The organism is Oceanobacillus sp. FSL W7-1293, from assembly GCF_037969815.1.
In the GTDB taxonomy this organism is placed as follows: Bacteria; Bacillota; Bacilli; order Bacillales; family Amphibacillaceae; genus Oceanobacillus; species Oceanobacillus oncorhynchi.
The window spans coordinates 335,001-796,373 of sequence record NZ_CP150212.1 but is presented as its reverse complement, the minus strand read 5'-3'; the positions used below and the strand labels follow the sequence as shown (position 1 = coordinate 796,373).

Here is a 461,373-nt window from a genome sequence, read left to right as displayed (position 1 = left end):
AACGCGTAAAAGAATTAGGAGATCAAGTAGATTATCAAATTCAAACCAGCAGTAACGCGGAACAAATGACTTCCCAATTAGATGATTTAATGACATGGGGAGCTGACGCCATTGTTGCTTTTCCTCAATGGGAGGGCATGGAAGTCCCGATTCAAAATGCTATTGACAGTGGAATAACCGTGGTTAACTTTGACATCGCGATTGATGTAGAAGGCGTTTACCGTGTTGCAGGCGATAATGAAGATATGGGCGTCCAGGGAGCGAATTACATTGTAGATAAAATTGGCGAGGAAGGGAATGTCGTTGTACTGGAAGTACCTTCGTCCGGTTCTGTATCCGAATTACGGACCAAAGGATTCGAGGAAACCATGGCAGAAATTGCTCCAGATATGAACCTGATGACGTATGCAACAGAATTCACCAGAGAAGATGGTTTAGCTGATTTCGCTGATATTCTGACTTCTGTTGAGGATATTGATGCCGTTTATTCGATTGATGATGAAACCTCTGTCGGTGTCTTACAGGCTATTCAAGAAGCTGGAAGAACAGACATTCAAGTCGTCACAGGCGGCGGTGGCATGCAGGAATATTTTGAAATGATGCCGGAAAACGAAGACATCTGGATTCAATCCGCATTATACAGCCCTGTTATGGTAAAAGATGCTGTTGATATTGCGATAGACGTGCTCAACGGAGAAGATGTGGAAGCAGAAACCATCATTCCAACCACTGTCGTTGACCGTGACAACTACGAAGAGTTCTTAGATGAAAATTCACCATATTAAGCAGAGGGGAGCAGGAAAGTCTGCTCCCTTTCCATCCATTTCTCAGAGGTGATGACATGCTTGTGGAGTTAAGAAATATCCAAAAGTCATTTGGAAAAAATCATGTTCTAAAAGACGTTTCCCTTTCTATTAAAGCAGGAGAGATTTGTGCATTGCTTGGAGAAAATGGGGCAGGGAAATCAACCCTGATGAACATCTTAGGCGGTATTCATCAGCCTGATGCAGGCAAGCTTTATATAAACGGATCCGGGGTAAATCTGACCGGTCCGGAGCAATCGATTAATATGGGAATTTCTTTTATCCATCAGGAGTTGAACTTAATTAACGATCTGCCCATCTATGAAAATATGTTTTTAGAAAGAGATTATAAAAAGGGATTCAGGCGCGTACAGCATCAAAAAATGATTCAGGAAACAAAGGAAATATTTGAACGCATGCATGTAGATCTTGATCCCCGCATGCTGGTCAAAGAGTTAGATTCTTCCTATAAACAAATTATTGAAATCTGTCGCGCGATTTCGATGAATGCTTCTGTCATTATCATGGATGAACCAACGACATCGCTTACCGATTCTGAAATCGAACGTGTATTTACGATGATGAGACGTTTACGCAATCAACAGGTCGGCATTATTTTTATCTCTCATAAGTTAAAAGAAGTTATCGAGGTTTGTGACACGTATGCTGTGCTTCGGGATGGCAGGCTTGTTTCTGAAGGACAGGTCTGTGATGTAACTACAAAGGAGCTTGCCCGCTTTATGGTCGGTTATGATGTTCGGACAGATCAACTGGTCCAGCAGCGTAACCGCGGCGAAGAAATCCTGCGTGCAGAAAAATTAACGTATACTGCGGCTTTTTCCAATATTTCTTTTTCCATTTACCAAGGAGAGGTTGTCGGATTTACCGGTCTATTAGGAGACGGCCGCAGTGAGCTGTTTCAATCTATTTTTGGCGCTAATGATATTTCATCGGGCAAACTGTTCCTTTACGGCAAGGAAATAAATATCCATACCACAATGGACGCTGTTAAAAACGGGATTGCCTACCTTCCAAGAAACAGAAAGGAAAACGCCATTATTAAAGATATGGACATTCTCGAAAATAGCGCTATTGCTTCTTGGAAATTATATGCCAAATGGGGAATCATCCAGCATTCCATCCATCAAGAGAAGCTGGATGCACTTCAGAAACAGCTTAAAATCCGGATGACTGATTCTTCAAACAGTATTCTGAATCTTTCTGGAGGGAATCAGCAGAAGGTCGTTTTAGCTAAGTGGCTTTCCACAGATCCCCGTATTCTTATTTTAGATAACCCGACACAAGGGGTAGATGTTGGAGCGAAGGAAGATATCTATGATATTATCCTGCGTTTAGCCGATGAAGGGATTGGGGTCATTATTCTTTCCAGTGAAGCAAATGAAATATTAAGACTTTGCAATCGGACGTATGTCATGTACCACGGGCAGCTGCAAGGAAAATTAGAAGGAGAAGCAATGAACGAACAATCAATAATGGAGCTGGCTACAGGCGGAGATGCTTTTATTTCAACGTCTTAATTGGCTGCCCTCCATCACTTAGGCGACAAGTAACAGATATCCCGCAGATTGCAGCTTCTTTTTATCCGGGATTGAAAAGGGGTGTACCTTTTGACAGAGAAAAATATCAATTACTTTCACCAGTTTATCCTTTGGTTCAAGAATCGTTGGTCTACTAGCCCATTGTTTAGTATTTTTATTGCGTTCATCGTAATGGTTATCTTACAAACGATTGTATTAGGCTTTGACTATCCTTCATTTGGAGAATGGTTTACATCTTGGACAAATAACTGGATTAATATTTTACGAAACAATGCCAGTGTAGCAATTGTCGCACTGGGAATGACGTTTGTTATTATGACAGGCGGAATTGATTTAGCTGTTGGTGCAACGCTTGTAGCAACTGGTGCATTGACAATGACATTGCTTGATATTGGAACAAACGGTTTTTTAAATGCGATGGGAATCACAGGGTGGACAGCTATTTTCATTACGATTATCGTTGTGATTCTTTTTGGATATTTACTTGGTTCCTTAATCGGCGTAACTGTTACACGGGGAATGGTCCCTCCTTTTATAGCCACCTTAGGAGCGATGATGGTTTTCCGCAGTGTAACACAGCATTTCATGCAAGGAGCTGCACCGCGTGTGCCGCCTGAATTTTTACAAATTGCCAATTTCAAAATCGGGAACTATATGATTATGCCCATCATCTACTGGATTTTGATTGCTGCTGTTATGTATTATATTTCCAAGCGCACCATCTTTGGCAGGCAGATTATCGCGGTTGGATCCAATGAAAGAGCTGCCAGGCTGTCCGGAATTAACGTAAAACAGGTTAAGTATCGGGTTTATGCGCTTTCCGGAATACTTGTAGCCATTGCTGCAATCATTCAAGTTTCTCGGATCGGATCGATGGATTTTGCCGGTTCAGGACGGGGAATGGAAATGGACGCTATCGCTGCAGCTGTTGTCGGAGGTACAAGTATGATGGGCGGAAGAGGATTTATCCTCGGAACCGTTTATGGAATGTTGATTATTGCTGTGCTGAACAACCTGCTCAATCTCTTCGGGGTTCCTCCATTACTGCGGGATGCATTTAAAGGGGTAATTGTCATTGCAGCTGTTCTGTTGCAGCGGAAGGAAAAAACCGCATGAGCCTTCATGCGGTTTCTTTATCATGAAAATATTGAAATCCTCTTAAAACAAATTCAATAACCTATCCCAAAACCCTTCGTTCTCTTCCTCTTCTTCTACCTCTTCGCTATCCTCTTCCGGCTGAATACTGTCTGTTTGAATCACAAACTGAACTGAATTTGTTATCTCATCATTTTCTTCCGATACGAAGGATACGGGATCAAAATCAGATTTATCATATTGCGAAATCATCTCGTCAATTTCTTCCTGCATCTCATCAGGGATACTTTCAGTGGCATCATATAATTCACTAGTTCCATCCTGTAGTTCATCTGCTCCGTTCGCAAGTTCATTTGAACCGGATGCCGATTCGCTAATTCCATTGTGAATTTCAGCATAAGAAGTGCTGAGCTCATTTACGCCATTTGTATAAGATATCAGGCCTTCATGGAACTGATTATAATTTTCAGCCATGGTATCTACACTTGTAATAAATTCATCCAGCCCTTCATCGATATCAATTTGACCGACAGACTGCTCTAATTCATCGGAAAACGTACGGATATTGCCAGCAATGTCACTGGCAGAAGTTTGAAATTCAGATAATGCCGGCTCCACCGCATCAAATGACTCTACGGATTCATAGTAAACAGCTAATGCACCTTGGGCAGCTTCATAGGTGCCAACCAATTCATCCACAACCTCCGGATCCACTTCACTATCATATAATGCTTGAAAATCCTCTTCTGTTAAGGTAGCTTCTGGTATACCCTCCATAGCTGTCTGCAATGCTTCTTTCGCTTCTCCATAGCCTGTTGACAGCGAATCTAATTCGTCAGCCAATGTTTCCATTCCTGCAGCCATATCTGATGCAGCTTCTGTCATCCCGCTTAACTGCTCTATTCCATCTATCCCTGTAATTTGGCCAACTTCTTCTTGCACGGTTTGAAAGGCATTATTGATTTCTTCCGAGGCACCAGTCAGCTCGCCGCTGGAATTACTTAACTCATTTAGACCGTTCTGAAACTCAGAAGAGCCATTTTCTAGTTCACTCAATCCGCCAGAAAGCCCTCTGATTCCATCTCCAAGCTCCCCTACTCCTTGATTAATTTCACCAATGGCATCGGTTAAGCTTTGAAACTCCTCCGTGAGTGCATCTGTATCCGGACCGTCTACAGAAACAGAAGATGGCAGGCCGGAGATTTCCATTCCCTCTAATTCAAATTGATCGGTATCTGCATGAATTGTCAGCGTCTCTTCTTCCCCCGGCATCACCGTAAATGCCACCTGCCTATTTTTCCCGGCATTGGCTATCGTAGCATCCTCCGCTTCAATATTATAAAAGTAATCAGTATTCAGCGCCTGTGATATTTGCAGCATATAGTTATCAAAGAAAGCTGCTCCTGCTTCTTCATTCTCTTCTACTTTTATTTCAATTTCTATCTGTCCGGATTCTCCCATAACCGTTTGCGGATCTACTTCTTCCCCGTCTAAATAATAGGAAATGGTGAATTTCCAAGGCAGCTCTTTGGAAAGGTCCCCTTGATAATAAAACGTATCTGAAGTCGCGTCCATACGGATTGTATCTCCGTCCTGTTCTATTTCACTCGTATCTGTTAAATTCTTGATAGATTCATAGTTTCCGAAATCTTCAATAACGCCTGTTTTATTCAATTCAAATGCATTTACGACATAGATATTGTCTAATCCGCCGCCTGCTTCTAAATTCGCATAAATAACCTCGTTCTTTTCCTCGATGTCCGCATCTCCATCTGACGCAGACTTCTCGGAAGACTCTTCTGCAAGAGCTGTATTCATAAATGGAATAAAGAATAGAGCTAAAGCGAGCCAGGTCCATTTAATTGTTGTCCTCATGTTTTTCCTCCTTGCGAAACTTCATTCCTAATGATGTCTTTTGAAGCAATGTATCCCCATATACAAGCAATGCAGGCAGTAAGGTGATAACCAGAATAAATGCCAAGAGCGCACCTCTCCCCAGCAGTAAGCCGATAGAACCGACAACTGGATTAGAAGACGTCATCCATAAAACAAATCCGACGATGGATAGAATGGACGCAGAAACGGCAATAGAGAAGAGTTTATCATCTAACGTCTGTTTCATTGCCTTCCATTTCGGCATATATCTTCTATAATTTTTATATGTCTCCGTCAATAATATCGCATAATCCACCGTTGCTGCCAACTGAACCGTACTGACAATCAGATAGCCGATAAAGACAAGCGGTGTTCCTGTAAAATAAGGAATAGCTAAGTTTATCCAGACAGCTGCTTGGATAACTAATAATAAGACGATTGGGAAAGAAATCGACCGGAAATTAATCAAAATCACAATCCCTACCCCAAGAATCGTTAAGATATTTACAAGCTGATTATCCTGAGACACAATATTCTTCATATCATACAGAGACGCACTTTCACCTAAGGTCAGTGCCTCATCTCCATAATAAGCGGACGCAATTTCCCGTATATCTTCTACCACTGCAAAAGGAAGATCTCCTTCTGTTCCCGCTTCCGTATTAATAATAATCCGGCTGTAATGATTGGAAAGAAATTGCTCTGTCGCCTCTTCCTCCAAAAAGTCCTGCGGAATAACACTGCCAACCATTGTTGCGTAGCTGATAACCGATGAAACATGATTTACATTATCCAGGACCTGAACCATTTCCTCCTCTTTCCCTATATCATTATTGGGAATAAGCAGCACAACGGAAGTAGATTCTCCAAAAACTTCTTCAATCTGTCTCACATCAGTTCCTAACCGGGTATCCTCCGGCGGCTCTCCCATCCCGTAGGTAAAGGTCGTGCTGCTCTGCGCCATAAAGCTGGGAACAAGAAGCAGCAGCACCAGAATAAGGACAGGAAGTCTTAATTTCAACAACTTTTTACCGACTCCTTCAAAACGAGTCGGAACAAACACCCGATGCTGCGTCCGGTCAATCCATCGATAAAACACAAGTGTAAAGGCTGGCAGGAAGACAATGACACTGATAAAGCTTAGAATAATTCCTTTAACTAAGTTTAATCCCAAATCGGAACCAATCTCAAAACGCATAAACATCAATGCCATAAAGCCAAAAATAGTTGTAAAAGCGCTTGTACTGATAACCGGCCATGATTCTTTAATAGCTGATTTCATTGCTTCTTCCGGTTTGTAATTTTTATTCCTGTAATCCTGAAAGCTATGCAGAAGAAAAATAGCATAATCCAAGGAGACTGCAAGCTGCAATATTGGTGCAACCGCTTGGGTAACAAACGATATCTCGCCAATAAATATGTTCGTTCCCAGATTAATTAATACAGACACTCCAATGGCCGTCAGGAAAAAGACCGGTTCCACCCATGAGCTGGTAGATAGGATAAGTATGATGATAATAATAGGAACAAGCAACGCTGCAGCGTACATACTCTCTGTCCCTGTCATTTCCTGTTCTGTTGCCGTATTAACAGCCTCACCAGAAATAGCATTTTCCTCACCAATCAAGTCATAAATAGCATTGGTTGCCTCTACTTCTTTTTCATTGGCAATCGTGACAGAAAAAAGAGCATTTTCATCTTTATAATATGTCTCGACTGTATCTGTGTCAGAGACTTCGACCGGGGTTCGAATATCAACAACATCATCCAGCCAGAGAACCTCTGTAACCCCATTTATTTTTTCCAGGGCATGTTTATATTCCATCGCTTCCTGAATCGAAACATCCCCTACCATTACTCTGGCGTTTGGAATACCGCTGGAAAACTCTTCCTCCATCAACTCTAAAGCCTGTGTGGACTCCGCTTCATCCGGTAAATAATCCTGCATATTGTAATTTACATCAACAAACAGAATCCCCGCTAAAGAGAGAATCATAAGTATTATAAAAAGTGTTACCACTGTCTTTTTAAAACGAATAATTAAATTTGCCACTGTCATACCCCATTACCTTGCTGATTTCATTCATATAATCTATTATTATAACTACACACTGTCAGTTAGACAACAAACAGTTGTTTAAAATATGTACGTTTCACAACAAATAATCATTATCTGTTGGATAACAGATAGAATTTCATATTTTGTTCATAAAAGGAGTTTATTTATCATGGCACAAAAACTAGACCGCAGAAAACGTTATACAAGGATGGTTCTTAAAAATGGGCTGATGGAGCTTTTAAAAGAAAAACCGATTTCTTCCATTACCATTAAAGAAATTTGTGAGCAGGCTGATATCAACCGTTCCACTTTTTACAGCCACTATGCCGACCAATATGATTTACTGACCAATATTGAGGACGAAATTATCGATGAACTAAATCAGGCACTGCTTCAGTATGACTATACACAGGAAAAAGAAGCGCTGGCGATGTTAAATTATTTACTCAAATATGTCTGCAGCCGTCATGAGCATTTTCGGATTCTGTTCAGCGAACACGGCAATAAAAGATTCACACATAAAGTCATGTTCGCCGCCCAAACTCATATTATGAATGACTTTAACGGGCCAGAACATAAAATGAGCGAAACCGCTGCAAAGTACATGACAATCTATTCTATCAGCGGGAGTATTACAGTGATTGAATACTGGCTGGAAAATGGAATGAAGGAATCACCGGATGAAATGGCAAGGATTATTACGGAAATAAGTAAGCATTGTTGAATTCAGTGAAAGTCAATCACTTTCACTAAGCTTCTTACATCGTACGATAACACCAAAACCTGCCCATTTCTACGCCAAAAACAAACGATTAAATGATCGTTTTTCGTTCTGTATAAAAAAACATAAAAAATGCAATATGAACATCCTATTGTCATTGAAAAATGCACAAACCTAAGTTAAAACGTCATTTATACGGCTGTTTTTCACGCAGGAAATCCAATTTCACCGTTTTGCTTTCCCCGCCCAAAGCCGCTATGATGAAAATCAAATGTAATATTACCTGGGGATGTGATAAACTAATGATAACCACCGTAAAAGAAAATACAAACAATTACGATGCAAAGGATACGGATTATGACGGACTTTGGAAAAATTTGATTGAAGAACTGTTTCAAGAATTTATGGAATTTTTCGCACCCGATTTGTACCCGGAAATTGATTTTGAAAAAGGAACAGATTTCCCGAATATAGAACTTTTTCAGTTTGTGATTAACTCAAGAAAAGGAAGAAAATATTCAGATAGGTTAGCCAAAGTGACAATGAAGAACGGAACAGAAAAATACATCTTCGTTCATATCGAAGTGCAGGCTGTTGGGAAGCAAGACTTTGCTGAACGCATGTTTAAGTACTTTTATCGAATCTATGACAAACATAAGCATCCGATTTATTCCATCGCCCTGCTGACAGATGCAAGTCATCAGAATTATGAAGATACATTTCGTTATTCTTTCTATGGAACAGAATTAACTTACTTATACAATGTCTATCGATTTTACGGAAAGGATAAGGAGAAGCTGAAAAAATCTGATAATCCATTCGCTTTAGCGGTGCTTGCAGGAATCTATGTCAGTGAAAACACCGGCAGGACAAAGGAAGACCATGAAAAAAGGTTCCAGTTTAAACAGCAGCTTATCAGCCTGGCACTCGAAAAATATTCGCACCGTGACACCTATCTTTCAGCCCTATTGTATTTTATCGATTATATCCTGCAGGTCCCAGCGGAATTACAGGAAAAACTGTACGAATTATTACCAATCGCACAAAATGAAAAGGAGGAAGGAAAAATCATGGGAATGGAAAAATTGAGAGATACGCCGACATTTGGAAGACTGTTTAGAGAAATCGAGGAAGAGGCAACAAAAAAGGGATTAGAAAAAGGCATGGAACAAGGTATGGAAAAAGGGATGGAGGAAGCGGAACGGAATTTTGCCAAAAAGCTTTTAGACAGGAATTATTCAGATGAAGAAATATCCGAATTGACCAGTCTCGAGCTTAAGGACGTAAGCGAGCTCCGAAAATCGCTTAAAAATTAATGCAAGGGTAAAACGAGCAGCTTTTTTATTTCTATTTTTATATAGGGGGTAAGTTTAACTTACCCCCTATATAAATGTAACTGAGGTTGTTATTTAAATGCTGGGTAATAACCCATCTTCTAAATAACAGCTTTGGTTACATAAAACGAAACTTCACTCAGTGGGAGTTTTTCGACGCACAAATGTTTCCGATGGGGCGAGTAACCGCAGTCCCAGTCCCAGGATGTGCTAGTGCAGACGTTGCGACAAATGTTTTCGGTGGGGTGAGTAATCGCAACCCCAGGACGTCGCGAACTTAGTCTGTTTCCTTAGTTCCCCACTGAGTTAGCCTAAGTGATTCAGGGAGTTAGCGTCCGTTATCTCCCGCCTAAATAAATTTATTTTTACGCTTTATTTTGAGGCGGGAGTTTTACGGACGGTTCTCCGTGATAAACTTACTTAAATCCGGATACCCTGTCACTGCCCATCCGCCATCTACAAGTAAGCTGGCTCCATTCACATAGGAGGCTTCTTCGCTGACAAGGAATAACGCTGGGCCAGCTATTTCTTTCGGATCTCCGGCTCTCTCCATTGGGATACGCTCCAAATAAGCTTCATTGATTGCATCAACGTCTGTTAAGCCAGAGGTTAACGGCGTTGATACAAGTCCAGGCAGGATGGCGTTGACACGAATATTGTGCTTGGACATTTCAAGTGCAGCATTTTTTGTAAGCATCTCCACTCCTGCTTTTGCAGAAGAATAAGCTGCCCCGTAATGCATTGGAACATGCGCGTTTAAAGAAGCAACATTGACAATTGCTCCACCGCCATGCTCTTTCATATATTTTGCTTCATGTTTTAGAGATAGGAAGACACCTTTTAAACACAAGTCAACAGTGAAATCCCAATCCTCCTCCGGCTGATCAATAATTGCTCCTGATTTCGATGCACCAGCTACATTAAAAGCTATATCCAATCCGCCAAATGCTTCTACCGTCTTATTAACAAGGTTTTTAATATCCTCTTCTTTGGTTACATTGGTGACGACACCAAGCAGCTCCCCTTTATGCTCCTGTTCCAACTCTTTCAGCTTTTCTTCATTTAAATCTGCTACACCTACTTTTGCCCCAGCTTCCAATAAGTTTTGTACCATCGCATAGCCAATTCCTGAAGCTCCTCCAGTTACAATTGCAACTTTACCTGCTAATGTTGTCATTTTTACTTCCTCCTTTTCTTTCTATTTTAAGCATACGCTTTTGTTTTTATTATTTCAAAATTTGTAACTCTCATAACCAAATACATAGTTACATTTTATGTGTATAAATAATCACTGAAAAACTACCTTTTAAAAGGAAAAATTTTGCTAAGGACTTCCTAAAAAAACTTTTTCTAATTATGTATGTTTTAAACTCCTTAAAAGAGGAATAGTATAACTAGATGCAAAAAACTATATCTAATTATTTAAAGCAACTTTATTTGGAGGTCTTTTCTATGTCAAAAGTGGCAATTATTACAGGTTCTGCAGGCGGTTTAGGAAAAGGTATCGCAAAACGTCTTGGTGAAGACGGTTTCAAAATCGTTCTGCATGATATTAATAAAGAGATGCTGGACAGTACATTAAAAGAATTCAAGGATGCTGGTGTGGATTCCATTGCCGTTGTCGGCGATGTATCCAAACGCGAGGATCAAATTAATCTTGTCAAAGAAGCAGTGGACGCTTTTGGACAGCTCGATGTTTTTGTGAACAATGCTGGAATTGATGTTGTTTCTCCATTCCTTGAAATTGACGAAAATCAACTGAATAAAACATTTGCGGTAAACGTAAATGGTACTGTATTTGGTACACAGGCTGCTGCGGATCAATTTATTAAACAGGATACCAAAGGGAAAATCATTAACGCATGCAGTATCGCCGGCCATGAATCCTTTGAAATGCTGGGGACTTATTCAGCTACCAAGCATGCAGTCCGTTCTTTCACCCATTCTGCTTCCAAAGAATTGGCACCATATCAGATTCGTGTCAATGCGTATTGCCCAGGTGTTGCAGGTACAGCAATGTGGGATCGTATCGATGAAGAAATGGTGAAATACTATGATAACATGGAACGCGGAGATGCTTATAAGCAATTTGTTGACGGTATCTCATTAGGTCGTTCTCAAGAGCCGGAGGATGTCGCAAATCTTGTATCCTTCTTGGCTTCAGATGATTCAGACTATATTACGGGCCAAGCTATTATCACAGATGGCGGAATTGTGTACAGATAATAGAAGTCAGCATTGAAAGCATTAAATGTATATAAAAAGCAGCCGTATCTAATCCAGATGCGGCTGCTTTTAACTACTCAAGGATAGGAATAAAATACATAACAGGATAATCACTCGGGTGGATATCATGGATGATTTTCTTTACCTTCTCAATCTGGTGAATCATACAACGAAACTCCGCCTTATAGAGAGTTTGAAAAAATTCGCTTTCTATCGGCAAAGCCATTTCCAAAGAAGCTAACTCCAAAGGGCGGGAATAATGATTGTATTTTGTATAAGAAAGTACGTTATCCTGATTGCCGTAGTGCAGAAATCCATGTTCATGAAGCTGCTCCCGCAAACTGCTGATATATTCCTCAGCAATCAGCACCTCTACCTTCACAAAATTCATTTTCATCCATATCCCCCCTTTTTTGAACATCTCTCTATTTTAAAATGATACGTTTTTTATCGCAATGATTACTCGTTTACAGGCGTAAGATGGTCTGTATTATTATAATCAACCACACGCCATTCCCCTTTTTCACAAGTAAATTTTGTAATCGATGTATTTTGAAGAAAGGTAATCCCTGTACCCAGCTCTCCTTTTGAAATCACAGACAACAGGCTATTGATTAATGCGCCATGGGAAACGATAAGAACACGTTCGTCCGGATATCTCACGCACACTTCCTCTAACCCTTTTATCCCTCTCTGCTTTAAATCCTCAAACGTCTCCACATTCGGGATGGCTTCACGATCAGGGAAATAACGATTTCTATCCTCTATCGTCATCCCCTCCGCATCTCCATAAGACCGCTCTACAAAAGCCCTCATTTCATAAAGCGGCAGCTGCAGATCCTGATTAATAATTTCCGCCGTTACCTTTGCACGAGCTAAGGGGCTGGTAATTAATACAGTCGGTTCAAACTGCTTTGCAGCGGCGCAGCAAACCCCTGCTTGCGATTTTCCCGTTTCATTTAAAGGGATATCTGTCTTGCCTTGAATTCTTTTTTCTTTATTCCAATTTGTTTCTCCATGGCGTATCATACAAATCTCTGTCAAAGTCATTTCCCCACTTTCGAACTATTTTTCCAGTTACCCCTATTCTAGCACTATTTCTATCTTTATATCTATTAAGTTGTGCTTGGTTGGCATGAAAAAACAGGCTCAAGGGTTCCAATCTCCCTCAGCCTGTTTTGGTTGTTTATTTATTTTCGATACAATGTGATAACGCATTTTCCTTTATGAACGTGTTTTTTACTCTCCCCATATTTCTCTAGCCGTATCCACGATATATTTCAGCTTGTTCCATTGCTCTTCCTCTGTTAACAGATTCCCATGATGGGTCGATGCAAAGCCGCATTGCGGGCTGATGCATAGCTGATCTTTTGGAACATACTGCGACGCTTCTTCAATTCTTGCTTTAATATTTGCTTTATCTTCTAATTCCCCATGCTTTGAGGTAAATACACCCAATACTACACGTGGTCCGCCATTTGGAATGTAATCCAGCGGTTCAAAACCGCCAGAGCGGTCATCATCATATTCCAAGAAGAAACCATCTACTTTTTCTTTGGCAAATAAAGTGGGGGCTATTTTTGCATAGCTTCCTTCAAATGCCCATTTCGAACGATAATTTCCGCGGCAAAGATGCGTGGTAATCGTTAAGTCTTCTGGTTTGCCTTCCAACACGCTGTTTAGTACATACAGTGCCAAGTCAATAAAATACTGACGATCCTTTCCATCTTCCGTGGTCGGGAAATTCTCTACATTTAGCCCTGCAATGTAGACATCATCCAGCTGGAGGTAGCGGCATCCCGCATCATAAAAAGCTTTGATTGCATCACGGTAGGTTTGGATGACGTCCTCTGCATATTCTGCAATACTTGGATAAACCTCGGGATTCACAATTCCTTTCCCAAATAATTGATTCGGACTTGGAATCGTTTGTTTGGCAATCGCACGGTCTCCGACGATTTCTTTGAATTCCACAAACTCCTTAACATGCGGGTGATCCGGATTAAAGGAAACCTTCCCTGTGACACGCACATTATAGCGTTCTGTTTCTTCTGCTACAAATTGAAATCCTGTATCCGGCACATATCCTTCCACACCGTTTAGATGCTCTTGGAAATCCGTATGCCAGAAGCGGCGTCTGAATTCACCGTCTGTAACAGCACTTAAGCCGACTTCAATCTGCTTATCAACAATACGCTTGATTTCTTCTGTTTCAATCTGATGAAGGTCCGCTTTGGAAATAGCTCCTTCTTGAAAGTTCTTTCTAGCTTGATGAATCCGTTCCGGCCGCAATAAACTTCCGACATGATCTGCACGAAATGGTGCTTTCACTGCTGTTTTTGTCATTTTATTCTTTCCCCCTTTTTTATATAGATAGTATTTATTATGGTAAAATCGCAAACGAGCGGACTGGAAAACCGCTTGCTTTTTCAGGCTTGGGACTAATATTGAAAATCACAGCTCCTTTTGCCGGCAATTGATCCAGATTCGTCAGCAGCTCTACTTGAAAAGTATCCTGTTCTAATACATAATACTCGCCGATTAAAGAACCATTTTTTCTCGCATCCACAGCAGCATCTGTATCAAACGTTTCATGACCCACTGCTTTAATCTGTCTTTCTTCAAATAAGAACTTCAGAGCATCGAGTCCCCATCCGGGTAAATGACTGTCTCCATTCTCATCCTTATTCTCAAACGCTTCTTTATCCGGCCAGCGCTTGCTCCAATCTGTCCGTAAAGCGACAAATGTGTCCGCTTCAATTTTCCCATGCACCTCTTCAAAAGCTAAAATGTCCTCCACCGTTAAAATATAATCATGGTTTTCTCTGACTGCTTCTGATTTATCAATCACAACGATTGGGAGGACAACTTCTTTTAAACCCAGCTCCTCTAAATAGCGCTGATCACGAACAAAATGAATAGGTGCATCAATATGCGTGCCATATTGTCCGGAAACACTGAACTGCTGTGCAAAAAAACCGTCATCATGCGTATATAATGCTTCAAACTCCGCATCTTTAAATGCGGCAAAATGCGGCGAACTTGGTCCGAATGTATGTGTTAAATCTACCCATGTTTTTGATTTTAGTGTTTCTAACGCATCTAAGATTTCATTTTCTTTGGTAACTGTCACGATAAGCCGCCTCCCAATATATTGTTTTACGCTTTTGTTTTGTAATCTGTAATATGATCCTGCAATGTTTCGTCTTCGCCAAATAAAAAGTGTTTATGCATATCTGGAGAATAAATTGAATTAATTGTTTCGATGCCGACAGCCTCCGCAACCGCACGCAGCATTGCCGGTGAAGCTCCACAGCATAAACCGATATAATTCACGCCGATGCTATGCGCTTGTTTCGCCCATTCTGCCAGCTCATAACGATTATGATATAGCGGGTCCAGAGAAGTCGGGAAGGTTGTTTCCGTTGGTAAATGACAGCTGCATCCTCCATCCGGCAAGTTAAAGAAGGTCGGATTCTCTTCTGTTGTCCGGTATGGAATCGGCAATGCTCCAACGTGCCCGTCTACTTTGTCCCGAATCTTTTCTAAATATGGCTGCATCGTGTCCGGCCCGCGGAAACAATTCATCCCAACAACCAAGGCGCCGTTATCTTCTAAAATCTTACATGACTCTTCCACTGTGTAACCATCACGTAAAATGTTTTCACCCATTAATCCCAAGGTAATAACTGCCGGTAAATCATATTTTTTAATTTCCTCTAAAGCAATCAATGCTTCTTCATGGTAATAAAAAGTTTCTCCGTTAATATAGTCAACATCCTCATCCTTACACCATGACACCATTTCATTGAACATGGCTCTGACTTTATCCTTGGATTCCTGATCTTCCGGATTAAAAATATTGGTGTTCGATATATTTCCTGCAACCAGAGCTTCCTCTGTCGGATGTTCCTTTGCTACTTCCTTCGCTAACTTAATAGCGTTTCTATTTAGAGGCTCCAATAAGTCCTCTTTACCGATAATGCGCATTTTTTCACGATGTGCATTGTATGTAAAGGCAAGCACCACATCGGAACCTGCTTTCATGTAATCACGATAAACAGCCTTTAGCGTTTCCGGATTATCCAACGCTACCTCGGGTACAAAAGATCCCGCCTGCAAATAACCTCTGCGCTCCAGTTCAAATAAATATCCTTCCCCTGCAATAACTGTTCCTTGCTTTAATCGCTCTTCCAAACTTCTTTTCGCCATCGTTCCATTCCTCCTGTAAACTTTTATTTTTGGTTCGCCGCTGATAAGTCGATGTAGACACGAAAAAAACCTCTTCTTTCAGAAAGAAGAGGTTTTGAGTACGATATCAATGTCTCTTCTTATCTGCTAGCTAACGCTACTGGAATTGGCACAGTTCTTTTATAAGTCTGTTGCCGAGGCTTCGAAGGGCCAGTCCCTCCACCTCTCTGGATAAGAAAATGTATTGCTATTTATTTGTTGTAGATAACTATATATCTATTTGAATTCCATGTCAATAAGAAATTTTAAAAATATTTAAGCGTTTTTTGAACTGGTTTGAATTATCCTGATAAGCTTTTCATATATTAGAGAAATATATGTTCCACGCAGCGATAACTTCATATCTCCGATTTCATGTTTAATTTTAGTAAAAATAAGGTATATTCTTTTTATAAAGAAAAATTCATAAAATGTTCAAAAAGTGTAGACACACCTGAAAAATAAGCATATAATACAAATTAAATCTAAAAACGATTTGATAATATATTGAATTCATTTACCAATACTGGTATAATTAAGTTTTTCCCTAAGGAAATTAAACTGATTACTATATATATTAAAATACGGAAGGGGGCGTAGATGTTGAATAGATATTTGATGATTGCTTTAATGATTATCATTTTACCAATGACACAACTATTCTCAGGTGTACATCACAGCTACGTTCTCACCGATCAGAATGTGCTAATTGATAATCACGCGTCACAGGATTTGGGCATTGGCGGAAATGATCAGTCAGATAAATCCTTTATAGCTAATCCAATATTAATTATTACACTGTTCTTATTAGGCAGTCCGTGCTTATTTACAACGGTTGTACGAATCATACGTACCAAACAGCTGCTGACGCCCGTTTTCTATCAATCGAATTTCGTGATTTAAGCCTCTTTTGATCTAAATTAAAAATCAAAAGAGGAGGCAAAAATTATGATGATTTTCAGATTAATTGTTATTGGATTCTTTTCACTGACTGCATTGTCCGTATTCACTTACCAAGGTATTGAAGTGTTTCATGCAGTTACTGATATATTTAGAGCAAAATCCTAAACTATAATAGCACCCTTCGTACAAGAATATTTTCTGCCCTATGATATAAAAAAGGCAGTCAATGAAATTTGCTCATTGACTGCCTTTTTTTCGTTTATCGTTTATTAAAAATTGCCGCCACGTACTTCTGTCACATCATAGACGGTTACAAATGAAGTCGAATCAACATCTTGAATCGTTTCTTTCATTTTACTTTCTTCCAGCCGGGTTATCACACATTTTATCTGTTTAAATTCCTTTTTCGAATAGCCGCCCTCCACATGTTGTAAAGTACAGCCTCTCCCCAGCCGTTCGCCAATTTCTTTCATCATTTCATCAGCACGCTCGGTAATAATATAAACTGCTTTTGTGCTGCTTAATCCTTCTTCAATGATATGAATGACTTTTGAAGCAATGTAATAAGCAATACCGGACATCAGCGCTCCTCTTAATCCAAATACGGTGGACACTACGATAAATACGAATAAATTAAGGAACAAGATTAAATCACTCGTTCCAAAAGGAAGCCTGCGTGATAATAATACAGCCAGCATGTCAATACCATCTAATGCGCCGCCATTACGAAGTGCCAGCCCCATACCAAATCCAATAATAATCCCGCCGACTACAGTAACCAGCAGGGTATCTCCTTCAATTTCAATAATCGTCGGGATATGATGCATCAGGCTTGTACTTATAGCCAGAGAAGCAATCCCAAGAATAGAGAGGATTGCAAAATTCTTACCGACTTGCTTATAACCTAAATAAATAAACGGAATATTTAAGATAGCGATCAAAAGCCCCAACGGAGCCCCTGTCCATTGTGATCCAACAATACTAAGACCTGTAACACCGCCATCGGAAACGCTATTCGGAATCAATACTGCCTCTAGTCCATATGCTGTAATAAATCCGCCAATGATAATAATTAATCCTCTTGCAAAAATCATTGCTTTTCGTGATGTTTTTGATTGTGCTTTGCTCATCGAACCCTTCCTTCTTTCTGTTGCATTCTTGCTGCAGTGTAAAACCAGCTATCCTGTTAATCTCCTGATGATATTTCTTCTCACGCTTAGATTTCCTTATTTCACATAAAATAACCTCATACAGATAGCTTTTTCCAATAATAATAATTATACGCTTCTCTATTTCAAACTCAACTGTTTCGTTGTTAATAAATGGATAAACTCGCAAAGCACAACGATTTGAAATTACATTTCTTTTTTAAAAACAAAGCTCACTTTTGAATAATCCATTTTTTCTTCATAGAATCGATGCGCACTGTGACGCTGCAAACCTGATGACAAGGCAACAGATTCAAATCGATGCTTTTTTGCCCATTGATGAATAAAATCTAAGAGCTGTTCACCATATCCTTTGGAACGGCTGTTTTCATCTGTTACCAAATCACAGATCCATACAAACCTGCCATAATATAATGTTGTCATCGGCTTAAAACCTGCCACAGCGACCATTCTTCCCCCTTCATACAAAGCAGCTAAATGATATCGTTCTACCTTTACCGCCTCTTTTACTAATTCTAAATAACTTGATTCGTCCAGATGTGTGCGCAGTTGACACATCACGTGATAAGCTTCCAGCCATTCTTTTTCTGTTGTTAATTCCTTTATTTCCATGGATACGCCCCTCCCCAATGAAGTAAGTTCTGTTTATTCAATTGATAATTGCTGTTTCTCTATGTGAACACCTTTTTCATCGGTAAAAAGAATAATATCCGCCTTATCTTTAGATGAATGCATAAAATGGCTGTATTGTCTTCTTCTTTCCTGATGTGATTTTTGTATATTTTCCAGATTTCTATTCCGTTCCACGGTATCCCGGGTGGAGCGGCGAGCTAATTCAGTTTGTTCATCCGTATAAAGATAAATTTGCAAATCTAAATAATCAGTGTTCACAAACGCAATGCTCATCCCTTCAAAAATGGTAAGTTTTTTAGCTGGGTCGATTAGTTTACTCGGCAAATAATCTCTGTCAATCGTGCTCCATTTCATACCGGCAAGCGTCATTTGTATATCACGTTCCAACGCTTCTGTATAATGAGCCAAAGGATGGCAGGCCGTCATCTTTGCCGTATGGACTTCACTTTGAAAAGTATACGTAATTTTTGTGTCCCTTCTAAGCGCTGAATGGACGATATACGGATCCGTACATATCAAATTTGAATCCTGACAGAAAGCCTGCTTCAATTGGTCTGCAAATGTCGTCTTCCCGGCCCCTCCATGTCCTGTAATACCGATAATGATATGTTTTTCCTGCCTATTTATCCATTCCGTCAAATCTCGTATGATATTATCCATCGCTTCACCACTCCATCCTTCGCCTTTATTTTTAGTCATTTCATGCATCTCACAGCCAGACACAGCATCTAATTCATTTCCACAATACTGCTGATATCCTTCCATTCATATACAAGCAAATCAAGCACGTCACCAGTCATTTGAATATTCTTCTTTTCAATCATTTCTGCACCGAACTGTTCATAAAACAAACGGCTGTCATTTTCCGCCAGAACTTCAACTCGGACAGTATAGATAGACTGCTCTATAAAACATGTAAAGGCAGTTAATAATAGCATTTTCCCTATACCTTGCCCTTGCCAGCTTTCCAGTAAGTAAACGGCTGTAATTTCACCGATACGGGCTGAATCAGCTGATTCCTTTACCGCCATATTCAAGAATCCGCCAATCTGTTCATCCGTATCTACAGCTACAAATGTAGTGCTTTCATCAGCTTGAATTGTATTTTTCCAATTTTCTACTCTATCTTCCACTGATAATCGTTGTAAAACCGTATCTGCCATAATCCTCCGATAAGTTGTCTGCCAGCTCTCTACACTTACTTTACCAATTGCGCTTGCATCGGTAACACCCGCTTTTCTAATCAAAACCATCCTGCCCCTCCTTTAATCACTTTATCCATTACTTTTCACTTACCGTACAAAGTTAGAAACATTCTAAGCCAGACTCTAATTATAGCAAATATTTTTATTTTTCCGGAAATAAAATACATTTAAAGCAGTTGAAACCAAGGAATAGCTTTATACGTATATATTTATTAAAGAGGTGGTAAATTTGAGAACAGGTGAAGGCTGTATGAAATGCGGAAGCCGAAATGCAGATAAAAAGGATGTATCCATGACAGGTTCAGGTTTATCCAAGGTATTTGATGTGCAGCATAATCGGTTTACTGTTGTCTATTGTCAGGATTGCGGTTACTCCGAATTTTACAATACAGAAAGCTCTACGGCGAGCAATGTATTTGATTTATTTTTTGGAGGATAATTTACTCAGAAAACAAGATAAGATAATTAAATTTGATTTCTTTCTAAGTTTTTTTGCAGCAAAAAAGAAGCATGGTTCATTGAGCCATGTTTCTTTTTATGCAGAAACGCTTTATCTGCTGTTCTATAAAATATACTGTACTGACGAAAAACATCTCTTTACATTTACTAATCTCTTTTGATAGAATGATTCTCTGTATGTTTTTAAATACATTGTAAAGGAAGCCTATTTATTATGCATTTATCTAAAAAAGCTTTTGCAAAAAGATACTATATAGTTTTATTACTCTTGGCAATTTTATTGATTGCTGCCACATTACGTTCACCAATCACGTCTGTCGGACCGCTTATTCCGCTTTTCCGTGGAGAACTGGAAGCTTCCAATGCGATGATTGGACTGGTAAACACGCTGCCATTGCTTGCTTTTGGCTTATTCTCTCCCTTTGTCCCAAGAATATCGAGCAAACTTGGAATGGAAATAACACTATTGATCGCGATGGTTTTCCTGTCCATCGGTGTATTTATTCGGGCAAATGGCGGAATGGAGCTGTTGCTTTTTGGCACAATTTTAACTGGAATGGCAATCGCAGTTGGGAATATCCTGATGCCTGGGTTGATTAAGTCTACTTTTCCTTATCGAATGGGGCTGATGACAGGAATTTATTCTGTTTCGATGAATGCATTCGGAGCACTTGCCTCTGGAATTTCCGTACCGATTGCTTCCATATCCGGATTCGACTGGCGACATGCGATGCAAATTTGGAGCCTCCTATCCGCAGCCGCTGTTATCGTCTTATTACTGCGGATGCCTGCCAGACGCTCATCTGGCAAAAAAGTGTTTGTCGACGTCAAAAGTCAGCCATCTAAAGCTATCTTCAAATCAAAGATTGCCTGGGCAGTTACCTTTTTCATGGGACTGCAATCGCTGATACCATACAGTTTATTTACATGGCTCCCGGATATTTTTATTACCAAAGGGTTTGACGAAAGCGAAGCCGGATGGTTAATTGCTATATATCAAATCGGACTGATCCCAACAACATTTATTGCACCAATTATTGCCGGTAGGATGCAGAATCAGCGGCTGCTCGGTTGCAGTGCCGGGTTATTATTTTTCTTTGGTTTGTTAGGAACGCTTTTCACTTCATCCCATTTGATTATTGTCTTTCTTGTATTAACAGGTGTTGGGGCCGGAACGGCGTTCAGCTTAGCCATGATGTTCTTTGTCCTGCGCACTAATTCTGCTATGGAATCTGCGCAGTTATCCGGAATGGCCCAATCTGTTGGATATATTGTCGCTTCTACAGGACCACTTTTCCTTGGAACCATTGCTGACAAAACGGGAGGCTGGACGGTGCCGTTTATCATTTTAATGACTGCGGCCTTGATTATTGCTTTTCTCGGGACCATTGCAGGGAAGGATGAAAAAATTTCCTTTGAATCGAATAAAGACACGGCAACAGAATAATTTATTGAGTTATTTAAAGAGACGCTTCCTCCACCTATTGAGGCAGCGTCTCTTTTTCTTACCACCATGAATTTTTTATCCAGTATTTCCATTAAAGAAATTAGCCAGGAAGAAAGTCAACACCCTGACAACCTTGAGTCCTTACAAAAAACGGGTTATCTGAATAACGACATTCAGATAACCCGTTTTTCTCATTCCTCAATTAATATAACGATAATCCATCAGCTGATTCAGCATCTCAATTTCTTCCTGCAGCTTAGCTCCGATATTCGTTTCTCGAACCTTCTTCCGCTCCAGCTCTTTGTCTACGACCCGGCGGACAGATAAAACATCCGCTCCATTTAAGACAACATCCTCTTTTGAATTAAAATGCTGGTGGGCGACGAGCTGCATTCCAAATGAATTATACAATAAGGTATAGCCGGCAATCCCCGTGGTAGATTGATAGGCTTTGGAAAATCCGCCGTCGATGACAATCATTTTCCCGTCTGCTTTGATTGGGTTCTCCCCATCAATTTCCTTTACCGGTGTATGTCCATTAATAATATGTCCTTGTTCCGGATCCAAATCAAATTCTTCCAGTACTTTCTGGCACATCTCCACATTTTCACGCAAATAATAATAAGGATTTTTTTCCTCTTTATGAGATGCCTTATCGGAAATAAAATAACGTTCAAACGTTGTCATCGCCCGTTTTCCGAAGAGAGAAGAATATTCTCCTGTCCATAAATACCAAACCATATCTGTCGCCAAATCATCCGTTGTCTCTTTATCTGCAAAAGAATGACGCAAATAGGTTTCAAATTTATCCAGCAGCTCTCTTCCTTTATATGCTTTCCCTTCAATCACCATCGGTTCCATATCCCCATTTTCATCGACAGGCATACAGCCATGAATCAACAGATTGCCATTATATTTGAGATATAGATTCCCCCTTTTCATTAAGAAATTCATATGTCTTTTCAGCTTCTCTGATTGTTGTACAGAGAGCAGCAGCTTGTCGATGATTTCTTCCTCTTCCGGCAATAGCTTGGCAGGGTCAGCAGGATCCACAGTAGCAAAACATGTATTTTCCAGCGGATACGTTTTTCCGTAAATCGTGATTTCCTGCTTCTCGTAATCCGTTTTCTCCAATACAAGTCTTTCTTCCATATTGAAAAAAGGCCGGCGTTTAATAATCGGACTTTCCAATTTAAATTGGATCATAGCAATCGCCTGATGAATCTTGGTAATCTGCAGTCTTTCCTGATCCGAGTTGTCCTGATCTGGATTTTTCTTCGGACGAAATGCCGGATTGTCATCATAATATCTTTCCGCTAACGTAAGTAACGGCCGCAGGTTAATGCCATAAGCATCTTCTATGATATCGAGGTTATCGTAGCGGGCACAAATCCGGATAATATTGGCCAGACATACTTTGGAACCAGCATACGCTCCAATCCACAAAACATCATGATTGCCCCATTGTATATCTACCGAATGATGGTCAATCAGTGTATCCATAATTTTATCCGGTTCCGGCCCACGGTCATAAATGTCTCCAACCACATGCAGGTGATCAACAACCAGACGCTGGGTTGTATACGATAAGCCGATAATCAGCTTTTCAGCCTGGCCAAGCGAGATGATTTTTTCAATAATTTTTTCATAATAAGGTCTCTTATTTGTATATTCATCTGTCTTATATAATAGCTCTTCCACAATAAAAACAAACTGTTCCGGCAGCGCCTTACGCAGCTTGGAACGCGTATATTTAGAGGACGCATAGGCAATCAGGTGAATCATATGCTGAATTTTTTCTGCATACCATTCTTCCAATGCCTGCTTCGAATTGAATTGATGCCTAATGAGCTTCAGCTTATCTTCTGGATAGTAGACAAGCGCTGCAAAATCATTGATATCTTCCTCTGATAAGGTATCTTTGAAAATATCATTTATCTTCTCTCTTACCTTTCCGGAACCATTCCGTAAAACATGCTGGAAGGCTTGGTACTCCCCGTGTAAATCACTTACAAAATGCTCGGTTCCCTTCGGCAGATCCATAATCGATTCTAAATTGATAAGCTCGGTAACTACCTTTTCTTCCCTATCAAATTTCTCCGCTAATAAATCAAGATATTTTGTATCCACCCTCAGAATCTCCTTTCAAATTATGCCACATTATTTTTAAATAGTATAACACTTTTATATTAGTATTGCAGTAGTCATACGTTACTGCAATACATTCCCCCTAAAAAAAGATAGCTCTAAATTGCTTTGGAGACATATCCACATTTTTCTTAAATGTCGTTATAAAATGAGAAGCACTATTAAAGCCACATTCCGCTGCAATTTCTTCGATTGATAAATCGGTATGATGCAGCAGCTTTTTTGCATGGTTCACCCGATAGTTAATCAAATATTGAATCGGCGAGCTGTCCATTGATTTTTTGAATACTCTTGAAAAATAATATGGACTTAAGTATACATGGCTCGCAATGTCCTCCAGCTTGATATCCTTTTGAAAAGCGTCCTCCATATAAGCAATCGCCTGTTTTATTTTATGTTCCATCTGCTGATCGGATGGATTAGAATACTGATTCAGCTCATATAAAATCTGTTGAATATAAATCGAGGCGAGATGCTCCTCCACATTATCTTCTTCCGTCATTTTTATAATTCTCTCCATCAAATTCAGCAAAATATGCTGCTCATAAAGCTTATACACACAGCCATTTTTTGCATAGAGCAGTTCAAAGTATGCTTTGCTAGCATTTCCAGCAAAATGGAACCAATCAAATACCGTTTTATTTTCAATGGCTCTGTACATATGCGGTTGGTGACAATCTAAAAACACAAAGGAATTGCTCTGGACAACAAAAGAGCGGCCGTCATACTGGATTGCCAGTTTCCCCTCTTTGACATAAATGAACAGGAAGCTGTCCAGTGTTTCTCTTCTAATTTGATAATTTGTATTGCAATAAAACCTGCCAGAGTTGATGACATAATAAAGTGCTTTTTTTGCAAATTCATTGGTCATTGCAAAATACATTTTCGATGGCTCTACGGTTCCTTTATCTTCAATTTGCATATGCATATCTCCTTAGGTTCAGCCAACTTAATACAGCCCGCAGCTGTTTGGAAAACTATTTTATAAAAATTATACCAAATAGACTGCTAAAATACCAAAGAGCAAGATTCTTAAATTTTAAAGCAATATTAACTAATGACTTGTCTAAAAATCTATAATAGTATTCTAGTTAGAAACAGAGTTAATAAAAACTTAACAAAAAGTTACCTAGGAGGTATTTAATATGGATGTAAGAATTGGATTAGTCGGCGCAGGATGGATGGGTAAAGCTCACAGTAACTCATTTGTAAACGCTTTAATGGCTTTCGGCTCTGAATATGGAAAGCCTGTATTTGAAGTTGTATCGGACGTAAGCGTGGAAGCAGCACAGGCAGCCTGCAATCAGCTTGGGTTCTCAAGATATACAACCGACTGGCAGGATATTGTCACAGATGAAAATGTTGATATAGTTGATATTGCAACACCTAATGCTTTTCACTACGACATTGCTAAAGCTGCTTTAGAGAATGGAAAACATACTTATTGTGAAAAACCATTAACACTGACAGCAGAACAATCGGTTGAACTAGCAGAGCTTGCCAAAGAAAAAGGCGTTGTTAACTATGTCGGCTATAATAACGTGATGAATCCTGCCAACGCTTATGTTAAAGAGCTTGTAGAAGCAGGAAAACTAGGCAAGATTGTTAAATTCACTGGAACATATGACCAGGATGGTTTATTAGATGAATCGCTCCCAATCACCTGGAGACATATCAATAAATTCTCCGGTTCCGGTGCTTTAGGAGATCTTGGCTCTCACTTACTAAGTATATCTCAATATATTTTAGGAGATATGGAAAGTGTCAATGCGATATCCCAAACCGTTATTAAAGAACGCCCGGCTCAAGCCGGTTCGGAGGAATTACAAGAAGTAGAAAATGAAGATGTTATCTCTTTCTTAACCAATTATGAAAACGGTGCAATTGGAACGATTTCTTCCAGCAGAATTGCTTCCGGCCGTAAAAATCATTTAGCTTATGAAATTCAGGGTACAAAAGGGTCTGTTCACTATACGCTGGAAAGAATGAATGAAGTGAATGTTTACTTCACTTCTGATAATGAGGCAGACCGCGGCTTCCGCACCGTCTTATTAAATCCGGAGCACAAAGGGTACAGCGCATTCCATCCAGCTGCTGGAATCTCCATCAATTACAATGACATGAAAATATTAGAAGCGCATGAATTATTATCTGCTGTAACGAAAAACACACCGTACACATGTGATTTTGAATTTGGGGCGAAAATCGATCAAACCGTAAGCGCTATTTTAAAATCAGCAGAACAGAGAAATTGGGTTCAAGTAAAAAATACAGTTCAAGTATAAAATGAAACTACATTCAGTGGGAGTGCTATTCACTCTCGCTGAATAACAGTTGAACCAATCGGATCCGTTACACTGCGATAACAATATATGCCAGGAGGAGTTACGTATGAATATTAAATTAGGTTCCGCACCAGATTCATGGGGAGTTTGGTTTCCGGAAAATGATAAACAAACACCGTGGGAGCGCTGTTTAGACGAAATGACTGATGCTGGATACAGCGGTCTGGAGCTTGGCCCATGGGGCTATCTGCCAAATGAGTACAGCAAATTAAAAGCAGAATTGGACAAGCGTCAATTAGACTTAGTAGCAACCACGCTGGTTGGCGATTTAACATCTGAAACGAGTACGGATGAACTGATCCAGCAACTGGACAAGATGAGCGAGCTGCAATTGAAATTTCCAACAGCAGAATATGTTGTGCTAATCGATGATTGCTATACGGATTTATTTACCGGAGAGCTCGTCCGCTCACCAGAATTAAATGATGAAGAATGGAAGCAGTTCGTCAACAATGTAGATAAAATTAAAGATCATGCAAAAAGAAAATATGACTTAGAGGTTGTTTTCCACCCGCATGCGCAAAGCCATATCGAAACAGAAGAACAAATTGAAAGATTGCTGCAGGACAGTGATGTGAATCTTTGCTTAGATACAGGACATCATGCTTATACAGACGGGGATGCAGTTGCATTTATGCGCAAGCATCATAAGCGTATTCCATATCTGCACATTAAAAGCTGTGATTTGAAAATAAGAGAAAAAATGCAAAAGGAAAACTGGTCCTTTGCCAAAGCAGTCAGTGAGGATATTATGTGTGAGCCCGAAAAAGGGGTAGTTGATTTTGAAGCATTTATCGATATCTTGAAGGATATTGATTTTGATGGATGGGCAGTTGTTGAGCAGGATATGTACCCTGCCCCATTTGATAAACCTTATCCAATTGCGAAAAGAACGTATGATTATGTAGACGGACTGATTAAGAAAAAGGCAGTGACTAAATAGAGAGAAGTCATTCTCAGGAAAAAGAGATATCATGAAGAATTACTTCATGGTATCTCTCATTTAATAGCTAGTATGGTATTAAAAATGGGAGGAAATAAAATGAGTAAACCAAAAAATAATAACCGCTATATTCTTACCGTTGTGCCGATTATCGCATTAGCAGGATTTTTATTTGGATATGATACAGCAGTTATTTCCGGGGCAGAGCAATCCGTACAAAAATACTTGATCGAGCCGCTGGGTTTAGGTTCCTTCACACATGGTTTTACAGTATCCAGTGCTTTGATTGGCTGTGTGATTGGCGGATTCATTTCTGGATTTCTAGCAAATAAGATTGGCAGAAAAAAGACCTTAATCTTAGCAGCAATACTATTTTCTGTATCCGCTTTCACCAGTGCGTATCCGGAAATTCTGTTTTTCACAAAGGATGACCCGACACTCGGCCTATTATTAATGTTTAACGTCTATCGGGTTATCGGGGGAATCGGTGTTGGAATCGGATCCGCCATTGCGCCAGTTTACATCAGTGAATTAACACCAAAACAGAGCCGCGGTAAATATGTAGCATTGTACACCCTATCCATCGGAATTGGTGCTCTGATTGTTTATATTGTTAACTTAAATATTGCTTCTGGTCAATCACTTGCTTGGATTGATGACCTTGGCTGGAGATATATGTTTGCTTCGGAGTTAGTACCTGCCCTGCTCTTTTTCGTATTATTATTATCCGTACCAGAAACACCAAGATATCTGGCACTGAAGCAGGAATACGATAAAGCAGCCATTGTATTAGAGAAAGTAAATGGATCAAAAGAAAAAGCACAGGCTATATTAGCAGATATCAAAGAATCCGTCCGCTTTGAATCCGCTAAAAAAATCAGCATCTTTACGTACGGCAAACTTGTCTTGTTTGTTGGAATTATGGTTGCTATCTTTCAGCAGCTGATTGGAATCAATGTTATTCTCTATTATGCACCGCGTATTTTTGCAGAGCTCGGAGCAGAACAATCCGCCTCGATGCTGCAAACGGTAATTGTAGGTATTGTGAACGTAGTCTTTATGGCAACAGCGATTCTTCTAGTAGACAGTATAGGACGAAAACCGATGCTCATCGGCGGTTCCATACTTTGTGCCTTTAACTTATTTATGGTTGCTATCCTGGCATACTTTGAAGTCTTTGGCATTTCAACATTGATCTTTATGCTGTTGTATGTAGCCAGCTTCCAATTAACCTGGGGCACGGTCACATGGATTGTTGTATCCGAGATATTCCCGAACCGTATTCGCGGACAAGCTGTATCTATCGCAACTGCATTACACTGGATTGCCAACTTAACGATTTCTTCCACGTTCCCGCCAATCCATGATGTATTAGGCGGAATGACATTCTCGATTTACGGTGTATTGAGTGTGCTTGCAGTTATCTTCATTTGGAAGTATGTTCCTGAGACGAAAGGAAAAACATTGGAAGAGTTAGAGCAGATTTGGGAAGATAATAGCACTGATAAAAAGGCAGTATTGTAATTAATCCAAACATGAAAGAAAGCAAACACCTCTAACAAAGGCGTTTGCTTTCTAAATCAATTATCTAGCCAATACAAGTGGAGAAAAGACAACATAAGATGCTACTACAATCAGTAAGATTAAAATACCAACCCATCTAACATGTTTCCAAGGCGTGATATCCACTTTGTTTTGATATTTGTCGAATTGGAATCCTTCTTGAGACGGTTTCTTTACGCTATAGAAATATAGAATAGCTAAATCTAACAAGAAGAGGACGCTCCAAACATATAGATAATGGATATCCGGAATAACTACTTTAGACAATGCGTACACAACAATATGGAAAATCAATGTAACCTTTGCACCTGTAGCTGATGTCTTTTTAGAGTAAAAACCAACTAAAATAATAGCTAATAACGGCATACTATAAAGACCATTAAATTCTTGAATGACTGCATATAACCCTTGTGGAAATAGAGAAATCAACGGTGCAATCAAAACAACGATAACACCAATAACAATAGTCAAAACTCTTCCTGCTTTCGCAATTTGACGGTTTGTAGCCTGCTTATTAATGACCGGTTTATAGAAGTCTAAACTGAATAAAGTAACAGTAGCGCTTAGTGCTCCAACAAAAGAGCTGATAATTGCTCCAAATATTACTGCTCCAAATAGGCCGGCAGCCCAATCAGGCAGCACCTCTGCTAGTAATGCAGGGTAAGCAAGATCCATTTGCATGCCTTCACCAAACATATTGTAGGCGATAACCCCAGGGATTACTAAGAAAAACATACCTGATATTTTAAAGAATCCAACAAACATAGCACCTTTTTGCGCTTCTTTTAAGTTTTTCGCGGCCAGTGCTTTTTGAACAATCATTTGGTTTGTACACCAAAAATATAAGTTATTAAAGAGCATTCCTAAGAATAATGTCGGCCAAGGTACAATGGGCGAGTCCAATGCTCCCCAAGCATTCAGTTTTTCAGGGGAATTGGTTAAAAATCGGTCTAAACCAGTAAAGAAGCTGTTCTCGCCTAACGCGATAAACCCTAAAACCGTAATCGTCATACCGCCAAGCAATAGGCCAATGCCATATAGTGAATCACTATGCGCTATCAGGGAAAGGCCCCCGACGAATAAATAAGTAACACCAACTAAACCAATAACTGTCGAGATAATAATGACAGCTGTTATTCTGCTGATACCCAAGTGTTGCTCAATTCCGAATAGATCATTGAAAATCAACGCTCCAGAATATAAAACAACAGGCATAAAGCTGATAACATAGGTGAATATAAAGAGAACGGATACAATCCTTTTTGTAAATGTATCATAGCGGATTTCAATAAAATCAGAAATGGTATTTACACCATATTTAAAATATTTTGGTAAAAACACCCATGCTAGCATAACAATAGCAACGGAAGCAGTTACTTCCCAAGCCATTACTTCCATACCGGCTACATAGGCTTGACCGTTTTGCCCTACTAATTGCTCTGTTGATAGGTTGGTCATAATAATCGTCATACCAACAGTTGTTCCGACAAGAGAACGCCCGCCTAAAAAGTAACCCTCTGAATCTTTGTTATCGATACTTCTTGTCCGATAAAAAGCATAAAGATAGATCAAAAGCAGTACAACAACAAAACTGATAATACTAAATAAATTCAATTTATTCTCCCCCTAAAATGATGTGCATTGTCCTTTAATATTGAATATCCACTAATTTATTTTCATCAAATGATTCTTGGCATGCTAACGCTACCTCTGTTCCTCTTAAACCATCAATAGCAGTTATTTCAGGCTGTTGATTTTCTCGAATGCAGCGGACAAAGTCCTTCAATTCATTTACATAAGCTTCCGCAAATCGTTCAGGAAAATGCTGAGAGGAAGGGCGGACTGCGCCATGCTCATTAAATACGGCTACTTTGTTTTTTTCAGGAGATGCAGCAATTCGCAGCATGCCTTTGGTTCCAATAATTTCTGTTTCTACATGGTAACCATGGGAAGCTGTACGTCCAGCAACCAGCAAAGCGGTTACATCGTTGTCCAATTTCATGGTAACTGTTCCTAACTCCAATTCATTCAGGTCATTCAATTCCGGCGCAGCTTTATTCGTTCCTGTTGCCCAAACAGTTGAAATTTCGGATTTGGTCAGCCATCTGATCACATCAATATCATGGACGCTCATATCCAGGAACAGCCCGCCGCTTGGACTCTTCTTAGCAAAGTTGACAAAGCTGTCTAACCCTTGAATCGGATCAATACTATAGGAACGAATTAACGAAATATCTCCAATTTGTCCGCTATCTATCATTTCTTTCGCATATAGATAATCTTCATCAAATCTTCTCATAAATCCTAAGTGAAAAATGCGGTCACTTTTCTCAATTTCATCTATCGTTTGCTTGATATCTTCTACTTCTAAACCAATTGGCTTTTCACAAAAAATATGCAAATTCTTCTTCAATGCTAAACGAATATGCTCTGTATGGAATCCAGAAGGTGTAACAATGCAAACAGCATCTAGCTCCGTTTGTTCCAGCATTTCCTCATAATTTGTGTAAACATTTGGGACTTTATATTTTTCCTTTACCTGTTTATTTACTTCCTCATCTAAATTAGAAACCGCTGTCAATTCGACTCCTTTTAGATTATAGATATTTTCTGCATGAATCAGGCCAAGTCTTCCTAATCCTGCAACACCAATTTTAAGCGTTTTCATTTGAAATTCTCCTTTGTTAAACTTATAGATATGTTCACTTACGTTGTTACTATGTTATATACTATTATAAAAATTAATATTTAGTCAAGTTTCTATCAATTTATGATTAATTTATTGTTATCTTTTGTAATCAATTTGACTAGTATCTGCATGTCTAAATTCACTGGACACCTCTTTTTTTATAAAAAAATCCTGTAATGGCATATACCAATTACAGGATAATCTTTTTCTATGATTTATTTTTTAAATGAAGCTCTGCTAATTCCTGCGCCATATCACAAATCATTTGAGCATTTGTCACATGATCCATCGCATGAATGACATAAATATTGATATCTGTCTGCTGCTCACGGCTGTTCAGTTGCAAAAGCTCCGTCTGTTTTTTATGAGCAGCTATCAAATGCTTTTTAGCATCAGCGATGCCTGCTTCATATCCTTTTATATCTTGTTCTTTTGCAAGACCTAATGCCTGATAGGCTAACGTTTTCGCTTGAGAAGCTTCTGTAATCAAAGGCATAAATACTTCTATATCGATTGCCATTGTTACGCCTCTCTTATCTGTTCAAAAATGCTGTAAACATTCATGTTGTTATAGTCTTTCACTGAAATTTTAGCCACTTTTGCATTTGTTGAAGCTTCGTAATTCTCAGCGCTATGATGAATTTGGGGCCCTAATAATACAACATCTATATCATGCTCTTTCACGTAATCCAAGCCTTCTTCCAGACTTTTAGACTGAATATCAATATCTTGTCCTTTTTCTTGCGCAAGGTCATTTAATTTTTTTACTAATAAACTGGTTGTTATCCCTGCTTCACATACTACAATCACTTTTTCCATCCGTTACACCTCTTTTTTAGTTATATTCGTCACACTGATTCGTGCAATTAAAATATGGAAATAGAAATTTCTTGATGATTGTGCACCCTTTCACAGTGTGAAGTTTTATTTTATATTAAAGAGTTTACCCTAAGAATACAATTTTTCTGCATACAATCATTTTTTATAGAGGCTTTTACAAAATCATTTGGGATAAATTACGTCATATTGATTTTGTTCACTATGTGTTAAATATGCTTTCGGAGGTTCCTGGTCCGTTATTAAATAATCAATGTCATCAAAATTACAATAGGTAGTCAATGCATACTTATCAAATTTTGTATGGTCTACAAGAATAAATACTTGCTCACTTTTTTGGATTACTTTTGCCTTTACTTGTGTTTCTAAAGGAGAAGAGTTCGTTATTCCTTTATCCAGTGAAAGTCCTGTCGAAGCCATAAAAGCTTTATTAAAATTATACTTTTGAATAACCTCTGCGCTTTCTGTTCCGACGTAAGATCTTGTAGAACGCTCGAAAACCCCGCCGGTTGAATAAATGTTTAAATTGGGATAAGCACTGGCATCCAATGTGAAATCGAGATTGTTGGTGACAATCGTAATATTTTTATACTTGATAAAATCAAGCAATTCTACGGTAGTGGTTCCTGAATCAAGAAATATAATATCACCATCCTCAATAAATTCCGCTGCTAATTTTGCAAGCTTTTGTTTTTCGTGGAATTGCTTAACTTTCCGGTCTTGATACGGAACGGTCAGCGGCTTTGAAATAGACACTCCGCCGTAAACCTTCACCAATTGTTCTTCATCTACAAGCTCCTGAATGTCCCGTCGGATTGTATTTTTAGAAACACCAAATCGATCTACAAGTTCATCAAGTGATACAGATTCTTTTTCTTTCACATACTCAAGTATTGCAGTTACCCGCTGCGCTTTCATCATATAGCATTCTCCTTCTAAGAATTTATTACTGCCGGCCTTACTCCACCGTCCCCCGAATCACTAATCTCGGAGCTAATACGATTCGCTGCTTCACTTTTTCCGTTCCGTTTATTTCCTCTACTAGAAGCTGAACAATTTTTTCAGCCATCTCCTCCGTCGGCTGTGCAACAGTTGTCAACTGCGGGTAGCACATCTGAGCCAGAATAGAATTATCAAAACCAACAATAGATACATCATCAGGAATCTTAAGACCTGCTTCCCGAACTCCTTGCATGGCACCAATTGCCAAAGGTTCTGTAGAAGCAAAGATTGCCGTTGGCGCCTCTTTCATGTTTACCAGCTTCTCAGCTGACTGCGAAGCATCCATAAAGCTGGAATTATCTATTGAAATAAGTGATTTGCTCACTTCCATTTGCTCATCCTCCAACGCCTGCTTATACCCGTCTACCCTTGCCTTTACAGATGAAAAATACATGTCCTCTGTTATCATCGCAATCCGCTGATGACCTCTTTTTATTAAATAAGAGGTTGCTTCATAAGCTCCTAAATAATCATTTACTAAAACTGTATTCAAAGGCAGCGAAGGAACTTCCCGGGATAAAAGTGCAATAGGAATATTACTGTTTTTCAACTCCTGTAATGCCTTCGCATTTTTCAAGCCGGTCGCAATAATAATACCGTCTACATATTTTTTGCGAAGAATAGCAATATACTCTTTTTCTTTATCAAGATTATTATCTGTACTGCAAACAATTAAACTGAACCCATATTTGCGTCCATTATCTTCAATTTTCCTGGCAATTTCTGCAGAAAAAGGATCAGCGATAGATGGAATTAATAATCCAATTGTTTGCAGCCTTTTCAGCAATGCAGGTGCAGCAATTGGCTGATAACTTAGCTTCTGCATACTTGCCTCCACTTTTTTCTTCGTTTTATCTGCAATACTGCCCGTACCGTTCATTACTTTAGAAACGGTGGAAATAGAAACTCCAGCCTCTTTAGCTACATCATAAATTGTCGGTCGCTTCTTTTTCAAGAACATTTCCCTACTTTCTTATCATGTATCGTTTTCTTATCATAGTAACTTTAATTCTACAGTAAACAACTTGTAGATGCCATAGAAGCAGAACGGTTCTTGTTTCACTATTCTTTAAAATTATTAGAAAACTTGGTGTCACCAAGCCTTTAGGTGACAACCTTAGTTACACTTATGCAGTAAGAAAGTTTATGCTTTCTTACCTGCTAAAAAAGCTTGATATAGTTGTAAACTACACCAAGCTTTTTATCCGTTCTTTTTTTTACCTATACTGCTTTGTTCTGCTGCGATTTCGCCTGTTTATCTTCCCAATACTTTTCAATTTCTTCTAATGTTTTCCCTTTCGTTTCAGGGACAAGCTTTAGAACAAACAATAGTGCGAGTACACACATAACGCCATAGAATGTATAAGCAAATCCTGCCCCAAATTCTAATAAAGAAGGGAAGGTAGAAGATATTAATAAATTCGAACCCCAGTTTGCTACAACGGTGATTGCCATAATCTGGCCTCTTACCTTATTAGGGAACAGCTCTGAGGCTAATACCCACATCAACGGACCAAATGATAGATTATAGAATGCCACAAAAATCAAGATAAAGATAAGTGCACCAATCCCCATTTGATCAAGATAGGCCAGCGCAGCAACACCAAACATTCCTACAGCCATACCAATAGAGCCTACAATCATTAACAATCTTCTTCCGACTCTGTCAACTAACAGCATTGCAATTAATACAAAGATAAAATTAACGATTCCGATGATCACCGTTTGAAACATCGAGCCATCTGAACTCGCACCCATTTCCGCAAAAATTCTTGGAGCATAATATAAAATAACATTGATGCCTACAAATTGTTGAAAGGCAGCTAATAAAATACCAACAATCACAACTAATTTTCCATAAGAAAACACTCGAACATTTTTTACATCAACGGTTTGTTTGATTTCTTGATAAATTGCGTTTGCCTTTTCCTTCGAGTTATTCACTTTTTCAAGTATTGTCAGTGCTTCCTGATCTTTATTTTTAGAGATTAAATACCTTGGTGTTTCCGGAACAAGGAATAACAAACCAAAGAATAACAGGGCTGGAATTGCTTCTGAAGCAAACATATATCTCCAGCCTATATCATGAATCCAGCTTAATTCCTGCCCTGCCGCGATTCTCCAGTTAACAAAATACACAAAAGACATCCCGAATATAATTGCTAAGTTATTTAATGTTACCAATTTCCCTCTAATATTCGCTGGGGAAGTCTCACTAATATATAAAGGCCCCAGACCTGAAGCTAACCCTACTCCTATCCCTCCAATAATACGATAAAAATTAAACATAATGAAAAGTCCCATTGTCTGATTATCTTTTGTGAAAAATAAAAATTCTGGATAAGCCGATAACAGAGCAGAAACAAAGAATAATACAGCAGCCACTAACAGGGAATTTTTTCGTCCAATTCTGTTAGAAAGAAATCCGCTGATCAACCCTCCGATAATACAACCAATCAGTGCACTGGAAACAGTTAATCCATGTGCGAATGTCCCTAAGCCGAGACTCTCCATAAAATACACTTGCAAGGATTGCTCTGCTCCAGAAATAACAGCGGTGTCATAACCAAACAATAATCCTCCTAAAGCAGCAATCAATGTTAATGTAACAATATATCTTGTATTTTTCTTCATGTATTTACCCCTCTTCCCCTTTTTAAATACCTTCCCGGAAAGCGTTGTCATTCATTTGAAGGAAACAGCGCCTCAGAAGCGCTGAAACCTTAGTATTTCTCCCATTCTTTCAACTGCTTTAATGACGCACGATAATATGCTGTAATAACACCTAAGTAGTCCCCTTCTTTCACAGGAGTAAAAGGATTAGGTCCGGCAGCTGTCATTTCCATAATCACAGGACCTGTATAACCGATTTCTCCTAAAACAGCTACCTGTTCTTTTAAATTTGCATGTCCATTACCAATAGCTTGTCTATTGGAGTCAGCAATATGATAAACGCCCAAATTTTCTCCAGCATCCTTCAATGCTTGAACAGGTGAGCTTTCTTCAATATTCATATGATAAGCATCTAATAAAATAGTAAGGTATTTGCTTTGAATCTCATCTATTAATTTTTTTGCTTCTTTGGACGTGACTATTTGATGGTTTTCATAACGATTAAGTACCTCATAAACAATAGGCATTTCGAGTTCTTCTGCTTTTTCCACTATTTGCTTTGTACTTTTCACAAGCAATTCCCAGTCTTTATCCGAGTTACCTGATCCTGTTATTTTCCCAACTTCACCATGAAGGCAAATCCTATCTGCTCCCAGCTCTTTTGCCCAGGTTAATAATTTCAGAAAGTAATTAACAGCATCCACTCTGACCTTTTCATCAATACTTGAAATATCAACATTATCCGGTGTCACAGATAAAGCCTTTAAGTTATATTCTTTCAGTAATTCTTTTATTTCCGCAGGGTCATCCTCTAAGTTTCCTTGCACTTCAACACCATCTACACCAATCTCTTTCGCAAGCTTTACCTTTTTCTGTGTATCTACATCTCCAAATGTCCATAAGCATAGCCCATATTCTCTCATTACATTACTTCCTCCTTTGGCTGTAATGAAATAACATCTTCTACTTTTACAGGAAGACCTGTTTTCACAGACTCCATACTTGCCAGTGCCAAATACAATGCCCATTCTGCATCTTCAATAGATACTTTTGGCGTTACTGCTTCATTTTGTACCGCTTTCACAAAATGCTTTAATTCATCAACATATGCATCAAATAAAAGATCCTGATCATATCTGGTAGTTTGGTAGCTTGCCCCAGCTGTATTAAATTTTTGCATGCTGGATGTTTTGATATCTCCTAACGTAATCATTCCTTCCGAACCAAATACTTCCGCACGCACATCGTATCCATATTTAGCCTGAAAGCTGGCATCTGCAACTGCAATACATCCATTATCAAACGTTATCGTTACCACAGAAGTATCCAATAATCCGTTTTCCTTCAAATCCGGCCGGATAAGCGCATCTGCTTTCGCATATACTTCTACCGGTTTCGCTCCTGGATTTAAGTACATCAACGTATCAAAATCATGAATCAATGTTTCTAAAAATATCGTCCATTCCGGTTTCTTTTCTGGACCAGAAAGCTCTGGATCTCTCGTATTTGAACGAAGCAGCTGTACGTCCCCTAGCTGTCCATCAACAATTTCTTGATGCGCTTGTTCAAAACCCTTTTCAAAACGACGATTAAAACCAACTTGGACCGGTACAGGATTTTTCTTTGCAGCTTTTTTGATCGCTTTCATCTCTTCTATCGAAACTGCCATTGGCTTTTCACAGAAAACGGGCTTTCCATGTTCAATCGCTTGAATAACATTTTCCGAATGTGTTCTTGCTGGAGAAACTATCACAATGGCGTCTACTTCAGAATCTTGAATTAAATCTAAAGGATTTGTATAAATTTTAGCTTCTTCTCCAATATGTTGTAATACGTTTTCAGCAGATTGTGGAAATGGGTCTGCAATCGCATACAATTTCGCCCCAGGAATACGCTGCGCAATTGTTTGGCCATGAAACGCCCCCATTCTTCCAGCACCTATCAATCCTATATTTAATGTTTTCATAAAAATTCATCCCCTCTTTAGGAAAGTGTTTTCCTTATGACGATGATTATAAACAGGCTTTCGATTCATGTCAATATTAATTTATATAAAATAAACCAGAAACACATGCAAACACTATAGGAAAACACTTTCCCAAAACTTGTTTCTTTATTATTATCAAAAGACTCGTATTAGCTCTTCTAATGACCAAAAAGAAGACAAACCAAAGTCTATCTTTCTATTTCAGTATGTCATTTTTGTTCTAATAAATTTCATAAACACAATCTAATGCTCTTCTGCAGAGCAAATATCTCAATAAACATTAACTTACCCATCCTCCCAAAAGAAAACGCATCCAAAAATACCGCCACATCAACAAAACAACAAAATACTCAAATAAATTATAAACTTTTGGTTATTTCTTGTTAACTTTTTGGATTCCTTGTGTTATACTCGATGTAAGAAAAGAGGTGATCAACATCAAATCGAAGCGTATCGCTGCATTACAAGAATATATTACGCTCAAGCAAAGAGCTTCTTATGATGAACTCGTTGATAAATTTGCAGTTTCTAAAAATACTATCCGTAATGATGTGCAAGAGTTATGTAAGACTGGTGACATTGTTAAGGTTCATGGCGGAGCAGCTGTTAATCAGCCTGCTGAAGAAAAACAGCCAAACAAAGATATCACCAAGCCTTTAACCTCCTTCACTTACCGGCAGACAAAGAATCTGCCAAATAAACAAAGGATTGCGGAACAGGCTGCCCACTTTATTCAAGATGGGGACATTATTTTTATAGATACGGGAACAACCGTATTAGAGCTCATTGAATATATTCAGGACAAACAAATCACGATTGTAACGAATAATATTGATTTCATCCTGAGAACGATGCCTTATGAAAACCTTACTGTTTATAGTCTGGGAGGCGCGCTTAACCGCAGAACACAGTCATTTACAACGATTCAGGCACAGGAAATTCTAAAGAATTATAATATTAACAAAGCATTTTTAGCTGCTACTGCGATTTCTATCAAAAATGGCGTAACGAGCTCTATTCCTGTGGAAAGCGAATTGAAATCTTATATAGCGGAACAAATCGAGCAGAAGCTGTTGTTAGTTGATCATCAAAAATTCGATAAAGTTGCTTTAACTACTTATTGCAATCTGAACCAGCTGGATTATCTGATTACAGACCAGCGTCCTGGTCAAGCGTATATCGACTATTGTAAGAATTATAATGTCGAGCTTGTTATTGCAAATCAAAACGAAGGAGTGTAGAGATGCCCCTAATTAAAGTTGATTTAATCAAAGGTCGAGAACCGGAGGAAATCAAACAAATTTTGGATGCAGCGCATCAGGTTGTTTTGGAAGCGTTTCATGTTCCTGAAGGTGATCGTTACCAGGTTGTGACACAGCATGAACCCTACGAAATGATTATGAAGGATACAGGGCTCGGATTTGAGAGAAGTGATAACGTCATCCTTTTTACCGTCGTCAGTACACAGCGGACGGACAAGATGAAGAAAGACTTTTATCAGCTTCTGACAGAAAGATTAGAGCAGCAATGTCAGATCGATCCAAAGGATGTCATGATTACCTTTGTCACGAATGGCGCCGGAGAATGGAGCTTTGGATTTGGAAAGGCACAATTTTTAACCGGTGACCTCTAGCATTTTTTCAAATAAGTTATCTATTTTCTCTAAATTTTTTAGAGAATAAAATATAAATCTACTATATTAAAGGAGGACATATCCTAATGTCTAAAAAACTAAAAAACTTTATCAATGGTGAATGGGTCGAAAGTAAAACAGATAAGTATGAAGATGTTTATAATCCAGCAACAAAAGAAGTATTAGCACAAGTGCCAATCTCTACTCCAGAGGATTTTGAAGATGCTGTGCAGGCTGCTCAGGCTGCTCAAGAAAAATGGAAAAAAGTATCTGTAGCCAAACGTGCCCGCATTCTATTTAAATATCAAAATCTATTAGAAGAGCATAAAGAAGAATTAGCAAAATTAATTACGCAGGAAAACGGAAAAAGCGTTGGCGAAGCATTAGGCGAAGTTGGACGCGGTATTGAAAACGTAGAATTCGCTGCTGGTGCACCGACATTAATGATGGGAGATTCTCTTGCAACGATTGCAACCGATGTGGAAGCTACAAACTATCGTTATCCTGTAGGAGTTGTCGGCGGAATTGCTCCATTTAACTTCCCAATGATGGTTCCATGCTGGATGTTCCCAATGGCAATTGCTTTAGGTAACTCCTTTATCTTAAAACCGTCTGAAAAAACACCGATTCTTGCAGCAAGAATTGCAGAATTACTGGATGAAGCTGGTCTTCCAAAAGGTGTATTCAGTATCGTCAATGGTGCACACGATGTGGTGAACGGCATTTTAGATCACCCTACTGTAAAAGCAGTATCCTTCGTAGGCTCTAAGCCAGTTGGAGAATATGTATACAAACGCGGAAGTGAGAACTTAAAACGTGTTCAAGCATTAACTGGCGCGAAAAACCACTCTACGGTATTGGCAGATGCTGACTTAGACCTAGCTACAAAAGAAGTAATCAGCGCTGCATTCGGTTCCGCTGGGGAACGCTGCATGGCGTGTGCCGTTGTCACGGTAGAGGATTCCGTTGCAGATGAATTTATCGCTAAATTAAAAGAAGCATCTGACAACATCAAAATGGGTAATGGTCTGGATGAGGGCGTCTTCTTAGGACCAGTTATCCGCGATGAAGCAAAACAGCGTACACTGAGCTATATTGAAAAAGGAATTGAAGAAGGTGCTACATTAGTTCGCGACGGACGTAACGAACAAAATGAAGATGGCTACTTTGTCGGTCCAACAATTTTTGATGGCGTATCTCAAGATATGACAATCTGGAAGGATGAGATTTTTGCTCCAGTGTTATCTGTCGTACGTGTGAAAAACTTAAAAGAAGCGGTTGAATTCGCTAACCAATCTGAATTCGCTAACGGGGCTTGCCTATTCACTACAAGCGCATTATCTGTACGTTATTTCCGTGAAAACATCGATGCAGGTATGTTAGGAATCAACTTAGGTGTACCAGCACCGATGGCATTTTTCCCATTCTCCGGATGGAAGTCTTCTTTCTTCGGTACACTGCATGCAAACGGAAAAGACAGTGTCGATTTCTATACACGTAAAAAAGTAGTAACCGCTCGTTACCCTGAACCAGATTTTTCATAATTCAACAAAACAGATTACTAGATTTTAAATAAAACATGAGGCTGGGTATTTTTTCTCCAGCCAATGTTGTCAGGTTAATAAATTTTATAAAAATTATATGTGATACAAATAGTATAGTAATAATACTAACTAGCGGAGGAAAAACACGGAGACTCCTATGGGAAAGCGCAATGGTCTTCGGTGGGGCGAGTAATCGCAGTCCCAGGGTGAAGACCCCGCAGAAAAAAGCGAACTTCTTTTTTTCTACCCTCGGGGCATAAGGGCGACTTTAGCTCTGTCTGCGCCTGTCGGCTTGCCAATCGCTAAGTCTTCTTTAAAGGAGGCTGAGCGCAAGCCCATGGAAAGCGTAGTGTTTTTCCGCAGCGGTCGCACTAACCTGAAAACATTGTATCTCCAGCCCCAGCCTCATTCCATATCGAAAGGAGTTCTTTATGAGTCATTTATTAAGAAAACCTGAAAATAACAAATTAGCAGACGGCGTAACACTTGTTCATGAAGTGACAGAAGAAAATTCCGACCTTCATTATGTCAGTTTTAAAGTAGTGGATTTAGAACCAAATACCAGCTATGACGAAAAGCTGACGAACCTAGAGCTTTGTGTTGTCGCATTAACAGGAAAAATCACCGTCACAGATGGCTATCAAAGCTTCTCTGAAATCGGGACGCGCGAAAGTGTATTTGAACGTAAACCGACAGACAGCGTTTATGTTTCCCATAATAAAACAGTTACGATTACAGCTGACACGAAAGCTCGTGTAGCATTATGCTTTGCTCCATCCGATAAGGAGCTGCCGACCAAACTGATTAAAGCAGAGGATAACGGCGTAGAGCATCGCGGAAAATATAATAATAAACGGCAAGTACACAATATTTTACCGGACTCTGATCCTTCCGCAAACAGCTTGCTTGTTGTAGAAGTGTTTACAGAAACAGCTAACTGGTCCAGCTACCCTCCGCATAAGCATGACCAGGACAATCTTCCAAACGAGTCCTTCTTAGAAGAAAGCTATTATCACGAAATGGACCCGCCGCAAGGGTTTGTTTTCCAGCGTGTATATACAGAGGACCGTTCTTTAGATGAGACCATGGCTGTAGAAAATGCCAATGTTGTTCTTGTTCCTAAAGGCTACCATCCAGTAGGCGTGCCAGACGGTTATGCTGCTTACTATTTAAATGTCATGGCCGGGCCGGAACGCATATGGAAATTCCATAACGAAAAGGATCATGAATGGATCATTGATCGAGTCTAATCATTTTTGAATCGTCCCCCTCTCCTCTATTCTTATAGAAAGAGGCGAGGGCGATTCTCCTATGAAAATAAACCGTAATGAAAAAGGAGCGAAACGCATGGCACTTACATTTAATCAAGATAGAGAATACGATATTATTGCGATTGGCCGCGCTGCGATTGACTTGAATGCAAACGAATACAACCGTCCGATGGAAGAAACAATGACTTTCACAAAATACGTTGGCGGTTCTCCGGCAAATATTGCTATTGGCAGTTCAAAATTAGGACTGAAAGCTGGATTCATCGGCAAAATTTCAAAAGATCAGCACGGAAACTTTATCAAACAATATATGGAGGAAAAAGGAATTGATGTCTCTAATATCGTTTATGATACAGAAGGACATAAATCCGGACTCACGTTCACAGAAATTTTAAGCCCGGAAGAATGCAGCATTTTAATGTATCGTGATCAAGTAGCGGATCTTTATTTAGATTCCACCGAAGTAAGCGAAGATTATATCAAAAAAGCGAAAATCCTTCTTGTTTCCGGTACTGCCCTGGCACAGAGCCCTTCTCGTGAAGCGGTATTGCAAGCAGTTCAATATGCAAAAAAGAATGATGTCAAAATTATCTTTGAATTAGATCACCGTCCATATACATGGAAATCTGCTGAGGAAACAGCAGTATATTATTCTCTTGTTGCAGAGCTTTCCGATGTCGTTATCGGTACGCGTGACGAATACGATGTGATGGAAAATCTGGACGCTGAAGGCGACAATGAAAAAACAGTCCAGCACTTATTCCAGCATAATACCGAGCTTGTGGTCATCAAGCATGGTGTCGACGGTTCCTATGCCTATGAGCCAGATGGTACCGTTCACCGCGGACAGGCATACAAAACAAAAGTGTTAAAAACATTTGGTGCAGGCGATTCCTATGCATCTGCATTTCTTTATGCACTTGTTACAGGAAAAGATTATGAAACTGCATTGAAATTCGGCAGTGCATCTGCATCCATCGTTGTCAGCAAGCACAGCTCTTCCGAAGCGATGCCGACGGTAGAAGAAATTGAACAGCTTATTCGCGAGCGTTCTTAAGAGGATGTTCAAACTTTAAACATGAAAAGAAAGGCAGGTTGAATAAAATGAGTGAAAAAATTCGTTTAACTACTGCACAAGCATTGGTGAAGTTCTTAAATCAGCAATATATCTCTGTAGATGGCGTAGAAACACCATTTGTAGAAGGTGTTTTCCACATTTATGGTCATGGTAATGTTTTAGGCTTAGGAGAAGCACTTGAAAATAATCCTGGACGTCTAAAAAGCTATCAAGGAAAGAATGAACAAGGAATGGCTCATGCAGCAACAGCTTTTGCCAGACAAAATCTCCGACAAAAGATTTTTGCTGTGTCCGCATCTGCAGGACCAGGCTCAGCGAATATGGTAACAGCAGCTGGAACTGCTTTTGCAAATAATATCCCGGTGCTATTCTTACCGGCAGATACATTTGCCACCAGACAGCCCGACCCTGTACTGCAGCAATTAGAGCATGAACACAGTACGGATTTAACAACGAACGAAGCGTTCAAAGCCGTTTCAAGATATTGGGACCGTATTGACCGTCCGGAACAGCTGATGAGCGCGTTAATCCGAGCATTTGAAGTATTAACCAATCCAGCAACAGCCGGACCGGCAACCATCTGTCTTCCTCAGGATGTAGAAGCGATGGCATATGATTATCCAGTCAGCTTTTTCAATAAACGCGTTCACTATGTCGACCGTAAATTACCGACGCAGCGTGAATTAGACGGAGCAGTTGCGGCCATTACACAAAGTAAACGTCCGGTTCTATTAGTCGGCGGCGGTGCTAAATACTCTGAGGCAAGAGAGGAATTAGTAGCACTCTCTGAAAAAACAAATATTCCAATCGTAGAAACACATGCCGGGAAATCAACCGTGGAGTTTACCCATCCGAATAATCTTGGCGGAAATGGCATTTTAGGTACTTCCGCTGCGAATAAAGCAGTGATGAACGCCGACTTGATTATTGGAATCGGTACAAGATATACAGACTTCACGACATCATCCAGAACGTTGTTTGACTTTGACAATACAAAGTTTTTAAATATCAATGTAAACCGCGGACAAGCATATAAATTTGACGGTTTCCAAGTGGTGGCTGACGCCAAAGCAGCATTGCAATCAATCAATAAAAATATTGGCGATTACCAATCAAGCTATGGAGAAGAAACAGCTTCCCTGAAACAAGAGTGGGAGAATGAGCGCAATCGCTTAGCTGCAACAGAATTCAATCGCAATGATTTCAAACCTGAAATCGCAGATCATTTCAATCAAGAAATTTTAAATGATTATGCAGATGCGCTAAAAACAGAATTAACACAAACGGAAGCATTAATTAAAGTCAACGATGTGGTCGACAGCGATGCCATCGTGATTTCTTCCGCAGGATCGCTGCCAGGAGATATGCAGCGTATCTGGAATGCCAATGTGGCAAATACGTTCCATTTAGAGTATGGCTATTCTTGTATGGGGTACGAAATCGCAGGAGCTCTGGGAGCTAAATTAGCGAAGCCTGAACAGGAATCATATGCAGTTGTCGGAGACGGAAGCTTCTTAATGCTCCACTCTGAAATTGTAACAGCTCTTCAATATGATAAAAAAATCAACCTGCTGCTATTCGATAATTCCGGGTTTGGATGCATCAATAACTTACAAATGGATCACGGAAATGGAAGCACAGGAACAGAATTCCGTAATGTGAACAACGAAATCATGAACATTGATTACGCTAAAATCGGAGAAGGATATGGCTTAAAAACCTATTCTGTCAATAACTTGGAAGATTTAACAGCAGCTGTGGAAGATGCTAAAAAACAAACCGTATCCACGTTGATTGAAATAAAAGTGCTGCCAAAAACAATGACAGACGGCTACGATGGCAGCTGGTGGAATGTTGGGGTAGCAGAAGTTTCCGAAAAGGAAAGTGTACAAAAAGCTGCTGCAGAAAGACAACAAATTCTCGATAATGCAAGACAATATTAATGGAAGCTGGATGTGATGAATAATGGGAAAACAGGATATCCATTGGGGAATAGCACCAATCGGCTGGCGAAATGACGATATGCCGGAAATCGGAAAAGACAATACCCTATCGCATCTATTGAGCGATATCGTTGTTGCCGGATTTGAAGGCACCGAAGTCGGCGGCTTCTTCCCTGATGCAAAAACATTAAAAAAAGAAATAAAGCTTCGTAATTTAAAAATTGCCGGACAATGGTTCTCCAGCTTTATTATTCAAGATGGCGTGGAGAAAGCATCAGAAGCATTCCATGAGCACTGCGCTTATTTAAAAGAAGTGGATGCTGCGGTTGCTGTTGTATCTGAACAAACCTACAGTATTCAAGGCTTATCTAAAAATGTTTTTGCTGATAAGCCCACCTTTTCAGATGAAGAATGGAATCAGCTTACGGAAGGCTTGAACGTACTTGGCGAAATCGCTGACAGTTACGGCTTAAAGCTTGTATATCATCACCATCTCGGAACAGGCGTACAGACATTGGCAGAAGTCGACCGCTTAATGGAAAATACCGATCCGGGCCTGGTTCACTTGCTTTATGATACAGGTCACATTTACGCCTCTGATAAAGCATACATGCCATTATTAGAGAAGCATATGCACCGAATCAAGCATGTGCATTTTAAAGATATCCGGGACAATATCATGAAAACGAGCGAAGAAGACAGTCTATCCTTCCGCTCTGCCTTTCTTGCCGGGATGTTTACAGTACCTGGTGATGGCGGTATCGACTTTAAAAAAGTGTATGACAAGCTGCTGGAAAATAACTATCAGGGCTGGATCGTGATTGAAGCAGAGCAGGATCCGGAAATTGCGCACCCGCTTGAATATGCTTTAAAGGCCCGCAAGTATATTAACGAAAACGTATTGAACGAAAAAATCACAAACTAAATGAGGATGTTCACTTTAAAAGCAGTATGTTAGAGTGAACATCTTCATGAAATGTACATCATATTTAATTATAAAAAGAATGGAGGTGAAAGAATGACATTTGTATCATTAAAAGAACTGATGCCTGAAGCAAAGAAAAACCAGTATGCTGTCGGCCAATTTAACATCAATACGTTTCAATGGGCAGAAGCCGCATTACGCGCAGCAGAAAAAGAAAAATCTCCCGTTATTTTAGCTTCTACAGATCGTATTGTTGACTACCTTGGCGGATTTAAATTGATTGCTGCCACTACCAAAAAAATGGTGGAAGAAATGCAAATTACCGTACCTGTCGTTCTGCACCTCGACCATGGTTTATCAGTAGAACGCTGTAAAGAAGCTGTTGATGCAGGCTACAGCTCTGTCATGTATGATGGCTCGAAGCTGCCTTTGGAAGAAAATATCGCCAACACCAAAGCGGTTGTCGACTATGCAAATAAACAGCATGTCTCTGTGGAAGCAGAAATCGGTTCTGTTGGCGGTACAGAGGATGGCATCACTTCCGGCATCAAATACGCGGACCCAAATGAGTGTTATCGGCTTGTAGAAGAAACCGGAGTAGATCTGCTTGCAGCCGCACTTGGATCGGTTCATGGCGTTTATCAGGGCGAACCAAAGCTGGCATTTGATCTAATGCAGGAGATCTCTGACAGCCTGAATGAGGTTCCTCTGGCTCTACATGGCGGTTCTGGTATTCCTGCCCACCAAATTGTAAAAGCCATTGAATACGGCCATGCCAAAATCAATGTAAACACCGAATGCAATCAGGCATGGACAAAAGCAGTACGTAACTACCTGGAGCGGCATCCAGATTCCCATAAGATCCCGGAAATTATGACAACAGGGATGAACGCAATTGAGAAGGTAGTAATAGAAAAAATGCATTTATTTGGTTCTTCCAATAAAGCATAAGTCCATATTATCAGAACAACTGTCGCTTCACATAGACAGTTACAGACTTGGAGGAATGACAATGACAAAAGTAGTTACAGGTATCATTGGCGCTGGACGTATCGGACAGCTGCATGCTAAAAATATTCTGCTATCCGATACGTATCAGCTAAAAGCGATTTCTGATGTATATACCGATCACTTGAAGGATATTGATTATTTAAAAGCTGTTCCTGTTATCACACAGAATGCAGATGATATTCTCAATGACCCAGAAATCGATGCTGTTTTTATCTGCTCAAGCACGGATACCCATATTGATTTTATTACAAAAGCAGCAAAGAATAACAAGCATATTTTCTGTGAAAAGCCAATCAGCTTTGATATTGAAAAAACAAAAGAAACCTTGGAAGTGATTAAAGAAACAGGCGTCAAATTCCAAGTAGGTTTTAACCGCCGTTTCGATACACATTTCAGAAAAGCACATGATGTTGTCCGCAATGGTGATATTGGTACACCGCATGTTATTAAAATCACTTCCCGTGATCCGGAAGCTCCGCCAGAAGAATATGTAAAACGCTCCGGTGGCCTATTTATCGATATGGCAATTCATGATTTCGATATGATTCGTTACTTATCCGGACAAGATGTGAAAAACATTACTGTAAAAGCGTCTTCTCTGGTAGATGATCGTTTTTCACGCAATGATGATGTAGATACAGCCATTATCACCCTCACCTTTGCAGATGATTCTCTGGGAGTAATCGATAACAGCCGCCAAGCAGTATATGGCTATGACCAGCGTATCGAAGTATTCGGTAATAACGGCATGGTCCAGGTAGAAAATCAGAAGCCGACCAATGTAAAAGTAAGCACAAATGCTGCCGTAACAGAGGACAAGCCAATGTATTTCTTCCTTGAGCGTTATAATGAAGGATATATCGCGGAAATACATGATTTTGCCCAATCTATTTTAGAAGATAAACCCGTCGTAGCAAAATTCGAGGATGGGCTACAGGCTGAGCTGTTAGCAAAAGCTGCGAAGCTTTCCTGGAAAGAGAATCGGACGGTTGAATTGAGCGAGCTTCGTTAAATTGAAAAAATACCATTCTCATAGATACGATTCATTCCAACTATGAGAATTAAAAAAGCGTATGAACTGGAGCATCCTTTTCAAAAGTTCATACGCTTTTTTATTCCTTTAAATCTTACGCTTTTAAACAACATTTCTTTCTGTCTGCTTTTCTTTATACTATACGTTTAAAATAACGATAGCTTTCATTCTTTTTTGCAACAGCCATTAACCAGCCATCTTCTGCTTCCTCTCCTCCTCTTTTTCCTTTCTCCGTACTTCTCTAAATTTATTTGTTTCAGATACAATCACACTGGATAATAAACAGAGCGCAATCAAGTTGGGCACTGCCATTAATCCATTGAATATATCCGCAAGATCCCATACTAACTGGACGGATTGAACAGCACCAAACAGGATAACCAGACAGAAAATGATTTTATAATAGATTGTATTTCGATCTCCAAAAATATAACCGAAGCATTTCTCCCCATAATAAGACCAGCCCAGAATAGTGGAATAAGCAAAAAAGATAAGGCCGAATACAACAATATAATTACCTAATCCAGGCAAGAAAAAGTCAAAAGCTTCTCCCGTAATGACAGGTGCTGCATCTGCTCCAAATTGCAAATGAAGCCCGCTCATCACGACAACAAGTCCGGTAATGGTACAAACAATCATCGTATCCAGAAATGTTCCTGTCATCGATACCAACGCTTGGCGTCCTGGATAATCCGTTTTCGCTGCAGCTGCGGCAATTGGCGCTGAACCAAGACCCGCTTCATTGGAGAACACCCCGCGGGCAATCCCATATCGAATCGCTAAACCGATAGCTCCGCCGCCGACAGCTTCCGGATTAAATGCTGCCTCAAATATAACACCGAACGCCGCAGGAACTTCCGTAATATTTAAAATAACAATAATTAGTCCGCCTGCTATATAAAACAAGGCCAGAAATGGGACAAAGATGGCAGTTACTCTTCCAATTCCTCTCACTCCGCCAAGCAAAACTAATGCCGTGAGCGCCATCAAGACGATACCAGTAACCCAAGGGCTGATATTAAAAGTAGCTTGCAAAGAACCGGCAACGGTATTCGATTGTGTCATGTTCCCAATTCCAAAGGATGCTAAAAAGCCAAACAGCGCAAACAAAACAGCTAACCATTTCCAGCCCAATCCCTTTTCAATATAGTACATTGGACCGCCTGATATTTCCCCTTTGTGATTGACAGTACGGTATTTAACAGCTAAGATAGCTTCACCATATTTTGTGGCCATTCCAAAAAATGCCGCCAGCCACATCCAGAATAATGCACCGACACCGCCAAGGAGCACAGCTGAAGCAACTCCAGTCATATTACCAATTCCCAGTGTCGCCGCCATAGCAATCATCAGTGATTGGAAATGAGAAATATCTCCTTTTTCGTTTTTGTCTTTATTTTTACTTTTAGAGAATGTTAATTTCAGCGCATAAGGTAAATCTCTTACTTGTAAAAATCCCAGACGCAACGTTAAAAATATTCCTGTTCCTACGATCAGTACGAGGGTAATCGGACCCCAGACGATACCATTAACCGTATCCACTATTGCCTGTATGCTTTCCACTTTCACATCTCCCCCTTTTTAATTGTCTGTTTTTTCACAAAAATACAATTACAGTAATTGTATTTATTTTACATGAATATCATCTAAAAATCTATGCGAAAATGAAGAAGTGTAAAGTAATCTGATACGGTATGATAAATTACTGTAAAAAGCGTATGAATCTGGGCTGGGGGCCTTATTCATACGCTTTATTATAATTACATTGGAAAGCTTGACCTTATTTATTAAACCCAAGTTCTTCTAAAAATGCGACACTTTTTTCACATCGGCTAAACTGCTGCCTGCATTTCGTGGGTCACGCTCCTGCTCAATCGTGATAAACCCTTCATATTTTAATTTTGCGGTCAGTAACCAGTATATTTCTTTATAATCAATAACACCTTCACCTATAGGACACATCACATTTTCCGCACAGGCATCAAAAAAACGGATTTTTTATTCATGACTTGTCGGTAGACATCTATATCAATGTCTTTAAAATGAATATAGTCTACACGATGATATAGCTTTTCCAGCCATTCTATCGGATCCATTTTTGAATAAAGCAGATGGCCCGTATCTAAACAAAGGCCAGCCACTTCATATGGGATATCTTCCGTTAATTTTAAAATTTCATCCGAAAATTCAATGTATCCTCCCGCATGTGGATGCACCACTGCACGAACACCATATTCTTGCGCAGCTTTATTAGCAATTTGGGTAATATGAGAGATCATATTATCCCATGCCTCATCTGATAACCTCTGCGCCTGCTCAGGGTGACCTGCTGCATAATCTCTTTCATCATGGCCCCAATCAATCACAACCAGATAAGGTGTCTTAAACTTTTGATTATCTTGCGCTTGTTCTTGTGGCATCTGCGTGATTAAAGAACAAATATCATCGACTTGCTGAAGCAAGTTAGGCAGATTAGCCACGGAGACAAGATCATCAAAGATAGTTCCTGCTACAATCGTAAGTTCATTTTTTTCCAGTTCTTCTTTTAAAACACTTGTATCAAGCGGGAGATATCCGTAAGGTCCTGTCTCAATCCCTGTAAAACCTGCTAAATACGTTTTTCTTAAAACGTTTTTCCAATCTGGAAGATAAGGGTTTTTAGGATCATCAACTCCCCAACAGCATGGTGCACCCGAAATGTTTATTGTCATGATTCCTTCTGCCTCCAATCGTATAACACTAGTGATTTTAAATCGCATGACGCTTCTTTGAATCTTTATTTCCAAATGAAAGACGAGTAAATATCTTTTCTCTATACCAAATGGCGACAAGCACCGTCGCTACCAGCCCTAATCCGCCTGCAAAATAGAATCCAGATGCAATACCAAACTGCGAATTAACCATTCCTGCTAAAAACGGACCAACAAATATACCTATTGCATAGATAGATTGATATGCCCCCATGGCTGTGGCTCTTTTAGCGGGTTTAATCGATTGGATAGACATCCCCAGCAGTAGCGGAAAAATCATTCCTAAGGAAAAGCCCTGCAATCCCTGAATGACCAAAAAGATACTCTTCAGCTGTGCGAACGGAATAAGCATAGTAGCTATCGTTACCAGCAAAAAGGCAGCCACCAAGGACTTCCCCTCTCCTAAGCGTGGAATAATCACGTTCCCCATAAAAAGCGTTGCAATCGCATGCGGCACCATAAAAGCAGCTACAATCCATGTAATCTCACTCGCTTCAAAACCTGTCTGTAACGCAAAAGTGGATGTAAACCCAAACATGGTCGAGAAAATAATACTATGAGCCAATATGGATAACAGAGACACTTTTAATAGCGACGGTTCGCGGATAATATGTATTAATCCCTTTAGCTTAATGGGCTCAGAGACTTTCTTATTTTTTGGTTCATAAATAAAGAAAGCCAACCCCCACCCAATCACACTGAACACACTGCCAATCCAAAATGGCGCCTTCCATCCCCATTCCTCAACAATATAGCCGCTAAAGCTCATTCCAAGAAATTGAGCCAGCACGACAATAAAAGAAATACTTCCCATTGCTACATGAACCTTATCCTCTGAAAAATAAATAGGATATAAGACGGTAAAAGCAACCCAGGATGCAGCTGCAAGTCCGGCCAGCGCACGTGCAAACAATAACCATCCAGCTCCGTCCATCGTTAGAAAAATAAAACAGCTGAGCATGCTAATAAACATGCCGAAGAGGATAAATGGCTTTCTGGATTTTATGATGTCCGAGGTTATCCCAATTGGCAGCCTAAACAATAATTGGGTTAATCCGTAGCTTCCCAGGATAATTCCGATAAAGGAATATGGAATTCCTGTATGCTCCATATACGGAGATAGGGTTGGAACATACATAAATTGCGGAAACCATAATAAAAACGATACCAGCATAAATAAATTTTTGTTTGTGTTCATTGCTTTTGTCATGGATAACCTACTTTCCATATATATTTCAATAGTTTGCAGATTGCTAATAAATTGGAAGATTTATTAAAAATATACCTTTTCTTTATAACTCATAAATATTCCCTTTAGTTATTCTAAAGGCTCACCTTTTTACTAATCAGCGTGGATAACTTATATCATATCAAAGGGCTTTTTTCCCAACTTCCATCCTGCTTCATCAGAGGAACGTTTTCCTAACGTGTAAAAAAGCTGTCTTATCCATCCAGTTTTTCAACTCGATTTCTAAGAATCAGCTCTTTTGATTGTAATAAGATACCTATACTATGTTGCAGTTCTTGAATGGCATTTTTATCCGGCTTTAGTAAACATACATAATTTTTATTTTATTAATGTTGCTTCCAAAGAATCAATTGACGTACGCAGACCCGCATCCACACTCATCGTTAAATCTTCCATTTCCAGTGAAACATACCCTTCATAGCCTGCCATACTTAGATTAGAGAAAAATTCCTTCCACCATTGCTGATCATGACCACAGCCCACGGCTACATAATTCCAGGTTCTGTCCTTTGTTGCTGTTACCGGAAGCGATTCTAATAGACCATTTACATCAGCTAATCTGCTCTCAATCCGGGCATCCTTTCCATGAACATGATAAATAGCTCCTTCTAGCGGACGAATAGCTGCAATTGGATCAGCACCCATGATAAATAAGTGGGAAGGATCCAAGTTAATCCCAATGATATCTCCAACCGCTTCCCTTAATTTTAACAAAGTGGAAGCACTATAAACTAATTGGCTGGGGAATGCTTCTAATGCAATCTTCTCTATTCCATGCTTTTGAGCATAGTAGGCAAATTCCTTCCACCAGGGAATAGCAACTTCATTCCATTGATATTCTAATACAGAAGGCATGTATTCAGGCCACGAAACAGTAGAAGTAATCCAATTGGGGAATTTATCTTCCGGACCGCCACCAGGCAACCCGCTCATCATTACAATTTTTTTCACACCAAGCTTTTCAGCTAACTCAACCGTCTGATATGCTGTTTTCGTATGCTTTTCTCCTAATTCTCCAGGGCAAAGAGGATTACCAGAGCAATTCAATGCTGCAATTTCAATATTGCGTTGCTTTAATTCCCGTTTAAATTCCTCTAATTTCTTTTCATCTTCCAATAATTCATTTGTAGGAACATGCGGACAAGGAGACCAGCCGCCTGCAGTCATTTCTACTGCTTCTATTCCATACTCCTTCACCTTGTCCAACATATCCGTAAAAGATAAATCGCCCAACACATCCGTACATAACGCTAATTTCATCATTATCTATTATCCCCTTTCAAATGGAAACGGGAAGCAGGTAATCAGCCACCTGCTTCCCGTTTCATCAGCATCCATTCCTGTATCACTATGCATTATCTAATATTTTTTTAAGTTAAAATAGCCTAAACAGCTTGTCGCATAAGGTAAATGCGATACTTCATCTTTCTAACTCAAATGAAAATCTATTACTCGTATGCGCTTCTTCATTTTTCATGACTATTATTAATTATGCATGTACACTTTCTTCTGTTTCATATTCAACCCAAACAGAGCCATTATCAGCGGAACGCACACAATTTTCAATCCACTGAACACCTGCAATACCAGCATCAATATCAGGGTAAATAAGTTTATCTAATGTTGCTTCATCGCCACGGTTTTTCGCGTCAATAGCTACGGCAATTCTTAGATAAATATTTGCCCAGGCATCGGATAATCCTTCTTGATGCAGGGTGCCTAAACGTTCATATTCGCTCGTTAACTCATCTAGATATTCTGTTCCCCGCACCAAGGTTTGGATCGGTTCCCCTTGCACCTCATAACGCAATTCATTGGGTTTACTATCCCACCACTCTAAACTCGCTTTCGAACCAACAATGCGGATACGCTGGCCATCCATACATCCTGCATCCACAGCAGATGTCCACATTCTTCCAACTGCACCATTCTCATAATGCATTAATACGTAAGCGTTATCTTCTAATGGGTAGCGGCTTCCTACAAAGCTTTGGCGGTCACATAATAGCTTTTTGATTTTCATTTCCGGCATAATCAACTGTGACATGTAGTACGTATGCGTGGAAAGATCCCCGAGAACAAAGCTTGGTCCGGCAATTTTGGGATCCACGCGCCATTTTTGCGCTGCATTCTTCTTATCTCCATCACCGGTTGCAGCATAACCATGTGTATACTGTAAATCTACTAAATGAATATCACCGATTTTCCCCTGTTCAATCATGGCACGCATTTGCAGGAGCATGACATTTCCTGAAAAACCATAGGTGACTCCAACAATTAAATCTTTTTCTTCCGCCAATTGTTTGATTTCCACTGCTTCTTTTGTAGTAAAAACTAACGGCTTTTCACAGATTACATGAAGACCGGCATTCAAAGCTGCCATGGTAATTTCATAATGTGTACCATTCGGTGTTGCGATAGAAACAACTTCTATCCCTTCATCCAGTTTAGACTCTTCAGCAAACATTGTCTGGTAGTCCGGATAACAGCGGTCACTATCCACTCCCAGATTCACTCCAAAATCTCTTCCTCGTTCTGCGTCAATATCAAAAGCCCCAGCAACTAAATCATATGTCTTATCTCTTAATGCGCCTGTACGATGTTTGTACCCTACTTGCCCTGTTCTTCCGCCGCCAACCATTCCCCAGCGTAATGGTCTCGTAATTTTATTTTCTCCATTGATCATTTTTACACTCTCCTATACTTTTTATAAATTTTTAATATTTAATTTATTTGATTTTTTAAGTCATCACTTTTCTTACCAGTCCATATCTCTTCAATTTCTTCTAACGATTTATTCTTCGTCTCAGGAACAAACTTCCACATGAAGAAGAAAGCAAACGTACTTATCAGTCCATAAATCAGAAATGCTCCAGGACCAAACATATCATTTAACGGCGGGAATGTAGTAGAAGCTATCCAGTTAGCAGTCCATAATAACATTACTGCAATCGCAACAGCCTGCCCTCTGATTTTATTAGGAAAAATCTCTGAAACCATTACCCAGGCAACAGGTCCCCAAGTCATTTGGAATATAGCAACAAACCCTAGAATAAATATTAATGTACTGACTCCTTCGATTCCTGCAAAGAAAAGGATAGCTACTGCACTTAAGCAAATGGCACAGCCCGCAGAACCGAACATTAATAAGAATTTCCTGCCTTGTCTTTCAATAAGCCAGATAGCAATAAATGAAACGACAATACCTATAGCTCCAACAAGAATCGTTTGCAGCATCGCAGTTGATTGACCTGCACCCAGACTTTCAAAAATACGTGGTGCATAATATAGGATGATATTTATACCTATAAACTGACATAACATCGCAATCGTCATACCAACAATTAAAACGCGTTTACCGTAATATAATAGCCCAACCTTTTCCGTCTTTGTTTCTAATGATATTTTTATATCTTGAAGTGTTTCACTTGCTATTTGTTTGGAACCATTTAATTTTTCCAAGATATTATAAGCTTTATCATAGTCATGGTTTAAAGCCAGATACCTAGGTGTTTCTGGAATAAATAATAGCAGAATAAAGAAAAGTGCTGCTGGAATTAGTTCGGAAGCAAACATAAGCCTCCAGCCTGTATCATTTATCCATGCCGCGGTTTGACCATTAGCAATTCCCCAGTTGACAATATATACAACGGTTTGGCCAAACACAACAGCCATATTATAGATAATTACCATCTTCCCTCGAATATTCGCAGGGCTCATTTCACTAATGTAAACTGGTGCTATCGCTGAAGCTAAGCCAACCCCGACGCCGCCAATTATTCTATAAAAATTAAAAGTAGCCAATAATGCATGACTTGGCTCACCCATTGTGAAAAAGATTAATTCCGGATAAGCTGAACCCAATGCTGATAGAAAGAATAAAATAGCTGCAATAACCAGTGTATTACGCCGTCCTATTTTATTAGATAACAATCCAGAGAGTAATGCACCTAAAATACACCCTATCAATGCACTGGATACTGTAAATCCATGAACTAACGATCCCAACCCCAGACTATCGATCAGATACAATTGTATAGATTGCTCTGCACCAGCAATAACTGCCGTATCATAACCGAAAAGAAGTCCCCCTAAAGAAGCTACCATTGCAACAAATACAATATATGAACGATTATTATTTAACATAACTATCCGATTCTACCTCCTTTTGTATCGTGTCAGACTAATTCTAGCTGTTTTAATAAACCGTCTTTCATCCTTAACAATTACTTCGAAACTAACCAAGTTCACTCGTTTCTAGCTGTTTTTAGCAGTGAATATTTGCGCTTCCGACAGATTCTGAAATTACTCTTGTAACGGTGCATCTAATTTTCTTCCTGGCAGTTTTTAAATAGTTAAAGGTTTAGGCCTTCTTTAATAGATTTTAACGTTAATTCATTGGACCACTCCGGCCGATCCGGATATGCAAACACAGCATTTGTAACGATACCATCAAACTTCATTTCTCTTAATTTCTTATATAGCGCATCAAAATTGATTTCTCCTTCACCAGGATTTAAATGCTGGTGAATCGTTACATTGGCACCGGGAGGATTGATAATATAACGAAGTCCAAACGCCGCTTTATGATTTAGCGTATCTGCAATGAGTACATGGTCAAGCAAGTCGCCAGCTTCCTCCAAATGTTGCTCCACGTCTCCAATGCCATCATCATAGAAGAAAGCATGCGGGACAGAATAGACCAGCTTAATCCAATCTTTATCTAATGCACGAATCATACGGACTGCTTCCGTATTCAGTTCAATGAAATCATGCGGATGCGATTGAATATTTAACCTGATTCCTTCTTTTTCAAAAAGAGGCGTCAGCTCTTCCATTGATTTCACAAATGCAGCTTCACTTTCTGTCGGGCGGGTTTTATCTCCGGCAAATTCTGTATTCATCAAATCAACATCCAGCTCAGAGGTTATTTCGATACAGCGCTTCCAATTTCTAACCGCTGCTTCCCTTACTTCTTCGATTGGAGAAGACCATTGCTGTACAGGAAGTACCGATGAAATTTTCACTCCAGCATCAGAGCAATATCTCTTTAAATCTTTAATCATCTGCTTATCCACTTTCGGATATTGGTTAAACCAAATAAAATCTTGTCGTGGAGAAAGCTCCACATATTCATAACCTAATCGGGCAACATTCTCAATTGTATCTCTCAGGCTGGTATTATCACGGTAATGTGACGGATCGTATGCTAAACGCATGATATTCATCTCCTTTTTATTTTTTAACCCAATTAAAGCGCTATCATTTTGAATCTGATTCTAATTAAAAATTTTCTTTCCACTCTTTTTTTAAATGGGTGGTTGCTAACTTACCTGCTGATATGCATTATTTACTGATTCGAATCAATTGAATACCATAAAGTAATCAATATGTAACCAGAAGATAATTGATAGTTGTAATTATAAGACAATGATTGATGAATGTCTTTGTCTTATCCAGACGACTTTTTATTATTTTTGGATTTTAAAGACAGGAAACCCCTCTTACTTCTTTCTATACGAAATACAAGATCAAGAGGTAATCTATTAATCATCTGTATATATAATTTTTTCAGAGTCCATATAAAGCGCCCGAAAACGTCCGGGAGGCTGTCGCATTGCATCAGTAAAAACCCTTGTAAAATAATGTACATCGAGGTAACCTGTTTCTCTGGCAATATCTTTAATAGTTAAATCCGTTGTTTTCAGCAGTGTTGCTGCTTGGTTAATTCGCTCTTTTTGAACAAATTTCGAAAAATTAATTCCTAGCTCTGATACAAATAACCGTGATAAATGCCGGCCAGATATGTGTAGATGATTCGCAACATGTGAAAGCTTTAAGTCATTCGCTAAATTATCTTTAATAAATAATTTAGCCTGAGCTAACAAAGATGAAGTATTTTCAGATATATTTGCTTGACTATTGGCTTGCGGATTGGGAATAAACATTTCCAACAAAGAGTGTATAAGGGAGGCTGCTAAATTAGGTAATATATATTCAAAAAAATTATTTTTGGTTTTAATCGATTCGATAAGTAAAGCTTTCCAGAGTAAATTAGCTGTTGTATCTTCTTTCACCTCAATAACAGACTGCTGGCATTGCTTCACCTTCTCCATCATATTTATCCATTCATTACTAGATTCTGATTCGATTAATTCAAATGCAACATATACGAGTGCCAATCCCTTTTCGCTTCGTATTTGATGTAAGATTTCTGGTTTTGAAATAAATAGAATATCCTTTTGCAGTGTATATACACAATCTTTTTCCATATAAGTTCCTTTTCCATCAATTACATAACATATCTCAAAAAAGGAATGTTTATGCAGAGAATTATCATAATGCTTTGGTACAACACCCCAATAATGAACATGAAACGTTGCTCCGTCTTGCACCAAATGATGAGCGCTTTGATTTAACACCTTTCTCCCCGAAACAAATCTGTGTAAATTCAAATAATACTCCCCCTCCAGGTTCATTTCAAATACATTTCTTGATATAAAAGGAAACTTCATTCATTGGGAGTTTGCACGATTCTCTCACAATTCAGGTCCATAACAACATCTTTTTCCATTAACCGGTACATAGCTCACGGATTAGACTATAGCGCTGCGATTACTCGTCTCATTTTATAAGGGTAATATCAAGCATACAAACTGTTATGTATACCTGATATTACGGAGTAAACATCTATATCTCTAACCTTCTATTTTTACATGCTATTTATTAATCCAAATGTAAACCCTCTTTAATAGATTTCAAGGTTAATTCATTAGACCACTCTGGACGATCCGGATATGCAAATACTGCATTTGTCACAATCCCATCAAACTTCATTTCTCTTAATTTCTTATATAGCGCATCAAAATTGATTTCACCCTCGCCAGGATTTAAGTGCTGATGAATCGTTACATTCGCACCGGGAGGATTGATAATATAACGCAGTCCAAACGCGGCTTTATGATTCAGCGTGTCTGCAATGAGTACATGGTCAAGCAAGTCGCCTGCCTCCTCTAGATGCTGTTCTACATCTCCAATCCCATCATCATAGAAGAAAGCATGCGGTACAGAATAAACCAGCTTGATCCAATCTTTATCTAACGCACGAATCATACGGACTGCTTCCGTATTCAGTTCAATAAAATCATGCGGATGCGATTGGATATTTAACCGGATTCCTTCTTTTTCAAAAAGAGGCATCAATTCATCCATTGATTTCACGAATGCTGCTTCACTGTCTGTCGGACGTGTTTTATCTCCGGCAAATTCTGTATTCATCAAATCGACACCTAATTCAGAGGTGATTTCGATACAACGCTTCCAATTTCTAACTGCTGCTTCTCTTACTTCTTCTACAGGAGAAGACCATTGTTGAACAGGAAGTACCGATGAAATTTTCACGCCGGCATCGGAGCAATATCTCTTTAAATCTTTGATTAACTGCTTATCGACTTTCGGATATTGATTGAACCAGATAAAATCCTCCCGCGGGGAAAGCTCCACATACTCATAACCTAACCGGGCAACATTCTCAATCGTATCTCTTAAATTTGTATTATCACGATAATGTGATGGATCATAAGCTAAACGCATCCTATTCATCTCCTTTAAAAAATTTGTCTGATACTATTTTTGTTTCATCACCCTTAAACAGTATGTTCTGCTTTAGAACCTTGATAAAAAGCTGGCTGTTCGGGCATTTCTATTGGAACGATTTTCCCTGTTTGTTTCGCTTCTATACTCGCATCTGTTGTCACTGCTACGACATAACCATCCCATGCTGACGGGCCATGTACCTCACCGTTGACCGTAGAATTAATCCACTCTTGTAATTCAACATCATACGCTTCGATAAAACGTTCTTTCCAATTTACTAGAATGTCAGTGGAAAGCTTGGCTTGACTGCGCATTTGAAGGCTAGGCGGTTCCGGTAAATTAGCTATGCCCGTCTCCCCGACAACCTGACATTGGATATCATATCCATATTGACAGTTAACAAAAATCTCCGTATCGATACGAATCCCTTTTTTCGTTTCTAATAATATAATAATCGGGTCTTGCAGCCCTTCTTCAGCAAGGTTTGTTCTTCTTGGCTGGATAACCTGTGTAGAAACATAATCATCCTGAATCAGCCATCTCAGCACATCAATTTCATGCACAAACGAATCCGTAATTGCCATATCGCCGCTAAAATTTGTAACAGAAGGTGCTCTGTGTGCACAATGCAGCATCAACGGCTCACCAACCTTGTTATTATCGACAGCCTGTTTCAATGTACGATATCCTTTATCATATCGTCTCATAAAACCTACCTGTACCAGTTGTTTTCCATATTCCATTTCAGCTTCCACTATTTTCTTACAGCCCTCCGCTGTTGTCGCGAGCGGTTTCTCACAAAATACAGGCTTTCCAGCTGCAATAGAGGCTAACACAAACTCTTCATGAGTTGGCCCCCAAGATGTGACGATGACGGCATCTACTTCATCCGCTTGAATCAAATCATGACCATTATCGTACACTTTCGCCTGCAGACTTTCGCGTTCCACAACTGCATGTGCCTGTTCACTATTTACATCGGTTACAGCGACAATCTCTCCTCCTGTCAGAGAGTGTGTAATTCTATGAATATGATCCTGTCCAATTGCTCCTGTTCCGATAACACCTATTCTTAAAACCATAAAAGTTACCTGCCCTTCCTTTATTGGATTAACATACGGATTACTTTTTAGAAGCATCACTTATTCAATCTGTTGAATGCGTTTTCTTTTCATAGAAGAATGAAGCTCGCTCTACTTACAAACAAATGGATACCCTTCTGTTTCTAAAGACTTATAGAAACAGAAATAATCATAGCTTTCCAATGATAAGTAATGCATTCCTTTTGTACAGCGTATATTACATTTTTTGAAACCGGTTACCATTTCAAAAATAATTAATAAATAACCAAAATATACCCATGAAGTAATCATGTATATTGGTATATTATAGAGAAAGATATTTAAATTGTATTTGCATAATTCAGCCATTTTTTTGCATTTTCAGGACATGGCTAGGAGGGCAGTTCAAGGTTAGTAAAGAAATATCTGGCATTCGGAGGATATATTTCGCCGGTAAAAGAAAATCATTAATTATTTCTTTCCTATCCAAAGGAATATAGGCCAGTACTTTTTCAAAATCAAAATATATTTGAAGCATTCACTTCATTTCATTAAAAAACTCTTTTCCAGTTTTTATATTAGGAAAGAGTTTTTTAATACATGTATATATTGTTTTAGGGAAGATTTTGTATTTACCTTATTCAGCCTTCCTTAAATTCAGATTCCACCGTCCCCTGATATATTTTTCTATATTTCGCCGGAGGAGTTCGTATAATCTGCGTAAATACTTTTGTAAAATAATGCAGACTGGAAAATCCACATGCCGTCGCGATATCTTTAATCGACATCTTGGTTCCTCGTAAATATTCCGTAGCTAAGCTCAGACGCTCCTCCTGTAAAATCTCTGTAAATGTCTTGCCCGTCTCCTCTCTGATCAACCGGGACAAATGGCGCTTCGAAACATAGAAGTCATCGGCAACCTCTGATATTTTGAGATTTTTTTGCAGATTATCCTTTATATAAAGATTCACTCGATAAACTAAAACCTTTCTTTCATCAAAATCATCATCATTATCTTTTAAACTGGATTCCTGTTTAGGTAACGGGTAAAAGGAGTCGAATATAGCAGGCAGTAAATTAGAAGCAAGCTTTTTAAGCATATCTTCTTTCCATCGATGTTCTACATCTATCGCAGACTGATAGAGCGCGTTCCACAAATAAGCATGTATCGTTTCTTCTTGCGAATGGATGACAGGCTGCGCTTGTTGCTGCAAATCTTGTATATAATTTCTCCATTCCTTAGTTGATTCACTTTCTTTTAATTCAAATGCAAAATATAAAATCTTCATCCCTTGCTCGCTAAAGAGTTGGTGTTCCTGATTAGGCCGCGTCAAAATAAGGGAATGCGGAGACAGCGGGTAACTTACCTCTCTTTCCTGGTATTCTCCAGTCCCGCCAAGTACATAAGATACCTCAAAAAAGCTGTGTACATGCGCTTTTGTGCCAAAATGACGCTGCCACCCGCCCCAGTAATAAACTCGAAATTCTGCTCCATAGATCGAAATGGAAGTAACATATTTATTTAAATCTTTTTTTCCTTCAAATAGATTTTTCATCCTTTTATACAACCTTTCCCATGCAGTTATAAAGCTCTGGAGCATCTTATAAAAAGATAAGAAGCTTTTTAACAGCAGCCGGAATCAAGCGTTGTCAAGCATATTTAGATATCATCCAATTCATATTAATAACAAGCTTTTTATCCCATCGTGTAAGAACAAACAGAGGCTGTCACCTAAATAATAAGTAACAGCCATTCATTTCATGCGGCAGCTTACAAAGCGAAAATATCACTGATCGCTTTATACTCTTCATCTGAAATAGCAACATCTAATGTTTGCAGATTATTTTGCACTTGCGAGCCGTTCTTTGCTCCAGGAATAACAACATCGATGGCATCATTAGCCAAATACCAGGCTAATACTAGATGAGGGATTTCCACCTGTTTAGCTGCAGCAATCTCTCGCAGCTTCTCCACCCTAGCAAGATTCTTCCGGAAGGACTCTCCCTGAAAATGGTCAAAACCATTGCGTAAATCCCCTTCTGGAAACGTCGTATTTTTATCGTATTTTCCAGCGAGCAACCCAGAAGCAAGCGGAAAGAATGGAATAAAGGAGATGTCATTTTCTTTCGTATAATCAAAAAATGTTTGCTCCGCATCTCTTTGAATCAAATTATATAAATCTTGGACGACATCCACATATCCGTCTTTGTTTGCCTCTTTTAACTGATCCAATGAAAAATTGGAAACACCGATAGAACGAATTTTTCCTGCATCCTTCAATTCTTTCAATGCACCAACCGCCTCATCCTTAGGCGTATTTTCATCCGGATTGTGGATATAAAATAAATCAATATAATCTGTTTGCATACGCTTTAATGCATCATCTACAGCTTGCTTTAAAAATGCCGGAGAATTATCAAACTGCACCTGTCCATCTACAAACTTATGAGCAGCCTTTGTGGCGATGACTACTTCTTGACGTTTGCCCATGTCTTTCACGACTTTTCCTACTAACTCTTCCGAATACCCCGGTCCATAGATAAAAGCAGTATCTAAAAAATCTACACCATGATTAATGGCATCCCGAACCATGTCCATTCCTTGTTCATCCTTGAGATTCGGATATAGGTTATGACCTCCAACTGCATTGGTTCCTAATCCTATTGGGTTAACAACTAAATCTGTTTTTGCGATCTGCACTTTTTGTACCATGTGTATTCCTCCTCATCTAATCTATGAATGAATGCTAGCTGCGATAGATTTCAGTGTCGTTTCTTTCGCTGTTCGAATCACTTCATCCGCAGGCATTTGATAATACTCCGGACGGAACAATTCAACAGAGACAATATCTTCTTTATAACCAATCTCTTTTACTGTCTGCAGCAGCTTCTCCAGATCAATGACACCTTCACCCGGCCAAACACGATGCTCGTCTCGAAGCACTCCGACTGGGTAATTCTCTGTATCATCGATATGTAAAATAAAGATTTTCTCTCCATCCGCCTTCTTCAGAAATTCAAAATCTGAATTCATTGCATGAAAGTGAAAACAGTCAAAAACTAACCCGACACTTTTTCTGTCTACCGTATCAATAATATCATAAGCCTGTTCAAAGGTATTAATTGTACATTCCGGATGCCCAACAAATTCCAATGCCACCTTCACATCTTGTACTTCTGCTATATCCGCGAATTGGTTCAACATGTTGACTGCACTCATTTTAATATCTTCCTTAAGAAGTGCCTGATCAGTTACTAATGGCACTACGACCACATAAGCAGCTCCCAGCTTACTTGCATTATCTACCATCGTTTTAAATTCTTCGATGACTTGTTCCTCGTCCTCGCGGTTATTAAAATATACCAGCGCATTCAAAGCAATTGGTTTAATATGATGGTTTTGGAAATAATCTTGTAATTCTCCCATCGAATGCTCCTGCAAATATTCCGGCAATTTATCCATCGTGCGTATTTCGATATAATCGTAGCCATGCTTCTCACAGTATTCGAGATCCTTGGCAAGATTTGAATTCTCTAATGTTGTTGCTTGGTTATAGCAGAGTTTCATTTTTTTCATCCTCCTTGTAGATAATAGGCGTCCTATCACATGTTTGCTTTGTATTGATGTATGCCTTTCATTAAAGCGCTTGCATTATTTTTGGAAATATAATGCAACCTGTGAATGATTGCAATAAGTTACTATTATCTTCTTGTGAATTTATTGTTATATTTTTCAGTCTAAATTAAGGAAGAGGATAAATATTTATAATTTGATGCCTATCTTTTGTATTATGGAGACAATATTGATTAAATAATATCCATTCCATTTAAAAAGCGTATGAACTTAAGTAACGATACACTTAGTTCATACGCTTTTTATTATTAATACATTTGAAACGTTTCTTTCTATTTTGTCGAACCCTTCAATTTCTTAAAATTGAGATGTTGTACTTTTTTATATAAATCTTCTAAAACAATTATTTACAGTTGTTCCTGTAATTCAAGTAAATTATTAAAACTAATTTGATAGCTTTCCATCATCCCACCATCTAAAAAACTGCGATCTTGTTCTACTACATACCATTCCGTACCATTCGCCTCACCCCATTGTAATATTGGAACAAAGTCAATAATTCCTGTTCCAATCTCAGCTAAAGATTCAGGGTAAGTTAATCTCTTATCTGATTTTATATCTTTCAAGTGCAAGATAGGCATTTTTTCTGGAAATCGTTTAATCACAGACAGCGGATCAATTTCAGCATATTGAACCCAGTACGTATCTACTTCAGGATAAATAAAACAGTTTCCCTCAGGCATCATCAAATAATTATAGGCAGTACGATTGTCAACTTTTGATAAAAATTCAAATTCATGGTTGTGATAGCCCACTCGAAATCCTAGACTATTGAGTCGCATAGCCAAATCAAGCAATGAACTCTTTACATATCTATATCCTTCTTCATTTTGTAATTCTTCAGGTAACGAATTGCAAAAAATATCTTTTGTACCAAACAATAATCCTTCATATATTACTTTATCTGTATCATTAAGCATTCTGTCAAGTGAGACATGCATTCCAGCTACTCTCATTCCTGTCTCTTTAAGTACTGCAGCAATATGTTCTGCACTATTACCACGAAGCCCATCTATCTGAACAGCTTGCCATCCCATTTTTCGCAGCTCTCGTATAGTTCCACCGAAGTCCTCTTCAAGCTCACGTCTGAATGAATATAATTCCACAGCAAACTTATTGCGAATATCTTTCAATTTAGTCACCTCATTTTTTCTATAAAGGATTATTTAGTCTTAACTTAAATTAAGCCAACGAACTTCATCATCCGTTAATGAAATCTTCGTTGCATCGTAAGAGGACAATAATTCGTTACTATTTTCTGGTCCAATAACCGCAGCTGTCGGGAATGTCTGACACAATACATAAGCAAGGGAAATTTGAATAGGTGTTACCTTTTTTTTGTCTGCTAACTCTTCCGCACGTCGATATCGTTCCCAGTTGGCTTCACTATAATAAACTTCGACCATCTCTACATCATCTTTAATATCCGGTGTAAATCGACCAGAGAAAAATCCACCCGCTTGAGACGACCAAGCTAATAAAGGTGTATTTGAGTTTTGATGCCAACGTATCATCTCATCATTTGCAGACACACAATTTTCCCAACGAGGGCGATTCACTTTAGCAAGACTTAAGTTTGGACTATTAAAAGTAAAAGGTGTTAGCTTATGCTCTACCGCATATTTATTAGCTTCAATAATTCGTGCTATTTCCCAATTTGATGCACCAATGGCATAGACCAGACCCTTTTCAACCTGCTTATGAAGACTTTCCATAATAGGACCAACTTCCTTAGTTGGGTCATCCCGGTGCAAAGCGAATAGTTCGACATGATCTGTATCTAGTGTTTCCAAGCTGGTATAAAGATCGTCTTCAATTGCCTCTGGAGTCACTCTAGCCATATCTGGATTTTCACGTGTCGGGTGACACGCTTTCGTATGAATAACTAGACTATCTCTATTCCCCCGCAACTTCATCCAACCTGCTAACGTTTTCTCACTATGCCGATATTGCCTTGCAGTATCAAATGAATTTCCACCTATTTCAAGAAATTTATCCAGTACTGGGGCAGCAAAATCCATATTATCCGGTCGCAGGAAATCTCCTGAACCCATCAATAGATTAGAAACACTAATGGTAATATCTTTCCCATCTTTTTTCCCTTGAATATCTATATATTTCATCTGATTACGTCCCTTCTTCTTTCATTATAGTTTGCTGGCAGCTGCATCATCGATGTACAGTACAGCATTTTTTGAATTCTTAACAAGAGTAGACGGGATATCTGCAGTTGGTTCTGTATTGATTGTCAGCTCCACTATGTCTGCTTTCTTTTCACCATTTGCCATTAACATTACTTCAGCAGCTTCCGTAATATGTTGAATACCAAGTGAAATCCCTCGTGTTACATTCACTTCTTCATCAAAATATTTTACTGAAACCTTTTTAGTTACTGGATCAAGATCGATGACATGACAATACGTATCCATTCTTACGCCGGGTTCGTTGAAACCAACATGCCCGTTCATCCCAATTCCTAACAGCATAAAATCAATCCCTTCATGCTTCGCAACAAAGTGGTCTACTCTTTTACATTCTGCGTCCATGTCTATAGCCAAACCATCAAAAAAACAAATTTGTGAATCATCTATATTTGGGATACGATCAAAAAAATGATCAAATAGTGTTTGCTTACAACTTCCATTCGTTTCTTTATCAAGACCAACCCATTCATCAAGACTGACAAACGAGCATGTTCCAAAGTCAACTTTCCCCTGATTTGCTGCTTCTACTAAATAGTTTAAAGTCATAAGCGGAGTATCTCCTCCAGCAAAGCATAGTAAACTATCAGGTTTCTTTTTTACTATTTCAATAATATTTTTCCCTGCTGCTTCCGCCATCAATTTAGTTGTAAGAAACTTCTTAATATTCATATTAGTAATCCCCTTTTTTACTTATACTGCCTTATGAAATAATAATTTGATTCTTTCAATTTTAGAAACACTAGAAATTACAGTTTTCATAAACTTTAAGGTATTTTCTAAATTAAATAAGGTAATGTTATCAATAAAATTTAAGTAGCTAGTTTTAAAAATCCAAATCAAGCTCTTGATGTGCTTTTTCTCTTTCGTTTAGAATCCTTTCCTCTTTCATTGCACTGCGTTCATACATTTTGAAAAACGGATAATACATACAAACAGCTGCCGCTAACACGACAAAACTAAGAATAACAGCTTTCCAGTCCATCGTTGCTAAATATTGAGCAAATGGAATTGGTGTTCCGCCTACATTGACCACTGGCGGCCGAACTATCCCCCAATGAAATATGAACCATTGACAAACTGCTAGAATAGGAGTCCCCATGACAAATGGGATAAACAAATACGGATTAAAACATATTGGCAAACCAAAAACGACCGGCTCTGATATGGTAAAAACAGCTGGAACAGCCGAAGCTTTTCCTACCGCTTTAATTTTTTGAGATTTACTAAATAATGCTAGGATTACTAAAGCTCCAGTAATCCCTGATCCGGAAAAACCCATGAAATAATCCCAAAAGTTTGGTGCAAACACATGTGGAATCGGTTCTCCAGCTGCAAAAGCAGCGGCATTTCGTCCAAGGTATTGAGTCATAAACGGCAATACAAAACCAATCAAAATTGCATAACCATTCAATCCAATAAACCAGAATAGCATTTCTAAAAAACAAATCAGGAAAACTGCATAAGGTGTATCAATACTATTAATTGCGGGCGCCAGCATGGTTGTAAATGCTTCAGGAATGATTTGCCCATTGGTCACACTTTGTACACCTGCACTTAGAAATACTGCAACAAATAAAACAACTACCATAGGAATAATCGATTCAAATGTTGCGGAAATCCCTTCAGGCAATCCTTTTAATCGAATCGTAATATTATTTTTCATAAATACATTTAACACTTCAACCGTAACTAATGAGGCAAAAATTGCGATAAACAAACCTCTTGAATCCAGAAACTGTGTATCTAAACTTCCATCAATTATTTTCGTATTTAAAATTAATGTCACCAATACCCCAGCTATTACACCGTGCAAAACTGGAACTTTCATCTGTTTTGCATGATTATATGAAATTGTGACGGCACAGTATATTGATAATAATCCAAATGTAAACTGGAATGGCAATTGCAGCATATCATTGTAATCTACAAAAAAGTTCTTTATTGCTGTTCCTTCAGGGAACATATTTCCAATTGATGAGATTATTAAGGAAAAAGAACCGATAATCAGTACTGAGATAAGCGCAATCATCCCATTCTTAATTGATGCTACATGGCGTTGTTTTTCTATTCTTGCTGCAATTGGCTCAAAATGCTTCTCCATAACGGATATAAAGCCATCCATTTTTCGATTTTTTCCACTTCTCGACATATAGATATCCCCCTATTTTTCAGCAGACTCTAATTTCATGATAATAGCATCTTTCAAAATATTTCCGCCATTAACAGTTCCGTAATCTTGAGTATCAATAACTTGAATAGGTTTCGCCACTTCATCAGCTAGCTTTTTAAGTTCAGCAAATTTATGCTTAATTTGTGGACCTACCATAATTACATCGAAATCCTCTATATATTCCTGTATCTCTCCAGCTGGATGCGCCTCAATCCGAATATCAACGTTTTTTAATTTTTCACTTTTCACTGCAATTTCTTTCATTTTAGTTACCATTACCCCTGTTGAAGCACCTAGATTACAAACCAATAAAATATACAATCTATCAATATTCATATTCTGCTCCCCCTTTATTTTCAATTTGTTTTTTTAAATCTACATACATAGATATCATTTCTTCCACCAGTGTCATCATTAAAATGGTATTCATTAATGTATCTTGAGCATGAATGAGTAAAACCGAAAAATCAGCAGTCTCTCCTTGTGCCTCTTTAACAATTAAGTTAGTTTGTACATCATGAGCCTCATTTACTTGTTTTTTTGCTGTATTAATTAATACTTCTACTTGTTGAAAGTTACCTTTTTTCGCCATCTGTAAGGCTTCAATCAACGTTGAAAATGCATCTCCTGCTAATGAAATAATTTTGAAAGAAACTTGTTCAGTATTCATTAAACCCCACCTTTTTTATACAATTGTTGCTTTTACAAGCTGATAGATTTCCTGTTTGGACCTTGCTTCTGTAAGCAAGCGAATTTTTTCTGAATTCAGTGCTAGTTGCGCAAGTCTCTCTACTAACAGATATGCCTCTTTTGATTGGAAAGCCATGGTAAAGATAACTTGTACGGGGACATTATATCGGTCATAGAAAGAAACACCTTTATTTAAAACAGTTACGCCTAAACTATCCTGTAATACACCATCTTCCGGCCCTGCATGTGCTAAAACTACACCAGGTGCGACCGTCATATAAGAACCATATTTTCTAATGCTTTTCATAATATTTTCATAATATCTCGGTTCAATACAATCCATTGCTATTAAATTGTCAGTACCAAGTGCAATTGCTTGGCGCCATGTATTTGCCTTTTCACCATAAACAACTGTTTCTGGTGAAAAAATAAAATCGGGAACAACTTCTCTATTGGCTTCGTATTCATCATTAGTGAGTACCTCTAGTAAATCCGATTCCAGTTTGCTTAGATTAGTAATATGGCCATTATCCATCATAAGCTGTATGATTTTGCTAAATTTATTTAACGGTTGAATGGATTGAACCTTCATTTTCAGCTGTAAATGCTTTTGAAGTAATTTGATATCATCCAAATAAAGGTAACTATTAATACGTAGAATTTTTTCGGAACGAATATCTGGAATATTTACCGTACTCAGCACATAATCATATTTTTCTATCGTTTCCTTATCAAGTAATCTAAGTGGCATCGTATCAATTCGTTCGAATTCGAACATTTTCTTTATTTGCGCTCCTATCATACTTGCCACGGCTGTTCCTTCTACACACACAATAAGAATAGCCGGTTTTGTCTTTTGATTTGTTTTGAACTTCTCCATTTCAGAAACAAAATAGATGGCAAGAAAGGAAATTTCCTGATTGCTCACAGTTACTTTAATGAGCGGCTCTAATTCTTTGCAAATTTGGGACGTCACAAGAAATATTTCATGATTAGTTTTCATAAATTGTTCAAATATGGGATTTTCAATTGTTATATTTTCTCGTAATCTTTTTACCATGAATATGACATGATTCTTAATTTGCTCTAAAAACTTACTATTTCCCTTAAATAAATCTACTTTATATATCTCACCTACTTTTTTGCAGAGTTCTCTTGTAAATAATTCAATTTCCTCTTCCTGATTCTTACTGTCTAATTGCATGACACTATTAAGTAGGATTTTTAAGCTGTTTTTGTATTCTGGCTCTATTTTAGATAATGCATTTGATATATTTTCAAAGTCTCCTTGTACTTTAGTAACAATTTTAAATAACAAAGCTAAAAGTGTGATATATGTTTGGTCATCCATGCCTCTATTTAAATTAGTCTCCAGCCGATGACTGATTTCAACTGCTCTCTGTAAATACTCATATTCAAATAAATTATAAAAAAACAATTCACCATGTTTCGAAACAATCCTGTCATCATTAATAAAATTATAAAATTCTCTAATATTAATGCTGCGAATCAGTATCTTAGCAAAAGTAATGCACTTCAATAATGTATCACCAGTGATATAGTGACCTTTTCTTTTTTTATGCTCTAAGTTTAAATCCTCTAGAAAAACCTCCCCTTCAATAGCTCTTATATGATTTAAGATTGTTGTTCGAGAAAGAAAAAGGACTTCTTCAAAATAAGCGGTTGGAATGACCTCTTCTGAAATTAACATTTTCAGCTTCAAAAAATTCTGGATTTCTTCTTGTGAATACTGATATTTTTCTGGCGTCATACGCTGTTTAAATATAGACAATATTGGACGAATACTTTTCTTTTCAACTAAAAATACTCCTTTACGTGGATGCCTAGTCAAAGGTTCAAGCTCATTTTCTTCCATGAATCTATCAATTTTGCTCAAACTATAACGTACGTTTCTCTCATTAGTTTCTACTTGTTCGGCAATCTTTGCTATATTCATGTAACCATCTTGCATAAGCAAAATATCAATAATCTCTATACATCGCTGATCCAATTTCATCTGTATTCACCTCCTCTTTCTTATCTCTTTCCAAGTATAATAATTTAAAAAAACGCTTTCAATAAAGGTTATAACACTTTTTGTCGTAGAATCACCGTCAAAAGATAACTATGTAAAGATTTCTCAACTAACAAAAATGAAGTGTCTTACACCTCGGCACGCAAAAATAGCTCTTCCTATTTTATTATTTCTAATCTAAAAAGCACATAAAAAATGAGCCTTCTAAAGAAGACTTTTTAGAAAATAAATCTATTTGTACCGTTTTCATACTGTATTCGACACATATATTTTTATAATTTGAGCGCAGTTTAGTAAAAAATTCTTTTATTTTCAATTTATAATTTTATATTGATGATGGCTTGATTCTACTAACAACCATACTTCTTTGAATTATAAAATGCTTGAAATCAAAAAAGCATATGAACTTATACATTATAATAGTTCATATGCTATGCTTTTGATAATGTAAATTTCTATATAATAAATTCTTCATTCAAAATTTGTAAATATACAGAATTGATAACCTAACCAAACAATTATTTAAATTTCATCATATACGCCTTCTTAAATACCTCACCAGCTTCTAACCGATTGACTCCAAACTTCTCTTTAAAGTCTCCCGTCGTATCATGCATATCCGCAATACCACACCAAGGCTCGATACAAACAAAGGGCGCAATACTATTATTATCTTCATTATATTTAGACCAGATTCCTACAAACGGAAAGTCCGTAAATGTAACCTCTACGCCACGGTCAGATTTTGCTGAGACAAGCTCAATACGATCGATATGATTGTATATCATAGCATCCTTTGCAAATAGCTCTGGCTGCATAGTTATGTCAGGAAGCTGATTACGGACTCCCTTCTCATGAACCAACGCATTTTCCAAGCCATATTCCATTACCTCTTCATTGGGAGCAGGGGTAAATTTCAATTGGTAATCATCTAATCCTTCATCTTCCAAAAGCGGGATTCGAAAAGCGGGATGTGCACCAATTGAAAAATACATTTCCCCGCTGTTATTGTTTTCTATTTTCCAATCAACAGAAAGTGAATCCTGATTAAGAGAATAGGTAATCGTTGCTTTAAATTCATATGGATACATATCCTTAAAACGTCCATCGGAGGCTACTTCAAATGCAACTTGCTCTGCCGAATGTGAGCTTAGTTTAAATTCAACATCTCTTAAAAATCCATGCTGAGACATGTCATATGTTTTTCCGTCTAATTGATATTGGTCTCCTTTTAAACGCCCAACAATCGGGAACAACACCGGTGAAACACGTCCCCAATAGGCACTGTCTCCCGTCCACATATAGCTTAAGTTATTCTTTTTATGCTCGACAGCCCGTATTTCAGCACCATTACTTTCTATTTCAACTTTTAGCCAATCGTTTTCTATGATTTGTTTCACTGTGGTTCATCCTTCCTGGAGTTAAAGAGTTGGTGGAGAAGTGGTTATATACTTTATCTTAATGTTTGGGGAGTGGGGTGTCTAGTTTGGCTTTCCGTTATATACTTTCTTGTTTTCTTAACCAATAGTAGACTTAAGTTCTTTTTAACCTTTAATTAAATTTTTCAGTATTGATGAATCTATTGTATAACTAAATGAAACGAACAAAAAATACAGATAAATCCAGCCGCTCTCCTTTATATTATAGATAGGGGACTATTTTCTTTACCTTTCTTCTATTGTTCATTGTAATGTGTAACCAAATTGAGTTGACAGTTGATATTTTGTATTTTTATTTCCTTATTATCTACGAGATTTGAAAAGAGACCTTAAATGTCATTACATTCAAAGTCTCCTAACTTTTCACCTTCTACCTCATAAAAAATATAGCCTAATATTTTTATCATTAATATCTTTCCAATGATTACGAGTAACGATATTTATCCTCCTCCATCACTTTCCAGATAAGTAGTTGTTATGGTTTTTTCTGTGAACAATTTAGGTTATACTAACATAAATTTCTACACTTCTTAGAATAAAGAATTTTCATCTTAATCAGTATTCTTAGTACATCAGACAAACGATTATTTATTATCAAGATATTTTAATATAATAATACAAAAGCCCTTCCAAGCAATATCTGTTAAAAATTTCCTTATTCAAGGCTTTTTATCGTTTTATTCAAGTACTATTTCAACATCTCATAAACCAATTTTATATTTAAATCTCTTTGACAACTAACACCTTATCAAAGATCATTATACGTTCTCCTTAATAATTCCTTCTCTCGGCTTTAAGTTGAATGCATAAGCTAATTCCACAATTTGCTCCTCTGTCATACATTGTTTCGTTTTTCCCTCTGTTAGAATGTATACTTGTGCAGCTTTTTCAACAGTTTCAATTAACCCTAATGCTTGGTCAATAGATTGTCCACATGCAAGGATACCATGATGCGGCCAAAGAACAATACGAAACTCTTTCATCTTCATTGCTGATTGCCAGCCGATTTCCCCATTCCCACATACCATCCATGGGAGTAAACCAATTCCTTCTGGAAAGACAAGAACACACTCAGAATTTAGTGACCACATCGTTTTAATAAAGGCATCCTGTTCTAATTCGTGTATAAATGTCATCGCAATAGTATATGTTGGATGACAGTGAAGGACAATTCTGTTATCTGGGTCAACTTGTAGTCTTTCATTATGGCAGAGAAGATGTGTCGGAAGTTCGCTCGTTGGCTGTCTTTCTTCTCGAAATCCCCAAATAATCTCATAGGTACTTCCTTCTTCATTAAGATGAATAATTCCCAAATGCACCTCTGGATCATGCTTTATATTTCTGAAAGGACTCCCCGAAGCAGTAACCAGGAAAAATTGATTCCCAAGTTCGGGACAGGGCTTTTCAAGTTTATACTTCCTAGTTACTCCCCATTCTTTTCCTATATATGCTTCTACTTCTTGAGCGGTCATTCTGTAGCTTAAATTACCAGCATGATTCTCTCCCCAACCTAGTTTATAAACGGCACTGCAAACATTGATAATTTCTTCCATAAACGGCGTTTTTAAAATTTGTTTTTTCAACACGCTACCTCCTACAAGAAAATTTAGTATTCTTAATAACTACTTCTACATACTTAACCTTTATTTAGAAAGATAGTTGTACATTGCTTTAAAAATTAATGACACAGTTGTAGCACCAGCATCTTCTATACCAATAGAACGGTCATAAAGAAATTTTGACCGGCCGTGCTTTGCTGGATATTCTTTTGTTTTTCTAACGCCATCTTCTGCTGCTAAAAATGCTGATTTAAGCGCAATTTTTAAGCTACTATCTTGATTTTTTTCTAATGCGATCACTGCAGGTTCATAAGCATCAACCATTGTTTTATCTCCCAATTTTGCTTTCCCCTGAACCTTCACTTTTTCAAGCCCTCCACGCATAATAGATGTTAGCGATCCTATATTAAGGGTTTCTAAGTCCGTTAGAGCACTTCCTCCAAGGAACATTGACGAGAATATGATACCTGATGCTCCACCCATAGAATGAAGCATGGACATTCCAGTATCTTTAAACACATTATTCACTGTAGAGTACGTATTATCATTAAGCGTTTCCTTGACGGCAGTAAAACCTCTTGCAATACCAAATCCATGATCCCCATCACCAATTTTTCCATCAATTTCACATAGCATTTCCTTCGACTCAATCAAATTATCTGCAACAAAAATCAACATATCCCGCGTTTCTTGTACAGTTAATTGTTCCATCATTCAGCACCTCTTCTATAGAAATAAGGAGTATAAGCAGGTTCATTATATAGGCTCTTCAACTCGTTATCTAACTTCATTACAGATATAGATACTCCTGCCATTTCCAAAGAAGTACAGTAAGAACCAATATTTGTATCATATATATGAATATCTTGTTTTTTCAACAGTTTAGCGACCTGTCGATAAACAATATTTAATTCTAATATTGTTGTCGCTCCTGTTCCATTCACCAGAACTACAACTTCATCGCCACTCTGCAGATTTAAGTCATTAACAAGTCCTTCTACTATTTCAGCAACAATTTCGTTCGCTGTTTTAAGTTTTTTTGTCTTAATCCCTGGTTCACCATGGATACCCATACCAAATTCATACTCGTCTTCTCCAATAGTAAAATTAGGTTTACTTCCTGGAAGGGAACAAGGTGTTAAGGCAATGCCCATTGTACGAGTAAGACGATTTGCTTTTTCAGCTAAATTCTTTAATTCAGCGAGTGAACATCCCTTTTCAGCAGCAGCGCCAGTGACTTTGGTAATTAACAAGAGACCGGCGACTCCTCGACGTTCTTCCTCTTGCCCTTTTGGTGCTGAAGCTACATCATCGGTTACTAATGCAGTTTCTACTTTTAAATCTTCATAACCGGACAATTCAGAAGCCATTCCAAAATTCATCGTATCTCCCGCGTAATTAATAACAAGACAAAGTGTACCTTCATCCGTATATGAAGACTTAATCACTTCTAAGATTGTTTGGGGATCTGGGGAAGCAAACACACTGCCTAAAGCTGCTCCATCTGCCATACCTTCTCCAACTAAACCAAGAAAAACAGGTTCATGACCACTTCCACCACCTAAAACAATACTGACTTTTTTATTATTTTTAACCTTACGAATAACTCCATTAACACCGTTTACTTTTTGATGAGTACGATGATTCGCAGTTACAAAACCTTCCAAACTTTCCAAAACGACATCATCAACTTCATTAATTAATTTTTTCATTTTTAGTATCATTCCTTTCGCTGTGTACAAGACACAAAATTAACTGAAAGTAATTCTCTCTCCCCTAAAACTGTTATCCTATAATCGAGCAGGCATATTAAAGAGCACGTGGAGATGAGGTGTGCAGTTATTAAATGAAAACTGCCCGCATTTTAAAATGTGTCGTTTACATTTTTAAAGTACAAATATGTGTGCCCGAACCCGAAAACTAATCCTCGCATTAACAGTCCCTATTTATTAGGAGATAAGCGATCAATGTCTACTCTATCCACTATAAATTTAAATGAAGATGGTTATGTTAAATCTCGTTCATTCTTCTTGGTGTGGTATGGATTAGGTATTTTCCATCTGGTGTATTCCTCTCTTTTTTGGTTAAGCCATTTCTTTAAGTTCTTTTCTTACTTCCTTTGCGCTATACCTGGAAGGCAAACCTACATCATCCAAGTATCTTGTCAGTCCTAGTGCAATGACGAAAGAACAAGCCCCCAATAACATATTCCAGCTTAGAATACTGACGATTAAAAAAATGATACTTAAACCTAAAAAGAAGAAAAAAACCGCTTTTTTTATCCACATAATAATTCTCCTTTACCGATAGATTGATTAATCTTCAACACCTAATTCTTTCTTTATTTCCAAATCTTCTTTCCTTATTCCTTTGAAATAATAAATCGCAAAACCTACTGTTATGATAAATAAAACAATCCCAACCGGTGTAAATAACGAAAATTCTGCAATAATATATCTCAATTCAGATATATCCATTCCAAACCAAGCAAGCATTTGCCCATGAGGCACTTCCACTCCTCCAGTAGCATTGGCAAGTGCAGTGAAATGTGGAGCAAAATAAGAAGCTACATACAACTGCATTGGAATACCTATAATTGTCCCAATTGCCATTTTAGGAAGGTTCCCCATTGTAAGATAAAAAAGTGGAACAACCATACATATGTTCATCAGCCCTCCAAAAGGAAGTACAAGATTGCCAGGTAGTATTAAAGAGTAAACTAAAATAATCGGTATAGTCAGAATCATAATCAACCAATGTTCAGAACGTCCCGCCATAATAGGCCAGTCCAGACCAATTGTAAAAGCACGATTGCTGAATCGTTTTTTCATGAAAGCAGTTGCTGATTCACTAACAGGAGTCAGTGCTGTTGTAAAGAGTTTTGCAACTAATGGAAATAACATCAAAGCTGCTCCAGCTTGTACTCCAAGCGTAAGAATCGACCTGATATCATAACCTCCAAAAGCGCCAATTAAACATCCAATTAGAAAGCCCATTACATGCGTCTCTCCAAAAATCCCTATCTTATCACGCAGCTTTTGTGCATCAAAGTTGAATGTACTTGGAAATACTTTATCCATAACCTTTACAAATGGATAAAGCCAAATCCCAGACAGGAACATTGGGTGAGGCATAGATACTCCTGGAATTCCAGTAAGCTTCTGCAAACGATATCTCGTATAGTCTGCATTTTTTAATTCAAGTATAGATTGAAGTGTTGCAAATAATAACCCTAGCCAAGCATACCCTGATACATATGCAACTAAAAAAGCAGTACACACTTTATTTCCTACATTCCACATATCCACGTTTACGCAAGATGTCCAGCGAAAAGATAACATTAAGATATTTACCAGAATTTGAATTGGAAACATCAAAAATGCAAATTCCCATGTCCAAGCAAGACCCAAAGCTGGCGGCCACCCCATATCAAGCGCATCCAGCTGTATACCGGTCAATTCAACAAATGATCGAGAAGCTTCTCCAACATTTGCAATCATAAAGTCTACTACGATATTAATTCCTACCAGAGCTACTCCCAATGTCAAACCGGCTGAAAAGGCCCGGCTGAATTTCATTCGAAAGATAAGACCGAGAACGGTCAAAATAATAGTCAAAAATACAGGCGCTCCCATATCAATTAAACCTTGAAAAAAAACTTCAATATACCCCATACTTATCCTCCTTCTATATAATTAAAGTCATTATGAAATATCCCATAAGGCAGGTTATGAATTTATCACTTTAATTATTTTTTCTAATTCTTCTTCTGCACCTATCCCCGTTAAAAATGGGATACCACTGAATACTGGAATCTCATATTTCCCTTCCGGTTCTTGCGTAATTGAAACATAAATATCTGAACTTTTAATATAAGTTGGAATCGAATTAATATTAATTGCTTCGATACTCGCTTTATTACCTAATCCTCTCTCTTTTAATAGATTTTCCAACTTGACCGCAACCGTTTGTGAAGTAGCGATTCCTCCGCCGCAAGCTACAATAATTTTTTTCATTTTTCTTCCTCCTCGTATTTTTCGTTATTATATTATTTCCATCTCATAAATTGCTTGAAAAACAGTATCTAACAATTCCTTTTTACTACTTGCTTTTTGTAAATCCTTCATTACATCTTCCAGTGAAAATAAGCTGATTAACTTTTGAATAACCTTTAAATGATCTTGGCTTCCATTAAGCGCAAGCATGAAGACCAAGTTAACTTCCACTTCATTATTTGCATTACCCATTTCGCGAAATGGTACAGCTTTCTTTAATCTGGTGATACTAATACATGATTGATTAACATGCACTACATCTGTGTGAGGAATTGCTATTGACATCACTTTCGTAGGCAGTCCTGTCGGAAATTTATGTTCACGTTCGATAACAGCTTGTCTATAGGTGTCTTTTACTAAATTTCTTTTTTCCAGATGATCTACCATTTTTTCCAGCAATTCATCACTTGATTCCGCTTCAAAATCAAAATGCACTAACTGTTCATCAAATAACTCTAATAAGTTCACACTTCACCATCTCCCATTCTTATCTCTTAACTTTTCCTAATAAACAACACAATTCTTAATAACTTCGCCTCTGGCATGTTCAAGAATTGCTTGTTCCGTCTGTTCAATTGGATATTCATTCTCCACAAAATCGCTCGCTTCAATAGCTCCCATTTTTAATAGTTGAAAAGCTGCCTTAACATGAATAGGTGTCGTATGAAAAACTCCTTTTACAGTAATCTGTTCATAATGAAGCCTTGTACAATCGAAGGTTACTGTTGTATCCTTTTTTGTGCCGCCAAAGCACAGAACCGTTCCGCCGGGACGTACCATGTCAAAAGCCATATTCCATACAGCAGGCACACCGGCTGCTTCAATAGCTATATCTACACCTCGGTCATCCTCGGTTAATTTACGGACTTCTTCCACTTGATTAATATCTTCACTTACTTTAACTGTTTCCAACGCTCCAAGTTTCCTCGCTTTTTCCAGACGATTGTCCTTCATATCACATGCAATTACATGTGCTCCGCGCAAGTAGCATAAACGAATAAACATGAGTCCTATTGGTCCACAACCATTAACAACTACTGTGTCACCTAATTCAATTGGAACTTGTGAGGTGCCATAAACAGCGCAAGCAAGCGGTTCCATTAATGCAGCTTGTTTATATTCCATATCATCTGGAAGCTGAAACATATTTTCTTCAACAATATTCTCGGGAATAAGTTGATACTCTGCATAGCTCCCTAAGTTAGAAGGCAAATCTTCACACATAGAATGCTGTCCTTTCTTGCAGTAGTAACATTTATGGCATGGAGCTGTATTATGAGCAACTACCCGGTCACCTATTTTAAATTTTGTAACACCTTCACCAATTGCATGTACTACTCCTGCTGCTTCATGGCCAATAAGATGTGGAGGATCGTATCGATACCCTCTCATATACATCTTTGCATCCGTTCCGCAAGTTAATGTAACCAAGTTTTTGATAACTACTTCTCCATATTTTGGTACAGGAATTTCTGTTTCTTCTAACCTTAAATCTTGAATACCATGATAAACAATTCGTTTCATTTTTTAGTCCTCCTTTTAATTTAAATACCATTCTTATAGCTGAAGCTTTTCTTGATTGGAATAATCTTCTAAACAATGATAAATATCTTCTACACGTACAGCTTTAATTATTTCTTCTATTTCCGGCTTTAACTCTGAAAGCTTGGATATTTCCAAAAGGGCACGTAAATGTTTTTTCTTATCTATTGGCGCAATAACAACAATGAGTCTTATTGATTGATTAGATGATATGTTTACTCCCTGCTGAAGCTTCAGCATACTCATCCCCAAATCGTTAACCCCATCCTCTGGTGTAGCATGAGGTATTGCAATATCTGTTCCATAAACAATATAGGGTCGATTAATATCATGCAGTTCAATCATCTTCTTAATATACTGTGGTGTAATAATTCCTTTCTTCAAAAGAGGTTGTGCAGCAATTTCTATCGCTTCTCTCCAAGAACCTACTTCTGACCTGATTATGATATGATCCGGTTGCAGCAATTCAACCAGCCTAGGCTGTTCCTCCTCATATATAGCTGTCTCATGCAATTGTTCACGCCGTAAATACACACTTAATTCCCGTTTTAATTTTGATTCGTTTTGAATATCAGTATTGTTCCCTACAATCTTTATTAATTCTTCTATATCTATGGACTGAGGGGTGAACCCATAGACTGTTTGCATTACCTGACTGCGTAATTGTTTTTTCACTTCATTTGATATAAAAGGCTCAACAATAAACAGTTTTTTATCTGTATCTAGATAAACAGGAGAAAATACAATATCATACTCTATATCAAATTTACGGAACTCTCTTATTGATAACGCCTCTAAAAATACGAACTCTGGAAATAACTGATTTAATGTACTTTTCATCAACTTGGAAACAGATACGCCATTAGTACAAACTACGATTGCTTTTATGCGATGACGAAGCGAATCTCCTTGTCTTTCCATCCAGCCTCCAATCAAAATGGTAAAGTAAATGCTCTCCGATTCCGGAATGGAACAGCCAATTACTTTTTCTAAAGAAGGGATTGATTTCTTTACCAAATGGTGCAGTTCCTTATATTCATCTTGAAATACTTCACCAAAGTATTTTTCATCTACTTTATGATTTTGAGTCAGGCCAAATTTGATTCTATAGTACGCTGGCTTCAAATGAAGCCATAATTTCTTCAAGAGTTCTTCTCTATCCAGAAAAACAGTACAGGAAATATATTCAAAATTCCGAATCATTTGACGTAACCCTTTCATCATCACAGTATCTGTTGACCAATCAGGTTCTGTAGAAAAAGTCAGATTTGCCGTAAGGAGTTGAAGTGTCAAAAATGATAAATCTTCATTTGAGATAAGCTCTTCCATTTCTAATAAATCCAGAATAATGTTATAAACATTTTCTTGAGAAAAATCAATTTCATCATTATTAAGCATATTTCCTCGTCGAATCCTTCTGATTATGCAAACAAATACATAGGGAAGCAAGTTATGCTTTTCATCTGTAAAACGGATATGCATTTTACTTTCACAATGCTCAACAATTCCTTGCATTCTATTTATTTCTTCTTTTGCTAGATGTCCATATATTTCTATCCATAGTGATCCATTAGATATTTTTTGTATTCGGTCAATCACTTCCAGCAAAAGGCGACGTATATTCCATTCATCACCTTTAATATCATATCCTTCAACTCTGGAATAATGGATTTGCAAATTATAAAAACTAACTATCTCCTGCGCTTTCTTTAAATCAGCTAATATTGTATTCTTACTCATCTCAAGCTCAGATGTTAAATGGAGAAGTGAAATATCCCCCGTTTTAGTCAATAATATAAAACAAATAAGAAGCGCCCGTTCTTCAGAAGAGAAAATATAGTCTGGAGTTAACTCTTTTCCTTCTTTCAAGAGCAACATCTGGTGTTTAGGATCACTTACAAAAAAACCTCTTGAGTCTTTTTTTATCAGCGGGAATTCATTATCTTCGAGCCAGTCATTTATTTTTTTTAAACTGTAGTCAATTTGCCCCCTGCTTAACCCATATTTCCTAGATAGATCCTTTACTTTAAGGCCGGAGTTCACAAATATTTCTTGAATTAACGCCTTACTGCGATCGTCTAGGTGCATATGTTCATTACCTCCTTTCTATATTTATATCGTATCACGAACCAACCCATCTAAGAATGCGCTTTCATCCCAACTTTTTTGAACTCCCATCAAAAAAACTGTGATTAAGACAGATAAATCTAATCTTTCATTAGGTATTTTCGTCTTCTTTTTCAAGGAAGGATATGTGTGTCAATCGTTGCCCCAAGTAAAATAGTACAATATCTAAAAGATAGGTCATCAAGGTTATTATAGTATGAATTCCTATAATTAAAGAAAAGGTGCTAGAAATAGCATTTAAAATATTTGTTTTTTGGGAAAAGTCGGATGGATATATATTTTTTCAATTCATAACTGTAACGTAGTATATAATCTGCAATTTTTTGTTCTTGTATCGAAAAGTTCCAATAATTATTTTGTATCGTCATTAATAGATTCGTTTTTTCATCCTTTGTTTTTGTATACCTTTGATTCCTCAAATATATTTAACCTGACTAATAGCTGTATATTTCATGTCCCAAATTAGACATATACACTTATTCTTTATATTTGATTAGCAAGAATCTTCGAGTTTACTTTAACTGCTTAAGTATATTAAAATGAAAGAAGAATCTGCTCCAACACAGATTCTTCTTTCACAGGATAAAGACTTCTTCTATTAAAAACCATGTATAGAAGCAAAGATTTCCTTCCATTCCTTATCAATCTTTCCATTCGTACAGGTGAAATGCGGGAACTCAAACCGAACCTCACTTCCATCCAATTGATAAACGCTTCCCCCTGCTTCTTCAACAATCAATCGGCCGGCAGCAATATCCCAAATATTTACTCCCCATATCCAAACCGCATCCAAACGTCCAGCAGCAACATAAGCACACTGTAAGGCTGCTGAACCCAAAATACGGATGTCCCGAGTAACCGGAGTTATTTTTACATAGTCCTCCAAGCCATGATAACGAGCACTATTATTATTAGCTGGAAGACCTGTGGAGACAAGGCTCTCAGATAGATAACGATGCTCGCTGACACACATTGCTTCTCCGTTCAATGTCGCACCTTTTCCACGTTCAGCGACAAAGAATTCTTTTGCAACAGGGTCATAAATAATGCCATAAGCTGCTTCTCCTTTACAATACAAGGCTACGGAAATCGTATATCCCGGCAGCCCATGGACATAATTAGTTGTGCCATCAATTGGATCTATTACCCATAGATTCGGATGTGATGCAAGCATTTCAAGCATGTTATCATGTCCGATTTCATCTACCGTTTCCTCTCCGAAAACAGCATGATCAGGAAAGTTCTTTTTTATTTCCTCTGTAATATATTTTTCTGTTTTCTTATCCATTTCTGTAACTAAATCAATATCGTTTGCTTTTGTTTCGACGGTGAAATTTGAATTCATTTTATTCACTAGGGTTTTCCCAGCTTCTATGACAACTTCATGGATTCTTTCAAACATTAAATCACCTTTCCTTTTGAATATCCTCTTTAAAGAATATTTTCATTTTAAAGAAACTGTATTTTGTTAATTCCTTGATGATGCTTTACATAGTGTAGTGCTCACGGGAAATAGGCATACTCACCATAAATAAAAAAAGCAGTGAAATAAAAATCAATTTTCTACTTCACTACTTTTCTCTCATATCATCTATCCACTTACTTCCCTAATTCAAACAAAACCTTCATCGCCTTCTCTTTACCGCTAGTTATTTTTTGAAAAATATCCGGTCCTTCTTGTAAAGGCAGGTAATGAGAAATCATCGGCTTTGTACGCAGCTTTCCTTCTCTAAGAAATTGAAGGGTGGTTGTAAATTCTCTGCCTGGAAATGGTGCAGATACCGCATTCCATGATCCCCGTACTGTTAATTCCTGTCTGACAATCCGCTCAAAATAAAATCTTTTCAACGCAATATCACTGTACGGAATGCCAAGGTATAAAACCTCTCCACCTTTTTTGGGAGCTGCCAATACCTCTTCGGAAGTCTGAACGGAGCCGGCAGCTTCAATAGCTAAGTCGACACCAGTGTCATCCATCAATTGCATTAATTTTTCATAAGTGGAAGCACTTTTCTCAGGCTGGATAACCTCATCCGCTCCCAGCTCTTTTGCTAATGCGAGTTTATCTGAATCAATATCAATGGCTACCACTTTATCTGCACCGAATAATTTAGCCCACTGACAGGCAAGTAAACCAATGGTGCCGCAGCCAAACACAGCCACTGTTTTTCCAGGCTGCAGCCGGGTTTGGAAAAGCCCGTGCAGTACAACGGAGGAGGGTTCTATCAAAGCCGCTTCCTCAAAAGAAACATTATCCGGTAATTTTAATACATTCTCTGCAGGCACTTTTGTATAGGAAGCGAAACAGCCGGGCTGTTTCGCTCCTATTACGAGTAAATCGGGACATGCTGCAAAATATCCTGACTTGCATGCTTCACATTCCCCGCATGGTACTTGAGGACATACCGCAACGCGATCTCCTGCTTGTACATTCGTTACCTTGCTTCCTGTTTCCCTAACAACACCGGAACATTCATGCCCAAAAATATTTCCTGGAGTCAGCGGGCCGATCTTTTTATATCGAGATAAATCGGAACCGCAAATTCCCGTATACTTCACTTCTATAATCACTTCATCTGCTGCTTGTATCTCTGGTTTATCTTTATGCTCGTAACGAAGGTCTCCCATACCGTAAAAGGTTAAAGCTTCCATTTAATCATCCCTTACCCTCAAATTGATTTTTCAAGTGATAGAGTGGTAAATAAAATTGTTTGTAAAAGGCTTCAAGCGCCTCTGCTCTGTTCTTATCCGGTGTATATGTTTTTATTTCCTGCTTTAGCAATGTGTCGACCAACTCCTGCTTTGATGCACTCAGCATAGCTCCTCCTTTGGCAACTGCTTCCTCAATTTCATACGCAAGGATATTCGCTTGGAGGATATCTGCCTTCAGCTGCAGCCAAAGCGGGTTTTTCACCGCAGGGCCAATCACCTTTACACGATGAACGTTGGATTCTACATACGTTTCATATACATTTTTTAATTGCTTTAATTCAAAGCAGAGCCCTGCTATCATGGAAAAAAGAATATCATGGTCTGTTGTCTGATCCGTAGCTCCGTATATCATGACTTTAGAAGCACTGTTTCGGGTTGGCGGACCGCTCCCTCTTAGATGCGGAATGAAAACCTGCATTCTATCCTTGATGGAAGTAAAATCATTTAGATATTCCTCATGCATATAATGACACATATGAGAAATATCTTTCATGCTCCGATTCAATGCATTCGCTATCCAATGAAAGCTTTGGCCAGCAGTCGGCATTGACCCATAAAGCGTATATTCCGAATCTAACACGTAACATCCATTTGAAATGGCAACTTCCCGAAACGCATCAGATAAATGAGGCTTCCCTCCCAGCAACAGTAACCCCTCGGTTGTGCCAGTTGAATTCAATATCTCTGTTTTCTTCTGCAGCCCTGTACTAATTGAGCCGGCCATATGATCATGACCAGAGATGGAAATGGTCACATCATTTGGCAGCCCAGTCTCTTGTGAAACAGAATCCTTTACAGCAGCAATCGCAGCACCTGATTCTACCAGTTCAGGAAAGGTTTCTTTATCCAGTTCAAATGTTTCTATAAGCTCTGCTGCCCACTGCTTCTTATTAATATCGAAAAGCAGTGTCCTGGAAGCTAAGCTCCAATCTGTCGCAGAAATACCTGTTAATCGGGATGCAATAAAGCCTGACATACAGGTCCATTTATGCATCCTTTGAAAAGCAGATTCCTTATGACGTCTCAGCCATAATAATTTGGTGAGACTTTGATTGGAATGTGCATTGATTCCCGTCAGATGGTACAGCTTTTCTTCACCAAAGCCGGCCTTTACTTCCTCCGCTTCCTTTTTGGTTCTAGGATCAAACCAGGCAATGGTTGGCGTAATGACCTCCCCTTGACTGTCTTGCAGTACAATCGTTTGGGCAAAGCTTGAAACGGTAATCTGTTTAATTTGCTGAGGGTTTTCCACCTTATTGCTTAAATTCTTTAATGCTTGAAGCACTTCTTTCCAAATTTGTTCAGCATCTATATCTGTTTGGCCGTTTTCAAACGTCTGAGGCGTCGCAAATTTCTCTATTTCTCGCAAACGAAACTCGGGAAGCTCATATAAACAAACTTTTGTGTTGGTTGTTCCAACATCAATGCTAACAATATACATTTCTTTACCCATTCAAAGCCTTAAATTTAGGTACCGCCGCTTCTTTAACCGCTTTTTGAGCATCTAATAAAACGGAGATCAAGTTATACTCATTGTTATTTTTCTCATAACGCTTCCCTACAGCCGTAATAAATGCTTTTCGCAGATCACTTGCTAAATTGACTTTTCTCACGCCATAATCTTTCAATTTTGCCAAAGCTTCAGCCGGGATGCCGGATCCGCCATGGATTACCAATGGTACATTTACTTTTTCATTTATTTCTTGAAGCAAATCAAAATTCAAATCTGGAGCTTGATCAATGCCATGTATGTTTCCAATCGAAACCGCCAGCAAATCAATCCCTGTTCTCTCTACAAAGTCCTTACATAAGGAAGCATCTGTCTGTGCGGCATCTTCTGCCACATGGTCGTCTTCTTTCCCGCTCAGCTCTCCTAATTCAGCTTCTACTAGAACACCACGCTGATGACAATATTCCACCACTTCTTTTGTCAGATTGATATTTTCCTCATAGTCTAAGGTAGAAGCATCAATCATGACAGAAGCAAATCCAGCGTCTACAGCCTGCTTAACATCTTCAAAGCTCATACCGTGATCTAGATGCAGTGTGACTGGAACCGATACATTCTCTGCAGCTTTTTTGACAATTTCTGCAATATAGTCATAACCTGATAGCTTTACATTCGTTGGTGCAATCTGAACCATGACGGGACAGCCTGTTTCTTCCGCTGCTTCCACAATGGCGATGGTCATCTCTAAATTCGTTGTATTCATTGCCGGAGCGACGTAGTTCCCTTCCTCTAATGCTTTTAAAAATGTATCCATTGCTTGATAAGCCATATCCAATCCCCTCCTATTTATTTTCTAATACAATTTTTAGAACGTTTTCTGTTTTTTGCTGTGTTAATTCAATTGCTTTACCTAAGTCAGATAAAGGCATTTCATGTGTGATTAATGCTTCTGTATTGATGACACCGTTTTGTATTGCCAAGATAGCTTCCTCGAACTCGTATGGAGAAACACTATAGGTGCCGACAATCGATTTCTCATCATGGAAGAACATGCCCGCATCAATTTCTACCGTTGGTTTCACTGTAAATGGAGAGAAGCAAACCACTGTTCCGCCTCTTTTTAACACGTTCATTGCCTGAGGCAATAACGCAGAAACACCTGCAGCAATAATAACGATATTAAATCCCGGGTGATTCTGTTCCTGCAAATACGTTTCCAGATCATGTTCTGCCGTATTAATGGTTAAGTCGGCACCGAAATCATACGCATTATTCAGGCGATGATCAGAGACGTCGGTTAACACTACTTCTTTCACTAATTTGTTTTTTAGAAGCTGTGAGTGAATCAAACCGATTGGTCCTGCTCCCATCACCAGTACGCGGTCTCCTGCATGAATATCCACTGCCTTCTGTCCGTGAATACAACATGCAACTGGCTCTGTGAGTGAAGCTTCAGCGTAGCTCATGCCATCCGGAATCTTATAAAGTAAATCTTTCACATGTTCTTCCGGAAGTTTTACATATTCCGCAAACCCGCCTGGATAGATATTCGTCTTTTTGAATTCCGGACATAAGGTATAATGCCCTCTGGAACACTGTTCACATGTGAAACATGGAACATGAATGCCGCCTGTAACACGATCCCCCAGGCTAAAATCAGAAACTTTATCTCCAACCGCAACGACTTCTCCGGCATATTCATGACCCAGTACAGAGCCTGAAGGAACTAATTCTTCCGTTACTTTGTGAATATCGGTTCCGCATAAACCGCATGCTTTCATTTGTATCAAAATTTCATTTTCACTTATTTCTGGTTTCTCTACTTCTTCAAAGCGAATATCATCTTTCCCATAAAAAACAGATGCTTTCATTGTTCCTATCTCCTTTCCCATTTCGATTACTTTCGTTCAATAATTTCCATAATATTCTTACTCTTTTAACTGACCGTTTTCATCGAAATCTCTTCTGCTAAGTTTATAAATATACCAAACAGCTAGGAGAACAACTGGGATAGCTGCAATCGCAATCCAGCTTCCTTGAGCTAACATAACAAGCCAATACCGGACCGGATTACCTCCATCTAAAAAGCTATTAATCATAGAGGTAGCTCCCTCTGGAAAATCATAGTGAATACTTTCGGCTACATTTGTAACAAGTGGAGCTAAATTTGATGCAAAATAGAGAGAGACGATAATCATGGGTATACCAATGATTGCCGACCGTATGATATTTTTGTTGGTAGCAACCAGAACCATTGCTAATGGCACCACAATGAATGGTAAATCTCCTAATGGCATAATGATAACGCCTGGAAGAATGACAGCTAATAATATCGTAATCGGTACCAGTAATAACGCTGTAGAAACAACCGCAGGGTTACCAATAATAACGGCTATATCTAGACCGATATTCAAATCTTTACGATCAGGGAACCGTTTCTGCAGAAAATTACGTATGGCGTCTGATAACGGAATCAATCCTTCCATAAGGATTTTAACCATTCGAGGCATAATAAACATAACTGCTCCTAAAGAAATTCCCAATTCGATAATGTCTCTAATTTCAAATCTGGCAATAATCCCGATAAGAATACCTAAAATAACGCCAATCATCATAGGTTCTCCAAATACGCCGAAACGTTTTTTTATCGATTCTGGATCAGCATTTAATTTGTTAAGGCCAGGAATTAAATTAATGATTTTATCTCCTAATATTCCAACAGGGAAGTAGATAGCTGATGATAATGTCGGCAGGGAAATTCCAGGTAGCCCCATTCTTTTATGAATATATGGAGCGGACCAATCTGCAAGTTTAAACGTGATAATGGTAGCAACTGCCGCACCAAGCAGCCCAAAAATGATATTTCCTGTAGCGATATACACTAATGAACCAGCAAATGCAAAATGCCAATAGTTCCACAAATCGACATCAACGGTTTTTGTCCACTTAAATAAAATCATCACTACGTTTATAACAATTGTTAATATAATGACAATTGGAGCAATTGGTGACGCAAATGCAATAGCTGCAAGTGGCGGCCAACCTGTATCCATGACAGGGAGGTCTACTCCTGAGTTATCTATCATTGCTTCTATGGCAGGACCAAGACTACCCGTCAGCAAATCGAGCACTAAAAATATACCTACAAAACCAAATCCAATTGTTAAAGCAGATTTTAGTGCTTTACTGAAGCTGACCCGAAAACAAATAGCCATGATGAATATAATAATCGGCAGCATTACTTCAGGTCCGAAACTAAGAATGTATTGAAACCCATCTACTATTGTTTGTCCCATAATTCTCATCTCCTTATTCTAAAATATGGTTCTCTGATAATAAGTTTATTTCTTACTTCAAATAATTAAAAAGTAAAATATATCAATAAATAGATTAATTTGGAAGTTGAGCATTAACTGAAATCTATGACTGAAAATACGATGCCCTATTGATTCAGGTGGTAAGCAGACACTACAGAAAACAGTACTTTTTCTGTGCTTATCTTGAATAAAAATCATTATGATTACCCTTCCAGCCCAAACCATTAATTATACCGTTTTTTCATCATATGCTTATATTTATTTCACCCATAGATTTTAGTATTAGCCCAGATTTTTATCCTTTTAAAATAGAAACAATTTGGTCTAAAACTTCTTCTTCTCCGACCCCAGTAAGGATAGGTAGCGCATTCACAACTGGTGTATTATAACCGCCGCCAACATCAGAAGTAACAACAAATAAGTCAACAGAGCCATCTAATCCGGACAGTTCTCCCACTGTACCTTGACGTGCATTCACATCAATTCCATTCTTTTCACAATGCTCTTTCACCTTCTCTGCTACTACCGTTGATGTTGCAATCCCGCTCGAACAAGCAAAAATAATATCTTTTTTCATTTTAAATTCCTCCAATTTTATTCTGATTTTAAATGGTTTTGCAAAAATTGATAGAGTTCTTTTTGAGGCATGGCGGTCATTTTCTTTAACACGCCCTCCTCTTTGATTAAGTCCATAATTTGACGTAGTATATTCAAATGCTTTGTACTCTTGGATAACCCTAATAAAAATATCACTTTAACCTCAATCGTTTCTTTTATATTGACCATGCTATGAAACTGCACAGGGTCTTTTAAAACAGCTACCCCTAACGAATCACTGTTTACAAATTTGGGGTCTGTATGTGGAATAGCAATACCAAAATCATACGCTTCAATTCCTGTTGGAGCATTCTTTTCCCTTTCCAAGATACTCTCGTAGTACCCTTCATTAACATATCCATTTTCTGAAAATGCATTGGACATTAACCTTAGAGCTTCTTCTTTATTAGATGCTCCCAGGTTTGTAAAAACAGCATCCTCTGATATCATTATTTTATTTGTCACCATAAATCACCTCGTCTACAAAATCTCTAATAACTTTTTCCATTTTTTCTACAGAGTCTGCTTTTTTTATTTGATTAACTGTATATTCATGCTCTGCAAGTCTTCTAAGCTGCAATAATGAATTAATATGCTTTTCTTTATCTTCTGCGGCAATAAAGCAAATCAAATTCAAACGCTGTCCATTCGGAAATTCTACAGGCTCCTTCAGATTTAACAGGCTCATCCCGAGCTTCAACACACCATCTTCCGGTTTTGCATGCGGAATTGCTATCCGTTTTGCTAATATAATATAATCTGAATTTTTTCTGCAGTGCTCAATAACAGCATCTACATAAGTTTCTCTTATATGTCCGCTTTCCAGAAGTGGTTGAGAAGCCAATCGAATTGCTTCTTCCCAGCTGTTCATTCTCTCTATTATTTGGACGGTGTCATTGACTAGAAAATCATCTAATTTCTTTTCTGTATCATACTGGTTTGTTTGAGAAGCTGATGCATTCTGTCCCAGCAGATATTTATTTAAGCTATCTACTAGCTTGAAGCGATTTTTGACATCGGCATGTTCTTCGATAATGCTCATAATAGAGTCCATGTCAATATTTGAAAAGGAGAAACCATAAAGCTCTGTATAAACAGCAGACTGTAATTTTCTAATCTTTGTTTCGCTCATAATCGGTTCAACCAAAAATTGTTTTACATCGGTATCCAATTTATCTGTTGTAAAAACAATATCTACTTCTCCTTCATAATTGGAGAATTCACGAATGGACATCGGATTTAAAAATAGAAACTCTTTAAATATAGACGTTAACGTTACATGAATCATAGCGGAAACAGAGTGACCATTTGGGCAAACAACTGCCGCTAAAATCTTTTTATTAAAATCAATACCATGCTGTCTCAGCCAGCCCCCTATAATAATAGTGATATAAACCAGTTCGCTCTCCGGAACATTTTTGTCTAGAGCGCTTTCAATTGGTTCAACAATCAACTTAATTACTCGATGGATGTTTGTAAGATTTTGATCGAATTTTAGAGCTAACGATGAATTATCAATAAGATCATATTTAATTCGGTAGTAGGCAGGTTTCATATGAATATATAATTTTTCTACTAATAATTCCTTTTGAGGAATATCAATCACACTAACCCTCTCAAATTTATCCAGCATTTCCTTCAATGCATTTTTGATGGCATTCATTGATTCGCTGGTATAATAATTATTTGTAGAAAACACATTCATAATCATAAGTTGAAGTGTTACGTAATGTAATTCACTTTCCTTAGTAAAACGAAGCTCATAAAACACTTTTTTCACCGTATAAAATTCTTTTGTATCTGCCAAATCAAACTTACTCATTTCATTTCCTTCTACTGTCTTTCCTTGCTTTACACGGTTCTGCCAAACCGCTAAGCAATAAGCTACCGTAGAAATCATATTGTCAGAAAATGTATAGCCTAATGTTTTTTCGCATTGCTCCAATTTGCGATAAAACATTTTTAAATCTTCCGGATTTATATTCCCATACTTCTCTAATAATTCTCTATCTTTTCTATTCTTTACATACTGTTGGATGATATCAAACAGCAGCTTTCTTTTTTCATACTCACCTCCTAAAAGTTGATACCCTTCTATCCTCGAATAATTTAATTCGATTTGATAGGGTTTAAGATTTTCTTTCGCCTGCTTAATCACTTTGGTTATTGTATTTCTACTAAAATCCAGCAATTCTGTTAAATGGGTAAGTGATAAATCCTGCGAACGATTTAAAATAATAATTAGCAGGATATCAACCCTTTCATTTTCTGATAACACATAGGAATGACCACTTCTTTCTGCTGAAAACATTTCTGTGATTTCCCCTGGAATAATAAATTGCCCTTTAGGAGTACGTTCAATTTGCACATGATGAGCATCCATTAAATGGGTATTAATTTTCTCAAGACTATATTTTATTTGCCGCTGGTTAATGCTCATCTTAGATTCAAGTGACTTCAATGTTGCATGGGGATTATTGATTAATTCTTGTAATAGTTGATTGCTTCTTTCATCGATATGCATTATTGTTCGCCTCCTGATACTTCTCATTTTAGATTGGGCTGACTACAAAGTAAATTCAATTTCAGCCCAACGTTTATTATGCTCATTGATTCACAAGGGTATTTAGTTTTTTATATAAGCATTTTACGTTTAATTATATTGGTTTCTCCACAGCAACTCTATGTTTATTATTCTTTTATGAATTGGAGGTCAGAAATAGCATCTTGTTTTGATCATTTTTTCTAATCTTAAGTTACAAAATCCAATGAATCCAATTTAAGCCTTGACCTGAAATGCTTTTCATACATTATGGTTTACTTTAAGGAGGAGATAAAAAATGAATAAGAAAAAAATCATCTTTTTTGATATTGATGGAACATTGGTGACAGAAGATAAAATCATACCTGAAAGCACAAAAAAAGCCATCCAGTATTTACAAGAGAAAGGGCATTACACGGTGATTGCTACTGGGAGGGCGCCTAATATGTTTCAACATATTCAAAAAGAATTAAATATTTCCTCTTATATAGCTTTTAATGGCCAGCTAGTGGTATGTGACGGAATCGAGGTTCATGCGGAATCATTAGATTCAACATTTATTCATGATATTACAACATTTGCCGCTCAACATAACCATGCAATTGGTTTTGGAAACCATAAGGATCTTACTATTACACATGCTGACCATCCACTTGCGAAGGATAATTTTTTACAATTAAAACTGGACTATCCTGCAGTTGATCCAGATTATTATAAGCAGAACACAGTAAATCAGTTAAATTTATTCTGCACGGAACAAGAAGAAATCATCTATAAAGAAAAATACACAGATTATAAGTTTGTTCGTTGGGGATACTTTGGAGCAGATGTATTGCCTGCGGACTCTTCGAAAGCTATAGGAATTCAAAAATTTATCGAGTATGCAGGTGCAGCTATGGAGAATGTCTATGCCTTTGGAGATGGTGAGAATGATATAGAGATGCTGTCATCAGTAAAAAATGGCGTTGCTATGGGAAATGCAGTCAGTGAATTAAAAGACGTCGCTTCTTATGTCACAACAGATTGTGATCAAGATGGCATTTTATATGGATTACAGCATTTGGGGCTTATTGAGCCATCATTTGAAAATGATTATTTCGATTTGTTTAGAGAAAAAATTTAAATAAAGTTGGGTAACTGGTCGCCAGTCTCTTTTGAGTAACTTCAAAGCATGGAATGATGAACCATATCGTTCTATTAATAAAATACAGTCATGATTCCTTAAATAACTGGTTTTATGACTGTTTTCATTTTTTGAAGAATTATCGTGTAATTTATTCCTTTTGTTTCTGTTAATTTAATAGGATAAGAACTTAAAACAAGGGTATACAACGAAAAACCACCATCCAATGAGAATAGATGATAGTTTTTCGTAAATAGCTTCTTCTCAAATTATATGTGTTATGATTTCTAGAGTAGCGCTATTAGATGGAATATCCACTTCTAAAGCACCAATAACCATAGTATTTCCTACACATATGCTGCAATTTCCTTTTTATTTACCAAAGTATATATCCAAAAACTAATAGGAATGTCGGTCATTCTGCATTATTTCATTTTATAATCCTGTTTTAAAATCAATTCCTGAAAGATCTGCTTCCTCTTCCTCTTCTTCCACTTTATTCTCTTCATGTTCTTTTACTGCCGGTTTCCATACAGATAATGTAATACCTGTTGCAATAATTCCGATACCTAAGCAAAGAAGGAAATACATTGGCTGAATCATCAAAGGGACCACCAGTAATCCGCCGTGAGGTACGGTGCTGCCTACTCCAAGTGTCATGGATAAACCGCCGCCGACTGCCGACCCTAATGAGCAGGAGGTAACGACACGGATGATATCTCTTGCAGCAATAGGAATCACACCTTCTGTAATCATACATATTCCCATCGGAACCGCAGCTTTCAACGCTTCTTTTTCCATTTTTGTGTATTTATAACGCGTTATCAAAAAAGACAAAGCAATGCCAAATGGGGGAACCATAGAACCGATAAACTTAACTGCCTGCGGTCCATAAACACCATCAACCAGTAATCCATCTGCAAAAAGAGACATTGTCTTATTTACGGGACCACCAAAGTCAAAGCTTGCCATCGCGCCAAGAATAGAACCCATAATAAAATTGGATCCACCTTCCATATTCTCAAGCATTGTTAATAATGTACCCTGCAAAGCAGATATAGGCTGTCCAATGATAGTAATCATTAGGAGCCCGCTGATAACGGTTGTAATTACTGGAATAATCATTACCGGCATCAGCCCAAGCATGCTTTTCGGTACTTTAATATATTTTTTGACCAAAAGGACGACATACCCTACTAGGAAACCACCGATAATTCCGCCTATAAAACCACTTTCGATTTCATTCGCAATAAAACCGATGACGAGCCCAGGTGCAAGCCCGGGTCTATCTGAAATAGACATGGCTATAGCTGCTGAAATCAATGGAACCACTAACGTCATACCCCAGCCGCCGATTTGATTTAAATAAAAAGGAATTGTCCCTTCCTTCTCTGCAACATCAATGCCGCCAAATATTTGGCCTAATGCTATACATATCCCCGCTGCTACGATAAGCGGAATCATATAAGATATTCCTGTAAGTAAATGCTTCTTGATTACAACACCAGCCTTTTTCACCATTTCCCCTCCTATTCCGTCGCAGCATTTAGTTCATCTTCTATTTTCTTTACTAGTGCTTTAGGCGATTTCATAGCAATATGCGTAGGAATCTGGATTACTTTTTTGTCTTTAAATCTGTCTCTTCCTGTAATGCTGATGTCCGCCGCTATAATCACAACATCAGCTGCTGCAACTTCTTTTGTTGTTAACTCATCTTCAGTTCCAATTGTTCCCTGCGTTTCAATCTTCACGATGTGTCCAGCTTCTTCCGCAGCTTTCACCAGCTTTTCTTTCGCTAAATAAGTATGAGCTATTCCCGCTGTACAAGCTGCTACTCCAACAATCTTCATACATATGCCTCCTTGTGAATTAATCTTTTTTTAATAACTGAACAAGATTATTTTCTAGTTTTCTTTTTGCAAAGCACGAATAATTTCATTTGCATTATCGGCGTTCTTAACTTGATAACAAACGTTTTCATCTGCCAGTGCCCCTGCAATTTTAGCCAAAAGCTTTAAATGAAAGTTATTCTTATCATTTTCAGTAACCGCAAACAAGATAATTGTCTGAACAGGCTCTTCATCCAACGTTTCCCATTCCAAACCGTTCTTCGATCTTCCAATCGCTATGGAAGTTTTTTGGACACCTGTTGATTTCCCGTGAGGAATAGCAATACTATTACCAATTCCAGTCAATCCTTGCTCTTCACGCTCAAAAACATCCTCCAAAAAAGTTTCCTTTGATTCGATTGCTCCGTTAGAAATCAGCAAATCAGTCAGTTTTTCAATCGCTTCACTCTTTGACTGAACATCCATTTTTAAGTCGATAGCTGTTTCATCAATCAATTCGGACAAATCTATTTCCAATTCTTCCATCACACATAGCTCCTTTATAATTCGTTAGAATAAAATAGAAAAGGAATTTTTGTATTATTTTGCTCCTAAACAATAAAGAGAAGCCTTATTAGAGGAACCAAACAAATCCATTTTATTTCTTAATACTTCCTTCGCTGCCTTATTTGCTTCCGGGAACAGAATATCTGGCTCAAAATCATCTGGTTTTTCGGCTAATGTCGTACGCAGCTGATTGAAAAATGCCCGTTTCATATCACTGGATAAATTAATTTTAGCAATTCCATACTTTGTTGAGTTGCGTATATCCTCATCTGGATTATCAGAACCTCCATGTAGAACAAGCGGGATATCCAATTTATTATTGATTTTTTCCAAACGGTCTAATTGAATCTCTGGCTTTAAATTTTTCGGATAAAAACCATGTGAAGTCCCAATAGCAACTGCTAACGTATCGCAGTTCGTACGTTCTACAAATTCTTGCGCCTGATCAGGGTCTGTATATAAAATTTGGGCTGCTCCTCCTTCTGAACTTCCTTCATTTTCCCCAATAGTTCCTAATTCAGCTTCTACTGAAACTCCTACTGCATGAGCAACTTCTACAGCTTTCTTCGTCAATTCTATATTTTCTTCAAATGGTAAATGCGACCCGTCAATCATTACAGAGGTATAGCCATTTCGAATCGCCCGCAGTGTCCCTTCAATGGTTCCACAATGATCCTGATGAATGACAACGGGAACTTTCGCTTTATGAGCAGCTTCTCTTGCATAAGCAACAAAGTCATCTCCTACCAGATTAAGCTCATTAGGATGGATTTGAATAATTGCCGGTGAATTTTTTTCTTCAGCAGTTTCTATAATCGCTCTTAACAACTCACTGTTGGAAACATTGTAAGAACCCACTGCAAATTTATTTTTATACGCTACGTCTAGAATTTCTTTCATTGTCATTAACATTTTTATTCCTCCAATATATCATTGTAAATTTCCCATAAATTCTTCATATGAATTTGTAGATAATAGATTTTCAACTGTTGATTTATTTTTCATTAATTGATAGATTTCTCGATAAATATATTCATATTTCAATTTATCTTTTTCGCTTAAAATGAGTAAAAAAACTAAACGAACAGAACGTTCTCCCCAGGTAATTCTTTGCTGATTTACTCCAATATAAATGTAAGATTCTTTTTCATTTGTTGAAAAAAGCGGATGCGGTAATGCAATTTCATTACCGATATCTGTGGGAGACAGATTCTCCCGATCCAGTATGCCATTGAAGTAACGCTGCAGGCGAAAACGATCAACCATCTTCTCTAAAAAAGCCTCTTTTGTTGACTCATTGAGATAGATTAATTTTTCCTCACTCACCCGATCTTTTAATATACCGAAAGTGATATTTTGCTTGATGGAGGCCAAATCATCTGCCTGCAGGAATTCATTGACTACGATTACTTTTTTATTGATATTTTTAATCGGTAATTGTGAAATAACCAAGGATACATTTTCAGGCAGCTGATGCACTTCATCGATAGAATAAATGTCAATCACTTCAATCTGTCTAAAGTGTTTTTCAATCTTCTGTTTACTTAGTGTAGCCAGAACATGATTTTCTTTGAAAATAACAGCTGCCTTGATTTTCAGATCATTCATCCTTTCAATAGCTGCTTCAATATGAAGCGCAATATATCCCACCTCGTTTTCAGGAATATGGACAGAAACTCGGCTGCTTATTAGCTTGGAAAAAACAACAGCCATTTGATAGGCTTGGATATATTCTGATTTAATAAAGGATAAAAACGGATTATTTATTAAAGCTTTATATGTTAATGGATAGATTATTCTTTTTATATGAGCCTGCAAACCATTAACCAGCTGGTGATCTTCCCAAAAATCATACCCATATTTATCACCTAAAACAGCTAGTGATTCATTAATTTGTAAGTCGATTTTTCTAAACAGTTGATTATCCTTTATCCCATTGGAGTCAGGAAATACCTTCCACCCTATTAGTTGAACCGCCAGAAATGAAGATTCTCTTAAAAGTAGTTCGCCATCTGGCAGACCTTCTTTTTTCAAAATAGCTTGAGCTGCAGAATTCTCTTTCAATGATTGGTCGTCTTGACTCAGGTCTAATTCAAATTTAGAAATAGCTTTTTGATTTAAACGATATTTTTGTATTAAAACTGCCACAACCAGCATAGACTTAACCTGTATATTTAGGGAAACACCATATTGTTCCAAAACCTCGTCTAAATGCGCCATGGTCTCGTCAATTTGTCTTTCTTCAAACCACCATTTTGTAAAAAGCTCTCTTAATTCATGTCTTAATTCATCTTTTGTCGCAAAATCTCTTTTTACAAAATGAGCTAATAATAAACGTTTATCTATTTCATTCCCAATCATACGTATGCCTGAGAATGTCTCTGTTTCAAGCGTAACCTCAAGTTGCTGACTGCTTATCAACTCAGTGATTCGATTCAAGTCAGAATTAATCGTCTGTGCAGAAACATGTAAACAATCCGCTATTTCCTGATAAGACTTCCAAGAATCCGCTTCCATTAACAATTGAACAATATAAAAAGCACGTTGATTAAACTCAAAATAATCCTGTTTCTTAAAAACCTCCATTTTTCCTTCAAGCTTATAGCCCAGACGGTTATTTGAACTTATTTCCGCATCTGCAAGGTAATTTTCATTTAAGTACCGAATATCACTTCTTATTGTCCTCGTGCTTACTCCCAACTTTTCACTAAGCACGTCTCCACCAACATATTTCCCCTCCTGTTCATACATTTTTAATAACTGGAGTAAACGGGCATGACGCTCTTTCACTTAGTTCGCCTCCTAAATTCATTATAAATACACCTTAATTTCCACCGCTATACTGAATCGTTTCCTGACTATTAAGGAAGCGTTTTCACCATTTGTAAATATACGCTTCGTCAAATAAAAAGTAATTAGACAGTGTAGAGAAAGGTTGTCGTATTCTATTTTGAATGATATAGAAATAAATTGAGAAATAAATTATGCACAGACTGAGAAGGTGAGCATTTCCACATTGCTCGTCGTCTAATAGAGAAGATTATCAGGATTTCTATTATCAGTAACTAAATAAGCAAACCTGGGTTTCCCTCAAACTCGGCACATTAAAGTGCAACTATGTATCGTTTCTTATCTATGAAATAGACTATTTCCTTAAAATCAATTTGCTTTAATGTTTCCTGTACTTCCAAGTAATCATTATTTACTCTGGAAGGTACATGCGAATCGGATAATGAAAAAGAGGCCATTTAACAATTTGCTATGCAAATTCTTAAAATAGCCTCTTTACGTTTTATGATAATACTTTCCCTGTCATTTCCTCATAATCATTACGCATTATTTCCCATGATTTTTCAATATCTTCATTTAGTCCAAATAAACCGCTTCGACCTACAATATAGATATCAGGACCAGCCGCATCAATTCTTTTAAATGATTTACGATTAGATGAACCATCCATTTCAATGACGTATTGATAACCTTTTTCTTTCCGTAATTCTCTTAATGCCACAATTTTATCTAAGGTGCTTTCGATAAAACGTTGCCCTGCAAACCCTGGATCAATTGTCATAATTGTAATCTTATCGACTAACTCAATATAAGGGTTAATGGCATCAATTGGGGTTTCCGGATTCAGCACCACTCCTGCTTTTAGCCCAGCATCATGTATTTGATCAATTAATCGAAATGCTAAACCATCAAGTACTTCTGCATGCATACAAATCCATTCACACTTCATATCAACTAATTGTTGCACCCAGAAGCTTGGATCTTTTACCATAAGGTGAGCAGACATAGGTAAATCACTTATTTTACGCACTTCTTCGATAAACCATGGAGATAGCGTAATATTAGGTACATAATGGCCATCCATAATATCAATATGGTAAGAGTCTACATGATTATTTAAAAAAGTAATTTGTTCTTTAAATTTATCTAAGTCCATCGTCATTAGTGACGGTGAAAATTCTACTTTTCTCATATTCTACTAATCCTCCGTTTATTTACGATTATATTGAAAAGTTCTCCAGTATCCCTTTAGTCTCTATAGCTTTTTTCAGTGTTTAGAAAAAATTTCATTATTATATTAATAGATTTTAATATCATCTAAATCAATATCTTCTTCTTCCGCTTCTGTTTCTACACTCGCTTCGTCTTTAGATACATCTTTCTTGATTAAAGCCAATGTTACTCCCGTTACAAGAATATTGACTAATAGTGCAATAACTCCTGACATCGGATTAGTCATCGTTGGTAACATTAATACTCCGCCGAATGGTACTGTTGCATCAGCTCCTAACATCATCGATACTGCTCCACCTGCAGCTCCGCCAACAGCTGTTGCAATTACACAACGAATGATATCATTCATAACAATTGGAATAACACCTTCCACAATATTAATAAAGCCCATTGGAACTGCCGATTTTAACGTCTCTGTTTCTAATGGTTTATAGATTTTTTTTCCAAACAATTTTGCTATAAAATATGCTAATCCAAAACCGACCGGTGTTGCTGTGTTTACTAATTGTAATGCTGTAATCGGGCCATTGAGACCCTCTGCCTGCATGGTCAATACAAAGGCAAATACAGTTTTATTAATTGGACCGCCGTAGTCAACCCCGCTCAATATACCTACAACGCCACCAAATGCTAATAAAGAAGAAGATCCTAAATTATTTAAAGCACTCGTTAACATTGATGTAAAAGCAGCAATCGGTACACCAATAATGTAAACCATGATTAAACCGCCAATAATAGAAGTAAAAAATGGAACGATTAACGTCGGCATTAATCCTTTAGCCCACTTAGGCACTTTAAAGTATTTTAAAATACTTATAGCAAGATAACCTGATAAGAACCCGCCTAAAATTCCGCCAATGAAGCCAGCTTCAATGGCATTAGCAGTTAAACCGATAATAAAACCTGGAGCGATCCCTGGTTTTCCAGCAATGGAGTATGAAATCCCTGTAGAGATAACTACCGGTAATAAACCGAGACCTGCTCCTCCCATTGTTGCTAAAGCATCCCAAATAGAAAACTCACCTTGTACCAATATATCCTGGCTTGTACCTCCAAATCCCATACCAATTGCTATTAAGAAACCTGCTCCACAAACGATTGGAATCAGATATGAAATTGCCGTTAATAGATGACCTTTAAGGTTTAATTCTCTAAAAAATTTCTTCATTTGCCACCCTCCTATACCATTCTTTGATTACTTTATCCAACAACTTCTTTTGCTTTTTCAATTAGTTTGTTTGGTGACTTTACAGCAATCTCTGTTGATACTTGAATAGTTCGCTTCCCCTCAAAACGTTCTTGCCCAGAAACTTTCACATCCGCTGCTATAATAACAATATCAGCTTCTGCAATCTGTTCCGCTGTTAATTCGTTTTCTATTCCAATAGTTCCTTGTGTCTCTATATGAATTTGATGCCCTGCTTTCTTTCCGGCATTTTCAAGTTTTTCTTGTGCAATATACGTATGAGCAATCCCTACAGTACATGCTGCAACTCCTACAATTTTCATCCTTTTCTCTCCCTTATATTAATTACTAAAAGCTTCTTTCGCTTCTTCCCTCTTTGAAGCATGAAGTAATTTTTTGATTACTTCATCATTACCTAATTTTCTTGCAAATAAAGATAATAATTTCAGATGATTTTGCGCACCTTCATTGTCGTTTCCTACAGCAAAAAGAATGATTCCTTTCACGCCATTTCCATCTAGTGTTTCCCATGGAATTTCTTCTTCACTAATTCCAATAGCCACTCCTAATTTCTGCACAAAATCACTTTTTCCATGAGGAATTGCAATGTAATTTCCGATTCCTGTCTGTCCTTCTGCTTCTCGAGCATAAATATCTTTCATAAATCCTTCTATATCTGTGATATACTCATTTTCTAAAAGTAAATTTGCCAATTCTATTAATGCTTCTTCTTTACTTTTAGCATTCATATTTATTTTGATCGTATTTACATCTATAATGTCTTTTACATCCATACTTTCCCCTCCATTTAATAAATAGTTTATTGATTTTTATTTACTACCTCTTCTGCTTTCTCAATAAGTTTATTTGGTGATTTCACAGCAATTTCTGTTGATACTTGAATGGTTCGTTTCCCTTCAAAACGTTCTTGTCCAGAAATTTTTACATCTGCTGCCAAGATAACAATATCAGCTCCTGCAATCTGTTCTGCTGTTAATTCGTTTTCTGTCCCAATAGTTCCTTGTGTCTCTATATGAATTTGATGCCCTGCTTTCTTCCCGGCATTTTCAAGTTTTTCTTGTGCAATATATGTGTGAGCAATTCCTACAGTACATGCTGCAACTCCTACAATTTTCATCATGTTTCCTCCTCTAAAATGTAATGATTTCTTTATATAAACTTGATGGTTCTTCGGCATTTAATAAACGGTTTAAATAATCTTCATCTGCTAAAGATCTTGTAAATAAAGAGATTTTTTTCTTTATTTCCTCTTGTTCATCTGCCTTTAATAAGATAATAATGATAAGTCGAATATCTTCTATATTGTTATCCCAAAACAATATTGGCTTTGTTAATCTAAGAAATACAATTTGACTTTCCTCGAGCAGATTACTTTCCATATGTGGCAGCAAAACATGTTCTGCTATTAATGGGCTTCCAACCTTTTCCCGCTCGTTCAATTGATGAATAATAGCTTGTCGTTGCTGATAAGAATGATGCGGACAGGCGATGGTAGAAACAAAATCATATACCTGCTCTTTCGTTTCTAAAGCATCATTGAAACAAACTTGATAAAATGAATTATCGTTCATGATAAATCTCCTCTATTTTATTTTGAAGCCTTTTTTGGTCATCCATTGTAAACATGGCACTTACTAATAAAGAGTGAATAAATATTTGATTTCCAATATGGACCGTGCTTAGAATCAGTTCAATATCAGCATATTTTTCTTTAAACATTTGCATATTTCGAGAAGCTACGACATCTACAATTTCTAATTCAGGAAATTTTTTAGCTACTTTTGCTTTTAAGAGTTCTGAAGTTCCAATTCCTGTTGTGCACATGATAAGTGTTTTGATAGGGCGCTGATGCTGGCTTGTCTCAATAATTTTTGCGAAATATAGCGTGATAAAACCATTTTCATCATCATTTATTACCGGTAAATCAAGCTTCTCACTTACTAGTTCAGAAACTTTTGTTACCCCTGCAAATATTTCTTCATAGGTTATTTTAATTTGACTTAACAAATTGTTTTTAATTCTAATTTTATGTTCTAATCTATTCAGCATTGGTTTAATATGGTTAGCCAAATCTATAAAAATCGATTGACTATCTATATTTATACCTAATTTGGTACCCATTTCATCAATATACAATTTAGTTACTTTAATAACTTCTGAGGAAAAAGTTGACGTGGAACCAACAACCCCTTGCATTCTCGATGACACCAAGTATTGATAAAGGAAATAAATTTCAATTTCCGGCAATGTATTATTCAAATATTGTTCAATATGATGGACCGTAGTCTTCGCAACCTGATATAAAATATTATTTTCTCTCATATTTTCTATTTCTTCAGGGGATACCGCATCTGGAAACAATAGATATGGATTTTTCCTTGAACGACTTAGCAAGATATAAAGATGCGAAAAAATATTTACGTTATATGGATAAGGGATTGTTATATTTAAATCTTTTTCAATGCTCCTTATTTGGTCTAAAATAAATAAAACGTCATATTTATTAAAATTAAGTTCCGGGTTATTTTTTAAATCATCAATATCAATAATATTAAATATTTCAATAACGTCCTTAATTGCCTTCCTAATGTTAATTTCTTCTCCCAATATAGCCAGCTTTCTATTTTTTCGTTCTATCACCAAGTTGTACTTTTTAAGCTCTTCACTCATTATTTGTTCATCATTCGATACAACGGAGTCTCCTACATAATAGTTACTATACAAGTGATAGATATTTATAGGTTTCGGAGAAGACAATAACAATTCTTCCATAATTCGTTTACGCCTCTCACGAGGAGAAAAAGCGTCTTCTTTGTATTGTTTATTTCTTTTTTGATAATTAATAAATTTTTCGTAATCCAGTTTGTAGCCTCTCCCTTTCTCAGAGAGAATTAAAGAACCGCTTTCATATTCATCGTTAATTTTTTTTATTAAACGATAAACTGTTTTTTGAGAAGCGTTTAATATTTTAGCTATATCATCTGATGTAACGTAATCTTGATTTTTGGAAAGAAACAGTAACAGTTTTTGTTCACGATTATTTTTTGAACTCACAGCACCCCTCCTTGTCATATTTATATTAACTCAATTTGCAGAAAACGCTTTACTGATAATTGACCGTTGCAACGGTCAGTTATCTGACATCCTTTAGAGTTAAGGTAATTGAAATCAGCATTAAATAGAGGCAAGGAAGGATTTCCTTGTCTCTACTATCGCTATTTTAACCAATATTATAAGAATCCATAAAATAAGTTTTATTGTAAACGGGAATACAATAATTAAAAAATATAGGATAATTTACAATAATTTAGCTTTATTTTAGAGGGAAAGGTTATCATATTCTATTTTGAATGATATAGAAATAAACTGTGCGTAGAATAAAAGGAAGTATTTCCACATTGCTCACATCATATAGGAGATTATCATAATGCCTATTAACCGGCGTATCTCTTTTTATGTACTTTCTGAATACCCGCCAGAAATAAAAAAAGACATTCCTTAGGATATTTCCTTCCTAGGAATGTTCTTTAATTTACTATATGTCCAATTACTATCATATTCTTTCCTTTTGAATAGCACACTTAAAATTTATCATAAAAAACCATGTATAGAAGCAAAGGTCTCCTTCCACTCCTCATCAATCTTTCCATTCGTACAAGTGAAATTCGGAAATTCAAAGCGAACATCACTTCCATCCAATTGGTAAACACTGCCCCCTGCTTCCTCGACAATCAATCTGCCTGCAGCAATATCCCAAATATTCACACCCCATTCCCAAAATGCATCCAAACGTCCAGAAGCAACATAAGCACAATGTAAGGCAGCTGAACCGAAAGTACGGACATTTCGAGTCAACGGAGCAATTTTCACATATCCCTCTAAGACATGATTACGGTCACTTTCGTATTTAGCTGGAACTCCAGTTGAAACGAGGCTCTCCGCTAAAGAACCCTGTCCGCTGACATGAATTGCTTCTCCATTTAATGTCGCTCCTTTTCCACGTTCAGCAATAAATAGTTCATTTGCAACGGGATCATAAATAATGCCAAAAGCAGCTTCCCCTTTACAATATAAAGCTACTGAAATCGTATATCCCGGCAATCCATGTACATAATTCGTCGTTCCATCAATTGGATCAATTACCCATAGATTAGGGTGCGTTTCTAACATTTCTAGCATTTTATCATGACCTATCTCTTCCACTGTTTCTTCTCCAAAAACAGCATGCTCTGGGAAATCCCTCTTTATTTCCTCGGTTATATATTTTTCTGTTTTCTTATCCATTTCCGTAACTAAATCCATATCGCTGCCCTTTGTTTCAACAGTGAATCTAGAATTGACCTTATCTACCAGTCTTCTCCCTGCTACTATGACGATTTCACATACCTCTTCAAACATGACATCACCTTCTCTTCAGAATTTGGGTTGTATCAATAATCTACTTTTATCCCTTTAAAGCAACAGAATGACCTATGTCTCCAATAATGCGTTGAATAGCGTGATGCTCATGATGAACAGTTTCCCGAAAGTTCTGCTGCTTCAATAAGTCAATGGCATTTTCAACCACATAGGCTGTATCAGCGATTTGCAACATGGCCAAATCATTTTCATGATCCCCAACACAAGTGATATGTAAGTTGGTTTGTTCTATATATTTGAGAAGTTCTTTCATAGCGTTTCCCTTGGAAGCATCCTTTGGTAAAATTTCTAAATAGATTTTATCTGAATAGACCATATCACAAGAAACACCGCTGGATTGCACCAACTGTTCACATTTTTTTAAATTAGCGGGGTCATTTGAAATAACAAGAACTTTTGTCACATAGCTTGTATCAAAATCAGCACTTATTTGCTTAACCTTCACTTTATCTTTTTTCTCATTCTCTTTAACCAATTCATTGTAATCTAGTGTATAGGCCCTTTTATTTTGATAATAATTTATTCCAATTGAATGACCTTCACTGAATGTTTGTAATTGGTTAAATAATGGTGTGAATTGAGTAATCTTTTGTTCAAATATACGCTGTTTTTTCTGATAATCATAAATAACAGCCCCATTATACAAAATAACAGGAAGTGCAATTCCTAATTCTTGCATATAAGGATAAACAGATTCTTCAATCCTTCCGGTAGCAATGGTAAACAATCCGCCGTTCTTTATAAATTGCTTGATAGATGTTTTATTCTCCATACTTATTTTCTGCTTTCCATCAAGTAAGGTGCCGTCTAAATCAGAGATTAATAGATGATTTTTCATTCCATCGCGTCCCTTCGCAATTCTTTTTTACTAGACTATTTTATTTTTATCTTCATCAAACAGATTGAATAGGTTATCTTATATTCTTGAACGATAACATCCTAATTTTAGAAAAACCCGCATCCGCTAAAGAATGAGCGTATGCGGGTTTCTTCATACTCCACACAATTAAAGTGACACCGTATATCTTTTCTTGTTAACAAAATACACCATTTCCTGAAAGCCAATTTGTTTTAAAGTTTCCTGTACTTCTAAGTAATCATCCCCTACTCTGGAAGGTACGTGAGAATCTGAACCAAAAGATATATCTACACCGTAATGGCATGCCCTTTCTAATATTTCATGGGAAGGATACCATCCGCCGCAATCCTTATTTTTACCGGATGTATTCACTTCAATAGCAACACCTTCATCTGCAATGACTTTTAATGTTTCTTCTATCACTGATGTTTTGACATCATGAAAATCTAATAAATATCCTTTCATCGCATCAATATGTCCCAAGACTTGAAACATACCGCTTTTGGCAGATTGCTGAATCGAATGGTAGTAGGTTTCTTTTTCCTCGAGACGTTCTCCCTCTGTTAAATAATCCCATCTGCCTTTTTGAAAAATACTTTTATCGTGAACATGATGGACAGAGCCAATGATATAATCAAATGGGTATTTTTGATAAATGCTTCTATACATATCTGCATATTCAGGAAAGTAATCACTCTCCATTCCAAGCAGCACATGAATTTTATTCTTATATTTTTCTTTCAGCGTCAATACTTCATTTACATATTCATCCAGTTCACTCTTCGCCATTGCAATTCCCGGATATAGCTGATCTTCCTTCGAATAAAAATAAGGAGAGTGATCTGAGATTCCGATATAATGTAAATCACGATCTATTGCAGCCTTAATGTAATCCTCTATTTTTCCTTCTGCATGCCCACACCTATCATGGTGCGTATGTAAATCAAAAATTATATTTGTCACTTCGCATCTTCCCCCTTACTCTCTAAATTGGATAACTTCTTTAAAATCAGAAATTAAATTTGATCGGCTTTCCACTGCTTCTTCCTCATCAACAGGTATAATCAATAATTCATCCAACGATACGGACTGTGGCGGATTTACTGCATTCACATTGGTCAGCATATGATAATTTCCTATTCTTTGTCCTATTTCCTGTGCTTCCTTTGTTAATGACCAATCAATAAACTCCTGTGCAGCCTCTTGGTTTTGAACATCTTTCGTCATAGCGATTGCTTCGACTTCATACGTTGTCGGCTCAGTCGGATAAATAATATTCAACTCATTAAATCCTTCATTCTTCAGACGCATGGCGTCGTGTGCAAACATAATCGTTGCAGCACTTTCCTTATAACCAATAAATCTTCCTGTGGAATCCTCTGCCAAAGTGTAATCGGTCACATTTTGATTGATATTTTGCAGCACACTTCTTGTTCGCAAATCTCCATATAATTCGTCAAAGAGAGCAATCGTAAGGTACCCTGCTTCTGTTGATTCTGGATTTGGCAATGTCAGCCAGTTCTTATATTCTACCCGCTGCAGATCACTCCACCGTTGCGGATTACTGACTCCTTGTTCCACATGCCATTGACGATTAGTCACAATGGCCAAGACTCCTACACTAATCCCAGTCCAATATCCTTCTTCATCCTTATATATTTCGTCGATTTCTTCTCTATATTCCGAAATATATGGTTCCAGGAATCCTTGCTGTTTCGCCTCTTCCATTAAAAAAGACGATCCCCCATACCAAATATCAAATTCCTCTTCTCCATTCTCCAATGATTGAAGAATTTCAAGATTACTTTTTCTTTGAAAAGAAATATGGATACCCGTATCCCGTTCAAACTGCTCTGCAATTCGGATCATATAAGCTGTATCCATTCCAGTATAAACCTGTAATACTTCTTTTTGCCCAGCCTTGCTGCAACCAGAAAGAAGGAGAAGGACTACGAACAATAGCATTGTTATTTTTCGCATAGCATCTCTCCCCTCCTTCTATTTAACCTTATGCTGGTACAACATGCAACGAACGTTGTGAAAATGTCAGGTTCACACTATCGCCGTCATAGTAAACTTCTTTCCCGCCTGGGTCAGCAACAACCGCATACAATTGAATACCGTTAAAATCCAGCTCATATTCTTGTATCTGTCCCATAAACACACTTTTTAGAACTTTCGCAGGCTCTGTTCCTTCCTTACCAAGATTGATTGCTTCTGGACGAACAACTACTGAAACAGATTGCCCTTCATGAAATGTATCTGCATTCTGCTGTAAAACTTCGATAGTAGTTTGTTTCGTTTTAACAAAGAGACGATCCGATTCTTTCTTATCTACAATCCCTTCTAAGAAGTTAGCTGTCCCAATAAAATCGGAAACAAATTTTGTTTGTGGCTTTTGATAAATTTCCATTGGCGGTCCAACTTGTTCAATACGCCCTTCATTCATAACAACAATACGGTCGCTCAAACTCATCGCTTCACTTTGATCATGTGTTACATAAATTGCTGTAATGCCAAGTTTTTTCTGGATACGGCGAATTTCATCACGCATCGTGATTCGAAGTTTTGCATCTAAATTGGATAATGGTTCATCGAAAAGTAATACTCCAGGTTCCATTACCAATGCTCTAGCAAGCGCAACACGCTGCTGCTGACCGCCAGACAATTGGTTTGGCATTCTGTTTTTATTTACATGTAAGTTCATAATATCCATGACTGGTGTTACTCGTTTTTCAATTTCACTTCTACTTAATTTTTTCAGTTTTAGTCCATAACAAATGTTGTCATATACGGACATATGCGGAAACAGTGCATAGGATTGAAAAACCATTGTACAGTCTCTTTTATTTGCAGGGATATTTTGAACATTATCCTCTCCAAACATAATTACGCCGTTCGATAGTTCTTCAAATCCGGCAATCATACGCAATGTAGTAGTCTTACCACAGCCGGAAGGACCTAATAGTGTGGCAAATTCTCCTTTTTCTATATGCAAACTGACATCGCTAACTGCTGTCATTGTCTTTCCTTCACCATCGGTAAATTGTTTCGTTACATTTTCTAGCTTTACGGATTTTGCTGACATGTCTTATCCCTCCACGTATTTAAGTCGTCACAGAATCTTTTGAAGCAATCTCTGCTCCTGTTTGTTGATCTTTTCTTAACTTCCACTTGCCAGTAAATAAAGAAGTTAAGCCATTTAAAATTAACATCGCAACAATCATTAAAATAATCAATAATGTACAATATGCACTCGCAACACCTATTCTTCCTGACTCTACTTGCGCTAAGATAGAGGCAGTAATCAGGTTATATTTTGCCGAAACCAGGAAGATTACAGCACTCATCGCTGTCATACTCTTTACGAAAGTGTATACAATCGAACTGAAAAATGCCGGTCGAATCAAAGGCAGCACGATTGAAAAGAAGGTTTTTGAACCGCTCGCTCCCAGATTCGTTGCCGCTTCTTCAATCGAAGGATCTATCTGCTGAAGCGAAGTAATCCCGGACCGGATTCCTACTGGCATCGCACGAACAATAAATGCAGCGATAATAATTAGTGCAGTACCGGTAATTGCTAATGGCGCCTGATTAAACGCCAAGATGTAGGAAATACCGATTACCGTCCCTGGAATAGCCATGGAAAGCATGCTGATTCCTTCCATAAATTTTTTCCCTGCAAATCTTTTACGAACAATTAAGAATGCAAGAATCATTGCGAATAATCCTCCAATTGGCGTCGCAATGATGGAAAGTCGTAACGTATCTGTCACTGCCTTTTGGCCAATAGAAAATACATAATTATAATGGTCTAATGTAAAGCTGTAATTGACGCCCCATAGCTGAATAAATGATCCGATTGGAACTAAGATATAGAATAAAATAACCGTTCCCGATAAACCAAAACAAATGGTTATCATCACTCGACGAAACATACCTTGGGAAATCATTTTTCGAACTCCAGTTGGTTTTCCGGTAACGGTGACATAATTCTTCTTCCCAATCCAAAAATTCTGGAGTACGTATAAAATAACTGTTGCACTAAGTAAAACCATTGCAAGAGCTGCCCCAGCCTGCATATTATAGCTTCCAACGGCCTGCATATAAATCTCTCTTGCCACCGTATTATAATCTCCCCCAATGGTCATTGGGTTCCCGAAATCAGCCATCGACTGAATAAATACAAGTAAAAAAGCATTTCCAATCCCTGGAACAGATAATGGCAACGTTACTTTCTTAAATGTCTGCCATTTCGTAGAACCAAGGTTATCACTTGCTTCCTCCAGAGAAGGGCTAATCGATTGTAACAGCCCTGCGAGAACTAAGAAGGCTACCGGGAAATAGGTCAGGGTTTGAACAAGAATCAAGCCATGTAATCCATAAATATTTGCTCCTTCTATTCCCAGCAATGTCTCAGAAATAAATCCTCCTCTTCCAAAAAGCAGAATTGCTGATAAAGCAATAACAAACGGAGGAGAAATTACTGGTAAAATTGCAATTCCGTTAAATAATTTCTTAAATGGAACCTTGATATAAGCTAATGTATAAGCAAAGAAATAAGCAATCGCTGTTGATAAAATAGAAACAATGACTGCTAAAACCAATGAATTCGTTAAAGCACTGGTTAACTGTCCGCCAGCAAACACCCTTTTATACCCTTGCCAATCTATTTCACCATTTGATATAAAACTGGACAAAAAGATTTGGAAAAGCGGATAGACAATAAAAACAATGAGCGTCAGCATAACCAATACAACAAGTAATAACAGCATTGGCTGTTTGACTAATCTGCGTATGTTCTCCTTCATAAAAAGCTTTCACTCCTTTTATGTTGAAAAGGGAGCTGACAGCCCCCTATTTTCAACGTTTTCTATCTCTAGTTATTTACTTCATTATCCCAACGGTCAAGAATTTCTTGACGACGTTCTCCAGCCTCTTTCGGGTCTGAATCTAACAGGTTAATCTCTTCTAAATCTGGAGCTCCTTCAGGCGGAGTTGCATCGGGATGTGTAAGGCTCTGGAAATTATCTGTTTCTTGACCAACTTCCTGTGCTCCCGGACCTGCAGCCCAATCGATAAATTCTTGCGCAAGCTCTTCATTTGGAGCTCCCTCAATAATACCTACCCCTCCAATTTCAAATCCTGTTCCATTATCCGGGAAGGAGAGAACAATATCGTCAAATCCTTCTTCTTGATATTTAACAATATCATGTGCAAATAGAATTCCCGCTCCTACTTCATTTAGTCCAACCATTCTGCCTGGCGCAGAGCCACTAGTCGTATATTGCTGAACTTGTGGGTGAAGTTCTTTTAAGTATTCAAATCCTTCCTCATCTCCGCCTTTCGCACGCAGAATGGAATATAATGCTGTATAGGCTGTACCTGATGAGCTTGGATGGGCCATTACTATTTGGTTTTGATAAGAAGGGTCTAACAGATCCTCCCAGCTTGTCGGTGCTTCCAGACCATTATCATCCAGGAAGTTCTGATTTGTTGCAAAACCAATTGCACCTACATAAACACCTGTCCAATAATGATCTGAATCTTTATACTCCTCTGGAATATCTGCCGCTACCGGCGAATCATACGCATGTAACAAATCTTCCATTTTAGCAGCCTCAAATGTATCTGCCGGCCCGCCGTACCAAATATCTGCCTGTGGATTATCTTTTTCCGCACGTACTTTTGCCAAAATTTCTCCAGCTGACATACGTACCATATCGACATCAATTCCGGTATCCTGTTGGAACCTGTCAATCGCAGCAATCGCATGATCCTCTTGGAATCCAACATAAACTGTTAATGTTCCGCTTGGACTATCTCCGCCTTCTGCCCCATCTGAATCATTTGATCCGCACGCAGCTAGCAGAAAAACAGCTAATAATATAAATAATAATTTTATAGATTTCTTCAATGTCATTACCTCCTTTTTCTTATGTTTTAAGTTTATGTGTATGCGCTTCCACATTCAACACCAAATGAATTCCTTTTGAAGCGGTATAGAATTGGTAAGGTAATATAAAATATGTTTTGTAAACTGATTTTATATAAATGTTGGCTAACTTCATCCACTAATAGAATAGATGAAAAAACGATTCTATATACTTTTCTCTATAAATAGTTATTATGAGTTTTGGTTATAACGATTTAATAACATCACGAAAAAGCCGAATAATTCAATTTCTAAAGTAAGAATATTGAATTATTCGGCTTTTCTTGTATAAAATTATTAATTGTTTTAGTTATTCACTTCATTATCCCAGCGTTCAACAATCTCCTGACGGCGTCCACCTGCTTCAACAGGATCTGATTCTATTAAATTAATAGAATCTAAATCAGCAGCCTGTTCAGGTTCAGAAGCATCCGGATGCGTTAAATTATGGAAGTTGTTTGCTGTCTGACCAACCTCTTGAGCTTCAGGACTGACTGCCCAGTCCACAAATTGTTCCGCTAGCTCCGCATTAGGTGCATCATTGATAATCCCAACAGAGCCAATCTCATAACCAGTTCCCTCCTCCGGAAAGCTTAAGATAATATCGTCATAACCTTCTTCAATATATTTCACAATATCATAGGCCAGCAAAATACCTGCGCCAGCTTCATTTAGCCCAACCATTCTTCCTGGAGCTCCACCGCTTGTTGTATACTGTTGTATCTGCTCATCAAGATCATTCATATATTCAAATCCTTCTTCCTCTCCGCCTTTGGCTCGAATAATAGAATCAAGTGTCGTATAAGCGACTCCGGAAGAGTTTGGATGTCCCATTACAATGTCACTTTTATATGCAGGATCAAGTAAATCATCCCAGCTGGCTGGTGCATCTAATCCATTTTCTTCTAAGAAGTGCTTGTTTGTGGCAAAACCAATCGCACCTATGTATACCCCTGTCCAGTAACCTTCTGAATCTCGATATTGTTCTGGTATAGCTTCTGCCTCCGGAGATTGATACGCCTGTAATAAATCCTCTTCTTTTGCTGCCACAAAAGTATCTGCAGCTGAACCATACCAAATGTCTGCTTGCGGATTATTTTTTTCGGCGCGAACTTTAGCTAAAATTTCTCCAGCTGACATACGTATCATCTCCACCTCAATACCTGTTGCTTCTGTAAACTGATTCATCGCTTCCATAGCGTGCTCTTCCGGATAAGCAGAATAAACAGTTAAATTCCCTCCCTGTCCGCTGTTATTTCCTTCATTTTCACTACTGGCATCATTTGAACCGCATGCAGCAAGCAGAAATAAAACAAAAAGCATAAATAATAATTTTATAGATTTCCTCAATGTGATTACCTCCCTTTTCTTCTATATTAAGTTTATGTGTATTCGCTTTAATTTCCAACATCAAATGAATTCCTTTTGAAGCGGTATAGAATTGGTAAGGTCTGGTTACAAGTATATAATTCAAGCTTTATACAATAAAATGAAGTTGAACAGCTATGTTTTATTGAATAAAAAATCCGAACTGCTTCAAAAATCTTTCGTTGATTTGAAGTAGTTCGGATCTTATTTTTGTTTATTTTACCTTCTATAAAATATATGGTTTTGAATAGATTATTAATTTACGTCTTCCTTTTTATTGCTTATACTATTTTATATTTTAGTTATTCACCTCATTATCCCAGCGGTCTAGAATCTCTTGACGGCGCTCTCCTGCTTCTTTCGGATTTGAATCTAATAAATTAATCTCATCTAAATTTGGAGATTGTTCAGGTTGATTTGCATCCGGATGTACAGGACTTTGGAAATTATTTGTCTCTTGCCCTACTTCTTGTGCTCCTGGACCTGCAGCCCAATCAATAAACTCCTGTGCCAATTCTTCATTTGGCGCCCCTTCTATTATTGCAACTGCTCCAACTTCAAAACCTGTACCATCCTCTGGGAATGAAATAACAATATCATCAAACCCTTCTTCTTGAAATTTAACAAGTTCATGTGCAAATGTAATCCCTGCTCCTACCTCATTTAGCCCAACCATTCTTCCTGGTGCTGAACCACTTGTTGTATATTGTTGAACCTGTGGATGAAGTTCTTTCAAATACTCAAACCCTTCCTCATCTCCACCTTTCGCAAGAAGAACGGAATACAATGCTGTATAAGCTGTACCTGATGAATTGGGATGTGGCATAACTAATTCGTTTTCGTAAACTGGATCTAACAGATCATCCCAGCTTGAAGGTGCTTCTAGATTATTTTCATCTAAGAAATTTTGATTCGTTGCAAAACCAATTGCTCCCTCGTAGATACCTGTCCAATAATGTTCAGGATCTTTATATCCCTCTGTAATATCTGCTGCTACCAGTGAATCATATGCATGTAATAAATCTTCCATTTTAGCTGCTTCAAATGTATCCGCTGGACCGCCATACCAAATATCTGCCTGTGGATTATCTCGTTCAGCACGTATCTTTGCTAATATTTCCCCTGCTGACATACGAACCATATCGACACCAATTCCTGTATCTTGTTGGAACCTGTCGATTGCAGCAAGTGCATGATCTTCTTGAAATCCGACATAAACCGTTAACGTTCCGCTTGGACTCTCTTCTTTGTCCGCTCCATCTGCTTCATTTGAATCATCAGAATTATTCGCCCCACATGCAACAAGCAGTAAAATAGCCAATAGGAAAAGCAATAATAGTAATGATTTCTTCAAAATAATCTCCCCCTTTTTTATGTTCTCATTTTATTTGCAACCGCTTACATTAACAACACCAAATATATTCCTTTTGAAACGGCATAGAATTGGCTTGATAATATAAATCATATTTTTATAATCTGATTTTGCATAATTGTTGGCTAACTTCAGTCACTTAAAGTCTAGATAAAAAATGAATTTTCATGCTTTCCTTTTGAAATAGTTATGTTGTCTTTTTTATTATGATTGTAACCGATTAATAAAGTCCGCAAAAAAGCCGAATAAATTCAACTTCAAAAATAAGAATGTTGAACCATTCGACTTTACTCACATAGAACTATGATATGTTTTAATTATTCACTTCATCTTCCCAACGGTCAAGAATCTCCTGACGACGTTCTCCTGCCTCGATTGGATCTGAATCAATTAATTCAATTTCTTCCAAGTCAGCTGCTTCCTCCGGCTCTACCGCATCTGGATGAGTTAAATTATTAAATGCATTTGCTTCCTGGCCCACTTCCTGCGCATTCGCACTTACAGCCCAATCAATAAATTCTTGTGCTAATTCTTCATTTGGAGTACCGTTAATAATCCCGACTCCGCCAACCTCATACCCTGTTCCTTCTTCCGGAAAACTTAAGACAATATTATCAAAGCCTTCTTTTTGGAACTTAATGATATTATGTGAGAATAGAATTCCAGCTCCTACTTCATTCATCCCTACCATTCTCCCTGGAGCTGAACCGCTCGTTGTATATTGCTGGACCTGATCATCCAGCTCTTTCAAATAGTCAAAACCAGCATCATCACTGCCCTTGGCACGAAGAATAGAATAAAGCGCCGTGTACGCCGTACCTGAAGAGCCTGGGTGAGCAACGACTACCATATCTTTATATGCTGGGTCTAATAAATCATCCCAGCTTGCAGGTGCCTCCAAGTTATGTTCATCTAAAAAGTCCTGGCTTGTCGCAAAACCAATAAGGCCTAAATAAATTCCTGTCCAATACCCTTCTTCATCTCGATACTCTTCAGGGATTGCTTCTGCCTCTGGGGATTGATAAGGCTGAAGTAAATCCTCTTCTTTTGCAGCAACAAATGTATCTGCTGGGCCGCCGTACCAAATATCAGCCTGTGGATTTTGCTGCTCGGAGCGAATTTTAGCCAATATTTCTCCTGTAGACATACGAACCATATCAACATCAATTCCCGTATCCTCTGTAAATTGATTAATTGACGCAATGGCATGCTCTTCTTCAAGACCGACATAAACAGTCAATGTACCATCGTTTTCTGCTCCACCTGTTTCTTCTGTATCATCAGAACCGCATGCAGCAAGAATCAATCCTAAAAATAAAAATAGCGGTATTATTTTTTTTGTAGTTTTCATACGATGAATTCCTTCCTTTCATTTTCTTTACTTTAATTCACAACTCCAAGCTTCTTCAGTCCGTTAAAAATGCCATTCTCCTCAACGGTTGTTGTTTGAAAATCTGCATATGGAACAAGCATTGAGTCCGCGTTTCCCATCGCAACACCTGCACCGGCAAATTGCAGCATTTCCTTATCGTTCATTCCATCACCAAAAGCAATCACTTCAGAAGGTGATAGATTCAAATGGGCTATCATTTTTTTAACTGCTTCTCCTTTATTCACGGAAGTACGAATAAGATCATAGGACTCTGTAGAATGTTTGATATTAACTTTAGACAGCTGATAGCCTTCTATTAAACTAAAATCTTCTTTGCTGTCAAACACATTGATTGCCGTTGCAGCTACAATCTGATCAGTAACATCTTCTGTAAACAGTTTAAATTCTCTCATTTGCGAAACTTTACTAAAATAAATAACGTGTGTATCCTCTAAAGAAGTAAAATAATTATTTTCTGTGGTATAAAGTGCAAGCTCACTTTCTCCTTGACTGGAGATAGAAATCATTTTCTCGACATCCTCTTTACGCATCGCAGCTTTAAAAATCATTTCATTCTCGTGCATTGCGTAGGAGCCATTATAAGTGATCGATGAGGTGATTCCAAAGTCATTTTTCAAATTAACAATATCCATTAAAGGTCTGCCTGTACATAGAAATACCTCTATACCTGCTGCTTTTGCCTGCCGAATCGCTTCCTTGGTTGAAGCGTCATAAGTGTGGTCCGGTTTTATAATCGTTCCATCAATATCTAAAAAAATTGCACGATAGCTCATTTTTACCTCCTTTTTAGTCCATGCCTCTAAAAATACAGATGAATTTTTATTCTCGCTTCAAATTATTTCTATACCTTAAGACTATAATCGTTTCATCAAATTCTCCATACCAATTTATTTCCGCTTATAATGGTATGAACTTAGGCTTTGTTCCTTAATATCATCATCTAATTGCTATCCTTGAAAATGTTTACTCTTCACACTTTTCTCATACAGTTATTGATCATAAATTTCATTCTCCCATTTTTGAATAATCTCATCACGTGATTCTGCCGCATCGCTTAAATCAAAATCTATTAAATGATAATCTGAAAGTTCTATAGCTTGTTCCGCATCCGCAGCTTCTGGATGGGTTACATTATTATAGTTTCCAAAATCTTGTGCTGCTTCTTGCCCTGCTGGTCCTAATACCCAGTCAATAAATGCCTCAGCCAATTCAGGGTTAGGAGCATCTGCGATCTTAGCTACTGCAAATAATTCATATCCTGCTCCATCAACCACAGTAGGCTCTAAATTATCAAATCCTTCTTCTATACTTTTAACAGAATTATAGTAGAATAAGATCCCTGCTCCCGCTTCTTCCATTCCCACCATTCTCGCCGGAGCAACCCCGCTAGTTGTATATTGTTGTACTTGTCCATCCAATGCTTCCAAATATTCATAAGCCTCTTCTTCATTATCAAAATACTGCAATATATTATAAAGTACTGTATAAGCCGTACCGGATGAAGCTGGATGAGGCATAACGATTTCCCCTTCATACGCTGGATCAAGTAAATCTTCCCAAGTTGTAGGTGCTTCTAATCCATTGGCATCTAAGAAATTTTGATTTACTACAAAACCTAAAGGATTAACTAACATTCCAGTCCAATATCCTTCTTCGTCCTTGTATTCATCTGAGATATATTCCGATGTAGGCGATACATATGGTTCAAGCAATTCCTCTTCTTTAGCTACTTCAAATGTTTCTGCCGGTCCGCCAAACCAGACATCTGCCTGCGTGTTCGCACTTTCCGCACGAACTCTTGATAGAATTTCCCCAGCAGATAACCGAACCATATCAACTTCAATTCCTGTTTCTTCTGTAAAAAGGTTCATTGTTTCGATAGCACGCTCTTCATCCGAACCAGCATAAACCGTTATTTTACCTTCTAACTTATCATCTGGCTCATCACTAGAATCGTCACTTCCACAAGCGGCTAGTATACTTACGATTAATAATAGAGATAACCTCCAAATACTTTTTCTCATTACGTCCCCCCTCCCTATATATTCTTTAAATATTGTTTTAATATGTATTCTTTGTTTAGAATAGCAGTCTATTAAATGGTTTATTGCTACAGGATTATGCTAAAAGCCAAAGCTTCAGTTACCTCATACCTTTACTTCCAATAACCTATCCACTCTTCCGCTCTAGCCATTAAATTAACTCCCTTGTTTTTCATTACTTCCTTATATTATGTATATAACTCTATATGTACACGCTTACACTATCAATAGTAATTAATTTCCTTTTCAAATGGCAGTAAATTGGTATTGAATATTTACTATAGACTATGTAATTTAAAATAGATGCCTTAAGGTATACAAAACAAAAAATCCTCTTTTATTATGCAGGTTAGAAATTTTCATCATTTTTCTCTGCTTAATAGAAGAGGACATATTAAATTCAGTTATTACTGCACCAGCCACCCAATCAAAATCCCAATCAACTGCAAATCCGTATCTCCAAACGTCGTCCGCGTATAACCTAAATCCCGCAAATAACTTAACAATGGAATCGGCAAAATAGTAATAACCATCCCATGCACGATACTCATACAAACCAGCGCCTTGATTCCCCGTAGCTTATAAGCAATTACCCCTGCAGCACCGCCGGAGAAGAAATGTGGGATAACGCCTGGAATAATAATCGTATACTGCACTGCGGCCATGCCAAACATTACACCAAGTCCGCCCAAAAAGCTGAGGATAAATCCAACCATTGCAGCTAATGGAGCGTAATTAAATAATACCGGCGCATCTAACGCTGGAACGGAGCCTTTGATCCATCTGCTTGAGACTCCTTCAAACGCCGGCAGAATTTCTGCAATCATCATCCGTACACCCGTCAGAATACAGTACATTCCAGCTGTAAACCACAAAGATTGCACAATCACAAAAATGATAAAATTTTGATCATTAAACAAGTATTGAATTGCATCTCTTTGCGCAAAAATAGCCGCAATAAAAAAGAGCAGAAATGAAAATATACTAATGATCAGCACATGATCATACATAAAAGGCTCCAGTTTTCGGATGAATTTCGGAAAATCTGCTTTTTCTTCTTTTCTTTTAAAAAGACTGGTGCTTAACATACCTGTCATAAAGTAGCCAACACTATTAAAATGACCAATCGCAATCGAGTCATCCCCTGTCACACGTTTGACAAACGGCTGAACCAGCGCAGGCATGCAGGACATCATCAGCGCTAACACGAAGCCGCCGAAAATATACAGCCACCAGCCATATTGCGAAGCATGTAAAACAGCAACAATCACTGCGGACATAAAAAGGACCTGATGTCCTGACAAAAAGACATACTTCAATCTTGTAAAGCGTGCTATTAATAGGTGCCCGACCATTCCAATCGAGATGGTTATCGCAATTTCTCTTCCGTAATTAATCTGTACTAATGCCGTTATCGCTTCATTATGCGGAATCATGCCAATCATATTAAAGCTGTCTTGAATCATCACTGCTAAATTGGAAAGGGACACATTGGCAGCAGATGCTCCTATCTGTAACAATGTCACCCCTACCATCACTTTCACGGTTCCGCTGAGGACCCGAAAAAAGCCTGCTCTGGCAAGTAATAACCCAATACATGTTATCGCTCCTAATAAAATCGCAGGCTCCCCGATAAACCCTCTTGTAAAACTTTCAAAGATATTCATACACGTTCACGCCACCGCTTCACAGTATCCGCATTTTCCAAGCTTTCTTTTACTAAGGCTCTATCTGCAATAAAGGAAAGTCCAAGAATTTCTGTTTCTTTTACCTGCAAATGCTGTACCACCTGCTTTGCCCCGATAATCAAATCTGCTTTCATGAAGGAGGCGGCACTTACATCCGATTGTTCCACAATGACGTCATCTAATTCCCATTCTTGAAAATGCTGTTTTACTTGAAGCTTTAAAACAAGGCTTGTCCCTAAACCGCCTGAACAAACAACTAGCACTTTTTTCATTTGCTACCCTCCTCGTACTCCAACATCCATTTCCATACCACGTCGATATTTCTTTCATGGCGCAGCTTGTCTAATAACTCCTTCGAATTAACAACCTCCAGCATCATCTCCACTGCAGTGACATGCTGGATTTTATCTTTGGCAGCAAGCAAAATAATCCACCATACTTTTTCCTCTGTTCCGCCGAAAGAAATCGGTTCCTCCAACGTCATAAAAGCAAAACCCGTTTTCTTAATCGCTGTACTGCTTAAATGAGGAAAAGCAACGCCTGGCGCCACGATAAAATGATGCTCCTGTTCATTGATGATTTGAGCCACTTCCGTTTCATATGTATGCTCCACGACATCTTGTTTTACTAAAGATTGATTCAATATAGATAATGCTTCTCTCCAATCAGAGACTTTTTCTCTTAAATGGATACACGAAGGCGCCGTTAATGAAGTAACCTCCGAACTCATTGCCCCTTGATTCCCGCTGAAATACCGGTATAAATCATTGAACAATTCTCCCTCATTCAACACCACCGTGTGCTTTTTAATAGACTGATAGATAGTCATTACTGTCTCGACAATCGGCAATTCGGTGTTTGCCTGATAGGTTCCTCTTCCAATAATCCGCTCCAGATTTTGCTGATCAGCTATCGACAATAACGGATTTACTTTCACATGATTGACTTGCAGCTGCTGGGTAAATGGAACTGTTGTAACAATCAAATCAGCATCTTTATCTGTCAGCCCATACGCCTCCTTTACGGAAAATTGCCCTGTTATAAATACTTGCGGGAACAGTCTTCTTACTGTCCGTTCAAGCAGTCTGGATGTTCCGAGGCCGGAGCTGCAGACAATCGCAATTCGTTTACTCGGCAGAAACGGTTCCTGCTCTAATCCGGCACATAAGTGTACTACAATAAAACCAATCTCATGTCTATGAAGTGTCGTTAAACCCCAATGCGGATTTTTTTCAATAAACGCTTTTACTTGTTCAATATATTTACGATACTCTTTTTCCAGATTATCAAAATAAGGATTATCAATGTGAATATGATACTTCATGCGATACATCGCTGATTGCAAGTGCGTCGACAGACCAATAATAATATTCTCCCGATTGCTTAAACGAAAGCGGTTCGTCTGCTCGAAGGTCTCTACAATCTCCCGCGACAGGGACTGGCACTTCAGCCAATAATCTCCTTCTCCGCTTAAACGTCTCGCCCCCAGCAGATGCATGGATATGTAAGCTAATTCATTGGAGAGCTGAAGCGACGCATCTTCCAAGCCCATTAACCGCCTAAATTGTTCTCTTACTGTGTTAAATTTCTCATCCTCAAAAATTTTTAATTCATCATCTTTATCAAAGTCTGCAATAAATTGCCCCGATTGGATTCTTTTCCATTGAACAGCGCAATTCAGAAACAGCTCGTATTTACTCGCATCAATAAAAGCGATCCCGCTTAGCTCCTCTACCTGCTCAATCCAAGATGCAATCCCATGAACATCCACATCTGCGATCATATCTTCTAAATCCGTTTCATTCATGGGAGCGGAGATTTGCCTTGTTACATACAGCTCCAGTATCTCCTCCTCTGTCCACTGTTCTTTCAAAAAATCTAAAAATAACATGCGTTTATTATTCTCTTCCCCAACCAGCGAAATTTGTTTATTCTCTCTGGACAGCATTAAATGATAATCTTCCATTTCCGTCTTTAACTGATTATAATCATTCTGGAGCGTATTCATACTGATCTGGTAATCCTCACATAATTCTTCCACATGGATAGATGGATTTAGTAATAGAAGCTTTTGCATATCTTGCCGGCGCTGTACTGCACTTAAATAATCCTTCTGCTTGTACATTGCCTCCTGAAGCACCTGCTTCTGCTTCTCTCCTAAAATCAGCCGCGCCCCGTACTTGCGATGTCTCTCCAGGCTAAACCCTGCGCCAATATCCATTAGCCACGTCTCGATTTCAAGTAAATCCTGCCGAATCGTCCGCGGCGAAAGCTGATAGGCTTTATTCAAGTCAGCTAAGGAAACAAACGCTTCTTCTTCAATTAATCGTTCTAAAATTTTCTTTTGTCTGGATGAAAGCATGTTATCCCCTCCACATCACCGAAACCATTCCAGCTCCTATGTACATTTGATTTAAAATTCCGAAAAAAATAAAGAGATAATCTCGAAAATAAAATGAAACCCCTATCATTATTTTTGATAGTATATCATTTTTCGACAAGGAAATCTATATGATAACTTTTAAGTCAGAATGGTTTATACCTGGTGTGAAAGTGCCTGGGAAATAGGATTGCTATCATTAAAATCCCTCCTGAATAAGCTATTAAGTTGAATAGTTTATGCTGCTATCCCATGCTGTCCGCTAGAAACATGGCTTTTGTAAACATTATTTTCTTAAACAAAGAAGCTGTCTTCCCATACAAACCATTCAGTTAGCGACAGCTCCTTAAAAAACATCCATTGATTCAGTAACCGCTCCTTTATCTATCGTTCGTCCTTATGTCCGATTCCAATCAAATCCATTCTCAAGTATAAGTGCTAAAATAATACCTACTAATAACCCGCTGCTTAACAATGGGCGAAGAAAGTCAGGCAAGGTATCGAAATAAGCAGCAGGGAAGGTCATAATGATGATACCGACAAATAAGGGAACAGCCGACCGGTAAATATTGAGCGTATTAAATTCAACCTGACGAAAGAAACTTAAAGATGAATTGAACAGCTGTAAATAAGAAACAAATAATACTGCACTGCCTATACTCAGCGGCAGCATAGAAAAAAAGTGCCCGATTGGCGGAATAATGCCCATTAAGAAGAACATGAAACTGCCGAGAATAAAAGGTAACCGCCTAATGATCCCTGTCTGATTCAAAAAACCAATGGAAGAGACATACGGCGCATACGGGACAAGTCCAAGCACCCCGGACAGCCCGGTAAAAATCCCTGTTATCGTAAATGAGGAACGATATTGGGAATTTGTTGTCTCTGCACGATAGATACTATCCGTCCCTTTTAACGCTCCAAACGTATTCGCTGTATTCAGCAGCCCTGCTAACACTGTTGTTATAATAATTCCCGTATCCCACGTTGGTTTACCAAGCGGGAATAATGCCATACTTGAAGAAGCTGTTTGACTAACCGCTTCCTGTTGCCCAAAAGTGAGATTAAATGCAATCCACCCAATAACTATTCCAATTAGTAAGCCATAGCGTCTAATGCCTGCTGGAGCTTTGATACTAATAATAGCCACAATGATTGCAATGACAATAGACAACAGGGAAATAGCTAAATCGATTTGAGCATTTTCGGCTTCGTTTCCAAAAGGAATGCCCAGCATACCCTTTAAAAATATCCCGATTAATTGGCATCCAAATAAAAACATAAATACTCCCATAACAGCCGGGTTAAATAATTTAGCAATATAAGGTCCTGCTCCGCTCACACCAATAATCACTGTGAGAATCCCAGAAATAATAATGCCTGCTGTCAAACTTCCTCCAAGCACATCTAAAGGCATTCCTTGTGCCGCAGCAGTAGAAGTCAGCGTTAAGATAACGCCCCACCAAAGCCCTGATTGCCCTTCCATTATCGCCCGTTTATGGCCGACCAAAGCCTGTACCATACACGCAATTCCCGTCACAATAAATGATAATTGAAGTAAGCTGGCAATTCTTTCTTGGGAAAGCTCAAAAGCCGCACCAACTGTGATTGGAATCACAACAATATTTGTAAAAATAAAAAAGAGCCATTGAAGACCCGAAAACCAATTGCTTGATTTTAATAACTCCTTCATCCTTAAGTCCTGCCTTTCCTGCATTAAATAAAGCAACTCTTATCCATATCCTTTTTACCGATTGCTTGGTTATACTCTTAACCCTATCAGAAATGGGTTCTTTTTTCATTAGACTATCATCATTTATTACCTATCTTTCACAGTTACTTGGCAGATAAATATAAGTTATTTCGTTTTTTCTCTGAACAAGAGATTTGCCAGTCACTTATCCTCCAGTAAAACAACCCATGTTACAATGTAAAAAAATGAAGGAGGTATTTCCTTGTATAAAGATATCAGCCACAACTCATATGGATTTCGTTTTCAAAGAGCTTATCAAGATAACGTAGCAGATCTGCATGCGATTGGCTTCGAACATCATCAAAACCCCGCTGATTACAGCTGGCATGGGCTGGAAAGAGGTGAAAAGGATATTATTATCTTTCAATATACGCTGCATGGGAACGGTGCACTATCCGTCGGGGATACCACGCATGAATTAACAAAAGGAGATGCTTTCTTTATTGATGTTCCGAGCGATCATCGGTATTATCTTCCTGCTGATGCAGCGGAATGGGAATTTATTTTCTTTACCATCACTGGGGCAGAGGCAACGAAGTTATATCAGCAAATAACGAAAAAGCATGGTCATTTATTCCAAATGTCCATTCATTCAAGCCCCGTTAATTATATTTTTAATACCTTAAAGAGAATAGAAACGGCAGGGATTTCTCATGGCTACGAGGCTTCCTCCTGCGCCTATTCTTTTCTTATGGAATTTCTCGGATACTTAGAATATAACCAGCAGCAATCTAAAGCAATCCCTCCTTCTATCTCGAAGGCAATCGACTTTATAGAAAATCATTATAGTGAAGATGTTACATTAGATGAAATCGTCAGCGTATCCGGCTTATCCAAATATTATTTCACACGCCAATTTGTAAAGTCTATAAATGAGACGCCGATCCGTTACCTGACAAAAATCAGAATGAAAAAGGCGCTTCACTTATTGATTACTGAAAAGAAAAGTATCGAGGATATTGCAAAAGAAGTCGGGTATACATCCAGTAATTATTTTAGTAAAGTTTTTAAGCAAACCATCGGAGAAACCCCAAGTAATTACCGGCAAAATACAGATATCATGCCAGTTAACCAGTTATTCACCGATTAACAAAGAGCAATATATTACTCATTTTCAATTTATTTTACGATTGAAAACGCTTTATGCATCTATTAATATGTACATAAGCAATAGCAATTTAATCGTACTCAAAAAGAGACCTTGTTTCTTTTTTTACTCTTTTTCAGTAAAACTATTTACTAAAAAGAAGCAAATATGGATTCATCAGAAAGACATTCTCATATTACATTTTGATTCTACTTTAGGAGGAAATAGCTTATGTCCAAAATTACATTTTTAGGTGCGGGAAGTACCGTTTTCGCAAAGAACGTATTAGGTGACTGCATGACAGTCGATGCGTTGCAGGATTTTGAATTTGCTTTATTTGATATAAACGAAGAACGGCTTCAAGATTCTGAAATGATGTTAAATAACCTGAAGAAAAGCTTGAATGCTACAGTTACGGTAAAAGCGTATCAGGATCGTAAAGAAGCATTACGTGGCGCAAAATATGTCATTAATGCGATTCAGGTAGGCGGTTATGATCCTGCTACCATCACAGATTTCGAAATCCCGAAAAAATATGGATTGCGTCAGACCATTGCAGACACCTTAGGGATCGGAGGAATCTTCCGTAACTTAAGAACCATCCCTGTCATGCAGGAATTTGCACGTGATATCAAAGAAGTTTGCCCGGATGCCTGGTTCCTTAATTATACGAATCCGATGGCTGTTCTAACGAATATCATGCTGAAGGAAGGCATTAAAACAGTCGGACTTTGTCACAGCGTACAGGTTTGTGCAAGAGATCTGCTGGAGTCTTTAGAAATGCCGACAGAGGATGTGCAATGGAAAATCGCCGGTATTAATCATATGGCCTGGCTGTTAGAAATCACGCGGCACGGTGAAGACCTCTATCCGGAAATTAAGAAACGTGCGAAAGAGAAGCAAAAAGAAAAGCATGATGATATGGTTCGCTTTGAATTAATGGATAAATTCGGCTATTATATTACAGAATCTTCTGAACATAACGCCGAATATCATCCATACTTTATTAAGAGTCAATATCCTGAATTAATCGAACAATTTAACATTCCATTGGATGAGTATCCTCGCCGTTGTGTGAATCAGATTGAAGATTGGAAAAAAATGCGTGATGACTTAGTAAACGACCAAAACCTGACACATGAGCGCTCTCGCGAATATGGCTCTTATATTATTGAAGCGATGGAGACAGACAAGCCATTTAAAATTGGCGGAAATGTATTAAATACAGGACGTTTGATCAGCAACCTGCCGGAGAATGCAGTCGTGGAAGTGCCTTGCTTAGTAGATGCAAGCGGGATTGCACCAACGTATGTAGGTGATTTGCCGGAACAGCTCGCTGCATTAAACCGGACGAATATCAATACTCAATTATTAACCGTAGAAGCTGCGTTAACGAGAAAGAAAGAAAAAATCTATCAAGCTGCAATGCTGGATCCGCATACATCCGCGGAACTATCCATGGATGACATTATCTCATTATGTGATGATTTGATTGAAGCGCATGGAGATTGGCTTCCAGCGTATGAATAACTTAGATTCCCTCTCCTTGCTAAGGTAAGGAGAGGGAGTCACAAAAGCTTTCGTGTAGTATACGGACTTTTCCATCAACATCAAAGAACGCTTTTTTCTATTTGTATTCCACCATATTGAAAGCGTTTTACTCACCTGATAGTATATTAGCATAGTAAAGTTTAGTAAAAAAAGGTGGGGAACCTATGGCAACAATCAAAGATATCGCAAGTAAATCAAATGTCTCTATTACAACTGTATCAAGAGTATTAAACCATGACACATCCTTATCTGTAACGGAAGAAACACGCCAGCGGATTATCGAGGTAGCTAATCAATTAAATTATCAAACGATTCGCGGCAGAAAAAAACAGCTTCAAAACTCTAGTCCGACGTATAAATTTGGGATACTGATGTGTCAGTCCCTTGAAGAAGAATTGAGTGATCCGTATTTCTTATCAATCCGACATGGTATTGAAAGTCAATGCCATCATTTTAATATCGAGGTCACGGAAGTTTATCGCATGAGTAATTTCCATTTGAATCAGCTGAATGTTCATCTGGATGGTCTCATTATTGCTGGAAAAATCGATGAAGGCCTTGTAGATACAATCCATGAGCAAATCAAGCACCTGGTCTTTGTCGACCATTCTCCGGATGAAAATCGTTTTGATTCTATTGTTATTGATTTTGAGAAATCCACTTGGATTGCTTTGGAGCATCTATTCTCTCTAGGTTATACCAATATTGGATATATCGGCGGGATGCAAGGAAAACATATCAAAGCCAATGAAAAGCGGGAGATAGATGATGAACGCTATGTATTTTTCACAAAGAAAATGAAGGAACTGGATAAATATAATGATGATCATATATTTGTAGGAGAATTTACGATGTCTGATGGCTACCATTTAATGAAAAAAGCCATTCAAAAAGGAAATTTACCGGAGGCGTATTTTATTGCGAGCGACCCGATGGCAGTAGGTGCATTAAGAGCTTTACAGGAAGCAGCAATAAAAGTCCCTGAAGATGTCGCTATTGTCAGCTTTGATAATGTAGAAATGGCCCAATTTTCCAGCTGTCCGTTGTCAACCGTTCATGTTCCAACAGATACGATGGGAAAAACAAGCGTAAAGCTGCTGCTGGACCGGTTACAGGGCAGAGACATTCCATTGAAAGTGAATGTCCCTACCACATTTGTGCAACGGGAAAGCTGCGGCGCAATAGCAAAAACACGGCATGTTCCAAACTAGCTTTCGATAGATTAAGGAAACCTATTTTTCTATCAAGAGGTATTTTTTCAAAATTTGTTAGAAAACTTGGTTGTCACCAAGCCTTTAGGTGACAACCTTAGTTACACTTATGCAGTAAGAAAGTTTATACTTTCTTACCTGCTAAAAAAGCAATAGACCTAAAATCGTTTTTGGCGGAACAGCTCTAGGTCTATCGATAGCATACTAATAGCAAGCGTACGCTATTTCATCTATTATAGGAAATATTTCGTACTCCTTGCAACTGTACCGATTCAAATTACTGATAAAAGGAGTATCCTTATGCGATTATGTCTTAAAACATTATTGTTGTTGATGCTGACCGGCCTTATTATAGCAGGCTGTTCGAATGATGACGCTGAAAATGAAACCGATTCGGAGGAGAGTACGCAACCAGGGAACCAAGTAACGTTAACCTTTTTCTCTACTGTATCTAATGAAGCAGAGCAAGAAGCGATGCAGAGCGTTGTCAACGATTTTGAAGCAGAATATCCGGATATCAATATTAATTTAAATATGCCGGGACAAGACTATGAAAGTCAGCTTAGAATTCGAATGGCAGCAAATGATTTGCCTGATTTATTTGATACGCATGGCTGGGCCCAGAACAGATATGGAGAATATACCATGGATTTGCGCGACATGGACTGGGTAGACGACATGGACCCTACACTGGAACAAAACTTTGTAGATGAAGACGGCAAGGTATATGCCTATCCGCTCAATCAAGCGATGGATGGTTTAACTTATAATAAAGAGATTCTTGATGCGTACGATATTGAAGTACCAGAAACATTTGATGAATTTATGGAAGCTTTAGAAACAGTAAAAGAAAAAAGCAACGGAGAAATTGCACCATTCTGGTTCGAAGGTTCAAATGAAGGTGCCTTTGGCCAGTACTATGATCAATTTGCCAGTCCATTGCTTATCACCCATCCTGACCATGATTACAGTGAAGAATTACTAGATGGCAGTTTTGATTGGGAACCTTATGATTACTTATCTGAAAAATTATTAGAAATGCAGGAAAAAGAGTTATTAAATGTAGATGTGCTCACAGCCAGACCATATGAAAAAAACCAACTGCTTGCTCAGGGCAAAATTGCTTTTGTCATGCAAACGGTACCTATCCATGTGATTCAAGAGTTAAATCCGGATATCGAACTGGGCATCATGCCTGTACCGGCTATCCATGAAGGAGATGACCCAACCTGGATTGGCGGCGAACGCCATACGGCTGCCATCTGGAAGGATACAGCGCATCCCGAGGAGGCAAAAAAGTTTATTGAATTTTTAGCCAGACCTGAGAATGTAAAAGCTGTTGCAGAGGGAACTTCTTTAGCAGCAGGACTTACCAATGCTACTGCAGATATCTATTACCAAGGATATTATGAGCAATATGATGACATTTTGGTAGAGCCTTATTTTGATCGGGCTTATTTGCCAAATGGCATGTGGAAACCGCTGGGAATGAGTGGACAAGAATTATTATCGGGCGCCCTTTCTCCTGAAGGTGTCTCTCAAAAAATGAAAAATGAATATTTACGTTTACTGGAACAAGCAGGAATGGAGTAAATAAAACAAGTTGTTTCAATAGGAGTTGAATTTGTATGGCAGTAAGTGCAAAAAAAATAGGAAAATCAAAACAAAATTCATCCCTTTGGTGGATGTATTTACCGGCCCTCCTGTTTGTTGTCTTTTTTATTGTATATCCGTTCTTAAACGGGATTCGTATTTCATTTACAAACTGGAATGGCTTTTCACAAACTTCGGACTTTATAGGGCTTAGACAATATACAAGAATGTTGTCCGATCCAGATACCTGGACGGTTGTCCGCAATACATTGATATATGGTATTGGCAGTACCATTTTTCAAAATATTCTTGGGCTTGCCTACGCTTTATTATTAAATCAAAGCATTCATTTTAAAGCCCTTACACGAACCATTGTTTATCTGCCTGTCATTATCAGTCCGCTGATTATGGGGTATATATGGTACTTCTTCTTTTCCTATCAAGGAGGAGCTTTAAACGATGTCCTGATCGGATTAGGTTTGGAAAGAATCAATGTTTTAGGCAATGTAGATATAAACATATGGATTATTGTTTTCGTGAACACGTTCCAATTCGTAGGTATCGCAATGATTATCTACTTGGCAGGACTGCAAAGTGTATCCAGAGACTTTTATGAAGCAGCAGAAATTGACGGGGCTTCTTCCTTCCAGAAGTTCAAGAATATTACATTTCCTTTATTGATGCCGTCCATTACCATTAATATGGTTCTTAATATTATCGGCGGTCTCAAACTATTTGATGTTATTATTTCCTTAACGGGCGGCGGTCCCGGAAATTCATCACAATCGATGTCTACGTTTATGTACGATTTATATTTCGCAAGAGAAGATGCCGGTTATGCTGCTACACAAGGTGTGCTGATGATGGTCATTATTCTCATCCTGAGTTTATCCGCATTGATTTATTTCCGACGTAAGGAGGTTGAAGCATAATGGATTATAGTTCAAATAGAAAAAAGATTGCTTTATCGACACTCGCCTTATTCATAACAGTGCTTCATTTTCTTCCTTTTTATGTGCTAATCACCACTGCGCTGAAGGAAAAAAGTGACTTCAGTTCGAAGTGGGTCTTCCCTTTCGATATTAGCTGGTCTAATTTCAGGGAAGCCTGGGAGGCTGCAAATTTAGGGAATGCCCTGTTAAATACAGGTATCATCACATTTTTTGCTGCAGCCATATTGATCATTGTCGGTTCTTTGGCCGCCTATCCATTGGCACGCAGACAGACAAAGCTGAATCGATTTATGTATATGTTTTTTATCGCTATTATGGTCGTGCCGCCTTTGGCTGCGTTAGTGCCACTGTATCAATTAGTAGTCAACTTAGGTTTAATGAATACACATCAAGTGGCTATATTTAATAATGTTGCTTCTTTTCTTCCTTTGACCATCTTTTTATATGCCGGATTTATCCGGTCGACCATTCCAAAGTCATTGGAAGAAGCGGCTAGAATCGATGGAGCAGGGACATTTCGGATTTTCTTTCAAATTGTGTTTCCGTTATTAAAACCAATCACTGCTTCGATTCTGATTATTGCTTGTGTGTATATTTGGAATGACTATCAATTTGCTATTTTCTTCCTTCAGGATGAGTCTGTCCAAACCATGACGGTTGCTTTATCCAAATTCTTTGGAGAAAATGCAAATAACTTAAACTTAGTTGCAGCCGCTGCAATTATTGCTACCTTACCAATGGCAATCCTGTTCCTTCTTCTGCAAAAACACTTTGTACAAGGACTTGCAGCAGGATCGGTAAAAGAATGAAAGAAAGCTTCTTGCGATAATTTCTATCGTAGGGAGCTTTCTTCGGGATATCTATTTTCATTTGATGAATTTTTTAATAGAAACATTTGCAGAATAGGAGGAAAAACTATAAAATGAACTTAGTTAATTAAATTAATAAAGTTGCAATATGGATAAGCATACCAATAAAAAATACAAATCAGGAGGTCCTTATGACAAATCTAACCCAAGCATTTCACCAGATTTTTGATACATCCGAAGCCCCTCGCCGCTTTTTCGCCCCTGGGCGAATCAATCTCATTGGTGAACATACGGATTATAACGGCGGTTATGTCCTGCCTGCTTCTATCTCATTTGGAACGTACGCACTTGCCAGAAAAAGAAATGATCAAAAATTACGTTTCTATTCTTTAAACGCTTCTGAAAACGGAATAATAGAATGTGACCTCGATCATCTTTCTTACCAGAAGGCGCACGGCTGGGCGAATTATCCAAAAGGAATGGTCCAATATATGAAACAAGAAGGCTATGCGATCACGTCCGGTGCAGATATCTTATTTTATGGAAATATCCCAAATGGTGCCGGTCTTTCTTCCTCCGCTTCTTTAGAATTAGCGACCGGTGTATTACTGGAAGGACTTTTTAATTTGGAAATAGACCGGCTTCAGCTGATTCAAATCGGGCAAAAAGTAGAAAATAATTATATTGGGGTCAACAGCGGAATTATGGATCAGTTTGCTGTCGGGATGGGAAAAACAAATCACGCCATTCTCTTAAACTGCCAAACACTGGAATACAGCTATGCACCAATGCATTTACAGGATTATGAGATTATCATTATCAACACCAATAAACAGCGGTCCTTGGCGGATTCTAAATACAATGAACGGTTTGCGCAATGCCGGCAAGCGCTCCAGGATTTGCAAAAGGAGCTTTCCATCCAGCATCTTGGTGAATTATCGATGGAACAATTTGAAGCAACAAAACACCTGATCACAGATCCAGTCCATCAAAAAAGGGCTAAACACATTGTATATGAGAATGCGCGGACACTGGAAGCATTAGAAAAACTGCGTAACGGCGACTTACATGCTTTTGGCCAGCTCATGAATGCATCGCATCTTTCGCTCCAATCGGATTATGAGGTGACTGGAATCGAATTAGATACGATTGCAGCTGCGGCTTGGGAACAGGAGGGTGTCATTGGTGCACGTATGACCGGCGCCGGATTTGGAGGATGTGCCATCGCTATTGTCCATCAGGATGCAGTAACGGACTTCAAACATCATATCAAGCAAATTTATCAGGACAAAATCGGCTATGAACCAACATTTTACACTGCTTCTATTGCAGATGGCGCTAAAGAAGTAACCGAGGAGGAGATAAAATGAGCATACTCGTTTTAGGCGGAGCTGGATATATCGGCTCTCACGCCGTCTACCAATTAATCGACCGCGGCGAGCATGTCGTCGTCGTGGATAGTCTGGAAACAGGACATCAAGAAGCCATCCACCCTGACACTTCTTTTTATCAAGGGGATATCCGGGATATCGATTTTTTACGTAGCGTCTTTGCAAAAGAATCGATTGATGCCGTTGTTCATTTTGCAGCCAATTCACTCGTTGGGGAATCCATGGAAAACCCGCTTAAATACTTTGATAACAACGTTTACGGTACGCAGGTGCTGCTCCAGGCCATGGTAGAATTCGGAGTGGATAAAATCGTCTTTTCTTCCACTGCCGCTACGTATGGAGAACCGGAAACGATTCCGATAACGGAAAAATCACCTGCCAATCCAACCAATGCTTATGGAGAAACCAAGCTGACAATGGAAAAGCTCATGAAATGGACAGAACATGCACATGGCATCCGTTATGTTTCCTTACGCTATTTTAATGTAGCCGGAGCAAGAGAGACAGCAGAAATCGGTGAAGACCACTCTCCCGAAACGCATCTGATTCCCATTATTTTAGAGACAGCTCTTGGGCAGCGCGAAGCAATCACTATATTCGGAGACGACTACGATACACCGGATGGTACCTGCATACGAGATTATATCCATGTCGAGGATCTTATTCAAGCGCATCTTCTGGCATTAGATTATTTAAAAGAAAACGGGCAAAGCGATATTTTCAATCTCGGAAGCAGTCAAGGATTTTCTGTGAAGGAAATGATTGAAGCTGCTCGTAAAGTAACTGGAAAAGCAATTCCTTCCCAAATCAGCAGCCGTCGTGCCGGAGATCCGAGTGTCCTTATTGCCAGCTCTGATAAAGCAAAGGAAATATTGCATTGGCAGCCTTCCCGCACCTCGATCGAGAAAATTATAGCAGACGCATGGAAATGGCACAGCAGTAATCCAAACGGCTATGCAGGAGGAGACGATTTAAAATGATTTACCATGATATCCAAGGATTAATCAACAAAGCGATAGAAAAAGAATTAATCGAAGGCTCCGATGAAATTTATGCACGAAATCAAGTCATGTCCTTGCTAAAAATAGCGGACTTTCCGGATCAGACTGTAGAGCCGACAGAAGATTCCATCCCTAACCTGGTTGATAAACTCGTAGACTACGCGGTAGAAAATCACATCATTGAGGACGTTTTTGACGCGAAGGAAATCCTATCCGCTAATGTGATGAATTGCTTTGTCGCCCGCCCTTCTGTTGTGAATGCTATTTTTAAAGAAAAATATGCAGCATCACCAAAAGCAGCGACGGATTATTTCTATGCCTTAAGCAGAAATAATAATTATATCCAGATGAACCGCATCCGTAAAAATATTCATTTTAAAGCGGAAACAGCCTATGGCCATCTTGATATTACCATCAACCTGTCCAAACCTGAAAAAGATCCGGAGCAAATCAAAAGAGAACGGGCGCTTAAGCAGACGATTTCCTACCCTAAATGTCTCTTATGTATTGAAAATGAGGGATATGCCGGACGGACCGGTTATCCGGCAAGAGCAAATCATCGTGTGATCAAGGTTCCGTTAGGAGATGAAAACTGGTATTTTCAGTATTCGCCTTATGTTTATTACAACGAGCACAGTATTTTGCTCGCAGAAGAGCATCGAGATATGAAAATCAATAAGCAGGCATTTGAACACCTGGTTACGTTTACGGAGAAGTTTCCGCATTACTTTATTGGTTCCAATGCAGATTTGCCCATTGTCGGGGGCTCTATTTTAAGCCATGACCATTATCAGGCTGGAAATTATGAATTCGCGATGACGCATGCTGAAAATGCTTTTTCATTTGCGATTCCAGACTTCGATCATGTCTCAGCAGCCGTGTTAAAATGGCCATTATCTGTGATTAGGCTGCAGAGCGAGGATAAATCATCCTTGCTTGAAGCTGCCGATCATATTCTGCAAACATGGAAAAATTATTCAGATGAACAAGCAGCAATTCGCGCATTTACGGATGATACACCGCATAATACCATTACTCCAATTGCCAGAATGCGCGAAGGCAGCTATGAACTGGACCTGGTATTACGCAATAACCGGACATCCAGCGACTATCCGCTGGGGATTTTCCATCCGCATGCAGATGTCCATCATATTAAAAAAGAAAATATTGGCCTGATTGAAGTCATGGGGCTTGCCGTTCTGCCGGCAAGGTTAAAGGATGAATTGCAGGAGATTAAAAATGATTTATGCGGAAAGCCAAGTAATATCGCTGACTACCATCAGGAATGGAGCCATCAAATAAAAGATAAATACGGTACGGCTTCCAGCGAGGAGCAGGCAAAAGATATATTGCAGCAGGAACTCGGCTTGAAATTCAAGCGGGTGCTGGAAGACGCCGGGGTATTTAAAGAAAAAGCTGCGTTTGACAGGTTTATTGCGGCATTGGATAAGTAAAGAATGGATATAAAAAGCGGACTGCTGATAAAATGCAGTCCGTTTTTTCACATTGGATTAAATAACTCAATTAAAAGTAAGGAAATAGCTCCAAGAACAGTGGCATTATCATAAAGATTCGTTGCCTCAACCTGTGTTTCTTTTGCTTTCCCTGTCAAGGCACGCTGATGAATCGTTTGTTTAATAACAGGAAGCATTATTTCCCGACTGTTCATAACGCCTCCGCCCAGAATAATTTTATCCGGATTCAGAATATGAATTAAATTGGTCAAGCCAACGCCTATGATTTCCGCAATTTCTTGAAAAACCTCGATATATTCTTGTTCGCCTGCTATCGCACGTTCATAGATAGCTTCCGCTGTATCTGCTTCCTGAGAAGCACCTTTTATTTTTTTATGCGCATAAGCAGCAATTGCTGAACCGGTCACAAAAGTCTGTAAGCATCCTCTATTCCCGCAGGTACAGCGTTCCCCATGAAGATCGATGGTCATATGACCCAGTTCGCCGGCAATATCCTGTGCTCCATGGTATAATTTCCCATTGATAACGATACCCGCACCTACACCGCGCCCAAGGTTAACGGCTACCATGCTTTCCACAATTGCATGCCCGCCAAACCAGGATTCTCCTAAGGCCATGGCACGACCGTCATTTTCCACTTTAACGTTCAGGTTGAATGCCTCCTCCAGCTCTGCTTTTATTTGAATATTTTTCAGCTCCAGGTTCGGTGCAAATAAAGCGATTCCTGTTTCAACTTCGACTACCCCATGCATGGCTACACCGATGCCGATAATTTTATCCTCTTCCACAGAGGAGGCTTGTAATACGTTGCGAATACCGTCTTTTAGCATCGTCATAAAGGCTTGATTGGTTATTGGCTTTGGGATGATGGCAGATGACTGCTCCAAAATTTCTCCGGATAAATTAGAAAGGATACATCGGATTGTTTCTGGTCCTGCATCTACTCCGATGACGTAAAACGCACTGCTGTTCACATAAAGCAAGGTTGGTTTTCTTCCGCCTTGTGAAGCGCCCAATTCTTTTTCGATCACCAGCCCTTCCTCTATTAATTCTTTGACAATGCTGCTGACAGTCGGCGGGGTGAGTTTTGTTTCTTTCGCTATTTGTGCTCTTGATATCGGTTCAAAGGTACGAATTTTATTTAAAACAAGTGATTTGTTGACCGATTTCATTAATTGAAAAGTGCCTCGCTGCATCCAGATTCTCCGTTCATCGTTTTAGAAATATCATACCATAGTTAATTTAATTTATTAAGTGAGCTGGTCACATCTATTTGGTTGTACTCCTTTTTTCTGGAATTTTTATATCTTAAAGCTTTGATGACGAAAAAACCTTGAAAGATACAATGAAACTGTATCCTTCAAGGCTTTTCTCCCTACTGTCTTACATCATATAAAAACTTAATTGAATGATTATCCGGATCAATCATTTTCTGAAATGGTTCTTCTTTGACCTCCAGCGGGGTCACTTCATGAATCAAAGGTTTGACATCGATTTTTCCATCCTTCATATATTGTAAAGCTGCTGTCCATTCAAATCCTGGAAAAGGAGCGGAATAGGACATCCAAGAACCGTATACTTTTAATTCTGCTCTTAGAATTCTTTCAAATACATCTGCAGGGAATGTAATCTCTTTCTTCGCTGTGCCAACATATACAACTTGGCCAAGCTTCTCCACTACACTCAATGACTGAACTTGAGTCTGTGGCACTCCTGCTGTTTCGACTACGATTTCCGGTCTTTGATTTTCTTTAAAATAATCATCTAAATCAACTTCTAATGAATTGACGGTAACTGTAGCTCCTAAACCTTTCGCCATTTCCAGCTTTGCGTTATCAATATCTATAACCGTTATTTCTCCTGCACCCTTTGCCTGCAGTGCGAGCAGTGACATCATACCAATTGTACCTGCTCCAAAAACAACGGCGCTTGCCCCGGCGTGGATATCGACTTTTTCAATCCCATGGATAGCAACGGTTAACGGCTCAATTAACGCCGCTTCCTGGTCTGTAATCTCATCCGGTAAAGGCAGGATATTTTTAGCATTTACCGCAACGTATTCAGCCATTGCCCCCTGCTCCCGGGAACCAATAAAACTATAATTCTCGCAAAGCGCCGGATGGCCGCTGGCACAGCTGGAACACTGTTCACACGGAACTAATGGAGCTACTGCAACGCGGTCTCCCTCTTTTAATCCCTGCACTTCGCTTCCTGTTTCCGTAATAACACCTGAAAATTCATGCCCTAAAATGGTCGGGTAATTATGCACCTTTCCATCAAAATAGCGGGCTAAATCGGAACCGCAAATTCCCACATAAGCTACTTTCACTAACACTTGATTGGGTTTAATAACTGGTATTTCCATATCCTTTACGGAGAAGTTTGCTTTACTTTCCAGCACTAACGCCTTCATTTCAACGACATCTCCTATCTAAAATTTTCCTCATATTTTCTCTCTTTTAAATTGAACGTACGTAAAAATAATACTGAATACATAAATTCCGCCAATAATCAACAATGGGACTAAATTTTGAAGCTGGAATAATTCTTTCAAAATAAATGTGATTGGTGCTCCGCCTTGGTCCAGAGAAGCAACTTGGCCGCTTGAAATATTTCCTGTATCTGTTGCCAGCTTCGTATGCACGCCTACCATCATATTCGCTATCCAGATAGTGATACTCATGATAAACGCTCCGGAAATAACCGTCCGGAATAAGTTACCTTTATGGATCCCAACTGCCATCGATACAAAGAATCCAATGGTTGCCAGGTCACCAAACGGCAGGACTTGGTTGCCAGGAATCAAAATAGCAATAACCAATGTTAATGGTACAAAAATCAGACTTGCTGCTACTACTTGGGAATTGCCTAATAGTAATGCTGGATCCAGCCCAATATAGTATTGCTGTCCTTGGAAGCGTTTGTCTAATATTGCCTGCGCAGCTTCTGCTATCGGCATTAAACCTTCCATAATAAATTTAACAACTGTCGGCATCAAGACCATAACAGCAGCCATTTGAATCCCTAACTGCAGCACGTCAGATACAGGGTAGCCTGCCAAAAATCCAATGACGATACCTAATACGGCGCCAATAATGACTGGCTCGCCGACAACTCCAAAACGCTCTTCAATCTTACTGGAATTAATATTTACTTTTTTTACACCTGGAATTTTATCGATAATGGCATCAATGACAACTGCAAATGGAGCGGACCAGGTTCCGGAACCATGCGGAATCGCTATCCCTTCCAAGCCAAAATGCTTATTCACTGTCGGTGCAAACCAATCACCCAGCTTGTAAACAAAGGCAGAGTGAACAACAACACCGATAATTGCAAACCAGAAGTTTCCGGTTGCTGCCAAAATAATGGCTCCTGTAAACGTCATATGCCAGATATTCCAAATATCGACGTTAACCACACGGGTCATTTTCGTTACAAGCATCAGCACGTTGACAAGAATGGCTACAGGAATCGCAACCATAGCAATCGTTGATGACCATGCCATCGGGGAAGCTCCCGGCCAGCCGACATCAACCACGGAAAGACCTAAATTAAAGCGGTCCGCCATTTCTTGTGCAGCTGGTCCTAAATTATCTGTTAAGAGACCAATGACTAAATTAATCCCGACAAATCCGACACCAATGGTTATCCCGGAACGAAGGGATTTTCCAATGCCTTGTTTTAAACAAATTCCCAATATAAAAATAACTAATGGAAGCATTACGGTCGGACCAAGATCTAGTATATATTGTAAGATTTGCATGGACGGAATTTCCTCCTTTTAATGAAGAGATTGCTCTACTGCAGAACCTCTAAAATTTCTTTTTTTGTTTTGTCTAACCCTACTCCTGAGATAAATGCCAATCCATGAATAACTGGAACGCCGTAATCCTTGTCCACCTTAGCTGTGGTTACAATCAAATCTGTACCGCTGACTTTTGATCCTAATTCACTTACACGGCATTGTGATACATCTGCATCAATGTTATTTTCCTTTAATAAAGCTCTGATTTTATTTGCTGCCACCGTTGACGTTGCTACTGCTCCACCACATGCTACTAATACTTTTTTCATTTTAAATTCCTCCAATTTTGGTTAAATAGTATTTTTATTTATAAATCTAAATTTGATTCCAGTAATTGATACGCTTCCTCTACTGTTTGAAGCTGTAATAGCTGATCTAAAAACGCTTGCTGCTGCACCAGCTCCACTATTTTTTGCAATACTTGAATATGCTCTTCTCCATCAGAGCAGCCAAGCAGAAAGACGACTTTCACTTCAATTTCGTCGGAGTCGCTCCCCATAATCCGAAAAGAAACGGGCTCCTTCAGCGTCATTAAACCGATTTTACTTTCATTTACATAACTTGCATCTGTGTGCGGAAGTGCTACTCCGATTACGCCTGTCGGAACACCTGTCGGGAATTCTTTTTCCCTTGCTTTTAATCCTTCGACATATTCACTGTTGGCATACCCTTTCGTAATCATAACGCTTCCAATCTCTTCAAAAATGGCAGCTGTTGAATCTGCGCTGCTATTTAAAAGAATCAAACCTTTATCAAGATAATCATTCATCTTTATGACTCCCCTCCGCTTCAACGGTATAGACTTTCGTTTGCAGTGATTTGATGGTTTCTACTGCTTCTGCATCAGATGTTGTGTCTGTGATTAAAATATCCACTTCATCAATGGCAGCTACTTGGTTCATCGAAGTAGAATGGAATTTGGAGAAATCAGCCATCATAATTTTCAGCTGACAATGTTTCATCATCAACCGGGATACTTCTGACTCTCCCATATGCATATTGGTATAGCCTGCCTGCAAATCTAAACCGCCTATTCCAAAAAATCCTTTATCTACAAAAAGCTTTTCAATCCCACGATAAGCAATTGGCCCAAATAAGGAGTTTTCATTCTTTCTTACATTCCCGCCGATAATAATGACGTCAAAATCAGAATAGTCGATGAGCTCCTGTGCAATCGGTAAAGAGTTCGTGATAATCGTTAAATCTTTTTTGTTATTTATTTCTCTGGAGAAGTATAAAGCAGTAGTTCCATAATCTATATAAATGGTATCTCCATCTTCTACGAGTTCAGCAGCTTTTTTGGCAATGGCCTTCTTTTCCTCTTCATTAACCGTTTTTCTTGTTACATACTTTGTTTCCAGATTGGCTTTATTGAGTATCGCTCCCCCATGAACCTTCAGAACAATGCCTTCCTGTTCCATTTCATAGAGATCTTTGCGGATGGTTTCCCGAGTTACTCCTAAATCATTACTTAAATCTGCAATTCTCACGCTTTTATTTGTTTGCAGATACTGCATGATAATTTCTTGACGATCTTGTGAGAGCATCTAAACACCTCCTAAAGGATAACTTGCAAACGCTTTAAATTGATTATAAGACATAAAACAAAATAATGCAAACATATTTTTATTATTTTTTTGCTTTATTTAAATTTTTCTTTGCTTTTTTTTGCTTTAGGATTTATGATAAACCTATCAAACATGAAAATGAGGTGATAGTTTGTTGCATGTTGTTTGTCCGAACCCCGCATTAGATCGAACGATTTTTTTAGAGAAATTTGATGTTAACGGTGTCAGCAGGTCACATCAGGCGAAGGAGCTATTAGGAGGAAAAGGGTTCAATGTGATTCGTTCTTTTTCTTTTCAAACAAGCAGCGCTTTCATAGCACACGCTTTTTTAGGCGGATATATTGGCAAACATTTGCAAACCTTGGCAAATGACCAGCATATCTCTACGACAGTAACACCTATTAAAGAAAATACGCGTATCTGTTCCATTATTGTAGATAACGAAAAAGGGCACGCACATTTAATTAATGAAAAAGGACCGGTTATCTCCACATCTGAAAAACAGGCATTTGAGGATACCTTACTGGATTCGGTAAAACCGGAAGATTATGTTGTCTTTTCCGGATCGCTTCCAGATGGATTACCCTCATCATTTTATCGGGATTTAATTATTTCTTTGCAGGATAAAGGAGCAAAATGCGTGATAGACAGCAGCGGGGAAGCTCTATCCAAAAGCATCGAAGCGAAGCCATGGCTGCTAAAAGTCAATGAATCGGAATATTTAGAGTTAAAAAACAAAACAGTGGAAACAACGGAAGAAATCATTACCCTCTTAAAGAATGATACAGCACTGGAAAATATCATTATTACATTGGGAGGAGATGGCTCCATTGCAAAAATTCACGGAAAATGCTATCGCGTTACTTTGCCAAACATCACAGCCAAAAATGCAACGGCCTCCGGTGATATTTTTCTTGGAAAATTGTTAGAAGCGTTTCAATCGAATAAAGAAATCGAAACTGCTCTCATAGAGGCAAGCAGTTTTGCTGCTTCAAACTGCTTATATTGGTACCCGCATATTGATATGAACGATGTAAATGAAATAAAAGAACAGATTACATTGGAAGAACTATAAGAGGATGTTCAAAAAGTCCAATAAAAATGACACGGCGAGAAGAGGAACTTCTGTTAAGATCGTCCACGTCCTGTGGACAACACAGAAGTCATCACATCCTGTGAAAGTCCGTTCCTCAAAGCTGCGCCGCCTTGAACTTCCGACGCACAGGACGTGCTAGTGTTGGCGTTGCAACAGGACGTTGCGACCTTAGCCAACTGGTCCTGTTTATCAGACTTTTTGAACTCGCACTATAAACTAATGAGGAGAGATTTCAATGACTTTATACTCTACAACACCAATGCTAAATAAAGCAAAAAAGGAAGGCTATGGCATTGTCGCATTTAACGTCCATTCCTTTGACAGTATTTTTTGGGTAGTGGAAGGAGCAGCCGGGTTACATTCCCCTGTTATTTTGCAGACAACGATGGGAACGGTCAAATCCTTAGGCGCAAAAAATATTGTGAAGGTAGTAACTGCTGCATCAGACTATTATGAAGTGCCAGTTGGTTTACACCTTGATCATTGTACCGATTATGAGCTGATTAAACAATGCGTCCGTGCAGGCTATACTTCCGTCATGATCGATGCCTCGATGCATTCATTTGAAGAAAATGTAACGCGAACCAAAGAAGTAGTGGATCTAGCAAAATCATTACATGTCAACATTGAAGCAGAGCTCGGTAAAGTAGGCGGTGTAGAAGACGATATCGTGGTAGACGAGAAAGACGCTCAAAAAGCAGTTCCTGAAGAATGTGCTGCCTTTGTAGAACAAACTGGCGTACCAACACTTGCTCCAGCCATCGGTACAGCACACGGAATCTATAAAGGGGATCCAGATATTGATTTTGACCGTATCCAAAAAATTGCTGAGATTGTCGACGTTCCTCTTGTATTACATGGCGGTTCCGCTGTGCCTGATAAAGATGTCCGTCAATGTGTCTCACTTGGCATGGCAAAGGTAAATGTTTCTACCGAATTAAAAAACGCTTATTCCCAAGCAATTGCTGATCATTTTAAAGAAAATCCAGACCAATTAGACCCGAGACAATATTTACAAAAAGCAAAAGATGCAGCAATAGAAATGGTTGCTTCTAAAATCAAAATGGTTGGCAGTGAAGGGAAACTGGTAAAACCGTTTGTTTGATTGAGCTGCCGTTTATTCTCAATGCTTCATGATGAAAAGGGCCCTTCGAGATACCGTTTTTCATGCTGTATTTCGAAGGGTCTTTTTTCATTTTACAAATGTTTTTATTTTTAATTTCTCCTCTTCCTTATCTACATCTTCATCCAAACTTCGCTTCTCTTTATCATTTTTCAAAAAATAATGAAATCCTTTCCAGGCCTTAAAATGCATTTCACCTATTTCTAATAACCCATTGACATTTTTTCCAAAGAGGCATACACTAAAAAATCATAACAAACTAACTTGATAGGAATTAGAGGTGTTTTACATGTCTACATTGGCACAACCGGTTTCCGAACAACCAGCAAAAGTGGAGGATGCGCCAAAATTAAATCCCCCGCAGAAAAAACTGGTTGCAGGCGGAATCATTGTTACATTTATTTTGACGATTTATTTAGCAGCCACACAACATGTCGTTCAGCCATTGTTGTTATTGATTGGGTTACTGCTTGGATATACATTGTTTCATGCACGTTTCGGTTTTACTTCAGCCTTCCGGAGACTAGCTTCAGTAGGGAATGGCCAGTCTCTGCGGGCGCATATGTTCATGCTGGCTATTGCATGTACATTATTTGCACCTATTTTAGCATTCGGGTTTTCCTTTTTTGGAGGAACACCTGCCGGTAATATTTCACCGATCGGCATTAGCCTGATTGTCGGAGCATTCATGTTCGGCATCGGCATGCAGCTCGGCGGCGGCTGTGCTTCTGGCACACTTTACGCAGTCGGCGGCGGCCGGACTGTTATGTTTATTACCCTGTTATTTTTTATTGTCGGCTCAACTATTGGTGCGGCTCATTCCACATTCTGGATGGACGATTTACCAGCTGCGGAACCTTTTTCTCTGGCAACCTCAACAGGGCTTGGTTACGGCGGAGCATGGATTGTTTCTTTATTAATTTTTGCCATCATTGCCGGGATAACCATTCTGATTGAGAAAAAACGCAAGCCTCCTAAAATGGCGGCACTCCCTTCCGAAAAGGGCTGGAAACGACTTTTCCGGGGTTCCTGGCCTCTTTTCGCCGCGGGTGCTGCACTGGCTGTTTTGAATGCTCTTACGCTGCTCACTCGTGACAGCCCCTGGGGCGTGACAGCTGCATTTACACTGTGGGGTTCAAAAGCAGCAGGAGCACTTGGCTTTAATGTGGAAAGCTGGGGCTACTGGGCGGGAAATACAGAAGCTCTCCATGCTTCTATTTTCGCAGATACAACAACCGCTCTTAATTTCGGTGTCATCTTAGGTGCTTTCATTGCTTCCGCAGCAGGAGGATTATTTAAGTTTACAAGAGTTACCAAAGGAAACACTGCCGCTTCCATTATTGGTGGTCTTCTGATGGGTTACGGCGCACGCCTTGCATTCGGCTGTAATGTCGGCGCATATTTCAGCGGCATTGCTTCCTTTAGTGCACATGGTTACATTTGGGGAGTAATGGCTCTTGGAGGTACCTTCCTTGCTTTATATTTGCGACCGCTATTCGGTCTTTCTGTGCCAAAACCACGCGATTCATTTTGCTGACAAAGACGCGGCGATACAGGGAGCTCTCTTCCTTGTTGTTAATAGAAAAAACACGGGAATCCCCCGTGTTTTTTCTATTTCAAGTATTGTTTGACATCTTCTATGGTTTCCAATTCATCTATGTGATCGATTATTGTTTCCAACGTGCTTATTTCTTGTTTGTATATCTTTTTCTTTATATCTTTTGAAGGAGGAGCTACGAATTTTGTGATTAATCGAATTGTGGTATTGGCTAATGCTTCTGCTTTGCCTTCTACTATACCTTCTGCTCTACCTTCCGCTTTTCCCTCAGCTTTTCCTTCCGCTCTGCCTTCTTCTTTTTCTTCATTCCGAAAAATCTCCGCTAATGTCATTGTCAACTCGCTCCCTTCTTGATAAGTGTTTCCTATATGGTCGATTATATCATAAAATTGTTTTTTGGTAAGATGCCGCTGGACACGGAAAATATAATAAAACAACGTCTTCAAATACGCTATTGCCCTTGTTTGATCCTGCAGCTGCCGCAGGTAATCGACTGCCTGATAGATGGTATTTACCACGGCGTGGATATCCTTTTTGCGGATATCCCGAAACACCATCAGAATAATTCGCAGGAACACATTCAATTGGACATTTTCGTCTTTATAACCAGATACATCGTATAGAAAAAATTCATAATCAGGGACATATTTCTGCAAATTGGGCGGGAAATCCTTATACCCTTCCAGCAAGTGATGAAAGGAAGTGCCTGCATACCAATCTGTATCGCCATGATACAGCACAATCGGCATAATGATTGGCAGCTTATTTTCTTCTTTATTATCCCGTTTGATTTCCCATATCTCCACCATATATCGCAGTAACTGCAAAGCAGTATAGTAATCATGATAGCTTTTATGCTCGAATAGAAAATAGACGTACGCGGGTTTTTCATGAATTTTTGTCTGGAATAATAAGTCGGAGAAATATTCTTGAAGGTCGTGACTGATAAAACGAAACTTCTTTCTGTGGGGTTTTCGCTCTTCTCCCACAGAATGTTAGTTGAGTGATTCAGGGAGTTAGCGTCCGTTATCCCCCGCTTAAATGAATTTATTTTCACTCTCTATTTCGAGGTGGGGGGTTTTACGGACGGTTCTCCGTGGCGAAGCTGTCTTTTTGCGGCTGAATGGATGCTACATCAATGGTTTCGCGAACGGAAGGCGGTAAAAAGTGGGTAATAAAATCCTTTGCAACATCCACATTTGAAAATGTTTCTTTAAAAATTTTGTCATGCGGGTTTTGAATCTGCAAGCTTATCAAGTCCTTTCATTGGTATCATTCGATGACTGAATCGAAAGTAAGTTCTGAATTATATTAACACAGCCTCCCAAAAGAAACAAATGTTCTAAATTTCTTTTTTAGGTCAGAAAATCCGCTATTTCTTTAACTTTTCGTTAAAGACAGCTATTGAAATATCCAAAAAAAATCAAAACCTCCTGTATATTTTTCAAATTTAATCCCAAACTAAGTATCGTTGTTGATTCACATTCTAAATGGATAGGGATGATAATTAATGATGAATAATAAAAAAGGAATGACCACGTCACTGATTGCTGCAGGTGTAGCAGGTGCGGCAGCCTATGGTATAAGCATGGGGATGCAAAATGGTTCCTTTCAAAACATGTCACAAAAGCTTTCCAATTCCATGAATAGCTCCACCATGCAGGATATTGCTAAACCGCTTCAGGATATGCTTACAAGCGGCGGCCAAGCAATGAATCAAGGTGCTAGCGGAGGACAGAATCAAACACAATCTTCTTAGATGCAGGTGCAGAAGCATTTACTTTTAAGATGACAAAAGGGATGACATCAGCTTCGATGTCATCCCTTATTAAATCGTTATAATTCCCCTTCTTCTCCCCATGACTGCAATGCATGCAGAGACTTTTCAATAATCAAACCTTGGTCATTATCCAAGGTTGCTACATGATAGCTCTCCTTCAGAGTGACGATCTCTTTTGAATTAGCAGATATGCTGTCCAATATCTTCTGAGCATTATCAGGTGAGACAACATGGTCTTCCTCGGAACTAAAAATAAGTGCAGGGCAGGTTATTTTTGCCAGATTTTCCTTTGTTTCTTTTATCAGGCTTTCTAATTCTTTAATTGATTTAACTGGTATTTTTTCATAAGTGATTTCCATAGCATCTGCCTTTTTGATATCTGGTCCATCATCCGCAATGAAACGCTCTTTGAGATTTTCATACATTGCAGGCAATTCCACTGCTGCGTTGACAGTAATGATCCCGGCAAGCGGGTACTTTGCTGCCGTATATAGCGTCAATGTGCCTCCCATGGATAAACCGCAAACAAAAATTTTATCGCATCGTTCTTCAAGCCAGTTATATGCTTCTTCAACAGAAGCTATCCAATCTTGGTATGTATATTTTTCCAGATCCTCAGGAGCTGTTCCGTGACCCTTTAACCTCGGTCCACAAACAGTGTACCCTGCGTCTGCGAAAGCTTTTCCAATCGGATACATCGCTTGAGGCGATCCAATAAAACCATGGATTATTAGAACCCCTGCACGATTCCCTTCAAAATAAAACGATTCTGCTCCATTGATAATAGGATACTGATTGCTCATCTATTATTCCTCCTCTTAACGTAAACTTTACTTCTTATTGGAATAATTCAAATCATAACACTATCTTTTGAATTATAACAAATTGATTTCCTATAATTTGATTTATCTCATGAAGAAGATTATCTAAAAAAACTTGGACTTGTATGGTAAATGTATTTTCTTTTTCCATCTTCGCTGTCCCTCACCATCATTTATTATTTCCTTCTTATATAGTAAAATAAGCAAAAGCCTTCACTACAATCCATTATATAAGAAAGAAGGGTTTCCTTGAATATAAACCTTCGTAAAGAACAACCAACAGATTATCAAAAAACAGAAGCGCTCATTGAACAAGCTTTCCGAAACGAAGAGATGAGTGATCAACAAGAGCATTTACTTGTACAACGTATCCGCAGGTCCAATGCTTTTATTCCAGAGCTTTCTATCATCGCAGTAAATCAACAAAATAACATCCTTGGCCAAATTCTTTTTTCAAAAATAACGATTGAAAACAACGGACAAACAACAGCATCGTTGGCTCTTGCGCCCGTCTCTGTTCATCCAGACTACCAAAAGCAAGGGATTGGGTCTATGTTGATAAATGAAGGATTAGAACAGGCAAAGGCAGCTGGATACCCTTCTGTGATTGTGCTTGGTCATGCCGATTACTATCCCCGCTTCGGCTTTAAACCGGCCAGTTTATGGGGAATTCAAGCTCCATTCGATGTTCCAGATGAAGCCTTTATGGCTTTGGAGTTAACACCGGGTGCGTTAAAGGATGTCAGTGGTGTGGTTCAATATTCCGAAGCATTTTCTGAATAGCATACTGCTTCACCAGCTTACCGATAAAGGGAAACTTCCTTCAGTGGGGGTTTTCTTTGATTCCCCACTGAATTTGAAAGGAACAAAGGCTAAGTTCGTGACGTCCTAGTCCCAGTCCCAACCAGTTACACTGCGACAAATTGGAACGCATATTGTCGGGAAACAGTTGATTTCAATTGGTATCCTTTAAATGAGAAGAGGAGGTTATCACATGGATACGCTTAATTCCACGAATGCTGCTATTGATTATATAGAGGAGCATTTAGATAAGAAAATCAATTACCAGCAGGCGGCTCAAATTGCCTGTTTTTCGGAACATCATTTCAAACGAATGTTTTCTTTTCTTGCCGGTATCCCTTTATCCGAGTATGTACGCAGGCGTCGACTAACATTGGCAGCATTAGAACTGCAGGAGAATAACAAGAAAGTGATTGATGTAGCATTGAAATATGGTTACCAGTCCCCTGATTCGTTCTCCAGAGCCTTTCAGGAATTGCACCATACCTTGCCTAGTACAGTAAAGCAGACAGGAGTTTCTCTTAAAGCTTATCCACCGATTTCCTTCCAAATTTCTATTAAAGGAGATGTTGAGATGAAATATCGTTTTGTCGAAAAAGATGCTTTTCACATTGTAGGGCATAAGGAAGTCATGTATCCAGAGGATGGAGATTTTAACCCTACTCTTTGGAATACACTTACCGATGCAGATTATGCAAAACTTGGAACACTTGAGAGAGAAGATCCGAATTTAAGCGGCATACTAAATATCACCGTCAATACCTGCCACGGTCCAGAGCAGAGCGAAGAAGCCTTGGAATACTATATTGCTGTTGTAACAAATCAAACTGCTCCAGATCATCTCGCTGCGTTAGAAATACCTAAACAACAATGGGCTGTTTTTGATGCGGAGGGTGAGATGCCTCATGCCTTAACAAGCACTTGGAGTAGAATTTACACAGACTGGTTTCCAACATCGGGATATGAACTTGCAGAAGCTCCCGAGATTGTAAAAAGCATCCATGATATGAAAACGGAGATTTGGATTCCTGTACAAAAAGGATAAGGTCTTTTACCTTAATTCAACTATCACAGACTAAAATAAGCGTGAAAAATTTTATAATGAATAGGTGAATTTGATGCCATTGTTGGACTGGAATTGCAAATAACTGTTAAATGATTTATTCGTGTGTATAATGACACTTACAATAATCTCATTTTATTGCAATAGGACAAACGTTCAATCTTTTTTGCCGGCTTCTTGGAAACACTATCAATTTAGCTTTTTTATGCACTTTATAAAGAAGTCGGCAAAAATATGTGATTAAACCTCATTTTTTTGATATCATATATATCTTAAAAATTCTATAAAGAACCAAAACCAATAGTATGACAAATTAATCAGGATGTATTAATTCTGTTACGTTAGCTATTTCCTTGTCGTATTTGTTTGATATAATTGTTACTTCATTTAAATCAAATGCTTTCACAGTAGAATTAACATGAAATTTCGAGTCATCACATAGTAAGAAGTTCTTTTTAGAATTATGAATAACATGTTTTTTTTTGTTTGCCTCAACAAGATTTGGCGTACTCGCTCCTTTGAATAAATCAATTCCATTAGCTCCTATAAACGATTTATCAAAGTAAAAATTTTGTATGTTATTATCAGCCAAAGGTCCATTTAATGATGAAATGTTAGGGTTATATCTACCGCCTAAAACGATTATCTCCGCTTGAATTTCTTGAGAAATACCTAATACACTAGCGTTTGTAGTAATTATACTAATTTTCTTATCAAGAATTTTGTTTAATAATGCAGTGCAAGTGGAGCCCGAATCTAGATAAATTACATCTCCATCATTTATTAACCTTGCAGCTAATTCAGCAATTGCTTCTTTTTCTTTGGAATGTAACGATTGTTTTGCTGTTATAGATAACTCTACTGTTGGAGAAGATACTTTTACTGCCCCACCTGTTAACATAACAACTTTTCCTCTTTTCTCCAATTCCTTCAAATCTCTTCTAAGAGTAGAGATGGATACATTCGGAAGTAAACGATGCAATTCTTCAATTTTTAAGATTTCCTCTTTGCTAAGCTTTTCAAGAATTTTTTCTTGTCTCTCATAAGGAATCAAACCTTTTCCTCCTTACACGTAGAAATGATAATTACATTTTATCATTTTTTAGTGGTACATGATAAAAAATACTTTTATATTTACAATAAAAATAGCAAGACCAATGAAGTTTGATTTCATCATTGATCTTGCTGCTTCTAAATAGTATGTTTTACTCTTCTAACTTTGTTATCTTTTCTACTCTTTTAGAATGTCGACCTCCTTCAAACTCAGCTTCTAACCATTCCTTCACAATCATTTTTGCAAGCTCCTCACCTACAACTCTAGAGCCTAGAGCAAGAATGTTCGTATTATTGTGTTCCTTCGATAGTTTGGCTGAGTAAGGTTCACTGCAAACAACTGCTCGAATCCCTTTTATCTTATTAGCTGCAATAGAAATACCTACGCCCGTCCCACATATTAATATTCCTCGGTCAAAATCTCCGGAAAGGACTCCCTCAGACACTTTTTTGCTATAGTCAGGATAATCAACGCGTAAATTGGACTCTGTACCGAAATCTTGAATAGAGCACCCAAGCTCTTGCAAATACTCTATAATTGCAGGTTTTAATTCATATCCAACATGATCTGAACCAATTGCTATTTTCATTTGTTTCCATCTCCTCTTTTCAATATTTAAAATTATTAATTAACTCTCTATACTTTTGTTCCTTACCAAATAATGCTGAGGTTCCTAATACAAAACCATCAACGCCAATTCCACTTAATTTTTTCATTACAGTTGGCGACACAGCTCCATCTACTATAATTTCAAATGTATTATTAATTTTTAAATTAACTAACTTCATTATTTTCTCATCTACATAATCAAGATATTTTTGACCTGAAAACCCTGGATTTACAGTCATCACCAGAACATAATCAACTAATGAAAGAAGTTCTTCAATTTGATGAATTGAAGTGCCTGGATTTATTGCAATACCTGCCTTTTTGCCCTTTTCTTTGATTTTATCAAGCGTACGGGTTGGATGTTTATCTGATTCTGGATGAATGTAAATAATATCCACGCCAAAACCAGCAAATAATTCTATATACTCTCCTGGATTTGAAATCATTAGATGGACATCTATCAGCTTATCAGTTGCTTTTTTTATGACTTCAATATCTTGCAGCCCCATTCCAAAGTTAGGAACAAAATGACCATCCATTATATCAATATGAAAAATATCTATCCCGGCATTATCTAATTCTTTCACTTCTTCTTGTAAGTTATTAAAATTTGCGCACATCATAGAAGGACAAATAAGCATAACGTTGATTTCACTCCTTCGAAAAAGATTTATTAACTATTTGTTAAAATCCCTTCTCATTACTAAATTCCCAACTTGAGAGATAGTTAGATTTTTCCTATACAAGCTTTTCGTCTTTTCTTGTAAAGATATACGATAATACCCCTGCTACCACTAATGAAATTAGCAATCCAATCATAGCGTGTAAAAAATTAGATCCATTATCTTGCACAAAAGCAGGAAAAGTTGTTACACTTCCAAAAACAAAAGCGTTCGTTACAACTTTCATTAATCCAAGGTAAGCTCCTCCAGTGGCTCCTCCTATGATTTGTGCTAAAAATAATTTTTTATTTTTAACTAATAAACCAAATAATGTTGCTTCGATAATGGCAGATAAGGCGACGGTAATTAAACCTGTTAACGAAAAACTTCTTAGTTTTTTATCCTTTGCTTTAAAATAAACACCGATTGTTGTTCCAATAACCGCAAAATTACAAGCAAATGTAAAAGGTACAATATAATCAAATCCATAAGTAGAAATATTATTAATCATAATAGGATTTACAGCCCAGTGAATACCAAGACTAACTAGGATGCTCCATCCGCCTCCAACGAGAATACCTGTTAATACACTGCTTCTTTCTATTAACCAATTAACAACGTTTGCCACTGCTTCTCCGCTGTATACCCCAACAGGCCCAATAATCATCACTGTTAGTGGAATCATAATGACTAAAGAAACCAGAGGAACAACAACTAACTTCAAAGTTTCTGGAATATGTTTATCTAAGAATTTATACAAATAGGAAAAAGCCCAAATAGATAAAATAATTGGTACCACTGTAGAATTGTAATTCATCAAAACAACAGGAATACTAAAAAAGTCTGTTGTCGCTCCATTTCCTACATTGCCCATTAATGCAATAAAATCTGGATGAATCAGTGAAGCTCCAATTAAAACCGAAATGTATGGGCTTGCACCAAATCTTCGAGCTGACGTAAACGCTAACAAAACAGGAAGAAAATAGAATACACTCATTGAAGCAACAAACAAAATAGTATATGTTCCACTGTCTTCACTAATCATTCCTGCTTGTACTGCTAAAATTAGTAACCCTCGTAAGATACCTGATCCCGCTAAAGCTGGAAGTAAAGGCGCAAAGATTGCTGAAATGGCTGAAAATATATTGCTGATAATACTGCCTGACTTTTCATTCTTTTCCTCTGTTTGCTGGAGGGAATCTCCTTTTGCCAAAGGTTCAAATTCATCATAGAGTTTCGATACTTCTGTACCAATTAATAGTTGATATTGCCCAGCTTTATTAACTACGTTTATCACACCATCAATTGCCTCTACAGATTTATCATCTACGATTGATGTATCTTTTAATGTCAGTCTTAGTCTTGTTGCGCAATGAGTCATGTTCGAAATGTTCTCCGCCCCGCCGACCTCACTTAAAATTTCTTGTGCTAATTTTTTATAATCCATGTATTACCCCTCCTTTTTATTATTGGTATTGAAAATCTTAGTTCAAGATTTCCAATACCAATTCACTTGCTTTGACACCACTATTCTGCTCAATAATCGATCCGATTTTTTCCATTCCAATTTTTTCAATTTTTCCATCGATACGCTGAATCATTTTTAAATTACTTTCGCATTCTTCAACGGGGTCTTCAATAACCGGGAAAGTATCAAAATAAATCGCATGATGATAATTGTGTAACTTCGTATAATATAGAAATTCAAAGGTCTTAACTAAACTGCTTGTTCCAATCATTAATCCATCGTCATTAAGTCCATAACCATCGTTCAAATGAACCCCAAATAATTTATTCTTGCTTCCTAAGATGCTTGCTCCATAAGCAGGATTCTCATGTTTCATTAACATGTGGCAGTAGTCTAACGTAATACCTACATTCTCTCGATTGACTTCATTAATCATTGTCATCGCAATCCCTAAACTATCTATAAAAGCATAAGCTCGAGGTTGAAATGGCTTATATTCGATACTAATTTTAATATCTGGTGCATAGTCAGCAATTTCAATCAGACAGTTTTTAATTTGCTGCCATACTTTCTCATAATTTATTTGAAATGAATAGTCAAAACCATCGAAACCTAGCCAGATTGTAACTATTTCACCTTGAATTTCTCTGCAATAATCTGCAGCTTCTTTGCATAATGTTAAAGCTTCTTGGGAAATGTTAATGTCAGCATTTCCTAACTCACCATTGATAAACTCATTTCTAAACCTTAGAGCTACTCCATTTGCCTTGAGGTTATATTTTTCTAAAAGTGCTTTCATTTCATCAGAATAAAAATCAATAACGTGTTCTGGATAATTTAAATCTACATGAGTTAGTCCAATACGATTGAATTCTTTAAAAACCTCCTCTAAATCATTATTAAATTTTGGTAAAAAAGAATTGATCCTTGTTGCTGTTTTCATTTTAAGTCCTCCTAATTTCTCTTCAGTTTTATAATATCATCATAACTTTCCAATTACAATCATTATTTTTCTTTTAAATTCATATTATTTCATAATTAATGATAAAGTATGGAATGAATTTAAAATTAACAGATAATTTGATTTATATTAATAGTATAGAACGTACTTAAATAGTTGGAATAAATTGACAGAAATTAAAGACATATAAGAATTACGCAGATTGATTCAGAAGCTATAAAGTGGGAGATTATCGGTTGTTTATTCATATGAAACCTTATGTAAAAAATATAGTTAGTTTAGGTATGATATTTTATTAGAAAAAGATTTATTGAATTTTACTTTTAAAATGGATGAAATAATACCACCAAATCCCAAAAGTAAATTATCTCATTTTTTCATTAAATTTCATCCAAATTCATATACGATGAGTCAATTGATTGTAGATGTTGGAGTAAGCTATCAATTAAGTATGCGCCATACGCTGGTGGCAAGAATCTGCTAAAGCTGCGGGGATCTTATAGCCAATTATACTGTAATAGATATCCTCTTAATTCCACTAAAAAACCTCACAAAGTCAAATAGTCGACTCTGCAAGGTTCTATATATATAATGACATATTCTACTCCTTCAATAGCTGCTTCGTAAAATCAATATCATCCGTAAAAATCCCATCCACTCCATACATCATGACACGCTGCTGTTCAACAAGCTGCGTACGCTCATCCGTAAAAAACACATGAACTTCCTTCCCCTGCTGATGAAGCGTATCAACAACACATTTCGTCACATTTCTTGATTCGATTCCAATTACATCTGTATCTGCTTCAAGCGCATCCTCTAAATCAAATTTATCTGTGCCATATAACAGCGTCGAACGGATTTCCGGTGCGAATTCCTGCAATTTTTTCAAGCTCTCCTTAGAAAAGGATTGAAAGCTCACATATTTTGGATCCAGCAAATCATTTTCCTGAAGCAGGTTGATTAACGGTTCTTCCATTTTTGTATCGTCATCCACCAGGCGTGTCTCGATATAATAATGCTCTTCCTGTTTAAATGCCGTAACAATTTCTTCTAATGTCGGGACGGGCTCCTTATAGGTTTTCTGCCCGAACACGGCTACGGTATCGAATTGCTTGATTTCGTTCAACATAAATTCTTCTGGGACGCCTGCTCCTGTTGTTGTGCGATCTAAGGTCGTGTCATGAAGTGCGATTAATTCCTGGTCTTTGGTCATTCGTAAATCAATCTCTATCGAGTCTGCATCAGCCTCCGAAGCAATTTCGTAAGCAGTCAGCGTATGTTCATTAAAGAAATTATTCGCACCACGATGGGCGATCACCTCTAAATCAGTTGAAACTGCTTCAGGCCTTCCTGCTGCACTTGCATATAATGTCTCCGCACCATATGTTTCCGAATCCTTAAGTACCTGCGGCTTTGCTTCAAAAAATCCAGATATTATAAAGACGGCAATTACCAAAGTAAGTAAGATACTACGCCATGGCATAGCGCTCACACCGATAAAAGATGGCACGATCCGGATAATCGGTCACAATGGCTTTCACTTTCACGTCCAGCAATTGCTTCAGCGTATCCTTATCATTGACAGTCCAAACACGCAGCAGTCTCTTCCATTTACTCCAATGATAAATATGCTTTAAAAATGTATCCGCCTCAACATGCAGTGCCTCTAAACCCAAAATATCAATATAATCCTCCGGGTGAGAAATCGGCTGGTTAATAATCCATGCCAGGCGGGCATCCCGGTCATAATGACGTAAACGAATCAGTGTAGGCAGATGAAAGCTGGAGTAAATAACACGATGCTTTACATCCGGATATTTAGCAACGTAGTCTAGCAGCCTTTCTTCGATATTTTCATATAAGTTTTCACATGTTTTTAATTCAATATTCAATGCAACATCTGGATATGGACTAACCAGCTGAAGGACTTCTGCTAAGGAGGGAACCTTTTCTTCCTCCCAGCTCTTATCATAAGTTTGGAATGAAGACAGATAGGCTGGATTCCATTGTAATTCCCGAATTTCTGAAAAGGTATATTCTGCTATGGATCCAATTCCGTTCGTTGTCCGATTTAGTGCAGCATCATGCATTACCGCGAATTCGCCATCCTTTGTCATGTGTACATCTATTTCCAAACCATCCACTCCAGCTTCCAGTGCCTTTTCAAAACTTAGCAGTGTATTCTCCGGATATAACCCCATCATGCCGCGATGTCCATATACTTTTGTCAAGAAAATCCCTCCTGAAAATTGAGTTGTTATCATGAAATATCCTTTTATTCAGCGGAGGCTTCCCACTTCTGTTCAGCCCAAAACCTCCGCTGAATGAACCTCTTACTTACATCGTGCTTTCCTCTGTTACTTATTACTCTCCACGAGCTTTATTTGCTGTTTCAATGGCTGCATTCAATTGTTCGATTGCTGTCTGATACGTGGTATCTACATCTCCGCCATTAAATACGCTCTCCAATGCCGTTTCAATAATCTTACGTTCTTCCGGTATCATATCCATGACAGCCCCCTGTGTCGCATAAGAAGGGTTGGTTGCTTGCAGCTGTTCCACCGTCACCTTTAATTGCGGGTTTTCTTCATGCATTTCTACAGCCAGATCCTCTTCGTAGGCTGCCGGATTAATGGCAAAATAGCCTGTATCTGTATGCCACTGTGCCTGAATTTCAGGCGATTGCAGATACTTCATAAAATCCCAAGCTGCTTTTTGCTCCGCTTCCTCCTTGCCCTCACTCATCCAAAGACTTGCTCCACCGATAACCACACCTTCCCGTTCCACATTTTCCGGATGCGGTAAAAACGCGACGCCTACCTCAAATGGTGCATTATCAATTAAATCACGGGAGTTGGCAGAGGATTGCAGGAACATCGATACATCTTCCGCTAAGAATCCAGCCAGCATATTATCCCCATTGGTGCCATAGTTTGCAAATGTTCCATCTGCATTCATCCGCTCTACCCACTCAAAGATTGATTTTCCTTGTTCTTCGGTAAAGCCGATTTCTGTTGCTACTCCTGAACGTCCATTATCTTCATTCAATAATAATGCTCCTTGGTTTGCCAATAATTGTTCAAATAACCAGCCATACGCCTGAAGCGCAAAACCTTTCATCTCAGGATTTGACTCGACAATAGCTTTACTAGCTGCTTCTACCTCTTCAAATGTCTGAGGCGGATTTTCGGGGTCTAAACCAGCTTCCTCAAAAGCATCTTTATTATAGAACATCACCGGCGTAGAAGAATTAAATGGCATCGAATAGAATTGATCGTCTATTTTATAATAGTTAACGATATTCTCTTCTAAATGCCCCATATCATAGCCGTCCTCATCAATAAACTTTTGAATCGGCTCAATATGACCGCTGTTTACCATCGACATCGTGCCTATCTCAAATACTTGAATCATCGTCGGCGCACTATCTGTCCCAGCTACACTATGAAACTTCGTTAATGCCTCATCATAGGTTCCCTGAAACTCCGCCCGGACCTCTACCTCATCCTGCGATTCATTGTAGGATGCGACAATTTTGTCCAATGCTTCTTGTGAAGCACCTCCCATTGCATGCCAAAAGGTGACGATTTGCTTGCCATCTTCTGTTTCTGTTGCTTCACTGGAGCCTTCTGCATCATTGGAACCGCAGGCAGCCATAAAAATAGTCATACTAATAACGACGAATAACAACATTTTCTTCAATGAAATCGACTCCTTTTTCAAAATATATGTTCAAAAAGTTTCCGAATTAGAAGCAAGAAGATCAAGGCGACGGGTTTTTTACGAACGGAGCGTATGCTTTTAAATACGTGAGTAACGCTTTTAGTGGGACGAGTAATCGCAGTCCCATTGGAAAAACACGTCAACGCAGAGATACGCCGCTTATCATTTGGGGACTTTTTGAACCTCCTCTTACATTTATTTTAGCGCTCCTTCAGTTAAACCACGCTGCAGCTTCTTCTGTCCTAAAAATAATAGAATCAATGTTGGAATAATGACAATGACCGCTCCCGCCATAATCACTCCCCAATCGTTCATCTGCTCTTGTGATTGCAATTGCCGCAGACCAATCTGTACGGTTCTGACATTGTCATTGGTTGTAGCTAGCAGCGGCCACAGATACATATTCCAGGACGTTAAAAAGCCATACACGCCTAAGGTGATCAGGCTTGTTTTCGCTACCGGCAGAACCACTTTCAAATAAAACTTCACATCTCCCATACCGGCAATCTGACTTGCTTCGCGCAGCTCCTTAGGAATTTGTTTGAAATTCTGCCGTAACAAGAACGTTCCAAAAGCCATCGCAAAGAATGGAATCGTCAGTCCGGTATATTGATCAATCCAGCCAAGGTCGCGAATCGTATGGAAGTTCGGAATAATCGAAGCTTCAAATGGCACCATCATTGTTGCGATAAAAAGATAAAACAAGAAATCCCGGCCTTTAAATTCTAAAAAAACAAAGGCGTACGCTGCTAAGCTGGCTAAAATCAGCTGGCCAATCATGATGGCAATCGAAACTAAAAAGCTGTTGATGACATAATGCAGCAGCGGAAATTGTTCAAATGCCCGACGATAGTTTTCGAGTGAAAAAGCAGAAGGCAAGCTTCCCGTCATAATATCCTGATTTGTCATGAAGCTCATGACAACAGCCATCATCGTCGGCGTGAAAACAAGGAATGCTGCAGCAATCAATAAAAGATAGGTTACGATTTTTCGTCCGAAAGGAATTCTCATTGATAATGAACCTTCCTTTCTCCCAATTTAAATTGGATGATTGTCATTAACAGGATGATAATAAACAAAATGATTGCCTGCGCACTCGCCGAGCCAAATTGATAGTTAGTAAAGGCTTCCCGGTAAATCGAGTAGACCATTAAATTGGTTGCATTTTGCGGACCGCCCTGCGTTAAAATATCCACCTGCCCAAACGTTTGAAAAGCGTTGATAATTGTTACCGTCACAACAAAGAACAGGGTTGGTGACAGCATCGGAATCGTAATCCTTCTTAATTTATAAAAATACCCTGCGCCATCCACATCTGCACTTTCATAAAGATATTTATCAACCGATTGTAATCCGCCCAGTAATATTAAAAAGGTAAAACCGATATTCATCCATATCGTTGTCACAGCTACTGCAATCAGCGCCCAGGCAGGGTCTGTCAGCCAGCCAATCTTCTCCAATCCAAACGTGTCCATGATAATATTTAAAAAGCCGATTGTCGGATGGAATAAGTACAGCCAGAATACAGATGCCGCGGCTACGGAGATTCCCATGGTAGAGGAAAATATCGTCCGAAAGAAGCCAATCCCTTTTAATTTTTCATTTGCAATAATAGCTAGAAATAAACTGATCACAATGGTCAGCGGCACTGTATAAAGAACAAATAGAAACGTCGATTTGATGCTTTGCTGAAAAATAGTTGATTGAAATAATGTCACGAAGTTATCCCATCCTACAAATACCGTTGTGGCCCCGCTCGCATCAGTAAGGAAAAAGCTTAAATACATCGTCCGGAGCAGCGGATAGAATAAAAATACAGAAAAAAGAGCAATGGATGGCAATAGAAATAGGATACCCTTGATAAATTGCTTGTAGCGCTGTTTTCGCTTCGTCCGCACAAATAAAGCTTGGTCCTCTTGTGTAATGACCGCAGTCATATTCGTCATATCGCCTGAACCTCCCCATGCCCGCTGAAGGAAGCTGGACGAATTAATGCTTCCGTCTGTGCATCAAAAAAACTCAGGTGCTCTGTCGATATATACACCTCCAGCTGGTTACCTGCTGTGATATCCCATTGCCCCGGCCATTTTGCTGTCCATAATTCGCCGCCGACATCCAAAGCGAGCGATGTCTCATTCCCTAACTGCTCTACATGAATCACTTCTAAAGAATGCGTTGCTTCCTGATGGATTGCCGGCTGGATATGCTCCGGTCTTATTCCTGCGATGATGTTTTTATGTACCTGAAACGCCTTCTGCAGCCTGGCATCTGCCGAAAAGGACAGTGTCTTGTTCACAAGAAAATTCGAGACATCCTTTATTTCCGTTTTGCCCATATTCATTTTGGGAGAACCGATAAAAGAAGCGACAAATAAATTGGCCGGCTCATTATATAATGTAATTGGTTTACCTACCTGTTGAATCTCTCCATCATTCAAGACCATAATCCGGTCTCCCATCGTCATCGCTTCGACCTGATCATGTGTCACATAAATCAAGGTTAAGCCTAATTGCTTCTGCAGCCTTCTAATTTCCACACGCATCTGTGCACGTAATTTGGCGTCTAAATTAGATAGCGGCTCATCCATTAAACAAAGCGGCGCTTCACTGACAACCGACCTGGCCAAAGCAACTCGCTGTCGCTGTCCTCCTGAAAGCTGACGCGGCTTCCTGTTTAAAAGCTCCGATAATCCCATCATTTCTGCTGTTTCCTTCAGCCTTTTCTGCTGTTCCGCTTTAGAAACCTTTTTCGCCTTCAAACCAAACAAGATATTTTGTTCAACCGATAAATGCGGATATAAAGCATAATTTTGAAATACCATCGAAAGATTTCTGTCTTTCGGCTGCAGGTGATTGACTGCTTTTTCATTCATTTTCAATACGCCGTCTGTAATATCCTCCAGTCCGGCAATCATCCGCAGCAAGGTACTTTTCCCGGAGCCGGAGGGCCCTACCAATACAAAGAATTCCCCCTTCTCAATCGTTAAGTTGATTTGCTCTAATATATTATTTCCCGCATGATACGACTTCGTGATATCTTTTAACTCGATATAACTCATTCTTTTCCTCCCTTCATTCAAGTACATTAAAACATATCTTTTTCTTGAAATAGGGAAATTTACCGAACCTATACCAATACTTCATTTTCCATTAAAGGAACTTACAGTAGCTTAATAAATTTGACACTTTCCTCTTTATCTCCAAACAAAGTATTTTTTGAATAGAAAATAAGAAAATCCGAACGTATCCAAATTCTAATAAAAGAATCCCCTGCGATAGTTCGGATTTTCCATTGATTCAACTACTTATATTTCAGTATCTTTTTCATTTAACAATCATTATTTAACTATTTTAATGTCGTCTTTAATTTTTTAAACCGTTCGTCCAGCATTTCATGCGCATTGATTTCCTGTACTGCAGAAGCTTTTGCAGCATAGCTTGCAAAATTTAATCCTGCACCGAATAATTGTAAAGCTCCATCCCCCAGATTACCTTTTTGCAGGTCTTCAATACCGTCTCTTAAAAAATTATTACTTTCATCCAAATGACAGTCAAATACCTCTTTCTTCCCTTCACTGCTAAGCTTTAAGTTCTCCAATATCTGCTTCGCTGTTTGTTCCGATATGCCTGCATCAACTTCGATTAACAAATCATTGATTGGCTGGACAAGCCTTGCATATATGCTGTCGTATTCCTGACAATATTGCTTAATTTTTTCTCTGCGCTCTTTTGCTTCCATTATGGTACCTCTTTTCTTTTTAAATAGTCTGATTATAATAACATAGAATAAACGTCATGAAAAAATCTTTACATGAAGCTTGTCCTTTTATATCATACTTTAAACCGTAAAACCCAGTAATATCCAAAACAAACCAATTTTCATAATGAACATCCAAAAAAAGCAAATAAAACCTACTTCAAGCGCAGGATAATAGTCTAATTCTTTATTTTTTATCCATTTTGCTTTGACTTTGACTGTTTAATTCGGTACGCTAATTTTACAAATAAATAGATTGGGGCAAATTTCATAATGCAAAAAAGAATTTTTAGAATTACCGGATTATTATTTTTATTTATTTCTATAGCTGGACTAATGGCTTGTGGGAAAGAAGAAACAGTTACACTTCAAGGGGAACAAATGGGAATGACAATGGAAGTAACCATGGATGCTACAGATGATGAAATGACAAAACAAACGGTTAAAGCTAACATTCCTTATTCTATCGTAGGTGCAGCTTCACAGGAAGAAGCAGAATCGATGGATGAGCTTTTCCGTTCAGAATTTGAACCATTTGAGGATATCGACGGCATCGAATTTGATTTGGATTATGGCGAAGAAGAATTAACTCAAACAATTTCTGTTGATTTAACTGTTGCCGATATTGAAGAAATCAACAGTATTCCTGGCGCTAGTTTCCCAGACACTGGAGATGATGAATATATTAGTCTGGAAGAAACAGTGAGCGATTTTGAAGAGCAAGGATTTGAAGTAGTAGAAGAATAGTTTGAGAGTAAAACCGTACCCGTGGAGGTGCGGTTTTCGTTTGACTTTAATCGTTTAATTCGGTACGATGGCAACTGTATTAAAAAATGGATAGGAGCAATGACACAGATGAAAAAGAAAACTTTCAGAATTACTGGACTATTAGTTTTATTGATTGCTATTTTTGGATTGGCAGCATGTGGCTCTAACGAAACGGTAACGCTTCAAGGAGAAGAAATGGGCCAACAGCAGGAAATTACATTAGAGGCAAAGGGCGATGAAGTTCAATCCATGGCAGCTGAAATGACCATACCGTATGCCTTAATCGGAGTCGAGTCAAAGGAAGAGGCAGAGTCTATGGATGAGATGCTTCAATCCGAATTTGAGGAAGCAAATGAAGCAGATGGTGTAGAGGTTGAACTTACTTATGAAGAAGAAGAAATTGTGGTAGCCATCAATATCGACCTGACAACAGCTGGTCCAGAAGAACTGAACACGCTAGGCTTCGGTATCGATGAAGATGCTTTTGATGAGGAAGATTTAAGCTTAGAAAAAATGGTCAGTGAATTGGAAGATAACGGTTTAGAAGTAGTAGAAGAAGAATAGGAAGAATGTAAAGCGGTATCTGCTCAGATACCGCTTTACTTTTATCTTTCCACTATTTTTACTAGTCTATTATTCACGAATTTCGATTTTGACTTTCCTATTCTAATTCGATACGATTAGCTTAATTACATAAGAATAGGAGATACAAAGATGATACAGAAAAAAAGCTTGCAAGCAACTGGTTTTTTCGTCTTGTTGATTTCCTTTATTACCTTAGCTTCCTGCAGCTCCGAGCAGGAAGCAGTAACGTATAAATTAGAGGAAGACAATAATTCTATCGAAACAACCTTTGTAGCTGATGATGGAGAAATCATTGAACAATCCAGTCAGAGCATCACCTCTTATGATAGTATCCAAGGCATTGAATCAAAAGAGGATGCAGAGGCGCTTCTTGTCCCTTCTGCTGAACCATTACAAGGGATAGAGGGGCTGGAATATAATCTTGCTTTTGAAGAAGATCATTTCACTGAAACAATTACCATTGATTTCACCATTGTAGATCTTTCAGAGCTGCCGGGACTTAATGAAATTGTAGAAAATGAAGAGGATAATTTGAATCTGGATGATGCGGTAGAAACCATGGAAGAACAAGGCTTTGAAAAGGTAGATTAATAACTTTAAAAGCAGGCTGTATCGAGGTGAATCGAGGCAGCCTGCTTTTATTGAATACACAACTATATTTTTCCTGTTACAAAGAAATCACTTTTTCCGTCTATCGTGACATCCTTCAATATACCCTTTATCGCTTCCTCGGTTAATGGTACTTCCCGCAAGAAATGCAGGTCAGAAGCATAACAGGTCTTTTCTTCATCATGCGGATTAATCATATAGATGGTATATTCCGCATCTGTAAAACGAAGCATTCCTAAGATATCGTCGGTATGAAAAAGAACAAAATCCCCATATTTTAACGTACTGTTTTGTTTTCTTTCCGTAATCCACCTTTGACAATGCTTGAAAATATCCTGGTCGATATCCTCCCATGGGAAGAATTTACGGTTATCGGGATCCTGTTCTCCTGTCACCCCAGCTTCATCTCCATAATAAATACAAGGAATTCCCGGAGCAATCAATAAAAAGCTCAGCGCAAGCTTCAGCCTTTCCTTATCCTCTCCAAGAAATGTATAGATTCGTTTCGTATCATGCGTCCCGATATTATTCAAATTATTAAAAAGAACATCTTTCGGATAATTTTCGTGAAGCTGCGTTAATCGCTGACAGAGCTCTTTTGGCGTTTTTTCTAATTGCAGCAGATCTAAGACCGTGTTTCGGAATGGATAGTTCATCACCCCATGCAAATGATTTCCCAGGATATATTGTCTGCGTTCATCATAAGAAATCTTATTTGATGCATCCTCCCATACCTCACCAATCAACACCTTCTCCGGATACTGGTCCAGCTTATGGCGAATGCCGGCAATAAATTCATCCGGGAGCTCATCGGCTACATCTAAACGCCACCCATCTACACCCAGCTTACTCCATTTATCAATTACACTGCTGTCATCCTGGTAAATATAATCTTGAAAATCTTTATTAAACTTATCTACTTCCGGCAGGTCATCAATCCCCCACCAGGAGGCATATTTATCCGGATAGTCAGTGAATGTAAACCAGGGATAATACGGGCTTTCTTGATTTCGGCAGGCTCCCTTATCCTCTCCATACGTACCATCATAGTTGAAATAAATGCTATTTCGTCCTACATGGCTGAATACGCCGTCCAAAATGACATGAATGTCTTCCGCATGTAAATCTTCTATGATTTCTTTAAATAGCTTTTCATCGCCGAGCATTGGATCAATTTTCATATAATCTGCCGTATCATAACGGTGGTTACTTGCTGCTTGAAAAACGGGGTTCAGATATATGGCATTGATACCTAAATCCTTCAGGTAAGGTATCTTTTGCCGGATTCCTTCTAAATTTCCGCCATAAAAATCCCAACGAAGAATCTCTCCCTTTGGACCGCGCACATACAGCGGTGTATCGCGCGTATCCCCATAAAGAAAACTATTCCGTTTTGGTGCATTTACTTGCCCGTCTGGATTGCCATTATAAAAACGGTCAGGAAATATCTGATAAAAAACAGCCTCCTGATACCAATCCGGTGTCTTTTCTTCTTTTTCAAAGCAGGTCAGCTGGTAAGGAATCACCTCATGCTGTTCATGATAGAGTTTCCCTTCCCCTTTTACAGGTGATGCACCCCAAAAAGCCGACACTTCCTCCCCGTTATCATCCTTCCACTTCACAGCAAAATAGTAAAAATAGAGACCCTTTCCTTCATGAGGCGCATAGCTATAAGAGAAACGATTATCGCCTATATCCTTCATTAAATAGGCTTTTTCCTCATGCGACCCATTTTCTTTTCGAATCATAAATTGTACTTCGCTTCTATGACTTTCATGGACATCCACTTGAAAGGTAACCTTTTCGTTCAGCTGTACCGCTCCAAATGGCTTTTTATAATCGCTTATCCATGAATTATAATAAACATGTGGCATAATACTATCCTTTCTCAGTAACAAATGAATCTTTTGACTCGATTTTCCAAATATCCTCTGCATATCGGCTGACCGTCTCATCGGAGGAGAATCTGCCGGCATTCGCAATATTGATGAGGCTCATTTTCTGCCAGAAGGTTTGATTTCCATAAGCCTTATCAATTTCCTTCTGCGCTTCTACATAAGAATCAAAGTCGCGCAGCAGGAAGTACTCGTCATTATATTTTATGAGGGAATCAAAAATTTCACGTCCTTCATAAACAATATTTGGAATCGTGCCATCAATGAATGCATTTAACACACGGCGAATAACGGCATTTTCATCATATAGCCTTTGGGCGGAGTACTCCTGATTCTCATAATATTCATAAACCTCTTTCTCGGTGAGACCGAAGATATAAATATTATCATCGCCGACTGCATCTCTGATTTCAACATTGGCACCATCCAGCGTCGCAAGTGTAATCGCACCATTCAGCATCAGCTTCATATTACTCGTACCGGAAGCTTCCTTCGATGCAAGGGAAATCTGCTCACTGACGTCTGCTGCGGGGATAATTTTTTCTGCTAGGCTGACATTGTAATTTGGCAGGAAAACAATTTTAATCCGGTCTTTGATATCCGGGTCATTATTAATTAGATTCGCTGTTTCATTAATACATTTAATAATTACTTTGGCATAATGATAGCTTGGCGCTGCCTTTGCCCCGAAAAGAAACACACGCTTTTGCATTTCTAAGCTTGGATTTTCTTTTAAATCCTGATACAGCTTAATAATATGCAATAGATTTAACAGCTGACGTTTATAGGCATGCAGTCTTTTAATCTGCACATCAAAAATGGCATCTGCGGAAACCTTAATATCTGTTGTTTCCAAAATATAATCAGCTAATTTTTGTTTATTTATTTTCTTCGCTGCTGCCAGTTTCTCTAAAACAGACTGGTCCGACTGATAGTTCCTCAGCAATTTCAAATCGCCAGAATCCTGTCTCCATGTCTTTCCAATCGTTTCATCTAACACGTTTGACATGGGTTCATTCACAATTTGTGACCATCTGCGCTGTGCAATTCCATTCGTCTTATTATTAAACCGGTCAGGATAAATAATATAGAAATCATGCAGGACAACCGATTTAAGCAAATCAGAATGCAGTTTTGCCACTCCGTTTGTACTATGGCTGCCAATAATAGATAAGTGTGCCATATGTACCTGCCCATTGCGGATAATCCGCGTACGTTCTACTAAATCATACGGGTGCAGCTCCTGCATCGCCTGTACATAACGTGCATCGATTTCTTCCATAATTTGATACATCCGCGGCAATGTACGCTGCATTAAATCAATGGACCATTTCTCTAATGCTTCCGCCATAATGGTATGGTTCGTATAACTCATTACTTTTACGGTAATATCCCAGGCCTGTTCCCAGGACAGTTCTTCTTCATCAATTAAAATCCGCATCATCTCAGGTACACATAAAGCAGGGTGTGTATCATTGATATGGATAGAAACATATTCGCTGAGCTTGGAAATCGGCTTTTGAAACCATTTCTTATAGTGGCGGATAATACTTTGGATGCCTGCCGATACAAAGAAATATTCCTGTGTTAAACGGATTAAACGTCCCTGTTCATTGGAATCATCCGGATATAGAACAGCTGTTAAATCCTCCAATTCTCTGCGTCCCTGGATGCTTTGGTACTTATCCTCTTCCGAATCAGGAATCTCTACAGCCCAGAGCCGTAATGTATTGACAACATTATTTTCATAGCCTACCATTCCGGTATCGTAAGGCACGGCCCGGAGAACTCTTTCATTTTCATACACCGGCTTCAATTTTCCATCATTTGTCTCTGCTAAATAAACATGTCCGCCGACACGGACATCTACCGCTTTACTTTCTCTGCGAACTTCCCAGATGTTCCCGCTTTGCAGCCATTCATCCGGAAGCTCTACCTGGTATCCGTCCACGAAGCGTTGTTTAAACAGTCCATAGTCATACCGGATACCATTTCCATTACCCGGAAATCCTCCAGAGGCGATCGAATCCATAAAACAGGAAGCTAATCGTCCAAGACCCCCGTTTCCTAATGCCATATCCTTTTCCACTTCTGCCAGATCATCTAAATGAATACCCAGATCCGTTAAAGCTTCTCTTGCAGTGTCCAATATCCCCAGATTCAATAAATTACTTTTCAGCATTCTGCCAGGTAAAAATTCAATGGAAAAATAGTAAACCTGTTTTTTATTTTTATCCACATAATACTTCCATGTATCTCTCCATGCATCCGAATAACGTGCTTTTACCAAAGCCCCTAATGTATAGAAAATCTCTTGCTCGCTGGCATCCTCCAATTCCATTGCATAATTCTCTCTCAGCCTCTGTTTCAATTCTTCTTTGAAAATTTCCTTATCTAAAGCCATGTATTAAGCTCCTTCTCTGCATTATCTAAGTTTAGCTTGAAGTATTTCTTCCCTGAAAATGTAATTGCATACTGCATTTTAGGGAAGAAGCTATTCATCTCACTTAAACCGATGCGTTTATGTTTTTGGGCCTATAAGAAGGTGTTCAAAAAACTCAATAACATGCGTTACTTCTTGAGCTCTTTGAACACACTCTGCTTCCTATAAAACGAAACTTCATTCAGTGGGAGTTTTACGGGCGATTTCTCCGTGATACAATTCTTTATAAAGCAAATAGTACTGCTCGCTGGACGTCTCCCAGCTGAAATCCTGTACCATTGCAGTCTGGATCAGGCTGTCCCACACATCCTTTTCTTCCTGATAGACATGGATTGCTTTTTTCAATGCTTCCATCATATAGTATGGCGTAAATAAGGAGAAGCCAAACCCTGTCCCTGTTTTTTCAATCGGATTATATGGTTCTACCGTGTCCTTCAATCCGCCTATTTCATGAACTACCGGCAACGTGCCATACCGCATGGAAATCAGCTGTGATAATCCACATGGCTCAAATTTAGAAGGCATCAGGAAGATATCCGCGCCGGCATAAATCTTTTGAGCCAGTGTTACATCAAACGTAATATTTACAGCGCACTTGTTTGGATACCATTCAGAAATCAGCTGAAATGGATGCTCTAATGCTGGATCGCCCGTTCCTAACAGAACAAACTGGACATCATATTGTAATAGATTCTCCAGCTCTTCCAAAACAAGGTGAAAGCCCTTCTGATGTGTCAGGCGGCTGACCACGGCAACGAGCGGAACATCCTTCTTCACAGGGAGCCCCATTAGTTCCTGTAATTCTTTCTTACACTCTTTTTTGCCTGATAAGTCAGCGGAAGAATAGGTAGACTTGAGCGCCAAATCTGTTTCCGGATTATTTATCTCATAGTCTATCCCGTTAACGATACCTGACAGCTTTTCCTGCTCCTGTCTGAGAATGCCTTCTAAGCCGTTGCCAAATTCAGCGGTCTGGATTTCTCTTGCATAAGAATGACTGACGGTATTCACTCTGTCTGCATATACAATACCCGATTTCAGAAAATTAATGTCATCTTTAAAACGAATGGTTCCATCGTGATATTTTCTATCGCCGACCCCGAATAAATCAGACAGCACTTCTGGATGATATTGGCCTTGAAATTCAATATTATGAATGGTCAGCACGGTTCGAATGTTTTGATAAGCTTCAACCCAATGATATTTTTCTTTTAAGAGAAATGGCACCATTGCTGTATGAAAATCATGTACATGAAGGATATCAGGAATGTAATCAACTGCCTCCATCATTTCAATCAGAGCCATCTGAAAGAAAGCAAAGCGCTCCCCGTCATCATAAAAACCATATAAATCATCACGGTCAAAATAGTAGAGATTATCAATAAAATAATAGGTGACATGATCCATTTCCAAACGCTGGATCCCGCAAAATTGATTTCTCCAGCCGACATCTATCGAAAAGGACATTACATGCTCTAACTTCTCTCTATATGCAGCCGGCATTTTTTTGTGAAGCGGCAGTACAACTGCCATTTCTACATCTTTTTTTGCTAATTCTTTCGGGAGTGCACCAATAACATCTCCGAGTCCGCCTGTCTTAAAAAAAGGTGCACACTCTGCACTAGCAAATAATAATTTCATATTTTTCCTCCTATCTCTCTATATCGCCAACTGCTACCCCATTCGCAAGGATATCATTGGTTACGTGCTGATATTTTTCAATTACTACCGGATTTTCTCTTGTCCCTATTATTTGTACTCCTGGATCCACAACCACTTCCTTATCCAAGATGGCATTTTGCACCCTGGCTCCGGCACATATTTTTGCGCTTGGCATAATGATAGATTCGATGATTTCTGTTCCTTTATCTATCACCGTTCCGCGTGAAATAGAGGATCCTTCTACTTTTCCTTCAATGATGCAGCCTGTCGCAAATTGGCTGTTATTCACCTCAGAAGACTCTGAGTAATAGGTTGGAACTTCATTTTTTAATTTTGTATATATTTTTTGGTTAGAATAGAGAAGCGAACTGAATTTTTGCTGGTTCAGCATATCAAGTGATGCATTATAGTATGAATTGATATCAAAAATATTACTTAAATAACCCGTATGCTCATAGGTAGAGCTTTTTACGGTATGGATTTTTTTACGCAGAAAATCTTGGATATCCGCGGGAGTTCCTTCCTGCTGTCCTTCTTTTAATTCCCGAATCAGCCAATCTGTCTGGACGATATAAATATCCATGCAGAGATTCTCCTGCTCGGAAGTCTGCAAATGCTCCATATATGGGCGCACTTCGGTAATTTGGCCATTATCTGTCAGAGACAATACAGCATCTGTCTGGCATATTTTTTCAGATTCTACCTTTTTATAAACTACCGTCATCTCATTGTTTTGCTGCTGGTGAATTTTTAAAACAGCTCGCAAATCGATATTACAAATCATTTTACTGCTCATATAAACCGTATACTCTGATTTTGATTTTTCAAGATAGTCGATCAGCGGACGATAATAGCTTTGGTTATGTGCTTTTAATTTCAAAAAGTCTTGATAGAGGTGGATAAAGAAACGATTATGCACGCCGTCTAAATTCCATTCCTTCCCTCCGCCGATATGATCAAATACAGATTGTGTTTCTCCTTCATTAAAAATCATATAAACCGTATTTATATTCGCATTGACAATACTGGAAAGCGGAAAATCAATCAGTCTGTATTTACAAGCAAACGGCAAGGTTGCCAGCGGTCTCTCATTTGTTAATGGAAGTAAAGCATTATAGCGTTGAATATTCCCTAAAACCGCACAAATTTTATTAGTCCTCATCCATCGTCACTCCAATCACTTCAGAATAGCCTACTACGCCGACCTCTTCCGTTCCGTCAATTACTGTATTGTCACCCACGACCGCGCCTTCTCCAATAATTGCCCGATGGATGGTTACGTCCCTGCCGATGCTTGCTCCCGGCATAATAAAACTATCCGTAATTTTCGAGCCTTCTTTTACCTGCACATCATTCGATAGAATACTATTTTCAATCTGCCCAGCTACATAGCATCCATCAACGATTAGAGATTCTGTCACCGAGGCGGTATCTGTTAAAAAGTTTGGCGGTGAAATCGTATTTCTGGAATAGACACGCCATGATTTATCCCGGATATCCAGATTCATTTCAGGATTAATAAATTCCATGTTTGCTTCCCAGAGTGAATCAATGGTTCCGACATCCTTCCAATATCCGGCAAATCGGTAGACAAATACATTCTCCCCGCCTTCTAAATAAGAGGGGATAACATGCTTGCCAAAATCCAGCATATGATCATCTTTGGAATAGCTGCTTAACAGCACTTCCCGCAACCGGCTCCAGTCAAAAATGTAAATTCCCATCGAGGCCAGGTTACTTTTAGGATTTTCCGGTTTTTCTTCAAATTCTATAATCCGGTCATTTTCGTCTGTATTCATAATTCCGAAACGAGATGCTTCTTTTTCAGGGACTTCCAGCACGGCAACTGTTAAAGAAGCTTCATTTGCTTTGTGTGTCTCAAGCATCTCTTCATAATCCATCTTATAAATATGGTCTCCTGATAATACAAGTAAATATTCGGGGTTCATCTCATCGATATAAGCAATATTCTGGTAAATCGCATGTGCAGTTCCTTCAAACCATTTACCGCCTTCTGAACCAGCATAAGGCTGAAGAATCGTGACGCCGGAATTAATTCCATCCAGCCCCCAGCTTGTCCCATTGTCTACGTGGTTATTTAAAGCGAGTGGCTGATATTGGGTGACTACACCCACATTTTTAATCCCAGAGTTGGCACAATTACTTAATGTGAAATCAATAATACGATATCTTCCTCCAAAAGGAACAGCTGGTTTAGCGATATTTTTTGTCAGTTTTCCTAATCGCGATCCCTTACCTCCTGCAAGAATCATTGCTAGCATCTCATTTTTCATATATTCGGTGAAAGCAGCCTTTCACCTGTCCCCCTTTCGATTACTTCTTCAAAATTTACGTTAAAAAGTAAAACCTGGTGTATTTCTATAATATATTTTTACAGGATACAAAAAATTCCAATAAAAATGATATTTTCCATGATGAAAAATTACTTAGCAGATGGACGTTTTCTTGGTATTTTTATTTTGTCAGGCTGTATGATCAACGCGCCCAATGCCGGTACCACTGTTTTAATCCGATAAGGATATTCCTTAAAAGGAACTTCCTCCGTCAATTGGTCCGGATTGTGCTCTTCCCACGTCCCCCCGAATTCTTGCATTTCTGTATTCCAAATTTCTTTGTAGCTCCCCTGATAAGGAACACCAATCGGAAAGTCCTGACGCTCTACAGGTGTCATATTTAAAACAATAATCAGAAAATCCTTTTTCTTCTTACTTTTTCGGATAAAACTAAGAACCGAATCATTCCGGTTATCGGCATCAATAATCGAAATCGTGTCATAGCTTTCCTCCAGCTCCCACAATGCCGGCTGCTCTTTATACAAGGTATTTAAACAAGCAGTAAAATGCTGCATGTTTTTGTTCATGGAATCTTCTAAATCACGCCATTCCAATCCTTCATCATACTTCCACTCTAAGAATTGTCCCCATTCACTTCCCATGAATAAGAGCTTTTTTCCAGGGTGAGCAATCATATACGTGTATAAATTACGCAATTGCGAAAATTGTTTATATCTGTCTCCCCACATCTTATGCATTAAGCTTCTTTTCCCATGTACAACTTCATCATGAGAAAGCGGAAGGATATAGTTTTCCTGCATCATATACATAAAGGAGAATGTGATCAGGTTAAAATGGTCCTTCCGAAAGGCCGGGTCCATTTTATAAAAGTCCAGCACATCATTCATCCATCCCATATTCCATTTATAATCAAAACCCAATGCGCCTGATTCAATTAATCCCGTAATCTGTGTATCCGATGAACTCTCCTCCGCGATCATCATCACTTCCGGATGAGCCAGCTTGACAACTGCATTTAACTTTTGCAGGAAGTAATATCCTTCATAATTTCGATTCCCGCCTTCATGATTCGGTTCCCAAGGCCCGTCGTCATAATCTAAATAAAGCATACTGGAAACAGCATCGACACGTATTCCATCAATATGATACATTTCTAACCAGAACAAGGCACTGGAGATTAGAAATGATTGCACCTCTGGTTTACCTAAATCGAAGTTGACAGAGCCCCAGCGGATATTGGCTGCCCGGTCCGGGTTCTCATATTCAAATTGAGGAGTACCATCATACTTTGGAAGGGCATCATCATTAATACAGCAATGTCCGGGAACCCAGTCCACGAATACTCCTATATTTTGCTTATGACATGCCTCCACAAAATCTTGAAATTCTTCCGGTTTGCCATAATAAGAGCTTAAAGCAAAATAACCTATCAATTGATATCCCCATGACGCTCCAAGAGGATGCTCCATCAACGGCATAAATTCAATATGGGTATACCCCATTTCCTTGACATAAGGAATTAATTCTTCCTTTAAGTCTGCAAAGGAGTAAGGCGTCCCGTCCTCGTGATGCTTCCAGGAACTGGCATGTACCTCATAGATATTTATGGGACGCTGAAAGAAATTAGAACGTTTCTTTCTTCCATACCATAAACCGTCCTTCCATTTCTTCTCCGGAACATGATGAATTACAGCTGCATTATCCGGCCGCTTCTCAAATGAAATAGCAAATGGATCGATTTTATAAACTACCCTGCCGTCTGCCTGACGTACCTTGTATTTATACAAATCATTTTCGGAAGGCCTGCTGGTGAATACCTCCCAATAGCCATAAGCTTCATTTTTTTGCATCGGCAAGGATTCATCCCAATCATTAAATGTTCCTACCAGCCATATCTGCTGTGCATTCGGAGCCCAGACACGGAAGACAAAACCTGTCTCCCCGTCCTGCTCTTCCTGGTGATATCCGAAAATATGCTGACTATAAAAGTTCTCACCTGAGTGAAATCTTTTTATTGCATCTTCTGTTTCCACTTCCAAATACTCATTCGTTTGCATTTCTTCATTCACCACCTATTGAAGTGCGTGTTCAAAAAGCTGCCAATGGGTTCGATTACTCTCCTCATCGAAACGAGCTGCTGACGCTGACTTTTGAACATCCTCTTGAAGCTTATCCTTGAAGTAATTCTCAGCTGGTTACATTGGTTATTTCGGAAATAGCTGCTGAAAAAGCTTTGATTTTTTCTTCTGCTGCTTCTTCGCTTCCAGCTTTGACACCGATATAAAACTTGATTTTAGGCTCTGTTCCGGAAGGCCGTGCAGCTATCCAGCTCTCGTCTTCCAAGAAATATTTCAATACGTCTGACGGCGGCGTGTTCAACGCGGTTGCTGAACCATCTGCATGTACTTTTTCCTGTAATTTATAGTCCTCTGTGCTGACAACCTTGATTCCTCCAAAGGATACCGGAGATTCTTCACGAAGCTGTCTCATTAGGGAAGCTATTTTCGCCGAGCCTTCTAAACCGCTCATAGTAATAGAGATTGTTTTTTCCTGATAATAGCCATATTTCGCAAAAATTTCTTGTAATGCGTCATAAAGATTTTCGCCTTTTTGCTTGTAGAAAGCAGCTACTTCTGCAATCAATACCAGCGCCTGAATGGCATCTTTATCTCTGACAAAAGGTTTCACCAGATAACCATAGCTTTCTTCAAATCCAAATAGAAATGTCTGCGAGCCGTCCTCCTGATATGCCTGAATTTTTTCAGCGATAAATTTAAAGCCTGTCAGTACATTGACCATTTTAGTTTGATAGTTTTCAGCAATGGCGGTAGAAAGTTCGCTTGAAACAATCGATTTCAATGCAACCGCGTTGTCTGGCAGTGTACCTGCATCTTTTCGCGCTTTTAAAATGTAATCCAGCATTAAGGCTCCAATCTGATTACCGCTCAGGACTCTATAAGTCTCGTCCGGCAATTTCACAGCAACACCCAGGCGATCCGCATCCGGGTCTGTCGCTACCAGCAAATCAGCGCCCTCTTTTTCCCCCAGGGCGATCGCATATTCAAATGCGGAGTGTTCTTCTGGATTAGGAGATTTGACAGTAGTAAAATCCGGATCAGCAATACTTTGCTCAGGCACGAAAGAAAATCCTGTAAATCCAGCCTGCTCTAATGCCTTTTCACCAAGCATTTTCCCGGCGCCATGCAGCGGGGTGAAAACAAGCTTTAAATCTTTCCCTTCTTTCGCTACCAGTTCTCTATTAATTGTTACTGTATCTAATTCCTGTAAATAGGCATCATCCACTTCTTTTCCGATAATTGTCAGAAGCCCTTTTTCTTTCGCTTCTTCTTCGGATAATACCTCTATTTGCAGCGGATTCTCTACGGAACGGACATACGCTGTTAAAGCATCTGCATCTTTCGGCGGCATTTGTCCCCCGCTCTCTCCGTAAATCTTATAGCCATTATAATTTGCAGGATTATGGGATGCCGTAATCATAATGCCGGTAAATGTATTTAAATGTCTCACCGCAAAGGAGAGCTCTGGTGTCGCCCGCAGTGATTCGAATACATATGACGGAATCCCGTGGCTTGCGAGTGTTCTTGCCGCTTCTAAAGCAAATTCAGGGGACTTATGTCTGGAATCATAGGCAATCGCCACTCCCCTTTTTTTATTCTCTTCTGACTGGCTTTCCATAAATCGGGCCAGACCTTCTGTAGCTTGTCTTACCGTATAAATGTTCATACGATTGATTCCCGGTCCCAATATTCCGCGCATACCAGCAGTTCCAAATTCTAAAGGGTGTGAGAAAGCATCTTCTAATTCTGTTTCATTGTTTAAAAGACTCTCTAATTCTGTTTTTAGTTCTCTATCCAGAGTCTCTTCATTCTTCCATTGTTCATAGGTGTTTTGATATGACATAAACATTCCCCCTTCAACATTAAAATCCATACACCATCTTACTGCTAAGTAACATTAACTCTATATTCCTTCGTCAACAAATCAAATTGATATAAAAAAACATCGCTGTAACCCCATTATTATATATTGTATATATATGGAATGGTTCTATGTTATAAATTGATAACACATGTCTGCGATGTTTTATTTACGTTTAGATAATAAATGTCTCTTAAAATATAGTCTATTCTGCTGTTACTTTAACTTTTATTCACGTCCCGGATGAAATAACTAAATTTTCTAAAATCTGATTTTGAAAATCTATTTATCAAACAACAAGAAAGTATTCATTTTTATATAGCAGTAAGAAGGTTATTTGAGTTCATTATACTATAAAACCTTACATAATTATACATTGAATTTAAGAAAAAGGGTTAAAGTTCATATTTTTATCATAATCTATTGGAATTAATTTACTTTTATTATCTTATATAACAGCAATCGACTTTTATTGTATATTTTCTACAAATTTTCACGGTACATCTAAAACAATTTTCACCAAAATCTATAGTTGACAAATTAGATGTCATTATGATTTTTAGCAGCCGTTTCAAAAATACTAGATATTAACTCAACTTTCGCACCTAAGAATAAGCATATATATCTTGCTATTCCAGGGTGAACATGTTCTCCATTACCGTGCTTGCATTTTGGCGAACTATCCGGCCTTTTTGAAATTGGTGATGGTGCATAGCTCCGCTCCGGCCAACCACTCCGCTTTCCGACGTACAGGACGTACTAGTGCAGACGTTGCAACAGGAGGTTGCGGTCTTAGTCTGCCATGGGGACGGCTTCAGCTAACTTGAAAAGAAAACCGCTTTTCAAGTGGATCCTCAGCTCGCCCTGTTCCCATAGGAGTCTCCGTGGTTGGCCTGCGCTCTGATAGGATTCTACAGCGAATGAAAGAAATAACATTTTAATGAGCTGGACAAAATAGCAGCTTTCGTCTGAACAATCCAATCATGACAGTATGGATATGAAATACAGGGAATCGCTTCGATGCACAGAAAGTAATCTTGGCGGAACATTTTACCATACAGCATGAAAAATATGTTCTATCTGATCAAACATCTATTTGATGAGTTGTTTTTCCGCGTATAGAATATCTTACTAGCGGAGGCGGACCGTTTTGACTCCTGAGGGATCAGCACCATCTGAAGATCCACTTTTGCCAAGTGCCCTTCTTGGCAAAAGTTAGCTGAAGAGCGTGCCCCTAGGAAAGCAAAACGGTCCGCCGCAGCGGCGCTTTACACTTCGCCTTCTATATCTTTGTCAAGGGGGGTTATTAAAGGAACGATCAACCCCTGTTTCTATGGAAATGAAGTTACTTTTTAATGTGTGAAAGTTGGGATATTAATGTAAAAAAACCTTCATTCTAAAAAAGCGTCTCTTTTTAGAATGAAGGTTCTTTTTATTTATATGCTAATGCTTGCTTTTGAGCAGAAGAGGCTTTTTTGCCATGTAAAATGGTATACAGCCCTGCTGTTACGAGTACAACCAGACCTAACACGATATAAAGTGTGCTAAATCCAATGGCTGGCGCAATAAATCCGAGGATGTATGGCCCAAATCCTAATCCGCCATCTAAGAAGATAAAGAAAGTGGATGTTGCCAGCCCCATCCGATGTGGCGGTGTCAGCTTGACTGCAATCGCCTGTGTACAGGATTGCATATTACCAAAACCAAGCCCAATCAATACTCCTGCTAATAACAGGGTAAAGCTGCTGTGAGCAAACCCTAAAACAATCATACCGATCGTAAACAGGACAAATGCAGGATACATCACAATATTTGCCCCTTTTAAATCGATTAAACGCCCGGTAAATGGACGAGAGAGTAATACAGCAATAGAATAAACAAGGAAGAATACACTTGCTGTGCTTACCAGATCCAGCTCTATCGCATAGGTATTGAGGAAGGACAGTACACTGGAGTAGCAAAGAGCTAAAATAAGTGTGATGATCGCAATTGGCACAGCTCTAGGCTCTACGAATTGAGAAATAAAATGCTTTTCTTCCTCTTTTTCTATCTCTTTTTCCTCCTTGGTTTCCTCGATAACTGGGATTTTCACAAAAAAGACCGTAAAGAAACTGATCACACCAATTGCTAAACAAAGACCAAATATCCCTTGCATGCTGGTATGCTGGCTCATATATAAGCCTACGAATGGCCCTAAGGCAGTTGATAAGGTAGCACTCATACTATAATAGCCGATTCCTTCCCCTTTTCGTGCTGCCGGAATAATCTGCGCTACAATTGTACCGGTGGCCGTACTTCCAAAACCAAGTCCAATCCCATGGATAAATCGGTTAAAGAGTAAAAAGCCGATGCCAAAATTAAAGAAATATAAAGATGTAGCTACAATAAATATAATAACCCCGATAAACAGGGTTTTTTTCTGACCAAATTTCTCAATATAACGGCCAATAAACAGGCGTCCAATCAGTGCACCGACAATAAATATCCCGACTACCAGTCCGGATTGACTTGCAGTTGCATTAAATTCCTCTGCTGCGTATACTCCCATCACAACGACAAGCAGATAAAAAACAAGTGTTAATAAAAAATTAACTGCGGACACGATAATAAAATCTTTTGTCCATAACTTCGATTCACTACTCACTTCGAAACCCTTCTTTACTTAAAATATTATCTTGAATCTTCATTAAAAATTGAAAAGAAATTTGCTTCTCTTCTTCTGTTAACCCTTCGGAAATGCTATGCTCTAATGCCGTAATCTCTTCTCTGCACACCTGATATACGCGCTTTCCTTCCTCGGTCAGCTCAATAATTTTTTCTCTGCGGTTGGTACTCGGCACTTCTTTAATTAAACCAGATTCCTGCAGGCGGTGAACCCGTCTGGTGATCCCCGGTTTTTCTACTTGATAATAATTGGAAATATCAACAAGTGTTGAGGTACCGCTATCCTTCAGATAAATAATAACCTGCCAGAGGGAATAAGAAAGCTGATACTTTTCCAAAAGATCATTCAAATGCTTCATTAACAATCGATGTGTACGTATATAATGCCGAAATAATCCTTCCATTTGCTAACCTCCACACATAATTAACCAGAGTAACTATTAACCTAGGTAACTATACAGTTTATTACTAATATTGTCAAGGGGTGATTGAAGAAAAAATGACGGCTCTCCTTGGTTGGAAAGCCATCATTTATCCCACGCTGTCTTTTATGATAAAAGGAAATCTAGTCTCTATTGATTTTTTCTCAATATCTTATAGATTCCCCTAATATCCTCCGGGCTTGTCCGGCAGCAGCCGCCGATAATTTTCGCTCCTTTTTTAGCCCAATCAGCAGCAGCTGTATCCATATGAATATGGTTATCTCCATACCATGTTTTCGTTTCTGGATTATAATGTTCGCCAGAATTCGGATAGATAATAATAGGTTTTTGCGTACAGGCGTGCAATACTTGAACAGATTCACTGACAAATTCTGTTGTCACACAGTTTACACCTATAGCTGCAACCTGGCTGCATGCGTTTAAAACTTCTGCACATTCTTTTAGGGTCATTCCTTCACTGATATGAACCGCATCTCGCAACGTAAACGTCATCCATGCAGAAATATCAGGAAATTCTTTCAGTACATCACAGATAACTCGTGCTTCCTGAAGAGATGGAATGGTTTCCACCGCTAATAAATCCGCTCCCGCTTCCACCAAAGCTTCTATACGCGGCTTGTGAAAATCATATAAAAACGAATCACTTACGCCGTAGTTCCCGATGTACTCTGAACCATCTGCAAGATAAGCGCCATATGGCCCGACAGAACCGGCTATTAATGGATAGGGACGGAATGATTCCATTTTTTCCATCCAGTAATCGTCCCGCGCCTGCTGTGCTAATTCTACTGTTTTTTTCATAAGTGCTCTTGAATCTGCTTCACTTATCCCGCGCTTTTTAAAACCATCTATACTTGCCTGATAACTTGCTGTGATTGCAATATCTGCCCCCGCCTCAAAATAAGCATAATGAACCTTTCTGATTTTTTCAGGCTCGTCCAGCAAAACACGAGCTGACCACAAGGGATTCTCCAAATCACAATCCAGTTTTTCTAATTCTGTTGCCAATGCTCCGTCTAAAATTAATGTATTAAATTGATCCAGCAGCTGTTCAATCGGATTAACTTTTACCATTACCTGCAACCTCCATCTCCTTTTATTTACTAGCTTAACGCATTCTCTTCTTTCTGCAAATTTTTAAAAGTTATCTCTTCGCATAATGTGTAAATCCTTCCAAACAGTGGTATGTTATATGTAAAAGGATAGTGAGGGATTATATATGAAGCTTGTACTGATTAGACATGGACAAAGTGAATGGAATCTGGCCAACCTTTTCACTGGATGGACCGATGTGGATTTAACAGATCATGGAGCTGCAGATGCGAAGCATGCAGGTCAAGCATTGAAGCAGCATGGGTTCCACTTTGATATAGCTTATACATCCTATTTAAAAAGAGCCATTAAAACACTGAATTATGTTTTAGAGGAAACAGACAGCCTGTGGGTCCCCGTCCATAAATCCTGGAAGCTGAACGAAAGGCATTACGGCGCTTTGCAAGGATTAAACAAGCAGGAAGTGGCAGAGAAATACGGGGCTGAGCAGGTGCATATCTGGCGCCGCAGTTTTGATACAGCTCCTCCGCTTTTAGAAAAAGAAGATGAACGTTATCCTGGACATGAGCAAAAATATAAAGAAATACCCGAAGATGAAATCCCTCTCGGTGAAAGTCTGGAAACAACCATCAAACGCGTTATCCCTTACTGGGAGGAAGTAATAAAACCATCTGTAAGAGCAGGGAAAAGTGTTATTATCGCTGCACACGGGAACAGTTTAAGAGGTTTAATGAAATACCTTGAAGATATCAGCGATGAGGATATTGTAAATGTTTCCATCCCTACCGGAGTTCCACTTGTTTATGAATTAGATGACAATTTAGAACCTGTTTCAAAATACTTTATAGATCAGGAAGAATAAAACTTCATTCAGCAGAGAATCAACGTCTCTGCTGAATGAAGTTTTATTTTATAATCTGCGTGCGCTCGTATCTGGTCCAATATAAATATTACGTCTTCCCCGGCCTGTTTGAATCGTCACGACATTTGGATACGGCTCTGCTAAAATCGTATAAGTCAATCCTCCAAAAGCTGACGGTGTAAGGCTCCAATCACTGTTTTTCTTTACAGGAGTAACATTTAAGGGATACGTTCGCCAGGTGGATGCAGATGCTGGCAAATGAACACGTTTGGCTGAGGAGCCGGTAGAAGTATTACCAGAATTCCCTCCAGATCGGATGGCATTTAATAGCCGTGTATTCTGTGCAGCTGTTCCCGTATAATTTTGAATACCATAAGAGCCAGCCAGCCTGGCACGATTGGCAAAGCTGGAATCTGTTCCAACGGATTTCAAATAATCTACAATTGAATTCGTTTTGCCTGCACCTGATGAAGCGCCTCCCTGGTTATTACTGGAGCCGCCGGAATTACCGGAAGACCCTGAGCTGCTTTTAGAGGATAATTGAAATATCCTCGCGATTCCTCTCGCATGCCCTAAAGCGATTTGCTCCAAAAATGCATCCGATTTCAATTTCGCTGCATCTGCCGCATGGTCGATAAACCCATTTTCCGTTAAAATAGCTGACATTGCCGACTCACGCAGCACATGAAAATTTGCTTGTTTTCTCCCTCGATTTTGAAGGTTCACCTGCTTCATGACTTCTTCATGCATGATTTGCCGATATCTTCCGGTTGCTCCTTGATTAGAAAGACTGGAGTGAATAAAGTCTTCGTACCCAGAACCTCCTCCGGCATTGATATGAATGGAAACAAAATAATCTGCGCCCCACTGGTTCGCATCATTGGTCCGTGCAGCCAATGAAACGGTTCGATCCGACGTACGGCTCATCCGAATTTGATGCCCCTGATAACGATTGTTCAAGATATTTCGTATTTTCGAAGCAATCGCCAGCGTGACATTTTTTTCTTGGAGTCCTTGCCCTACAGCTCCTGTATCACTTCCTCCATGTCCAGGATCCAAGTAAATCTTCGCCATATAGAATTCCTCCTTCCATTTAAGATATAGAAAAAAGAGCTTGCCCGTATGGACGTGCTCCTTACGTGATTTGCTGATTTTTATTACACGACAATAAATAGAAGCATCTTCCTTCTGTAATTTTCCAAAAATTCGTATAGAATTAAGCACTTATTTGTGCTATTCTATTATCTATATATCAAGCATACATACGGTTTTTCAAAAATTCGGACAAGTGCTGGTACTTAATTATGAAGGGGGAAATATTAATGAGAAAGAAAAAAAGTCTGCTATGGATGGCACTCTTAGCATTGCTAGTTTTGCTTGCTGCCTGTGGAGATAATGCATCTGATACAAATTCGGATGATGCACAGCAATCGGACTCAGAAGGATTAACCACTGTTGAACTCGGAATGCTAAAACTGACGAGCTCAGCACCACTATTTATTGGAATAGAGCACGGATTATTTGAAGAGGAAGGAATCGATCTCCAAGTAAATTGGTTCGATGCGGCACAGCCAATTGCTGTCGCTGTAACCGGCGGGGATATTGACGTCGGCGCAACGGGAATTACTGCAAGCCTATACAATATGGTTGCAGGCGGAGAGGAATTATTAATCGTAGCTGATAAAGGAAGAGAACAGGAAGGCTATTCTTCCACTGCATTGTTAGTACATAATGATTCAGATATCGAATCTGTTGAGGAACTAAAAGGGAAACAAATTGGAATTACTCAAACCGGGTCGACTTATCACTACATGGCCGGAAGATTGCTTGAGGAACATGGTCTGACAACAGATGATGTGGAACTTGTTCCATTAAACAGCATTCCTGGATTAATGGAAACTTTGGAAAGTGAACAAGTAGATGCTGTCCTTTTAAATGAGCCGAATATTTCGCTTGTGCTGGAAGAAGGCTACGGGAAAGTGATTGAACAAGTTGGCGATGCATTTGACTACCAGACATCAGGAATCTTTTTCTCCAATGCCTTTGCAGAGGATGAAGAAACGGCAGTTAATTTCATGAAAGCATATGCAAAAGCAACCCAATATTATTATGATGCTGTTCTTGTCAAAGAAGACGGAGAAATCGTTCCAGGGGAAAATTATGAGGAAGTCATCAATATTATTGCAGACTATACGGATCAAGAACCGCAGTTGATTGAAAGCGGGCTGCCTTATATGGACCGGGATGGCGTACTGCTCTCAGAAGATATCCAAACACAAATTGACTGGTATGCAAAGGAAAACTTAATTGATGCGAATGTCAATGCCGAAGATATCGTAAATACCGAGTTCCTTGAACAAGCTTTAAACGAATTGGAGTAGTGACCGTATGAAAATCGTCATTGAAAATGTTATAAAAAAATTTATCGATGCCAAAAAAAATGAAGTGACCGCATTGAACGATATCAATTTCTCTATCAACGAAGAGGAATTCGTCGTACTGGTCGGACCAAGCGGCTGTGGAAAATCGACGCTTTTGAATATTGTAGGCGGGTTATTGTCGCCTACTTCCGGTGATGTATACTTTGATGGAATCCAACAGGATCCCACACTTGGTATCGTGTTCCAGGAAAACGCCCTATTTCCTTGGAGAACCGTTTTTCAGAATGTTGTCTATGGACTGGAAGAACGGGGCGTAAGCAAAAAAGAGCAGAAGGAAATCGGTAATCACTACCTTGAAATGGTGGGCTTATCTGATTTTAGAGATGCTTATCCGAAACAGCTGTCCGGGGGAATGAAGCAGCGGGCAGGAATCGCCCGGGCTCTTGCTGTAGAACCGGATTTACTCCTGATGGATGAACCATTTTCTGCGCTCGATGCTCAGACAAGAACATTAATGCAGGAAGAATTACTTACCATTTGGAATCGCACCCGTCTAAGCACACTTTATGTAACGCATAACATCCAGGAGGCTGTCTATCTGGCCGATCGTGTTATTGTTTTATCCCGGCATCCCGGGCAAATAAAACAAATTATCCACATTGACCTGCCAAAGACGAAACGAAATAGCGAAGAGCATATACAGCAATTTAACCGCTATTCCGAAGAGATTTGGGAGCTCATCCGGCACGATGCCCAGAAAGCCTTGAAGGAGTGATTCGTTATGGAAAAATCAATAGAACAAACATCTCAAAAAACAAATCGAAAAGTCATTAAAAACCGTGTTGCTTATCTCGATAAACAAGTTCCTTTCTACACTCCTTTTGTAGGTATCCTTGGATTACTTCTATTGTGGGAATTGATTGCGCAGCTGGGATTTGTTTCCCCGCTCTTTCTTCCTGCCCCGTCAGTGATTATAACAACTGGTTGGGAAATGCTCACCAACGGGGAAATTATAAGTAACTTGAGCGCCAGTTTATACCGGATTTTAATGGGGTATGCGCTTGGTTCCGTTTTCGGTATTTTAGTCGGGTTAATTCTTGGTTTCTTTCGAACTGCTGATGCTATCGGAACGCCAATTGTCTATTCCATTTACCCGATTCCCAAAATTGCCTTACTGCCATTATTTATCCTGTGGCTTGGAATTGGCGAGCTATCCAAGGTAACCATTATTGCGCTTGGGGTCTTTTTCCCAGTTGTCATCAATACCTTTTCCGGGGTAAAGAATGTTGATCCGCTGCTGGTTAAAGCTGCTGTCACATTCGGTTCCAGCCGTTTCAATGTTATTCGCAAGGTAATCCTTCCCGGTGCATTGCCGATGATTTTTGCAGGACTCAAGCTTGCTGCCGGGACTTCCCTGCTTTTACTTGTATCTGCTGAAATGATTGCTGCCCAGGAAGGACTCGGGTCCATGGTTCTCCACTATGGCAACCTGATGATTATATCAAAACTGATGGTCGGTGTTTTGATTTTATCAATACTAGGATTGACCTTTAATAAAGTTCTTAAATGGCTGGAAGGTAAATTAATTCCGTGGAAATAAAAAAGTTTAAATAGAAAAAATGCAGATAAATCATGCTTCATAAACGGGCCCCTATGAAACAGATACGGTTAAAAAACAACCACTCTATTCTGTTTTATAGGGTTCTTTGCCATATATTTATTTTAGAATGATTGTACGCGGGAGTTGATTATACGTGGGCATTATTTTTCCGTTAACGATTCTAAACATCCCCTCATCCAATTGGGGTGAATTCCATATCTAGGTTTTTTAGAAAACGGAAAACACGAATGCTTTCAATGTAACCCTTCACATGGGGGCCACTTTACTGAAACAGGGAGGAAACTTTGCACTATTCTTTCTTATAACACAAAAAATAAAAATGAAACTTACCATCCTGACAAACGTAGATTTAGTAGGAAGGGGGAACCTTATATGGTATTTCCGTCAAAAAAAGATTGGTGGGTGAGAATTGTTATCTGGGGAGCGGCTCTGCTTCTTATTATACCGCCTGTTTTCTTCCCAAACTTCGGTGTGTGGATGACTCCTGCATTTTTAGATAAGCAATGGATAAAAGTAATCATCTTGGGCTTTACTGGCATTCTTTTATTATGGATTTAGTTCAAAACGAATTACACGGTTGAAGAAAAAACACTAAAAATAACTTGCGGACCTTTTAAGAAAAAAGTAAAAATAGATGATATCCGCAGCATTCGGCAAACGAAAGCTCCATTTACTGCTCCAGCTCTATCTATGGACAAACTTGAAATTAATTACGATTCATTTAAGATTATCGCCATTTCTCCCAAAGATAAGCAGACATTAATCCATCATTTATTAAAACAAAACCCCAATATAGAAATAAAGTGAGCCTTTAAACAACCTGATTCCTATAAAAAAAACTCTGCTTTGGCGGTTCCAGATGGCTGAACAGCGATAACAGATGAAAAGCAAAAGTCCACAGACATGATTCGCCTGTGGACCTTTCAATTATAAATTCTTCTTATTTTGTACTGACCAGAATTTTAGATTGGCTTTTATCGTTAAGAAGTAATTCAAATCCTTCTTCTACGATATTATCTAATTTAATTTTATTCGTCACTACTTTTTCAGCAGGGATTTGTCCACTGGCAATTAAATTAATCACACGATCGTAGATATTGGAATATGCCAGAGAGAATTTAATGTTAGCTTCTTTAATTGTTGATGCAAAAGCATTGATTTCCGGATTTTGTCCAAAAATCGCTAACACACAAACCGTACCTGTACGTTTAATAGCTTCCAGACATGTATCAAATGTCGGCTGAACGCCTGCACATTCTAATGCCACGTCAACACCGTCGCCATTCGTATCTTCCATAATTGTGCCAATCACATCATCTTCCGCTGGATTTAATGTTTTTACAAATCCAAACGTCTCTGCTAACGCTAAACGCTCTTTCGAAACATCACTGACAAATACTTTGCTTGCACCAGCTGCACGAGCTGACAGAACAGTTAATAGGCCAATTGGTCCTGCACCGGTAACCAGTACCGCGTCCCCTGCTTTCACACCTGCCATCTCAACCCCATGATAGGTTACTGCAGTCGGCTCTACAAGTGCTGCCTGCTCCAATGTCATATGATCCGGGATTTGATGACAATATTGTTCTTCCATGACACAGTATTCTGCGAACCCGCCATCATCAGCAAGGCCGATAAATGCGGCATTACTATTTCTGCAAAGGTGATAATTTCCTTCCCGGCATTCCTTACATTCTCCGCAGCGAAGGTTTGGTTCGATACAAACGCGGTCGCCAGGCTTGAACGAGGTAACGCTGCTGCCCACTTCTGTCACCGTGCCGCTAAATTCATGACCCAATGTCAGCGGAGCTTGTCTTTTTGATATTGGATGCTCTTCTGTCGGAATACCAACAAAATGAGAATAAGCATGTAGGTCTGAACCACAGATACCAGTCCATGCTACTTCTACTTTCACATCTTTTGCCCCAACTTCTTTTACTTCGACATCCTCTACACGGACATCTTCTTCAGCATAAATTCTTGCTGCCTTCATAGAAACTCTCTCCTATTCTATAATTTTTCTTATAAAAGGCAGAGTTTGCTTTCACTAAATGAAATACGCACCTGGTTATATAAACCTATTTTTCCAGCAAACACACTCTGTCTACCAATCCATTATACCATACGACTAGTAATAATTAACTATAAATGCTCATGCAACCATAAAACGAAACTTCATTCAGCGGGAGTTTTACGGACGGTTCCCCGTGATAGATTGTAAAATTACCTGAAAAAGACAAAATAAATAGTTGAAAGAATAAAGTAAGTCAGCATCCCCAGCAGAAATACCAAAATATATTTGATTGCTTTTTTCATCACCGCTCACCATCCTGTTCGAAGTTATTCGTCTATTAACTTTTCCAGTACAACCGCAATGCCATCCTCTTCATTCGTTAAAGTAATTTCATCTGCTGCACGTTTCAATTCATCCTTTGCGTTCTCCATGGCGATACTTCTGCCAGCGTATTGCAGCATGGTATAATCATTTTGTCCATCACCGAATGCGATAGTATCTTTTGCCGCAATCCCTAAGGAAGAAAGTGACTGCTCAATTGCGTTGGCTTTATCAATATTCTTGTCCGTGAATTCAAAATAAAATGGAGCAGAAAATGCTGCTGTTACTTGGCCTCGAAACGGCTCTTGCATTTGTTGATAATGGGCTTGCAGGTAATCCTGCTCCCCTGCTACTAAAATTTTATGTGCTGGAAAATCCACAAAATCAGCTAAATCATCCACCTCACACAATTTCAGACCAGCCCCTCTGGCTTCATACCTAATAATATTGATTGCTTCTCCTTCATAATGAATCACATTGTCATACACATCTTCTACATACAGATAATCGTCCCGATCAATCATTGTTTTAACTGTAAAATTCCGCAGATGCTCTAAAACAGCTTTTGTGTAGTTGACAGGCAGGGGCTGGCTGAATAATTCTTTCCCTGTTTCACATTCAACTACTCTTGCTCCATTATAAGATACTATCAACCCCTGATAAGCACTCATTTCTAATTCATTTGCAACATTCTCCATCCCTTTTGATGGTCTTCCAGATGCTAAAACAAGCTTTATCCCCTGCCTCTGCGCCGCCATTAATACTTTCTTTGTTCTTGGCGAAATTACTTTTTCATTTGTCAGTAAGGTCCCGTCTAAATCTAATAATATGGCTTTTGGCTTCATGATTTGTCTCCTCTGTTCTGCTTTTTTATTTACAAATTATGTTTCAACCTTTCCCAATGTAGGCAACGTTATTCAGATATCTCCTTCTATCTTTTCCAATAAATAGCTATCGTTCTATTATATTTTAAAATAAGCTGTTCATCTATTTTTTGATGTGACAAAAGCACCTTCCATCTTTTTAGCTGCTTCTCTATCATAGAACGGAATTGTTTATAGTGGAAGGGGAATGGTACGGATACGCTGAAAATAACTTCAAGCACAAAAACTCATATCCGCCAAGACGCAGATACGAGTTTTTCAAATCAATTTTAATTTCCTTCGTTTAATTCAATAGCCTGCTTCAGAACTTTATCTCCCTGCATCATTCCGTATGCCATTTGATCAATCACAGCCACTTTCACACCTTGGGGTTCTACTTTTTCTTTGATTTTCCCCTCTAGATAGCGAACTTGGGGTCCGATAAGAACAACATGTAACTGATCTAAATGATTCTTCAGCTGTGATTCTGCAACCGCTTCAATATCAGCAGCTACATTTTGCGCTTCTGCTGCTTCCTTCATTTTCTTCACAAGCATCGACGTAGACATCCCCGCTGAACAAACTAAACGTATTTTCATATTATTTCTCCTCCAGACGAATTATTTTTTGATGCATATCTATCATTTCAACGGCTAAATCCTTCACCGTTAATGCGTTCATTAAATGGTCCTGCGCATGGATCAGGATTACGGAAAGCGGAGTTGCTTTCCCATTCGCCTCGTCATGCAATAGGCTTGTCTGCATATAATGCGCTTCCGCAAAGGCCTCCTCCGCAGCATCCATCTTTATAGCTGCTTCTTCAAATTTTCCTTTTTTAGCCAGCAGCAATGCCTCCATCGCATCGGATTTTGCATTTCCTGCATGTAAAATAATTTGAAAGGAAAGCATTTGCACTTCTTCTTTTGTCATTGTCATGTTTTATTGACCTCCCATTTTCTCTTTCATCGCACGTACGCCTGCCATAATGAACGGGATATAGATAATCACTGCCACAGTCAGGTTAATAAGCTGAAGAATAATCCCTCTGGCGCTGCCGCCAGTTACCAGGTATCCGCTTAAAATCGGCGGAGTTGTCCACGGCAGAATTGCCACTGTTTTTGGTACCAGTCCTGTTGACAACGCGATATAAGAAATAACGGTTAATGTAACTGGTACAAGAATGAACGGAATCAGGAAAATTGGGTTTAAAACGATTGGCAGCCCAAAAATCACCGGTTCGTTAATATTAAACAATCCTGCTGGAGCAGATACCTTGGCAACCTCCCGATATGGATGGTTCTTCTCTTTTCTTATCACAATAAAAATAGCTATCAAGAGTGCAATCGTTGTACCTGATCCTCCCATAAAGACAAAGGAATCTAAAAATGGCTTGGTCACCACATTTGGTACATCAAACGCAGACATACCCTGTTGGAAAAGGCTTGCATTTTGCTCAATCAATGGCAGATAAACCGGCTCAATAACCGATCCAATAATATTGGTACCGTGTAAACCAAAGAACCAGAGCAAATGATTTAAGAAAGAAACAACCAGTGCTGCCGGCAATGTATTTCCCAGACCTTGCAGCGGCTCTTGTATCGCATTAAAAATAACCTCAAACATGCTGATTCCTACGAATACACTGATAAGCGCCTGGAATAAACCGACTAATGCAAGTATAATCATCGCTGGAATCAATGCAGCAAACGAGCGGGTTACCCCTTCCGGAACGCCATCCGGCATTTTGATTGTAATATTCGCCTTCACCAGAAGACGGAATAATTCAGTTATCAGCAGCGCAATAATAATGGCCACAAATAATCCTTGCGCACCCAGCCAGGCAAAATTCAATCCCCAATCTGCTGTTTCCGGTACTAAGATGATATAGGAAGCAATGGAGATCAAACCTACCGATAATCCATCTATTTCATAAGACTTAGCTAAATTATAAGCGATTGTAAAGGAAATGAGTAGTCCAATTACGGCAAACGTTCCATTCCAAACACTTCCGCCCAGCGTCTGCCAGTTTCCTTCCCCAAAAATATTATTTAAAATCTTTACCATATCAAAGCTTCCAAAGGCAGGGAAATTATTAATCAATACGGCTAACGAACCGATAATAATCAAAGGCATAATTGCTACAAAACCATCACGAACAGCAACTAAATGACGTTGTGAACCGATACGGCCGGCAATTTCAATAAATTTTTGCATAAATGTATTATTCATTTTTCTTCCCCCTAGCGTTTAAATTGTGGCAAGTAATCTTCATGTGCTTCCAACAGTTCATCTAAAACCACTTTTGCTTTTTTCTCATCTTGAATTAATGGATTTACCAAAAAGGCATTATAGGCATCCTTGTAATCTCCTGACATACTCGCCTTGATTACCAGCTCTTCCATTGCTTTCATATTTTGAATCATCCCCCGCATCGGTGCAGGAATCTTCCCAATTGCAATCGGCTTCGGACCATTCTTTGTAATCACGCAATTCGCTTCAATCACTGCATCATAAGGTAAATCAGGAATCGTGCCATGATTCCACGTATTTACCGTTTGGATATCTTCTTTGTTATTATAAATAGAATCCATTAAACTGCAGGCAACCTGACTGTAAAATGCACCGCCGCGCTGTTCCAGCTCTTTTGGCTTCTCTCGGAGACTTTCTTGTTTATATAGTTCAAACAGAGATTCCTCTAACGCTTGAACAACCTCCGCTCGTGTCCCATTCTCCTCATAAGCTTTTAGATCTTTTTCCAATACGGTTTCCGACTGGAAGTAATATTGATGGTATGGATTCGGCAATAGTCTGGCAGATTTAATAAATGTTTCTGACCAATCTAATGGCATAATATTCGCTGGACTGTAATCAAACTCTTTTTGAAGCAGCTTTTGGAATACATCCTCTGTCCGATCCTCCCCGCTGACATAGACTTTGTCTCCAAACACAAAATGGTTCAGCCCGATAAATTGAATCCATACATCCTCAGGAGGCACCTGTAATAATTCAGCCGTAGAATGACGCATATTAAATGGAATATTGCAGACACCAATAACCTTTTTATGTGCCGAATGATTCAGCAGCGCTTCCGTAACGATACCTGCCGGATTGGTAAAATTAATCATCCATGCATCTGGACAAAGCTCCCGGACTTCTTCAGCGACTTCCATTAATACCGGGATTGTTCGAAACGCTTTCATTATTCCGCCAGCACCATTTGTTTCTTGCCCAATCATTCCATGCTTCAACGGAATCCGTTCATCTTGGGCTCTTGCTGCTAATCCGCCAACCCGAATCTGTGTCGAGACAAAATCTGCACCTTTTAAAGCACTTCTCCGATCCAGTGTCCAAGTTAATTCAATAGCTGCACCAGCCTCTTCTATCATTCTGTTTCCTAATTGACAAATTGTCTCTACCTTTTCTTTTCCAGCTTCCACATCTACCAGAACAATTTCTGAGACAGGTAATGTCGGCTGCCGCTCGATAAGTCCTTCTAAAATTTCTGGCGTATAACTAGAACCTCCACCGATAATTACTACTTTTAAAGACATAATCGACTGCTCCTTTAATTCTATTTTGTAATCGCTTTAATTGTTCCATCTGTATTACTTGTTTTAAATGTATCATACAAATTTTCGTTTGTCTATATAAAACAAAATATAAATGTTATAACAATTGTATTTTTATCGATTATCTAGTAAACTATCTTTATAGTAGAAACTTTCATAAGAATTTAGATGCTGATTTCTTAAAGAATGCTATGGATAAAATCACTTTTTCGTGTCTTTAGTCCTATTCATTGCTTTATCCCTTGTACTTTTACACTTAAAAGGGTATGATTTTTTAAAAGTGTCGCTAAAGGAGTACGGAATCTATGGAAAGAAACCAATCACTACACACTTATATCAAAGAAGAATTGTTACATCGTATTAAGACAAATCAATATCAGCCCGGCGAGAAAATCCCTCCCGAACTGGAATTATGTAAGAGCTTTAATGTCAGTCGTACCACGGTTCGTACCGCTTTAAATCAGCTTACATTAGAAGGGTATTTAGTTCGTCAGCAAGGACGGGGCACGTTTGTTGCAGATAAAAAAGTAAAACAGGCTTTATCCCAGACAGTCAGAAGGTATAGTGACCAATTAGCCGATCAGGGAAAACATCCGGAAATTGAAGTATCAGATATTTCTGTCGTTGCTGCAAATGAATTATTATCTGATCAGCTAAATGTGAATCTCCAGGATCCTATTCAACGTATTGAGCGTGTCCGTAAAGCGAATGGAGAGCCTACACAGTATGAAGTAGCTTATGTCCCCTGGTCTGTTGCTCCGGGAATTACAGCAGAACATGCGGGTCATTCTCTATATAAATCATTAAACGAATTCTTTGATGTGTGGATTGCGAAAACCTCAGAAAATATCGAAATAGCTTTTGCAGATGAGCAAATATGCAAATTTTTAGAGTGTGAGCAAGGTCTGCCCTGCTTCTACATTGAAACACTGGCGGAAGATAAAGACGGAAATAAAGTTGAATTTTCCAGATCTTTTTTTCGGGGAGATAAAACAAACTTCTCGATTGAACGTACTTATTCGAAGTAATTAAAAAATCTATCAGGAGTGGTTTTTATGCGAATAGAAATCAATGCAGACGATTTCGGATTGACAAAAGGAGTGACAGATGGAATCATCCAGGCACATCAAGACGGCTGCGTAACATCAACAACCTTAATGATGAATGGACTTGCAACCGATTACGCTGTCGAAAAGGCGCTGGAAAATCCCAATTTAAAGGTTGGCATCCATCTTGTATTAACTTGGGGAAAACCGCTTCATCCATCTGTACCAAACCTCGTAAAATCAGATGGAACCTTTCGATTTACCAGCGGTTATCGTGATACGGAAGCTCCGAATATTTCAGAAGTCGAATTGGAATGGCGCGCACAGCTGGATGCTTATTTAGCAACAGGCTTGCCGCTTGATCATATCGACAGCCATCATCACGTTCATGGCTGGCCTCCTTTAAAAAATCTAGTAATCAAGCTTGCCAAAGAATACGAGGTTCCTGTGCGTTATGTTGATTCCATAGCAGATCATCCGGAAATATGCTGGACAGATACGCTGTGGACTGGTTTTTATAAAGAAGGGATTACTGATGATTTATTTGATGTTCTTCAAAAAGAAAATGGAACATCGATTGAAGTAATGACCCATCCCGGGCAAGTGGATGATGATTTAAAGAAAGTCAGCTCCTACACGGATGACCGTGAAAAGGAAATAGAAATTCTCAGCAGGATAGAAGTTCCTGATTGGGCAAAGCAACAATAAAACGAAACTTCATTAGGAATTTTACGGACGATTCTCTTTGATAAGAAAAAGAAATCCAAACGTTATCAACATTCTTTCTACAGAATTTGAGATGTTTGGATTTCTTTTATTATGAAGTATTTTCTCAGGTAAGAAAATAGCTGATAATGGATAAAAGCACCGCAAAGCCCATAATAAAGCTGACTGCCATAAAATGACGGCGACGTCCCATAACAACTACCGCAATGTATTCTCTGACCATGGCATTCGGCCAATAGTAAAATGCTGTTTTTGAACCAATCCCCTGGCTGTCCAATCCAGCTTTTCGTGCATAAATCCCAGCACGGAATAAATGAAAATTATTCGTTGCGAAAATACTCTGGTACGTTCCTTCTCCACTCAAGTTATCCATGATTCTTTTGGAAAACCTCATATTTTCATACGTGCTGACTGATTTGTCTTCTTGAATCGTATCTTCCACTGGTATTCCTTTTTCTACAGCATAGTTTTGCATGGCTTCGGCTTCTGGAAGTCCTTCATCCGGGCCCTGTCCCCCGGAAAAGATAATTTTCGGCGGAACCGTAACTTTTTTCTGCTGATGATAAAATTCAATCGCTTTATCAATTCTGCTGGCCAACAATGGAGGCACCCGGTCATTAATCAACCCGCTCCCCAATACAATAATAAAATCTTGATTCCGTTTTGGACGGCTCCATTGATTCAGTCCATAAGCTGTTAAAAAGTTAAACATATGCAAGAAAACATAGATAACAACCAAACTGGCTCCTCCAAATAGCGGATGCAAATACTCCGGGAAAAACTGTGTCGGATTGACCATATTGATAATAATCAATGTAAGTATGCCTATGGCCATAATCAATGTTAAGGAATTCCTGAATCGTTTTCCTTCCTTCCCCATCAACACTTTGGCATTGTAAAATAACCCGCCAATTAATGCGAGCACACCAAACGGAATCATCAAAATCAAAAGTAAAGCAGGAAAAACCAGCACGATATACTGATAGGGCCCATCGATGTAAATATAAAAGAATGCGCAAAAGAAAAAGAAAGTGATTAAAAAGCCATTAAACAGAAGCCCATTAATCAGCTTACGCGGATCCCGAAGATAGCTGATCAGAAATAGAATTAAAAATAATAGCGGTATGGAAGCAATAAAATATATCAAATACACGCACCCCTTTCCAGCTGTTGTCATTGACCTCTCTACTATCTAAGAAGAAGGAAGTTCTTTCATTATAAGCTTTTCTATGGATGAAAGCATTATTTGTTTCAAAATAATTATGTGGTAGAATATATCTAATTAACAGTTAAAGGCGGAGACTTCTATGCATAAACTAACCTATTTTTTCATCGCCCTTTTTCTTTTAACAGCATGCACACCCTCTCCTGATTCGAATACAAGCAGTCCCCACTCTCAAAGAAACATCTCACTGAGCGAGAAGGAAACGGATTGGATTCAACCACATATTACGATTTCTGCAATTGGAGATATTTTAATCCATGACCGTGTATATGACGATGCCTGGGATGGAGAAATATATGATTTTAAACCGATGCTTGCTGAAGTTTTAGATTATTTAAGGGAACCGGAAATCACTGTTGCCAATCAAGAAACCATTATGGGCGGGGAATCTATCGGCTTATCAGGGTATCCTAATTTCAATAGTCCAGTTGAAATTGGAGATGCTTTACAGGATGCTGGCGTCGATATCGTCACCATGGCCAATAATCATACATTAGACAGTGGCGAAGAAGCGATTCAAAACGCCATTGCCTATTATCAAGAAATCGGAATGCTTTACACGGGAAGCTTCCAAAGTAAAAAGGATCAGTCTGAAATCAGGGTAATAGAAACAGAACAGAATATTTCTGTTGCTTTTCTAAGCTATACATATGGAACGAACGGCATGCCTATCCCAGAGGGAAAACCTTATCTCGTTAATTTGATTCAAAGAGAGCAGATCAAAGAAGAAGTTGAAAAAGCAAACGAGCTGGCAGATGCAACAATTATCAGTCTGCATTTTGGCGAAGAGGAAGCGCGAATGCCTAATCAGAAACAAAAGGATTTAGCACAGTATGCTGCAGATCTTGGCGTGGATGTCGTGATTGGTCATCACCCGCATGTTCTCCAGCCGATAGAATGGCTGGAAGGAAAAGAAGGAAACCAGACATTAATTGCTTATTCGTTAGGAAACTTCCTTTCCGGTCAATATCAGTTTTACAATCGTATTGGCGGAATTTTAGAATTTGATTTGGTGAAGGAGGAAGATGAAGTGCTTGTTCAAAACCCCCGCTTCCAACCGACCTTTGTGGAGTTTGAAGAAGAAGAAGATGGCGATACCATGAAAGATATACAAGTTGTTCCATTAGAACAAGCATCTGAGGAGCAGATAGAGAATCTTGATGACGTTTATTCTGAAATGCAAGACCATATGACACAGTGGATGCCTGAATTGGATTGGATGAATTTGTCTAAATGACACATGCAACGCTTCCTGAAAAAACACAGCAGGAACTCGGAATATCCAACACATTACTTCGAATTTCAGTCGGGATTGAGGATGCAGAAGATTTAATGGAAGATCTGGAAAAGCATTACAATAAGGGTTATTAAAAATAACGGTGGCTAGAATGTCTAATTCTGTTCACATCCACCGAGTAAATGAACTATAAACCGTGCTAAAAGTGACCAACTCATGAAAACGCTTAAAATCTTGTTGACTTCAAGATGTTGTCATGATAGATTGTATGTGTTAATTAAAAATAATTTATACAAATTTAGGAATGTTACCTATTTGGGCATAACCTGAGCGAAATAGAAGGATGCAATCCCTTTGCGTCTATTCTTATTCGTTCAGGTTTTTTATTTGTAAAAATGATCATCTCATTAGCTCAGAATAAGTAATCATCTTGGAAGTTGTGCATAAAGACATTAAACGGCTGAATTATTCGCCTCTTCACTTTCATCTGTTGTATCTCTAAATAAGCCTTGATTAAATAGTTAAAACCCATGTTGTAAGATTTATGCGTGTTTTCTCGACTGCTGTAACGGTTGATCAGAAACGGCATTTCTTATATTCAAACAGATAAAGCTTACATGTTTTTTGTCTCAAAAAAAAACCATTATGTTCGCTTCCTAAAAAAGGAAAGCGCTTCCATTTAAATCCAAAAAAGGATAATGACTAGATTCATGCGCAGAAAATACTTGTGAAAGGAGGTAAGATTCATTTTGAATGCCAAGCCTTCGTTTGTGAAGCTATTCTGAGCAAAAGAGATATTCATTATATAAAATATAAAAAAGGATGGTAGCTATGAAGAATAAAAAGTTAATTCTTTTTTTAATTGGTTTATTGGCAATAGCAGCAGTATTAGGAGCTTGCACCAATCCATCTTCTGATGATGCAGAGACTGACAGTCCAGAAGAAACGGAAGCAGCAGAGAAAACGGAGACCACGAATAAGAGTGCCACTTCGCTAGAGTCATTATTTGATACTGATATTACAAGCTTGGAAACTGTTAACGTGGTGGATGAAGATATGGAATGGCGCTATTACGATGATGACAAGGACCCAAATGCCGGAACTTGGTATGAAGGTTGGAATAAGCGTAATGGCTGGGCATATCCTGAAGGCTGGTTAGACTGGGGCACCATTCCAATGGAGTTTACAGAAGAAGATTGGCCAACCTATGAAGGAACTGTATTTAGTACCAGCCCCGAAACAGATGGACAAGTGTTAGCGACAACGGAGGATGGTAAAGCAAAAAGTACTTACTTCTTACGCCATACGTTCACACTAACCCAAGAACAAGCGGAAAGTATTTATGCACTTGAAATTACCGCTCGTTACAATGATGCAATGACAATGTATATCAACGGAAGTCCTGTAGGAGGTTTCCATAATATCCCAACCAATAATTATTCTGAAAATATGGAATATGGAGCTCAAGAAGAAGTTGCTGATGGGGAATTTATTGAAGAAACCTTTATTGTAGATGATGTTTCAAGTATTACCAATGGTTATGTACCCGGTGAGTATGAAGAAGTTTACGATGAAGAGGAGGATATGACAACGCATGAATTAAGTGAAGCAACAACAGATGATGACGGCAATACCTTTATGAACATTACGATTGCTGTTGAGTTGCATGCGTATGACCCAGACGATAACGAAACCAGCTTTGAATTAGTGGACGTCATCCTTAATCCGGATGAGACCGAGCTGGCAGCAGACAGTGAAGCTGTGAAGAATGTTTCTGTCAATACAGGGGCAGACGAAGGCAGCATTAATTTTACTTGGAATGCTTTATCCTCTGAAACAGGATATGTAGAAGTTGTTGAAGGAACAGATCCTGAAGCATTTTCTATAGAAGATGCCACTGTTTATGAAGCAGATTCCACAGAACTAGCTTATACGAAATTTACAGAGACAGATTATTACACTAACAAAGCAACTGTCGAAGTGGAACGTGATACCGATTACCTCTATCGTGTCGGTAACGAAGACGGCTACTCGCAAGTCTTTCCACTGCGTACACAAGATATCGCGGATGGTTACGAGGCAATTTTCTTAGCAGATGCTCAGATTGGTACCGGCACGATTCCAACCGATGTTTTTGGATGGGAAGAAACATTAGCGCATGCGTTTGAAACTGCGCCAGATGCTAGTATGATTCTAAACGCAGGTGACTTTGTAGATGCACCAGATAAAGAAAGTGAATATGATGCATATTTTGAGCCAGAGATTCTAGCTTCTTATCCAACTGCATCCGCCGTAGGAAATCATGATGTTGCTCCAAACTATAAAAATCACTTTAATGAGCCCAATTTAACGTCATATGGTGAAGATGAGGCAAGCAGTGATTACTACTTCACTTATGGTAATGTTTTATATTTGGTGTTGAATGCCAATAATATGAATAACGAAGAACATGTTCAATTCTTGGAAGAAACAATGGAAGAGACAGCCGATCAAGAATTTGACTGGAAAGTGTTGATGTTCCACCAATCCATTTACGCGGCCGGCAAACAATCGGAGAGTGAGGATGTGCCTATTCGACGTGATGTTTTAGTCCCTGCTATTGATGAGTCAGGCATTGATGTTGTATTAATGGGGCATGATCATGCTTATGCCAGAACCCATCAAATGCATAACTTTGAACCGGTTGAAGATGTTGAATTTGAAGATGAGAATCAGACAGCTGCTGTGAATCCAGAAGGAACATTGTATATAACAAGCAGCTCTGCCAGCGGCAGTAAGTATTATGATTTAGTAGAAGAATACGACTACTTGGCTTTCAGAGAGCAATTTTATGTACCAACCTTCTCTCATATCAGCTTTACTGAAGACACATTTGCGATCACATCTTACCGCACTGATACAATGGAAGAATTTGATTCTTATACGATTAGAAAATCAGAATAGATTATATAAAAGTCGCGGTTCCTTTTATTCAGGGACCGCGGCTATTATATTCAATCATCCCCCCACTCCATAAGATAACTCCTTTTAAAGGAATCTATATTGGAGTATTTCAATTGAATATCTTCCTCATTTATCAAGGCTTTGGAGCATTTTTCTATTCTTCAGCCGTCAAACTCCCGAGACACTGCTAAAAGTGACCAATTATTGAAAACGCTTAAATATTTATTGACTTCCTATAAAAGTCATGCTAAGTTATAGTTGTTAATTAACAAAACAATTGTATATACAACTTTAGGAATGTTACCTATTTTGGGCATAACCTGAACCGGATTGAAGACGCACTATCTCTGTGTCTATATCAATTGGTTCAGGTTTTTTATTTGGAAAATTTCACTATAAACCAGAAAGCAGGGAGAGACATGAAATACGAACAATTAGCTAAAGATATTATTGAAAATGTCGGCGGAAAAGAAAACGTTTACAGTGTTGTGCATTGTATTACTCGGTTACGTTTCAAGTTAAAAGATGAAAGTAAAGCACAAACAGAAGTATTGAAGAATATGGACGATGTTGTAACCGTTATGAAAAGCGGCGGACAATATCAGGTCGTTATCGGGAATCATGTGCCTGATGTGTATCAGGCAGTAGTGCAGGTTGGCGGCTTCGAAGCACGGGGAGAAGTTGATCCAGATGATGGCAACCAAGAAAAGCAAAGCTTATTAAACCGTTTTATTGATTTAATTTCGGGAATATTCACACCAATACTTGGTGTTTTGGTTGCAACAGGAATGATAAAAGGATTTAACGCCCTGTTTCTTTCTGCAGGCTGGCTGGAGGATACTTCAGGTACTTACCAGCTATTAAACGCAGCAGGCGATTCATTATTTTACTTCCTGCCTATTTTCCTAGGTTATTCAGCCAGTAAAAAATTTGGTTTGACTCCGTTTATAGGGATGGCAATTGGTGCCTCCCTCGTTTATCCAGCATTATCAGGAATAACAGAGGGAGAACCGCTTTATACACTATTTACAGGGACCATCTTTGAATCCCCTGTTCATATCACCTTTTTGGGCATACCTGTTATTTTAATGAGCTATGCATCATCCGTTATACCAATTATTCTGGCAACTTTCTTTGGCTCTAAAGTAGAAAAAGGCTTAAAAAAGGTTATGCCAAGTGTTGTCAAAGCATTCTTAGTTCCATTTTTCACTATCTTAATTGTCGTACCTATTACTTTCCTGGTAATCGGTCCAATCGCTACCTGGGCGGGCCAAGCGTTAGGTGCAGGAATTACTTGGATTTATGATTTAACACCTCTTGTTGCCGGGCTTCTTCTTGCAGGGTTTTGGCAAGTGTTCGTTGTATTTGGATTACATTGGGGAATTGTTGCAGTTGGAATCAATAATCTGGCAGTTGCCGGACAAGACCCGCTTCTTGGAATAACATTCGCAGCTTCCTTTGCTCAAATCGGGGCTGTATTGGGAGTATGGATTAAAACAAGAAAACAATCGTTAAAAACACTGAGTTTTCCAGCATTTATTTCAGGTATATTCGGGATAACAGAACCCGCTATCTACGGTATTACCCTTCCATTGAAAAAGCCATTTATTATGAGCTGTATTGCTTCTGGTATTGGCGGTGCAATTCTTGGACTTGCCGGTACAAAGATTTATATGATGGGTGGTCTAGGAGTGTTTGGTTATATCAACCGCATCAATCCGGAAGGCATCGATTTTGGATTCTGGGGAGCTGTTATTGCTACTATTGTAGCCTTTGTATTAGGCTTTGTTTTAACCTATCTGTTTGGAGGCGTACGTGCCAACGAAGAAAAAACTCCTGTAACGGAAGCTGTCGATTTGGATCAGCCAGAGGACGTTTTACCTGGATCAGGCATGGAATTAAAAAAACAAATGATTGCAAGTCCATTAACTGGAGAAGTAAAAGCATTAGAACAAATTGAAGACATTGCCTTTTCATCTGGAGCGCTCGGTAAAGGGGTAGCTATTGAACCAACTGAAGGAAAACTGATTGCTCCTGTGTCTGGAACGATTTCAGCAATATTTCCAACCAATCATGCGATAGGAATCACCTCCGATCAGGGTGTAGAAATTTTAATCCATATTGGCATGGATACGGTACAATTAGACGGAAAATATTTTACCGGTCACATTGAACAAGGTGCTAAAGTGGAACAAGGCCAATTATTAATTGAATTTGATATCGAACAAATCAAAGAAGCCGGCTATCCGCTGACAACACCTATTATCGTAACAAATACCGAAAATTATGCTCGCGTCTTATCGACGGAAGAAAAAAATATTCAAAGAAAAGATCATTTGATTACTGTAGAAAATTAAAGGTTTACCGAGGAGAGGAAAGTGATTATTCCTCTCCCCTTCTAACAATATTTAAAAGGAGTTTTTTGATATGACGAATACATTTCCAGAAGATTTTTTATGGGGCGGAGCAATCGCTGCCTGCCAAGCAGAAGGTGCATGGAATGAGGGAGGAAAATCATTAACCATTCCAGACATCATGAAATATGAAGTAATCGATAGATCCAAACCTACAAAACAAAAAATAATCAACAGAGAAACCATTGAAGCTGCAAGAAATGACGAAGACCCTACCTACTATCCGAAAAGACGAGGGATTGATTTTTACCGCACGTATAAAGAAGATATCGCATTATTTTATGAGATGGGTTTTAGTGTTTTCCGGCTTTCGATCTCATGGGCCAGAGTTTTCCCTAATGGAGACGACGCTGAACCGAATGAAGAAGCATTACATTATTATGACCAAGTCATTGAAGAATGCTTAAAATACGGAATAGAGCCTTTAGTTACCATCTCTCATTTCGATATGCCAATCGTATTGATTGATAAATTTGGCGGCTGGTACAACAGGAAATTAGTTGATCTCTATGTAAATTATGCGGAGGTTCTATTCAAACGGTATAAAGGAAAAGTAAAATATTGGATCACGTTTAATGAAATCAATATGAGCATTAAAGCAGGACCAAAAACATTAGGAATACTCAATGAAGGACAAGCGAATTATGAAGAAATGCTGTTCCAGGGGTTACATCATCAGTATGTAGCAGCCGCTCTGTCTACAAAACTGGCGCATGAGATTGATCCCGATAATCAAATCGGCTGTATGGTAGCGTACTTCACAACGTATGCTCATACATGCGCACCTGAAGATGTTCTGGCTATGCAGGAGGATGACCAGCTTCGAAATCTGATGTATTTAGATATTCAGGCAAAAGGATATTATTCTCTTTTCGCTAAAAAATATATGAGAGATAATCATATTGAATTAAAGATGGAAAAAAATGATTTAGAGCTATTAAAAACATATACCGCTGACTTTATCGGTTTCTCTTATTATATGTCCATGGTGTCCAGCGCCAATGCGGAAAACCTTGAATTAACAGCTGCCAATGTGACCAATGTGCTTAAAAACCCTCATTTAGAAGCGAGTGACTGGGGTTGGCAAATCGATCCTAAAGGCTTACGATACACATTAAATCATCTATATGATCGTTATGAAAAACCATTGTTTATTCTTGAAAATGGAATTGGAGCACTTGATAAATTGAATGATGATGGTACGGTCCATGACGAATACCGGATTGCATATCTCGCGGAACACTTTAAACAGATGCGGGAAGCAATCAACGATGGAGTCGACCTTTTCGGTTACACGATGTGGGGGCCAATCGATATTATCTCATCAGGCACCTCGGAAATGAAAAAACGCTATGGTTTTATTTACGTGGATCAAGACGATTTAGGCAATGGAACCAAGAAAAGATATCGTAAGGATTCGTTTTATTGGTTTAAAGATGTAATTGCGACAAATGGGGGAAAACTCTAGAAGACGCAGAGAGAAAGGTTAAATGCAGCATCTTGGAATGTATACCCGCAAACATAAATAAGAGAAGTTCCGAATAAGTTACGGCAATCTATCTTTCGTGTTTGCGATGATATACATTCAGCTGTAACAACCTAAACAAAAAATGCCTGATATGGCTGCTGATTTATCAGCTTCTAAGCAGGCAAAAATCTTTTACTTCCCAGAGTTTATGAAAACGATTAAAAAATTTATTGACTTCCTATAGCACCCGTGATAAATTATAGGTGTTAATTAACAAAACAATTGTATATACAACTTTAGGAATGTTACCTATTTTGGGCATAACCTGAACGGAATGGAAGGATGCAATCTCTTTGCGTCTATTCTAATTCGTTCAGGTTTTTTATTTGCAATCAGTCATTCAAATAAAATTAGAAAGCGGGGAAAAAGATGAAGTACGAGCAGTTAGCTAAAGAGATTATTGAATTAGTCGGCGGCACAGAGAACGTAAATAGCGTAACACACTGTGTGACAAGACTCCGTTTCCGATTAAAGGATTCCCAAAAAGCGGATCGAAAGGCATTAGAAAATCATGAAGATGTCGTCACTGTCCGGGAGAGTTCCGGACAATACCAAGTCGTCATCGGCAACCATGTTCCGGATGTTTACAAAGCGGTCGTTGCTGTAGGCGGTTTCGAAAATGAAAAACAAGAAGATGACAATGAAGCAAAGGATGACGAGAAAAAAGGGTTATTCTCCAGCTTCATCGATATTATCTCGAATATCTTCATCCCAGTTCTCCCTTTACTAATGGCAACAGGTATTATCAAAGGGTTTAACTCGATGTTCATTGCGCTGGGCTGGTTAGAAGATACCAGTGGTACGTCGCAAATACTGAATGTAATTGGTGATGGCTTCTTCACATTCTTACCTATTTTCTTAGGTTACACAGCCATGAAAAAATTTGGCGGCACACCTTTTCTTGGTATGGCCATTGCTGCTGCGCTTGTTCACCCGAACCTCGCAGGAATCGGGGAAAGCGAACCATTCATGACATTATTCAGCGGGACGATTTTAGAATCTCCTGTACAAGTATCCTTTTTAGGTATTCCAATTATCTTAATGAGCTATACCGCTTCCGTGGTACCGATTATTCTATCCACTTACTTTGCAGCTAAAATAGAACGCTGGTTTGCGTCGGTTATTCCACAAGTGGTGAAGTCGTTTATCGTGCCATTCTTAACATTGCTTATCATTGTACCATTAACGTTTATTGTTATTGGCCCTATCGCAACATGGCTGGCACAATCCATTGGATATGCCATCCAAACAGGCTATGAAGCTGTCCCAGTCATTGCTGGTATCGTTGTTGGCGGATTCTGGCAGGTATTAGTTATTTTCGGAATTCATTGGGGAATTATTCCGATTTACTATAATAACTTAGCCGTGCAAGGGTTTGACATGCTGATTGCGATGACATTTGCTGCTTCCTTCGCACAAATCGGTGCAGTACTTGCTGTCTGGATAAAAACAAAAAATAAAAAACTAAAAAGGCTCAGCTTCCCTGCCTTTATCTCCGGGTTCTTTGGTGTAACAGAGCCTGCGATTTACGGGATTACCCTGCCGTTGAAAACACCATTTGTTATGAGCTGTATCGGATCTGCCGCTGGTGGTGCGATTATTGCTATGACAGGTGCGGCGCTTTACAGTGCAGGACCTTTGGGTGTATTTAAAATCCCGACATTTATCCATCCGGAAAACGGCATTGACGGCGGTTTCTGGGGTATGCTGGTATCCATCATTGTAGCATTTATCGTTGCCTTCGTATTAACATACTTCTTTGGCCGTATTAATCAAAAAGAAAATACCGAAGCGGTCGTCGGTGATGAAAAAATGCAGGAGGAAGTTCAAGACCAAGCATTGGCGGAAGATGATGCGAATCAGACCAATCAAGAGATTACCGTCCAAAATGAAAATATTTTAAGCCCTGCTAATGGAGATATCATTCCATTAACATCCGTTCCAGATGACGTATTTGCTTCCGAAGCAATGGGTAAAGGAGTTGCGGTCCAACCAAGTGACGGCCGGATGTACGCTCCGGCAAACGGGGTCATTACCACACTCTTTAAAACGAATCACGCTATCGGTATGACCACAGACAATGGTGCTGAAATTCTGATTCATATTGGAATGGACACTGTAGAATTAGATGGAAAGTTCTTTGAAGCACGTATTAAGCAAGGGGATACAGTGAAAGCAGGAGATTTGCTGGTTGAATTTGATATAAATCAAATCAAAGAGGCTGGATATTCTGTCGTCACCCCTATCGTCATCACGAATACAAAGGCTTATAATGAGCTTGAAATTGTGTCGGGTGATACAATAATGAAAGAAGATGTATTAATTATTACAAAAGTGTAGAAGGAATATTTATAAAAAACGCAAGGAGGAATTTTCATGACAAATAATAAACGATTTCCAGAAGGTTTTCTATGGGGCGGCGCTATTGCTGCCAACCAAGTAGAAGGTGCTTATCTTGAAGATGGAAAAGGACTGACAAACGTTGACTTGCTCCCTACCGGAGAGAAAAGAAGAGGAATAATGGAAGGCCACATCACCGATCTCAAGCCGAATCCAGAAGATTTCTACCCTAGTCACGAAGCGATTGATTTTTATCACAACTATAAAGAAGATATCGCCTTATTCGCAGAGATGGGCTTCAAATCATTTAGACTCTCTATCTCATGGGCACGTATTTTCCCAAATGGAGATGACGCAGCTCCTAATGAAGCAGGTCTTCAATTTTATGATGATTTGTTTGATGAGTTACGTAAACACAATATTGAACCCGTTGTAACCATCGCACACTTTGATGTACCTGTATCCCTGATTGAACGGTATAACAGCTGGGAAAGCAGAAAACTCGTTGATTTATTTGAAAAATATTCGATTACGATTTTCGAGAGATACAAAGACAAAGTAAAATACTGGATGACTTTTAATGAAATCAATATGCTGCTGCACCTTCCATTCATGGGAGCAGGTATCGTCCTTAAAGAAGGAGCTAACCGCGACCAGGTACTTTATCAGGCTGCCCACCACCAGCTTGTAGCAAGCGCCAAAGCGGTAAAAGCATGTCATGAGATTATTCCAGATGCACAAATCGGCTGTATGCTTGCTGCAGGTATGTTCTATCCATATACAAGCAATCCGGATGATGTTTTCAAAGCAATGGAGAAAGACCGTGAATCTTTCTTCTTCATTGATGTGCAGTCACGAGGAGAATATCCAGGCTATGCGAAACGTTTCTTTAAAGATCATAATCTGAATATCAAAATGGAACCGGAAGATGAGCAAATCTTAAAAGACAACACTGTGGATTATATTGGATTTAGCTATTATTCCAGCCGGACAACCAGTACCGACCCAGAGGTTCTTAAAAATGCTACAAGCGGCAATGTCTTTGGTTCCGTATCCAATCCTTATGTTTCTAAATCGGAATGGGGCTGGACAATCGATCCAAAAGGCTTCCGCATTACAGCTAACCAGCTGTATGACCGCTATCAAAAGCCATTATTTGTTGTAGAAAATGGCCTTGGCGCGAAGGATGAAATAAATGCAGATGGGACTATCACCGACGATTATCGCATCGACTATTTGAAAAAACATCTTAATGAAATGGGAGAGGCAATCGAGGATGGCGTGGACATCATCGGCTATACAAGCTGGGGCCCAATTGATATTGTCAGTGCGTCTACTGGTGAAATGAAAAAACGCTACGGTTATATTTATGTAGACCGTGATAACGAAGGTAATGGCACATTAAGCCGTACGAAAAAGAAAAGCTTTGACTGGTATAAAAATGTCATTGCGACCAATGGCGAAGAGCTGTAATAACGATGAAACCCCCGAATGGATTCGGGGGTTTTTTGTGCTTGAATTTCTTATTTTGCAGGTAAAGCTAAAAGAAGAAGAAATACCTTACGTATTTTTTTCAATCAACATCCCCAAATATTTTTCAAAGTTTATCCCTTCTATTTCAGGAATCTTTTCTTTCGATGAATCCTGAATAGCTTCTTTGAGGAATGCGACAGCAAGCTGTACAGCATTTTCCAGGTTATCTTCACGCATGATGCTCCCCATCATGACGGAAGCAAATAAATCGCCAGTACCTGAATAGCTTTTCCCGTTATACTCCATCTCATGGTAAAATGTTTTATTCTTATCTAAATACAAGTTACCGATAAACTGCTCTTTTGAATCAATTGACGGAGGATTCACACCAGTAATAATGACTTCAGCGCCCGTTGCTTGCTGCAGGTTATTCCCTGCTTCCTTCAATGCTTCCATATAATCCTTGCCATTTGAATAGCTATGTAACTTCTCATAAGATAATCCAGACAATAAACAGCATTCTGTCACATTTGGTGTAATCACATCTGCATGTCTCACTAATTCTTTCATTTCCTCCAATAATCCCCCGGTAAAAATCTTATAGACTTCTCCATCATCCCCCATGACAGGATCTACCAGTAACCTTGTTTCTTTCGTATAAAACGTATCTAAAAAATGAAAAATATTTTTGATTTGCTCTCCACCAGTTACAAATCCAGTAAATATTCCATCAAATGTTTCCCCGAGCTTACTCCATTCCTCTGTAAAATGGTTCATTCTAGAAGTGAAATCTTCCCAAAAATAACTCGGATAAGCCGTTTGTGCAGATAAAACTGCTGTTGGCAAAGGGCAGGCTTGAACACCCATGACGGAAAGAACAGGGATTGCAGCAGTTAAAGAGCATTTCCCAAAGGATGACAAATCTTGAAGTACAGCAACTTTTTTCATATGAACCTCCTTGAACGAACTGAAACTTTTTCTATTTTATCATTTGAAGATTGGCTTGTCATTAAAGGTAATAGGCGATATTGGCGGGAACGGATCGTTTATTTCAGATTACATAATCGTTTTCAGCTCATCAATCAACTGACCCTGTTATTTTTTCATAAATTGACACTTAAAGTTAGGTCAATATTCTGCTAAAGTAATAAAAATAATTCAAGTTAGGAAGGTTTGAATATGGAGAATACACCAGCTTATTTAATGACACGTAAAAAAACACAAGACTTAATCATTACTTCTATGCTAATCGCGCTCATTTTTATTTCTACAGCATTTCTAAATTTCAGACTGCCGATTGCTGCAAATGGAGGGCTCGTACATATGGGTACAGCGATGCTTTTTATTGCCTCTATTTTATTCGGACCAAAAAAAGGTGCCTTGGCCGGAGCAATCGGAATGGGTTTATTTGATATGATCGGGGGATGGCTATTGTGGACTCCTATAACAATTATAGCGCGCGGGCTGCAAGGTTACATCGTTGGTAAAATTGCCTGGTTTCAAGGCCGCAAAGGAAATAGCATCGCTTTAAACATGACAGCAACAATTGTTTCTGTTCCATTTATGATTGCTATTTATTACATTGGTGAGTCCATTATATACGGAAACTGGATTACACCACTGGCTTCTATACCTGGGGATATCGTCCAAAGTGTCCTGGGCATTCTGATAGCTATCCCAATTTGCGTTGCTTTAAAGAAGGTTTATTATTTTAAATAAATCAAAGAGGCTGTTGCACAATCAGTTACCTGATCGTACAGCAGCCCCTTTTCACTTCCCATCTATTTATACCATTGTAGTCCAGCCTAACCCAGCCTTTAAATATCCTCTACTCTGTAACCTTTGCACTTTCCTGCAAAGTTAACAATTGAATAATTGTTTTCATCACGGCGTCTTCTTCATTAGAGCGCGTAATAAAATTGGCAGCATCTTTTAATTCTTCAACTGCATTTCGAACGGCGAAACTATATTCCGCTCTGTTCATCAATTCTATATCATTATAACCATCACCGAAGGCAAGGGTTTCTTCCGGAGAAACATTCAACATCCGCTGCAGCTGTTCAACGGTCGTTCCTTTATGAACATTTGCATCTGCAATATCAATCCAGGCTGCTTCTGAAGCCACAATATAAGCTGATTCAAAAAAAGGTGCTAATTTTTCTCTTGTTTCAAAACAATTCAAGGAAGGGTCATGAATCGTTATCTTAACAAAATCATCCGTTATTTCCTTAAAATCAGCAACCTGTCTGACCTGCGCATAAGACCCTCTGACAATCGCTGCTTCTTCCTGGGAAATGTCCTGTTTAACGACTGCTGCCTCTTTTGTGCATGCAATAATCGTATGCTCCAGACTTATTTCCTCAAGCAGCTGGATAATTTCCAGTCCTAATTTATTGTTTAGCAGTGATTCATAAACAAATTCACCATTGTGCTTGATTCGTGTGGCACTGTCCCCTAAAATCCATAAATCATTTGCATCCTCACCAAACAGTTCCTCGACACGCTCGCATTGTTTGCCCGTAACAGGCGCAAAAACAACGTCTTTTTCATGCATTATCTTTTTTACATCATTGTACAAATTTCTGTTAAAATCACCGCGGTTATTTAAGAATGTTCCATCCATATCCGTCAGCACTAATTTAATCATGTGAATATCCCCTTCATTTAAAAACAGATACCCAGCGCCGGGTATCTGTTTTTTTCGATTCATGTAAGAAAGCATACAACATGTTAGCTTTACACTTTTCTCACCTTACAACTTCCAGCACCTGTATTAATTCACGCTTACTTCTTCTTGGAAAAATTGAGGAAGATGTGTTTTATGCGCCTCCATCATCTCATCAATAATTTGTTTCGCAATCTTATCACTTGGCGTTAACGGATTAATTGTTAAAGCAAGTACCGCTTTATCATAATCTCCGGTCACAGCTGCCTCTGCTGAAATACGCTCAAAGGACTTAATTTGCTGCACAAGTCCGCGGGCAGCAACAGGAAGATCTCCAACCGCCAATGGGACAGGACCGTCTTTTGTAATCACACAGCTGACTTCAACCGCTGATTCAGCAGGGATACTCGCAATGGCACCACGGTTCATTGTGTTTACTGGTTGAATATCACGCTTGTCATTGTAGATAGATGTAATCAACCGAACTGCTGCATCGGAATAATATGCTCCGCCTCGTTCTTCTAATTGAGGTGGTTTGATACTAAGGTTTTCATCTTTATAAAGTTCAAATAATTCTTTTTCCAATGCCTGAACGACTTCCGCACGCGTACCTTCTGTTTTAGAGCTTTCGATCGCTTTATCTAACATTTCTTTCGATTTATAATAATACATATGATATGGGCATGTTAACGCATCTAACGCTTGAATAAATTCAGGCTCCCAGCCCATGCCATCAATATTTTTAACGAAGCTGGAGTTTTCCGGATCAGATAATTTTTCAATTACCTCTTTCTTCACACTTACTCCATCCAGATAAACTTCTAACCCATATACCATATGATTCAGTCCTGCAAAATCAATCCGAATCCGGGAATGATCGACATCTAATAATTTAGCGACCCCCATCTCCATACCGATTGGCACATTACATAGACCGACCACTCTATCAATATTGGAATAGCGCAATACAGCTTCTGTAACCATACCGGCTGGATTTGTAAAGTTAATCAGCCATGCATTTGGGCAAAGCTCTTCCATATCTTTTGTAATTCCCAAAATAACTGGAATCGTACGCAGTCCTTTAAACAGGCCGCCAGCTCCATTTGTTTCTTGACCAAGTACACCATATTTCACTGGAATGCGCTCATCCTTGGCACGTGCATCTAAACCGCCGACACGGAATTGCGTTGTTACAAAATCAGCATCCTTCAGAGCCTCTCTGCGGTCCAATGTTAAATGTACATCGATTGGAAGACCTGCCTCTTTAATCATTCGTTTTGCAAGGTTCCCGACAATCTCCAGTTTTTCTTTCCCTGTCTCCACATCGACTAACCAAAGCTCGCTTAGTGGAAATTCATCATACCGTTTAATAAATCCTTCTACTAATTCCGGAGTATAACTTGATCCGCCGCCAATTGTTGCAATTTTTATACCTTTCGCCATCCTTTACACCTCCAAAAATTTTAAAAACATATCAATCTATCTAACTCTATAAAAAGAAGAAACTGAACTTATATATTAATTGTATCAATATTTAATCAGATATAAATAGAAAGGGAGCATTTCGTTTGTAATAACAAGAGAAGTCATTCGTTACAAAGATGTAACAACCTGTGTTATAATGGTTAATAGAGTTAATTTCTTATTAAAAGGAGAAGTGTGCACCATGTTTACACAGGAGATGATTGCTTCATTCAATGAGTTAGAAACTTCTTTGTATAACTACATCAGTAAAAATAGTGAAAAAGTTGCTTATATGCGCATTCGTGAGCTTGCTGATGAAACCCATGTCTCCACAGCTACTATCCTGCGCTTTTGCAGAAAAATAAATTGTGAAGGTTTTTCCGAATTTAAAGTAAAGCTGAAAATGCACCTGGAAGAAAATAAAAAGACAATTTTAAAGGATACACAGCATGCTGTAACAGAATTTTTTGACCGGACACTGAAGGGCGATATCGAAGAAGACATTAAAGAGGCTGCAAAGCTGTTAAGCAAAGCTGATAATGTCATTTTTATCGGAATAGGAACCTCAGGAATCCTTGCCGAATATGGATCAAGGTATTTTTCAAGCTTAGGTAAATTTTCGATGTATATTAAAGACCCGCTTTTTCCGGTCCATTCCAGCCTGCGTTATAATAGCACTGTCATTGCTCTATCTGTCTCTGGCGAAACAAATTTTGCAATCACGCATCTCAATCAAATGAAACAAGAAGGAAGTAAAATTATTAGTATTACCAACAACAAACACTCTACGATTGCTAAAATATCAGATATCAATATCCCTTACTATGTAACGGAAGAGTGGTTTGAAAACGCGAACATTACCACACAGGTACCTGTTCTTTATATTTTGGAATCGATGGCACATGAGACATATAAGCTGAATGGCTAATACAGAATAAACTTGAAAGGCGTGGTCAGTAAATGACAACGCCTTCCCGATTTTTTGTTAAATTATTTCCTGTGCTAAATTAAATCAATGCGTCTTCTCCTTTTTCCTGATCAACTAACTTCTTATCATACATTTTAATGAATGGAAGCCAAATCAGAAAAGCTACAAATGCACAAAGCACAGAAACAACTGCCGCCATATAACTTCCGCCTGTACTAATAAATCCGCTGATACCTACCGGAGTAGGCCAAGGCATCATAGCGATAATCGATTCAACAAACCCTAATTTAATTGCCCAATAGCCGATGGAAGCTGATACCATTGGAGCTAAGAAGAACGGAATAGCTAAGAATGGATTATAAACAATCGGTAATCCAAATATTAATGGTTCGTTGATATTAAAAATCCCCGGTGCAAGTGCCGCTTTACCTAAAACACTCAATTGCTTCGACTTAGCCATAAATGCAATGAATATACATAGACCTAACGTTGCTCCGGAACCGCCAATCGTTACAAACGCATTATTGAATTCTCCTGCCAGCGGTATGTTCGCACCATCAATATTAGATTGGATATTGGATAGAAAGATTGGTGTCAAGAATCCAAATACAATGGTTGCTCCATGGATACCTACAATCCAAAGGGCATGGACAACAAAGTAGATAACCAGTATACCTAACCAGCTGTTTGTGATATTCACTACAAATCCAAACGGAATTGCTACTAATTTAAATATATCCGTACCTAATGCAATTAAAATACCATTGACCAATAATACAGCAAAAGCAACTAAAAATGCCGGAATCAACGCAGTGAACGATCTGGATACACCCTCTGGTACCGCTTCAGGCATTTTGATAACCCAGTTTTTCTTCACACAGAGCCGGTATATTTGCACGGCTAAGACAGACATCAGAATTGCTGTGAATATTCCTGTCGCTCCTAGACGGCTGACACCGTCTTCAACCATTTGCCATCCATGAACTGTTGTATTGTTCTCGTCAATCTGATGCACGAGAGACATCATGCCATTTTCTAATACGATTTCCGGAATAGTGATGAAAAAGGCAAACATAGATAGTAAAGCTCCGTTTAAAGGACTTAGATTAAGCTCTTCCTCCTCGGCATAAATTTTTGTATATTCGTAACCGATAACAAGACCGAAATAGATTGCCAGTATTCCCATCGTTGCTTTATTCGCTAACATATATAAATCACTGATTCTAAAAAACGTATTATCGAAAAAGCCTTGTAAAAATGTAAGCGTCTGCGGCAATACGTTTAATACTAAAAACATCGAACCTACAATTACAAATGGAATAGAAGCCATCCCGGCAGCCATAATGGCACGTACAATCCGAAAAGATGCAACTTTCCCCATGGGACCCATCAAATATTTTTCCAAAAAAGCAAATACTTTATTTTCTCCGTTTTCTGAAGCCATCGTACTCCCTCATTTCTTTTTATTAATTGACAGCCCTTTCAAAACTTTTAATTCGTTCATAATGCTTGTCTTCATTATGTTTAATCTGATTTAAACGGTAGAGAATCAATGTACTCAGTAATATACCGGCGATCAAAATACTTAAAACCAATATTTTAGATTTCTCTTCCGCTAAAAGAAAGGGAAATAATTGATTGAATGATGAAGTAAAGCATGCCGGTACAATTAAAAGCACATTTGTAACAAGCAAAATGGTAAAGCAATACTTTGTATATTTGACAATATTAGAATGATGACCATATATTTTCACTTGCTCGATTGTACTGATAACCAATACAATCATTAATATCAACGGGATAAAATATAGTGATGAATCACTTATCAACAATGACATGAACCAGTATAAATTAGTAAAAAAGAATAATGCGGAAACATATCTAACTAATAAATACCGATTAAAGTACATCGATTTAATACTTAGCTTTTTCCTATTTAGTTCGATTTGTGCCCTCGCATCGTTTTTCATATTCAAACCCCTCATTTATCTTTGTCGAGTTTTTCATATAGATATAACATTTCTAACGCAACTTCTCTTAATGTCATCGTAGTCATTAAATGATCTTGAGCATGAACCATAATAATTTCCATATTGATGGTTTCTCCGGATGAATACTGCTGCAATAATGCCGTTTGGGACTGGTGCGCTAATAATACTTCTTCATTTGCTTCATCCAGCTTGTCCACGGCATTCTCAAATTCATTATTTCGCATCATTGCAAAGGCTTCATGTATCATGGTTCTCGATGACCCGCTGTGCAAAATGATTTCAAAGGCTACACTTTGTATTTGTTCCTGATTCATTGAATATCCCCCTTTATAGTTGATATAAAGCAATACAAATATTTATTAATAACGGATGATTATTCCGGCAGCTCCTGCAAAATTAAATTACCTAATTTTTCTATCCCCATTGGAATCGGAACATACGCTTGAGGCGGAATATTTACCACTGGTTTACCAACGCGATCGCCAGCTTTTTTCAGATTTTGATAATACATTTTTGTTTGTGGACTTACTAAGAATAAATCAAAATCACTATTCTCTATTTTCTTTCCGCCCTCTGTCGCTGAAACAGCATCCACTTCAATATCATGCTCTTTTCCCTTTAGATATTCTGTTGCTTTTTTCGCCAATAAAGAAGATGACATACCACCTGCACAAATAATTAATGCTTTTTTCATTTTACATTCCTCCATGAAATTCTATTTTTTAGCATCTTGCTCTGTTTCCATAATCAGAAAATTCATAAAGGACTTAGATAGTACTGTTTTTGCGGTACTGGCGGGATTAATTTCTTTTTCATGACAGTATTCCCACGCCCTTCATCGATCTTTTACCTTTATAAATTTCTTACTTAAATTATAATATGTAAGCGCATTCAATTACAGAGACTCTTTTTCCGCTGACACAGGAAATAACTAACACCAAGTTCAGAATAGCATGAAAACACCCCGGGAAGTATTTATCCCGGGGTGTTGTAGCGCCACTCTATTTGATTATTTCAATTAATTGTTCATACGTCTTACATTGCACTATTTCTCTCACCATATTTTTATCGTCCAACAGTTCCATTAATCCCTCATACATTTGTTTTAAATCATTTTTTATATCTTTGCTGATATTTAATTGGACAATTAATTGCACAGACTTATCTCCCCATTGAATAGGCTTTTGAAGCGTAACAATTGACCAGAATGTATCCTCCGTTTGCGGTTCAATCGGGTGAGGAATGGCAACCATATTGCCAAAACTCGTTGGAGAAAAGCTCTCCCTTTGAAGTACCGATTCCAAATAGTGCGCATCAACCTCTCCATCAGATTCCAGTTCTCCACAGATAAAACGTAATACCTCTTCTTTCTCAGCAAAGCACTTTTGAAGATACGTATATTTTTCCCGCAGATACGTATTGGAAATAACATCTCCCTGAATGACGAAATGATTGATTTTATCTAAATCTGTTTCTCCCAGAATCGTGCTGATATGAATAACAGGGACTGGCATCTTTTTCTCAATCGGAATCGTGCTGATGATAAAATCGATGTTATCAAACGAATGCTCGGATAAATTATAGTATTCTGTTGTCCCCATAATATTTAACTGATTTCCAAATTCATTTTGCAGCTTATACATTAAAAGCTGGGCGCTGCCCAGCCCAGATGCACAGACAATTAAGCAGCCCGGTACGTCTTCCTTATTCTTCTTTTTTCTTTCCTGTGCTACCTCAATATGAAGTGCTAAGTAACCAACTTCATTCTCATCCATCGCAATGCCCATTCTTTCTTGTACGGCCTGCGCTCCAATTAATGCTGCATCAAAAGATAATCGGTACTTCGATTTGATTTCTTCCAGCATTGGATTCCGAATATTCATCTTGAATTTATATCGGCTTATTGCTGGTTTTAAGTGTAGACTCATTGCCAACAGCAGTTCTTTGTCATCAGCTAAATGGAATCCAAATTCAGCATCAATCCGTTTCAGCATTTCTTTGACCATTTCTTGAATCTCATCATCAATAACAGAAATAACCTCTGTATGTTGAATCGAAGAATCGGTAATCTTTGTTCCTTGCAAATGTATCGCCAGGTATGCAATCTCGTGTTCAGTAAAGGAAATATACAGTTTTTCCTGAATAGCATTTGCAATTTCTTGAGCAACTAGAAAAACCTTTGATGTCTCTATTTCCTGAAAGTGAGGATGGATCATCTGAACAGAATGACTCTCGCGAATCCGCTTACAAGCAATCGCAATATGCGTGATTAGATTTTGCAGACTAATATCTGAAATAATAATATGATGCTTTCTCAGATTAAACAATACACTGTTTTTAATCATCTCTAACTCTTCTTCAGGTAAAATACCCAACCAGTCAGCCATATTGTCTTTTAAGACAGATTGTTGATTAAACAAATACTCAGAGATGCAGTATCTGATCTGCGTTTCATCGCCTATAATTTTAATTCCATGATACGGTTTATGTTCCAAAGCCAGCTTATACTCCTTCAGTATAGCGCGAATATATTTTAAATCATGCTGCAGGGTAGAGCGGCTTATAAATAACTGCTCTGCTAAGTCATCTATTTTAATATAATCCGAGGTCATCAACAGCTTCTCCATCAGATATTTGACACGATCTTGGTGATTTGAGGGAACATCATCTTTTTTGTGATTTGTTTGCTCCTGAATGAATTCATAGAATAACCGTTCATTCCGAATAGTAAGCTGATAGCCTTTCCCTTTTAAAGATACGATATGTGTCCTGTACGGTTTTAAAAGTTCATTTAATATTTTGATATCATTACGTATCGTTTTAGAACTGACCTGTAATAAAGACGCTATATCCGAACTGGTTAAAGGTTCCTGTGCTAATCGCAGCGCCTCAAGTATCTTTTGTAATCGTGTATTCACGTAATCACTTCCTAGTTAGCACAATATTGAATCTGTCATCCTAAAATTTCTATATATAACGGCTGCCAATAGAGTTTGTGACTATAGTAACAAGTTTATTATATCATACCTTTCTATGGGTCATCTATATTCAAATTATTGAAGTTTAACTAGCAGGCCGCTAACTTTCTCTTCCGTTCATGATTCCTATTTTCTGTACCTGAAAAGCACCGATTTTTCAAGGTCACGCAAAAAAAGTATTGCAGCGCTTTTTGATTACGCTGCAATACCTTTTTAAAATGTCTCTCTTTTAATAGTTTGTCATATACTGCTCCCACTCTCGCGGATGAACAGCAGTACGGAACAAAAATGCAGACTGCAGTTCAATAAAAAGAATCAATCACCACTCCGTATGAAAATAACCTGCTTTATCCACACGCTGATACGTATGCGCTCCAAAATAATCGCGTTGTGCCTGAATCAGATTGGCGCCGCTTTTGGCAGAACGGTAGCCATCATAATATACCAGCGAAGCATTAAAGCATGGCAATGCTAATCCTGTTTCCATTCCTTTGATAACCACTTTCCGCATCGATGCCTGATAGTTATTCAAAATCGCTTTGAAATATGGAGACAGGAGAAGATTGGACAATTCTTTGTTTTCCTTAAATGCTTTACTGATTTCATTTAAAATACCGGCACGGATAATACAGCCGCCGCGGAAAATCAGCGCAATTTCATCCAGCTGCAAATCCCAGTTATACTGCTCTGATGCCTGCTTATATTGATAGAACCCTTGCGCATAGGTAATGATTTTCCCCATAAACAGTGCTTGCCGGACCAGCTCGACCCATTGATCCTTGTCAGCAGCATCTGCTAATTGGTTTGGCCCTGCCAATTCCTGCTCTGCCATCATGCGCTCTTCTTTCACATTGGACAGGAAACGCATAAATACAGATTCCGTAATAATAGATAAAGGAACTCCTGTATCCAGTGCATTTTGACTTGTCCATTTGCCGGTTCCTTTTTGTCCTGATTGATCTAAAATAACATCAACCAGCGGCTTTTTGGTCTCTTCATCCACACGCGTTAAAATATCAGCTGTGATTTCCATCAGATAGCTTTCCAATTCGCCTTTGTTCCACTCTGCAAAAATAGCGGCAATTTCATCGACATCGAGCCCTAACCTTTCCCGCAGGAATTGATAGGCTTCCGTAATGAGCTGCATATCAGCATACTCGATACCGTTATGCACCATTTTGACGTAATGACCGGATCCTTCTTTGCCAAGATACGAACAGCACGGCTTGCCATCCACCTGTGCCGCAATTTTTTCCAGAATAGGAGCAACGTGCTGATAGGCTTCTTTATCTCCGCTTAGCATTAATGAAGGACCGTTCAATGCGCCTTCTTCACCGCCGGATACGCCCACACCGATAAAATGAAAACCTTTTTCCTTTAAGTAACCGTATCTGCGGTTAGAGTCCTGGAAATTAGAGTTTCCTCCGTCCATAATAATATCGCCCTGCTCCAGCAAAGGCAGAAAACTATTGATAACGGAGTCTACAACAGCTCCAGCAGTTACCATCAAAAAGATTTTCCTTGGCTTTTCCAACGATTGGATAAAATGCGCTAACTCATAATATGCTGTTGTATTTTCATGCGGATGCTTTTCTTGAAATGCTTCCGTCAAATCAGGTGTATAATTATAGACTGCGACCTTTTCACCCTTATTCGCCATATTCAAAGCAAGGTTCGCTCCCATTACTCCCAGTCCAAAAACGCCAATTGAATTCATTTTTTCATTCCATTCCTTTCGATAGGTGTTCAAACCCTCTATAAAATCAAGAGAGTCCGAACACCTTTCACACAAATATTTCAGTCAAAGCTCAAGACAGAATTCCTGTACTGTCAGCTTGCCCAAGTTTTAAATAACTAAGCTTATTAAAAGCGTAAATACAAGTCCGGATACAGAGATAATCGTTTCCAGCAACGTCCATGTTGCAAATGTTTCTTTCATCGATAAGTTGAAGTATTCCTTGAAAATCCAAAATCCGGTATCGTTTACATGGGAAGCAATCAAACTTCCTGCGCCTGTAGCTAACACCATCAGCGCCAGATTCACATCGGTTCCTTCAATCAACGGAATAACCATTCCAGCAGTAGTTAATGCTGCAACGGTTGCCGAACCTAAGGAAACTCTTAAAATAGCAGCAATCAGCCAAGCTAGCAGAATTGGAGACATATTGGTGCCAGAAAAGATATTCGCCACAGCATCACCGACACCGCCGTCAATCAATACTTGTTTTAAGGCACCGCCGCCTGCAGTAACTAAAAGAATAATACTAATTCCACGAACAGATTCTTCTGCAGAGCTCATTAATGCTTTCATCGGGATTTTGCGTGCGATACCCATTGTGTAAATGGCAAACAATAACGATAGAAGAAGAGCTATTGTCGGATCGCCAATGGTACGTACGATTTCGAAAAATAGATTATCTGCTACACCGCCAATTTCTTGGAGCAATTGCACAATGGTTGTAACCGCCATCAATATGACTGGAGAAAGCGCAGTCAACGCACTAATACCAAATCCAGGAGTTTCTTCTTCTTTAAAAGTCTTTGTATTCCCAAGTGACCCAATATTACCAATCCTTGAAAAAGCATCTGGAACTAATTTTTGGGATACTTTTGTAAATAATGGTCCAGCAATAATGACGGTCGGAATTGCAATAACAATACCGATAAGCAGAACCACTCCAATATTCGCTCCATATTGCTCGGCAATTACTGTAGGTCCCGGATGAGGCGGCAAGAATCCATGTGTTACGGATAACGCAGCCGTCATCGGCAAACCAAGATATAATAATGGTAACTTGATTTCTTTTGCAATCTGGTAAACGATCGGAATCAATAATACCAGTCCTACTTCAAAGAACAACGCGACACCAATGATAAAGGAAGCAATAACTACAGCCCATTGGATACGCTTTTTACCAAATGCATTAATTAAAGTTAAAGCGATACGCTGTGCACCGCCGGCATCCGCAACTAATTTACCTAACATGGCACCAAAGACGAAAATGAGTGCAATATCTCCCAGTGTTCCTCCTAATCCCGATTTAACGGTATCAGCAATTTCTCCCAAAGACATTCCTAAGGCTAATGCTGTTAGGAATGCAACAACAATCAATGCAATAAACGTATTTAAATTCCACTTCATGATAAGCAGCAATAGCGCAACTACTGCCAGCGCAACAATAATAAGCGGATAAATATTTTCCATTATTCTCAGCCCCTATTCTTCATTCTGTTTATTTTCCAGCGATTTCTTTTCCTGATAAGCTGCAATCTGTTCGTATTCCTGTTCAAGTGAACGGGAAATATTGATAAAAATCGGCATTAATTCCTGATACGTTGAAACATGATCCGGGTTCGGTTCATGCTCATGTGTAAAACCAATCAATTCTTCTACTACATCGAAGGAATCAATTTTTCCTTCTGCATACAATCCCAGTAAGCAAGCTCCCAAGCAGGAGGACTCATAGCTTTTCGGAACGATGACATTCTGGTCAAAGATATCAGCCATCATTTGCCGCCACAATTCTGATTTTGAAAAACCGCCCGTTGCTTTGATCGATTTCACCGGCACATCCATTACTTCTACTAATGCCAGAAAAACAGAGTATAAGTTAAAAATAACGCCTTCTAACGCAGCACGTACCATATGCTCTTTTTTATGGTTCAACGTTAAACCGATAAAGGAACCGCGGACATTCGCATTCCAAAGCGGGGCACGTTCCCCAGCTAAAAACGGATGGAATAGCAATCCGTTTGATCCGGGCTCCACCTGCTTTGCGATAGCTGTTAATACTTCATACGCATCAATGTTTAACCGTTTTGCTGTTTCGACTTCACTTGCAGCAAGCTCATCACGAATCCAGCGCAGCACCATGCCGCCGTTATTCACCGGTCCGCCGATAACCCAATGATCCTCCGTTAATGCATAGCAAAAAATCCGGCCTTTTTGATCGGTGCGCGGTTTGGGAATAACGGTGCGGATAGCCCCGCTCGTGCCGATGGTAATCGCCACATCTCCTTCTTTTATCGCATTTACGCCAATATTGGACAGCACCCCATCACTTGCTCCAATAATAAATTTCGTGTCTGGTGCAATTCCCAGGTCCTTAGCAATCTCAGATTGACAGGTTGTAAAAATCTCAGTTGTCGAAACGAGTTTGGGAAGCTTATCTTCTGAGATGCCCGCAATTTTAAGAGCTCCTTCGTCCCAAGCAAGCTCCTCCAGATTCATCATTCCCGTTGCGGATCCAAGCGAATAATCCATGACATAAACACCGAATAATTGATAGAAAACATATTCTTTAATGCCGATGTATTTCTTGGTCTTTTCAGCTATTTCTGGCTGCTCCTGCTCCAGCCATGTAATTTTGCTAAGCGGAGACATGGGATGAATTGGGGTTCCTGTTCGCAGATATACTTCATGACCGTTCCATTCATTTTTAATTTTCGTTGCCCAATGCGAGCTGCGGTTATCTGCCCAAGTGATGCATGGTGTAATGGCTTTATTATCTTCATCCATTGCAATTAGACTGTGCATCGCGCTGCTGAAAGAAATAAAGGAAAGATCTTGTTTATCTATCTCTGATTCCTTTACTGTTTCTCGGATAACATGAAGCACCGCCTGATAAATATCGTCCGGATTTTGCTCAGCTGTACGTACATCCGGCGTATGCAAATCATATCCCTGATTACTCTGCGCGATAATTTCACCTGTTTCCCGGTAAAGCACGGCTTTTGTACTTGTTGTGCCAATGTCGACTCCGAGCATAAATTTATGTTGATTCACATTCATCCCTCACTATCTTTTATTATTAGAAACCGTGTATTGTTATGACATATCCTTCTGCCATTTATTTAATCCATTCGCCTTTTTCACATGACTGAAATAAAGGGCTTACAAAACATATAGTTTGTTAGTTCGAATACTTGTATACAAGTATCCTAACATGTAATTTTCCTCTTGTAAACGCTTTTATTATATTTTTTTCATTTAAATTTAAGAGGTCAATCGTTTCGGGCTGTAAAAGATAGCCATTACAACAGAAAAAAGGACTTTCCTAACCCATCAAGTTAAGCAAGCCCCTTTTTTCGTCACTATATCATTTTATCTTTCGTAATGTAAGTCTTCCCCATTTGATTGAATTACTTTCTTATACCAATCAAACGAGTCCTTCTTCGAGCGTTTCATGGTTCCATTACCTTCGTTATCCCGGTCTACATAAATCATGCCGTAGCGTTTCTTCATTTCCCCGGTTGTGAAGGACACAATGTCCATAATCCCCCAAGGAGTATAGCCGATTAAGTCCACGCCGTCCTCATTTACAGCCGCTTTTAAAGCTTCGATGTGAGCGCCAAGATAATTGATTCTTGCTTCGTCATGAATGGTTCCATCTTCTTCGACTGTATCAACTGCCCCAAATCCATTTTCCACAATAAACATCGGCAGCTGATAGCGGTCATAAAAGCGATTCAGCGTGTAACGCAAGCCTGTCGGATCAATTGCCCAGCCCCAGTCACTGGATTGAATATATGGATTATCAACCCCATGCGGCAGGCCGCCATCCGTTTTTTCTGCAGACTCGTCCGGTTCCACCTCACTGCTTACGGTTGTAGACATGTAATAGCTGAAGCCTAGGTAGTCGACTTTTCCGTTTAAGAGAATCTCATCGTCTCCTTCTTCCATGACAATATTGTAGCCTTTACGTTCGAATTCTTTTAATGCATAGCTTGGATAATATCCGCGCACCTGTACATCCGGGAAGAAATAGCGGTCGCGCATATATTCTTCGGCAAGCATGATATCCTCTGGATTCGAAGTAGATGGATAGATTGGCACGTGAGAAACCATCGCTCCAATTTCAAACGCCGGGTTGATTTCCTTTCCTTTTGCAACAGCCAATGCACTTGCTACCAGCTCATGGTGCGCAGTCTGATACATCACTTCCTTTGCATTTTCCCCTTCTTTTAACAGGACACCTGAATTTGTCCAGAGGAACAGCGGGTTACGGACATCCATTTTATTATTGATTTCATTAAAGGTCATCCAATATTTCACCTTGTTTTTATAACGTTCAAAAACAACCTCTGCAAACTTTACAAAACAATCAACCACTTTTCTGCTGCGAAAACCGCCGTATTCGCGCGCTAAGTGCAATGGCATCTCAAAGTGAGATAAGGTGATTACCGGCTCAATACCGTATTTCAGAAGCTCGTCAAACACATCGTCATAAAATTGCAGTCCTTCTTCGTTTGGCTCCGCCTCGTCCCCTTTTGGAAAAATGCGGGACCAGCCAATCGATGTACGCAAGCATTTCAGACCCATTTCTGCAAATAACGCAATATCTTCTTTATAATGATGGTAAAAATCCACCGCTTCATGATTTGGATAAAATTCGTCCGTCTCTATCTTATCCGTAATTCTTCTTGGCACGCCATTGGCACCAGCAGTCAACACATCCACTACGCTTGGTCCTTTTCCGCCTTCATTCCAGCCGCCTTCAAATTGATGGGCAGCAAATGCACCGCCCCATAAGAAATCCTTTGATAATTCACTCATTGTTCTTCCTCCTTTGTTTTATTTAACAACACTAATTAGTCTTTCACCTGTATTTATTTCTGCTGTATCTTCTACAATCGCTTCCTCATATTCTCCTATATTCGTAATAATAACAGGAGTTATCGTCGGCAGTCCTTTTTCACGGATCATGTCTTGATTAAATGTTATTAACTTATCGCCTTGCTGGACATTTTGCCCATCCTCCACATGAACTGTAAAAGGCTCCCCGTTTAATTCCACTGTCTCCAAACCGACGTGAATCAATAATTCCACACCGCTGTTCGTACGCACTCCAACCGCATGCTTGGAAGGGGCAATGAAAACAATCTTGCCGTCAGCCGGAGAGGCCACTTCATTGCTGGATGGTTCTACAGCGACCCCTTGTCCCATAGCACCAGAGCTGAATACTTCATCTGGAACATCGGATAACGCCATTAACTTTCCACTTAACGGTGCCGCAATTTCTTCTTCATTTGGAATAGTATTTTCTGCTCCATCTTTCTTTTCAGACTCTCCTTGATCAGAGGCTAGTGTTTCATCTGCTTGTTTTGCTGTATCTTCACCATATCCCAGAATCTGCGTCAATACAATTGGCAGAACAATAGCGATTGCAGCTCCAATCAAAATTCCCCAGATAGACATCGGATACTCGCTGTTAATTGCGTTTACCATTGTAATTGGACTCGGCAGACCTGCATAAGCGAAGTAGCTTGGTCTGAAGAAGCTCGCTACAATCGCACCAATCGCTCCGGAAATACACCCGTAAATAAATGGTCTCTTAAAGCGCAATGTCACCCCATAAATGGCAGGTTCCGTAATCCCGAATATACCGGTGATTCCTGCTGAGGTACTTACCTTTTTGGTTTCGCTGTTTTTCGTTTTAAGCAGCACACCAATAACAGCTCCGACCTGCGCTACAACAGCAATTGTTTGATAGGCCTGGAAAGAATCCATTCCATATTGTTCAAAGTTTGAAAGTACCATTGGCGTAACGCCCCAATGCACTCCGAAAATAACAATAATCTGCCAAAACCCGCCAATGATGGCAGCTGCCAGCGCAGGGAACACATCAACGAGATAATTATACCCGTTTGCAATCGCATTTGCTCCGCCAGTTGTTATCGGCCCGATCACTAAAAGAATAAGTGGCACCATAATCAGAATACTAAAGAACGGTACAAACAAAGGACGAATGACTTCTGGAATTTTCTTGTTCAAGAATTTTTCCACATAGGATAGAATCCAAACTAAAAATAGCGGCGGTAACACAGAGGACGTATAGGTCGTCTGTGATAAAGCAATACCTAAAAATGTCACTGTTTCCCCGCTGGCAACCCGGCCGGCTATATCTGCCCATTCCGGTGTTACTAATGCTGCCGTGGCAGCAATTGCGATATACGTATTTACTTTAAAGTGTTTTGCTGCTGTTATCGCGATAAAAATAGGCAAGAATGTAAACGGCGCCCACGACATCATACTCAGCACTTCATATGTTCCTGTGTTTTCGAATGCAGGAAATAGCAGATTAATTAAAATCAATGTACCTTGCAGGATACCTGCTGCAGCTAATATATATACAAACGGAGCAAATACTGCCGACATCGTGGCAATTACACGGTTTAATATTGTTCCTTTGTTTTGGTTATCATCACCATCCTCTGTAATGCTTTCTCCAACCAAATCTGCAAAAGCTTCATATACTTCCCCAACATGCTGTCCGATAACTACTTGAAATTGACCATTATTTTCCACCACTGTAATAACACCCGGCATTGCGCCGACGGTTTCTTTTGCTTTGGGCTTTGAATGTCTTAATACAATACGAAGTCTGGTGGCACAACGTGTCGCACTGACAACGTTTTCTTTTCCGCCAATTTCTTCTAGAATATCCCCAGCTAATTTATCATAATCCCTCACTTTTTCAGCCATACTATTTCTCCTTATTCTTAATTTGATACGTATATTATAATTGTACCGTTATAATTTTTCAAGTAGGTTATAATTATTTTATGTGTATATTTTATTAATATCGCCTTCGTTGTATGATATACTAGGTTACACGGTGAATTAAATAAGCAATTCTACATAAATATACTTAGCAAAAGGTCATTATCTTGTCGTTTTATCGTTTCAGGACATTCTGAACGTCCTCTCTATAAAGAAAAACTAAGAACACTGTTTGGTCTTTAAAACCTCGGTGTTCTTGCCAAAGAGATGTCCGCTCCGGGAAGTCGCTTTCCGCGGGCAACGTTCAGCCTCCTCGGAAGAAAACCGCTTCCTGCGGGGTCTTCACCTGTTGCTTTTCCCGCAGGAGTCGACTTCCCTCCGCTCCCATCTAAGTGGAATTATGTTTTATTTGCTTTTTTACAAGGAAATAACGCAAATTCTAGCGGAAGAAATACACGGAGACTCCTGTGGGAATGCGCAGTGGGAAGACCCCGCAGGAAAAAAGTGTTCTTCTTTTTTTCGAGGAGGCTGAGCTCAAGCCCACGGAAAGCGGAGTGTATTTCTGGAGCGGCTATATTCAGCATTTTTTATATACTTTCTTGTTCCTAAATAAAAACATATTTGTATCTTTAGCATCTTTAATATAAATGGAAATCTACAGTCTAAATGAGGTGTGCATATGTTGAAATATCAGCAGATCGCAAGTGAAATCGAATTATATATTGAAAAGCATCAAATGCAGCAGGGAGAAAAGCTTCCTGTATTAGAAACCTTGATCAAAGAATTTAATACGAGTAAAAGTACGATTATTAAAGCATTAGACCTGCTGGAGAAAAAAGGATTAATTTTTCAAGTGCGGGGGAGCGGCATTTTCGTAAGAAGGAAAAAAAGAAAGAATTATATTAATCTGCTGTCCAATCAGGGCTTTCAAAAAGATTTAGAAAAATTTCATCTCAGTTCGGAGGTATTGGAGCTGGAAATCCGTAAGCCGACTGAAGCAGTAGCTCAGAACTTACATATTGATATGGACCAGGATGTTTATTATGTAAAACGTGTCCGATATATTGAAGAGGAAACACTCTGCTTAGAAGAATCCTACTATAATAAAGCATTTGTCCCTTACTTAAATAGAGAAATCGTTACAGATTCGATATTCCAATATATTGAAGACGGGCTCGGATTAAAGGTGGGATTTTCTGATATGTACATGCACATCGGCAAATTAACTGAACAGGAAGCAAGCTATTTGAAGCTGAAAAACGGAGAGCCTAAGCTGATACTGGAAAGCATCTTCTATCTGACAAATGGAACAGCCTTCGATTATTCTAAGCTCACTTACAACTATAACCAATCACAATTCTATATTCTGGGTACAGGAATTTAAACCTTTCTGGATATCAAATAAACCTGCTGCAAAGCTTTTTTTACGAGCTTTGCAGCAGGTTATTTTTATCACGATTTTGTTAGCATTATTTCTTCAACTTTTCCTGCGCTATATCCTGCAGTTTAAATTTCTGTATCTTACCTGTTCCCGTCAGCGGCCAATCCGCCGCTTCCACAAACCAGATATAACGCGGTATTTTAAAGCGTGCTACATGCTCCCGGCACAGCTTTCGGATTTCCTGCTTCGTGCAGGTTTCGCCTTGTTTTAATTCCACAAATGCGGCACCGGTTTCTGTTGTTAATTGATCCGGCACGCCGACGATATAGACTTGATTTACTGCCGGGTGCATGGAAATCACATCCTCTACCTCTTTGGGAGCTACGGTTTCTCCAGATACTTTATACAGATCCTTACTTCTTCCTAACAGCCGAATATAACCTTGTTCATCAATCGTCCCCAGGTCTCCGCTGCGGATATATCCGTCCTCATCCTTGGCAAAAGCTGTCTCTTCCGGCTTTTTATAATACCCTTCTGTTACCACATTTCCCCGCACCGCTAACTCGCCGGCAGAACCGCTTGGCAGTGTTTCTCTTGTATCGGGATCAATCACTTTGTACGTGACACTTTTATCTCCAAACTCCGGATGAGCAGCGGCTCCTGCTGTTTTTACTTTCCCGACTGTTGTAGAGATAATTTCTAATGGATCTCCGATTTCAGTAAGCATTGTGGTAGAGCCCGCTTCTGTCGCGCCACAGCCTGTACCAATTTCGGTCACTTCTAATTCATCTACTGCTCTTTTCCATAACGGGACCGGCGAAGGAGCGGCACAGCATAATAGCGCATAAAGAGACTTTAGATTGGTATGCTTTACTTCCGGACGATTTAATAAGGCAACAAGCATCGATGGAACAGCCAGAAAATCATGAACCTGGTATTTCTCCATCAGCTCCAGTGACTGAAGCGGCTGAAACGCATGACAGGTCACCATCCCTCCTCCTACAAAGGAAGCGGCAAACAAGCCTTCCTGCAGAAAGTAAACATGGTACATCGGCAGCGGAGCATAAATACGTCTTCCTACCTCATATCCTCTGGTTAAGCACGTTGCAAAACCAGAACGGAGCAGCATATCATCCGTCAGCATCACGCCCTTCGGCAAGCCTGTAGAGCCGGAGGTATAAATAATAGCTGCAGTTGCGTCTGGATTATCTGTTTCCTTCCAGCGTTTGTTTAACACCGTCTCTTCCACTGCTCGTGCACCTTGTAAAAATACTTCCCATGTCATATAGATTTCCGGTACATCTGCTTCTTTGTTGGGAATACAAACTGCTTTAGTAAAAGGGCTCTCTGCATCCGCTTGGAGTTCAGAAACAATATTCTTTAACCCTTCGGCATGTTGCTGTTTTCCAGCGTATTGATGCGTAATCAGCCAATTGGTATCGGATTGACGCAACATATAGGTCAATTCTTCCTTTTGCAGCTGCGTATTCAGCGGGACCATCACTGCTCCTGCCATCGAGGAAGCTACAAATAATGCGACGTATTCCGGTTCATTTTCCATTAAAACTGCGATATGGTCCCCCGGCTTAACGCCTAAATGAAGCATTGCCTTTGCATATTCACGTGCCCGCTCCCACATTTCCCCATAAGTTACAGCCTGATTCGGCATCATAATCAAAGGATTATCGCTATATTGCTGGCACTGCTTATGAAAATGCGTCGCAATCGTCCGCTTCTCCCAGCTTGGATACATCTTTTCCAGTGCAGCCTGCCGCTCCACTACACTTCCATGGCCTTGCCGTTCTTCTAGCATTCTTATCTCTCCATTTCATTATTCGTTTCCTCTTTTGCCCGATTAACCTTGAGGTGCCTGCCAAATCACAATTCCATTTTGTCCGCCAAAACCAAAGGAATTGCTCATTGCTGTCTGGATTTGCTGCTTGCGGCTTACATTTGGAACAATATCCAGCGGAGCCGCTTCGTCCCTATTTTCTGAATGAAGGGTTGCCGGCAATATTCCCGTCTCTATTGCCTTAATCGATGCAATGCTTTCAATGGCTCCAGCCGCTCCTAATAAATGCCCGACGCTGCCTTTAATGGAGCTGACCGGCATGTTATCCAAATTCTCTCCAAATATCATCTTTAATGCTTTCGTCTCTGCAATATCTCCAGCCGGAGTCGACGTTGCGTGCGCATTAATATAGTCAACCTCCTCCGGTTTTAACTGTGCGGATCGGAGCGCCCGCTCGATTGCCAATGCAGCACTTGTTCCTTCCGGGTCAGGAGAGGTGTCATGATACGCGTCATTCGAAGCTCCATAGCCTTTTAACGTTGCGTATATATGCGCTCCTCTTGCTTTGGCACGCTCCAGCGGTTCCAAAACAAATAAACCTGCTCCTTCTCCCATAACCATTCCTGTCCTCGCTGCATCAAAAGGCCGGGACCATGTGGAAATATCTTCAGGACCTTTTGATGCCAATGCGCCCGCATCACCTAAACCGGATAAAAAGACATTGGACCATAAGCTATCCACGCCTCCAGCAAGAATATAATCCACATCGTCACGGAAAAACCAGTAAGCAGATTCTCCGATAGCATTAGCCGAAGCAGCACATGCAGTGACATATGTATTCGACGGACCGCGGAATCCGTATTGAATCGATATCGTACTTGCCGCTGCATTCGGAATCGATTTAGAAATCATACGCGGTCCGACTCTTTTTGCTTTACCCGTCGCTAATTTTTCAGACGCCTGCTCCAACGACTGAATCCCGCCAAAGGCTGTTCCAATCGCTGTTCCGAATCGATTTCGGTCTACCCCATCTATGAAGGATTCTCCATCATTTTTTAACAATCCGGCATCCTTTAATGCTTCATCTGCTGTTATCAAAGCCAGCTGGGTGAAATAATCCGTATTTCGGATAATCTTTTTAGATAGAAAATCAGACACTTCAAAATCAGGTACACGAGCTCCTGCCTTTGTCCACTTTCTTATATTTTCATCGGTTATTTCCCTTACCGCAGAATGATTCGCAATTAAATTATCCCAAAACGCGGGTACTCCCATGCCAAATGGCGAGACAGCGCCCATCCCCGTTACTGCAATGTCTATCTGTTTCATGCCGCATGCTCCTCTGCATATTTTTTAGACAAAATCTTCCCCTGTGTACATTCTCTATTATGAACATAATCAGCCTACCATTTTAAGCTGCCATGTCTTATTCAAAACCTAGTATTATTATAATGTAAGTATATATTTTCCTCAAACCATCCATTTCCAGATTTGTTTAGACTATCGGGTTATCTGTAATTGTCTTCTTACTATATAAATTGAAATTAATATTATAGCTGCCGCTACAACGGGTTTCATGGGGTGAGTAATCGCAACCCCAGAAAAACACTACGCTTTCCGTGGGCCCCGAGCTCATCTCCTTTAAAGAAGACTTGCTGATTGGCAAGCCGTCAGGCGCAGACAGAAGCAAAGTCGCACTTATGCCCCGCGGGTAGAAAAAAAGAAGTTCGCTTTTTTTCTGCGGGGTCTTCACCCTGGGACTGCGATTACTCGCCCCACCGAAAACCATTGCGCTTTCCCACAGGAGTCTCCGTGTTTTTCTTCCGCTAGTTACTATTTCTATCATCATTTCGTCACTTTTATAAGATAAACAGAAGTATAATTTCTTATTTCAATATATATACATAGAAATTCCCGTTATCGTACAAATGATAACGGGAATTTTAAGGATTATTTAGAAACAAATTTATTGCCGGCTGCCCAAAAGCGATAGGGATAATCTCTGGCTTCTCCTGAGTTATCGATACCGATCCGCGGACCGCGGTTTATTTTCTCCGGCTTTTTCCCTTCCGCAATAAATAGTGGCGGCTCCTTGAGAGACCGTCCATAATCTCCCATATTAATATCTAAAGCCTGCGATAGTTTGCCTGGACCGCTTGTTAAGTTTTGAAATTTTTTCACTGGACGGCGTGCCAGCATCAGATCGATCCCTGTATAAGGCTCCACTGCCCGAATCAATACGCTTTCCGGAACTTCCTTCTCCGCACTGACTACATTGATTAAGCAATGATTATGAATGAGATGCGTATAGGTCATTCCAGCCTCTGCATAGAGAATCTCTGTTCGTTTCGTTCGCCGATTTCCGAATCCATGCGCTGCTCTGTCAGCATTTCCCAGATATGCTTCCGTTTCTACAATATATCCAGCGCTTGTTCCTTCCTCCGTTTGCTTTACTAAAATGCAACCAAGCAATTCTTCTGCTAACTGTAAGGTCGGATACTGATAAAATGCGTCTGGTAACGGGGTTAGATTAGGATCTTGTTTCATTGTATACACTCCTCGTTCTTATATCTCCTCTATAAGTTTACCCCATTTTAGCTAATTGTTAAGCATCCTCCTATAAATAACTCCATCGTGTCCCTTATGGCGCAAAATATATTTCGGCCCATTCAAGATAATTGAACTATTCTGCAAACAATGAAATAATATAAACAAAACAAATCTGATGAATATACTTTGTCTTTTTCAAGGAGGAATACTGGTATGAGTCATTTAACAGCATTACAAACAAAAGAGGAGCGGATCCAGCTTTTATCTAAAACAGTGGAGCCTTTTGGAGAACGTGTCCGAGAGCTTCCTGACGGCGCTTTTCCATATGAAAACTTTAAAGACTTGCAAGAAATCGGTTACCCGGCACTCACTGTACCTAAGGAAGATGGCGGAGCGGGGATTCCGCTGGATGAACTGCTTACCTATCAGCAAATTATCGCCCGGGCAGATGGGTCAACTGCATTATCTATCGGCTGGCATATGGGGATTATGAAGCATTTAGGGGAAAGTAAGCCCTGGGACGAACAGGTGTATTCGAAGGTTATCAAGGATGTTATCGAAAATGGTGCATTATTAAACAATGCCGCAACAGAACCGGCAACCGGAAGCCCGACGCGCGGCGGAAAACCGGAAACAACTGCTGTCAAAAATGACGGCGGCTGGGTGATTACCGGACGAAAAACCTTTACAACACTGTCTCCAATCCTAACTTACTTTGTCGTCAGTGCGTCCATTGATGGAACAGATGATGTCGGTAACTTCCTGATAAAGCATGATTTGGAAGGTGTTAACGTAGAAGAAACATGGGATTCGATTGCGATGCGCGGTTCTGGCAGCCATGATCTCGTTTTAGAAGAGGTTCATTTAGAGAAAGAAGATCTCGTTGAAATCATATCCAATCAGAAAAGAAAACCAGCAGGCTGGCTCTTGCATATACCGGCATGCTATCTCGGCATCGCACAGGCTGCTCAAAAAGATGCTGTCGCCTTTGCTACAAGCTATTCACCAAACAGTATCAAAGGGACGATATCCGAACTGCCGAATGTGAAACAAAAACTGGGCGATTTAGAGCTTCTTTTACTAGAATCTGAATACTTTCTCCATGCCATTGCGGATAAGTGGGATAAAGGCAATGAAGAAACCAGAAATACAATGGGGCCGGAATTAGGAGCGGTCAAGCTGTCTGTCACCAATAAAGCCTTCCAAGGTGTAGACCTTGCCATGCGTGTTGTCGGCGCGCAAAGCCTCGAGCTGAAAAATAATTTTGAACGCTATTACCGTGATGTCCGTGCCGGATTGCATAATCCGCCGATGGATGATATGACGGTCATACAATTAGCGGATAAGTCGATACGCGAGCTGTAAAGCGTTCCAGCCAATGATGAAGGAATAGAATACAGTCATGATGGAAGAAAGCTGTATGAAAATCTCGTTTCATACAGCTTCTTTTTTAAGCCGGAGTCGCTTCCTCTTCTTTGTCTGCATCTTCATCTATAAATTTAAAATACGGAAGCAAGATTCCCAATAAAGAGGTGGTGCTTATCACCATTCCTATCAATAAATATAATGGCCGGACGCCCCACATGTCACTTAAGTAACCGCCAGCCAGAACACCTAATGGCATCATACACCGAATAATCAACAGCCTCACAGAGAATATTTTCCCCATTAAATGATGCGGAATGATTTTTTGGCAGATTGTCGTATTATGTATCCCGAAAACAGCCATAGCTACTCCGCCTATTACCTCCGTCAGAATTCCCAATAGAATGCTTGTATTAAAAAATAGAAATACAAAGGTCAGTCCGCCGATAAATAAAGCGCCGAGCATGAGTCTTCTCCGGCTTTTATACTTTATCTTACCGACCAGGATAGATCCTAAGATAAACCCAACAGGAAAACCAGCCATAAAATAACCATATGCTGCGTAGCTTCCAGATAACTCCTCTGTTATATAAGGAAGCGTCGTAACCATTGTCACCCCAACACCAAATTGGACAAAGCCAAGAAATATTCCTAACCAGACAATCACCCGTTTTCTAAAAAAGTAAGTGATACCCTCTGCAAAATCCTTTATCCACGGCACTCTTGTTTTTTGCTGGATTCTCGTCTCCTGGATAAAAAGTAATGTGAAACCGCTTAACAAAAGTAATGTACTTACTAGAACCATCGTAGGCAAGACACCCAGATATTCAATCACGATTCCCCCTAAAAAAGGAGCGGTAAAGGTCATGAGCCGTGCTGTCCCTTCCAAATAGGCGTTCGCTGTTTCCAAATTTCCCTTTGCCACGATGGAAGGCGTTATTGCCTGATTTGCCGGCACATACAGCGGTGTAATTAAGCCAATGATGATCTGCACGAAATAGATATGCCATGGCAAAAGCGATTCTGTCCATAAAGCAAACAGCGGCACAAGAAAGACGAAGCCTCTTGCCATCTGGGAGAATATCAATATCCGCTTACGGCTCCAGCGGTCGATAAACGGGCCAATAAATAATTGGAGCACCAGAGAAGGGATAAAATATAACAGCCACATACTCCCCAGTGCCAAGGTGGATCCTGTTAATTGATAAATCAAAATGGAGTTACAAAAGGTTCCAAAAGCACCGCCCAGCTCTGAAATACCGTTGCCAATCCATATGGACAGAAAAGATTTATTCTTAAAAATGGATGTTTCCTTCCACTTTATCCCCTTCATTTTTCCAGATACCAGTCAAATTCTTTTGCTAAAAGGGAAAATACATTCTTTTTCAAGCAATATTTAGAATCGCGTATTTCTACGATTTTTGCTGCTCTTAATATCTTTAAATGATGATGAATTGTCGATTTTCCGATGTCCAGCCTTTCTGTCATATCCTGCAGCGTCCTTGGATGTTCAAATAATAATTTAACCATTTTCAAGCGTACCTCATCACCTAATGCTTTATATTTTTGAACGAGAAAATAATCCGGCATATATCGATCACTTGGAGACACACTTTCATTCGCAACCGGATAATAAAAAACTTTGGTTCCTTCGATATCTGCCTCAATATTCCACGGACGATAAATATATTGAGGAATCAATAAGACAGTATGTACATTTGGTTCGGGTATATAAGTCACCCCGCCGGTCGCCCATTGCACTAGTTCCTCCGGAGACACTTTCTGCTGTCTCTCTTTTTTTGATTGATAATCCTTTTCTAAAATAGCTTCTGTATCCTGCTGTTTCTCCTTCCCTACTTCTTGATACCAGCTGTTCATTACCTTTATCAGATGCTTTTTTAAAGATCCCGCTTCACAGATACTGATAAATTCGATATATGTTGGAAAGAACGGGTTATGCCCCGTAACGCGCATCAGCTCTTTGACTGCCTTCATTTCCCCTTGTGCAGCCTTCTCCCGATAGGCTTGATAATGATTTCCGACAAAAGGCAGGCAGATAAACTTCAGCTCTGTATCTGTTAAACCTTGTACATATTGCTCGAACGTTTCTAGACTTGAAAATTCCTGCTGATGAAGTATCTGGAGCAATGCTTTCCACGTATTATTTTTTTCAACAAATTCCAATTCCTCCGATAACGCTGTGGAAATTGATTCTCTTATCTGCCCCCAATATTCTTTAGGCTTATCTAAAGTATCCAGCAGCCTCGTGTTTGTTATTGCCGCAATTCCTAACGCACATTCCCACAAAATAGAATAATGGAGCTTGACTTGATACGTTTCTCTTTCTCTGCTTGTTGTTTGCAGAACATCCACTTGACCACTCCTCGTATGTTATTTATTCTATCTTAACATATATTCTATAAATATAGAATATAATATTTCATATCTATAGAATATTATATATTACATCATCATATAGTGCTATCATGAAGAGCTTTAATTGTATAAAAGATGATATGAGTTAAAAGGAAAAGAATACTCCTGCTCCGCGCTCTCTAAAGTCAGCTCTCTTCTAATTTGATACAATTAAAATTTAAAAAAACTTGCAGCTTCTATTCATCTCTTTGATATGCCTTTTCAAATTAAAATGTTTATAAAACGCCCATAAGTGGAAAAATGTTGATACATACTTGGAAACTGAAAAGAGGGAGGAACGTATGATGGAACCGACAGAAATGCAAAAAGGCAGTACACCAAGACAAACACAAGATAAGCAGCCGGGAATTGAATCGAAAATGAACCCGCTCCCGCATCAGCCAACAGACTATACCGGTACAGATAAACTAAGAGGAAAACATGCGCTGATTACCGGCGGTGACAGCGGAATTGGCCGTGCTGTTGCTATTTTATACGCGAAAGAGGGAGCAAATGTGGCCATCTCTTATTTAGATGAGCACGGAGATGCAGAGGAAACGAAAGAGCTAGTCGAAGCAGAGGGCGTCCAATGTCTCCTTCTTCCTGGAGATATCAAAGAAGAAGCTCATTGTATTGATTTAGTCCAAAAAACAGTAGAAGCATTTGGCGGCATCAATATTTTAGTCAATAATGCTGCCATCCAATTTGATCAGGAAAATGTAGAAGATATTCCTTCTGAACAGTTTGAAGAAGTATTCCGCGTGAATTTCTTCTCGCAATTTTATCTGACGAAAGCAGCTGTTCCGCATATGGGACAAGGAGATTCAATCATTAATACCTCTTCCATCAATGCCTATAAAGGAAATGCCACATTAATGGACTATTCGGCAACCAAAGGGGCGATTACTGCTTTCACTAGAAGTATTGCACAAAGTCTTGCTAAAAAAGGAATTCGAGCGAATACCGTCGCTCCTGGGCCTGTGTGGACACCGTTGATTCCATCTTCATTTGACGAAAAGAAAGTGGAACAATTTGGACAAGATTCTTTAATGGGACGGCCCGGTCAGCCATCAGAGCACGCTTGGCCTTATGTGATGCTTGCCTCCAAAGAAGCTTCTTATATGACTGGACAAGCTATTCATATTAATGGAGGAAGCTGGACATCTTCCTAATAAAAAAACAGCCTGTATTCTCGATGAAAGAATACAGGCTGTTATCTATCTCTATATAAAATCAGTCGAATTTACTTCTACAACTTGCGTTGCGGCATGATCATGAGGCTCTAAATCATTGCTTTCAAATGGATTATTCCCTGTAATCACGCCATATGCAATAACAACAACACATACGTAGATAACCCCTATACTCACCCATTTTTTAATCGACATCGATTACGCCTCCCTTTTCAGCTTCAACCGCTGAAGTCTGAGTGCATTGAGCACAACGGATACAGAGCTGCACGCCATCGCTGCGCCAGCAACCCAAGGAGCTAATAGCCCGATCGCAGCAACTGGAATAGATGCAGAATTATAGGCAAAGGCGAAAAATAGATTTTGCTTGATATTCCGCATTGTTTTGGCGCTTAGCTCAATACTGTCAGCCACACTGTGTAAATCACCGCGCATCAGCGTCACATCTGCTGCTTCTATGGCGACATCGGTTCCTGTACCAATTGCCATTCCAATATCGGCAATTGCCAAGGCGGGAGCATCGTTAATACCATCGCCTACCATTGCTACTTTTTTGCCTTCCTGCTGCAGACGTTTAATTTCGTCTGCTTTTTGATCTGGCAAGACCTCTGCAATGACACGATCGACACCAACCTCTTTGGCAATGGCCTGCGCTGTTCTTTCATTATCTCCTGTAAGCAGGATGACTTCCAAGTTTTGTTCATGCAAACGTTCAATTGCTTCTTTTGATGTTTCTTTTACTGTATCGGCAACAGCAACCATTCCGGTCAGTGTACCTCTATAGCCAATAAGCATTGCCGTTTTTCCTGCTGCTTCAAGCTCCGTCATTTTTTCTTCGATGGAACCAATTTCGATATTTTGCTGCTTCATCAATTTTCTTGTTCCAATATAGAGAGGCTCTCCCTCCCAGGTTACTTGAATACCTGCTCCGGGCACCGATTCAAAATCTGTCGTTTCGATTAAATCAATATGCTCTTCTTCTGCACCTTTAACAATGGCTTCTGCAAGCGGATGCTCCGAATGCTTCTCAGCAGAAGCTGCCATTTTTAACAGCTCCTCCTTGGTAATATCTCCTTGAGGAATAACATCTGTCAAAGCAGGCTCTCCTTTGGTGACGGTTCCCGTTTTATCCAGTACAATTGTTTCAATCATACGTGTATTTTCTAGATACTCTCCGCCTTTAAACAGAACGCCTAATTCCGCAGCTCTGCCTGAGCCGGCCATAACCGATGTCGGCGTCGCCAGTCCCAGTGCACATGGACAAGCAATAACCAGAACGGTAATCGCAGGAACTAAAGCTGCACGTAAATCTCCTGGAGCAACCAAGAAGTACCAGACAAGGAATGTCACAACCGCAATACTGACAACTACAGGGACAAAGATTCCAGATACACGGTCTGCTACCCGCTGAATATCCGCTTTGCTTCCCTGCGCTTCCTCGACGACTTTTACAATTTGCGCTAGTGCGGTATCCTTTCCAATTTTCGTTGCTTCGATTGTCAGTATGCCATTTTTATTGATGGTAGAACCAATTGCAGTATCCCCAATGTTTTTATCAATCGGAATACTTTCACCGGTAATCATTGACTCATCCACTGCTGATTTTCCTTTGACAATTGCTCCATCAACAGGTATTTTCTCTCCTGGACGGACGATAACCTGATCGCCGACAGCTACTTCTTCAATGGCAATTTCCAGCTCTTCCCCGTCACGGATAACACGGGCTGTTTTTGCCTGCATATCTAACAGCTTTTTAATCGCCTGACCAGTGCGTCCCTTAGCACGTACCTCGAATAATTTCCCAAGCAGAACTAACGTAATAATCACCGCAGCAGCTTCGAAATAAAGTTCAGGCATGCCGGCTGCACCTTGTATCTGCCACTCTATTCCGAGAAAAATACTATAGAGATAGGCTACCGATGTCCCTAGAGCAACGAGCACATCCATATTTGCACTTTTATTTCTTAGTGCCTTATAAGCCCCTACATAAAACTGCTTCCCTGCAATAAACTGCACGGGAGTGGCCAGCGCTAATTGCACCCATGGATTCATCAGCATATCCGGTGAATAAATAAACGATGTAAAGGAAAAATGCGTCACCATCGTCCATAATAACGGGAACGTCAAAATAGCGGAGAAGATAAATTTTCCGGTCTGATGACGAATCTCCTCTTCTTTCCGGTTTGACGTCTCTTCCTTGGATACCTGAGGTTTAAGGGCATATCCGAGCTTCTTCACAGCCTCCATCATATCCTGGGACGTTACTTGATCTTCATTATATTCAACCGCCACATTTTCCAATGCGAAATTGACATTGGCTTCTGTCACGCCGTCTATTTTATTTAAACGTTTCTCAATCCGATTCGCACAAGCTGCACATGTCATTCCCTCTACATCGAAGGTCTGCTTTTCATGCTGAACATGATAGCCGAGCTGTTCGATTTTCTTTTCAAAATCCGCTACCGATGTTTGCTCTGGATTATAGTGAATCGTTGATTTTTCAATCGCAAAATTAACATTGGCATCTTCTACACCGTCTACCCGCTTCAAGCCTTTTTCAATTCGGGTAGCACAAGCCGCACATGTCATTCCTTCAATAGGCAATGTGACTTCTTTTTTAGCTTCCATTTAAAGCCCCTCCCATACCTATACAGGGTATGTAATTATTTATAAAGGAGATCGTGCGGAATCTCTCGCACGATCTATATAAAAATATCCGAAAAATCTTCTAAATTAGATGTGTTCCTATTTAAACAACATCATAACCTTGGTCTTCAATTGCTTCGGTAATATCGTTCAACTTTACTTTCCCTTCATCAAAGGCAACATCCACTTTACCTTCCTGAAGATGAACGTTCACTGTATCTACGCCGTCCAGTCCGCCTACAGCACCTTCAACAGAACTCACGCAGTGCTGACAAGACATACCTTGAACTTGAATCGTTTCGTTAGCCATGTTTCTAACCTCCCTTACGTTCTATACCCATCATAACATACCCCTCGCAGGTATTGTCAAGGGGATGATTTAATTTCTTTTCAGGAATCATGGACACAGTCAGCTTACCATTGATAAAATAAGAACAATCTTTTGTCAGAAAAGGACGTGGGATGATGGATAAGAAAGAACAGAAGCAAATCATGATGCATAACTTAACTGAAAAATCGAAAGCAGCTGCAAGTAAAACAGAAGAAGCTGTAATTTACGAAGAACACGGCTTTACTTATATCGACGCCCATCTCCCCTCTTATAATTTTAATGTAATCACGTTATCCGAAGACACCCCGTTTCCCCAACTGGAACATTTTCAGAAAATAGTGAAGATGTACGAAACTAAAGGATACCCCATGAATGTATGGGGATGGGAAGACCAACCGGAGATAATCAGTATGTTTAAAAAAGCTGGGTTAGTTGAGTACGAAACAGATTATTTAGGAATGATTGCTGATTTGACAGCTTTTCATCCTGGGGGGGCCTCATAAGGACACAACGATTCAATTTAAAAAAGTTACTGCTCCAGAACAACTGATTACTTTCGGTAGGATTCTGGCCAGCCTGTATGAGGAGACAGCGGAAGAAAAACAAATCAATCATTATTTTCATCGTGCTGCACAGCATAGCTTTACAGATCATAAACAGTCACAGCATTTTCTTGGCTATTACCAGGGCAAACCGGTTGCTATTGGTTCATTATTGTTTACGGAAAACGCAGCAGGAATTTATGATATTGCTGTGTTAGAAAGGAAAGAGGACGCGGATTGGGTACAAAGCTGATGTATCATCTGATAGAGACTGCTATAGCTGCAGGGGCTGAATATTGTACCTTACAAGCCTCTCCGGAAGCGGAGGGTATTTATCGAAAGCTCGGCTTTGAAACCATCGGGAAGCTGAAAGTATATGCTAACTTTAAATGAATGCTTTCATACAATAAGCGCCCTTTGCCATAATAGGCTGTTTAAAAATAAGCGATCCAACAAGCAATGAATCAACCTGCCCGCCGGATCGCTTTTTGCCGCTTAAGCCGCAGCCAGAAAATCTTTTATCTGTTTTAAATGATGCTCATCATGTTTTGTGAACATTTTAAGGAAGCTCTCTGCTGAAAATTTCCGCTTTCCGCTTCCGATGGTAAATCTATCATTTTTATCAACCGTTCTAATCTTCTCTAACAGCTGCTTCCTCCGTTCCATAAATAAATCTATTATTTCATAAACGGTTTTTCCCTCAAGCGATTGAATCGCCTTTTCATTTTGTGCATCGTGATTCGGAAATGCCGGCAGGTTCGCTTCTGGATGCATTTGGGAAACCATATTATGGAGATTGTAGTCATCCCAATAATACATATGACCAATAATTTCTCTTATCGACCAGGCATCTTCTTTTATAGGAGTGTTCAATGTCTGTTCCTCTACTTTTTTCAGTTCGGAAACAGCGGCTATCGTACTTTCGTATGCAGTAAATACGTTACTCATATTCGTTTCCTCCTCACTTAGATTATACCTTTTACACGCTTGAAAAAGGTGTCTCGCCGCCTGTCGGAGCAATGAATTCTATATTTGCAGATAATCTAAATCTTATTCTACTTCTGACGCAGGGACATACGATTCTATATGCTCATTTAATTGGTCTCCGTTAAAATCTTCCTCTGTAACCATTAATTTATCGCCATCCCGCTCTAATTGAAAGGTGTAAAACGGACCATGGTAATTAAATAACCACGTCAGTTCAGCTGTTTCAACGGCTTCCACTTCCCCTAATAATTCTCCAATTATCTCCGTATCATCCTCTGCGGTTTGTTTCATATAATCAAAATCAATGTCATCATCATCAATCTCCAGATTTACCTTTAAGCGGCTATGTACAGAACCATCTTCTAAAATATCAACGCCGTTTTCCTGAACAGAATACGTCTCCGAACCTGCCACAAGCGCGGAAAATATATCTGATTCTACATCGCCCGGCTGGAGTTCTTCCTGCTCTTGCTCTTCTTCTGTACCCTCTTCTCCATCGCTGGCAGATTCACCACCTTCAGCCTGCTCACTTTCCTCTGCCTGTTCATTGTCAGAAGCATTATTCTCATTACCTTCATCATTTCCACACGCAGCCAGTACAAATAAAGCCAGTATCATTCCTGTTATCAAACCAAGTGTTTTTTTCATTTTCTTCCTCCCATCTTTTCCTTTTAAAAATAGCATAGCGAGATTGGAAATCAACAGGGAAAAAGAACTGATTTTTCATTCTATTCTTTTACTTTCTTTCAATAACAATACAATTGTCCTGTTTTTTACAATAGCTAGAAACAGGACTATTTTTTACTCGATTTACCTGAGCTTTAAAGCTAGAATATATTGCTCTCCTTTAGGACCTTCTTTTCGTATACCCGTATCTGCAAATGCAACGTGCTGATAAAGCTTTTGTGCAGCTGTGTTTTTATGATTAACTGCTAAAATGATCTCATCACATTCAGGAAATGTATCCTTCACAAAATCCTCCAGTAACCGCATTCCTTTTCTGGCATACCCTTTGCGTTGATGAGCTTGATCAATAGATAGCGCAGTCAAAAGGATAGCATGAGGGTTATTGGTGTATTCTTTTACACGGTCTGTCTGATGCAGCAGGAAAAAACCCACCGGCTCCTCGTGATTCATAATCATAACGCCATGCTGACCTTCAGCCAGATCAGCGACCTCTTCCGGCAGCGCAGTAAATTGATGCTGCTCTTCTGGAAGCTCAAATTGATACAGCCGATCCATGTATTCTTCGGATAAAAGCTTTAAGGTGATTCTCTCTGTTTTTGACATAACCCTTCTCCTTCAACATTTTCTGTTTATTCATTATATAGGATGGAGGACATCAATAAAAAAGAGAAAATCAAGCCCGCCCAACATAGCAGCATGAAGGACGATTTTGATTTTCTCTAAAAAGCATTATAGCTGTCTATCCTTTACCTCTAGTACAGCTTCTACAGCCTCTTCTATCGTAGAGGTAATCACACCATTCCGCTTAACTAAGCCTACTAAAAATAAATTGCGATAAACAAATTGATTTTCTAAAGCATCTTCCACAAGCGCATTTATCTTTTTCTGATTATCTCTGCCCTGCTGACGGGTGTCCGTAAATACACCGACAATCGGACGGTTCAACATCGAAAAAGCACCAATCTCAGCAGCTACGCCAGAATCTATCTCTACACCATCCAGTACTGCGATTAAAATATCACTCTTTTCCAATTTGGATAAATCTGCTTCTGCAATAATCTCACTATTGGCATAAGCCGTTTTATCATTAATTGCCGCATTTTCCTGCGGGAGATATAAGTCTATCTCTGGAACAGCCTCACGAATCGCCTTTGCCAGCTGTTCATTCACATATCGATCACCCATCGAAAATAAACCATTTGCCAAGTAACCCTTCACTTCAAGCACCTCTTATCTATTTTGATTCCTGCTTATCTTCCATTGCTTACATTCTAACAAAATATGTCTGGTTACAGCTATTTTTCTTCTTGAAACTCTAAATAAATATAAGCCCCTACAATCAACACCGTTAACATGATACCCAGAAACGCTTGCATATCCACTCCAAGCGGTGTATTTTCCAAAATCAAGGGCGGAAAATTCCAAGCTATTAAAATAACGGGCAATATCCATGTTTTCGCCCAAACAGACAGCAGTATCGCTGTTGCTGTTACAACTCCTAATAAAATCATACTACCTGCGAATGGAATCGTAACCAGCGACGTTTCCACATAACCATCTATAAAATAAGCCGCTATAAATAAAAGCATGCCTATCACTGCCGGAATAGCGAGCATTCCATATTTCCTAGATTCAGATAACTGATTTCCAGAAGTGTACCGCACCGCAAATACAGAACCAATGATAAATAATAGTCCAATAACCACAGTACTCAGGATTCTAAAGAGGCTGTATGCTACAATTTCTCCATATAATACCCCGCGTAAGGCATCCCCAAACAGCATAAAAACAATCGCGCCTATCAGAATATAAGGTATCAGCCAAGATACCGACGGATTCTTTTTTTCTTCCACTTCTTTCTTCAGCTTGTCTACATATTCCTGTGGGGATTGATTGGTAATTTGTTCAATCGGCTCATTATTCAGTTCCATCTCATAAAGCTGCTGTGCCAGATTATCTGCAACATCTTCAATATCCGATTGCTCAATCCCTTGAGAAAATAAATACAGCCGCAGTTTTTCGATAAATCGATTACTTTCCGAGCTTAATTTCGTCCGGTCCATGTCTACTCTCCTTTTTGCTTCTATATCAATGTGTTTCCACTTTTGATTATTCCATTTACTTTCAGATTGCCAGGAATTCTTTTCTTCCTGTGCATACCTCATCATATAAGAAAACATCCCTATTCTAAAGGACATGGACATGTTTTACAAGAAATTTAGAACAGCAGAAATATTCTCTTCTTCCCAAGAAGCAATGCTTCATCCGTATGGTATTAATCAAATAATGCCGGTTTCTCCGGGTCTCTTAAAAATTCAAATAAACGTTTGATTTGTGTTTCTGTATTCCGGTTTAATGAAAGATTAGGCAGGTTATCCTCTGCAAAAAAATCAATCCCCTTAGTCTCCATGCCTAAGCTGGCTTTCCCGCTGATAATCTCGCATTGAATAAATAATTTATAATACTGGTAAGGCTGTGGCGGATGCGCATGCTTATTCGTATCAAAAACAGCCAGCAGCTTCTTGGCTTCAACATGAAAACCCGCTTCTTCCTGAACCTCTTTAGTAACATTTTCTCTTGGAGATTCACCGACATCACAAAAACCGCCCGGCAATGCCCAAGCATCTTCAATCTTTTCACGTACCATTAAAATACGATTATCCTTGAAAATCACGCCCCGCACATCTACTTTTGGAGTCTGATATCCTGTTTCATTAGCAAATAAATCACGGATAGATTCAAAATCGTGGTCCGTATATTCGTTCATCATCTCGATGCTTAAGGTACGCAGCTGTTCATACCGCTCTTTATCATACATATCATTTGTGAAAGTTAATCCTGCCTGTGCTAACGACTGGATTTGCTTTGCCCACTCTAGCCATTTATCACTCATCCAACTGCATCCTTTCATTGATTCATTTTATGTATACTTGCTGCGACATAGGAAAAAACAGCATAGAAAACCTTTCTACACTGCTTCTATCTATGCTTATAGTTGATAATCTACACAAACTCGATCCTGCACACATTCCTTTACAAATTCGGATACACGGACATGCTCCGGGTGTATTTGATATTGCTGTAACGCTTCTTCCGTTTCAAATTCACTATCCAGAATAATATCACGGTCACTTGTCGCCAGCGGATCAATAATGACTTTGATAGAAACAACACCATCTATCTTCTCTTTTAAACTCTCTAACTCGTTCTTAATTTTCTCCGCATTGGTCTTCTTCTCTGCTTCACTAAAATTTTCACGGTGATTCCATTGTACAATATGTTTAATCATGCCTAACAGCTCCTGTTCATTTTATATACTAAAATTTTATCATATACTGCCCTTTTGGGACATCCATAACATAATTATATTATTCACATATTTTAGAATTATTTGATGCCATTGTCTTTAAATGATAAGGTAAGAACAAAGGATTATTTGCTCAAATTTCTAAAAATTATTAAGAAAGGAAGTACGGCAATGTACAAAACAGCAAGAACAGCAGGTTTTTTACGAACGCTCCTTTTATTCATTGCTTTCGCAGTCTTGATGATTGGATGCAGCTCTAATTCCGATGAAAACAACGAAGACTCGAGCGCCGCAGCAGATCAAAATGAAGAGACGGAAGATACAGCGGCTAACGGTACGGGGGAAGAAGCTACAAATGATGAATCAGAAGGTTCTGAGCTCTATCATGAAATGGGAGAAACATTTGAAATCGAGGGATACAGTTCTGGTGTCCCTGCAGAAATTACCGTTAATGAGATATGGATAGAGGACGGAGATGATCATCAAGCATTTATTGAAGAAAGTATCGCTTCCCCATCAGAGGATGACGCCGTTGCGTTTGTTGATTATACCGTAGAAAATATCGGGGATCGTTCCATTAATATGGGGGACGTTATACCGGAGTATGCAGCTCTTAATGGAAGTTTCGACCTTGATTTAAGTTACCCTGAAAACAATACATTCACTGACCAGCTGGCGTCTTTCCAGGAAAGTTTAGACGAAGGCGAATCCATGGATTTGGTCGGAGCCGTTGCGGCAGATGAAAAATCACTCTACGCCGGTGCACTGATGTGGAATTTCATGCAGGATATACCTGAAATTGTTTTCCACACTCCTCAGGATGAGCGCAGAGATCAAATCGGCACTTATGATATTGGAGAAGACATGTATTTAAACGATTATGGAGAAGATACATTTTTTAAGGTGAATATCAGCAATGTGGAAATCAATGAAGGGAATGAAAATCTTGATTTAAGAGATGAAACGGAATCTGTCCTTGCTGTTGATATGACATTTGAAAATCAACTTGATGAAGATGTAACTTTATATCATAAATTTCCGCAGCCGCATGTAGAAGGCCTGGTAGATGGTCAAGGAGCAAACAGTTCTGTGCATCTTGTAATCGATGGACAACCTGTTGAAGATTTATATGAGGGACCTGAGGGGAAAATTGGTCCAGGTGAAACGCTGGAAGGAACCGTCTATTATGAAATAGTCAGTGATGATGTGGAGGATGTTCAGCTGCTTTTTCCAAATTCATCCCTGCTTACATTTCCGGATTACGGGATGTGGGTTGATTATAATTTGGAGGGTTAACATATCATGATGGAAGCATCCTTTATGTATCCCCAAAACAAATAGCATCATTATGAAAAACGAGGCGCTCTAAAGCAGCACCTCGTTTTTTCTCATGTCAATGTTCTTTCTAACCTTTTTTCCGCACAGCCATCCAAATCTCACTATACACATTATCAAGATTGCTATAATCTTCTACAAACGAAATCTCTGGTGCTTTGACTAGTTCATAATCTGAGGAAGGAAACCATTCAGCAGCAATTTTTGCCCATGTTTCCTGCATCGTTTGAGGGAACGGTCCTTGTGAAGAGAAAATAGCCCAAGTATGGGCAGGTACCTCCAGCACATCCAGCCCGCCAAACGGTCCTTCTTCATCTGTCAATACACCAATCATATGCTCTAAATATCCTTCTTCTTTCATTCTGCCTTCATCAAAATGATACGAAGCATTAATTACTTGTCTAGGCTCTAAATTAGCATGCTCATGCATTTTGCCTTTTTGAGATTCCGTAATACTTTGCGCCAGCTTTTCAATTTCTGGGTTAACTCCTTCAAACTGCATTGGCACTCTCTTACTGACACCAATTATTTTAAATGCTTCTTTTTCCACAATTCGATAATTCATATCTGCTCCTCCTTGAATCGTTAGTTGGAAGGTTAGTTTCGGAAAAGCTTTAAGCTGCTGCTTTTGCTGATGCTTCACTTCAGAAGGTTTACATCCTGCCCATTCCCGGAATGCGCGGGAAAAACCATCGACAGAATGATAACCATACTTAAAGGCAGTATCTGTCACATTAACATCCTCTCGCAGCAGATCAAACATTGCATTGGAAAGCCTCCGATTACGAATATAGGCAGTCAGCGTCATCCCGGCTAAGAAAGAAAACATACGCCGGAAATGATAAATCGACGTACCAGTAATTTTTTCAATTTCTTTCTCATCGATTTCTGTATCCAGATGCTCCTCAATATACTGTAATGCTTCGTTCATGCTGCTTTGCATTTCCTTTCCCTCCTTCCATTGATTCAAGTATAGAGACTTCTCCGGTGAATCACTCGACAAAAAAGAAACGGGTTTTATCGGAAAAACATCTTCAGCTGCTGGATAAGATTACTTTACCCTTTCTGCCATCGGTAAGTGTATCCAATGCCTGCTTTATATCTGCCAAATCATAATTTGCTTTCTCAATACCCAGCAGCAGCTCTTTCTTCTCCACAAGCCTGAAGATTTGCTGGAAGGTCCCCTGCCATTTTTCCTGACTTACCTTTTTATTCCAATGTCTTAAATGAAAAATATTCATTTTCACTTTATCTGCAAAGGCTCCCCAATCCATCTGCTGTCCAGACAACAAGCCGATACTTAAAAAATGTCCCTGATTGCGCAAACATCCAGCTAAATCGGAACCAGCACTGCCTCCTAATGAATCAATTGCCGCATCGGCTCCTTTTCCATTTGTTTTGTCCATCACCGTTTCAAAAAGCGATTGGCTTGAGGTATCTACCACTTCAGAAACGTCAAGCTCTAAAAGTTTCTGTGTATGTTTATCATTTCTCACAACTGCAATCAAATGTAAATTTAAAACTCTTGCAAGCTGCGCATATAAAAGTCCTATCGCTGACCCACAGGCATTAACTAAAAGCACACTACCTGACTGTAATTTCAATATCTCTGTCAGCGTAACCCACGCCGTCAAAGGATTAATATATAGTTGCGCAGCCTGTATATTATTAATGGATTCCGGCACAGGTACAGCAAATGCAGCTGGCGCCCGGACAAAATCCTGCCATGTCCCCTCGCCCCGTAATGGTAAAACACGCTTGCCTATTAGCTCTTTGCTGACATTAGCACCAACATCCGCTACAACTCCGACGCCTTCGTAGCCCGGAATATAGGGCAGAGGAATTCTGTGTGAATAGCTTCCTCTTACCGGGATTAAGTCTGATGGGTTAATTGGCCTGGCTAACATGCGTACAAGTACTTCTCCTGCTTCAGGGGGAGTGATTTCTTTGTCTGTTATTTTTAATACTTCATTAGGATTACCAAATGAATCACAATAAATATATCTGTTTCGCACTTTAAGATATCCTCTCTTTTAAAACGTTGCCTTCTCCCTATTATAATGGAAAAAGGAACAGCAGACGACTGCCATTCCTTTTGTGTTTCTTCTTATTAAATCGCTTTTCTTTGGAAATAAAGATAACCTCCAATAAAAAACAATAGAAAACTGCCGCCAATCACCATTAATATTTGATCCCATGGAACAAAAAAAACATCTCCTGTACTTCCGCCAATATTCATCATTAGAAATGGCTGTCCCCACGGATAATATGGGCCAAAACGCTCCGAATTAATAACTAAAACCGTCGGTAATGTAAAAATAACATTTATCGCGAATGGGGCGGCAAAACTTTTAAATGCGATCGAAACCCATAACTGTAAAGCAATTAATGGAAAAGTGGCCAGCCAGCCTCCTACAATCGTTTTCCAGACAATATCCATCGGAAAAGGATCAGTGATTCCCTCTATTATTCCAACCAGATAAATAGAGATCAGATACAATAATTGCATCGCAAACACCAAAAGCAGCAGCAATAGATATTTAGATAGAAAGACTTTTCCCCTTGTCACTGGCAGCGCCAGCAGCTGCTTCCAACCTCCTTCCTGATGCTCGTACCGGCAAATCACACTAGCTAAGACCCCTGAAATTAACGGCAGGAATAAAACAGCGTAGGTAAAATTCATCATTATCAATTTTTCATACCATGGATTGGGTGCCCCTATATCGCCTAACGGACTGGACAATCCAATAAATAATCCAATCAGCGGTGCCACTAATAGAAGTAGTAGTACTTTTGACTTTCGCAGTTTATACCATTCAGAACTTATTACGGAAAACATTTATTTAACGTCCCTTCTCTTAAAATCAATCATCCCCAGCAAGTACAGCACCAACCCAACGCCGATTCCTAACAAGGCATTGATATATGAATGTCCCCAATCATTCGATAGTGCCGGCCATTTCCAAATCACCCAATCAGGTAAAAGTGGAGCTGAGTATGCAAAAATAACACCAATCACTCCTAGAGTTACCGGGATAGCCTGATTTTTACTTATTGTAGCTACCCATAGCTGCAGTCCCAATACCGGCAGCGCAGCAAAGAAGGGTAAAAAACTGTACTCCATTAATCGTAAATACGGAATATCTGCTCCTAATCCCAATGTCAGACCGTAACCAAATACAAACAGGAATAAAAGGACGGAGGATACAAATAAGATACAGCTGATTACCGTAAACTTAGATAGATATACTGACCGTTTGGATACAGGCAAAGCAACTAACTGCTTCCATGCATTGGTTTCATCTTCAATACTTGCCATAAAAGATGTTAAAATCACAATCCCCAAAACAATCGCAAGCGGGGTAAATGTATTGATATTCAAAAGATAGTAAAGCCAGCGATCATCCATCTGGTCAAACAAATAATCTTTTCGGACCCCATAATTGACCATCTGCAACGCCACCACTCCTACAGGTCCAATCAGGCACAACAGCCATAATCCTTTACGCTTTATCTTTAAAAAATCCGCTTGTATCAGTGGAAAAATCATTCTGCATGTTCCTCCTTTGTCATCTCCAAGAAGATATTCTCCAAAGACCGTGTTTCTTCTTGCACCCGATAGATAGAGAAGCCTTGCTGGACGAGGTAGTCAATGGAAGCAGCTACCTGTTCATCGTCCTCCACTTGCAGATTGATATGTTCTTCTCCTAAATCGGCTTTTTGTCCATTGGCAAGCATTGAACGCCAAGCTGCTTCATTATCATTTACCTTTATTTGAATCGAAGCTTGTGCAATTTTACGCATGGTTTCGATAGAATCCTGAAAAATCATTTTCCCTTTCGATACAACACCTACTCTTGTAGCCATCTGGTCGATCTCGGATAATAAATGGCTGGATATTAATACCGTCATCCCATATTCTTTCGGCAAACTTTGAATCAATTCACGCATTTCAATAATACCGGACGGATCCAGTCCATTTGTAGGCTCATCCAAAATGAGCAGCTCCGGCTGATGAAGCATGGCAGCAGCAATCCCGAGACGCTGCTTCATTCCAAGTGAAAAACCTTTTACTTTTTTATTCCCAACTCCATGCAGGCGGACCAGCTTCAATACTTCATCTATTCTTTCCTTTGGTGCATGAAGAATTTTTCTGCTTGCTTCTAAATTTTCTTTAGCAGTTAAATGCGGATAATAAGAAGGGTTTTCTACCAATGACCCAACATTTTTCAAAATGTCTATCCGGTTGTTTTTCATATCTTCGCCAAATAATTGAACAGAGCCGGAAGTTGGCCGCATCAACCCTAACAGCATACGGATTGTTGTCGTTTTACCAGCCCCGTTAGGACCAAGGAAGCCATAGATTTCTCCCTTTGGTATCTTCATTTCTAAATTTGACACTGCTTTTTCTTTTCCAAATGATTTCGTTAAGTTCTTTGTTTCTACGATATATTCCATTATTATCACCTCTATTTTCAAGGATAGAGGTACGAGGTTAAAATGAAGTATATGCTTTGTTTAAAATTTGGTTAAAAAAGCTGGAATTATTAAGTTATCTTGCTTGGTGAAATGCCAAAAAAAAGAGACAGTTTATATCACCCGTCTCTTTTCATTGCAACATCTAAAATACTTTGATGTAATGTAGTCCAATTTTTAATATATTTTTTTATATCTTTCGGATTTATCCATATTCTATCTCTCGATTCATGAGCGGCTTTAAATTCATAAATTTGCTGAACATCCATACGATAAAACACCTGATAACCAACTTTCGGATAAGGCCCTTCCGAATTCCATTCGATATTTTCGGTATGGTCTACTGCGATATATCCTAAAAGCGAACAATTTCCTGCAATATAACCTTCTTCATATGCCTCACGTTTAAAACAATCTTCATATGCTTCGCCTCCTTCAATATGTGCCCCTGGTATATCCCAGCCCCTATTATTTAAATGAACTAAAAGCAATTTATTATCCTTGAAGCAGAAGCCGTGCGCACTCGTTATAACCTCTCTTTCAGGTAGTTCGTTATATTGCATCCAAGTTAATTTTACTTTTCCGTTTCCCCAATATACGTAAATACTTTTCATCACCGCTTCTCCTTCATGAGAATTTCTACAATCAGAATAAGTTTTAATCATCAGCTCTTTTTACTCTACTAATTTTTATCGTTGTACCTTCTTCCATAGAATCCATCTCCCAATCCAGGTCCATACCTTTTACCATCATATCAACAATAGAAAGACCGATCCCAGCACCGTTTTGATTTGTACTCGTCTGCATTCCTTTTCCTTTATCTATAATAACAATGGCATCGTGGTGCTCCGTTGACTCAGTCCGCACCGCTATATATTTGCCATCTGCCGCATGACGCAGAACATTTTGCAACAGATTATCTAAAATCCGGCTGAACCACAATGAATCTACTCTCCACAAATTTTGTTCAAAAGGTTCTATGTCAATATCAACTTCAAACCCTTCCTTCTCAAAAACCGGATACCAAGTCGCTAAATATTGACGGAGAAAACGCATCATATCTATTTCTTTTAATTCCTTCTTATATTTACTCGCCATAAGCAACGTATAAGACATTAGATTTTCGATTAATTTATCAACGTCTTCAATCGATGTTGACGTCAGTTTAAGAGAACGCTTCGCCTCTTTTGGCAAATTCATTTTCTGCAATGTATAGGCTTGTGCATTTATTTTAGTTAAAGGTGTACGTAAATCATGTGATAAATTAGCAATCAGTTCTTTACGCAGCTGTTCCTCTTCTTGTTCACGTTCTCTGCTTGCCCTTAATTCCTGTACCATTTGATTAAAAGATTTCTCTAAATCCCCAATCTCATCTTGTTTTTTTTCTTCAATAAGAATCGGTAACCCATCTGTATCTCGAATTTCCATAGCTTCTTGCAGGTGGACAAGACGTTTACGAATTCCTCTGAAAAACCATAGGGATATAAAAATAAACAAAAACACAACACCTATCGTCAACATAACAATAGCCCAGCTATACTGATCAAAAAGGCGTTGTCCTTGGGGCTTCATCACTTCCCGCTCCAGTTGGAAGACAATAAAACCATCTTCCTCATTTTCTCCCGCAAAAGCTACGACAGTAAATGGATCATTATTGTAATTTCTTTTTAAGAAATCAGCAGTATAAGCTGCGTCCCATTCCACAGGTAAGTTTTCTTGAAGGTTGCTTTGTACAGTCAAAATACCATTCCCATTCACCCAAAACATAGACGCATTTGGATAGACCTCTCGCCACTCTTCAAATAGTTGATTTACATCGTCTTCCGATACTACGGCAGTGGCTTCCTGATGCCATTTCTCCTCTATTTCTGTAAATGTATTCCCCCCTTCCTCTGGGGAATCCGAATCGTCTACTAAATTAAAGAAAACAAAAATGATAATAAAGTAGGCTGCTTGTATTAAAAAAATGGCAATGAGGATAATCAATATATATTTTGCTAATAAAGATTTCAAAAACCGCTTCATTTTTTCACCCGATATCCAATCCCGCGAATCGTCTCAATAATTGTTGGTTTCGCTGGATTTTCTTCAATTTTTTCACGCAAATAGCGGATATGCACCATCAACGTTTTATCTCCTTCCATAAAGCGCTCGCCCCATACGCCTTCATAAAGCTGCTCCTTCGTCAAAATTTGATTCAGATGGCGAATGAAATATTGAAACAGCTGGTATTGCTTTCCTGTTAGTAAAATCTCTTCCGCTGTATGCTTATTAGTAATAACCAATGATCTCGTATCGATTTGCAGATGTCCGATTTCAATCGTATCCTCTTCCTTTTGGAAACGGCGGAGTAATGCTTCGACTCGCGCAGCTAATTCATCCGGATGGAACGGCTTTGTAACATAATCATCTGCAAAGCTTAAGCCTTCTATCTTGTCCTCTACTGCCGATCGGGCAGATAACATCACAATTGGTGTGTCTGGATTTGCTTTTTTTATTCGTTTGCCAATGGAAAAACCATCAAGTCCCGGCAGCATAATATCTAAAATGGCAAGATCTATCTCGTTTATATATTTTTCTAATTCATTCCCAAACGTTAGCCAGGTTATTTGGTGCCCTCTTCCAGTTAAATCCTCTGTTACCCATTGTCCGATTTCTTGTTCGTCTTCGATGTATAGGATGTGTGCCATTTATTCCACCTCATAATCTAATGCGTGTCCTTATGGTTACTTCTTCTTTTCTAGTTTGTTTCTTAAATTAAACATAATCATTCTTTATAAACCATCATAGCAATTCTACGAATGAAAAGAATAGACAATTTCTATTTTTAAACAAAATTTAAACATTAACCTGACTTTTCTTTCATGATTTATTTAAATTTATGGTAAAGTATGATTATCTTAAGCATTTTAACTTAAAGGACTTTTCACCTTATTTTTATTTGATTATGTGCTAATCTTAAACGAATATAGATTATTAGGAGAAAGATTAACGCTTTTCTGGTTTAGAAGCCTTATTATATATGAGTATATGGAGTATGCTGTTCGTATTTATATAAGTGTGTATATGTAGATTCTGGAATTCGTATGTTTAAGAGTGATTAGCTTTACCAGATTTTAGCTAAATTAAAAGAATTACTTTAATAAAAGAATATGGAGGTCACTGCTGATGGCACCTTTAAACGAAAATCAATTAGAACAGATACGTCATGAAAGAAAAGAACAGATTATGAGTGCAGCACTCCAAGTTTTTGCAGACAACGGCATTAAGTTGACAAAAATAAGCACGATAGCAAAAGCTGCAAAGGTAAGCCATGGATTAATATATCATTACTTCTCTTCAAAAGAAGAAGTTCTGTATGAAAGCTTAAAATGGGCAACTGCTGTCAATACATCAACCAATTTTTTAGAAGAATTAAAAGAGGATAAACTGTCTCCATCTGAAAAAATTAAAAAATTTGTTCTATATGCATTTTCCTCCACAGACTCCACTTCTAGTTACGTGTTTCGGATTATACAGAATTCAGGTAATAAAGAAGAAACTCCGCAAGAAGTAAAAGATTATGTGGATAGTCTTGGGACCATGTATATCAATTTCCTTATACCTCTTATAAAAGAAGGTCAAGAACATGGAGAGATTATCCAAGAGGATTCCGAAGAACTTGTTGGAATTTTCCTTACGACTTTATCAGGTGTCATTGCTGATGATATTACATTTTGGCAAGAAGACATGGAGCGGAAAGTAGAAATTTTGCTCAGAATGATTACTACACGATAACCTCTCTTCTGACTTCTCAATCCTAAAATTAAAACCAAACTCCTCCAAATAAAGAATTGACAAAAGGAGGAGTTTATTATAAATTATTTATTGACTGAATTAGTCAATCAATAAAAGGAGGTTAAATTTTGGATACTGTTATTTCTGTAAAAGATTTAGAAAAATCCTATGGAAATCATTCTGTTTTAAAAGGTATCAGCTTCGAGGTAGAACGAGGAAGTATTTTTTCCTTACTAGGGGAAAACGGAGCTGGCAAAACTACTACTGTCCATATACTTTCCACACTAATTTCCGCTACTAACGGCACCGCTCTCATTGGGGGATTTGATACACGCAAAGATACCAATAGCGTAAAAAAACGAATCAGCTTAACTGGGCAATATGCTGCTGTAGATGAATTACTGACTGGAAAAGAAAATCTAATGATGATGGGACGCTTGAATCATTTAGACAGACCTACTGTAAAAAAACGAACCGATGAACTTTTACATCAATTTGATTTAGTAAATGCAGCAAATAAATCCGTAAAAACATATTCAGGGGGAATGAGACGACGCCTCGATATCGCCATCAGTCTGCTTGCTTCTCCAGAGGTTATTTTTCTCGATGAACCTACAACTGGACTAGACCCAAGAAGCCGAAACAACATGTGGGAGCTTATCCAAGAACTTTCCAATAAGGGTGTTACGATTTTTCTTACAACGCAGTATTTGGAAGAAGCTGATCAACTCGCTGATAAAATTGCTATTTTACATGAGGGAAAAATTGTAGAACAAGGTCCAGCAGAAGCATTGAAAAAATTAGTGGGTGAGGAAAAACTAGAAATTAACCTTGCTGATCGAAAAGAAAATTGGTCCGCTGCTAAGCAGCTTTTGGCTGGAAAAGCAGATGAAAAGAATCTTACTATTCTTGTTCCGTTATCATCCGTAAACAATTTGCGCGAACAATTACAACTCCTTCATGAAAATGGAATTGAACCTGCCTCGATAAGTATTCGTAAACCAACCTTAGATGATGTATTTATGCAGATAACAAAAAACAAAAAGTATGAATAACAGGAAAGGAGCTGATAATTTTATGAATGAATCAAAATGGACTTGGATTATTCTGGATAGTTGGACAATGACACAGCGTACATTAAAACATATTTTCCGAAATATAGAATCACTGATGATGAGTATTGGCCTTCCCATTGCACTTATGCTTATGTTTGTTTATATTTTTGGTGGAGCAATAGACACAGGAACATCTTATATAAATTACGTTGTTCCAGGCGTTATTGTAACATGTGTTGCCTTTGGGAGTTCGCTTGTCGCTGTAGAAGTTGCTGATGATATGACTGGAGGTTTATTTGAACGATTTCGTACGATGCCTATCCTTCCCTCCGCTTTATTAGCAGGTCATGTTATTGGAGGAATGGCTAGAAATGGACTTGCTACAGCCATTACTATTCTTGTAGCAGTTATTATTGGATTCCGACCAACTGCTGGATTATTAGAATGGCTTGGGGTTATCGGTATTTTAGCATTATTTATGTTCGCTGCTAGTTGGTTATTTGTACTGTTTGGTCTTATTGTAAAAAGTGTAGAGACTGCTAATGCCATAACATTTCCAATGCTTTTCCTGCCCTATTTAAGCAGTGCTTTTGTACCGACAGAAACCATGCCTAAATGGCTCCATACTTTTGCAGAGAATCAGCCAATGACACCGTTTATAGAATCATTACGCAGCTTACTCACTGGAACGCCCCTTCACAATAATTTATGGATCACGATTGCCTGGTTTATCGGTTTGCTTATTTTTTCTATTATTGGAGCTACAATTGTATTTAATCGCAAGAAAAAGCGTAAATAATAAGTATATTATTTTTCAAGCGAATCTTTAGATATCAATAAGCACACGATAAAGATAACGCTAATTTCATCTCACCATCCAACCAAAAAAACCGCCTCACACAATAATCCATAGTCAATGAGGCGGCCCTAACTCCCTATTCTCTTTTCTAAGCAAACTGCAAAATCCGTTCCGCAGCCTTCCTTGCTCCTGCAATATTTCTGGAAACCGGGCCTATCTCTAACTCAGCTAACACTCCTGCCACAAATAAACCATTTTTCCATTCAAGCGATTGAGGTACGATTGGAAAACCACATGGTGCACAAGGCAATTGCATCTGCTCTATCAGCGGGTCTAACCATTCTTTTCCCGGCATTGCAATGGCTGGACCGGTTGCCAGTAAAATAGCGGTTCCTTCCAGCTTTTCTTCATTTCCCATAAAAAGCTGCATTCTTTCATCTGTATCTTCTCTAATCTTTTGAATACAGCCTGTATGGATATTCAGCCTTCCTGCTCTTTCTTGTTTCAATAATTTTAAATATAAATCCCTGGTGATGGAACCTCGATTCCTTGCTTCTTGTATAACTGACCTTCTTTCCTTATAGCTGGTCAATTTATGATACTTATTCAAATACTTAGGCCCGAGCCATCCTGGATCACTATCAAAATGGTGAATACGTAACGGATGCCGCTTCACCATGGTGACAGAATGAATAGATTCTTTTTGTGTAAGTGCATAGGCAAGATGTGCTGCTGTCATCCCGCCGCCAACTACAATCACATCCCCCGTTTCCGGAAGGCTGCTATCCATTTCAAACACATGATTTATGGATTTATGATCCTTATACGAGTCAATCCATGAAGGATAATGAGGGGTATGATTAACACCCATAGCAAGCACCACCCGCTCACTAAAGAAACAACGTCCATCCACAATGCAAACCTTCCATCCCTGTTCCGTCCATGACAGTCCGTTTACCATTCCTTGCAGCCAACATTCCATGACGCCTGTTTCTTCTAACAAATCCATACTGTGCTGATTAAACATATCCAAACACGGCCGCTGATACTGCCCTTTCAAACCTGAGGCATAATTGTTTTCAGAAGAATATTTTTTTAAACTGTATGGGTCGGTGTGCAAATGATGTACTAAAGGAGAGCGCAAATATTTCATTTCAATCTTTTCTGTGATGGTGCGCCACCTTTCCAACGGCTGTTTATGAGGGTCAATAATCAGTACATCTTTTATCTTTGCTCTTCTCTCTTCAAGCAGCCGGGAAGCCACACAGCTTCCTTGGATTCCGCCACCAATCACTATCCATTTATACATACCTGTTCCTCTCCTCTCTATAAAACGTAACCATTACGGTTTTATGGTTAAAAATTTTTGTTTTTAAGTTCACCCGTATCGGATTCCCTTATCCGCTTCCGAATGGTTGTTTTTCTCTATTATCTTTTCATTACAAACCTTCTGTATAAAAATATTTTCTATTTTCATTTTTCTCAAAAGCAGTTGAAACAACATTTGTACAATCAAGCCAGCGTGTTTCTGCTTTTATCATTTTCGTTCTTTTCTCTATTTTTATTTCTATTTCTTTTAACACTTCCAGAAGTTCGTGCAAGGATAAATTGAACGCTTCAGCTACATGCTTGTGAGGAGTCTCTGTTCGGATTATATCTATAAAATGCTCGGATGACCATGCTTTTTCAGAAATCATATTTTCCATATTTATTACTTTTTCATATAATAACTGCTCTTCGTTTGAGAGAAATCGGCTGATCACCTTATTCAAAAGTTTTGCTTCTATGTAGCTTTCCATTTTAAATGCCCCCCATAAATTAATCCGCCAGAAAACGTAATCGTTACGGTTTATAACGGAAATATTATTACTTTACCATGAAATATAAATAAAAACAATCTCTTTTTCGATGGACCGCTCTCTAACTTCCAACACTTCCATATGATATGTATCTATTCCCTAAAATAGCATCCAAATTCATCTGCTCTGCAAAAAAAGCCATCTTCCACCAATCTAATGGTACAAGACAGCTTTTCGTCCTTCATATACCCTCTTAAAAATCTTTAGGATCTAGGCTATGTGTTGAATCTGGGTATTCGATTTCATCTACAGCACTTACAGTCATGGTCACACTGAAAAATGCGAATACCGCTAATGCAGCAATTATTAATTTCTTCATCAAATCCCTCCTTTCATATCTAAAACATTTTTTATCTTAAAATAAGCTTGTTTATACTGCTTATTTTGAGAATAATAATCAGATAGCAGTACATTAGAGTAAATAAGGAATTCTATATCCTTTTTCTCTTCAAAAAATGGAATAGCGACAGTTTCTAAGTATTCTTTAATATTCTCTTTATTCAACTGTAATTGAAGGAGATGAAACTTAATGATATACTCTTCCAAACTAATTTTATTTGCTGTTGCTTTTCCTCGCGTAATGTATTGCGCCGCCTTTTCTTTATTCTCCGTACCCAGATACAATTTCGCTAAGGCGTATATTGTTTTCATACTATACTGTTCTTCGACAGAAACGGAGAGACTTTTTTTATAATAATCAATTGCTTTTTCGATATCCTTCTTTTTTTCATAGGCCAGTCCCAGATTATGATACACCTTCCGAAGTAAATTTTTATCATCCGCTATGACTTTCTCTATACGATCATAATAATCAATCGCTTCGTCATAATTACCCATTTTAAAGTAATTAATACCTAACAAGAAATAACAAACTGTACACTTATCATAGTTCATTTCCTGTAAATACTCATTTAAAGCTTTTTCCAAATGCTTAATCGATTTATACATATTACCTTTTCGGTTATAAACGAGGGAAAGTTCATAATGAATATCTGCTTTATACGGATAATTCAAAGAGTTTGCCAGACCTAGATATAACTCTAAAGCTGCATCATAATTGCCTGTTTTATAATAGTATAAGCCACAAACTCTATTAAATAAAGGCATAATTTTCAAGTTACTATAATCTTTCAAAGATTCTGCCTCTTGAAATTTTTCTTCAATTTCCTCCATTGTTGAAAATCTTAGAGCAAATCGCAACTCTATTAAGCTGATCAGCAGTCTGATACCAGGATCGGATGAATTTTCGAAGTCTTCCAAAAATGATTGATAGGCTTCTTTGGCTGCAGCTTGGTCTTCTTTAATCAAATTATAGATATTCTCCGCTTCTTGAACAACCTGATCATTCACCACTTCTTCTATTTGTACTAATTCTTCAGGGGCGATTCCAAACCGTTCAGCAAGCAATTGTAGAATCTCTTCATTAGGAACGACATTACCGTTTTCAATCTTGCTGTAATAGGATACAGAACAAATACCTTCAACAATCTCATGCTGGGTAGAATTCTGCTTGTTTCGTAAAAATTTAAGTTTTTGTCCTAAATCCAAAATCCTCTCTCCTCTTCATGAAATTTTTTACCTAGTTTAAATGTAACATAATTTCAATGGGAAGTAGAAGCATTCTTTTAATTTTTAAGGGATATCCTCATAATTATGGTTAATATTCACAAATAATTAAATAAAATGAAATGAATTTGTAGAATTTATTAAAAAAGAACAAGATAACTGCCTCCAGTCATCTTGTTCTTTATAATTAAGAAGCTTGCTTCCAATCAGAGACATCCACTTCAAGCGGAATATTATTGGCACGTGCCTTTGCAGCTGCTTTAAAAAATAAAACCACTAGCAGTGCTGCTCCAATAAAGCCGCCTCCCCATGATATATTCATAGGTAAATTAAAACCGATTGGCTGTGACAAAATATAAGTAATAACCATAACCAACATAAATGTCCCTGGAACCAGAGCGACGAAATAATTTTTCCCTGCAATATAAAGATACATCGAACCAACAAATAGAGCGATTACTGCCGTTGACTGGTTTGCCCAGTTAAAATAACGCCACAATAATTCAAAATCAATTTGCGTTAAAACCATCGATACCACAAATAACGGCAAGGCAATCCACAAACGGCTGGAGAACTTTTTCTGTCCAATTTTTAAGTAGTCTGCAATAATCATTCGTGCACTGCGAAATGCTGTATCTCCAGAAGTAATTGGAAGTACGATAACACCCAGCACAGCTAGCGTTCCGCCAATTGCTCCCAGAAGCGTCGTAGAAGATTCACTTACAATGGCTCCTGGTCCACCAGCGGCTAAAATGTCATTCAATCCATTATAGCCGTTAAACATGCTCATAGCAGCTGCAGCCCATATCATTGCAATAACTCCTTCTGCAATCATCATGCCATAGAAAATTTTACGTCCTTCTTTTTCTTTTCTGGTTGTCCGCGATATAATCGGTGTTTGTGTAGCATGGAAACCAGATAAAGCACCACATGAAATAGTAAAAAACAATAATGGAAAGATAGCTGCCCCTTCAGGATGAAAATTCTGGAATGATAGCTCTGGAATTGGTGCTCCTGTTACAACCAAACCGACTCCAACACCAATTGCACTCAGTAACAGCAATGCTCCAAAATAAGGGTACAGTCTGCCTATAATTTTATCAACTGGAAGCATCGTAGCCAAGATATAGTAAACAAAAATAAATGCAATAAAGATACCTAAGGCGACACGCCCGTCTGCCAATAAATGAAGCAGACTTGCTGGTGTAGAAACAAATACCGTACCAACTAGCAATAGTAAAAGGACTGCAAAGCCGTTAACGACATGCTTCATAACCTTTCCTAAAAACTTGCTCGCAAGCTCAGGCAAATGCGCTCCCCGATTCCGGATGGAAATCATCCCTGTTAAATAATCGTGGACAGTCCCTGCAAAAATGCATCCCACTACTATCCAGATAAATGCGGCCGGTCCATATAAAGCTCCCATAATCGGACCAAAAACCGGGCCGGTGCCAGCAATATTCAAAAGCTGAATCAGCGAATTTTTAGGCGTACTCATCGGAATATAATCCATGCCATCTCCGTTCACATAGGCAGGTGTCGGCCGGCTTTCTTTGACTCCGAAAAGCTTCTCAATAAATTTCCCATACGTAAAATAACCGATAATTAATAAAACAATTCCTGCTAGAAATGTATACAAACTTTCTCCCCCTTTTCCGCCATTAATGAATACGTTTTCATTAAGTATAGAATATACAAAGCAGGAGAAGGGGAAATCAGGAACAAAAGGTTATTTTTAAGCGTTATGATGTTCTTTCAAGGAATTAAGATGCATTGAAAGAAAGCATCAGATTTCTAATTTAGCACGTAATGCTTTTACATAATTTCTGCTGACGGAAAGCGTGTCTTTACTTCCTTCTAACTGCAAATGATAAGCGCCATTAAACCATGGAGTTAATCGTTGAATATGCTCCAGGTTAACTAAGAAGCTTTTATGAATTCTGAAAAAACCATACGCTAACAAGCGATTTTCCAGTTCTTTCAGCGGCATTTTGATATCAAATTCTCCTTGCTTCGTGATTAATTTTGTCCGTTTTTCTATTCGTGACATATACAAAATATCCTTCAGCTCTATATAGTGAATATCTCCTTCCACTTCTATCGCCAGCTTTCCAGGTGCTTTCCCTGGATTCGTCTGTTCTTTCGCCCCGCGTTTTTTCTCCAGCCGCCCAATCGTTTCTTTCAACAGCTCCTCATCGTATGGCTTCAATAAATAATCTACAGCGTCATAGCGAAAAGCCTCTGCAGCAAACTGCGGATATGCTGTAGCAAAAACGACCAGCGGCGGCTTTTTCAGTTCTTGTATCGCCTTTGCTACTTCCATTCCGCTCACTTTCGGCATTTCTACATCTAAGAAAATAACATCTGGCTGATGCTGCATAGTCTTCATGATGGCTTCCTCACCTGATTCTGCTTCTTGAACAGATTGTATTTGTGTGAATTCACTTAGTAAATGCTTTAATTCTTCCCGGTTATATGGTTCATCATCAACGATAAGCACTTGCATTAACTGATCCATTGCTTTTCTTCCTCCTTATGCGACAGGACAAAATAAATATTGGTCCCTTCCTCGTTGGTTCTTACTTGAAGTAAAGCTTCCTCGCCAAAAAGAATACGCAGCCGCCGATTTACATTGTAAAGCGCTAAGCCATTTCCTGATGTCGAATCTATCGGTGCTTGACGTATTTGATTTGCTGCTTCCTTACTCATCCCCATGCCATTATCCTTAATCCCGACATAAACACTGTCTGGGTGTTTTTTCATCGTAACCTCTAAGACACAATCGCTTTCTTTATCTTTAAACCCATGCATGATTGCATTCTCAACGATTGGCTGCAGGGTTAAAGGCGGAATCACTTCCGATAACGCCTTCTCATCGATTTGATACTTCACCGTTAACTTATCTTTAAATCTTTCTTCATTCAAGGACAGGTAAGACTGGACCTGTTTTAATTCCTGTTCTAAAGTCGTTATTTTTTGTGTAGTAGCGGATAGATTCTGCCTAATAAAATGAGACAGAGAAATCAGCATTTTCCGAGCTTTCCCCGGATGAAGACGGATAAGTGATACAATTGTATTTAATGTATTAAATAAAAAATGCGGATGAATCTGAGCCTGAAGCGCTTTTATTTCTGCTTCTTTAGCCAGCTGATACACCCGTTCTGCCTGACCAATTTCCAGCTGATGGCTGATCATGGAGCTTAACCCTGTAATCAATTCCATATTGACATTGGTCAAGTCATTTTCTGACTGGAAATAAAATTTTAGTGTACCTATAATTTCGCCCTGTTCTTTAAGAGGAGCAATAATAACAGCTTCCAGCGGACAATCTGGGTTTGTACAATGAATCGATTCCGCTGTTGCCATTTTGATTTTCCCGCTTGCTATGGTTTCTGCAGTAATTTTTGTCTGAATTGGGTTTTCCTGCTGATGGTGGTCATGTCCAAGTCCGACATGTGCAAGAATAGCTGTCTTATTTGTGATGGATACAGCGCTTGTATTTAGTTCTTTATGAATAATACGGCAAACTGCCTCTGCTGCTTCTATTTGTAAACCATTACGTAAATGCGTAAGTGTCTGATCTGCAATTCTTAACGTTTTTTGGGCCTGTACAGCACCTGCTTTCTCTTCTTCCTTCAATACACTTTTAATAACCAGCAGAACAAGCACTGAGCCGATGCCGTTAGCTAAAATCATCGGCAGCCCAATTAAATTAACTAGAGTCCAAGCCTGCTCTATCGGCCGGGCTAAAGCCAGAATGACCAGCATTTGTACTGCCTCAGCTATCGCCCCGACAAAAAAAGCGGTTTGCAGTTTAATCCGTTTATTTTTCTTATAGAACAGACTTGCAAGGACCCCTGCAATCATGGTGGCAACTCCACAGGCTATTGCTGTAAATCCTCCCAGCGTAAAGCGATGAACTCCGGCAATCACCCCGGCCCCAATACCAACCTTAGGCCCTCCAAGCAAACCAGCGATAACGATGCCAATAACCCTTGCGTTTGCAATCGCTTCTTCTGACATCAAGTCCGTTGCCCAACGGTTAAATTGCAGGCTGTCCGTATTTACATTCAGCCCTGTATATGTACCAATAATCCCAAAAAAGGCGAAAAAAAGAATAGCTGTAAGATGCTGCTGGCGATTCAGCTGATCCTGATAAAACATTTTCCGGAAGAAGCGAAATCTTGTCAGCACAAAGGCTATCGTTACAATAATTCCAACTCTTTCTACTAATGTAATTAATAATTCAAACATGATAATGCTCCTTTCCGTTTAAAGCGCTCCTCGAAAACGTTCTCATTATTATAGCAGTTTCCTAGATAGTTGAAAATTGGTTATCAATCTACTATCAATAAGCCCTTTCCGCCTTCCTGTCTACTTAAATTCATCGATGGCGATATAGTTGTAAACTTGGCACACAACTTTAAAATTAATTATTTATCCACTTTCCATATAATCATCTTTTATTATATACTTTTTTAAAGTGCAGAAAAGGAGTTTCATTATGCCAATCTCAATACATTACCAAACAGCTTCAAAAGAATGGAAGCAGGCAGAAAGTGATGCAGCAATTCCCAGTGATGCTCTTTTTATTTGGTATGATTTTGTACAAGCCAGTACAGAGGAAAGTGAATTGCTTACCACCCAATTTCATTTTGATCCGCTGGCCATTGAGGATACGATAAAAACAGTGTCACGGCCCAAGCTGAAAGAATACCCACAATACCACTTTTTAGTTTGTCATCTTGTCAATGAAGATGATTATCGCGCACGGGCGGTAAACCTGTTTATGAAAGGTCATATTCTTGTAACCTATCATCAGGATGGCCTAAACAAGCTGGGCAATATTGGAGAGGAAATTCAAAAACGCTATCCGTCCCAGCCTGTTACTCCGGCAGATGTCGCTTTGATTATTTTAGATTTTATTGTAGACAGCTATTTTGAATATGTGTACCACGTAGAAGATGAAGTGTTTTCCTTTGAAGACCGGCATGTCAATGATACAGCCGGTAATAAGCTGATGGAGGACGTCTTTCAAATCCGGGCGGTGATGATTAAATTAAAGCGTGTTATTCTGCCGATGCAGGAATTGATACAGCACTTAAAAGAAGAAACAGCCTTCACCAAGACAAAGAAACAGCGGATCTACCTTCATCATATTGAAGACCATATTATCAAACAAATGAACATCATTAAATCTGCACAGGAAATGACCAGTGATATCCGCGATAATTATGATTCGTTAAGCTCATACCGTTTAAATAATGTAATGAAGATATTAACACTCGTTTCGGTTATATTTTTGCCGCTCACGTTAATTACCGGTATTTACGGCATGAATTTTTTGCATATGCCGGAGCTGCAATGGGATTATGGGTACGTTGCAGTGCTTGTTGTTATGCTGCTTATCAGCATTGGATTAATCATTTATTTCAAATTAAAAAAGTGGTTCTAAAGAACGGAAATGATATAGCAGTTAAAATAATGTTTAGCTGCTATATCATCAGTCAAATATTTTTATCCCGCTTCTGCTTTTGCTTCACCTTAGACAGATGAAAATTCCCAGGTTAATGAGGGGACACCAGAGCGGCGGAATGGAAATATTACATTATATCAAGCCACGATGAATGATAATGAACCGATAGAGCTGACTAAACAGAGAGAATAAAATAGGATGCACTTCGGCTGAGAGGTACTATTTTCAGAGAGTATGAGTATGAATCCGGGATTTCAAACCTGCAGATAACCATATGTATCTGCAGGTTCAAACTTACTTTATATGATTGGATAAAGGCATATAAAAAGATGAACAGCCATTTCCATGGCTACAACAAAGTATTTAAGGTTTTTTCGGACATATTATAAACTATTCAATTCTCCTATGGCTTTGACAAAATTCCCCTTGTACTTGTCCAGTTTTTCCTGCGCTGTTGTCAACTCAACGTCAAACATCTGCATCAAAATAGCTGCTTTTGTATCCCCATCTGCTTTATCATAAGCTTGCGCAGCTTCCTTATCATCTGCCTGCGTCAACTCTTTGATAATAGAGACTGCCCTCTTGCGCAGTTTATGATTCTTTGCCTGCAAATTGACCATCAAATTTTCATAGACTTTCCCAGTCCGCACCATCGTTGCTGTGGATAGCATATTTAAAACAAGTTTTTGAGCCGTTCCCGCCTTTAGCCTTGTAGAACCTGTGACAACCTCCGGACCAACGGGGAGTTCGATAGCTATATCCGCTTCCTGCGATAGTTTTGTATCCTCGTTACAAGAAATGCCAATCGTTGAAAGCCCTAATGATTTGGCTTTATTCACAGCACCTAATACATAGGGTGTTCCGCCGCTGGATGCAATACCGACAATGATATCTCCATGTTCTGCGGCTTTCTCTACATCTTTTCCGCCAAGCTGTTCATCATCCTCTGCCCCTTCCACAGCTACACGCAGTGCACCGTCTCCTCCAGCAATAATACCTTGAATGACGTCAAGGGAAACGCCAAAAGTCGGAGGACATTCGGAAGCATCCAGAACACCTAACCTCCCGCTTGTTCCTGCCCCTAAATAAATGACTTTATTTCCTTTTTCTATCGCTGCAACCATTGTCTCTACAGCCCTCTCTATTTGAGGCAGCACGTTCTCAACAACTTCAGGTACCTTCTTATCTTGTTCGTTCATCAATTGCAGGATGTCATAGGTGGATTGTTCATGTAAATGATAGGAATGTTCATTTCTCTTTTCCGTCAGCATATATTAACTCCCTTTCCAAATGTTTAGTTTTACTAGGTAATCAGCGTTTCATAAACCAGCGTGTGAAACTTTTTTCTGATTTCAGACAATCGATGCTGTCGTCCATAATGAACCATATTGGTAAGCAGGACCGTAATGATTTCTTCTTTTGGATCAATCCACAAACTTGTGCCTGTAAATCCGGTATGTCCAAACGAGCCGATGGACCAGGCTGATCCACAAGTTGTTCCAAGCGTTTTATCATATAATACTTCAAAGCCTAAACCTCGATTTTGAATTACATTTTCTTTGATTAACGCCATTGTCTCCGGTCTTAATATCGACTGCTTTTCTGGATACAGCCAATAATCGGCATAGATCGCTACATCCGAAATATTAGAAAATAAACCTGCTGAACCGCCAACGCCACCCAAATGATAGGCTTTTTCATCATGTACCTCACCATGAACGTATTTTCCGCAAACTTTTTCCGTTGCAGCGATCTTATTTTTTTCTATTTTGCCAGGAAGAAAGCCAGTGTCTTTCATCCCCCAGGGCTGATACAGCTCCTTCCCCGCAAAAACATCCAGCCGCTGTTTTGTTATTGCTTCTACAACTTTTCCTAAAACAATCATGCCGATATCGCTATATAAAACCTGTGTCTCTGGCGGGTGCACTGCTGTACAGTTTAAAATTTCCTTCCATACGTCTCTTTGCTGATACCGGTTTTTAACAGATAAATCTGCTGAAACACCTGAGGTATGCTGTAAAAAGTGGCGAATGCTTATCTGCTTTTGCGGAAACGCAGGTATATATTTATTTACTGCATCGTCTATATGCAGCTCATTTCGCTCATGTAAAAATAGAATGCTCGGCAGTGTACACATAATTTTTGTTAAAGAAGCCAGGTCAAAGTAAGTTTCTGTAGTAACAGGGATTCTCTTTCCTTCATTATTCAAAAAGGAGCCTGCACTTCGGAACGTTTTCTGTTGTTGATGATGCCTGACAAGATAAACAGCTGCAGGAATCTCATCCTTTGTAACTAATCCCTCTAAATACCGTTCATAAGCCTTCATTTATGGCACCTCTTCTCCCTTTATCTGACAGCATTCTTTTGATTTGTTCCGGCAAATAACCCTGCTGCTTTAGAACAAGAGCAATACTTCCAATCACAGGTGGATTTTGTGATGTTAAAACGTTTAACGAGGGAATTGCAGCGAGTTCCGCTTTTACCTTTTCGACAATGAGGTCATTTTGAAAAATGCCTCCTGCCAGCACAAATAAAACAGCCTTATCTGTTTTTTGAAACAGCCTTTCAAACAATGCCTGACCGCGATTCGCTATTTGTTTAGCTGTTTCTTGAATAATTGTTATTGCGATTTCATCTTTCATTTCAGCCGCTTGAAAGACATAGCTTGCGAATGCAGCCACACGCTGTTTTTCAAAATGTTGATAGATTATAGGAATCAATTCTTCTATACAATCGATTTCTTCTCCATCCAAAATAAGGTCTGTCAGCGCAGTTTTCGGTCCCAGCCCATCTAATTCATTGAATACAGCTATCAAGGCTTGCGAGCCTAAATCAAAGCCGCTGCCAGGGTCTCCCCCAATCACGTGGCCCCACCCGCCAACACGGGCAGTCTTGGATTGATGCATCCCAAGCGTTATTGCTCCTGTTCCGCAGATAGACACCATACCATCTGCGCCGAATGTTTCTGAATAAAGAGCAATGGTTCCATCATGCTCCACAACGATTTCATTAATGGGGAACCTATGCGGTGATGTTTTTTGAAAGTACTCGAGCCATTTTTTCCGGTCCGCTTCTCTGCCTAATCCTGCTATACCCAAACCTAACGATATCTCTGTATTATCCAAAAAATGATTGTGTTTATAAGCCTCGCTTATGATTTGGCTGATGACTTTAGCAGAATGAGTAAAGCTGGTACTGTGGGGATTCGCAGCCTCTGCTTCTGTTTCCCATACAAGCCCCTCCGCTTTATGAAACAATAACGCTTTCGTTTTCGTTCCACCGCTATCAATTCCCAAGATATACATTTATCATCACCCTTTATGTGGATTCCGAAATTCATTTTGCAACACTTCCCGTGTCTTATTCAGATAATATAAGGTGGAATCATAACTTCTTGAAGCAACGCCGGTAAACAAAATATCAATGATATTAAGCTGTGCCATCCTTGATGCGGTTGCTGCACTTCTAACCAGTTCTGACTCAACAGATGATACATATAAAGGAATATCAGCCATCTCAGACAAGGTATTCTTTCCATACCTTGTAATTGTTATCACCGTTGCATTATTTTTTTTCGCATTTTCAATCGATGCATTGACATGCTTTGTTTCTCCTGAATAAGAAATCCCGACTGCCACATCCTTTTCCGTTAATGTAACAGAGGATGTCAGCTGTAAGTGTGCATCTTCAAATGCGGTACAATATTTATTAATTCTTAAAAACTTCTGCTGTGCATCCTGTGCAATAACCTGTGAGGCAGCCGCTCCATAGAAATCCATTCGATTCGCCTTATCTAATGCTTCAATGGCCTTCTCCACACTGGATAAATCGAGTATCTTCAACGTCTGCTCAATAGATTGTATGTTTTTCTGTGATATGATATCCATAATGGAGCTTACCTTTTCGCCAGAAGAAATTTCTGTATTGTGATAGTTGCTCAGCTCACTTGTTTGCAGGTTCCCAGCAACTCGCAGCTTTAAATCTTGAAATCCGGATACGCCTATATTCTTACATAGGCGTATAATAGCTGCTTGGCTGGATCCGCTTCTTTCAGAGAGTTCTTTGATTGACAGCCGGACTGCTTCTTCCGGATGCTCTAATATATAATTTGCGGCATTTCTTTCAGCCGGTTTAATAATATTCAATGCTTCTCTAATTCGGATTAATCCATCATTATTTCTCATTTTATAAAACCTTTCCTTGTTAATTTTTCGACGTGTGCATCGTATAGACTTATTATAGAAGGAAATTCGGATTAACTCCATAAGGAGGAAGCGTTATCTGTCCCAATATAACCGGCTCTCTGGCACCTGTTGCGTTTGGTACATTCGTTTTTTGCTGATGAATGGTCTCATTCGCCAAAACCGCAAATCCGACTGCTTCCTTCTCATCTGCAGTTATCCCTATCTGTTCCGCTGTGTACACATTTTTAGAAGGCAATAAACTCTGGAGCATCGTGGTTAATGTCTTATTATTTCCTCCCCCTCCGCTGATAATAATGTCTGTAATATCTGTTTTGGGAAACACAAATTTCTGATAAGCATCCGCAATAGAATATGCCGTGAAATAGGTGGCAGTCGCTACTAGATCCTCGTATGGCAAATCTTTATGGCTCTTGATAACTCGAGAGGTAAACGTTTCACCAAACTGTTCTCTTCCTGTTGATTTAGGCGGCTGAAGAGCAAAGAAATCATGTCTCATCCAGTCTGCTGCAATAGCGTGATGAACCGTTCCTTTTTTCGCAATTGTACCTTCCGCATCATAGCCCATCTGAAACAATTTTCTGCACAGTGCATCAATAATCATATTCCCCGGTCCTGTATCAAATGCATAAATCGTTTCTAAAGATGAGTCCTTTTCCATAACCGTACAGTTACCAATGCCGCCAATGTTTTGTAAAATTCTTCCCTTATGCTGATCTCTATATAATAACCAGTCAATATACGGAATTAAGGGGGCACCTTCTCCACCGGCAGCAATATCCATCATTCGAAAATTGGAAACAACCATTGTTTTGGTTTCATAAGCAATCACCGAGGGATCTCCTATTTGTAAGGTGGACCGCACCTTGGAGCCATCTGCTTCAGGAATATGATAGACCGTCTGCCCATGAGAGCCGATTAAATCAACATCTTCTAAATTGACCCCAGCCTCTCTGCAAACCCTTTTAACTGCCTCTGCAAATGAATAGCTTAATTTCACATTTAAGCTGCACAGCTTTTCAACATTTGATTTGTCAACATCCATAGCATCCAATAATTCTTGTTTTAAAGCATCATCATAGGGCCATGAAATGCTTTTTATAATATCGATTTCTGTATCGGTGCCATAACCATCTATTTTTACAAGTGACGCATCCAGACTATCTAGGGATGTCCCGGACATTAACCCTGCAACCAATTTACTCATGTCATCTCCCCCTTTACGAAAGTTTTCATGCTACACAACAGAAAAAGCGCCACAGCCTCCCTCACACTGTTTACCTAAACATCTGATAAGCTACTCTTCATTCCTTGCTTATGTTCTTGCGGTAAAAGCAAACTTTTCCCATGGCTTCAAATAATCAATTAAGAAAATCTCTTCCTCTCTAATTCTTGCAACTACGTTGGATTTACCGGAATTGACCATATCTTTTAAAGCAATCTGCAATTCTCCGGCATACTGTTGATATAAATCACTTTCTATAATGACATCCCCTCTTTTTATATCCGGCGTATGATGGGCCGGAAAGGAATGCCCGCGATATTTCACTCTGCTCTGCGTAGAACGAATCATATAATCAGAAACATCTCCCCTGTAAAAATGCGGCTCATGAAAGATAATTTCCTTTTCCAAATCACTTGCGGTAGAAACCGTATCGACAGCAAACGTCATTTTCTCCTTGCTTATCTCGCTGAGGCGCCTCATTTCCGCTTCAGATGCATACGCATTACTGATAATGACATCATCAATAACGTTTGTGGCAAATAAATGCTTTGCCTGCACGTCAATTGGCAATTCACGATGCATTTCAACTGTCGGCAGACCCTCTACAATTGGCCAAGGCCCAAAAGCAGCATCATTGGAAGAGACAAAAGCTGCTGTTCTCAAACCATGCTGTTTAAATCTTTGGCTGCATTCTATAAAAAATTCATAGGAAAGCCCGGCATAGCGATGCGGGTAAAAGTTATGGCATCCTGTCAGTTTCGATAGATTAGGCTGATAGCTTAACAGGTTCTCCAAATATTTATTGGAGTTACTCATATTAATCTCGATGCTCAATCCATAAGAATTATACGTCATCATTGCTTCTTCATTTCCGGTAAACCCCATATCTAACCGGATACCGTCCACTCCAAGATCAGCGAAAAAAGATAAGTCTTGATAGGAAATATTCAATGCGTCAAATATACGCGGGCTGATATCACAAATCACTTCCATTTCTTTTTCTTTCGCAAAAGAAATTGTTTTCTTAAAATCAGCGATTATTTTTTCCTTATCTCCTTCTACAGATAGCAGACAGGTGAAGATACGTTCAAAACCATATTTACTTGCAGTTTGTATATATTCCAAATCTTCCTCGACACTTGATTTATTGGGATAGATGGAAATACCAAGCTTTTTCATTTCGAACACCTCTCTCATCATGTATTCATTTTATTTCTTCTCTAATTCGGAAATTCTTTTTAACAGCTTAATCATATTTTCAATCAATGACATTTCACTTATCGCTGCCATCAGGTGGTCTTGGGCGTGAACCATCAGCAGGGTCATTGGAGCACCTTCTCCATTTAACTCTGCTTGAATCAGTCTGGTCTGTGTATTATGAGCCGTGTTTAGTGTTTGATCTGCTTCTTTCAATTTCTCTTCTGCTTGCTGAAAATGATTTTCATGCGCTAGTTCGAGCGCTTCATAAGCTATTGCTTTCGCATCTCCTCCATTCGATATAATTTCAAAAATTTCTTTTTCCATATCCATCTGAACCCCTCCCGCTGATTTCCGCATGATAGCGGATTGAATTTTAATTTTACAAATTTAAAATATATTTGAAATTTTATTTTATATATTCTATAATACAAGTATATGAAAGCCCTTTCAAGTAATTAATCATTTAACCAAAAAATATTTTCAGGAAGGAGGAAAATCTCTCCGATAAAAAATTGAGCTTATTTTAAAGTTGCTTGCTGTTTATAGGAAACGGATAAAAGGCTACAGTATAATCCAAATAATTATTTTTAAAGGACGTGACGTGATGAAAAAAGTGTTATTTGTATGCTCTGGTGGAATGTCGAGTGAAATTGTAGTGAATGCTTTAAAAAAAGAAGCGGGAAAACACGGACAGGATCTTGATGTAAAGGCTGTAGGTTCCAGTGAGGTAGACGCAGAACTTGATCATCATTGGGATGCCATTATGGTTGCACCGCAAATAAGACATCGATTTAAAGGCATCAAGGAAAAAGCGGATGAACATGGCGTTCCATGCGGCTCCATACCTGCTCAGGGCTATAACCCCTTAGGCGGACCTACGTTATTAAAAGCGCTGAATGAATTGATTTCATAGCTCAGGATGGAAAGGAGTTACGTATCATGGCTAAATTCACAGATTTTTTGGAGGAAAAGGTTTCTAATCCGATGGCCAGATTGGCGGAACAAAGGCATCTTTTAGCTATTCGTGACGGTGTAATTTCTTCCCTGCCATTCATTATTGTAGGGTCTTTCTTTTTACTTATTGCCTCTCCGCCTTTGCCCGAATCATGGGCAATTACTCAATGGGCGGCAGATAATGCAGCAGAAATATTGATTCCTTATCGGATGACCATGTTCATTATGTCCCTTTATGTGGCATTCGGTATTGGTTATAATTTAGCGCAATCCTATAAGGTCGACCCTTTGTCAGGAGCGCAAATTGCAGTTGCTTCTTTGCTGCTTACCATTACACCAACAGTAATTGATGAATTATTTTATTTACCAATGGAGTTTCTCGGCGGAAGCGGTCTGTTCGTAACAATTATTGTTTCCATCCTGTCTGTAGAAATCTTCCGAATATGTAAACAAAAAGGGATTACGATCAAACTTCCGGATGCCGTCCCTAAATCCGTCAGCAGATCCTTTGAAGCACTTATTCCGGTAGCCATCGTTATCGTATTAATGACTCTTATTACAGTAGTTATCGGAGTGAATTTGCATACAGTTGTTGAAAAGCTGGCCGCTCCACTCGTTACAGCTGGAGACAGTTTATTTGGTGTATTAGTCCCTGTGTTTCTAATTACCTTTTTCTGGTCGTTCGGTATCCATGGTGTTTCGGTTGTCGGATCAGTCGCACGTCCCGTATGGGAAGTATATTTGTTAAATAACGGGGAAGCTGCTGCCGCAGGAGAGGTTCTGCCTCATGTTGCCCCTGAGCCTTTATACCAATGGTTCATATGGGTCGGCGGCTCAGGCGCCACACTTGGTCTTGTTATTGTGATGATCTTATTTGCACGATCAAAATATTTAAAAAATCTAGGCAGAACAGTGAGTGTACCTGCCCTGTTCAATATCAATGAACCGGTTATTTTCGGACTGCCGATTGTCTTAAACCCGATACTGATTATTCCTTTTATCATTACACCTATCGTTCTTGCAATTATTTCTTATTTTGCAACGTCCATAGGTCTGGTATCGCCGACATTTATACGAGCCCCCTGGACGCTGCCGGCTCCAATCGGCGCTTATCTGGCAACGGGAGGAGATTGGCGGGCTATCCTCCTGGTTCTTTTCAATATCGCGATATCCGTAGCCATCTATTTCCCTTTCTTTAAAGTCTATGATCGAAAAATGATGGATTTAGAAACGGAAGAAGATAATACAGCTCCATAAGACGAAACGTCACTCAGCGGGAGTTTTACGGACGATTCTCCGTAATACATTCAAGAGAGGAAATCAACGGGTTTCCTCTCCCAGGGAGGAAACTATAATGAAAGAGTCCAAATTAATACCTCGTATCAGCTTTAAAGGAGTTCTTGTGTTTTTATTTATATTATTTGTTGGAATGCTCGTCTTTCCAACTTTCTTAAGTTACTTCCAGCTTCCGGATGCAGTAAGCTATTTTTTCAGCGCCGGGATAGCAGCTTCATTAGGTATTGGCATTGTTCTTACCAAAATAGACGGGAAAGCGGAAGATAAACCTTATTTCAAAAAACGTATAATCGTTGCCCTTCTTGTTGGATTTGTCAGCAGTGCTTTAATGACCTTTGTATTCGGAGGAGATGTTATTGGTTAAGAAAAGGATTAAACTAAGGCAATTCAGGAGGTTCTCTAAAGTTTATTATCAAGTTGAAAAGGCTGGTTTTTTCAACCAGCCTTCCTTCGTTTAATTCGCTATCTCATCCATTGGTTCAAATAATTCAAAGTGAATATCATTATCTGCCACATTCATTTCTCGCAAATGACCATTCATCGTACCCATAAATCCTTTTGGACCACATAAATAAAAAGATGCGTCCACTGTTGGAATAACTTCTCTTAGCCAATCCAAATCAATATGTCCTTCTTTATCACATACACCTGCGTCTGTATTATCCGCATAAACCGTATATTGCGTTACTTGTTTATTGGCTTCTGCAATAGAGGCTATTTTATCCTTCATTGCATGGTAAGCGCGAGATCTTGCTGCATGGATAAAGATAACTTCTCTCTCCGGCTGTTCTTCTACCACCGTTTCCAGCATACTCATTAATGGGGTTAACCCAACTCCTCCGCTGATTAACACTAATGGTTTTTGTTCTGTTTTGTTTAATACAAAATCTCCAGCTGGCGCACTGATTGCCAGAACTGCACCTTTTTCTATTTGGTTATGAAGATAATTAGATACAATTCCTTCAGGATGATGCTCATCTTCCCGCTTCACACTGATTCGCAAGAAATCCTGTCCCGGCGCAGTGGATAAACTATATTGGCGTAAATGGTCGTAGGCTTCCCCTTCCATTTGTGCTTTTACAGTAATATATTGTCCAGCTTGATAAGGTGGAAGCTTTCCGTCATCTGCAGGCTTTAAATAAAAAGAGGTGATGACTTCGCTTTCCGGAACCTTCTCAGCGACTGTAAAATCACGAAATCCAACCCAGCCTCCTGGCGTATTTTGCTTTTCTTCATACATTTCTTTTTCTACGCTGATAAACACGTCTGCAATCACGCCATACGCTTTTTCCCATGCATCCATAATGTCATCCGTAGCAGCATCTCCAAGCACATCCTTGATGGCAATTAATAAATATTTTCCTACAATCGGATATTGTTCTGGTCTGATATTTAAGCTTGTGTGTTTATGCGCTATCTGTTTTACATGCGGCAGGATATCCTCTAAATGCTCAATATTTGCCGCTGCTGCATACACTGTATTTGCCAACGCTTTTGGCTGTCCGCCCTTCCGCTGATTGGTCTGATTAAAAACATTTTTCAGTTCCGGGTGATTTTCTAACATAATTTTATAAAAGTGCCCTGTGATTGCTTCTCCATGCTCCTGCAAGACAGGAACCGTTGCCTTTATTGTTTCTATTGTTTTTTGATCTAATCCCGCTGTTGTTGTTGCCATTATAAAACACTCCTTTGTGAAATAGTGAAAAATCACTCCATGGAGGACTATTTCCCCCTGCAGAGCTTTAGTTGAACCAATCGGGGTGTTTACGTCCGCTGTTTCCTGTTTTCACTTCATAAATCACCTTAATCCTTGAAGCAGAGAGGTTACAGACGATTGCACCGAGATACATGTTATCTTGATTATTTAAAAGATGTATTTTGAATACATGTTTTATTTTAATACGATAAAAATGTGAATTCAATGTGTCAAAAGCAAATTTATGTTACAATTATGTGAAATAATTAACAAACGGAGAGATACCATGAACTTAAAAAAATATACAGACTTCTCCTTGCGCGTCTTGATTTTGGCAGGTTTAAAGTCGGAGGGTGAGCTTTCGACAATTAAAGAAGTATCTGATGTGTATTCCATCTCACCAGAACATCTGAGAAAGGTTGTCCACGATTTAACAAAAAGAGGATTACTGACCTCTGTAAGAGGCAGAAATGGCGGGTTTCGTCTTGCTAAGCCTGCTGCTGACATCAATATCGGATTATTGATCCGCTCGCTGGAGAGTGATTTCAATTTACTCGAATGCTTTGATAAAGGAACCAACCATTGTGTGATTTCACCAGGATGCTCCTTGAAGCATGTCTTGAATAAAGCGTTATTTCAATTTTTTAAAGTGCTGGAAGAATATACATTAGAGGATTTAATACAGAATGAAGAAGAACTGAAGGAACTGATGGGGATGAAAGATTAAAGCGGGGGATGTTCTTGTATTTCATTATGCTATTTACAAGACGGCTGACCACAAGAACATCTCTTAAAAAGCGGACGATATTAGGATGGCCTCTTAGTAAAACGTGATTCGTCCATTACTTATTATTTGGAACTTTTTTGAACAGCCTTCCCAGAAAAAGACTGCTTTTGCTGCTTAATTCACTGTATATCCGCTAGTACTGAATTTTATAATGAATCAATGTATCTCCCTTTTCAAATCCTATTTTTTCATAAACATGATTCGCATGATGGTTGTCAGCATCTACAGTGAGATGTACCTTATCTATTTTAGGAAAAGCAAATATAGCAGTTAATACTTCCTTTAATAAAAGCCTTCCAAACCCTTTATTTTGATACCTGTCCGCTACAGCAATATATTCTAATGAAGCCTCTGAAAGCTCTTTGTTTATTTCAAAATAAGCATAACCAACGAAATCTCCATTGTCATCCTTCAAAACCTTCAGTACATTATTCTTGTTTAACCTGCTCCGGATTGTTTCTGCGTCATAATATGTATTTGGAAAAATGCTGTCATGCAGCTGCCGGAATGCAGGAAAATCAAGCTCAGTAAATGAACAGCATTTTCGTTCATCTGAGTTTTCAAAGCGGTTCCGATAAATAACTAAATTTAAATGTTTGCTTCCTTGTTTTGCTCCAATCTGTTTCATAAACGCCTGCTGCTTTCTATTTTCTTCGTTAATAAAGAAGGAAAAATACTGAACAGATGGATATCGATCAATTAACCGCTGCCAAAGCTGAACATCCCATTCCATTCTTTCTGTCTTATTAAACGGGCCCCAGACTTCTGCTTCGTTATTCTCTATATCCAATCCGCAAGCAGCCATCATTTCTCCAGTATTGCGTTTCGCTATTAGAAAGGAAACCTCTCCCTTCCCATCCACGAAGTCCTCTTTAAGCGCTTGTAAAATATCCGCTTTATCTGTTCCGCAGAAACCAATATGATTGGCCTTTTGATGATTCATATCCGCAAGAAAATCAGCTAATAATTCAAGGTTATTTGCTCGTTCTATCATAACAACCATCTAAAACCCTCCCCCACATAATAAATGGACTTATGCTGTCCTAATCCAAATGAATCATGAACTTAATAATCAAATCCTTATTTATTTCTTCGATAAGACCTTCTCAATCCGGCATATTGAACAAAATAATATATAAAACCCCCAATCACCGGAGGCCCCATATAATCGATTATATTAGCATAATTACTTCGTATAACCATCATCAACAGGGAAGCAAATAAGAACACACAAAAAAATCGTATACTTGATAGAAGCAATTTCTTCTTCTCCTTTTGAAACGCTTCTTTCGTTGATACTTCTTCCATTTCGAAGTCCATTTTTTACCACTCCCCTCACTTTAATGTAACACAAATGTTAATTTCAGAAAATAACAACTTATTCGGCAGAAAAAATGTATAGTTTTCATTGCTGATTCATGAAAACACTTTTACAACGAACTAGAAAAGCACTACAATTATACAAACTAGATAATATATAGAGAGGAGAGTTTTTTTGCAGCACCATCCTTGGGAAGCTTTAACAGTTAAAAAAATAAACAACCTGATGAAAAATATCCCTATTACATGGTGGATTGCTGGAGGCTGGGCGCTTGATTTGTATTATGGACAGCAGACAAGAGAGCATGACGATATGGATATTTTGATTAGAAACGAAGATTTGCCTGCACTCAAAAAGCATTTAGGAGAAAGCTATGAATTATTTATTGCGGATAACGGCGTGTTGACCATGCTGACAGAGCCCGAGAGTCCAAGCGGAGCATCAGGCAGTCTTTGGGTCAGAAAGAAGCAGGGAACAGCCTGGTTATTCGAAATCATGCTAATAGATTCAGAGAATGACGAATGGATTTACAAAAGAGATAACCAGATCAAACGGTCTATCAGCAGGATTGGAGCACTCACAGACGACGGCATCCCCTACATAAAGCCGGAAATACAATTGTTATATAAGGGCGGCAGCTCTGTTATAAGGGAAAAAGATTATTGGGATTTAGAGCGGCTGCTTCCTGTTCTGAAAAAGAGTGAAATAAAGTGGCTTTATTATTCATTACGTCAGCAATTTAACGGGAAGCATCCATGGCTGGAAATCATCCATAATAAAATGGAAGACCTCCCTGCCCACACCTTGGTTATCGGCGGAACAGGAATGTTATCCGCTGCTTCTTTATGGCTTGCTGATCATTCAGACAAAGTCTCCATTATCGCACGCAATCAGACTAAAATGGATAGAGTACTTAACAAGACGGATGCGGCTTCTTCTATTACCCCGTTATTTGTTGACTACAAAGATAGTACGGGGCTGAAAGAAAGGATTAAAGCAGCCATCCTTCAGAACGGTCCAATCGATTTAGTTATTGCATGGATTCATTCGGATGCGCACCATGCGTTAGATATTATCTGTCATGAAGTTGCACAGGAAATTCCAGCTTGGAAACTCTATCACATCTTAGGGAGCAGCTCCAGTTTAAATCAAATAAAAGATGCTGCTGTAAAGAAATACCCAGGCTGCCAGTACAGACAAATTCAGCTTGGATTTATTTTAGAGAAAGAAGACTCCAGATGGCTAACACATCAGGAAATCAGCAATGGAGTTATTGATGCAGTTGTTCACGATAGGGAAGTAAAAGTTATTGGAACGGTCGAGCCTTGGGGTAAGCGTCCTTGAGTTATACAAATACGGTTACTTTTGTGAAGAAGTTGACGGAGAAATAAAACTATGTGAAGGTTTTTGTCTATATTTGAAATGAAGCATGACATGTTGTATCTAAAGCTCTTTACAATTTATTAACAAAATCAATTTTTCTGATTTTCTTTGTTAAAATCGGGTAAGAGCATACATTAGAAGGAGTGATAATACATCATGCAATTGAAAAAATCTTACCTTGCAGCCTTTGGAGTTTCATTGATGCTTCTTCTTGGAGCATGTCAGGGCGATGAAAATGAAGAACCGGATAATCAAGAACCAACACAAGAAGAAAATGACAATGAAGATGGAGCGGAATCAGAAGATACAGAGGAAAATGATAACGAAGGCGGATCAGATGATGACAAGGTGGAAGACATTTTTGAAGGCGGGGAATAAAAAACCTATCTAAAGCCTATTCACCTGAATCCTCATTTTCGGATTCAGGTGAATGCTCATTTTTATTCTTTATTGCATATATTCAAAAATACTTCTCGCCTTGGATATCACATAACCGCTGCCGCCGCGGTCCTTCACATCTTCCACCATCATTACCAATAATATGTCAGAATCGTCCTCTTCAAATCCGACAAACCAGCCATTTTCGTTTCCATTATCATCTTCCTTGCTTCCTTTTATCTCCGCTGTTCCAGATTTCCCGCCAATTACCGCTTCAGGTATATACGTGCTATGTGCAGTACCTTCCGGGCTTTCGACGACCTGAATCAAATTCTCTTTTACCAAATCAGCGGTTTCTTCGCTGATAAGGTTTTCCTTCCAAACCTCAGGTTCATCCGCTTCAATCAGAGAAGGATACAGCATGTTCCCTTCATTAAGATAGGGCGTATACGTTAACGCAAGATGCAGCGGGCTCATCATTACCTGCCCCTGTCCATAAGCCGTATCAGCAAGCTGTACTTCATGATCGATTTCTCCATTATTCGTCAGATTGGAAGCTGGGATAGCGAATGGGAATGGGATTTCTTCTCCAAACCCAAAAGCAGCTGTCTCTTCTAAAAAGCTGTCTTTCCCCATCTCTAAAGCTTCCTGTGCAAAATAAATATTATCAGAATGAACAAAAGCATCTCGCAGATTAACATCTGCTTTATCATGAACACGGGTAACATAATAATCTCCCCACGAATCATCCTTGGTCCAATGAAGCCCGTCAATCTGTCTGACCTTTTCCGGATTGGTAACACCCGTTTCCAATCCAATCGATGCAGTTATTGTTTTAAATACGGATCCTGGCGCATAACGGCTAATAAAGCGATTCAAGAATGGTTCATCCGGATCTTCACTCCATTTTCCCCATTGTTCATCAGATAATCCTCGTACAAAAGCATTGGGATTATAGGCAGGCGCGCTGACGAGTGATAATACGTTTCCTGAATCTGGATCGAGCGCAACAGAAGTACCTGCATCCCCGTCAAACTGATTATATATTTCTTGCTGCAGGGCGGCATCAATGGTTAATTGTATATCCTCTCCATCGACAGGCTCTTTTTGGGCAAGCGTTTCTTTTACTTCTCCATCTGCATTGCTGATATAAATATGGGCGCCGTTTTCTCCCCGTAATTTATCTTCAAATACCTTTTCCAACCCTGCGTTTCCAATTACATCGCCAGCAGCATAACCATCGAGCTCCCCCAGCTGCTCTGCCGATATTTCCCGGACATAGCCTGTTAAGTGAGCTGCAGCAGCTCCCAGCGGGTAAGTACGGACGGTTTCCACGCGGGAGCTTACTCCTGGAAGTTCCTCATAGGCTTCTATATCGTCTTCTTCCATTGGCAAGGTTTTTATTGGTACGAACACTTCCGGTGTTACCCAGGATGCGTCCAGCGCCTGATCTATTTCTTCCACCGAAATATCCAAGAGCTCCGCCAGCTTCTCTTTTGTTTGGGTTCCTTCTTCCAGCATGCCCGGGATAACCCCTATAACATTCGCATCTTCGTTAACGGCGAGTCCAGTTCCATTCTTATCCTGCAGCTCTCCTCTTTCCGCCTCTAACGTGTTGACCTTTACTTTATCTCCTGTACTTAACTGCGGAAAAATCTGTGAGGTATTCCATTTAACCAGCCACGCTCCCTCATCTCCCTGTTCTAATGTCAGCTGGTGCCTGTATTCAATTGGGCCAGCAGCGGTGTTCATTTCTACCTTATATGGAAGAGTCATAACACCTCCATCAGACTCTAACTGCTCCTTGGAATCTACCTGCGATGTCACTTGTACATTCTCTGCCTCTATCCCATCATATATATTTTCATAGCGTTCGATAAACGCTTCTTCTGTTACTTTATTTTTTACTTCGTCAGAAAGCTGTTCGTACATAGCAGAAAAATCTTTATTCTCCCAGTTGGAAAGATAATCATCCAGTACCTCCGACGGCTCCTCTTTCTTGGAGCATCCAACGATTATCAAAAGCATCATCACCAGCAGGAGGAGAATCATTCGATAACCTTTCATTCTTCCACCTTCCTATTCTTTATTCTGCATCTGCTCGATAACACCTCGTGCTGCTTTTGCAATGACTGCATCATCGAAATCTGCGTCTTCCGTATCACGACTGGACAAAATGGAGATAACAATCGGTGCTTGATGGTCAGGCGGCCATACGACTGCAATATCATTTCTTGTACCATAGCCCCCTGCTCCACTCTTATCGATAACTTCCCATCCTTCGGGTACGCCAGCACGAATCAACGTATCTCCGGCTTCATTTCCTGTCATCCAATCAATTAACAAATCCCGCTTCTTTTCAGGAAGTAAATCACTCAGCACATATGTCTGCAAGCTTTCAGCTAGTGCTTTGGGCGTGCTCGTATCTTTGGTATCTCCCGGCGCTGCTTCATTTAGTTCCGGCTCCATCCGGTCTGCTTCAATTGTTTCATCATCAATTTCTCTCAGTCTTTCTTCCAGTCCATCCGGTCCTCCCAGCTCTTCCAATAACAGATTTCCAGCTGTATTATCACTGTAGCGAATAGCCGCCTCCATGATTTCTTTTAATTTCATTCCGTCATCTACATGATTCTCTGTCACAGGAGAATAAGTTACTAAATCCTCTTCCGTATACGTAATGATTTTCTCTAAGTCATCCATTGATGCAGTTTGTAAAATGGCAGCTGCGGCTAAGACTTTAAAAGTGGAAGCATAAGCAAACCTTTCATCAGAGTGATAAGCAACAGTCTGGTTCGTTTCCGTATCTATCGCATATATGCCAAGTCTTGCATCAAATTCCTTCTCCAGCTCTTTAAAAACTTCTTCACTTTGAAGTTCCTGCTCCGCAGCTTCAGGATTCTTATCACTGTTTCCCGCTTCATTGGAACAGCCTGCTAACCCTATCACAGCAACCAACAACATTATGATTAGCATTTTTTTATTAAAAATATCTTGAATATACATCGTTTAAATTCCTCCTAAAAATTATTTTTTCGACTACAACTGTAATACAATACTACACACGTAGTCTTAATATGTCAATTCCTTATTTTCCCTTTCTTATTCAACGTTTGATAACTTTAGCTTTGCGTGCTAAAATTTAATGTATTACAAATGTAATTCTGGCTGCTCTTATGCAGAAAGAAATATGGATATACTCTTTTTACTGCTAAAATAAATTTCGGTAAATTGTTCCTATATCATTACCGCAAATGAAGAATGGAGACAAATAGCATGTTTATAACAACGCTTCTTACAGGTTTCATCATTTCTTCCATTACAGTCGGATTTATCTTGCTTATGAAAAAGCTATTTCAGAAACAACTATCTGCCAAATGGCAATATAACCTATGGTATTTATTGCTTGCTGCTTTAGTCATTCCATTTATCCCTGCGCACTTTCTTCCTGCCGGCAATCTGTTCAATGCATTTACGAACCCGTCCAGTGAAGAAAGCACCGCTTCAATAAACACTGCAGCGCCCGAAGCCGGAGGGGCCAATACAAATTGGATGCAGGACTTTTCTGTAACTGTAACGCAGACAAATACGGATCTATTCAATGGAATTGCCGGCGGGATCTGGATTGCAGGTGCTCTCGTATTTACCGGGCTTTCCATACATGCATGGTTGAAACTAAAAGGAATAAGAAAATCTATTTCCCGGGTGGAAAATAAAGCTATTCTTGACCTTTTCAAACGAGCGAAGCAGCAATTAAATATCTCAAAAAATATTTCATTAGGAGTTTCCGATGAAGTACATTCCCCGTTGACATTTGGATTGCGTAAAACCTTTGTTGTGCTGCCGGCGAATTTTGAAGAATGGTTATCTGAGGATGATATCAAGCATATTTTCCTGCATGAATTAAACCATTATAAATACAAGGATATCCCTACAAATTATCTGATGGTTTTCTTTCAAATCATCTACTGGTTTAATCCGTTGATTTGGATTGCATTTAAAGAAATGCGTCTCGACCGGGAGATTGCTTGTGATTACGCAGTACTGTTGTCTTTAGATGATAAGAATCATAAAAAATACGGAAATACCATCATTCATTTTATTGATAAATCTTCCAGCCCTCCGTACAATAAGCTGGCAAATCAATTAAATGGCTCTAAAAAACAGATAAAGAAACGGATTGTAGAGATTGCTTCCTTTCAAGCAGACTCTAAATTACAGCGTACCAAAAGCATGGGAATCTTTTTTCTGGTTGGATTGTTTGTAATTACGCAGATTCCGTTTGCTTCTGTAATGGCAAATGACAATAATCGTTATACTTCCTTTAAGTCTGAACAGACAAACGAGGAAGACCTGAGTTCTTATTTCCAAAATTACGAGGGCAGTTTTGTTCTGTACGATATGCAGGAGGATGCGTATCATATCTATAATGAAGATCAGAGCACACTGCGGGTTTCTCCTGATTCTACCTATAAAATCTATAGTGCTTTATTCGGATTAGAAGAAAACATCATCACAACCGAACAAAGCACCATCGAATGGGATGGCTCGGAACAGCCTTATGACCAATGGAATCAAGACCAAAATCTGGAGACCGCTTTAAACCGTTCTGTCAATTGGTATTTCCAAGAGATTGACCAAGAATTAGGAACAGACAGCATTCAATCCTATCTCAGCCGCATTCATTACGGAAACCAGGATATTTCTGACAGAACGAATCCATACTGGCTGGAATCTACTTTGAAAATTTCACCAGTGGAGCAGGTAGAGCTGTTGCAGGCATTCTATACCAATCGCTTTGACTTTCAGGAAGAGCATATCCAAGCTGTCAAAGATGCCCTGCAAATGGAGCAAAAGGACGGCGCTTCTCTCTATGGAAAAACGGGAACAGGTAATGTAAACAGCAAGGATATCAACGGCTGGTTTGTTGGATTTGTTGAAACAGAAACAAACACGTATTTCTTCGCAACAAATATACAGGACGAGGATAACGCCTCTGGAAGTATAGCAACAGAAATAACCTTAGCGATTTTAAAAGATAAACAAATTTATGAGGAATAAAACCGGGGTGAGAAACATGACGGAGAAGGTACCAAATATTTCTGAAGCAGAATGGGAAGTTATGAATACCCTGTGGGAAAAATCACCGCAAACAGCAAATGATGTGATTACTTCCCTGCAGGGGCAAAAAGATTGGAAGGCGAAAACCGTACGCACATTGCTAGATCGGTTAGTGCAGAAAGGCGTTGCCGGTGTAAATAAAGAACAGCGGATCTACACCTTTTACCCCCTTTATTCACAGGATGAGTGCCAGCGTGCCGAAGCGGAATCCTTTATCAAGCGAATCTATGGCGGCACGGTAAAATCCATGCTTGTACAGTTTATTGAAGAAGATTCTTTGTCTGAAGAAGAAATTGAAGAATTAAAATCGATTTTGGATGAAAAACCGAAAAAGAAAAAGTAAATGAACCAGAAAACCTTGAAGGGACTGAATGATGCGCAGATAACCATATTTCACAAAAAAATCCATTTGAATATTGGAGGTAAACGTATTGCAGGAAGAATTATTTACGAAAAGACTATGCTTGCGGAAAATGCTGTCAGCGGATGCCTCTGCATTATTTGCCATATGGTCCGACCCGGCAGTAGCAGCATTCATGAATATTTCTGCCTTCACTCATGAATCGCAGGCTATAGAAATGATTAACACATTGAATGAATTAGCTGAAACCAATCAAGCCATCCGCTACAGTGTGATTGACTTGAATTCAGAGGAAATTATCGGCAGCTGCGGCTTCAATGCTATCAACCTTGAAAATGCCCGGGTTGAGATTGGCTATGATATTGCGAAAGCGCATTGGGGAAATGGATATGCTCCTGAGTCAATCCAGGTACTGATCCATGAAGCTTTTGAGAATTTGGGAATAAATCGGATCGAAGCGAAAGTGGAGCCTGCAAATGTGAATTCGGTGAAAGTCCTGAAAAAACTGGGATTCAGCTTTGAAGGAACATTACGGCAGTATGAAAAGGTAAATAAAGGTTTTGTTGATATTCAAATGTATTCCCTTCTGAAAAGTGATTAATCGAATTGAAGCCGTTCTAGATCTGTTACAGGATCTGGAGCAGCTTTTCTTTAGCGTTTTCATTCTAAAAAAGACAGATAAAGAAAGTACGCACCTTCTTTATCTGTCTGCTTTTAATTGCTTACATAAAAGTTACTTAGTGACTCTGTCAAAGAATGTTCTTACCTTCTCTATATCCGTTACTTGCTGATTGCATAATTGACTGTCAGCGCAGATATAATTATAGTGTTTGGTAAATGTTCCGGGAACCTCTCCTTTTACGGAAGTGGTTAAACGGACAACATCTGAGTGCTGATTGCAAAGAGCACAAATTCCTTTCGTTGAAGGGTGTGTAAAAGTACCCTTAAGTGCTTTAAACCCACTATCTTGCTCTATCACCATATATCTGCGTAATTTCCCGGGATCATCCCAGGCTAAATAAGAAATTTGCTGAAAATCCATCTCCTCAAGGGTTGGAAGCTTCAACTTTTTCTCCTTTTTAAATAAGCTTTTTAATTTACTTGCTTCTACTGCTTTAAATGGAACAATATAGGATGTTAGCTGTTCTAAAAAGGCTTCTCTCTCTGCTCGGTCTTTTATATCTATCAACGGTTGGATTACTTTTTCTTCTTCTTCAGACCATGTAAAGGAATCTATGACATCAGCTTTTACAATTCCGCGTACTGCCAGAATGACATTTTTATCCTTTGTTGTGGTTAAGGCTCGTAAAATTTTATCTGCCTGCTGCTCTATAAAACGATAATTCGCTACTGTTAAAAACGGCTCAATTATTTGTTTTTCCATTTGAACTCACTCCATTATATTAGGCTATTTGTTAAAACTTACGGCCTAAAGAGATCATTCATTATTTGTTCCGGCTTACTATATTCAGACCTCTCAGACCAGAAAAGTGCCTAGTCTAGAGTAAGCATTATCAAAGAATGCTTCCATGTCGATTCCTCCTTAAAAAGAAAGCTACAGCCAGTATATCACTTTTTCAACGTAACGTTTTACTATTTGTCTATTTGTCAAAAGCAATCTTGAACTTCAGGATTCATTTTAAAAAAATAAGGGAAATATATACATTAGAAGGAGTGATACAGCATGAGACTGAAAAAATCATATTTTGCAGCACCAGGCATGACACTCTTACTTATCCTGGGGGCATGTCAGGGCGCTTCACAGGCAGAAACAGATACCTCACAGCAGGAATCGGATGAAGAAACTGTTTCTGAGACGGATAGTACGAAAGACAATGACGCAGAATCCACAGAAAATACGCAGGAAGGTGAAGCTGCGAAATCAGAAGATAACGCTAACGAAGAACAAGAGACAGAATCCGCTGATGCAAATAACACAGATACAGTTAATGCGGAAGTAAACACAGACAGCAAAGAAGCTTCTAAAAATAATATAAAAGAAACCGATTATTCCAGTGAACAGGAAGCAGTTAACGCAATTGAAAACTATGAAGAAGTAGAACAGACAAATATAGATCTTGGTCATGGCGTCGAAGCTCTTGCAGAAGGAGCTGCCGGCCATAACTATGTTTCATGGAATGAAGGGAAATGGTTGATTCGGGTAAATGCTCCAACTGATCCTGAATTTGCAACCGGAAAATACGAAGACGGCGAAGAACTTGCCCGGACTGTCGTAGATTATTTGGAAACCAATTATCTTCCTGCGCCTGATGAGCGTGGAGTAATTGAAATTGACGATTTTGACGAACATCCCGGAACCGTTATCCGCTGGCAGCAAGGAAGCACCGTTTATGAAATTGATGAGAGCACCGACAATCCAATAGATGCATTGCAAATAGCGGTTGAAAGCGCGTCTTAATACAGAATGGCTTGCCTTTATTATATAGGGCAAGCTTTTTTCGAATAACATTATTAGCAATACTTATGCCTTTTTATCCGTTTTTAGATTATTCCTTCATTTTATTATAGAATGGTAATATATGCTTCACGAATGCTGCAGTTTGAAATAAGAATATGACAGAATCGAGGGATAGATATGTTCAAAGAGTACGGGGAACTAAGTACAAAATTATATGAAGTTACCAAACCAGTTGGACATTCATTGAACGGCGACATGGAATATTATCTTGAGAAAGTAAAAAATAGACAGGGTTCGGTACTGGAGGCCGGTGTTGGTACAGGCAGAATGCTAATCCCCCTTTTAAAAGAAGGAATAGCTATAGACGGCGTAGATATCTCACTAGAGATGCTGACGCAGTGCAAAACCAATATGCAAAAATATCAAGTGAACACCAATTTATTTAATCAAGATTTGATACAGCTTGATTTAGAACAGAAGTATAGCACCATCATTATGCCTTCAGGGAGTTTTTGTCTGCTTTCCAGAAACCAAATCGATACCTTCCTTCAAAGAATCTATCATCATCTGGAGGAAGACGGACAATTTATTTTTGATACCTTATTGCCAACCGACTTTCAAACGGGTGATATGGAAATAAGCAATTATCCTATAACAGAAGATTCAGGGATATTATTTACAAGCACAAGTAAAAACATCGACTGGCTGGAGCAAAAAGTTTCCTATATACATAAATATGAGCTGCTGCATAAAGGTGCTGTAGAGAAAACCGAAATCTCCCATTTCATTCTTTACTGGTATGGATTGAGGGAATTAGAAGGGTTATTAAAACATATCGGATTCAGCTTCATTGATTATGATATTGGTTATGGTCAGGAAAATGACCCTTCTCTCATAACCTTTCGTGCGAATAAAGAACACCCTTAAAGGAGTGAGTTTATCTTGGAGATTCAAACGGAACGAATGGTTTTACGGCAATTCACTTCATCTGACAAGGATATTCAAGCAATTTATGACATACTCAGCGATGAGGAAGTAAATCAATATTTACCCCTTTTCCTCTACGAAATAAACAAGAAGCGGAAAACTATTATACTGACAGAATCCACCCTTTGTATGAAAATAATTCAGGCTACTATTTTGCGATTTGTTTAAAAGAAGATAATCAGCCGATTGGTTATGTAACTGTCAATTTGGAAGAAGGGCATGATTTTGGCTATGCATTAAAAAAAGAATTCTGGGGAAATGGCATTGTGACAGAAGCTGGTCTTGCTGTCATTTCAGAGATGAAACGTATGGGAATCAAGTATATTACAGCGACGCATGATATCCATAACATAGCCAGCGGGAGAGTTATGCAGAAGCTCGGGATGACTTATCAATATTCCTATCAAGAACAATGGCAGCCAAAGGATATTCTCGTTAATTTCCGGATGTATCAGCTTAATTTGGATGATAAGAAAAATCGTGTATTTAAAAAATATTGGAATATGTACGCTGAACATTTTATAGAAGATATCTAATATAAACAAAATATTACTCGGAATATAATGAAGCTCTCTGTGGAGATAACCTCCTGGAGCTTCTTTTTATTTCCTTCAAAAAAGCTGCAGTCTGTTCTCTCCACCATAATCTTTTCAAACAGCTGCTCTAAAAAAGTATTTCTCATCCTTCCTAAAATCACAGCTTCATATAAATGCTTTTTTCATTGGGACATGTCCCGGAAAATGAACGCATGTGTCAGCATGAGTAAAAGCATCCATAATCGCTTCCATCTATTGTTGTTCTTGAAAACAGCATTTAAAATTAAAATCATATGAAATCCCTTCCATCGCCGGCAGGAAAAAATTTATGGATAGTGAGGTGATTGCTTTTATACAGATTTGTAAATTATACTCCTTGTAAAGGAAGACTTACAGGAGTGATAAAGATGGATTTAATAGAAGAAGCAGTAAATCAATATTACGAAACGTTTAATGCCACAGATAAGTCGATAGCTTCCTATATTCTGAAGCATCGTGAAGCTGTGGAGAAGATGACCATCAGGGAATTAGCAGATGCGTGTCATTCGTCAAAATCAACGATATCCAGATTTATTAAGAAAATTGGATTCGCGGGCTTCAGTGAAATGAAATATGCAATAAAATGGCAGGAGAAAAAGGAGACACCGGAAAAATCGTATAAAAAAAGTCTCATCACTGATATACAAATGAATATTGAGCAGCTGCAGCATTGGGACTTTGAAGAAATATGTGAAGCCATTGAATCATCCGAGCGTTTATTTGTATACGGAACAGGAACAGAACAGAAATTGTGTGCAAATGAACTGAAAAGATATTTTTGGGTACTCAATAAATATGTCCATGTGATTGATGACGAAATGGATTTTTATGTATTAATGGACGATTTAACTGAAAACGATTTAATTATTATTATTTCACTTTCAGGCAATACGCCTTCCATGCTTCCTTTTGCACAGCGAATTGCTGCTAAAAAGATTCCATTGATGTCAATTACGGATTTAAAGAATAACAAGCTTGCTCAGTTAACTGATTTAAGAATGTATGCGTTTGCTCACCCGCAAAAAAGCCATCTCGCTTTAGAAATTACAACATTTTCTACTTTTTTCGTTATGGTTGAGGCGCTGTTTCGATCATATTTAGATTACTTGGAACAGAAAAAGTAACGACTTTTATCTGTTACTATTTTAGGTCAGGGGGAAATACAAATGATGCAGAAATTCCAACGGTTTGGAAGCGCTATGTTTGTTCCGGTTTTATTTTTCGCATTTTCAGGGATTGTCATAGGCTTTTCCACACTTTTTAATGACCCTCTTATCATGGGCAGCCTTGCAGAAGAAGGCACCGCATGGTCTAAGATTTGGTTCATTATTGAAGAAGGAGCCTGGACCGTATTTAATCAAATGCCCCTCATTTTTGCAATGGGCATTCCGGTAGCATTGGCTGCCAAAGCAAATGGCAGAGCGTTAATGGAAACAATTATCATTTTTCTCACCTTTAATTATTTCATCAATGCGATGTTAACAAGCTTTCCAGGTTTTTTTAATGTTGATTTCAGCCAAGATCCAGGCGGTGTCAGCGGCTTAGCCGAGATTGCAGGGATTAAAACATTAGATACCAGTATTCTTGGAGCAATTATTATATCCGCTATTGCGGTATATTTGCACAATAAATACTATGATACGAAACTTCCAGACTATCTTGGTATTTTCCAAGGGTCTGCATTTGTAGTAATTATCGGTTTCTTCGCCATGCTGCCTGTTGCTTTCTTAACTGCTTGGTTATGGCCTTATATCCAAATGGGGATTGCATCCCTGCAAGGATTTCTGGCTAACGCGGGGAATTTCGGTGTCTGGCTCTATATCTTTTTAGAAAAGATTTTGCTTCCGACAGGGTTACACCATTTTATTTACGGACCTTTTCAGTTTGGCCCAGCCATTATTGACGGTGGAACTTATGCCAACTGGGCAGCAAATATGGGTGATTTCGCTCAATCTACTGCTTCCTTGAAAGAATTATTCCCAGAAGGCGGATTCGCGATGCAGGGCAACTCCAATATATTTGGTTTACCAGCTGCTGCTTTAGCTATCTATGTAACAGCGCAAAAAGGAAAAAGAAAAGTAGTCGCCGGCCTATTAATACCCGCAACGATAACTGCTGTATTGGCAGGGATTACGGAGCCGCTTGAGTTCACGTATATTTTTGTTGCACCATTGCTATTTGCTGTAAAAGCTGTTCTGGATGCTTTTCTGGCTACAACGATGTATATATTTGGTGTCACTGGAAATTTTGGCGGCGGACTGCTGGAATTCATGTCCATGAACTGGATACCTTTATTTAGCAATCACTGGATGACCTATTTAATCCAAATCGCCATTGGTATCGTCTTCTTCTTTATCTACTTTTTTGTATTCCGTTTTATGATTTTGAAATTAAATATTAAAACACCAGGACGTACTGATGAAGAAGTCAAACTTTATGGAAAAGAAGACTATAAAGAGAAGAAAACCGCAGAATCTACAGAAAAGAATCTGGCTGGTGAATATGTAGACCTTCTCGGCGGACCAGAAAATATTGAGCATGTTACAAATTGCGCTACCCGGTTAAGGGTGCTCGTCACGGATCCTGAAAAAATAGCTTCTGATGAGCATTTTAGAAGCCTCGGGGCATCAGGCGTCGTTAAAAATGGCAATGCCATTCAAGTAATCATCGGATTATCTGTGCAGAATCTCAAAGAGGATGTAGATAATTATCTCGGAAAAGAAACAGAATAAAAGTTTAGTCATGTACTGGAGGAATAAAGAATGAAGGATAATTTAATCATAACCATTGCTGGCGGCGGGAGTACCTACACACCAGGTATCGTCTCCGCACTATTAAGTAATAGCAGTAAATTTCCTATTACAGAAATGCGGTTATATGATATCAATCCAAAAAGAAATGAAGATATGAAGTTAATCATCAATCAGTTATTAATTGATAAGGACAGACAAGATATGAAGCTGGTTGTAACAGAAAACCCGGAAGAAGCATTCACAAATGTGGACTTTGTTTTCTCCCAAATTCGTGTTGGCGGTCTTGCTATGCGAGAGCAGGATGAGAAAATTCCGTTAAAATACGACCTGGTAGGCCAGGAAACATGCGGACTGGGCGGTTTTGCATACGGGTTACGCTCCATTGGCGGAATATTAGAGATTGTAGGCTATGTACAGCAATACGCTCCAGACGCCTGGATTCTTAACTACACAAACCCGGAATCTATCATTTCCGAAGCAATACGGAGAAAATATCCTGATGCCAATATGATAAATGTGTGTGATATGACTATATCTCTGGAAGAGACCATTGCATCTAACTTTGGGTACAACAGGAAAAACTGGATACCAACTTACTATGGTCTAAATCATTACGGCTGGTATAGCAAAATTTATGATACCTCGTTAAAACGGGATGTTATGCCTGAAATTATTGACAAGCTGCGTCAAGTCAATATGGACGTTGCCGAATTTAATGAAGGAGATCGATATTGGGCGAAGACGTATCAACTGATGTCTGCCATGGTGAAATACTTCCCTGAGGCACTGCCTAATAATTATTTAGAATATTACTGGTTCCCCGATATTATGGTTGAAAATGAAGATAAAAACTTCACCAGAGCTAATATGGTGATGGAGGGCCGTGAAGCAAATACACGTAAAATGGCAGAACAAATCAGAAATGGAGAAACAGAAGATATTCTGCATTTCAACTTTGGTGAACATGGTAACTATATTGTAGATATAGCTGTGGCGATATTAAATGATGAACCGAAACGTTTTATGGTTATTACGCCTAATAAAGGGTCAATTCCAAATTTAAGAGACGATGCAGTTGTAGAGGTCCCTGCCTATATCGGCGCCACTGGTGTAGAACAGCTTGCTTTACATCCTATCAATGATTTTCATAAAGGAATGATGGAAGCACAGGTTGCAGCAGAAAAACTGCTTGTAGATGCATTTTTTGAGAATTCCTATGACAAAGCCTTACAAGCATTTACCTTAAATCAAACCGTACCGTCTGCGCGAGCAGCTAAACAAGTCCTTGATGATATGTTGATTGCGAATAAAGATTATTGGCCGGAACTCCGGTAATTCAAAATATAGTGTTCCCTCTATAAAAAGCTTTTGGGTGGCAAGAAGAAGCCGCCCAAAAGCTTTTTATTTATATTTTCTCCGCATTTCTTCTAAATACACTTCCGATTTCCCTCTAGGAATACTCAGTGTTTCCCAGTCCTCCCCTTTTACTTGTTTACCTATATATACAATCTGTCCAACATGATAAGCATAATGAGCCAGTTGTCTTTCAACCGCATCTATTACTGTGTGTTCTTCACTCCGAATCAGAATAGTCTTTAATAAATCATCACCGCTTACTTCATGCAATGCTTGAAAGAGGACTTTCCAGCCGTTATCCCAGGTGTTTCTTAATTCCTGCAAAGAATATATTGTCTCTTCAAATTCCTGGTCACGGTCTCTGGTTGGCTTCTCACCGTCTGATGTTAAAAAATTGGTCCATCTTGATACCATATTTCCATGCAAATGCTTTACAATCACAGCAATACTGTTGGATGCTTCATTCAAACTCCAATGAATATGCTCTTCCGCCAATTGATTGATCGTTTTATCGCCAAGTTCCTTCACACTCTGAAGCCTTTTGCGTACGACATGCAGATATTCCTCCTCCATCCCCATCATCATGTACCCCTCCTATTTAAATCCATTTTAATTACCCTCTCTGTTATCCTGCCTTCAATATACAAGATTCACAAAATGATAACAATTTATCTTTCAACTTCTTATTGACAAACTTGTATATACAAGTTAAACTGTAAGCGATAACACTTGTATATACAAGATACAAAGAGGAGGTAAGACATTGAGTAAATTTACTGGCGATGCAAAGAAGCTGCTGGAAAAAGTCGGTGGAAGTGAAAACATATCTGTGGTCACACACTGTGCTACCAGGATGCGATTTGTTTTAAATGACCCGGAAAAAGCAGATGTCGAAGCTATAGAAGATATTGATATGGTAAAAGGAACCTTTACACAGGCTGGACAATTCCAAGTAATTATCGGAAATGAAGTTGCTTCCTTTTATAATGAATTTACAAAAATTTCTGGGGTTGGTGACACTTCTAAAGAAGATGTCAAAGAAGCTGCAAAGCAAAATATGAATATCATGCAGCGGCTAGTATCTCATTTAGCAGATATATTCACGCCGATTATTCCCGCATTGGTTGTCGGAGGACTGATTCTAGGTTTCCGAAATGTCATCGGTGATATTGAGATGCTGAATAATGGAACGTTGACCTTGGCTGATTCCTCCCAATTTTGGGCAGGTTTATATGATTTTCTCTGGCTGATTGCTGAAGCGATATTTCATTTTCTCCCTGTTGCTCTTACTTGGTCTATCTCCAGAAAGATGGGAACGACACAAGTACTCGGAATTATTTTAGGTCTTACATTAATTTCTCCACAGCTTTTAAATGCCTATAGTGTGGTTGAAACATCCGAAATACCGGTTTGGGATTTTGGCTTCTTCCAAATTGAAATGATTGGTTATCAAGCCCAAGTTATCCCGGCCATTTTAGCAGGTTTTGTATTAGCCTATTTAGAAATTGGCTTGCGAAAAATTATCCCGCAGGTTGTATCCATGATTTTTGTACCTTTCTTTGCATTACTGCCAACAGTAATCATTGCCCACGTGATATTAGGCCCTATCGGCTGGACAATCGGTACATGGATTTCAAATATTGTATATGACGGATTAACTTCTGCAGTCGGCTGGTTATTTGCAGCGGTATTTGGATTTGCCTACGCACCGCTTGTTATTACTGGACTGCACCATATGACAAATGCCATTGACTTACAGTTGATGAGTGAATTCGGGGGAACAAACCTCTGGCCGATGATTGCCTTATCAAACATTGCCCAAGGTTCTGCCGTTGTCGCAATGATTTATCTTAACCGAAAAGATAAGAAAGAACAGCAAGTAACTATCCCGGCAGCAATCTCCTGTTATCTCGGAGTTACTGAACCGGCATTGTTCGGTGTTAACTTACGATACCTGTTCCCGCTTTTCGCTGGTATGGCAGGATCTGCCGTTGCAGCAGTGATTTCGGTCGGCTCAGGTGTCATGGCTAACTCCATTGGTGTCGGCGGGATACCAGGAATCTTATCTATCCAGGTACCGCATATGCTGATGTTCGCTGTCGCAATGGTCGCAGCAATTGTTATTCCATTCATCTTAACAGTGATTTTATCCAAAACAAAAATGGGTGTAGACGCGTATAAGCGTTTAGGAAAATAAGAATAGGAGGGAGCCTCTCCCTCCTTCATGCATATAGAAAACAGTTGAAACTCAGTTACATTTAGGAGGTTGATTATGCAAGAAAAATGGTGGCAAAAATCCGTCGTTTATCAAATTTATCCAAAAAGCTTTAACGATACGACAGGCAACGGAATGGGCGACATTAACGGAATTACAGAAAAACTCGATTATTTAAAAGAACTGGGGGTTGATGTGATTTGGCTTACCCCTATTTATCTATCTCCACAAAAAGATAATGGATACGATATCTCTGATTATTATGCAATCCAACCAGACTTTGGAACCATGGAAGACTTTGAAACGATGATGGAAAAAGCACATCGTCTTGGCTTAAAAGTAATTATGGATATCGTTGTAAACCATACATCCACCAGCCATAAATGGTTCCAGGAATCCAGAAAATCGACAGATAACCCTTATCGTAACTATTATATTTGGAAGGATGGCAAGCTTGGAGAGCTGCCGACAAACTGGGAGTCCAAATTCGGCGGCAACACATGGGAATATGATGAAACAACCGGCTCTTATTATCTGCATCTCTTCGATGTTACTCAGGCGGATCTCAATTGGGAAAATGAAAAAGTCCGGGATGATGTCTATCAAATGATGAATTTTTGGCTGGATAAAGGCGTAGATGGCTTTCGTTTAGACGTTATCAACTTAATTTCTAAAGACCAGCGTTTTCCAGACGATGATGGCATTGTACCACCTGGAGACGGACGTAAATTTTACACAGACGGACCGCGGGTACATGAATTTCTTCATGAAATGAATCAGGAAGTTTTTAAAGGACGTAAAACCCTTACTGTTGGGGAAATGTCCTCTACCTCCATGGAGGATTGTATCAAGTATACAAATCCAGAACGCGAGGAACTGGATATGACATTCAACTTCCATCATTTAAAGGTCGATTATCCAAACGGGGATAAATGGACAAAAGCACCATTTGATTTTCTTTATCTCAAGCAGCTGTTATCTGACTGGCAGACCGGGATGCAAGAAGGCGGCGGCTGGAATGCACTATTCTGGTGTAATCACGACCAGCCGCGAATCGTGTCCCGCTTTGGAGACGATACAGTCTATCATAAGGAATCTGCCAAAATGCTGGCAACAAGTCTTCACTTGATGCAGGGTACACCTTATATTTATCAGGGAGAAGAAATCGGCATGACCAACCCTGGCTTTGAAGATATTTCCCAATACCGGGATGTCGAATCACTGAATATGTACAAAATAAAAAAAGCTGAGGGCTTATCCAATCAGGAAATTATTGAAATTCTTCAGCAAAAGTCCCGTGATAACTCTCGAACTCCTATGCAATGGAACCACTCAGCCAATGCCGGGTTTACAGAAGGAACTCCTTGGATTGGCCTTCCTGATAATTATCAAGAAATCAATGCAGAAGCTGCAGTGGCTGATAAAACATCTATTTTTTACCATTATCAGAAGCTCATTCAGCTTCGAAAAGACTATCAAGTGATAACAGACGGAAAATATGAGCTGGTTTTACCAGAGGACTTTGCAATTTTTGCGTATATAAGAGAAAATGAGGATACAAAACTATTAGTAGTAAACAATTTTTACGGAAACGAAGCAGAGCTGGATTTACCTGAATCGATTCATCGTGCATTTACAGACAGCGAGATTATCCTGTCTAACTATACCGATTCTCCATCTTTAGCGTCAGATCAGATTTCACTGCGGCCGTATGAGTCTGTTGTTTACTATCTAAAGAAATAACTGGAGTTAATTGCGATGCGAAATAAATATGTCCTTATTTATCAAGAAATGGTCCAAAAAATAGAAAAAGAAACGTTCAAAGCAAATGAATTTCTTCCCTCGGAAAATGAATTAGCCGAGCAGTATCAAACCTCACGGGAAACGATTCGGAAAGCATTAAATTTGCTTGCTCAAAACGGGTATATTCAAAAAATCCGCGGGAAAGGATCCACGGTGATTGAACGGAATAAATTCGACTTTCCTGTATCCGGTTTAGTCAGCTTTAAAGAATTAGCTGATAAAATGGGAGAAAAACCGATTACGACCGTTCATCAATGTGCCAAAGTCAGCGCAAATGATTTTATCCAGAAGCAATTAAAGCTCAAGGATAACCAGGAAGTCTGGGAAATTATCCGGACCCGTTCCTTCTCTGAACAGCGTATTATTTTGGACAAGGATTATTTAATTACAAACACGGTTCCGTACATTTCCAAAGACATTGCTGAAACGTCTATTTATAACTATCTTGAAAATGAGTTAGGACTGATTATCAGCTTTGCAAAAAAAGAAATCATTGTAGAAGAACCAACAGCAGAGGACCGTGAATTATTAGATTTAGAAGGTTTTCATAATATCGTGGTGATTAAAAATTATGTCTATCTAGACGATGCGACATTATTTCAATATACCGAATCCAGACATCGTCCAGATAAGTTTCGCTTCGTGGATTTTGCCCGGAGAGAACATTAAAGACAGGCTGCTGCAGAAATAGAATTGACTGCGGCAGCCTTTTCTATGGCTAACTATTTCGCTGACACTAAAAGTCAATAAAATCAGGCATTTCCTCACTAGAATAAAACAAATGCGCAAAACATCGGCAATCCGATGATCCGAAGCCTTTTACCGGCATTGTTCCTGCATTTTCCCGCATCAACCGCTGAAAAAGCCCGCATTCCCCTTCCGAACCGGGATATGTTTGCACAGCCTCCATTTGTAAATAGGGGCGTAAATAATCTATATGCCAGCGCTTCTTTTTATCCATCTGAAGATGCCTGTCCACTCTCGCACGGATATTCCGTTTTGCACTGCCAGCGTATACATAATACCCTTTTGGAAAATAGAATTGTCCCAGTTTACCGATTGGAATAGCACTCCTATCTTCCGGAAGCCACGCCTTCACTGCATAAAGTGTATCTGTTTCCCGCACAGAATAATGTGTAAGCTTCAACTGTTTTATCACCTCCACAGTAATTTACCACGCTGGTGAAAATACCTGAAATATTTCTTCGCTTCCTCCCCCTGCTAATTCTATTTTAAGATGAACTGTCTTTATTGTAAAAGACCGGACTTCCTTTTTTATTCTCTTTCAAATGAAGCTTGAACCTTACGTGACGTCATGTTTTATCCTGTTATTTAGAAAGGAGTAGATCACATGCCAAATAAAATAATAAGAACCCTTATTTCAGATAAAAGTATCCGTTTATATTTTACGGATAACACAAAAATGCTACAAGAAATCATGGAATTAAGTAAAATAAAAGAGAAGACCTGTTATTTTGCTTTAGCTAAAGCGGTTTCCATTATGAGCCTTCTTTCCGTAACGCTGAAGGATAATCAGCGAATCAGCGCGGTTATTACATTAACGGACAAGAATCATAAAATATATGCAGATACAGATGCAGGAGGAAATATACGCGGCTACGTCAGCCAAGCACTTTTAAAAGTATCCCGGCAGCAGAATTCAAACCAGTCACTTCAGGACCTGATCGGGACAAAAGCTTCCATACGAATGATGAAAGGATTGGAAATGAGCCAATTCACCGGAGTTACAGATATGCCTTATCAAAATATGGACGATGATTTTGCCTATTATTTTAAACAAAGTGAACAGACAGATACCATGATACAAACAAATATTGAATTGGACAGGAATAGCTGTCTTCTTAAAAGTTATGGAATCTATGCGCAGGCCTTGCCTGAAGCTGAGGAAGGAGCATTGGATTTTGTACGGGAGCAATTCGAAGCAGAAAACCTTGCTCCTCTGCTGCTTAACATGAATGACGCCGAGATAGAAAAGGCATTGAATCAGCGCTTTCATCATTCTAAAGTGTTGGAGCATAAACCGATTCAATTTTCCTGCCCCTGCTCGAAGGAAATGTTTTATGGCTTTCTGTATTCCCTGTCTGCAGAAGAATTGCAAAATGCCGTGGAAACAAACACTTCTATTGATACAACATGCCATATTTGCGGCAGAAGCTATGTATTTCAGCCTTCTGAAATACAAACTATTTTACAAACGAGGTGAGCACATGTCAGATTACTGGTCAACCGGACAATTAGCAGCGCTGACAGGACTTTCCATCCGTACACTAAGGTATTATGATCAAATCGGGTTATTTTCTCCTTCTCTCTATACAGAGGCGGGGCATCGGCGCTACACCAGCGAGGATATGCAGATGCTGCTGCAAATTCTCGTGTTGAAAAAAATGCATTTACCATTGGAGGAAATAAAGGAGATTATCCAAACAAACAACGAGAATCTGTTCGATACACTGGATCAACAAATTGACCGGGTTAAAGCTGAAATAGCTGTTCAAGAAAAGCTGCTGAACCAGTTAGAACGTACCAGACAGGAAGCAGCGAACACGAAAACTATTTCTTTCCAAGAGCTGACCTCCCTTTTTGAATTGATTCGATTAAATCGTTCCGACTATTTTACAAATAAACAGCTTGATAAAATGAGAGAACACTATCGCAATACAAGTGATAAAGCATTCAAACAAGGAGAGGAACGCTTTAAAGAACTGCTTGGAGAGTTAAAAGACAAACATGAAAGAGGCGTATCTCCACAGGATAAATCCGTTCAGGGCTTGGCGAAGGAATGGCAAGAATTATTGGATGCTTTTTCAGGCGGAGATAAGGACCTGATAGAGAGCGCTGAAAAGTTTTACGCTGAAAATCCCCAGCCTGCTTTGCATTATGGATTGGACAGTGCGCTGTATAGATATATTCAAGCTGCTTTGGAAGTGTAACAAAAAAATGCAGAACAGGAACTATCTGTATGCTGGAAAAGGCTGATACCAAGAAAAGAAATGACTTGTATCAGCCTTTAATTTCTATGGTTATTAAAATCATTATATTTCTGAGCGCCAAATAAAACACGCATAATTAATACATTTTTATTCTTAATCAAGTAAAAAACGATATAATTCTCAACAATAAGTTTACGATAGCCTCATTCCCTTAATATTTCATCTTTTACCAGTTCACAAGAGAACGGAAATAGGTTCCATCGCTTAATTCCCGATTCTATTTTATTCATTAATTTATTCTTTTTACTTTTACCGAACAAACTATTCCTTAAATGCTCCGGAAAATGAAATACATATTTTCGTACCAAAAAAACGGCTCCTTTGCAACAAAGCCGTTTTTTTCCTTGTTAATATATAGAAGCAAATCATACATCTTATGCTTCATTATCCTCTGTCTCTTCGTCTTCCAATTGCTCTTCCATATGTTCATCAGGGGCTACCTGCTCAACCTCGATTTCGCCATCCAACACATCCTCTAACTGGAAAAAACCTTCATCATAATCAAAGTCTAATGCATAATCCTCTAATTCCATACTTGTTGCAACCTCACCATCATTTGTGCTCATATCCATCTGGACGATGACAAAGGTTTCTGTATCAAAGTAATAGTCGATTTCTTCTTCCCCATCTGTGAACACGAAATGATGCGCATCATATTCATTAACAGCAGTCTCACCTTCATAGGTAATGTCGTGCGTATCCATCATCTCGCGAATCTGCTCTTCTTCCATTTGGATTTCTGCTGGATCCGCTTCCACATCTAACATTTCAATTTCGTAAGCCGTATCATCACCCTCTGTATAATTGATGGACGTTTCACTATCATCAGAGGCACTATATTCTACCGGACCGCCATCTGTCTCTATTTCCGTACGTTCACTGACCGTTCCATCTTCATTATTCATTTGCCATGAGTACATATGCATTGTAGTAGAAGATTCTGTTTCAGCATGCTCTTCTCCTCCCAGTTCTTTCTCCAACTCCTCATCTAAGGACATCTCCATGGTAATCGTTGCTTCTTCATAACGCTGATCAATCCCAGACAAAACATCTAAGGCCCCTTCCAGAAGCTCTTCTTCCTCATTTACCTCTCCTTCTTCTGTCTCCTCTGTTTGATCCGTTTCCGGTGTGCTGCCATTGTCTTCTGCGTCATTTTCACCTGTACCATTACATGCCGCTAATATTAGTAAAAAAGATACCATGACTGCCAAAATATAATGCTTCTTCATACAACTTTTATCCTCCCTCATTTTCCCATCTACAGGAGGATTTCCCTTCAGGAAGCGTGCTAAAACATTCATTTTATAAGAAAATTTAGCATTTGCTTAAATTTAAACATTTTATAAAACCTATTAAAAAGGCTGCCATTTCAATTGTTTTGCCTTATTAAATCGGTTCTCCACTTCCGGCCAATTGACAATATTCCACCAATTATCTACGTAGTCCTCTTTCACATTCTCATATTGCAGATAATAGGCATGCTCCCACACATCAAGGACGAGAAGGGGCACAATATCCCATTGACTTAAGTTTTGATGCTTCTCCGCCTGAAGAATCTCCAGACGTCTTGCCCGCGGAGACCATACTAAAATAGCCCATCCGCCCCCTTCTACATGGTTTGCTGCCTCTGTAAAATGTGCTTTAAACTGGTCATAGCTGCCAAAGGATTGCTCAATTTCATGCAGTAAATCTCCAGTAGGCTCCCCGCCCCCATCCGGGCTCATCACCTTCCAAAATATCGTGTGCAGATAATGTCCTGCACCGTTAAACGCTGCTTCCCGTTCCCAATGCTTAATCAGGTCATAATTATTATCCCAACGCGCCTGCTGCATTTCCAATTCCGCTTTATTTAAACCGTCCACATAGCTTTGATGATGCTTATCATGATGCAGCTCCATAATCCGGCGTTCAATATAAGGCTCTAAAGCATCATAGCTGTATGGAAGCGGCGGAAGCGTATGGCCTCCAATTGGAACAACCCTTTCACGATTTCCTTCAGCTCGCTTTTCCTCCGTGTGCTGTTCTATATACTGGTTAAATATTGTATACAAATGATTTGCTTGGTTGTAAGCCTCCTGTTCTTCTATATCTTGATTATTTGCAAGCTCCTGTTGAAATTGATTGAATTCCTTTTCCCATTCAGCTAATGCATCTCTACGGACGTCCTCTTGAAGAGATTCACTTGCTTCCCGATATGTTTGCGCCATCTCGTTACACCATAATTCTATTGAATGAAGATATTGTGACAATGAAAAAGCCTCCCTCAAATTAGTCGTTAATACTATATGCAGAAGACGGGCGGGCTGATAATTAATAAAATAATATGTAATATAAACATCTAATATGTGTAAGTTAAATTAAGTATTTAATACATTAGTATCTATACTGATTTGAAAAGCAGCAAACAAATTCTTTACGCTCTATAAAGAAGTAAAAATTACAAAAGACATTAAAGAGTTTTATTGTTTAAGAATGTTAATGACTCCATGGCATAACAAAAGCACCTCCTTTAACTTAAATTTCCACAAAAAGAAGGTGCTGGTTTACTTATATATTATTTGAATATTAAGCTGCTTTACTTACTTTTTATAAAGACAGATAAGACAACCCATGTATCGTATTTTTCAAGCTACGTTTAATATGGGCACGCATTGCTGCTTCAGCTGCATGTTCACTTTTAGCTTTCATATGTTTCAATACTTCTTCATGCTCTTCGACTGGTAAAGTACGGGGATATTCAGGGTCCTTATAAACACCTAATCGTCTATACCTAGATACTCGGTTATTTATCTGCTCTAGTAAATTTACTGCCGTTGCATTGTTACTGTACTCACCTAATAAACTATGGAAATCACTTCCATAAGATACTACATCCATTTTACGTTCATTTTCTGCGGAATTTCGCATTAAAAATGTAATGTCTTCAAACTTATTAATGATTCCATCAAAATCATTAGATTGAGCAATATTCAGTGTAGCCTCTCTGGCAATGAGTCCTTCCATTACCTCTCTAACCATAAAAAGTTCTTTTGCTTCTTTCATAGACATTGGAGCAACAGCCATTCTCCCATTAGCTTTTTTTATTATTAGACCTTCCAATTCTAATCGATATAATGCTTGACGCAATGGAGTTCTGCTTATCTCCATTTTTTTAGCTAACGAATCTTCAACTAAACGTCCATTGGGTTCATAAGTGAACTCGATAATATCTTTTTTTATTTGTTCATAAATATAATCAGTTGTTGATAATCTTTTTGTTTTATCCAATATAGATCCATCCTTAATATAGTATTAAGTTAGATGTCACCTAATTAATTCTTTTCTCCATGGGATTTTAGAAATACCTTACATAAAAGAATATCATATAATTAGGAAGCGTGACAGTTAAAAAGCAAGTATATTGTTCAAACTCAATTAATATACTATATTTTTTGTGAATTATTTAATTATAATATTTCAAATATAATTAAATTGTTAAAATATTAATAAGTAATTACTTATTAAATGTAGAAAAAAACACAGAAACTACTGTAATCCAGCATTTCTGTGGTTTTTAATATCAAGAAGATATTGCAATAAATAAAACTAATTACTTAATCAATTCCTCCATATTTGTTTTCGCAATATTTTCATCTAATAATTCATACTTTTCATACAAAAGAACATCATATAATTCTTGCCTTGTCTGCATCTTGTTTAATAAATTACTTTGTGTCCCTGTCTTAGCTATTTCTTTATACATAAGCTCTACCGCTTTACTTGCTATACGCAAAGATGTAACTGGATATATTACGATTTTATACCCCATCTCTTCAAATTGTTCTGCTGTAAACATCGGTGTTCGTCCAAATTCTGTCATGTTAGCTAAAAGCGGAAAATCTACACATTTAGCAAATTGTTCAAAGTCTTCTTTACTTTGCAATGCTTCTGGAAAGATAATATCTGCCCCAGCACTAAAATATGCTTTTGCACGATTAACAGCATTTTCTAACCCTTCTTGGGCGAAAGAATCTGTTCTTGCTATAATAACGATATCAGGATCTGCTTCTCTAGCTGCTCGAATTTTTCTTACCATTTCTTCTTTGGTTACTAGTACTTTTCCGTTTAAATGTCCACATTTTTTTGGAAGTTCTTGATCTTCTAATTGAATGGCTGCAGCCCCGGCGTCTACCATTTCAAATACAGTTCTTGTTACATTTAATATACTTCCATAACCCGTATCAATATCAACAAGGAGCGGCATTCCTGTAGCACGAACAATTTCTCTTGTACGATTTGTTAATTCTGTTAATGTGAGTACTCCTAAATCTGGTATGCCTAAACTTGCGGTCAAAGCTGCTCCAGATAAATATATAGTTGAAAATCCAGCTTTTTGGGCTAGCAAAGCTGCCATTGCATCGTGTGCACCTGGCATTTTAATAATTCCTTTGGTATTTAATTCTCTCCTCATCACTTTAATCGGCTGTTCAAAATTATTTCGTACTAACCAGCTCATTTTAACACTCCTAATTCAACTTAATTTTGCGGTATATATAATTTACCAGACATAATTCTACGTGCTGTTCTTTCCAAACCAACATAATTAATTCTTTCTTCTAATTGACTTTTTTGAACTCTAATAGAAATTATTCCTTCTGGATGTCCAATCCTTACCATTTGTCCATTTTCCAAGGGCTTTATCTTAGAAACCTGGTTAGGAATCGTGCCATCTAAAAGACATGCTCCAGCTAAGTTCAACAAGCCACTTACTGCAAAGGTCCGATGCATCTTCTTCATAGATACCATACGAGCTAGAATATCATAATCATTCTTTTTTATTCGCTTCCCAGTAGATGTTAAATAATCTATAGGTCTACTGACAAAAGAAACCTTTGGTAAAGCAAGATATTTTTCTTCTGCTTCTATTAAACTGGGAGCTAACCCGCTTTTAACGGCTATATGTCCTCTCATATCTTCTAATGTTTTCATAATAAGTGGGTCTTTCATAATTTCTTCATTTTGCTCAGCACCTGTTAGAGAAAGTGATTCTGCATCTGAATACACAAATGGATTAACAATATCGCAAAATGAGTAAGTATATTCTTTTTTGTTAATAGTCAGTATAGACTTTGCAGACAACGGTAATGTCTTCTTTGTTTTTGCTCCGCCAGGATCTTTAATATCAACAAGGAATTTAGCGCCAGAGTCTTTAACACCAGGTATTTCAAAACTGCCACCTACCTTTGCCTTTCCATTTTCCAGTGGCACTGTTATCTGAAGATATTTTCTAATATTAACGTTCCAAACCGTAACAATGATGGATTCCATGTCTTCTGATACGTTTATCATCCCCTCATCCACTGCAAAAGCTCCCGTTGCAGCCATAAGATTCCCACAAGTTCCTTCGTAATCTATTACTTCACTTCCAATTCCTAATTGAACAAAAGTGTAGTCTATATCCGCATCTTTTTTTACGCTTTTGTTAATGATTACAACTTTACTAGTATGAGAGGTTCCTCCTCCAAGGCCATTTACATGAGATACATCTTCGGCTCCAATACCTTTTAAAAATATTTTTTCTCTTATTTCTTTTTCTTTAGGTAAATCTTTTTCGTGGAAAAATAATCCTCTACTTGTACCTCCCCTATAAACAACACATGGCACTGTTAATTGTTCCATCTTCTCACTCCTATCCTCACAACAGTAATAATTTGATTATTACGGGTAATATTAAAATTAAAAGAGATATACGAAACAAATGCATTAACATTACTACTTCAACATCAACCTCTATTTCATCGGCTACAATCGAGATTTCACTCATTCCCGCGGGTAAACTTCCACTTAACGCAGTTAACCATTTATAACGAAACAGCTTAGTAAATATATAGGCAATTAAGAATGCAAATAAAAGGTGAAAAACGGTTGCTATAAGTCCAGGGACTATATGATTTAAAAATAACGATACGATATCTGGCTGTAAATTCAATCCTATTAATCCACCAACTATCATTTGTATCATCTGCTTATACTTTTTCTTTAATGGAGGCACTTTCAAACCACTAATTTTCGCGATTGCTACAGTAATAAAACTCCCCATTAAAATGCCAATTGGCAAATTTAAAATGTGCCCAATATATCCTCCTATGCTTGTTATACTGACTACAATCACAAATTTCTTTAAAGATTGATTCATGTCTTTTCACCTTGTTTATTAAATGTTTTAAGAATCCATCTTAAAAGTAGCATTAATGTTACAAACCGAATTAAATGCATTATTGTTACAACTTGTGTATCCGTATGTATAGAATCTGCCAAAGTCAGCATTTCAGCAATCCCACCTGGTGAAACAGATACTAAAGTCATAATAAATGGAGTCATCCCCATTCCTTTAAGAATCATAGCAACAACAACAGCTGATATTACACTTCCAAAACCAAGTATTATAAAGCTGATTAATTTTTTAAATGGGAGATAAAGTATATTTTTAGTAAACATTAAACCTATCATTGTTCCTAAAGCAACTTTAGATAAATTCCTAATAAAAGGCGGTATCTCCTGGGAGTCAATCATGCCGACAATGCTAAAAACCCCAACCATTAACATAGATCCTAAAAGTGCACCAGCAGGTAATTTTAATTTAACACCAATTATGCCCCCTAAATATGCAAGTAATAAAAAAACAATAGCATTCATTTTTATTATCCCTATTTATTAGGAAACTTTACTCTTTTTGTTTAATCTATCAAGGATAATTGGCAAGAATACACCTAAGATAGTAATGATAATTAGAATTATACTTACAGGGCGAGTTAAAAAGGCATTAATCGTTTCACTACCATGAAGCTGTACACTTTTCAATAATTCTGAATCTGCAATTGGACCAAGAATTAAGCCAAGTACGACCGCCATGACAGGATATTTATTCCTTCGTAAATACCAACCAATAATTCCAAAAATAAATACTAAAAAGGCATCAAATAATAAATTCCGTGTAGCAAATGCACCAATTAAAGCAAATACTATGATGATGGGGATAAGAATCCTAGTAGGAATATTGATAACACGACCTGCCCCTAAGGATACTGCTCCTCCAACAAAAATTAAGAAAACCAATCCTACAATCATTGAAAAAATAACACCATATAATATTGTGCTCTGCTCAATAAATAGTCTCGGTCCCGGAACCCAGCCTTGCATAATAATAGCTCCAAGTAACATTGCTGTAGATGCGCTTCCTGGAATACCTAAGACAAGCATCGTAGCAAGTGCTCCTCCTTCAGAAGCATTATTAGCAGACTCAGCTGCAACAATTCCTTCCTCATTGCCTTTACCAAATTTATCTTTAGTCTTGGAAAACCTTTTCGCCTCATTATAGCTTAGTAAACTGGCAATCGTGGAACCTGCTGCTGGCAAAGCACCAACAAAAACTCCAATCGCACTTGATCTGATTAAATTAAATGGATATCTAAAAATTGATTTGATACCTTTTAACATTTGAGAAGTTAAATTTTGATTTGATGATTGCTTAGCTACAAATTGTTTATCTGCGAGAAAAAAGAGTTCGGATACTGCAAACAAACCAATCAATGCAGGAATCATTGGGATTCCATCCAATAAATACACATTACCAAAAGTACCTCGCACCGCCCCTGTATCTGTCATACCAATAGTTCCTAATAAAACACCAAATAAACCTCCAAAAATTGATTTAACAAAGCCACCTTCTTGTATCGAGGATATAATCGTCAAACCAAATACTGCCACAAGAAACATTTCTGTTGGGCCAAACTTTAATGCAAATGAAGCAAGAGGTTGAATAATTAATAAAAGTACAATTCCTCCGATCATCCCCCCTATAGCTGAAGAACCTACAGCGAGACCTAGGGCTTTTCCTGACTGACCTTGTTTTGTCATTGGATAACCATCTAAAGTAGTTGCAACCGCTGCTGGAGAACCAGGAGTATTTATTAAAACTGCTGTTATTGCTCCGCCAAACAAACCTCCTGTATAGATCGCTATTAAAAAAACAAGTCCAGATAACGGTTCCATTGTGAACGTAACTGGAAGCATCAATGCAATACCTAGTGATCCTGTTAAACCAGGTATAGCCCCTAAAATAACTCCCAAAAGTAGACCTAGTATAATTAACAGGAAATTGAACCAGTTCATAAACATGATTATTCCATCCATTAATGACTGCCATTCAATCATCTATAATACCCCCTCTAACAGTAAACCTGATGGAATAGGTATTCCCAAAAGATTATTAAATAAATAGAAAAGAAGCAATGTAAACGCTATCGGCAAAATAATTAAAACTTTCTTGGAAGTTGTCCCTAATATCCACATTAGGGTTGGCACATAAATAATTGTCATAATTAAAAAGCCGAGATAATTCATTAATACTAAATAAATTAAAGTTGATAACATAAACAAAAATACTTTTTTGCTTAGTTTAGCAGAAGATTCATCTACCTCATCGGATTCTTTTTCACCTGTATCGGCAGATTGTTTTACTTCTTTCCATTCCTTCCATTCTTTCCATATGATTAGTGGATAAAGTAGAATAATAATCCAAATAATCGGATTGACCATAAGTTTATCCTGTGCGCTGTTTAGTGAACTAATATCTACTAAATATACTACTGAAAAAATCAGGATACCTGTGGCAACAATAACGCGATGCACAAATGCATTAAAAAATTTTCCTAATCCTCCCACATTACCCCTCCTTAATAAAAAATTTAGAAAAAAATAAAGTCATGAATTTTAAATAAAAGGTTCATGACTTATAAAATATTCAAGTGGAACCAATATAGTTTTCTAGTTTAATTTCTTTTAATGTTGTATTATTCTTCTTTAAGTTTGTCTTTATATTCATCTAATAAGTCGTGTAGAGAGTGATTTAATTCATCACTTTCCTCAGGGCCACGAAATTCACTTACTTCTTGTGCGTTGTTACTTTTGATATAATCTTGATACTCTTCACTTTCGAATACATTTTGATACGCCTCTGTAAGTAATTCAAACAATTCTGGATTATTTTCTTTAAAAGAATCATGTGTAGCTAAGAACCTAACAGATCCTACTAAAGGGACTTCTACATCATAATTTGCTAATACATCATTTATAGGTTCTGCATCTGGCCATAAATCCATTTTTTCTTCTGAAGCTACAGATAGAACTTTAATATTATCTTCAATTGCGCTATCCCCCAAAGCGTTACCTATCATGAAATCAACATGCTCTCCTAAAAGGGCATTACGCATTTCCCCTCCGCCATCATAAAATACTGGTTTAAATTCAATTCCTAACTCTTCTTCCAACAGTACTCCGGTAAGATGTAATGGCCCACCGCTTACCGTAGAATAACTAAGTTCACCAGGGTTTTCTTCTGCATACTCAATTAACTCTTCAAATGTTTCAAAAGGCGAATTTTTATGCACAGTTATTGTGATTGGATCAAATTGTTCAATATTTACCATTGAAAAATCATCAATGTCATAATCTGCGTCTTGTAGCAGGATACTGGCACTTAAGTATAATTGCGTGCCGCCAAATATAACAGATCCATCATCTTTCCCATTCTGAAAAACGGTAGTTCCAACCTGTGTAGCTGCCCCGGGACGATTATCAATTTGTATTTTTGTATCTAATTCCTCTTCTAACTGCTGTGCAATAACTCGCATCATACTATCCAAGCTCCCTCCGGCATCAAACGGAAGAATAAGCGTCGTAGTATTATGTGGCCATTCTACATCTCCTTCTGAGTTTGCCTCGTTATTCGCCCCATCGTTAGAACATCCTGCTAAAATAATCCCTAAAATTAATAGTGCAATAAGTAATTTTGCTATTTGAAACTTCTTCATTTTTTCCCTCCTCTTTTTTCAAAAAGAAACCGCTTGCAAAATTATGTATACCTCCTTTTCTGAATTGTATAAATTAAAACTTTTCGATATCATATCACAGTTTCGTATAATTGTATACAATTATACGAAACTTTTTCGACAATATTTTTAAATTCAACAAAAAAGACCAATTAATTTATAACAGCTAGCTGATGGATAAGGGAGAAGGCTATTCTGTACTATTTATTTTCTTCGAAAAATGTCATATTGTAACCAATAAAAAATACCGATTGGAAATCGGCATTTTTATCATGATTTATAGTGTTTTTTAATAAAAAGTCCCAGGCTGTTGAGGAGTTTGGGGCCTCCACCAAGACTCTACCATTTGCCACGCTGAATGAAAATCCTATCCCTGCCCCATCAAATATGCAATTGCTACAGCCTCTCTTAATGCATGCGGATAACCGAGATGCTGCGCTTCCCGCATCCCGTGATTGATTACTGGAGACACCGTGGACAACACCTGCTGCTCCATCTAATGCTGTCCCATATTCGGCTGTTGCTGATAATGTTGAGGTTGTTGTTGATTATAAAAATTCATATGCTGATTTGGGTTATATGGATTAGACATTACTAGCCACCTCACTTATAAATGGAATCACTTTAGGTAAATTCCCTACTGTGCAGCCTATGCATTTATTATTTTAAATGTTCCCTTTGAATACTTCATACAGAAGCAATGTTATTCATGTCTGTACTCAATGAATTTTTTAATAAAAAAGTGGTTTCCCGCCCTAAAGCGAAAAACCACCAATTTAATTCATTACCCCATTTACTTAACAGTAATCACAACATCTTCACTCGCACGTACTTGCTTCACATCTTGTTTATTTAATGCTTCGATATCACTCATATTCGTAATAAGCATTGGCGTGACCGTATCTGCAGCTTTTTCACTTACCACATCTAAATCCACATCAACAAGGGCATCGCCTTTTTTCACTTTATCTCCTTCTTTTACATGGATGGTAAATCCTTCTCCATCCAAGGAAACCGTTTCTAATCCAATATGAATCAGAATTTCGGCACCATTGTCAGCTTTAATCCCTACAGCATGCTTTGTCGGGAATGCTTGTACAATATCTCCGTCAACAGGTGATACGACTTTACCGTTAGATGGTTTAATCGCAATTCCGTCCCCCATCATTTTTTCAGCAAATACCGGATCAGGTACTTCTTCCAAAGGAATTACATCCCCGTCAACGGGGGCGAATAATTCAATTTCCTGCTTTTCTTTCTTTTTAAAAAGCTTCCCAAACATAGCTATCCCTCCAAAATTGATATACATTGATTTTATCATATGTTCCGAAGAATTACTTTAATAAGCCTGCTAGATAATCTACGCGTCCAGCATTTAATCAACTTTGCTTATCTATCAGCTTTTCCACAATTTCTTTCTGCAGCATTCTTCTCATTTACAAACCTCTTTTTCACAAAGAATCGCCGATAAAGCCAGACAAAAATCATCGTCAACGAGGAAATAAATCACAAAATATAATAAAAACTCCAGATACCATATTTACAATATCTAGAGTTCTTTTCTCCAACTAATCCTGTTTTTGTTTATCCCAGTCTTCAAAATCATCATTATTTAAATTTCGTATTTTACCGTTATTCTCGATGACCGCTTCTACTTCTACCTTTACATTTATATTCGGATACGTTTCATTGAGAAAGTTTTTCAGTTCATTATGGGTATAGTTTTTCCTGATTCGGTTACTGATTCCAAGAACATCTGCATGTTTATCCTGCAGCTTTTCAACGAGCTGAAGCGTATCCTTTTCCACTTTCTCTTCAAATTTCTTCTGAATATCTTCATCGTCTAAATGATCCTCTGCTTCAGCAACAATCATCACGAATTCCAGCTTGATGGTCAAGTCGATTTCACCGCCATTGTATTTGTAATCGTACTCTACATCTCTTTCAACAAGCTCTACATCGGTTGTCTCATCAATCGTTATAAACGTTTTAATAACATTTTCTTCATTATTTAATAAATTCATCAGCAGCACTTCTAAATCATCTAATGTTTCAACAATCTTTCCATTCTTTAGAACCAATGCGCCAAAGTAATCCATTTCCAAATTTTCATTTGAGCTGATGATGGGAACTGCAATATCAGAGGTATATGAATGAATACCTCGGTACACCTGCCATAAACTGACTTCTGGACTATAAATTTCCCAACCAGTCTGTTTTTCCAAAAACCCAAATATAGGTACTCCTACTTTTTGAAATGTATTGATCATCTGATCAATATAGGTATCCATATCTTCTTTAGTAAATGCCACAGTTGGTGTTGCCGGCATATCTCTCATTCGCATGAAGGTATTAATAATTTTTCCAATCCCTTCCTTTCCCAGCTCTTCACCTAACACAACAAAACCAATATGTTCTAAATCAATGGTTGTTTCAATTTTTTTCTTGAGCTGTTCAATAGCATCCACAATCGTCGCACCTTTGCCGTCCACCTTCGCCAAATTCCTCTGCTCAGACACTACGGAAACCGGGATAACCAAAAACACATGATACAAATCTTCATCCTTTGTTACCCCCATTAAAATAGGCGTGGAACGGTAATTAATGTCTCTGGAATCCCAGCATCCGCTTAATAAAGCCAGCAACACGAAAGAAATGATTATCTTTATCCAATAATTACGTTTCATGTCTATTCCTTCTTCCTATCCAAAAAATGAAGATCAGCAGACTGATGAAGGTGTAAAAACGAAGCGGCACAATCCAAATGATATGAGATTGTACTTGCTCCCACGTAGAAATCATATTTGCTACAGCTGTAATGAAGATAACTATAATAACCATTGCAATCGATGCATGAAGCTTGCTCGTATGGAAGATATTTTGATATAACATCCGCAAAATATGCAGAAGCATTCCTAAAAATAACGTTGCGTAGATAAGAAGACTCAACCCAAAGAGACTTGTCAGTGTTTCAAAGATAGACCAGTCAATATCCACCGTAGCTAACATTTCGATATATGGAAAGGTGAAATTCCGCGCTATTTCATTTCCAAATACCAGCATGGGCGAGTAAGCAGCCATAAATATAAATAGAATCAAAAACCACGAAAACCAGAAAACCGTTTTATAATTGAATTTTTTTCCTTTTGGTAAAAAGGCGATAAATAAAAAGGTTGGAGATAATATTAAAAAACCTGTGATAAAAGGCATTTCCAATAAAAAATCAAAGTTACTTACCTTCGCCGGAAAGAAGTTATACCATTCCGCATTGAAAAAAGATAATATGAAAATAACGACAATGACATAGGAAGAAGTAGCTGCTATTAAAAAAGTTGTCCGGAAGATACTTTCCATCGAACCAAGACCAATATAACCAGCCGTTGTAATGAAGATGACCATCACATAGAACATGGGTGTCTGATTCAAGAATAATACCGTAGTAAACTCTGCATAGGTACGGATAGCAATAATCACTGTTCCAATAATAAAAAGGCTGATTGGCACAAGTAAAGTAAGGGATACAGCCCAACGTTTTTTTGGCAAATTTTTTAAAATATTGGGTTCCTTCAACTTGGATACACCAAATAACAGCATGCCAAAAAGAGCTATATGTGAAAGTCCATGTATAAGAACAATCAGCCAATGTCCATTATCTACTGTATCCAGGATAAGGCTGGGATACAGCAGAAACATAACCCCGATATTCGTGACTAAAAAAAAGATTATAATCAATAAATTATTGATTTTCACTTTGAATCCCTTCCTTTTTCCACCGGACATAAGGAACTCCAAAACTCGTGATTCGGGCAACATAGGAGCATAAAACCAGCAGACCGATGACATGTCCCAGAATTCCAAACAAGGCGGAGAAAACGACAATAATATATTTCATCAAACGCAGCGTAATCCCATTTTCAAAGTTAACAATAATTCCATTTGCAATCGTCGTCGCAGCAATAATAATAATCAATACCCCACTCACAAGGCTGGCTTCTACAATCGCCTGCCCCAATATAATACCGCCTACGACACCAATCGTATTGGATATTGAAAGAGGCAATCGAACTGCTGCCTCCGTAATCAATTCAATCAAAAGCAGCATAATGATAATTTCAATAAAAGCAGGATAAGGTACAAATTGCCGGCTCTCCGTTATCGATAAGGCCAGCTGGACTTTTAACATTTCCGGGTTTATTGTTATCAGCGCGACATATAGGCCTGGCAGCAATATAGCAATCATAATTCCAACAATACGCAGGAGATATAAAGAATACACAAATGCACTCAGATAGTTACTGTCACTTGGCTGTTTGAACACATCAAAAACCGTATTAAACAATACCAGCGCAAACGGATAACCATCCATAAAGAATACAATTTTCCCCTGCTCTATGTATTCCATGGCATTTTCAGGAAGCTCTGTAGAGTTTACCCTTGTTATTAATGAAAATTTAGAAAAGCCAAATGCAACGTGAACGTCCTTCACTTGTTTGATTTCATTTGGAAAATCCTCAATTTTCTTTTTGATCATCTCTACCATGTGTTCCTCTGTCGTACCTTTTAAAATAAGAAAAGAAAAGCGGCGATTTCTTTTTCCATGCTGTGTTGTGATTACTTCCACATCTTTTGATTGATATTTACTTCGTAACAGCCCGATATTTTGCTGGCTATTCTCCGTAAATGCATCCTTTGCGCCGTAAATAATGGATTCATTGACAGGAACTTCAATACTTCTGTAAAGCGGCTGAGAAACAGGATCAATAATTAATGACACTTCTTCCGCACGATTCCAGATGATTACTTTCCCTTCATATAATGTTTTAATTTGTTTGCTGAATTCTATTTTCTTCCAGGATGTATTTTTAGAATGCAGGCCCATTGGCTCTGGTGTTTTTTCTTCTTCATGCTGAACCAGGGTCTCCACCATTTCCCATGTAGCCGAAAAATCCACCAAGCTTTCAAAGCCAATCACATCATAAGGAACATCATTAATAATGACGGACTTCATTTGCAAATCTTTATTCTTCTGTTTTAAATCTTCTATCTGATTAATGAAATCCATTGCCCGCATCCTTTCCCTCATCTTATCTTTTAGTTATGAGCAAGGAAGCACTTTTTCATACAAAAAATCCGCTTCTCTATTTTTTCTGATCATTTTTTCAGTAAGGTAAGCGATCATAAAACCAGAGGAAGGTTTACAGGCGATTCTCTATAATAAAGCGAAAATTATAAGAAACCTTTTCTCTTTTTGCTCGTATTATCTATTAAAAGAACACGATTCGGAGGCAGGATAGCATGTTTCGTTTTTTAAAAAGCAAGCGCAGAGAAAAAGCAGCAAAAAAGGTAAAGAGCGGGGATGGACATGCGTTAAAACCCTTTCGTTTTTATGAAATATTTTATCGTTCCCTTTTTTATATAAAACTTCATGAAGATGATGGAGAAATGCACACCTATACGGTCCATGTTAATTACTTTGATGAAGATGAGTCCATCGATTTATACCGTGATGGAAAGCATCATGCAAAAGCTTCTACTCCAGCTGTCTTTCCGGTTCCCGGAGGAGTTATTGAAGCTGCAGCAACGACATATGGTTTAAAACGAATTCATTATATTACGGAAGATGAACGCGAGTTTGTACTCTCACCAGATCGCCGCTCAGCAGAAGGATTGCGCATGCGTTTCGATGCCAAATTTCCTGAAATCAGCTCTATTATCGGAAAGCTTGCCGTTTTTGTCCTGCTGATTTCTTTACTGCTTGGACTTCCGCAGCTGGCTTCGCTTATTTCGGAGATTCCCTTTATTGCAAATCGATTTGGTTCCTTTGATTCGCCAATCATTCTTCCTTCTTGGCTAAATACGACACTTCTCATCGCCGGGATCATCGCAGCTATTGAACGTGCATTGATGTTAAAAAACCATTGGCTGATTGATATGGAAACAAGCTGGTGGGATGACTAAATTTTTTAAAACGGACGAAAATGGAATTACGGCGTTTATAAACAAGGCATTTAAAAATGCAGCAACCGCCAGTTGAATGACGGTTGCTGCATTTTTAAATATGTTTTTCGGAGATTCATGGCCTGTTAAACTGATTATTGGATGACAAATTGCATATCTTTCGTTCTTTACGCTTCTATCCATATCCGCTTAAGCTGGTGATGATGTTCTGAAATCTGCAGCTCATAAACATCGGGATTACTAAGTTTACTCCACACCTCAAATCCCGCACTTTTATCGTAATAATGCAAAAGCAGAGAGATGATTCCTCCATGGGCAACCATCATGCTGCTCTTCGCATCACTTTCTCGCAAATCATTCACTACATGCATTATTCTCCTGGTTGCTTCCTTACTGCTTTCGCCGCCTTCATATTTTAAATCTAAATCGGTATACGTTGCTTCAAGTTTATCCATCCAATCTGGCATCGAAACGGTACTGAGTACCCTCTCTTTCAAACGGCTATCTGTCTCTATTTTTAAATTGTTCTTTTCAGCAAAAGGCTTTACCGTTTGTATCGCCCGTAGAAACGGGCTGGAAATAATACGATCCACTTTTTTGCTGGAAAGGAATACAGCCAGATCCTTCGCCTGCTCTTTTCCTTTCGCTGTTAAAGGCGCGTCTGGAGCTTGTCCTGCTGCTTCACAATGGCGGATAATATAGATCGTTTTATTCATCTTTATTAACCATCCTTTCTGTGGGAAATTTGATTGATATTCTTAGCCTAACATGATTTTAGAATATTTTTTTTATTTTTTATGAACCTTTTGCCTCGTTCATTTGTATAGTCAGTAAGAAGGGGGAGTAAATAAAATGAAGAAGTATACAAAAGGGGTTATTCGTGTTGGCGTGGTAATAATCATTGTATTTACATTAATCTCAATACTAACTAACAGATGGTCATTTTTACTGACCAGTTTAATTATAGTTTTTCTTCACCTTATGTTTGCGATTGTAGTAGGAGACAAAAATAAACATATTAGGAAAACGAATGAGAATAGCTATAGATAAAACAGGGAGGGAGGGGAGGGAAAGGAATGAACATCAATGCATATTACAGCTGGTGTACTTATTGTCTTCATATTCATTTCTTTCATCACAAATGATTGGAGGTTCTTTTTAGGGAGCTTATACCCTGTATTGATTAATATCATGTTTGCATTTACCGCTAAAAACAATAAGCATATACAAAAATTTAATCAGAAACATGCTGAAAAAAACCTATAAGATGACAAGTTGAGGTCCCATGATTTTCTTTTTTGATATACTGCATGTACAGTGAAATATATTGAATTATATTTGGCTGAAGCTTTATCAATATGTTTTATTTTGAGTGGGTTTCGTTTGTTGCTTAGGATGCTTACAGAGAAAATATATAAAAGATAGGAGGAGTTACGTATGGGTACAGGGTATATTGTTTCTTTGGTCGCAGTAGGGGTACAGATTATACTAATCCTGGCAGTCAGTATACCATTTAATCGTAAATATATTGTTAAAGAAAATGGAAAGATAGATTATAAAAAGACCACTGTCTATTTAAGATGGAATGTATTTGACACTGTTACTATAGTGGTAGCAACTTACACCATTCTCTGTACATTACTATTATTCTTCTTACTGGCTAACGGAGAAGATATAGAAAACGCTTGGGTGCAATTTTTATCCAATCAAGCTCAAGCTTGGGTAATCGTAACTGTTAGTTATTTCATCTCCCGAATCTCTATGACATTAAAATCCATCAAAGCCCACCTAGAGGATAAAAAAGATGAGGTGTAACGAAGAGTGGATGGAAATTTACAAAAGTGGAGACGAAACAGGCTTCACACAATTATATGAACGTCTGTACAAACCACTCTACTGCTTTCTATACCGCTACACACAGGAAGAACAGCTCAGTATCGATATTGTTCATGATACGTTTGAAATCCTGCAGAAGAAAAAGCAGACATTTAGCTCTGACAAAGGAACCGTCAAAGCTTATTTATTCCAAATCGCTTACCGCTTACTAATAAATAAATTAAACAGACGGAAGAAATGGCGGTCTCTTTTGCCATTTTTGGTTCCACAAACAGATCACGCGATAAACATAGATGAAAAAATGTGGGTCCAGCAGGCCATCGCCGACTTACCCGATAAACAGCGGGCGATTATTTTACTTGTTTATTATGAAGATTTGCCGCAAAATGACATTGCATCGATATTAGATATCCCGATAGGTACCGTTAAATCGAGACTGCATAAGGCAATGAACACATTAAAAAACGACCTGGAGGAGGATTTTCATGCTGAAAAATGAATTTAATAAAGAAGATAAACTAAAGGAAGAACTGGATCGATTTCAGGTAATCGTCCCTGAGCAGAAACGCAGGCAAAAACAAACAGCCTGGCAGCGATTTATCCATTATTTAGCTTCCCCTGCCAAGGATCCTTTAGAAAAAGCAACCGTGACCTTAACTGGATTGAATTTAACAAGAATCGTACCTTTAGCCTTGGGGCTGGGGGTGAGTATTATTCAATTATGGCTTCATATGTAGACAATAAAATGCGAGTAAAGCAACTTTCTATTACTAAATTCTGTCTAATTTCCTTAACTACAGTTTTACAGATACTAGATTAGGGAAGGGATTTATAACCTGGAATAATGGGAGGTTTGTAAATTCATGCAGGTAGTATCTTGGTTTATCTTTGGATATCTTCTTCTTCTCTTACATGTATGGTTTCATGAGCTGGGGCATTACCTTGCCGGCCGTTTTATTGTAGGAATCCATAAAGACAATATCCGGATAAAACTCTTTGAATATCCCCCTCATGTTGCGTTGAAAGGGAAAGATGCGCAATGGGTGGCGCCGAATGACAAAGACGGAAATTATATAGAGAGCTATTTAAAATATGATCCGCAAGGTAAATGGTCTTTTTTATACATAATGGCGGGTTTTATTTTTCAAACAGTTATTTTTTTCAGCCTGGCAGCGTGCATCTTTTTTATTTTTAACCATTCTTTTGCAAACTTTATTATTGGTGGTTCTTTATTTTTCAATGCTGTATATATTTTCGGAGATGCTTTATTTTCTATTTGGAAACAAACTCCCTTTGGTGACACGAGCGCTGCCTTTCTTTTTGCCAGGTGGCAAACGATTCTATTTGTTAGCATTCTTTTACTAATTTATGTTTTCTTCTATCATTTCAGCCAAGAGGACTCCTTCCTCAAAAATTCGATGGAATTTTAGGTGGGAGATGAATTGGCGGTTTTCGCTTTTTCCGCTAGAATTTTTATTCCCTTTATAGTAAAATAAGTTACAGAACATTCGTTCGATGTGAAGGGAGGGTGGAAAGTAAATGGCGAATTACCAAACGATGCAAATATGGGTAAAAAAGAATCATCGTATGTACGGATATTTCAAAGAAATGTGTCAACATGCAAAGAATATGTATAACACGACCAATTTTTATATCCGGCAAGTATTTACGGCTTTCACGCAGGAGAAAGCGTTGCAGCCGCTTCAAGAAGAAGTGTTAGACGCTATCCAAAAACATATGCCAATAATCAACGATAACCAATTCGTTGTTTATCAAAAGAAGGTCGTAAAAGAACATTCCAAACCCGCCCGAGAACGAAAAGAAATCAAGTGTCATTTATTCAAAGAACCTTCTAAAGAAAACCCTTATGTTGATTACAATTTTTTGGATGCTCTTTTTAAATCCATGGCGCAAGAAGATTATCGCTCTCTGCCCACGCAATCGAGTCAGGGGGTTATGAAAACGGTGTTCCAAAATTGGAAAGCATTTTATGGCAGTTTACGAGAATATAAAACGAACCCTTCCAAGTTTAAAGCAAGACCAAAAATTCCAGGATATCATCGTAAGAAAGAAAAAGAAGTTCTTTTTTCAAACCAAGATTGTGTCATAAAAGAGAATAAGTTTTTGAAGTTTCCTAAAACGAAGGAACGTTTAAACATCGGGAAATTAGGGTTTACGGAAGGAAGACTGAAACAAGTCCGCATCATCCCAAAGTATGGTCACTACGTCGTAGAACTGATTTTTCAAATGCCGTCAGAACAAGAAATGAAAGCATCGAAAAAACGGTACATGTCCGTTGATTTAGGAATAGATAACTTTGCAACCATTGTCACCAATACAGGACGAAAGCCTGTTGTAGTGAAGGGCAAAAATATCAAATCCATCAATCAACGCTACAACCAATTGAAAGCGCATTACCACGGAATTCTTAGACAGGGTAAAAACACCAATGAAGGTCTGTTTACGTCGAAACGATTGGAGAAAATCAACTACAAACGCTTTAATCAAATCAAAGATTTATTTCATAAAACGAGTTATCAAATTGAAAGGATAGCCCTTGAAGAAGACATTGATACGATCATCATTGGGCAAAATAAAGCGTGGAAACAACATGCCAAGATGGGGAAACGAAATAACCAATCGTTTACAACCATTCCGCATTGTCTTTTGATGCAAATGATCGAATACAAAGCTCAGAGACATGGAATCAACGTCATTGTGACAGAAGAATCCTACACATCGAAAGCGAGCTTTCTTGATCAGGATGAAATCCCTGTTTACGGTGAAAAGACTTCAAAAAAAGCTTTTTCAGGTAAGCGAATAAAACGCGGGCTTTATCAGTCCAAGAATGGAGTTATGATGAACGCCGATGTCAATGGAGCCGGAAATATTATGAGGAAAATATTTCGGGAAGCATTTGAAGAACCCTTCGCTTGCATTGAGATGCTGCTTCGACCGGCAGCAATCATTCTCAAATAAAAGTAGTCCCAAAGGCAGGACCAATGGGATAGCGGGGTTGGGTGTTTTTAGCACACCAAAGTGTCAACTCCACTGGTGGTTAATCGTCATCTTGAAAGTCGACACTCCAGAAACCCCCACTTCAAATTTCAGTAGAAATGAAGTGGTGGGAGTATTCATGTGTTTATTTGGATTCAATCGTAACTTTCACATGACAAGGGGCAGGTTTCATAACCGCTCCCTTTTAGGCTACTGATATATATAATTACTTTTCCGGCAACATCATTTACCCGCAAGCTTTTCCACTACTTTTTCAGTTAATTTTGTAATTTCCGCTACCTGACTGATGGACATCCCTTTATCCAGCAATTCTAAAACAATTTCTTTTCTTCCTTCTTCTTTTCCTCTCTCAAAATAAGAATTCGGCAGCTGCATGACCCTTTCTTTTTCCCCTTCCGGCAAGTTTTCCATTTTCTCCATCATTTGCGCTTACTCCTCTTTATTTAGTTTTAAATAAGTTTTGCTTCATATAAACAAAGTGAGCCAATTTACAATGAAACCAGCTCACTTTGTTTGTTTATTGAAACAGATAATCTATTTTATTTGTTTACTCACTAGCAAGCCTTTTAATTTCTGCTTCGCTTAAGTCTGTGATCTCTGCAATGTCACTGATTGACATATCTCTTGCTATCAGTTTCAAAGCTAATTCCTGGTTCCGCTTTTTTATCCCTTCTTCTATTCCTTCTTCTATTCCTTCTTGCTTTCCTCTCTCAAAATAAGAATTCGGCAGCTGCATGACTATTTCTTTTTCCTCTTCCGGCAAGTTTTCCATTTTCTCCATCATCTGTTCTTCCTCCTCTTTGTTTAGTTTTAAATAAGTTTCGAAATAACCATAAAGAAACTCCATTTGCGCCGGATTGATTTTCATCCGGGTAATCATACGCAAAAATTCCAGCTTTACTTGGACACGCTCATGTTCTTCATAGCCCATCTGACTAAGCAATGCGGCTACGATCGGGTTGTCTGATTGAATATATTCTTTCCAGTTTTTCTTTCTTAATTGTAATTGTAAAAAGTTAAATTGAAGTACTTCTTGGGTAGGTGTATCGACTTTGAATTGCGTGGGTTCTTCTTGTTTCCTATTATAACTCAAAACGGCGATAGGTTGAATTGGTTTGCGGTGTTTAGCGTAAAGATAACTGAAGTAGAGAAACATTCTTTCGGGGAAATCTGCCTCATGGGTGGATTGTGCTTCGGTGTGGATATGGAGAATTTTATCCTCGTGATGCAACTTTACTTCGACGAGCACGTCAATTTCCTTTTTGGAGCCTTCAAGATAATCCAGGTAGACTTCCTGTTCAAGAAATGTGACGTTGGAGAAATCAATGTAGGGATGAAGGTCGGGGAAGAAGCCTTCGATAAATTCCTCGAAAAACTCTTGTATCAGCTTTTTCGTCAGCCGATCATGTTTCATGTAATCTGCTTTTTCTTCTAGTATAACGGGGACTGTAAACAATAGAACACTTCCTTTCTTTTGAATTATATTTATTTTAGCAATTATTCTGAAATAAAACAAGTATCGTTTTTTCACTTCTGCTTCGAAAAAACTAATACTACTTCCCTATAAGAAAAGAGCATCGTCACAGACCATGCTCTCCTCTCCCTTATAAGAACTGCTAAACTAATCTTTTTCATTATTCTCCCCTTAAACTTGCGGCTTCTTTCCTTTAAATGAAACGAAAAATACAATTAAACTCACAATAAAAGCTGCTAAGGCCAACCATGAAACTGCATTGGATACCGGAATGACATCTAAAAATCCAAGTACAGCAATGATAGGCATAACAAGAATAGCTCCCAGAACCTTTTTAAAACGGGCATATCTGGCTCTTTCTTTAAATGATGTCATGGAATCCTCCTTTTTCGTTATAGAAGGTTTTCCCGACATCCTTGCAGGTGAAACATGCTCTGCAAAACATCATATAAGAAAGATGATAAAGAGTTCCTTAACGCACAGACTCCATAAACCGCTCTTTCTCCTGCTCCAGCACTTTTTTCTGAATAGAAGCTTCTTCCTCTTCCTGCTCCTGCTCATCCAATATACGTGATGCTGTGTCAGACTCTTTCACAAACAGGTTAAAAAGATTCGCTTTCTCCCCTAATACATCAAGCATTGCCACATCAATACTCTCTTCCGTTAATAAGCGATAAACGACAACGTTGCGGGATTGCCCCATTCGATAAGCACGGCTGATTGCCTGTTCTTCCATTGTCGGTTTCCATTGCGGTTCGCATAAAACAACCACATTGGCAGCCTGAATATTCACCCCGACACCGCCGGCAGTAATCTGGCTGACGAGAACGGAACCAGCTTCATCCGCTGTAAAGGCATCAATGATTTCCTGTCTTTTATGGTTGGAAACATCCCCAGTAATGACGCGAGGCGCTCTGTCTTCTAAATTCCCGCTAATTGTCTGGATAACATCTTTAAAATAAGAAAATACCAGTACCTTATGTCCATTCTCTTTTGCATTTTCACAGATTTCAAGCAGCTTCTTGAGCTTCGGTGATTCATCCGGAGTTCCGCCCTGCCAGCCTGCACGGCGCATTGCCATGACCTGCTCCTCTTTTACTGCCTGCTGGTAATATTTCTCTTCCTTTTCTCCAAAAGGAACCCATTCCGGAATAATTTCTAAATCTGGGAGTTCATTTAATACATCCTTCCGATTTCTTCTTAAATAAACCGGAGCAATTGCTTCACGGAATGCTTGCGGCTTGCTCAACAGCAGCTCCTCTGATAAATTCTCCGCAACTTCCGGCTGCAGGACAGAGACCAATTGCATCATTTCCTCTACCGTGTTCTCTAGTGGAGTTCCGCTCATAAATAAGACATACTCCGCTTCGTCTGCCAAATGATAAACATTTTGCGAGCGCTTTGTATTCGGGTTCTTCACATAATGCGCCTCATCAACAATCAACGCGTCAAAATGTTGACTATCTTCCAATGGCAGATTGCCCGCTAGTTCAAAGGTGGTTATTAAAATACCGGCGCCTTCCTGCCAGGCTTGAAACTGTTTCTCACGATTGCTGCCGTGAAAAATAAAAGTCTGTAAATCAGACCGCTGTTCCACCTCTCTTTTCCAGTGGGAAATCACACTCAGTGGACAAATAATGACAGCATGTCCCTGATCGTTTTGCCTGAGATGATTGAGAATAGCAAGCGCTTGAACCGTCTTTCCTAAGCCCATCTCATCTCCCAGCAGCGTCTTTTTATAAAGCAATGCATACTTCGCACCAAAAATTTGATAATTTCTTAAGGTAATATGCAGTCCATTCGTATCAAGCGGATGGTTATTTACTGCTTCAGCCACTTCTTCCGGCAGGCTCTCCGAAATATTCTTCGAGTCAAAGTCCGTTGCTTTTTCAATTTCTGTATAGTAAAAGGCATTTTCTGTTTCAAAATGCTTTTTGAGCTCTTCTTTACTCACTTCAAAATCAAGCATATAATCTAATCTTTTCTTTATCTGTTTTAATTCCTTTTGATGCTTGTTTTTATTTAGATTGGCAAAAGCAGACCGGATTTTTTCCTTCTCCTCCTTCGGCTGAAATAAACCGGCAAAAAATCCTTTCTGTTTCTTGGCCATTTCAATATCAGATATCGTTTCATCATAATACTCCTGAAATTTCTCCTGCATCTCTTCAAGAATATTTAACAAATGCCATTTTTTATAAATCGATTCCAGCAAATGAACATCTTCATCAGAAATATCATCCGGATTCACACGTGGCGTTGCCTGTTCATATACTGCTTCTTTTATTTTAGAAACTGCCTGATAAATGTGCTCTGCCGTTTTTTCATCCATTCCATCCAGCTGCGCCAGATCCTGAGATGTTTTATCCGCTAAATCTTTCATTGTTTTCAGCCCATTATTCGTTAGAGTGTTTACAGGGAGCTCTTTATTCACTGTTAACATTGCAGCTAAAGGCATCGTCTTTAATTGTTCATTTCCTGAGCTTGTTTTCAGTCTCTGCCATATCCCTTTGATTCGATTGTTAAATAACTCCTCCGAGTTCATATCGATGCTTTCGTATATCCGGTTCAGCTCCGCTTCTAACCGTTCTACGTCCTGTTTCGTCCGTACCATGATTTCTCCTCCTGCTGCTCTATATAAAACATGTATAATTGTCTTTTTTATCCATCACAGACAGCAATTTTGTTTTACCAGCTGCCTCATCCCTATTCAAAGTTACATTCCGCTTCAGCAGAATGTATGACATTATATTATTGTAGCATTGTTTCCCGCACGATAAAAAGAGAAGATGTCTTTATCGTTACATATTTACCCTTTATCGATAACGCAAACGCATTTCCTGCTTTCAAATGTAGATTAAAATCGTTCTTAACCATCATAAAAAACCGCTTGATATCTAAGTATACCAAACGGTCAAAACAATATTGAAGCTGGTTTATCACGGAGATTTGTCCGTAAAACTCTTATTGAATGAAATTTCGTTCTATCTTGTCCTCAAGCAAATCCTATGTAATATCAAAAGAATTCGCCCGATGAGCCTTCTGAAAAAAATACTGGTGAGATTTATTTTTTCGGCTTCCCTTAAAAAGATGATGATTTCTGCTTAATAATTCCTTATAGTACTGGGCAAATCCCGCATGTGATAATCGCAAATTAGCCATTCTTTTCATTGGCTCATCTGTTTTATCCATCTTATCATCCTCCTTGCTTTAGCGTATGTACAAGAAGAATCAATTATGAAAGGTGTAAGGAATCTAATTGCAGATTAAAGATGATTGCAACATACTGTCAGTTCCACGATGAAAACTTCTTTGTTCGATGCTATTTTTCCACCGTCTAAAAGCCTGCCTTACAATGCGTCTCAGTCTCCTGGGAGAAAGCAGTCAATCTCCGATCAATATACTTTTTTTACAATTATACTAATATTCTTGTACATGATTTTAGAAAAGCTTTTCACTGCATACTTTCCCCAATCTCTTTCTCCCTAACAATCTCCATTTTTCTCCTGCTCCGAAATGCTCCGACTGTCAACACAGCCATCAGCACACAGATAACAATTCCTAACATAAAGGCTGGTTCATAGCTGTTGGAAAGATCGTACATATAGCCGAATACCGCAAATCCGAAAGATTTCACTAATGCCTGTCCCATCGTTACATAAGAGAAAATTTCAACAAAATGTTTCTTGCCAAATAATTCTTTTGTAATCAATGGCAGCCCGACGATAATAACCGATGCATGAATACCGTACAGAAGGGAAGCAGTAAACACGGTAGCATAGGTTCCATGAGATATGAAAAATAGACTGAAGCCAAATGCAATCAACAGCACACTGACAATCAACGTCATTTTCACGCCAAATTTATCACTGGCTGCTCCAAAGAGAAATTTGGTAAGCAGGTTCGATATCATCGAAGCCGAAACTAACGTAGCGGCTGCTGTAGTAGTTAGCCCAACGGTATTACCGTAGGAGGTTAACAGCTGGTTTAATCCGCTGATCAATCCGGAAAAAGAAGCAATGATGATTACACAGAAAAAAGCTAAACTCGTAATAGCAACTTTAACAGGTACGCCCTTTTCATTTTCTTTTGTAAAGGTTTCTTGATCTTCTAAGGTTTCTGCATAGCCGTATGGTTTGTACCCTTTATCCTCTGGTTTAAAGCGTAAAACAAAAATGGTGAAAGGCAGGACAATCACTCCGATAATAATCGCTGTGATCACATATGCAGTTCTCCAGCCAAAGCTGTCGATGAAAGAAGCAATCACCGGATTCATAATTGCTCCTCCAATGCCTGTAAAAGCACCGATGATTCCCAAAGCCATTCCCGTTTTTTTGTGAAACCAATTTTGAACAATAACCGGAATAGGAATATAAAAAATAAATGCCCCGGCAAATCCGATAACGATGCCAGAAAGGTACCATTGCCATATTTCTGTATATAATGACATGGCAGCAATAGCGGAAAGAGCTACCACAAAGGCAACAGATAATGTAATGCGGACATCGATTTCAGGTAATAATTTTGCTACTAAAGGAGAAGCCACAAACATTGCCAAGCATAGAAAAGTCATGTATAAAGACATATCTCCTGTGCCAATCCCCAATTCCTTTGTAACAGAAGGAAAGAATATACCCGATGTGTTGAAAATTGTACCCAAGCCGGCAAAATTGATCATACAGCAGACAATTAAGACCACCCAAGCATAATGGAATTTTTTCTTCTCTTTCATTTTGCATCACCTTTTCAGCTAGTATCCATTCATTCACCATCAAAGTAATTATCCCCTCTGGAACAACCATGGGACTTCTGTCATTTTACCAGCGGGAGAGACTGTCCTCTCCCGCTGTATGGTGCTTCCTATGTCATTCCATTCGATTTGAAATAGAACCGTGCTTAAATCACTGTAACACGCTTTACGCAGCTTCTACCATACCTTCATTCTCTTTTTTATATCTTTTATTGACGTAAATTGCAAGCAACACACCTATAGCTGTTATGGCAAAGTTAAACAATAAGACATATTTTGGCCCGTCTACACCACCAACTCTTGTAATCACACCTGCTGCACTTAAAATAATATAGTTGGCCAGACTGGAGGAAATCATAACAATGGATGTGATTTTTCCTTTATGCTTTGGAAACAGTTCATTTGCTGTGGATGTTACTAGTTGCAGTACTCCTCCAGCTGCAGCGAATCCGAGAATAAACCCGCCGATTAGTAAAATAGCCGGCGTTTCTATAAAGTAAATAATAAGCAGCATAACCGCTGATATCGCCGGATATAAAATAAGCACTTGAACTGGTTTGAGCCATTTTTTATTAATGAAAACAGCCGTTAATAATACAGCAACAATAGATCCGATGGCATAATAGGATTGAATCGTGCTTGGATTTTCCATGCCATATAACGTTCCTAATTCCTGGTTGGCATTCAGCCAAAGCTGGAATGTAGAAGTACATGTAAATGCAATAAGAATAATGACCACGCTTGTCGCTGTAAATTTCATTTTTTCTTTCTTCTGGTTCTTATCGGTCTTTTGGATACTGCTATTTGGCGGTAATGGCACAAAAGCAAGTAACACACCGTCTATAGCGAGCAGAATCGCTACAAAGTAAAAAACGGTTTGGAATGACATTTGGCTGGCAGCCACAAATCCTATCATAAAAGGTAATACAAACTGCCCGATAGATATAGAGAACTTAGTGAACATATTCGCTATACTGCCCTTTTTACCGAAAATCTCCATAAGGGATGGAATAACTCCGGTGTCCAAAAAGGAATTGGCAGCTCCTCCTAACAAAGCAAAGACAAAAGCAACATAGAAATTAGGAGCAAAAATGATTCCGACAAAGAATAATACATATAAACCGACACCAATCAGACTGGAAACTCTTCTGCCAAATTTATCGGAAACAGGTCCTGAAATCGGCAGTGTAATCAGACGCCCCAGCCCTAATGCAGCAATAACAGTAAAAACGATACTTACATCCAACGCGCCATTGGGCAGCGTTGCTGCTCCCCACAGCTCTGCCAGCTCATCTTTATATTGTGCCAGAATAGATACTCCAATACCATGGATAATAAAAGTAATATAGAGTGCCAATGCAGCTGGATAATATCTTTTCGTATTCATGATTTTTTCTCCTCTCATTGAAGGACTTTTTTATTCGATATAAAGCGAAACTTCATTCTGCGGGAGAAAAGCGTAACCCCCCACAGAATAAGATTGGATATGATATTTCGATGACTTCTTACTCCAAATTAATACAGTGTGATTAAAACATCTGATTTTTCACATATTCCACAGGCATTTCCTGACCTGTCCATAGTTCGAATGCGGCAGCGCCCTGCCAAAGCATCATCCCAAGACCATTAATTGTCTGGCAGCCAGCGGTCTCCGCCATCTCCAACAGCTTTGTTTTTCTCGGAATATAGACTACATCGGAAACAATCAATTCTGGACGCAGCCAAGAAGAATCAGGAACTAAGGCTTGCCCTTCAAGCGGCTTCATTCCAACTCCTGTTGCATTTGTTAAAATATCGCTTGCTGCAATTTCTTCTTTCAACCTTTCTTGATCTTCTAACCGATATACATTTGCTATACAGTCACCTTCCATTTTTTCATTGATAATCACCGTATTATTTTCCGCCCGGTTAAAGTATTCATCATCTCGATTAAAAATGGAGATTTCTTTTACTCCTTCCAAAGCTGCCTGAATAGCAATTGCCGTTGCAGCTCCGCCCGCTCCCAGAAGGGTGATTTTCTTTCCTTTTACATCGATATTATTTTCTTTCAAGCTGCGAAAGTAGCCGATTCCATCTGTGTTATAGCCTATGAACCGCCCATTATCGTTTAACACGGTATTCACAGCACCTGCAAAACGCGCTCCATCTGTTAATTCATCCAGTAACGGAAGTATTTTTGTTTTGTTCGGCATGGAAACATTAAATCCGCGTAAATTTAAGGCCCGGAACCCGGTGACAACATCCTCCAGCTGCTTGTTATCTACCTCAAATGCCATATAGACATAATTTAGTCCCAATTCCCGAAAAGACATATTATGCATTGCTGGAGATAAAGAATGTCCAATAGGTGTTGCTGTCAGTCCAATCAATTTTGTTCTTCCGTCAATTCTGCCTTGATCTGCCATGTTAATTCCCTCCTGAATTTTTGATAACATACCATTGATTTTTTCTATTTTACCTGTACACTACAATCCAATGACCCATGATATTTTTGTGAAACATTTCACATGAATAGCTAAAATCATCCCTTTTCTTTATATAGGAAGCTTCTTATCCTCGTTAACTGGATTTTTCATTTTACAAACTCTGATGCAGCAGATGCAACGTCCGTTTTAATTCCGCGGCTGCAACCTGGCCGGGCGCTGATGCTTTATTTGCCGCACCAAATGTTAATGCAGAGCCAAACACTTCCCCAGCCAGACGGCTAATAACTCCCTTTCCTGCCATTGACATCGTAATAATCGGCCTGTCAGCAAATTTCTCCTTCATTTCTCTCGTAGCATCTAATAATGTCAGTACATCTGCCGTTGTTTCCGGCATAACAGCAATCTTCGGTAAATCGCCGCCCAGTTCCTGAGCCCGGCGAAGTCTGGTTATGATTTCTTTTTTATCTGGCGTCTTGTTAAAATCATGGTTGGAAATGATAACAAATACACCATGTTCATGCGCGGCTTCAATGATTTGTTTTACGTCTTCGGGTTGATTAAATAGCTCGACATCAACGATATCAATCTGCCCTGTCCGGCTCATTTCACGATTCAGATGCAAATAATAATCAACAGAAACCTCTTTTTCTCCACCTTCTTTGAAGCTGCGGAAAGTAAATATCAGAGGCATCTCCGGAAGCACCTTACGTATCTCCGTAAGGGCTTCTTTTACTTTTGCGATATCCTCAACCTGTTCAAAAAAATCAACACGCCATTCAACTACATCACATTCCAGGCTTTTCAGAAAATCTGCTTCTTCTATCAACTGGTCAACCGTCTTGCCAACCATCGGGATGCAAATCTTTGGCATCCCTTCACCGATTCGGATATTTTTTACTTCTACGGCTTTAATCATCTTTTCTCCTCCTTGAGACGAATAATGAGTTATCCTTTAAAAAGTAATCGCTTCTTTCTTCTCTGGTTCTTCAAAAGCACCTATTTTCTCTAATGTTGTAAGAATATTTCTTCCTTCACGCGTACCGTCCATAATTTTTCTGGCGCCCCAGCTGTCTCCGATATTTACCACTTCCACATGATTTGCTTCAAAATATTGCTGTAATTCTGGAACTTCTTTATTTTCAGGACGCATTCCCAGACAGATAAATCCATAATCAAATGCCATTTGTTCTTCCTCGTCTTGATGTTTGATTTGGAAAGAATTGTCTTCTACTTTCGTCAATGCTGTTTCAGTTCGAACATCGACCTCATAATCCTTCAGCATGGTCATCATTGATATTTTTGTAATATGATCTAAGCCTGCGCCAACTGCCGGCATCATTTCTATCATGCTGACATCACTGCCTCGTTTGCTGAAGAATTCTACCACATCCAGGCCGACAGCCCCGCCGCCAACTACAGCGATTTTCTTTCCTTCTAAATGCTGTTCTTCAAATTCATCAATATGCTGAAGCAGTTTAGCAATAGAATAAATGCTGCTGTTTTCTTTATCAATCCGATCATGCAGCCCTTCAATCGGCGGCAATAATGGCTTAGATCCTGTTGCATTAACAATAATATCGGGGTTTAGGCTTTCCACTAACGCAATGGTTGCTCTTGAATTCGTTAAAATTGTCAAATTATCTAATTGCTCTGCTCTTTTTTCCAGATATTCAGGAAAATCTAAAATCCGCTTCTTATCAGGAAGTTTGGAAATCTCTCTGGCCAAACCGCCTAATTCTGCTTTTTCTTCGATAAGAAATGTTTTACATCCCACTTCCGCTGCTGTACATGCTGCTTCCAGCCCCGTTGTTCCGCCGCCAATCACAACAACTGTTACGTCCTTCTTCACTTTTCTATCCTTATACGCATCGCCGCCAAATAAATCCGGGTTTACTGTACATCTTATTGGACGGTTCAGAGCGATACGATGACCGGCACAGCCGATATTACATGAGATACATTTTCTTAGCATATCCTCCTGGCTGTCTTTTACTTTATTGACCCAGTTCGGATCTGCAATCAAGCCGCGGCCCATTCCAATTAAATCTGCATCGCCTTCTGCCAGAATTTTTTCTGCTGTCAGCGGCTGACGGACATTTCCTGTTGTAATCGTCGTTTTATGGAATTTTTCCCGCACTGCTTTTGCCATATAAGAACGCCAGCCGTCAGCTAAATTCATTTCGTCGATTTGGTATTGGATGGTATCATTTACTGCAGCTGATACGTTAAAGATGTCTACTTCATCATCTAAATATTCCAGGATATGCAGGATATCTTCTAATGTATTGCCGCCCTCTACAAATTCATCGGCACTTACCCGGAGGCTGATTGGAAAATGCGGGCCGACCTCCTGACGAATACGGTCGATGACCATCCGCGGGAATCGTGCTCTATTTTCATAGCTTCCTCCAAATTCATCGGTCCGTTTATTATAGATTGGTGATAAGAATTGATTCAGAAGATAGGAATGTCCGGCATGGATTTCAATTGCATCAAATCCGGCAGCAACCACACGTTTAGCTGATTTACCATAGTCTTCAACAATTTCAAGGATTTCTTCTTTTTCCAGCGGTCTTGGAATAGCCCCTCCTGCTTTCGAAGGGATATTGGAAGCAGATACCGGCTGGTGTCCAATTCTTTCCGGCACAGCAGATGCTCCTGCATGATTGATTTGAATAGCTGCTTGTGTCCCGTGTTTATGCAATGTTTCTGTCAATTTATATAATCTGGGAATAAATTTATCATGGTCAATACGAAGCTGTGTTGTTCCGTTCGATCCCATTGGAAAAGAAACACAAGCATTTTCGACTATAATTAATCCAGTTCCTCCTCTTGCTCTCTGCTCATAATACGTTATATGCTCGTCGTTCATCGACCCGTCTACTTCGGCGAAATTTGTTCCCATCGGCGGCATAATGATGCGGTTCGGTATCGTCATCCTTCTGACAGTTAACGGTTGAAAAATATGTTCATATACACTCATTATAATACCTCCACTTTATTATTTTGTGAAATATTTCACAAGTAGTTTTAAAAAAATTTGAAGCTGCTTTTTATTCCTTGATTTCCTTTACACCTTTATTATATTTGATACTGATTCATAAATCTAATAGGTTTTTTCGACAAATCAATAGATTTTATCTATGAATCATAGCATAATAAATATATAGGACGCTCCGAAGCGAATGGAGGTATAAAAATGAATTTGAAACAGCTTCACTATTTCAGAGAACTGGCGCACAGTGAACACCTTACCAACACAGCGAATAAACTTTCCATTTCTCAGCCGACATTAAGTTATGCCATTGCAGAGCTGGAAAAGTATCTCGGGGTCTATTTATTTGAAAAGCAGGGAAGAAATATTCGTTTAACAAAATACGGACACTTTTTTCTTGAGTATGTAGAAAGGTCACTTGCTGAACTGGAAAGAGGAGAAAAAAAGCTGCGTGAACTGACAAGTCCGTCACATGGAGTCATTGACCTGGCGTTTATTTATACGCTGGGGCCTTATTTCATTCCAGAATTGATTAAGAACTTTTCTGAACAAGGCGCCTATAAAAATATCTCTTTTTCTTTTTATCAGGGAACCACCAAAAATATAATTCAAAATCTAAAAGAAAATATGTACGATATTGCCTTCTGTTCGATGAAATATAATGAACCTGACATTGAATTTACACCCGTTGCAGAGCAGGGGCTTGTATTGATTGTTGCGGAAAATCATCCTTTAGCAAACAGAGAAAGTATTGATTTAGAGGAGACAGCCAGCTACCCCTATGTTTATTTCAATCAAAACAGCGGGCTGCGCCCCATCGTTGATGAATTATTTCATAAAGTAAATTTAACTCCTGAAATTATTTGTGAAGTGGAAGAAGATAATGCCATGGCCGGGCTGGTCGCATCCAATTATGGAATTGCCGTGATCCCGAATATTGGAGCGCTTTCTCACTTTCCAGTTAAAGTCATTAACATAAAAAAACCTGTTTATCACCGCTTTATCTATATGGCTGCCAGAAAAAACGATTATCTATCCCCGGCAACCAGCGCATTTCGAAGCTTTGTCATCAGCTATTGTCAAAAACATTATTTAAAAACAAAAAACAAAGTAGAATAGCCTGTAAACTCATTTTGCCTTGACATCAGAACAGGCTGCCTGGATACTCCAGACAGCCTGCATCTCAATAAATTATATTAATTGCATCGTTGTGATACAGGTGAAATCATCCTGAAACGTACTGATTTCTGATGTTACTTCTTTTCCATCCTGTTTGATTTCAACCGTATAGGTTTCATCCCTGGGAAGCCATAAATCAATAAAGCCATTTTCTTCGGTTTGTATAGTTTCATCTATAATCACATCGCCCGCTGCATTTTCAATGTAAACCTCGAAGTCTTCCCGAACCATTTCTCCCTGACACCCTGTTAAACTATGAATTTCACAGGGGTGCGTCTGCTGTTCAAAGGGAGCTATCGAAACAAAAAATTCATCCTCCGGCAAGTCATATACTGCTTCTTCCTCTCCCTCATCATTCGTTACAATCAGCTGCTCGGAAGTAATCGATGCATTCTCGTCAACAATTTCTTCTGTACTATAATGATGGACTAATTCCTTGATATCTACGGTTTCGTCCAATGCATTTCCTTCCTGATTGTCCTCTTCACCACTGCAGGCAGTTAATAAAACCAACAATCCAAACAAGACAAGGATTATTTTTTTCTTCATGAAATTCACACTCCAAATAGGATTTCTTGTCTTGTATTATACGGCACGGCGATGCTTTTTCCTATATTCGCATGATAACTGACACAATATAGTTAACTTTATAGGAAGAGGAAGGGCTATTATGAACAGAACGTTCAAAATATGTATGTAAAAGTGTTTAAAGATACACATTTTATTATTGCAGAATGGAATAACTTTCTTCAATGCTGCCTTTATGTCTAGAAGCCATTAAACATTTACATTTTTATATTTATAGTGTATTCTTAAAATATAAATGAATATACTATTAAAAACCGCCCGGTGCTGGCACACCGAACGGTTTTTACAATAGACTACTTCATAATAATGAGTAGCGCTGAGTTATTGAAATAATCCCTCAAACGCCCGATAAAGCATACGAGGGATTATTTTTTGTGGCTATTGGACATTATAAACGCAATCAGCATCCCAAAGGACACCATTAGTGTCAAAATAGAAATGATTATTGTTAACACATTCGCTATATCCATAAGCAGCACCTCCCTTCTGAAAACAGAAGTTCAGCGCACTACCCCTCATATGCACGTTCGCCTATTGATGCTATTATTATAACATATCAAGTAAGAATAATTGCACCATTTAATTAACTCATGGACAACTTTTACTCATCTTTATTATTTCACCTTGCTTCTTACAAAATTCAAAACAGTCTCCTTAAACGCTTCAGGTTTTTCCACATAGGGATGATAACCACTATTTAACACCTGTACATCCATTTTACTAAATTTAAAAGAATGATGATGGGTTGGCCTAACCGCACAATCAGATTTTCTAGTAATCACCAAAATAGATTCCTCTATTCCCCTAGAAAAAATGTAATTTCCTGAAAATATTCAGCAAAAGAGTTAGGTATATTTTCGAATTCATATTTGCTAACTATTTTTTACTTTACAAGAAAAACAGCAGCCTCTTTAAATCAAGTCACGCAAATAAGCGATTTTCTTTTTATCTTTCTGGTTATTTTTGTTCGCACGATAGCTGTCCTTAAAGGAAGCCTCATATATTTTCAAATATTGCTCAGGTGTTAAAAGATAATACGTCGCATCTCCCTGCTGATGAAGTTCTACATCCTCAAGCGATATCCCCGCAAAGTCCGGCAATGTATCCATAATACCGAATCCGACAGCCAGCCCATCCTTTTCAAATTCATGCTCATGCAAATCAACAAAGCTGTATCCCAGAGATAGCATAGCCTTCATAATCTTATCCCAATCATAGATTGCTTGTTCTGGCGGAATCTCCCATCCTCTTTTATCACCGGGAACATGTATATCCAGATCCTGTGTATCCCAGTTCTTCCCTGTAACTATTTCTAAACCTACAGACCCCATTAATAGAGGAGTAATTTCTTTCTGATTAAGCTGTTTTGCAATGGTTAAAAAAATAGAAAATTTTTCATTTTGCATTTAGACATCTCCCTTTATTCAGAGACTTAGTTAACTATATACTCCTTGCATTTCTTGATTCCCATACATATGCAATGCTTTGGTTATCATTACTGCTACCTTTTCCTTCTCTACCGATATAGATGCATATTGTTCCACTTCATGTTCACCAACACAGACACTGTACAAGGCATTTTCGAACAAGCATTGATCATTACTGTCATTTCCAAATGCAATAAACTCCTGAACATGCAAGCTATGTAATCCTCTTACTTTATTAATTCCAAGCGGGCTGATATCTATCGCATTTTCCCCTTTATAATAGGTTATATTTACAGGCAAGTCGGCGAGCTCATCTATCACACGTTGCGGTGGCTGAAACAAAACCAGCTTGCACAGCTTAGGCAGACTTCTTAACTCTCTGTTCTGTGCGGAAGTCTGGTTAATATTTTTATAAATAGGATGTGTTTCCTCTCCAGTAAACGCATAATCCCAGTCACTATCTGCTAAGTAAGTTATCTGATGATCTTCTACCATCGTAATCAGTTTTGTAAGCAGGCTATCTTGAAAATGGATAACCTCCATCTCCTTCGCGTTTGAAGTATATGCTCCATTCCCTCCAACCAGTTTTTCTTTCTGCAAAGATTTCGGCAAGACTGGCATTAAATCACGGATTGGTCTTGCCGATGCAAAAATCACTTGATGCCCTGCTGCCTTTATTTCTTCCAGCGCTTGTATAATGGAGGAATCAATTGTTTTCCCATCAAAGCAAATCGTTCCGTCTATATCAAAAACAAAATTCATGTGAATCACCTCTTTTTCAAGTATACTAATGATAATAAAATTAATCCTGCATTTTGAACAGTGGATGGTATACGGTTATCCATCGTTCAAAATGCAGGATTAGAAATTCATCACTTGAATATCTAGTAACGGTCATCAGGCTTTGCTATCTATAAACCTTAATAAATACCCACACTTGCTAGTAAAATAGCCGGGATAAGTGATAATATCGGGAAAACAATTGCTACTACTGCAATATCTTTGTATGACTCTTTATGTGTTAATCCTGTTACAATCAATATCGTTATTACCGCTCCATTGTGTGGCAGTGCGTCTAAACCGCCTGAAGCTATGGATGCGATACGGTGAAATGCTTCTGGTGCAATACCAGATGTTGCAGCGATTTCATTATATTTCTGACCTAAAGCTTCCATTGTAATACCTAAGCCTCCAGATGCTGAACCAGTTGCTCCAGACATCAAATTGGAGGCAACAGCCATTGAAATAAGCGGATTTGCCTCAATCCCCAGGATATAATCACTTAATTTTTGGAATCCTGGCACCACTCCTACTACCGTTCCAAATCCAACCGCTGCTGAAGTATTAATCATCGCCATTACAGAATCCGTAGCTCCTTGGTTTAATGAAGGAATCAGACTTTTAATTTGGTTTAATGAGAATAAAATAATTAATAAGATACCAACTAATAAACAAACAACAATATCCCAATTTAAAACATTAAGCGTAATGATTACTGACACTAGAGGCAGTAAAGACAAAAGAATGTGTGGCGGCTTATCAATTAACTTTCCTTTTGCTTCAGAATCCTTTTCTAATTCATGGAATCCGTAGCCAGCTTTTTTTAAATTCTTTTCTCTTCTTTTTAAATAGAAATAAGCTCCTACACCCATAACTAATGAGGCTGCAAGTCCCATAAAAGGTGCTGCAACCGCTGTTGTATTAAAATAAGCAGTTGGAATCAAATTCTGAATTTGCGGCGTTCCAGGAAGTGCAGTCATTGCAAATGTCATCATCCCAGTTGTAATAGTAGCTGGAATCAGTTTTCTAGGAATATCCGCTTGTCTAAACATACTTACTGCAAGTGGATAGACAGCAAACACAACAACGAACACACTAATACCGCCATACGCCAAAACTGCTGAAGCCATAATCACACCAATAATTGCTTGCTTTTCACCAAAAACTTTAATAATACCTTCTGCTACCGACTGAGCCATGCCACTGAATTCCATTAATTTACCGAAGATCGCACCTAACATAAACACAGGAAACCAATTCTTCGTAAAGTCGACAAATCCTTGCATATATGTATTTGTATATGCATCAAGCAAGTCAAGCCCACCAAATACCGCCACAACTCCAGCACAAATCGGTGCGATCCAGATAATTGACCACCCGCGATAGGCTAGGGCAATTAACAAGACTAAGCCTAATAATATCCCTATCATTTGATCCCCATCCTTTTTGTAAGGGTTTACATTTTACTGCTCATATAAAATTGATGAACGTACTAATCTATCTGTCAGGAAACTTATACAGATTAGAGACTCTGTGCTTTCTTGTTAAAAAGATCGGGGCCAATTTTAATGGCCCCCTTCTATTAACTACTAGGAAAATCAAAATTAGTTTCATCAGAGATAGATTGGTCAAACCATCTTTCAGAGACCGTTTTTGTTTTAGTAAAGAATCGAGCAGTATCTGGGCCGAACATTTGCCCTTCCCCAAATCGTGAATCTTTCCATCCGCCGAAATTATGATAACCTACAGGAATTGGAATTGGTACATTTACCCCAACCATGCCTACCTCAATTTCCTGGGTGAATTTACGAGCATCACGGCCGCTATTGGTGAATACGGTCACGCCATTACCATATTGATGGTTATTGATTAACTGTATTGCTTCATCAATTGTATCAACTGTAGTGATTGTGCGTGCCGGACCAAATACTTCTTCTTTGTATATATTCATATCAGGAGTAACATTATCTAATAACGTAGCATCGAGATAAAATCCTCCCTTGTTCTCCACATCAGGATTCCTTCCATCTACAACAATTTTAGCTCCTTCTTTTACTGCTTCATCAATAGCACTTAAAATGCTTTGTTTTGCTTCGGCACTTATTACTGCACCAAAGTCTGCTGTCTCATCATCATAAGATCCAGCTTTAAGCTTCTCTACTTTTTCTTTTAACTTCTCTGTAAATACTTCTGCCGTCTTTTGTCCTACCGGCATCGCTACGGATATAGCCATACAACGTTGGGATGCTGAACCGTAAGCAGCACCCAGGAAGGAGTCGACTGCTTTATCAATATCCGCGTCTGGCATAATAACCATATGATTTTTCCCACCGCCAAAAGCATTGACACGTTTATGGTGCTTCGTACCTGTTTCATAAATAAATTCCGCTACTTTTGTAGATCCTACAAAACTTATTGCTTTAATATCTTTGTTTGTAATAATAGCATTGACCGTATTTTTATCCCCATTTACAACATTCCAGACACCAGCAGGTAAACCAGCCTTCTCCCATAGTTCAGAGAGTAATATAGCAGAGTACGGAACTTTTTCAGATGGTTTCAATATCATTGCATTTCCTACTGCTACCGCCATTACACTCATTGCAAGCGGTACCATAACTGGAAAATTAAAAGGAGAAATACATGTTACAACACCAAGCGGCTGTTTCATGGAATAAGCATTTATTTCCCCGCCAACATTTACGGAATATTCCCCTTTTAGTATTTGCGGCGCTCCAATTGCCAGATCAACTGACTCTATCCCCCTGCTTATCTCTCCTTTTGCATCAGAAATTGTTTTTCCATTTTCTTTCCCTATTAACTGTGCTAATTCCTCTGTATTTTCAACTAATAATTGACGGAACTTAAAAAGAACTTCAACTCTTTTACCTACAGAAATTTTTGCCCATTTTGCAGCAGCCTTTTTGGCTAATTGTATCGTCTCGTCTACTTCTTCATCGGAAGCATAAGGAACAGCAGCTATTTTCTGACCAGTTGACGGGCTGTATACATAACCAAACTTATCATTCTGTCCTTTCACTTTCTCTCCATTGATATAATGTGTTACTGTATCTAACGTTACCGTAGCCATATCATCAATTCCTCTCGTTTAGTATTTTTTCATAAAATCAATAGTATGTTATTAATTATTAAAAACTACTTAGCAGGTTCAACCTTTTGTTCTGTTAACATGAGATATGCTGTTGACATATCTTTATCTTCGTAACCCTTTATATTAGATTCAAAGTAGTCTACTAACGCTTCACCTAAAGGCAATTTTGTTTCAAATGAATTGGAAACATAATTTGCCAGTCTTAAATCTTTTAATAATAGTTCCGTAGTGAATGCTCCTTTATAATACTCATCTTTAGCTATAAAATTTTTGTAGTTTCTTCTAAACACATCACTTTGTCCTGAGCTTACATTTACAATTTCGTAAACAATATTATGGTCTAACCCTGCTGCATCTGCGATAGATAGAGCTTCTGCAACAGCCTGTGTATGGATACCAGCCATTAAATTATTAATTAATTTAACAACAGTCCCTACTCCATGGTCTTCTCCTACATGAAAGATGTTTTTGCCGATTGCTTTTAGGTACGGTAATGCGAAATCATATGTTTCTTTGTTACCTCCAACCATCACGCTTAAGCTGGCTGCTTCTGCGCCAGTTACACTCCCACTTACTGGTGCGCCTAAGTATTGAGTCCCGTTTTGTAAGGCAGCTTTTGCAATCGTTTTATTTAATTCTGGAGAAACTGTGCTTAAGTCAACCAATGTTAATGATGTTTTTCCATTCTCTACAAGACCCTCGTTACCTAAATAAACACTCTCTACAATGGGTGGCGTTGGCAAGCTAGTAAATATAAGATTTACTTCACTTGGCAGTGTGGCGGACGTGAATCCAATATTTCCACCAATTTCAGCGAACCTCTTTTCATTCATTTTGTTTACATCTACTCCATAAACGGTATAACCCGCTTTTAGTAAATTACTTGCCATTGGAAAACCCATATTCCCTAACCCAATAAAACCAACTTTCTTTGTGTTCATCAAATCCCTCCTTCAAATAATTCCACCAAAATGGAAACGCTGTCATTTTTGTGTTTAATTAATATTTAACTTCCTTTCTTGGTATATATTTATATTTCACATACCAAAGTCAGATACCATAGTCACCGAAATGCATTACCAACATAATAAATGTAAAATTTAAAATAGTCAAGACTTTCCTAAAAATTGATTCTACATTTCAAAAATATTATGCTATTCTAAATGAAAGGGGGCTATATTATGACACATATAACAGCAAGAAAGCTAAAAGCCCTAGAGACCAAAAAAGCACTCTTGGAAACTGGGCTAGAACTTTTTGATAAAAAAGGGTTTGATAATGTAACGGTTGATGAAATTGTAAAAACCTGTAATGTATCTAAAGGGGCTTTTTATGTACATTTCAATAGTAAATATGATATTTTCAATGAAAAATTTAAAGATATTGATAACTTCTATTCCGAATTTCAAAAAGGAATATCAAATGACATTAAAGCAAGTGAAAAAATTCTTATATTTTTTGAAGCCCAAATGGTTTATTTACGTGACGAGTTAGGGAAAGATTTAATCAGAACTGTATACATGAATGCAATGTCGCTAACCATTAACAAAAATCATTATTTATCTGACCCAAACAGGAATCTTTATCAAGTAATTAACTCTTTTGTTCAGGAGGGAATTAAGAATAAAGAATTTAAGGAAGGATTAACAACGGAAGAAGTATCTGTATTAATTACGAGGTGTATGCGAGGCACCATCTATGATTGGATTATTTTCGGGGAGCAATTTGATATCGTGGAGGAAATGAATAAATTCACATCTACTGTTCTGGATGGGTTAAAAAGGTAGTAAGTATATCATTTGGGGCGAGGATTTCTTACATTAATAAATTAGGAATTACTTGATTTACTTTCCCTGTTCTAATTTTTCTCTAAAGTGAAGAATAACCAGGGAACAATCCCGATAAAATTCACTATGCTCTATACGTCGGTAAATGCTTAACGATAATTTTGTGTATTAAAAATAAAGTGACATACATACTGTTTATAATGTAGTAGACGGCTGATTAAAGAAAAATATCTGACTTACGAAGTTAACTTTCCTGATATTTGGAAGATACAGGACGGTTAACTTCTTTTCTTTTGTAACAATGCCAGATGATGAGCTGTTTTTCCCTGTCGAGCAAGAAATGGGATTAGCTTTTGAGACAGACTTGGAAGCTCTCACAGGAAGCGATTATCGTAGTGATGAAATGTATGCAGCTATATTCGATGAAATAAACCATGATGAAAAGCTAGAGGAAGCATTCTTCCAGCTATTTAATGGGACAGGTCATAAACTTGGCGGCTACCCCTTCTTTACACAGGAAGACCCGCGTACCTATGGAGATTATCAAGATACAGATATATTGCTGCTGCAAATAGACAGTGTCGGAGATAAGATTATATGGGGAGATTCCGGTGTCGGGAATTTCTTTATCTCTGAAGAGGATTTGAAAACAAAGATTTTAGTAAGGTGCTTTTTAATTGGGATTGTTATTAAAATATTGCCTGTGCTGTTTATATATTGAACAGCACAGGATTTTTTATACCCAATCTGCTAAGCATAAAATATACTCACCTTGCTAATTTTTTCACTTCTTTTTACCTCTCCTTAACCCCTTTCCCTGCAAACACCGTCGTTTTCGTCTCTTCCGGTGTAACCAGCACAGGCCAATAAAAAGCTCCACCGCGCCACCCCTGCTCCTCTGCCCCATTCTGTCTTATCAAGATCAGTGATGGAATAATTCGTGCTAAGTTTTGTGCTATTTTTAGTTCATCCTGTTTCGTATCTGGCGCATCTTCAAACCTGCCAGTGCTTTTCCGAATACGGGCCATATTACGATTCTGACGCAAAACGACCCAGACATGCCCTTTTCGATTCGTGTCCGTGTCCTCGGATAAATAATTCATCACAGCACCAAACGTTTCTAAATCCCACTCATAGCCCTCTTTGAATACGTAGGTTTGATAAATCATTTCTAATAGGTTTTGGACCTTCTCCTTTTCAACCAAAAAGCAGCGGTCATCTTTGGGATGTATTGCTTTTGCTGTCTGCTTCATTGTTGTCACATGCTTATCTATCTTTTTCATTTCCCGCTCCAGGTAGCTTTTCGCAATCGTTTGAAAACCAGAAGGAAGCATCCGTTTTCCCGGCTTTAACATCTGTACGCTTGATAGTAGAATTTTATTTGGATTGCATGGCAAAATCGTATTATCGCTACCCTTTTGAATAAAAGTAACTTCACCGCTGTTTGCTCCAGATTCAAAAGCCCGGCGCAGCTCTGTATCAAATTCATGCATCTGCTCCATGACATCATAAATTCGTCTGGTCGTATAAAAGCGGGTAACTGCCATGTCAGCAAGCGGACGTGCTCCATACATTCGCGAATGCTGTAAGACCGTATCCTGCTGGAATTTTTGCGGATTTCTTCCATAGTAGAAGCCGATTAAATTTTTTATTGTAATACCCCGGTCAAGGATTTGCCCGCCGATAAAGAAGTTAAGCGGTGTCCGTAATTTTAGCTCACCTGATTTATCTAATAAATTGTCGACATCCTGCTCTGAATTTACAATTTCAATTAACAGCTCTTCCTCTATCAAAGCATCACGAACATCGGAAAGCACTTCATCAAAAGCAGGAAAATACATATCCTTCCTTTGTGAGCGCGCAAAATCCTGGTAAGCTGTACGAATTAACTGATCAAAGATAGGGTCTTCTCTCTCCACCGCTTCGCGGAGCTGCTCCTCCAGATGCAGCATAACCTCTTCCTGCCACTGATGCGCTGCTTTTGTCGTGATCGTGTGCATGATAAAAGCATATTTTTCCAGGCGCTCTCCTTCTTTTTGCTGTTGTATATTGCGGATTTTACTGCCGACAATAAAATGAATCAGCGCGCTGCGAATCCCTTCATAACGTTCCCCATTAAGCAGATGGTTCACCTTTACCTTCCGCTTATCACTTTTCCTTAAGATTTCAAGCTCTTCCTCTTGAATTTCATGGTAGAGGTAACTCGCCATGTGCGACTCTTCCTTAGATTTTTCAAAGTACATTTCCCCGCCGACATATTTATCATGCACCGGCACTAATTCGGTAAAAGCCGGCCGCTTCGGCTGAAAGGTTTTATGCTCATGGATAGTCATATCATCGGGCTGAAGATATAAGGAATATGGAGTCGCTGTTACCTGCAAATAAGCAGCATCCTCTAACCGGGCACGAATCTGATCAATTTGTCCGGCAATCACTTTGAGATCAATTATATTTTTATCTTTGACATTGTCATATGCGACAGAAGCAAAATCTGCTTCATCATCAATAAATAACATTTTCCTCGCAGTCAAATCCGGATACATATCAAATAGCAGTCTTTCTAAACGCTGCATATTTTTCTTTTCTTTTTTCAGAACAATCACAAGCTTTTTCTTCAATTCAAATTTACGCAGCTTTACGGGCATTTTCATAATGTCGTAAATAGCTAATTCATCTTCCTCAATACACTCCGTAAATTCACTCTCCACCCTTTCAAAGGTCTGTTTGACAAGGGCATTTGAATTTTTGGTCAGGATAATCACCACATCAAAGCCATTATCAAAGCCTAGCCCCATCGATCCGAGAAAGGAACGTGTTTTCCCTGATTGGATATGTCCTAAAAGCATGCCCGGCTTTTTTGATGTGGTCGACGTTTCTAATAGCTTTGAAACAGTGTTCTGCATCACCTGTATTTCTTCAGCTTTATAATTATTTTTCTGAATTAATGGGGAGAAAAACGTTCCATTTGTTTTTAAATCTGGTTTAACTGTTTCCATAAAGTGGCTCCTTATTTTATCTTCATGCTTTTTATCATTTCACCAAAATCTATGATTCCTTTTTGGATACATAAGAAACATACTCTTGGAAAAAAAGATCCATTAATACGTTTAGTGTTACAAAAGATAATTTTGAGATGTTTCCTTTCTTCGCTATACCTGTTGGATGATAATATAAATTATTAGGGGAATAATTAGCTAATTTATTATTTTTTATATCCGTAATTGATAAAGTGGGTATATTTTTCATTTTCAACATTCGTAGTGGATGTTCTAAATCGTTTGTATCCCCACTCAAGGATACGATAATCAGCAAGTCAATGTTCGAAGCGAGACTCGATACCATTTCCAATTCGCTGTAACTTGGAATGATGATTAAATTTTTATTAATAGATAGCATATACCTATTTAACTCATATAACATATTTTTTTGTGCTGTACCTGTTGCATAGGCATATATATTATTCGATTCATGAATAAGAGCAAATTGCTCAGTCAAGTCTGTCTGTTTGAATAATTTAACCGTTATATTGATATCATTTTGTAATTCCTCTAAATAACTAGATGTATCAAAGTTGATTTGACTCTCTTCATCAATCTCACCTTTAAGTTGATATTTCAGCTCACTAAAACCAGAATAACCTAATTTCTTTGACAAACGGACAATAGAAGCTGGTGAGGACGTACTTCTCTGCGCTAACTCTGAAACATTCATGTATTGGCAAATTTCTTTATTTTGAAGTATATAATTTAATATGAATTTATCGTTTTCACTTAATTGATTGTAGTTTTGATTAATTTGTTTACTCAAATTCTCAGCCATCTAAAATTCCCTCCTTAGATAACAAGCTTATACATATGAACACCGTTAAGCTAAAAGGTTTCTTTTTCAAGAAAATTATACATTTCTTCATTATACCAAAATGGAATCATTCTTAGAAAGCATTTCCATTCCTTCAGCCAGAGTAAATATTTTTCATCAAATGAAATTTAAATCAGGCTGTTAAACAAAAACCTAAACCTCCGAATTCCATTGTTTTCTCTGAAATCCCTGTGTTATAAATTACTCAAGCATCAAATACAAAACTTGGAGATGGTAGTAATGGCTAAACAACATTCAATTGTGATTGCAGGCGGAGGGAGCACCTATACACCGGAAATCGTTTTAATGCTTCTGGACAATTTAGATAAATTCCCTATTAGACAGTTAAAACTATATGATAATGATCCAGAAAGACAGAACACAATAGCAAAAGCCTGCGAAATTATTATTAAAGAGCAAGCGCCTCATATTCAATTTGTTGCAACAGCTAACCCTGAAGAAGGGTTTACAGATGTAGATTTTGTTATGGCACATATCCGTGTCGGTAAATATGAGATGAGAGAAAAAGACGAAAAGATCCCTTTAAAATATAATGTTATTGGTCAGGAAACATGTGGACCTGGCGGTATTGCATACGGATTGCGGTCCATTAAAGGGGTAGTTGAGTTAATTGATTATATGGAGATGTATTCACCAAATGCTTGGATGCTGAATTATTCAAACCCAGCTTCCATCGTTGCGGAAGCTTGCAGAAAACTGAGACCCGAATCAAGAGTGTTGAATATTTGTGATCATCCAATCGGATTAGAAGACCGTATGGCTAAAATGGTTGGTTTAGATTCCAGAAAAGATTTAACCATCCGTTATTATGGTTTGAACCACTTTGGCTGGTATACAGATGTACAGGACAAAGACGGAAATGACTTGATGCCACAAATAAAATCATATATGGCTGAAAATGGATTTAATCTGAACGCCATTGGAAAAGAAACAAGAAATTCAGATCCTAGTTGGCTGCACACGTACGATATGGCAAAGTTTGTTTATGAACTCGATCCGGATACCATACCAAACACGTATCTAAAATATTATTTGTTCCCTAATAAAGAAGTAGAGATTGCAGACGAAAATTATACACGGGCAAATGAAGTCATAGATGGCAGAGAAAAACGTGTATTCGGGGAATGCCGCAAAATTATTGAAAAAGGAACAGCGCAAGGAACCGCTTTAGAAATTGGGGCTCATGCGACTTATATTGTCGACTTAGCATGTGCTTTAAGCTACAATACGCATGAACGAATGCTTATTATGGTTGAAAACAATGGAGCGATAAGCAATGTTGACGCTACTTCCATGGTTGAAGTTCCTTGTCTGGTAGGTTCAAAAGGAGCAGAACCTTTATCGATTGGACCAGTGCCAACCTTCCAAAAAGGATTAATCGAACAGCAGGTAGCTGTCGAAAAATTAGCCGTAGAAGCTTACACAGAAGGTTCTAAACAGAAATTGTACCAGGCATTTGCTCTAAGTAAAACGATTCCAGGAGCAGATATTGCAAAAAATCTTTTAGATGAATTAATTGAAGCAAATAAAGATTATTGGCCGACGTTACATTAAACGATTGTTTGATTTCAATTTATTCATCAGCAGGCTCCAAACAAAGCTTAGAATAACCATAGTTTGGAGCCTTTCTTTGATACATCATATAGAATCGTTGTTTATATTTTCATCAAAGAAACAAATTGGGTCAATCACCTTTCCTTTAACATCTATGAAAACGCTTAAACATCAGAAGGAGGAATTTTAGATGTTGCAAAAAATACAACGATTCGGCGGAGCCATGTTTACTCCTGTTTTATTATTTGCATTCGCCGGTATCATGGTTGCATTAGCTTCTGTGTTTCAGAACCCTCTTATCATGGGGGCATTGGCTAATGAAGACACATTATGGTTTAAACTATGGGACATTGTCGCATCAGGTGCATGGACAGTCTTTAGACAAATGGAGCTCTTATTTGTCATTGGGCTTCCTATTGGTTTAGCTAAAAAAGCACATGCCAGAGCAGTTATGGAATCTCTGGTAATCTACTTAACTTTTAATTACTTTGTGTCATCTATCTTAAAATACTTTGGAGGATCCTTTGGAGTTGATTTTTCTGCTGATTTGGAGGCCAGCCAGACAACAGGTCTTAAATTAATTGCAGGGATAAAAACGTTAGATACCAATATTATTGGGTCTATCGCGATAGCCGCTTTAGTTGTATGGCTCCATAATAAATACTTTGATAAAAAACTGCCCGAATGGCTGGGGATTTTCCAAGGTTCAGCCTACGTAGTAATCCTTGGGTTTATATGTACCTTGCCTTTGGCTTTTCTGACATGTTGGATATGGCCGATGGTACAGGATGGAATAAACTCCTTACAGGCATTTTTTATTAGTTCTGGTTCAGTTGGCATCTTTGTGTATAGCTTCCTAGTTAGAATATTAATTCCAACAGGACTACATCATTTTGTCTATGCACCTTTTATGTTGGGACCAGCCATTGTAAAAGAAGGTATCCAGGTTAACTGGCTGAATCACCTTTCTGAATTTGCCCAGTCTAAGGAATCATTAAAAACTTTGTTCCCTGCCGGTGGTTTTTCCCTGTATGGGTGCGTAAAAATATTTGCCCCTCCTGGCATTGCTGCAGCATTTTATAAAACGGCAAAACCGGAGAATAGAAAAAAAGTATTGGCTTTGGTCATTCCAGCAACCATTACAGCTGTTGTTGCAGGTATAACCGAACCAATCGAATTCACTTTTCTTTTCATAGCACCACTTCTCTTTGTGGTTTATTCCTTACTAGGAGCATTGATGGCTGTCATCATGTACCAATTTGGGGTCAGCGGTGATTTCAGCAGCGGGCTCATCAACAGTGCAGCCAGAAACTGGATTCCGTTATTTAGTAACCACTGGGGAACCTACGTTGTTCAGATTATCATTGGTATCGCTTTTATCTTCATCTATTATTATGTCTTTAAATATCTAATTTTAAAAATGAAATTAAAGACACCAGGACGAGAAGATGCAGGAAAAGTTAAATTGTATACGAAAAAAGATTATAAGGATAAAAACAACAGAACAGAAGAAAGCTCCCAGCCGAAAACATCGGAAAACAAAGAAAAAGCAATGTTGTTTTTAGAAGGACTGGGGGGTGCATCAAATATTGATTCTGTCACCAACTGCGCTACGCGTTTAAGGCTAAATGTAAAAGATGCTTCTCTTGTAGAAGGCGATGCTTTCTTTAAAGAAGCAGGCGGCATGGGTCTGGTGAAAAATAAAAATGCCATTCAAATCATTGTTGGACTTTCTGTCCCTAATGTCAGAGAGGAATTTGAAGAATTAATTAATAAGCAACAGTCTACGGACTAAATGAATCCTATTATATAAATACATTGGAGGAAGAATCTGCATATTCCTTCCTCCAATAATTCTAACTAGGGGGTATTCACACATTGAGAAATCAAAACGCTGTCCAACAACCTAAAAAATATATAAATTCTTTAATCATTTTCTATCTTCTTCTTCCTTTTGCTTATCTGGGTTATGTTATGTTTTCACTGGGTCAAACTAATAGCAACTATTATACCTTTCTTTATAGTGATCCATTAAACTCTATTCTTTTATTATCTGTAATGATATGCTTCATTTGGGCTTATATATTATGGAAACTAAAGGAGCTAAATCAATATAAGACACTTCCATCGTATCTAATGTGTATGGCCGTATCACAACTATTTATTGGTAATATTATTGGTGTAGTCTTTACGGTTATTACAAGGATTAAAACAAAAAAGTTCCCTTCAAATACAAATGTACAAAAAGGGGAATTACAATGTAAATTTCTTTCAATTTTAAATATTATTCTAACGTTAATCGTGGTTTCCGCTTTTATAAGAATATCTTTCTAACCCTATTCCCTCCGTCCATTTATTCTATAATTCATATAAGCATGTTTTGCCGGTAAAAACCCGGCTTTTTTATTGCTAATAGAATGATTATCTTTGAACATAAACTTTACGCTTCCTATTATTTTTTATCATTTCACTAAGGTGATATTTCCAAAAAGTATACGAATGTCCAAAACGAATTTTTATAGTCTTTTTGCCATGTTCTTGCGAGATTTGCAAAGAAAAGCTACAATAAAAGGCGGAATAAAAGCAGGATTTTATCTATCATAGCTGTCGTTTATCCAGATAATACTGCCTTTTAAAATAAAACAACAAGCTCCTTCTACCATAAATAGAAGGATTTTATTAGTCTATATAACGACAAGGATAGAGTCAGAAACTTTATCCTTTTTCGACCGTAAATAATGAGGAGTTATCACTATGAGTAAAATAAAGAACGAAAGTTATTATAAGATTCTTGGCACCACCGCGAATATTGGTCAAGCAAGAATCGAGGAAAAATATTTGCAGGCTTTGGAAAAACATCCGCAGGAAACGGATCCAGAAGGCTATGCCAAAGTACAGGAAGCTTTTGAGGTTTTAAGAGATCCTGAGAAAAGAGCAGCATACGATAATCATCGTAAACATGGCAAGAATAAAACAGACGCTGCTTCAACCGGAAAGGCTGTTCAACAGCATGCCCCCGAAGAAAATACAAAAGCAGAAGAAGTCAAACCACTTGATGAAGCAGAACAATTAATTGCCGTTGCAAAGAAAGCCATGGACAATGGAGATAATCAAAAAGCCTTTGAAATCTATAAAAAATTAAATCAGCTCATACCAGATAGCGGTGAAATTAAGTTCAAGCTATTAAAACTAGCCAGTTTAAATGACGATGTTGATGAGATGGAAAAGGTATTTTCAGAAATCATTCCGCTGACGACGAGTAATGAAGAGTTGCAGGTCATCTATACGTTAAAGGCTGATATCTATCAAGATAATGGCTATCCTGACAAGGCTATCAAAACCTATGAGGAATTATTGGAGAAATTCCCAGAGCAAACATCCATGTTTGCCCCAGCGCTTGCACATCTTCACGCTCAGATAAATCAGTTTGATAAATCTATGCAGGTCATGGAACAATCTCAACCAGCAGAAGATGAGGATACCAAAACAACCACCGCATTCTATCTATCCTGGATCAACATTATCATTACGACAGAAAATTGGTCTAAGTTATCTAAAATCATCTCCAAATTTAAAAAGCAGCTAAAGCATGTTTCGGAAACGGATGATGTAAAAGAGCTGCAAGATGAACTGATGGAACAATATATGTATTTTCATAAAGCAGCATTATTCCAAGAGGCCGAGATTTACATCGGTTTAGCAGACGCTATCGCCCGGAATAATAATGACATAAAAAAAGCACATAATGAAACCAAAAAACAAGCACGTCTGCAAAAAGAAATCAGCAGATTGTCTCGTGATATGCATGCTTATGCACTGCTTTACTACAGAGCATATGAATGGTTCTACACCGGCAAAGTATCTGCCGCAAAAATGATTGCGGTAATAAATGAGTTGCCAGTCTACCATAAACAACAACTGGAAAATGACAACCAAAGCTATGCGGCAGGAATTCTCCAGTTGAAGAAAAAATATCCGCTTATTTATAAATCATTTCAGAATCAATGGGATACTTTATTTGAACAGTTAACTGTCGGACTCAGCCGGGAAGAGAAAAGGAATTTGCGAAAGAAGAAATAATTCATTAAAAAAGAAATAGCTGACACTTTCACATTTTATTTGGCGAAGGTGCCAGTTTTCTTTTTAATATGAGTACAAGACTTAATCTGTTAGTTATTTCTCCACATAATTAAGCTTATGAGAAATCAATAAAACATTAAAGGAAATTCCGAGAATATACTCTTACTTCTGTTTATTTCAACATCTTTAGTATAATATGAATAGGTCACGAAAAACATCTATGCTTCACAAATGCAACTGCCATTTATTTTATCAGATATTTAAGAAGGAGCGGTTTTTTATGGATTTTCCATTACATAAAATAAAAGAAAACATTGATCACATTGAAGATTATAAGTTACCTCAACAAGCTTATTTGATACTTAAATCTGCCGTTCGCGAACTAATTTTATCGCCAGGAAGTATGTTTTTAGAACGTGAAATAACAGCATTTCTAGAAATGAGCAGAACACCCGTAAGAGAAGCATTTGTACGCCTGGAAACGGAAGGTTTAATTCGTTTAGTTCCTCGTAAAGGGTTTGTTGTAGAACCTATACGTCCAGAAGATTTAAAAGAAATTTATAGTGTTATCGTGGCACTTGATGGAATTGCCGCAGAAGCAGCTACTCAGAACGCCTCAGATAAAGATATTCAACAACTGCAAAACATGATTGATGAACAACTAGAGGCATTAGGAAATGAAGATTTAGAACGATGGTCCAAGCTGGATGATTTATTTCACCGCCAAATTTTAGATTTAGCTGATAATCATCGTTTATCAAATACTTATGAAACATTTGATGATCAGTGTCATCGAGCAAGACTCTTTACGATTCACGAAAGGCCCTTACCAAAACAATCCATTCAAGAACACAAAGCTATCATCGCCTGTATGATTGCTAAAAATGAGCAAGCTGCAAAGTATGTTATGCAAGAGCATCGAAATAGATCACATACTGAAATTTTAAATGTTCTACGGAAGGAAAACTAGCATACAAGGTTTTATAACCTTGTATGCTAGTTTTTTAATGAATACATTAATAAGGTTTTTAAAGCTGAAATTAACTATTTCAAAATAAATATTGAATTTAACGTATACGTTGTTTAAGATATAAGTAACTTAAAAAAGGGAGGAAGCGTTATGACAAAAGCGTTTAAACTTGCAGTAATTCCAGGAGACGGTATTGGAAAAGAAGTAATTGCAGCCGGTATGAAAGTATTAACTTACTTGGAGGAACAATCAGACGGTAAATTCAAATTTGAAAGCGATTACTTTGATTGGGGAAGTGATTACTACTTAGAGCATGGAAGTATGATTCCAAAGGATGGTGTAGAAACTTTAAAAGATTATAATGCTATTTATTTCGGAGCTGTTGGTGATCCTCGTGTACCCGATCATGTCAGCTTATGGGGACTCCGTATAGCAATTTGCCAAGGGCTCGATCAGTGGGCAAATATCAGACCTGTTGAGTTTCTTCCTGGTGTTAATCATCGTATCGCACATCCAGATCCAGAAAGCTTAAATTGGATATTGGTACGTGAAAATTCAGAAGGAGAATATTCTGGAATTGGCGGAAGAAACTTTAGCGCTCGTCCAGATGAAAGAGAAGTCGCCATTCAATCTTCCATTTTTACAGAGCATGGCTGTGAACGTATTATCCGCTTTGCGTTTGACCTTGCACGTACTCGAAAAAGAAAGAAGGTAACTAGTGTTACAAAAAGTAATGCACAACAATACGGAATGGTTTTATGGGATGAAGTATTTGAACGTGTCAGCAAAGAATATCCAGACGTAGAAACAGACCAATGGTTAGTAGATGCCATGGCTGCCCAATTTGTACTTAACCCAGATAATTTAGAAGTAGTGGTTGCATCCAACTTATTTGCTGATATTTTATCTGATTTAGGAAGCGCCCTTGCCGGCAGTCTTGGTATTGCATCTAGTGCTAATTTACAAATCGACAAACGGTTTCCCAGTATGTTCGAATCTGTCCATGGATCTGCTCCAGACATTGCGGGTAAAGGAGTCGCAAATCCAATCGGCACGATTGCCAGTGCTGCATTAATGCTAGAAGACCTCGGACTGCATGAAGAAGCAAATAAAGTACATGAGGCTATCCGCCGCACAACTTCACAAGGCATTATCACTCGTGATATTGGGGGATCTAGTAATACAGAAGAAATTACAAATGCAATTATTAAAAACCTAACGCTATAACGCATCTTTTATTTTCATTTTTTCTAATATTTAAAGAAAACTTGGCAAAGCAAACCTGAAAGGCGCGGATTACTTTAATTGGGACTGGGACTGCGATTACTCGCCTCATCGAAGAGCTTTTGTGATTACTCGCTCTATCAAAAACCGCTGCGCTTATACTTTATTCTTGAAAGTTCTTTATGCTCTCTTAAAGTGTAATGATAAAAGGTACTGAGATAGGCTTATCTGAGTACCTTGCTTTTTCAAAAGGAGGAGACAAATGAAGATTTTAGCTGCTGTAGACTCATTTAAAGGAAGTATCAGTTCTTCAGAAATTAATGGCATTATAGCTAAAGAATTAGAGATTAAAAATTTAGAAGTTATTCAAAAACCTTTAGCTGATGGCGGTGAAGGTACAATTGATGCATTGATTGATTCAGGCGTTGCAGAAAAAATAGACTGTATGGTTATTGGCAGTCTGGGAGAAAAAATAAAAAGCTATTATGCTCTGATGAATAATGGAACTGCGGTAATTGAAATTGCTCAAATTTGTGGCTTACCAATGATTCCTGAAAACAAAAGGAATCCGATGCATACGACTACATACGGTGTAGGTGAAGCAATTATACATGCAATAAATCATGGGTCAGATAATGTGGTCATTACCCTCGGTGGAAGCGCCACAAATGATTTGGGAATGGGGATGCTTCAAGCTCTGGGTGTAACAATTACAGATGAATCTGATCAACCAGTTCTTTTAGGAGCTGCTGCTTTAAAAGATATTGCACATATAGATTTCTCAACATGCTTTACAGCGATTCAAAATATATCTTTATCTGTTATAACAGACGTACAAAACCCGCTATTTGGTCAGAATGGTGCTACATTTATTTTCGGCCCGCAAAAAGGTATCACACCAGAAGATGCTGTTCAAGTCGAGGAACAAATAAAGCGTTTATGTACCATTACCCCTATTTTAGAAAAGTATCAAGATACTCCAGGTGCAGGTGCAGCAGGTGGTTTAGGTGCTGCATGCTTAGCACTTGAAGCACAAATATTTGATGGAGCCGACTGGTTCATGGAAACGCTTCAAGTAAAAGAAGCTATCCGTCAAGCAGATGTTGTTATTACCGGGGAAGGAAAATTAGATTCTCAAACATTGTCTGGTAAAGCTCCTATTAGCATTGCAAATTACGCAAATAACTTAAACAAACCCGTAATTGCTATCGCCGGCAGTATAGACAGTTCTTTATTAACACGTTTTTATGAAAGCGGTATCAGTGTTTGCTTATCTGTTATTCCCGGCGTTCAAACACTAGAACAAGCAATGGAAAGATCACAAGTTCAGAATAATATAAGCTATATATCACAGCAAATAGCCACTTTTCTATCATGGCCAAAAAAGTAGTTTAGCAGTCTTTGTGTTTTAGCTTTTAAACGTTATAACTTTAGGGGGAATAACATGAGTCCTGAAATAATTACGTTACTATTTTTAATATTTGCTATCGTAATGTTCGCTTGGGAAAAAATCCCTTTATCTATTACAGCAATGATAGTTGCTGTGGGATTAATTTTAACAGGAGTATTAGAACCCGGCGAAGCTTTCGATGGGTTCGTCAATACGAATGTCTTATTATTTATCGCCATGTTTATTGTTGGTGGAGCATTTTTTGAGACAGGTATGGCACAAAACTTTGGGAGTATCATAACCAAATTTGCAAAAACGGAGCGGATGTTAATTGCCGTTATCATGGTAATTACTGGCCTTATGTCAGGTCTATTATCAAACACAGGCACAGCAGCTGTATTCATACCTGTTATCATTGGCATAGCAGCTAAGTCTGGGTTTTCCAGATCTAGATTACTTCTCCCTCTAATTTTCGCAGCGGCTATGGGAGGAAATTTAAGTCTGATTGGGGCCCCAGGGAATATGATTGCCCAATCAGCTTTACAAGATATAGGTTTATCTTTTGGTTTTTTTGAGTATGCAAAAGTTGGATTACCTATATTAATTATTGGTATCTTATATTTTTGTTTTTTCGGATACCGATTTTTACCAAATAATAAAGAACAAGCATTGAATGAAGACTCCATTTTCAATCAACAAATAGATTATTCAAATGTTCCCAAATGGAAACAATATTTATCTCTTATTGTTCTAATATTAACTGTAGCTGCGATGATTCTGGAAGATGTCATAGGTGTACCGCTGCATGTTTCCGCTTGGACTGGAGCATTGATTTTAGTAGCAACAAGAGTTATCTCAGAAAAGGATGCAATGAAATCGATTGATATGAATACGATCCTTTTATTTGTCGGTTCTTTAGCGATGGCAAAGGCAATTGATGTTACCGGGGCAGGAGCATTAATTGCACATTCTATTGTAGACTTTTTAGGAGATACACCATCACCCTATTTATTATTATTTGTGATTTTAGCACTCTCTGCTGTGATGACAAATTTCATGTCTAATACAGCAACGACAGCTTTATTAGTACCGATAAGTTTATCCATCGCAACTTCTATTGGAGCAGATCCAAGAGCTGTACTGATGGCAACAGTAATTGGAGGATCTTTAGCATTCGCAACACCGATTGGCATGCCTGCAAATACAATGGTTTACAGTGTCGGCGGCTATAAATTCATGGATTACGTTAAGGCAGGGTCTCCAATGATTTTAGTCGGCATCATTGTTTCCATGCTATTGCTCCCTATTTTCTTTCCATTTTATCCATAGGGACCTAGGTTAAAAATTACATTATTTCAATTAGCAGCGTGCTGTCTCATAAGAAAAGTTGAGGGCACCATTATGATAAATGTTTATTTAGCAGAATTGCTTTTAAATTTTATTTTCTAACACGAGAATGAATTTCATAATTGCTCTTTTTAAAAATACAAAGACGAACCGAATTTTCGAAAGTGTATTTTTAAAAACAAAAATTATGCGCTTGTTGTTGCTGAATAAGCTCTGCTTGGATGCGATCAGCAGCTAATTTGGAAGCATTATAAATCAAAGCGACCATGTCAAAATGAACTTTTGCACGCTTTCCAGTGCGATAACGAACATTGTTTAGCTGATAGAACTCTTTCAGATAAGCATTAACACGTTCTACTGCTGTCCGTTGTTTGAAAATATTTTTCCAAGCTTTTGATCCTCGTGCTGGTGCGGTATACCTTCTTAAATCGGTAGTTATCTTGATTTTATACACTTTTTGACAGATACCTTCATTCGCAAGGGGACAGTCGCTGCATTCCTTTGGTCTGGTATATTTCAATGTTTCGTATTTCGGATCAAAGCTGTCATATTTATAGGAATGTTCTCGCAAACAGGTTGGGGCAAAATCCTTATCAAACCCGATCATTTCGCCTTCATTGCGCTTATTATAGGCAATGACAGACTGTTGACACATGCGATGAATCTGTTCATAAATCGGTTCAAAATCATAACCCGCATCCAATGTCTGGTAAGAAGCAGACGTAAGCGGAAGTCGTTGATCCATTCCCTTCAATAGGGCAATAGCGGCTTTCCCATCATTTAAGCTGCCAGATGAAAACAAAGATTGCAGAATATATTGGCTGGATGCACCAACTGCGAGGTGGGCTTTATAGCCAAACCAGTATTCATTTTTACCATCTGCATTCTTTTTCACACCCCATTTGGGGGCTATTGGCACTTCTGCACGCAAGATGTCTAACGGAACGTCTAACTGTGCTTCGATTTTCTTTTCATACAATGGCAGGTTTGCTTCCTTTTCCGCTTGGTCTTTAAGGTACTGTTCGCGTTCTTCTTTGGATTTGCGTCCGCGCTTTTTTGGCGTAGTTTCTGATTTTTCTTCTTTTTTGGCAGGTGCCTTATCTCGTGCTTCAAAATGGGTTGCATCAATGGCAATGACTTCATCGACAATAAACCCTTCGGTGACGGCTGCCAGCGTTACGCTTTCGAAGGATTTTTCTAAAATATCTGATTCACTCAATTTCGTTACCAAGCGGGAATAAGCAGCTTCTGATGGTGTAGAATCGGAAACAAGAAATCCGCAGTTCATTTTAAAGATAAAGTCATCATTTAGACGCTTGATTAAGTCTTTGATGGTTGGGATACGCTCGATGTAGCGAATAAAAAAGGAAATAATCATCCCTGCATAATTTAGCTCAACAGGCGCTCCAAGCCGGGATTTCTTATTAATCGCATGATAAATACGATCCAGATCAATCGCTGAAATAATCGCTTCATATTTTTGGGTAGGTTCCATGTCATATAATTCTTGGATGCCAAATAGACTCGGTTGTCGTATAATGGTCATAAGAAGTACTCCTCCAGTCTTTTTATGGTTTTCTGGGTAACTACCATTATACAAGATTTGGGGAGGTACTTCTTTTTTTATGTTTCAAAAAGCTTGGGACACAAGGGCTTTGAATTATGAAATTCACTCACGAAATAAAATTTAAAAGCAATTAAAGAAGAAGACCGGAATCTTTCACGAAGCCAGTCTTCTTCTCTTATCACTCTATCTCAGAACACATCATTCCTCCCTATCCAAAGGAACAGGAGGCCTTTCTCCCAGCGGAATCTTCCAATACCACCATTTAAATATCCTCGCAATAACAAAACAGGCTATCGAAATAGCTAAATAAATTCCGACAAACGCCCAATGCTGTCCGGTCATCAGCATAATCGGCCCCGCTGACCACGCAAATAGCTCTAAAGGCGTGTTTAACGGTCCAACAATTGCAGTATCTGTTAATGTTTTAGACTTATTATTTGGGTCAATAACTCGTAACAGCGTGAGCCCAATAGCAAAGACGCCGGTGGAATAGCCATATACAAAGATAGAGCGCTCAAACCAGCTTTCGTAGTTCATACCAGGTCCGATTACGACAAGGGTTAATACAACGACAACCAGCCCTGAAAGCATTAGTAACGTCAACGGCAGCCAGTACTCCCTTACCACTGGCAGCTGAATCGATGCCACGCCAAAAAATACAAGATAATCCGTTGCAGAGCTTCCGATTCTATCTACTACCTTACTATCTACATACTTATAAATACCTTTTTTACCTCTTCCCAAAACAAGATACATCAATAACGCAATAATAAATGCAATCGTAAATGTCGGAAATTCTAAATTCCAGGTCTCTGCAATATAGTTATTTAATAAGTATCCTAATCCGGCAGGAACTACCAATAACGCGACATGAAAAGCTAATGGGTCAAGCGCGATAGGCGATACGGTATCCTTCCCCATCGATGTTCGATTTTCAGGCTTTACTAATCCTGTTTTTAAATCCTCCGAAATTTCCGAGAAATCCTTCACATATTGCGTATAGCCTTTTCGTGTTGCCCATTTGATAAAAATGAGCCCGCCCAAAATACCAATAAGCATCCCGCCGGTGGCCGCTGTCATGCCTAAATCCGTTGCATTTTCCCAGCCTAGGTTCTCAAAGGTTGTTCCTATCGCTGCAGCTGTTCCATGACCTCCATAGAACCCGGCTGCTAATAGTAATCCAAACCCATAATTGATCTCTGGAATAAATTTTGAAATAACGATAATGGCAAAAACAATCGGGATAACGATTTGCAGGGCAATCCCCAAAATCTTATAAATAGCATAGGCGCCCATCCGGTTAAGATCCTTTTTCATATTGCCCGGTGAAAAGGAAAAACCATTAATCCCTACTGCCGCAAATACTAATATCGTAATAACACCCGCGTAAGAACCAATATGTTCAGAAAGCGGCAAAATATTTAAAAAACTGGGTCCCAATGCCAGACCCAGAAATCCCGCCAGCAAGCTCGCAGGAATAAAGCTTCTTTGAATAAATTTCAATTTTGCGCGCAGAAACATTCCTAATAAAATAAGAATACTTGCACACGCAAAATCTACTAATAATGTGTTTATCGTCATCTAGTTTCCCCTTTTCTTGGTTGCTTTAAATCTCTAGAAAGTTGGTTGATCTTGTCCGTGTTGCCGGCGGTGCAAAGTCTATTTCTTCCTCCTGCAGCTGGAGTACATCTTCCGGACGTGCCCAAGGCCGATTTTGAATAGCACTTGTTTCTTCATGTGTTAAATAGCCTTTATAGGCTGTTAAGCTTCTTCTCAAAAAGCCGTCACGAATGCAGGCCTCCTTCACACCATGGTTTAAAATGGAACGAATATGCGGAAGCACGGATGCTGCATAGGCAACTGAGGTAGAATTCGCAATCGCTCCCGGAATATTACTTACACAATAATGCACCACGCCATTTTCAACATACATCGGATCTTCATGTGTTGTTTCGCGGAAGGATTCAATGGCACCATCTTCATCATTACTAATATCTACAATAACAGAACCCTTTTCCATTAAGTGAAGCATCTCCCGGTCAATTAAATAATCTTTATTTTCTTTTGGCCACTTCACACAGTTAATCACCATATCAATTTCTGGGAGCAGTTTTTTAATATTCTGCTTCGTGGATAGTTGCGTATTTACCTTTTCGTTATATGTCTTGCCGATATCTCTAAGTACCCCGTAATTCACATCCATCACTGTACACCAGGCGCCTAAAGATTGCAGAACCTGCAGGGAAGACCTTCCAACCAGCCCGCCTCCCAGGATAAGTACCTTCATGCCGGGAGCGCCAGCTAGACCGCTGACAAATTTTCCTTTTCCGCCATTGATTGTCAGCATCGCATTTAACCCCATCAACGCCCCTTGCTTTCCAGCTGCTTCACAATTGACGGAGCCAAAACGATGTGAATCCTCTGCAGTAAACGCAACACTTTTGCTGTCAAGAATAGCCTGCACTTGCTCCGGATGTGCCGCCGGATGGATACATGTATAAACAATCTGATTTTCTCTTAATAATCCATATTCGCTTTCTTCAATCTCTTTCACCTTGGCAAGAAAATCACAGCGCTTGTACATTTCTTCTATTGTATCTACCATCTCTGCACCTTCTTGCTCATACTGTTCATTCGTAAAGCCGGCTGACAAACCTGCATCCTTTTGAACTAAAACGGTATGCCCATCTTCTTTAATGGCAGCTGCCTCAACAGGAGTTAACACCACACGGTATTCTCCTATTTTATTATCCTTTAACACACCAAAAATCATTTCTATTCCTCCAATATCTTTGTAAAGCATTTTTAACATATAAACTAATACGATTAATATTTCACACTTTAAATACTTAACAAAGTATAAATTATATTACATGAAATTTCAAAATTATTTTCATTATACACAAAACCTCATATGAGAAACATTAGCGTCAGCTTTTACTAAAATAGAAATATTTTTATGATATACTTTTTATTTAAATTGCTTTATAGTTAAGCTAGCTTAATTATAAAGCGAGGTGTTTTATAGTGGACTCCAAAATAGATCTTATTCAAAAAATCAATGCTTTACAAAATCAGCTGAATATTCAACTCGCCAGCAGATATGAGCATGAACTCGATAACCAGCTTACTGCAAAACAAGTGTTACTATTAGAACTGATTCAGAATGGAGTTGCTTCCCCCAAAGACTTATCTCAGCATTTGAACACTTCCATGAGTGCCATTAGCCAGCTGCTGAATAAATTGGAGTCGAAGGAATATATCACTCGTCATATTAATAAAGAGAACCGTCGTGAAATCATTTTAAATTTGGCACCGAAGGCAGAGTTATATTTTGATAAACTGCAAGAGCTTAACGATGACATCAATTATCATGTTTATGGGCAGCTTCCTTTAGAGGATTTGCAACATTTAGATCGAATACTAAACCATTTAAATACAATTGTAGAAGAGGTGTAGATGATGAATGTGATGCAAAAAGGAAAGTATCTTTGGCTGCTGATGCTCAGCCTCATTTTAGCCAGTAATTATATGCTGTATCAAACAGCCGTCGGAGTTGAAGTTTTACCCCCGGAAGCTAATCCGGTTGTTTTAGGCTCGTTAATTGATTTGGTTATTATTGGGCCACTATTTTTCATGCTGTATAGAAAGAAATTCTCTATCAAGACAGCTGTTTTATTCGCAGCAGCAGGCTGTATAATAGCAAGACTTCTTATTCCCTCTCACTTGTTAGGCCCTTATGCAACAATTACTTGGGTCGGGATAGGTGCAGAAGCAGCGTTGGTGCTTTTTGAGCTTTTATTTGTTATCGCTTTTTTCCGATACCTTCCTGACATTATACAAAAAGTGAAAACAAGCGCATTGCCTGTTATTTTTTCTTTTCCAAAAGCAGTGGACCATTATGTAAAGAATAACCCGATTATCCATGTGATTTGCTCGGAGTTTTTGGTTTTTTACTATGCTTTTTTCACCTGGAAAAAGACACCGCCAAACGGCATAACACTCCATAAAAAATCAAACTTTATCGCCTTTCAGATTATGATGATTCATGCAATTATCGTGGAAACGTTCGCTATTCACTGGTGGCTTCACGACAAGTCTATTGTTATTTCTATAATTTTATTGATTCTTAATATCTATTCGGTGATTTTTTTGATAGCGAGTATTCAATCCATCCGCCTGAATCCTATATATACAGATGAAAAGGCTCTCTATGTATCATTCGGAATATTAAAACGGGTCAAAATTGATTTTCAGGATATTGAGTGCATAGTAGAGGATTCTGTTGTTTTAAAAAGTAAATTAGGAAAGGATACCATTGATTTTATCGCAAAGGATTTTGAGCAGGTTTATCCAGATATGATTTTAAAAATGAAAAAGCCAGTTAAAGCAACTTTATTTATGGGGATTCAAAAGGAATATTCCAAGGTCGCCATTAAGTCAGATGATCCGGAAAAACTGAAGGCTGTTATTTTTGCTAAATGACAATAGTGATTGATTACGAAAATCTTCTCATTCCATCAATCTGTACCGAATTAGTGTAGGATTTTTTTAAATTGGGTATAGTAATTATGGACATCTTAGCAAGAGATGTAAACATGAAATACGGGTAATGTGACCTGGGTTTGATGATTGACCGGAAGCTCGGTTTGCTGAAGGTCGCTTGTTGTTTTCATAATGACAGACATCTATCATTCTCAGCTTGCATTACAAAGATTGTAAAGGAGATGAGATTGTGACTGTTAATCATAACGGTTTTATTCTAAATGATGGCTCCGTACTTCCCTTCGTAGGACTAGGCACGATTGGTATTGACGGGGATCAGGGTACATTTGAAATTTTAAACGCCTTGAACCTGGGATACCGTTTAATCGATACTTCAACAAACTATAACAATGAAGGTATTGTCGGGGAAGCTGTGCGTCGATCTGCACTCCCAAGAGAAGAAATCTTAATCAGCGCAAAATTGCCCGGCTCGCACCATGAATACGATAAGGCATTTATCTTTATTCAGGAATCTTTACGCCGCATGGGACTAGAATATTTTGACAAGTATTTAATTCATTGGCCGAACCCTAAAGACGGCAAATATGTAGAAGCTTGGAAGGCTTTAGTGGATGCTCAAAAACAAGGATTAATCAGAACCATCGGTGTTTCCAACTTTGAACCCGAACATCTGGATAACATTATCGAAGAAACAGGTGTGACGCCTGCTACAAACCAGGTAGAGCGTCATCCGTATTTTCATAATAACCGGATGGTTGAAGAAAATGAAAAACGGGGCATTCTTACGGAAGCTTGGAGTCCTTTTGGACGCGGTTATCTGAATGACGTGCTCGAAAATGCCACAATAAAAGAAATTGCAGATAAATACGGTAAAACTCCGGCACAAATTATTGTGAATTGGAACTATCAGGCTGGCGTTTTTACTATTCCAAAATCAAGCAATCCAAGGCATCAAAAAGATAATATCAATAGCAACGACTTTGAATTATCCTCTGAGGATATGAGAACAATTGATTCATTGGATAAAGGGGAAGACGGCCGTGTAGAAGGACAGGATCCCAACGAATATCACGAATATGTATAAACGGCCATCTTTGTTGGCATTACGCCCTTTTAAATAAAGGGACATTTCCTTTAGCGGGCGTTTTTTGACGCATAAACATTTCGATGGAGACAGTAATCGTCCCATCGAAATGCGTTGTCTCAGACGTCTTGGTGACCTGTGTTCTGCAGGGACAATCCAAACAGAGCCATTACTATTACTGCGATAAAATCAGTGAAAAAGCTTTTAAAAAAAACCGTGCTTCCTTTTAACATGTAGGAGGCACGGCTGTTTTTGTTTCTTTTTAATTTCCGCTCCTTTTCTCACCAGACTCTGTAACTTTTCTCCATGATTGCTATAATGAAGAGGTAAGATGTTCAAAAGGGAGAGGAACAAAGCAATGAAATACGATGTAATATTTTTTGATATGGATGATACCTTGTTTGACTTTGGCAAATCGGAGAAAGGGGCTTTACAAAAAACATTTGAAGCCTTTGGATTGCCGAATGGTCTTGTAGACTACCGGAGCAGCTACCGGGAAATCAGCAAGGTACTCTGGGGTGAATTGGAGCAGGGAAAGCTGTCGATAACTAAATTAGGATCCGAACGATTTAGAAGATTATTTGAAAAGCATGGCCTTTCTATGGATGGAGCAGCATTTAACCATGCTTATCTTGAAAATTTAAGCAAAGAAATATACCTGGTGGATGGTGCTGACGTCTTATTTGATTCGCTTCCTGAACAGCGTTCCGCGATTATCACGAATGGGTTTAAGCATGTGCAATTACCTAAGATTGAAAATTCACCGCTTCAGAACACGTTTGAAGCGGTAATTATTTCAGAGGAAACGGGTTTTCAAAAACCGGATTATCGCATATTTGATTATGCTTTTTCCAAGCTTGGCCTCACCGATAAAGCAAGCGCATTAATGGTTGGAGATTCCTTAACCTCTGATATGCAGGGCGGAATAAACTATGGAATTGACACATGCTGGTTTAATCCTGACCATAAGGAAAACACCACAGGAATGGAGCCTACATATGAAATCAATCATTTAACAAAGCTTATTCCGATTGCCAAATGATGAATAGGCAAATAAGGAAGGTTCCGTATGAAACCTTCCTTATTTGCCGTTTTTTACTATTCAATCGGAGCTAGATTTGCTTCAATTTCAGCACGCTTTTCTTCTAAGAATGGCGGTAAATCAAGTTTTTCTCCCAAATGCTCCACATCCCCATCAACAGTGAATCCTGGGCCATCTGTCGCGATTTCAAACAAAATACCATTGGATTCGCGGAAATATAAGCTTTTAAAGTAGAAGCGGTCCACGATGCCGGATGATCGGAATCCGCGTTCCTTGACTTGTTCTTCCCAATATTGAAGCTCTTCATCGTTTTTTACACGAATCGCTACATGATGAACGCTGCCGCGACCTGGTCTTTCCGTGGGACCGTCTAAATATTTCACAACGATTTCTCCAAAAACCTGGCCCGGAACAGATTGAAAAATAGCTTCCCGCTCGCTGCGGCTGACCTCTGTATAACCAAACATATCCGTCAATGTGGACGCCAGCTTATCCAGTCTTCTTACGGTTATCTCCACGGATCCCATACCTTGGATTTGGTGTTCAGCAGGAACATCTGACTTTTCCCAGGTTTCCCAGTGGTCTGCTTTTTCTCCATTTGCAACAAGCAATACCATCTGCAGTCCTTCCGGGTCTTCGAATTTCATTGCAGTTCGATTAGCATAGGTTGCTATCCCGCCGTGTAAAACATTGTACGTATCAAAGCGTTCTTCCCAATAACTCAGACTCTCTTCCGATGGAACTAAGAGACCAATTCGAGTAATAGCATTCGTCCCCCGATGTGTGTTGCCAACCATCGGGATTTCGAAAAAGGTTAACTCCGTGCCTGGGCTGCCTGTTTTATCTCCATAAAATAAGTGATACATAGAAGGGTCATCTTGGTTCACTGTCATTTTCACACGGCGTAAACCTAATACATCCCGATAAAAACGATTATTTTCATTTGCATTTTTTGTAACCATCGAAATGTGATGGTGTCCTGGAATGGTATACATAAATTATCTCTCCCTTATCAGTTTACTAGTCAAGTTATAGCTAAAAAAATAATAGACATATTATTTTTTTAATTTGCTTTCTGTATGCTTCTGCAGCTTCGACATAAGCATATATAGTGTTCGCTGTTCTTCTTCTGTTAAACAGTCATCAACCACAGATGTTTGAAAAGCCAGCTGATGTTCAAAAACTTCCTCTATCTTGGTTTCTCCCTTTGACGTCAAACTTATCCATTTTGTTTTCCAATCCTGCTTACGCTGGATATATCCATCCTGCTCCAGCCGGGCAAGCATACGTGAAATGCCTCCCTCTGATACGGTCACTCGGGCAGCAAGCTCACTTTGCGTAAGAGGTTGATAAGACCAGACCTGGTTTAATACATCAAATTGGGCAACGGTAATATCAAATTGCTTTAGAAAGTCATTGGACAGCTGATTGCTCTGATGCATGAAGCGGGCAATCCGCAGCCAAATCAAGGAACCAAGGGTGTTCTTTTTCATTCGCCTCATATCCTTTCTATATCTTCATTTTACTACTCAAGTGATAGAAATGCAATAAAAATATATTTAATTAAATATATTTTTGCCATAATAAAAGAAGGCTATCCTCGATATGGATAACCTTCCTTTCATGTATATCAAGCATGAATCTGTTTATTCAACGAAACCATTTCTAATAAACCTAACGCAGCTTCTCCACCCTTATTCCCTGCTTTTGTACCTGCTCTCTCCAATGCCTGCTCAATCGTTTCCGTAGTCAGCACACCAAACATCACAGGAATTTCTGCATTCAAGCCGATTTGCGCGATGCCTTTGGCTGCTTCATTACTGACAAGCTCATAATGTGTGGTTGCGCCACGAATAACTGCTCCAAGAGTTATAATCCCATCATACTTTTTTGTCTTTTCCACCTGCTTTGTCACATACGGAAGTTCAAAAGCTCCCGGCACCCAGAAAATATCGATATCTTCTTCGCTTACCCCATGCCTTTTCAAAATATCCTTGGCACCTTCCAATAATTTAGATGTAATCAACTCATTAAACCTGGAAACCGTGATGGCTACTTTCAATTGCTCTCCTTGGAACATTCCTTCATATACAGTCATAATCATTCTCCTTCTACAGATAATAGGTGATGAAATTTATCTTTTTTTATTTTTAAATAGTGTTTATTTTCATGATAAACAGTTGTTTCTAATGGCACCCTTTGAGCCACCTCAATACCGTATTGCTGTAATTCACTTACTTTATCCGGATTATTCGTCAGCAAACGGATTTTTGATATTCCTTCCTTTTTCAACAGCCATGCGGCGATATCATAATGGCGCTCATCCGGAAGGAATCCGAGAGAAACATTCGCTTCATAGGTATCTGCTCCCTGCTCCTGTAATTCATACGTCTTTAATTTATTGAGCAGTCCAATTCCTCTTCCTTCCTGCCTTAGATATAGAATGGCGCCACACCCTGCATCGGCAATCATTTGCATGGCTCTCTCCAGCTGTTCACCGCAATCACAGCGATGGGAACCGAAAATATCTCCAGTCAAGCATTCGGAATGTACCCTGACTAAGACAGGCTCTTCATTATCCTTGATTTCTCCCATCGATAATACGAGCTGATCTTTTCCTTCTTTGTCCTGATAGAGGGACAAATCAAAATCTCCATGTTTGGTCGGCAGCTTCACTTTGGCATTTGCGTGGATACTGGAATAAGCCAAATAATCTGCAAGCTCTTCGATGGTAACCAGCGGCATATTCCATTCTTCCGCAAGCTTTCTTAAATCCTGCAGTCGAGCCATCTCCCCGTCATCCTTTAAAATCTCGCAAATATAGGCTGCTTCGCTATCTCCTGCCAGTTTTGCCAAATCGATTGCTGCCTCTGTATGTCCCCTGCGTTCCAGTACTCCGCCATCCTTCGCGATTAACGGGAAAATATGGCCTGGTCTGTTAAAATCATCCGCCTGGCTATTTCTATTTGCCAATTCCTGAATCGTCTTTGCCCGTTCAAATGCAGAAATCCCTGTGGTTGTTTCTTTATGATCCACGCTGATAGTGAATGCTGTTTGATACTCATCTGTATTTTCGCTGGTCATTTCCCATAAATTTAAATTCTTGGCAATTTGTTCGGAAACCGGAGCGCAAATCAATCCCCGGGCGTGTTTTGTCATAAAGTTGATTGTTTCAGCAGTTGCTTTACTTGAAAGACCAACTAAATCACCTTCCGCTTCCCGATCCTCATCATCCGCTACAATAATCAGCTGTCCTTGTTTCAATGCAGTAATAGCAGCTTCGATATGATTTATCATCCTTATTCCCCCTCTATTCTCCAGCGTATTTACTTAACATTTGATTCTTTTCTGTGCCTATCATGGCTTTGATATATTTTCCGAGTATGTCCGTCTCTACATTCACGAATTCTCCTTGTTTTAACTGTCCCAGATTGGTGTGATTCATCGAATAAGGAATGAGTGAAATACTAAATGATCCAGGTGTGACAGCTGACACGGTCAAGCTTGTCCCATTAACCGCAACCGACCCTTGGGCCACGATTTCTCCTTGTATTTGCGGTGGATAATAAAATGTGAGAATGACGGAATTCTCCTTTTTTACTTTTTTAATTAATCGCGTGGTAGTATCTGCATGACCTGAAACAATATGTCCCTCTAAGCGTCCGTTCGCTGGCATCGCACGTTCCAGATTCACCGCTGCATGTACACGCACATCAGATAATGTTGTTTTATGAAATGTTTCCGGCATAATATCTACTGTAAAATCTGAATCGTTCACTTCGATGGCAGTCAGACAGACCCCATTGATTGCCATACTGTCTCCAACTTGATAATCCTGCAGAAGTTCGCTGGACGCTGTGCATGTCAACTCAATATGCCGGCTTGCTTTTTTGATTTTCTTGACTGTCCCTATTTCCTGAATCAATCCTGTAAACATCCTTCTTCTCCCCTCCTGCTTACGATTCGTATATCATCACCAACAGTTTCCACACTTTGTAAAGCTAAAGGCGTCACTGACGAAACCTTTCTATCACTGTAAAAAGCGGATACTCCATTGCCGCCAATCAGCTTAGGCGAGATATACGTAATCACTTCTTCAAACTTATTTTCTGCCAGGAATGCATCATGAATTTCGCTTCCGCCTTCCACATAAACCGATTGAATCCCCTCATTCTGCAAGTAATTAACTACTTTTGAAATGTTCCAGTGCTGATCGGGTATCAATCGGACATGATCGGGTATATTTGCGATGGAATTGTTTTTTGTAAATACCCAGACTGGAACAGATTTTTTATAAATTTGGTACTTTTCAAAATCCAGTGTTTGTCCTCTCCGGTCTAAAATGATACGAACCGGGGGAAAATCAGTGATTATATTTGGTAAAAGCTTGGGGTCATCCGCTAAAATGGTTCGGCTTCCTGCCAAAATGGCCTGATAATATTGCCGCTCTTCACGTACTTTTTTATAAGTTTCCTCTCCTGTAAGATACGTCCGCTGAAACGAATCGACAGAGAGCTTTCCATCCAGACTGACAGCTTGTTTTAATACAATATAAGGCTGCTGTCTCCTGTGAAAATAATTGTAGTGCTTGTTTAACGCTTCCGCCTTTTCCTGCAATATACCGGAAATGACTTGTATCCCTTGTGATTCTAAATAAGCCTTTCCTTTGCCTGCTACCACAGGATTAGGGTCAAGCTGCGCAATCACAACCTTGGAAATACCGCTGTCTATAATCGTTTGGGTACAAGGGGGCTGTTTTCCAGTATGATTGCAGGGCTCCAGCGTCACATATATCGTTGCATCGATTATCTCTTCGGGGAATTCACATTGGTCGACAGCCATTTTTTCTGCATGCTTGTCACCGTATTTCGAATGATAGCCAGTCGCTAAAATGACACCGTCTTTCACGATTACTGCACCGACTAATGGATTGGTATATGTCTTTCCTCTTCCTAAACCCGCAAGCTCTATTGCTTGATCCATGTACCGTTCATCCATGTGCTTCCTCCTTTCCGAAACGTAAAAAAGCCCCGTAAAAAAAATCACGGGGCGTCCTTAAATAAACTATGTCCAATACACCTGAACAGTTTTATGTACGCAAAAAAGAGTACACTACACCCATTCATGTGCTGACTTACGTTTTCTTCTCCCATCCAGACTATTACTGTCGGCTCTAGAATCTCACTAGATCCACCGCTAAACGCGGGTCACGGACTTCAAACTCTATAGGTTTGTCACCGCCGGTCGGGAATTACACCCTGCCCCGAAGAATAATATTAAATTTTGTTATTACCTTAAATGCTCTAACATAGCTTGCTATATGGTTTTTCACTTAATCAATTAAATTTCCAATATCCTGTTATGTCCTCAAAAACCTACCAAGAATCTTAATTCAAATTCTGACATGTTAAAAATGATAATATCAGTTAAAAGTGTAAAATGCAAGACATTATTTTTATCACGAGTTAACGTTAATTGAAAACAAAGACGATTCTTTATTATTATTTATTTCACTCTTTAAATCCTGATTCACCACCTATAATAAGTCCCCACATCGGTTATTATCCCCCATATAATCCCTATCCCACCTAAGAACACGGCACACCAAAAGTAAAATTAAAAAAAGCAATATTCACGAGATAAAGCAGTCATTTCAAGTTCTATTCCAGAGCAATCAAACGATATACTTATGCAACATTGACGTACGTTAAAGAGTGCATGACATGTTTTTCATAGTATTATGACGGGTATAGTGAAGTTCAATATTTTTTTATTTCATTTCAACTTGGAAACCCTCTTAAATTTTTATGAAAAGGAGTTTATCTATGTCCTTACAAATTGTCGGTTTTGCTGTTATTATACTTGCCGCTCTGCTCGTAATCGGGAAGCTTATCCGATTGAAAATCCCCATCCTTCAAAAACTCTTCTTACCTACGTCTTTGATAGGTGGTTTCTTAGCTCTCTTATTGGGACCAGAAGTATTAGGCCGGCTAACTACAGATGGTTTTCTTGATGCTGGCTTCTTTACTGAAGATATAGTAGAAGTTTGGGCGGGTTTACCTGAGCTATTGATTAATATTGTTTTTGCATGTTTATTTATTGGATTTATCTTACCAAAACCTAAAAAGATGTGGAGGGTTGGCGGACCGCAAATAGCCTTAGGCTACACAATATCCTGGGCTCAATACGTAGCAGGTATATTACTAACGCTCACCGTATTAACCCCCTTTTTTGGACTTAGTCCTGCAGCAGGAGCACTGATTGAAATTAGCTTTGTTGGCGGCCATGGAACGGCTGCAGGGTTACAAAGTACATTTGAAGAACTCGGATTCTCTGAAGGTTATGACCTAGCTATTGGTTTAGCAACGGTAGGAATACTGTCCGGCGTAGTAATTGGTATGATTATGGTGAATTGGGCTGCACGAAAAGGGAAATCGCAGACGTTACGTCATCCCGATGAAATTTCTTTTGAACAACGAACAGGAATTATAAATAAAGAACACCGTGAATCAGCAGGTACGAAGACTACCTCCCCGCTATCGATTGAACCATTTGCATTTCATTTAGGTCTAATTGGTATTTCTATATTCATTGGGTATGTGCTATTAGAAGCGTTTGTTTGGTTAGAAGCTGTAACGTATGGAAGTGCGCTGGATATTTATTTATTTGAATATGTTCCTTTGTTTCCATTTGCAATGATTGGCGGGATCATTGTCCAAATCCTTCTATCCCGCTTTGATTATCATGAATTAGTTGATCGGGACACGATTAACACAATACAAGGAGTAGCACTGGATTTTCTAATCATTAGTGCCATGGCTTCACTAAACTTGCAAGTAATTGGAGCTAATATCATTCCATTTATTTTACTTTCCATTGTCGGTATAGCTATTAATATCTTCCTCTTCCTATATCTCGGACCTAAGATGATTCCGAGTTACTGGTTTGAACGAGGAATTGGAGATTTTGGTCAAAGTACCGGAGTTGCAGCGACAGGAATAATGCTTATGCGTATCGTGGATCCAGAGAATAAATCGCCTGCACTCAATGCGTTTGGTTATAAACAAATATTATTTGAACCAATGGTTGGCGGCGGCCTTGTAACTGCTGCTTCCGTACCATTTATCATCCAATTTGGAGCAATTCCTGTATTAATAACAGTGATTTTATTAACCATTGCATTTTGGTTATTAGGTACACTATACTTTGGAAAAATGAAAGAATTCGATTAGCATATGAGCAACAGCATGAGTATTATTTCGTGTTGTTGCTTTTTAACTGAATCTGGGACTTCTTTTAATAATTCATCAATAGACGTTAGGTTGCTAGTCCGTAGTCATTGTACTTGAAATACCAGCTCCTGCAATTATTTCACCAGTTGCAATAACTTTTATCATTGACTTGTTTTTAATGTTATCTCTTCTACATCTTCTTTAACCAATAATTATTTTCCAAAAAAAGAGAGAATTTCAAATAAGGATGTATGATTGACAATCTGATAAAAGTGATTTAGGGTATAGAACGGTGGAATTATACTTCCGTTGTTGAAGTATGATTCCACTTTTATGTTTCTGCGTTTCTGTTACCTATTTCATGATAATAAAACAACATGTCGGGGCTTTTTCGCATTTCCCCTCGTAAAAAATTTTTATATACTCATTAAATAGAAATTGGGATTCGGAGGAAGAATAAACGTATAGAATAATTAAAAAAACGGAGGAAACAAAGGAATGCAAGATTCAAATAAAAAGAAGTCTTCTATAGATTTACCAACATTCCTTATAAGTGGCGGTGCACTCATCCTATTTGTTGTAGCTGCACTTATTAACGCTGACCTTGTCGCTAATATGGTTGATACTTTATTCGGCTGGTCCGCTACTTATTTTGGAGTAATTTATCAACTGACCGTATTAGTCACATTCTTTATTGCGTTAGGCTTAGCATTTTCTAAATACGGAAAAATTCGTTTAGGTAAGATGGAAAAACCAGAAATGAGTACATTTAAATGGATTTGTATCATTATGTGTACGTTATTAGCTGGAGGAGGTATATTCTGGGCTGCTGCAGAGCCTTTATCCCACTTTATAGACGTGCCTCCCCGTTTCTCTGGAATTGAAAATGGGACTGTCGAAGCGATTGTACCAGCTTTAGCATCCAGTTTCGTTGACTGGGGATTTCTGTCATGGGCAATTTTAGGAACACTGGGTACGATCGTATTAATGTATGCTCATTATCATAAGGGCATGCCATTGAAGCCAAGATCTTTACTGTATCCAATTTTGGGCGAAAAAGTCATGCAAAAAAGTGTATTAGGAACACTTGTTGATTCCTTTTCTATTCTTGCTGTTGCTGCTGGAACGATTGGACCGATTGGTTTCTTAGGCTTGCAGACAGGTTATGGATTAAATGCATTAACTGGTTTGCCAAATACCTTAGTTATTCAAATTATCATTATTATCGTCATCGTTGTTGGTGCAGCTATTTCTGCTGTAACAGGGATTCATCGAGGCATTCAGCTGTTGACCAGCTTTAATGTTCTCTTGGCACTTGGATTAATCATTGGAATCTTATTACTTGGACAAGGCTTCTTTATCTTTAATAATTATTTCGAGGCTTTTGGCCTTTATGTAAATGATTTTATTTCATTCAGTACTTTCCGGGGAGATGAAGATTGGCTTAGCTTATGGACCGTATTTTTCTTTGCTTGGTTTATTGGCTATGGTCCGATTATGGCGCTATTTACAGCACGTATCTCACGTGGACGCACCATACGCGAACTTATCGTCGCCGTTGCTGTTATTGCTCCAATCATTACAACATTTTGGTTTACTGTTGTCGGCGGGACAGGAATTTTCTATGAACTAAATTCTCCTGGCTCGATATCAACTGCATTAGATGAGGCTGGCCCTCCTGCTGCCATGATAGCTATTACAGAACAGTTGCCGTTTCCTATGATCTTCGGTGCTTTGTTCTTGCTGGCCACTGTTATTTTCGTATTAACAACGGCAGACTCTATGGCCTTGTCCATTTCCATGACGATTACCGGTGAAGGAAATCCTCCTAGCTGGTTAAGAGCGTTTTATGCATTGGTCATGGGACTTGTTGCTATTGTATTAGTGACGATTGGCGAGGGCAGTGTCGATGCTCTGCAATCCTTTATTGTGGTAACCGCCGTACCTGTTGTATTCCTGCTGATTACGACATTCTGGACAGCTCCAAAAGCAGCGAAAGATTTGTATAATAATCATAAGAAAGAAACGTTATAAAATATGGTGTGCGCATCCTTTCTACTAGTAGAAAGGATGCTTTTTATCTTGCTGAAAAAGCATTATAACTATTTCCTCGCAAAAACTTTATACCCATCGTCCAGCATATGTTTCTAAATCCAATTATTATAACATAATATTAGGAATATTATGTTATAATAATTCTAAACAAATCAGCAAGTTAAATAAACCTGTTCATGATTCATACTAGGTCTCCCTCCCATCTTGAAAAAATATATTTTAAGGAGAGTTTCCAATGCCTCACCCTATTTTAAATAAAACAAATACAATTTTTATCCATGTGAATGAATTTCATAATTGCTCTTTTTAAAAATACAAAGACGAACCGAATTTTCGAAAGTGTATTTTTAAAAACAAAAATTATGCGCTTGTTGTTGCTGAATAAGCTCTGCTTGGATGCGATCAGCAGCTAATTTGGAAGCATTATAAATCAAAGCGACCATGTCAAAATGAACTTTTGCACGCTTTCCAGTGCGATAACGAACATTGTTTAGCTGATAGAACTCTTTCAGATAAGCATTAACACGTTCTACTGCTGTCCGTTGTTTGAAAATATTTTTCCAAGCTTTTGATCCTCGTGCTGGTGCGGTATACCTTCTTAAATCGGTAGTTATCTTGATTTTATACACTTTTTGACAGATACCTTCATTCGCAAGGGGACAGTCGCTGCATTCCTTTGGTCTGGTATATTTCAATGTTTCGTATTTCGGATCAAAGCTGTCATATTTATAGGAATGTTCTCGCAAACAGGTTGGGGCAAAATCCTTATCAAACCCGATCATTTCGCCTTCATTGCGCTTATTATAGGCAATGACAGACTGTTGACACATGCGATGAATCTGTTCATAAATCGGTTCAAAATCATAACCCGCATCCAATGTCTGGTAAGAAGCAGACGTAAGCGGAAGTCGTTGATCCATTCCCTTCAATAGGGCAATAGCGGCTTTCCCATCATTTAAGCTGCCAGATGAAAACAAAGATTGCAGAATATATTGGCTGGATGCACCAACTGCGAGGTGGGCTTTATAGCCAAACCAGTATTCATTTTTACCATCTGCATTCTTTTTCACACCCCATTTGGGGGCTATTGGCACTTCTGCACGCAAGATGTCTAACGGAACGTCTAACTGTGCTTCGATTTTCTTTTCATACAATGGCAGGTTTGCTTCCTTTTCCGCTTGGTCTTTAAGGTACTGTTCGCGTTCTTCTTTGGATTTGCGTCCGCGCTTTTTTGGCGTAGTTTCTGATTTTTCTTCTTTTTTGGCAGGTGCCTTATCTCGTGCTTCAAAATGGGTTGCATCAATGGCAATGACTTCATCGACAATAAACCCTTCGGTGACGGCTGCCAGCGTTACGCTTTCGAAGGATTTTTCTAAAATATCTGATTCACTCAATTTCGTTACCAAGCGGGAATAAGCAGCTTCTGATGGTGTAGAATCGGAAACAAGAAATCCGCAGTTCATTTTAAAGATAAAGTCATCATTTAGACGCTTGATTAAGTCTTTGATGGTTGGGATACGCTCGATGTAGCGAATAAAAAAGGAAATAATCATCCCTGCATAATTTAGCTCAACAGGCGCTCCAAGCCGGGATTTCTTATTAATCGCATGATAAATACGATCCAGATCAATCGCTGAAATAATCGCTTCATATTTTTGGGTAGGTTCCATGTCATATAATTCTTGGATGCCAAATAGACTCGGTTGTCGTATAATGGTCATAAGAAGTACTCCTCCAGTCTTTTTATGGTTTTCTGGGTAACTACCATTATACAAGATTTGGGGAGGTACTTCTTTTTTTATGTTTCAAAAAGCTTGGGACACAAGGGCTTTGAATTATGAAATTCACTCATGTCAGTAATTTAGAAAAATCCGTCATTTGGTATAGCAAATTATTAAATCAACCAATCGATGTCTCATACGTGTCACCACCAGTATATAACTTAGAGATGAATCAGAATACTGGTATCACACTTGATGCAGGACCATCTGGCACAACAAAAGAAATTACACCACACCCGGGTCCTTTATTTAATTTTCATACAGATGATATCCATCAAGCTTATGAATATATCGAAAAATTGAAGTATGAGATAGTATCGGAAATCATAAAATTTAATGATTTTGCCTATTTCAATATTAGTGATCCTGACGGAAATGTGATTATGATTTGTAACGGATAAGTACCAGTTCATTTAAATCGCAAAGCATGCGCTAAAACATAACGGCTCCTCTTTCGCTCGTGAACGATAATCGTTACTTTTTAATTTATGCATATTTATTGAAGTAAGCCGTAAAAAGACAAGTAATTTCAACGCTGATTTTTTTACAATTATTCAGTTCCTTGCTTTGTTATTCTCAAACCTAGCTCCTCCAACCACGCAAAATATTGAGGAAATGTTTTGGAAACACAGCCCGGATCATTTAGTTGTATTCCTTCTGTTCTTGAGCCAATCAATGCTAATGCCATCGCAACTCGATGATCATCATATGTGTTTAAAAAGGCTGATTTCGGGGTGCCAGGATATACTTTTAACCCATCACTAAATTCTTCTACTTTAATACCCAGCTGAGTTAACGCTTTACAAATAACACGTATCCGATCAGATTCATGATGGCGGATATGCGCAATCTCCTTTATTGTCACTGGCCCATCCGCAAATAGAGCGATTGCTGCTAATGTTAATGCCTGATCAGACATCTCCTTCATAGAGATAACGAAATCACCTTTTAATTGGGCAGCACCTTCTAATTCAATAAATGTAGTACCCCTTGTAACTTTACAGCCCATTTGCTCAAAAACTTCCAGCATCTGAATATCCGGCTGTTTGGTTTTCTCTGTCAAACCATTTATCCGTATCCTTCCGTTTGTCACCGCCGCCAGCGCCAAAAAGTAGCAGGCCGCAGAGGCATCTGGCTCCAGTTGGATATCTTTTGCTTTGTATCCTTGAGGATTTATAACGATTTGCTGGAGCGCATGATCATCTTGCACATTTGCACCAAACTCCTTCATTAAATCCAGGGTTAAATAGACATAGGCATGCTGCACAATTTCGTCCTTGATGGTTACTGTCGTGGTTTCATTGAAATACGGCGCCGCAATTAATACCCCGCTGATAAACTGACTGGATATCGCTCCTGAAAGGCTGACTTCTCCACCTTTCATTTCGGTTCCTTTCATCCGCAATGGATAATAATCTTTCGCAGCTAAATAATCGATTTCAGCACCAAGCTCTTTTAAAGCGTCAATAAGCGGGGCAACCGGTCTTTTACGCATACTTTGACTCGCCTCCAGCTCCCACTCTCCTTCACGACACGCCGCCAATGCCCCCGGCAGAAATCTTGCAATGGTTCCAGCTGAACCTATATATAAATCAGCAGAACTCCACCCTCCTCCGTTTCCATCGACATACGCTGTATTACCCTGAAGCTTGATATTTACTCCTAATTTTTTTAAGGCCTCGATACACCAATAGGAATCATCACTTTTTAAGATGCCGCTTATTTGAGATTTCCCGTCTACTAAAGCACTCATGATAAGCGCTCTGTTCGTCAGACTTTTACTTCCTGGAATAGTAATCGCAGCCTCTATTCTTTGCTTCCCAGGCGAAACCGTTATCCTTTTAATTCCCCGCAAAGACGTCCAGGGGCTTCTTGCTTTGCTGTCAAACATATGATTTTCCTCCATTTTTATCTCCCCTTCTAACCGTTGCTGTTTGTTCTTCATTATAATTTGGATTATGATATAAATGAAATTGTTATTTTTAATAAGAGCTATAGGTGGTGTCTATATCATAAATACAGACTTATATCGTATGTTTTACATAACAGCTATCGAAAAGAACTTTAGTAAATCAGCACACCGTCTTTTTATTACGCAGCCAAGTGTGAGTCATTCCATTAAACAGCTGGAGAACGAACTGGGTATGCAGCTATTCACCAGAACATCAAAGGGGGTTCTGCTGACAAAGGAAGGGGACGTGTTATTTGATTATCTCAAACAAGCGTTTGATTTAATTCATCATGCAGAACAAAAAATGACAGAAATGAAAAATCTACAAAGCGGGTCTGTTACCGTTGGAGGGAGTGATTCCACATGCAAGCATTATCTTCTTCCCTATATACAAACCTTTCAAGAGTTCTACCCTGACATCCAAATCAGGTTACAGCATGGCTCGACACCACAGATTTTAGAAAAACTGGAAAATGGACTGATTGATATCGGCATTGTTCACCTGCCAGTCCATCAAAATAATATTTCTATAACAGAGTTTTTAAGTATTCACAGCACATTTGTTGCAGGGAAGAAGTTTCAGCACTTATCGAAAGAAAAGCTTTCTCTGTCAGCAATCCAAGAATATCCGCTTATTTCTTTTTCTGAAGCAAGCAGCTCCAGGAAATTTCTAAATCAGCTTTTTCTTAAACGAGAACTGGATGTACAGCCTGATATAGAAGTTGGCAGCGTGGAATTATTAATCGAATGTGCAAAAATTGGTATGGGTATTGCGTTTGTTACGAAAGAGCTTGTATTAAAAGAGCTGGCCAATAAGGAATTATTTGAAGTGAGCATCGATGAAGTTATTGAAAAAAGACAGATTGGATTGGCCACGAAGAAAGATGCTTGCTTGTCTTTGGCAGCTGACACATTTTTAAATCATTTGTTAAGATAACAGATAAAAGCATACGTGCAATTAAAAATGATGAAATTGAACACGTGCTTTTATCTGCTTAAACAGAATAATTATACATTTCCTTCCTGCATGATGAAACGAATTGATTTATAATTCTTTCCGGATTTGCTCTTCATATAAAGACTTCATCAGGTTCTTATAAATCATCAAACTTTTTATAAATGCATCCCCGTCCATCGCCAAAAAGAAAAATAGAATAGCATCATGATAGTTATATAAACAGGCATTAATATAGCACTGATCTTTAATAGCTTATCAGCATCGTATGAAATTCCTGCTTCCTCATAAAAGAGAAGCAATGCTTTAGAGCTGACTGGAAATGTAACACAATAGTTCATACCTACCAGACTTAGAAAAACAACTGTTGAAGGTTCAACTCCTATTGTTTCACTAAATAATAATAAACCTGGAATAAAGACGATTGCGCGTGTTGTATGCGAAGTAATATATAGATGACTTGTCACAGTTATAAGCAGGATAATCAAAACAATGAGCCATTCTGGAGATCCTGTAAACAAATGCAGTATACCTAGCATTTCATTTTCAATCCATTGAACTACACCTGTATCCACCAACACCTTTCCCAGTGCAGTTGCAGCAGCAACAAATAGAATCAAATTCCAGGATACAGCATTAATTCCTTGTTGCCAGCTAATAACTCCGTAATGCGGCATCATCATTAAAATTGCACCTACCATCGTGATAAAAGCTATATCATAGCCATGTATACTTTCTGTCATCCATCCCCCTATTAAAAACGAAATTAAAATCAAAGTCTTTTTTTCTTTTCCATTAATTGTTTTTTGATGCTTATTTTTTTCTTCAGATTGCAGATCTTCTATTTCCTCTGATTCACCTTTTGGCCATAGTATCCATTTGATGAATAAAACCGAAAATACTGAAATGACGATTGTAAATGGGACTCCCCATATAAACCATTGGATATAAGATATACTTTGATCTGTCGTGCTTTTCAGCAGCCCTATCCCAATTAAATGCGATCCTGCACCTATTAACGTAGCTGAGGTACTCATTAATATAATAACAGGTGCTAATATAGCTAACACGCTCTGTTCCTTTGCCGAAAAATTCCGGCCAATTTGATGGATAATCGGCATGGATAAGGCCGCACGACCAGATGTAGAAGGTATGAAAAATGCCGATGTAAATAAAACCGAACTTAGACCAAAGAGGATATTAGTTTTTTTATTAGACTTGTTTAATATGAAAAGGGTTAAGCGTTCCGCTAATCCAGATACTTTAACCGCCTTGCCAATGATAAACGAGCCGACCATCAGCCACACAACTTCCTCAGAAAGAGAATGGTATAACAATTCTGATTCCCCTGCACCCATTAAAATAATGAATATAATGAGTGCAATGGCTACAAAACCGGCGGGGATTTTTGTTGCCACCCATAACGTCATCGCTGATAAAAATGCAAATAAGGATATCTTAGCACGGTAATCCAGAGCATCTATGAATAAAATTGCAACCAGCATGAAGACATGCATGCCGATAATCACTAATGTCTTTGTGGACAATTGCTGCATCCAGATGTCTATCTTAGATTGTTTTGCAATATGTCTTTCTATTCTTGTCATCATTGTTCTTAAACGCTTTCCTTTATTTGTTTTCTTTGTGCAAGTTCCAAACCGACCCAAACTTGCCGTAATACCGATTCCGTGCTCTGCTCAATCCATTTCGGTGCTTTTTCAATCGCTTTTTCTAAAGAAATAGGCTTTTGAATAATACTGCAATACGCATCTATACCAGCATGATAGTTTAGTTTTGCCCCCTTGCCGATAGTTCCGGTAATAGCAATCACCGGGATCCCACTTTTTTTGGCAATACGTGCGACTTCTGCCGGGATTTTCCCATTTGGCGTCTGGAAATCCAGACTCCCTTCTGCAGTAAATACAATATCAGCTGCTGCAATTTTTTCTTCTATATCTATATAGTCCATAATAATGTCAAAACGCGGATGTAATCTGGCTCCTGTAAATGCAATAAGCCCTGCACCTAATCCACCAGATGCTCCGCTGCCTGGCATCGAACGGACATCGATTCCTGCTGCACGTTGAATTAAATCTGCATAATGTTCTAATGCGGATGACAGCTGTTCAACTTGTTTTGACGTTGCTCCTTTTTGCGGTCCGAATACACGTGCGACACCTTTTTCCCCGCATAAAATATTCTTCCAGTTACACGCGACATTAATGGAAACATCCTGCAATCGTTTATCTATTTGATCTGTTACAATAGCATCCACACTCATTAAATCTTTCCCTCCATGAATATCGACAACTTGCTGTTTCTCATCTAAAAATTGGGCACCTAGCGCTTGCGCCATCCCTGCACCGCCGTCAGAAGTACCTGAGTCGCCACAGCCGATTAACAGATTGTCCACACCTAAATCCAGTGCAGCAAGTATCAATTCGCCGACACCATAGGTCGTTGTTTTTAAAGGATTCCTTAGATTATGCGGTACTAATTTCAATCCTGATACCGCTGCCATTTCAATGACAGCAGTCCTTTTACCATTCTCTACGAAGATACCAAAATGACTTTTGATTTTCCTACCCACTGGCCCCGTTACTTTTCTATATATTAATTCACCATCTTTTATATTCACAATGGTCTTCGCAAACCCTTCTCCCCCATCAATCATCGGTATAACATCTACATCAATCGACTGATCAAAGCGCTTTACCCCACGTTTCATTGCTGCAGCTACTTCCTCTGCATCCAGACATTCTTTAAAACCTGAAGGTACCATTACAATTTTCATTTCAACATTCCTCCTAAGATTTTCTTTGGTAATTTTTACTGTACTATCAAAAAATTAGAATATAATGAGAGAAATACTGTGAAAATAATTAGAATATAATTAAAATATAAATTTTCTAAAAAATAATAAGGGCAGAATAAAAAGGCAGAAGTCTATTTGCTATTCCAAATAGACTTCTGCCTTTTTATCTTTCATAGAAACGCATATTAGGGTTCTACATAAAATGGATGCTTGTTTTCACCCAGACAGCGCCCAATCCGCTGCCTAAAATCCCCTGCAGTTACCTTTTCCAACGCTTGCTCGATCGGAAAGAACCTGACATCTAAACTCTCCTATGAAGTCGCAATCTTTCCTCCAATCGGTTTAGCTAAGAATAATGTATTACGAATGGATCTATTCACATTTTGGAATACTCCACAAAACTTTAGAACCTGCACTTAAATACCTGATTCTTTCTTTGTTCCTCTAATAGCAGCATTCTTCAAAGATTCACCCGTTTCTACTTAATCACCAGGCATTCCTAACCTCTGCGTGGCCCTTTAATTAACAAAAGTCCATTTTTTTGATTAAGTACAATTATTGCCGCAGATAAAATATACTTGGGAGGTGTAAAAGTTTCTGATGTACTTTGTTTGCTTCAAAAAATCCCTCCTTCAGCCAGTAACTATTTAAATATTAACACTATTTCTGAAGGGTTTAGAGTAATAACTTGTAATTACTGGATATGTTTCCGATTTTACATCCACTTTGCTTTCATCCCTTTTCATGCTCAGGACGCAAAAATAGCGATTTGTTAATGACCGATGATATGTCTATTTGCGGATATTCGCGTTGTATAAGCCGGTAAACCTCCTTCACGATTTTTTCTAATTCTCTTAGAGAAGCTGCCGGATCATCCAAAAAAACAGACTCTAGACGTCTGTATATATTTTCAGGGACAATCGTCATTAATTCCAATGTCTGCCTTTGCCATTTAAAAGCAGGATGATGGACATACTGTTTATTTAAGCCAGACAGAATTCCCATGAGGTGTGTTTGAACATCTGTCATTACTTTATACAGCATCAGCCAGTCTTTCCGATGTAATAAAGCTGCTCGATTTGTCCAGCTGTTACTTAAAAACATATATTCTTTTATCATTGCGATACTCAACTCATCCGGATAGGGATTTACCTTTTCTTTCAATTTTTGTATAAACGTCTCCCCGCTTAACGCAGCACCATCATATACAGCCGATGCGATACATTGTTTATATACATCAGGATTAAAAAACACAATGACATCCTCTATGATATCTGCAATTGTTTGTGTTAGAAAATTACTTATTTCTAATTTTATTCCCTCTGTTATAAAGCTTTCTGACCATTCCTCTTCTTCATAAGGGTGAAAGTCGATGATTTCTCCTGCCAACCTTGTAATTGGCCTTTTTCTATCCTCCTCTGTCGGCGGCTCCTTCCAGAAAATAAACAGTTCAATATCGGAATAGGGGTCATGCCAATTTCTGGATACTGAACCACCTAATAAAACAGCTTCTATTTTGGGATTTGCTTGATAAATTTTTGCAGCTTTAGATGCTAATTTATTTAAGTCCATGATACCGTGCACCTCCTTACGTCACTTAAAAGTACTCTATTCTATTCATCATTTTTTTAATTATTCTCCGTCTATGAATTTCCCCATTAGCACGGTATGATAATACTTCCCATCCGCCAATTTTTTATCTTTCTTTAATATACCTTCCATCTCAAAACCATATTTTTTATACAATTTTATAGCTTTATCATTCGTTTCAAGTACACGCAACGTTATTTTCTTTATTCCATTTAACTTCGCCCAATGAATAGATTCTTTTAATAAATTTTGCCCAATAGCATATCCCCAGTATGCCTGCAGCACACAGACTCCAAATTCCACTTGATGACAGGTTCTTTTCAATGTACTCCCTACACATCGTGAGAAACCTACAATTTCTCCATCGATTTCAGCTGCTAAAAATAGATTGTTCGTACTTTCCGCATCATTTTTGATGATATGTTTAAACCCCGCTTCATCAATATAAGCTTCTCCTCTTTCCCTATCCATATATCCTGTTTCTCCATCTATTTGCAGTCTGATATTCGATAATCTTTTGGCATCTTTTTCTTCAGCAGTCCTTACCAGATATTCAGCGCTGCGGCCATGAATTTTTTTCTGGTTAACTATCATAACCTCTCTCCCCCTTTTTCCTCAAAGCTGCTCTCCATTAAAACACACAATACGAGTTGTTTCCTCTGGATATCCTGCTCTGACAGCAAAAATGATTTCATCTTTCCTTTTTTCCGCCTCTTTCTCTTCCAAGCAGAGCACAACATCCTCTACATCATGTGGACCAATCCGCCAATGTCCAAGCACTGCTCCTCTCCATTCGCCATCAATTAAAAGATACTGAAGAACTTCACTTCCTTTAAACCGGCCTTTCAGTTCATCAGAGTCTGCTCTGACTAAAAAATCTGATTTATCCAGCATAAATACAGACTGTGGCATCTCTTTATCCGTTAAATCTACATCCTTCTTCTGAATGAACCCTTCCCCCAGTCCATTCACTTCTACCTTTACAATTGCTTCCCTTTCCATTAACACGGTTAAAGCGCCTTGGATTGTTTTGCGCTTTAATTGGGCCCAGCCTTTAACTTGTTCTAAAGTAGCAAATACCATTACCTCCAAAAAACGCAACAGCATCTGGGCTGCTGCTGAAGTACTATCTAGCTCCCATTCTATCTCCGGCCACTCTGTTTTAAAATCAAACCAGCCTGTATTCCAATCCGTATCTATTTGTAACTCATAAACTAAAAAAGCTTCCTGCAATCTTTTTAAGGCAGCAGTAATTTCTCGTGCTTTAAAAGGCAGTTCCTCTTTCAGCTGATCCTTTGATATCCCGCCAGATTGTTGAATCATGGATAAAATCTCTTTTTGAAGCCCCGTCATTTTTGGAATGGGTTTTCGGAAAATCGTGCTATAAAGACTCAAATCATCTTCTAGTACGTATCCGATACGCCCACCTTGAAAACGACCTTTTACTAACTCATGTTTTTTACGTAAGCTTTCTGACAAGAAGGCATCATTAAAAGCTGTCCTATGCACCAGCTGTGGCGGTTTGCCTGGACGGCTATTAAAAACCGGCGCTACAGGCTGTAATTTCTGAAATAGCTGTTTATAGGCTTTGATATCTTGCCTATCTTCAAGCGGCTTTGTTAATCTTTGCCTTCGTAAGCGTTCACAAATAATTGTTTCCTTATTCAAAATTATATTCATCCCCAATCCTGTCTTCTATTAAACATAAAGGTCAAACATATTAATATCGTAACCAAGCTGCTTTAAATAGTTAAAGAATTGTCCCCGATGATGGAATAGGTGAGAAACTTCTTCCACGAGCCAATGCGCCTGTGTTTCCCCTTTTTCCAGGTAAAAGGGTTTCGTCTTTTTCGTTAAAAAATCTTCGTCTGACAAGGACAGCATGTAATTTTTGTACAATTGTAAGCCTTGATTCATCGCTTCAATCAGTCCCTCAGAAGATTCCAGCTTCTCATATTTTGATTCTAACTGTTGAATTGTCTCCTGATCCTTTTCCTGCCAAAGATTCAAGTCTACTTCTGGTATTGATGCGATGTGTTGCGCCAACTCTCTGAGATTGCGCATATTTTCTGCCGGCCGGTAATTCCAATCCTTCTCTTCCACCTTATTTAATAATCCTTCCATAGACCGGATACCAAGATCCAACTCTTTTAATAACTCGTCTCTTAAAATAGCTGCAGCATTCATTACGCTCATCCTTTCATTGTTTTTTCTACCCTATCATGGAATCATGACAAATCTTGTCATCATTGATAAAAATAGTTGAAAAATTAATGGTATTTCTCCAGCAGACCTTTTAACTTTCTTTTCATAAGGGTTATTGCTTCTTCTGGTTCTATAATTTGCGCTTCCCTGCCAAAATTCCAGACCAGATCAACAAAGTATGTCAGCTCGGTCTTTGGTATGTTCATTTTCACCCAGCCAGCTCCATCCTGCCGCTTCTGAACATGCCTTTCTAAATCCATTTCTGACATCGCCCGCCGTACTCCTTCTCGTGTTAACTCCACTGTAAACGGAATCGGGTCAGAAACCTCAGATTCTGATAGCTCAATCCAGTCCATCACGGATGAATAAGGCAATTCCTGTCCTTTTTCATTAGTAAGCTCCGCTTTTTTTATTCGATCTGCACGAAATAAACGAATATCCTCACGCAGAAAACAATAGGCCGGACAATACCAGAAACCATTATGACTGTACAAGCCGATGGGCTGAATCATTCTCTCTTTTATTTCCTTTTGGCTGTCATATTGAATCGTAAGCGTCGATTGATCTACCGCTGCATTTAATAATATATCCAGCTCATTTGCAGTCTGTACACGACTCGGATTCCAAAAAACAATCCGATCCTTCATCGTATCGATACGCATTTTCGCATCATTTGGCAGGTAGCTATATAATTTCTTTAAAACATAGCCTGTTTCTGTTTCAAATGGTAAAGCCCCGATAAATTGCAAAGATTGAAAAGCAAAATAAAGTGCGATGGCTTCCGACTCTTTTAATAAAACTGGAGGAAGCATCCGCTCGTTCAATACATAATAGCCGCCATCCGCGCCAACTTCTGAATAAAGCGGCACTCCCAGCTCACTTAATTCATCCAAATCTCTAAGAATCGTCCGGTAAGAGACATTAAATTCTTCGGCCAGCTCTCTCGCTGTGAATTTGCGTTTTACATTTACTGTCATCATTAGCTCGATTAAACGTTTGGTTTTCGACATGGGATTCCTCCATTTGAATGAAAAGTTGAGCATGGAAATAAATAATGCGCAATGAAGCTTCCCAACTTTCCTTTCAACTATTTTCCGGAATGGGCTTCTCCACCCAAAATCATATTTACCTGTTTCAGACTATCTACCATAAATGTGGGCTTCTCACCATTTAACTCTTCCAACGAACCATATCCATATGTAACGCCAATGGAATCTATGCCGGTTTGATTGGCTCCGATAATATCATGCTTTCTATCACCTATCATGATAAATTCTTCCAATGTATATTCTGGATAACTGTCTATAATATACTGGATAATCTCTGCTTTTGCAGATCTTGTCCCATCCAAATTGCTTCCTACAATGAGTTCAAAGTATGTACTTATTTGGAAATAATCTAGTATTTGCTCTGCGAAAACTGTCGGCTTTGATGTAGCAACTGCTAAAATAAACCCTTGTTCCTTCAGTAATCGCAAAAGCCCTGGCGTATCAGGGTATAACGTATTCTCATACATCCCTTTTTCTTTAAATCTTTCCCTATATAACTGGATTGCTTTTTGCGTATTCGCTTCATTAAAATGGTAATACTCAGCAAAAGATACTTGTAAAGGCGGACCAATAAAGCATTCCAGCTTATCCAGACTGGATTCCACAATATCCATTTTATTTAATGCATATTGAACGGATTTGATTATGCCTTCTTTTGGATCAGAAAGTGTTCCATCTAAATCAAATAGGATGATTTTATATTTCCCCATTAGAATCTACCTCTCTCATAAATTAACTTTATATCTTTTTTATTTTACCATTTATTTTATCACGGAAAACCGTCCGTAAAACTCCCGCTGAGTGAAGTTTCGTTTTATATTCAGATATTTCTATAAAATAGTTTATGCAGCATTTCATTCAGTCTGATTATGCTATACAATATAGACAGATAAAAAAGGGCGTGATACATATGATTGAGTTCGAAGCCAGATTAATAGCGATTCTCCAACAAGACAGCTATATCCTATCGATTTTACAAACAGTGGAAAGATTACAACTGAGTGATTGCTGGGTTGCTGCGGGATTAATCAGAAGTAAAGTTTGGGATACCTTATATGATTATCATACAAAAATAAATGATATTGATGTTATTTATTTTGACCAAACGGATATTTCTGAAGATACAGAGAAAAAACTAGAAGCGAAATTAGAAAAATGGATGCCTGGACAGCCATGGTCTGTGAAAAATCAAGCGAGGATGCATTTAAAGAATAATAACCTCCCTTATACCTCTTCCTTTGATGGTGTTTCTCACTTTCCTGAGACCCCCACTGCGGTTGCTGCACAGATATATCGTCATGAAATTAAAATAATGGCTCCTCATGGCTTAGACGATTTATTTCAAGGCATTGTCAAACCAACGCCGTATTATGTAAAAGGTACAAAGCTCCATTCTATTTATAAAGAGCGGATGCGTAATAAAAAATGGGATTCAGCCTGGAAAAATTTAATTATAAAATATTAATGCGATACATGAAAACTTATCCTTATCTTATTAATAAAAAACAGAACATTACATATTATTTACATTCTATTCATCCTCAGTTAAAGTCTTCCACCTACAATGAGGTTAGATTCAATTTCGAAGGAGGATGATGGAATGTTAAAAAAGCTTGGAGTGGCAGCGTTAAGTACCGGAATTATTTTTTCAGGAGTAAGTACCACAGCAGCGAGCGCAGACGAAAACAGCCAATTGAATAATAGCGGAGAAAATGGAGAGAAGGCGGAAAATATCATTTATATGATTCCAGATGGTTTTAACGCCGACTACGCCACCAATTATCGGCATTATAAAGGGGAGCCTGCCGTATGGGATAACCATTTGCAGGGAATGTATACTACATATTCCGCTGATTCCAATATTACCGACTCCGCTGCAGCAGGTACAGCTATGTCAACAGGTGTCAAAACGAATAATGGCGTTATTGGATTGGACCCTGAGGGTAACCCGCAGCAGACGATTTTAGAAGCATCACAGAACAAAGATATGTCAACGGGCCTTGTTGCTACTTCTACGATTACGCATGCCACTCCAGCTGCATTTGGGGCACATGTAGATGACCGGAACAATGAGACGGAAATCGCCAGACAATTAATAGACAACGAGATTGATGTTTTACTAGGCGGTGGTAAAAATAATTTCCTTCCAGAATCTGAAGGCGGAAAACAAGAAGAAACGAACCTACTCCAGCAAGCAGAAGAGCAAGGATATCAGCTTATTGAAAACCGCAATCAATTATTGGAAGCAGATATTGATTTGGAAAACGAAAATTTACTGGGATTATTCGCAGATGACGCCATGTCACCGGAGTTGCATCGTGATACGGAGGAAGAGCCCAGCCTTGCAGAAATGACGCAAACCGCCATTGATACCCTAAACAACGATGAAGACGGCTTTTTCTTGATGGTAGAAGGAAGCCAGATTGACTGGGCAGGTCATGACAATGATGCAGCATGGGCAATGACCGATGTAGGCGCTTTTGAAGAAGCAGTCCAAGAAGCGATTGATTTCGCTGAAAAGGATGGAAATACACTGGTTGTTGTTGGAGGAGATCATGAAACAGGCGGCATGACTGCTGGTGCCAACGGTTCGGGAACAGCAAATCCAGAATTGCTTCACAGTGTAACAGCGACTGGCGAGAACATCGCTGCAGAACTAAATGAAGACCGCTCTAACGCAAAAGAAGTGGTCGGAAACTATACGGATATGGAATTATCAGAAGAAGAAGTTCAAACCATCCAGGAAGCGGAAGACCCTAAGATGGCAATCAACGCAGTTATCAGTGCAAAGGCCAATGTTGGATGGACAAGCACCAACCACACAGGCGTGGATATTCCCGTCTACGCATATGGGCCAGGAGCTGATCAATTTTCAGGATCACTCGATAATACAGATTTACCAAAAATCATCGCAGATGCGGCAGAAATAGAACTAGGCGGCGAAATAAGCCAAAATCATCCTGAAGAAGCCTATACAGTTAAGCCTGGAGACACCTTATTTGAAATTGGCCTAAAATATAATTATTTATGGACAACATTGCAGGAAATCAATCAATTTCCAAATCCGCATTTGATTTATCCAGGCGACGAAGTGTATTTTAAATAAGTGTCTAGACAAAATTTAGATGCAGCTTATTAGCTGCTTTGAAAATCCCTGTGAATACGAGTTTATTACGTACTCGGTGATTCACAGGGATTTTTGAATACCTTAAATAAATGAATTTTTAATTTTACTCAGACAAAATCTCAACAGTAAATCCGCCCGGAGCCTCCACATAAAACGTATATCCATGAGATTCAATGGGTGAATCTACTTCATAACCATCCTCTTTCAACAGTTTATTTATTTGATTTACTTTCTCTCTGCTTTCTTGCGGGAATCCAATATGAAAGGTTTTCGGATATTGAACATCTTTCCCTTTCATCAGCGTCAAAACGAATTGATTATCGTCAAACATAGCTGCAAATCCTTTGCCACGACTGTTCACACATGTCATTTCAAGGTATTTCTCCAGAAATTCCCGCGAAGCTTCCACGTCGTTTACTGTTAGGTTTAAATGTTTTAATTGCATACGATCCCCTCCTTACAATGAATAAAATTTCCAGCATTGAAATAATAGCTGTTTGACAAGTATACCTGAAGCAAGCGTACAACCTTAAACAGAGCGATATTTTTTCACAGAGAAAAAATAACAAATTCCGCCTATCATCCAAAACGGCTCCCAAAAAACCAATCTCCAAAAGGTTGCATGGGCTTCTAAATCCATATCCAACATAGCAAATGCACTCATTGAAATCGTGATAAAATTTAAGAATCCATACATAAATAAGAATACGCCTGCAAGCTTTGCTAGGTAATAAAGCGCCTTGGCGATAACAGCATTTTTCCATGAAACGAGCAGCAGCAATAGCAATAATGCGCCTAATAATTTCACAAAGCCCGTCAGCCATACAATTCGAACAAAGGAAGGTTCCGGATCAAGCGACATTTCGTAGATTGCTCCGCCCAGAGATCTGACACCAAGCATTCCGCCCATCGCCCAATAAAAGCTCATACCGGCAAAAAGAACCGTCCAAATAATGCCTAAAATAAGCCATCCTCGATTGACCAGCAAATAAATGCTCCTCTCTGCTCTGTTATTCTTTGTACAAATAAAAAAGAATCAAGAATTGTCGGTTTACATCCATTCCTGATTCTCCATATCCTTCTTCTGCTTACTGCTACACTCGTAACATCCCCCGGAACCCACGGGAACCATAATAGGATTCCGCGCCATTATGATATACGAAAACATGACCAAAACGGAAATCACAAAAAAGTGCTCCGCCTCGTTCTCTAATATCCGTCGGTGTCTTTACCCAGGTTGATGTTTTCGCATCAAAAGTTCCAAGCTTTTGGAGTTCGCGGTATTGGTCTTCTGTTAACATTTCAATGCCCATATCCGTTGCCATATCTATCGCACTATTTTCCGGTTTGTGCTTCTTTCTTGATTCTAATGCAGCCCGGTCATAGCACACACTTCTGCGTCCTTTAGGGCTTTCTTTCGAGCAGTCAACAAAGATATATTCTTCTCTTTCTTCGTCATATCCAATTACATCCGGCTCGCCTTCCGTTCTTTCCATTTCATATAGGGAGATTAATTTATCAGAATGCTCCTCCAGCTTGGCTTGAATCGGATTCCATTCCAGGCCTTGATGCCGCTCCGTATTCTTTTCAAAACGTGCCTTTAATTTTCCCAGTAATTCTTCCTGTTCCACTTGTGAAAGCTCTTTTTTATTTTCTGCTGTCATATTTAGTCTCCTTATACTTTAAATTATTTCATCTAAACTTATTATATCCATTTAGGAAGGTTATTTCATTTTTTATCTTAAATTTTATTACCCCGAAAAATGATTTAGTTTAGATTACACAAGAAATTAAGAATCAGGATTCATTTTATAAATATGCTCCCTTAATTGCTTCTCCCACAGCTCCCGATTTTCCCTTTCTGCCAAACTATGTACATAATCAACTATTTCTATAAATCCCGCTTCATTCGGATTCAGTCCGCCGACTCTAGTCGTGGAATCTGTTAAATGGACGTCGACATAATAAAAGCTCCCATCAACGGAGTCATCATCTGATACATCTTCGGGAAGCTGCCAGAAGCTATCTTCTATCAGACTTTTAATCTTTTCCACTTCTTCTTCAGATACACTTGTTTCATATACTGGAGCATCTTCACCTATTTTTATATCATCTGTCTGTTCTGTATGCAGCGTCAGCTTCCCGTTTTCATAAACAGCATAGCTTACCGGGTAAAAATGTCTGTATTCATCTGTCCCTGCAGAAATAGAGGTTACTGTGATAAAAGGTCCGTCTGTTTCATAATCTCTTTTTTCATTGCAGCCGGCCAGAATAATGAGGGAAACAAGGATACTCAGAGTAAGATATATACCTTTTTTCATTTTTCCTTCACCACTTTATGCGGAATAATTATATTTAAGGTTCGTTTCTCTAAGTATAAAACAAAACTTTATTCAGCGGGAGTTTTTCTTTTCTCCCGCTGAATGAGTCTGATTAAGTCAAGGAGCCAGTTCACCTGATTTCCTATCCAAATAAATATATTTTCCTTCTTTATACAGAGTGGGGAATTTTATGGGCGTTTCCCTGTGGTAAAAGTTAATTATCCCAAATAGCGATGATAGATATTTTTTGCTTCCATCTCGTCCATCGTCCCATGAACCAATGCTCTCCCGTCCTGAAACAGTACAATACGGAAGGAGTCCACTTCAAACGAAAGCAGATAAGGGTTTTGAAACAGCTTGATTTGGTCATTCTTCTGCAGCTCTTTGGCTACTTCATTCAAATCTGTTTGTTTACGCTGCGGACGGAGCTGGACGGTATTTCTGCCGCATAACACAGCGGTTTTCAAACGAGAATCATAAGCTAGGTTGGGATAGCTTCTTTTCTCTGAGCATGATGGACAATCCGCTTTGCGTAAGGAAGCTACATCTATTTCCACATGCTCATTGTTCCAAAGGTCAAAGGAAATGAGCTTTCCTGATAAAGCCGCTTCGTTACCGGTCAATAGCTTTAACGCTTCTGTTACCTGCTGGGAGACCACCTTTTGCACAACCGGCTGGATAACGCCGACACTATCGCAGGTAGCGCCATTAACTGGAATGTATTCCTGCAAGCATTGCAGACAGGGCGTTTTTTCAGGAACCACCGTGAAAGTAACTCCATAGCTTGCTACAATCGCTCCATAAATCCATGGTTTCTGATATTTTTGCGCCATATCATTCAGTAAAAGCCTTGTCTCAAAATTATCCGTCGCGTCGATAATGAGATCTGCTTCAGGCACTATTTTCCGCAATCTATCCACCTCAGCATCTCCAACAATCGCATCTATTTTGACATGGCTATTCACTTCAGAAAGCCGTTGTCTGGCAGCAATGGCTTTGGGCATTTTCTGTTCCATATCCTTTTCACTAAACAGCTGCTGCCGCTGCAGATTACTTTCTTCTACATAATCCCGGTCAATTAATGTTATGTGGCCAACGCCCGCACGCGTCAAAGCTTCCGCGCTGCTCGACCCTAGTGCGCCTGCACCGATAATCAGCACATGGCTTTGACCCAGCTTCTCCTGACCAGACTCGCCGATTGGCGCAAATAATATCTGACGATGATAACGATTAGTTTCCAACACTGATCCCTTCCTCCGGGCTGCTGGCTACAGCATAATCTTTCATCGCAATCCTTCCCGCTTCATACCCCAGTCTTCCTGCTTCTATTGCATATTTCATTGCCTCTGCCATTTTTACAGGGTCATGTGCTCCGGAAACAGCTGTATTCAATAAAACACCATCTGCGCCCAATTCCATGGCATACGCTGCATCAGCAGGCGATCCAATCCCTGCGTCGACAATAACAGGCACTTTTGACTGCTCGATAATAAAAGAAAGATTTAATGGATTGATGATTCCTTGCCCGCTTCCAATGGGAGAAGCTCCAGGCATCACGGCGTGGGCTCCTGCTTCCTCCAGTTTTTTTGCTAATACCACATCATCTGAGGTGTAAGGAAGCACTGTAAAACCTTCTGCCACCAGTTCTTCTGTTGCTTTCAATGTCTCTACCGGATCAGGCAGCAACGTTTTATCACAGCCAATGATTTCTACTTTCACCATATCACACCGTCCCGAAGCGGCCGCTAATTTAGCAATTCGCACCGCTTCCTTCGCATCCTTTGCCCCTGCTGTATTTGGTAAAAACGTATAGCGGTCCACATCGATTTTTTCTAAAAAATTGGGCAGGGAGGGATCATAAATATTCATCCTTCTGACAGAAAAAGTGAGTACTTCTGTCTCTGATTTATCTACCGCCTGTTTTTGAATATCAAAATCCGGATATTTTCCCGTTCCTAAGAATAAACGTGATTTAAATTGATAGTTTCCAACTGTAAGCATTTGCTTAACCTCCTCCAACAAAATGAACAATCTCCACCTTGTCTCCATTTTCCAACACTGCTTTTTCATGCTCTTCCTTCTGTAATATCTGCTGATTATGCTCGATAATTAAAGGTTTATCTTCCAATCCCAGAAAGTCGATTAAGCCTTTGACATGCTTTACCTCTTCCTGTACTTCTAATCCATTGCCATTCACTGTAATTTTCATGTTGATTCACCTGCCTTTTCCAACTTATTATTTTGACGGCCCGCATAAAAGCAATCATAATAAAGCGGGGAAACCGGCTTATTTTCTATTAAATCTGCCATATAAATTCCCGTGATAGGCGATAGTAAGATGCCGTTTCGATAATGTCCCTTTGCCGCATATAAGCCTGGGATTCCCGGAATCTCGCCCAAGTATGGCAGTTCATCAGCTGTAGACGGTCTGATGCCTGCCCACATTTTTCTTATCCTCGCCTCTGCCAGCTCCGGAACCATTTTTTGCGCTCGTGACAGCAGTCTCTGGACACTTGCAGCATGGACATGCTTATCCATTTTCCCTGGTATGGAGGAGGCTCCAACAATTACCTTTTTTCCCTGCTTCGGAACAAGGTAACAGCCATCCATCCAAAGTGTTGATTGAAACAGCTTCTGAGCCAGTTCTAACAGCAGACATTCGCCCTTCACCGGAATCGCAGCATAATCTGCAGGCAGCAGCTCATCTCCGAAAGCTCCTGTTGCAACAATAACCTGGTCCGCTTCATAGATTGCCTCTGTTGTCCGGACACCATAAACCGTCTCATTTTCCATCAACAGCTCATTAACGCTTTCCTGCTCATGCAACACCGCACCATGATGAGATGCAGCCAGAGAAAAGGCTTTGGTGAGATGAGGGGCGGAAACCTGGCCATCTTCCGGCAAATACAGGACAGCACGAAGATTCTCCGTCAGACTTGGCTCCATCTTTTTCGCTTCTTCTACTGATAGTAAATACGCAGGGTTATCCGCTTCCCGCTGGAAGGACGCGATGGTTTGCAGCTTGCTGTATTGCTGCTGATGAAAAGCAAGCTTCATGATTCCTTTATGAATATATTGAATATCTACTCCTGTCGCTTCCTTCAGCTCCTCGGATAAATTTTTGAATAGCGCTCTGCTCTCCTGTGCAAACCGAAAAAGCGGACTGTCTTCTGTAAACTCTCCTTGAGCCCCTAACATACCTGCCGCGGCACTGGAAGCCTCGCAGCCGATTTGATTCCTTTCAATAACCAGCACCCGATTGCCTCTTTTGGCCAGCTGATAAGCAATAGAGCAGCCAATAACTCCGCCGCCGACAATGATTTGATCAAACTGTTTATTCATCTTCTCCCTCCTTTCCACGAATTCAACGCTTGCCGGTAAGCACTGACAGTTCGGACCGGATCCTCTGCCTGCCAAATACCAGACATGACCGCGATGCCGGCGGCTCCTGCTGCAGTTACTTCTTTCGCTCGCCCAGGAGTAATCCCGCCAATAGCATATACCGGCACAGAGAGCGCGTTAGTCATTTTCTGTAGTTCCGTTAATCCTCTGGGCTGCTGATTGGCTTTGGACTTGCTGGAATAAATATGGCCATACAGCACATAATCAGCTCCCTCCTGCTGCGCCTGCTCTGCCTCTGCTAAAGAATGAACAGACTTTCCTGCTTTCAATTTAGGGAAGCTTTCTTTTACAAGGGGAATGGAAGGGCTATGATACGCCAGCTGAACACCTGCACACTGCTTTATCACGGCAATATCGACTCTATCATTCACTATTATTTTCTCTAATGGCAATCCGATATTTTCTAATGCACCGATGATTTCCAGAATGTCCTTCGCTGTCTTGTTCTTCTCTCTGATATGCAAATAATCCATCTCAGCCTGAATCCGTTTCACTAATTGCAAATGCTGCTCGGAAAAATTGCCATCACTGATCAGATGCAGCTGCTTGTCTATCTTTATCGCCCCCTTTCTTCCATTTTTCTTGCTTCAGGGTCGGCCAAAGAACGAAAAAGACCACTTATCCAGCTCGGGATAAGTGGTCCTGATTATATACAAATTCATTGTTCGAATGATATATCGTCATGTTCCTGCCACTTCCCTACGCTAGTGTTAACCAGATCAGGTTCAAAGGGTCCGAGTATTCGTCTCAGCCAAAGGCTCCCCTAGTGTTGCTTATTTAATTTTCAGATTACAACTAAAGAATAACATATAATTTTTTATTTTCAAAGATATTCTTTCAAAAGTGTTTAGTGTTTTATCAAGGAAATGTTAATTCATTTTCAAATGAGGTCTCTTACCCAATCACCTGAACAACATTCCCTTCATTATCTTTCATGTATGTTTTAACAATTTTTACAGTCAGCTGTTCAAACGAGAATAGTTCTGCCACACCTTCTTTAGGAATCAGCTTCTCACTCAACTCGATTGTACTCTGCTCATCTAAAATCAGGCGCACCTTATCCTTCTCCATTGCATATTTTGACTTTTCCCCGGGCTCTATGGCAACGACAATATCAGGACCTGCCAATGTCAGAGCCTTTCCCTTCAAGAGACGTCCTCGCAGCACTTTACTAATGGTTTCCGTTTGCTTTGCCCCCAGAGTCAGCATTGCTGGTTTTTTTCTGAACAAACCCTTTTTTTCTGGTGTCCATGCTAAATTATCGTTAAATAAAAACCCTGTATTGGATCCTTCCCGTTCTCTTCCTTCGTCAACTTTTTGCGAGACATCAGCATGATTTAGTAAAGAATCTCTTTTTAAATCAGTGATAAACGCAGGCATATACGGAGAGCTGGCAGAGAGAACACCTAATGTATTCCACGTCTGCATTGCTTCAAGCTCATCATTTGTGATACCGACCATCTGCAGAAATTGCACTTGGCCATTTTTTGTTTCTATTGTACCTAGCTCAGAATCCGTAATAAATGCCAATGCGGTTAATGCCGTATCTGATTCCAAACAGATAGGACCGTTTGCATCCATATAGTCTCCATTTTTGAAAACATTCCCGCTATTAAAAACATATCTCCCCAAATTCTGAAGCAGATTAAGCGCCCACGCTGGCGGTTCTTCTTCCCCTTCTTCTCTTTTCAATCTGAACGTTAATTCAAATCCAAAACCGCTGATCTCTGGATTATCGGTTTCTTTTTCGTAAATCTCTGAAAATCCATATGTAACTATATGCCAGTTTAAGCCTGGCGTTTCTGATTGATAAGCGCTGATTCCATCTAATGGATCCGGCCCGCCCAGCGAATAAGAGATCACTGTTCCATAATGCTTCGGTTCCTGCTTCCCATAAATTGCTTCCATTGCATTATCAATTGCATCCCAGCCGGCTGCTTTTACTTCTTCATTCATTAAATTCCTCCTCTGCTTCCCTTTCCAAAAAGACGATTTTTTCTTTCTAAAACACTACCCCTTTGTCGAAATACAAAACATCTCTGCAAAATCAGTGACGATGGTTTTTTCAGGATTACGCTTCACATCATATCTCATTTTCTCTAACCCTTCTTGATAATCCTGATCATCAATCAACGTTAATATGGATATGTCTCTATTCTCTGCATAACCCAGATAATCCGACACCCTGATTTTTTCTAAACGATATGCCATCTGCAGCTCTGTGTTAACCCCCCTTGCGGAAAGCTCATCAAAAATAACTTCCTTTTCCCAAAACCTTTTTACATCCTCATCATATGCTGTTGGAAAATAATGATATACCCACCATTTTCTCATATCATGGACAGCAATATTATGCAGCTTGTATACACCGTTTTTCTTCAAGACACGATATATTTCATCAAGCGCTGCTTCCTTCTTTAAAAAATGATGAAAAGCATAGTTATTGGAGATATAATCAAACTTTTCATTCTCGTAGGGCATATCTTCAGCTAAACCATGCACGAGAGAGACATTTTTTAATTTGTTCTTCGCCTTTTTCAACATATCCTCTGAAGCATCAAGACCATACCAGTTCATGTTTCGGCTATCAAAACCGTTTGTTTGAGCATCAAGATAAATCCCTGTCCCGCACGCTAAATCTAACACGTGATACATTGATTTAGGGTATTTATCTTGATACTCCTTTAAATTCTTATCAAATTGCATTTCATCTAATCGATATGTATTGTCCTCATATTTATCAGCAATTTGCGAGTAATCAGTTATTTTCATATTGTTTATCCCTGCCTTTTGATTATTAGGAAGAATTTAAATGCAGTATAAAGCCATTATACTTGTTTTCTCTATGTTTTTAAAAACTTACTATTCCCCTAATTCATGAAGCAACGTCTTACTGCTTTCCGGAAATGCAAAAAAGACAGCACCATTCCAAATGAAAGGTGCCATCTTTTCTAATAGCATAAATTATTGATTTCCTTTTTTAACCCATTCAGCCGCTGTCACTGTACGTTGTGCCTGATGCTTAACTGTCGCTTCCACATCTTCCACCATTTTTCCGTCTTGATCAACAGTGACACTTGTACCATAAGGATTTCCGCCAGCTGCAAATACAGATTCGTCCGAGTAGCCTGGAGGTACAATGATAGCTCCCCAGTGCATCATGCTCGTGTACAACGACAGGATCGTCGCTTCCTGGCCGCCATGCGGATTCTGTGCAGAAGACATCGCACTGACTACTTTGTTCACTGTTTTTCCGCTAGCCCAAAGTCCGCCTTGGATATCCAAGAATTGCTTCATTTGAGAAGGCACATTACCAAAACGCGTTGGCGTGCTGAAGATAAGTGCATCTGCCCATTCAATATCTTCTGAAGATGCAACAGGAACATCCTTGGTTGCTTCCACAGTTGCTTTCCATGCCGGATTTCCTTCAATAGCAGATTCTGGAGCTAATTCCTGCACTTTCAATACTCTTACTTCCGCGCCATTCGCTTCCGCCGCTTCTGCTGCCCATTTTGCCATTTGGTAGTTCGTACCGCCCATACTATAAAAAATAACTGCTACTTTTGTGTTTGTCATCGTTTCTATCTCCTTTGATTCATTTGATTTTCCAAATAATTTATTTAAAAATCCCATTTCTAACACCTCTTTAAAATATTTCCCTTTTTCTTCGCCAGAACCATCTCCTTTATTGGAGCGCTGCATCCCAATATCTAACTGTTCTTTTTATGCCTCATTTCAGCTTTTTTATACTTAGTGAAAAAATAACCGCTTTTTGAGACAATTCTGCTTCCAACTGTGTTTCATTTAGTTACCTATCATCACGCTTCTTTCTAAAATTATATTTAATCAAACTATAATTAATTCATTTATTTTTAATTCAATATAAATTATATGACGTACTTTTTATTTTGTCAACACATTATTTAAATCATTAGATAAACGATTGAAAAATAGGAAATGAAGCAACAGATGAAAATACCCGTATAATTTCATAGAAATCAGAGAAAATAACAATAAGATACCTTAAATAACAATAAAGTAATCGGGGGTGCTCTAGATGAGCCAGCCATATCAATGTCCCAGATGTAAAACAAACCGGTCGCGTTTCAATGTCATTGAACAAGTAGCGAATCCGGTCAAATTAGATGCCAGCACAGGAGAAGTATTAAATGATTACACGCAGGAGCCGCTGGAAGTATTTCACATCGCCTATAATGGGCCTGAGAGAAGAATACAGTGCGGAGCATGCGGCTTGATCGAGGATGAAAATACGTTTGTAAATACAAAAGCACAATAACTACACGACGGAGGTTGAATATAAATGACGAAAAACCGAAAAGGACCAAAACAGCAGGAACAACCTAATTTGCCGCAAAGTCCAAAGCAGCCTTATGGCGAACCATTGGCAGGTTCTCATAAAGTGAAGAATAAAAATCATTCCAGACAAAAAAATAATGCATCGCATGATATGTGACGCATGAATGGTTTATACCATATACAAAACAAACGTTGTAAAGCCTGTAAGGGTCAATTGCTTTGTATATGGTAGAGAACTTTCATATCTTTGCCTCTTTAACTTTACATTGACCCCATTATTTACTTCATTATCTTACTTTATCACCTTTAGCTTTTGTTACCCCTGTTAACTTTATAACATTAATTTTTATTGTCTATTAAAGATTGTAATGTTTCTTCCAGCCCATTTTGAAAAGGAGTTGCTGGAATCGTGCCAATCCGCTTTTCATATTTATCTCCACTCAAAATAAATCCCTCTTTAGTAAGGTACATGATTTCAACAATTTCTCTCATAAATGCATCAAACAAACCCATCCATCGGATAACATTTTTAGTCAGAGGAATAACCACCTTCTGATTTCCTGTTACTTTCCGAGCAATTCGAATAATCTCTTTACCTGAAATCAATCCAGCACCTGGTATGTTCCAATTCTCACCATAGGAATCGTCTTTATCTGCTATATTCACAATCATCTTAGCAGCATCTGGCAAATAAACATATTCACGGGGCGTTTGTAAATTACCAATAAAAATGGACATTTTACCTGCAGCCATTCCATCAAGTGTAGGCTGCAAGTAAGAATTTTGTGAAGTTGGGCCATAATAATCTGGCAACCTGACAATTAAAGCTTTTGCTCTTTTCCATTTTCCGCTGAATATCAATTGTTCGAAAGCTACTCTAAGTTTACCTTTTTTTGTATGTGGATGTTGAGGATGGTTTTCATCTCCTTTCGCAACTTGGTGTCCATATACATAAATGCCATCAACAATCACGATTCTTTTCCCCAAAGTATCAGCGGCTTTCATCACACTTTCTCCCAGCGGCATCAATTTTTTCGCCATTTCCTGATATGGAATATTAGCACACTGAAAGATAACATCTGCATCTTTAGCAGCTTCCACAATCGTTTGACAATCAAATATGTCTCCCAGCTGATAGGTAAGATTCAAATGATGATTGTGTTCTGCCATTAATGCTTCCAATTTATTTTGAGAGCGTCCGAAGGCAATGACCTCTCTTCCTCTGTCTAATAGTTCTGAAACCATAACTTGACCAGTACCCCCGGTTGCGCCTAATACAATTGCTTTTTTCATTTTCAATACTCCCTTCTTTTAGTTATTGATCAATCAATAACTAAAAAGCAAAAATAATTTCCATGTTACATCTTTTACGCCTATTAAGGTATTACCTTCAATATAAGCTTGATAAATAAAAGAATTAATCCCAATATGTGAACAATACAATCACAGCGACAGCAATGCCTAATCCGACAGATAAAGTGGAAACAGCATGTTCCTTTTTATTTTTCACCACCATTTTTTCAACCTCCTTTTGATTATTGATTAGCAACTAATTAATCCAACCAGCTGATGATACAAACAGCAATAATTCCAATAAAAACATAATCTACCTTACGTAATTTCACATTCTCACCCCCTAAATTATTTATTGATTAATCAATTACTACCTTACAAAAATAAATAATCAACTTAGATTGATTATTTATTTTGCTTTCTCATCAATAAGCTCGGGAAGGTCTAAGAAATAAGAAATATTACATAGCATTCCTCTTGCCAAAAACGTACTGGCTTCCCTTTCTGCATCCTTTATTCCGGCAGACTTGAATCTTTCTAACGTATAGCTTCTAATGTCAGATAGTCCTTTTTTTGCAGTGTCCTGTATCGGCTTTTCTGTTACGGAAATTCCTATTACCTGCAAAGCAATTTCATTAGGATATAATTCGGACAGTTCTTCATAGGCTTCAATCATTTTTTCAACGAGCTGTTCCGGGCTTGCTTCCACATTTTTAAACGTTTGCAGAATCCTTTCAAATGCCCGATCTAAGGCAGCAACGAATAACTCTTCCTTTGTTTTAAAGAATCGAAAAACATACGGCTGAGAGATAGCTGCTTTTTCCGCAACATGAGCGGTAGTTGCGTTATAATAGCCTTTTTTTGCAAATACTTCTAATCCTGCCTCCAGAATTTCTTCTTTACGATTTTCCTTCTTTGATTTCACCATGATAGTACACCTACTCAAAAATTTAGTGATTAATCAATCACAAATAAATATTAACGTTATTTTCAGATTCATGCAAGCACTTTGTAATAATTTTTAATGAAAAATGTTAAAAACATCCCCTCTCCCATTACTCGTCTTCTATTCCAGCAGACGTTTTTATATCAGATAGCTCATTTATATTTTATAATGAAGTTCATTGGTAAACTGAGCTCGATAGCCATCATCATCACCTACTATCAGTTCCAAGAACACATTTTCAAGAAAATGTGTTCTCTGCTAATTTGGAAACAGACAGCAATATTATTTACTTCCTTTTGAGCTTCTCGATTGAAGCCTCATTCACCTAAAAATACTGCAGCATCATCCTCGGAGAACTCATAGGAACCTTTTCACTTCTCCGCTTGCAGCTCAAAATGGCGCATCCTGTATGCATTCATAGCTGTTTCTCCAAGCGTATCCATCAGATTATGATTGGCATATGCACCTACAATTGCACCAAACCCTGGAATGAGCTGCAGCATTTTCACCAAATCAATATAATCGCGATACTCCTGCTGGAAAACACGCCAATCCATATCAACCAGCTTCCCTTTCTCCTGCTCCCAATTTTCGATAATATAAAACGTATCCTTCCGTTTTTCATCACTGGAAAATGCAAGCTGAAAAACATGGAGAATAAATAGCCGTTCCTCATATTCATTTGCATCATAGCCATAGACTGCTGCCGATTCAAACAAAAATTTCATCTTGATTGACAATAGAAGCGGAAAATCTGCAAGTCCAAGGAAAATCCCCCCTGCACCTGTTCCTGCTCCTTCAACAACTGCAGTTTTACGATAAGAAGCCAGCTTTTCTTTGGCTATTTGATCCCTTTCAAACAAAGAAAGCTCGGTTGGTTCAGGTTTCTTCGTTGTTATATTGGAACCGGCCAGCGTCGCTTTCACCATATTTTTAATACTATCTGTAATGATACGATGAGCCTTTTCAGGAATCATGTTATTCATTTTCTTTTGTGCTTTTTTCGATATCTGATTAAAAAGACTGGATTTTTTCAAAACTTTATTACGCCAAACTCGGAGTTCTTCATACACGATTGTTTCGTAATCCATATTCAAAAACCTGCCTTTTCTTTTCTATACTTTATTCATACGTTTTAATCAAGAAAGAGTTTCAGTTATGGGTTGAATGAAGCTTTTAACTAGCAAAGATGCAAGAAAGTATCACTGAACTTGTATGATTCAGCCTTTAGGAAAGATTGAAAAATCTTAATTCGTCATGAATTAAGATTTTCGTCTATCATTTTTTTCTGTCCACTCATCAGCTAAAATCGCCATCTCAATCAGCGTCCAATATTCATCTCCCATTTTTGCCGCATCCTGTAAGATTCTTTCTCTCCGAAATCCAGCTGCTTCATAGCATTTAATAGCTGATACATTAAAATCAAACACACCCAAAGTAACCTTATGTAAGTTTAATTTTTCAAATGCAAATGTTAATGCTGCATGTATAATCTGAGCACCATACCCTTTTCCTCTGCTGTCAGCAGCGCCAACCAATACCTTGCCAATTCTTGCTGAATAATTATTTCTATCCACTTTCCCCAGCGAAACATGTCCTACGATTTCATTCGTCGCATTATCAATCACTTTAAATATGTATTTAAGGGCTTCTGGTTGATTTGCCCCCTCTATATACGCTTCCAACTGTTCTTTTGTCAAAGGATAAGTGAATGTCGGACCGCTCCACTGTACAATAAATGAAGCATCAGGCACCCAATCAATTAATTGCTGGAAATCTTCTTTTGAAAAATATGCTAATCGAATCAAGTCAAAAGCTCCTTTTCACTCTTTTCTGCATAAACCCGCTGAAAACTCCCAAGAAAGCAAAGGCACACAATACATATATCTATTCTTCTGCAGGGTTTTCCGGTCCGTTAAGCTCTAATTGATAAAAAGCTAAATCTCTCCATTGCTTAAATTTAAAGCCAGCTTTTTTTATTGTGCCCGCATGCTCAAAACCGAATTTTTCATGCAAGGCAATGCTTTTTTCATTTGCAGCATCAATGCCGGCAATCATTGTCATATATTCTCTTTCCCGGGCGACAGCGATAATTTCTTGCATCAATAAGCTGGCAATTCCTTTTTTCCGATAGCTCTTGTCCACATACACAGAATGTTCAACGGAATATTTATAAGCCGGCCAGTCTCTGAAAGGCCCGAATGTAGCAAATCCCGCCACGTTTCCATCCTGTTCACAAACAAATATGGGATAACCTGCATCCTTTTTCTGCTTATACCATACTTCTCTGTTCTCCAATGTTTGCGGTTTATAAGAATAAACAGCGGCAGTATGCACGATGGCGTCATTATAAATCTCTAAAATGGCTGATAAGTCATTCGTCGTTGCTTCTCTTATCATTTTATTCTCCCTTTCACAGCGGTTTTATCGATAGTGTGGAATTATCTCAGCAGCACGTTGATAGGTGAACTGTTTTATCCACCAAAAGGTATTCTTCTGTACTTAATCAGAACATTTCCCCCTCATAAAAAGAGCTTGGCATTGCTTCAAAATCATATTCTCGCAGTTCCTCCAAGGTGACATTGGCATGAGCTCCTTCATGCACCATCAAGTTGCTGTCCTCGCCTAGATGAACTGCAATAAACGGTTTATTCGTTCCATAAGCGTAACCTAATTCAAATGCTGTTCCACTATCTGAATAATTCCCATGATAAACGCCAACAACGATTTCCGCCCAATCAATAAACTTTTTATCATTGGTAAATGTTGCAATCGACCAATGCCGGCTTCCTTCCTCCAGATGATCCATTTGGTTTTTTCGCGGTGAAAAAACATCCAATCCTTTTGCTTCTAAAATTTGTTCCACTTCTTTCAAAGGCTCCATCTCTTTTTCATTAAAGAATGGGCTTGCTAAATAGACTCTCATATTTTGACCTCCATATGTATAATAAATACCATTCAGTTAAAAACGGCATGCATGTTTAAGTATATCCTTATTATCCGGCTTACTCAAAATTTGATGCTGTTATCCTTCCATCGGTGACTTGAGAATGAACATTTATTAAACAATTTAGTTTGCATGCTAATACATCCAATATAATACAACTAATACACACGGATTTAATCTACAAGTTCTACTTTAGGAGGAAGCGCCATGGAACAACATGTAAAAGATAGCTGGAATGCAGATTTATACGATGGGAATCATTCCTTTGTGTCAACGTTTGGAAGTCATTTATTAGAGCTTTTATCTCCCGTAGAAGGTGAACAGATTCTTGATGTTGGATGTGGTACGGGAGATTTAGCCAATAAAATCAATCAGCAGGGCGCCGCTGTAACCGGCGTAGATAAATCAGAAAATATGGTGCACAAGGCAAACGATAAATATCCCGATATAACGTTTATGCCAAAAGATGTTTTAGAACTCGAATACAACAATGATTTTGATGCCGTTTTCTCTAATGCAACACTTCATTGGGTAAAGCAGCCCAAAGAAGCACTTCAATGCATCTATAACAGCTTGAAACCCGGCGGAAGATTTATTGCAGAGTTTGGCGGTAAAGACAATGTTCAAACGATTACAAATGAAATCATCCAACAGGTTAAAAAAGCTGGAATCCCCTATACATCAGAACAGTTTCCCTGGTACTTCCCAAGCATAGGAGAGTACACTGCACTAATGGAGGAAACGGGATTTAACGTAACCTTTGCCCAGCATTTCAATCGGCCGACACCCTTAGAGGGAGACCACGGCCTGAGAAATTGGATGGAAATGTTCTGCGGAAATATCTTTGAAAATCATCCGGAAGCTATCAAAGAACGTGTGATGAAACAGGTAGAAAATAACTTAAAGGATGTCCTGTATCAAGAAGGACAGTGGATTGCAGATTATAAACGACTTCGTGTCGTCGGGATAAAGCAAGGCGGCATACCTGCTAAATAAATTTTGATTAAATAGACAGAACAGGAATCTATAAAAAGAGGGCCATATAGATTCCTGCCTCCCCTATACTTCTCACCAATCCTCTATTCAACGAAACGAAAATAATTCTACCGTCTCTTTTCCCGAAAGCATATTCTTCACGTTAAACTGATTCTTCCTGACTTCCTCATCGCCAATGATAATCACGTTTCGTATGTTTTCTTTATTCGCCCTGTCAAGCGCCTTACCGACCTTTTTATTGCCTAATTCCACCTCTACGTTATATCCTTTATCCCGGAAATATGTTGACACAGACAGCGATTCTTTTTGTCTTCCCAGAGGAATAATATAATAATCCACCTCTCTTCCAGCAGGTTGAATTCCTTCCGCAGCCATCGCTGTATAAATCACATCCAGCCCAAAAGAAATTCCAACGGTAGAGACAATTTCATCTGTTCCTATCAGTCCGCCGATTGCATTATCATATCTTCCGCCGCTCCCGATGCTTGACTTCATCGAATCATCCGCTAAAAACATTTCATAAACGGTGCCTGTATATATTTCTAGTCCCCGTGCCAGAAACGGATTAAATATACATTGGTCGCTAATATCCAAATAATCAAGATACGATTTCAGCTCTTTTAGTTCCTGCAATCCCTGTCTGACTTGTTCATTTTGATTAGATAATGATTCAAAGCGGGTAAAGTCTGTATGATAGCCTGCCGTCAAAAATTGTTTAATGGAGCGGACCGCATCATCTGACACCCCTAGTTCAGCAAGCTCGGCTATAACTGCGTCCACCCCTATCTTCTTCAGCTTATCCAAAATCAGCACCACTTTATTGATTTTCGCATCCGCTACACCAAACACTTCCAATGCTCCGGTTAATAATTTCCTATTGTTATATTGAATATTCACCTGCATTCCGAGTTTGTCAAAGGCATCCAGCGCCATCATCATTAATTCTGCTTCAGCCATTTGTGAATCTGCGCCGACAATATCCACATCACACTGGGTAAATTCACGCAATCTGCCTGTTTTTATGGGTCCGTCCCGAAATACTTTACCAATTTCATACCGCTTAAATGGCAGCTTCAATGTCGGATTCATTGCAGCCACCTTAGCAAATGGAATCGTAAGGTCATAGCGCAATGCTAAATCTCTTTCTCCTCTATCTGTTAAAGTGTACATCTCCTCTAATATTTCCTCACCGCCGCCATATTTGGAAGCAAGCAATTCCGTATAATTTAAGATAGGTGTTTCCAGCGGCTGACATCCATATTGGATAAATACATCCTCTAATGTTCTCCGAATTGTCCTTCTGACACTTTCTGACTCGGGTAAATAATCTTGTGTTCCTTTTACATTTTGATAATCTATCTTCTTCATTTTCCTTACCTCCTGTTTTTGAATACAAAAAAATCGCACTCTGAGTTAAGTGATTTACTTAATTCGGGATGCGATTTCATGAATAATAGCCTTCCTCATTCGATTTTTTAAAAGTTAAATCGATAAAGCAAGGCTAGTTGATATGATGATGGAATTGTGAGAAGGAATCATTTATTTTAACGAAAACCATTTTGCTCACCTCTGATTTTGGATAAGTCTATCATAACCGATTGACAATTTCAAAGGAAAAACCTGTAACTCAAGCTAGTACAGGTTTTCCAATGCGCTATTCTTTCACTTCTTTCAAATCCCGATTATTTCGCAGGAACATATAGAAGGATGCACCGAATATGGCCAGATAACCAAGAATACTCCATATGTCTGGGATTTGGCCAAAGAGCGCAATACTGATAATACCGGAATATACAACGGTCGAGTAGAAAAAGATGGATATTTCTTTTGCTGGTGCAAATTTATAAGCAACGGTAATCCCAAACTGCCCCACCGTCGCAAACACTCCTGCTGCAAGTAAATATAACCACTGCAGCCCGCTCATAGGCTGATAAAACAAGATAACAGGCGGTAATAAAATAACAGTGGAGAAGAATGAGAAGTAAAATACAACCGTATAAAATTGTTCTTTATTCCCAAGCACCCGTAAAACGGTGTACGCTCCCCCTGCAAAAAATGCGGATAAAATCCCTGCTGCATATGGAACCATATCTAGATTGAAGACCGGTTTGATAATAAATAACGTTCCAAGAAACGCGATAATAACAGAGACCACCTGAAACCGCATTACGTATTCCTTTAGGAAAATCGCAGCAAAAATAATGGTTATAAATGGACTCATTTTATTCAGCATATCCGCATCGGAAAGCACAAGATGATCGATAGCATAGAAGTTAAGCAATACACCAGTCATCCCCAGTGCAGAACGCAAGAGTAAATACTTTTGGTTTTCCTTTTTCCCAAAAAGTCGTTCTCTATGATAAAGAACAAAACCTAACGCAATAAACATGGATATCCCATTGCGAAATAATGTTTTTTGTATGGTAGGCACATCCCCTGACAGCTTCACAAACATAGCCATCAGGGAAAATCCTAACGCTGATAATAATAACAATAAGATGCCTTTATTTCTGTCACTCATGAAGCTTTTATTTCCTCCTATTAAATTCTATATTTTTTTATTCCACTTTTGCACCAGAACAATCTATTAAAAGTAATAAAGCTCAATTGCTCTTAGTCATTGAAATACTTTTCTCGATAAAGAAAGATCCTAAATAAGAAAAACACCTCTGCGGTTGGTATAGTAGTATTGACCAAAATTACACTACCCAAAACAGAAGATGTGTCTTTTACAATCATAGCGAATAACGCTGATATTGAAAAATCTTTTGTTTTTTCTAGATGGCAAACCTAATTATGATACAGACTGCAACTACTTAATCGTTTGAAAATAAGTACCCTTATACTTTTCCTTAACTTCTCTACACCTTCTTAGAGTGCAAAATAAGGAACTTAGCTTTGAAATCTGAAAAAATTTTAAAGCCACTCTTATGATAGCCTATCAGCCATATAACTTTAAACATAAAAAAACTGCCTCTAGAAGTTACCGAAAATTTCTAGAGGTAGTTTTAGGTTACTATCTTTTCTACTCTTTCTTCAGAAATCAGACGACTGCTATAAGAGCGTTAGTGTTCAACACCATAAATGGTTTTAAATCTATTATATCATTGAAATTTAGATTAATTAATTATTTTCTTCTTATTATCCTCACTCCATTTTTCTTAACAACGAAGCATCTAATTTGTTTACTGAGCTTTGACCAGCCAGCCCCATTGTGATGTCTAAATCAGCGAGTATATTTTGCATTACTTCTTTTACGCCTTTCTGCCCTGCAACTGCAAGTCCATACATCAGCGGTCTCCCCACAAGTACTGCTTTCGCACCAAGAGCCATGGCTTTTATAATATCTGACCCTCGCCTAATCCCACTATCCATGAATACGGTTGCTTTATCACCTACTGCTGCCACAATATCAGGAAGGGCGTCTAAAGCCCCGATAGCTCCGTCTACTTGACGTCCACCATGGTTTGATACAATAATACCTTCAACGCCCTTTTCTACGGCGAGCTTAGCATCTTCCGGGTGTAGAATACCCTTTAAAATAATTGGCAGTTTGGTATGCGCACGTAAAAAGTCAATATCATCCCAAGTTAAACCAGTATTCCCAAAAATCGTCGTCCAATGCATAATGGCAGATTGCGGATCTTCTTCCGGTTGCCTATCCAACTTACCCAAAAAAGCAGGGTCAGTAAAATAATTAGCTACACCTTCCCCAGCTAGAAATGGCAGGTATACATTTTTTAAATCCTTCTCTCTCCACGCCATCATTGGTGTATCTAGAGTTACTACAATCGCAGAGTACCCAGATTTTTCAGCACGTCTTAAAAAACTGGCTGCTATCTCAGGATCTCTGCTCCAATACAACTGAAACCAGCGTGGGGCATCTGCCATAACCTCTGCAATTTTCTCCATCGGCACAGAGGAAGCTGAACTCGCAATATAAGGAACTCCCATTTCAGCAGACGCTTTTGCAGAGCCGATCTCCCCTTCTTCATGTATGATAGACTGTACTCCAATAGGTGCTTGTAATATTGGGAAGGGATATTTTTTACCGAATAAATTAACCGATAAATCACGTTGATCTACATTCCTTAACATGCGAGGAATAATCTCCTGTTTGGAAAACGCTTTCAAATTTGCCTGCATTGTTATTTCGCTTCCAGCTCCGCCCGCAATATAGTAAAAAGGACCATCCCGTAATTTTTTACGGGCAAGATTCTCCCATTCTTCATGTATTACCGGAAACCTATTAGGATCTGGATTCTGCATCGTTGCATAAATTTGATACTGAATGCTATTACCTATATTTTCCATATCTTATTTTCCCTCCATTTCCTGTATTTATATATTGGTATCATACCATATATTTTATTTATTTTGTTTTTTCAGTAAATAGTTATTGCTAAAATGATATATTTGCTTCGTAACTTTTTATATAAACTTAAATGAACACAAAAACGTCTTCTAAAAGATGCTCTGCATTTTTTAGAAGACGTTGATAAAATTACACTCTCTTTTTATAAAAAGAAGAGAAAAAGAACAATACTACACCTAGCAACACAGCAATCCCGCCAATAATTCCAAAGTAGAGAATCTCGGTTTCCGGGCTGTATAGTTTAACAATTTGCGCATTAATTGCCTGCGCCGAAGCATTGGACAAGAACCAAAGACTCATTGTTTGCGCAGAGAATGCAGCAGGAGCCATTCTTGTTGTAGCTGCTAAACCGACCGGTGATAAACATAGCTCACCAAATACTACAATTAGAAAGCTGAGCACAAGCCATATTGGGCTTACCAGCGTATCAGGACCTGCGTAAATTGCTGGAATTATCATGATTAAGAAAGATAGACCAGCGAAAACCAGACCTAGTGAGAATTTTTTGTGCGTAGAAGGCTGTCTTTTGCCAAGCTTCATCCAAAGTGCCGCAAATACCGGCGCTAACAGAACAATAAATAATGGATTGAATGATTGGAACCAAGATGATTGCAGAGAAAAACCGGCAAATGATAATCTTGTCCGCTCATCGGCATATTGCGCCAAAATAACTGCTCCTTGTTCTTGGATCGCCCAGAACACCATTGCTGCAAGGAATAACGGTATATAAGCAAGTAAACTTTTTTGTTCCTGACTGGTTGTTTTCTTACTGAAATACATGACTAAAAAGTAAATAATCGGAATAATTATCCCTAATATACTGACTAACATGATAAATCCATCAATGGTTAAAATGCCGTTAGAAATCAGAATAGCGCCCAAGATGATAACCACAATCGCGCTGATTCCCATTTTTAAAAATACAGATTTCTTTTCCTCCGGTGATAGAGGATTTGGTACATAAGAGCCAGCGAGACCTAAATATTTCTTTCTTGTAGCCAAGAAAATAATCAGCCCTACTAACATACCAAGAGCTGCTACTCCAAATCCTAAATGGAAATTATATTTTTGCCCGAGTGTTCCGACAATAAATGGTGCAATTAAACCACCAAGGTTAATCCCCATATAAAATATACTAAATCCGGCATCGGTCCGCGGATCTTCTTTATCATATAAATCCCCGACGATATTAGATACATTCGGCTTTAACAGCCCTGTTCCAATAACAATTAAGCCCATCGATACGAATAGAGCTGTAACTCCTCCCGGAAAGGATAAGGCAATATGACCTGCCATAATCAATATGCCGCCATAAAAGACGGTGCGTTTCGTACCAAGCAAACGGTCAGCAATCCAGCCGCCGATAATCCCTGACATGTAAACAAGCGAGCCATAAATAGCCATGATGGAAGCAGCTGTTCCTTTATCCAGATTCAGTCCGCCATCTTTAATCGCATAATACATATAGTAAAGTAAGATTGCTCTCATACCATAGTATGAAAATCTCTCCCAAAACTCTGTGAAAAATAATGTAAACAACCCTTTAGGATGTCCGAAAAAACCTTTTTGCGGAATACTCTTAAGGATCTCTTGCGGGTTCTTCGATGTCATAAGCTTTCCTGTCCCTTTCTATTTATATTAATTTGTTTTTGCTATATATAGGCTTCCATATATTACCGAGCATCCATTCCGGCTAAATTGCTGCTCTTACGTAAATATTCAAACAATTAAAAAACACCCCGCCGTCTGGGTTCTAGATTACTGGAATCGTAAAATCGCCAAACAGAAGAGGTACCTGTAATTGATGAGCCTATAAGCAAATGCTGCATGAAATCAACTCAACTTTTAAAGAAATAAACGGATAAAACATTCATGTCATGCAAGTATGACAACGTCTTTCTTGCATTGCTTCGCTGTTATTTTCAAATATACCGCTAATCACTGCTTTGAAAATAAAGCCGTTTTTATACTTATTTTGGGTTCGTCAGGGTACTACTTCTTTTGTTTATTCCCGTGTATAAAAGTTGAATACTATATATCATACCACTCTGGAAGTTCGATGTAAATAAACTGGTAAATGGTTATTTTTACAATTTTTCATCAAGCATGCATATAGCGCGAAAAAAATTTCTATAAAAAGTATCATATTACATCTACTTTTCCCTGTTTGACTTGTATTTTTAGAAAGGATAAAATTATCTTAATTAACAAATGTTCTAAATTTTTGTTTTTTAATTATATACAAGGGAGGGCTTACATGATTTCCATACAAAACAATGTAAACGTTGACATAAGTATCTCTTTAAACCATTACATCATTAACTCCATCCCTCTCTTTAAATATAATCAATCTGAGCTTTACAATTATATACAGAATAAATACAATGAAAATCCGTTGATTTGCATATATGAAGATAAAATCCCAATGTCCTATATCTCTAAAAAGCAGGCTGATTCTCAACATATAATTGATGATATTCTAACCCATTTCCGCTGTATTCTTTATGCACAGGATCAGTTAACTATGGAGTTCATTCTTCATTCTCTCAATACCAAAGGTTTCTTAGAAGAAGACCCATATAAAATTTCCACTTATACTAAAACGCCAATAAATAGAGTGAAACAATTGATTAACCAACTACAAACTTATGAAAATAAAGGCATCGGAACGCGGAATATGATAGATTTTATAAAGTTTCAGTTAAAAAATAAAGATTTTTATAACGAAAAACTATTTGACCTATTCTCAACTCACCTGGAGGAAATCAATCAAAATTCATTTAGTTTTCTAAAAGATTCACACGTGGAAGAAACTGAATTCAAAAAATACATAGATTTAATTACTGCACATTGTGATTTAACCCCTTTAGATGCTGAAGAAACATTAAATATTTCTCCTGATGCTTCCATTGTATATAGAAAGGATGGTTTACGGGTTATCATTCATGATTATCTTACCGGAGGCATTTCTTATGAACCGATATTAATCGACTGTAATAACCATCCATTCAACGCTGAGTTAGAAAAGTTTAAAACGGAATACGAAGAACTTATTTCTATTTTGAATGCAAGGAAAATATACTTAACTCAAGTAATTTCTATCATTGCAAATGTCCAATACGATTATTTAACCGGGAGAAGTGACTTTTTGAATGCTTTAGATCAAACAGATTTAGTTGAACAGACTAAACTGAGTCCCGCTACCATCAGCAGGTTACTCTGTAATAAATATATTGCTACACCTAGAGGAATCTTTTCAGTAAAAGCATTGTTGTCCAAAAAGAGTTATAAGAACCTATCTGTTAGTTATATAAAATACGTAATTCAAAATATAGATGGCTTCGAAACACTTTCAGATAATAAAATTTCGAGATGTTTAGTTGAAATGGATATCTCTATTTCCAGAAGAACCGTAAACAAATATAAAAATCAAATACTAGGTAATATTAAAAAGGACTAGTCCAAAACGTAAGGACTAATCCTTTTTAATTTGTTGGATAATTTTAATCGAGTTTCTCCATAATCCCTTTCAGCTTTGTGATTTCTTCCTCAGTAAGTCCTAATCTGGGCTTTCTTGATGGCCCGCCATTTAATCCTTTCAAATCCATCGCCTTCTTCACTATTTGAACATACTTCCCGGAGTCCTCCAGAAATTCACACAGCGGCAATAAATCCTTATAAAGCTTCTTTGCCCCGTCATAATTCTTCGCTTTTACCAGTTCATACAGTCTTCCTGCACAATTCGGTGCGATATTAGCTGCCACTGAAATCCAGCCAGTCGCTCCAAGGACAAATGATTCTAATGCAAGGTCATCAGCACCGCAGAACAGAACAAGATCTGTATTGTCGGCCACTGCTCTAACCTTTCTTATATCTCCGCTCGATTCTTTGATATACTGCACATTATCAAGTTCTTTATCAATTTTATAAATGGTCTCATTCTCCAAATTCACATTAGCCGTAAATGGGTTGTTGTACATCATAATTGGTGTGGAAACATGATCATTCACTTCTTTAAATTGTTCAAACGCTTCTTCTTCTGTTGGTGTCATGTAGTATGAGTTGATTAGTAACAGACCATCTGCATAATTTGACTCGGCATGGTTTGCATATTCTAACACTTTGTCTGTTCGTTCATCGGCGATACCGACCAATAAATTTGTCTCTGTATCTTTTACTACTTCACTAGCAATTTTGACGATTTCCTTCTTTTCTGCTTCATCCAATGATGCAAATTCTCCTGTACTTCCGACTACCACTATTCCAGAGACTTTTTGATCCAAATAGTACTGGATATTTTCTTTTAACCCATCATAGTTCACGCTGTAATCCTCATTCATTGGTGTAATTAATACTGGAAATGCTCCTTCAAATTGTTTTTTCATATAAATCACCTTTCCTCTCAAAATTTTTTTAAAATCTATTTAAACTTCCGAAGTACAAATATTTCTGAAAATAAAGGATGCGGAAGTTGAGAATACAATTAATCAGTTATTTATTCGGGATTGAGTATATCTGGTAACCAAGTGGCTAGAACTGGAAATAATATTAATAATATAATTGCTACAAATTGTAATCCGATAAACGGTAAGGTAGCCATGTATATTTTCCCAATTTTCACTTTCTCACCTACAGCACTCTTCAAATAAAATATAGCAAACCCAAAAGGCGGTGTTAAAAATGCCATTTGTAAAATAACCATGAAAAGCACTGCCCACCATAATGGATCAAATCCAGCTTCGATTACTACTGGAGTAATAATTGGAGCGGCCAGCATAATCAAAGCCATTGTTTCTAAAAACATTCCCAAAATAAAGATAAAGAGGATTGCAAAAAATAACACACCCCATTTCCCTCCATAAACATTGGCTGCCAATTCAGACACCATTTGATTTCCGCCAATCCCAGAAAAAACAGTACTAAACGTTGCTGCCCCAATAAGTATCCAAGCAACCATTCCTGTCATTTTACTAGATTCAAAAATTGCGTCTTTTATCTTCCACCAGTTTAATCTTTTAGAAAATATACCAATTAAAATTGTACCTGCTACTCCAACAGAGGCACTTTCGGTAGGTGTAGCCACCCCCGTGAAAATAGAACCAAGAACAAGCAAGATTAAAATCAAGGGTAGTATTAATGATTTTATAGAATTCAGCTTTTCTCTAAGTGAAACACGCTCTTCTTTAGCAAGAGCAGGTACACTAGATGGTTTTAAATAAGCAACGATAAATATATATATGATAAAAATTAAAATTAACAGTATTCCTGCCCCTAGGCCCCCTGCAAATAGATTTGATATAGAAACTCCTGTAATTGCTCCATAAAGAACCATATTTAAATTTGGTGGAATAATTTGACCAAGCGTTCCTCCCCCCATAATAGTTCCTAAACTCAAATTTTCATTGTATTTATACCTCCTCATATGCGGTAGAGCAATAAGTCCTAACCCAATAACACCTGCTGCTACAACGCCTGAAATAGAGCCAATAATAGCCCCCACGATGATAACTGTAATGGCTATTCCTCCCCTTAGACCGCCAGACCATTTATAAACTGCATCGAACAGTTCTGAGATAATATTTGATTTCTCCAAAAGGATTGACATAAGTATAAAGAGCGGAATAGCTATTAATGTATAGTTATTCATCACTCCCCATACACCACTAGTAAGCAACGCTGCACTGTCATACCCCCACATTAATAGAGCATATAATACTCCTGTAAAGGCAAGAGAAAAAGCAATCGGCACACCTAGAAATAAGAAAAAAAGTAACAATATAAACATACCGATAGGCGCATAATCAAAGATTAGTTCCATAATCGCTACCTCCCTTCTCAAACCATAATTTATATAACTCAACCAATGACTGTAACCATAATATGAGTGCACTAATTGGAATAAACCATTTAAACCACCAAATTGGAGGGTTAAAAGAAGTCTGGTGTGCAGAATATTCCACAATCCGAGTGGACTCCACCGCTAGCTCCACCCCTTTTATCAATAAAAGAAAGGAAGTTATTATAACTAAAATGTGTATAAAAGTAAGTAGAATCAATTTGGGTTTTCCTTTTATAAAAGTTAGTAATATATCTACTGTAATATGCCCCTTCGTTCTTAATGTATCTGCGCCAGTAAGTAGTATCATGATTCCAAAAAGGAAAATAGTAACTTCAAATCCCCAATCTGGTGAGTTACCGAAAAACCTCCTCATAATTACTGTGTATAAAATAACAAGAGTCAAGGGAATGGTCATATAACTCGCGATTTTCCCTGAAATCCTTGATAGGTTTTCTATTGCATTAACAACTCTCTTCATGGTGCACGCCCCCTATTCTTCGTACCCTAATTTCTCTGCATCCTCTAAGTAACCGAGTTCAGCTAATACTTGGGCATATTCTTCGACGTACTGTTTACTGAATTCACTTTCTTCCTTATAATCTAACAATAAATCGAATCCAATTTCTTTCATTTCTTCTAAATCTTCTTCTGGCAGTTCGATAAATTCAATATCTTGATTATCTCTCCACTTTTGTTCAGCAATTTGGCTTTCAACTCCATATGCAATAGCTGATTCATATCTAACCTTATCTCTTGCTACATATACAGCGGCTTTCAAATCTTCCGGTAATTCTTCCCAAGCTTTAGGGTTGATAATAAGCTCCTTATCTGTACTTGGACCAACGTGAATTGCCGGCTCAATAATATATCTAGTAACCTCATCTAATCCCATTTCTCCATTAACTAGAAAATCATTAAATTCTGCAGCATCCACAGTACCTAATTGCAAACCTGTATAGATTTCTGAAGCAGAAAGAGAAATAGATGACGCTCCCAGTGCACCATAAAACTGGGATGCGACTCCTGCCGCCCGAATATTCTTCCCTTTAAAATCTTCAATACCTTCTATAGGTACTCGTGAAATTAAAACCTCTTCTGGAGCATAGTCAAAGGCTCCTAAATTTTTTATTCCATGTTGTTCATACGCCTCATTAATGATTGGTTCTAACCTTTCCGTTCTATAAAAGTGCTCTTCGAATCCCCTGATCGGATCTCCTGGAATAGTTCCTCCACCAAGTGTAAAAACCGGGTCCTTTCCAGACCAAAATCCAGTATAGAGAGCCCCCATTTCAACAACACCGTTTTTTACCATATCAAAGGAATCAGTAGTTGGAAAAAGAATATCAGATCCATAAGGTTCTATGATTAACTGACCATCTGTGATTTCTTTCACCGTTTCTACAAAAGGTATAATTGTTCCATCATATCTAGAAGTACCTTCAATTTGATGCGTTACCATCCTCCATTCATAGACTCTTTTTTCGCCCTCTGGAATAGTTTGAATTGGTGCACATGAACTCAGCAAAAAAATTGTGCAAATCATCGTCCTAATAATCAACTTTTTCATATATAATCCTCCTTTTATTGTAATCGCTTACAATTCTGATTTTATTTAATTTTCCATCTTAATAAATAGGTTATTTCACTTTATGTGAAAAGTCAACATTTTTTTACTCACAGCAAAAAGAATTAGCCTAAAAAGATGACTAATCCTTTTTCTATAGGGTGCAATATTTAATCTAGCTTCGCCATAAGCCCCTTAAGCTTCTCTACTTCGTCTTCTTCAAGCCCCAGCCTCGGTTTTCTTGATGGTCCACCGTTTAATCCTTTTAAGTCCATGGCCTTTTTCACTATCTGAACATACTTCCCAGAATCTTCTAGAAACTCACATAATGGCAATAAATCTCTATACAGCTCTTTAGCACCAGCATAATTTCCTTCCTTCACTAGTTCATACAGTCTCCCTGCGCTGTTCGGTGCAATATTTGCTGCCACGGAAATCCAACCCGTAGCTCCGAGGATAAATGACTCCAGTGCAAGATCATCTGCACCACAGAACAGAACTAAGTCTGTATTATCTGCTACCGCTCTTACTTTCCTTATATCTCCGCTCGATTCTTTGATGTACTGCACCTTGTCGAGTTCTTTATCAATTTTATATATCGTCTCATTTTCCAGATTCACGTTGGCTGTAAATGGATTATTGTACATCATAATCGGTGTGGAAACATAATCATTCACTTCTTTAAATTGTTCAAAAGCCTCTTCTTCCGTTGGTGTCATATAGTAGGAATTGATTAACAATAACCCATCTGCATGATTTGCTTCCGCATGTTTTGCATACTCTAACACCTTGTCCGTCCGTTCGTCAGCAATACCGACTAATAAATCCGTCTCTGTATCCTTTACCAATTCACCAGCTATCTTAACAATTTCTTGCTTTTCTTTATCATTTAAGGAAGCAAACTCTCCCGTACTTCCTACTACTACGAGCCCAGGGACATTCTGATCCAAATAGTACTGGATGTTCTCTTTTACCCCTTCATAATTCACGCTGTAATCCTCATTCATTGGTGTAATTAACACTGGAAATGCTCCTTCAAATTGCTTTGTCATGCTCCTCATCCCTTTCTTTTTCATAATCATCTTTATCTAAAATAAATAATCCAAAATAACCATAAATTAAGTTAATGATAATAACTAAAAATCCGTACCAGAAGAATGGCAAATATGCGAGTGTTGAGACACCCAGCGTTGTTGCCATAAAAACCCCTCCATCTGACCATGGAACCATCGGCGTTGTAATCGTACCGCCAGCCTCTACATTTCTTGATAACAAGGATCTGCTTATTTTTTTCCTGTCATAATTAGCTTCCGTAATTTTCGTGCCTGTTAACATTGAAACGTAAGCTGCTCCGCCAAAAAATATTCCAAAGAATGCTGCAATCATAGTCGTTAATGTCAGATTACCTGTATTCGTTGCCCATTTAGCAAAAAGCTCCCCGATTACCGTAAAGGCACCAATGGACTGTAACAATCCACCGACACCTAAAGCTAGAAGAATCAACAAAATAACTTCAAGCATGAAAGTAATACCTCCACGATCTAAAAGGTTATCAATGAAATCAATTCCTGTAGTAACTCCACTTCCTGAATACAATGTCTCTATCGCTTCAATAAATCCATATCCTTGGAAGAAAACTGCCCACAAGCTTCCTAGTAATGCTCCAAATATAATTACCGGTATGGACGGGAGTTTAAATGCAAGCATAGCGACAACCACCGCCGCTGGAATCAGCATGACCCAAGATATATGAAATGTATCCTGCAGGCTGGCCATTGTACTATCGGCAATTGACAGATCTCCGCTGCCATCTTGCATGATTAAACCTACAATCCAATAAGCAATTGCCGCAATCACGAAAGCCGGTATAGATACGTATGACATCGATCTTATATGTCTGAATAAATCAACTCTTGACAAGGAAGCTGTCATAACTGTTGTATCAGACAATGGCGACATTTTATCTCCAACGTAACACCCTGAAATAACTGCGCCAGCAACCAAATATGTTGGCAGCCCAAAGCTCTCCCCGATACCCATCATCGCTATGCCGGCTGTGCCTGCTGAACCAAATGATGTTCCTGTTGAAATAGATGTAATCGTACAGATAATCATTGCTGCCATCAAAAAGATACTCGGGCTAATGATACTCAAACCATAATAGATCATCGTCGGTACAATACCTCCAGCAATCCAAGAGCCGATAAGTGCACCTACAGCGATTAAAACAAGCGTCGCTCCTAAACCTTCATAAATTCCTTTTAAAAGCCCTTTCTCCATTTCTATATACGTATTACCTAAATATAATCCAAACCCCATAATTACAAACCAGATTGCGAGCAAAGCTAATTGGATAGGCAGTTCTAAAATAACAATAAAACCAAACATTATTGCTACAAACAAAACCAAAATGAGCAATAATACTGGTATACTTGGCAGTTTCTTTTCTCTAGCCATATATTTCCGCCCCTTGTTTTATTTAATGATAAATCCTTTAGCGTAGATGTCGCTATGCTCAATATAAAATTGTGAATTAGATATCAAATAATAATTGAGCTGCATATCTTCAGCACGTATTTTTAATCCTGTGAAAGAGGTGATAATTTCCTGAGAAAACTCCTTTGCACATACAGCAACGACTTCAATAATTGGATAAGCTAAGATAGCTCCTTTTTTATTTGCAACGATTTGCTTGTCACCTTTCTTAAGAACGAGATAGTCAGTATGCACATCCATTTTAGAATGAATATATTCCTTAATAGCTGTTATATTTTTTATTTCTAATTCCATATCCACTTCATCTACTCTTACCTTCTTATCATTGACCAAGTAGATACTTTGCTGTTTTACGACTCTAGGTAATTGTTCCGTCGTTAGACGATCATGCCGGAATTCATAGATATGATCATTATGCCTTACTAAATAACTTTCCTTTTGACTGACTCTCCCTCGATCCACTAGTGATAAAATAAAGCTTTTCAATAGAATGCTTTCGTTGTCAACGCTTTCATTTTCATATAAATCTACCTCTAACACATCATCATTCCATTGAAAGATTAGTAAATGAACATATTTACTCCCTCTCGGCTCATTGCGCATTAATGCCCTATTCTCAAAACCTTGTAATGCTGTTTCAAGCTCACTTTTCTCAATAATTCTTAGTTGCTGTCCGTTAATGTGAATATCATAACTATTGATTACTTTTGAAATCATACATTCACCCCCTATATTTCTGGAATCAATAGATACCCTTGGTTTAAGGGGTCATTCGGGTCGAAGTAAAAGTCATGTCTCCCCATAATCCACGCAGATCCTGTAATAGCAACTTTATTATAAGTTATATCTTCTTCCTTGTTCGCATAAATTACCCGAGCTTTAAATTGGGAGCCCGTAATACTTTCATGAAGAAAGCTTTCATTCAAACCCAAATGACCTTCTTTATAAAGTGTCGATACTTTTGCACATGTCCCTGTGCCGCACGGCGATCTATCAATGCCTCCCGGAGGTACAATTACCGCGTTTTTAACGATATCCCCAGTCTCATAAAATTCCATATGCGTTAGCTTATTAATAAATGGATACTCAGGATGCCTCACTTCATGCAGCTGATTAATTTCATCTCTGACTGCCATGGCCACTCCCACAATTTCTTCTGACCTTGATACATCAAGCGATAATCCTAAATCACTTGCTTTCATAATTCCATAAAAATTCCCGCCATACGCCACATCACACTTTATATTCTTGAAATCTTTATAGTCGATATAAACCGTCTTTAGGTGAAAGGAATCTGTACTGATAAATGTTACTTCTTGCACTTTACCATCTTCCACTTTACAGTTGGCTTCTACCACACCAGCTGGGGTATCTAGGACTACCGAAGTATAAGGCTCTTTGACTTCGACATAACCGAGTTCTACTAATGCTGTACATGTACCAATAGTGTCATGTCCGCACATCGGCAGATACCCACCGGTCTCTATAAAAATCACACTAAAATCTGCTTCTTCTTTTAAAGGCGGCAGTAATATCGTGCCGCTCATTACATCATGTCCCCTGGGTGGAAAAACTAGAAATTTTCGAATGTAATCATGGTTTTCCTTCATATCCAGCATTTTTTCTTGAATCGTCTCTCCTTTTAATTTAGGCATACCGGATAAAACCGTTCTTGTCGGGTTTCCCCCAGTGTGTGTATCCACAGTAACAAGTAGTTTTGAATTTATCTTCATATTGCCTCCTCCTGAAATCTATCCATACTTAGCGGACTAATGTCATCCTCAAGTGTATCTGTCACCATCTGAGCCATCCAATAACCTGTTACCGCAGACAATCCAATTCCATCTCCCTCATGACCAGCGGCTACATAATAATTAGGTACAGTAGTCTCTGAAATAATTGGCAAGTGATCCGGTGTCCACGGCCGGAGACCTGCATAACTACGGATAATATTCATGTCCTTCATTTTCGGGAAAAACTCTATCGCCCTTTTGGCAATCAGTTGAACAACTTGATGATTGACGGTTGTGTCAAAACCGATAAATTCCCGGCTGCTTCCTATCAGGAAGTTTTGACTCTCTGTCGGTTCATGCACCAATGCAATTCCATAATCATTCATGATTTTATCGGCTTTTCTCTCTTTGCCAAACTTCGTCATCAAGTATCCAAACTCTTGAATTTTCCTTGTGCCCATCAATTCTGCACGTGATGAAACCAGGATATGACCTTTTCTTGGTTTAATTGGTAAAGGTACACCAAGATGTTTACTCACTTCTGGCGCAAAAACGCCAGCTGCATTAATTACTTTATTGGCCTTAAATACGCGATCATGAGAATGTACTTTAAAACCTTTTGATTTATATTTCTCTATAAATGTTACGGGCGTTTTTTCGAAGAGTTCAAACTCATTTTTTTCAGCTGCATGAATTAATGAGAATGTTAACATGTACGGATTTACTGTAGAATCATTCGTACACTCAATCCCGCCAACGAGATGGTCAGCAAAATATTTGGAATCATTCCTTAAATCTTCTTTGGTTAGTTTTTTAAAAAATTGATATTTCCCATTTGCCCTGTTGTGCTGGTCTACCCAATCATACGCCTGCTCCAGCTCCTCTTCATTTGCACAAAGGAAAATGCTTCCCGGATCCCTGTATTCAAATTCCATTTCTAATTCTTTAGATAAGCTTTTGATTAATGCCTGGCTCTTTATCGCCATATTGCTATCAAATCCAGGCTCTTTATCAATCAATAAAACATTGCCATCACATTTTGAACTCGTCCCAGAAGCAACTGTATTCATTTCTAACATCGCTACCTTTAGTCCCTTTTTAGAAGTAAAATAGGCAATGCTTGCGCCGATAATCCCGCCGCCAATAATCAATACATCATAATATGGCGTTGTCAAAATAACTCCCCCCTTCCTTTATAAAATACTAAGAAAAAAGCGTGCCAATTTTACGTACAGCAAAATCAATAAAATTTGAAATAATGTGTAAAGAAAATTATAATTATTATTATAATTTTAACACCAAAGGAGGCATTACCTATGTTAGAGGATTCTATTATTCAAGAGCTGATTAATTTTTATAACCATTCTTTTACGATTATCGATAAGCATGAAAAAGTAATTTATTGGAGTGAAAGAGCCGCAGAAATATTTGATATGAATCATGATTATGTCATCGGGAAGGATATTAAAGAGATTTTCGCAGAAGACAAATTGGCGATTCTTCAAACATTGAGAAACAATGAAATCATTGAAAAGAAACAGCATATGGCGACGAAACATATTTATGTAAATCTTAAATCCGTTCCAATTGTTATCGATGGCATTGTCGAAGGCGCCATTGTTTCAGAAATTGATGTGACGGAACAAAAGCGGCAGGAGGAGGAAATCGAACAACTAAAAAATCAGGTCAGCTTTCTCACGGATAATGTTAATCAATTGAAGGGTGAGGAGCATTTTAAAAATATCATTTTTAAAAGTTCCATCATGGAGAACCTAAAAAGCCAGATAAAGCGAGCTGCAAAGACAGATGCAAGTATTTTAATCACTGGAGAAACCGGCGTGGGCAAAGAGCTATTTGCACAGTCAATTCATAATAGCAGTGAAACCTCAGGCGATTTCATTCCAATTAACTGCGGAGCAATTCCAAAGCATCTATTCGAGGCAGAATTGTTTGGCTACGAGAAAGGGGCATTTACCGGGGCAAATAAAGAAGGAAACAAAGGAAAACTCGAACTCGCCAAAGACGGCACACTTTTTCTTGATGAAATTGGAGATATGCCCTTGGATATGCAGGTAAAATTCTTACGTGTATTACAGGAAAGGAAATACTTCAGGTTAGGCGGAAAAAAGGAGGTTTCCACTCATTTTCGATTAGTTTCTGCCACAAACAAGGCAATTTCTGACTTACTGCATGCAGATGATTTTCGTTCTGACCTGTTATATCGAATTAATGTGATTAATATCCATATTCCTCCTTTAAGAGAACGCCCGGACGATATTGAATCTTTATTCTATTACTATCTCTATCACTTATCGCAGAAATACCAGACAGAGCTCCGTTATGCAGACCAAAGGCTTTTAAATAATCTAAGACATTATCATTGGCCAGGAAATACCAGAGAATTAATCAATGTTGTAGAAAGATTGGTTATCTTCTCAAATGAGGAAAAATTAAATAATAGCATCTTCGACCAATACTTAGTGGAAGTCGGAGAATCAGATAAAAGCCTGCCTATACCAAATTTGTCAGAGAATCTGAAACTGAAAGACTATATGCATAAGGTAGAAACAGAATATATTAAATATATTGTGGAACAGAATGGTCATAACATTGAAAAATCCAGTCATGTCCTTGGCGTTAGCAGGCCCACCTTATACGCAAAGATGCGTAAATTCAATTAATAAAACGAAGCTTTATTCCATAGGAGTTCTACTGTCGCTTTTCCGTAATAAATTGGCACACTTTTTTCTTGTTTATAAATAAATATCCTTTGAGGTGATTCCAATGAATAAACAAGACGATTTTATTGTTTGCCGATGTGAAAATATATATTATTCTGAAATCCTTGCCATCTTAGAAAGAGGAGCAGCGAACTCTCGAGAACTGAAACTAAAATCCCGGGCCGGAATGGGTTTTTGTAATTCCAGGACATGTGGACATTTTTTAGATCAACTGACTCAGGATAAAAATAAACAGGGACCACCCTACATCAATCTTAAATCCCAGTCTCCTATCCGAACTGTTTCGTTTGAGGAATTATCTGGGGGTGTAGATAGTGACTGATAGAATTCTGGAGCATAAAATTTTAGGTAAAAAAGAACAGAAACTTGTCCCTTTCAAATGGAATGGGAAAACATATTATGGGGCTGAAGGCGAAAGCATCACAGCTGCACTTCTTGCTAATGATATAAGGACGCTCAGATACCATGAAAAAGACGGCAGCGGACGGGGGTTATACTGTAATATTGGTCATTGTTCCGAATGCAGGGTAACTGTGGAAGGAAAACGTAATCAACGAGCATGTCTCACTCCAATTTATAAAAATATGGAGATTGAACAGCAGACCGAGCTGCCTCACTTGATAAAAGGAGGCCGTCCTCATGAATCACTTTGATACTATTATTATCGGCGCTGGTCCTGCTGGAATGACCGCCGGCCAAGTCCTTCAAGATTCACAAAATATACTTATTATCGATGAATATTATCATTACGGAGGCAGATTGCTGGGGCAATTATATGAGGAAACCAAAGGAAAATGGTGGAACGGAATTGAAATTGCCCAGAAACTGTACAGCGATATCTCAGAAAAGGTAAGCTTTAAGCTTGGAACATCTGTGTATAACGTAGAACACCGTAATCAAGGCTTTGATGTATACACAACATCCGGACACTTTCAATCTAATTATCTGATTGTTTCGACCGGCGGAAAAGAAAAATCAACTCCGCTTCCTGGTTGGGATTTACCGGGGGTAATGACTGTAGGCGCTGCTCAAGTACTGACAAATTTCCAGCGTGTGAAACCGGGAAATAAAGGCGTTATTATCGGCATTAATCCATTATCCATGGTCATTGCACTAGAACTTGGCTACGCATATATCGATGTCGCTAAAATTTGTCTGCCGCCAAATAATCTAATAAATGAAGCAGCACCAAAGAGAGCATTGGAAACACTGATATCTTTAGGAAATTCTGCCCCTTCCAAATTTCTTTCATTTGGTTCAAAAATGGCTGAAAAAGTGACTCCGCTCCAGCAGCTGGCCTTGCAACTCTTTCCTAAAAAGGGAGTCCATGCACTTGGATTACCTATTTCCATTAAGGAGAGGGTAATGAAGATAAACGGGCAGCACAAAGTAGAATCTGTAACAATTCAAAAAACAAATGCTTTGGGTGAAATCATAGAAGGGACAGAAAAAGAAATAGAATGTGATTTTGTATGCATTTCGGATGGTCTATCGCCAGTTAATGAAGTAACATCCCTATTAGATTTGAAACATGTTTATATCGAAGCATTAGGCGGATATGTGCCTCTACATCATGAAACGATGAAAACAGAAATAGAGAATTTATATGTGGCTGGCAATATCACTGGAATAGAAAATGCTAAAATCGCTATGTTACAAGGCAGACTGGCTGCAAACCAGATTATTAAAAATAACATATCCTCTAAAGAAATACTGGAAGCAATAGCATATGAAAGACAACATGCAAAGGTTACCTTCCATAAGGATTTACTTCAAGGCAGAAATACACTGCAGAGCATGTGGATGCAGCATTCATAAGAAATGTAGAGGACAACGAGGATTATTATTTATTTGAATTTTTCAAAGAAACTTACAGTGGGGTTAAGAAACAACAAAGAACTTGCAAATAATAGTTTTAATAAATATCAAGAAATCTTTGGTTCGGTTCTGACTTATACAGCCGTAAAAGAGGAGAATGGAGAAGCATTTTAAACGAAGCAAATAATTATATCTGGCTTAAATAGGGTTCTTAATGAATTCAATGATTGTCTAAGTAAAGGCGAAACGGGGCCGCAACAGCATTTGTTAAAATTATATGATAAGCAACTTATAAAACTGACCAATCAATTAGGTTTGAGTTATAAAATACACAAAGACATTGCATCTCAAAAGTTCTAAGAAATATGGGGCAGAATGGGGAATTCTAATCGTGATTTAACGCCGTAAAATAAGAAGAACAAGATGAAAAATGAAACTCAATTTAATGGATAGTATGGAAATGTCCGTGAGAGCAAGGATAGAAGCCATTATTGATATACTTAAGGTAAAAGGGTTAATTGATGAAGATGACCAGAAAAGACCGGAAGTAGTCTCACATAGCATGTTTGAAAAATTTAACCAATAAGAAAGGATCTGTTGCACACTTAGGTACCTGATCGTGCAACAGACCTTTTTTTATTTTGTGGATGAGACGAGAAGCAGCTTCGTCGTCTCATCTGTAGCATTATACCAATGATGTGCCATACTAGAATCTATATGGATAGACTCATTGCTATACAGCGTTTCTTTGACACCTTCAATTTCAACTTCTAACTGGCCGGATAATACATATACAAATTCTTGTCCGCTATGCGTATAAGGGATTTGTTGATATTCCCCTGCTTCCAAGTCAATCCGTGCAGGAATGAAATCCGGATGTTTCATTTTTCCAACTAAGCTTTTATAGGAAAAGTTACCAGTATTTTTATACGAGGTTTTCTCTTTTTTTACAAAGCTGGAATCTCCATTATCGAAGAAGAAATTCACATTGACATCTAATGCCTCACAGATTTTTTTAAGGGATGTAAATGTAAGTGTCCGCAGTCCCCTTTCTATCTGGGATAAAAAGCTCACAGACAGACCACTTCGGTCACTCAATTGTTGTAAGGTCAACTGCCTGCTCTTACGTACTTTTTTTAGTTCGCTGCCTAATAACTCATCCATCCACGTCACCTCTTAGTTATTATTGCTTCATATTAACAAAGATACTTTTCACTTCTACATAGTTGGAGATGCCGTAATCTCCACCCATCTCTCTGCCTATACCAGAATGTTTGTAACCACCAAACGGCATTGTTTCCAATTCAAGACCAAAATCATTCACCCAGACAGTTCCTGACTCTAACTTAGAAGCAATATAGTGTCCTTTTTTAATATTTTCCGTCCATACACTTGCAGCTAAACCATACTCACTATCATTAGCCCGCTGAATCACTTCTTCCACTTCATCGAAGACAAACACCGACATAACAGGACCAAATATTTCTTCTCTTGCAATCGTCATATGATCTTCTACGTCCGCAAAGATAGTCGGTTCTACAAAATATCCTTGAGCCCCTGTACGCTTACCGCCAGTAATAAGCCGCGCACCTTCTTCCTTTCCTTTTTCAATATACCCTAAAACAGTATTCATTTGTTTTGCAGATACAAGCGGCCCCATATCCGTAGCACTGTCCAGCCCAGGGCCAACGACCGTTTCTTCAGCTTTTTTCTTGAGCTTATCCAGTACTTCATCATACAAACTTCGATGCACAAAAATACGGGTAGTTGCACTGCAATTTTGACCGTGATTATACATCGTACCATCAAAAACACCATCTAATGTTGTTTCTAAATCAGCATCCTCTAAAACAATAGCTGGAGATTTCCCTCCAAGTTCTAAAGTGACCTCCTTCACATCATCTGCTGCTTTTCTCATAATTTCCTTACCAGTTTCTGTGGAGCCTGTGAACGCAACTTTGTTCACTTGAGGATGTGTTACCAAAGCATTTCCAACCACACTTCCCGGCCCGGAAACAATATTGACTACACCATCTGGAAAACCAGCTTCTTTAAATAACTTCGCTGCATATAAAATGGATAATGGTGTATCTTCTGCAGGTTTTAAAACAACCGTACACCCTGCTGCAAGTGCTGACCCCAGCTTCCAAGCAGCCATTAGCAAAGGATAGTTCCATGGAATAATCTGCCCTACTACACCAACAGGCTCGTGAACTGTATACGTAGCATATTCCGGTGAAACGTTTGTTGTCTTTCCAAAGATTTTTGTTGCCCAACCCGCATAATATCTAAAATGCTCAATCGTCCCTTCTATATCATCTTCCAAAGCTTGCTGATAAGGCTTGCCGTTATCAAGAGACTCTAATTGGGCAAGTTCTTCTTTATGCTCCTCTAATAAGTCTGCAAATTTATAAATTATACGGGAACGCTCGGCAGCCTCCATCTTGGTCCATTGCCCTTCATCAAAAGCTTTACGAGCTGCTTGAACAGCCAAATCAAGATCGGATTCATCTGCTTGGCTTACTTTTGCAATCACTTCCTCCGTTGCCGGGTTCAAAACGTCAAATGTTTGACCGTTCTGTGCTGTAACGTATTGACCATTAATATAGAACCCATTCACCTCTTCTAAAAACGCTTTCACTTTTGGCTTCAATGTATCTAACGTATCTAGTGACATACACAAACATCTCCCTTAATATAGATTTATTTAACCTCGAAATATAGCAATCTCCAGATTAAATATTCTGTTAATTAACAGGATAGTCTATGACTGTATAAAAAGCAATCATTTTTTCACAGACAGTAAAATATGGTATATTATCTGATTAACGTTCAGGCCCCACGAAAGAGTATTGTTTACAGTTTCTTTTAAAAATATCATCCTTTTTACAGGTACTGTAAAATTCTTAAATAAGCACGTTAGGAATATTGAAATCAAGTTTTCTTTTTATATAAGAGTAATCCCTTGTTTGTCGTTCAAACAATAAAGTTGAAATAGGCATACTATCCTTTTATGTTTAAAAACCTGTATGTTTCTTGCAAAACTGCTTCTAAATTATCTATCAATAAAGCGTGACCGGCATTTATCGGTGCATAATGAAAGTCAATTCCAGCCTCTTTTAAATCCTCCATTATTTCCATTGTCATTTCTTCCGATACAATCAAATCATTTTCTCCCCAGATTACCAGAATAGGAGCCTGGATATTACTTACTTCCCCGGTCCCATCAATTATACCATTGGACACTGTACTTATATTGAACCTGTTTGCAGCATATGCCGCATCGATTATATTCCTTTGCTGTGTGGCACTGGTTAAATACTTTCGATACTGTTCTTCGTTTGGTTGGTTAACGGAATAAAGCACTTGGTCCATAGCCGCTCTAAAAAATGCTTGATTATTTGTTCTCTGAGCATCTAACATCATATTTAATCCAGGGTCTTCTATTAATTGTTCTCTAAAACGGATTCTTTCACCGTCTGTATTAAAAGCTGGATACCCTCGTGTAGACATGGAAGAAAGCAATAGGATTTTTTGAATATGGTCTGGATAATCACTAGCAAACTGCATTGCTACACCACCGCCATTAGACAAACCCATTATATAAAACTTCTGCAAATCTAATTGATCAACAAATTGTTTGATATCCTCCGAAAAATCTTTGATTGAATTTATCGGCTGGTCATAGCTCGATTGCCCATATCCACGTAAATCTACTGCATACACTGTAAAGGCAGGATCTATTTCTTCAAGCAGTAAATCCCATTGAGCCGAAGATGCCATATTTCCATGAATTAATAATAAAACATGCTCTCCTCCTCCTTTTTTTACATAAAAAAGATTCTCGCCATTCTCTAATGCAATATTCATAAATATCCTCCTTTTTGTTAAGTTTTAAAACTTCTATTCTATTCGATTACTGAACCTTAAAAGATTGATAACACAGCTTCTTCAGCGCATCCTGTCTTTATCTACAACGTTCTATAAACAAAAAGCATATAGTTATTTTAAATGATCTTTGTATTGAAACCCCTTTCATTATACAATAAAATATTATTTATAGATTGTCAGCAAGCGAATAAATATCAGAAACCAATTCAGGGATCCATTCACGCGCTATTGGTATAGCCTCTACCTCATAGTCGAACAATTGCCGCAGTGCATGAATGGTCCAACAAATACCACCCATATTTATTTGCCACTCGATATCGCCTGGTACGCTATCAGCAGTTTGTTCATAATATGCATGGATTAAATCAGCAGAATTAATAGGATAATTCTCTGCCGCACGAATGAAGCAGTACAAATCTCCAAGATGGGGGCTAAGATTTGCGGATGCCCAATCAATTACAGTTATTCTTTCATTATTTTTCATTAAATTTTTAGGATAATAATCATTATGCACAAGCGTCAGCGGAAAATCTCTATATAAGCGCTCCATATGAGGCGGCAAAATAGTTGATAATTTTTTTAAGAATGTTGCTTGAGTATCATCTATATACTCCCTCTGTTGGCTCAAGTATACTAAATCATTTATTATCTGGTCTTTAGAAACGTAATAATATAAATACGTTTCGTTTGTTAGTTTCCCTTCCATGATTGCTGATTTTGCCTTGCTGCGGATAGTGGCTAGCTCTTTTGCCGCTTCAATAAAAATCTCAGATTGAGGAGCGTCCTCTAAAGTTTCACCCGGAAGATCTTTCATTATCAATATCCCAATATCATCCGCTTTATAGGATACATAAATTGTTGGAATATCTAATCCAAATGGAATTAATAAATCTTTATAAACGATGACTTCGCGGGCGTTCTCGTCTTTTCCCATTTTGACGATACAGGAATCTCCATTGTTTCTATTTGCCCGCCACACTTCTGAATGGGACCACCTCCGTAAAAGAGTCCAGGATGTTACCTCTTTTAAACTAGGATGCAAATCGATATATTCAGCAAATGACTCAGGTATTCTATCCATCGGGTCTTCCACCTTTCTGTAATCATTCCAGTTTCTCTTCCTATCAATTCATCAAAACGAAACGTTTGAAAACCCACGGTGTGTTACTTAAATATTATAATTTGTATTACATAAAGAATACCACAGTTTTTTTACCAAAATAATTTTTCAACGTCTGCAATTAATGGTATAGTTATGAAAGGGATTGTAAAATAAGGTACGGTCCTTAAAATGTTTTTTCAAGCTTAACAAATCAAAGAAACCGAAATAGAAATACACTCCTATTTTCGCAGCGAATATAGATATACAATTAATGACACTCAAAAGGAGAAACCAAGTGGAAAAAACAGTAGAATCCGGAATATCCAGTGCAATCGGAAAACTTTTTCGAGATAATTTCGGAAAGGGTCCCGAAGCTATTTTTGTATCTATAGCAAAACCATACATTACAATCTATTTAAGAAACTTTTTAGCTCCGATGGAAAAGATTCTGCTGAAGCAGGAAAATGAATTGAAGTTTCAGGAAACCCGTGATCTATTAATGAAAGAACTGACTCCGGAGATACAATCGATTATCTCCTCGCAGGCAGGCGTAAAAGTGGACAAGATTTACTATGACTGGTCGGTTGAAAATAGCAGCGGAATTCTTTTTACCGAGCTGGATTCCAATCTGGATGAGACAATAGAAGATTATCTTGATTATCCAGCCAAAGAACAGGTACACGAAGAGATCAGCCGTTTTACTCAAAAAGCACAAAAGTCTCCGAAACAGCTTACGTCTTGTATGCTTAATCCCCGGACATTGATTTCAAGACGCGAGGATATACTTGTACTGATTGAAAAAGAGCTGATTCATTCGGGATTTGAAAACCAGCTCAGGCTGTCAAAGCGGAAGCTGGAAAAGAGTTTAATTGATAAACAATTCTTAGAATCTGTGCTTCATCAGGAAATACAAGATTTATTTGTAGATTGGGATTTCGACAATGATACAGGATTTGTTATATTCATACTTAAACCAAAAAAATAATCTGGCGGAAATGTCTAGACAATAGCGCTAAGGCATGAGCCGAAAAGGATCTTTATTCCTTTTCGGCTTTTTTTATTAAATAAAAGGAAAGCAGGTTAATAAATAAGAACGCGAACAGAAAGACAGTTTTATTTGGTATGTTGATTGATTTAGATATCCATCTCCAGAAGCTTCCAACTGTGCTGAATCTGAAGCAATGCATCTTAAAACTCTATCAGAAACTGGAGGAATCGACTATGAAAACTCAATCGTATGTAAACATCCATAAGGAATTGGATATCGTTCATGCTAGACAGATAGGCAGGGATATAGCAAAGCAGATTGGCTTTGGTACAGTGGATCAGGCACGTATCACCACTGCAATATCGGAATTAGCCCGTAACATCTATTTATATGCAGAAAAAGGGGGGATTTCTTTTGAGGTCATCGATACGCTTGGCCATAAAGGAATCATTATGACTGCAACCGACTCTGGTCCAGGAATAAATGATATTCGATTAGTGCTCCAGGATGGCTATACCACTTCAGGAGGACTTGGGGCTGGTCTCCCTGGCGTGAAACGTTTGATGGATGAATTTGAAATCCAATCAGTCATTGGACAAGGAACAACAATCAAGGTGGCTAAATGGATTTAGTTAGCAGCATGTCCGAAGCTGGAAGAATTTCGGCATTTTTCAAAGAGAATTTCATAAATTTTTGCTTGTAACACTGATTTTTTCTTCGTTTATTTCATCGTTGCTGTACACAGGTTTTGATTCATTGCTTTTACATAAGTAAGAGAATACAATCCTCAAAGAAATTTTAACTATCTTATATTCGTTAAATAAATCATCTTTAACTCCAGCCGCTTTGAAAGTTAATTACAATTCAGCCTCTAAACCTGTCTTATCTTACCCAAACAAATTTTTTTATCCAAAAAGCATCTCTTAAGATAAAATATCCAAAGAGATGCTCAATCGATTTAAAATAATTCAGCTATTTTTTATCATCCCTTTATTCCGGCCACGGGGAATGTATAATACAGCTGCAGAAATTCTTATTACGGTATTCCGGCCGAAAATGCTGGACGACATCTTCTTTCATATTACCAAAAGTGGTTTCCGGCTTATGCTTAAATCCTTCATAAAATGCCGGGATAATTTCCTTTTTAAAATTATTCCGAGGGAAAGCCTGTATAACTTCTTCGCGCAAATCAGCCGGGAATTCTTCAAATCCGTCTCCCATCACATCTAAACCAACACCAGAGAAAAGAAGGGCTACTTCCGATTCCTTGTGTTCAGCAACTCCAGGGGTTGTGTGTAATGCAATCGCATCCCATACAAGCTGAATAGATTCTTTTGGAATTTGATACTGCTGTAAAAAGCTTCTGGCAGCATTAGCCCCGTCTACTTCAAAACGCAAATCGGAACTGCTATAAGCTTTGGTCAATCCTAAGTCATGGAATAATGCACTGACATACAGCAACTCTAAATCATAATTCAACTTTGCCTGTTTACCGTTTACCGCGCCAAAAAAGAAGACACGATTGGAATGATTCCACAGCAAGTCATTTCCATATTCCCTTAGAATATCTGCCGCATCCTTTGCCAATCGCGTATCTGGAACTTTGATACCTGCTACTTCTTGAATCATCATTCAAACTCCCCCTTTACGATTTATTTTCATCTTGGCTCCATTGTAAAAGGATTATTTCCATATAGCAATGCAATCATTTCTGTATAGAAGCCATTTCATCTCTATCTTAAATTAAATTTATCATGAAGTTAATTTTTTGAGGTAAATTTAGAAGGAATACTGCAGAAAGTCCATTAGCCTGATACAGTATATTTTCGGATGAATTCATTTACCACATCATAAATTAATGGTAAGATATTTTAAATTTAACTCTGAAGGGAGAAGATAAAATGGAAAGAAACAGCCAAATCATCTGTGAAAAAAGAACCTATTCAAAAGAATTCCATTCGCATCAGCATACCTTCGGACAGTTTCTTTTCCCTTTACAAGGCTCCCTGGATATCCGAACAAATCAACAGGAACTTCATCTGGAAGCGGATTGCGGATTTTATCTGCCGCCAAACTTCCAGCATCATTACCGCTCTATCGAGAGAAACGAATTTCTAATATTGGATATACCGCTGCGATATTTGCCCAGTTATACAGAAAGCATGCATATCAAACTGGATAATCAATGGACTGCAATCCGGTATTTACTATTGGAAGAGGCGGACGCAAAGGACAATATATCTGCCTTAGCCGATTTGACCCGTTATGTAACCAAAAAACTGCAGACTTCCAACCCTCCTTCCATAGACTATATTCACAACCATTTTAAGGAGCCGATTCGATTGGAAACGCTGGCAAAAATAGAGCATTATCACCCTGTTTATTACTCGGAATGGTTTAAGAAAAGAACTGGCAAAAGCCCGCAGGCATATATTTTAGACCTGCGTCTACAGGAGGCGGAGCATTTATTGCTTTCAACCAGATTATCCATATCTCGAATTAGCGAGGAATTAGGCTTCGAGAATGCCTCTTCCTTTACAAGGTGGTTTGTTAAACACAAAGGAATGGCGCCAAACAAATATAGATTTCTTTAAAGAAGGTAAAAAGAATATGAAACTCAGTATAGAAAAAAGAACAGTCTTTATCTATGATGAGTATATATTCTTTTATTTCGGAGTGAAATCGATGCAAGGAAAACTTTCTGCCTTTCTTATTCTTTTTGCTGCTGTACTTTGGGGAACAACTGGGACAGCACAGGCTTTTGCACCAGAAAATGCCCATCCTATTGCGATTGGGACGATTCGTTTAGCAGTAGGAGGACTCTTTTTATTATCACTGGTCCTTCTATTCGGCAAATTAGAACTAAAAAATTGGCCCATCAAAGCTACGGTGTTAGCTGCTTTAAGCATGGCTTTATATCAGCCGTTATTTTTTACCGCTGTCACTGTCACTGGCGTAGCTATCGGAACCGTTGTAGCCATCGGGAGCGCGCCAATTTTATCAGGGCTTCTGGAATGGATGTTTTTTAAAGCTCATCCGTCAAAAATTTGGTGGGTGTCTACTTTCCTCTCCATTTCCGGCTGCATCCTGTTATTTACTAACCGAGAATCCGCTTATGTTGATCCAGTTGGTGTCGTGATGGCTTTAGGTGCAGGACTTACCTTTGCCAGCTACACCCTCGCAAGCAGAGATATGGTTCAAAAATTCTCTTCCTTAAACGTGGTTGCAATTATTTTTACAATAAGTGCGATTTTCTTAGCTCCATTCCTATTTATTTTTGATATGTCATGGGTAACGAGCTTGCAGGGCATCGGCGTCAGTATTCAATTAGGTGTTGTAGCTACAGGCATAGCCTATTTTCTTTTCGCCAAAGGATTGGCTAATGTTTCTTCTTCAACTGCGGTTACTCTTGCTTTAGCAGAGCCGTTAACAGCAGCATTATTAGGGGTATTTCTGTTAGGGGAGAAATTAAATACGACTGCCTGGCTGGGTATCTTTCTTTTAATTATGGGGATTGCGATATTGATTGGTTCATCCAGAGCAGCTAACCGGAAGAATAAAGCTGCCGTGAGAGCTACACTCTAAAAAAGAAATGGTTTCATTTATTTCATTTTTCATCATACAGATGAATAAAGGGCAGCGAGATTTTATTCTCATTGCCCTTTTTAGATTTACTTTTTACCCGTCGCAATAAATAATGAAGCGTCCTGATTCATGAAAATATTGCTTCCATGATGAAATGTATGCATTTCTGTATCTCGAAGACCTGCGTGATTCAATGCCTGATTTATTTCTGCTTCTGTGAAGCCATTATGCACTTTGGGATGCTGTATCGTTTTATTTTTATCAAAATCAGCAATAATAAGCATTCCATTTGGATTTAGGTGCTTACTTAATTTTTGCAGAAGTGTTTCTATATCCGGCACATGCAGCAAAACCAACGATAGGATGATGACATCTGCATACACATCCAAATTATCTTCTTCTGCTAAATTACATTCCATCGCTTTAAAATGCTTTAATTGCTGCTGTTCTATTTTAGCTTGAGCAACTTGAATCATTTCCTCTGAAGCATCCACGATCCATCCCTTTTCAAAGCGGCCAGCCAGTTGAAAAGCCACTAACCCAGTTCCACCGCCATAATCCAATATGGAATGATATTGCTGCTCAGCTATGCTTTTCTTTATCTCATCGGCTATCACCGTTGCCAGCTCTATTCGTTCTTCTGTGTCATATTTTTTTGCCATTCGATTGAATACATTCTCTTCCAACTTATAGCCTCCTGCACATGGGCGTCTTTTATTTTCCCAAATGAAATCTCTTCGGCTTCTCAATATACCATAATCGCACGTATAAACAAGCAATATACAATACTATTTGCTGTCTAATCAAAACCTTCTAATTATGCATTATCACCACCGGCATCCCTAATTTGTGAAGGCCCCGGCGCATTTTAAAATCAAACAAACGATTGATTTATTACATCGGGAAGCTTTATTTACAAGCCTTTTGCATCTATCTTATAATCACCATTGTTTGTACCTCATCCCGTTTAATAGTCCATTCTATTCTCAACGTCTTTCCAGATTTGAAACGGTTTATCGTACTTATCCGGGCGAATCTGCATCATCTCAATATCACGCTCTTCTACAGGAAGCGCAATTTGATTATAAATAAAACGATCATCAAATCCCGCTTCTGCAGCTTCTGTTTTAGAAGCCGCATAATAAACCGCCTCTGGCCTGGCCCAATAAATGGCGCCAATGCACATGGGACATGGTTCACAGCTGGTATAGATTTCACAATCCGTTAATTGGAAACTGTCCAGTTTCTGGCACGCTTCCCGAATCGCCTGCACCTCTGCATGAGCTGTGGGATCGTTCGCTGCTGTGACCTGGTTATTTCCGGCACTGATAATTTTTCCATCCTTTACCACAATTGCTCCAAACGGACCGCCGCCCGCAGCTGCACTTTCCTGAGCAATTTTCACTGCCTTTTCCATCCATTTCTTATTACCCACAAGTAACCCTCCATTTTGTTCATAAATTGTCTCCATCCTATACACATTGAAAACGCATTCATCATTATAAGATATCTGCTTTTACTCATCCTATCATGCCCGACCCCTTGATAAAAAAAACTGCTGTGTTATCATTGCCTCAGTATTGAAATAAAGGAGATATTACCCATGAATGTTCCAATCCTTTATGAGGATAATCATTTACTTTTTGTAGAAAAGCCTGTCAATGTGCCTGTACAGGAGGACCAGTCAAAGGATCAGGATTTGCTGAATTTCTTGAAGGAGGATATAAAAATACGTTATCAAAAACCAGGCAATGTTTACCTGGCGCTGGTTCATCGCCTGGACCGCCCTGCAGGAGGTGTCATGGTATTTTCGAAAACATCTAAAGCAGCCTCCCGTCTATCTGATGCCATTCGCCGGCAGGATGTAGAAAAGAAATATTTGGCAGTCGTGCGGGGAGTGCCTGATAAAAATCAAGCTTTGTTAGAAGATCACTTAGTCAAAGATAAACATGAAAACAAGGTATATACAACGCATCCAAATAATAAAAATGCTAAAAAAGCAAAATTAGAGTATGAAGTAATTGGGAGCAAAAAAAATTTAAGCCTCCTTTCCATTAAACTGCACACCGGCAGACCGCATCAAATTCGTGTACAGCTCTCCTCCCGCAATTTGCCGCTTTACGGCGATCAAAAATACGGAGAAAAATGGAACCAGACTGGGGAACAGATTGCTTTATGGTCAGAAACACTTGCAGTGGGACATCCTACTAAAAAAGAAGAAATAAAAGTACAATCTCAGCCGCCAAATAGGTTTCCATGGAATCTGTGGTGAATCGGAATAAGCTTTTATTCTCCCTAACAGCAGACTTTTCAGTTAGCGGCCACATCAAAACCATTGCTGCACGCCAGAAGAAAAAGATTGTACATTGTTAATTTTTCCATTCATAGATTCATTCATATTTCCGCATAATAAGCTTGAAATGCCTGAAGGAGGTATCTATGATGGGTGAAATCAGTCAGTTCAAGGGTGGAGAAAAGGCTCCCAATAACGGGGTCTATATTGAAGTTGGTGAAACAGGCAGCAATGTAGAAGACCCGCAGCAGGTTTCAATGAAAGCTGGGGAAAAGTTTCCAGAAACGAAGAACAACGACCGTGTTTGGAAAAACAAACGCAGCCAGTCCCATCCAAGCCCGCGAAATAGCAGAAGTACGAATTGATTCAAAAAAGCAAAGGAGTTTCTAGTCTGGATTCCTTTGCTTTTTGTATATACAATCTCTTTTATTACGCCTCTCCTATTCTGATTGCCTCCCGTATCTATGAAATAGCGCTTCTCCCACCAAGCCCAGTCCTATTCCTATCATGGTTCCCGCTGCAACATTTCCTGTAAATAAACCAACACCGATCCCCAAACACGTCAAACCTCCGATAATCAAATTATCCCTCCTCTATTCAAACTAAAAATAAACTCCTTATTTTATTACCCGTTCTTTTAATAAAAATTTAATAAATGATTTAGATTTCTTTAAGGTATTACTCTTAGTATATGAATTGTAAGCGAAAAAAGTATGATAACAAAATAGAAAGGAGCTTATTTGATGACCATTCATAAAATAAATGATTATTTAGGTATACCGGTGCTTACTTTACTATTGCTTTCTCTGTTAGGCGTTCCCCGCGTCGTTTTACACGATTTATCCATGGTGGAGGAAGGAAGTTGGATTAACAGCATCTTGGTCTTTGCACCGATTATTATATGGATTCTGTTTATTGTTTTAAAAAAGGTGGAAAAACCCTTTTTATCTTTATTACTCATTGGGTTTTTCTACGGGATATTTTTAGCAATCGTTCACCAAATTCTTTGGACTACTGCTTTAGACACACCTATTCAATTTGGCGGTAACTTAAGTGACCTGCCACAGTCAGCAGTAAATATTATTGCTCGTACATTTGCATTCTTCAGCAGCGTCACAACCGGCATCGTACTAGGCGCAATCACAGGAGCAGCCGGCTCCCTAGTGAATGTTATTAAGAAAGGCTTTAAGTCAGCATAAGCACAGAAAACAGACCAGCATTAACAGACAGCTGCGCTCCGATAAAGGAAAAGCTCCTGAAATTTATAAAATGAACCGGGTTATGATGCGCCATTTCAATATAAAAAAATAAAGCAAACCGCTCTTTTCAAAGGGCAGTTTGCTTTTTGGAATTAACATTTACTAATCATCAGGATATTCCCGTCCGGATCTTTAAAATTAAAGTAATGATGATGCTCTATCTCTGTAAGCAAATGCACCTGTTTATCTTTCATATATTGAAATGCTTCTTCAATATTATTAGTATTCAGGTGAAATGCCGGTGTTTTAAAAGTTTTATCCTTTGCGTAAATTTTACTATCCAACACAATTCCCGCGCCCTTCATAGGGATAACATAAAGATGACCAAAAAGGATTTCTCCATCTGCATGTAATCCTAAAATATCACAATACCAGTCTCTTGCTTTTTCGATATCACTTACCGGGATAAACACGGTTCCAATCTGTTTGAGGATAGGACTATCCATTAAAGCACCTCTCTTCTAATTTTTCAAACGGATTATTCATACTTACTTCCCGTAACAAAAAATTTGTCTTTTCCTCCAAATGAAAAGGACTATCAAACCTGCTTTTCATCTAAATCTGAATAAAGCATTCCGTACACAATGCTATCTGTCCATTCACCCTTATTCCAAAAATCCTGTATAAAATGCGCTTCTTTCCTCATCCCTATACGCTCACATAATTTTTGCGATGCTTCATTTCTCGCATCCAGATTTGCCTGGATACGATGCACGTCAAATGAGTTAAACAGTCTTTCCACTAAACCACGCACAGCTTCAGTTGCATAGCCTTTTCCCAAAGCTTCTTGAGAAAAGCTGTAACCAATTTCAACCGTATCTTTCATCTCTGTATACCATACAGATAAATCACCAATCACCTTATTGCCACTTACCACTGCCAAATTTAAAGCAGTTTCTTTTGTAAGCACATTATTCTCCAGCTTATTATGAAATTCCTCTTGTTTATTTTCATCGGTCCACTTCTCATGCAACAGATATTTACAGGTGGCTTCGTTATGATAAATATGAAATACATCCTCTAAATCGTCCACATTAAATGGTCTAATAAGTAACCTGTCTGTTTTAAATTCCAAAGCGTATCCTCCTATTTTTCTGTTATTTTGAATGGTGATGATAATACAAATTTGTCTAATTAAATTATACCAAATCTTCTTACAATGTATCACTTTTCGTGCGATTCGGAATCACCTTCTAAAACGAAACATCCTTTTATCAGTGTTCATAAGAGATTATCTGTAATAAAATATCTTGCATCAAACTTTAATATGCACTTTACAATAGTGTGCGTCATACACTATAATGAAAGTAGGAGTTGATAACATGGCGGATGCAAATGAACATTTAGATAAAATCATGCAGGAATTGAGAAGAGGAACCATTACAATAGGTGCATTAAGCCAGCTCTCAGAGCCGCAGTATGGTTATTCTCTCGTGACAATGCTTCATGAAAAAGGAATACACGTTGAACCTGGCACATTATATCCACTGCTGAGAAGACTGGAAAAACAGGGACTCTTAGATAGTACATGGGACACGAATGAATCGAGACCGAGGAAATATTACGTACTGAGTAAAACAGGAAAAGAAGTCTTTGATTTACTGGTTGTTGAATGGAAGAACATTGCTGCCAGCATGGATCAGGTAATAGAAAATAAGAGAGGTGACGAAAATGGAGATGATTAACCGGTATATTTATGCAGTTACGCAAAAGCTGCCTCAATCCCAGCGTGAAGATATTGCCATTGAGCTGCGCGGGCTAATTGAGGATATGCTGGAGGAACGGGCCGGGCAAGGGAACAGAAGAGAAAACGATGTAGAAGAAATCCTGCTGGATCTGGGCAGTCCAAGGTCATTAGCTGATAAATATCGAGGGAAAAAGAAATATATCATCGGGCCTGAGCTTTTTGATTCCTATATTTTAGTAGTTAAGATTGTTCTCATTGTTATAAGTTCTTTGATAGGTATTGGGTTTATCATCCAAACTATTTTAGAGCCGATGTCTATTTTAGATCATTTTATTGATATGATTGTTTCTGCCGTTACAGAGCTTCCACAGGCTTTCGGCTGGACAACATTTTTGTTTGCTATCGGTGAGCTGTACGGTGGAATGAAACAAAAAGATTTAATCGGGAAGGAATGGAAGCCTGCAGACTTACCGCCCATTCCAGATGAAAAGAGACAAATCAAACGCAGTGAGTCGATTGTCGGAATTATTTTCTACACGATTATCATTGTATTTCTCGCCTTTTCGAATGACTACTTTGGAATTTGGGTATTTCAGGATGAATTTAACGGTGTTGTTCCATTTTTAAATGAACAGACCTATGGTTCCTATTTATTGTTTATTGTTCTCATATTCGGATCTGGAATTATCAAAGAATGCCTGAAGCTCGTCGCCGGGGAATGGACGTATAGGTTAGCTGCTTATACAACAATTGTAAATGTCATATCGATGGCAGCAGTACTATTTATGATTAGCGGGCCTGATTTTTGGAATCCTGAATTTATGAATCAATTGGCAGAGGCCGGAGTGGTTACGGCTGGTTCTGAAACATTTAATACGATAACCACGATTTGGAATCAATCCACGTTCTGGATCCTTATTCTGTTTATTGTCGGTTTAGTGTGGGATGCTGTGGACGGATTTATCAAGTCTCGAAAAAAATAATTATATTCTAATGACGCATGGTTGAACAGAGAACAATTCAATCATGCGTCATTTCTCAGATTTTAACGTTGAGATAATTAGCGAATAGTTGATGCATCCATATTCACCTTTCCTGGTTAAAGGAATGTTCTGCCCATTTAGATACGTTTAACTAACTTCCCATTTTTTTAAATAATGTAAGTACTGTTTGCTTGGGCATCTATCCTCTCTATCCCCAGTCATTTTAAACCATTTATCCATTCATTCATATTTTCATTTGGTTGTCTCTCTTCAATCAGCACCTTTAAATAATAACATTCATTTTATAAGCTGATAATATTTGAATTAAAGACTCCAAGTATCCTCCCAAAGCCGAATAAAACCGTTTCTGTATAATAGCTTTTCCAGTAAAGAATTATGAAATTTTATATTCTCACCGTTTTCTAATCAAATTGTAATCATCATCTTATCCGTTTCATTTAAGATGTTGTATGGAATGGAGGTGAAAAAATTGGCAATAGAGATTTTCAAAAGAAGAGAGCAAAAATATCTGATTACGTTGGAACAATATTCGCTCCTGCTGGAACAAATAATGCCTTATATGCGGTCAGATAAATTTGGTGTAGATGGAAGATATATTGTCAGCAGCTTATATTTTGATAGCGATGATCACAAAATTTATTTTGAAACAAAGAATAAATTGGCTTTCCGGCAAAAACTTCGCCTACGTACCTATAATGAAACTGGTATTGAGAAGTCAGCTTTTTTTGAGGTAAAGCAAAAACATAACAATGTGGTCAACAAACGGAGGATGTTACTTCCGTTAAAAGAAGCATATCACTATCTTGAAAAAGGAGATAAAAAACATTTAAATGACTTTCATACATCTAATTCGCAAGTACTTCGTGAAATCGATCACTTTCGAACATTATACGGACTAAAACCGGAAATGGTTGTTAGTTATGATCGCCATGCACTTCACGGAATAGACAATCCTGAGTTGCGTATTACATTTGATTTTAATCTACGCTGTCGCAATGATGATTTGCTTCTGGAACATGGTTCTGATGGAGAATACTTTATTGATTGCAATCTAGTTGTATTGGAAGTCAAAGTAAATGATAGTGTTCCATTATGGTTAACCCGTATTTTACAGGCTTTTCAATGCGAACAGCGAAGTGCATCTAAATACTGTACCAGTATGGAATTGCTGCAGAGAAATCAACTGCCAGATAAAATTAAAAGAGAAGTTGTATCGACAGGAGGAATATAGAATGGATTTTATGAATAAAATATTCGATTTACAAGCTAGTGAACCATCCAGCATTTATATGATTTTACTTGCATTGGTCATATCAACTTTGTTGAGCCTAGTTATTACGAAGGTTTACATAATCACATTTACAGGCGAACGTTATGCACAATCCTTCGTACACACTATTATTATTTTGAGCATTATTGTCTCTGTCGTTATGAACGTTGTTAGTGATAATGCCGGAGTTGCATTTGGACTATTTGCTATTTTTTCACTGATTCGATTCAGAAGTGCGGTTACCAATGTGAAAGATATTGCGTATATTTTCTTCGGCCTTTGCGCAGGCATGACATGTGGGCTTTTTCGATTTGATTTAGCAATCATACTTACCTTATTTGCTTGTTTAGTACTTTACTTGCTTTACAAATTTGAATATGGAAAAGGAAAAGATACACAAATTTTAAAGGTAACTGTACCGGAAAACTTAAATTATGAAAATCTGATGCATGATCTACTTGCTGAGTATACACTAAGTTCTTCATTACGACAGGTTGAAACTACTAATCTCGGAACAATGATTTTGTATACTTATGCTATCCGTATGAAAAATGAAGTACATGATAAAGAACTATTAGATCATATTCGCGAAAAAAATGCTAATTTAAAAGTATCCATCACTTATATGGAAAATACTGATGGGTAGAGTAAGCAGATAGCGCAAAGCCTTTTTATTAAGATGCGCCATATAAAAGAGGATGTTAAAAAAGCCTAAAAGCAAGCGTTAAATAAGATGATACTTTGAAAAATTACTTTATTTAACGCTTGCATTCTAACCTCGGAAACATATTATGACAATATATTTACCGAAAATACTGAACAACTTTAATTATTATATTTACATTACTCCTTTATTTATTACGTCTTCTATAAAATCGACAATGCCATCTTCCACTTCTTCTCGAATATCTCGATAGTTGTGAATTTCGTGGCGATAACCACTGTACAGTTTTGTTTTTACCGTATGGCCTGTCTCTGCTAACCAATTTGATACGGCATAAACCCCTTCTCCATATAAACCAACTGGGTCCTGATCACCAGCAATATTATATATAGGTATGGCGATAGGGACATTCTCTGCCCACTCTGTTCCAACAATCTGCTCCATCATTTGTACAAAATCATATAAAGACCGTATATTAGGAGGCGATGTAAAGTTATTAAATGGATCATTCGCATGATCAGCTACAATATCCGGATCTCCACTGATCCAATCATTCGCTGTATTTGGCTGATCTATCCGATCTGTCATCCAACCCAATAACTTGCCCAGCGCCTCTGCATCCACTTGGTCCCCTTCGCCTGCATCAATTCGGTTTTTCAACTCTATACTCAACTCAGCGGCAGTCGGTAAAACACCCGATGTGCCACATAAAATAGCACCTTCCACTCCTTCACCATATTTAGTTAAATAATTTCTAACAATCATCGAACCCATACTATGACCAAAGAAGAAAAATGGCAGATGAGGGAATTTCTCTTGTACCATTCGACGTAATTGGTGTTCATCTTCCACCATCGTCATATATCCTTTCCCTCCCCAATTCTCCCAATTACCAGAATCAAATGCTGTTTTTCCATGACCAATATGGTCATCACAAGCTACAATAAAACCTTCTTCATTTAACCTTAAAATCATATGCAAATATCTTCTGGAATGCTCTCCGAATCCATGCACCAGCTGTATAATTCCTTTTGGTTTACGAATTGGTGTATAAATCCATCCCTTAATCGTATCCTGCTCACTAAATGACGTAAATGATAGCTCATGCAGTCCCATATTCATTTCCTCCTTCATAAAAATAATAAAAAAGATACACTAAAACCGATCCTTTCTAATTCAGACCATCTAGTGAGCCTTCTCCAATTCTCATCTCTTTTTCATTAACTTTAATTTCAATTAAAAACCCATTTGTAAGCGTTGTCAATGTATATCTTTGTAATTATGAGTTTTAAGAGAGTGTCTTCTTTATTAACAAAAAATGATTTCATTAGCACACCTATTAACTCTCAATACAATTTATAATAGCATTTTATTGACAAACCAAAGACACTGATTCTCCTTTCATTGAATCAGTGTCTCTCCAGTTCAATCTTTATTCCCTTAATATCTTCTCCATCTTCTTCCCTTTTGCCAATTCATCAATGAGCTTATCCAAATAACGGATCTCCTGCATCAGCGGTTCTTCTATATCCTCTACACGCACACCGCAAATCACACCTTTAATAAGAGAGCGGGAATCGTTCATCTGCGGAGCTTCCGCAAAGAAGGTCTCAAAGGTTACCTCTTTTTCAATTTGCGCTTCCAACTCTTCCTGACTGTAACCTGTCAGCCAAGTAATAATCTCATCGACTTCTTCTTTGGTACGGTCTTTTCTCTCTGCTTTGTTTACATAATGAGGATAAACACTTGCAAAAGTCATTGTGTATATACGATGATTAGCCTTAGCCATGACATAGCCTCCCTTTTACTGTTCCGTCACTGCGTCTTCTGTTTCCAAATGAAACGCGTCCAGCAACTCTCGAACTTCATCCGTTGTTTCGGTATGCATCAATTGATTTCTTAATTCACCGGCTCCCCGGAATCCGCGCACGTAAATTTTAAAGAATCGACGCAATGGCTTGAAGGCGCGCGGTTCCTGTTCTGAATATTTATCATGCAAATCCAGCTGCAATCGTAACAGGTCCAGCAATTCCTGACTGCTGTGCTCCCGAGGCTCTTTTTCGAATGCGAATGGATTTTTAAAAATTCCCCGTCCAATCATCACGCCATCGACACCAAATTCTTCAACAAGCTTTAAGCCTGCTTCCCGGTCCGGTATATCTCCATTTATAGTCAACATCGTATCAGGAGCAATCTCATCACGGAGCTTCTTGATTTCTCCAATCAATTCCCAGTGCGCATCGACCTTACTCATTTCTTTTCTCGTACGCAGGTGGATGGAAAGATTCGCTATATCCTGCTCAAACACGTGCTTCAGCCAGTCACGCCATTCATCTATATTTGAATAACCAAGTCGCGTTTTCACACTGACAGGGATCCCGCCGGCTTTGGCAGCCTGGATGATCTCCGCTGCTACTTCCGGACGAAGAATCAATCCGCTTCCCTTTCCTTTGGAAGCCACATTCGGCACAGGGCATCCCATGTTAAGGTCTATGCCTTTGTAGCCCATTTCAGCCATTCCAATGCTCATCTCACGAAAATTATCCGGCTTGTCCCCCCATATATGGGCAACCATCGGCTGTTCGTCCTCGGTAAAAGTCAAACGCCCGCGCACACTATAAATGCCCTCTGGATGACAATAGCTCTCCGTATTTGTAAACTCTGTAAAAAAGACATCCGGGCGGCCTGCTTCAGCTACAACATGACGGAAAACAACATCCGTTACATCCTCCATCGGCGCCAATATAAAAAACGGTCGTGGTAAATCACGCCAAAAATTATTAGTCATTTCTCCATTTCAACCCTCTCATTTATGGATGAATAAGGCATTATACACTTATCCTATATGTTAAAGCAGTAATCGACGCTGCTTCTTTTTTATTTTGTCCATGATAATATTATCATAAGAGGGCTGCAGAGTACAAAAAGACTGAATTACTATTGAATCCAGCTTTTGTAGATTTGAAATAAAGTTTGATCATTTTCTACCTGTGTTGTTCTGCAATCAATCTTGATTATAGATAAAACAAGCTTAAATTTACTTCAGGTTATTTTTGACTTGGTTTGTGCCATCCTTCTTTTGTGAGATACGTACTTAAAGAGAAAACATTTGTCCAGAATTATGATTGATTCCGATTTTCCACTTGATGAATCCAATTTAAATCTGCTTCTAAATGTAAAAGAGTACCAGTGATTAATAAATACCTATTCTCGTCTCCTTGCAAAAGAAAATCCGTTTTTAATTTAGTCAATTCCATGACATCTTTCATTATCATCGCTTTTTGCTGTTCGAGCATCTCCTTTTCCTGTTCGAAACCAACCTTACGAGCACAGCTCCATTTAAAATGAAAGTCGTCTTTCGTAGAATGATAGGGCACTGGTTCCAGCATCCAATTTTCCAATTCTTTTTTTCCTTCCGCAGTTATTTCATAAAGTTTTCTTTCTTGGTCATCCATTCCTACAGATAAGACAAGTTGATCACGGATGAGACGATCCAGAGTCGTATAAATTTGACCAGCATTAATTTTCCCTTTCGTTCCTAGAAGGGATTCTAGTTCTAATTTTAATTCATACCCGTGATTTTTTTGTGAATATAGTAATGTTAATATTCCGTACTTAACTGACATAATTGCTCAACCTTTTTTGAGTGATGATATAATATTGATTTTACTTGCTGTAGCACTAGAAATCCAAGCAGCAAAAAGGCTTAGTGAAATTCCAGCAATCAGTGCCAGTATAATATTTCTCAAAGGTAGTTGAAAAGATATAAATCCTCTCAAAAGTTCGGATTGACTAGTGACATAAAGTAAAACCACACCTGAAAGTATACCTCCAATGACCCCTGATAATCCAATAAGAAATCCTTCTCCAACTATCATCTTTTTAACCTGCTGTTTTGTAAATCCAAGCGCTCGCATCGTTCCTATCTCCGGTGCGCGCTCCAAAGTGTTCATTAATAACGTGTTAGCTGTACCAATACTTGCTAGCCCGATGATTAAAACTAACATGATTAGGATTAACTCGTTCATACCAGATAATGCTGAAGTAGTTGATTTAATTTCATCTTCTACAGTTTCCACTTTTGAGAGATGATTGCTGAAATCCAGCCATAATTGATCACGTAATTGCTCACCATTATATCCGTCAAGTAAAGTTAAAAGCATGTCAAAACTATTCGCCCAACCAAATTCATTGTTTAAATGATTCTCATTCATAAATGCGACATAACCTGAGTAATTCGATGTTTTCACCACGTCAATAACTTCAAGTTGTTGTTTGCCTGATGGTGTATTAATGGAAATATATTCTCCCACATTTCCGCCCCATTCATCAAAAGCTCTTTCACCAAGGAGAATAGAAGGTTCCTTAGTTAGGTCATTATATAAATTCTCTTTTTTAGAACTCTCAAACAAGGCAGGTCCTTCTTTATCTACAGCAAAAACGGAAAACTGTTTCTTCTCTCCATCGATTGTTTCCCATGTAATTGGTGCAGCTTCTGTTAACGGTTCAGCCTTGGCAACAGAATCATAAGATAGCAGTTTTGTTCTGTCCTGATTAGTCCAAGGCGCTTCTGATGTAACTCTGAGGTCACCTCCATACGTATCCCTGATTTCATTTTCATAACCTTCAGGAGCAGATTCTATAACAGCGCTTAGTAATAATATCACCGCTATCCCAACAGCAAGAATGGCAGCAGTATTGGCATTTCGATTTAATTGTTGTGTAAGGTTTTGGGCTGCAAGATTGCCAGGATAACCGAAGAACACCTTCAAAACCGGTTTAAGTATTCGCTTCAGCACCAGTAAAAGTAATGGAAACAACAGAATAACACTTATTAATATAGCTAAATAAGAGGCAGAGTGATCAATAAATATAAAAGAAAGTAAGCCGCCCCCCACAACAACTCTCAGCACAAATTGCCTTGTCGATGAATACGTTTGATTTCCCATTTTTAATGTCATTAAGACCGAAGTTTTCCCAGCATTGTAAATAGGAAATAAAGAAAAGACAACAGGAAACAGAATCCCAATTACTACAGATATGAATGTAGGCATTTTCCAATTTAATGTGTAAACCATATCAAACTCAAACACGCCCAGCAACGTTTGCATAAATATATCCCCAAGCCAAATTCCTATAGGAACTCCAATAGCTGTACCAATTAATGCTAAAAGTATTACTTCAATAAGAATAAGTCTAGAAACAGAACTTTGAAGATAACCAAGACTCTTCATTATCGCAAATTCCTTTTTCCGCTCCATAACGCTTGTATAAATCATATTAAAAACGATGAATCCGCTGATAAAAATCGATAGCCCAGCAATTAAGTAAAAAAATGTATAAAGTCCTCCAATATCATTACTTTGCAGATCATCTGCGACAACTGGTTGTATGTATACATTTGAATTACCAAATTCGTTCTGGAGAGATTGGAAAAGTTCCTCCCCTTCTCCATTTATTTGAAATCTTACATAGGAAAGCTCGTTATCCATACCAGTCCAATCTCTTAACAAATCAAGTGGAGCCATGATTCGGAAGTTATTTGACTCAGCACCTTCCCAATCACTCGGACTTGCAAGCAGTTGCGTATATTCAACAATAGCGGAAACCTTAGCTTCTCCCAAATCGGTAAACCTAATTGTATCTCCTACTTTTTTATTTAACAGATTTGCAACAACGTCTGGTATCACCAACCCTTCATTATCTAAATCCCCGTCGATAACAGGAAGTTTTAGTAAAGAACTATTTTGGTTATTTACACCTGTAATTCGTACGGACCGTTGATTTAAGGTTTGATCTCCCTCAAGTTCAAAGAAAGCTTGCTTGTCAAGCGCAAACATTGTTTCCGTTACATCTGGATTCGCCAAAATGGAGGAAACCGCATCTTCAGAATAAGTATGTTCATCACTTAGAACCCAGTAATCCGCATTTGCCACATACATTTGTTCGTAATAATCGAAAACATCATTTGTTGTTTTGTCGGCAATCAGCATGGATGTGACAAACGATATCCCTAAAATAATCCCCAGCATTGAAATGAAAAATCGTTTTTTATTTTGTGTTATGTTACGCCATGAAATTCGCCACATATTTAGCATAATCATCTTCCTTTCTAGAGATGACTTGATCAATAACTCCATCTTTAAAAAGAATAATTCGATCTGCAAACCCAGCTGCGAAAATATCATGTGTAACCATGATGACTGTTTGATTGCTTTCTCGGTTGAATCTTGATATTAATCCGAGAATTTCCTCTGCTTTATTTCTATCTAAATTTCCTGTTGGCTCGTCAGCTAATAAAACGGAAGGATTGTTGACTAGCGCTCTAGCTATAGCTACTCGTTGTTGTTGACCACCACTAAGTAAATTAACATGTTTCCGGCCAAGCCCTTTCAGTCCTACAGCATCAAGTAATTCTAAAATCATTTGGTTCTTCTCTTTCGTTAAGCTGCCATCTGCATGTAGAGGGAAAGCTATATTTTCCTTTACATTTAATGTAGGTAGCAGTTGGTAATTTTGAAAAATAAAACCTATATACTTTCTACGGAATATGGTTCTTTCTTTTTCCGTCATGTTACTTAAATGATTTTGATTTATTAATATATCTCCTTCAGTTGGTATATCGAGACCACCTAGGAGTTGGAGTAATGTACTTTTCCCAGAACCGCTAGGTCCCATTATAGCCACAAATTCTCCTTCTTCAACGTTCAAATCCACATTTTTCAACACTTCCGTTCTTTCTTGCCCTTGTATAAATTCCTTTTTTAGGTTCCTGACCTTAATCATGTTTTAATTCCTCCTGTCCTCAAAAACATTATATACTAAGTATATAATTTAATAAAGTTAATTCAATTATTTTTCTTTATATATTTGAGTTCACAGTAAAAACACCTATAAATAACACATACTTAGTATATGTTATTTATAGGTGTTTTTACTCTTTAAAACGAAATTTAATTTCCCTTCCAGCATTTACTGTTATGGCAAGGTGTCGCTCAATTGTACTCCAAGCCATTCAACGTGGGCAGGAACCAGCATCTTAATGCAGATAATTTGATGCCCTTATTTCTTTTCATCAAAATACCGCTAAGCGATTTTATTATATACATAACCGCCATTAAATGTATTGCTTTATCATATTGATTGTCGCGGATAAGTTCACGTTTTAGTTCCACCACAACAATGCCAATACCCTCTTCCATTAACTCCTCATCGTCGATATCTTGGTCCAGCAATTCCAGAAAAATTTCATATTGTCCGTCTAATGGAAGCTGTTCAAAGTGGTCAAACCTCTATTCTCTTTGTTCTGTGAAAGAGATCAACGTTATCAAACTCCCTATATCATTTCATCCTATGATTTTTTCTTGTGAGCAAAAATCGAACCATCGTTATGAAGTATCACTTACAACTATATATCTATATTCTGAAACGTATCGATTTCTTTGGAAAGTGCGTTTTTCATCTTCTGGCCACATTTATCATCGCAAACCGTAAACAGGCCGTCTTGTCCATGCTTTTTTGCTTCTGAGTCAGCAGTGGGAACAACCATTGGTACACTTGTCCCCCGTGAGGATAGATAGACCTGAATGATTTCTCCTTCTTTATCCTTGAAATCTACTCCTTCAGCAAACTTCACATTTAGCGCGGTTAATGGCTGGTTTTCTCCTATTTTCTTCATACACCATGCACATCGGAACATTATTGACTCCTCCCTCTATATAAATATTTGCTTTAAATCTAATTCTAAATTAGGCAGTGTCTCAACAGAAATCATATCGCTTTTTGTAAAGATTCCTTTAAATGGATATTGCTCGTCAGTTAGCAAATGGATTTCTACAGATTCATTCACCGGATCAACAATCCAGTATTCTTTCCCTTCAAGAAAACAGAAAAAGCAGCAGACAGCTCCCGCAATACTTGCTGGTGTTTACGTGAAGAGCCAGGCGAGATATTAAAAATAGCTCCATCAATTAATTGAATGTTTTCCTCTTCATCCCAGGTCAGATAATCCGCATACGAATATGTCTCCTTTTTATTTGGAATAGACGTAAAATCATTCTCTTTAACGCGTATTTTACAGTTAGCATAGCATAATCAGAACGATTACTCATCTAACATGGATAAGCTTCTTAAAAATAAATATATTCGTTTCGATAGTATTTCCTATATTTATTTTATCATTTCTTGATACATTATCATCAAAAAAAGACTGAAACATATCTTTCCTGAACAATCCCCAGATTCAGAAAAAGCGTTCCAGCCTTCACATCTATTTATTTTTATGCAAATATTTATTTAACGCTGCTTCCTGTCTTTTAAAGTATAGATACCAGCAGAACCAGTTGACGACATACAGAAGGATAAAAATCAAACTGCCCCATAAAATAACCCAGCCGTTGAGAGGAATCCAACCGACTAAACCAGCAATAATCAGCCAAAAACTATACGTAAGGACAAAATGGATAATCGATTTTTTAATCAGATGGTTCCCGCTTTCTCCAAAGATAAGCGAAGATATGCCGAAATAGACGCCCATTAACATGCTTGCTCCCATATGCATCCATATTTCCGAAACTGTTGACTCCACAGCATTGAGTTTCATAATGGTGAGGACAATAAACGTTAATATCGCTCCGAAAGCGATGCCCAGTGTCGAACGCTTCAACATTTCAAGTATCATATTACTGTCCTCCCTGCATTAGTTTGTTTTTAATGGCACTGACATATTTTCGCGTAATATATTCCTTGTTGCCAGATTGAAAATAAACACATAAATTTCCATTAAAGGATGCTTCAAATTTTTCAATACGATGGATATTCCCGATAACCGACTTGGAAAAGCGCATAAAACCATATGGAACTAAGAACTCCTCCACCTCATACAGCTTCATTCGTACTTCAAAACGCCAATCTTTGGACACTGCATAGATTTTTCGTTTTTCCGCATGGATAAAATCTATCTCCTTTGGCTCCAGCAGGACGGTCTGTTCTTCATCAACCCCAAATAAACGCTGCTGTTTTTTCCTTTTGATCACATTCACAATATCCTCCAGTTCCTGCGTCCATTCCTTGGCCTGGATAGTGATTTGCGTTTCTTCATGGTTATCATCGATATCAATGTTTATTTTCATTCCGACCCCTCCACATTCGTTTCACATCTACGGCTAATTCACAGCTCGTTTCAGAAAATATGGGTACCGGATAATGGCAATAATAAATGCAGCTAATCCAATCGCTAATAAGACACCTAACGTCTGGAATAACTCCGAAGCCTGCGTGGTTCCTGCCATCGCATCCTGAAAAGACTGGTGCGCCCAGTATTGAGGCAGAAAACGAGCGATTGTCTGCATAAAGTCCGGAAGCATTTCAAGGGGCATCCATAATCCGCTTAGCATCGCTCCACCGAGAGCAATAATTTGTGTAATCGCAATCCCCATATTTTCGGTATTTACTGTCAATGACATGGCGAGTCCGATTGCTGTCACTGTAAATGTGATAAACAAGGATAAAATCAATAAAATAATCGGCTCACCTAATGAAACATCATAAACGACCTTTCCAAATAAAAATAACACAATAATCTGAAAGAATACAATAAACATGAAGGGAAGCCATTTTCCCAGTAAATAGGAATAGCTTTTGAGAGGAGTGCTTGCCAGCCTTGCCGTTACCCCTTTGTCTCTGTCTTTAATAAATACCTGCACCATCGAAATCATAATGAAAAATACAAACATCACTACATATCCTGGAACAATGGACTGAATAACCTCCCGTCTCATTGCATCATCAACCCCTGAGGTAAAGATAGCAATAAATAATACTGTAAATAGAATCGGCAATAGAAATATCCAAAAAACAAGTCCTTTATCCTGTACATGCTTCTTTAATTCTACTATCATAACAGCATTCATTATGAACACCTCCAGCTTTATTTTTAATCTCTCAAGTTACTTCCAGTCAACTGGAAAAATACATCCTCCAACCGTGGACGAACAAGCTCCAGCCGCTCTACATCTATTTTCTTCTCTCTGCAATAGGAAATCAGATTTTCCATCGCTGGCAGCGCTTCCTCTGTATAGATAAAAAATGCATCCTTCTCCTGCGAAACATCCCCATACGATTCCAGCTGTTCAGCTGAAATACGTTCTGCTTTGATATAAATGGAAGGAATTGCATATTGTTGAAGTAATTTACCTACCGTTCCATCCTCTATCAATTTCCCTCTATCGAGAAATGCAACATCGTCACAGAGTCTTTCCACTTCCTCCATGTAATGACTGGCATAGATAACCGTCTTCCCTGCTGTTTTCAGTTCTTCAATCATTTGAAAAATATATTGCCGTGATTGAGGATCGATACCGACTGTCGGCTCATCCATAATGATAAGCTCCGGATTATGCATCAGTGCACATCCAATATTCAGTCTCCGCTTCATCCCTCCCGAAAAAGTGAACACTTTATCCTTGCTCCTATCGCTAAGACCGATTAGCGTTAACACTTCCTTTGTCCGCTGAGCCAATTTGTTTCCTTTTAACCCATATATTCTGCCAAATAAATATAAATTCCCGGATGCTGTGATACTTTCTTCCAGGACGATATCTTGTGGAACATAGCCCCATTTCTGTTTTGTTTTATCGGAGATCCGTTGTTCATTGAATTCAATTTTTCCTTCATAGTCGCGGATAATAGAAGTAATCATCTTAATTAAAGTGGATTTCCCTGCCCCATTCGGACCGACCAATCCATAGCAGGTTCCCTCAGGGACAGCCATGGAAATATCTTTTAATGCCTCTGCCTTCTCATAATGCTTTGTTACATTTTGAATCGTCAGCATTACTCACCATCTCCTTTTACTTATATTATGGCAAAGGAATGAACGGCTGCGGAAAGAATTGGAATAACATGCGAGGTTGAATGTATGAAATGCTGCAAATTTTGCTTCACATTTACACAACTTAAAAAATCATTTTAATAATGGATGCCTTTTTTATATAACATCTTTTTCACATGAAAAAACCCTTCAGCTCAACCTACCTAAAGGGTTATCATTCATATCTTTTTTGAAAAATAGAATACCTGTAAACAAAAGCTTAATCTTCTTTCCCTATATTTCTAAACTTCCATACAATACTCACTATTAAGATAAACAAACCAATTACCGTTATTCCATAGACCGTTTGAAGCGCAGTGGTAAATGATGACTGTATAGCTTGAAGCATTTCCGGGAATCTTTCTGATACGGCAACAGCTGAACCAACGTTTTCCATGGCTGAATCAGCTATTTCTGCAGGCACTCCAGCAGGAATAGCATCCATCAGCACCGAACGGTAAACTAACATTCCAAGACTCCCAATGAATGCAATACTCACTACCGAGCCAAATCCGCTGCTTACATCGGACATCGCAGAAGCTGAGCCAGCGCGCTCTTGTGGAACACTGGAGATAAGCTGCTCACCGGTAATAGTCATAGCAGGACCTACTCCGAATGCGAGAAGGGAAGCACCAATAATTAACAGAAGTGCTCCTGCATCATGCACAGTTAACATAATAAATAATGCACCAGCTGAAGCAGTTAACAAACCTGCTACCATAGCATATGCCGGACGTATCCATCTTGTAAGCACAGGAGATATTAACGTTCCCGCCATCGACAAGAGTGCAGGGATAATCAACAGAAGGCCTGCCTCTGTTGGAGTCAGTCCAACAACTGCTTGCAAATGTTGTGCAAAAAGCATATCTGTCCCAGTCGTTACAAGTAATATAATCATCAAAGCAATCAATGAAAAATTAAATTTGCGAATTCGAAACATGCTCAAATCCAATAGTGGATCTTCCGCTTTTAACTGCCGACGAATAAACAGTACTCCAACTCCAATACCAATCACTACTGATCCAGCGTAAAGCATATTAAAACCAGCGTTAGCCATTTCCTGCAAACCGAAAATCAAAGTTATCAATGCGAATGAGGATAACAAAACACTGATAAAATCGATACGTTTTGAATCCTTGTTGCGATACTCAGGAAGTAGGGGCGATATAACTAACAATACAATGGCAATCGGAACATTAATGAGAAATACAGCTCCCCATCCAAAATAATCCAAGAGTAAACCGCCCATTGGAGGCCCTAGCGCCATACCAGCAGAGAATGCGCTAAGGTTAATAGCAATTGCTACTGAAAATTGTTTTGGATTGAAAAACATATTGCGTAGTAAAGACATCGTGGACGGCATCACAGTTGCAGTCGCTACACCAAGAAGTGCTCTTGTCGCAATCAACATCCAAGGCTCCGTCGAAATTGCAGCAATAAAGGAGGCTGCCCCATAGACAGTTACACCAATCACAAGCAATCGCCTTCTTCCTATATTGTCACCCAAACGCCCCATCGTTAATGCGAATCCCACAGCCAGCAATTCGCCAATATGAATAATCCAAAGCATTTGTGTACCGCTTGGTTCCAAATCAGCAGCAATTGATGGTGTGGCAAGAAAGAGAACGGTCATGTCGGTTGAAAGCATAAAAACTGCTAAAGTTAATGCTCCAAGCCCCATCCATTCTCGCCATGTTGCCCTTTGCGCTTCATCAATATGCGCATTACTGCCATCTTGATTATCGTTTGTGTTACTCATAGCTGCCTGCTCTCCTTTTAATATGACTTAACCATTTCCATACTCAAGGTTATTGTTCACTTCTACAAATCTTCCTTTAACTTTTCAAAAATATCCATTCCAAGTTCCTCAAGCACATCTATGGCATTTTCGACTGGCAATTTAGGAAGTTCAAATTCCTGATTGATAACCTCACGAATAGCTTGACGATCTGCTAATATATGCTTTTCAACCTCTCCATCACTATATTGAATACTTACCACATTATTAACTAAAGATAGAGACCGCTGTTGATCCAATTGCCAAATTTGGCAACGTAAATCAGACGTAAATATTCCATTAGGCTGAAAATATTCTTTGATTGCCTGCTGAAAATCATCAAATTGGTAGATTTTCTTTGTATCAAAATCCCAGACCATATTCTCAGATAATTCTCTATCAACATATCGGTAATACCTATACGTACCTGGTTCATTTCCCGGACGAAGTTTTATCTCAACATTTCCAAATCGGGAGACATTCATCGGGTCTGTTTGCAAATGAACCGGTTCAAAAAAAGGAGCACCATTACCAGCATCCACATACACTTCTTCCTCTTCACCTGGGATCTGAACGAGCAAAGCAACATGCCTTCCGCCTAAAAAAGCATAACGGCTTTGGAAGCCAATCTGTTTTAATAGCTGATGAAGACTACTGTTGATTACATAACACGTCCCGCCCATATGATACTGAAATAGCTGTCTAACAAACCGATTTTCATCTTGAACAAGCTTCCCTTTTTTTTGATATTCCTCCAATTGCAGTAACGTGCTAATATTTTCAAAAGGAATTTGATTTAAATGAGCGCTGGATATTTCAGTTAAATATTCCAGCGAAGGCTCTTTAACAGAGACCTGAATATAGTGCAAATACTCCCTTGCCCACCCAGGCAATTGTTTTTGATTCATCATTCTCTTCACTCTCCTTTATTTCTTGTTTTTATCTACTTTCACTATACTAACCCTTAAAATAAAGCACATCCTACAGCTGTCTAAAAATTCCATAGAAAAAAGGCCTCACCATAAATAAGACCTTTTCTACGACGACCGTCGTATACTTATACTTCAAACCATTTATGTTTTAAAGCATGAATCGCCGCTTGTGTTCGATCTTGAACCTCCATTTTACCTAGAATACTTGTAATATGTGTTTTCACCGTTTTCTCTGTGATATAGAGTGCTGCAGCAATCTCCTTGTTACTTTCTCCATATGTGATATGTTTCAAAACCATCCGTTCTCTGGGTGTTAATTCATAGTAGCTGGATTGATTCTCATCTTCTTTGGCGACATGCACCATTAAATGGCTAGTTATTTGCGAATGAAGCGAAGTTCCTCCCTCCATAACAGCGATGAGGGTTTCTTCCAAAAAGGTTGGATCAACATCTTTTAACTGATAACCGCTGGCACCCGCACGAATTGCCGGTATGACATGGTCCTTATCAGAGGAGCTAGTGAGTATAACCACCTTCACTTCCGGATAGTCTGCTTTTATTTGTCTGGTCGCTTCGATTCCATCCATATTTGGCATGATCACATCCATCAACACAATATCCGGCTGCAGTTTTTTCACTTGCTGCAATGCTTCTTTTCCATCCTGGGCTTCACCTACAATATCGATATCAGGCCTTGTTTGCAGAAAAAAGCGCAGACCTTTTAAAACGACAAGATGATCATCGACAAGTAATACTTTCAAAGAATATCACCTTCCTTTTCGATGGATTGGAACACGAACAATAATCGTCGTACCCTTTCCTTTTTCACTATTTATATGGAAAGAACCTTCAAGTTCTTCGACTCTTTCTTTCATACTTGTAATACCAAGGGATTGCTGTTTCTCAACAGCACCTCCACTGCCTTGATCTCTCACTTTCATCGTAAAGCCACCAGCATCTGATTGCATGACCATCGCAGCTTTAGATGTCCCAGCATGTTTTTGTATATTATTCAATGCTTCCTGTCCAATTCGCCACAATGCTTCTTTACACGATTGATTTATCTCTAAATCATCCGGAGCCTCCATAGATAAATCTACCCCAATTTTTTGTGCATATTCGTGGAATGAAGTAATCAGTCCCTGTTCAAGATGATCGGGGCGAAGCTGCCAAATCAAACTCCGCATGTCTATTAAAGCTTCTTTTGAAAGCTGCTGAACTTCCAGAACAGCTTCCAAAATGGTACGTTCCTTCTTATCAATTAATCTTTGCAGCCCACCTGATATTAACGAGAGAGCAAACAATTTTTGATTGACGGAGTCGTGTAGATCCCGGGCAAGTCGATTTCTTTCCTTATCAACAAGCAATGCTTCCCATTCTTCATGTAGACGGATACGCTCAATACCCATAGAAAGATGATCAGCGAGTCCTTCCAGCATTCCGATTTCCAAATGATCACATGCTGTGGTGTTTCGGCTAAGCAATAACACACCGAATGTTTCCCCAGGTCTATCACGCATAAACAAAGGAAAAGCAATGGAATAAAGAGATTGATAGTCTTTTAGAGAGAAAAAATGCAACGGCTGTTTATTGTTCTGTGTAACACGCTGTTGAGCATAAGCTTTTCGAATGAAATCTGGTTGGGAAAGGTTTATTTCTTGTTCCGTATCAAAAACTTCTTTAGGCCCATGTTCATCTGAACGGAATTGGACAGCCAGCCGCTCTTGCTCCATTGTAATAATAGCGGCATGTGTCCAATGAGGTAAATGATGATGCAACGCTTGCATGATTCTCTGAAACAATTCATTTCGGTTAAGAACATTTCCAATTTCATGTTTAATTTTTTCGGCATTGGCATAAGCATTGATAAGATAACGTGCAGTAGCATTTACTTCTTCTTTGGTTTGCTCCACGTGCAAACGCGTCCGTTCTACTGCTGCACCTATTTGATAAGCAATGGTTTCCAAAAGGATAAGGTCCTCCTCTTGAAAACGAAGACGCCCAGGTGAAGCTAAATTAAGCAAGCCGATTTTCTTCCCGCGAATCGTAAGAGGGATACTCGCATGATGGGTAAGTCCCCGTGTTTCACCCATCTTATCCGTGACAGCTTGTTTAAGACGAAAACATTTCACATGGTTGACAGCCTGTTTCATACGTCCTTCCCAATAAAGCTGCAAACACGTACAATCGGTGCATCCTTCCTGACAATGCATCAGTTCTTCTCTGTTATCAGCCATCGCAGGCGGAAGTTGATAATCAGCAGCAAGACGGTAAAAAGTAGCATCCTCCGTTAAAAATATCCATCCGGTTTCCAATTCCATTAATTCAAGCAAGCGTTCTAATGATAATTGCAGAATTTCATGGAGGTCCGTGCTCTTATTCAGTGTCTCCGAAATTTCCCGCTGGATTTGCAGTGCTTTTTGATAATTTGTTAGATGACTCGACATCTATGCTTCCTCCTTTTGCCCGCTTATACAGTCGTTTCTTCTTTACAGGAAGCAACATTATTCTTCGTTAAAGCTTTATTCAAAACTGTATAGCCTAAAACAATTAGCAAGCGCTTTCTTTCTTGAATTCATTATCCTTTAAACTGAATTATTTTTACTTTCTTCATCTTAAAGTTAGCGTATCAAATACTTTGTATCCTCACAAGATATCTATTTCAAAATGGATTATATCCATCTCCCTCTCATATCATAGTATCTATTTTAGAAGATGCCACATGCTTATATACCTTTCTTGTATAAAATATGCTTTGGATTAATAACAACAAACAGTAACGCCACAACAAAATAAAACAGCATAACATATACCAATATATCTAATAAATCTCCTCTAATGATTACAAGGGAAAAATTAAATATCTGATGGGCAACAATCGGTATGAGCAGATTTTTGTTTAAATTATAAAACAACGTCACAATAATGGAAAAAGAGATAATCCCAATCATAAACAGGACGATATACTTGATTAAGTCTATACCAGTATACCCTGAGGCAAACCATAATGGCATGTGCCAAAAACCCCATAAAACACCTATGATGAATGCTGCTGATAAAGGAGAATGTTTCTTTTGAAGTTCATTTAAGGCATACCCTCTCCACCCCAACTCTTCACCTAAAGGCCCCCGGACGAATTGATCTAAAAATACGAGAGATAAGATTCCCATACTGGTATACGATATTGCTGCACCATCCGTTGAAGTTGATAATAGAAATATGGTTATGCCGATGATGATAATTTGAAAGATGAGCACGCTGCTGAGAACAGAAAATTTAACCTTTGGCGCAAATTGTTGTTTAACAAAATCCTTCAGCCTTAATCCGGGATAAATTTTTTTAAATAAAATAATAAATGCAAAGGTGGATGACCATGCAGCTATGATTTGTAAAAGGTTTGTTATGCTCTCTGGCGCACCAAACACTATGCTGATACCGATAATCAGAAAAAGTACAATAAAAATGATGTAAGATAATACAACAAAACATCCAAATGCGCTTTTTGTTGTTTGGATGATTAAACTCCCCCTTAGTTCTATTTTTAGCCTCATGAAAGCTGCTAATTATATCTTATTAAATCATCTAGCTTTTTGACGCACAAGCGACCCAGGTCTGATTTCTGTATTTGGTTCCATTTCACGTGTGTTTTTAATATATAGGCAAATCTCGGAAAAACGTTTGAATTCACTGATGTGGGGAAAATCTAATTTTTGCAAAACCATTCATTAACATGGTTTCGCCCATATCAAATACAAAGATCCTGCCAAGTAACGCTCTTCGCTAACAAGCTTCACATCTGCGTTTTTTACAATAGCAGAAATATTTCTGTTTTGATGGCATCCTACAATCTTTACTGCCAATGTATCTGCCATTTTTTGCATCCTTGCCAGGAATTTATTTTTGCTAATGCCATGTTCCAGCATCAGTATCTTCCCTTCCGGCTTGCACCACTTTTGAAACTTATTCAGAACATCCACTGGTTTTTGATAGGCACAAAAACTAGTAGAAGATATGATGGTATCAAAGCTGTTCGCATCAAAATCCACTCTTTCCACATCATTTTGGATAAGCGTCGTTTGAAAAGGATAATCTTTTGCCGCATGCGCTGCTTTCTTCAGCATTTCGGGGCTGAAATCCACCCCTGTCAGTTCGATATCTCTACGATAAAAAGGAAAATTAAGACCCGATCCAATAGCAACTTCTAAAACGTTTCCTTCTGCTTCTTGAAAAATTCGTCGGCGAAAACGAGACATTGGATCATTTTTACGCCGTTTATCATATTTTTCTGCTTGCTTATCAAATTTTTTAATTAATGATTTTTGATCCATACCATCCCTCGATTTCCTATTTATTTAGTGATATTTTGGCTATTCTACATGAGATACTACTTTTCTATTTTAATATTTTGCTTTTTCTGTCTAAAAAATCTCTGTTTGTTTTGACTGCTTCGTCTGATGAATCTATATAAATGGCAACGTACCAATATGCATATAGATTCAGTTTTCTCCATCCATTCTATTATAGTCCCCCCTGATTCACATATTGCATAATTTGAAAGTATTTTCAATATTTTGTATTTCACCAACAATACGCTACATCCTTTTCTCTTTCGATTTAGCTCCAATCGCTTCTGTTCTTATATTATCGGGAAATCCATTTGATTACTATATAAAAATGAAAAAAGACGTTAGCGAATTTCCATCCCTGTGCCCTTTCAAAAAAAAA

Annotated in this window: 431 protein-coding genes, 4 pseudogenes and 3 riboswitches (1 of these 438 cut by a window edge); of the genes and pseudogenes, 133 read left to right on the top strand and 302 right to left on the bottom strand. The window is 38.7% G+C overall.

The window, feature by feature from the left end:
• From MKY65_RS03935 to MKY65_RS03925, 3 genes are all read left to right on the top strand, one after another.
• A protein-coding gene (locus tag MKY65_RS03935) for an ABC transporter substrate-binding protein (RefSeq protein WP_339182569.1) crosses the window boundary here: on the top strand, nt 1-785 show its 3' portion. Its footprint begins 214 nt before the window's first position; only the last 785 of its 999 coding nucleotides appear in the window; its start codon lies beyond the left edge, outside the window; the stop codon is at nt 783-785.
• A 56-nt stretch (nt 786-841) separates the two neighbouring features.
• Complete coding sequence (locus MKY65_RS03930) at nt 842-2,341, top strand: sugar ABC transporter ATP-binding protein (RefSeq protein ID WP_339182567.1); 1,500 nt, start codon at nt 842-844, stop codon at nt 2,339-2,341.
• A gap of 90 nt (nt 2,342-2,431) precedes the next feature.
• Entirely contained in the window at nt 2,432-3,478 is a 1,047-nt protein-coding gene (locus tag MKY65_RS03925; RefSeq protein WP_339182565.1) for an ABC transporter permease, read from the top strand.
• A gap of 42 nt (nt 3,479-3,520) precedes the next feature.
• Here MKY65_RS03925 and MKY65_RS03920 read toward each other — a convergent pair whose 3' ends face one another.
• Both MKY65_RS03920 and MKY65_RS03915 read right to left on the bottom strand, forming a co-directional pair.
• Nucleotides 3,521-5,332, bottom strand: a complete 1,812-nt coding sequence (locus MKY65_RS03920; RefSeq protein ID WP_339182564.1) for a YhgE/Pip domain-containing protein — start codon at nt 5,330-5,332, stop codon at nt 3,521-3,523.
• Nucleotides 5,316-7,391, bottom strand: coding sequence for an MMPL family transporter (locus tag MKY65_RS03915; protein WP_339182563.1), 2,076 nt, complete (start codon nt 7,389-7,391; stop codon nt 5,316-5,318). The genes MKY65_RS03920 and MKY65_RS03915 overlap by 17 nt, the downstream gene beginning before the upstream one ends.
• A 169-nt stretch (nt 7,392-7,560) precedes the next feature.
• Here MKY65_RS03915 and MKY65_RS03910 point away from each other — a divergent pair, with 169 nt between their 5' ends.
• Entirely contained in the window at nt 7,561-8,115 is a 555-nt protein-coding gene (locus tag MKY65_RS03910; RefSeq protein WP_339182561.1) for a TetR-like C-terminal domain-containing protein, read from the top strand.
• Between the two features lie 299 nt (nt 8,116-8,414).
• Nucleotides 8,415-9,428 carry an Rpn family recombination-promoting nuclease/putative transposase gene (locus tag MKY65_RS03905; RefSeq protein WP_339182559.1) on the top strand — a complete coding sequence of 338 codons (1,014 nt, stop codon included), beginning with the start codon at nt 8,415-8,417 and terminating at the stop codon, nt 9,426-9,428.
• Nucleotides 9,429-9,837: 409 nt separating this feature from the next.
• Here MKY65_RS03905 and MKY65_RS03900 read toward each other — a convergent pair whose 3' ends face one another.
• Nucleotides 9,838-10,623: an SDR family NAD(P)-dependent oxidoreductase gene (locus tag MKY65_RS03900; protein ID WP_339182557.1), complete on the bottom strand. Its 786-nt coding sequence runs from the start codon at nt 10,621-10,623 to the stop codon at nt 9,838-9,840.
• 275 nt (nt 10,624-10,898) lie between these two features.
• Here MKY65_RS03900 and MKY65_RS03895 point away from each other — a divergent pair, with 275 nt between their 5' ends.
• Nucleotides 10,899-11,672: an acetoin reductase gene (locus MKY65_RS03895; RefSeq protein WP_339182555.1), complete on the top strand. Its 774-nt coding sequence runs from the start codon at nt 10,899-10,901 to the stop codon at nt 11,670-11,672.
• A 73-nt stretch (nt 11,673-11,745) separates the two neighbouring features.
• On the opposite strand, the gene MKY65_RS03890 is transcribed toward MKY65_RS03895, so the two are convergent.
• From MKY65_RS03890 to MKY65_RS03870, 5 genes are all read right to left on the bottom strand, one after another.
• Nucleotides 11,746-12,069 carry a hypothetical protein gene (locus MKY65_RS03890; protein ID WP_042531817.1) on the bottom strand — a complete coding sequence of 108 codons (324 nt, stop codon included), beginning with the start codon at nt 12,067-12,069 and terminating at the stop codon, nt 11,746-11,748.
• A 62-nt stretch (nt 12,070-12,131) separates the two neighbouring features.
• Nucleotides 12,132-12,722, bottom strand: a complete 591-nt coding sequence (locus MKY65_RS03885; RefSeq protein WP_339182550.1) for a histidine phosphatase family protein — start codon at nt 12,720-12,722, stop codon at nt 12,132-12,134.
• Between the two features lie 189 nt (nt 12,723-12,911).
• Nucleotides 12,912-14,018: a 5-methyltetrahydropteroyltriglutamate--homocysteine S-methyltransferase gene (locus MKY65_RS03880; RefSeq protein ID WP_339182548.1), complete on the bottom strand. Its 1,107-nt coding sequence runs from the start codon at nt 14,016-14,018 to the stop codon at nt 12,912-12,914.
• Between the two features lie 37 nt (nt 14,019-14,055).
• Nucleotides 14,056-14,808, bottom strand: coding sequence for a cyclase family protein (locus MKY65_RS03875; protein ID WP_339185108.1), 753 nt, complete (start codon nt 14,806-14,808; stop codon nt 14,056-14,058).
• A 23-nt stretch (nt 14,809-14,831) separates the two neighbouring features.
• Nucleotides 14,832-15,884, bottom strand: coding sequence for a homocysteine S-methyltransferase family protein (locus MKY65_RS03870; protein WP_339182546.1), 1,053 nt, complete (start codon nt 15,882-15,884; stop codon nt 14,832-14,834).
• 116 nt (nt 15,885-16,000) lie between these two features.
• A riboswitch (SAM riboswitch) is annotated at nt 16,001-16,101 on the bottom strand.
• Nucleotides 16,102-16,502: 401 nt separating this feature from the next.
• On the opposite strand from MKY65_RS03870, the gene MKY65_RS03865 reads away from it, so the two are divergent.
• Nucleotides 16,503-16,805 (top strand): hypothetical protein, encoded by a 303-nt coding sequence (locus MKY65_RS03865; RefSeq protein WP_339182544.1) that lies wholly within the window; start codon nt 16,503-16,505, stop codon nt 16,803-16,805.
• A 269-nt stretch (nt 16,806-17,074) separates the two neighbouring features.
• Here MKY65_RS03865 and MKY65_RS03860 read toward each other — a convergent pair whose 3' ends face one another.
• From MKY65_RS03860 to MKY65_RS03845, 4 genes are all read right to left on the bottom strand, one after another.
• On the bottom strand, nt 17,075-17,935 hold the full coding sequence (locus MKY65_RS03860) for a YitT family protein (RefSeq protein ID WP_339182542.1): 861 nt from the start codon (nt 17,933-17,935) through the stop codon (nt 17,075-17,077).
• A 225-nt stretch (nt 17,936-18,160) separates the two neighbouring features.
• A complete protein-coding gene (locus MKY65_RS03855) occupies nt 18,161-18,586 on the bottom strand; it encodes a GNAT family N-acetyltransferase (RefSeq protein WP_339182540.1) in 426 nt (141 codons plus the stop codon).
• 33 nt (nt 18,587-18,619) lie between these two features.
• Nucleotides 18,620-19,267: an AAA family ATPase gene (locus tag MKY65_RS03850; RefSeq protein WP_339185107.1), complete on the bottom strand. Its 648-nt coding sequence runs from the start codon at nt 19,265-19,267 to the stop codon at nt 18,620-18,622.
• Between the two features lie 68 nt (nt 19,268-19,335).
• Nucleotides 19,336-19,860: a GNAT family N-acetyltransferase gene (locus MKY65_RS03845; protein WP_339182538.1), complete on the bottom strand. Its 525-nt coding sequence runs from the start codon at nt 19,858-19,860 to the stop codon at nt 19,336-19,338.
• A 181-nt stretch (nt 19,861-20,041) separates the two neighbouring features.
• On the opposite strand from MKY65_RS03845, the gene MKY65_RS03840 reads away from it, so the two are divergent.
• Both MKY65_RS03840 and MKY65_RS03835 read left to right on the top strand, forming a co-directional pair.
• Complete coding sequence (locus tag MKY65_RS03840) at nt 20,042-20,251, top strand: zinc ribbon domain-containing protein (protein ID WP_084612911.1); 210 nt, start codon at nt 20,042-20,044, stop codon at nt 20,249-20,251.
• Nucleotides 20,252-20,485: 234 nt separating this feature from the next.
• The gene (locus MKY65_RS03835; RefSeq protein ID WP_339182535.1) at nt 20,486-21,718 is read left to right on the top strand and encodes an MFS transporter; all 1,233 of its coding nucleotides are present in this window, start codon (nt 20,486-20,488) and stop codon (nt 21,716-21,718) included.
• A 198-nt stretch (nt 21,719-21,916) separates the two neighbouring features.
• Here the strand turns inward: MKY65_RS03835 and MKY65_RS03830 are convergent, their stop codons facing one another.
• Together MKY65_RS03830 and MKY65_RS03825 are read right to left on the bottom strand one after the other, a co-directional pair.
• Complete coding sequence (locus MKY65_RS03830) at nt 21,917-23,848, bottom strand: fructose-1,6-bisphosphatase (protein ID WP_339182534.1); 1,932 nt, start codon at nt 23,846-23,848, stop codon at nt 21,917-21,919.
• A 100-nt stretch (nt 23,849-23,948) separates the two neighbouring features.
• Nucleotides 23,949-24,788, bottom strand: a complete 840-nt coding sequence (locus tag MKY65_RS03825; protein ID WP_339182533.1) for an AraC family transcriptional regulator — start codon at nt 24,786-24,788, stop codon at nt 23,949-23,951.
• Between the two features lie 223 nt (nt 24,789-25,011).
• Here MKY65_RS03825 and MKY65_RS03820 point away from each other — a divergent pair, with 223 nt between their 5' ends.
• From MKY65_RS03820 to MKY65_RS03810, 3 genes are all read left to right on the top strand, one after another.
• Entirely contained in the window at nt 25,012-26,151 is a 1,140-nt protein-coding gene (locus MKY65_RS03820; RefSeq protein WP_339182532.1) for a Gfo/Idh/MocA family oxidoreductase, read from the top strand.
• 106 nt (nt 26,152-26,257) lie between these two features.
• Nucleotides 26,258-27,154, top strand: a complete 897-nt coding sequence (locus MKY65_RS03815) for a sugar phosphate isomerase/epimerase (RefSeq protein ID WP_339182530.1) — start codon at nt 26,258-26,260, stop codon at nt 27,152-27,154.
• 99 nt (nt 27,155-27,253) lie between these two features.
• A complete protein-coding gene (locus tag MKY65_RS03810) occupies nt 27,254-28,678 on the top strand; it encodes a sugar porter family MFS transporter (RefSeq protein WP_339182529.1) in 1,425 nt (474 codons plus the stop codon).
• Nucleotides 28,679-28,738: 60 nt separating this feature from the next.
• Here the strand turns inward: MKY65_RS03810 and MKY65_RS03805 are convergent, their stop codons facing one another.
• The 9 genes from MKY65_RS03805 to MKY65_RS03765 all read right to left on the bottom strand — a co-directional run bounded on the left by MKY65_RS03805 (nt 28,739) and on the right by MKY65_RS03765 (nt 37,824).
• Nucleotides 28,739-30,331: a solute:sodium symporter family transporter gene (locus MKY65_RS03805; RefSeq protein WP_339182528.1), complete on the bottom strand. Its 1,593-nt coding sequence runs from the start codon at nt 30,329-30,331 to the stop codon at nt 28,739-28,741.
• Nucleotides 30,332-30,365: 34 nt separating this feature from the next.
• A complete protein-coding gene (locus tag MKY65_RS03800) occupies nt 30,366-31,385 on the bottom strand; it encodes a Gfo/Idh/MocA family oxidoreductase (RefSeq protein ID WP_339182526.1) in 1,020 nt (339 codons plus the stop codon).
• A gap of 229 nt (nt 31,386-31,614) precedes the next feature.
• On the bottom strand, nt 31,615-31,926 hold the full coding sequence (locus MKY65_RS03795) for a PTS lactose/cellobiose transporter subunit IIA (RefSeq protein ID WP_339182524.1): 312 nt from the start codon (nt 31,924-31,926) through the stop codon (nt 31,615-31,617).
• Nucleotides 31,927-31,928: 2 nt separating this feature from the next.
• Nucleotides 31,929-32,225, bottom strand: coding sequence for a PTS sugar transporter subunit IIB (locus tag MKY65_RS03790; RefSeq protein WP_339182522.1), 297 nt, complete (start codon nt 32,223-32,225; stop codon nt 31,929-31,931).
• A 183-nt stretch (nt 32,226-32,408) separates the two neighbouring features.
• Entirely contained in the window at nt 32,409-33,164 is a 756-nt protein-coding gene (locus MKY65_RS03785; protein WP_339182521.1) for a DeoR/GlpR family DNA-binding transcription regulator, read from the bottom strand.
• A gap of 37 nt (nt 33,165-33,201) precedes the next feature.
• Nucleotides 33,202-34,200: a LacI family DNA-binding transcriptional regulator gene (locus MKY65_RS03780; RefSeq protein ID WP_339182519.1), complete on the bottom strand. Its 999-nt coding sequence runs from the start codon at nt 34,198-34,200 to the stop codon at nt 33,202-33,204.
• Between the two features lie 266 nt (nt 34,201-34,466).
• Nucleotides 34,467-35,879: a D-xylose transporter XylE gene (gene xylE / locus MKY65_RS03775; RefSeq protein WP_339182517.1), complete on the bottom strand. Its 1,413-nt coding sequence runs from the start codon at nt 35,877-35,879 to the stop codon at nt 34,467-34,469.
• Between the two features lie 89 nt (nt 35,880-35,968).
• Entirely contained in the window at nt 35,969-36,781 is an 813-nt protein-coding gene (locus MKY65_RS03770) for a sugar phosphate isomerase/epimerase family protein (RefSeq protein ID WP_339182515.1), read from the bottom strand.
• Nucleotides 36,781-37,824, bottom strand: a complete 1,044-nt coding sequence (locus MKY65_RS03765) for a Gfo/Idh/MocA family oxidoreductase (protein ID WP_339182513.1) — start codon at nt 37,822-37,824, stop codon at nt 36,781-36,783. The genes MKY65_RS03770 and MKY65_RS03765 overlap by 1 nt, the downstream gene beginning before the upstream one ends.
• Before the next feature lie 449 nt (nt 37,825-38,273).
• Here MKY65_RS03765 and MKY65_RS03760 point away from each other — a divergent pair, with 449 nt between their 5' ends.
• The 9 genes from MKY65_RS03760 to iolG all read left to right on the top strand — a co-directional run bounded on the left by MKY65_RS03760 (nt 38,274) and on the right by iolG (nt 48,262).
• The gene (locus tag MKY65_RS03760) at nt 38,274-39,086 is read left to right on the top strand and encodes a DeoR/GlpR family DNA-binding transcription regulator (RefSeq protein WP_339182511.1); all 813 of its coding nucleotides are present in this window, start codon (nt 38,274-38,276) and stop codon (nt 39,084-39,086) included.
• Between the two features lie 2 nt (nt 39,087-39,088).
• Nucleotides 39,089-39,478, top strand: a complete 390-nt coding sequence (locus tag MKY65_RS03755) for a tautomerase family protein (protein ID WP_339182509.1) — start codon at nt 39,089-39,091, stop codon at nt 39,476-39,478.
• A gap of 80 nt (nt 39,479-39,558) precedes the next feature.
• Nucleotides 39,559-41,022 carry a CoA-acylating methylmalonate-semialdehyde dehydrogenase gene (locus tag MKY65_RS03750; protein WP_339185105.1) on the top strand — a complete coding sequence of 488 codons (1,464 nt, stop codon included), beginning with the start codon at nt 39,559-39,561 and terminating at the stop codon, nt 41,020-41,022.
• Nucleotides 41,023-41,453: 431 nt separating this feature from the next.
• The gene (iolB, locus tag MKY65_RS03745; RefSeq protein ID WP_339182508.1) at nt 41,454-42,272 is read left to right on the top strand and encodes a 5-deoxy-glucuronate isomerase; all 819 of its coding nucleotides are present in this window, start codon (nt 41,454-41,456) and stop codon (nt 42,270-42,272) included.
• A 97-nt stretch (nt 42,273-42,369) separates the two neighbouring features.
• Nucleotides 42,370-43,350, top strand: coding sequence for a 5-dehydro-2-deoxygluconokinase (iolC, locus tag MKY65_RS03740; protein ID WP_339185104.1), 981 nt, complete (start codon nt 42,370-42,372; stop codon nt 43,348-43,350).
• Between the two features lie 47 nt (nt 43,351-43,397).
• Nucleotides 43,398-45,314, top strand: coding sequence for a 3D-(3,5/4)-trihydroxycyclohexane-1,2-dione acylhydrolase (decyclizing) (gene iolD / locus MKY65_RS03735; protein ID WP_339182506.1), 1,917 nt, complete (start codon nt 43,398-43,400; stop codon nt 45,312-45,314).
• Nucleotides 45,315-45,336: 22 nt separating this feature from the next.
• Complete coding sequence (gene iolE / locus MKY65_RS03730; RefSeq protein WP_339182505.1) at nt 45,337-46,239, top strand: myo-inosose-2 dehydratase; 903 nt, start codon at nt 45,337-45,339, stop codon at nt 46,237-46,239.
• A 93-nt stretch (nt 46,240-46,332) separates the two neighbouring features.
• Entirely contained in the window at nt 46,333-47,190 is an 858-nt protein-coding gene (gene fba, locus MKY65_RS03725; RefSeq protein WP_339182504.1) for a class II fructose-1,6-bisphosphate aldolase, read from the top strand.
• A 61-nt stretch (nt 47,191-47,251) separates the two neighbouring features.
• Nucleotides 47,252-48,262 carry an inositol 2-dehydrogenase gene (iolG, locus tag MKY65_RS03720; protein WP_339182502.1) on the top strand — a complete coding sequence of 337 codons (1,011 nt, stop codon included), beginning with the start codon at nt 47,252-47,254 and terminating at the stop codon, nt 48,260-48,262.
• A 207-nt stretch (nt 48,263-48,469) separates the two neighbouring features.
• On the opposite strand, the gene MKY65_RS03715 is transcribed toward iolG, so the two are convergent.
• The 40 genes from MKY65_RS03715 to MKY65_RS03520 form a co-directional block, all read right to left on the bottom strand.
• Nucleotides 48,470-49,837, bottom strand: coding sequence for a sodium:alanine symporter family protein (locus MKY65_RS03715; RefSeq protein WP_339185103.1), 1,368 nt, complete (start codon nt 49,835-49,837; stop codon nt 48,470-48,472).
• Between the two features lie 249 nt (nt 49,838-50,086).
• Entirely contained in the window at nt 50,087-50,245 is a 159-nt protein-coding gene (locus MKY65_RS03710) for a hypothetical protein (RefSeq protein WP_339182501.1), read from the bottom strand.
• Entirely contained in the window at nt 50,245-50,994 is a 750-nt protein-coding gene (locus MKY65_RS03705) for a TIM barrel protein (protein WP_339182500.1), read from the bottom strand. Before MKY65_RS03705 ends, MKY65_RS03710 begins: the two co-directional genes overlap by 1 nt.
• Before the next feature lie 37 nt (nt 50,995-51,031).
• Nucleotides 51,032-52,243 carry an MFS transporter gene (locus tag MKY65_RS03700; protein WP_339182499.1) on the bottom strand — a complete coding sequence of 404 codons (1,212 nt, stop codon included), beginning with the start codon at nt 52,241-52,243 and terminating at the stop codon, nt 51,032-51,034.
• Nucleotides 52,244-52,600: 357 nt separating this feature from the next.
• Nucleotides 52,601-53,542: a sugar phosphate isomerase/epimerase gene (locus MKY65_RS03695; protein ID WP_339185101.1), complete on the bottom strand. Its 942-nt coding sequence runs from the start codon at nt 53,540-53,542 to the stop codon at nt 52,601-52,603.
• Nucleotides 53,543-53,771: 229 nt separating this feature from the next.
• Entirely contained in the window at nt 53,772-54,968 is a 1,197-nt protein-coding gene (locus MKY65_RS03690; protein WP_339182497.1) for a Gfo/Idh/MocA family oxidoreductase, read from the bottom strand.
• 38 nt (nt 54,969-55,006) lie between these two features.
• Nucleotides 55,007-56,428, bottom strand: a complete 1,422-nt coding sequence (locus tag MKY65_RS03685; RefSeq protein WP_339182495.1) for a sugar porter family MFS transporter — start codon at nt 56,426-56,428, stop codon at nt 55,007-55,009.
• 209 nt (nt 56,429-56,637) lie between these two features.
• Entirely contained in the window at nt 56,638-57,501 is an 864-nt protein-coding gene (locus tag MKY65_RS03680) for a sugar phosphate isomerase/epimerase (RefSeq protein WP_339182493.1), read from the bottom strand.
• Between the two features lie 327 nt (nt 57,502-57,828).
• Entirely contained in the window at nt 57,829-58,761 is a 933-nt protein-coding gene (locus MKY65_RS03675) for an AraC family transcriptional regulator (protein WP_339182492.1), read from the bottom strand.
• A gap of 247 nt (nt 58,762-59,008) precedes the next feature.
• The gene (locus tag MKY65_RS03670) at nt 59,009-59,875 is read right to left on the bottom strand and encodes a sugar phosphate isomerase/epimerase (RefSeq protein WP_339182491.1); all 867 of its coding nucleotides are present in this window, start codon (nt 59,873-59,875) and stop codon (nt 59,009-59,011) included.
• Between the two features lie 53 nt (nt 59,876-59,928).
• Complete coding sequence (locus MKY65_RS03665; RefSeq protein WP_339182489.1) at nt 59,929-60,960, bottom strand: Gfo/Idh/MocA family oxidoreductase; 1,032 nt, start codon at nt 60,958-60,960, stop codon at nt 59,929-59,931.
• A gap of 620 nt (nt 60,961-61,580) precedes the next feature.
• Entirely contained in the window at nt 61,581-62,495 is a 915-nt protein-coding gene (locus tag MKY65_RS03660) for an AraC family transcriptional regulator (protein WP_339182488.1), read from the bottom strand.
• A gap of 215 nt (nt 62,496-62,710) precedes the next feature.
• The gene (locus tag MKY65_RS03655) at nt 62,711-63,652 is read right to left on the bottom strand and encodes an aldo/keto reductase (protein WP_339182486.1); all 942 of its coding nucleotides are present in this window, start codon (nt 63,650-63,652) and stop codon (nt 62,711-62,713) included.
• Between the two features lie 21 nt (nt 63,653-63,673).
• Nucleotides 63,674-64,507, bottom strand: coding sequence for a sugar phosphate isomerase/epimerase (locus MKY65_RS03650; RefSeq protein ID WP_339182484.1), 834 nt, complete (start codon nt 64,505-64,507; stop codon nt 63,674-63,676).
• Between the two features lie 413 nt (nt 64,508-64,920).
• Nucleotides 64,921-65,706, bottom strand: a complete 786-nt coding sequence (locus MKY65_RS03645; protein ID WP_339182482.1) for a sugar phosphate isomerase/epimerase — start codon at nt 65,704-65,706, stop codon at nt 64,921-64,923.
• A gap of 39 nt (nt 65,707-65,745) precedes the next feature.
• Nucleotides 65,746-66,696 (bottom strand): aldo/keto reductase, encoded by a 951-nt coding sequence (locus MKY65_RS03640; protein ID WP_339182480.1) that lies wholly within the window; start codon nt 66,694-66,696, stop codon nt 65,746-65,748.
• 24 nt (nt 66,697-66,720) lie between these two features.
• Entirely contained in the window at nt 66,721-67,446 is a 726-nt protein-coding gene (locus MKY65_RS03635) for a glucosamine-6-phosphate deaminase (RefSeq protein WP_339182478.1), read from the bottom strand.
• A 154-nt stretch (nt 67,447-67,600) separates the two neighbouring features.
• Complete coding sequence (locus tag MKY65_RS03630) at nt 67,601-68,926, bottom strand: PTS sugar transporter subunit IIC (protein ID WP_339182476.1); 1,326 nt, start codon at nt 68,924-68,926, stop codon at nt 67,601-67,603.
• Nucleotides 68,927-68,938: 12 nt separating this feature from the next.
• Entirely contained in the window at nt 68,939-69,283 is a 345-nt protein-coding gene (locus MKY65_RS03625) for a PTS sugar transporter subunit IIB (RefSeq protein WP_339182474.1), read from the bottom strand.
• Nucleotides 69,273-69,617, bottom strand: a complete 345-nt coding sequence (locus MKY65_RS03620; protein WP_212928695.1) for a PTS lactose/cellobiose transporter subunit IIA — start codon at nt 69,615-69,617, stop codon at nt 69,273-69,275. Before MKY65_RS03620 ends, MKY65_RS03625 begins: the two co-directional genes overlap by 11 nt.
• A 15-nt stretch (nt 69,618-69,632) precedes the next feature.
• On the bottom strand, nt 69,633-71,654 hold the full coding sequence (locus tag MKY65_RS03615) for a BglG family transcription antiterminator (RefSeq protein ID WP_339182471.1): 2,022 nt from the start codon (nt 71,652-71,654) through the stop codon (nt 69,633-69,635).
• Between the two features lie 536 nt (nt 71,655-72,190).
• Nucleotides 72,191-73,072, bottom strand: a complete 882-nt coding sequence (locus MKY65_RS03610) for an aldose 1-epimerase family protein (RefSeq protein WP_339182469.1) — start codon at nt 73,070-73,072, stop codon at nt 72,191-72,193.
• Between the two features lie 797 nt (nt 73,073-73,869).
• A complete protein-coding gene (gene rhaD / locus MKY65_RS03605; RefSeq protein WP_339182467.1) occupies nt 73,870-74,694 on the bottom strand; it encodes a rhamnulose-1-phosphate aldolase in 825 nt (274 codons plus the stop codon).
• 60 nt (nt 74,695-74,754) lie between these two features.
• A complete protein-coding gene (gene dhaL, locus MKY65_RS03600; protein ID WP_339182465.1) occupies nt 74,755-75,384 on the bottom strand; it encodes a dihydroxyacetone kinase subunit DhaL in 630 nt (209 codons plus the stop codon).
• Complete coding sequence (locus MKY65_RS03595) at nt 75,381-76,382, bottom strand: dihydroxyacetone kinase subunit DhaK (protein ID WP_256705650.1); 1,002 nt, start codon at nt 76,380-76,382, stop codon at nt 75,381-75,383. Before MKY65_RS03595 ends, dhaL begins: the two co-directional genes overlap by 4 nt.
• 372 nt (nt 76,383-76,754) lie before the next feature.
• The gene (locus MKY65_RS03590) at nt 76,755-76,958 is read right to left on the bottom strand and encodes a hypothetical protein (RefSeq protein ID WP_256705649.1); all 204 of its coding nucleotides are present in this window, start codon (nt 76,956-76,958) and stop codon (nt 76,755-76,757) included.
• A gap of 27 nt (nt 76,959-76,985) precedes the next feature.
• Nucleotides 76,986-78,344 carry a PTS transporter subunit IIC gene (locus MKY65_RS03585; RefSeq protein ID WP_339182462.1) on the bottom strand — a complete coding sequence of 453 codons (1,359 nt, stop codon included), beginning with the start codon at nt 78,342-78,344 and terminating at the stop codon, nt 76,986-76,988.
• A 54-nt stretch (nt 78,345-78,398) separates the two neighbouring features.
• Nucleotides 78,399-78,686 (bottom strand): PTS sugar transporter subunit IIB, encoded by a 288-nt coding sequence (locus MKY65_RS03580; RefSeq protein ID WP_147209312.1) that lies wholly within the window; start codon nt 78,684-78,686, stop codon nt 78,399-78,401.
• Between the two features lie 27 nt (nt 78,687-78,713).
• Entirely contained in the window at nt 78,714-79,193 is a 480-nt protein-coding gene (locus MKY65_RS03575) for a PTS sugar transporter subunit IIA (RefSeq protein WP_339182458.1), read from the bottom strand.
• Nucleotides 79,194-79,229: 36 nt separating this feature from the next.
• Entirely contained in the window at nt 79,230-80,249 is a 1,020-nt protein-coding gene (locus MKY65_RS03570) for a zinc-binding dehydrogenase (protein ID WP_339182456.1), read from the bottom strand.
• A gap of 33 nt (nt 80,250-80,282) precedes the next feature.
• Nucleotides 80,283-82,355 carry a BglG family transcription antiterminator gene (locus tag MKY65_RS03565; RefSeq protein ID WP_339182454.1) on the bottom strand — a complete coding sequence of 691 codons (2,073 nt, stop codon included), beginning with the start codon at nt 82,353-82,355 and terminating at the stop codon, nt 80,283-80,285.
• Nucleotides 82,356-82,992: 637 nt separating this feature from the next.
• Entirely contained in the window at nt 82,993-83,796 is an 804-nt protein-coding gene (locus MKY65_RS03560; RefSeq protein WP_339182452.1) for an inositol monophosphatase family protein, read from the bottom strand.
• A 197-nt stretch (nt 83,797-83,993) separates the two neighbouring features.
• Nucleotides 83,994-85,046, bottom strand: a complete 1,053-nt coding sequence (locus tag MKY65_RS03555; protein WP_339182450.1) for a galactitol-1-phosphate 5-dehydrogenase — start codon at nt 85,044-85,046, stop codon at nt 83,994-83,996.
• Between the two features lie 4 nt (nt 85,047-85,050).
• The gene (locus MKY65_RS03550) at nt 85,051-86,547 is read right to left on the bottom strand and encodes an FGGY family carbohydrate kinase (RefSeq protein ID WP_339182448.1); all 1,497 of its coding nucleotides are present in this window, start codon (nt 86,545-86,547) and stop codon (nt 85,051-85,053) included.
• Between the two features lie 4 nt (nt 86,548-86,551).
• Entirely contained in the window at nt 86,552-87,385 is an 834-nt protein-coding gene (locus MKY65_RS03545; RefSeq protein ID WP_339182446.1) for a class II aldolase, read from the bottom strand.
• 13 nt (nt 87,386-87,398) lie between these two features.
• Nucleotides 87,399-88,427 carry an alcohol dehydrogenase catalytic domain-containing protein gene (locus tag MKY65_RS03540; RefSeq protein WP_339182444.1) on the bottom strand — a complete coding sequence of 343 codons (1,029 nt, stop codon included), beginning with the start codon at nt 88,425-88,427 and terminating at the stop codon, nt 87,399-87,401.
• A 57-nt stretch (nt 88,428-88,484) separates the two neighbouring features.
• Nucleotides 88,485-89,852, bottom strand: coding sequence for a PTS transporter subunit IIC (locus MKY65_RS03535; RefSeq protein WP_339182442.1), 1,368 nt, complete (start codon nt 89,850-89,852; stop codon nt 88,485-88,487).
• 316 nt (nt 89,853-90,168) lie between these two features.
• Nucleotides 90,169-90,450: a PTS sugar transporter subunit IIB gene (locus tag MKY65_RS03530; protein WP_339182440.1), complete on the bottom strand. Its 282-nt coding sequence runs from the start codon at nt 90,448-90,450 to the stop codon at nt 90,169-90,171.
• Between the two features lie 17 nt (nt 90,451-90,467).
• The gene (locus MKY65_RS03525; RefSeq protein ID WP_339182438.1) at nt 90,468-90,938 is read right to left on the bottom strand and encodes a PTS sugar transporter subunit IIA; all 471 of its coding nucleotides are present in this window, start codon (nt 90,936-90,938) and stop codon (nt 90,468-90,470) included.
• The gene (locus MKY65_RS03520) at nt 90,925-92,994 is read right to left on the bottom strand and encodes a BglG family transcription antiterminator (protein ID WP_339182436.1); all 2,070 of its coding nucleotides are present in this window, start codon (nt 92,992-92,994) and stop codon (nt 90,925-90,927) included. Before MKY65_RS03520 ends, MKY65_RS03525 begins: the two co-directional genes overlap by 14 nt.
• Nucleotides 92,995-93,310: 316 nt before the next feature.
• Between MKY65_RS03520 and MKY65_RS03515 the strand changes: the two genes are divergently transcribed.
• The gene (locus MKY65_RS03515; RefSeq protein ID WP_339182434.1) at nt 93,311-94,135 is read left to right on the top strand and encodes a Cof-type HAD-IIB family hydrolase; all 825 of its coding nucleotides are present in this window, start codon (nt 93,311-93,313) and stop codon (nt 94,133-94,135) included.
• A 435-nt stretch (nt 94,136-94,570) separates the two neighbouring features.
• Here MKY65_RS03515 and MKY65_RS03510 read toward each other — a convergent pair whose 3' ends face one another.
• The 28 genes from MKY65_RS03510 to MKY65_RS03375 all read right to left on the bottom strand — a co-directional run bounded on the left by MKY65_RS03510 (nt 94,571) and on the right by MKY65_RS03375 (nt 124,910).
• Nucleotides 94,571-95,656, bottom strand: coding sequence for a PTS fructose transporter subunit IIC (locus MKY65_RS03510; protein ID WP_339182432.1), 1,086 nt, complete (start codon nt 95,654-95,656; stop codon nt 94,571-94,573).
• Between the two features lie 8 nt (nt 95,657-95,664).
• A complete protein-coding gene (locus tag MKY65_RS03505) occupies nt 95,665-95,985 on the bottom strand; it encodes a fructose PTS transporter subunit IIB (protein WP_339182430.1) in 321 nt (106 codons plus the stop codon).
• Between the two features lie 54 nt (nt 95,986-96,039).
• Complete coding sequence (locus MKY65_RS03500; protein WP_339182428.1) at nt 96,040-96,510, bottom strand: PTS sugar transporter subunit IIA; 471 nt, start codon at nt 96,508-96,510, stop codon at nt 96,040-96,042.
• Nucleotides 96,511-96,564: 54 nt separating this feature from the next.
• Nucleotides 96,565-97,443 (bottom strand): ketose-bisphosphate aldolase, encoded by an 879-nt coding sequence (locus MKY65_RS03495; protein WP_339182426.1) that lies wholly within the window; start codon nt 97,441-97,443, stop codon nt 96,565-96,567.
• An 18-nt stretch (nt 97,444-97,461) separates the two neighbouring features.
• A complete protein-coding gene (locus MKY65_RS03490; protein WP_339182425.1) occupies nt 97,462-99,321 on the bottom strand; it encodes a PTS sugar transporter subunit IIA in 1,860 nt (619 codons plus the stop codon).
• Nucleotides 99,322-99,823: 502 nt separating this feature from the next.
• Nucleotides 99,824-100,513, bottom strand: a complete 690-nt coding sequence (gene alsE / locus MKY65_RS03485; protein ID WP_339182423.1) for a D-allulose 6-phosphate 3-epimerase — start codon at nt 100,511-100,513, stop codon at nt 99,824-99,826.
• Nucleotides 100,514-100,618: 105 nt separating this feature from the next.
• Nucleotides 100,619-101,722 (bottom strand): PTS fructose transporter subunit IIC, encoded by a 1,104-nt coding sequence (locus tag MKY65_RS03480; protein WP_339182421.1) that lies wholly within the window; start codon nt 101,720-101,722, stop codon nt 100,619-100,621.
• A 32-nt stretch (nt 101,723-101,754) separates the two neighbouring features.
• Nucleotides 101,755-102,063, bottom strand: a complete 309-nt coding sequence (locus MKY65_RS03475; protein WP_289584947.1) for a PTS fructose transporter subunit IIB — start codon at nt 102,061-102,063, stop codon at nt 101,755-101,757.
• Between the two features lie 18 nt (nt 102,064-102,081).
• Nucleotides 102,082-102,534, bottom strand: a complete 453-nt coding sequence (locus MKY65_RS03470; RefSeq protein WP_339182419.1) for a fructose PTS transporter subunit IIA — start codon at nt 102,532-102,534, stop codon at nt 102,082-102,084.
• Between the two features lie 26 nt (nt 102,535-102,560).
• Nucleotides 102,561-102,878, bottom strand: a complete 318-nt coding sequence (locus MKY65_RS03465) for a PTS fructose transporter subunit IIB (protein WP_339185099.1) — start codon at nt 102,876-102,878, stop codon at nt 102,561-102,563.
• Between the two features lie 13 nt (nt 102,879-102,891).
• Nucleotides 102,892-103,332: a PTS sugar transporter subunit IIA gene (locus tag MKY65_RS03460; protein ID WP_339182417.1), complete on the bottom strand. Its 441-nt coding sequence runs from the start codon at nt 103,330-103,332 to the stop codon at nt 102,892-102,894.
• A complete protein-coding gene (locus tag MKY65_RS03455) occupies nt 103,322-104,815 on the bottom strand; it encodes a PRD domain-containing protein (protein ID WP_339182416.1) in 1,494 nt (497 codons plus the stop codon). The genes MKY65_RS03460 and MKY65_RS03455 overlap by 11 nt, the downstream gene beginning before the upstream one ends.
• Nucleotides 104,816-105,352: 537 nt before the next feature.
• Nucleotides 105,353-106,159: an inositol monophosphatase family protein gene (locus MKY65_RS03450; protein WP_339182414.1), complete on the bottom strand. Its 807-nt coding sequence runs from the start codon at nt 106,157-106,159 to the stop codon at nt 105,353-105,355.
• Between the two features lie 46 nt (nt 106,160-106,205).
• Nucleotides 106,206-107,018: a Cof-type HAD-IIB family hydrolase gene (locus MKY65_RS03445; RefSeq protein WP_339182413.1), complete on the bottom strand. Its 813-nt coding sequence runs from the start codon at nt 107,016-107,018 to the stop codon at nt 106,206-106,208.
• Between the two features lie 168 nt (nt 107,019-107,186).
• The gene (locus MKY65_RS03440) at nt 107,187-107,993 is read right to left on the bottom strand and encodes a histidinol-phosphatase (protein WP_339185097.1); all 807 of its coding nucleotides are present in this window, start codon (nt 107,991-107,993) and stop codon (nt 107,187-107,189) included.
• 24 nt (nt 107,994-108,017) lie between these two features.
• On the bottom strand, nt 108,018-109,019 hold the full coding sequence (locus tag MKY65_RS03435; RefSeq protein ID WP_339182412.1) for an extracellular solute-binding protein: 1,002 nt from the start codon (nt 109,017-109,019) through the stop codon (nt 108,018-108,020).
• A gap of 28 nt (nt 109,020-109,047) precedes the next feature.
• Entirely contained in the window at nt 109,048-110,127 is a 1,080-nt protein-coding gene (locus MKY65_RS03430; RefSeq protein WP_339182410.1) for an ABC transporter ATP-binding protein, read from the bottom strand.
• 19 nt (nt 110,128-110,146) lie between these two features.
• The gene (locus MKY65_RS03425) at nt 110,147-111,850 is read right to left on the bottom strand and encodes an iron ABC transporter permease (RefSeq protein WP_339182408.1); all 1,704 of its coding nucleotides are present in this window, start codon (nt 111,848-111,850) and stop codon (nt 110,147-110,149) included.
• Between the two features lie 68 nt (nt 111,851-111,918).
• Nucleotides 111,919-112,956, bottom strand: a complete 1,038-nt coding sequence (locus MKY65_RS03420; protein WP_339182407.1) for an ABC transporter substrate-binding protein — start codon at nt 112,954-112,956, stop codon at nt 111,919-111,921.
• 324 nt (nt 112,957-113,280) lie between these two features.
• Nucleotides 113,281-114,324: an ABC transporter substrate-binding protein gene (locus tag MKY65_RS03415; protein WP_339182405.1), complete on the bottom strand. Its 1,044-nt coding sequence runs from the start codon at nt 114,322-114,324 to the stop codon at nt 113,281-113,283.
• A 316-nt stretch (nt 114,325-114,640) separates the two neighbouring features.
• Complete coding sequence (locus tag MKY65_RS03410; protein WP_339182403.1) at nt 114,641-115,696, bottom strand: ABC transporter substrate-binding protein; 1,056 nt, start codon at nt 115,694-115,696, stop codon at nt 114,641-114,643.
• A gap of 331 nt (nt 115,697-116,027) precedes the next feature.
• Nucleotides 116,028-117,065: an ABC transporter substrate-binding protein gene (locus MKY65_RS03405; RefSeq protein ID WP_339182402.1), complete on the bottom strand. Its 1,038-nt coding sequence runs from the start codon at nt 117,063-117,065 to the stop codon at nt 116,028-116,030.
• Between the two features lie 32 nt (nt 117,066-117,097).
• The gene (locus MKY65_RS03400; RefSeq protein ID WP_339182401.1) at nt 117,098-117,880 is read right to left on the bottom strand and encodes an HAD family hydrolase; all 783 of its coding nucleotides are present in this window, start codon (nt 117,878-117,880) and stop codon (nt 117,098-117,100) included.
• A 216-nt stretch (nt 117,881-118,096) separates the two neighbouring features.
• Nucleotides 118,097-119,131 carry an ABC transporter substrate-binding protein gene (locus MKY65_RS03395; protein WP_339182400.1) on the bottom strand — a complete coding sequence of 345 codons (1,035 nt, stop codon included), beginning with the start codon at nt 119,129-119,131 and terminating at the stop codon, nt 118,097-118,099.
• A 425-nt stretch (nt 119,132-119,556) separates the two neighbouring features.
• The gene (locus MKY65_RS03390; protein ID WP_339182399.1) at nt 119,557-120,816 is read right to left on the bottom strand and encodes a PTS ascorbate transporter subunit IIC; all 1,260 of its coding nucleotides are present in this window, start codon (nt 120,814-120,816) and stop codon (nt 119,557-119,559) included.
• Nucleotides 120,813-121,109 carry a hypothetical protein gene (locus tag MKY65_RS03385; RefSeq protein ID WP_339182397.1) on the bottom strand — a complete coding sequence of 99 codons (297 nt, stop codon included), beginning with the start codon at nt 121,107-121,109 and terminating at the stop codon, nt 120,813-120,815. Before MKY65_RS03385 ends, MKY65_RS03390 begins: the two co-directional genes overlap by 4 nt.
• Nucleotides 121,106-123,199 (bottom strand): BglG family transcription antiterminator, encoded by a 2,094-nt coding sequence (locus MKY65_RS03380; protein ID WP_339182396.1) that lies wholly within the window; start codon nt 123,197-123,199, stop codon nt 121,106-121,108. The genes MKY65_RS03385 and MKY65_RS03380 overlap by 4 nt, the downstream gene beginning before the upstream one ends.
• Before the next feature lie 415 nt (nt 123,200-123,614).
• The gene (locus MKY65_RS03375) at nt 123,615-124,910 is read right to left on the bottom strand and encodes a uracil/xanthine transporter (RefSeq protein WP_339182394.1); all 1,296 of its coding nucleotides are present in this window, start codon (nt 124,908-124,910) and stop codon (nt 123,615-123,617) included.
• A gap of 262 nt (nt 124,911-125,172) precedes the next feature.
• Here MKY65_RS03375 and MKY65_RS03370 point away from each other — a divergent pair, with 262 nt between their 5' ends.
• The 9 genes from MKY65_RS03370 (at nt 125,173) to galT (ending at nt 136,020) form a co-directional block, all read left to right on the top strand.
• Nucleotides 125,173-126,060: an AraC family transcriptional regulator gene (locus tag MKY65_RS03370; RefSeq protein ID WP_339182392.1), complete on the top strand. Its 888-nt coding sequence runs from the start codon at nt 125,173-125,175 to the stop codon at nt 126,058-126,060.
• A 228-nt stretch (nt 126,061-126,288) separates the two neighbouring features.
• The gene (locus MKY65_RS03365) at nt 126,289-127,587 is read left to right on the top strand and encodes an alpha-glucosidase/alpha-galactosidase (RefSeq protein ID WP_339182390.1); all 1,299 of its coding nucleotides are present in this window, start codon (nt 126,289-126,291) and stop codon (nt 127,585-127,587) included.
• 185 nt (nt 127,588-127,772) lie between these two features.
• Nucleotides 127,773-128,819, top strand: coding sequence for a LacI family DNA-binding transcriptional regulator (locus tag MKY65_RS03360; protein WP_339182389.1), 1,047 nt, complete (start codon nt 127,773-127,775; stop codon nt 128,817-128,819).
• A 300-nt stretch (nt 128,820-129,119) separates the two neighbouring features.
• A complete protein-coding gene (locus MKY65_RS03355; RefSeq protein ID WP_339182388.1) occupies nt 129,120-130,412 on the top strand; it encodes an extracellular solute-binding protein in 1,293 nt (430 codons plus the stop codon).
• 35 nt (nt 130,413-130,447) lie between these two features.
• The gene (locus tag MKY65_RS03350; protein WP_339182387.1) at nt 130,448-131,344 is read left to right on the top strand and encodes a sugar ABC transporter permease; all 897 of its coding nucleotides are present in this window, start codon (nt 130,448-130,450) and stop codon (nt 131,342-131,344) included.
• Nucleotides 131,344-132,174: a carbohydrate ABC transporter permease gene (locus MKY65_RS03345; RefSeq protein WP_339182385.1), complete on the top strand. Its 831-nt coding sequence runs from the start codon at nt 131,344-131,346 to the stop codon at nt 132,172-132,174. The genes MKY65_RS03350 and MKY65_RS03345 overlap by 1 nt, the downstream gene beginning before the upstream one ends.
• Before the next feature lie 191 nt (nt 132,175-132,365).
• Entirely contained in the window at nt 132,366-133,544 is a 1,179-nt protein-coding gene (locus MKY65_RS03340; RefSeq protein WP_339182383.1) for a galactokinase, read from the top strand.
• The gene (galE, locus tag MKY65_RS03335; protein ID WP_339182381.1) at nt 133,541-134,545 is read left to right on the top strand and encodes a UDP-glucose 4-epimerase GalE; all 1,005 of its coding nucleotides are present in this window, start codon (nt 133,541-133,543) and stop codon (nt 134,543-134,545) included. Before MKY65_RS03340 ends, galE begins: the two co-directional genes overlap by 4 nt.
• A complete protein-coding gene (gene galT / locus MKY65_RS03330; protein ID WP_339182379.1) occupies nt 134,542-136,020 on the top strand; it encodes a UDP-glucose--hexose-1-phosphate uridylyltransferase in 1,479 nt (492 codons plus the stop codon). Before galE ends, galT begins: the two co-directional genes overlap by 4 nt.
• Before the next feature lie 47 nt (nt 136,021-136,067).
• On the opposite strand, the gene MKY65_RS03325 is transcribed toward galT, so the two are convergent.
• From MKY65_RS03325 to MKY65_RS03300, 6 genes are all read right to left on the bottom strand, one after another.
• The gene (locus MKY65_RS03325; protein ID WP_339182377.1) at nt 136,068-137,237 is read right to left on the bottom strand and encodes an ROK family transcriptional regulator; all 1,170 of its coding nucleotides are present in this window, start codon (nt 137,235-137,237) and stop codon (nt 136,068-136,070) included.
• A gap of 179 nt (nt 137,238-137,416) precedes the next feature.
• Complete coding sequence (locus tag MKY65_RS03320; protein ID WP_339182375.1) at nt 137,417-138,454, bottom strand: galactitol-1-phosphate 5-dehydrogenase; 1,038 nt, start codon at nt 138,452-138,454, stop codon at nt 137,417-137,419.
• A gap of 30 nt (nt 138,455-138,484) precedes the next feature.
• Complete coding sequence (locus MKY65_RS03315; protein WP_042531631.1) at nt 138,485-139,807, bottom strand: galactitol-specific PTS transporter subunit IIC; 1,323 nt, start codon at nt 139,805-139,807, stop codon at nt 138,485-138,487.
• A gap of 35 nt (nt 139,808-139,842) precedes the next feature.
• Nucleotides 139,843-140,118: a PTS galactitol transporter subunit IIB gene (gene gatB / locus MKY65_RS03310; protein WP_042531629.1), complete on the bottom strand. Its 276-nt coding sequence runs from the start codon at nt 140,116-140,118 to the stop codon at nt 139,843-139,845.
• A gap of 38 nt (nt 140,119-140,156) precedes the next feature.
• Entirely contained in the window at nt 140,157-140,618 is a 462-nt protein-coding gene (locus tag MKY65_RS03305; RefSeq protein ID WP_339182370.1) for a PTS sugar transporter subunit IIA, read from the bottom strand.
• Entirely contained in the window at nt 140,611-141,396 is a 786-nt protein-coding gene (locus MKY65_RS03300; protein ID WP_339182369.1) for a DeoR/GlpR family DNA-binding transcription regulator, read from the bottom strand. Before MKY65_RS03300 ends, MKY65_RS03305 begins: the two co-directional genes overlap by 8 nt.
• A 172-nt stretch (nt 141,397-141,568) precedes the next feature.
• Between MKY65_RS03300 and MKY65_RS03295 the strand changes: the two genes are divergently transcribed.
• The 3 genes from MKY65_RS03295 to MKY65_RS03285 all read left to right on the top strand — a co-directional run bounded on the left by MKY65_RS03295 (nt 141,569) and on the right by MKY65_RS03285 (nt 145,173).
• Nucleotides 141,569-142,492 carry a 1-phosphofructokinase family hexose kinase gene (locus MKY65_RS03295; protein ID WP_339182367.1) on the top strand — a complete coding sequence of 308 codons (924 nt, stop codon included), beginning with the start codon at nt 141,569-141,571 and terminating at the stop codon, nt 142,490-142,492.
• A gap of 256 nt (nt 142,493-142,748) precedes the next feature.
• Nucleotides 142,749-143,618 (top strand): class II fructose-bisphosphate aldolase, encoded by an 870-nt coding sequence (locus tag MKY65_RS03290; RefSeq protein WP_339182366.1) that lies wholly within the window; start codon nt 142,749-142,751, stop codon nt 143,616-143,618.
• A gap of 307 nt (nt 143,619-143,925) precedes the next feature.
• Nucleotides 143,926-145,173 (top strand): YeeE/YedE family protein, encoded by a 1,248-nt coding sequence (locus tag MKY65_RS03285; protein ID WP_212929447.1) that lies wholly within the window; start codon nt 143,926-143,928, stop codon nt 145,171-145,173.
• 74 nt (nt 145,174-145,247) lie between these two features.
• On the opposite strand, the gene MKY65_RS03280 is transcribed toward MKY65_RS03285, so the two are convergent.
• Both MKY65_RS03280 and MKY65_RS03275 read right to left on the bottom strand, forming a co-directional pair.
• Complete coding sequence (locus MKY65_RS03280) at nt 145,248-146,183, bottom strand: Rpn family recombination-promoting nuclease/putative transposase (protein WP_339182364.1); 936 nt, start codon at nt 146,181-146,183, stop codon at nt 145,248-145,250.
• Nucleotides 146,184-146,274: 91 nt separating this feature from the next.
• A complete protein-coding gene (locus tag MKY65_RS03275; RefSeq protein WP_339182362.1) occupies nt 146,275-146,442 on the bottom strand; it encodes an Rpn family recombination-promoting nuclease/putative transposase in 168 nt (55 codons plus the stop codon).
• A gap of 262 nt (nt 146,443-146,704) precedes the next feature.
• On the opposite strand from MKY65_RS03275, the gene MKY65_RS03270 reads away from it, so the two are divergent.
• A complete protein-coding gene (locus MKY65_RS03270) occupies nt 146,705-146,953 on the top strand; it encodes a hypothetical protein (RefSeq protein WP_339182360.1) in 249 nt (82 codons plus the stop codon).
• A gap of 77 nt (nt 146,954-147,030) precedes the next feature.
• On the opposite strand, the gene MKY65_RS03265 is transcribed toward MKY65_RS03270, so the two are convergent.
• Nucleotides 147,031-147,777, bottom strand: a complete 747-nt coding sequence (locus tag MKY65_RS03265; RefSeq protein WP_339182358.1) for an alpha/beta fold hydrolase — start codon at nt 147,775-147,777, stop codon at nt 147,031-147,033.
• A 267-nt stretch (nt 147,778-148,044) separates the two neighbouring features.
• Here MKY65_RS03265 and MKY65_RS03260 point away from each other — a divergent pair, with 267 nt between their 5' ends.
• Complete coding sequence (locus MKY65_RS03260) at nt 148,045-148,578, top strand: N-acetyltransferase (protein WP_212929443.1); 534 nt, start codon at nt 148,045-148,047, stop codon at nt 148,576-148,578.
• Nucleotides 148,579-148,789: 211 nt separating this feature from the next.
• Nucleotides 148,790-149,641 (top strand): AraC family transcriptional regulator, encoded by an 852-nt coding sequence (locus tag MKY65_RS03255; RefSeq protein WP_339182356.1) that lies wholly within the window; start codon nt 148,790-148,792, stop codon nt 149,639-149,641.
• Nucleotides 149,642-149,972: 331 nt separating this feature from the next.
• Here MKY65_RS03255 and MKY65_RS03250 read toward each other — a convergent pair whose 3' ends face one another.
• The 12 genes from MKY65_RS03250 to MKY65_RS03195 form a co-directional block, all read right to left on the bottom strand.
• On the bottom strand, nt 149,973-150,713 hold the full coding sequence (locus tag MKY65_RS03250) for a DeoR/GlpR family DNA-binding transcription regulator (protein WP_212929441.1): 741 nt from the start codon (nt 150,711-150,713) through the stop codon (nt 149,973-149,975).
• A 151-nt stretch (nt 150,714-150,864) separates the two neighbouring features.
• Nucleotides 150,865-151,302, bottom strand: a complete 438-nt coding sequence (rpiB, locus tag MKY65_RS03245) for a ribose 5-phosphate isomerase B (protein WP_212929440.1) — start codon at nt 151,300-151,302, stop codon at nt 150,865-150,867.
• A 19-nt stretch (nt 151,303-151,321) separates the two neighbouring features.
• Entirely contained in the window at nt 151,322-151,972 is a 651-nt protein-coding gene (rpe, locus tag MKY65_RS03240) for a ribulose-phosphate 3-epimerase (RefSeq protein ID WP_212929456.1), read from the bottom strand.
• Nucleotides 151,973-152,060: 88 nt separating this feature from the next.
• Nucleotides 152,061-153,431, bottom strand: a complete 1,371-nt coding sequence (locus tag MKY65_RS03235) for a PTS transporter subunit EIIC (protein WP_339182351.1) — start codon at nt 153,429-153,431, stop codon at nt 152,061-152,063.
• Between the two features lie 37 nt (nt 153,432-153,468).
• Nucleotides 153,469-154,395, bottom strand: a complete 927-nt coding sequence (locus MKY65_RS03230; protein WP_339182349.1) for a sugar phosphate isomerase/epimerase family protein — start codon at nt 154,393-154,395, stop codon at nt 153,469-153,471.
• Nucleotides 154,396-155,014: 619 nt separating this feature from the next.
• Nucleotides 155,015-155,899: a glycerophosphodiester phosphodiesterase family protein gene (locus MKY65_RS03225; RefSeq protein WP_339182346.1), complete on the bottom strand. Its 885-nt coding sequence runs from the start codon at nt 155,897-155,899 to the stop codon at nt 155,015-155,017.
• On the bottom strand, nt 155,886-156,647 hold the full coding sequence (locus tag MKY65_RS03220) for a glycerophosphodiester phosphodiesterase family protein (protein WP_339182343.1): 762 nt from the start codon (nt 156,645-156,647) through the stop codon (nt 155,886-155,888). The genes MKY65_RS03225 and MKY65_RS03220 overlap by 14 nt, the downstream gene beginning before the upstream one ends.
• A gap of 133 nt (nt 156,648-156,780) precedes the next feature.
• The gene (locus tag MKY65_RS03215) at nt 156,781-158,109 is read right to left on the bottom strand and encodes an ABC transporter substrate-binding protein (protein WP_339185095.1); all 1,329 of its coding nucleotides are present in this window, start codon (nt 158,107-158,109) and stop codon (nt 156,781-156,783) included.
• Nucleotides 158,110-158,334: 225 nt separating this feature from the next.
• Entirely contained in the window at nt 158,335-159,150 is an 816-nt protein-coding gene (locus MKY65_RS03210) for a carbohydrate ABC transporter permease (protein WP_339182342.1), read from the bottom strand.
• Nucleotides 159,147-160,076, bottom strand: a complete 930-nt coding sequence (locus MKY65_RS03205) for a sugar ABC transporter permease (RefSeq protein WP_339185094.1) — start codon at nt 160,074-160,076, stop codon at nt 159,147-159,149. Before MKY65_RS03205 ends, MKY65_RS03210 begins: the two co-directional genes overlap by 4 nt.
• Before the next feature lie 5 nt (nt 160,077-160,081).
• The gene (locus MKY65_RS03200; RefSeq protein ID WP_339182340.1) at nt 160,082-161,197 is read right to left on the bottom strand and encodes an ABC transporter ATP-binding protein; all 1,116 of its coding nucleotides are present in this window, start codon (nt 161,195-161,197) and stop codon (nt 160,082-160,084) included.
• A gap of 287 nt (nt 161,198-161,484) precedes the next feature.
• Entirely contained in the window at nt 161,485-161,877 is a 393-nt protein-coding gene (locus tag MKY65_RS03195; protein WP_339182338.1) for a hypothetical protein, read from the bottom strand.
• Nucleotides 161,878-162,168: 291 nt separating this feature from the next.
• Between MKY65_RS03195 and MKY65_RS03190 the strand changes: the two genes are divergently transcribed.
• From MKY65_RS03190 to MKY65_RS03180, 3 genes are all read left to right on the top strand, one after another.
• Nucleotides 162,169-162,642 (top strand): DUF1307 domain-containing protein, encoded by a 474-nt coding sequence (locus tag MKY65_RS03190; protein WP_339182336.1) that lies wholly within the window; start codon nt 162,169-162,171, stop codon nt 162,640-162,642.
• A 108-nt stretch (nt 162,643-162,750) separates the two neighbouring features.
• A complete protein-coding gene (locus MKY65_RS03185) occupies nt 162,751-163,227 on the top strand; it encodes a DUF1307 domain-containing protein (protein WP_339182333.1) in 477 nt (158 codons plus the stop codon).
• Between the two features lie 150 nt (nt 163,228-163,377).
• Nucleotides 163,378-163,839: a DUF1307 domain-containing protein gene (locus tag MKY65_RS03180; RefSeq protein ID WP_339182331.1), complete on the top strand. Its 462-nt coding sequence runs from the start codon at nt 163,378-163,380 to the stop codon at nt 163,837-163,839.
• 62 nt (nt 163,840-163,901) lie between these two features.
• Here the strand turns inward: MKY65_RS03180 and MKY65_RS03175 are convergent, their stop codons facing one another.
• The 10 genes from MKY65_RS03175 to mmuM all read right to left on the bottom strand — a co-directional run bounded on the left by MKY65_RS03175 (nt 163,902) and on the right by mmuM (nt 180,292).
• Nucleotides 163,902-165,731 (bottom strand): glycoside hydrolase family 13 protein, encoded by a 1,830-nt coding sequence (locus MKY65_RS03175; RefSeq protein ID WP_339182329.1) that lies wholly within the window; start codon nt 165,729-165,731, stop codon nt 163,902-163,904.
• A gap of 4 nt (nt 165,732-165,735) precedes the next feature.
• Nucleotides 165,736-168,156: a glycogen/starch/alpha-glucan phosphorylase gene (locus tag MKY65_RS03170; RefSeq protein WP_339182327.1), complete on the bottom strand. Its 2,421-nt coding sequence runs from the start codon at nt 168,154-168,156 to the stop codon at nt 165,736-165,738.
• A gap of 216 nt (nt 168,157-168,372) precedes the next feature.
• A complete protein-coding gene (gene glgA / locus MKY65_RS03165; protein WP_339182325.1) occupies nt 168,373-169,836 on the bottom strand; it encodes a glycogen synthase GlgA in 1,464 nt (487 codons plus the stop codon).
• Between the two features lie 10 nt (nt 169,837-169,846).
• Nucleotides 169,847-171,019 (bottom strand): glucose-1-phosphate adenylyltransferase subunit GlgD, encoded by a 1,173-nt coding sequence (glgD, locus tag MKY65_RS03160; RefSeq protein ID WP_339182322.1) that lies wholly within the window; start codon nt 171,017-171,019, stop codon nt 169,847-169,849.
• Nucleotides 171,009-172,151 (bottom strand): glucose-1-phosphate adenylyltransferase, encoded by a 1,143-nt coding sequence (locus tag MKY65_RS03155; RefSeq protein WP_339182319.1) that lies wholly within the window; start codon nt 172,149-172,151, stop codon nt 171,009-171,011. Before MKY65_RS03155 ends, glgD begins: the two co-directional genes overlap by 11 nt.
• A gap of 149 nt (nt 172,152-172,300) precedes the next feature.
• Nucleotides 172,301-174,229 (bottom strand): 1,4-alpha-glucan branching protein GlgB, encoded by a 1,929-nt coding sequence (gene glgB / locus MKY65_RS03150; RefSeq protein WP_339182317.1) that lies wholly within the window; start codon nt 174,227-174,229, stop codon nt 172,301-172,303.
• A 130-nt stretch (nt 174,230-174,359) separates the two neighbouring features.
• Complete coding sequence (locus tag MKY65_RS03145) at nt 174,360-176,093, bottom strand: phospho-sugar mutase (RefSeq protein WP_339182315.1); 1,734 nt, start codon at nt 176,091-176,093, stop codon at nt 174,360-174,362.
• Between the two features lie 1,450 nt (nt 176,094-177,543).
• Nucleotides 177,544-178,755 carry an MFS transporter gene (locus tag MKY65_RS03140; RefSeq protein WP_339182313.1) on the bottom strand — a complete coding sequence of 404 codons (1,212 nt, stop codon included), beginning with the start codon at nt 178,753-178,755 and terminating at the stop codon, nt 177,544-177,546.
• On the bottom strand, nt 178,748-179,179 hold the full coding sequence (locus tag MKY65_RS03135) for a MarR family transcriptional regulator (protein WP_339182310.1): 432 nt from the start codon (nt 179,177-179,179) through the stop codon (nt 178,748-178,750). The genes MKY65_RS03140 and MKY65_RS03135 overlap by 8 nt, the downstream gene beginning before the upstream one ends.
• 168 nt (nt 179,180-179,347) lie before the next feature.
• Nucleotides 179,348-180,292, bottom strand: coding sequence for a homocysteine S-methyltransferase (mmuM, locus tag MKY65_RS03130; RefSeq protein ID WP_339182308.1), 945 nt, complete (start codon nt 180,290-180,292; stop codon nt 179,348-179,350).
• Nucleotides 180,293-180,437: 145 nt separating this feature from the next.
• Here mmuM and gpmA point away from each other — a divergent pair, with 145 nt between their 5' ends.
• Complete coding sequence (gene gpmA, locus MKY65_RS03125) at nt 180,438-181,133, top strand: 2,3-diphosphoglycerate-dependent phosphoglycerate mutase (RefSeq protein WP_339182305.1); 696 nt, start codon at nt 180,438-180,440, stop codon at nt 181,131-181,133.
• A 519-nt stretch (nt 181,134-181,652) separates the two neighbouring features.
• On the opposite strand, the pseudogene MKY65_RS03120 reads toward gpmA, so the two are convergent.
• A pseudogene (locus MKY65_RS03120) lies at nt 181,653-182,207 on the bottom strand (N-acetylmuramoyl-L-alanine amidase); the annotation flags it as partial.
• A gap of 248 nt (nt 182,208-182,455) precedes the next feature.
• On the opposite strand from MKY65_RS03120, the gene MKY65_RS03115 reads away from it, so the two are divergent.
• From MKY65_RS03115 to MKY65_RS03100, 4 genes are all read left to right on the top strand, one after another.
• Nucleotides 182,456-183,514 (top strand): ABC transporter substrate-binding protein, encoded by a 1,059-nt coding sequence (locus MKY65_RS03115; RefSeq protein ID WP_339182303.1) that lies wholly within the window; start codon nt 182,456-182,458, stop codon nt 183,512-183,514.
• Nucleotides 183,515-183,521: 7 nt separating this feature from the next.
• A complete protein-coding gene (locus MKY65_RS03110) occupies nt 183,522-184,289 on the top strand; it encodes an ABC transporter ATP-binding protein (RefSeq protein ID WP_339182301.1) in 768 nt (255 codons plus the stop codon).
• Nucleotides 184,290-184,295: 6 nt separating this feature from the next.
• Nucleotides 184,296-185,114, top strand: coding sequence for an ABC transporter permease (locus tag MKY65_RS03105; RefSeq protein ID WP_339182299.1), 819 nt, complete (start codon nt 184,296-184,298; stop codon nt 185,112-185,114).
• Between the two features lie 393 nt (nt 185,115-185,507).
• Entirely contained in the window at nt 185,508-185,693 is a 186-nt protein-coding gene (locus MKY65_RS03100) for a hypothetical protein (protein WP_339182298.1), read from the top strand.
• Nucleotides 185,694-186,075: 382 nt separating this feature from the next.
• Here the strand turns inward: MKY65_RS03100 and MKY65_RS03095 are convergent, their stop codons facing one another.
• The 6 genes from MKY65_RS03095 to MKY65_RS03070 all read right to left on the bottom strand — a co-directional run bounded on the left by MKY65_RS03095 (nt 186,076) and on the right by MKY65_RS03070 (nt 191,884).
• Nucleotides 186,076-187,128 carry a 2,3-butanediol dehydrogenase gene (locus tag MKY65_RS03095; RefSeq protein ID WP_339182296.1) on the bottom strand — a complete coding sequence of 351 codons (1,053 nt, stop codon included), beginning with the start codon at nt 187,126-187,128 and terminating at the stop codon, nt 186,076-186,078.
• A gap of 347 nt (nt 187,129-187,475) precedes the next feature.
• Complete coding sequence (locus MKY65_RS03090; RefSeq protein WP_339182293.1) at nt 187,476-188,315, bottom strand: Cof-type HAD-IIB family hydrolase; 840 nt, start codon at nt 188,313-188,315, stop codon at nt 187,476-187,478.
• Nucleotides 188,316-188,623: 308 nt separating this feature from the next.
• Complete coding sequence (locus tag MKY65_RS03085; protein WP_339182291.1) at nt 188,624-188,932, bottom strand: PTS sugar transporter subunit IIB; 309 nt, start codon at nt 188,930-188,932, stop codon at nt 188,624-188,626.
• A gap of 1 nt (nt 188,933) precedes the next feature.
• Nucleotides 188,934-189,269 (bottom strand): PTS lactose/cellobiose transporter subunit IIA, encoded by a 336-nt coding sequence (locus MKY65_RS03080; protein ID WP_339182288.1) that lies wholly within the window; start codon nt 189,267-189,269, stop codon nt 188,934-188,936.
• Nucleotides 189,270-189,272: 3 nt separating this feature from the next.
• Entirely contained in the window at nt 189,273-190,562 is a 1,290-nt protein-coding gene (locus MKY65_RS03075) for a PTS sugar transporter subunit IIC (RefSeq protein ID WP_339182286.1), read from the bottom strand.
• An 11-nt stretch (nt 190,563-190,573) separates the two neighbouring features.
• Nucleotides 190,574-191,884 (bottom strand): 6-phospho-beta-glucosidase, encoded by a 1,311-nt coding sequence (locus tag MKY65_RS03070; RefSeq protein ID WP_339182284.1) that lies wholly within the window; start codon nt 191,882-191,884, stop codon nt 190,574-190,576.
• A 323-nt stretch (nt 191,885-192,207) separates the two neighbouring features.
• Here MKY65_RS03070 and MKY65_RS03065 point away from each other — a divergent pair, with 323 nt between their 5' ends.
• A complete protein-coding gene (locus MKY65_RS03065; RefSeq protein ID WP_042531552.1) occupies nt 192,208-192,930 on the top strand; it encodes a GntR family transcriptional regulator in 723 nt (240 codons plus the stop codon).
• Between the two features lie 27 nt (nt 192,931-192,957).
• Nucleotides 192,958-193,656, top strand: a complete 699-nt coding sequence (chbG, locus tag MKY65_RS03060) for a chitin disaccharide deacetylase (RefSeq protein ID WP_339182280.1) — start codon at nt 192,958-192,960, stop codon at nt 193,654-193,656.
• Between the two features lie 124 nt (nt 193,657-193,780).
• Here the strand turns inward: chbG and MKY65_RS03055 are convergent, their stop codons facing one another.
• Nucleotides 193,781-194,821, bottom strand: a complete 1,041-nt coding sequence (locus MKY65_RS03055) for a YdcF family protein (protein WP_339182277.1) — start codon at nt 194,819-194,821, stop codon at nt 193,781-193,783.
• A 160-nt stretch (nt 194,822-194,981) separates the two neighbouring features.
• On the opposite strand from MKY65_RS03055, the gene MKY65_RS03050 reads away from it, so the two are divergent.
• The 7 genes and pseudogenes from MKY65_RS03050 to MKY65_RS03020 all read left to right on the top strand — a co-directional run bounded on the left by MKY65_RS03050 (nt 194,982) and on the right by MKY65_RS03020 (nt 206,834).
• Nucleotides 194,982-196,136 carry a CapA family protein gene (locus MKY65_RS03050; protein WP_339182274.1) on the top strand — a complete coding sequence of 385 codons (1,155 nt, stop codon included), beginning with the start codon at nt 194,982-194,984 and terminating at the stop codon, nt 196,134-196,136.
• Nucleotides 196,133-196,270 (top strand): annotated as a pseudogene (locus MKY65_RS03045) (PLP-dependent transferase); the annotation flags it as partial. The gene MKY65_RS03050 and the pseudogene MKY65_RS03045, both read left to right, overlap by 4 nt.
• A 697-nt stretch (nt 196,271-196,967) precedes the next feature.
• Complete coding sequence (locus tag MKY65_RS03040) at nt 196,968-199,079, top strand: metallophosphoesterase family protein (RefSeq protein WP_339182272.1); 2,112 nt, start codon at nt 196,968-196,970, stop codon at nt 199,077-199,079.
• Between the two features lie 419 nt (nt 199,080-199,498).
• The gene (locus tag MKY65_RS03035) at nt 199,499-201,436 is read left to right on the top strand and encodes a beta-glucoside-specific PTS transporter subunit IIABC (protein WP_339182269.1); all 1,938 of its coding nucleotides are present in this window, start codon (nt 199,499-199,501) and stop codon (nt 201,434-201,436) included.
• Between the two features lie 70 nt (nt 201,437-201,506).
• On the top strand, nt 201,507-202,961 hold the full coding sequence (locus MKY65_RS03030; RefSeq protein WP_339182267.1) for a family 1 glycosylhydrolase: 1,455 nt from the start codon (nt 201,507-201,509) through the stop codon (nt 202,959-202,961).
• A gap of 429 nt (nt 202,962-203,390) precedes the next feature.
• Entirely contained in the window at nt 203,391-205,361 is a 1,971-nt protein-coding gene (locus MKY65_RS03025) for a beta-glucoside-specific PTS transporter subunit IIABC (protein WP_339182265.1), read from the top strand.
• A 36-nt stretch (nt 205,362-205,397) separates the two neighbouring features.
• Nucleotides 205,398-206,834 carry a 6-phospho-beta-glucosidase gene (locus MKY65_RS03020; protein WP_339182263.1) on the top strand — a complete coding sequence of 479 codons (1,437 nt, stop codon included), beginning with the start codon at nt 205,398-205,400 and terminating at the stop codon, nt 206,832-206,834.
• An 87-nt stretch (nt 206,835-206,921) separates the two neighbouring features.
• On the opposite strand, the gene MKY65_RS03015 is transcribed toward MKY65_RS03020, so the two are convergent.
• Entirely contained in the window at nt 206,922-207,782 is an 861-nt protein-coding gene (locus MKY65_RS03015) for a pyridoxamine kinase (protein WP_339182261.1), read from the bottom strand.
• A gap of 231 nt (nt 207,783-208,013) precedes the next feature.
• Between MKY65_RS03015 and MKY65_RS03010 the strand changes: the two genes are divergently transcribed.
• Nucleotides 208,014-208,553: an ECF transporter S component gene (locus tag MKY65_RS03010; RefSeq protein ID WP_339182259.1), complete on the top strand. Its 540-nt coding sequence runs from the start codon at nt 208,014-208,016 to the stop codon at nt 208,551-208,553.
• 109 nt (nt 208,554-208,662) lie between these two features.
• On the opposite strand, the gene MKY65_RS03005 is transcribed toward MKY65_RS03010, so the two are convergent.
• Entirely contained in the window at nt 208,663-209,481 is an 819-nt protein-coding gene (locus MKY65_RS03005) for an HAD family hydrolase (protein ID WP_339182257.1), read from the bottom strand.
• Between the two features lie 126 nt (nt 209,482-209,607).
• Nucleotides 209,608-210,942 carry a 6-phospho-beta-glucosidase gene (locus MKY65_RS03000; RefSeq protein ID WP_339182255.1) on the bottom strand — a complete coding sequence of 445 codons (1,335 nt, stop codon included), beginning with the start codon at nt 210,940-210,942 and terminating at the stop codon, nt 209,608-209,610.
• Between the two features lie 223 nt (nt 210,943-211,165).
• Between MKY65_RS03000 and MKY65_RS02995 the strand changes: the two genes are divergently transcribed.
• Nucleotides 211,166-211,891: a MurR/RpiR family transcriptional regulator gene (locus MKY65_RS02995; RefSeq protein WP_339182253.1), complete on the top strand. Its 726-nt coding sequence runs from the start codon at nt 211,166-211,168 to the stop codon at nt 211,889-211,891.
• Between the two features lie 79 nt (nt 211,892-211,970).
• Here MKY65_RS02995 and celB read toward each other — a convergent pair whose 3' ends face one another.
• The 10 genes from celB to MKY65_RS02945 form a co-directional block, all read right to left on the bottom strand.
• Nucleotides 211,971-213,335, bottom strand: a complete 1,365-nt coding sequence (celB, locus tag MKY65_RS02990; RefSeq protein ID WP_339182251.1) for a PTS cellobiose transporter subunit IIC — start codon at nt 213,333-213,335, stop codon at nt 211,971-211,973.
• Between the two features lie 22 nt (nt 213,336-213,357).
• The gene (locus tag MKY65_RS02985) at nt 213,358-213,861 is read right to left on the bottom strand and encodes a hypothetical protein (protein WP_339182249.1); all 504 of its coding nucleotides are present in this window, start codon (nt 213,859-213,861) and stop codon (nt 213,358-213,360) included.
• Nucleotides 213,862-213,872: 11 nt separating this feature from the next.
• Nucleotides 213,873-214,196, bottom strand: a complete 324-nt coding sequence (locus MKY65_RS02980; RefSeq protein ID WP_339182246.1) for a PTS cellobiose transporter subunit IIA — start codon at nt 214,194-214,196, stop codon at nt 213,873-213,875.
• 59 nt (nt 214,197-214,255) lie between these two features.
• Nucleotides 214,256-214,576, bottom strand: coding sequence for a PTS cellobiose transporter subunit IIB (locus tag MKY65_RS02975; RefSeq protein ID WP_042531517.1), 321 nt, complete (start codon nt 214,574-214,576; stop codon nt 214,256-214,258).
• Between the two features lie 307 nt (nt 214,577-214,883).
• Complete coding sequence (locus MKY65_RS02970; RefSeq protein WP_339182238.1) at nt 214,884-216,800, bottom strand: BglG family transcription antiterminator; 1,917 nt, start codon at nt 216,798-216,800, stop codon at nt 214,884-214,886.
• A gap of 379 nt (nt 216,801-217,179) precedes the next feature.
• Nucleotides 217,180-218,577, bottom strand: a complete 1,398-nt coding sequence (gene gnd, locus MKY65_RS02965) for a decarboxylating NADP(+)-dependent phosphogluconate dehydrogenase (protein ID WP_339182236.1) — start codon at nt 218,575-218,577, stop codon at nt 217,180-217,182.
• A 129-nt stretch (nt 218,578-218,706) separates the two neighbouring features.
• Nucleotides 218,707-220,065, bottom strand: coding sequence for a gluconate:H+ symporter (locus tag MKY65_RS02960; RefSeq protein ID WP_339182233.1), 1,359 nt, complete (start codon nt 220,063-220,065; stop codon nt 218,707-218,709).
• Nucleotides 220,066-220,077: 12 nt separating this feature from the next.
• Complete coding sequence (gene gntK / locus MKY65_RS02955; protein WP_339185092.1) at nt 220,078-221,628, bottom strand: gluconokinase; 1,551 nt, start codon at nt 221,626-221,628, stop codon at nt 220,078-220,080.
• Nucleotides 221,629-221,964: 336 nt separating this feature from the next.
• Nucleotides 221,965-223,416: a 6-phospho-beta-glucosidase BglA gene (gene bglA, locus MKY65_RS02950; RefSeq protein ID WP_339182232.1), complete on the bottom strand. Its 1,452-nt coding sequence runs from the start codon at nt 223,414-223,416 to the stop codon at nt 221,965-221,967.
• 18 nt (nt 223,417-223,434) lie between these two features.
• Nucleotides 223,435-225,345, bottom strand: a complete 1,911-nt coding sequence (locus MKY65_RS02945) for a beta-glucoside-specific PTS transporter subunit IIABC (protein WP_339182230.1) — start codon at nt 225,343-225,345, stop codon at nt 223,435-223,437.
• Nucleotides 225,346-226,042: 697 nt separating this feature from the next.
• Between MKY65_RS02945 and MKY65_RS02940 the strand changes: the two genes are divergently transcribed.
• Nucleotides 226,043-226,747 carry a GntR family transcriptional regulator gene (locus tag MKY65_RS02940; RefSeq protein ID WP_339182228.1) on the top strand — a complete coding sequence of 235 codons (705 nt, stop codon included), beginning with the start codon at nt 226,043-226,045 and terminating at the stop codon, nt 226,745-226,747.
• 85 nt (nt 226,748-226,832) lie between these two features.
• Here MKY65_RS02940 and MKY65_RS02935 read toward each other — a convergent pair whose 3' ends face one another.
• The 3 genes from MKY65_RS02935 to MKY65_RS02925 form a co-directional block, all read right to left on the bottom strand.
• Nucleotides 226,833-228,557 carry a class I adenylate-forming enzyme family protein gene (locus MKY65_RS02935; RefSeq protein ID WP_339182226.1) on the bottom strand — a complete coding sequence of 575 codons (1,725 nt, stop codon included), beginning with the start codon at nt 228,555-228,557 and terminating at the stop codon, nt 226,833-226,835.
• Between the two features lie 42 nt (nt 228,558-228,599).
• On the bottom strand, nt 228,600-229,865 hold the full coding sequence (locus MKY65_RS02930; protein WP_339182223.1) for a beta-ketoacyl-[acyl-carrier-protein] synthase family protein: 1,266 nt from the start codon (nt 229,863-229,865) through the stop codon (nt 228,600-228,602).
• Nucleotides 229,866-230,486: 621 nt separating this feature from the next.
• Complete coding sequence (locus MKY65_RS02925) at nt 230,487-231,083, bottom strand: DNA-3-methyladenine glycosylase (RefSeq protein WP_339182221.1); 597 nt, start codon at nt 231,081-231,083, stop codon at nt 230,487-230,489.
• 216 nt (nt 231,084-231,299) lie between these two features.
• Between MKY65_RS02925 and MKY65_RS02920 the strand changes: the two genes are divergently transcribed.
• A complete protein-coding gene (locus MKY65_RS02920; protein ID WP_339182220.1) occupies nt 231,300-232,451 on the top strand; it encodes an acyl-CoA dehydrogenase family protein in 1,152 nt (383 codons plus the stop codon).
• A gap of 85 nt (nt 232,452-232,536) precedes the next feature.
• Here the strand turns inward: MKY65_RS02920 and MKY65_RS02915 are convergent, their stop codons facing one another.
• Nucleotides 232,537-233,784, bottom strand: a complete 1,248-nt coding sequence (locus MKY65_RS02915; protein ID WP_339182218.1) for an MFS transporter — start codon at nt 233,782-233,784, stop codon at nt 232,537-232,539.
• Nucleotides 233,781-234,824, bottom strand: a complete 1,044-nt coding sequence (locus MKY65_RS02910; RefSeq protein WP_339182217.1) for a metalloregulator ArsR/SmtB family transcription factor — start codon at nt 234,822-234,824, stop codon at nt 233,781-233,783. Before MKY65_RS02910 ends, MKY65_RS02915 begins: the two co-directional genes overlap by 4 nt.
• A gap of 347 nt (nt 234,825-235,171) precedes the next feature.
• Here MKY65_RS02910 and MKY65_RS02905 point away from each other — a divergent pair, with 347 nt between their 5' ends.
• Entirely contained in the window at nt 235,172-236,038 is an 867-nt protein-coding gene (locus MKY65_RS02905) for an SDR family oxidoreductase (protein ID WP_339185091.1), read from the top strand.
• Nucleotides 236,039-236,089: 51 nt separating this feature from the next.
• Here the strand turns inward: MKY65_RS02905 and MKY65_RS02900 are convergent, their stop codons facing one another.
• The 3 genes from MKY65_RS02900 to copZ form a co-directional block, all read right to left on the bottom strand.
• A complete protein-coding gene (locus MKY65_RS02900) occupies nt 236,090-236,254 on the bottom strand; it encodes a hypothetical protein (RefSeq protein ID WP_339182214.1) in 165 nt (54 codons plus the stop codon).
• Between the two features lie 3 nt (nt 236,255-236,257).
• A complete protein-coding gene (locus MKY65_RS02895; RefSeq protein ID WP_339182212.1) occupies nt 236,258-238,684 on the bottom strand; it encodes a heavy metal translocating P-type ATPase in 2,427 nt (808 codons plus the stop codon).
• Nucleotides 238,685-238,805: 121 nt separating this feature from the next.
• A complete protein-coding gene (gene copZ / locus MKY65_RS02890; RefSeq protein ID WP_339182209.1) occupies nt 238,806-239,012 on the bottom strand; it encodes a copper chaperone CopZ in 207 nt (68 codons plus the stop codon).
• 152 nt (nt 239,013-239,164) lie between these two features.
• On the opposite strand from copZ, the gene MKY65_RS02885 reads away from it, so the two are divergent.
• Nucleotides 239,165-239,536 (top strand): hypothetical protein, encoded by a 372-nt coding sequence (locus MKY65_RS02885; protein WP_339182207.1) that lies wholly within the window; start codon nt 239,165-239,167, stop codon nt 239,534-239,536.
• 267 nt (nt 239,537-239,803) lie between these two features.
• Nucleotides 239,804-239,968: pseudogene (locus MKY65_RS02880) on the top strand (GNAT family N-acetyltransferase); the annotation flags it as partial.
• Nucleotides 239,969-240,070: 102 nt separating this feature from the next.
• On the opposite strand, the gene MKY65_RS02875 reads toward MKY65_RS02880, so the two are convergent.
• The 7 genes from MKY65_RS02875 to MKY65_RS02845 all read right to left on the bottom strand — a co-directional run bounded on the left by MKY65_RS02875 (nt 240,071) and on the right by MKY65_RS02845 (nt 244,538).
• A complete protein-coding gene (locus MKY65_RS02875; protein ID WP_339182205.1) occupies nt 240,071-240,523 on the bottom strand; it encodes a DinB family protein in 453 nt (150 codons plus the stop codon).
• A gap of 102 nt (nt 240,524-240,625) precedes the next feature.
• A complete protein-coding gene (locus MKY65_RS02870) occupies nt 240,626-241,210 on the bottom strand; it encodes a hypothetical protein (RefSeq protein ID WP_339182203.1) in 585 nt (194 codons plus the stop codon).
• 162 nt (nt 241,211-241,372) lie between these two features.
• Nucleotides 241,373-241,852 (bottom strand): GNAT family N-acetyltransferase, encoded by a 480-nt coding sequence (locus MKY65_RS02865; protein ID WP_339182200.1) that lies wholly within the window; start codon nt 241,850-241,852, stop codon nt 241,373-241,375.
• A 126-nt stretch (nt 241,853-241,978) separates the two neighbouring features.
• Complete coding sequence (locus MKY65_RS02860) at nt 241,979-242,467, bottom strand: nucleoside 2-deoxyribosyltransferase (RefSeq protein WP_339182199.1); 489 nt, start codon at nt 242,465-242,467, stop codon at nt 241,979-241,981.
• 77 nt (nt 242,468-242,544) lie between these two features.
• Nucleotides 242,545-243,417 (bottom strand): hypothetical protein, encoded by an 873-nt coding sequence (locus tag MKY65_RS02855; RefSeq protein WP_339182197.1) that lies wholly within the window; start codon nt 243,415-243,417, stop codon nt 242,545-242,547.
• 107 nt (nt 243,418-243,524) lie between these two features.
• Nucleotides 243,525-244,142, bottom strand: a complete 618-nt coding sequence (locus MKY65_RS02850; protein ID WP_339182195.1) for an NUDIX hydrolase — start codon at nt 244,140-244,142, stop codon at nt 243,525-243,527.
• 96 nt (nt 244,143-244,238) lie between these two features.
• Nucleotides 244,239-244,538, bottom strand: a complete 300-nt coding sequence (locus MKY65_RS02845) for a Dabb family protein (RefSeq protein WP_193062717.1) — start codon at nt 244,536-244,538, stop codon at nt 244,239-244,241.
• A gap of 189 nt (nt 244,539-244,727) precedes the next feature.
• Here MKY65_RS02845 and MKY65_RS02840 point away from each other — a divergent pair, with 189 nt between their 5' ends.
• Nucleotides 244,728-245,852 carry a hypothetical protein gene (locus MKY65_RS02840; RefSeq protein WP_339182192.1) on the top strand — a complete coding sequence of 375 codons (1,125 nt, stop codon included), beginning with the start codon at nt 244,728-244,730 and terminating at the stop codon, nt 245,850-245,852.
• 109 nt (nt 245,853-245,961) lie between these two features.
• Here MKY65_RS02840 and MKY65_RS02835 read toward each other — a convergent pair whose 3' ends face one another.
• The 8 genes from MKY65_RS02835 to MKY65_RS02800 form a co-directional block, all read right to left on the bottom strand.
• Nucleotides 245,962-246,834 (bottom strand): AraC family transcriptional regulator, encoded by an 873-nt coding sequence (locus MKY65_RS02835; RefSeq protein ID WP_339182189.1) that lies wholly within the window; start codon nt 246,832-246,834, stop codon nt 245,962-245,964.
• Nucleotides 246,835-246,925: 91 nt separating this feature from the next.
• Nucleotides 246,926-247,906, bottom strand: a complete 981-nt coding sequence (locus MKY65_RS02830; RefSeq protein ID WP_339182187.1) for a zinc-dependent alcohol dehydrogenase family protein — start codon at nt 247,904-247,906, stop codon at nt 246,926-246,928.
• 95 nt (nt 247,907-248,001) lie between these two features.
• The gene (locus MKY65_RS02825; protein ID WP_339182184.1) at nt 248,002-248,730 is read right to left on the bottom strand and encodes an ABC transporter permease; all 729 of its coding nucleotides are present in this window, start codon (nt 248,728-248,730) and stop codon (nt 248,002-248,004) included.
• Entirely contained in the window at nt 248,731-249,441 is a 711-nt protein-coding gene (locus MKY65_RS02820; protein ID WP_339182183.1) for an ABC transporter permease, read from the bottom strand. It abuts the gene before it with no gap.
• A complete protein-coding gene (locus MKY65_RS02815; protein WP_339182180.1) occupies nt 249,438-250,349 on the bottom strand; it encodes an ABC transporter ATP-binding protein in 912 nt (303 codons plus the stop codon). Before MKY65_RS02815 ends, MKY65_RS02820 begins: the two co-directional genes overlap by 4 nt.
• Nucleotides 250,350-250,486: 137 nt before the next feature.
• A complete protein-coding gene (locus MKY65_RS02810) occupies nt 250,487-250,981 on the bottom strand; it encodes an NUDIX domain-containing protein (protein ID WP_339185089.1) in 495 nt (164 codons plus the stop codon).
• Between the two features lie 43 nt (nt 250,982-251,024).
• Nucleotides 251,025-252,392, bottom strand: coding sequence for a HAMP domain-containing sensor histidine kinase (locus MKY65_RS02805; RefSeq protein ID WP_339182177.1), 1,368 nt, complete (start codon nt 252,390-252,392; stop codon nt 251,025-251,027).
• The gene (locus MKY65_RS02800; protein ID WP_339182174.1) at nt 252,389-253,057 is read right to left on the bottom strand and encodes a response regulator transcription factor; all 669 of its coding nucleotides are present in this window, start codon (nt 253,055-253,057) and stop codon (nt 252,389-252,391) included. The genes MKY65_RS02805 and MKY65_RS02800 overlap by 4 nt, the downstream gene beginning before the upstream one ends.
• A gap of 478 nt (nt 253,058-253,535) precedes the next feature.
• On the opposite strand from MKY65_RS02800, the gene MKY65_RS02795 reads away from it, so the two are divergent.
• The 3 genes from MKY65_RS02795 to MKY65_RS02785 all read left to right on the top strand — a co-directional run bounded on the left by MKY65_RS02795 (nt 253,536) and on the right by MKY65_RS02785 (nt 255,998).
• On the top strand, nt 253,536-254,144 hold the full coding sequence (locus MKY65_RS02795; protein ID WP_339182171.1) for a TetR/AcrR family transcriptional regulator: 609 nt from the start codon (nt 253,536-253,538) through the stop codon (nt 254,142-254,144).
• A gap of 128 nt (nt 254,145-254,272) precedes the next feature.
• A complete protein-coding gene (locus MKY65_RS02790) occupies nt 254,273-255,199 on the top strand; it encodes an ATP-binding cassette domain-containing protein (protein WP_339182168.1) in 927 nt (308 codons plus the stop codon).
• 22 nt (nt 255,200-255,221) lie between these two features.
• Nucleotides 255,222-255,998, top strand: coding sequence for an ABC transporter permease (locus MKY65_RS02785; RefSeq protein ID WP_339182166.1), 777 nt, complete (start codon nt 255,222-255,224; stop codon nt 255,996-255,998).
• 148 nt (nt 255,999-256,146) lie between these two features.
• Here the strand turns inward: MKY65_RS02785 and MKY65_RS02780 are convergent, their stop codons facing one another.
• From MKY65_RS02780 to MKY65_RS02750, 7 genes are all read right to left on the bottom strand, one after another.
• Nucleotides 256,147-257,307, bottom strand: coding sequence for an FAD/NAD(P)-binding protein (locus tag MKY65_RS02780; RefSeq protein WP_339182163.1), 1,161 nt, complete (start codon nt 257,305-257,307; stop codon nt 256,147-256,149).
• A 130-nt stretch (nt 257,308-257,437) separates the two neighbouring features.
• Nucleotides 257,438-257,797 (bottom strand): hypothetical protein, encoded by a 360-nt coding sequence (locus tag MKY65_RS02775; RefSeq protein ID WP_339182160.1) that lies wholly within the window; start codon nt 257,795-257,797, stop codon nt 257,438-257,440.
• 253 nt (nt 257,798-258,050) lie between these two features.
• Nucleotides 258,051-258,176, bottom strand: coding sequence for a hypothetical protein (locus tag MKY65_RS02770; RefSeq protein WP_276325298.1), 126 nt, complete (start codon nt 258,174-258,176; stop codon nt 258,051-258,053).
• On the bottom strand, nt 258,176-259,405 hold the full coding sequence (locus tag MKY65_RS02765) for a tetratricopeptide repeat protein (RefSeq protein ID WP_339182157.1): 1,230 nt from the start codon (nt 259,403-259,405) through the stop codon (nt 258,176-258,178). The genes MKY65_RS02770 and MKY65_RS02765 overlap by 1 nt, the downstream gene beginning before the upstream one ends.
• A 205-nt stretch (nt 259,406-259,610) precedes the next feature.
• Nucleotides 259,611-261,062 carry a carbon starvation CstA family protein gene (locus MKY65_RS02760; RefSeq protein ID WP_339182154.1) on the bottom strand — a complete coding sequence of 484 codons (1,452 nt, stop codon included), beginning with the start codon at nt 261,060-261,062 and terminating at the stop codon, nt 259,611-259,613.
• Between the two features lie 147 nt (nt 261,063-261,209).
• Complete coding sequence (locus MKY65_RS02755) at nt 261,210-261,941, bottom strand: LytTR family DNA-binding domain-containing protein (protein WP_339182151.1); 732 nt, start codon at nt 261,939-261,941, stop codon at nt 261,210-261,212.
• Nucleotides 261,929-263,677: a sensor histidine kinase gene (locus MKY65_RS02750; protein ID WP_339182148.1), complete on the bottom strand. Its 1,749-nt coding sequence runs from the start codon at nt 263,675-263,677 to the stop codon at nt 261,929-261,931. Before MKY65_RS02750 ends, MKY65_RS02755 begins: the two co-directional genes overlap by 13 nt.
• 250 nt (nt 263,678-263,927) lie before the next feature.
• Between MKY65_RS02750 and corA the strand changes: the two genes are divergently transcribed.
• Nucleotides 263,928-264,878, top strand: coding sequence for a magnesium/cobalt transporter CorA (gene corA / locus MKY65_RS02745; RefSeq protein WP_339182145.1), 951 nt, complete (start codon nt 263,928-263,930; stop codon nt 264,876-264,878).
• 404 nt (nt 264,879-265,282) lie between these two features.
• On the opposite strand, the gene murQ is transcribed toward corA, so the two are convergent.
• From murQ to MKY65_RS02710, 7 genes are all read right to left on the bottom strand, one after another.
• On the bottom strand, nt 265,283-266,170 hold the full coding sequence (gene murQ, locus MKY65_RS02740; RefSeq protein WP_339182142.1) for an N-acetylmuramic acid 6-phosphate etherase: 888 nt from the start codon (nt 266,168-266,170) through the stop codon (nt 265,283-265,285).
• A 32-nt stretch (nt 266,171-266,202) separates the two neighbouring features.
• Entirely contained in the window at nt 266,203-267,225 is a 1,023-nt protein-coding gene (locus MKY65_RS02735; RefSeq protein WP_339182140.1) for a serine hydrolase domain-containing protein, read from the bottom strand.
• Nucleotides 267,212-268,204: a BadF/BadG/BcrA/BcrD ATPase family protein gene (locus MKY65_RS02730; protein WP_339182137.1), complete on the bottom strand. Its 993-nt coding sequence runs from the start codon at nt 268,202-268,204 to the stop codon at nt 267,212-267,214. The genes MKY65_RS02735 and MKY65_RS02730 overlap by 14 nt, the downstream gene beginning before the upstream one ends.
• A gap of 6 nt (nt 268,205-268,210) precedes the next feature.
• The gene (locus tag MKY65_RS02725) at nt 268,211-269,083 is read right to left on the bottom strand and encodes a MurR/RpiR family transcriptional regulator (protein ID WP_339182135.1); all 873 of its coding nucleotides are present in this window, start codon (nt 269,081-269,083) and stop codon (nt 268,211-268,213) included.
• Nucleotides 269,084-269,135: 52 nt separating this feature from the next.
• Entirely contained in the window at nt 269,136-270,308 is a 1,173-nt protein-coding gene (anmK, locus tag MKY65_RS02720) for an anhydro-N-acetylmuramic acid kinase AnmK (RefSeq protein WP_339182132.1), read from the bottom strand.
• Between the two features lie 108 nt (nt 270,309-270,416).
• The gene (locus tag MKY65_RS02715; RefSeq protein WP_339182130.1) at nt 270,417-271,505 is read right to left on the bottom strand and encodes a MupG family TIM beta-alpha barrel fold protein; all 1,089 of its coding nucleotides are present in this window, start codon (nt 271,503-271,505) and stop codon (nt 270,417-270,419) included.
• Nucleotides 271,506-271,535: 30 nt separating this feature from the next.
• Entirely contained in the window at nt 271,536-271,856 is a 321-nt protein-coding gene (locus tag MKY65_RS02710; protein ID WP_339182127.1) for a PTS lactose/cellobiose transporter subunit IIA, read from the bottom strand.
• Nucleotides 271,857-272,130: 274 nt separating this feature from the next.
• On the opposite strand from MKY65_RS02710, the gene MKY65_RS02705 reads away from it, so the two are divergent.
• The 3 genes from MKY65_RS02705 to MKY65_RS02695 all read left to right on the top strand — a co-directional run bounded on the left by MKY65_RS02705 (nt 272,131) and on the right by MKY65_RS02695 (nt 274,140).
• Nucleotides 272,131-272,439: a PTS sugar transporter subunit IIB gene (locus MKY65_RS02705; protein ID WP_339182124.1), complete on the top strand. Its 309-nt coding sequence runs from the start codon at nt 272,131-272,133 to the stop codon at nt 272,437-272,439.
• 26 nt (nt 272,440-272,465) lie between these two features.
• Nucleotides 272,466-273,737: a PTS sugar transporter subunit IIC gene (locus MKY65_RS02700; RefSeq protein WP_339182120.1), complete on the top strand. Its 1,272-nt coding sequence runs from the start codon at nt 272,466-272,468 to the stop codon at nt 273,735-273,737.
• Nucleotides 273,738-273,834: 97 nt separating this feature from the next.
• Complete coding sequence (locus tag MKY65_RS02695) at nt 273,835-274,140, top strand: hypothetical protein (protein WP_339182118.1); 306 nt, start codon at nt 273,835-273,837, stop codon at nt 274,138-274,140.
• A gap of 90 nt (nt 274,141-274,230) precedes the next feature.
• Here the strand turns inward: MKY65_RS02695 and hmpA are convergent, their stop codons facing one another.
• Nucleotides 274,231-275,451: an NO-inducible flavohemoprotein gene (gene hmpA, locus MKY65_RS02690; protein WP_339182115.1), complete on the bottom strand. Its 1,221-nt coding sequence runs from the start codon at nt 275,449-275,451 to the stop codon at nt 274,231-274,233.
• 307 nt (nt 275,452-275,758) lie between these two features.
• On the opposite strand from hmpA, the gene MKY65_RS02685 reads away from it, so the two are divergent.
• Nucleotides 275,759-276,199, top strand: a complete 441-nt coding sequence (locus MKY65_RS02685) for an Rrf2 family transcriptional regulator (RefSeq protein ID WP_339182114.1) — start codon at nt 275,759-275,761, stop codon at nt 276,197-276,199.
• A gap of 193 nt (nt 276,200-276,392) precedes the next feature.
• Here MKY65_RS02685 and MKY65_RS02680 read toward each other — a convergent pair whose 3' ends face one another.
• The gene (locus tag MKY65_RS02680) at nt 276,393-277,262 is read right to left on the bottom strand and encodes a GNAT family N-acetyltransferase (protein WP_339182111.1); all 870 of its coding nucleotides are present in this window, start codon (nt 277,260-277,262) and stop codon (nt 276,393-276,395) included.
• A 77-nt stretch (nt 277,263-277,339) separates the two neighbouring features.
• Nucleotides 277,340-277,579 (bottom strand): hypothetical protein, encoded by a 240-nt coding sequence (locus MKY65_RS02675; RefSeq protein WP_339182109.1) that lies wholly within the window; start codon nt 277,577-277,579, stop codon nt 277,340-277,342.
• A gap of 175 nt (nt 277,580-277,754) precedes the next feature.
• On the opposite strand from MKY65_RS02675, the gene MKY65_RS02670 reads away from it, so the two are divergent.
• Together MKY65_RS02670 and MKY65_RS02665 are read left to right on the top strand one after the other, a co-directional pair.
• Nucleotides 277,755-278,924 (top strand): short-chain dehydrogenase, encoded by a 1,170-nt coding sequence (locus MKY65_RS02670; protein WP_339182106.1) that lies wholly within the window; start codon nt 277,755-277,757, stop codon nt 278,922-278,924.
• 195 nt (nt 278,925-279,119) lie between these two features.
• On the top strand, nt 279,120-279,341 hold the full coding sequence (locus tag MKY65_RS02665) for a hypothetical protein (protein WP_339182104.1): 222 nt from the start codon (nt 279,120-279,122) through the stop codon (nt 279,339-279,341).
• A 69-nt stretch (nt 279,342-279,410) separates the two neighbouring features.
• On the opposite strand, the gene MKY65_RS02660 is transcribed toward MKY65_RS02665, so the two are convergent.
• Together MKY65_RS02660 and bla are read right to left on the bottom strand one after the other, a co-directional pair.
• On the bottom strand, nt 279,411-281,408 hold the full coding sequence (locus MKY65_RS02660; protein ID WP_339182101.1) for a penicillin-binding transpeptidase domain-containing protein: 1,998 nt from the start codon (nt 281,406-281,408) through the stop codon (nt 279,411-279,413).
• Between the two features lie 12 nt (nt 281,409-281,420).
• Nucleotides 281,421-282,344, bottom strand: a complete 924-nt coding sequence (gene bla, locus MKY65_RS02655; RefSeq protein WP_339182098.1) for a class A beta-lactamase — start codon at nt 282,342-282,344, stop codon at nt 281,421-281,423.
• Between the two features lie 270 nt (nt 282,345-282,614).
• Here bla and MKY65_RS02650 point away from each other — a divergent pair, with 270 nt between their 5' ends.
• The 3 genes from MKY65_RS02650 to MKY65_RS02640 all read left to right on the top strand — a co-directional run bounded on the left by MKY65_RS02650 (nt 282,615) and on the right by MKY65_RS02640 (nt 285,421).
• A complete protein-coding gene (locus tag MKY65_RS02650; protein ID WP_339182095.1) occupies nt 282,615-284,399 on the top strand; it encodes a BlaR1 family beta-lactam sensor/signal transducer in 1,785 nt (594 codons plus the stop codon).
• Nucleotides 284,400-284,415: 16 nt separating this feature from the next.
• The gene (gene blaI, locus MKY65_RS02645; RefSeq protein ID WP_339182093.1) at nt 284,416-284,802 is read left to right on the top strand and encodes a penicillinase repressor BlaI; all 387 of its coding nucleotides are present in this window, start codon (nt 284,416-284,418) and stop codon (nt 284,800-284,802) included.
• Between the two features lie 88 nt (nt 284,803-284,890).
• Nucleotides 284,891-285,421, top strand: coding sequence for a GNAT family protein (locus tag MKY65_RS02640; protein ID WP_339182090.1), 531 nt, complete (start codon nt 284,891-284,893; stop codon nt 285,419-285,421).
• A 132-nt stretch (nt 285,422-285,553) separates the two neighbouring features.
• Here MKY65_RS02640 and MKY65_RS02635 read toward each other — a convergent pair whose 3' ends face one another.
• Entirely contained in the window at nt 285,554-286,204 is a 651-nt protein-coding gene (locus MKY65_RS02635) for a FusB/FusC family EF-G-binding protein (RefSeq protein ID WP_339182088.1), read from the bottom strand.
• 300 nt (nt 286,205-286,504) lie between these two features.
• Between MKY65_RS02635 and MKY65_RS02630 the strand changes: the two genes are divergently transcribed.
• The 6 genes from MKY65_RS02630 (at nt 286,505) to MKY65_RS02605 (ending at nt 292,889) form a co-directional block, all read left to right on the top strand.
• The gene (locus MKY65_RS02630; protein ID WP_339182084.1) at nt 286,505-287,239 is read left to right on the top strand and encodes a hypothetical protein; all 735 of its coding nucleotides are present in this window, start codon (nt 286,505-286,507) and stop codon (nt 287,237-287,239) included.
• A 177-nt stretch (nt 287,240-287,416) separates the two neighbouring features.
• Nucleotides 287,417-288,166: a class I SAM-dependent methyltransferase gene (locus tag MKY65_RS02625; protein WP_339182081.1), complete on the top strand. Its 750-nt coding sequence runs from the start codon at nt 287,417-287,419 to the stop codon at nt 288,164-288,166.
• 116 nt (nt 288,167-288,282) lie between these two features.
• The gene (locus MKY65_RS02620) at nt 288,283-288,762 is read left to right on the top strand and encodes a GNAT family N-acetyltransferase (protein ID WP_339185088.1); all 480 of its coding nucleotides are present in this window, start codon (nt 288,283-288,285) and stop codon (nt 288,760-288,762) included.
• A 407-nt stretch (nt 288,763-289,169) separates the two neighbouring features.
• On the top strand, nt 289,170-289,925 hold the full coding sequence (locus MKY65_RS02615) for a MurR/RpiR family transcriptional regulator (protein ID WP_339182079.1): 756 nt from the start codon (nt 289,170-289,172) through the stop codon (nt 289,923-289,925).
• 42 nt (nt 289,926-289,967) lie between these two features.
• Complete coding sequence (locus tag MKY65_RS02610; protein WP_339182078.1) at nt 289,968-291,533, top strand: alpha-glucoside-specific PTS transporter subunit IIBC; 1,566 nt, start codon at nt 289,968-289,970, stop codon at nt 291,531-291,533.
• 30 nt (nt 291,534-291,563) lie between these two features.
• Nucleotides 291,564-292,889, top strand: coding sequence for a maltose-6'-phosphate glucosidase (locus MKY65_RS02605; protein WP_339182076.1), 1,326 nt, complete (start codon nt 291,564-291,566; stop codon nt 292,887-292,889).
• A gap of 66 nt (nt 292,890-292,955) precedes the next feature.
• Here MKY65_RS02605 and MKY65_RS02600 read toward each other — a convergent pair whose 3' ends face one another.
• A complete protein-coding gene (locus MKY65_RS02600) occupies nt 292,956-293,489 on the bottom strand; it encodes a DUF1572 family protein (RefSeq protein ID WP_339185086.1) in 534 nt (177 codons plus the stop codon).
• 184 nt (nt 293,490-293,673) lie between these two features.
• Here MKY65_RS02600 and treP point away from each other — a divergent pair, with 184 nt between their 5' ends.
• The 3 genes from treP to treR all read left to right on the top strand — a co-directional run bounded on the left by treP (nt 293,674) and on the right by treR (nt 297,597).
• Entirely contained in the window at nt 293,674-295,107 is a 1,434-nt protein-coding gene (gene treP / locus MKY65_RS02595) for a PTS system trehalose-specific EIIBC component (protein ID WP_339182073.1), read from the top strand.
• A 75-nt stretch (nt 295,108-295,182) separates the two neighbouring features.
• Nucleotides 295,183-296,868 carry an alpha,alpha-phosphotrehalase gene (treC, locus tag MKY65_RS02590; RefSeq protein ID WP_339182071.1) on the top strand — a complete coding sequence of 562 codons (1,686 nt, stop codon included), beginning with the start codon at nt 295,183-295,185 and terminating at the stop codon, nt 296,866-296,868.
• 15 nt (nt 296,869-296,883) lie between these two features.
• Nucleotides 296,884-297,597, top strand: coding sequence for a trehalose operon repressor (treR, locus tag MKY65_RS02585; RefSeq protein ID WP_339182068.1), 714 nt, complete (start codon nt 296,884-296,886; stop codon nt 297,595-297,597).
• 67 nt (nt 297,598-297,664) lie between these two features.
• On the opposite strand, the gene MKY65_RS02580 is transcribed toward treR, so the two are convergent.
• On the bottom strand, nt 297,665-298,075 hold the full coding sequence (locus MKY65_RS02580; RefSeq protein ID WP_339182066.1) for a GIY-YIG nuclease family protein: 411 nt from the start codon (nt 298,073-298,075) through the stop codon (nt 297,665-297,667).
• Nucleotides 298,076-298,279: 204 nt separating this feature from the next.
• Between MKY65_RS02580 and MKY65_RS02575 the strand changes: the two genes are divergently transcribed.
• Entirely contained in the window at nt 298,280-299,152 is an 873-nt protein-coding gene (locus MKY65_RS02575) for an Hsp33 family molecular chaperone HslO (RefSeq protein ID WP_339182063.1), read from the top strand.
• Nucleotides 299,153-299,156: 4 nt separating this feature from the next.
• Nucleotides 299,157-299,879 carry a MerR family transcriptional regulator gene (locus MKY65_RS02570; protein ID WP_339182060.1) on the top strand — a complete coding sequence of 241 codons (723 nt, stop codon included), beginning with the start codon at nt 299,157-299,159 and terminating at the stop codon, nt 299,877-299,879.
• A gap of 434 nt (nt 299,880-300,313) precedes the next feature.
• Here the strand turns inward: MKY65_RS02570 and MKY65_RS02565 are convergent, their stop codons facing one another.
• The 15 genes from MKY65_RS02565 to MKY65_RS02495 all read right to left on the bottom strand — a co-directional run bounded on the left by MKY65_RS02565 (nt 300,314) and on the right by MKY65_RS02495 (nt 314,870).
• On the bottom strand, nt 300,314-301,168 hold the full coding sequence (locus MKY65_RS02565; RefSeq protein WP_339182057.1) for a hypothetical protein: 855 nt from the start codon (nt 301,166-301,168) through the stop codon (nt 300,314-300,316).
• A 123-nt stretch (nt 301,169-301,291) separates the two neighbouring features.
• Nucleotides 301,292-302,188: a superoxide dismutase gene (locus MKY65_RS02560; protein WP_339182055.1), complete on the bottom strand. Its 897-nt coding sequence runs from the start codon at nt 302,186-302,188 to the stop codon at nt 301,292-301,294.
• Nucleotides 302,189-302,525: 337 nt separating this feature from the next.
• Nucleotides 302,526-303,206, bottom strand: a complete 681-nt coding sequence (locus tag MKY65_RS02555; RefSeq protein ID WP_339182053.1) for a GntR family transcriptional regulator — start codon at nt 303,204-303,206, stop codon at nt 302,526-302,528.
• A 322-nt stretch (nt 303,207-303,528) separates the two neighbouring features.
• Entirely contained in the window at nt 303,529-304,434 is a 906-nt protein-coding gene (gene prpB, locus MKY65_RS02550) for a methylisocitrate lyase (RefSeq protein WP_339182051.1), read from the bottom strand.
• Nucleotides 304,435-304,454: 20 nt separating this feature from the next.
• Nucleotides 304,455-305,597, bottom strand: a complete 1,143-nt coding sequence (locus tag MKY65_RS02545) for a PrpF domain-containing protein (protein ID WP_339182049.1) — start codon at nt 305,595-305,597, stop codon at nt 304,455-304,457.
• A gap of 16 nt (nt 305,598-305,613) precedes the next feature.
• Nucleotides 305,614-306,114 carry an AbrB family transcriptional regulator gene (locus MKY65_RS02540; RefSeq protein ID WP_339182046.1) on the bottom strand — a complete coding sequence of 167 codons (501 nt, stop codon included), beginning with the start codon at nt 306,112-306,114 and terminating at the stop codon, nt 305,614-305,616.
• Nucleotides 306,111-306,614 (bottom strand): AbrB family transcriptional regulator, encoded by a 504-nt coding sequence (locus MKY65_RS02535; protein ID WP_339182043.1) that lies wholly within the window; start codon nt 306,612-306,614, stop codon nt 306,111-306,113. The genes MKY65_RS02540 and MKY65_RS02535 overlap by 4 nt, the downstream gene beginning before the upstream one ends.
• An 18-nt stretch (nt 306,615-306,632) precedes the next feature.
• On the bottom strand, nt 306,633-308,132 hold the full coding sequence (locus MKY65_RS02530; RefSeq protein ID WP_339182041.1) for a tripartite tricarboxylate transporter permease: 1,500 nt from the start codon (nt 308,130-308,132) through the stop codon (nt 306,633-306,635).
• A complete protein-coding gene (locus tag MKY65_RS02525) occupies nt 308,133-308,642 on the bottom strand; it encodes a tripartite tricarboxylate transporter TctB family protein (RefSeq protein WP_339182039.1) in 510 nt (169 codons plus the stop codon).
• Nucleotides 308,643-308,770: 128 nt separating this feature from the next.
• Nucleotides 308,771-309,790, bottom strand: a complete 1,020-nt coding sequence (locus tag MKY65_RS02520; RefSeq protein ID WP_339182036.1) for a tripartite tricarboxylate transporter substrate binding protein — start codon at nt 309,788-309,790, stop codon at nt 308,771-308,773.
• A 385-nt stretch (nt 309,791-310,175) separates the two neighbouring features.
• The gene (locus tag MKY65_RS02515) at nt 310,176-310,304 is read right to left on the bottom strand and encodes a hypothetical protein (protein ID WP_339182033.1); all 129 of its coding nucleotides are present in this window, start codon (nt 310,302-310,304) and stop codon (nt 310,176-310,178) included.
• 297 nt (nt 310,305-310,601) lie between these two features.
• Nucleotides 310,602-311,090, bottom strand: a complete 489-nt coding sequence (locus tag MKY65_RS02510) for a PTS glucose transporter subunit IIA (RefSeq protein WP_339182030.1) — start codon at nt 311,088-311,090, stop codon at nt 310,602-310,604.
• Nucleotides 311,091-311,376: 286 nt separating this feature from the next.
• Nucleotides 311,377-312,495, bottom strand: coding sequence for a Ger(x)C family spore germination protein (locus tag MKY65_RS02505; RefSeq protein WP_339182027.1), 1,119 nt, complete (start codon nt 312,493-312,495; stop codon nt 311,377-311,379).
• Complete coding sequence (locus tag MKY65_RS02500) at nt 312,485-313,558, bottom strand: GerAB/ArcD/ProY family transporter (RefSeq protein ID WP_339182024.1); 1,074 nt, start codon at nt 313,556-313,558, stop codon at nt 312,485-312,487. Before MKY65_RS02500 ends, MKY65_RS02505 begins: the two co-directional genes overlap by 11 nt.
• A complete protein-coding gene (locus MKY65_RS02495; protein WP_339182022.1) occupies nt 313,545-314,870 on the bottom strand; it encodes a spore germination protein in 1,326 nt (441 codons plus the stop codon). Before MKY65_RS02495 ends, MKY65_RS02500 begins: the two co-directional genes overlap by 14 nt.
• A gap of 233 nt (nt 314,871-315,103) precedes the next feature.
• Here MKY65_RS02495 and MKY65_RS02490 point away from each other — a divergent pair, with 233 nt between their 5' ends.
• The gene (locus MKY65_RS02490) at nt 315,104-315,766 is read left to right on the top strand and encodes a hypothetical protein (protein ID WP_339182020.1); all 663 of its coding nucleotides are present in this window, start codon (nt 315,104-315,106) and stop codon (nt 315,764-315,766) included.
• 167 nt (nt 315,767-315,933) lie between these two features.
• Here the strand turns inward: MKY65_RS02490 and MKY65_RS02485 are convergent, their stop codons facing one another.
• Nucleotides 315,934-316,482 carry a histidine phosphatase family protein gene (locus tag MKY65_RS02485; protein WP_339182018.1) on the bottom strand — a complete coding sequence of 183 codons (549 nt, stop codon included), beginning with the start codon at nt 316,480-316,482 and terminating at the stop codon, nt 315,934-315,936.
• A gap of 721 nt (nt 316,483-317,203) precedes the next feature.
• On the opposite strand from MKY65_RS02485, the gene MKY65_RS02480 reads away from it, so the two are divergent.
• The 5 genes from MKY65_RS02480 to MKY65_RS02460 all read left to right on the top strand — a co-directional run bounded on the left by MKY65_RS02480 (nt 317,204) and on the right by MKY65_RS02460 (nt 320,581).
• Nucleotides 317,204-317,581, top strand: coding sequence for a group-specific protein (locus MKY65_RS02480; protein ID WP_339182016.1), 378 nt, complete (start codon nt 317,204-317,206; stop codon nt 317,579-317,581).
• 10 nt (nt 317,582-317,591) lie between these two features.
• The gene (locus MKY65_RS02475) at nt 317,592-318,101 is read left to right on the top strand and encodes an RNA polymerase sigma factor (RefSeq protein WP_339182014.1); all 510 of its coding nucleotides are present in this window, start codon (nt 317,592-317,594) and stop codon (nt 318,099-318,101) included.
• On the top strand, nt 318,088-318,339 hold the full coding sequence (locus MKY65_RS02470) for a hypothetical protein (RefSeq protein WP_339182011.1): 252 nt from the start codon (nt 318,088-318,090) through the stop codon (nt 318,337-318,339). Before MKY65_RS02475 ends, MKY65_RS02470 begins: the two co-directional genes overlap by 14 nt.
• 126 nt (nt 318,340-318,465) lie before the next feature.
• Complete coding sequence (locus tag MKY65_RS02465) at nt 318,466-319,032, top strand: hypothetical protein (protein ID WP_339182008.1); 567 nt, start codon at nt 318,466-318,468, stop codon at nt 319,030-319,032.
• A 109-nt stretch (nt 319,033-319,141) separates the two neighbouring features.
• Nucleotides 319,142-320,581: a transposase gene (locus MKY65_RS02460; RefSeq protein WP_339182005.1), complete on the top strand. Its 1,440-nt coding sequence runs from the start codon at nt 319,142-319,144 to the stop codon at nt 320,579-320,581.
• A gap of 261 nt (nt 320,582-320,842) precedes the next feature.
• Here the strand turns inward: MKY65_RS02460 and MKY65_RS02455 are convergent, their stop codons facing one another.
• From MKY65_RS02455 to MKY65_RS02410, 10 genes are all read right to left on the bottom strand, one after another.
• Nucleotides 320,843-321,043 carry a hypothetical protein gene (locus tag MKY65_RS02455; RefSeq protein WP_339182003.1) on the bottom strand — a complete coding sequence of 67 codons (201 nt, stop codon included), beginning with the start codon at nt 321,041-321,043 and terminating at the stop codon, nt 320,843-320,845.
• A 124-nt stretch (nt 321,044-321,167) separates the two neighbouring features.
• Nucleotides 321,168-322,076, bottom strand: a complete 909-nt coding sequence (locus MKY65_RS02450) for an Rpn family recombination-promoting nuclease/putative transposase (RefSeq protein ID WP_339182001.1) — start codon at nt 322,074-322,076, stop codon at nt 321,168-321,170.
• 189 nt (nt 322,077-322,265) lie between these two features.
• Entirely contained in the window at nt 322,266-322,469 is a 204-nt protein-coding gene (locus tag MKY65_RS02445) for a hypothetical protein (protein ID WP_339181999.1), read from the bottom strand.
• A gap of 97 nt (nt 322,470-322,566) precedes the next feature.
• Nucleotides 322,567-324,705 (bottom strand): DEAD/DEAH box helicase, encoded by a 2,139-nt coding sequence (locus MKY65_RS02440; RefSeq protein ID WP_339181997.1) that lies wholly within the window; start codon nt 324,703-324,705, stop codon nt 322,567-322,569.
• Between the two features lie 392 nt (nt 324,706-325,097).
• Entirely contained in the window at nt 325,098-325,283 is a 186-nt protein-coding gene (locus tag MKY65_RS02435) for a hypothetical protein (protein WP_339181995.1), read from the bottom strand.
• A gap of 262 nt (nt 325,284-325,545) precedes the next feature.
• Nucleotides 325,546-326,823: an MFS transporter gene (locus MKY65_RS02430; protein WP_339181993.1), complete on the bottom strand. Its 1,278-nt coding sequence runs from the start codon at nt 326,821-326,823 to the stop codon at nt 325,546-325,548.
• A gap of 184 nt (nt 326,824-327,007) precedes the next feature.
• The gene (locus tag MKY65_RS02425; RefSeq protein ID WP_339181990.1) at nt 327,008-328,228 is read right to left on the bottom strand and encodes an MFS transporter; all 1,221 of its coding nucleotides are present in this window, start codon (nt 328,226-328,228) and stop codon (nt 327,008-327,010) included.
• A 142-nt stretch (nt 328,229-328,370) separates the two neighbouring features.
• A complete protein-coding gene (locus MKY65_RS02420) occupies nt 328,371-329,246 on the bottom strand; it encodes a shikimate dehydrogenase (protein ID WP_339181989.1) in 876 nt (291 codons plus the stop codon).
• Nucleotides 329,247-329,418: 172 nt separating this feature from the next.
• On the bottom strand, nt 329,419-330,183 hold the full coding sequence (gene aroD / locus MKY65_RS02415; protein WP_339181987.1) for a type I 3-dehydroquinate dehydratase: 765 nt from the start codon (nt 330,181-330,183) through the stop codon (nt 329,419-329,421).
• A gap of 36 nt (nt 330,184-330,219) precedes the next feature.
• Nucleotides 330,220-332,250 carry an FAD-dependent oxidoreductase gene (locus MKY65_RS02410; RefSeq protein WP_339181985.1) on the bottom strand — a complete coding sequence of 677 codons (2,031 nt, stop codon included), beginning with the start codon at nt 332,248-332,250 and terminating at the stop codon, nt 330,220-330,222.
• A 216-nt stretch (nt 332,251-332,466) separates the two neighbouring features.
• Here MKY65_RS02410 and MKY65_RS02405 point away from each other — a divergent pair, with 216 nt between their 5' ends.
• A complete protein-coding gene (locus tag MKY65_RS02405) occupies nt 332,467-333,381 on the top strand; it encodes a LysR family transcriptional regulator (protein ID WP_339181983.1) in 915 nt (304 codons plus the stop codon).
• A gap of 72 nt (nt 333,382-333,453) precedes the next feature.
• On the opposite strand, the gene MKY65_RS02400 is transcribed toward MKY65_RS02405, so the two are convergent.
• The 6 genes from MKY65_RS02400 to MKY65_RS02375 all read right to left on the bottom strand — a co-directional run bounded on the left by MKY65_RS02400 (nt 333,454) and on the right by MKY65_RS02375 (nt 340,289).
• Nucleotides 333,454-333,990 carry a CueP family metal-binding protein gene (locus tag MKY65_RS02400; RefSeq protein ID WP_339181981.1) on the bottom strand — a complete coding sequence of 179 codons (537 nt, stop codon included), beginning with the start codon at nt 333,988-333,990 and terminating at the stop codon, nt 333,454-333,456.
• A gap of 950 nt (nt 333,991-334,940) precedes the next feature.
• Nucleotides 334,941-335,435 (bottom strand): phosphoribosylanthranilate isomerase, encoded by a 495-nt coding sequence (locus tag MKY65_RS02395; protein ID WP_339181978.1) that lies wholly within the window; start codon nt 335,433-335,435, stop codon nt 334,941-334,943.
• Between the two features lie 30 nt (nt 335,436-335,465).
• On the bottom strand, nt 335,466-336,218 hold the full coding sequence (locus MKY65_RS02390) for an HAD family hydrolase (protein WP_339181975.1): 753 nt from the start codon (nt 336,216-336,218) through the stop codon (nt 335,466-335,468).
• A 158-nt stretch (nt 336,219-336,376) separates the two neighbouring features.
• Entirely contained in the window at nt 336,377-337,666 is a 1,290-nt protein-coding gene (locus MKY65_RS02385; protein ID WP_339181973.1) for a GntP family permease, read from the bottom strand.
• A 152-nt stretch (nt 337,667-337,818) separates the two neighbouring features.
• Nucleotides 337,819-339,327 (bottom strand): CoA-acylating methylmalonate-semialdehyde dehydrogenase, encoded by a 1,509-nt coding sequence (locus tag MKY65_RS02380; RefSeq protein WP_339181971.1) that lies wholly within the window; start codon nt 339,325-339,327, stop codon nt 337,819-337,821.
• Between the two features lie 65 nt (nt 339,328-339,392).
• On the bottom strand, nt 339,393-340,289 hold the full coding sequence (locus MKY65_RS02375) for an NAD(P)-dependent oxidoreductase (RefSeq protein ID WP_339181968.1): 897 nt from the start codon (nt 340,287-340,289) through the stop codon (nt 339,393-339,395).
• A gap of 240 nt (nt 340,290-340,529) precedes the next feature.
• Between MKY65_RS02375 and MKY65_RS02370 the strand changes: the two genes are divergently transcribed.
• Both MKY65_RS02370 and MKY65_RS02365 read left to right on the top strand, forming a co-directional pair.
• On the top strand, nt 340,530-341,135 hold the full coding sequence (locus MKY65_RS02370; protein WP_339181965.1) for a TetR/AcrR family transcriptional regulator: 606 nt from the start codon (nt 340,530-340,532) through the stop codon (nt 341,133-341,135).
• A gap of 340 nt (nt 341,136-341,475) precedes the next feature.
• Nucleotides 341,476-341,856: a YwqG family protein gene (locus MKY65_RS02365; RefSeq protein WP_339181963.1), complete on the top strand. Its 381-nt coding sequence runs from the start codon at nt 341,476-341,478 to the stop codon at nt 341,854-341,856.
• A gap of 73 nt (nt 341,857-341,929) precedes the next feature.
• Here the strand turns inward: MKY65_RS02365 and MKY65_RS02360 are convergent, their stop codons facing one another.
• On the bottom strand, nt 341,930-344,131 hold the full coding sequence (locus tag MKY65_RS02360) for a Z1 domain-containing protein (protein ID WP_339181961.1): 2,202 nt from the start codon (nt 344,129-344,131) through the stop codon (nt 341,930-341,932).
• Nucleotides 344,132-344,180: 49 nt separating this feature from the next.
• Complete coding sequence (locus MKY65_RS02355; protein WP_339181959.1) at nt 344,181-344,954, bottom strand: MurR/RpiR family transcriptional regulator; 774 nt, start codon at nt 344,952-344,954, stop codon at nt 344,181-344,183.
• A 279-nt stretch (nt 344,955-345,233) separates the two neighbouring features.
• Between MKY65_RS02355 and MKY65_RS02350 the strand changes: the two genes are divergently transcribed.
• The 8 genes from MKY65_RS02350 (at nt 345,234) to MKY65_RS02315 (ending at nt 355,561) form a co-directional block, all read left to right on the top strand.
• On the top strand, nt 345,234-346,568 hold the full coding sequence (locus MKY65_RS02350; protein ID WP_339181956.1) for a 6-phospho-alpha-glucosidase: 1,335 nt from the start codon (nt 345,234-345,236) through the stop codon (nt 346,566-346,568).
• Between the two features lie 190 nt (nt 346,569-346,758).
• Nucleotides 346,759-348,363, top strand: coding sequence for an alpha-glucoside-specific PTS transporter subunit IIBC (locus MKY65_RS02345; protein WP_339181953.1), 1,605 nt, complete (start codon nt 346,759-346,761; stop codon nt 348,361-348,363).
• An 83-nt stretch (nt 348,364-348,446) separates the two neighbouring features.
• Nucleotides 348,447-348,902 (top strand): hypothetical protein, encoded by a 456-nt coding sequence (locus MKY65_RS02340; protein WP_339181950.1) that lies wholly within the window; start codon nt 348,447-348,449, stop codon nt 348,900-348,902.
• A 420-nt stretch (nt 348,903-349,322) separates the two neighbouring features.
• A complete protein-coding gene (locus MKY65_RS02335) occupies nt 349,323-350,648 on the top strand; it encodes a DnaJ domain-containing protein (protein WP_339181948.1) in 1,326 nt (441 codons plus the stop codon).
• A 280-nt stretch (nt 350,649-350,928) separates the two neighbouring features.
• Nucleotides 350,929-351,618, top strand: a complete 690-nt coding sequence (locus tag MKY65_RS02330) for a GntR family transcriptional regulator (RefSeq protein WP_256705571.1) — start codon at nt 350,929-350,931, stop codon at nt 351,616-351,618.
• 150 nt (nt 351,619-351,768) lie between these two features.
• Nucleotides 351,769-352,845 (top strand): tartrate dehydrogenase, encoded by a 1,077-nt coding sequence (locus MKY65_RS02325; protein ID WP_339181944.1) that lies wholly within the window; start codon nt 351,769-351,771, stop codon nt 352,843-352,845.
• Nucleotides 352,846-353,104: 259 nt separating this feature from the next.
• The gene (locus tag MKY65_RS02320; protein WP_339181941.1) at nt 353,105-354,232 is read left to right on the top strand and encodes a glycerate kinase; all 1,128 of its coding nucleotides are present in this window, start codon (nt 353,105-353,107) and stop codon (nt 354,230-354,232) included.
• A 54-nt stretch (nt 354,233-354,286) separates the two neighbouring features.
• The gene (locus MKY65_RS02315) at nt 354,287-355,561 is read left to right on the top strand and encodes an SLC13 family permease (protein WP_339181938.1); all 1,275 of its coding nucleotides are present in this window, start codon (nt 354,287-354,289) and stop codon (nt 355,559-355,561) included.
• A gap of 190 nt (nt 355,562-355,751) precedes the next feature.
• On the opposite strand, the gene MKY65_RS02310 is transcribed toward MKY65_RS02315, so the two are convergent.
• The 3 genes from MKY65_RS02310 to MKY65_RS02300 form a co-directional block, all read right to left on the bottom strand.
• Nucleotides 355,752-357,125 (bottom strand): transposase, encoded by a 1,374-nt coding sequence (locus MKY65_RS02310; protein ID WP_339181899.1) that lies wholly within the window; start codon nt 357,123-357,125, stop codon nt 355,752-355,754.
• 219 nt (nt 357,126-357,344) lie between these two features.
• Nucleotides 357,345-358,727, bottom strand: coding sequence for a sodium/glutamate symporter (locus MKY65_RS02305; RefSeq protein ID WP_339181936.1), 1,383 nt, complete (start codon nt 358,725-358,727; stop codon nt 357,345-357,347).
• Between the two features lie 25 nt (nt 358,728-358,752).
• The gene (locus MKY65_RS02300) at nt 358,753-359,919 is read right to left on the bottom strand and encodes an NAD(P)-dependent oxidoreductase (RefSeq protein WP_339181933.1); all 1,167 of its coding nucleotides are present in this window, start codon (nt 359,917-359,919) and stop codon (nt 358,753-358,755) included.
• A gap of 254 nt (nt 359,920-360,173) precedes the next feature.
• Here MKY65_RS02300 and MKY65_RS02295 point away from each other — a divergent pair, with 254 nt between their 5' ends.
• The 4 genes from MKY65_RS02295 to MKY65_RS02280 all read left to right on the top strand — a co-directional run bounded on the left by MKY65_RS02295 (nt 360,174) and on the right by MKY65_RS02280 (nt 363,778).
• Nucleotides 360,174-360,605, top strand: coding sequence for a MarR family transcriptional regulator (locus MKY65_RS02295; RefSeq protein ID WP_339181930.1), 432 nt, complete (start codon nt 360,174-360,176; stop codon nt 360,603-360,605).
• Complete coding sequence (locus MKY65_RS02290; protein WP_339181927.1) at nt 360,606-361,631, top strand: beta-carotene 15,15'-monooxygenase; 1,026 nt, start codon at nt 360,606-360,608, stop codon at nt 361,629-361,631.
• Between the two features lie 250 nt (nt 361,632-361,881).
• Nucleotides 361,882-362,736: an aldo/keto reductase gene (locus MKY65_RS02285; protein ID WP_339181925.1), complete on the top strand. Its 855-nt coding sequence runs from the start codon at nt 361,882-361,884 to the stop codon at nt 362,734-362,736.
• 358 nt (nt 362,737-363,094) lie between these two features.
• On the top strand, nt 363,095-363,778 hold the full coding sequence (locus MKY65_RS02280) for a YjjG family noncanonical pyrimidine nucleotidase (RefSeq protein WP_339181922.1): 684 nt from the start codon (nt 363,095-363,097) through the stop codon (nt 363,776-363,778).
• Between the two features lie 56 nt (nt 363,779-363,834).
• Here MKY65_RS02280 and MKY65_RS02275 read toward each other — a convergent pair whose 3' ends face one another.
• The 6 genes from MKY65_RS02275 to ribD form a co-directional block, all read right to left on the bottom strand.
• Nucleotides 363,835-364,773: a ring-cleaving dioxygenase gene (locus tag MKY65_RS02275; protein ID WP_339181920.1), complete on the bottom strand. Its 939-nt coding sequence runs from the start codon at nt 364,771-364,773 to the stop codon at nt 363,835-363,837.
• Between the two features lie 60 nt (nt 364,774-364,833).
• Entirely contained in the window at nt 364,834-365,271 is a 438-nt protein-coding gene (locus tag MKY65_RS02270; RefSeq protein WP_339181917.1) for a MarR family transcriptional regulator, read from the bottom strand.
• Between the two features lie 137 nt (nt 365,272-365,408).
• Nucleotides 365,409-365,876, bottom strand: a complete 468-nt coding sequence (ribE, locus tag MKY65_RS02265; protein ID WP_339181914.1) for a 6,7-dimethyl-8-ribityllumazine synthase — start codon at nt 365,874-365,876, stop codon at nt 365,409-365,411.
• Nucleotides 365,877-365,878: 2 nt separating this feature from the next.
• The gene (ribB, locus tag MKY65_RS02260) at nt 365,879-367,075 is read right to left on the bottom strand and encodes a 3,4-dihydroxy-2-butanone-4-phosphate synthase (RefSeq protein ID WP_339181912.1); all 1,197 of its coding nucleotides are present in this window, start codon (nt 367,073-367,075) and stop codon (nt 365,879-365,881) included.
• Between the two features lie 13 nt (nt 367,076-367,088).
• Nucleotides 367,089-367,715, bottom strand: coding sequence for a riboflavin synthase (ribE, locus tag MKY65_RS02255; protein ID WP_339181909.1), 627 nt, complete (start codon nt 367,713-367,715; stop codon nt 367,089-367,091).
• Entirely contained in the window at nt 367,700-368,776 is a 1,077-nt protein-coding gene (ribD, locus tag MKY65_RS02250) for a bifunctional diaminohydroxyphosphoribosylaminopyrimidine deaminase/5-amino-6-(5-phosphoribosylamino)uracil reductase RibD (RefSeq protein ID WP_339181906.1), read from the bottom strand. The genes ribE (MKY65_RS02255) and ribD overlap by 16 nt, the downstream gene beginning before the upstream one ends.
• Before the next feature lie 139 nt (nt 368,777-368,915).
• Nucleotides 368,916-369,053, bottom strand: a riboswitch (FMN riboswitch).
• A gap of 550 nt (nt 369,054-369,603) precedes the next feature.
• Between ribD and MKY65_RS02245 the strand changes: the two genes are divergently transcribed.
• Both MKY65_RS02245 and MKY65_RS02240 read left to right on the top strand, forming a co-directional pair.
• Complete coding sequence (locus MKY65_RS02245) at nt 369,604-371,010, top strand: sodium/glutamate symporter (RefSeq protein WP_339181904.1); 1,407 nt, start codon at nt 369,604-369,606, stop codon at nt 371,008-371,010.
• A gap of 498 nt (nt 371,011-371,508) precedes the next feature.
• The gene (locus MKY65_RS02240) at nt 371,509-373,044 is read left to right on the top strand and encodes a BCCT family transporter (RefSeq protein WP_339181901.1); all 1,536 of its coding nucleotides are present in this window, start codon (nt 371,509-371,511) and stop codon (nt 373,042-373,044) included.
• Between the two features lie 368 nt (nt 373,045-373,412).
• On the opposite strand, the gene MKY65_RS02235 is transcribed toward MKY65_RS02240, so the two are convergent.
• Entirely contained in the window at nt 373,413-374,786 is a 1,374-nt protein-coding gene (locus MKY65_RS02235) for a transposase (protein ID WP_339181899.1), read from the bottom strand.
• A gap of 116 nt (nt 374,787-374,902) precedes the next feature.
• Here MKY65_RS02235 and MKY65_RS02230 point away from each other — a divergent pair, with 116 nt between their 5' ends.
• The gene (locus tag MKY65_RS02230; protein WP_339181897.1) at nt 374,903-375,247 is read left to right on the top strand and encodes a VOC family protein; all 345 of its coding nucleotides are present in this window, start codon (nt 374,903-374,905) and stop codon (nt 375,245-375,247) included.
• Between the two features lie 149 nt (nt 375,248-375,396).
• On the opposite strand, the gene aroA is transcribed toward MKY65_RS02230, so the two are convergent.
• Nucleotides 375,397-376,752: a 3-phosphoshikimate 1-carboxyvinyltransferase gene (aroA, locus tag MKY65_RS02225; protein WP_339181895.1), complete on the bottom strand. Its 1,356-nt coding sequence runs from the start codon at nt 376,750-376,752 to the stop codon at nt 375,397-375,399.
• 61 nt (nt 376,753-376,813) lie between these two features.
• Between aroA and MKY65_RS02220 the strand changes: the two genes are divergently transcribed.
• The gene (locus MKY65_RS02220; protein WP_339181892.1) at nt 376,814-377,734 is read left to right on the top strand and encodes a LysR family transcriptional regulator; all 921 of its coding nucleotides are present in this window, start codon (nt 376,814-376,816) and stop codon (nt 377,732-377,734) included.
• A 176-nt stretch (nt 377,735-377,910) separates the two neighbouring features.
• Here MKY65_RS02220 and MKY65_RS02215 read toward each other — a convergent pair whose 3' ends face one another.
• The 9 genes and pseudogenes from MKY65_RS02215 to MKY65_RS02175 all read right to left on the bottom strand — a co-directional run bounded on the left by MKY65_RS02215 (nt 377,911) and on the right by MKY65_RS02175 (nt 386,121).
• Nucleotides 377,911-379,362 (bottom strand): SLC13 family permease, encoded by a 1,452-nt coding sequence (locus MKY65_RS02215; RefSeq protein WP_339181890.1) that lies wholly within the window; start codon nt 379,360-379,362, stop codon nt 377,911-377,913.
• A gap of 5 nt (nt 379,363-379,367) precedes the next feature.
• Nucleotides 379,368-380,546: a glycerate kinase gene (locus MKY65_RS02210; RefSeq protein WP_339181888.1), complete on the bottom strand. Its 1,179-nt coding sequence runs from the start codon at nt 380,544-380,546 to the stop codon at nt 379,368-379,370.
• 206 nt (nt 380,547-380,752) lie between these two features.
• Nucleotides 380,753-381,141: pseudogene (locus MKY65_RS02205) on the bottom strand (NUDIX hydrolase).
• Between the two features lie 158 nt (nt 381,142-381,299).
• On the bottom strand, nt 381,300-382,139 hold the full coding sequence (locus MKY65_RS02200; RefSeq protein WP_339181886.1) for a DUF4037 domain-containing protein: 840 nt from the start codon (nt 382,137-382,139) through the stop codon (nt 381,300-381,302).
• 60 nt (nt 382,140-382,199) lie between these two features.
• Complete coding sequence (locus MKY65_RS02195; protein ID WP_339181883.1) at nt 382,200-382,751, bottom strand: GNAT family N-acetyltransferase; 552 nt, start codon at nt 382,749-382,751, stop codon at nt 382,200-382,202.
• 21 nt (nt 382,752-382,772) lie between these two features.
• Nucleotides 382,773-383,825, bottom strand: coding sequence for a hypothetical protein (locus MKY65_RS02190; RefSeq protein WP_339181881.1), 1,053 nt, complete (start codon nt 383,823-383,825; stop codon nt 382,773-382,775).
• 30 nt (nt 383,826-383,855) lie between these two features.
• A complete protein-coding gene (locus tag MKY65_RS02185) occupies nt 383,856-384,344 on the bottom strand; it encodes a DinB family protein (protein ID WP_339181878.1) in 489 nt (162 codons plus the stop codon).
• A gap of 83 nt (nt 384,345-384,427) precedes the next feature.
• Nucleotides 384,428-385,372 (bottom strand): YafY family protein, encoded by a 945-nt coding sequence (locus tag MKY65_RS02180; protein ID WP_339181875.1) that lies wholly within the window; start codon nt 385,370-385,372, stop codon nt 384,428-384,430.
• A gap of 77 nt (nt 385,373-385,449) precedes the next feature.
• Nucleotides 385,450-386,121 (bottom strand): HAD family hydrolase, encoded by a 672-nt coding sequence (locus MKY65_RS02175; protein WP_339181872.1) that lies wholly within the window; start codon nt 386,119-386,121, stop codon nt 385,450-385,452.
• Between the two features lie 200 nt (nt 386,122-386,321).
• Between MKY65_RS02175 and MKY65_RS02170 the strand changes: the two genes are divergently transcribed.
• A complete protein-coding gene (locus MKY65_RS02170; RefSeq protein ID WP_339181868.1) occupies nt 386,322-386,876 on the top strand; it encodes a nucleotidyltransferase family protein in 555 nt (184 codons plus the stop codon).
• Nucleotides 386,877-387,011: 135 nt separating this feature from the next.
• Nucleotides 387,012-388,517, top strand: coding sequence for an alkaline phosphatase (locus MKY65_RS02165; RefSeq protein ID WP_339181866.1), 1,506 nt, complete (start codon nt 387,012-387,014; stop codon nt 388,515-388,517).
• 124 nt (nt 388,518-388,641) lie between these two features.
• Here MKY65_RS02165 and MKY65_RS02160 read toward each other — a convergent pair whose 3' ends face one another.
• The 12 genes from MKY65_RS02160 to wrbA all read right to left on the bottom strand — a co-directional run bounded on the left by MKY65_RS02160 (nt 388,642) and on the right by wrbA (nt 397,837).
• Nucleotides 388,642-388,983, bottom strand: coding sequence for a VOC family protein (locus tag MKY65_RS02160; protein ID WP_339181863.1), 342 nt, complete (start codon nt 388,981-388,983; stop codon nt 388,642-388,644).
• 84 nt (nt 388,984-389,067) lie between these two features.
• Nucleotides 389,068-389,526, bottom strand: a complete 459-nt coding sequence (locus MKY65_RS02155; RefSeq protein WP_226894734.1) for a DUF3995 domain-containing protein — start codon at nt 389,524-389,526, stop codon at nt 389,068-389,070.
• A 106-nt stretch (nt 389,527-389,632) separates the two neighbouring features.
• On the bottom strand, nt 389,633-390,202 hold the full coding sequence (locus tag MKY65_RS02150; protein ID WP_339181859.1) for a DUF4256 domain-containing protein: 570 nt from the start codon (nt 390,200-390,202) through the stop codon (nt 389,633-389,635).
• A gap of 126 nt (nt 390,203-390,328) precedes the next feature.
• A complete protein-coding gene (locus tag MKY65_RS02145; protein WP_339181856.1) occupies nt 390,329-390,859 on the bottom strand; it encodes a hypothetical protein in 531 nt (176 codons plus the stop codon).
• Between the two features lie 218 nt (nt 390,860-391,077).
• On the bottom strand, nt 391,078-392,100 hold the full coding sequence (locus tag MKY65_RS02140) for a ThiF family adenylyltransferase (protein WP_339185084.1): 1,023 nt from the start codon (nt 392,098-392,100) through the stop codon (nt 391,078-391,080).
• A complete protein-coding gene (locus tag MKY65_RS02135; protein ID WP_339181853.1) occupies nt 392,090-392,860 on the bottom strand; it encodes a thiazole synthase in 771 nt (256 codons plus the stop codon). Before MKY65_RS02135 ends, MKY65_RS02140 begins: the two co-directional genes overlap by 11 nt.
• Nucleotides 392,861-392,864: 4 nt before the next feature.
• On the bottom strand, nt 392,865-393,068 hold the full coding sequence (thiS, locus tag MKY65_RS02130) for a sulfur carrier protein ThiS (RefSeq protein WP_042531226.1): 204 nt from the start codon (nt 393,066-393,068) through the stop codon (nt 392,865-392,867).
• On the bottom strand, nt 393,065-394,201 hold the full coding sequence (thiO, locus tag MKY65_RS02125) for a glycine oxidase ThiO (protein ID WP_339181851.1): 1,137 nt from the start codon (nt 394,199-394,201) through the stop codon (nt 393,065-393,067). Before thiO ends, thiS begins: the two co-directional genes overlap by 4 nt.
• On the bottom strand, nt 394,198-394,794 hold the full coding sequence (locus tag MKY65_RS02120; RefSeq protein ID WP_339185082.1) for a thiamine phosphate synthase: 597 nt from the start codon (nt 394,792-394,794) through the stop codon (nt 394,198-394,200). Before MKY65_RS02120 ends, thiO begins: the two co-directional genes overlap by 4 nt.
• Before the next feature lie 146 nt (nt 394,795-394,940).
• Nucleotides 394,941-395,036, bottom strand: a riboswitch (TPP riboswitch).
• 119 nt (nt 395,037-395,155) lie between these two features.
• Entirely contained in the window at nt 395,156-396,217 is a 1,062-nt protein-coding gene (locus MKY65_RS02115; RefSeq protein WP_339181849.1) for a suppressor of fused domain protein, read from the bottom strand.
• Nucleotides 396,218-396,271: 54 nt separating this feature from the next.
• Nucleotides 396,272-397,033 (bottom strand): class I SAM-dependent methyltransferase, encoded by a 762-nt coding sequence (locus MKY65_RS02110; protein WP_339181846.1) that lies wholly within the window; start codon nt 397,031-397,033, stop codon nt 396,272-396,274.
• A 192-nt stretch (nt 397,034-397,225) separates the two neighbouring features.
• Nucleotides 397,226-397,837 carry an NAD(P)H:quinone oxidoreductase type IV gene (gene wrbA / locus MKY65_RS02105; protein WP_339185079.1) on the bottom strand — a complete coding sequence of 204 codons (612 nt, stop codon included), beginning with the start codon at nt 397,835-397,837 and terminating at the stop codon, nt 397,226-397,228.
• 481 nt (nt 397,838-398,318) lie between these two features.
• Here wrbA and MKY65_RS02100 point away from each other — a divergent pair, with 481 nt between their 5' ends.
• Together MKY65_RS02100 and MKY65_RS02095 are read left to right on the top strand one after the other, a co-directional pair.
• Nucleotides 398,319-398,558 carry a hypothetical protein gene (locus tag MKY65_RS02100; RefSeq protein WP_042531220.1) on the top strand — a complete coding sequence of 80 codons (240 nt, stop codon included), beginning with the start codon at nt 398,319-398,321 and terminating at the stop codon, nt 398,556-398,558.
• Between the two features lie 24 nt (nt 398,559-398,582).
• Nucleotides 398,583-398,735 (top strand): small acid-soluble spore protein P, encoded by a 153-nt coding sequence (locus tag MKY65_RS02095; protein ID WP_040979436.1) that lies wholly within the window; start codon nt 398,583-398,585, stop codon nt 398,733-398,735.
• Nucleotides 398,736-398,917: 182 nt separating this feature from the next.
• On the opposite strand, the gene MKY65_RS02090 is transcribed toward MKY65_RS02095, so the two are convergent.
• The 6 genes from MKY65_RS02090 to MKY65_RS02065 all read right to left on the bottom strand — a co-directional run bounded on the left by MKY65_RS02090 (nt 398,918) and on the right by MKY65_RS02065 (nt 403,743).
• Complete coding sequence (locus tag MKY65_RS02090) at nt 398,918-399,871, bottom strand: SDR family oxidoreductase (protein ID WP_339181839.1); 954 nt, start codon at nt 399,869-399,871, stop codon at nt 398,918-398,920.
• A 409-nt stretch (nt 399,872-400,280) separates the two neighbouring features.
• Nucleotides 400,281-400,799, bottom strand: a complete 519-nt coding sequence (locus tag MKY65_RS02085) for a TetR/AcrR family transcriptional regulator (protein WP_339181836.1) — start codon at nt 400,797-400,799, stop codon at nt 400,281-400,283.
• A gap of 389 nt (nt 400,800-401,188) precedes the next feature.
• Nucleotides 401,189-401,908, bottom strand: coding sequence for an EcsC family protein (locus MKY65_RS02080; RefSeq protein WP_339181834.1), 720 nt, complete (start codon nt 401,906-401,908; stop codon nt 401,189-401,191).
• A 171-nt stretch (nt 401,909-402,079) separates the two neighbouring features.
• Nucleotides 402,080-402,625 (bottom strand): GNAT family protein, encoded by a 546-nt coding sequence (locus MKY65_RS02075; RefSeq protein ID WP_339181831.1) that lies wholly within the window; start codon nt 402,623-402,625, stop codon nt 402,080-402,082.
• 79 nt (nt 402,626-402,704) lie between these two features.
• On the bottom strand, nt 402,705-403,217 hold the full coding sequence (locus MKY65_RS02070; protein WP_339181829.1) for an N-acetyltransferase family protein: 513 nt from the start codon (nt 403,215-403,217) through the stop codon (nt 402,705-402,707).
• Between the two features lie 106 nt (nt 403,218-403,323).
• Entirely contained in the window at nt 403,324-403,743 is a 420-nt protein-coding gene (locus tag MKY65_RS02065; protein ID WP_339181826.1) for a nucleoside 2-deoxyribosyltransferase, read from the bottom strand.
• 228 nt (nt 403,744-403,971) lie between these two features.
• Here MKY65_RS02065 and MKY65_RS02060 point away from each other — a divergent pair, with 228 nt between their 5' ends.
• A complete protein-coding gene (locus tag MKY65_RS02060) occupies nt 403,972-404,760 on the top strand; it encodes a methyltransferase domain-containing protein (protein ID WP_339181824.1) in 789 nt (262 codons plus the stop codon).
• 87 nt (nt 404,761-404,847) lie between these two features.
• On the opposite strand, the gene MKY65_RS02055 is transcribed toward MKY65_RS02060, so the two are convergent.
• The 4 genes from MKY65_RS02055 to MKY65_RS02040 all read right to left on the bottom strand — a co-directional run bounded on the left by MKY65_RS02055 (nt 404,848) and on the right by MKY65_RS02040 (nt 410,746).
• Complete coding sequence (locus MKY65_RS02055; RefSeq protein ID WP_339181821.1) at nt 404,848-406,128, bottom strand: histidine--tRNA ligase; 1,281 nt, start codon at nt 406,126-406,128, stop codon at nt 404,848-404,850.
• A gap of 286 nt (nt 406,129-406,414) precedes the next feature.
• Nucleotides 406,415-407,281 (bottom strand): DMT family transporter, encoded by an 867-nt coding sequence (locus MKY65_RS02050; protein ID WP_339181818.1) that lies wholly within the window; start codon nt 407,279-407,281, stop codon nt 406,415-406,417.
• Between the two features lie 626 nt (nt 407,282-407,907).
• Nucleotides 407,908-409,074, bottom strand: a complete 1,167-nt coding sequence (locus tag MKY65_RS02045; RefSeq protein WP_339181815.1) for a lactate 2-monooxygenase — start codon at nt 409,072-409,074, stop codon at nt 407,908-407,910.
• A gap of 190 nt (nt 409,075-409,264) precedes the next feature.
• The gene (locus MKY65_RS02040; RefSeq protein ID WP_339181812.1) at nt 409,265-410,746 is read right to left on the bottom strand and encodes a peptide MFS transporter; all 1,482 of its coding nucleotides are present in this window, start codon (nt 410,744-410,746) and stop codon (nt 409,265-409,267) included.
• Between the two features lie 646 nt (nt 410,747-411,392).
• Between MKY65_RS02040 and MKY65_RS02035 the strand changes: the two genes are divergently transcribed.
• Nucleotides 411,393-412,595, top strand: coding sequence for a hypothetical protein (locus MKY65_RS02035; RefSeq protein WP_339181809.1), 1,203 nt, complete (start codon nt 411,393-411,395; stop codon nt 412,593-412,595).
• Nucleotides 412,596-412,638: 43 nt separating this feature from the next.
• Here the strand turns inward: MKY65_RS02035 and MKY65_RS02030 are convergent, their stop codons facing one another.
• The 9 genes from MKY65_RS02030 to MKY65_RS01990 form a co-directional block, all read right to left on the bottom strand.
• Entirely contained in the window at nt 412,639-413,520 is an 882-nt protein-coding gene (locus tag MKY65_RS02030; RefSeq protein WP_339181806.1) for a dihydrodipicolinate synthase family protein, read from the bottom strand.
• Nucleotides 413,521-413,630: 110 nt separating this feature from the next.
• A complete protein-coding gene (locus MKY65_RS02025; protein WP_339181803.1) occupies nt 413,631-414,953 on the bottom strand; it encodes a TRAP transporter large permease subunit in 1,323 nt (440 codons plus the stop codon).
• Nucleotides 414,937-415,452 carry a TRAP transporter small permease gene (locus tag MKY65_RS02020; RefSeq protein WP_339181800.1) on the bottom strand — a complete coding sequence of 172 codons (516 nt, stop codon included), beginning with the start codon at nt 415,450-415,452 and terminating at the stop codon, nt 414,937-414,939. The genes MKY65_RS02025 and MKY65_RS02020 overlap by 17 nt, the downstream gene beginning before the upstream one ends.
• A 12-nt stretch (nt 415,453-415,464) precedes the next feature.
• Nucleotides 415,465-416,541: a TRAP transporter substrate-binding protein DctP gene (dctP, locus tag MKY65_RS02015; RefSeq protein ID WP_339181797.1), complete on the bottom strand. Its 1,077-nt coding sequence runs from the start codon at nt 416,539-416,541 to the stop codon at nt 415,465-415,467.
• Between the two features lie 167 nt (nt 416,542-416,708).
• Complete coding sequence (locus tag MKY65_RS02010) at nt 416,709-417,590, bottom strand: dihydrodipicolinate synthase family protein (protein ID WP_339181795.1); 882 nt, start codon at nt 417,588-417,590, stop codon at nt 416,709-416,711.
• The gene (gene nhaC / locus MKY65_RS02005; protein ID WP_339181793.1) at nt 417,574-418,995 is read right to left on the bottom strand and encodes a Na+/H+ antiporter NhaC; all 1,422 of its coding nucleotides are present in this window, start codon (nt 418,993-418,995) and stop codon (nt 417,574-417,576) included. Before nhaC ends, MKY65_RS02010 begins: the two co-directional genes overlap by 17 nt.
• An 18-nt stretch (nt 418,996-419,013) precedes the next feature.
• Nucleotides 419,014-419,751, bottom strand: a complete 738-nt coding sequence (locus tag MKY65_RS02000; RefSeq protein ID WP_339181791.1) for a hypothetical protein — start codon at nt 419,749-419,751, stop codon at nt 419,014-419,016.
• Between the two features lie 11 nt (nt 419,752-419,762).
• On the bottom strand, nt 419,763-420,767 hold the full coding sequence (locus MKY65_RS01995) for a proline racemase family protein (RefSeq protein ID WP_339181788.1): 1,005 nt from the start codon (nt 420,765-420,767) through the stop codon (nt 419,763-419,765).
• On the bottom strand, nt 420,764-421,942 hold the full coding sequence (locus tag MKY65_RS01990; RefSeq protein WP_339181786.1) for an FAD-dependent oxidoreductase: 1,179 nt from the start codon (nt 421,940-421,942) through the stop codon (nt 420,764-420,766). The genes MKY65_RS01995 and MKY65_RS01990 overlap by 4 nt, the downstream gene beginning before the upstream one ends.
• A 141-nt stretch (nt 421,943-422,083) precedes the next feature.
• Here MKY65_RS01990 and MKY65_RS01985 point away from each other — a divergent pair, with 141 nt between their 5' ends.
• The 4 genes from MKY65_RS01985 to MKY65_RS01970 all read left to right on the top strand — a co-directional run bounded on the left by MKY65_RS01985 (nt 422,084) and on the right by MKY65_RS01970 (nt 425,326).
• Complete coding sequence (locus tag MKY65_RS01985; RefSeq protein WP_339181783.1) at nt 422,084-423,448, top strand: sigma 54-interacting transcriptional regulator; 1,365 nt, start codon at nt 422,084-422,086, stop codon at nt 423,446-423,448.
• Between the two features lie 103 nt (nt 423,449-423,551).
• Nucleotides 423,552-423,830, top strand: a complete 279-nt coding sequence (locus tag MKY65_RS01980) for a (2Fe-2S)-binding protein (RefSeq protein ID WP_339181780.1) — start codon at nt 423,552-423,554, stop codon at nt 423,828-423,830.
• The gene (locus MKY65_RS01975) at nt 423,823-424,161 is read left to right on the top strand and encodes a (2Fe-2S)-binding protein (RefSeq protein WP_339181777.1); all 339 of its coding nucleotides are present in this window, start codon (nt 423,823-423,825) and stop codon (nt 424,159-424,161) included. The genes MKY65_RS01980 and MKY65_RS01975 overlap by 8 nt, the downstream gene beginning before the upstream one ends.
• On the top strand, nt 424,148-425,326 hold the full coding sequence (locus MKY65_RS01970; protein ID WP_339181775.1) for an FAD/NAD(P)-binding oxidoreductase: 1,179 nt from the start codon (nt 424,148-424,150) through the stop codon (nt 425,324-425,326). The genes MKY65_RS01975 and MKY65_RS01970 overlap by 14 nt, the downstream gene beginning before the upstream one ends.
• Nucleotides 425,327-425,962: 636 nt before the next feature.
• Here the strand turns inward: MKY65_RS01970 and MKY65_RS01965 are convergent.
• The 4 genes from MKY65_RS01965 to MKY65_RS01950 form a co-directional block, all read right to left on the bottom strand.
• The gene (locus tag MKY65_RS01965) at nt 425,963-426,490 is read right to left on the bottom strand and encodes an XRE family transcriptional regulator (RefSeq protein ID WP_042531170.1); all 528 of its coding nucleotides are present in this window, start codon (nt 426,488-426,490) and stop codon (nt 425,963-425,965) included.
• Nucleotides 426,491-426,509: 19 nt separating this feature from the next.
• On the bottom strand, nt 426,510-428,003 hold the full coding sequence (locus tag MKY65_RS01960; protein WP_339181773.1) for an aldehyde dehydrogenase family protein: 1,494 nt from the start codon (nt 428,001-428,003) through the stop codon (nt 426,510-426,512).
• A gap of 326 nt (nt 428,004-428,329) precedes the next feature.
• Complete coding sequence (locus MKY65_RS01955) at nt 428,330-429,196, bottom strand: alpha/beta hydrolase (RefSeq protein WP_339181771.1); 867 nt, start codon at nt 429,194-429,196, stop codon at nt 428,330-428,332.
• A 187-nt stretch (nt 429,197-429,383) separates the two neighbouring features.
• A complete protein-coding gene (locus MKY65_RS01950; RefSeq protein WP_339181768.1) occupies nt 429,384-430,298 on the bottom strand; it encodes a phosphotransferase in 915 nt (304 codons plus the stop codon).
• A 316-nt stretch (nt 430,299-430,614) separates the two neighbouring features.
• On the opposite strand from MKY65_RS01950, the gene MKY65_RS01945 reads away from it, so the two are divergent.
• Together MKY65_RS01945 and MKY65_RS01940 are read left to right on the top strand one after the other, a co-directional pair.
• Nucleotides 430,615-431,304 (top strand): Na-translocating system protein MpsC family protein, encoded by a 690-nt coding sequence (locus MKY65_RS01945; protein WP_339181766.1) that lies wholly within the window; start codon nt 430,615-430,617, stop codon nt 431,302-431,304.
• Between the two features lie 236 nt (nt 431,305-431,540).
• The gene (locus tag MKY65_RS01940; RefSeq protein ID WP_339181764.1) at nt 431,541-431,939 is read left to right on the top strand and encodes an anti-sigma regulatory factor; all 399 of its coding nucleotides are present in this window, start codon (nt 431,541-431,543) and stop codon (nt 431,937-431,939) included.
• Between the two features lie 358 nt (nt 431,940-432,297).
• Here the strand turns inward: MKY65_RS01940 and MKY65_RS01935 are convergent, their stop codons facing one another.
• Nucleotides 432,298-432,936 (bottom strand): HD domain-containing protein, encoded by a 639-nt coding sequence (locus MKY65_RS01935; RefSeq protein ID WP_339185078.1) that lies wholly within the window; start codon nt 432,934-432,936, stop codon nt 432,298-432,300.
• A 272-nt stretch (nt 432,937-433,208) separates the two neighbouring features.
• Between MKY65_RS01935 and MKY65_RS01930 the strand changes: the two genes are divergently transcribed.
• Complete coding sequence (locus MKY65_RS01930; protein WP_339181762.1) at nt 433,209-433,901, top strand: AraC family transcriptional regulator; 693 nt, start codon at nt 433,209-433,211, stop codon at nt 433,899-433,901.
• Nucleotides 433,902-433,992: 91 nt separating this feature from the next.
• Entirely contained in the window at nt 433,993-434,892 is a 900-nt protein-coding gene (locus MKY65_RS01925; protein ID WP_339185076.1) for an EamA family transporter, read from the top strand.
• An 86-nt stretch (nt 434,893-434,978) separates the two neighbouring features.
• On the opposite strand, the gene MKY65_RS01920 is transcribed toward MKY65_RS01925, so the two are convergent.
• Together MKY65_RS01920 and MKY65_RS01915 are read right to left on the bottom strand one after the other, a co-directional pair.
• Nucleotides 434,979-435,578 (bottom strand): class I SAM-dependent methyltransferase, encoded by a 600-nt coding sequence (locus MKY65_RS01920; RefSeq protein ID WP_339181758.1) that lies wholly within the window; start codon nt 435,576-435,578, stop codon nt 434,979-434,981.
• 281 nt (nt 435,579-435,859) lie between these two features.
• On the bottom strand, nt 435,860-436,309 hold the full coding sequence (locus tag MKY65_RS01915) for a nucleoside deaminase (RefSeq protein ID WP_339185074.1): 450 nt from the start codon (nt 436,307-436,309) through the stop codon (nt 435,860-435,862).
• A 186-nt stretch (nt 436,310-436,495) separates the two neighbouring features.
• Here MKY65_RS01915 and MKY65_RS01910 point away from each other — a divergent pair, with 186 nt between their 5' ends.
• Together MKY65_RS01910 and MKY65_RS01905 are read left to right on the top strand one after the other, a co-directional pair.
• On the top strand, nt 436,496-437,164 hold the full coding sequence (locus MKY65_RS01910; RefSeq protein ID WP_339181756.1) for an RluA family pseudouridine synthase: 669 nt from the start codon (nt 436,496-436,498) through the stop codon (nt 437,162-437,164).
• Between the two features lie 170 nt (nt 437,165-437,334).
• Entirely contained in the window at nt 437,335-437,550 is a 216-nt protein-coding gene (locus tag MKY65_RS01905) for a YjzC family protein (protein WP_256708578.1), read from the top strand.
• A gap of 75 nt (nt 437,551-437,625) precedes the next feature.
• Here the strand turns inward: MKY65_RS01905 and MKY65_RS01900 are convergent, their stop codons facing one another.
• Entirely contained in the window at nt 437,626-437,766 is a 141-nt protein-coding gene (locus tag MKY65_RS01900) for a hypothetical protein (RefSeq protein WP_175297021.1), read from the bottom strand.
• 162 nt (nt 437,767-437,928) lie between these two features.
• Between MKY65_RS01900 and MKY65_RS01895 the strand changes: the two genes are divergently transcribed.
• Nucleotides 437,929-438,384: a hypothetical protein gene (locus MKY65_RS01895; RefSeq protein WP_339181753.1), complete on the top strand. Its 456-nt coding sequence runs from the start codon at nt 437,929-437,931 to the stop codon at nt 438,382-438,384.
• Between the two features lie 152 nt (nt 438,385-438,536).
• On the opposite strand, the gene MKY65_RS01890 is transcribed toward MKY65_RS01895, so the two are convergent.
• A complete protein-coding gene (locus tag MKY65_RS01890) occupies nt 438,537-438,890 on the bottom strand; it encodes a VOC family protein (RefSeq protein WP_042531138.1) in 354 nt (117 codons plus the stop codon).
• Between the two features lie 92 nt (nt 438,891-438,982).
• Nucleotides 438,983-439,519, bottom strand: coding sequence for a GNAT family N-acetyltransferase (locus MKY65_RS01885; RefSeq protein ID WP_339181750.1), 537 nt, complete (start codon nt 439,517-439,519; stop codon nt 438,983-438,985).
• Between the two features lie 247 nt (nt 439,520-439,766).
• Between MKY65_RS01885 and MKY65_RS01880 the strand changes: the two genes are divergently transcribed.
• From MKY65_RS01880 to MKY65_RS01865, 4 genes are all read left to right on the top strand, one after another.
• Nucleotides 439,767-440,129, top strand: coding sequence for a PadR family transcriptional regulator (locus MKY65_RS01880; protein ID WP_042531134.1), 363 nt, complete (start codon nt 439,767-439,769; stop codon nt 440,127-440,129).
• Entirely contained in the window at nt 440,116-441,114 is a 999-nt protein-coding gene (locus MKY65_RS01875) for a hypothetical protein (protein WP_339181746.1), read from the top strand. Before MKY65_RS01880 ends, MKY65_RS01875 begins: the two co-directional genes overlap by 14 nt.
• Nucleotides 441,115-441,604: 490 nt before the next feature.
• Nucleotides 441,605-442,366: a polyphosphate polymerase domain-containing protein gene (locus tag MKY65_RS01870; RefSeq protein ID WP_193062436.1), complete on the top strand. Its 762-nt coding sequence runs from the start codon at nt 441,605-441,607 to the stop codon at nt 442,364-442,366.
• A gap of 1 nt (nt 442,367) precedes the next feature.
• Nucleotides 442,368-443,051, top strand: coding sequence for a DUF4956 domain-containing protein (locus MKY65_RS01865; RefSeq protein WP_139089043.1), 684 nt, complete (start codon nt 442,368-442,370; stop codon nt 443,049-443,051).
• Nucleotides 443,052-443,243: 192 nt separating this feature from the next.
• On the opposite strand, the gene MKY65_RS01860 is transcribed toward MKY65_RS01865, so the two are convergent.
• The 9 genes from MKY65_RS01860 to MKY65_RS01820 form a co-directional block, all read right to left on the bottom strand.
• Nucleotides 443,244-444,185: an alpha/beta fold hydrolase gene (locus MKY65_RS01860; RefSeq protein WP_339181742.1), complete on the bottom strand. Its 942-nt coding sequence runs from the start codon at nt 444,183-444,185 to the stop codon at nt 443,244-443,246.
• A 316-nt stretch (nt 444,186-444,501) separates the two neighbouring features.
• Nucleotides 444,502-444,858, bottom strand: coding sequence for a DUF2200 domain-containing protein (locus tag MKY65_RS01855; RefSeq protein ID WP_193062430.1), 357 nt, complete (start codon nt 444,856-444,858; stop codon nt 444,502-444,504).
• A gap of 15 nt (nt 444,859-444,873) precedes the next feature.
• Nucleotides 444,874-445,857, bottom strand: a complete 984-nt coding sequence (locus tag MKY65_RS01850; protein ID WP_193062428.1) for a tRNA-dihydrouridine synthase — start codon at nt 445,855-445,857, stop codon at nt 444,874-444,876.
• A 331-nt stretch (nt 445,858-446,188) separates the two neighbouring features.
• Complete coding sequence (locus MKY65_RS01845; protein ID WP_193062426.1) at nt 446,189-446,695, bottom strand: PadR family transcriptional regulator; 507 nt, start codon at nt 446,693-446,695, stop codon at nt 446,189-446,191.
• 6 nt (nt 446,696-446,701) lie between these two features.
• Entirely contained in the window at nt 446,702-449,167 is a 2,466-nt protein-coding gene (locus MKY65_RS01840) for an ABC transporter permease (protein ID WP_193062424.1), read from the bottom strand.
• A complete protein-coding gene (locus MKY65_RS01835) occupies nt 449,136-449,855 on the bottom strand; it encodes an ABC transporter ATP-binding protein (RefSeq protein WP_042531119.1) in 720 nt (239 codons plus the stop codon). Before MKY65_RS01835 ends, MKY65_RS01840 begins: the two co-directional genes overlap by 32 nt.
• Before the next feature lie 209 nt (nt 449,856-450,064).
• Nucleotides 450,065-450,271, bottom strand: a complete 207-nt coding sequence (locus MKY65_RS01830) for a hypothetical protein (RefSeq protein ID WP_193062422.1) — start codon at nt 450,269-450,271, stop codon at nt 450,065-450,067.
• Nucleotides 450,272-450,477: 206 nt separating this feature from the next.
• Nucleotides 450,478-450,768, bottom strand: a complete 291-nt coding sequence (locus MKY65_RS01825; RefSeq protein WP_042531115.1) for a hypothetical protein — start codon at nt 450,766-450,768, stop codon at nt 450,478-450,480.
• 15 nt (nt 450,769-450,783) lie between these two features.
• The gene (locus MKY65_RS01820) at nt 450,784-450,918 is read right to left on the bottom strand and encodes a hypothetical protein (RefSeq protein ID WP_244882347.1); all 135 of its coding nucleotides are present in this window, start codon (nt 450,916-450,918) and stop codon (nt 450,784-450,786) included.
• Between MKY65_RS01820 and MKY65_RS01815 the strand changes: the two genes are divergently transcribed.
• Nucleotides 450,870-451,004, top strand: coding sequence for a hypothetical protein (locus MKY65_RS01815; protein ID WP_281422735.1), 135 nt, complete (start codon nt 450,870-450,872; stop codon nt 451,002-451,004). The two genes, MKY65_RS01820 and MKY65_RS01815, sit on opposite strands and share 49 nt — an antisense overlap.
• 334 nt (nt 451,005-451,338) lie before the next feature.
• Here MKY65_RS01815 and MKY65_RS01810 read toward each other — a convergent pair whose 3' ends face one another.
• The 10 genes from MKY65_RS01810 to MKY65_RS01765 all read right to left on the bottom strand — a co-directional run bounded on the left by MKY65_RS01810 (nt 451,339) and on the right by MKY65_RS01765 (nt 460,976).
• Nucleotides 451,339-451,749, bottom strand: a complete 411-nt coding sequence (locus tag MKY65_RS01810; RefSeq protein WP_042531113.1) for a DUF3021 domain-containing protein — start codon at nt 451,747-451,749, stop codon at nt 451,339-451,341.
• A 1-nt stretch (nt 451,750) separates the two neighbouring features.
• Nucleotides 451,751-452,200, bottom strand: coding sequence for a LytTR family DNA-binding domain-containing protein (locus MKY65_RS01805; protein ID WP_042531111.1), 450 nt, complete (start codon nt 452,198-452,200; stop codon nt 451,751-451,753).
• A gap of 33 nt (nt 452,201-452,233) precedes the next feature.
• The gene (locus MKY65_RS01800) at nt 452,234-452,980 is read right to left on the bottom strand and encodes an ABC transporter permease (RefSeq protein ID WP_193062420.1); all 747 of its coding nucleotides are present in this window, start codon (nt 452,978-452,980) and stop codon (nt 452,234-452,236) included.
• Nucleotides 452,981-453,003: 23 nt separating this feature from the next.
• Nucleotides 453,004-453,903, bottom strand: coding sequence for an ABC transporter ATP-binding protein (locus MKY65_RS01795; protein ID WP_193062418.1), 900 nt, complete (start codon nt 453,901-453,903; stop codon nt 453,004-453,006).
• 256 nt (nt 453,904-454,159) lie between these two features.
• Nucleotides 454,160-455,698, bottom strand: a complete 1,539-nt coding sequence (locus MKY65_RS01790; protein WP_193062416.1) for an MFS transporter — start codon at nt 455,696-455,698, stop codon at nt 454,160-454,162.
• 62 nt (nt 455,699-455,760) lie between these two features.
• Nucleotides 455,761-456,627, bottom strand: coding sequence for an arylamine N-acetyltransferase (locus tag MKY65_RS01785; protein ID WP_339181733.1), 867 nt, complete (start codon nt 456,625-456,627; stop codon nt 455,761-455,763).
• Nucleotides 456,628-456,773: 146 nt separating this feature from the next.
• Nucleotides 456,774-457,409 (bottom strand): response regulator transcription factor, encoded by a 636-nt coding sequence (locus tag MKY65_RS01780; RefSeq protein WP_193062412.1) that lies wholly within the window; start codon nt 457,407-457,409, stop codon nt 456,774-456,776.
• 6 nt (nt 457,410-457,415) lie between these two features.
• Nucleotides 457,416-459,095 carry a GAF domain-containing protein gene (locus MKY65_RS01775; RefSeq protein ID WP_339181729.1) on the bottom strand — a complete coding sequence of 560 codons (1,680 nt, stop codon included), beginning with the start codon at nt 459,093-459,095 and terminating at the stop codon, nt 457,416-457,418.
• A gap of 279 nt (nt 459,096-459,374) precedes the next feature.
• Entirely contained in the window at nt 459,375-460,199 is an 825-nt protein-coding gene (locus MKY65_RS01770) for a type II CAAX endopeptidase family protein (protein ID WP_193062407.1), read from the bottom strand.
• A 174-nt stretch (nt 460,200-460,373) separates the two neighbouring features.
• The gene (locus MKY65_RS01765; RefSeq protein ID WP_193062405.1) at nt 460,374-460,976 is read right to left on the bottom strand and encodes a class I SAM-dependent methyltransferase; all 603 of its coding nucleotides are present in this window, start codon (nt 460,974-460,976) and stop codon (nt 460,374-460,376) included.
• Between the last annotated feature and the right edge of the window lie 397 nt (nt 460,977-461,373).

Bases quoted from the DNA above. Each gene is read 5' to 3' on its own strand.
- gpmA (WP_339182305.1), top strand. From the start codon at position 180,438: ATGAAGCTTGTACTGATTAGACATGGACAAAGTGAATGGAATCTGGCC.
- MKY65_RS02020 (WP_339181800.1), bottom strand. From the start codon at position 415,452: ATGAAGAGAGTTGTTAATGCAATAGAAAACCTATCAAGGATTTCAGGG.
- MKY65_RS03700 (WP_339182499.1), bottom strand. From the start codon at position 52,243: ATGACAAAAGCAATGAACACAAACAAAAATTTATTTATGCTGGTATCG.
- MKY65_RS02755 (WP_339182151.1), bottom strand. From the start codon at position 261,941: ATGGATCAGTTAATGCAAGTGCTTATCGTTGATGATGAACCATATAAC.
- MKY65_RS03640 (WP_339182480.1), bottom strand. From the start codon at position 66,696: ATGAAATATATAGATATTCAAGGGAAAAAAGATGGGAAAGATATTACC.
- MKY65_RS03170 (WP_339182327.1), bottom strand. From the start codon at position 168,156: ATGGCTTTAGATAAGGAAATTTTCAAAGAAGAATTGAAACAGAGGCTG.
- MKY65_RS02320 (WP_339181941.1), top strand. From the start codon at position 353,105: ATGAAGATTTTAGCTGCTGTAGACTCATTTAAAGGAAGTATCAGTTCT.
- MKY65_RS02780 (WP_339182163.1), bottom strand. From the start codon at position 257,307: ATGTATAAATGGATAGTGATTGGTGGCGGAATCCAAGGAAGCTGTGTG.
- MKY65_RS02710 (WP_339182127.1), bottom strand. From the start codon at position 271,856: ATGGATATGGAAAAAGAAATTTTTGAAATTATATCGAATGGAGGAGAT.
- MKY65_RS03475 (WP_289584947.1), bottom strand. From the start codon at position 102,063: ATGAAAATTGTAGGAGTTGCAGCATGTACTGTAGGGATTGCTCATACG.
- MKY65_RS03500 (WP_339182428.1), bottom strand. From the start codon at position 96,510: ATGGAAGAATTGGAAATAGATTTGTCCGAATTGATTGATGAAACAGCT.
- MKY65_RS02770 (WP_276325298.1), bottom strand. From the start codon at position 258,176: ATGAAGAAATTAATAATTGCTGCATTAGCGGTATTCGCATTTTTCAGT.
- bla (WP_339182098.1), bottom strand. From the start codon at position 282,344: ATGTATATTCAAGATATTTTTAATAAAAAAATGCTAATCATAATGTTG.
- ribE (WP_339181909.1), bottom strand. From the start codon at position 367,715: ATGTTTACAGGATTGATTCAGGAAATAGGGACAGTCAAGAAAATCAAA.
- MKY65_RS03315 (WP_042531631.1), bottom strand. From the start codon at position 139,807: ATGCAAATCTTACAATATATACTAGATCTTGGTCCGACCGTAATGCTT.
- MKY65_RS02535 (WP_339182043.1), bottom strand. From the start codon at position 306,614: ATGAATGCTATTGTTTTTTTATTACTTGCATATTTAGGGGGCATAATT.
- MKY65_RS02570 (WP_339182060.1), top strand. From the start codon at position 299,157: ATGTCAGATTACTGGTCAACCGGACAATTAGCAGCGCTGACAGGACTT.
- MKY65_RS03405 (WP_339182402.1), bottom strand. From the start codon at position 117,065: ATGAAAACTACAAAAAAAATAATACCGCTATTTTTATTTTTAGGATTG.
- MKY65_RS02435 (WP_339181995.1), bottom strand. From the start codon at position 325,283: ATGGATAAAACAGATGAGCCAATGAAAAGAATGGCTAATTTGCGATTA.
- hmpA (WP_339182115.1), bottom strand. From the start codon at position 275,451: ATGGCAACAACAACAGCGGGATTAGATCAAAAAACAATAGAAACAATA.
- MKY65_RS02180 (WP_339181875.1), bottom strand. From the start codon at position 385,372: ATGTCGAAAACCAAACGTTTAATCGAGCTAATGATGACAGTAAATGTA.
- MKY65_RS03340 (WP_339182383.1), top strand. From the start codon at position 132,366: ATGACAAATCTAACCCAAGCATTTCACCAGATTTTTGATACATCCGAA.
- aroD (WP_339181987.1), bottom strand. From the start codon at position 330,183: ATGATTAAAGCCGTAGAAGTAAAAAATATCCGAATCGGTGAAGGGATG.
- MKY65_RS03450 (WP_339182414.1), bottom strand. From the start codon at position 106,159: ATGTTTGAAGAGGTATGTGAAATCGTCATAGTAGCAGGGAGAAGACTG.
- MKY65_RS02735 (WP_339182140.1), bottom strand. From the start codon at position 267,225: ATGAAGGCTTATGAACGGTATTTAGAGGGATTAGTTACAAAGGATGAG.
- MKY65_RS03695 (WP_339185101.1), bottom strand. From the start codon at position 53,542: ATGAAATTAGCGTTATGTACGGATGTGTTGGGCGATTTATCTTTTACG.
- MKY65_RS01795 (WP_193062418.1), bottom strand. From the start codon at position 453,903: ATGCTGACGATTCAAAATGTAACAAAGCATTATGAGAAGGCAGAGGCA.
- ribE (WP_339181914.1), bottom strand. From the start codon at position 365,876: ATGACTGTATATGAAGGAATGTTCCAAGGAGAGCAATTGAAAGTAGCC.
- MKY65_RS01955 (WP_339181771.1), bottom strand. From the start codon at position 429,196: ATGAATATTGCATTAGAGAATGGCGAGAATCTTTTTTATGTAAAAAAA.
- MKY65_RS03470 (WP_339182419.1), bottom strand. From the start codon at position 102,534: ATGGATGTAAAAGACATTATAGATGTAAATACGATCAAAATAAATATG.
- MKY65_RS02515 (WP_339182033.1), bottom strand. From the start codon at position 310,304: ATGGAGCAGCAGGTGTTGTCCACGGTGTCTCCAGTAATCAATCACGGG.
- MKY65_RS03145 (WP_339182315.1), bottom strand. From the start codon at position 176,093: ATGTCATATCAAAACACCTATGAACAATGGAAGAATGAAGAGACTCTG.
- MKY65_RS01815 (WP_281422735.1), top strand. From the start codon at position 450,870: ATGGATATTGCTCGTCAGTTAGCAAATGGATTTCTACAGATTCATTCA.
- MKY65_RS02085 (WP_339181836.1), bottom strand. From the start codon at position 400,799: ATGGTGAAATCAAAGAAGGAAAATCGTAAAGAAGAAATTCTGGAGGCA.
- MKY65_RS01880 (WP_042531134.1), top strand. From the start codon at position 439,767: ATGGCGGATGCAAATGAACATTTAGATAAAATCATGCAGGAATTGAGA.
- MKY65_RS03180 (WP_339182331.1), top strand. From the start codon at position 163,378: ATGATACAGAAAAAAAGCTTGCAAGCAACTGGTTTTTTCGTCTTGTTG.
- MKY65_RS02275 (WP_339181920.1), bottom strand. From the start codon at position 364,773: ATGTATACCATTCCAGGACACCATCACATTTCGATGGTTACAAAAAAT.
- MKY65_RS02200 (WP_339181886.1), bottom strand. From the start codon at position 382,139: ATGGACTTAAATAAATTAGCATCTAAAGCTGCAAAAATTTATCAAGCA.
- MKY65_RS03710 (WP_339182501.1), bottom strand. From the start codon at position 50,245: ATGTGTCCTATAGGTGAAGGTGTTATTGATTATAAAGAAATATACTGG.
- MKY65_RS02725 (WP_339182135.1), bottom strand. From the start codon at position 269,083: ATGAGAAATAATGATGGATTAATCCGAATTAGAGAAGCATTGAATATT.
- MKY65_RS03040 (WP_339182272.1), top strand. From the start codon at position 196,968: ATGAAGAATAAAAAGTTAATTCTTTTTTTAATTGGTTTATTGGCAATA.
- MKY65_RS03255 (WP_339182356.1), top strand. From the start codon at position 148,790: ATGGATACGCTTAATTCCACGAATGCTGCTATTGATTATATAGAGGAG.
- MKY65_RS03620 (WP_212928695.1), bottom strand. From the start codon at position 69,617: ATGAATACTGAACAAGTTTCTTTCAAAATTATTTCATTAGCAGGAGAT.
- MKY65_RS02945 (WP_339182230.1), bottom strand. From the start codon at position 225,345: ATGGCTGAAAAAGTGAGGGATTATGATAAATTAGCTGGGGATATTCTA.
- MKY65_RS03525 (WP_339182438.1), bottom strand. From the start codon at position 90,938: ATGGTGACAAATAAAATAATGATATCAGAGGATGCTGTTTTTACAAAC.
- murQ (WP_339182142.1), bottom strand. From the start codon at position 266,170: ATGCTGACGGAAAAGAGAAATGAACATTCCTATCATTTACATGAACAA.
- MKY65_RS02520 (WP_339182036.1), bottom strand. From the start codon at position 309,790: ATGAAGAAGTTTCAAATAGCAAAATTACTTATTGCACTATTAATTTTA.
- MKY65_RS02540 (WP_339182046.1), bottom strand. From the start codon at position 306,114: ATGAATCAATCTTTAAAGAAATTTGTGATTGTAGTCAGTATAACAAGC.
- MKY65_RS02835 (WP_339182189.1), bottom strand. From the start codon at position 246,834: ATGCAAAGCAGCATGAACGAAGCATTACAGTATATTGAGGAGCATCTG.
- MKY65_RS03075 (WP_339182286.1), bottom strand. From the start codon at position 190,562: ATGAATAATACATTTATGCAAAAATTTATTGAAATTGCCGGCCGTATC.
- MKY65_RS02685 (WP_339182114.1), top strand. From the start codon at position 275,759: ATGAACTTAAAAAAATATACAGACTTCTCCTTGCGCGTCTTGATTTTG.
- MKY65_RS03820 (WP_339182532.1), top strand. From the start codon at position 25,012: ATGGATGTAAGAATTGGATTAGTCGGCGCAGGATGGATGGGTAAAGCT.
- MKY65_RS03195 (WP_339182338.1), bottom strand. From the start codon at position 161,877: ATGGAAGCAAAAGAGCGCAGAGAAAAAATTAAGCAATATTGTCAGGAA.
- MKY65_RS01845 (WP_193062426.1), bottom strand. From the start codon at position 446,695: ATGTCAGTTAAGTACGGAATATTAACATTACTATATTCACAAAAAAAT.
- MKY65_RS03880 (WP_339182548.1), bottom strand. From the start codon at position 14,018: ATGACAAAAACAGCAGTGAAAGCACCATTTCGTGCAGATCATGTCGGA.
- MKY65_RS03665 (WP_339182489.1), bottom strand. From the start codon at position 60,960: ATGGTTTTAAGAATAGGTGTTATCGGAACAGGAGCAATTGGACAGGAT.
- ribB (WP_339181912.1), bottom strand. From the start codon at position 367,075: ATGATAAATCATATCGAAGCTGCTATTACTGCATTGAAACAAGGACAG.
- MKY65_RS02010 (WP_339181795.1), bottom strand. From the start codon at position 417,590: ATGACAAAGCAATTTGAAGGAGCATTTCCAGTGTTAATTACACCAATG.
- MKY65_RS02870 (WP_339182203.1), bottom strand. From the start codon at position 241,210: ATGAAAAAAACACTTGGTTTGATAACAGGAATGATACTGGCTTTATTT.
- MKY65_RS02510 (WP_339182030.1), bottom strand. From the start codon at position 311,090: ATGTTTGGGAAGCTTTTTAAAAAGAAAGAAAAGCAGGAAATTGAATTA.
- MKY65_RS02605 (WP_339182076.1), top strand. From the start codon at position 291,564: ATGAAGGATAATTTAATCATAACCATTGCTGGCGGCGGGAGTACCTAC.
- MKY65_RS03115 (WP_339182303.1), top strand. From the start codon at position 182,456: ATGAGAAAGAAAAAAAGTCTGCTATGGATGGCACTCTTAGCATTGCTA.
- MKY65_RS03705 (WP_339182500.1), bottom strand. From the start codon at position 50,994: ATGACAATAAACATTTCGGGTGCACCATGCTGTTGGGGAGTTGATGAT.
- MKY65_RS02840 (WP_339182192.1), top strand. From the start codon at position 244,728: ATGTACAAAACAGCAAGAACAGCAGGTTTTTTACGAACGCTCCTTTTA.
- MKY65_RS02900 (WP_339182214.1), bottom strand. From the start codon at position 236,254: ATGTCGATTAAAAAATGGGTGAGTATAGGGGTTATCTACGTATGTGTT.
- MKY65_RS01950 (WP_339181768.1), bottom strand. From the start codon at position 430,298: ATGGATAGAATACCTGAGTCATTTGCTGAATATATCGATTTGCATCCT.
- thiS (WP_042531226.1), bottom strand. From the start codon at position 393,068: ATGAAAATTACAGTGAATGGCAATGGATTAGAAGTACAGGAAGAGGTA.
- MKY65_RS01830 (WP_193062422.1), bottom strand. From the start codon at position 450,271: ATGGAAGAGGGTATTGGCATTGTTGTGGTGGAACTAAAACGTGAACTT.
- MKY65_RS02030 (WP_339181806.1), bottom strand. From the start codon at position 413,520: ATGAAAAAACAATTTGAAGGAGCATTTCCAGTATTAATTACACCAATG.
- MKY65_RS03660 (WP_339182488.1), bottom strand. From the start codon at position 62,495: ATGAAAAATCTATTTGAAGGAAAAAAAGATTTAAATAAATATGTTACT.
- MKY65_RS03425 (WP_339182408.1), bottom strand. From the start codon at position 111,850: ATGAAGGAGAACATACGCAGATTAGTCAAACAGCCAATGCTGTTATTA.
- prpB (WP_339182051.1), bottom strand. From the start codon at position 304,434: ATGAGCTGGTTAGTACGAAATAATTTTGAACAGCCGATTAAAGTGATG.
- MKY65_RS02135 (WP_339181853.1), bottom strand. From the start codon at position 392,860: ATGCTTACAGTTGGAAACTATCAATTTAAATCACGTTTATTCTTAGGA.
- MKY65_RS03860 (WP_339182542.1), bottom strand. From the start codon at position 17,935: ATGAGCAAAGCACAATCAAAAACATCACGAAAAGCAATGATTTTTGCA.
- MKY65_RS03200 (WP_339182340.1), bottom strand. From the start codon at position 161,197: ATGAGTTATATCGAGTTAAAAGATATCACGAAGTCGTATCATGCGGGA.
- MKY65_RS02820 (WP_339182183.1), bottom strand. From the start codon at position 249,441: ATGATTTTTCCACTGATACAAGCGGATTTTTTAAAGATAAAGCGTAAA.
- MKY65_RS03670 (WP_339182491.1), bottom strand. From the start codon at position 59,875: ATGCGTTTAGCTTATGATCCATCACATTATCGTGATAATACAAATTTA.
- MKY65_RS03510 (WP_339182432.1), bottom strand. From the start codon at position 95,656: ATGGTGAAAAAGGCTGGTGTTGTAATCAAGAAGCATTTACTTACAGGA.
- MKY65_RS01770 (WP_193062407.1), bottom strand. From the start codon at position 460,199: ATGAGGCTAAAAATAGAACTAAGGGGGAGTTTAATCATCCAAACAACA.
- MKY65_RS03390 (WP_339182399.1), bottom strand. From the start codon at position 120,816: ATGAATATCTTTGAAAGTTTTACAAGAGGGTTTATCGGGGAGCCTGCG.
- MKY65_RS03445 (WP_339182413.1), bottom strand. From the start codon at position 107,018: ATGAAAAATCATCTATTAATCTCTGATTTAGACGGCACCTTACTTGAT.
- MKY65_RS02485 (WP_339182018.1), bottom strand. From the start codon at position 316,482: ATGAATAAAACGATCTATATTATCCGCCATTGTGAAGCAGCAGGACAA.
- MKY65_RS02380 (WP_339181971.1), bottom strand. From the start codon at position 339,327: ATGGCTACGGTAACGTTAGATACAGTAACACATTATATCAATGGAGAG.
- MKY65_RS03385 (WP_339182397.1), bottom strand. From the start codon at position 121,109: ATGAAAAAAGTGCTAGTTGTTTGTTCAGGCGGTTTAGGGACAAGCCTT.
- MKY65_RS02215 (WP_339181890.1), bottom strand. From the start codon at position 379,362: ATGATGACAAGAATAGAAAGACATATTGCAAAACAATCTAAGATAGAC.
- MKY65_RS02915 (WP_339182218.1), bottom strand. From the start codon at position 233,784: ATGAAGGGGATAAAGTGGAAGGAAACATCCATTTTTAAGAATAAATCT.
- MKY65_RS03215 (WP_339185095.1), bottom strand. From the start codon at position 158,109: ATGTTGTTATTCGTCGTTATTAGTATGACTATTTTTATGGCTGCCTGC.
- MKY65_RS02290 (WP_339181927.1), top strand. From the start codon at position 360,606: ATGATGAATGTGATGCAAAAAGGAAAGTATCTTTGGCTGCTGATGCTC.
- MKY65_RS02505 (WP_339182027.1), bottom strand. From the start codon at position 312,495: ATGAAACGTAATTATTGGATAAAGATAATCATTTCTTTCGTGTTGCTG.
- MKY65_RS01935 (WP_339185078.1), bottom strand. From the start codon at position 432,936: ATGATTCAAGAAGTAGCAGGTATCAAAGTTCCAGATACGCGATTGGCA.
- xylE (WP_339182517.1), bottom strand. From the start codon at position 35,879: ATGAAGAAAAATACAAGATATATTGTTACATTAACATTGATTGCTGCT.
- MKY65_RS02445 (WP_339181999.1), bottom strand. From the start codon at position 322,469: ATGACATCATTTAAAGAAAGAGCCAGATATGCCCGTTTTAAAAAGGTT.
- MKY65_RS01825 (WP_042531115.1), bottom strand. From the start codon at position 450,768: ATGTTCCGATGTGCATGGTGTATGAAGAAAATAGGAGAAAACCAGCCA.
- MKY65_RS03435 (WP_339182412.1), bottom strand. From the start codon at position 109,019: ATGCGAAAAATAACAATGCTATTGTTCGTAGTCCTTCTCCTTCTTTCT.
- MKY65_RS03265 (WP_339182358.1), bottom strand. From the start codon at position 147,777: ATGAGCAATCAGTATCCTATTATCAATGGAGCAGAATCGTTTTATTTT.
- MKY65_RS02300 (WP_339181933.1), bottom strand. From the start codon at position 359,919: ATGATTTTTGGTGTGTTAAAGGATAATAAAATAGGAGAATACCGTGTG.
- MKY65_RS02960 (WP_339182233.1), bottom strand. From the start codon at position 220,065: ATGGAAAATATTTATCCGCTTATTATTGTTGCGCTGGCAGTAGTTGCG.
- MKY65_RS01995 (WP_339181788.1), bottom strand. From the start codon at position 420,767: ATGAAGATAAATTCAAAACTACTTGTTACTGTGGATACACACACTGGG.
- MKY65_RS03590 (WP_256705649.1), bottom strand. From the start codon at position 76,958: ATGTGGATAAAAAAAGCGGTTTTTTTCTTCTTTTTAGGTTTAAGTATC.
- MKY65_RS03795 (WP_339182524.1), bottom strand. From the start codon at position 31,926: ATGGCAATCGATATAGAAGTATTTATGCCTTTGATTACAGAAGCTTCT.
- MKY65_RS03175 (WP_339182329.1), bottom strand. From the start codon at position 165,731: ATGCCACATGTTTATTATAATTCATGGATAAGCGATTATAAAAAGCCA.
- MKY65_RS03515 (WP_339182434.1), top strand. From the start codon at position 93,311: ATGAATAAGAAAAAAATCATCTTTTTTGATATTGATGGAACATTGGTG.
- MKY65_RS02460 (WP_339182005.1), top strand. From the start codon at position 319,142: ATGGCGAATTACCAAACGATGCAAATATGGGTAAAAAAGAATCATCGT.
- MKY65_RS02985 (WP_339182249.1), bottom strand. From the start codon at position 213,861: ATGAAAAACGATGCGAGGGCACAAATCGAACTAAATAGGAAAAAGCTA.
- treC (WP_339182071.1), top strand. From the start codon at position 295,183: ATGCAAGAAAAATGGTGGCAAAAATCCGTCGTTTATCAAATTTATCCA.
- MKY65_RS03930 (WP_339182567.1), top strand. From the start codon at position 842: ATGCTTGTGGAGTTAAGAAATATCCAAAAGTCATTTGGAAAAAATCAT.
- MKY65_RS02070 (WP_339181829.1), bottom strand. From the start codon at position 403,217: ATGATAAGAGAAGCAACGACGAATGACTTATCAGCCATTTTAGAGATT.
- MKY65_RS01810 (WP_042531113.1), bottom strand. From the start codon at position 451,749: ATGATACTTGAAATGTTGAAGCGTTCGACACTGGGCATCGCTTTCGGA.
- MKY65_RS03355 (WP_339182388.1), top strand. From the start codon at position 129,120: ATGCGATTATGTCTTAAAACATTATTGTTGTTGATGCTGACCGGCCTT.
- MKY65_RS03835 (WP_339182535.1), top strand. From the start codon at position 20,486: ATGCATTTATCTAAAAAAGCTTTTGCAAAAAGATACTATATAGTTTTA.
- MKY65_RS01960 (WP_339181773.1), bottom strand. From the start codon at position 428,003: ATGTCACTAGATACGTTAGATACATTGAAGCCAAAAGTGAAAGCGTTT.
- MKY65_RS03375 (WP_339182394.1), bottom strand. From the start codon at position 124,910: ATGAAGGAGTTATTAAAATCAAGCAATTGGTTTTCGGGTCTTCAATGG.
- MKY65_RS02975 (WP_042531517.1), bottom strand. From the start codon at position 214,576: ATGAAAAAAGCATTAATTATTTGTGCAGGTGGTATGTCATCTTCTTTA.
- MKY65_RS03395 (WP_339182400.1), bottom strand. From the start codon at position 119,131: ATGAGAAAAAGTATTTGGAGGTTATCTCTATTATTAATCGTAAGTATA.
- MKY65_RS03650 (WP_339182484.1), bottom strand. From the start codon at position 64,507: ATGAAACTCTGCTATAACCAAGCAACAACATTAGAGAATTCAAATCTT.
- iolE (WP_339182505.1), top strand. From the start codon at position 45,337: ATGGGAAAACAGGATATCCATTGGGGAATAGCACCAATCGGCTGGCGA.
- MKY65_RS01860 (WP_339181742.1), bottom strand. From the start codon at position 444,185: ATGGGACTGCATGAGCTATCATTTACGTCATTTAGTGAGCAGGATACG.
- MKY65_RS02110 (WP_339181846.1), bottom strand. From the start codon at position 397,033: ATGAAAATAACTGATTACTCGCAAATTGCTGATAAATATGAGGACAAT.
- MKY65_RS02405 (WP_339181983.1), top strand. From the start codon at position 332,467: ATGAATTTGAAACAGCTTCACTATTTCAGAGAACTGGCGCACAGTGAA.
- gatB (WP_042531629.1), bottom strand. From the start codon at position 140,118: ATGAAAAAAGTATTAGTAGCATGTGGTGGAGCAGTAGCAACGTCAACG.
- MKY65_RS02280 (WP_339181922.1), top strand. From the start codon at position 363,095: ATGAAATACGATGTAATATTTTTTGATATGGATGATACCTTGTTTGAC.
- MKY65_RS03870 (WP_339182546.1), bottom strand. From the start codon at position 15,884: ATGGCGAAAAGAAGTTTGGAAGAGCGATTAAAGCAAGGAACAGTTATT.
- MKY65_RS01865 (WP_139089043.1), top strand. From the start codon at position 442,368: ATGGATTTTATGAATAAAATATTCGATTTACAAGCTAGTGAACCATCC.
- aroA (WP_339181895.1), bottom strand. From the start codon at position 376,752: ATGGAGGAAAATCATATGTTTGACAGCAAAGCAAGAAGCCCCTGGACG.
- MKY65_RS03815 (WP_339182530.1), top strand. From the start codon at position 26,258: ATGAATATTAAATTAGGTTCCGCACCAGATTCATGGGGAGTTTGGTTT.
- MKY65_RS01905 (WP_256708578.1), top strand. From the start codon at position 437,335: ATGGGTGAAATCAGTCAGTTCAAGGGTGGAGAAAAGGCTCCCAATAAC.
- glgB (WP_339182317.1), bottom strand. From the start codon at position 174,229: ATGCAAACGAATGAGTATTTGGAAGTGGAAACAGAAGATGCAATAAAA.
- MKY65_RS02145 (WP_339181856.1), bottom strand. From the start codon at position 390,859: ATGAAAAAAGGTATATATCTTACTCTGAGTATCCTTGTTTCCCTCATT.
- MKY65_RS02055 (WP_339181821.1), bottom strand. From the start codon at position 406,128: ATGAAGAAGATAGATTATCAAAATGTAAAAGGAACACAAGATTATTTA.
- MKY65_RS03135 (WP_339182310.1), bottom strand. From the start codon at position 179,179: ATGGAAGGATTATTTCGGCATTATATACGTACACATCGATTGTTAATG.
- MKY65_RS03585 (WP_339182462.1), bottom strand. From the start codon at position 78,344: ATGGGGTATATTGAAGTTTTTTTTCAAGGTTTAATTGATATGGGAGCG.
- MKY65_RS02065 (WP_339181826.1), bottom strand. From the start codon at position 403,743: ATGAGAGTCTATTTAGCAAGCCCATTCTTTAATGAAAAAGAGATGGAG.
- MKY65_RS02905 (WP_339185091.1), top strand. From the start codon at position 235,172: ATGGAACCGACAGAAATGCAAAAAGGCAGTACACCAAGACAAACACAA.
- MKY65_RS02115 (WP_339181849.1), bottom strand. From the start codon at position 396,217: ATGAATGAAGAAGTAAAAGCAGCCGGCTGGGATGCAATTGATAATGCA.
- MKY65_RS03845 (WP_339182538.1), bottom strand. From the start codon at position 19,860: ATGGTTTTGATTAGAAAAGCGGGTGTTACCGATGCAAGCGCAATTGGT.
- wrbA (WP_339185079.1), bottom strand. From the start codon at position 397,837: ATGACAAACACAAAAGTAGCAGTTATTTTTTATAGTATGGGCGGTACG.
- MKY65_RS01775 (WP_339181729.1), bottom strand. From the start codon at position 459,095: ATGTCGAGTCATCTAACAAATTATCAAAAAGCACTGCAAATCCAGCGG.
- MKY65_RS03580 (WP_147209312.1), bottom strand. From the start codon at position 78,686: ATGAAAAAAATTATTGTAGCTTGCGGCGGAGGAATCGCTACTTCACAA.
- MKY65_RS02925 (WP_339182221.1), bottom strand. From the start codon at position 231,083: ATGAAACAAGATCCTAATCTAACCCCGTTACCAGACGCATTTTATCAG.
- MKY65_RS02480 (WP_339182016.1), top strand. From the start codon at position 317,204: ATGGGTACAGGGTATATTGTTTCTTTGGTCGCAGTAGGGGTACAGATT.
- MKY65_RS03290 (WP_339182366.1), top strand. From the start codon at position 142,749: ATGACTTTATACTCTACAACACCAATGCTAAATAAAGCAAAAAAGGAA.
- MKY65_RS02715 (WP_339182130.1), bottom strand. From the start codon at position 271,505: ATGAAAAAGCTTGGTATTTCCATCTATCCCAATAAATCAAGTGTCGAG.
- MKY65_RS03615 (WP_339182471.1), bottom strand. From the start codon at position 71,654: ATGAAATTGGATCAGCGATGTATAGAGATTATTGATATTTTGCTTATG.
- MKY65_RS03365 (WP_339182390.1), top strand. From the start codon at position 126,289: ATGTCCAAAATTACATTTTTAGGTGCGGGAAGTACCGTTTTCGCAAAG.
- MKY65_RS02160 (WP_339181863.1), bottom strand. From the start codon at position 388,983: ATGCAATTAAAACATTTAAACCTAACAGTAAACGACGTGGAAGCTTCG.
- iolD (WP_339182506.1), top strand. From the start codon at position 43,398: ATGAGTGAAAAAATTCGTTTAACTACTGCACAAGCATTGGTGAAGTTC.
- MKY65_RS02665 (WP_339182104.1), top strand. From the start codon at position 279,120: ATGCAATTGAAAAAATCTTACCTTGCAGCCTTTGGAGTTTCATTGATG.
- MKY65_RS03685 (WP_339182495.1), bottom strand. From the start codon at position 56,428: ATGTTAAATAATAATCGTTCATATATTGTATTTGTTGCAATGGTAGCT.
- rpiB (WP_212929440.1), bottom strand. From the start codon at position 151,302: ATGAAAATAGCAATTGGTTCAGATCATGTTGGATATGAATTAAAACCT.
- MKY65_RS03900 (WP_339182557.1), bottom strand. From the start codon at position 10,623: ATGACAACATTAGCAGGTAAAGTTGCAATTGTAACTGGAGGAGCTTCA.
- dctP (WP_339181797.1), bottom strand. From the start codon at position 416,541: ATGAAAAAGTTGATTATTAGGACGATGATTTGCACAATTTTTTTGCTG.
- MKY65_RS01875 (WP_339181746.1), top strand. From the start codon at position 440,116: ATGGAGATGATTAACCGGTATATTTATGCAGTTACGCAAAAGCTGCCT.
- MKY65_RS01805 (WP_042531111.1), bottom strand. From the start codon at position 452,200: ATGAAAATAAACATTGATATCGATGATAACCATGAAGAAACGCAAATC.
- MKY65_RS03915 (WP_339182563.1), bottom strand. From the start codon at position 7,391: ATGACAGTGGCAAATTTAATTATTCGTTTTAAAAAGACAGTGGTAACA.
- MKY65_RS01850 (WP_193062428.1), bottom strand. From the start codon at position 445,857: ATGACTAATAATTTTTGGCGTGATTTACCACGACCGTTTTTTATATTG.
- alsE (WP_339182423.1), bottom strand. From the start codon at position 100,513: ATGAGAAAAGTAGAATTTTCACCGTCACTAATGACGATGGACTTAGAT.
- MKY65_RS02355 (WP_339181959.1), bottom strand. From the start codon at position 344,954: ATGGCTGAGAATTTGAGTAAACAAATTAATCAAAACTACAATCAATTA.
- celB (WP_339182251.1), bottom strand. From the start codon at position 213,335: ATGGCTTCAGAAAACGGAGAAAATAAAGTATTTGCTTTTTTGGAAAAA.
- MKY65_RS02390 (WP_339181975.1), bottom strand. From the start codon at position 336,218: ATGAATTTTGTTTTTGATATAGACGGAACGATTTGCTTTGATGGGAAA.
- MKY65_RS03155 (WP_339182319.1), bottom strand. From the start codon at position 172,151: ATGAAAAATGAGATGCTAGCAATGATTCTTGCAGGAGGTAAGGGATCG.
- MKY65_RS02865 (WP_339182200.1), bottom strand. From the start codon at position 241,852: ATGTCAAAAACAGAGAGAATCACCTTAAAGCTTTTATCCGAAGAATAC.
- MKY65_RS03785 (WP_339182521.1), bottom strand. From the start codon at position 33,164: ATGATGAAAGCGCAGCGGGTAACTGCAATACTTGAGTATGTGAAAGAA.
- MKY65_RS03070 (WP_339182284.1), bottom strand. From the start codon at position 191,884: ATGTCTTTAAAAGTAGTAATTATCGGTGGAGGTTCTAGTTATACGCCA.
- MKY65_RS02335 (WP_339181948.1), top strand. From the start codon at position 349,323: ATGAGTAAAATAAAGAACGAAAGTTATTATAAGATTCTTGGCACCACC.
- MKY65_RS03480 (WP_339182421.1), bottom strand. From the start codon at position 101,722: ATGAAGAAATTTTTTAGAGAATTAAACCTTAAAGGTCATCTATTAACG.
- MKY65_RS02360 (WP_339181961.1), bottom strand. From the start codon at position 344,131: ATGGAAACAGTTAAACCAGATTTAAAAACAAATGGAACGTTTTTCTCC.
- MKY65_RS02410 (WP_339181985.1), bottom strand. From the start codon at position 332,250: ATGAGTGTATATGAACATATTTTTCAACCGTTAACTGTCAGAAGGATG.
- MKY65_RS03530 (WP_339182440.1), bottom strand. From the start codon at position 90,450: ATGAAAAAAGATATTATTTTTGCTTGTTCGAGCGGGATTGCAACATCA.
- MKY65_RS01840 (WP_193062424.1), bottom strand. From the start codon at position 449,167: ATGCTAAATATGTGGCGAATTTCATGGCGTAACATAACACAAAATAAA.
- dhaL (WP_339182465.1), bottom strand. From the start codon at position 75,384: ATGATGGAACAATTAACTGTACAAGAAACGCGGGATATGTTGATTTTT.
- MKY65_RS02090 (WP_339181839.1), bottom strand. From the start codon at position 399,871: ATGAAAAAAGCAATTGTATTAGGCGCAACCGGGGGTACTGGTCAAGTT.
- MKY65_RS02885 (WP_339182207.1), top strand. From the start codon at position 239,165: ATGATGGATAAGAAAGAACAGAAGCAAATCATGATGCATAACTTAACT.
- MKY65_RS02230 (WP_339181897.1), top strand. From the start codon at position 374,903: ATGAAATTCACTCATGTCAGTAATTTAGAAAAATCCGTCATTTGGTAT.
- MKY65_RS03325 (WP_339182377.1), bottom strand. From the start codon at position 137,237: ATGCAGCGAGGCACTTTTCAATTAATGAAATCGGTCAACAAATCACTT.
- MKY65_RS03010 (WP_339182259.1), top strand. From the start codon at position 208,014: ATGGAGAATACACCAGCTTATTTAATGACACGTAAAAAAACACAAGAC.
- MKY65_RS03825 (WP_339182533.1), bottom strand. From the start codon at position 24,788: ATGCAAATTGAAGATAAAGGAACCGTAGAGCCATCGAAAATGTATTTT.
- MKY65_RS02210 (WP_339181888.1), bottom strand. From the start codon at position 380,546: ATGAAAATTGTAATGGTACCTTCAGGTTTTAAAGAATGTCTGGATGCA.
- MKY65_RS02695 (WP_339182118.1), top strand. From the start codon at position 273,835: ATGAAAGAGTCCAAATTAATACCTCGTATCAGCTTTAAAGGAGTTCTT.
- MKY65_RS02345 (WP_339181953.1), top strand. From the start codon at position 346,759: ATGTTGCAAAAAATACAACGATTCGGCGGAGCCATGTTTACTCCTGTT.
- MKY65_RS01895 (WP_339181753.1), top strand. From the start codon at position 437,929: ATGACCATTCATAAAATAAATGATTATTTAGGTATACCGGTGCTTACT.
- MKY65_RS03895 (WP_339182555.1), top strand. From the start codon at position 10,899: ATGTCAAAAGTGGCAATTATTACAGGTTCTGCAGGCGGTTTAGGAAAA.
- MKY65_RS03185 (WP_339182333.1), top strand. From the start codon at position 162,751: ATGAAAAAGAAAACTTTCAGAATTACTGGACTATTAGTTTTATTGATT.
- MKY65_RS03905 (WP_339182559.1), top strand. From the start codon at position 8,415: ATGATAACCACCGTAAAAGAAAATACAAACAATTACGATGCAAAGGAT.
- ribD (WP_339181906.1), bottom strand. From the start codon at position 368,776: ATGGATGAACGGTACATGGATCAAGCAATAGAGCTTGCGGGTTTAGGA.
- MKY65_RS03550 (WP_339182448.1), bottom strand. From the start codon at position 86,547: ATGTATATTGTTAGCATTGATGTTGGAACAACCAACACAAAAGTTTGT.
- MKY65_RS02660 (WP_339182101.1), bottom strand. From the start codon at position 281,408: ATGAAAGGTTATCGAATGATTCTCCTCCTGCTGGTGATGATGCTTTTG.
- MKY65_RS02330 (WP_256705571.1), top strand. From the start codon at position 350,929: ATGGATTTTCCATTACATAAAATAAAAGAAAACATTGATCACATTGAA.
- MKY65_RS02825 (WP_339182184.1), bottom strand. From the start codon at position 248,730: ATGTTTTCCGTAATAAGTTCTGAATGGTATAAACTGCGAAAGTCAAAA.
- MKY65_RS03300 (WP_339182369.1), bottom strand. From the start codon at position 141,396: ATGCTCTCACAAGATCGTCAAGAAATTATCATGCAGTATCTGCAAACA.
- MKY65_RS02680 (WP_339182111.1), bottom strand. From the start codon at position 277,262: ATGGTTGTTATGATAGAACGAGCAAATAACCTTGAATTATTAGCTGAT.
- MKY65_RS03755 (WP_339182509.1), top strand. From the start codon at position 39,089: ATGCCCCTAATTAAAGTTGATTTAATCAAAGGTCGAGAACCGGAGGAA.
- MKY65_RS03890 (WP_042531817.1), bottom strand. From the start codon at position 12,069: ATGAAAATGAATTTTGTGAAGGTAGAGGTGCTGATTGCTGAGGAATAT.
- MKY65_RS02785 (WP_339182166.1), top strand. From the start codon at position 255,222: ATGAATGAATCAAAATGGACTTGGATTATTCTGGATAGTTGGACAATG.
- MKY65_RS02545 (WP_339182049.1), bottom strand. From the start codon at position 305,597: ATGGAACAATTAACAGTGCCATGTGTTGTTTATAGGGGAGGTACAAGT.
- MKY65_RS03565 (WP_339182454.1), bottom strand. From the start codon at position 82,355: ATGCACCTAGACGATCGCAGTAAGGCGTTAATTCAAGAAATATTTGTG.
- MKY65_RS02465 (WP_339182008.1), top strand. From the start codon at position 318,466: ATGCAGGTAGTATCTTGGTTTATCTTTGGATATCTTCTTCTTCTCTTA.
- MKY65_RS02185 (WP_339181878.1), bottom strand. From the start codon at position 384,344: ATGAATGCTGCAGCTATTTTAAGAGACGAGTTATTAAAAGAGTTGGAT.
- MKY65_RS02000 (WP_339181791.1), bottom strand. From the start codon at position 419,751: ATGATTTCAAAAGTAATCAATAGTTATGATATTCACATTAACGGACAG.
- MKY65_RS02025 (WP_339181803.1), bottom strand. From the start codon at position 414,953: ATGGAACTAATCTTTGATTATGCGCCTATCGGTATGTTTATATTGTTA.
- MKY65_RS01890 (WP_042531138.1), bottom strand. From the start codon at position 438,890: ATGGATAGTCCTATCCTCAAACAGATTGGAACCGTGTTTATCCCGGTA.
- MKY65_RS03205 (WP_339185094.1), bottom strand. From the start codon at position 160,076: ATGACTGCGGTCATTACACAAGAGGACCAAGCTTTATTTGTGCGGACG.
- MKY65_RS02855 (WP_339182197.1), bottom strand. From the start codon at position 243,417: ATGATGAGGTATGCACAGGAAGAAAAGAATTCCTGGCAATCTGAAAGT.
- MKY65_RS02035 (WP_339181809.1), top strand. From the start codon at position 411,393: ATGATTTCCATACAAAACAATGTAAACGTTGACATAAGTATCTCTTTA.
- MKY65_RS02080 (WP_339181834.1), bottom strand. From the start codon at position 401,908: ATGGATTACGAAACAATCGTGTATGAAGAACTCCGAGTTTGGCGTAAT.
- MKY65_RS02170 (WP_339181868.1), top strand. From the start codon at position 386,322: ATGATTGAGTTCGAAGCCAGATTAATAGCGATTCTCCAACAAGACAGC.
- MKY65_RS01970 (WP_339181775.1), top strand. From the start codon at position 424,148: ATGAATCACTTTGATACTATTATTATCGGCGCTGGTCCTGCTGGAATG.
- MKY65_RS02565 (WP_339182057.1), bottom strand. From the start codon at position 301,168: ATGAAGAAGCATTATATTTTGGCAGTCATGGTATCTTTTTTACTAATA.
- MKY65_RS03850 (WP_339185107.1), bottom strand. From the start codon at position 19,267: ATGGATAATATCATACGAGATTTGACGGAATGGATAAATAGGCAGGAA.
- MKY65_RS03305 (WP_339182370.1), bottom strand. From the start codon at position 140,618: ATGAATGATTATCTTGATAAAGGTTTGATTCTTTTAAATAGCAGCGCA.
- MKY65_RS03400 (WP_339182401.1), bottom strand. From the start codon at position 117,880: ATGAGCTATCGTGCAATTTTTTTAGATATTGATGGAACGATTATAAAA.
- MKY65_RS03320 (WP_339182375.1), bottom strand. From the start codon at position 138,454: ATGAAGGCGTTAGTGCTGGAAAGTAAAGCAAACTTCTCCGTAAAGGAT.
- MKY65_RS01940 (WP_339181764.1), top strand. From the start codon at position 431,541: ATGAAAACTCAATCGTATGTAAACATCCATAAGGAATTGGATATCGTT.
- MKY65_RS03020 (WP_339182263.1), top strand. From the start codon at position 205,398: ATGACAAATAATAAACGATTTCCAGAAGGTTTTCTATGGGGCGGCGCT.
- galT (WP_339182379.1), top strand. From the start codon at position 134,542: ATGATTTACCATGATATCCAAGGATTAATCAACAAAGCGATAGAAAAA.
- MKY65_RS02240 (WP_339181901.1), top strand. From the start codon at position 371,509: ATGCAAGATTCAAATAAAAAGAAGTCTTCTATAGATTTACCAACATTC.
- MKY65_RS01800 (WP_193062420.1), bottom strand. From the start codon at position 452,980: ATGAATGCTGTTATGATAGTAGAATTAAAGAAGCATGTACAGGATAAA.
- MKY65_RS02490 (WP_339182020.1), top strand. From the start codon at position 315,104: ATGTTTCGTTTTTTAAAAAGCAAGCGCAGAGAAAAAGCAGCAAAAAAG.
- MKY65_RS02235 (WP_339181899.1), bottom strand. From the start codon at position 374,786: ATGACCATTATACGACAACCGAGTCTATTTGGCATCCAAGAATTATAT.
- MKY65_RS03350 (WP_339182387.1), top strand. From the start codon at position 130,448: ATGGCAGTAAGTGCAAAAAAAATAGGAAAATCAAAACAAAATTCATCC.
- MKY65_RS03655 (WP_339182486.1), bottom strand. From the start codon at position 63,652: ATGGTACAAAAAGTGCAGATCGCAAAAACAGATTTAGTTGTTAACCCA.
- MKY65_RS02310 (WP_339181899.1), bottom strand. From the start codon at position 357,125: ATGACCATTATACGACAACCGAGTCTATTTGGCATCCAAGAATTATAT.
- MKY65_RS02060 (WP_339181824.1), top strand. From the start codon at position 403,972: ATGGAACAACATGTAAAAGATAGCTGGAATGCAGATTTATACGATGGG.
- MKY65_RS02995 (WP_339182253.1), top strand. From the start codon at position 211,166: ATGTTTACACAGGAGATGATTGCTTCATTCAATGAGTTAGAAACTTCT.
- MKY65_RS02610 (WP_339182078.1), top strand. From the start codon at position 289,968: ATGATGCAGAAATTCCAACGGTTTGGAAGCGCTATGTTTGTTCCGGTT.
- MKY65_RS03285 (WP_212929447.1), top strand. From the start codon at position 143,926: ATGTCTACATTGGCACAACCGGTTTCCGAACAACCAGCAAAAGTGGAG.
- MKY65_RS03535 (WP_339182442.1), bottom strand. From the start codon at position 89,852: ATGGGACAAACAATAGTAGATGGGTTTCAATACATTCTTAGTTTCGGA.
- MKY65_RS03595 (WP_256705650.1), bottom strand. From the start codon at position 76,382: ATGAAAAAATTAATTAATGAAGTTGATGATGTCGTTTTGGAAAGTTTG.
- MKY65_RS03885 (WP_339182550.1), bottom strand. From the start codon at position 12,722: ATGACTTTGACAGAGATTTGTATGATACGCCATGGAGAAACAAATTGG.
- MKY65_RS02195 (WP_339181883.1), bottom strand. From the start codon at position 382,751: ATGATAGTTAACCAGAAAAAAATTCATGGCCGCAGCGCTGAATATCTG.
- MKY65_RS02475 (WP_339182014.1), top strand. From the start codon at position 317,592: ATGGAAATTTACAAAAGTGGAGACGAAACAGGCTTCACACAATTATAT.
- MKY65_RS02810 (WP_339185089.1), bottom strand. From the start codon at position 250,981: ATGAAAAGTATTTACGTATATTGGGGAAACGGAAAAGTAAAATTAACT.
- treR (WP_339182068.1), top strand. From the start codon at position 296,884: ATGCGAAATAAATATGTCCTTATTTATCAAGAAATGGTCCAAAAAATA.
- MKY65_RS01785 (WP_339181733.1), bottom strand. From the start codon at position 456,627: ATGATGAATCAAAAACAATTGCCTGGGTGGGCAAGGGAGTATTTGCAC.
- MKY65_RS02315 (WP_339181938.1), top strand. From the start codon at position 354,287: ATGAGTCCTGAAATAATTACGTTACTATTTTTAATATTTGCTATCGTA.
- MKY65_RS03465 (WP_339185099.1), bottom strand. From the start codon at position 102,878: ATGAAAATTGTAGGAGTTGCAGCATGTACTGTAGGAATTGCTCACACA.
- blaI (WP_339182093.1), top strand. From the start codon at position 284,416: ATGACGGAGAAGGTACCAAATATTTCTGAAGCAGAATGGGAAGTTATG.
- corA (WP_339182145.1), top strand. From the start codon at position 263,928: ATGCCAATCTCAATACATTACCAAACAGCTTCAAAAGAATGGAAGCAG.
- MKY65_RS02455 (WP_339182003.1), bottom strand. From the start codon at position 321,043: ATGATGGAGAAAATGGAAAACTTGCCGGAAGGGGAAAAAGAAAGGGTC.
- MKY65_RS02530 (WP_339182041.1), bottom strand. From the start codon at position 308,132: ATGATTGAATGGCAGTCATTAATGGATGGAATAATCATGTTTATGAAC.
- MKY65_RS03520 (WP_339182436.1), bottom strand. From the start codon at position 92,994: ATGCATATCGATGAAAGAAGCAATCAACTATTACAAGAATTAATCAAT.
- iolB (WP_339182508.1), top strand. From the start codon at position 41,454: ATGAGTCATTTATTAAGAAAACCTGAAAATAACAAATTAGCAGACGGC.
- copZ (WP_339182209.1), bottom strand. From the start codon at position 239,012: ATGGCTAACGAAACGATTCAAGTTCAAGGTATGTCTTGTCAGCACTGC.
- MKY65_RS03540 (WP_339182444.1), bottom strand. From the start codon at position 88,427: ATGAAAGCATCTGTTTTTTATGGGAAAGATGATATTCGCTTTGAAGAA.
- glgD (WP_339182322.1), bottom strand. From the start codon at position 171,019: ATGAGGACTAATAAAATTTGTGCGGTTTTAGGGAATATTCAACGCTAT.
- MKY65_RS02940 (WP_339182228.1), top strand. From the start codon at position 226,043: ATGTTGAAATATCAGCAGATCGCAAGTGAAATCGAATTATATATTGAA.
- MKY65_RS03570 (WP_339182456.1), bottom strand. From the start codon at position 80,249: ATGAAACGAATTGTTTATCATGGTATTCAAGATTTAAGGTTAGAAGAA.
- MKY65_RS01925 (WP_339185076.1), top strand. From the start codon at position 433,993: ATGCAAGGAAAACTTTCTGCCTTTCTTATTCTTTTTGCTGCTGTACTT.
- MKY65_RS02875 (WP_339182205.1), bottom strand. From the start codon at position 240,523: ATGAGTAACGTATTTACTGCATACGAAAGTACGATAGCCGCTGTTTCC.
- MKY65_RS02100 (WP_042531220.1), top strand. From the start codon at position 398,319: ATGAGCCAGCCATATCAATGTCCCAGATGTAAAACAAACCGGTCGCGT.
- glgA (WP_339182325.1), bottom strand. From the start codon at position 169,836: ATGAAATTATTATTTGCTAGTGCAGAGTGTGCACCTTTTTTTAAGACA.
- MKY65_RS03035 (WP_339182269.1), top strand. From the start codon at position 199,499: ATGAAATACGAACAATTAGCTAAAGATATTATTGAAAATGTCGGCGGA.
- MKY65_RS01915 (WP_339185074.1), bottom strand. From the start codon at position 436,309: ATGGAAAAGGCAGTGAAAATTGCTCAGGAAAGTGCAGCTGCGGGCGGC.
- MKY65_RS03810 (WP_339182529.1), top strand. From the start codon at position 27,254: ATGAGTAAACCAAAAAATAATAACCGCTATATTCTTACCGTTGTGCCG.
- MKY65_RS01855 (WP_193062430.1), bottom strand. From the start codon at position 444,858: ATGGCTAAGGCTAATCATCGTATATACACAATGACTTTTGCAAGTGTT.
- MKY65_RS02245 (WP_339181904.1), top strand. From the start codon at position 369,604: ATGTCCTTACAAATTGTCGGTTTTGCTGTTATTATACTTGCCGCTCTG.
- iolC (WP_339185104.1), top strand. From the start codon at position 42,370: ATGGCACTTACATTTAATCAAGATAGAGAATACGATATTATTGCGATT.
- MKY65_RS02650 (WP_339182095.1), top strand. From the start codon at position 282,615: ATGTTTATAACAACGCTTCTTACAGGTTTCATCATTTCTTCCATTACA.
- MKY65_RS02700 (WP_339182120.1), top strand. From the start codon at position 272,466: ATGGCTAAATTCACAGATTTTTTGGAGGAAAAGGTTTCTAATCCGATG.
- galE (WP_339182381.1), top strand. From the start codon at position 133,541: ATGAGCATACTCGTTTTAGGCGGAGCTGGATATATCGGCTCTCACGCC.
- MKY65_RS03495 (WP_339182426.1), bottom strand. From the start codon at position 97,443: ATGTTAATGACAATGAAAGAAATTCTAGACGTAGCGTATAAAAATAAA.
- MKY65_RS03050 (WP_339182274.1), top strand. From the start codon at position 194,982: ATGCATAAACTAACCTATTTTTTCATCGCCCTTTTTCTTTTAACAGCA.
- MKY65_RS02370 (WP_339181965.1), top strand. From the start codon at position 340,530: ATGACACATATAACAGCAAGAAAGCTAAAAGCCCTAGAGACCAAAAAA.
- MKY65_RS02165 (WP_339181866.1), top strand. From the start codon at position 387,012: ATGTTAAAAAAGCTTGGAGTGGCAGCGTTAAGTACCGGAATTATTTTT.
- MKY65_RS02845 (WP_193062717.1), bottom strand. From the start codon at position 244,538: ATGATTAAACATATTGTACAATGGAATCACCGTGAAAATTTTAGTGAA.
- MKY65_RS03030 (WP_339182267.1), top strand. From the start codon at position 201,507: ATGACGAATACATTTCCAGAAGATTTTTTATGGGGCGGAGCAATCGCT.
- MKY65_RS01790 (WP_193062416.1), bottom strand. From the start codon at position 455,698: ATGAGTAACACAAACGATAATCAAGATGGCAGTAATGCGCATATTGAT.
- MKY65_RS03095 (WP_339182296.1), bottom strand. From the start codon at position 187,128: ATGAAGGCAGCAAGAATTTATGCTGAAGAAGATGTCCGTGTAGAGGAT.
- MKY65_RS02930 (WP_339182223.1), bottom strand. From the start codon at position 229,865: ATGAAACAGATAGACATTGCAGTAACGGGGATGGGCGCTGTCTCGCCA.
- gntK (WP_339185092.1), bottom strand. From the start codon at position 221,628: ATGCTCGGAGTCGACATTGGCACAACAAGTACAAAAGCCGTGCTTTAC.
- MKY65_RS03560 (WP_339182452.1), bottom strand. From the start codon at position 83,796: ATGTTTGAAAGAATCCATGAAGTTGTCATAGAAGCTGGGAAAACCCTA.
- MKY65_RS01980 (WP_339181780.1), top strand. From the start codon at position 423,552: ATGAATAAACAAGACGATTTTATTGTTTGCCGATGTGAAAATATATAT.
- MKY65_RS02375 (WP_339181968.1), bottom strand. From the start codon at position 340,289: ATGAACACAAAGAAAGTTGGTTTTATTGGGTTAGGGAATATGGGTTTT.
- MKY65_RS03210 (WP_339182342.1), bottom strand. From the start codon at position 159,150: ATGAGAATTCCTTTCGGACGAAAAATCGTAACCTATCTTTTATTGATT.
- MKY65_RS02220 (WP_339181892.1), top strand. From the start codon at position 376,814: ATGAAATTGTTATTTTTAATAAGAGCTATAGGTGGTGTCTATATCATA.
- fba (WP_339182504.1), top strand. From the start codon at position 46,333: ATGACATTTGTATCATTAAAAGAACTGATGCCTGAAGCAAAGAAAAAC.
- MKY65_RS02045 (WP_339181815.1), bottom strand. From the start codon at position 409,074: ATGGAAAATATAGGTAATAGCATTCAGTATCAAATTTATGCAACGATG.
- MKY65_RS02270 (WP_339181917.1), bottom strand. From the start codon at position 365,271: ATGAAAAAGAACACCCTTGGTTCCTTGATTTGGCTGCGGATTGCCCGC.
- MKY65_RS03190 (WP_339182336.1), top strand. From the start codon at position 162,169: ATGCAAAAAAGAATTTTTAGAATTACCGGATTATTATTTTTATTTATT.
- MKY65_RS02425 (WP_339181990.1), bottom strand. From the start codon at position 328,228: ATGAATACGAAAAGATATTATCCAGCTGCATTGGCACTCTATATTACT.
- MKY65_RS02305 (WP_339181936.1), bottom strand. From the start codon at position 358,727: ATGACGATAAACACATTATTAGTAGATTTTGCGTGTGCAAGTATTCTT.
- MKY65_RS03270 (WP_339182360.1), top strand. From the start codon at position 146,705: ATGATGAATAATAAAAAAGGAATGACCACGTCACTGATTGCTGCAGGT.
- MKY65_RS02630 (WP_339182084.1), top strand. From the start codon at position 286,505: ATGAGACTGAAAAAATCATATTTTGCAGCACCAGGCATGACACTCTTA.
- thiO (WP_339181851.1), bottom strand. From the start codon at position 394,201: ATGAATAAACAGTTTGATCAAATCATTGTCGGCGGCGGAGTTATTGGC.
- chbG (WP_339182280.1), top strand. From the start codon at position 192,958: ATGCGAATAGAAATCAATGCAGACGATTTCGGATTGACAAAAGGAGTG.
- MKY65_RS02615 (WP_339182079.1), top strand. From the start codon at position 289,170: ATGGATTTAATAGAAGAAGCAGTAAATCAATATTACGAAACGTTTAAT.
- MKY65_RS02150 (WP_339181859.1), bottom strand. From the start codon at position 390,202: ATGACAGCAGAAAATAAAAAAGAGCTTTCACAAGTGGAACAGGAAGAA.
- MKY65_RS02935 (WP_339182226.1), bottom strand. From the start codon at position 228,557: ATGCTAGAAGAACGGCAAGGCCATGGAAGTGTAGTGGAGCGGCAGGCT.
- MKY65_RS02470 (WP_339182011.1), top strand. From the start codon at position 318,088: ATGCTGAAAAATGAATTTAATAAAGAAGATAAACTAAAGGAAGAACTG.
- gnd (WP_339182236.1), bottom strand. From the start codon at position 218,577: ATGAATTCAATTGGCGTTTTTGGACTGGGAGTAATGGGAGCGAACCTT.
- MKY65_RS02325 (WP_339181944.1), top strand. From the start codon at position 351,769: ATGACAAAAGCGTTTAAACTTGCAGTAATTCCAGGAGACGGTATTGGA.
- MKY65_RS02705 (WP_339182124.1), top strand. From the start codon at position 272,131: ATGAAAAAAGTGTTATTTGTATGCTCTGGTGGAATGTCGAGTGAAATT.
- MKY65_RS02815 (WP_339182180.1), bottom strand. From the start codon at position 250,349: ATGGAATATATCGTAGAAACAAAGAACTTAACGAAATCATTTGGAAAA.
- MKY65_RS02420 (WP_339181989.1), bottom strand. From the start codon at position 329,246: ATGGCAGATCAAGGCAGAATTGACGGAAGAACAAAATTGATTGGACTG.
- MKY65_RS03345 (WP_339182385.1), top strand. From the start codon at position 131,344: ATGGATTATAGTTCAAATAGAAAAAAGATTGCTTTATCGACACTCGCC.
- MKY65_RS02920 (WP_339182220.1), top strand. From the start codon at position 231,300: ATGAGTCATTTAACAGCATTACAAACAAAAGAGGAGCGGATCCAGCTT.
- MKY65_RS02800 (WP_339182174.1), bottom strand. From the start codon at position 253,057: ATGGCACACATCCTATACATCGAAGACGAACAAGAAATCGGACAATGG.
- MKY65_RS03005 (WP_339182257.1), bottom strand. From the start codon at position 209,481: ATGATTAAATTAGTGCTGACGGATATGGATGGAACATTCTTAAATAAC.
- iolG (WP_339182502.1), top strand. From the start codon at position 47,252: ATGACAAAAGTAGTTACAGGTATCATTGGCGCTGGACGTATCGGACAG.
- MKY65_RS03065 (WP_042531552.1), top strand. From the start codon at position 192,208: ATGGAAAGAAACCAATCACTACACACTTATATCAAAGAAGAATTGTTA.
- MKY65_RS02385 (WP_339181973.1), bottom strand. From the start codon at position 337,666: ATGATAGGGATATTATTAGGCTTAGTCTTGTTAATTGCCCTAGCCTAT.
- MKY65_RS02365 (WP_339181963.1), top strand. From the start codon at position 341,476: ATGGGATTAGCTTTTGAGACAGACTTGGAAGCTCTCACAGGAAGCGAT.
- MKY65_RS01835 (WP_042531119.1), bottom strand. From the start codon at position 449,855: ATGATTAAGGTCAGGAACCTAAAAAAGGAATTTATACAAGGGCAAGAA.
- MKY65_RS03430 (WP_339182410.1), bottom strand. From the start codon at position 110,127: ATGTCAGCAAAATCCGTAAAGCTAGAAAATGTAACGAAACAATTTACC.
- MKY65_RS03505 (WP_339182430.1), bottom strand. From the start codon at position 95,985: ATGAAGATTGTTGGAGTAGCAGCTTGTACAGCGGGAATAGCTCATACT.
- MKY65_RS01965 (WP_042531170.1), bottom strand. From the start codon at position 426,490: ATGGATGAGTTATTAGGCAGCGAACTAAAAAAAGTACGTAAGAGCAGG.
- MKY65_RS02395 (WP_339181978.1), bottom strand. From the start codon at position 335,435: ATGCAAAATGAAAAATTTTCTATTTTTTTAACCATTGCAAAACAGCTT.
- anmK (WP_339182132.1), bottom strand. From the start codon at position 270,308: ATGAGTAAATTGGTTGCAGGGTTAATGTCCGGGACATCCCTAGATAGT.
- MKY65_RS03100 (WP_339182298.1), top strand. From the start codon at position 185,508: ATGGTATTTCCGTCAAAAAAAGATTGGTGGGTGAGAATTGTTATCTGG.
- MKY65_RS03225 (WP_339182346.1), bottom strand. From the start codon at position 155,899: ATGCCATGGCGTAGTATCTTACTTACTTTGGTAATTGCCGTCTTTATA.
- MKY65_RS03800 (WP_339182526.1), bottom strand. From the start codon at position 31,385: ATGAAAACGCTTAAAATTGGTGTTGCAGGATTAGGAAGACTTGGCCTG.
- MKY65_RS03625 (WP_339182474.1), bottom strand. From the start codon at position 69,283: ATGAATATTGATAGATTGTATATTTTATTGGTTTGTAATCTAGGTGCT.
- MKY65_RS03675 (WP_339182492.1), bottom strand. From the start codon at position 58,761: ATGAACCTGGAGGGGGAGTATTATTTGAATTTACACAGATTTGTTTCG.
- bglA (WP_339182232.1), bottom strand. From the start codon at position 223,416: ATGAGTGAATTATCAAAGGATTTCTTATGGGGCGGTGCATTTGCTGCC.
- MKY65_RS03630 (WP_339182476.1), bottom strand. From the start codon at position 68,926: ATGTCGAGAAGTGGAAAAAATCGAAAAATGGATGGCTTTATATCCGTT.
- MKY65_RS02175 (WP_339181872.1), bottom strand. From the start codon at position 386,121: ATGGGGAAATATAAAATCATCCTATTTGATTTAGATGGAACACTTTCT.
- MKY65_RS02050 (WP_339181818.1), bottom strand. From the start codon at position 407,281: ATGAGTGACAGAAATAAAGGCATCTTATTGTTATTATTATCAGCGTTA.
- MKY65_RS03790 (WP_339182522.1), bottom strand. From the start codon at position 32,225: ATGGAAAAAGTGATTGTAGTATGTGAAGCAGGGATAACAACCAGTTTA.
- MKY65_RS03460 (WP_339182417.1), bottom strand. From the start codon at position 103,332: ATGAACGATAATTCATTTTATCAAGTTTGTTTCAATGATGCTTTAGAA.
- MKY65_RS02730 (WP_339182137.1), bottom strand. From the start codon at position 268,204: ATGTATATCTTGGGAATTGATAGCGGTGGAACGAAAACGAAAGCGTTA.
- MKY65_RS03855 (WP_339182540.1), bottom strand. From the start codon at position 18,586: ATGGAAATAAAGGAATTAACAACAGAAAAAGAATGGCTGGAAGCTTAT.
- MKY65_RS02675 (WP_339182109.1), bottom strand. From the start codon at position 277,579: ATGGACTTCGAAATGGAAGAAGTATCAACGAAAGAAGCGTTTCAAAAG.
- MKY65_RS02440 (WP_339181997.1), bottom strand. From the start codon at position 324,705: ATGGTACGGACGAAACAGGACGTAGAACGGTTAGAAGCGGAGCTGAAC.
- MKY65_RS03105 (WP_339182299.1), top strand. From the start codon at position 184,296: ATGGAAAAATCAATAGAACAAACATCTCAAAAAACAAATCGAAAAGTC.
- MKY65_RS02575 (WP_339182063.1), top strand. From the start codon at position 298,280: ATGCCAAATAAAATAATAAGAACCCTTATTTCAGATAAAAGTATCCGT.
- MKY65_RS02775 (WP_339182160.1), bottom strand. From the start codon at position 257,797: ATGGAAAGCTACATAGAAGCAAAACTTTTGAATAAGGTGATCAGCCGA.
- MKY65_RS02350 (WP_339181956.1), top strand. From the start codon at position 345,234: ATGGCTAAACAACATTCAATTGTGATTGCAGGCGGAGGGAGCACCTAT.
- MKY65_RS02600 (WP_339185086.1), bottom strand. From the start codon at position 293,489: ATGGGGATGGAGGAGGAATATCTGCATGTCGTACGCAAAAGGCTTCAG.
- MKY65_RS03910 (WP_339182561.1), top strand. From the start codon at position 7,561: ATGGCACAAAAACTAGACCGCAGAAAACGTTATACAAGGATGGTTCTT.
- MKY65_RS02980 (WP_339182246.1), bottom strand. From the start codon at position 214,196: ATGAATCAGGAACAAATACAAAGTGTAGCCTTTGAAATCATTTTGCAC.
- MKY65_RS01765 (WP_193062405.1), bottom strand. From the start codon at position 460,976: ATGGATCAAAAATCATTAATTAAAAAATTTGATAAGCAAGCAGAAAAA.
- MKY65_RS02850 (WP_339182195.1), bottom strand. From the start codon at position 244,142: ATGAGTGATAAATGGCTAGAGTGGGCAAAGCAAATCCAGTCGTTAGCA.
- MKY65_RS03360 (WP_339182389.1), top strand. From the start codon at position 127,773: ATGGCAACAATCAAAGATATCGCAAGTAAATCAAATGTCTCTATTACA.
- MKY65_RS03770 (WP_339182515.1), bottom strand. From the start codon at position 36,781: ATGAGAGAATATGGGCTATGCTTATGGACATTTGGAGATGTAGATACA.
- MKY65_RS03080 (WP_339182288.1), bottom strand. From the start codon at position 189,269: ATGACAATGACAAAAGAAGAAGTGCAAATGCTTTCCTTTCAAATTATT.
- MKY65_RS01985 (WP_339181783.1), top strand. From the start codon at position 422,084: ATGTTAGAGGATTCTATTATTCAAGAGCTGATTAATTTTTATAACCAT.
- MKY65_RS03765 (WP_339182513.1), bottom strand. From the start codon at position 37,824: ATGAAAACATTAAATATAGGATTGATAGGTGCTGGAAGAATGGGGGCG.
- MKY65_RS03690 (WP_339182497.1), bottom strand. From the start codon at position 54,968: ATGATCAATGGAGAAAATAAAATTACGAGACCATTACGCTGGGGAATG.
- MKY65_RS03090 (WP_339182293.1), bottom strand. From the start codon at position 188,315: ATGAAGCCAAAAGCCATATTATTAGATTTAGACGGGACCTTACTGACA.
- MKY65_RS03865 (WP_339182544.1), top strand. From the start codon at position 16,503: ATGTTGAATAGATATTTGATGATTGCTTTAATGATTATCATTTTACCA.
- MKY65_RS03235 (WP_339182351.1), bottom strand. From the start codon at position 153,431: ATGGATTATAAAAAATTAGCACAAGAAATTTTAAGTGAGGTCGGCGGG.
- MKY65_RS02400 (WP_339181981.1), bottom strand. From the start codon at position 333,990: ATGAAGAAAAAAATAATCCTTGTCTTGTTTGGATTGTTGGTTTTATTA.
- MKY65_RS03545 (WP_339182446.1), bottom strand. From the start codon at position 87,385: ATGGCTTATCAAGCAATGGATACATTTTTAAAAGCATTAGAGGAAGGG.
- MKY65_RS02625 (WP_339182081.1), top strand. From the start codon at position 287,417: ATGTTCAAAGAGTACGGGGAACTAAGTACAAAATTATATGAAGTTACC.
- MKY65_RS03230 (WP_339182349.1), bottom strand. From the start codon at position 154,395: ATGAAAACAGCAACAAGGATCAATTCTTTTTTACCAAAATTTAATAAT.
- MKY65_RS02430 (WP_339181993.1), bottom strand. From the start codon at position 326,823: ATGAAAGAGAAGAAAAAATTCCATTATGCTTGGGTGGTCTTAATTGTC.
- MKY65_RS02805 (WP_339182177.1), bottom strand. From the start codon at position 252,392: ATGAAGCGGTTTTTGAAATCTTTATTAGCAAAATATATATTGATTATC.
- MKY65_RS01910 (WP_339181756.1), top strand. From the start codon at position 436,496: ATGAATGTTCCAATCCTTTATGAGGATAATCATTTACTTTTTGTAGAA.
- MKY65_RS02495 (WP_339182022.1), bottom strand. From the start codon at position 314,870: ATGGATTTCATTAATCAGATAGAAGATTTAAAACAGAAGAATAAAGAT.
- nhaC (WP_339181793.1), bottom strand. From the start codon at position 418,995: ATGGCTAGAGAAAAGAAACTGCCAAGTATACCAGTATTATTGCTCATT.
- MKY65_RS02750 (WP_339182148.1), bottom strand. From the start codon at position 263,677: ATGTTTGAATTATTAATTACATTAGTAGAAAGAGTTGGAATTATTGTA.
- MKY65_RS02795 (WP_339182171.1), top strand. From the start codon at position 253,536: ATGGCACCTTTAAACGAAAATCAATTAGAACAGATACGTCATGAAAGA.
- MKY65_RS03085 (WP_339182291.1), bottom strand. From the start codon at position 188,932: ATGAAAATACGTTTAGTTTGTTCAGCGGGGATGTCTACGTCGATGCTT.
- MKY65_RS03025 (WP_339182265.1), top strand. From the start codon at position 203,391: ATGAAGTACGAGCAGTTAGCTAAAGAGATTATTGAATTAGTCGGCGGC.
- MKY65_RS01930 (WP_339181762.1), top strand. From the start codon at position 433,209: ATGGAAAGAAACAGCCAAATCATCTGTGAAAAAAGAACCTATTCAAAA.
- MKY65_RS03635 (WP_339182478.1), bottom strand. From the start codon at position 67,446: ATGAATATTAAGAAGTTTCTTACAACTAAATTGATGGCGGAAGCAGCA.
- MKY65_RS03015 (WP_339182261.1), bottom strand. From the start codon at position 207,782: ATGAAAAAAGTTGCTGTACTTCAAGATTTGTCATCCTTTGGGAAATGC.
- MKY65_RS02040 (WP_339181812.1), bottom strand. From the start codon at position 410,746: ATGACATCGAAGAACCCGCAAGAGATCCTTAAGAGTATTCCGCAAAAA.
- MKY65_RS03000 (WP_339182255.1), bottom strand. From the start codon at position 210,942: ATGGCGAAAGGTATAAAAATTGCAACAATTGGCGGCGGATCAAGTTAT.
- MKY65_RS02895 (WP_339182212.1), bottom strand. From the start codon at position 238,684: ATGGAAGCTAAAAAAGAAGTCACATTGCCTATTGAAGGAATGACATGT.
- MKY65_RS03380 (WP_339182396.1), bottom strand. From the start codon at position 123,199: ATGCTTTCATCCAGACAAAAGAAAATTTTAGAACGATTAATTGAAGAA.
- MKY65_RS03555 (WP_339182450.1), bottom strand. From the start codon at position 85,046: ATGGAAGCTTTAACCTTTTACGGTATGGGAGACCTTCGTTACGAGCAT.
- MKY65_RS02635 (WP_339182088.1), bottom strand. From the start codon at position 286,204: ATGGAAAAACAAATAATTGAGCCGTTTTTAACAGTAGCGAATTATCGT.
- MKY65_RS02095 (WP_040979436.1), top strand. From the start codon at position 398,583: ATGACGAAAAACCGAAAAGGACCAAAACAGCAGGAACAACCTAATTTG.
- MKY65_RS03920 (WP_339182564.1), bottom strand. From the start codon at position 5,332: ATGAGGACAACAATTAAATGGACCTGGCTCGCTTTAGCTCTATTCTTT.
- mmuM (WP_339182308.1), bottom strand. From the start codon at position 180,292: ATGGTAAAAGTTAATCCGATTGAACAGCTGCTGGATCAATTTAATACA.
- MKY65_RS03110 (WP_339182301.1), top strand. From the start codon at position 183,522: ATGAAAATCGTCATTGAAAATGTTATAAAAAAATTTATCGATGCCAAA.
- MKY65_RS03680 (WP_339182493.1), bottom strand. From the start codon at position 57,501: ATGCGTTTAGCATACGATCCGTCACATTACCGTGATAATACCAGCCTG.